This window comes from Streptomyces dengpaensis (genome assembly GCF_002946835.1).
Lineage (GTDB): Bacteria > Actinomycetota > Actinomycetes > Streptomycetales > Streptomycetaceae > Streptomyces > Streptomyces dengpaensis.
This window is the reverse complement of sequence record NZ_CP026652.1, coordinates 5,999,309-6,460,681: the sequence shown is the minus strand read 5'-3', so window position 1 is coordinate 6,460,681 and position 461,373 is coordinate 5,999,309. Positions and strand designations below refer to the sequence as shown.

Sequence of the window (461,373 nt, the reverse complement as noted above, 5' to 3'; positions counted from 1 at the left end):
AGGCGATCAGCAGCCCGATGGCGAACATGGTCGGCAGCAGGGCGGAACCCCCGTAGGAGAACAGCGGGAGCGGGACACCGGCGATCGGCAGCAGACCGAGCACCGCACCGATGTTGATCACGGCCTGGGCCGTGATCCAGGTGGTCACGCCTCCCGCGGCATACCTCACGAAGGGGTCCTCCGTGCGTCCGGCCACGCGGATACCCGCATAGCCTAGAGCCGCGAAGAGGGCGAGCACCGACAGCGTCCCCGCGAGGCCCAGTTCCTCACCGGTGACGGCGAAGATGAAGTCGGTGTGGGCTTCGGGTAGTTGGCCCCATTTTTCCACACTCGCACCGAGTCCGGATCCGAAGAGTCCGCCGGAGGCGAGCGCGTAGATGCCGTGCACGGCCTGCCAGCACGAGGTGACGCCCGAACCGGGTTCGGTGGCGCCGATGCAGGAGAACCGGGCCATGCGGTTGGGGCTGGTCTTGATGAGAAGGATCCCGATCGCGGCGGCGATCGACAGCACGCCGACGAACAGCCGCGTCGGCGCGCCCGCCAGCCACAGCAGTCCGAACAGGATCGCGGTGAGGATGATCGCCGTGCCCATGTCGCCACCGAGCATGATCAGCCCGAGCAGCAGGAACGTCATCGGGACGAGCGGCACGAGCATGTGCTTCCACTGCGTGAGCAGCCGCTTGTCCTCCTTGCGGGCGATCAGGTCGGCCCCCCAGAGCACAAGGGCGAGCTTGCCGAACTCGCTGGGCTGGAGCTGGAAGGAGCCGCCCAGGGAGATCCAGTTCTGGTTGCCGTTGATCGCGACCCCTATCCCGGGCACCTGCACCAGGACCATCAGGAAGACCGCGCCGGCCAGCATCGGATACGCCAGCGCCCGGTGCAGCTTCACCGGCATCCGCGAGGCGACGAGCAGGAGCAGACCGCCGATCGCGGCGGCGAGGAACTGCTTGCGGAAGAAGTACGACCCGGGCAGGGACAGCTGCAGCGCCGTGATCTGCGACGCCGAGTACACCATCACCAGGCCGAGCACGGTGATCAGCAGACTGCCGCCGAGGATCAGGTAGTAGGCGGTCAGCGGCCGGTCCCAGGCCTTGCGGGCACGGGTGTAGGCGCGGCGTACGGGGTTGTCGCGTGGCGTCCGCGTGACGGCGGGCCGCCGGGCGGCCCGCTGTACGGGAGGCCGGCCGGTACGGCTACTGGGCATCAGCGGCTCCGCCCGCTCCGGCGGACGGTGCCGCTTCCGCTGTGCCACCGGCGTGAAGTCGCCGACGATGCGCCGACCACGATGGCGTCACGCGTCCCTCCCAAGGGTCCCGAGGCGCCTGGGTCCCGCCGTCAGGCGCTCGCGGCGCCGAGTTCGCGAACCGCCTCCGCGAAAGCGTCACCGCGCTTGTTGTAGTTGGCGAACATGTCCATGGAGGCGCAGGCCGGAGCCAGCAGCACCGTGTCACCGGCCTGAGCGAGCCCTCGCGCCTCCTGGACCGCCGCGAGCATCGCCCCAGTGTCGTTCCGGTCGAGGTCGACGACCGGGACTTCCGGCGCGTGTCGCGCCAGCGCTTCGCCGATCAGCGCGCGATCCGCGCCGATCAGGACGACGCCCCGAAGCCGCGGTGCCGACTTGGCGACCAGCTCGTCGAAGGTCGCGCCCTTGGCGAGCCCGCCCGCGATCCAGACGATCGACTCGTACGCCGCCAAAGAGGCTTCCGCGGCATGCGTGTTGGTGGCTTTGGAGTCGTCTACGTACGCGACCCCGTCCACATCGGCGACGTGCGCGATGCGGTGGGCGTCGGGGCTGAAGGCCCGCAGCCCGTCGCGTACGGCCGAGGCGGGCACTCCGTAGGCGCGCGCAAGGGCCGCCGCCGCAAGGGCGTTGGCGATGTTGTGCGGAGCCGGCGGATGGACGTCCGAGACCTCCGCCAGCTCCTGGGCGTTCTTCTGCCGGTTCTCGACGAAGGCGCGGTCGACCAGGATGCCTTCCACGACGCCGAGTTGGGACGGACCGGGCGTGCCGAGCGTGAAGCCGATCGCCCGGCAGCCCTCCTCGACGTCCGCCTCGCGCACCAGGTCCTCGGTGGCCTTGTCCGCCACGTTGTAGACGCAGGCGACCCGATTCCCTTCGTAGATACGGCCCTTGTCGGCGGCGTACGCCTCCATGGAGCCGTGCCAGTCGAGGTGGTCGGGCGCCAGATTCAGTACGGCGGCGGAGTGGGCGCGCAGGGAGGGCGCCCAGTGCAGCTGGTAGCTGGAGAGTTCGACGGCGAGGACGTCGTACTGCTCGTCGCCGAGGACCGCGTCGAGGAGCGAGACGCCGATGTTGCCGACCGCCGCCGTGCGCAGGCCCGCCGCCTTCAGGATGGAGGCGAGCATCTGGACGGTCGTGGTCTTGCCGTTGGTGCCGGTGACCGCGAGCCACGGCGCGGCGTCGGGACCGCGCAGCCGCCAGGCGAGTTCGACGTCGCCCCAGACCGGGACGCCCGCCGCGGCGGCCGCGGCGAACAGCGGCTTGTCCGGCTTCCAGCCGGGCGCGGTCACGATGAGCTCGGTGCCCTCGGGCAGGGTGCTGCATCCCTCAGCGGCTCCGCCGCGGGCGTCACCGAGGCGCACGGTGATGCCGAGCGCCTCCAATTCCGCGGCCTGGGCCCGGGAGCGCTCGTCGTCGCCGTCGTTGACGACGGTGACGACCGCTCCGAGGCCGTGCAGCACCTTGGCCGCCGGGATGCCCGAGACGCCGAGCCCGGCGACAGTGACGCTCTTGCCCTGCCAGTCGGTCACTTCTTGGCTGCCCATCCTGCGTAGAAGAGGCCCAGTCCCACAATGACGCACATGCCCTGAATGATCCAGAAGCGGACCACCACAAGGACTTCGGACCACCCCTTGAGTTCGAAGTGGTGCTGGAGTGGCGCCATGCGGAAGACGCGCTTGCCGGTCAGCCGGAAGGAGCCGACCTGGATGACGACCGACATGGTGATCAGGACGAAGAGGCCGCCGAGGAGCGCGACGAGCAGCTCCGTGCGGGAGCAGATCGCGAGACCGGCGAGCGCACCGCCGAGGGCCAGCGAACCGGTGTCACCCATGAAGATCTTGGCCGGCGAGGTGTTCCACCACAGGAAGCCGAAGCAGGCGCCCATCAGGGCGGAGGCGACCACCGCGAGGTCCAGTGGGTCGCGCACCTCGTAACAGGCGGCGGGGTTGGTCAGGGTCGCCGCGTTGGCGCAGGACTCCTGGAACTGCCAGACACCGATGAAGGTGTAGGCACCGAACACCATCGTCGCGGCGCCGGTGGCGAGGCCGTCCAGGCCGTCCGTCAGGTTCACGCCGTTCGACATGGCGAGAATCATGAACAGCGCCCAGACAACGAACAGCACCGGGCCGATGGACCAGCCGAAGTCCTGGACGAAGGAGAGCTTCGTGGAGGCCGGGGTGTTGCCCCGGTTGTCGGCGAACTGCAGGGCAAGGACCGCGAAGGCGATACCCACGATCAGCTGGCCGGCCATCTTCGCCTTGGCCCGCAGACCGAGCGAGCGCCGCTTGACGATCTTGATGTAGTCGTCCAGGAAGCCGACCAGGCCCATGCCCGCCATCAGGCCGAGCACCAGCAGGCCCGAGAACGTGGGCGGGTAGCCCGTGATCACCTTCGACAGGAAGTACGCGATGATCGTCGCCAGGATGAAGGCGATACCACCCATGGTCGGCGTACCGCGCTTGCTGTGGTGCTCGCGCGGGCCGTCATCGCGGATGTACTGCCCGTAGCCCTTGCGGGCCAGCAACTTGATCAGCAGCGGTGTGCCGATCAAGGTCAGGAACAGACCAATGACTCCCGCGAACAGGATCTGCTTCATCATCGGGCGGCAACCTCACCCTCGGCACCGCTGTCGAGCAGCGCCTGGGCCACCCGTTCGAGCCCGACCGACCTGGACGCCTTCACGAGTACGACGTCTCCTGGGCGCAGTTCACTGCGCAACAGGTCGACAGCCGCCTGTGCGTCGGACACGTGCACCGACTCCTCACCCCACGAACCCTCGTTATATGCGCCCAGTTGGAGCCAGGACGCTTCCCTGCCCCCGACCGCGACGAGCTTGCTGACGTTGAGCCGGACGGCGAGCCGTCCGACCGCGTCGTGCTCGGCGAGCGCCTCGTCACCGAGCTCGGCCATCTCACCGAGCACCGCCCACGTACGGCCCCCCTTCGCCTGTGAGGCTTTGCCCATGGCCGCGAGCGCGCGCAGGGCGGCTCGCATGGACTCGGGGTTCGCGTTGTAGGCGTCGTTGACGACCGTCACGCCGTCCGGGCGCTCGGTGACCTCCATCCGCCAGCGGGAGAGGGAGCCCGCCTCGGAGAGCGCCACGGCGATCTCGTCTGCGGACATGCCCAGCTCATGGGCGACGGCGGCCGCGGCGAGCGCGTTCGACACGTGATGCTCACCGTACAGGCGCATGGTCACGTCACTGCACCCGGAGGGTGTGCGAAGGCTGAAGGCGGGCTGTCCATTGTCCGTGAGACGGACGTTCTCGGCGCGTACGTCCGCTTCGTCGGACTCCCCGAAGAGGAGCACGCGTGCCTTCGTACGGGACGCCATGGCGCGTACGAGGGGATCGTCGGCGTTGAGGATCGCGGTGCCGTCCTCCGGGAGGGCCTCGACGATCTCACCCTTCGCCTGTGCGATGTGTTCGCGGCCGCCGAACTCGCCGATGTGGGCGGTGCCGACGTTGAGGACGAGGCCGATCTTCGGAGGCGTCAGATCCGTGAGGTAGCGGATGTGGCCGACGCCGCGGGCGCCCATCTCCAGCACGAGGAACCTGGTCTCCTCGGTGGCGCTGAGCGCGGTGAGCGGCAGTCCGATCTCGTTGTTGAGCGAACCGGGCGTGAAGACGGTCGGCGCCTTGCGCCGCAGCACCTGCGCGATGAGGTCCTTGGTGCTGGTCTTGCCCGCGGAGCCGGTGAGGGCCACGAGGGTCGCGCCGAGCCGTTCGACGACATGGCGGGCGAGGGCACCGAGGGCTGCCCGCACGTCCGCGACGACGATCGCGGGCACGCCGACGGGGCGGGACGCCAGGAGGGCGACCGCGCCCGCCTCGATCACCGCCTCGGCGAAGTCATGGCCGTCCACCCGCTCGCCCACGAAGGCGACGAAGAGGCTGCCGGACTCCACCTCACGGGAGTCCCGGACGACCGGTCCGGTGATCTGTACCGACAGATCCGGTATGTCGTAGGTCTGCCCGCCGACGACTGCTGCGATCTCGGCGAGAGAGAGGGCGATCACAAGTTCATCCCTGGGTCTTCTGGATAGCTTCGCGAAGCACCTGGCGGTCGTCGAAGGGACGCACCACCCCGGCGATGTCCTGGCCCTGCTCATGGCCCTTGCCGGCGACCAGCACCGTGTCACCCGGCTCTGCGCGGGCGACGGCGGCGGCGATGGCCGCGGCCCGGTCCTCGAAGACCTGGACCTCGCCGCGCTCGTGCGCGGGCACGGACGCCGCGCCCTGAAGCATGGTCGCGAGGATCGCGAGGGGGTCCTCTGAGCGGGGGTTGTCGGAGGTCAGTACCGCGGTGTCGGCGAGCCGGGCCGCCGCCGCGCCCATCGGCATCCGCTTGGTCGTGTCCCGGTCGCCACCGCAGCCGAGCACCACGTGCAGGCGGCCGCTGGTCACCTTGCGCAGAGCGCGCAGGACCGATTCGACAGCGTCCGTCTTGTGGGCGTAGTCGACGACGGCGAGGTAGGGCTGGCCCGCGTCCACGCGCTCCAGGCGGCCCGGCACGCCCGGTACGGCGGCGATGCCGTCCGCGGCGGTCTGCGGGTCGAGCCCGGCGGCGGCGAGGGCGACGATCGCGGCGAGCGTGTTCGCCACGTTGAAGGGGCCCGCGAGCGGCGACCTGGCGGTGATCCGCTCCCCCTTGGGGCCGACCACGGTGAACGTCGAGTCCATGGGGCCGACTTCGACGCCCTCGGCGCGCCAGTCGGCGTCCGGGTGGCCCTCGGCGGAGAAGGTGACGACCGGGACGGTCGCTTCCTCGGTGAGCCTGCGGCCGTACTCGTCGTCGAGGTTGATGACGCCGAGTCTGCTGCGTTTCGGTGTGAACAGCTGCGCCTTGGCCCGGAAGTAGTCCTCCATGTCGGAGTGGAACTCCATGTGTTCCGGGCTGAGGTTGTTGAAGACGGCGATGTCGAAGACACAGCCGTCGACGCGGCCGAGGACCAGCGCGTGGCTGGAGACCTCCATCGCGACCGCGTCGACGCCGCGCTCACGCATGACCGCGAACAGCGCCTGGAGGTCGGTGGCTTCGGGGGTGGTGCGCTCCGACTTGATGCGCTCGTCGCCGATGCGCGTCTCGACGGTGCCGATGAGCCCCACCCGTCGCCCACCACCGCCCTCAACCGACGACGCTTCGCGCCGGCCCCTCTCGTCCGTGGACCGGACCGTCTTCAGGCCGCCCTCGATGAGGTAGGCCGTCGTGGTCTTGCCGGAGGTGCCGGTGATGCCGATCTGGAGCAGATCGCGGCCGGGGTGGCCGTAGATCGTGGCCGCCAGCTCGCCCATCCGCCCGCGAGGGTCGTCGACGACGAGAACCGGGAGGCCGGTGGCCGCGGCGCGCTCGGCGCCGGCCGGGTCGGTCAGGACGCCGACGGCACCGAGGCCGGCCGCCTGGGTCACGAAGTCGGCGCCATGAAGGCGGGCGCCGGGCAGGGCGGCGTACAGGTCGCCGGGGCGCACGGCACGGGAGTCATGGGTGATGCCCGTGACCTCCGCGGTCGACGCCGGGGCGGTGGCACCCAGCTGACCGGCCAGCTCCGCGAGGGGTGCGGCGGAGACGTGAACCGGTCGCGGCGGCCCCGGATATGTCACAGGAACGCCCTTCTGGGTGGTTTGGGACTGATCAGCGTGTGGCACGGCGGTGAGCGTACCGGGCGTACCCCCGCCGGAGCGAAGCGAGGGGTTCGGCGGGGGCTGTTTCCGGGAGGCCGGGGTGATCGTTGTCACGAGCTGTTCCTGGTCCGTTGTGCTTGGGGGGCCGGTCAGGGCGTACGGTCGGAGTGGATCAAGGTCTGTCGCAGAGGGTCACGGCTTGAACGTGACGGGCAGTCTGACGGGCTGGGCCCCGGTGGGCGGGACCTGGAGGGTCTTCAGGGCGAACTCCATGACCTGCTTGTAGATGGGTCCGCAGATCTGGCCGCCGAAGTAGCTGCCCTTGGTGGCGTTCTGGATCACGCAGTAGACGGTGATCCGCGGGTTGTCCGCGGGGGCGAAGCCGGCGAACGACGACGTGTAGCCGCGGTACTTGCCGGTGGCCGGATCCACGCGGTTGGCCGTACCCGTCTTGCCCGCGACGCGATAGCCGGGGATGCGCGCCTTGACGCCGGTGCCCTGCTCGTCGTCCACGACGGACTCCAGCATCTGGGCGAGGGTCTTCGCCGTCTTCTCGCTCACGACCCTGGTCTTCTTGGGCTGGCCGGCGGGGATGAAGCGGCCGTCGGGCCCCTCCGTGCCGCGCACCAGCGTCGGCTCGATCCGTACGCCGCCGTTGGCGATCGTCGAGTAGACGGACGCCGCCTGCATCGCGTTGATCGACACACCCTGGCCGAAAGGAATCGTGTACTGCTGCGACGTGGACCATGTGTCGGGCGAGGCGAGGATGCCCGCCGTCTCGCCGGGGAAGCCGAGCCCGGTGTGGCTGCCGATGCCGAACTTGCGCAGATACGAGTAGAGGACCTTGTTGGCCTCCTTCTGCGTCTTGCCGAGCTGGCCGGTCGCCAGGATGGTGCCGATGTTGCTGGACTTGGCGAGCACGCCATTGAGCGTCAGGTACCAGGTCGGGTGGTCGATGTCGTCATGGAAAAGCCGGTCGCCGCGATGCAGCCGGTTGGGCACGACCACGTGCGTGTCCGGCGTCGCCACGTTCTCCTCGAGGACGGCGGCCATCGAGGTCAGCTTGGCGGTGGAGCCGGGCTCGTAGGCGTCTTCCAGGCTCCAGTTGTGCAGGGCGTTCGCGTCGGCCTCGGAGAGGTCGTTCGGGTCGAAGCCGGGCGAGTTGGCCATAGCGAGGATCTCGCCGGTCCGGGTGTCCTGCACTATCACGTACCCGCGGTCCGCCTCGGACTTCTTCACCTGCTCGGAGATGGCATTCTGCGCGGCCCACTGGATGTCGCGGTCGATGGTCAGCTCGACGTCGGAGCCGGCCACGGCGGGCGTCTCGGTGGAGCCCGCCGTCGGCACCTGACGGCCGCCGGACTGGGCGTAGCGGATCTTGCCGTCCTTGCCGGCGAGCTCCTTGTTCAGCTGCTGCTCGAGTCCGCCGCCGCCCTTGCCGTCGGCGTTGACCCAGCCCAGCAGCCCGGCGGCGAGATCACCGTTGGGGTACACACGCTTGCTGGCCGGGACCGCGAGGACGCCCGCGAGGACATTGACAGTGCTGGGGTCGGTCTCCGCCTTCGCCAGGAACGTGTTCTTCAGGTCCTTGATCTGCGTCCACACCTGGGGGGTCTGCCGGTGCGCGAGCAGGGTGTAGCGGGTGTTCTTCGTCCGCAGCTTCTTCGCGATCGTGTCCACGTCCTGGCCGATCATCGGGGCGAGCAGCGCGGCGGCCTGTTCGGGCGCGTCCGTCACCTTCGTCGCCTTCTGCGTGAACATCGTCGGATCGGCCGTGATGTCGTACGCGTCCACGCTCGTCGCCAGCTCGACGCCGTTGCGGTCGGTGATCCCGCCGCGCTCGGCGGCCAGCGTGCGCCCGACATAGCGGTTCTGCTCGGCCTTCGCTGCGTAGGTGCTCGCGTCCACGGCCTGCACCTGAAGCAGCCGTACGACGAAGGCGATCATCACCAGGGTCAGCGCGAGGCTGACCATCCGCAGGCGGGGGCGTGGGTTGCCGAGCCGGATGACACGCGGACCGTTCGGCCGGGATGTGCCCGGGCGGCGCGCGGGGCGGGCACCGGGTCCCGGGCGCCGCTGGCCCCCGGGACGTACGGGCCTGGCGGGTCCGGGCACGCGACGGCGCGGCGGTTCCCTGTCGGACACTTCCGTCACCTGCCGGGGGTCGTGGAGGGCTGTGCGGACGGGGTGGGGGCCTGAGCCGAGGGGCCCGCCGTGGCGGATGGAGACGGCCGCGGGGCGGGTGTGGAGGGCTGCGTGGAAGGCGTGGACGGCTGCGTGGCTGGCGACAGGGTCTGGCCCGGGGACGTGGCGAGAGCCTCGGGCGCGGGGACCTTCGGGGGTCGCGCGGCGGACTGCCGGGCGGCTCCCGGGACGCCCATGACGGTGCCGTCGGGGTTGAGGAAGGCCGGGTCGCCGCCGGGGACCATGCCCAGTTCGCGGGCGCGCTGCTGCAGGGCGTCGGGGGCGGCGTAGGCGTCCACGTCCCGCTGGAGGGCCTGCTCCTCGTCGGTGAGACTCTTGGTGTCCTTCTGCAGGTCATCGAGGCGGAACGCGCCTTCGCTGAGCGCGGAGTTCAGCACGAGGAGCCCGATGAGACCGCCGCCGAGCAGGAGGACGACCAGCAGGACGAAGGGGGCGCGGGCTGCCTGTCCGGCACCGGCCGGCAGCAGCCGTGCGAGCCGGGCGGCCCGCCCTCTGAGTTCGGGTTTCCTGCTCACGCACCCTCCCTGTCGGTTTGTTCGCCGGGGGCCTGGGGTCTGCTCTCCGCCGGCCCTGTGGGTTCGTCTTCCGCGGGTTTGGTTTCCCGACTCACGACCGTCCGGTGAGTCTGGATCCCCAACCCGGTGCGGACTCACGCGCCCCGCCCTCACCCTGCCTCACTCGGCGTCGTCCTCACGGATGCGCTGCGCCCCCCGCAGCCGTGCGGGAGCCGCCCGCCGGTTCTCGGCGACCTCTTCCTCGGTGGGCAGCTCGGCACCGCGGGTGAGCAGCTTGAGCCGCGGCTGGTAGCGCTCGGGGACGACCGGCAGGCCGGGCGGCGCGGTGGAGGCGGCGCCGGCCGCGAACACCTGCTTGACCAGCCGGTCCTCCAGCGAGTGGTACGACAGGACGGCGATGCGGCCCCCCACGGCGAGCTCCTTCACGGCCGCGGGAATCGCCCTCTCCAGGACGCTGAGTTCGCCGTTGACCTCGATGCGCAACGCCTGGAAGGTGCGCTTGGCGGGGTTGCCGCCGGTGCGCTTGGCCGCCTGCGGGAGCGCGTCGCGGATCAGCTCGACCAGCCGCGCGCTGTTGCTGAAGGGCTCCTTCTCGCGTTCGCGCACGATCGCGGAGACGATCCGCTTGGCCTGCTTCTCCTCGCCGTACGCCCGCAGGATCCGCACCAGTTCGCCCGCCGGGTAGGTGTTGAGCACCTCGGCCGCGCTGATGCCGGTCGTCTGGTCCATGCGCATGTCGAGCGGGGCGTCCTGCGCGTACGCGAACCCGCGCTCCGCCTCGTCGAGCTGCATGGAGGAGACGCCGAGGTCGAACAGGACCCCCTGGACGCGCGGGATGCCCAGGCGGTCGAGGACATCGGGCAATTCGTCGTAGACGGCGTGCACGAGGGTGGCGCGCTCACCGAAGGGGGCGAGCCGCTCCCCGGAGAGGCGCAGCGCCTCCTTGTCGCGGTCCAGGGCCACCAGACGGGCCTCGGGGAAGTGGGTGAGGAGCGCCTCGCTGTGGCCGCCGAGCCCCAGGGTGCAGTCGACGACGACGGCTCCCGGCTCGGCCAGGGCAGGGGCCAACATGTCCAGGCACCGCTGGAGCATCACCGGGACGTGTCGACTCTCGCTCAAGGGGCCCTCTCAGTTCCGGCGCGCCGTACGCACCGCCGGGTCCCCACCCGCTCGAGAAGGGGAGGCCTGCTGGCGCCGGGTGAGTGGCGTCAGCCGACCGGGAGCGGGAGGAGGCCGAGCCGTACGTACGCGCCGCGCACGCGGGGGAGACGCCGGAAAATCGCCGGGCCTCCAGGGGAAAACAGTCCAGCAGGGAGAGCCTCGCCTCCCGCTTCGCGTCACTTTAGTCCACGCTGTCTCGCGGTCAATCAACCGGCTTGCGCGTCGCCGGGCCCGCCCCCGATGAAGCGGCAAATCCGTAAGAATCACCCGTACGGGTGGGCCGATACTGCCCGTGTGGGTTACCTCACACCAAGCCACCATGACGTTCTTTGTCCCTGTCTCACAGCGGGCCTCCGCCCCAGGTGACCGTTACCGTCATGGGTATGACGACTTCCGCATCCGTTCCCACCGAGCCCGAAGGCGCCATAGCCACCAAGGGCACCGTGACCGACCGCCTCGTCGACGCGAACGAGCGGTACGCCTCCGCGTTCACCGACCCCGGGATGGACGCCCGTCCCGTGCTGCGCGTCGCGGTGGTGGCGTGCATGGACGCCCGGCTCGACCTGCACGCCGCGCTCGGCCTGGCGCTGGGCGACTGCCACACCATCCGCAACGCCGGCGGGGTCGTCACCGATGACGTGATCCGTTCCCTCACGATCAGCCAGCGGGCGCTCGGCACCCGCAGCGTGGTCCTCATCCACCACACCGGCTGCGGCCTGGAGAACCTCACCGAGGACTTCCGGCACGAGCTGGAGGACGAGGTCGGCCAGCGTCCCGCCTGGGCGGTGGAGGCCTTCCGGGACGTCGACCAGGACGTACGGCAGTCGATGCAGCGCGTGCGCACCTCTCCGTTCCTGCTGCACACCGACGACGTACGCGGCTTCGTCTTCGACGTGACGACCGGTCTTCTGCGCGAGATCGACCCCGCCTGACCGGCTCCGCAGGACTCGCAGGCGCCGTCCGCCGGAGACTCGGGCGACGCTCTCTTCACGAAAAACCCCAGCCTTCCGATGCCCAAAGGGCCGTAAGACCCGACATATCGCGGCCAGTTATCCACAGGCGAGTGACACGAACCGGTAACGGCAACAAGAATGCGGGTGTGGCGTCACGCGGAACTTTTCACGCGTGGTGTCCGTGTTTCGGGGTGGGCCGGTCCGCACAGGGCGTCGGCCCGAGAACGGGCCGAGGAGGGCCGGGTGACGACCTATGACGATCGAGCGAGCCTTACAGATCTGACCGCCACTGTGGAGCGTGTCCGCAGTTCGGTGGAAGGAGTGATCGAAGGCAAGCCTGAGGTCGTACGGCTTTCGCTGACCGTACTGCTCGCCGAGGGACATCTCCTCATCGAGGATGTCCCGGGCGTCGGCAAGACCATGCTCGCCAAGGCACTGGCGCGGTCCATCGACTGCTCGGTGCGGCGCATCCAGTTCACGCCCGACCTGCTGCCCTCGGACATCACGGGTGTGTCCATCTGGGACCAGCAGCGCCGGGACTTCGAGTTCAAGCCGGGCGCGATCTTCGCGCAGATCGTGATCGGCGACGAGATCAACCGCGCGTCGCCCAAGACGCAGTCCGCGCTCCTGGAGTCGATGGAGGAGCGCCAGGTCACCATCGACGGGCAGACCTACGAACTGCCCAGCCCCTTCATGGTGGTGGCCACGCAGAACCCGGTCGAGATGGAGGGCACCTACCCGCTGCCCGAGGCACAGCGCGACCGCTTCATGGCCCGTGTCTCCATCGGCTACCCCAGCGCGGACGCCGAGTTGCAGATGCTGGACATCCACGGCGCGGTGAACCCGCTGGACGACCTCCAGCCGGTGGCGCACGCGCACGAGATCGTGAAACTGATCGACGCGGTCCGCACGGTCCATGTCGCCGACCCGGTGCGGCGCTACGCGGTGGACCTGGTCGCGGCCACGCGCACGCACCCCGACCTCAGACTCGGCGCCTCGCCGCGCGCCACGCTGCACCTGCTGCGCGCGGCGAAGGCGTCCGCAGCCCTGAGCGGCCGGGAGTACGCGCTGCCGGACGACGTCCAGGCACTCGCCGTCGCGGTCCTGGCCCACCGCCTGCTGCCCACGGCCCAGGCGCAGTTGAACCGCCGCACGTCCGAGCAGGTCGTCCAGGAGATCCTGCAGCGCACCCCCGTCCCCGCGGCTCCCCATCAGCAGGCCGGCTTCACGATGGGCCGCGGCACACCCGCGTACGGCCAGCAGCCACCCCGGAGGCTGTGATGACGCAAGGGGGGGCGGGGAGCACCGGGCACACCGCCGAGGAGGACAAGGGCGGGCTGCGCACCGCGCTCGCCGGGCTCACCACGCGCGGGCGCTCCTTCCTGGCCGCCGGAGTCGCCGCCGCGATCTGCGCGTACGTCCTGGGACAGAGCGATCTGCTCCGGGTCGGCCTGCTCCTCGCGGTCCTGCCGCTGGTCTGCGCGACGGTGCTGTACCGCACCCGCTACCGGGTCGCGGGCAGCCGCAGGCTCTCCCCCGGGCGCGTGCCCGCCGGTTCCGAGGCCCGCGTCCATCTGCGGATGGACAACGTCTCGCGGCTGCCCACCGGACTGCTGATGCTCCAGGACCGGGTGCCGTACGTGCTCGGTCCGCGGCCCCGGTTCGTCCTGGACCGGGTCGAGGCGGGCGGCCGGCGCGAGGTGTCCTACCGCGTGCGCTCGGACCTGCGCGGCCGCTACCCGCTGGGACCGCTGCAGCTGCGGCTCACCGACCCGTTCGGGATGTGCGAACTGACCCGCTCCTTCTCGACGTACGACACGCTGACGGTCATCCCGCGCGTGGAGGCGCTGCCGCCGGTGCGGCTGACCGGTGAGGTGAAGGGGTACGGCGACGGACGGCAGCGCTCGCTCGCACTGGCCGGCGAGGACGACATCATCCCGCGCGGGTACCGCTACGGCGACGACCTGCGCCGGGTGCACTGGCGCCTGACCGCGCGCTACGGCGAGTTGATGGTCCGCCGCGAGGAGCAGCCGCAGCGCTCGCGCTGCACGGTGCTGCTCGACACCCGGGGCATCGCCTTCCAGGGCGCGGGCCCGGACTCGGCCTTCGAGTGGGCCGTCTCGGGTACGGCGTCGACGCTGGTGCACATGCTCGAACGAGGCTTTTCGGTACGGCTGTTGACCGACACCGGCAGCTCGGTGCCCGGCGAGGGCGCCGACGGGTTCGCGGGCGCCAGCCAGGAGTCGGCGGACGCGGCCGGAATGATGATGGACACACTCGCCGTCATCGACCACTCGGACGGCACGGGCCTGTCCCGTGCGTACGACGTGCTGCGCGGTGGGAACGAGGGGCTGCTGATCGCCTTCCTCGGCGATCTCGACGAGGAGCAGGCGACGGTGCTCGGCAAGATGCGCCAGCGCAGCGGCGGAGCTGTCGCCTTCTTGCTGGACAGCGAGACCTGGGTGCGGGAACCGGCCGACGCCCCCGGCGCGTTGGACAGTAGCGAGGATCGACTGCGCATGCTGCGCGAGGCGGGCTGGACCGCCGTGACGGTGCCGCGGGGGGCCGGGCTCGCCGACCTGTGGCGGGAGGCGGACCGCCAGCGCACGCAGGTCGCGTCGACGGGGACTTCGGCGGGGGGAGACGGCTCATGAGCGGGCGCGCGCGACTGGCACTGTGCGCGGCGGCGGCCACGCTGATGGCTGCCTGCGCCCTGCTGCCGCTGGTCGACCCGGCGACCTGGATCTTCCAGGCGGCGTTCCTGCTGGCGGTGCAGACCGGTGTGGGCGCGCTGACCCGGCGGGTTCCGCTGGCCCGGCCGCTGACCGTGGCGGTGCAGGCGCTGGTGACGCTGATGCTGGTGACGCTGTCCTTCGCCCGGCAGCAGGCCGTCTTCGGGATCGTCCCGGGGCCCGAGGCCTTCGATCATTTCGGGTTGCTGTTCCAGGCGGGCACCGACGACATCGAGCGGTATTCGATTCCGGCACCACTGTCCGACGGCATCCGGCTGATGCTGATCGGCGGCGTCCTGGTGATCGGGCTCGCCGTGGACGCGCTCGCGGTGACGTACCGCAGCGCGGCGCCCGCGGGACTGCCGCTGCTCGCGATGTACTCGGTCGCCGCGGGGCTCTCCGGCGGCGGCGCCGCGTGGCTGTGGTTCCTGCTCGCGGCCGCCGGCTATCTGATGCTGCTCCTGGCCGAGGGCCGCGACCGGCTCTCGCAGTGGGGCCGCGTCTTCGGCGGGGCGCCTCGCGCACCGGGCCCCGACTCCGCGGGCGGCGCCGTCGCGCCGGTCCGCACCGGGCGGCGCATCGGCGCGGTCGCCCTGGGCATCGCCCTGGTGATGCCGCTCGGCCTGCCCTCGCTCGACGGCGGCCTGCTGGGCAGCACGGGGACGGGTGTCGGCAACGGGCCCGGGGGCGGCGGCACGATCTCCGCGGTGAACCCGCTGGTCTCGCTCCGCGACAGCCTGAACGTGGACGAGGACCGCGAGGTCATGTCGTACCGCACCAACACCGACGACACCCAGGACCTCTATCTGCGGATCGTCTCCCTGGACGAGTTCGACGGCACGGCCTGGAAGCCCGCCCAGCGGCACATCGAGGGCGTGCCGGACACTTTCCCGACGCCGATCGGCCTGGGCGGCGACGTGCGGCGGAACTCGGTCCAGACCAGTCTCCAGGCGGCCGACTGGTACGCGCAGGACTGGCTCCCCATGCCGTACCCGGCCAGCAAGGTGAACATCAAGGGCAGCTGGCGGTACGAGCCCGTGGGACGCACGCTCGTCGGCGACCACGGCCAGAACACACGCGGCATGCGGTACGACGTCACCAGCCTGATAGTGCAGCCGACCGCGGAGCAGCTCGCGAACGCGCCGGAACCGCCGACGGCGCTGAAGCGCGAGTTCACCCAGGTGCCCGAGTCGTTGCCCGCGGTGGTGGAGACGACCGCGCGCAGGGTCACCGAGGGCTCGGCGAACCACTACGAGCAGGCGGTCAAGCTCCAGGACTACTTCGCCGTCACCGGCAATTTCCGCTACGACACACAGGTCCAGGTCGGCAGCGGCTCCGCCGCGATCGCCCGCTTCCTGAGGGACAAGGAAGGCTTCTGCGTCCACTTCTCCTTCTCGATGGCCGCGATGGCCCGGACGCTCGGGATACCGGCCCGTGTGGCGGTGGGCTTCACACCCGGCTCCCCGGACGCGGACGGTTCGATGAGCGTGATGCTGCGGGACGCACACGCCTGGCCCGAGCTGTACTTCGAGGGCGTGGGCTGGACCCGCTTCGAGCCGACCCCGAACCGGGGCACGGTGCCGGAGTACACCCAGACGGACACGCCCGGTGTCGACGTACCGAGCGTGCCCAGGCCGACGCAGTCCGCGTCCACGGCGCCCTCCGCCGCCCCGTCGGCGAGCGAGAGCTGCACGGCGCAGCAGCGGAAGCTGGAAGCGTGCCCGAGCACGTCCGCGCCGGCGGCGGCGAGCGCCCATGACGACGACTGGCCGTGGTTCAAGATCCTCGGGCTGACCCTGGTGGGGCTCCTCGTACTGGGAGTGCCCTTGCTGCCGATGCTGTGGCGGATGCGGATACGGGCCGTCCGGCTCGGCGGGCACGGCCGCACCGAGGCGGACGCGGCGGCGTACACGCTGGGGGCCTGGCAGGAGGTGACCGATACGGCGTGGGACTACGGGATCGCGCCGGAGGAGTCGCAGACGCCGCGCAAGGCCGCCGCGCGAATCGTCCGTCTCGGGAAGCTCGATCCGACGGCCTCGGATGCGGTGCACCACCTCGCAGCGGCCGTGGAGCAGGTCCTCTACGCCCCGCGTCCCCGACCGGTGGCGGGCCTCGCGGACGACGCGCGCCGTATCGCGGAGGCCCTGAGCACCTCCGCGAGCCGCCCAGCCCGCCTCCGCGCGCTTCTCGCGCCCCGCTCGGCCGTCCGTGTGGCCTGGGCGGTCTCGACCCGCTGGGCGGCCCTGACGGCCCGTCTCGCGGCCCGCAGGGAGACACTGCTGCGCCGCCCCTCGGGACACAACAGCTGACGGTCAGCGGCGGCGTGTGAAGGGCCCGCACCCCGGCCGGGGTGCGGGCCCTTCACACGCCGCCGCGAAACCGCACGCCGCCGCGAAACCGCACGCCGCCGCGAAACCACATGCCGCCGCACAACATGACGGCGCGCGTTGGATTCCCCGCGGGCCCCGCCACGGGTCGGGCAGCCGATGCGCGGTTTCAGGGCGTCCCTGAGTTTCAGGGCGTGATGGAGGGGTGTCCACCCGGTTGGGCGGACACCCCCTCATGTGGGTGCGTGTCTTTGGCTGCGGCGCCCTGGGGCTAATGGCCCTCTTCGTCGCGGCGGCGCTGCCAGCGTTGTTCGATGCGGTCCATCAAGGAGCGGCGTTGCCTCGGGTGGTGCCGACGGGCGCCGGGTGCACCGGCGGCCGACTGTTCACCCGGCTTGGGGGCCTTGCGCCAACCGGTGACGGCGAGCACCGCACAGCCCAGCATGACGAGGAAGCCCACCACGCTGACCCAGATCTGCTGTGCGACCATTCCGGCCATGAGGAGCGCGATACCCACCAGGAAGCCGGCGACCGCCTGGTAGACCCGTCGCCGGGTGTACGTACGCAGCCCGCTTCCCTCAAGCGCTGTCGCGAACTTGGGATCTTCGGCGTACAGCGCTCGCTCCATCTGCTCGAGCATTCGCTGCTCGTGCTCCGAGAGCGGCACGGAGTCCTCCTCATCGTGCAGTCGCCGGGGCGACCGGGGGTCCCCTTCAGGATAGGCAGGGAATCGCCCCCGTGAAACCCGCCCCTCTACGCCAATTCGCCAACCGGAACCCGCCATGGCACCCCGATCCTCTGAGGCGTGCATTCCCCAGCGAACGGTCCGTCATGCCGGACGGCCTCCCTCGATCATACGGCGCCGGGCCCCCGATCGGGGGGTCTGTGGCGTACTCCATCTGCCGCCAAGCCCCTGATCAGCGCATCGCCCCCTTCTTTTGGCTCGTTCACCTCCGGGGCGCTCCCAGCCGGTTTCGAGATGCCGATCGTGCTCGACCCTTCGGGCCTCCGCGCGTTCGGCCTCTCGAAACCGGCGCGCCCCTGCGGCTCTCTCTCACGAGAGCCGGCTCAGCCCTCGGCCGGCCCCTGCGCCTCACCGAGCACATGGAGCTGCGTCGCCACGGACTGGAACGCGGGGAGCTCGGCCGCCGCGGCCTCCAACTTCAGCAGCGCCTCCACGGCCCCGGGCTCGGTGTCCACGAGAACCCCGGGCACCAGGTCGGCGAAGACCCGCACGCCGTGCACGGCACCGACACGCAGGCCCGCGCCCTCGACCAGGGCGGTGAGCTGTTCGGCGGTGAAGCGGTGGGGTACGGGATCGCCCTCGCCCCAGCGTCCGTCCGGGTCATCGAGTGCCTGCCTGGCCTCCTTGAAGTGCCCGGCGAGGGCGCGGGCCAGCACGGCTCCGCCCAGGCCCGCGGCGAGGAGGCTGAGGACGCCCTCGGGGCGCAGCGCGTCCACCACGTTGCGCACGCCCTCGGCCGGGTCGTCCACGTACTCCAGCACGCCGTGGCACAGCACCACGTCGTAGCCACCGCGCTCGACCACGTCGAAGAGGCCGTGTGCGTCGCCCTGGACGCCCTGCACACGGTCGGCGACGCCGGCCTCGGCGGCCCGGCGCTCCAGCGCGAACAGCGCGTTCGGGCTGGGGTCGACGACGGTGACGCGGTGGCCGAGGCGGGCCACGGGCACCGCGAAGTTGCCGCTGCCGCCCCCGGTGTCGAGTACGTCGAGGGACTCCCGCCCCGTGGCCTTGACCCGGCGGTCCAGGGCGTCCTTGAGGACCTCCCAGACCACGGCGGTACGAAGAGAAGCGCGAGGTCGAGAGGGGTCGGAGCGCAGCGACGCCGGTTGAGGGTGGTGGTGGGAGACGGGTGGGCGCATCGGGTCCGACACGGCAGTTGACTCCTCGGCGCGGCACCGCCTCTTGCGCGGCGGAGCGATCGGGCGGCCTCCCGGGCGGAGGCTTCAGGCGCCTCCACCCTATTGCCTCCGCGGCCGTGGCCGATCCTCCGTCCCACCCGGCGGATCGGGTGGGCGCGACGGGGGCACCAGCACAGCGGGCGGTGGCTCCGCTGCCGGTCAGCCGGCGTCCGGGACCTGCTGGTCTCCCTCCTGTCGTGGCTCCTGTCGTGGCTGCGGCAGGACGGGCTGCAGTACGAGCATGCGCTCGACGAGGCGCAGGAACATCGCCACGTCGCGCAGCAGGTCGTCGGCGTCGCGGCTGCTGGCCGCGCCCTGTATGCCCGCCTCGGCGCGGGCGCGGCGGGTCGCGCCCGAGGCGAACAGCGCGCTCCACTCGGTGAGTTCGGGCGCGATTTCGGGGAGCACTTCCCAGGCGCTCCGGATGCGGGCCCTGCGTCGGGGCGTGGTCTCCGGGCGTCCGCGCGCGGCGAGGACGGCGGCGGCGGTGCGCAGCGCGGCCAAGTGGGCTGTCGCATACCGCTCGTTGGGCGTGTCGAGTGCCGTCGCCTCGTCGAGTCCGGCGCGGGCCTGGGCGAGCAGATCGAGGGCGGCGGGCGGGGCCGTGGCCCGGCGCAGCACGGGGTGCACGTCGCTCGCCGGGCCGTTCAGTGAGGGGGCAGGGCCGGTGGCGCGGCGCCGGCGGGCGGCGGCCGCGGAAGAGCTGGCCATGACGAACCTCCTGTCGTCTGTGTGACGGCACTGTGGCCGTATGTGCCCATCGTGAGGTATGCCACTGACAATCCGTTCTGACCTGGCCTTTTGCTTCGATCGCAAGTTCGGGCTAGATTTTGCACTGACCAGTCAGTTCAAAAGTGGTTCCGCCACAGGCAGTGCCAGGGGATGGGGAAGCTGTGGACAGTCCGCATGGACCGGGCGTCATGGCCAGTCCATGCGGACTGGGCGTCACGGCCGAGGACTTCGGGCTCGCGGGACCCCGCGGCTGGGCTTTCCGCGGAGTCTCCTTCGACGCGGAGCCCGGCTCGCTGATCGCGATCGAGGGACCGTCCGGATCCGGCCGCACGTGCCTGCTGCTCGCGCTCACGGGCCGGATGAAGCCCACCGAGGGGACGGCCACCATGGGTGCGTCCAGGCTGCCGAAGCAGATGGCCGCCGTGCGGCGCGTGAGCGCGCTCGCGCACGTACCCGGCGTGACCGATCTGGATCCGGCCCTGACCGTGGGAGAGCACCTGCGTGAACGGGCGCTGTTGCAGCGGCGGTTCGGCGGCTCCCTGCGCGGGTTTCTGCGACCGCGCAGAGAGCGGGTCACGGAGACCGAGCTGCGGATCGACACCGCGCTGGCCACCGCCGGTCTCGACCGGGAGGCCCTGCCCAAGGGCTCCCGGACCGCCGTACGCGACCTGGAGCGGCTCGAAGCCCTGCGACTGTCCCTGGCGCTGGCGCTCATCGGCCGCCCTCAGCTCCTCGGCGTCGACGACACCGACCTGAAGCTCTCGGACGCCGAACGGACCGAAGCCTGGGCCCTGTTGAAGTCGCTCGCCGAGTCCGGCACCACGGTCGTGGCGGTGTGCAGCGAGGCCCCCGAGGGCGCCACCGTCGTCAACCCCCAGAAGAGCGGGCGGAAGGAGACGGCCGATGCGCTCGCCGAAACTGGCCGCGCTTGAGCTCAGGCGCTTCGGCCGGGGCAGGCTGCCGCGCGCCGCGCTGGCCGCGCTCCTGTTGCTGCCCCTGCTGTACGGCGCGCTCTACTTGTGGTCGTTCTGGGATCCGTACGCCCGTCTCGACCGCATCCCCGTGGCGCTGGTGAACGACGACGAGGGGGCCACGGCCGCGGGCAAGAAGGTCTCGGCGGGCGACGACATCACCAAGGGGCTGCGGGACAGCGACGTCTTCGCGTGGCACGAGGTGGGCGCCGCCGAGGCCCGCCGGGGCGTCGAGGACGGCACGTACTACCTGTCGCTGACGGTGCCGGGCGACTTCAGCGAGAGGATCGCGTCCAGCTCCGGCGACGTGCCGGAGACGGGCGCGCTCCAGGTGCGTACGAACGACGCGAACAACTACATCGTCGGGCAGATCTCCCGGACGGTGTTCAGCGAGGTGCGCACGGCCGCGTCCACGAAGGCCTCGCGGTCGTTCCTCGACAAGATCTTCATCTCGTTCTCGGACATCCACGGGGCGACCGTGAAGGCCGCCGAGGGGGCCGACCGGCTCAAGGACGGGATCGGCAAGGCGAAGCAGGGCGCCAAGGATCTCGCGGACGGTCTGGAGGAGGCCAAGAAGGGCAGCGGGAAGCTCTCCGGGGGCCTGAAGAAGCTCAACAAGGGCGCGGGCGACCTGGAGGACGGTTCACGCCAGGTCGCGGAGGGCACGCAGTCGCTGGCCGACAAGGTCAACGGGGCCGCGGACAAGGTGGGCCCCTTCCTGAAGGACAACGAGAAGTCGATCGGCGACACGGCCCAGCTCGTCGCCGACTCCGCCGCCGGGATCCGCCACAACCTCGACACCCTGGTGGAGACGGCTCCGGCCGCGGCCAAGGGAGCCCACACTGCCTCCGGCACGCTGAACACCGTCTACAAGGCGCGCTGCGAGACCCCGCCGGTCCCCGACCCCGCGTGTCCCGGCCTGAAGAAGGCCAAGGAGGCGGCCGCGGACGTGGCCAAGGTCGCCGACGACGTGAACACGCTGATCGACGACCAGGACGGCGACCTCGACACGCTCGACAAGAACCTGGCCACCCTCCAGAAGCAGGCCCAGGCACTCGCCGACCGCTCGCCGCACCTCTCCGAGGACCTCGACGACGCCGTCTCCGAGATCAACCAGCTGAACAAGGGCGCGGAGAAGGCCGCCAAGGGGGCCAAGCGGCTGCACACCGGGCTCGGCACGGCCAAGACCGGCGCGGCGGACCTCGACACGGGCGTCGGCGCGCTCAAGACGGGCGCAGGCGACCTCGACACGGGCATCTACAAGCTCGTCGGCGGCTCAGGGAAGCTCGTCGGCGGGCTGCACGACGGCGCCGACCAGATCCCCGACTACGGCAAGCGGGACCGCGACCAGCGCACCCAGGTCATGGCCAACCCCGTCCGGCTCGCCTCCCAGGACCTGCACAAGGCGCCCAACTACGGCACGGGCTTCGCCCCGTACTTCATCCCGCTGTCCCTGTGGGTGGGCGCGATGGTGGCGTACATGCTGATCCAGCCGCTCAACCGGCGCGCGCTCGCGGCGGGTGCCTCGGCCTGGCGCATCGCGCTGGCGGGCTGGCTTCCGGTGGCCGCCGTGGGGGTACTGCAGACGGCGGCCCTGATGGCCGTGCTCCACTGGGCGATCGGCCTGGAGATGGCGCGGGCGGCCGGGACGGTGGGCTTCCTGTTCCTGGTGACGGCGTGCTTCGCGGCGATCGTGCAGTGGCTGAACGCGCGCTTCGGAGCCGCGGGCCGGATCCTCGTCCTCGCCTTCCTGATGCTCCAGCTGACGTCGGCGGGCGGCACGTACCCCGTCCAGACCAGTCCGGGCTTCTTCAACGCGATCCACCCCTTCATGCCGATGAGTTACGTCGTCGAGGCCCTCAGGAGGCTCATCACGGGCGGCGGCCTGGGGCCCGTCTGGCAGGCGTGCGCCGTCCTGATGGCCTTCACCGCGGGGGCCCTCGCGCTCACCACCCTGTCGGCGCGCCGCAAGCAGGTGTGGACCCTCGACCGGCTGCACCCGGAGCTGAGCCTGTGACCACGCAGGCGACGGCTCCTGTGACAATCGGGGCCATGGAAAGCAGCAGCACCACCATCGGCGGCGGCAGCCGTCGCGAGGCGACCCGGCAGAAACTCTACGAGGCGGCCGTCACCCTGATCGCCGAACAGGGCTTCTCCGCCACCACCGTGGACGAGATCGCCGAGCGCGCCGGGGTCGCGAAGGGCACGGTCTACTACAACTTCGCGAGCAAATCGGTTCTCTTCGAAGAGCTGCTGCGGCACGGCGTGGGGCTCCTGACCGCCTCCCTACGGGAGGCGGCGGAAGAGACCGCGCGGAACGGCGGCAGCAAGGTCGACGCGCTGGACGCGATGATCCGGGCCGGGCTCGTCTTCATCGACCGCTATCCGGCCTTCACGCAGCTGTATGTCGCCGAGCTGTGGCGCACCAACCGGGCCTGGCAGTCCACGCTGCTGGTGGTCCGGCAGGAGGCGGTCGCGGTCGTCGAGGGCGTCCTGCGCGACGGGGTGGCGAACGGCGAGCTCAGCGACGAGATCGACATCCCGCTGACGGCGGCCGCGCTGGTCGGCATGGTCCTGGTGGCCGCCCTGGACTGGAAGGCCTTCCAGCCGGAGCGTTCCCTGGACGACGTCCACGCGGCGCTGTCGCGGCTGCTGCAGGGGCGCGTGAGCGGCAGCCGCTGAGGTCGGACCGGCGGGGACCGGCGACAGCCGTTGATCCCGGGTCGGCGGACGCGGAGCCGAGCCGGCAGACGCGGAGCCGAGCCGGCAGACGCGGAGCCGAGCCGGCAGACGCGGAGCCGAGCCGGCAGACGCGGAGCCGGGCAGGCGGACGCGGAGCCGATACGGCAGCCACTGCCCCTCGCCGGCGGACGCACACGAAAGCGCCGGTCCGACGTGGCCGCATCCCCCACGGGCCATCTCGAACCGGCGCTTCGCCGTGCTCCCCCGTACTCCCCCGTTGGGCCCCCGTGCGGTCGTCCCCCGGGTTCCCCCGTGCCTCGCTCCCGCCGACAGCGTCGGCGGAAGGAGCGGTCAAGGGCGCGAGAGCCGTTCCGCCGCCCCGTGTCGGCGGTGCCGGAGCCGCGCCCCTTTCCGTGTCTCCACTCTCTCGTTCACGCAGGTCGGACCCCATCCGCGCGCGTACTCAACTCACTCACTAGGTACGGATACTCAGACCTGCGCACTCACGCCCAGAACGGACCGTTGCGCGCTGGTGACGATCGCGTCCGTGTCGGTACTCCCCCTGGCCGGGTACCTGCGGATTCGGGGCTGTCAGTGGTGGCCGATAAAGTCCCCGGCATGGGACGGATTGCGGTGATCGGCGCCGGGATGGGCGCGATGGCGGCCGCCGCCCGGCTGGCCGTCGCGGGCCACCGGGTGGTGGTGTACGAGCGTGGGGCGACGTACGGCGGTGCGGTGCGCCGCTTCGAGCGCGACGGCTTCGCGTTCGACATGGGCCCGGCACTGCTGCCGCTGCCCGCGGTCTACCGCGACCTCTTCATCAAGACAGGCAAGCAGCCACTGGAGGAGTGCGTCGAGCTGGTCCAGGTTGACCCGTCGTCGCGGCATGTCTTCGCCGACGGCACGGAGGTGTCGCTGCCGAACGCCTCGCGTGCCGGAGTCGTCGGCGCGCTGGACGAGGCGCTCGGAGCGCCCGCGGGCGCGCGGTGGGGCGACTTCCTGGTGCGGGCCCGCGAGGCGTGGGACCGCACGCGCCGGCCGCTCCTGGAGGAGCCGCTGTGGCCCAACTGGTCGGTGCTCGCCGAGCGCGAGCCCTACCCCTCGGTGCCGCACAAGAAGCTGCTGCGCACCCGGCGGGCCACCACCCTCGCCGAGGTCGCCGCCTGGGAGCTGCGCGACCCGCGCCTGACGGCCCTCCTGGAGGGCACCGCCCTCGCGTACGGGCTCGACCCACGCGTCACCCCGGCGAGCGCCGCCGTGCTGCCCTATATGGAGCACGCCTTCGGCAGCTGGTATGTGCGCGGAGGCATACGGGAGTTGGCGCGCGCGGTGTACGAGCGGTGCCTCGCCCGCAAGGTCGAGTTCCGCTTCGAGACCTGCGTCGAGCGGATCGTCGAGAAGGACGGCCGGGCGGCGGGCGTGGAACTCACGGACGGCACGGTCGCGGACGCCGACTTCGTCGTGGCGGGGGTGGCGCCCGGCGCGCTGGACCGCCTCGCCCCAGGGACGGCGATACGCGCGGAGGGCGAGGTCCCGCCGCGGCGCGGGGCGCCCAGCCGGCTGACCGTGCTGCTGGCGCTGCGCGGTGGACGGCCCGAGGGGGTGGCGCATCGGACGGTGGTCCACGCGGGGGACCGCGAGGAGGAGTTGGACCGGCTCTTCGGTGAGCGCTCGGGACTCCCGGCCGCGCCCACGGTCACGGTGTCGCGCCCCGACGACCCCGCGCTCGTACCGGACGCGGAGCACGAGGCGGTCACGCTGACCGTGTCCGTGCCTTCGGGTCTTCCGGTGTCCGAGTCGGATGTGGAGCGGGTCCTCGGCGTCACCGAGCGTGCCATACCCGGGCTCCGCGACCGCCTTCTGTGGCACGAGGTCCGCACCCCGGCCTACATCGCGGAGACGACAGGGGCCGACGGCGGCGCGGTCCCCGCCCCGGCGCTCGCCGCGGCGGACGGCCGTCTGCTGCACCCGTCGAACGGCACGCGCATGCCGGGCCTGTTCGCGGCGGGCGGCTGGGCGCACCCCGGCGGCGGCCTCCCGCACGCGGGCATGTCGGGCGCGCTGGTCGCCGGGCTGATCGTGGAGGGACCGGAGTTCCGGGGCTCGCAGTAAGCACACGGGCGCGCTGAGGGGGCGTACGGCCCGCACGAGGGGGCGTGCGCTCCCGACGAGGGGTCGTACGGCCCTGGCGGGCGCCGTCAGTACCGGTACTGCTCGTCGTACCCGGCGCCGTTGCCGTTGGTGTTGCCCTGGTACGGATACGGCTGCTCGGGCGGGAGTTCACCGCCGTACGGGTCGTCGGTGGTGCGCTGCTGCGGCACCCAGGAACCCGCGGCCGGGGTTTCGCCGCCGTAGGTGCCGGAGGCGTACTGGTCCTGGCCGTAGCCCTGCTGCTGCATGTACTGCTGCTGATCGCCGCCGTACGTGGTGTCGTACGAGGCGCCGGTGTACGTCTGCGTGCCGATGTACGGGTCGGAGTAGGCGGCGTACTGCTGCTGGCCGTTGTCGTAGCCGTACTGCTGCTGGTCGTACCCGGAGTAGCCGTCGTACGCGTAGGCCTGCTGGTCCTGGGACTGGGCGGCGGACGCGTAGGACTGGTCGGTGGCCGCCGCGTACGCGGTGTCGCTGTAGACGCCGTACGAGCCGGTGTCGTCGGGCAGCGGCTGCGGCTCGTACACGGCGGTGCTCTCGGCGGCCGCGGGCTCGGCGGATCCCGAGGGCATGAAGCGGTCGGACTGCGCCGGCGCGAAGACGTCGTCCTCGGCGTACTCGTCGTCCTGCCGGTAGGACGCGCCGCCGGTCGCCTCGAGGTCGGAGACCTCCAGCATCGGGTCCTGCTCGTCCGGCTCGCCGCGGCGGCGCTTGCTGGGCTTGCCGGGCGCGGAGTGGCCGTTGAGAGCCCAGCCCTGAGCGAAGCCGCGGCGGAACGACAGGGTGACGTACGTCTGGCCGACGGCGAAGGCGGCCGCGCCCAGGCCGATGACCACCACGGAGGGCATCAGCACACCGAGGACCACGCCGAGAAAGCCGGCGAAGGCGAGTAGCCGGTAGCGCAGCCGCGCCTTGTACTGCAGCAGCACCTCGCCGAGCAGCCACAGCGCGACGATGCCGAAAGCGATATAGAGGACCGTCCAGCCCATGTACGCCCCTCTCCCAGGTGCCCGCTACGCAGTGTGTCGTACGCGAGTGCGACGGGTCTAGGTCTGCTGTGGGTGGTGCAGGCCCAGATTCTCGTAGATTTCCAGCGTCGCCGTGGAGTTGTTGAGTGTAATGAAGTGCAGTCCGGGGACTCCCTCGGCCAGCAACCTCGCGCAGAACTCCGTCGCAAACTCAATGCCAATGGAGCGTACAGCCGCCGGATCGTCTTTGGCTGTGAGGATCCGCTCTTTCAAGGCGTCCGGGATCGAAGCGTTGCTGAGCTGTGGAAGTCGTTCCAGCATCTTCACACTCGTCACCGGCATGACCTCCGGGATGACAGGTGTCGTACAGCCGGCCGCCACCACCCGGTCACGCAGGCGCAGATACGACTCCGGGTGGAAGAACATCTGCGTGATCGCGTAGTCGGCGCCGGCGCGGCACTTGTCGACGAAGTGCGCGACGTCCAGGTCCCAGTCCTCGGAGCGCGGGTGCATCTCAGGGAAGGCCGCGACGCCGACGCAGAAGTCGCCCGACTCCTTGATGAGACGGACGAGTTCGGCCGCGTAGGTCAGACCGCTGGGGTGCGGCACCCACGCGCCCATCGGGTCGCCGGGCGGATCGCCGCGGACCGCGAGCATATTGCGGATACCGGCGTCCGCGTACTGGCCGATGATGTTGCGCAGTTCCGCGATGGAGTGGTTGACCGCGGTGAGGTGGGCGACCGGAGTGAGCGTCGTGTCGGCGACGATCTGCTCGGTCTCCTTGACCGTGCCCGCGCGCGTCGAGCCGCCGGCTCCGTAGGTGACGGAGACGAAGTCGGGCGCGACGGCCTCGACTCTCCGGAGGGCGTTCCACAGGTTCCGCTCGCCCTTGGGGGTCTTCGGCGCGGAGAACTCGAACGAGTACGTCGTCTTGCCGGTCGCGAGCATGTCGCGCACGGTGCGTGCGCGATCAGTCCTGGTGGACGCAGATCCGAGGGCCATACTCGCAGGTTAGCCAGGGTGCGCCGGTCCCCCAACCGAACCAATGAGAATTGCCCGATTTGCCGACTTCTTGTCCACCCCTCGGACACCTGCCGGACAGCCGTGCCGCGCGACGGCTCCCCGCGACAACTGCTCGTGACGGCTACGTGGCAGCTGCCGTGACGGCTACGTGACAGCTGCTCGCGACATCTGCCCTGACGACCGGTCGTGACGACTACAGGTGACGCAGCCGCTTCGCGAACTCTTCCGCCGCCGCTCCCGGGTCGTCCGCCTCGGTGATCGCCCGTACGACGACGACGCGGCGGGCGCCCGCCTCCAGCACCTCATCGAGATGGCCGAGGTCGATGCCGCCGATCGCGAACCAGGGGCGGTCGGTGCCGAGGGAGGCCGTGTAACGGACCAGGCCGAGGCCGGGCGCGTGGCGGCCGGGCTTGGTGGGGGTCGGCCAGCAGGGGCCGGTGCAGAAGTAGTCCACGCCCTCCTGGACGGCGGCGGCCGCGGCCTCGGACTCGGAGTGCGTGGAGCGGCCTATCAGGATGTCGTCGCCGAGGATGGCGCGGGCGGCGGGAACCGGGAGGTCGCCCTGGCCCAGGTGGAGTACCTCGGCTCCGGTCGGGTGCGTGGCGCGGGTCGCGTGGGCTACGTCCGCCCGGTCGTTCACCGCGAGCAGCGTGCCGTACATGTGGCACTTGTCGGCGAACAGCTCCAGGTATTCGAGTTCCTCGGCCGCCTCCAGGCTCTTGTCACGCAGCTGCACGATGTCGACGCCGCTCTCCAGGACCGCGTCCAGGAACTCGGCGAGATCGCCCTGGCACTTGCGGGCGTCGGTGCACAGGTAGACGCGGGCGTCGGCGAGCCGGGCGCGCGCGGTGGCGGCGGTCTCGGACACGCGTGTGTCCCCCCTTGTCTGTCGGTGGCGTACGGACCACGGTGGCCGGGCCGGGGGCCGTGGCGGGCGTGGTCCGTACGCCGGACGGTCTGTCTCAGGTCAGACGGCGAGCGCCTGGGCGCGGCGCTTCACCTCCGTGCCGCGATTCTCGCTCAGGGCCTGCGCGGGGGTGCCGGGCAGGGTCGGGTCGGGGGTGAAGAGCCACTCGAGCGCCTCTTCGTCGGAGAAGCCGTCGTCCCGCAGGAGCGTCAGGGTGCCGGACAGGCCCTTGACGACCTTGTCCCCGTCGATGAAGGCGGCGGGAACGTGCAGCGCGCGGTTCTCACCACGGCGTACGGCGATCAGCTGGCCCTCCTTGACCAGCTGCCGGACGCGGGTCACCTCGACGCCGAGCTGTTCGGCGATGTCGGGGAGGGTGAGCCAGGCGGGGACGAGAGCATCGATCTTTGCGTCAATCTCGGTCACGGGACAAGCCTGCCATCTCGGACTGACACTCGGTACCCGAGTCTCCCCTGGGGCGGGGTCCTCGCTCCCGCGATCGGGTGGGTTTCGGCCCGCCGTCGCGGCGGGGAGGGGACACGCCCGGGTCCACCGGGTGCGGCTCCCCCGGGCGCGGTTCCGCCTTCGGCGAACCGGGGCCTGCCGCCGCTCGGCTACGCCGTGTCCGACTTCAGCGCTCGGCTACGCCGTGGCCGACTTCAAAGGCCTCGACGGGTCCGTCAGCAGTTCCGTGTTCATCGGGGTGCCCGACTCGATCAGGCGGCGGCCCTGGGCCAGGTCCCGGGGACGGCCTACCGCCAGAAGGGCGACGAGGCGGGTTTCGCGGAGCCAGCAAACCGTCCAGGCGGCGCCGGTGGGGTCGCCGCGCCAGAGGGTCGTGTCGGCGGGCGCGTGGTGGCCTACGTACTGCACGAAGCGGCCGAACTGCTCGGACCAGAAGTACGGCACGGGGTCGTAGGCGAGGGGGGCCTCGCCGATGATGTTCGCGGCGACCGTGCGCGGGCCCTGGAGGGCGTTGTCCCAGTGGTGGACCAGCAGGCGTTCCTCATACCTTCCCGAAGGGAAGGAGGCGCAGTCGCCGACGGCGTAGACGTCCGGTTCGGAGGTGCGCAGGTGGTCGTCGGCCACGATCTCGCGGTGGGCGCCCAGCACGATCCCGGACCCGGCGAGCCAGGATGTCGCGGGGCGTGCCCCGATGCCGACGACGACCGCGCCCGCGGGCACCCGGGTGCCGTCGTCGAGGACCACGGCCCCCGGCTCGACGTGTTCCACGCGCGCGTGCGTTCGCAGCGAGGCCCCGCTGTCCGCGTACCAGGACACCATCGGCGCGGCCACCTCGGCGGGCAGCGCCCCGGCGAGCGGCCGGTCGGCGGCCTCGACGACCGTCACCGCGCACCCCGCCTCCCGCGCTGCCGTGGCGAACTCGGCGCCGATCCAGCCGGCCCCGACGACCACGATGTCGTGCTGCTGGGCGAGGACGGGACGCAGCCGCTCGGCGTCGTCCAGGGTGCGCAGCAGATGAACCCCGGGCACGCCCTCCGCGCCCGGCAGCCGGATGGGCTCCGCGCCGGTCGCGATGACCAGGACGTCGTACGGCACGGGCCCGGTCTCGGTGTCCAGCTCATGGTCCCCAGAGCGCACGCCGAGCGCCTCACGCCCGAGCTGCAGGTCGATGTCCAGCGCCTCGAAGTCGACGTCGAAGGCGGAACCCTCGGCCTTGCCGAGCAGCACGGCCTTGGACAGCGGCGGCCTGTCGTACGGCTGATGGGGCTCCGCCCCGATCAGGGTCACGCTCCCGGTGAAGCCCTGTTCGCGCAGGGCGACCGCGGTCTGCACGCCGGCCATGCCGGCGCCCACGACGACGACCCGCTGTGCCGTACTCGCCTGTGACTGCGCCTGCGTCTGCTCGTTCACCTGATCACCATAGACAACTGACAATTCGTCAGTCAGGGGGCGTGCTCGGTGACCTGTTCCACCACGCTCGTCCCGCTGCCCGTCCGCGACTCCCATTCCCAGGCCTCCTCCAGGCGTACGCGCCCGTCGGGCAGCTCCACCACGCGGGACACGCAGTGCCCCGACGAGGTGCCGCCGTCGCGCTTCAGCTGCACGTACCGGACGTCGAGGCGGTCGCCCGCACGGGTACCCACGAGATGGCCACGTACGACATCGCCGCCCGCGTACTCGGCCCAGATCTCGCCGTCCTTCTCGTGGTAGGTGAAGCGGGTACGGGTGCCCACCTGACCTGGTGCCTGGTCGGCGACCGGGGCGAGGACGAGACCGTCCAGAGATCGATGGGGCGGGGCGGAGCCCCTCGTTTGAGCGTGGTGGTGGGAGACGAGAGGGCGGGCCATGGACGGGGGCTCCCTTACAAGGTCGGCGCTCTGCGGGCTAGGGTGGCCAACGTAAAGCACTCGCGGGAGCCCGGACGCACCGGGCTGAGAGGGAGGCTGGGCGGCCTCCGACCGTACGAACCTGATCCGGGTCATGCCGGCGAAGGGAGGGGCTGGACGCCCATGTCGCCTACACATCCGTCACGTCTGTCGCATCCGTCGCAGTCGTCACGGACATCAGACGGATCAGACGTCCTTGTCATCGGGGGCGGGATCATCGGCCTGGTGACGGCCTGGCGGGCCGCGCAACGCGGATTCACCACCGCTCTCGTGGACCCGGAACCCGGCGGCGGCGCGGCCCAGGTGGCCGCCGGAATGCTCGCCGCCGTCACCGAACTGCACTACGGCGAGCAGACCCTGCTGGGCCTCAACCTCGCCTCTGCGCGCCGCTATCCGGACTTCGCCGCCGAGCTCACCGAGGCGACGGGCCAGGACCTCGGCTACCGCCAGTGCGGCACGCTGGCCGTCGCGCTGGACGCCGACGACCGCGCCCATCTGCGGGAACTGCATGCCCTGCAACACCGGTCGGGGCTCGACTCGGAGTGGCTGAGCGGTCGCGAGTGCCGCCGTCTGGAGCCGATGCTCGCGCCCGGCGTACGCGGCGGTCTACGGGTCGACGGCGACCACCAGGTCGATCCGCGCCGGCTCGCCAAGGCCCTGGTCACGGCGTGCGAGCGGGCCGGAGTGGTGTTCCACCGGACGTGGGCGGAGCGGCTGACCGTCGTACGGGACCGGGCGGCCGGAGTGGTCACCACGGACGGCACCGAGCTCGCCGCGGACCAGGTGGTGCTCGCCGGAGGCAGCCTCAGCGGGCGTCTGGCGGGGGTTCCCGACGACGTACTGCCACCCGTGCGCCCCGTGAAGGGGCAGGTGCTGCGGCTGACCGTGCCGAAGCGGTACGCGCCCTTCCTGAGCCGTACCGTCCGTGCCGTCGTCCGCGGAAGCCATGTCTATCTGGTGCCGCGCGAGAGCGGCGAGCTCGTCGTGGGCGCGACCAGCGAGGAGCTGGGCTGGGACACGACGGTGACCGCGGGCGGCGTGTACCAGCTGCTGCGCGACGCCCATGAGCTGGTTCCGGGCATCACCGAACTGCCGCTCACGGAGACGCGTGCGGGACTGCGGCCCGGCTCGCCCGACAACGCGCCGCTGCTCGGCCCCACCGAACTGGACGGCCTCCTGCTGGCCACCGGGCACTATCGCAACGGCGTCCTGCTCACGCCCATTACCGGCGACGCGATGGCGCACGTCCTGACCACCGGCGAACTCCCCGACGAGGCCCGCCCCTTCACGCCCCGGCGCTTCGGCGCCGCCGCCGTCACGGAGCAGCCCGCATGAACGTCTTCGTCAACGGAGAGCGACAGCGCATCGCCGAGGGCACCGCTCTCGACGCGCTCGTCGCCACCCTCACCGCCGCGCCGTCCGGTGTCGCCGCCGCGCTCAACGAAACCGTCGTCCCGCGCGCGCAGTGGTCGTCCACCGCCCTCTCCGAGGGAGACCGTGTCGAAGTCCTCACCGCCGTCCAAGGAGGCTGACCCATGGCCGACGATCCCTTCGTCCTCGGCGGTACGTCCTTCTCGTCCCGTCTGATCATGGGTACGGGCGGTGCGCCCAGCCTCGACGTGCTGGAGCGCTCGCTCGTGGCGTCCGGCACGGAACTGACGACGGTCGCGATGCGGCGTGTGAACGCCTCGGTGCACGGCTCGGTGCTGTCCGTTCTCGACAAGCTGGGCATTCGGGTGCTGCCCAACACCGCGGGCTGTTTCACCGCGGGTGAGGCCGTGCTGACGGCTTGGCTCGCGCGGGAAGCGCTCGGCACGGATCTGGTCAAGCTGGAGGTCATCGCCGACGAGCGGACACTGCTGCCCGATCCGATCGAACTGCTCGACGCGGCGGAGACACTGGTCGACGACGGCTTCACCGTGCTGCCGTACACGAACGACGATCCTGTGCTGGCGCGGAAGCTGGAGGACGTCGGGTGCGCCGCGATCATGCCGCTCGGGTCGCCCATCGGGTCCGGGCTCGGGATCCGGAACCCGCACAACTTCCAGCTGATCGTGGAGCACGCGCGCGTGCCGGTGATTCTGGACGCAGGGGCCGGGACCGCGTCCGATGCCGCGTTCGCCATGGAACTGGGGTGTGCGGGTGTGATGCTCGCCTCAGCCGTGACGCGGGCGCAGGAGCCTGTTCTCATGGCGGAGGCCATGAAGCACGCGGTGGAGGCGGGGCGACTCGCCCGGCGTGCGGGGCGCATTCCCCGACGGCACTTCGCCTCGGCGTCGTCTCCCACGGAGGGCCTGGCCCAGCTGGATCCGGAGCGGCCCGCGTTCTGACCTTCGGCCGGCCTTTGGCCGGAAGCGTTCTCGCCAGGGGCGGCCGCGGCATGCGTCACAGGTCCGCTGCAGTCGCGCCCCGGTATCGGGCGAACGGGGTGTCGTGACAGTGGCGGCTCGTAGACTCCCCTGCGTGGACACGACCCTTCAGGACCCGCTTGTCGGGCAGATGCTCGACGGCCGGTATCGCGTCGACGCACGCATCGCGGTCGGCGGGATGGCCACGGTCTACAGGGCCCTGGACACCCGCCTCGACCGCGTGCTCGCGCTCAAGGTGATGCACCCGTCGCTGGCCGCCGACGGTTCCTTCGTCGAGCGCTTCATCCGCGAGGCCAAGTCGGTGGCCAGGCTCGCGCACCCCAATGTGGTGCAGGTCTTCGACCAGGGGACGGACGGGTCGTACGTCTATCTGGCCATGGAGTACATCGCCGGATGCACCCTGCGTGACGTCCTGCGCGAGCGCGGCGCCCTGCAGCCGCGGGCCGCGCTCGACATCCTGGAGCCGGTACTCGCCGCGCTCGGCGCCGCGCACCGCGCCGGGTTCGTGCACCGCGACATGAAGCCGGAGAACGTCCTGATAGGGGACGACGGCCGGGTCAAGGTGGCGGACTTCGGCCTCGTACGGGCCGTGGACACCGTGACGCATACGACGGGAGCCGTCCTCGGCACCGTTTCGTACCTCGCCCCCGAGCAGATCGAGCACGGCACCGCCGACCCCCGCGTCGACGTCTACGCGTGCGGGGTCGTCCTCTACGAGATGCTCACCGGCGACAAGCCCCACTCCGGCGACTCCCCCGCGCAGGTGCTCTACCAGCACCTCCACGCGGACGTACCGCCGCCGTCGGCCGCCGTGCCGGGGATGCCGTACGAGCTCGACGAGCTGGTCACCACGGCGACCGCCCGCAATCCCGAGGTGCGCCCGCACGACGCGGCGGCGCTGCTCGGCCAGGTCCTGGGGGCGCGGGCCGGACTCACCGACGAGCAGCTCGACGCCGTACCGCCGGGGGCTCTTGCCGCGGGCCACGACATCGCCGAGGACCGTACGAGCGTGATCCCGCGCTCGCTGACCGTGCCGCGCCTGCTGCCGGTGAACGAGGACGAGCACGAGGACGACAACTCCGGCCTCGGCCGGACCAGCCGGTTCGAGCACACCAGCCGGTTCGAATCCGCGCCGGTCGCCCCCTCGCGGCGCGCCCCGCGGCACCAGCGCGGGGTGCTCGCGGTGGTCGCCGCCATCGTGCTGGTGCTCGGCCTCGGCGCGGGCGTCTGGTACATCAACTCCGGCCAGTTCACCAGGGTCCCGGCGATCCTCACCAAGACTCAGGCCGAGGCCGAGGACCGGCTGGCGAAGGCCGGGCTCGACGTCGGTGAGGTCAAGCACGAGTACAGCGACACCGTGAAGCGCGGCACCGTCATCCGCACCGACCCGGAGATCGGCGCCCGGATCCGCGACAACGACTCCGTGACGCTGACCATCTCGGACGGCCCGGAGACGGTGAAGGTGCCCGATCTGAAGGGCTTCGCCCTCTTCAAGGCGAAGGAAGTGCTGAAGGACAACGGCCTCGCCGCGGGCATGGTCACCCGGGAGTTCGACGAGGACGTCCCCAAGGGCTTCGTGATCCGCACGGACCCGGACTCGGGCACGAAGCGGCGTGCCGGTTCGGCCGTCGCCCTCACCGTCAGCAAGGGCAGCCCGGTGGAGGTGCCCGAGGTCACGGGCTCGTCCGTCGAGGACGCCACGGCGGAGCTCCGGGAATCGGGCCTGAGGGTGAAGATCTCCCCGGAGACGGTCACCTCGGAGTTCGACAGGGGCGAGGTCGCCGAGCAGTCGCCGGGCGCGGGCCGCGAGGCCGCCGAGGGCGACACGGTGACGCTGACGGTCTCCAAGGGCCCCGAGATGGTCGAGGTCCCGGACGTCGTGGGCGACAGCGTGGAGGACGCGACGCAGGAGCTGGAGGCCGCCGGGTTCGTGGTCGACGTGGACCGCGGGCTGCTCGGGCTCTTCGGGGACGAGGTCAAGAGCCAGTCGGTGGAGGGCGGCGAGACGGCGCCCAAGGGGTCGTCGATCACCATCGAGGTCCGCTGAGGCGGTCCGTCGACATCCGCTGAGGCCGTCCGACGTCCATTGAGGCCGTCCACGAGGTCCGCCGACCGGGCCCCCGAAAGCACGTGACACCCTGAAGGGTGTGACCAGCAAGCAGCTCCGCAACCCCGTAGGCGGCCATGTCCCCGTGGCCGGCGGCCTCAACTCTGTCGGCCTCTCCTATGCCCGCGAACTCAAGGCCGAGACGGTCCAGGTCTTCGTCGCCAACCCGCGCGGCTGGGCGACGCCCGCCGGAATCCCGCGTCAGGACGAGGAGTTCCGCGCCGCCTGCGCCGCCGAGTCGATCCCCGCGTACGTCCATGCCCCGTATCTGGTCAACTTCGGCTCACACACCGAGGCGACGGTCGAGAAGTCGGTGGAGTCGCTGCGGCACTCACTGCGGCGCGGGCGGGAGATCGGCGCCCTGGGTGTGGTCGTGCACACCGGGAGCGCCACCGGCGGCCGGGAGCGGGGCGTCGCCCTCAAGCAGGTACGTGAGCACATGCTGCCGCTGCTGGACGAGCTGACCCACGACGACGACCCGTACCTCCTCCTGGAGTCGACGGCCGGTCAGGGTGCCTCCCTGTGCTCGCGCACCTGGGACTTCGGGCCGTACTTCGAGGCGCTCGACGCCCATCCGAAGCTCGGCGTCTGCCTCGACACCTGCCACGTCTTCGCGGCGGGCCACGATCTGACCGGGCCGAGCGGGATGCACCAGACCCTCGACCTGCTGGTCGACACGGTCGGCGAGGGCCGGCTCAAGCTGATCCACGCCAACGACTCCAAGGACGTGGTCGGCGCCCACAAGGACCGGCACGCCAACATCGGCTCCGGCCACATAGGCGAGGACCCGTTCCGCGCCCTGATGACCCACCCCGCCACTGAGGGCGTACCCCTGATCATCGAGACGCCGGGCGGGAAGGAGGGGCACGCCTCGGACGTGGAGCGCCTGAAGAAGCTGCGCGACGGCTGACGTCCGGAGCGTCCCGAGGAGTACGACTGACGCCGGAGCGCCCCGGGGAGTCAGAGCTCGGGCCCGTCCCCGGGCTCCTCCTGGTACGAGTAGCGCTGCTCGCGCCAGGGGTCGCCGATGTTGTGGTAGCCGCGCTCCTCCCAGAAGCCGCGGCGGTCGGCCGTCATGTACTCGACGCCGCGGACCCACTTGGGGCCCTTCCAGGCGTACCGGTGGGGGACGATGAGGCGAAGCGGGTAGCCGTGTTCCGCCGTCAGGAGCTCGCCGTCCTTGTGGGTGGCGAAGATCGTGCGGTCGGAGGCGAAGTCCGACAGGCTGAGGTTCGAGCTGAACCCGTACTCGGCCCAGACCATCACATGGGTGACGTCGGGCGCGGGCGGGGCGATCTCCAGGATCGTACGGGCCGGGATGCCGCCCCATTCGGCCCCGAGCATGCTGAACTTCGTGACGCAGTGCAGATCGGCCACGACGGAGGCGTACGGCAGGGCCGTGAATTCCTCGTGGGTCCAGGAGTGCTTCTCGCCGTCGGCGGCGGCGCCGAAGACCCTGAAGTCCCAGCGTTCGGGGCGGAACTTGGGTACGGGCCCGTAGTGCGTGACAGGCCAGCCGCGCTGCAGTCGCTGCCCCGGCGGGAGCTCCGACTGTGCCGCTTGTCCAGATTCACGCTCCACCGGCTGACCCATGCCTCCATCCTGACAGACCCAGGACAGTGCACATGACCAGCCGTTGGCCAGATTCGGACAACTCCTACTAAGCGTGCACTTACTGGACGACCTCGTATGCCGGTGCGAAGATGCGGCCCATCCTGCCCAGTCCCCCGCTTGGAAGGAGCCGCTGCGATGCAGGGCGACCCCGAGGTCCTCGAGTTTCTGAACGAACAGCTCACCGGCGAGCTGACGGCGATCAACCAGTACTGGCTGCACTACCGCATCCAGGACAACAAGGGCTGGACGAAGCTCGCCAAGTACACGCGTGAAGAATCCATCGACGAGATGAAGCACGCGGACATGCTCACCGAGCGCATCCTCATGCTGGACGGCCTGCCGAACTACCAGCGGCTGTTCCATGTACGGGTCGGCCAGACGGTCACCGAGATGTTCCAGGCCGACCGGCAGGTGGAGGTCGAGGCGATCGACCGCCTCAGGCGCGGGATCGAGGTGATGCGTACGAAGGGCGACATCACGTCGGCGAACATCTTCGAGTCGATCCTCGCGGACGAGGAGCACCACATCGACTATCTGGACACGCACCTGGAGCTGATCGAGAAGCTCGGTGAGGCGCTCTACATCGCGCAGCAGATCGAGCAGCCGGACAGCTGAGCGGCCGGACAGAGCCGAGCGGCCGGACAGCCAACCGCACAGTCGGCGGCTAGGCGGCCTCTTCCAGCGCCGCGGGCATCCGGACCTCCGAGAGAACCGGCCGCCCTTCGTCCGCGAGCTCGCGGCGCGGGCACGCGCCCCGGCCCAGCAGGGCCTGAATGCGGCGGACGCACGAACCGCAGTCCGTGCCCGCCTTGCATGCCGACGCTATCTGGCGGGGGGTGCAGGCGCCGTCCGCCGCATGCTGCCTCACCTGCGCCTCGGTCACACCGAAGCAGTTGCAGACGTACACGCGGGTCACCTCCCGACAGGGTTCATGGTTCGTGCCGTACCGATGAACCGGATGCCCGCTGATCGGTGAGGCAAACCTAACCTTACCCGCCGCGCAGGACACGCAAAAGTGAGGTGGGGTGCGGATCGCATGTGATCCGCACCCCACCTCACGCGCCGGTAACAGGTGGAAAGGCCACCGGTCCGCTACTGGTCCCGGTACATCTCGGCGACGAGGAAGGCCAGGTCAAGGGACTGGCTGCGGTTCAGTCGCGGGTCGCAGGCGGTCTCGTAGCGCTGGTGCAGGTCGTCGACGAAGATCTCGTCGCCGCCGCCCACGCACTCGGTGACATCGTCACCGGTGAGCTCCACGTGGATGCCGCCCGGGTGCGTGCCCAGCGCCTTGTGGACCTCGAAGAAGCCCTTGACCTCGTCGAGCACGTCGTCGAAGCGGCGGGTCTTGTGACCGGAGGCCGCCTCGAAGGTGTTGCCGTGCATCGGGTCGGTCACCCAGGCCACGGTCGCGCCGGACGCGGTGACCTTCTCGACCAGCTCCGGCAGCTTGTCGCGGACCTTGTCCGCACCCATCCGCACGATGAAGGTGAGACGGCCCGGCTCGCGCTCCGGGTCCAGGCGCTCGATGTACTGCAGCGCCTCCTCGGCCGTCGTTGTCGGACCCAGCTTGACCCCGATCGGGTTGCGGATCTTCGAGGCGAACTCGATGTGCGCGCCGTCCAGCTGACGGGTGCGCTCACCGACCCACACCATGTGCCCCGACACGTCGTACAGCTGCCCGGTCCGCGAGTCGACACGGGTCAGCGCCGACTCGTAGTCCAGGAGCAGCGCCTCGTGGGAGGCGTAGAACTCGACCGTCTTGAACTCCTCCGGGTCGGTCCCGCAGGCCCGCATGAAGTTCAGCGCGTTGTCGATCTCGCGCGCCAGCTGCTCGTAGCGCTGGCCGGACGGCGACGACTTCACGAAGTCCTGGTTCCAGGCGTGCACCTGGCGCAGGTCGGCGTAACCACCGGTGGTGAAGGCGCGCACCAGGTTCAGCGTCGAGGCGGACGCGTTGTACATCCGCTTCAGACGCTCGGGGTCCGGGATCCGGGCCTCTTCGGTGAAGGCGAAACCGTTGACGGAGTCACCGCGGTAGGTCGGCAGCGTCACCCCGTCACGGGTCTCGGTCGGCTTGGAGCGCGGCTTGGAGTACTGGCCGGCGATCCGGCCCACCTTCACCACGGGCACCGAGGCGGCGTACGTGAGCACAGCGCCCATCTGCAGCAGGGTCTTGAGCTTGTTACGGATGTGGTCGGCCGACACGGCGTCGAAGGCCTCGGCACAGTCGCCGCCCTGCAGCAGGAACGCCTCGCCCTTGGCGACGGCTCCCAACCGGGCGCGCAGCTGGTCGCACTCACCCGCGAAGACGAGCGGCGGATACGACTCGAGGTCCGCGATCACATCGCGCAGAGCCTCGGCATCGGGGTACTCAGGCTGCTGCGCCGCGGGCAGGTTTCGCCAGGTGTTGCCAGCGCTCGCGCTGGACTTAGCGTTCACGGTCACCCCCCCAACATTACGGGGTCATGTCGGGCGTCCCTTCACTTGCTCATCAATTGAGACACGGGGCGCTCTATCGGGGTGCTCCGGGCGGCCGCAGGGCAGGTCCGTGCGGCCGCCCGGAGAGGGGCGCGCTAGCCCACGTCCAGCCGGTTGCGGTCGATGTTGATCGTCACACCCCCGTACGTCTCGGTCGAGTTGCCCACGTACTGGTGGATGCGCTGGTGCGCGGCCCACATGCTCGCTGGGATCGCCGGGTCGTCGGTGGTCGACAGGTAGTTCCAGCTGGCGAAGTGGATCACGTCGGGCAGGGTGACCTCGTTCCGGTGGGCCACCAGGTCGGCGACCAGGGACGAGGCGCCGCCGTACGCGCCGGAGCGGTAGCCCAGCTTGTGCAGGCGTTCGGTGTAGGCCTCGAGGTAGGCGAGCACCTGGTCGGTGGCGGCACCTCCGGGCGTGTAGTGCTCCACGTCGCTGTACAGCACCGTGCCCTTGCCCAGCCCCAGCGCCGCGGCCTGTTTGACGGCGTCGTCGGCGGCCTCGGTTCCCTGCGGCACCGGATTGGTGATCGCCGCGCAGCTGCCCAAGCAACTGCCGCTGTCGGAGCTGGGCTGCCGGCCGACGTACAGCGGGAAGAAGCGCCAGCCGTTCGTGTACTGCTTGCGCACCCATGTCGCCGTGAGTCTCGTCTGGGAGCAGGCGCGGTTGATCCCGCCGATGTAGATGCCCACGGCGCGGTAGCCGGACGCGGAACGCCAGGCGTCCATCGACGACTGGCTCGGGGCGGTGCAGGCGTCGAAGCCCGTGCCCCGGTAGGACGTCGCATCGACGGGGAGGGGCGTCGTGGCGGCCACGCCGGGGATCTTCTCGTTCTCCCCGGCGTCCTCGGTCTTCTCGGTCTCCTCGGCGTCCTCGGTCTGCTCGGTCTCCTCGGCCTCTTCGGCGTCCTCGGCCGGGACGGGCAGACCGGCGCTGCTCAGGATGTCCTGGATCGTCATACGGTCGTCGCCGTCGTCCCCGTACGCGGCGGTCACGGTGATGTTGCCCATGGTGGCCCGGTAGGTGCGGGCCGTGCGGTTCTCGGTGACGGAGCTCCTGGCGGCGGGGTCGGGGGCCGGCTGGATCAGGAGCGCTTCGGTACGTCCCTTGGCCTGCGCCGGGCAGTCCTGCCGGGCGCCGGGCGTGCCGAGATACACGGCGTGCCGGTCGAACCGGACACAGGCGTCCGGCTCCTCCTCCAGGTCCACGATCTGCCAGGAGGCGGGGACGACGAACTCGTGGCCGAGATAGGTGACCCGGACGGTGTGGTCGGCGCTCCCGGTCTTCTCGGTTGCGGAGGAAAAGGGGGCCGAGCGTGCGGCCTCGAACGAGCCGGCGGCGAAGGCCGCGGCGGCCACGACGGCCGCCGTGAGGGCGCGTGCGCCGCGCCGGCGAAGCTGGGGTGAACGGGGTGCGTGAATGACTCTCTCCTCGGTCGGGATTCATGGCCATCCATGGCCGGTGACCGAGCCGTCCGAACGCGGTGCGCGAACGGTTCACGCTGTTGCGCGACCCCTGACGTCGGGTAGGGTGCGGCGCATGTTCGCGCACTCGACCCAGAACTGGTGGTGGCCCGCTCATCCGGCGGCCCACTGACTGCGCGTACGCAAGACTTCGCGAAGGCCGCCCGAGGGGCGGCCTTCGGTGTTTCCCGGGGTCGTTCCTCTCCCAGTGCCTCTCCCCATGAGCTCTGTGAGTGAGAAGGAACAGACCGATGAACCTGCTCGACCTGCTGGACGACCCCCGTCCGTTCGCCCTGCTGCGCCGCCGCACCCCCGGCCACGACCACGAGGTCGTCGAGCTCCTGCTCGGCCCGGTCGCCTCTTACGACCGCCTCGCCGACATCCCGGTCGGCGCCCGCCCCTTCCTCGCCCTCGTCCCGTTCCGCCAGATCCGGGAGCGCGGCTTCGACGTCCGCGACGACGGCACACCCCTCGCGGTACTCACCGCCGAGGAGACGTACGAGCTGCCACTGGAGCAGGTCCTGGCGGAGCTGCCGTCGCACGAGGTGCGGGTCGAGGGCGGGGGCTTCGACGTCGCCGACGAGGAGTACGCGGGGATCGTCGGGCGGGTGCTGCGCGAGGAGATCGGGCGGGGCGAGGGCGCGAACTTCGTGATCCGGCGGACGTACGAGGGGGAGATCCCGGGGTACGCGAAGGCCGATGCCCTCGCTCTGTTCCGTCGGCTCCTCGTCGGTGAGCGGGGGGCGTACTGGACGTACGTCGTGCACACCGGGGAGCGGACGCTGGTCGGGGCGAGCCCCGAGGTGCATGTCCGGATGTCGGGCGGGACCGTCGTGATGAACCCGATCAGCGGGACGTACCGGTACCCCGCCGAGGGGCCGACCGTGGACGATCTGCTCGGCTTCCTCGCCGACGGCAAGGAGATCGAGGAGCTCTCGATGGTCGTCGACGAGGAGCTCAAGATGATGTGCACCGTCGGTGACATGGGCGGGATCGTCATCGGGCCGCGGCTCAAGGAGATGGCCCATCTCGCGCACACCGAGTACGAGTTGCGGGGGCGTTCCTCGCTGGATGTGCGCGAGGTCCTGAAGGAGACCATGTTCGCGGCGACCGTCACCGGGTCGCCGGTGCAGAACGCGTGCCGGGTGATCGAGCGGCACGAGGTGGGCGGGCGCGGCTACTACGCCGGTGCGCTGGCCCTCGTCGGGCGGGACGCGAACGGGGCGCAGACCCTGGACTCCCCCATCCTGATCCGGACCGCCGACATCGACGCGGACGGGCGGCTGCGGGTGCCGGTCGGCGCCACGCTCGTCCGCGGATCGGATCCGGCCGGTGAGGTCGCCGAGACGCACGCGAAGGCGGCGGGGGTGCTGGCGGCGCTGGGGGTCGTCGGGAAGAGGGCGCGCGAGGAGGGCGTACGGCCGCCCCGGATGGCGGACGATCCGCGGGTGCGGGCGGCGCTGGACGGGCGGCGGGGCTCGCTCGCGCCCTTCTGGCTGCGGATGCAGGAGAGGTCGGACGCGCTGCACGGGCATGCGCTCGTGGTGGACGGTGAGGACACCTTCACCGCGATGCTCGCGCATGTACTGCGGTCGTCGGGGCTGGAGGTGACGGTGCGGCGGTACGACTCGCCGGGGCTGCGGGAGGCTGTGCTCGCGCACGAGGGGCCTGTCGTGCTGGGGCCGGGTCCCGGTGATCCCAGCGACGTCCAGGATCCCAAGATGCGGGTTCTGCGGGCTCTCACCGCTGAGGTGATCCGGGGGCACGGCTATGGGGTGCTCGGCGTGTGCCTTGGACATGAGCTGATCGCGGCCGAGCTGGGGCTGGAGATCGTGCGGAAGGAAGTGCCGTATCAGGGTGCGCAGACGCGGATCGATCTGTTCGGGCGCGGGGAGGTGGTCGGGTTCTACAACAGCTTCGTGGCGCGGTGCGACGAGGACGCCTTGGCGGAGCTGTCGGCTCATGGCGTCGAGGTCAGCCGCAGCGACAGTGGTGAGGTGCACGCGATGCGGGGGCCTGGGTTCGCGGGGGTGCAGTTCCATCCGGAGTCGGTGCTGACGCTGAACGGTACGGCTGTCGTGCGGGAGTTGCTCGGTCAGCTTCGGGGGGTCCGGGCGTAGTCGCTGCCGCTGTTGCTGCCGGGTTCGCCTGCCGCCGGTGCGCTTTGCGCCGGTGGGTTGGTCGGGGCCGTGCCGGTACATCCGCCCGTCGTGGCCGGTGGATCAGGCGTTGGATTGCAGGAGCCGTTTCCAGATCCGAACGGGGCGACGGGCATGTGATGTACCGGCACGGCCCCTCGCGTGCACTGGCGACTGCGGGTGCAGCCCCCCAGCCCGTCCGGCGTTTGAGGACGAGGCCGTTCAGGCCGAAGCGGGGGGCTGGGGGCGGCAGCCCCCAGGGACGATGGGGGTCCCCCCCCGCTCTGGGGGTACCTCCCAGGCCCTTAAGGCACTGGGGGAGAAGCCGAGAGTGGGGGAGGGTAGGGGCGGAGGGGGCGAAAAACCCACCCGCCCGCAGCCCCTGCCATGCGGCTGCGGGAGTGGGGTCAGCCGAAGAAGACGCCGACCTCCTCGTACAGCTTCGGGTCCACCGTCTTCAGTTTGGCTGTGGCCTCCGCGATGGGGACGCGGATGACATCCGTGCCGCGCAGGGCGACCATCTTGCCGAAGTCCCCGTCCCGGACGGCCTCGATGGCGTGCAGCCCGAAGCGGGTGGCCAGCCAGCGGTCGAAGGCGCTGGGGGTGCCGCCACGCTGGACATGGCCGAGAACCGTGGTGCGGGCTTCCTTGCCGGTGCGCTTCTCGATCTCCTTGGCCAGCCACTCGCCGACGCCGGAGAGACGGACATGTCCGAAGGAGTCGAGCGAGCCATCCTTGAGGACCACGTCGCCGTCCTTGGGCATCGCCCCTTCGGCGACGACCACGATCGGGGCGTACGACGCCTTGAAGCGGGAGGTCACCCAGCCGCAGACCTGGTCCACGTCGAAGCGCCGCTCGGGGATGAGGATGACGTTCGCGCCGCCGGCCAGGCCCGAATGGATGGCGATCCAGCCCGCGTGGCGGCCCATGACCTCGACGACCAGGACGCGCATGTGCGACTCGGCGGTGGTGTGCAGGCGGTCGATCGCCTCGGTGGCGATGCCGACAGCCGTGTCGAAGCCGAAGGTGTAGTCGGTGGCCGAAAGGTCGTTGTCGATGGTCTTCGGTACGCCGATGACATGGATGCCGTACTCGTCGGAGAGGCGCGCGGCGACGCCCAGGGTGTCCTCGCCGCCGATCGCGATGAGCGCGTCGACCTCCTGCTTGGCGAGGTTCTCCTTGATCCGGCGGATGCCGTTCTCCTGCTTGAGGGGGTTGGTGCGTGAGGAGCCGAGGATGGTGCCGCCCCGCGGCAGGATGCCGCGCACGGCGGGGATGTCGAGCTGGACGACGTCGCCCTCAAGCGGTCCCCGCCAGCCGTCCCGGAAGCCGACGAAGTCGTAGCCGTACTCCTGCACGCCCTTGCGGACGACGCCCCGGATGACGGCGTTGAGCCCGGGGCAGTCGCCGCCTCCGGTCAGTACTCCGACCCGCATGGAAAGTCCCTTCGCAGCGGTTGCCTGTTGGACTCACGCTAATAGTGATCCAGGTCACTGCGGCATGGTGCGGAAGGTCAATTCCGGTGAATTGTGCGGGTGTTGATCAATCGCCTTCACTCCATGGTGGGGGTGCGTCAGGTTTACGTCCACATGGGCGAGGGTTACGCCTCGTCAAGGCCACGCTCTATGGCGTAGCGCACCAGCTCGACGCGGTTGTGCAGTTGGAGCTTGCCCAGGGTGTTCTGCACGTGGTTCTGGACCGTGCGGTGGGAGATGACCAGGCGCTCGGCTATCTGCTTGTAGCTCAGGCCCTTGGCGACCAGGCGGAGCACTTCGGTCTCGCGGTCGGTGAGCTGGGGGGCCTTGGGTTCGTCGGGGCCGGTGACGGGGGCCGGTTCGGAGGCCAGCCGGCGGTACTCGCCGAGGACCAGGCCCGCGAGGCCCGGCGTGAACACCGGGTCGCCGACGGCGGTCAGGCGCACCGCGTCGATGAGCTCCTCCGTGGACGCCGACTTGAGCAGATAGCCGGTGGCGCCGGACTTCACCGCCTCCAGGACGTCGGCGTGCTCGCCGCTGGCCGACAGGACGAGGACGCGCAGTGCCGGATTGGCGCCGACCAGCTCCTTGCACACCTGGACGCCGGGCTTGCCGGGCAGGTTCAGGTCCAGGACGAGGACATCGGGGGCGGCGGCCTGGGCACGGCGCACCGCCTGGTCGCCGTCTCCCGCCGTGGCGACCACGTCGAAGCCGGCCTCGGCCAGGTCGCGGGCGACGGCGTCGCGCCACATGGGGTGGTCGTCCACCACCATGACCTTGATCGGGACCTGCTGCTCGCTCATCGCTTCTCCGCCTTCCCCCGTGAGTCCTTCGGTACCTTCAGTTCGACCTCGGTGCCCTGGCCGGGGACCGAGATCAGCTCCGCCGTGCCGCCCAGGTCGCGCAGCCGCCCGCGGATCGACAGGGCGACACCGAGCCGCCCCTCGCCTTCGGCCTGCGCGAGCCGCCCTTCCGGGATGCCGGGGCCGTCGTCGCGTACGGTCACGATCACCGCGTCCGGTTCGTCCTCGACCAGGATCCAGGCACGGGCGTCCGTACCCGCGTGCTTGCGGACATTGTCCAGGGCGGCACCGACAGCGGCGGTCAGCTCCTTGGCCGCCACCGGCGCGAGCGGGACCGGTGCGCCGGGCTCGGCGAGGGTCACGCGCGCGGTGGCGTACGGGGCGAGCAGCACGCGCACGTCGACGGGACCGGCGTCCTCGTCGTCGTCCGGCTCCTCGACGGCTCGTACGACCGCACCTTGCGCGGCGTCCTCGGACACCCGGGACACGGGCACCAGACCGCCCGAGACCAGCGTGCGCAGCGCCACCTCCTGCTCGCCGGCCATCCGGCCCAGCTCCTCCGCCTCGCCGCCGAGCGCAGAGCCGCGCCGCTGCACCATGGCGAGGACTTGGAGTACGCCGTCGTGGATGTCGCGGGCCAGGCGCTCCCGTTCACGGGTGGCGGCCTCGATCTCCAGGGCGCGGGCGAGGGTGCGCTCCGAAGCGCGGGCGACCTCGACGACGTATCCGATGGCGATGGAGGCGACCCAGACGAGGATCACGTTGTGGACGGTGTCGCGGGTCGGGGCGCCGCGCTCGACGATGTTGGCGGCCGCGACCAGCGTGGAGGCGAAGGCGGCCCAGCGCCAGCCGCCCTTGATCGCGAAGGCCAGGACGGATCCCGCGGTCCATATCGACGGCAGCGTCGGACCGTCGTTCTCTATCCACGACGAGTCGACGGCGACCCGGGTGAGCAGGATGCCGACGAGCGCGATGGTGAGGTCGGCGGTGAGGAACCGCTTGGTGCACTTGGCCGCGTTCGCGACCCTCGGGAGAGTCGCCAGGGTCCACACGCACAGCAGCGCGTAGAACGCGACGGCCACCCAGGGGCGGGCGAACTCGTCGTATCCGGTGGCGAAGAGGCCGATCGCGTACAACATGGTCAGCACGCGGTACGCGGTGAGCGCACGCCACAGCGGCTGCTCGACCGACATCCTCATGACGCGCTCGCGCTTCGCCATGGCCCCCCTTTTTTTGCTCGCTCGCCTCCCGGGCGCTCACCCACCACCCCTGACGGACGCGTCTACGAGCCGGACCGTTCCTTTTCCGCCTGCTCGGCTTCCTTGGCGGCCTGCTTGTCGGCTTGCTTCTCGGCCTGCGCGAGCGCGGCCTTCGCCACCTTCTCGGCGTCCTTCTCGGCCTTCGCCGCATCCGCGATCTGCCGCTTGGCGGCCATCGCGTACATGTCGACGTACTCCTGGCCGGAGAGCTTCATGATTTCGTACATGACCTCGTCGGTCACCGCGCGGAGCACGAAACGGTCGTGGTCCATGCCGTGGTACCGGCTGAAGTCCAGCGGCTTGCCGATGCGGATGCCCGGCCGCATCAGTCTGGGCATCAGCTTGCCCGGCGGCTGGATCTTCTCGGTGTCGATCATCGCGACCGGGATGACGGGCGCCCCGGTGGCGAGCGCCACGCGCGCGAGGCCGCCGGGCTTGCCGCGGTAGAGGCGGCCGTCCGGCGAGCGCGTGCCCTCCGGGTAGATGCCGAACAGCTCACCGCGCTCGATGACCTCGATGCCGCTCTTGATGGCCGCCTCGCCCGCGCCGCGCGCTCCGGAGCGGTCCACGGGGAGCTGGCCGACGCCCTTGAAGAAGGCGGCGGTCATCCGGCCCTTGATGCCGGGCGTCGTGAAGTACTCGGCCTTCGCGATGAAGGTCACCTTGCGGTCGAGGATCGCGGGCAGGAAGAACGAGTCCGAGAACGACAGGTGATTGCTCGCCAGAATGGCGGGGCCCTCGGCGGGGATGTTCTCGAGGCCTTCCACCCAGGGTCTGAAGGCGAGCTTCAGCGGCCCCCCGATGGAAAACTTCATTGCGCCGTAGATCAACCGAGTGCCTCCTGTGTCGTTGATCAGACCTTAACCCGGAGCACCGCCAATGGACCCGACGACCCTGGTCGGTGTCAGTGCGGTCGCGTACGGTGAAGTACGCCTCGAAGCCTCGGGGGTTCCGTTTTCGCCCGCCTCATGAACAGGAGACCGAAGGTGCCGGTCCTTCCTGGAGCCGAGCCGTTCCGCCACGAGGGCGGAGAGGTCGGCGTCCTTCTCTGCCATGGTTTCACCGGGTCCCCGCAGTCGCTGCGCCCCTGGGCGGAGTATCTCGCCGAGCGCGGCCTGACCGTCGCGCTGCCGCTGCTGCCCGGTCACGGCACGCGCTGGGAGGACATGCAGCTCACCGGCTGGCAGGACTGGTACGCGGAGGTGGACCGCGAGCTGCGCGCCCTGAGGGAGCAGTGTGCCCAGGTCTTCGTGTTCGGTCTGTCGATGGGTGCGGCGCTGACGCTGCAGCTCGCGGCCAAGCACGGTGACGAGATCAGCGGCATCGTGGTCGTCAACCCGCTGAACAGGGTGAATGACCCCACGGCGTTCGCTCTGCCGGTGCTCCGGCACTTCGTACGGTCCGTGAAGGGCGTCACGAACGACATCGCGAAGGAGGGCGCCCAGGAGCTCGGGTACGACCGGGTGCCGCTGCACGCCGCGTACTCGCTGCGGCGTTTCCTCGGGATCGTGGACGGCGAGCTGCCGCAGGTCACCCAGCCGCTATTGCTGCTGCACAGCCCCCAGGACCATGTGGTGTCCCCCGCCGACTCGGCGCGCATCCTCAGCCGGGTGTCGTCCACGGACGTGACGGAGATCCTGCTGGAACAGAGCTACCACGTCGCGACGTTGGACCATGACGCGGACCGGATCTTCGAGGAGAGCCACGCGTTCATCGCCCGGCTCGCGCCCAGTGCCGGCAAGGAGGCCGACACGGGTCAGGTGGGTCAGCAGGAAGGGACGGCCACCGGTGGCTGAGCACGACGCGGACCGCGGCGATTCCGAGGAGAAGGGCGCACCTCCCGGCGAGGAGCAGAGCGTGCCCTTCGACGAGAAGGCCGCGTGGCAGGCGATCGTCGACGGGTACGGCGACGAGCCGCCGGACCCGCCCGGCGCGAAGCCGTTCAAGTCGGTCGAGGACCTGGCACTGCTCGAGCCGGAGACGAACGACGAGGACGGCGGCGCCAAGAAGACGGACAGCGCCGGCGACAAGCCCTCGGTGACCAAGCCCCTCGGCAGCTCGGTCGCCTTCGCGCCCGGTGTCGGCGGCCCGCGCGACTACCAGGCGCCCGAGCCCAACGACGACGACTTCGACGAGGAGGACGAGGGCCACTTCGTACCGCCCGAGCCGCCCCCGCTGCCGGCGGCCGACACCACCGCCAAGTTCGCCTGGCTCGCCGTCATCGGCGGCCCCGTCCTGCTCCTGCTGGCCGTCCTCCTCGGCTGGGACATGACCTGGTGGCTCGCCACTCTCGGCATCGGCGGCTTCCTCGGCGGCTTCGCCACGCTGGTGATGCGTATGAAGACGGACGACGAGGACGGCGACGACCCGGGCCGGGGCGCGGTGGTCTGATCTCAGGACGCGGGCACTCTGAGGGCGGCCAGCACGGGCAAGTGGTCCGTGGCCGCCCTCAGGTCTCTCTCCGTCACACCGGGAAGGCCCAGCGGCACCCCACAGCCCAGGACCTCCACACCCTCACTGGCGAAGATCGCGTCGATGCGCTGATGGGGATCGGTGGACGTGGAGGTGTACTCCGAGCCCCAGGGGCGGGTGGCCCAGGCGTCCTGAAGGGTGCCGGCAAGGCGCTGGAAGGTGCGACCACCGGGCCGTTCGTTGAGGTCACCCCCCGCGACGGCGTACGGGGCACCGAGCCCGGCGAGCCGGTCAAGCAGCATGCCGCCCTGCTTGTACCGCTCAGCCTTCTGCAGACTCAGATGACAGCTGAGCACACCGAGCCGAGCGCCCCCGAACCGCACAACCGCCGTCGCGAAGCCACGCCGGTGCAGCCCGGGCGTGAGCGGCAGCAGAGCGTCTTCGGTCCGTTCCACGGTCGCCCGCAGCGAGCAGAGCAGAGCGGGCCCTGACGCGGGCGCCCCACCGGAAAGGATCACCTGCCCCGAGGCGGCAGCGAGCCGAGCCAGCTTCTTACGCCAGCGAAAGAACCGCGGAGCCTCCTGGACCAGGACGAGATCCGGTTCGCAGGCACTGATGATCCGCGCCAGCGCGAGCGTGTCGTCCCGCATCGACCGGATGTTGTAACTGAGCACCCGAATGACGGCGGAACCGTCGGACTCGGTGCGGGAGTTGGGCAGCGGACTGATCGCGCGAAGCGGCTGAGTCAGCATGGCGATCAAGATACGACACCCCAGGCCCGGAAGCCCCACACCGGGACACCCCGCACCCGGGACAACCCGCAGCCAGAGCACGACCCGCACCCAGGACAGCCGTCACTCGGGACGGCCGACAGCCAGCACACGACCCGCACCCGAGACGGCCTGCTCCTGGGACAGGCGTCACCCGGGACGGCGGCACCCGCCCACGCACGGAAGGGGCCGTGCCGGTACATCAAATGCCCGCATCCGGGCGGATCAACAGAAACGGCTCCTTGGAGCCCCACAGTGGATCCGTTCGGATGCGGGCGGATGTACCGGCACGGCCCCGACCCACGACGACGAGCAGGCGAACCACCCAACCGGCGGCTACCCGCCCCACACACCGGCCGCTACATGATCGGATCCGGCTCCCGAGCCAGGTCCGCCGCACCCACAAGCCCCGCCTTGTTGCCCAACTGCGCGGCGATGACGTCGGCCACCGGCCGCCAGTTGCCACCCACCAGCCACCGCCTGTACGACTTGCGAATCGGGTCGAGGACCAGCTCGCCCTCGTCCGACAGCCCGCCGCCGACAATGAACGCGGACGGGTCGAAGAGCGAGGCCAGATCGGCGAGCCCCGCGCCGGCCCAGCGGGCCAGCTCGCGGTAGGAGTCCACCGCCACCGGGTCGCCCTGCCGCGCGGCCACCGAGATGTGCTTGCCCTCGATACCGTCGGGGGTGCCGTTGCCCAGCGCGAGCAGGATCTCCGCGTTCTCGGGGGTCGCGTTGGCCCGCTGCTTGGCGTACCGGACGAGGGCACGCCCGGAGGCGTACTGCTCCCAGCAGCCCTGCGAGCCGCAACCGCACAGCAGACCGTCCGGCACCATCCGGATGTGCCCGAACTCGGCGGCCACACCGAAGTGCCCACGGCGCAGCTTGTTGCCGATGATGATGCCGCCGCCAAGCCCCGTGCCCAGCGTGATGCAGATGACGTTGCGATGACCCTTGCCCGCGCCGAACTTGTACTCGCCCCACGCCGCCGCGTTCGCGTCGTTCTCGACGACGACCGGCAGGCCGACGCGCTCCTCGACCTCGGCCTTGAGCGGCTCCTGCCGCCAGTCGATGTTCGGCGCGAAGTAGACCGTCGAGCGCTGGCGGTTCACGTAACCGGCGGCACCGATGCCCACGCCGACGATGTCGTGACCGGCCCGCGCACCCTCCACGGCGGAAGCGATGGCGTCGACGATGCCCTGCGGCGTGCCGGGGGTCGGCACCTTGTGGGTCGAGAGGATGTTGCCTTCCTCGTCGACCACACCGGCCGCGATCTTCGTGCCGCCGATATCGACGCCGATGGTGAGTCCCATGAATCCCTCAGTTTCGGTCGAGCCCCGCTACGGCCAACCGTACCCGAGGGACATTCAGTCCAAGTCGATGCGCTCCCCGGGACCGGTCCCGTCGTCTCGGGGGCCCTTGTCCCGGACTGTCCAGCGCCGTTCCTGCGCCTCGACGGCGGAGCGGTAGGCGGCGAGCAGCTCGGAGCCCGCGGCCGCGAGGTGGTCGAACACGTCCGGGTTGCGCTCCATCACCGGCTCGACGGCGGCCTTGGCCTGCTGCACGACCTGGTTGACCATCTGCTGGGCCGTGCCGGAGGCCACCGCGCCGAAGAGCGGCGACTGCAGTCCGGACAGCTTGTCGGTGACGGCGTCGACAAGCCTGCGCAGCTCCTCGGCGGCCGAGCCCGGCGGCGGTCCGTACTGGGCACGGCGGCGGGCCTTCTCCGCCGCGAGGTCCTCTTCACAGGCCGTCGCCCAGGCATCGGCGTCGGCCACGCGCACCTCTTCGACGCGCGCCTCATCAACGTCTACTTCGTCGGCTTCAACCTGCACGTCGTCGGTTTCGACGTGCACCTCGTCGGCCGCCTTCTCCTGAGCGGCGTCGGACGTGGGGCGCTCTTCGCTCATGGCGGACTCCTGCCTACGGTTCGTGCCTTCGACGTTACCCGAACGGGGGTACACGGTTCACCGGCTCCGGGACCACAGTTCGACCGCAGCTCGGGACCGCGGTCACCGGCTGCGCGGCCACAGGTCAGGGTCAGGCGCGAACCGGATCCGCAGCTCGCCCTCACGCAGCGCCGCGCCGGCCACGGTGCAGCGGCGCAGAGCCGACGGCAGCGGCACGATCCGGCGGAACTGCCCGACGGTGACGACAAGTTCGTCGCCGCGCCGGATGAGGTCGAGTTCCTCGCGTATCGCGCCGGGCAGCGGGATGTGCCAGACGAGGACCCGCTCGCCGCCGTCCTCGGCCGGCTGGTCGGTGACGGGCCACTCGACCGGGGTGGGCGCCGTGTTGACGCCGGGCACCGGGAGCGCGGCGAGGTCGTGGGTGCCGCGCGGGTCGTGACCGAGGTGCGGGACCTCGTGCAGGTCGTACGTCTCCCGCCACTCCTCCAGCGCCTTGCGCTGCTGGGCCGCGAGGGCCGCCAGCCAGGTGTCGTTCGTGGCGCCGGGCAGCACACGGTTCGCGACCAGAGCGTCGACGGACAGTCCGCGCAGGGCGAAAGCGGTGGCGGCGGTGCGTACGGCGTCGGCACCGGCCGGGCCCGGTTCGGCGACCAGCCGTACGATCGTGGCCCGGTCCGCGACGACCGCCTCCACGGCGGCCAGCTCGAGGTCCCAGCGCGCCGCCGTCTCGTACAGCCACTCCGCGGGCATCGGGACGCCCGCGAGCCGCCCGAGGACGGGGCGCAGGGCGCGGGCCGCCTGGCGCTCCGGCGGAAGCAGACGGCGCAGATAGCGACGGAGTTCCTCCGGCAGGGCGAGCAGGCCGAGGGCCTGGGGGGCCGGGGGGAGGTCCACGACCAGGAGGTCGTACGTCTCCGACATCGCCGCGTCGCGCAGGGCGCGGAGCAGGGCGAGTTCCTCGGCGCCGGGGAGAGGGGTGACTTCCTCGGCGTCCAGGCGGGTGGCGCCCAGCAGGTCCAGGGCGGTGGTGGCGCGCTCCTGGAAGGCGGTGAGGTCCTCGCGGAAGCGGGCGGCCGCGTCGGGGCGCCAGGCGGTGAGGCGGGGTCCCGCTTCCACCGGGTCCGGTCCCGTTCGTACGCCGAGGACGGCGCCCAGGGTGTCCGTGCGGTCGGCGGTGAGCACCAGGGTGCGGGTGCCTTCGCCGGCCGCCTTCAGCGCCGTGGCCGCGGCGACCGTCGTACGGCCTGTGCCGCCTTGGCCGGTGATCAGGATGGTGCGCATGGGGGTGAACGGTACCGGTGCGGGGCCGGGCGGTTTTTTCGCCCCCTCCGCCCCTACCCGTCCCGTACCTGGGGGACTTCGGCCCCCAGCCCCCCCGTATCGCGCTTCGCGCTCGTCCTAAACGCCGGACGGGCTGAAAGGGGCTTAGTTGGTTTCCTCGACCCGCTTCTTCAAGCCCGCCAGCGCCCTGTCGATGATGACCTTCTCGGCCTTGCGCTTGATCATGCCGAGCATGGGGATCTTGACGTCGACGGTCAGCTGGTAGGTGACCTCGGTGGCGCCCGCGCCCGCGGGCTTGAGGATGTAGGAGCCGTCCAGGGAGCGGAGCATCTGGGACTTGACCAGGGTCCAGGAGACCTCGTGGTCGCCGGTCCAGGTGTAGCCGAGGGTCTGGTCGTCCTTGATGGCGCCGGCGTCCATGACGAGGCGGACCTGCTCGGCGCGGCCCTGCTCGTCCGTGGCAAGCACCTCCGCCTCCTTGACCTCGCCGGTCCAGTCCGGATAGCGGGCGAAGTCGGCGATCACCGCCATGACGTCAGCCGGTGCCGCCTCGATCGTGATGCTCGAGCTGGTGTGTTCCGCCATCGCCGTGGCTCCTCCAGATGCGGTCCGGTGAGGGAGGGTCGTGCGCACGTGTGTGCAGCGTGAAGGCTACCGCGCACGGCCGCGGGTGCTAGCACCCCACCTGGGGTTCACGGCCGCCGTCGGCTCACCACTCCAGGACCCATGGCCGCCCCGACCCCGCGAAGTGGCCCACATTCACGCATTCCGTCGCCCCGATCCGCATCCGGCGGACGAGCGGCTGGTGGACATGGCCGAAGAGTGAGTAGCGCGGGCGTGTACGGCGGATCGCGTCCAGGAGGGCGCGGGACCCGCGTTCGAAACGGCGCGCCACCGTGTCGTACACCAGCTCGGGCACCTCCGGCGGGATATGCGTGCACAGCACGTCGACCTCGCCGACCGCCTCGATCTTCGCCGCGTACTCCTCGTCGCCGATCTCATACGGCGTCCGCATGGGGGTGCGCAGTCCGCCGCCGACGAAGCCGAAGACCCTGCCGCCGATTTCGACGCGTTCGCCGTCGAGGACCGTCGTGCCGGGTCCGGCGTACTCCGGCCACAAGGTCGGCATGTCGACATTGCCGTATGTCGCGTACGTCGGTGCCGGGAACGCGGCGAACATCTCGGCGTACTGCTTGCGGACCGCCTTCTCGATGGCGGCGGCCCGGTCCGTGCCGATCCCGGACCACAGCCGGGTGCCGAACTCGCGCGCCTCCTCGTAGCGGCGGGCGGTGCGCAGTTCCACGATGCGGTCCGCGTTCTCCGCTCCGAACAGGTCAGGGAAGATGCCGCGCGAGTGGTCGGCGTAGTCGAGGAACAGGACCAGGTCACCGAGGCAGATCAGAGCGTCCGCACCGTCGCCGGCTCTGGCCAGGTCCCGGACGTTGCCATGCACGTCACTGATCACATGAATGCGCGTCCTCGGGTTACCGACCGGTGTGGATGCCATGACGATCAAGCGTAGGCCTGTGAGGCAAACGTGAATAGAGGCGGCCGGACCTGCGGTTACTGGCTGGACCGTAATCGCGTGGACTACTCTGCGCGAAGGAACGCCAACACGTGTGACGCACGGAACATCTCGTCGGGACCCCCTGTCGAAGAGGCCATACCGGCGGGTAACGTCCGGGCAGTCCAGTCGTGCTCAGGTTTTCAACAAGTGATCTCTTGAGTACCTGCCCAAGCCTTGGACCGCACCGTCGCATCACACGAAGTCGTGGCGTCGGCGCCCTATGAGGAGCAGCAGTCTTGCGCGAGTTCAGCCTTCCGGCTTTGTACGAGGTCCCTGCGGACGGCAATCTGTCCGACATCGTCCGCAGAAACGCCGCGCAGCATCCCGACGTTGCTGTCATCGCCCGCAAGGTGGGCGGCACTTGGACGGATGTCACCGCCGCCACCTTCCTTGCCGAGGTGGTGGCCGCCGCCAAGGGCCTGATCGCCTCCGGCGTCCAGCCGGGCGAACGGGTGGGCCTGATGTCCCGTACCCGCTACGAGTGGACGCTGCTCGACTTCGCCATCTGGAGCGCGGGCGCGATCACCGTGCCGGTGTACGAGACCAGCTCTCCGGAGCAGGTGCAGTGGATCCTCGGCGACTCGGGCGCGACGGCCTGCATCGTCGAACTGGACGCGCACGCGGCCTCGGTGGAGTCGGTGCGCGACCGGCTGCCCGCCCTCAAGCACGTCTGGCAGATCGAGGGCGGCGGCGTCGACGCGCTGGGCCGCGCGGGCAAGGACATCTCCGACGAGACGGTCGAGGAGCGCAGTTCGCTCGCCAAGGCCGACGACCCGGCGACCATCGTCTACACGAGCGGGACGACCGGCCGCCCCAAGGGATGTGTCCTCACCCACCGCGCCTTCTTCGCGGAGTGCGGCAACATCGTGGAGCGGCTGCGTCCGCTGTTCCGCGCGGACTGCTCCGTGCTGCTCTTCCTGCCGCTGGCGCACGTCTTCGGCCGCCTCGTCCAGGTCGCACCGATGATGGCGCCGATCAAGCTCGGCTGTGTGCCGGACATCAAGAACCTCACCGACGAACTGGCCGCGTTCCGGCCGACGTTGATCCTCGGTGTGCCGCGCGTCTTCGAGAAGGTCTACAACTCGGCGCGTGCCAAGGCGCAGGCGGACGGCAAGGGCAAGATCTTCGACAAGGCGACGGACACGGCGATCGCCTACAGCCGTGCGATGGACACGCCGTCCGGCCCGTCCATCGGCCTGAAGATCAAGCACAAGGCCTTCGACAAGCTGGTCTACAGCAAGCTGCGGGCCGTCCTCGGCGGTCGTGGCGAGTACGCCATCTCCGGCGGCGCCCCGCTCGGTGAGCGGCTCGGACACTTCTTCCGCGGTATCGGCTTCACGGTTCTGGAGGGCTACGGCCTGACCGAGTCCTGTGCGGCCACCGCGTTCAACCCGTGGGACCGGCAGAAGATCGGTACGGTCGGGCAGCCGCTGCCCGGTTCCGTCGTGCGGATCTCCGACGACGGCGAGGTGCTGCTGCACGGCGAGCACCTGTTCAAGGAGTACTGGAACAACGAGGGCGCGACCGCCGAGGCCCTCGCCGACGGCTGGTTCCACACCGGTGACGTCGGCACCCTCGACGAGGACGGCTACCTCCGCATCACCGGCCGCAAGAAGGAGATCATCGTCACCGCGGGCGGCAAGAACGTCGCCCCGGCCGTGATCGAGGACCGCATCCGCGCGCACGCGCTGGTCGCGGAGTGCATGGTGGTCGGCGACGGGCGTCCCTTCGTCGGTGCGCTGGTCACCGTCGACGATGAGTTCCTGGCGCGGTGGGCCTCGGAGCACGGGAAGCCTGCGGGGGCGAGCGTGGCGTCGTTGCGGGACGATGCGGATCTGCTGGCCGCTATTCAGGACGCGGTCGACGATGGCAACGCTGCTGTGTCCAAGGCGGAGTCGGTGCGGAAGTTCCGTATCCTCGGCTCCCAGTTCACCGAGGAGTCGGGGCACCTGACGCCGTCGCTGAAGCTCAAGCGCAATGTCGTCGCGAAGGATTACGCCTACGAGATCGAGGCGATCTATCGGGGCTGAGCCCCGGGCACTTCTTCCTGGCGCGGCCCCTCAATGGCGAGGGGCCGCGCCAGGGGCGTTTCCGGGGGCCGGACCAAGGCGCCCGCGACGGAGCCGCTGATGGATGCGGTCGCCCCCCTCCGCCTCTGCCCTCCCCCACTCTCGGCTTCTCCCCCAGTGCCTTAAGGGCCTGGGAGGTACCCCCAGAGCGGGGGGACCCCCATCGTCCCTGGGGGCTGCCGCCCCCAGACCGCCGCTGTCGCGCTGACGCGCTCGTCCTCAAACGCCGGACGGGCCAGAACCCCCTACAGCAGCTCCCTCAACCGCTCCGCCAGCAGGTCCCAGCGCCACTTCTCCTCGACCCACTCCCGCCCCCGCTCGCCCATCCGGCGGCGCAGCTCGGAGTCGCCGAGGAGGGTGATGACACGGTCGGCGGTGTCCTCGGCGGAGCCGCCCCGCACCACCCAGCCCGTCTCACCGTCGAGGACCGCGTCCGGCGCCCCGCCGGAGTCGCCGGCGACGACGGGCAGCCCGGTCGCGGAGGCCTCGAGGTAGACGATTCCGAGCCCCTCGACGTCGAGCCCGCCCCGCCGGGTCCGGCAGGGCATGGCGAAGACGTCACCGGCGCCGTAGTGCGCGGGCAGCTCGGACCAGGGCACCGCCCCGGTGAACCGCACCGCACCGGCAACCCCGGTTTCGTACGCGAGTTTGCGCAGGTCACGCTCGTACGGCCCGCCACCGACGATCAGCAGCACCGCGTCCGGCTCCTTGGCCAGGATGCGTGGCATGGCGAGGATGAGGGTGTCCTGGCCCTTGCGCGGGACCAGGCGGGAGACGCAGACCACCACCGGGCGGTCCGTCAGGCCGAGCCGGGCGCGGACCACGTCGCCGCCCGAACCGGGGTGGAAGGTCTTCTCGTCGACGCCGGGCGGGAGTTGGACCATCCGCGAGGCCGCCTCGGGGGTCAGCGCGGAGGCGATCCGGGAGCGCGTGTACTCGCCGAGATAGGTGATGGTGTCCGTGGACTCGCCGATCCGGCGCAACAGGCCGCGCGCGGCGGGCAGTTGGGCCCACCCGGCCTCGTGCCCGTGCGTGGTGGCCACGATCCGCCGCGCGCCCGCCCTGCGCAGCGCGGGCGCCATCAGGCCGAGCGGCGCCGCCGCCCCGAACCACACCGACGTACAGCCGTGTTCGCGCAGCAGCCCGACGGCACGCCGGGTGGCGCCCGGAGTCGGCAGCAGCATCGTCGTGCGGTCCCGTACGACGGTGAAGGGCTGTTCGGCGTCGAAGTCGGCCGTCGCCTCGACGCCCTCACGGCCGCGCTTCCAGGTGGAGGCGTAGACAACGAGCCGCTCGGGGTCCAGGCGCAGCGCCATGTTGTGCAGGAAGGCCTGGATACCGCCGGTGCGGGGCGGGAAGTCGTTCGTCACGATCAGGGTCTTGTGCATCGTGTTCGACAGTATCGAACCTATACTCACAGCTCCGCACGGCCACGCTTGATGGCTCGCGAACTGGGTGCCGCGCCATCATGGCTCCGCGAAAATGGCTCCGCGGACATACAGCCGGCGGGCAAGAGCTGGAAGCACAGCAAGAAGCAGCGCCGGACATATCCGCACAGCATGCGAATTCCGGACAGACTAGGACCAGGTGGGCATGACGGGCGCAAGGGGGGCGAGGTTCCCGTACGGGCTCGTCGGACTGCTGGGAACCTGGGGCCTGACCAGGCTGGTGCTGCTCCTTTTCGTGTTCAAGGTGTACGTCTTCCCCGGCCCTGACGTCACGAGCGATGTCTCCGTGATCTACCAGGGCTGGTACGAGGTCCTGCGCCACGGCACCTTCCCGCTCGACGACGTCACCTGGCAGTACCCGCCGGCCGCCGCGCTGGCGATCCTCTCCCCCGGCCTGCTGCCCTTCCTCGGCTACGCGCAGGCGTTCTTCGTGCTGGCCTTCCTCGCCGACTTCGTGGTGTTCGGCCTGCTCCAGTACGCGGGCCTGCGCTCCGGCAAGACGCTGCGCGGCTGCTGGGTGTGGGTGATCGGCGTACCGCTGCTCGGGCCGACCGTGTATGCCCGCTACGACGTGATGGTGACGGCCGTCGCGGTCGCGGCGCTGCTCGCCGGGACGCGCCATCCGCGGGTGATGGGGGCGCTCGTGGGCTTCGGCGCGATGCTGAAGGTGTGGCCGGTGCTGCTGCTCGTCGGGGCCGTCCGCCGCAGAGTGTGGGCCGCGGCGGCGGTGACAGCCGCGGGGATCGCGGTGGTGTTCACCGTGTCGATGCCGGGTGCCGTCGCCTTCCTGACCTTCCAGCGCGACCGCGGCACCGAGGTCGAGTCGCTGGGTTCCCTCGTCTTCCATGTGGCCCGGCAGTACGGCTGGGACGGTCAGGTGCTGCTCAACTACGGCTCGGTGGAATTCCTCGGCCCGTACGTCGACGTCGTGAGCACGGCGGCCCTGGTACTCACGGGGGTGGCCTTCGGCTGGCTGCTGCTGTGGCGGCTGCGCGCCAGGCAGTTCCTGCCGCACACGCTCGCGGACGCCGCGTTCGTGGCCGTGCTGATGTTCACCACCACCAGCCGGGTCATCAGCCCGCAGTACATGGTCTGGCTGGTCGGGCTCGCGGCGGTCTGCCTGTGCTTCCGGGGCAGCCGGATGACGCTGCCCGTCGGTCTGGTGCTGGGCGCGTGCCTGGTGACCGTCCTCGAGTTCCCGGTCTGGTTCTCGCACGTCGTCGCCAGCGACCGGCTCGGCATCACCCTGCTCTTCGTACGCAACGGCCTGCTGGTCGTCGCCACGCTGCTCGCCGCCCTGCGACTGTGGCGGGGCACGGTCTCCCGCCCCACCCCACCTCTCCCCTCTCAGGCCGCCCGCACCGAGGAAACCCTGGCGTCGTCCTGACGGCGGCTCCCCTCAGCCGAGCTGAGCCCTGAGGTAGTCCCGCCACTGTGCGGTGAACTCCTCCGGTGTCGTGTGCAGTACGTCCCGCAGTGCGTCCTCGACCGCTCCGGCCCGCTTCTCGTGGTCGCCCACCGCCCGGTAGAAGTCGTTCAGCCGGACCTCGCCCCAGCGGTCGGCGATCATCCGGCAGGCCAGCCAGCCGCCCTCGTACGCCAGCGCCAGCCGGGCCGCCTCCCCGGAGAACCCGAAGTCCTCGTCGTCCGGCAGCGCGGCCGGGACACGCCCCTCCGCCACGGCGCGCACCAGCTCCGGGGCGACCTGAGCGGGCGTCCGCCCGCTGCCGCGGTAGCCGACCCAGTCCGCGTAGCCCTCGGAGAGCCACAGGGGCGTCGCGGGCGTGGTGTGGGTGCGGGTCGCGACATGTGTCGTCTCGTGGGTGAGGACGACCTGTTTGCCGAAGCCACCGAGGACGCCGTACGCGTCGGGGTTGACGATGATCCGGTCCGCGGGCGCCTTCGCCGAGCCCCCCGCCTCGCCCGTGGTGACCGCCGCGATCCCCCGGTACCCGGACGCCGGGGCGCCGAGCAGTCCCGCCATCCCTTCCAGCGACTTCGGTACGAGCACGACGACGTGCCCCGACCAGTCCGTACCCCACGCGTTCGACACGGCGGGCACGGCGCGGTCCGCGAGATCCGCGTACGCGCGCAGCCGCTCGCCGGTCTGTCCGACCCCCAGGACCAGGCTGTGCTCACCCCGGACGACCCGCACGGCCCCCTGCTCCCACATCTGCTCGCTCGCCTCCTTGGCGGGCTCGTCGGAGGTGACGTACCAGGTCCCGTCGGAGCGGGTCAGGCGCAGGGTGCGGGCGGCGGTGACGGGGGCGGTGTCGTAGCCCTTGATGCGGTAGCGCAGTTCCGCGTCGGCCGTGGCCAGGTCGCCGGAGCGGCGCAGCTCGGTCAGGCGGTACGACCAGGCCGCGAGCGGGACGTCGCGCAGATTCCCGAACTCGGCGTCGACGGCGGCCGGTTGCCCGGTCGCCCGGTACGCCGGCTCGTCCCGGTCGAGGAGCGCCGACGCCCGCCGGTCGAGCACCCGCTGCACCTCGGCCGTCGCAGTGTCCGACGGCGCACCACCGCCGCAGCCGACGAGCACGGCGAGCAGCAGCACCAGGGAGAGCACCGTCCGCGACGCACGCCTTCGACCAGCCACGTTCCCGATCGTACGGCGGCTTCGCCCGGAGGTCAGACCCGCGTCACGGACGAGATCGGCATCATGCCCACCGGGTCGTAGCGCACCGGGGCGCCCGGGTAGGGCGCGTGGATCACCTGACCGTTACCCATGTACATGGCGATGTGGCTCGCGTCCGAGCGGTAGGTGACCAGGTCGCCGGGCTCCGCCTGGGAGAGCGACACCTGCCGTCCCGCGTACTGCTGGGCCTGCGAGGTGCGCGGCAGACCGATTCCGGCCTGTGCGTACGACCACTGCGTCAGGCCCGAACAGTCGAAGCCGCCGGGCCCGTTGGCGCCCCACACATACGGGCGGCCGACCGCCGAGCGGGCCGCGGCGATCGCGGCAGCCGCACGGGCCGAGGAAGGACCGGCTTCTCCGAGGTCGGGCAGGCCGGAGCGCGAGGAACGCGACGCCCGGTCGAAGGCGGCGCGCTCGGCGTACGGCAGCGCGTTGAGCAGCTGCCGCGCCTTGGCCAGTTTCCGTTCGACGGTCCGCTTGTGCCGGGCGACGGCCTTGCGGCTCTTCTCCAGCTCGGCGAGCTTGCCAGAGACCTCCTCGCGTTTCTGGGTGAGGTCGCGCATCGCGCGCTGGAGGTCCTTGAGTTCACCGGCCTGGCGGGCGGTGATCCGGTCGAGGGCGGCGGCCCTGTCGAGGTAGTCGGCCGGGTCGTCGGAGAACAGCAGCGCGAGGGAGGGGTCGAGGCCGCCGGACCGGTACTGGGCCCCGGCGACCGAACCGAGCGCGTCCCGCATGGTGTTGCTGCGCTCCTGCTGCCGGGCGATCTCGTCCTGTGCGGTGCCGACCTCCTCGCGCAGGGAGTCGGCACGCTCGTCGGCCTCGTTGTACGCCTCGGTGGCCTTCTCCGCCTGCGCGTACAGGCGGTCCACCTCGGCCCGGGTGTCGTCCTGCGGTGCCGCGGCCGCCGGGAGGGCGTGGAGCGCCGCGACCGCGGCGGACATCACGCAGACGGCGAGGCCGGTGCTCCGGTGGAACCCGGACGGTACAAGACGGCGATGGGACCCCACAGGAAGCCGCATTCCTTCCACTCGTCGGACGCTGACGGTCTCCCCCGGGGACCCGGGGGAAGCGCGCCAGACATTGACGCCCTCTCCTGCCCGCAGGCAAGAGATTCCGGTCCGCACCGTTGTGGGGTGCCACCGCGGGTTCCTGTTTCACAGGCCTCCGCCGCCCCGTGAGGGTTGGTCTTACGTGGCCTCCGCAGGCGTGACTTTCCGCCCGTCCGGCGGTAGGTCCGACAACTCCGTTGCCAGACGCGGCGATGCTAGCCGTGCGACTACGCACCGACCAACGGGCTCTGCGGGCACACAAAGCGACGCCCCGCCGGAGACGCAGGTCACCGGCGGGGCGTGGGGTCTGGGGGAGGCGCCGCAATTCGCCCGTTTGGGCGGCGTCCCGAGGGGTCCCTCAGTGGCCTTGGCGGCCTCAGTGGCGAGGGACCCGCTCAGGAGGAGTGCGTCAGATGCGGACGCCGAACTGGTAGGGCATGTTGTTGATCGACTCGTAGCGCACGACCGTGCCGGTGCGCGGGGCGTGCAGCACCTGGCCGTTGCCCGCGTAGAAGCCGACGTGGTGCTGGTCGGCGTAGAAGATGACCAGGTCGCCGACCTGCAGGTCGCTCTGCGAGTAGATGCGCGTACCGGCGTTGGCCTGTGCCTGCGAGGTACGGGGAATGGAGACGCCGGCCTGGGCGTAGGCCCAGGAGGTGAGGCCCGAGCAGTCGAAGGAACTGGGGCCGGAGGCGCCGTAGACGTACGGCGAGCCGATCTTGCTCTGCGCGGCCGCGTACGCGGAGCCGACACGGCCTGAGGCCGCCTTGCCGGAGCTGAGGGCGCTGCGCTCGCTGGTGCGGTTGGCGCGCTCCTGCTCCGCGTCCAGGGCCGCCTTCTCGGCGGCCGTCAGGGTGTTGAGGAGCTTCTGCGCCTCGCCGAGCTTGCCCTGGACTTCCTTCTTCTTCTTGCCCAGTTCGGTGCGGGTGGAGGCGAGGTCCTTGAGCTTGTCGGAGGCTTCCTCGCGCTGCTGGGCGAGCAGACGCTGCTTCTCCTGGACCTTCTTCAGCGCGTCGACCTGCTGAGTGCTCAGCTGGTCCATCGCGGACGCCTTGTCGAGGTAGTCGTCCGGGTCGGAGGAGAGGAAGAGCGCCACGGAGGGGTCGATGCCTCCGGTGCGGTACTGGGCGCTGGCCATCGAACCGAGGCCGTCGCGCAGCTCGTTGAGCTCTTCCTGGCCGCGGGCGACGTTGTCCTGGATCGTGGAGATCTCCTTCTGGAGCTTCTCCTGCTTCTCCTTGGCGCCGTTGTACTTCTCGGTGGCCTGCTCCGCCTCTTCGTAGAGCGTGTCGACCTTGGCCTTGACCTCGTCCTTGCTCGGCTTCTCGCTGGGCGCGGCGTTGGCGGCGTTGGCACTGAGGGCCACGGCTGCCGCGGCGGCGGTGGTGAGCACGGTCACACGGGTGCGGCTCGGCTGCTTGGGTCGACGGTGGGACGCCACGAAGGCGAGCTCCTTCTTCCTCCAGCCGCCTGCCGATTGCGCCGACGGGCGGTGCCCCTCCACCGTCACTCCCCATGAGTGATCATCCGAGCGGAGGTTCGAAACCTGAACCTAGCGACCTTCCTGTGATCACTTCAAATCCTCATAGGAAAAATCTCAGTCACCGAGAGCATTCTTTACCGACAACTCACCTGCAGTAATGCGGCTTTGACGCTACGTCGTGTGAAGGTCTCGCTAATTCGGGCATTACGCCTGGACGTTACGCATGGGACTTTCGTTGCCTATGAGGCTTACGGCCCAGATGGTCAAAGGTGCGGGCGGGCGATGGCGAGTGGCGGGAGAAAAGCGCTGGTCAGCCCCAGGTCAGCCGCGCGAAAATCGCTTGAGCAGCACCACCGACGCGACCGGCCGCGCACCCGCCTTGGCGACCCCGTCGGCCACCTCACGGTCGGTCGAGACGACGATGACCGGCCGCCCCGGCGGCTCGGCGCGCACCAGCTGGCGGATCAACTCGTCCGCGGTGACGCCGGGTTTGGAGAACAGCACCCGCACCCCGCGCGGCGGCGCGAGCAGCACGGGCGCCGCCAGCTCGGCCCCGTCGAAGACACAGGTCACTTCGGCGCCGGTCTGCGCGGCGAGCTGCGAGAGCTGCCCGAGCAGCCTCAGCCGCTGCTTCTCCAACGGCATCTGCGGATAGCCGGTCTTGGTGACGTTGTAGCCGTCGACGACCAGATGCACCTGCGGCAGCGCCAGCAACTGGTCGAGAATCGCCGGATCGTTTTCGGACAGCGCGCGAGCGGCGATGTCTTTTGGCGTCATCCGTCCCGGTTCGACCGCGTCCACGGTCTCCGCCGGCCGTACGGAGACGGGCGGCAACGCGAGCTCCCGCCGCAGCCCTTGAGCCGCGTCCAGCACCGTGTCGAGCAGCAGCCGTACGCGCATGTCCTCGACACTGCGCCCCTCGCGCGCCGCTCTGCGCGTCGCCTCCAGGGCCGCCTCGGCCTCCCCGAGGCGCGCCTTGAGCCGCCGGGTCTCGCTCTCGGCGGCGGACACCTGGGCCTGCCCCTCCGCCCGTACGGTGTCCATCTCGTCCCGGAGCTTGCGCAGCGCCGCCTCACCGCGCTTGACGTCGCTGAGGGCTCCGCGCAGCTTGCGGTGAAGCGATTCGGCTTCCTTCTTCGCCGACTCCAGCTCCGTACGCAGCCGTTCGGTCTCGGCCCTGGTCTGGCCGCGGGCCTCCGCGAGCTCCTCGCGCAGCCGCTCCAGCTCGGCCCGGCTCTCCTCGTCGGCGCGCTCGGCATCCGCCCGCAGGGCCTCCTCGCCCGCTGCGGTCACCAGCTTCACCCAGCCCGTGGGGCGCAGCACATAGGCCGCGGCCGCCACGTCCAGCGGATCCGCGGCCGGGGGCGGCGCGCCCGAGTCGAGGGCACCGGTGAGCTCCGGCTGCGCCTCTCTCAGCTTCTCGGCGATGCGCTGTCTGAACAGCGGGTCCGTCTCCAGAGCCGCGGCCATGGCGTTACCGGCGAACTTCGCACGCCGATTGGGGGCGAACCGGGCGTACTGCCGCAATTGGGTGGGCAGTTCCGTGATGGTCAGCCCGCCGAACCCGTCCGAGACGATCTGGACGACTCTTCTGCGTACGCCGTCGGGCAGCGGACGGTCGAGCACCTCAGCGGCGCCGTCGTCCGGCTCCCCGCCTGTGGCCGCCACCATCCGTCACCCCCATACCTGTGCGGGGCCCGCTCCCTCAGGAGCCGGCGCCCGGCCTGTCCACGAGTTCCACCTGATCCACCGCGTTGCACCAGCGGCACCGCACCGACTCGATGGTCTCACTGACCACCTCGCGCTCCTCCACCGTCGGCTCACCAGCCAGGTCGAGGTGCACGTACTCGACGACCTTCGACGAGCGGGTGACGTCAAAACGCGTGAGGTTGCCACAGAGCGTGCAGCGCCAGCGGGTCTTGGCGTCCGGCAGGGGAACAGTCATATGGCTGTCGCTTTCCTTCCAGTGTCCGTCCAGCGCCAGTCTCCCTGGTGCGTGTGGCTCGTAACCCTACGGCCTGGCGGGTACTCGACGCTCAGCCGTCCACGGCGGCGAGGCGGTCCGCACCCATCGGTCCGGTTACGTCATGCTCTGCACCATGATCAACAAGCGGACCACGACGGCCGGCAAGAGGGTGCGAGGTCAATCGGCACCGGTGACCTACGGGCTGATCGTCCTGTGCTGCCTGATCTTCCTGATCGGCCCGGCGGCGGGGCTCAGCCCGGCGTACGGCACCGGGGACGAGCTCCTGGCCGCCCAGCGGGCCTACTTCCGGCGCTGGGGTGTGGTGCCCGTCGAGCTCTTCGGCGGCGCCCCGCGCGCGGCGCTCACCCCGGCCACGGCCCTGTTCATCCACGGCAGCTGGCTCCACCTCCTGGGCAACATGCTCTTCTTCTACGTCTTCGGGGCGATGGCCGAGGAACGCATGGGCCACGTGCAGTTCGCCCTCTTCTACGTGGGCTGCGGCTATCTCGCCCTGCTCGGCTACTCGGCCGCCAACGCCGAGTCGCAGCAGTCCCTGGTCGGCGCCTCCGGGGCGATCTCCGCGATCCTCGGCGCGTTCCTGTACCTGTTCCCCAAGGCCCGGGTGACCAGTCTCTTCCCGTTCCTCTTCTTCCTGCCGCTGCGCTTCCCGGCCTGGGTGGTACTGCCCTTCTGGGTGTCCCTCCAGTGGCTGGCGGCGGGCCGGGACACATCCGGTCCGGGGGTGGCGTATCTGGCCCACCTGGTGGGCTTCTCGCTGGGGTTCGTCTACGCGTGGGTGAGGTTTGGCCGTACGACTGTGTCCTCCCGGGGGACACCGCCCCCGACAGCGGCTCCGCCGCGGGCCGGACCCCCGGCAGAACAATCAGGCCAGTGGGACCGCGAGTAGGGTGAGACCCTCAGCATCGGCCCCCGAGGGAGAGAACCAGCCGTGATCACCGCGATCGTCCTCATCAAGACCAGCGTGGACCGGATCCCCGAGATCGCCGAGTCGATCGCGGCACTGGACAGCGTCAGCGAGGTCTTCTCCGTCACCGGCACCTACGACCTGATCGCGATGGTCCGCGTGAAGGCCCACGACGACCTGGCGGACGTCATCCCCGGCAAGATCAGCAAGATTCCCGGTGTCGAGGCCACGGACACGCACGTCGCGTTCCGTACGTACTCCCAGCACGACCTGGAGGCGGCGTTCGCGATCGGTCTCGACGCGTGAACACCGCCTCCTGAGCAACGGGGCCGGTCAGACCGCCGGCACGCAGCGGCCGTCCTCGGTCTTGTACTGCCACTTCGCGCCGTCGCGGACCAGTTCCCTCACCGCGCGTACGAAGCGGTCCACGTGCTCGTCGGGGGTGCCCGCGCCGAAGCTGACGCGGATGGCGTTGAGTGACTTCTCGCCGGGGGCCGCCTCGGGGGCTCCGCACTCGCCCTGGGACTGCGGGTCGCTGCCGAGGAGGGTGCGCACGAGCGGGTGGGCGCAGAAAAGGCCGTCGCGGACGCCGATGCCGTACTCGGCGGAGAGCGCGGCGGCGAAGTGGGAGCTGTTCCAGCCCTCGACGACGAACGAGATGACGCCGACGCGCGGGGCGTCCTCGCCGAAGAGCGAGAGCACGCGCACCTCGGGGACCTCGGCGAGGCCCGCGCGGACCGTCTCGATCAGATACCGCTCACGGGCGACCAGCGTCTCGAAGCCGGCCTCGGTGAGCGTCTTGCAGGCGGACGCGATCGCGTAGGCGCCGATGACGTTGGGCGACCCGGCCTCGTGCCGGGCGGCGCTCTCGTGCCACTCCACGTCGACTCCCCCGTCCGTACGGCGCGACACCGTACGGCTGGCACCGCCGCCCGCGAGGTACGGCTCGGCCTCGCGCAGCCAGTCGGCGCGGCCCGCGAGGACGCCGGAGCCGAAGGGCGCGTACAGCTTGTGCCCGGAGAAGGCGACCCAGTCGACGTCCAGGTCGCGGACGGACACCGGGTGGTGCGGGGCCAGCTGGGCGGCGTCCAGGACGATACGGGCGTCGTGCGCGTGGGCTGCCGCGGCCAGCTCCCGTACGGGCCACAGCTCGCCGGTGACGTTCGAGGCGCCGGTGACGCAGACAAGAGCCGTGCCGTGGGGGTCGCGGCCGGCGAGGGCGCGCTCCAAGGTGTCGACGGCCTCGCCGAGTGTGTGCGGGGCGTTCAGGTACGTCACCCGGGAGTCCCGCCAGGGCAGCAGCGAGGCGTGGTGTTCGGTCTCGAAGACGAAGACCTGGCAGTCGGCCGCAAGGGTCGCGGCGAGCAGGTTGAGTGAGTCGGTGGTGGAGCGGGTGAAGACGACCTGGTCTCCGTCGCGGCAGTCGAGGAACCGCGCGACGGTCCTGCGGGCGTTCTCGAAGAGGTCGGTGGACAGCTGGGAGAGGTAGCCGGCACCGCGGTGGACGCTGCCGTAGTACGGGGCGTACGCGGCCACGTCGTCCCACACCCGCTGCAGGGCCGGGGCGCTGGCGGCGTAGTCGAGCGCGGCGTAGGTGACCTCGCCGCCGGTGACGAGCGGGACGGTGACATCCCGGCCCAGAACGGGCAGCGGGGCGCAAACGGACGGGGCGGCGGCAAGGGTGGAGACAGACATGGCGAGCTCCTGTGAGAGGCAGGCGGTGTCGCTGCGCGGGCGGGTACGCGGGGGCACGGCTCGGCGCAGGAGAAGGTGAAAAGGGGTACGCGGAGGCGGGGCTCGACGCCCTAGCGCATTCGCTGGCTCACAGAAGGCTCCCTCGAACGACCAGGACCCCTGGTGTGTCCACTCGAAAGAGTGCGAGGGGTCCGCGCTTGCCGTAGACCTCGCTGCCTACGGCCTGGTCTTCACCCGGGGCACCCCGCCACGGACGGAGGGTTGCCGGACAGCCGGCCGGGGCCACATGGCTGTCACTCATGACCTGCGCAGCATCCTGCCACATGATCTTCGCCCCGCAACCCGGTGTCCGGATCCCGGGACAAGCTTCAGCCCGTCCGGCGATTGAGGACGAGCGCGAAGCGCGACAGCGGGGGTCTGGGGGCGGCAGTCCCCAGGTACGGGACGGGTAGGGGCGGAGGGGGCGAAAAACCCACCCCGCCCGACCGCCTACGCGTTGCTCGCCGCCACCCACCGCTCGAGGGTCTTCTTCGCCGCCCCGGAGTCAATGGCCTCGGCCGCCCGGGCCATCCCCGCCCGGAGCTGCTCGGCGAGGGGCATGGAACCCGGCGACAGCGCCACCAGCGCCGCCGCCGAGTTGAGGAGCACCGCGTCCCGCACGGGCCCGGTCTCACCGTTCAGGAGGCGCCGGGCGACATCTGCGTTGTACGAAGCGTCGGCCCCCCGCAGCGCCTCCACCGGCACCAGCTCGATCCCGACGTCCTGCGGATCGAACCGCTCCTCGGTCACCTTGCCGTCCCGGACGACCCAGACCCGGGACGTCGACGTGGTGGTCAGCTCGTCGAGCCCGTCGTCGCCGCGGAACACGAGCGAGGAATTGCCGCGCTCGGCGAAGACACCCGCGACGATCGGCGCCATGCGCGGGTCCGCGACACCGACCGCCTGCGCCCGCACCCGCGCCGGGTTCGTCAGCGGCCCGAGGATGTTGAACGTCGTCCGGATGCCCAACTGCCCACGCGCCGCCGCCACATGACGCAGCGCCGGATGGAACTTCACCGCGAAGCAGAAGGTGATCCCGGCCTCCTCGGCCACCTCGGCCACCCGCTTCGGGGTCAGCTCCAGATTGACGCCAAGCTTCTCCAGGACGTCCGAGGCGCCCGACGCCGAGGACGCGGCCCGGTTGCCGTGCTTGATGACCTTCGCGCCCGTACCGGCGACGACGATCGACGACATCGTGGAGATGTTCACCGTCTTCGCGCCGTCGCCGCCCGTACCGACGATGTCGACGGTCTCCCCCGGCACCTCGATCACGTTCGCGTGCTCGTACATCGCCCGGACGAGCCCGGTGATCTCCTGTACGGTCTCGCCCTTGGCCCGCAGCGCCACCGCGAAACCGGCGATCTGCGCGTCCGTCGCCTCGCCGCGCATGATGCGGTCCATCGCCCAGGCCGTGTCGTCCGCGCTCTGGTCACGGCCTTCGAGCAGGCCGTTCAGTACCGCGGGCCAGGAACGGCCCGCCGCAATGTTGCCTCCAGCGGGGGTCACAGCACTCATATGCCGCTCCTGGGTTCGTAGACACGTACAAGCTGGGTCCACCCTATCGAGGAGGACGGACGGCGAAGAGCCCCGTCCCATGCACGAGGTGCACGGGACGGGGCTCTTGCCGTGGCGATCGATTGGCGATCAATAAGGACCGGTCAGGTGATCAGTGGTGGCCGTGGCCGCTCGTGATCTCCTTGTACTCCTCGACCGTGGGCTTGGGGATCTGGTTGTCGTCCCCGAAGTACGCCTCGCTGAGCTTGGCCCGCAGCCGCTCCGAGCCCTTCACCTTGCGCTCGACGCCGTTCTCGTCGACCGTCGGGCCGATCTCCGCCGGCTTGTACTGCTCGTGCGCCGTGAGGGTGTGCAGTGCCTGCTGGCTGAGCGGCTGGTGGACCTCGATGAACTCACCGTGCGGCAGGCGCTTGATGATGCCCGACTCGCGGCCGTGCAGCACCTTGTCCCGGTCCCGGCGCTGCAGGCCGAGGCAGATCCGCTTGGTGACGACGAACGCGATGACCGGTCCGACGAAGAACCCGATGCGGACGAACCAGGTGACCGAGTTGATCGACAGATGGAAGTGCGTGGCGACGATGTCGTTGCCACCGCCGATCAGCATGATCATGTACGCGGTGACCCAGGCGACACCGAAGGCCGTACGGGTCGGGGCGTTGCGCGGCCGGTCCAGGATGTGGTGCTCGCGCTTGTCGCCGGTGATCCAGGCCTCGACGAACGGGTAGAGCGCGATCATCCCGAGGAACAGACCGAAGAGCAGCAGCGGGATGAACACACCCAGGACGAGCGTGTGGCCCCAGAAGTCGATCTCCCAGCCCGGCATCGCACGGATCAGACCCTCGGCGAAGCCCATGTACCAGTCGGGCTGGGCGCCCGTGGACACCTGGTCCGGCCGGTACGGCCCCAGCACCCAGATCGGGTTGATGGACGCGACCGCGGCGAGCACCGCGATGAAGCCGAAGACCAGGAAGAAGAAGCCTCCGGCCTTGGCCGTGTAGACCGGCAGCAGCGGCATGCCGACGACGTTCTTGTTGGTCTTTCCGGGGCCCGGGAACTGCGTGTGCTTGTGGTAGACGACCAGGATCATGTGGGCGACCACGAGACCCAGCATGATGCCGGGCAGCAGCAGGATGTGGATCGAGTAGAACCGCGCGACGAACTCGCCGCCCGGGAACTCCCCGCCGAACAGGAACATCGAGAGGTACGTGCCGACGATCGGCGTCGACAGGATCGCGCCCTGGGTGAAGCGGACACCGGTGCCGGAGAGCAGATCGTCCGGGAGCGAGTAACCGGTGAAGCCGGTGAACATGCCCAGGACGAACAGCAGGAAGCCGAACAGCCAGTTGACCTCACGCGGCTTGCGGAACGCGCCGGTGAAGAAGACGCGCATCATGTGCACGAACATGCCGGCCAGGAAGACGATGGCCGCCCAGTGGTGGATCTGCCGGATGAGCAGACCGCCGCGCACGTCGAAGCTGATGTTCAGCGTGGAGGCGAAGGCCTCCGACATCAGCTGCCCCTGGAGCGGGACGTAGCTTCCGTGGTACTCGATCTCGTTCATCGAGGGGTGGAAGAACAGCGTCAGATACACACCCGTGAGGATGATGATCAGGAAGCTGTAGAGGCAGATCTCACCCAGCATGAAGGACCAGTGGTCCGGGAAGATCTTGCGCATGTTGGCCTTGGCCAGGGCGTAGATCCCCAGCCGGCCGTCGGCCCAGTCGGCGATCTTCTCGCCGGCCGGTGCCTCCTCGCGCGAGCGCCCCGGCGCGCCGGCGCCTGAGGGATTCGTGGAAGTGTTCGTAGTGCTCATCCGCGCTCCCAGAATGCAGGACCGACGGGCTCTTCGAAGTCGCCGAGCGCCTCGAGGTAGCCCTCGTCGTTCACGCCGATGCGCAGCTGCGGCAGGGCGTGACCGGCCGGGCCGAAGATGACTCGGGCACCGTCGGAGAGGTCGAAGGTGGACTGGTGGCACGGGCAGAGGACGTGGTGCGTCTGCTGCTCGTACAAGGAGATCGGGCAACCGACGTGGGTGCAGATCTTCGAGTAGGCCACGATGCCCTGGTAGGACCACTCGAGTTCCTGCTTGTCCTTGATGTTGTCCGGCTGGATCCGGACGATCATCAGGGCCGCCTTGGCGATCTCGTTCTGGAAATCGTGGTCGTGCTCCTCCAGGCCCTCGGGCTTGGCGAAGGTCAGCGAGCCGACGGCGACGTCGGAGGGACGCAGCGGCTCGTTGGTGTTCACGTTGACGAGCAGCTTGCCCTTGGACCACAGCGTGTGCCGCAGCTTGTCCTCCGGCAGCGGACCGAGGTCGCGCAGCAGGACGATGCCGGACAGCGGGACCAGGGTCAGCGCGCCGAACATCGTGTTGCGGATCAGCTTGCGGCGGCCGAGCGCGGACTCCTTGGCGCCCTGCTTGAAGTCCGCGTGGACCTGGGCACGGACCTCGGGGGCCGCCTCGATCGCGTGGCGCTCGTCGGCGATCTCCACGTCGGACATCAGGGTCCGGGCCCAGTGGACCGCGCCCGCGCCGATGCAGAACAGCGCCACGCCCAGCGTCATGCCCAGGGCGAAGTTCAGTGCGCTGATGTGGCCGAGCGGGAAGATGTAGACGATCTCGTCGGCCGGGATCGTCACGAACGCGGCGATGAAGCCGACCGTGGCCAGCATCGACAGCGTGAACAGCAGGGCGACCGTGCGCTCGGAGCGCTTGGCGGCCCGCTCGTCGATGTCCTGGATGCGGTGCTCGTGCGGCGGCAGACCGGGATCCGCGAACGGATGCTGCTCGTCGGCGACGCTCACGGCGCCGTGCGCCTGCTCGTCGGCGGCCCGCTCGGCGGGCGCGTTCTCTTCTGGAATGTCTTGGCTACTCATGACTTCTTGGCCTTTGCGGTCCGGGCGGCGACCCACACGGCAACGACGATCAGTCCGCCGAGACCGAAGACCCAGCCGAAGAGGCCCTCGCTGACCGGCCCGAGGCCGCCCAGCTCCAGACCACCGGGGCTCTCCGTGTCGTCGCTGTTGACCGCGTCGAGGTACGCGATGATGTCCTGCTTGTTCTTCTCCGTCAGCGTGGTGTCGGGGAAGGACGGCATGTTCTGCGGGCCGGTCTGCATGGCCTCGTAGATGTGCTTCGGGTCGACACCCTCGAGGCTGGGCGCGTACTTGCCGTTGGTCAGCGCGCCACCCTTGCCGGTGAAGTTGTGGCACTGCGCGCAGTTGGTGCGGAAGAGCTCGCCGCCCTCGGCGATGTCCGCGCCCTCGGGGCTGACCTGACTCTTCGTCGGGATCGAGGGACCGGCACCGAGGGAGGCGATGTACGCCGCGAGCTGGTCGATCTCGGTCTGCGAGTAGCTGACCTTCTTCTTCGGGACCTGAGCGCCCGGCTGCTGGGCCGGCATGCGTCCGGTGCCGACCTGGAAGTCGACCGCCGCGGCGCCGACGCCCACCAGGCTCGGCCCGTCGGAGGTGCCCTGACCGCCGGTTCCGTGGCAGCTTGCGCAGCCCACGGCGTAGAGCTTCTTGCCCTCTTCGATGGCGAGGGACTGGGCGGTTTCATCGGCCTGCGCCTTGCTCGCGGGTGCGAACGCGGTGTACAGCCCCCCGGTGGCCGCCAGCGCGAGGAGTAGGACGACGACCGCCGCCAGCGGATGGCGTCGTCGTGCGGAGAGCTTTTTCACGGATTACCCCGGTGTCAGGATCTTCTGCGTCGATGCTTCTGGATGTTTTCGGGCGGTGCGCCCGATTACTTGATCATGTAGATCGTGGCGAAGAGGCCGATCCAGACGACATCGACGAAGTGCCAGTAGTAGGACACGACGATGGCGGCGGTCGCCTGCTCATGGGTGAACCTCCGGGCCGCGTAGGTACGGCCGAGGACCAGCAGGAAGGCGATGAGTCCGCCCGTCACGTGCAGTCCGTGGAAGCCGGTGGTCAGGTAGAACGCCGAGCCGTACGGGTCGGACGAGAGCGAGAGACCCTCGTGCTTGACCAGCTCGGTGTACTCGAAGACCTGACCGCCGACGAAGATCGCACCCATGATGAAGGTGACGATGAACCAGCCCCGGAGCTTCTTCACATCCCCGCGCTCGGCGGCGAACACGCCGAGCTGACAGGTCAGTGAGGAGAGCACCAGGATGGTGGTATTCGTCGCCGAGAACGGGAAGTTCAGGGCAGACGCCATTTCCTTCCAGTGGTCGGGACCGGTCACCGATCGCAGGGTGAAGTACATCGCGAAGAGGGCCGCGAAGAACATCAGCTCGGAACTCAGCCAGATGATCGTTCCGACGCTGACGAGGTTCGGCCGATTGACCGACGGGTGCGCGTGCCCGGTTTCTACTGTCGTTGCTGTCGCCACGTCCGACATTATGTCGGTCCCTTATCCCGCCCTCACGCCCGGGGGTGCCGTTCGGGGTGTTGCAGGCTGTGTCCAGCCCGTATGGCCCATCGAAGCCCTGTCCGAACCGGTGTTGACGAGGTGTTCAAGGGAGTAGCATCCGCGCCATCGGTACCACGGGTTCCCGACCGATCCTGTGCTTCTCAGATGCGTGGAGGAACAATGCAGCCGACCGCCACGGTGCTGGTCTACAGCGACGACTCCAACACCCGGGAGCAGGTGCGGCTCGCTACCGGGCGCAGGCCCGCCGCGGACGTTCCCGCCGTCGAGTTCGTCGAGTGCGCGACGCCCGGCGCCGTCATCAAGGAGCTGGACAAGGGCGGCGTCGACGTCTGTGTGCTGGACGGTGAGGCCGTACCCATGGGCGGCATGGGGGTGTGCCGCCAGATCAAGGACGAGGTGTTCAACTGCCCGCCGGTGCTTGTGCTCATCGGGCGGCCGCAGGACGCGTGGCTGGCCACGTGGAGCCGTGCCGATGCCGCTGTGACGCTGCCGGTGGATCCCGTGGAGTTCGCCTCCGCGCTGGCCTCTCTGCTGCGCAGGAAGGCTCTTCTGGGCGCCTGAGAGCGGCGCGGTCTCACACGCTCTGCGGGCGCAGTCTCGCCCTTTCCGCCGGGCTCGGGCCCTCGGGTCCCTCAACAAGGGCGCTGCCCAGGCGCCACTTCGCCCAGTCGAGGTTCCAGTCACCGAAGCCGTTGCCGAACGGGTCCAGGGTGGCGCCCTTGGAGTTGACGACCTTCACGATGTCGCCCAGGCGCACGTTCTCGAAGAACCACTTGGCGTTGGCGGTGCTCATCCCGGTGCAGCCGTGGCTGACGTTGGCGATCCCCTGGTTGCCCACGGACCAGGGCGCCGCGTGCACGTACTCACCGCTCCAGGTGACGCGGGTGGCGTAGTAGACCGGCAGGTCGTACGAGTCGGCGGTGCCCTCGGCGATGCCGACGGTGGTGCCGCGCATGCGTACGAAGTACTCCTTGGCCAGGACGACCTTGACGCCGTTGCGGGTCTCGAAGCCGGGCTTGCCGGTGGTGACGGGTATTTGCTTGATCAGCTTGTCGTCGCGGAAGACCTTCATGGCGTGCGTGGCGGCGTCGGTCACGGCCACGAGGCGGTCGCCCGTGGTCAGGGTCAGGGACTTGGCGTTGCCGCCCCAGAGGCGCTCGGCGATCTTGATGCCCGCAAGGTTGCTGTACGCCTGGATGGTGGCGTGGGTGGGCCAGTAGTCCTTGGGGCGGTAGTGCAGCGTCTTGTCGTCCACCCAGTGCCAGCCGCCGTCCACGGCGGGCTCGGAGTCGACCTTGAGGGCGCGCTCGACGACCGCGCGGGCGGCCTTGTCCTTGACGGGGAGGCTGAGTTCGGCCGTGACGGGCTGGCCGACGCCGTACTCACCCGCCTCGGGCCCGAACTTCACGTCCACCAGCTTCCTCGCGGTGGGCGTGGTGGTGTCGAAGCCTATGGTCTTGCGGCCGGGGGCTCCGTCCTGGTCCTCGGTGCTCACACGCACCGTGTAGTGGGCCCCTGCGGCCAGCGGTGAGGTGCTGTGCCAGCGGGTGCCGTCGGCGGAGAGTTCGCCCGCCACATAGCGCCCCGAGGCGTCCGTGGCCGTGACGTCGGTGATCCGCCCGTCGTCGCCCTCGGCGGTGATCTCCAGGGGCTTGTCGGGGTCGACCTTCGGGCTGTCGCCCGTGGAGCCGTTGAAGGCGATCTGTTCCGCGGCGTCGTACGGCTTCGCCGAGAGCGGGTGGCCGTCGGAGCTGCAGGCGGTGACGCTCGCGCCGAGGGCGACCACCAGCGTGGTGCAGCTGACGACCGTGCGGGTGCGCGGTGAGTGGTTCATGGCCTCACGCTATGAACGCACGTCAGCTACGGCGCGGCGGGTGAGCCGTGCGGGGTAATGCGGCGCGGCAAACGAGGGAGCCCGGACCCTCCTGGCGGAGTGTCCGGGCTCCCGGGTGTTCCTCGCGTGTTACTGGGTGCGGTTCTCACCGTGGTAGTACTCGAAGACCCAGCCCCACAGGCCGATCATGATGATCGGGACCGAGAAGTACAGCAGCCACCAGCCGAAGACGACGCCCAGGAAGGCGAGCGCGCCACCGATGGCCAGGGACAGCGGCTGCCAGCTGTGCGGGCTGAAGAAGCCCACCTCGCCGGCCTCGTCCGCGACGTCCGCGTTCTTGTTGTCCTGCGCCAGCGCGTCGACCCGCCGGGCCGTGAAGGCCAGGTAGTAGCCGATCATGATGCTCAGGCCGAAGGCCAGGAAGAGCGCCGTGGTGCCGGCCGGCTCCTTCGACCACACGCCATAGACGATCGCCATGACGAGGATGAAGACGGCCAGCCAGATGAACATCTTGCCTTGGACCTTCACTTGCCGGCCTCCTTGCCACCAGCCAGGGACCCACCGTGACCAGCGGTCTCGAGCTCGCCGAGAGCGGAGATCTCCGGGTGGTGCAGGTCGAATGCCGGGGATTCACTGCGGATCCGCGGCAGGGTGAGGAAGTTGTGCCGCGGCGGCGGGCAGGAGGTCGCCCACTCCAGTGAACGGCCGTAGCCCCACGGGTCGTCGACCTCGATCTTCTTGCCGTACTTGGCGGTCTTCCACACGTTGTAGAAGAACGGCAGGATCGACATTCCGAGCAGGAACGAGCTGATCGTCGAGATCGTGTTCAGCGCGGTGAAGCCGTCGGCGGCGAGGTAGTCCGCGTAACGACGCGGCATGCCCTCGGCACCGAGCCAGTGCTGCACCAGGAACGTGCCGTGGAAGCCCACGAACAGCGTCCAGAAGGTGATCTTTCCGAGGCGCTCGTCGAGCATCTTGCCCGTCATCTTCGGCCACCAGAAGTGGAAGCCGGCGAACATCGCGAACACCACCGTGCCGAACACCACGTAGTGGAAGTGCGCCACCACGAAGTACGAGTCCGAGACGTGGAAGTCCAGCGGCGGCGAGGCCAGGATGACACCGGTCAGACCACCGAAGAGGAAGGTGATCAGGAAGCCGGTCGCCCAGAGCATCGGTGTCTCGAAGGACAAGGAGCCCTTCCACATCGTCCCGATCCAGTTGAAGAACTTCACGCCGGTTGGCACGGCGATGAGGAACGTCATGAAGGAGAAGAACGGAAGCAGCACACCGCCGGTGACGTACATGTGGTGGGCCCACACGGTCACGGAGAGGCCGGCAATCGAGATCGTGGCGGCGATGAGGCCCATGTAGCCGAACATCGGCTTGCGCGAGAACACCGGGATGATCTCGGAAACGATGCCGAAGAACGGCAGCGCGATGATGTACACCTCTGGATGGCCGAAGAACCAGAAGAGGTGCTGCCAGAGCAGGGCTCCGCCGTTGGCCGCGTCGAAGATGTGGGCGCCGAACTTGCGGTCCGCCTCCAGGGCGAACAGCGCGGCCGCGAGGACCGGGAAGGCCAGCAGGACCAGCACACCGGTCAGCAGCGTGTTCCACACGAAGATCGGCATGCGGAACATCGTCATGCCGGGGGCACGCATACAGATGATCGTGGTGATGAAGTTGACCGAGCCGAGGATCGTGCCGAAGCCGGAGAAGGCCAGACCCATGATCCACATGTCGGCGCCGATACCCGGCGAGTGGACCGCGTCCGACAGCGGGCTGTAGGCGAACCAGCCGAAGTCGGCCGCGCCCTGCGGGGTGAGGAAGCCGCCGACCGCGATGAGCGAGCCGAACAGGTACAGCCAGTAGGCGAACATGTTCAGCCGCGGGAACGCGACGTCGGGGGCGCCGATCTGCAACGGCATGATCCAGTTCGCGAAGCCGGCGAACAGCGGCGTCGCGAACATCAGCAGCATCACGGTGCCATGCATCGTGAACGCCTGGTTGAACTGCTCGTTCGACATGATCTGCGTGCCGGGACGGGCGAGTTCGGCGCGCATGAACAGCGCCATCACGCCGCCGATGCAGAAGAACGCGAACGACGTAATCAGATAGAGCGTGCCGATCGTCTTGTGGTCAGTGGTGGTGAGCCACTTGACCACGACGTTGCCGGGCTGCTTGCGCCGTACCGGCAGCTCGTTCTCGTACGAGTCCTCTGCTGCTTCGGCGGCACCCTGGGGTTCGTTGAGGATGCTCACAGGTTGTTCGTCTCCCGGTTCTTCTCGTGGCTCGTCTGCGCGATGCCGGCGGGAACGTAACCGGTCTGCCCCTTCTTGGCGAGGTCCTTGAGGTGCTGTTCGTAGCGCTCAGGGGAGACGACCTTCACGTTGAACAGCATCCGGGAGTGGTCGACGCCGCAGAGTTCGGCGCACTTGCCCAGGAAGGTGCCCTCCTTGTTGGGGGTCACCTGGAAGGAGTTGGTGTGGCCCGGGATGACGTCCTGCTTCATGAGGAACGGCACCACCCAGAAGGAGTGGATGACGTCACGCGAAGTGAGAACGAAGCGGACCGTCTTGCCCTTGGGGAGCCAGAGGGTCGGGCCGGGGTTGTTCGTCTGCGGGTTCCGCGTACCGGGCGTGCCGACGTCGTAGACACCGCCGGCGTTCGCCGGGAAGTCGTCCTTGAACCGGTCCGGAATGGCGTCCAGGTTCTTGTCGGTCTTGGCGTTCCCGGTGGAACCGGGGACGTCCTCGATGTAGTTGAAGCCCCAGCTCCACTGATAGCCGACCACGTTGACCGTGACGTCGGGCTTCTTGTCGAGGCTGAGGAGCCTCGACTCGTCGCGGGCGGTGAAGTAGAACAGCACCGAGACGATGATGAGCGGGACGACCGTGTACAGCGCCTCGATGGGCATGTTGTACCGGGTCTGCGGAGGAACCTCGACCTTGGTGCGGCTGCGCCGGTGGAAGACCGTACTCCACAGGATCAGGCCCCAGACCAGCACGCCGGTGGCGAGCGCGGCCGCCCAGGACCCCTGCCACAGGGAGAGGATCCGCGGAGCCTCTTCCGTGGTCGGTGTGGGCATACCAAGGCGGGGGAAGTCTTCCCAGTTGTACGAGCAACCAGTGGCTGTCGCCAGGACCAGGCCCGCAGTCAGCGCCTGCAGCAGCTTCCGCCGCATCGGGCGCCGCGGCGTGGGGGTACCACCCGCGCCCTTCAGGCAGCGGGGGAGGTCGGAGCCGTTGGGACTCACGTAGCGCCTTCCCGAGAGTCTCGCCCGCGCGGTTGGCTGCGGCCTGCCTTCTCGCGGGTCGGTCGCCGCCCTGCGTCGGGCAGGGGTTTGGATGTTTATGCGGACCAAACCCTACTGGACGCTATTTGGGGTCGCGCGGGGAGGGTGCCCAACGCGCCGCTAGGCACCCCGAAGGGGTGGAATGCCCGGCTCCGGGTGTCTTCTGACGGAGGGTTGGGGCGCCTTACAGCTCGGGGAGGGCGCGGCGAATCAGGCGACTGCGCCGTCTGTGACGTGCCGCGCGGCGGAGCCGCACGATGTGACCGCCCCGCGCCCCATGGGGCACTCCGCCGACCGGACGATTTAGCGTTGTTGTGTGGTCTACTTCGACGCTGCCTCCGCCGCTCCCCTACATCCCGTCGCCCGCCAGGCCCTGCAGGCCTCGCTGGACGAGGGGTGGGCCGACCCCGCCCGCCTCTACCGCGAGGGGAGGCGGGCCCGGCTGCTGCTCGACGCGGCGCGTGAGGCGGCGGCCGAGGCGGTGGGCTGCCGCCCGGACGAGCTGGTCTTCACCACCTCCGGGACGCGGGCCGTGCACGCCGGGATCGAGGGCGCTCTCGCGGGCCGGCGGCGCGCCGGACGCCACCTGATCGTGTCTGCCGTCGAACATTCGTCGGTGCTCCATTCGGCGGACGTACACGAGGCCGCGGGCGGATCGGTGACACAGATCCCGGTCGACCGTACGGGCAGGGTGTCCCCCTCCGCGTACGCCGACGCCCTGCGCCCCGACACCGCGCTCGCCTGCCTCCAGTCGGCCAACCATGAGGTGGGGACGGAGCAGCCGGTGGCTGAGGTGGCGCAGGTGTGCCGGGCGGCGGGGGTGCCGCTGCTGGTGGACGCGGCGCAGTCACTGGTGTGGGGCCGGGTGGAGGGCGACTGGTCCCTCCTCACGGCGAGCGCCCACAAGTGGGGCGGACCTTCGGGCGTCGGGCTGCTCGTCGTACGCAAAGGGGTGCGGTTCGCTCCTCAAGGGCCCGTGGACGAGCGGGAGTCGGGGCGAGCGGCCGGGTTCGAGAACATCCCCGCCGTGGTGGCCGCGGCGGCCTCGCTGCGCGCCGTCCGCGCAGAAGCGGCCGCGGAGGCCGCGCGTCTGCGGGAGCTGACGGACCGGATCCGCGTACGCGTCCCCGCGCTCGTCCCCGACGTGGAGGTGGTCGGCGACGACACCCACCGCCTGCCGGGGATCGTCACCTTCTCCTGCCTCTACGTCGACGGAGAGGCCCTCCTCCACGAACTGGACCGCGCGGGCTTCTCGGTCTCCTCCGGTTCGTCCTGCACGAGCAGCACCCTCATCCCCAGCCACGTCCTGAAGGCCATGGGCGTCCTGAGCGAGGGCAACGTCCGCGTCTCGCTGCCACCGGGCACGCCGTCCGCCGACGTCGACCGCTTCCTGTCGGTCCTCCCTGGCACGGTCGCGGCGATCCGCGAAAAGCTGGGCGTCCCGGTGGAGCCGGCCAGGGCTCCCGCCGGTTCCGACAGCCTCGTCGTGGATGCCCTGGGCAGGCGCTGCCCGATCCCCGTCATCGAGCTGGCCAAGGTCATCGGCGACGTCCCGGTCGGCGGCACGGTCCGCGTCCTGTCGGACGACGAGGCGGCCCGGCTGGACATCCCGGCGTGGTGCGAGATGCGCGGGCAGGAGTACGTAGGCGAGCAGGCGGCGGAACGGGGCGTGGGGTATGTGGTGCGGCGGGTGAAGTAGGGGATGGGGCACTGCGGGAAGGCCCACCGCTCGGAGCGGTGGGCCTTCCCGCAGTGGCCATCAGGCCAGGTGAGCCCGGACCTCGGTGGCGGCCTCGTGGCCGTAGGCCTTGGTGAAGCGGTCCATGAAGTGGGCGCGGCTGAGCTGGTACTCCTGGGTGCCGACCGTTTCGATGACCAGCGTGGCGAGCATGCAGCCGACCTGGGCGGCGCGCTCCAGGGAGACGCCCCAGGCGAGGCCGGACAGGAACCCGGCGCGGAACGCGTCGCCGACGCCCGTCGGGTCGGCCTTGAGCTCCTCCTCCGGCACGCCGACCTCGATCGGCTCCTCGCCCGCCTGCTCGACGCGGACGCCGCGCGAGCCGAGGGTCGTCACGCGGTGGCCGACCTTCGACAGGATCTCCTCGTCGGTCCAGCCCGTCTTCGACTCGATGAGCCCCTTCTCGTACTCGTTCGAGAAGAGGTAGGTCGCCCCGTCGAGCAGTATCCGGATCTCGTCGCCGTTCATCCGGGCGATCTGCTGCGAGAAGTCGGCGGCGAAGGGAATCGAGCGGGAGCGGCACTCCTCCGTGTGGCGCAGCATCGCCTCGGGGTCGTCCGCGCCGATCAGGACGAGGTCGAGACCGCCGACCCGGTCCGCCACGGCCTTGAGCTCGATGAGCCGTGCCTCGCTCATCGCGCCCGTGTAGAAGGAGCCGATCTGGTTGTGGTCGGCGTCGGTGGTACACACGAAGCGCGCGGTGTGCAGCACCTCGGAGATGCGGACCGAGTCGGTGTCGACGCCATGGCGGTCCAGCCACGCGCGGTACTCGTCGAAGTCGGAGCCGGCCGCACCGACCAGGATCGGCCGGGTGCCGAGCTGACCCATGCCGAAGGCGATGTTCGCGCCGACCCCGCCCCGGCGCACGTCGAGGTTGTCGACCAGGAAGGAGAGGGAGACCGTGTGCAGCTGGTCCGCGACCAGCTGGTCGGCGAAACGGCCGGGGAAGGTCATGAGGTGGTCGGTGGCGATGGAGCCGGTGACTGCGATACGCACGGCTAGGACACGCTCCTGCGAGGGGAGGGGATTGACAGTTCACGCTACCGGTTCCGCGCGGACCTGCTGAAGCGGACGGCGAAGCGAACACGGAAGCGGGCACTGACGAACACGGAAGCGGGCACCGAAGCGGAGAAAACTACCCGATAGTAGATCTTTCTTCGTGACGTCGACGGTGCCTACGGTTCCGGTATGACGAACCTCAAGGTCCACAGCTCCGCTCCGCACCACCTCGGCCTCGATCTCGAAGGCGACCTGGCGTCACTGCGCGGCGACTGCGCCCGGATGGCTCCCCACTGGTCGGCCCCCGCACCGGTCCCTCCCCTCTCCGTCTCTCCCTCACGCATCCACGGGGTGACCGTGCCGTCCGCCTCCGCACGGCTGCTGGACGCGATGTCCGACTACGGCGACTGATCGGCCGTACGGCCCAACGGGCGGCGCCGAACGGGGGAATACGGAGAGCGCTCGCAGGGAACCGTGCGCTCCCCCGCTGCGTCCCATTGCTGTCCCCCGTAAGGGGGATGCGGTATACGACCTTCAGCGCCCTCTTTTGACAGGGCCGGGTCATGAAGCAGCAGTGGAGCCGAAGGAGCGATGCGGTGAGCACCGAGCGACCCGACAACGACGCGACCGATCCCTCCGAGGGTCCCGCCGAGGGCGCAGAGGGTCCCGAGGGTCCGTCCGAGGGCGGCGTCGGTCCCGATGAGCGCGGCGTCGGTTCGGACGAGCGCGGCGTCGGTCCCAAGGAGCGCGCTGAGGGTCCCGCAGAGGGTGCGCAAAGTCCCGCCGAGGGTGCGCAGAGTCCCGCCGAGGGCACGCAGGGTCCGGCCGGGAATGCCGAGCCGGTCACGTCGCGCCGTCGCCATTCCCCGGCGGTCGTCGCCTCCGTCGCGGCCGCGGTCCTGCTGGTCGGGGGCGGCGGGGCGTACATCGCCGCGACCGTGTCCGGCGGCTCCGGGAACGACCGCTCCTCGGCCCCTGGCGGCACCGGCACTCCCCCGCCGCTCGCCCTCGAGGGCTACGGCGGCGAGGGCGGCACCAGCGGCACGGACGGTGCGACCGGTACGAACGGCATCGCGCCCGGCGAGCCCAACCCGTACGGCGCGACCTACCGCGCGGACGGCAAGCTGCCCGGCGGCCCGGACGCGGCGCCCGTGTACGGCGCGAAGGGCGAGGTGACGAAGGCCGACGCGGCCCGGCTCGCGAAGGCCCTCGGCCTGAAGGGCACGCCGACGCCGGCCGGGGACAGCTGGACGGTCGGCTCCACGAAGGACGGTTCGCAGCCGCATCTGCGGGTGAACCGGAACGCGCCGGGCACCTGGACGTTCAGCTCCTATCTGCCCGGGGCCGACAACTGCCCCAAGGGCAAGCTCTGCAACCCCGTCGGCTCCAGCGGTCTGGCGAGGATGCGCCCGGCGGCGGTGAGCGAGGAGGAGGCCAGGAAGGCGGCCGCTCCCGTACTGAAGGCCATCGGTCAGGACGACGCGAAGCTGGACGCGAGCCAGCTCATGAACGACGACCGGGTACGGGTGGTGAACGCGGACCCGGTGATCGGCGGGCTGCCCACCTACGGCTGGACGACCGGCCTCCAGGTCGACTCCGAAGGCAAGGTCTTCAGCGGCAGCGGCCGGTTGAAGACGCCGGTGAAGGGCGACACGTACCCCGTCATCGGCGCCCAGAAGACCCTGGACCTAATGAACAACCGGTCGGCGTCGGACGGCGGGGGCACGGGCGTCGGCGGCTGCGCCAGCCCCGTACCGCTGACGGACGGGAGCGAGATGCCGTGCGAGTTGGCGACGGCGCCGCCGAAACCGCAGTCGCTGACCGTCGAGAAGGCCACCTTCGGGCTGGCGACGCACCTCGCCGACGGGCGGCAGACATTGGTGCCGTCGTGGCTGTTCGACGTACAGACGCCGGGCACGGACGACAGCTTCACGGTGACGCATCCGGCGGTCGACCCGCGGTATCTGGCCACGCCGGCACCGCCCGGAGACCCGAGCGCGCAGCCGAGCCCTTCGCCGACCGCGCCGGGGGACGAGCCGACGTCGGCGCCGAGCACCCGGGACGTCACGGTGCAGGGCTACACCGTCGACGGGAAGGACCTGACGGTCAGCTTCACGGGCGGGGTGTGCGCGGACTACTCGGCCTCGGCGAGCGAGACCTCGGACAAGGTGACCGTCACGGTGACCGAGAAGCCCTGGAAGGACAAGGTCTGCATCCTGATCGCCATGGTGTACGAGAAGACCGTGCACCTGGACCAGCCGCTGGGCGACCGCGAGGTCGTGGGATCGGACGGCAGGAAGATCCCCGAGGGGAAGCTCCCCGGGCCGGAGTCCGTGCAGCCTCGATAGGCACTGTGGCGTCCGCGGCCGGCGGCCGAGCTGCCGCGGATACGCGAAGGCGGCGTCCCTGTCGGAGGGGGACGCCGCCTTCGTATGCGTGCGCGCGGCCGTGAGGCGCGGGGTCAGCCGTGAGGCGCGGCCTCGGCTGCCGCGAGCTCGGCTGCCGCGGCCTTGGCTAGCGCAGGCCCGGCTGTCGCGGGCTCAGCTGAAGGAGTCGCCGCAGGCGCAGGAGCCCGTCGCGTTCGGGTTGTCGATCGTGAAGCCCTGCTTCTCGATGGTGTCCACGAAGTCGATGGACGCGCCGCCCAGGTACGGAGCGCTCATGCGGTCGGTGACGACCTTGACGCCGCCGAAGTCCTTGACGACATCGCCGTCGAGGGAGCGCTCGTCGAAGAAGAGCTGGTAGCGCAGGCCGGAGCAGCCACCGGGCTGAACGGCGACGCGCAGCGCCAGATCGTCGCGGCCTTCCTGGTCGAGCAGGGCCTTGACCTTGGCCGCAGCGGCGTCGGACAGGATGATGCCGTCGTTCACGGTGGTGGTCTCGTCCGATACGGACATCTGCTTCTCTCCCGGGTTGTACGGAGACTGCTTGCCGACGGTTGCAACCGGCGGGGCCGCGGATTCATTCCGGGCCGAACGCGTGTCTTTTCTGCTTTCTCTCACTTCATGCTCGCACATACGCCTGGACGCGAACACCGGCATGTGGACAACCCCACGGACACCTCTGTGTCACCTGCTGTCGAGGAGACCGGGATTCACGTCACATCGACGCTATGGGCATCGTCAAAGTGACGTGATCCGGTTATGATAGATAGCGTCAATTCGACGAAAAGGAATTGTTCTGCCGGGCTCGCCTCCTTACGAGCCCGGCGAGCCGCAGAACAGAAAGGGTGCGTGTCGTGACCACCGCCCAGACCCAGGAGCTCGACGTACAGCCGACGCCCCTCGCCCTGCTGCTGCTCGGCCGCGAGGCCGACCCGAGGAGCGAGCGTGGCGTCGAGTGTCCCGGCGACCTGCCCTCGCCGTCCGACCCGGACCTGGTGGAGCGCGCCCGCGTGGCCAAGGAGAAGCTCGGGGACAAGGTCTTCGTGCTCGGCCACCACTACCAGCGCGACGAGGTCATCCAGTTCGCGGACGTCACGGGCGACTCCTTCAAGCTGGCCCGGGACGCGGCGGCACGCCCGGAGGCCGAGTACATCGTGTTCTGCGGTGTGCACTTCATGGCGGAGTCGGCGGACATCCTGACGGGCGACGACCAGAAGGTCGTCCTGCCCGATCTCGCGGCCGGCTGCTCGATGGCCGACATGGCCACCGCCGAGCAGGTCGCCGAGTGCTGGGACGTGCTGACCGAGGCCGGGGTGGCCGAGCAGGTCGTGCCGGTCTCGTACATGAACTCGTCGGCGGACATCAAGGCCTTCACGGGCAAGCACGGTGGCACGATCTGTACGTCGTCCAACGCCAAGCGCGCGCTGGACTGGGCCTTCGAGCAGGGCGAGAAGGTCCTTTTCCTGCCCGACCAGCACCTGGGCCGCAACACCGCCGTCCGCGACATGGGCATGTCCCTCGGGGACTGCGTCGTCTACAACCCGCACAAGCCGAACGGCGGGCTGACGGCGGACGAACTGCGCGCCGCCAAGATGATCCTGTGGCGCGGCCACTGTTCGGTGCACGGCCGCTTCAGCCTGGACTCGGTGAACGACGTCCGTGAGCGCATTCCCGGCGTGAACGTCCTGGTCCACCCCGAGTGCAAGCACGAGGTCGTGGCCGCCGCGGACTACGTGGGTTCCACGGAGTACATCATCAAGGCGCTGGAGGCGGCTCCGGTCGGCTCCAAGTGGGCGATCGGTACGGAGCTGAACCTGGTCCGCCGCCTGGCGAACCGTTTCGCGCCCGAGGACAAGGAGATCGTCTTCCTCGACAAGACGGTCTGCTTCTGCTCGACCATGAACCGCATCGACCTGCCGCACCTGGTGTGGACCCTGGAGTCCCTCGCCGAGGGCAACCTGGTCAACCGCATCGCGGTGGACAAAGAGACGGAGGCGTTCGCGAAGCTGGCGCTGGAGCGGATGCTGGCGCTGCCGTAGGGCTTCTGCAGGCCCTCCGTAGGCCTGCCGTCGTTCCTGCGTCGGCCATCGGTAAGGGGTGCCCCTCCGCGGAGGGGCACCCCTTACCGCATCGGGGAAGCCGTCAGCAGTACAGGTTCCCTCCGGGCGAGACGCCCAGGATCGACGTGAACCGGTTGTAGGCGTTCACGCGGCTCTGCACCTGCGCGGGGTTCCTGCCGTCGCACTCCAGCGAACCGTTGATGCTGCGGATGGTCTGGCCGAAGCCCGCGCTGTTGACCATGGCGTTGTGCGGGGTCATGGTGCCGGGGCCGGACTGCGTGTTCCAGTACCACAGGCCGGTCTTCCAGGCCACGGCCGAGTTGTTCTGCACCAGCCAGGGGTTGTTGAGCAGATCGATGCCGAGCGCGTCGCCCGCGGCCTTGTAGTTGAAGTTCCAGCTGAGCTGGATCGGGCCGCGCCCGTAGTAGGCCGCCTGGCCGGCCGGGCAGCCGTACCACTGGCTCCAGTCGCAGTAGTGCGGGTAGTTGGCGGTGTTCTGCTCCACCACGTGCACCAGGCCGCCGGTCTCGTGGTTGACGTTGGCGAGGAAGGCCGCGGCCTCCTGCTTCTTCACCGTGTCGCTGCCGGTGTTGGCGAAGCCCGGGTAGGCGCTCATCGCCGATACGAGCCCGTTGTACGTGTAGAAGGAGTTCCGGTTCGGGAACATCTGGTTGAACTGCCCCTCGGAGACCACGAATCCGCCCGCCGACGCGCCACTGGTGGCGGCCGGGGCGGGAGACGTGGGCAGTACGCTCAGCAGACCCACGACAAGGGTGCCGACAGCGGCGCGTGCCGCACGCCTCCAACGAGTTTTCATGCTCATGCCATACCTTTCGCCGTTGTGCGCTCAAGTGGGGAGTCGAAAGTGGGGAGTTGGCGCACTCACCGCTTGTTCTAGGGCGCGAGCAAATACGGCGTCAAGGTTTTGGTATGGACCAATTTCGGGCGCACGGCGCGCGAGGGCTCGAACTGGCCGGAAAACGCCGGGACCCTCGTCCCGGCGCATGTGCGCAGGGACGAGGGTCCGGGTTTCGTGGTGTCAGACTCCGGCCGGCTCCGGGGACTTGTCCTCGTCGCCCGCGGACTCGTCGCCTGCGGACTCGTCGCCCTCGGACTCGTCACCCGCAGACTTGCCAGCCGCGGCGGAGGCCGCGCCGGACTTCGCCGCCCGCTTGGCCGCCTTCTTCTTCGCGCGCCGCTCCTTGCGGAGCTCCAGCATCGCGTACAGCGTCGGAACGAGCAGCAGCGTCAGCAGAGTTGACGTGATGAGACCGCCGATCACGACCACCGCGAGCGGCTGGGCGATGAAGCCGCCCTCGCCCGTGACACCGAGCGCCATCGGCAGCAGGGCGAAGATGGTCGCCAGGGCCGTCATCAGGATCGGGCGCAGACGGTGACGGCCGCCTTCGACGACCGCCTCGACAACCCCGTAGCCCTGCTTCCTGTACTGGTTGATCAGGTCGATCAGCACGATCGCGTTCGTCACCACGATGCCGATCAGCATCAGCATGCCGATCATCGCGGGGACGCCCATCGGGGTGCCCGTGGCGATCAGGAGGCCGATCGCGCCCGTGGCCGCGAACGGGATCGAGACGAGCAGGATCAGCGGCTGGGCCAGCGAGCGGAAGGTCGCGACCAGGAGCATGAAGACGATCGCGATCGCCGCCAGCATCGCCAGGCCGAGGTTCTTGAACGCGTCGTCCTGGTCCTGGGAGACACCGCCGATCTCGGCCGTGGCACCCGCCGGGAGCTTGAGCCCGTCGAGCTTGGACGTCAGCTCCGCGCTCACCGCACCCGTGTTGTCGCCGGTCGGCTTCGCCGTGATGGTGGCCGCGCGCTGCCCGTCGATGCGGGTCATGGAGACCGGGCCGTCGACCAGCTTCACCGTGGCGATGTCGGCCAGCTTCACCGAGCCGAGCCGAAGCGCCTTCAGCTGCGCCAGCGTCTCGGCCGGCTTCGCCGACTTGATGACGACGTCGCGCTCGGTGTCGTCCAGGATCGCCTTGGCGGTGGGGGTGCCCCGTACGGCCTGGGAGACGGCAGCGCCCAGCGTCTGGTCGTTGAAGCCAGCGGCGGCCGCCTTGTCGTTCGCCTTCACGGAGATGCGCGGCACGCTCTGCGCCAGGTCGCTGGTCACGTCCGTGACGTCGTCCAGGCCCGCCACCGTGTCCCGGACCTCCTCCGAGGCCGTGCGCAGCACGTCCGCGTCGGCGGCCTTCACGACCACGCTCAGGTCCTGGCTGCCGAAGCCGTCACCGGCCGCGACCGTGGTCGTGCCGATGCCGGAGAGCTTGCCGAGCCCCTCCTCGATGCTGTCCTGGACGTCCTTGGACGAGGCCGAGTCGTCCAGCATCACCGAGTACGACGCCTGGTTGGTGTCCGTACCGCCGCCGAAGGCCGCCATGAAGCCGGACGAGCCGACCGTCACCTGGTAGTCCTTGACGCCCTTCACCCCGGCGAGCATCTTCTCGATCTTCTGGGCCGCCTCGTCGGTCGCCGCCAGGCTCGTGCCCGGCTTCAACTCCTGCTTGACGGTGAGGACTTCCTGCTCGCCCTGGTCGAAGAAGTTCGTCTTCAGCAGCGGCGCCATGCCGAAGGTGCCGATGAGGACGACGACCGCGATCGCCACGCTCGTCAGACGGCGACGGGTCGCGAAGCGCAGCACGGGGACGTAGAAGCGCTGGAGCCGGCTCCTCGCCTCCTTCTCCTCCGCATTGCGGCGCGCCTCGTCGGCGTCCGCGGGGGTGTTCCTCGGTGCGCGCAGGAACCAGTACGACAGGACCGGGACGACCGTCAGCGACACCAGGAGCGAGGCCAGCAGGGCCGCCGTCACTGTCAGGCTGAACGAGCCGAACAGCTGGCCCACCATGCCGCCGACCAGACCGATCGGCAGGAAGACGGCCACCGTGGTGAGCGTCGAGGACGTCACCGCGCCCGCCACCTCGCGGACCGCCTTGAGGATCGCCTCCTGGCGCTCCTCGCCGTAGCCGAGATGGCGCTTGATGTTCTCCAGGACCACGATCGAGTCGTCGACGACCCGGCCGATGGCGATGGTCAGCGCGCCCAGCGTGAGCATGTTGAGGGACAGGTCCCTCGTCCACAGCACGATCAGGGCCAGCACGACGGACAGCGGGATGGAGACCGCGGTGACCAGGGTCGAGCGGATCGACGCCAGGAAGACCAGGATGACGAGGACCGCGAAGAGCAGGCCGAGCGCGCCCTCCGTGGTCAGGCCGTCGATGGCCTTCGACACCGCAGGTCCCTGGTCGCTGACGACGGTGACCTCCGCGCCGGAACCGAGGTCCTTGCGCAGGTCCGGCAGCTTGTCCTCGACCGCGTTCGAGATCGCGACCGCGCTGCCGTCGTGGTCCATGGTGACCATGACCGCGAGGCTCGGCTTGCCGTCCGTACGTGTGATGGAGTCGGCCGTGGCCTGCTCCTGCTCGACGTCGGCGACGGCACCGAGGCGTACGGGCTTGCTGCCCTCGGCGCCGGTGACCATCAGGTCCTCGATCTGCTTCAGCGAGGTGAAGCCGCCGCCGACCTGGACGGTGCGGTTGCCGCCGTTCTCGTCGAAGGAGCCGGCCGGGACGGTCGCGCCGCCCGCCTGCAGGGCCTCGCCGAGGGCCATGGACGTGAGGCGGGCCTTCGCCATCTTCTTGTCGTCGGGCGTGACGGTGACCTGGAGGTCCCGGACGCCGTCGACCGTCACCTGGCCGACGCCGTCGATCTCCTTCAGGTCGGGGACGACGGTCCGGTCGATCTGGTCGGCCAGGGCCTGCTGGTCCTTGTCCGAGGTGACGGCGAGGACGACCGTGGGCATGTCGTCGGTCGAACCGGCGATGACCTGCGGTTCGACGTCGTCCGGGAGCTGGACGCGGGCCCGGTTGACGGCCTGCTGGACGTCGGCGACGAGCTGCTGGGTGTCGTTGCCGTAGTCGAAGGACGCCATGATGACGGCGTTGCCCTCGCTGGCCGTGGAGGTGACACCGGTGATGCCGTCGACCGCTTCGAGGTTGTCCTCGATGGGCTCGACGACCTGCTTCTCGACCACGTCGGGAGACGCACCCTGGTACGGCGCGAGCACGGACACCATGGGCAGTTCGATGGTGGGCAGCAGCTGCTGCTTGAGCTGGGGGATCGCGATGGCCCCGAAGACGATCGCGATGATCGACATCAGCCCTATGAGGGCCCGTTGCGCGAGGCTGAACCTGGACAGCCAGGACATGGGTGGTGGATCTCTCTTCTGTGGCTCGAGCGGAACGTGGTGCGGTGTGAGCACCCCACCTCACACACTGGGCCATCAGACGAAGCCGATCCGTAGCCCCCCAGGTCCATTTCCTTACGCGGAACCTACTCCAGGCGCAGTACGCCCCGGCGGGGCTCAGTCCACCCTTGGACGGACCAGCCCTGACTCGTACGCGATGACCACCAGCTGGGCGCGGTCGCGCGCGCCGAGTTTCGCCATGGCCCGGTTGACGTGCGTCTTCACGGTCAGCGGGCTGACTTCCAGCCGCTCGGCGATCTCGTCGTTCGAGTGCCCGCCCGCGACCTGGACGAGCACCTCGCGCTCGCGCCCGGTGAGCGCGTCGAGCCGTTCGGCGCGGGCGGGATCCCGCTGCTCGTCCGAACCGTCGCCCTGCGCGAGGAACTTGGCGATCAGCCCCTTGGTGGCCGCGGGTGACAGCAGCGCCTCGCCACCGGCGGCGATCCGGATGGCGTTCAGCAGTTCCTCGGGCTCGGCGCCCTTACCGAGGAACCCGGACGCGCCCGCCCGCAGCGACTGCACCACGTACTCGTCGACCTCGAACGTCGTCAGCATGACGACCCGTACGTGGGCGAGGCCCGGGTCGGCCGTGATCAGCCGCGTGGCGGTGAGCCCGTCGGTGCCCGGCATCCGGATGTCCATGAGGACGACATCGGCGCGCTCGTCCCGCGTCAGCCGCACGGCCTCCGCGCCGTCGGACGCCTCACCCACGACCTCCATGTCAGGCTCGGAGTCGACGAGCACACGGAACGCGCTGCGCAGCAGTGCCTGGTCGTCGGCGAGCAGGACACGGATGGTCATACGGAGTCCCCCAGGGCGGGCGTACGGTTCTTGACCGGAAGGATCGCATGGACCCGGAAGCCGCCTCCGTATCGGGGACCGGCCGTGCACGTGCCGCCGAGCGCGGTCACCCGCTCCCGCATGCCGAGCAGCCCGTGCCCACCGCCCTCCTTCGGTCCACCGCCCCCCTCCGGTCCGGCGTCCTTCCCCGGCCCGTTGTCGAGGACCGTCACTTCCACATTCGGTCCTACGCGTACGACGCTGACCTCGGCCTTCGCCTCCTGGCCCGCGTGTTTCTGCACATTGGTGAGGGCTTCCTGGATGACGCGGTACGCGGCGAGGTCGACGGCGGCGGGGAGGCTGGTGCCGTGGTCGCTGCGGGCCACCTCGACCGGGAGGCCCGCGTTGCGGAAGGTGTCGGCGAGTTCGTCGAGGCGGGCGAGGCCGGGGGCGGGTTCGGTGGGGGCCTCGGGGTCGCCGGACTGGCGCAGCAGGCCGACGGTGGCGCGCAGTTCGTTGAGCGCGGAGCGGCTGGCTTCGCGTACGTGCGCGAGGGCCTCCTTGGCCTGGTCGGGCCGCTTGTCCATCACATGGGCGGCGACTCCGGCCTGCACATTGACCAGGGCGATGTGGTGGGCGACGACATCGTGCAGATCGCGGGCGATCCGCAGCCGCTCCTCGGCGACGCGGCGGCGGGCCTCTTCCTCGCGGGTGCGTTCGGCGCGCTCGGCACGCTCCCGTATGGCGTGCACAACAGCGCGCCGGCTGCGTACGGCATCACCGCCGGCGGCGGCCATGCCCGTCCAGGCGAAGATGCCGAGGTTCTCCTGGGCGTACCAGGGCAACGGGCCCGCGAGCATCGCGACCCCGGTCAGCACCGTCATGGTGAGCAGGCCGACGCGCCAGGTCGTGGGGCGGTCGGTGGCCGAGGCCACCGTGTAGAGGGCGACGACGGCGGACATCACCACCGGGGCCCTGGGGTCGCCGGTCACCAGCTCCACCAGGGAGAGGGCGCCCGTGGCCGCGAGGACCGTCCTCGGGGCGCGGCGGCGGAAGACCAGGGCCGCGGCGCCGAGCACCATCAGGGTGAGGCTGAGGGCGTTCGGGGTGCGCGCACCCCAGGTGGCGCCGTTCTCGCCGTGCGGGTCGACGAAGGAGCCGGCGACTATGCAGGCGAGGACGCCGGTGGCCAGGGCGGCGTCCAGGGCGAGGGGGTGGGCGCGCAGCCAGTGCCTCGTACGGTCTCGGGTACTCACCCGTTTACGGTACGGGGCGCTGCGCGGCTTGGAACCGGGCGGTGCGGGACCGGTACCGCCGGGTGGGTTTCGCCCCCTCCGCCCCTGCCCGTCCCGTACCTGGGGCCCGCGGCGGAGCCGCTGATGGATAAAGCGCCCCCAGACCCCCCTTGTCGCGCTTCGCGCTCGTCCTCAAACGCCGGACGGGCTGAAACTTTCAGCCGGGGATCAGACCCTCGTCGCTCAGCATCTCCCGGACCTCCTCGAGGGTGGCGTCCGGGGACGGGAGGATCAGTTCCGACGGCTCCAAGGCGGCGTCGGGAAGGGGCGTGCCGAGGCGGCGGACCTCCTCCAGGAGGGCGGTCAGGGTACGGCGGAAGCCGGACTCGTCGCCGCTCTCCATCTCGGTGAGCAGCTCGTCGTCCAGTTTGTTCAGCTCGGTGAGGTGGCCGTCGTCCAGCCTCACCTGCCCCTCCCCCATGATCCGTACGATCATGTCGCCCTCCTCAGGCGTGGGACCCGTCGGTCACTGCTTGTCGAAGCGTGGTGTGTCCTGCTGCTGGGACTGCGACTCGTCCTGCCCCGTGCCGCCCTCGATCGCCTGCTGCGGCGAGGACCCTCCCCCAGAGCCAATAGCCTGGGAGGTGCCCCCAGCCAGCTCCGCCTTCATGCGCTGCAGTTCCAGCTCTACATCCGTACCACCGGAGAGCCGGTCCAGCTCGGCCTGGATGTCGTCCTTGGCCATGCCGGACTGGTCGTCGAGGGCCCCGGAGGCGAGCAGTTCGTCGATGGCGCCGGCCCGCGCCTGGAGCTGCGCGGTCTTGTCCTCGGCACGCTGGATGGCGAGGCCGACGTCGCCCATCTCCTCGGAGATGCCGGAGAAGGCCTCCCCGATCCGGGTCTGCGCCTGGGCCGCCGTGTACGTCGCCTTGATCGTCTCCTTCCTGGTGCGGAAGGCGTCGACCTTCGCCTGGAGACGCTGGGCCGCGAGGGTGAGCTTCTCCTCTTCACCCTGGAGGGTCTGGTGCTGCGTCTCCAGGTCGGTGACCTGCTGCTGGAGCGCGGCACGGCGCGACAGCGCCTCACGGGCCAGGTCCTCGCGGCCGAGCGCGAGCGCCTTGCGGCCCTGGTCCTCCAGCTTGGTGGACTGGTTCTGGAGCTGGTTCAGCTGCAGTTCGAGGCGCTTGCGGCTGGTCGCCACGTCCGCGACACCGCGGCGCACCTTCTGGAGCAGCTCCAACTGCTTCTGGTACGAGTAATCGAGGGTCTCGCGCGGGTCCTCGGCCCGGTCAAGGGCCCTGTTCGCCTTCGCGCGGAAGATCATCCCCATACGCTTCATGACACCGCTCATGGGCTTCGCGCGCCCCCTTCTGACGGACTCCAGCTCCAGGTACTGCAACAGAACCCACGGTACGGGGTCTGCATCCATTACCGCACTGTTCGGGGACGGATGCGCTCATCCCCAAGGACGACTGCGAACGACTCCGCTCCGGCGCAGGGAGTAGGTGACCGTCGGGGTCCCCCGTGCGCAACGTCCCCTCTGTCCCATTACAGACGTACGGTGTTGCCGGATCGTTCCCCACTCGAACGTCGTCCAACCGCCAGAACCCCGTACCCTTGGGTTTTGTGTTCCGTAGCCGTGCCAAGGAAGAGAAGGCCCCCGCCGACAAGGCGCAGGTGACCGACTCCAAGCAGCCCCGTGACCCGCAGGCCCCCAAGGGCCGCCCCACGCCCAAGCGCAGTGAGGCCCAGACCCAGCGTCGCAGCGTCGCCAATACGCCGACGACGCGCAAGGAGGCGGCCAAGCGGCAGCGCGACGCGCGCCGTGAGGCGATGGACAAGCAGCGCCAGGCGCTGGCCAGTGGTGACGAGCGCTATCTGCCCGCCCGCGACAAGGGCCCGGTGCGCCGGTTCGCCCGCGACTTCGTGGACTCGCGGTTCTGCATCGCCGAGTTCTTCCTGCCGCTGGCCGTGGTCATCCTCGTGCTGAGCATGGTGCGGGTCGGGGCACTGCAGAACATCGCGCTGCTGCTGTGGCTCGTGGTGATCGCCCTGATCGTGGTCGACTCGATCGGTATCGCGATCCGCCTGAAGAAGCAGCTGAACGCGCGCTTCCCCGACCTGCCCAAGAAGGGCGCGGTCGCCTACGCGCTCATGCGCACCCTCCAGATGCGTCGCCTGAGGCTCCCGAAGCCGCAGGTCAAGCGCGGAGAGCGGCCCTGAGCACGACGTCTTTCTCCGGGGGCGCGGCGGACGCCTGGCTCAGCAAACTGGGCGGGCTGCGTGATGTCGTACGACAAAACCTGGTGGCCCGGCAGCTCGACGAGCAGATCGCCGCGCGGTTCGCGGTGGGCCGGCGGCTGCGGGTCCTCGACGTCGGGATGGGTCAGGGCACGCAGGCGCTGCGCCTGGCCCGGGCCGGGCATCAGGTGACCGGGCTCGAACAGAACGCGAAGATGCTCGCGGTGGCCCGCGCGGCGCTCGCCGCCGAGCCCGAGGGCATCCGCGGCCGCGTACGCCTCATCGAGGGCCACGGGCACGAGACGGGTGTCCACTTCCTGCCGGGCAGCTTCGACGTGGTGCTGTGCCACGGCGTCCTGATGTACGTCGAGGAGCCGGACGCGCTGCTGGCGGGCCTCGCGCGGGTGCTGGCTCCGGGCGGGCTGCTCTCGCTGCTCGTACGGAACGCGGACGCGCTGGCCATGCGGCCCGGCCTGGCCGGGGACTGGGCGTCGGCGCTGGCCGCCTTCGACACGACCGCGTACACGAGCCGGCTCGGTCTCGACGTGCGCGCCGACCGGCTCGCCACGCTGACGGCCACGCTCGCGGGGATCGGGGCGCCGCTGCACGCCTGGTACGGCGTACGGGTCTTCACGGACCTCGCGGCCGACGAGGCGCCGGTTCCGCCCGATGTGGCGAGTCTTCTGGCCGCCGAGGAGCGGGCCGGATGTACGGATCCGTATCGGCAGGTCGCGGCCTTGCTGCACCTGTGCGGCGTGCGGGGCTGAGCTACCCGTTCGGGTGAGCATCAGGCGTCGGAGCGTCACCCGGAAAGGGACACTTCGGGCATGGATGTTTCCCGTGCCTGTACCCGCGTCCGTGCCCTAGTCCGTGCCCGCGTCCGAGCCCGCACCAGCAGCCTCCGGCTCGTCGCCCCCGTCGCCGTTCTCGCCTGTACGGCCGTGTTGCTCTCCGGCTGTTCGGACTCCTCGTCGGTGTCCAGGAAGGACGGCTCGACGACGACCCAGGCGGCGGTTCCCGCGGTGGCCAATGATCTCCAGGACGACTACCTGAAGGTGATCAAGAATGTGCTGCCGTCGGTGGTGCAGATCATGGCGGCTCACGAGCTGGGGTCCGGGGTGGTGTACGACGACAAGGGACACATCGTCACCAACGCGCACGTGGTCGGGGAGGAGAAGACGTTCCAGGTCACGACCGCCAACAGCCAGGAAGAGCAGTCGGCGACGCTCGTCTACACGTACCCGGACCAGGATCTCGCCGTCATCAAGCTGGACAAGGTGCCCGAGGGGCTGAAGCCGGCGACCTTCGGGGACTCGTCGAAGGTCGAGGTCGGCCAGATCGTACTGGCCATGGGGTCGCCGCTCGGGCTGTCGTCCAGCGTGACCCAGGGCATCGTCTCGGCGACCGGGCGCACCGTCAGCGAGACCCCTGACGGCGGCGGTCCGGGCCCCACCATCGCGAACATGGTGCAGACGTCGGCGGCGATCAACCCGGGCAACAGCGGGGGCGCCCTGGTGAACCTCGACAGTCAGATCATCGGCATCCCCACGCTCGGCGCCACCGACCCCAGCCTCGGCAGCACGGCGCCCGGCATCGGTTTCGCGATCCCCGCGTCGATGGTGACGACGATCGCCGACCAGATCATCAAGGAGGGCAAGGTCACCGACTCGGGGCGGGCCGCGCTCGGCATCAGGGGCCGCACGGTCGTCGACGACCATTACCAGCCCGCGGGGGTCGCCGTGGTCGACGTGGAGGACGGCGGCGCGGCCGACAAGGCGGGGATCGGGCCCGGCGACGTCATCATCGAGATCGGCGACACCGAGATCACCACGCTCACCTCACTCTCCGAAGCACTCGCGGCCGACAAGCCCGGGGACAAAGTGTCGGTGACGTATGTGAGGGGCGGGATCGAGAAGACGGTTGAGGTGACGTTGGGTGAGATCTGACGGGGACGGGGCCTGAAGGTGGGCCGGGCCTGACGATGGACGGGCCCGACGATGGACCGGGCCCTGGCGGTGGACCGGGCCTGACGACGGGCCGGGCCTGACGACGGGCCGGGCCTGACGACGGGCCGGGCGGCAGCCGTCCACAGGCCGTGGGGACGCCGCCGGATCACCGCGGGCGTCGGACGGGTTGCCGGGGTCGGCCCCGGCAACCGGCAACTCCCGGCGGCAGGCCGCAGCCCCGGCAACCCCGACCGGCCTACTCCGGTTCGGCGTGCAGGCTCATCGGCCCGTAGATCTGCGTGCTGTCCTCGAAGAGGAACACCTGGTCGGCGCCGCCCTCCAGCAGGTCCTTCCACACCTCGCCGATCCAGGACTCGGCGTCCCCCTGCGTGGTGAACTCCTCGGGCTGCACCGCGGGTTGGACCTCTGTCCCGTCGGACTTCTCGAACCGCCACGTCCATGCCGCCATGTACGCCTCCAAGGTATGAGCACACTTCGCAGCGGAAGCCGGACAAGGTCCGGCTCCAGCCCGAAGCGTCTCTGATTGACTTAGTGATCCTGAGCGTTGCACAGGAATGCGAGCCAATCGCCTTCGTACCCTGGTGCTGAACGGCCGATGCCGTCAGCCCGCGTGGCACGTCCCTCCGGACGCTGGTCGATCAAGTCTCACGACCTCACCGAGGTGGGTGCCCGACGTCGCCTGGGCGCCGGGCGTGCGCGTAGCACCCTGCCACAGGATCGCTACGTTTCGCTAATCCGACTGTTGAGCCTGGCCGGACGCGCAAGACCTCGGCCGACGCGGAAAAATCAACGTCGTGGAACTTACTCTGCTCGGCACCGGTGCCCCCGAGGGCCTGCCCCGCCCCGGCTGTCCCTGCGCGGCCTGCGCGACCGCGCTCGGCGAGAACGCGCGGGCGGCCACCTCGCTGCTCGTGGACGGCACGCTGCTGCTCGACCTCACGCCCGGCGCGGCGTTCGCGGCCGCCCGCGCCGGGCGCTCGCTGGGCGGCGTACGGCAGGTGCTGCTCTCGCATCCGCACGACGGGCCCGCGGTCGAGGTGCCGGCCGGGCTGCCGCAGCCCGGGCGGGTGCCCGACGGGCGGGAGTTGGCGCTGCTGACCGGGCACCGGGTGCGGGCGGTGCCGCTGGACGCGCCCGGCACGGGGTACGCGGTGACCGGGCCCGGCGGGCAGCGGCTGCTCTATCTGCCGCCGGGCACGGCGCCCGCCGGACTCGACGTGAACGGTGACCACCCGTACGCCATGGTCCTCGTCGACGTCGTCGGACGGCCGGACGGCCTGGCGAAGCTGCGCGCGGCCGGGGCCGTCGGCCCGACGACGGACGTGATCGCCGTGCACCTCGACCACGAGGTGCCGCCGGGGCCCGAACTGCGGCGGCGGCTCGCGGCGGCGGGCGCGCGGGTGGTACCGGACGGGACGACGCTGGACGTGGGCGTCTACGAGGACGTACCGGATGTGCCGCGCCGCACGCTCGTGCTCGGCGGCGCGCGTTCGGGCAAGTCGGTGGAGGCGGAGCGGCGGCTCGAGGCGTTCCCCGACGTCCTGTACGTCGCGACGGGCGGCACCCGGAACGGGGACGCCGAGTGGGCGTCGCGGGTCCGTCTGCACCGTGAGCGGCGCCCCGGTTCCTGGCGCACCACCGAGACCTGCGACCTCGTGCCCCTCCTGGAGGAGGACGGCCCGCCGCTGCTGATCGACTGCCTGTCGCTGTGGCTGACGGACGCGATGGACTCCGTGAACGCCTGGGACGACACGGAGTGGGCCGCCGGCGGCGAACGCGCGCTGCGCGCCCGCGTCGAGGAACTGACCTCCGCCGTCCGCAACACTCGTCGCACCCTCGTCGCCGTCTCCAACGAGGTCGGCTCCGGCATCGTCCCCGCCACCGCGTCCGGTCGCCGCTACCGCGACGAACTCGGCCGCCTGAACGCGGCGTTCGCGGACGAGTGCGAGCACGTGCTGCTGGTGGTGGGCGGGCAGGCGCTGGTGTTGCGGGGGTGAGGGGGGCGCCGCGGAGCGGCGGGGCCGGGGGCCGCGGAGCGGCCAAAAAGGCCGGGCGGGTGGGAAAACGCCGCGGAGCGGCGGGGGAAGGCCCGCGGAGCGGCGGGGGAAGGCCCGCGGAGCGGCGGGGGAAGGCCCGCGGAGCGGGCAAGGGCGGGGCCGCGGAGCGGGCAAGGGCGGGGAGGAAGGCCCGCGGAGCGGGCGGGAACCGGGCCGCGGAGCGGCGTAAGGCTCACCGCCGCGCGACGATCCGGTACGCGTTCGAAAAGCGCGTACGGCGGAGGAGCGGGGCGAGGGCATGGTCCAAGCCCGCGGCCGAGGCGAGGAGCGGCACGGACGCCCGGCTCAGGGCGGTGTGCAGCGTGCGCCGGCGGGCAGTCGCCGGGGCCGCGCACCAGGGCGCGTCGAGGTCGGGCAGAACGCGCCCGATAGCCAGCGCGAGGGCGCCCACAAGGTCGTACGGGATGTGCGGTTCGCGGCGGTCGGTCGCGACGATCTCGCAGCCGAGCGACTCCAGTTCGTCCAGCAGGTTGGGCAGCGGCATGAGGTGGAGGTGGCGCGGCTGGCCGTACGACACCCACCACTTGCCCAACAGCACGCCGAACGCGCAGTCGGGGTCGGGTACTTCGACGAGGAGGTGCCCGCCGGGCCGTAGGACCACCAGGGCGGCGCGCAGCTCATCGCGCGGGTCGGGGCTGTGCTCCAGATGGTGGAACATGCTGACGACGTCGTAGCGGGCGCGCAGCCGCGCGGTGATCCGCGGGTCGGTGAGCCGGCCGCGGTGTGCCTCCTCGACCCGCCCGGCCGCCCGCGCCTCCTCGACGCGCCGGGTGGGGTCGAGCCCGTCGAAGGCCGTGTACGGGTGGACGTCCCTGGCGGCGGCCGGGAAGTGCCCGTGCCCGGTGCCGACGTCGAGCCAGCTCTCCGGCTCCCCGTACGGCAGCATCGCGCGGGCGGCGACCCGGTGGCGGCCTCGGCTGCCTCGGACGCCGAGGAGCCGCTCGACGAGGCCTTCGTGAACGCCTCCGCGCAGGTCCCGCTGGTAGAAGGCCAGGCCCTCCGCCGTGAGCCGGGGGTTCTGGAAGGCGTGGGCGCAGTCCCCGCACTCGTCGACGGTGAACGTGCCGGGCTTGCCCTGCACCAGGTCCGGCGTACGCAACCGGGTGCGCAGCCACAGCGAGCCGCACCAGGGGCAGTCCGCCCGGCGCGGTTCGTGGAACCGGTCGGTGCCCTGGGCGAGTTCGGCCGCGTAGGCGGCGCGGCGTTCGGCGATCGACTGCGGGGCGGGGGTCATGGGCACTCCTGAGCCGTACGACAATCCGACACAAAAGGTACGTATCTCTGGGCTATCCGGGGTGCAATGACGTGGCACGGCCGTGTTCGATCGCTGCCGGTACTGTTCGGCGAATGAGCTCGCTTAATCTCGACGACTTCACCGATCTGATCGAGCGCCCCGACGGAGGGGTGCGCCGGGACGCCGAGGCGCGCCGGGAGCGCCAGATCGTGCCGCCCGGGTCACTGGGCCGCCTCGACGACCTCGGCGAGTGGCTGGCGGCGGCGCAGTCCGCGGTGCCGGTGCGGCCGATCGAGCACCCGCGTGTGGTGCTGTTCGCGGGCGACCACGGGGTCGCCGAACTCGGCGTGTCGGCGCGGCCCGCGGGCAGCGCCGGCCAGTTGGTGCGGGCCGTCCTGGAGGGCGCCTCCCCGGCGGCGATTCTCGCCCGGCGCCTCGGCGTGCCGGTGCGCGTCGTCGACATGGCGCTGGACTGCGCGCCGGAGGAGCTGCCCGACGAGGTCGTACGGCACCGGGTGCGGCGCGGTTCGGGACGTATCGACGTCGAGGACGCGCTGACCCTGGAGGAGGCGGAGGCCGCGTTCCGCGTGGGTGTCGCGGTCGCGGACGAAGAGGCGGACTCCGGTACCGATCTGGTGGTGCTCGGCGATGTCAGCGTCGGCGGAACCACGGCGGCCGCGGTGCTGGTCGCCGCGCTGTGCGGGACCGACGCGTCCGTCGTCACCGGGCGTGGCGGGCGGGCCATCGACGACCTCGCGTGGATGCGCAAGTGCGCCGCCGTACGGGACGCCTTGCGGCGGGCCCGGCCCGTGCTCGGGGATCAGCTGCAACTGCTGGCGACGGTCGGCGGGGCCGATCTCGCGGCGATGACCGGGTTCCTGTTGCAGTGCGCGGTACGGAAGACGCCCGTCATCCTCGACGGGGTGGTCTCGGCCGCGTGCGCCCTCGTCGGGCAGCGGGTCGCCTTCCGGGCGCCGGACTGGTGGCTGGCCGGGCAGAGCAGCGGGGAACCGGCTCAGGCGAAGGCGCTGGACCGGATGGCCCTCGAACCGCTCCTCGACCACGGGGTGACGGTCGGCGAGGGTGCGGGGGCTCTGCTGGCCCTCCCCCTGGTCCAGGCGGCGGCCGCCCTCGCCGCGGACCTGCCGGAGGCACCGGCCGACGAGCCCTCCGGCCAGGAGGAGTAGGCGGGAGGGCATATCCGCCTGGACGGCTTCGCCCTCGAACGGCGGCCGGGCCAAAGCGTCTCGGAGGTACGTCACCGCCGCTGGGGCAGGGACCGGGCGAGCTCGTCGTCCGGTTTGCCGCCGATCCAGTCCTGAAACCTGCGGCTGGGGCCCGCCCAGCGGCGGTCGTGGCGGTAGGCGCGCAGGCTCGACCTGGCCCGGGCGCGCGGGCGCCGGCGGTAGAAGCGCTTGGCCCAGGGCGAGCCGGGCCGGGCCAGCCGGATCGCGCCGATCAGCGCGAGGAACGGAACGATCACCCCGAAGACCGCCGTGAGCGCCTTGCCTTTGCTCAGGGCGAGCAGCGCCAGGAGGAAGTTCGCGGCGACGGTGAGGATCACGGTGCCGCGATCCTGCAGTTCCTGATCGCTGAGGTCGTTCACGCCGAACGGCGAGAAGCCGCCGAGGACAAGGCCGACGAGGGCCGCCGTGACCACCACGACCTCGACGCTCCGGCGGCCCGCCTCCGTCCAGTAGACATCGTCGAGGTGCAGGATCAGCGCGAACTCGTCGAGCACCAGACCGACGCCGATCCCGAACAGCACGGCGCTGAGCGCCGCTCCGAACCCGTACCGGCCGCTGCCCACCGCCCCGAAGCCGCCGATCACGGTCAGGACGACCCCGGGGACGACGTGGTGGATGTGCAGGCCGCCGGCCTTCACGTTGCCGAAAGGGCCCTTGCCCGCGCGGATGAGCCGGACGACGACGCGTGTGATCACGAAGGTCAGCACGAAGGACGCGAGAGCCAGCAGCAGCGGCAGCTTTCCCGGCTCGACGATGTTCCGGTACAACCATTGCCCCATATGCGAACTTTATCCGCGGCCGCCGTCCACGCTCGCCCTTTGTCCATGGCCGCCGTCCGCACTCGTCCTACGGACGGATAACCTGCGCCGGTGTCCAAGACCCCCCTCCCCGACGGCCTCCGCTTCGCCTTCGGCACCCTCACCGTGCTCCCCGTGAAGGTGACCCGCTGGGACCGCGCAGCCGCGCGCGGCGGGATGCTGTGCGCGCCCGTGGCCGGGCTCGTGGTCGGGGCGGGCGCGGCCCTCGTGGGCGTGGCGCTGCTCGCGATGGGCGCGGGCCCGCTGCTCGCGGCCGTGGCCACCGCCGCCGTACCGGCCGCGCTCACCCGGGGCCTGCACCTCGACGGCCTCGCCGACACCGCGGACGGCCTCGGCAGCGGCAAGCCCGCCGAGGACGCGCTGCGGATCATGAAGCAGTCGGACATCGGCCCGTTCGGTGTGATCACCCTGCTGTTCGTCCTGCTCGCCCAGGTGGCCGCGCTCTTCCAGGCGTACGACACCTCGTGGGCCCGGGGTGCGTTCGCGGCCCTCGTCTCGGCGACCGCCGCCCGCCTCGCCCTCACCCTGGCCGCCCGCGCCGGGGTGCCGCCGGCCCGCCCCGAAGGTCTGGGCGCGGCGGTCGCGGGGACGGTGCCGGTGCGCGGCGCGCTGCTGGTGGCGGCGGCCGTCGTCGGCGCGGCGGCGGGCGGGGGCGCGCTCGTCGGGACGTACGACATGGTGCGCGGCGCGGTGGCCGTCGTCGCCGCCTGCGCCGTCGCCGAACTGCTGCTGCGCCACTGCACGCGCCGCTTCGGCGGGGTCACGGGCGACGTGTTCGGCGGCCTCGCGGAGACGGCGGCGACGACGGCGCTCGTGGTCCTCTCCCTGGGCTGAAGCGCTCGTCGCCGAAACGATCGCCGCAGAACAAACGTGCTCTCCCGCAGCCGCCGTTCCCTGTCCGGCACGGCGGTCACCTGGCCTCGGGCTCAGGTGAAGGTCAGGGAACACGACGCCACCGCGCGGTGAACACGCGCGGGCATGAGCGAAACGCGGCCCCGAGCGTAGGCTCGTCCCGGGTACTTACCTAGGCGGCCTCACGGACGCTTACCCCTGTAGGGACCGCCCCCGCAGGCCGGATCTAAGCGGCGCCGGGGAAGTGCGGGTGCGTTCCCGCGTCGTTCGGTGCGTGCTCTCGGCGTGCCGGGCGAAGGTCCTCGTAGCGGAGCTACTTGGGCCTTCGCCCGGTGCGGCGAGAGTGCGTGCCGGGCGGCGTGGGTGCGTGCCTGAACTTCCTCGGGGTCGCTTAGGGTCAGCCGTCGGGCCCGGTCGACCCACCCCATTCGGCCACAGCGACTTCAACGGAAGCGAGATTTCACCACCGTGACTGCTCTCACTCTCAGCACCGCCGCAGCGTCCGGTCTGCGGGCCGACGCGATCGTCGTCGGTGTCGCGAAGGGCCCCAAGGGCCCGGTCGTCGCACCGGGCGCGGAGGCCGTGGACAAGGCGTACGACAGCGGGCTCGCCGGAATCCTGGAAACCCTCGGCGCCTCCGGGGCCGAGGGCGAGGTGACGAAGCTGCCCGCACCGTCCGGTTTCAAGGCCCCCGTTGTCGTGGCCGTCGGCCTGGGAGCGGTCCCGGAGGAGGACGACACGTTCGACGCCGAGGCGCTGCGCCGCGCGGCCGGTGTCGCGGCCCGCGCGCTCGCGGGTGCCAAGAAGGCCGCCTTCGCCCTGCCGATCGCCGACGCCGCCGACGCCGGTGCCGTCGCCGAGGGCGCGTCCCTGGGCGCGTACTCCTTCGACGCCTACAAGGAGAACGGCAAGGACGCCAAGAACGGCAAGGCCCCGCTCGGCGAGGTCGTGCTGCTCGGCGGCAAGCCCCGCGACGCGGCGTACAAGGCGGCCATCGAGCGCGCCACCGCCGTGACCGAGGAGCTCAACCGCGCCCGCGACCTCATCAACACCCCGCCGAACGACCTCAACCCGGAGTCCTTCGCCGCCGTCGCCACCGCGGCCGGCAAGGAGCACGGCATCAAGGTGCAGGTGCTCGACGAGAAGGCCCTCGAGAAGGGCGGCTACGGCGGCATCCTCGGCGTCGGCGCCGGCTCGGCCGCCGGTCCCCGCCTGGTGAAGCTGTCGTACACCTCCCCGAAGGCCAAGAAGCACCTCGCCTTCGTCGGCAAGGGCATCACCTACGACTCGGGCGGCATCTCGCTGAAGCCCGCCGGGCACAACGAGACGATGAAGTGCGACATGAGCGGCGCGGCGGCGGTCTTCGCCGCCGTGGTCGCCGCCGCGCGCCTCGGCCTGGAGGTCAACGTCACCGGCTGGCTCGCGCTGGCCGAGAACATGCCCTCCGGTTCCGCGACGCGCCCAGGTGACGTGCTGCGCATGTACAGCGGCAAGACCGTCGAGGTCCTCAACACAGACGCCGAGGGCCGGCTGGTCCTCGGCGACGCGCTGTGGAAGGCGTCGGAGGAGAAGCCGGACGCGATCGTCGACGTGGCGACGCTGACCGGCGCGATGGTGCTGGCGCTCGGCCACCGCCACTTCGGCGTCATGGCCAACAACGACGCGTTCCGCACCGCGATCGTCGAGGCCGCGGAGGAGGTCGGCGAGCCTTCCTGGCCGATGCCGCTGCCCGAGCACCTGCGCAAGGGCATGGACTCCCCCACCGCCGACATCGCCAACATGGGCGAGCGCATGGGCGGCGGCCTGGTCGCCGGTCTGTTCCTGAAGGAGTTCGTCGGCGAGGGCATCACCTGGGCCCACCTCGACATCGCCGGCCCGGCCTACAACGAGACCGGCCCGTTCGGCTACACCCCCAAGGGCGGCACGGGGTCGGCGGTCCGCACCCTTGTCCGGCTCGCCGAGCTGACGGCGGCGGGTGACCTGGGCTGACGCCCACGCGTTCCGCGCAGAACGGCCCCGGGCGTCCACCGCCCGGGGCCGTTCTGTCCGTCGTCGCGTCCATCGTCACACGGACAGTGCGACGTCTCACACACCGGCCCGGCGTCTCGAACGCCCCCGACAAGTGCAAAGATGGGTTCTCGGCAGGACAGGGCCCCCACCACAGGGCCGAAGAAGAGCGGCCGGACACCAGCCGCCGACCGGTCACCGCAGACCGGCGTGGCGCACATGCATGGAGGACGTGACGTGGCGAACGACGCCAGCACCGTTTTCGACCTAGTGATCCTCGGCGGCGGTAGCGGCGGTTACGCCGCGGCGCTGCGCGGAGCGCAGCTGGGCCTGGACGTCGCCCTGATCGAGAAGGACAAGGTCGGCGGTACCTGCCTGCACCGTGGGTGCATCCCCACCAAGGCCCTGCTGCACGCGGGCGAGGTCGCCGACCAGGCCCGCGAGAGCGAGCAGTTCGGTGTCACGGCCACCTTCGAGGGCATCGACATCCCGGCCGTCCACAAGTACAAGGACGGCGTCATCTCGGGCCTGTACAAGGGCCTGCAGGGTCTCATCGCGTCCCGCAAGGTGACGTACATCGAGGGTGAGGGCCGGCTGTCCTCCCCCACCTCCGTCGACGTGAACGGCCAGCGCATCCAGGGCCGCCACGTACTGCTGGCGACCGGCTCCGTGCCGAAGTCGCTGCCCGGCCTGGAGATCGACGGCAACCGCATCATCTCCTCGGACCATGCGCTGGTCCTGGACCGCGTCCCGCAGTCCGCGATCGTCCTCGGCGGCGGCGTCATCGGCGTCGAGTTCGCCTCGGCGTGGAAGTCCTTCGGCACCGACGTGACGGTGATCGAGGGCCTCAAGCACCTCGTCCCGGTCGAGGACGAGAACTCCTCCAAGCTTCTTGAGCGCGCGTTCCGCAAGCGCGGCATCAAGTTCAACCTGGGCACCTTCTTCTCGAAGGCCGAGTACACCCAGAACGGTGTCAAGGTCACCCTCGCCGACGGCAAGGAGTTCGAGGCCGAGGTGCTGCTCGTCGCCGTCGGCCGCGGCCCGGTCTCCGCCGGTCTCGGCTACGAGGAGCAGGGCGTCGCGATGGACCGCGGCTACGTCCTGGTCGACGAGTACATGCGCACGAACGTACCCACCATCTCCGCCGTCGGTGACCTGGTCCCGACGCTCCAGCTCGCGCACGTCGGCTTCGCCGAGGGCATCCTGGTGGCGGAGCGTCTGGCCGGTCTGAAGACCGTTCCGATCGACTACGACGGCGTGCCCCGGGTGACGTACTGCCACCCCGAGGTCGCCTCCGTGGGCATCACCGAGGCCAAGGCCAAGGAGATCTACGGCGCGGACAAGGTCGTCGCTCTGAAGTACAACCTCGCGGGCAACGGCAAGAGCAAGATCCTGAACACCGCGGGCGAGATCAAGCTCGTCCAGGTCAAGGACGGCGCCGTGGTCGGCGTCCACATGGTCGGTGACCGTATGGGCGAGCAGGTCGGCGAGGCCCAGCTGATCTACAACTGGGAGGCGCTGCCCGCCGAGGTCGCCCAGCTCATCCACGCCCACCCGACGCAGAGCGAGGCGCTCGGCGAGGCCCACCTGGCCCTCGCGGGCAAGCCGCTGCACTCGCACGACTGATCCAGCCCCCGGCTGGCTTCAGTCACCGCGTCGCACCTGGGCGCGACGACGACCACAGACTTCCGCACCATTTGTAAGGAGCAACAGAAACCATGGCGGTTTCCGTATCCCTTCCGGCGCTCGGTGAGAGCGTCACCGAGGGCACTGTCACTCGCTGGCTGAAGGCCGAGGGCGAGCGCGTCGAGGCCGACGAGCCGCTGCTCGAGGTGTCGACCGACAAGGTCGACACCGAGATCCCCTCCCCCGCCGCCGGCATCCTGGCGTCCATCAAGGTCGCCGAGGACGAGACCGTCGAGGTCGGCGCCGAGCTCGCCGTCATCGACGACGGCACGGGCGCGCCCGCTGCCGCCCCGGCCCCCGCCGCCGAGACCGTGGCCGCTCCGGCTGCCCCGGCCCCGGCCGCTCCGGCCCCGGTCGCCGCGGCCCCCGCGGCTCCGGCCGCCCCCGCCCCGGCCCCCGCTGCCGCCGCCCCGGCCGGTGGCGCCGCCGGTACCGACGTCGTCCTGCCCGCGCTGGGCGAGTCGGTCACCGAGGGCACCGTCACCCGCTGGCTGAAGGAGGTGGGCGAGGAGGTCGCGGAGGACGAGCCGCTGCTCGAGGTCTCCACGGACAAGGTCGACACCGAGATCCCGTCGCCGGCCGCCGGCGTCCTGCTGGAGATCGTCGTCGGCGAGGACGAGACCGCGGAGGTCGGCGCCAAACTGGCCGTCATCGGCGCCCCGGGTGCCGCTCCGGCCGCCGCCGCGCCCGCGGCTCCGGCTGCTCCGGCCCCGGCGCCCGCCGCCCCGGCCGCGCCTGCCGCTCCGGCCCCGGCCCCCGTTGCTCCGGCTCCGGCCGCCCCTGCGGCCCCGGTCGCCCCCGCCGCTCCGGCTCCCGCGCCGGCCGCGCCCGCCCCGGTCACCCCGGCTCCGGCGCCCGCCGCCGCGCAGCCCACCGACGAGGGCGCGTACGTGACCCCGCTGGTGCGCAAGCTCGCCGCGGACCACGGCGTCGACCTGGCCACCGTCAAGGGCACCGGCGTCGGCGGCCGTATCCGCAAGCAGGACGTCCTCGCCGCCGCCGAGGCAGCGAAGGCCGCCGCTCCGGCTCCGGCCGCCGCCGTTCCGGCCGCCGCCGCGCGGAAGACCCCGGTCCTCGAGGTCTCCCCGCTGCGTGGCCAGACCGTCAAGATGCCGCGCATCCGCAAGGTCATCGGCGACAACATGGTCAAGGCCCTGCACGAGCAGGCCCAGCTGTCCTCGGTCGTCGAGGTCGACGTGACCCGCCTGATGCGCCTGCGCGCCCAGGCCAAGGACTCGTTCGCCGCGCGCGAGGGCGTCAAGCTCTCCCCGATGCCGTTCTTCGTGAAGGCGGCGGCCCAGGCGCTGAAGGCCCACCCGGTCGTCAACGCCCGGATCAACGTGGACGAGGGCACGATCAGCTACTTCGACACCGAGAACATCGGTATCGCGGTGGACTCCGAGAAGGGCCTGATGACCCCGGTCATCAAGCACGCGGGCGACCTGAACATCGCCGGTATCGCCAAGGCCACCGCCGAGCTCGCGGGCAAGGTCCGGGCGAACAAGATCACCCCGGACGAGCTGTCCGGCGCGACCTTCACCATCTCCAACACCGGCTCGCGCGGTGCGCTCTTCGACACGATCATCGTGCCGCCGAACCAGGTCGCGATCCTGGGCATCGGCGCCACGGTCAAGCGCCCGGCCGTCATCGAGACGGAGGAGGGCACGGTCATCGGCGTCCGCGACATGACGTACCTGACCCTCTCCTACGACCACCGTCTGGTGGACGGCGCCGACGCGGCCCGCTACCTGACCGCGGTCAAGGCGATCCTGGAGGCGGGCGAGTTCGAGGTCGAGCTCGGCCTGTAGCCCGTACCCGCTTCACACACCGCCCCCGTCCGGAACTCCGGGCGGGGGTGGTGTGTTTCCGGGCCTGTGGTCTCGTGCGGCTTGTGCCACCCACGGGATGGGGATCTCCGTCTGCTGCGCGGTCGTCAAGTGCCGTGTGCGGTACGCCTTCAGGACGTCGTACCACTCCGTGCGGGACGCGCGGGTTCTCGGGTGACACGGACGTGACGCGTCCGGGCACCACCCGGTACGGGTCTTTGCCGACGCGGCCGCCCTGGGGGCGTGTAAGTCTCGTCTCACCTGCGGGAAGCGCCCCCGCGCGCCTCTCCCCGGAACGGGCGCGGCCTTATTGTCTAAACGTCAAACGCCCTAGGCGCCCGCATGGCCCGCGTGCCCCTCCTAAAAGGAGCCTTCATGACCGCGCCCGTCGTCCACTCGCTGCGCGAACAGATCCGCGAGCACATCGTGGAGGGGATCGTCAGCGGGCGCTGGAAGCCGGGCGAGCGGATCGTGGAGCGGCGGATCGCGACCGAACTGGAGGTCAGCCAGACGCCGGTGCGGGAGGCGCTGCGCGAGCTGGAGTCCCTGCGGCTGATCGAGTCGGCGCCGAACAAGGGCGTACGCGTCAGGAACCTGACGGCCGCCGACCTGGAGGAGAGCTATCCCGTACGGGCCGGTCTGGAGGCCATCGCGGCGGAGCTGGCGGCCGCGCGGCTGGCCGAGGACTGCTCGGCCCTGGAGCCGCACGTCACGGCGCTGTACGAGGCCGACCGGAAGGCGGACGGGACCGCGCAGGTCCGGCACACCGTCGCCTTCCACCGCGAACTGGTGCGGGCCGCGGGGAACTCGGTGCTGCTGCACACCTGGGAGGGCCTGGGCATCGAGGTGTTCACGGCGCTGTCCATCCGGTGGCTGGGGACCGTGCAGCAGTCGTACGCGGAGGAGCACGAGGCGCTTGTGGACGCGTTCCGGCGGCGGGACCCGCGGATCGCCGACCTCGTGAAGGCCCACGTACTCGGGTGCGCCCCGCGCGCGTGACGGGACGGACCGCTACGGGAGGGACGGCTACGAGGCGGACCGCGACGGGACGGCGCAGCGGAACGGACGGCCACAGCGGACGGCCACGGCGGAACGACGCAGTGGAGCGGGCCCACGCTCAAGCGTCGCCCCACCTGCGAAAACCTTCGATTTCAAGGCACCCGGTGCCCGCCATGAAGGCACCGGGTGCCTACTTTCGCGAACTGGCGAGGTTTTGCGTCACATCCCTTTGATCGATCATCGATCAGGGGGTTACAGTCACCGACGGGCCGCGTGGCGGAGCCGCACATCGGCACCGCACCAGAGCCCGCCGCCCTGTCCTGCCAAAGACCAAGGGCACCCCCGAAAACCCCTTACCGACGAGGGAACCCCCTCCGCATCCGGAAGGCGGCGCAATGACCGACCCCACCGCAATCCAGCCGAGCGAGCTCGACCAGCTCCCGGACCGTGACCCGGAGGAGACCGCCGAATGGCAGGCCTCCCTGGACGCCGTCACCCAGGCGGCCGGGCCGCACCGTGCCGCGTACCTGATGCGCCGCACGCTGGAACGCGCCGAGGGCAACGGTCTCGCGCTGCCCAAGCTGCTTGAGACCGACTACGTCAACACCATCCCCACCGCCGCCGAACCCGTCGTGGACGGTGACGAGGCGATGGAGGCCCGGATCACCGCCTGGAACCGCTGGAACGCGGCCGCGATGGTGACCCGGGGCAGCAAATACGGCGTGGGCGGCCACATCGCCACCTTCGCCTCCGCCGCCTGGCTCTACGAGACCGGCTTCAATCACTTCTTCAAGGGCAAGGAGGCCGACGGGTCCGGCGACCAGCTCTACATCCAGGGCCACGCCTCCCCCGGCATCTACGCCCGCGCCTTCCTCGACGGACGCCTCAGCGAGCGCCACCTCGACAACTTCCGCCAGGAGGCGGGCGGCAACGGCCTCCCGTCATACCCGCACCCGCGGCGCCTGCCCTGGCTGTGGGAGTTCCCGACGGTGTCGATGGGCCTCGGCCCGCTCTCCGCCATCTACCAGGCGCGCTTCAACCGCTATCTCACCAACCGCGGCATCAAGGACGTCTCGCAGTCCCACGTGTGGGCGTTCCTCGGCGACGGGGAGATGGACGAGCCGGAGTCGACGGCCGCACTCGCGCTGGCTTCCCGCGAGGGTCTGGACAACCTGACCTTCGTCATCAACTGCAACCTGCAGCGCCTCGACGGCCCGGTCCGCGCCAACTTCAAGATCGTGCAGGAGCTGGAGGCCCAGTTCCGCGGCGCCGGCTGGAACGTCGTCAAGAGCCTGTGGGGCTCGGCCTGGGACGAGCTGTTCCAGCTCGACACCACGGGCGCGCTCGTACGCCGACTGCGCGAGGTGCCCGACGCGCAGGTGCAGACGTACCAGACCCGCGACGCCGCCTACATCCGCCAGGACTTCTTCGGCGCCGACCCGGCCCTCGCCGAGATGGCGAAGCTGCTGAGCGACGACAAGATCCTCGAGTGCTTCCACCGCTCCCGCGGCGGCCACGAGTCGCGCAAGGTGTACGCGGCCTACAAGGCGGCCCTCGCGCACAAGGGCGCGCCGACCGTGATCCTGGCCCAGACGGTCAAGGGCCACACCCTCGGCAAGGGCTTCGCGTCGAAGAACGCCAACCACCAGATGAAGAAGCTGACGGTGGACGAGTTCAAGACGATGCGCGACCTGCTCGAACTGCCCATCCCCGACAGCCAGTTCACCGACGGCGTGGTCCCCTACGCCCACCCGGGCGCCGACTCCCCCGAGGTCCACTACCTCCAGGAGCGCCGCGCGGCCCTCGGCGGCCCGGCCCCGGCCCGCCGTACGCACGCGCTCGCCCCGCTGCCCGCCCCCGCCGACAAGGCGTTCGCCGCCTTCGACAAGGGCTCCGGCTCGCAGAACGTAGCGACGACCATGGCGTTCGTCCGCCTGGTCAAGGACCTGGTCCGCGACAAGCAGAGCGGCAAGCGCTGGGTGCCGATCGTCCCCGACGAGGCCCGCACCTTCGGCATGGAGTCGCTCTTCCCGTCCCTCGGCATCTACTCGCCCAAGGGCCAGACGTACGAGCCGGTCGACCGCGACCAGCTGATGTACTACAGGGAGGCCAAGGACGGCCAGATCCTCAACGAGGGGATCACCGAGGCCGGTTCCATGGCCGACTTCATCGCCGCTTCGACGTCGTACGCGACGCACGGCGAGGCGATGATCCCCTTCTACATCTTCTACTCGATGTTCGGCTGGCAGCGCACGGCCGACCAGATGTGGCAGCTCGGCGACCAGCTCGGCCGCGGCTTCCTGGTCGGTGCCACGGCCGGCCGTACGACGCTGACGGGTGAGGGTCTGCAGCACGCGGACGGCCACTCGCCGGTGATCGCGGCGACCAACCCGGCGGCGCTGACGTACGACCCGGCGTTCGCGTACGAGATCTCCGCGATCGTCAAGGACGGTCTGCGCCGGATGTACGGCGAGGCGGCCCCGGGCGAGGACCCGAACGTCTTCTACTACCTGACGGTCTACAACGAGCCGATGCCGCAGCCCGCCAAGCCGGCCGGCCTCGGCATCGACGAGGGCATCGTCAAGGGCCTGTACCGCTTCAACACGGCCGAGTCGGCGGGGCTCACCCCGGTCGCCAACGCTCCCCGCATCCAGCTGCTCGGCTCCGGCACGGCGATCCACTGGGTCCTGGAGGCGCAGAAGCTCCTCTCCGAGGAGTGGGGCGTGGCCGCGGACGTGTGGTCGGCGACGTCGTGGACGGAGCTGCGCCGCGACGCGCTGGAGGCCGACGCGGCCCTCCTGCGCGGCGAGGAGCGCGTGCCGTTCGTCCGCCAGGCGCTGCAGGGCGCCGAGGGCCCGGTTCTCGCGGTCTCCGACTACATGCGCCAGGTCCCGGACCAGATCGCGCAGTGGGTCGAGCAGGACTACTCCTCGCTCGGTGCCGACGGCTTCGGTCTCTCCGACACCCGTGAGGCGGCCCGCCGCCACTTCGGCGTGGACGCCCAGTCGATCGTCGTCGCGGCACTGGCGCAGCTCGCCCGCCGCGGTGAGGTCAAGGCGTCGGCGGTGAAGGAGGCGCGGGAGCGCTACGGCCTGTAGGGACAGGGGTTTTTCGCCCCCTCCGCCCCTACCCGTCCCGTACCTGGGGGCTGCCGCCCACAGACCCCCGCATCGGCCTGAACGGCCTCGTCCTCGAATGCCGGACGGGCTAGAAATAGCCCCTCCGGCGTTTGAGGAGCGGGGTCTGGGGCGGAGCCCCGGGATCGGGACGGGAAGGGGCGGAGGGGGCGAAAAACCCACCCCACCCCCACCCCGGCATCATGAAGGTCATGCGCGCTGCCCGGCTCATCAAGATGGTGCTGCTCCTTCAGTCCCGGCCCTCCATGACCGCCGCCGAACTGGCGGCGGAGCTGGAGGTGTCCGAACGGACGATCACGCGGGACGCGCAGGCGCTCTCGGAAGCGGGCGTTCCGGTGTACGCGGACCGCGGGCGGGCCGGGGGGTACCGGCTCATCGGCGGATACAGGACACGGCTGACCGGCCTGGCCCGCAGTGAGGCCGAGGCACTGTTCCTGAGCGGCGTACCGGGGGCACTGCGCGAAATGGGCCTGGAGGACACGGCGTCGGCGGCCCGGCTGAAGGTGTCGGCGGCGCTCCTCCCCTCCGTGCGCGACGCCTCGCGGACGGCGGCGCAGCGCTTCCATCTGGACGCGCCCGCCTGGTTCAGCGAGCCCGAGACGCCCGAGCTGCTGCCCTCCGTCGCGGACGCGGTGTGGGACGACCGGCCGGTCGTCGCGCGCTACCGACGGGGCGAGACGGAGGTGGAGCGGACACTGGAGCCGTACGGGCTCGTGCTCAAGGCGGGCGTCTGGTACCTGTGCGCGCGGGTCCCGGAGGCGGGGTCCTTCCGGGTGTACCGGATCGACCGGTTCAGCGCGGTCGACGCCGGCGAGGAGCGCTTCCGCCGGGACGGCGCATTCGACCTGCCCGGGTTCTGGGCGGAGCGGGCCGAGGAATTCGCGCGGTCCATCCTGCGCGCCGAGGTCGTCGTACGGCTGTCCCCGGACGGCATACGACGACTTCCGTACGTCGTTGATCCCGCGTCCGCGAGAGAGTCCCTGGAGGCGGCCGGTGCCCCCGACGGCAGGGGCTGGGTGACCGTCACGCTTCCCGTCGAGTCCGAGGAGGTCGCGCACACCCAGCTCACCGGACTCGGTCCGGATGTGGAGATACTCGCCCCGGCGGCGCTCCGTCACCTTTTCGCGCGGGACGCGGCCCGGCTGGCGGCGCTGTACAGCGAACCGCGCTCTACGGGTGAACGTGCCCTGAATACGGGTCACCTCGCCCTTGAAATGCCTACGAACCCGGCATGAAATGCGTACGAACCCGGCGGTTTTACCTTCGGCATGTGCACGCATAACAATCTGCACCACTCCACGTGCGCCCCTCCCGTCCAGGCCCGATGCTTGACCCGTGATGGACGAGACGGAGTTCTGGGAGCTGGTGGACACGACCCGCGAGGCCGCGGAGGGCGACCCCGAGGAACAGGCCGACCTGCTCGTGGAGCGGCTCGTCCAGCTGGACCCGGACGCGGTCCTCGACTTCGCCCGCCACTTCGAGGCCCGCTACAACCGCTCGTACCGCTGGGACCTGTGGGGCGCCGCCTGGGTGCTGCTCGACGGCGCCAGCGACGACGCCTTCGACTTCTTCCGCTGCTGGCTGATCGGCCAGGGCCGGGAGGTCTTCGAGGGCGCGGTGCACGATCCGGACGCGCTCGCCGACCTCCTGGACGACTTCGACGAGGAGATCGACGGCGACGGCGAGGAGCTCGGCTACGCGGCGGACGAGGCGTACGAACAGCTCACCGGCACCGTCGCGCCCGACCTGGGCATCCCGCCCGCACCCGCCGAGCCCAAGGGCACACCGCTCGACTTCGAGAACGAGTCGGTCATCGCGGAGCGCTACCCCAAGCTGTGGGAGCGCTTCAAGGACTGATGCCGCGTCGAGCGCTTGGGTAAGCAGCGCTTGGGTAAGTTCAGCCCCCTCCGGCGCTTGAGGAGCGGGGGTTTGGGGGCGGAGCCCCCAAGGGACGGGAAAGGGCAGGGGCGGAGGGGGCGAAAAACTCACCGCCCCTGCAGCCGGGCCGCCCGCTCCCGGATCTCGGGGAGGCGGGCCGTCAGGGCGCGGCCCGGGCAGGTGGTCATGAAGCCCTCGTTGTGGCCCGCCACCACGGGCAACTCGGCAGCGGTCCCGGCCCGGAAGCGGCTGTGGTTGTTGCTGGACACCAACCGCACCTCACCCCGCGGATCCACCCCCGACATCCCCAGCTTCCACGCGACCAACGCCGCGATCGCCTCGGTCATCGCCCGCGGCACCGGCGTACCCGCCGTGAACGTGCCGATGGCCGCGACCCCGGCGGTCCGGTGGTTGAACCCCTGCGCGTGCGCCCCGGTGACGGGCCGGTCGACACCGCCCGCGCGGCCCTCGTAGATGGTCCCGCAGCGGTCGACGAGGAAGTTGTAGCCGATGTCGTCCCACTGCTTGGCGCCGGTCTGCCCGGCGTAGAGGTCGCGGATGACGCGGGGCGCCTCGGCGCAGTCGTACCCGTTCGGCGAGTCGGTGTGATGGACGAAGATCGCGACGACCCGGTCGTCGTAGCGGGGCGGCGGCTGGCCGTGCGTGCTCGCGGCGTCCAGCCATCGCGACCGCGGCACGATGGGCGGCCGGGCCGCCGATTGGACGGTCACGGCGGGCCGCGGCGCGGCGACCGGCGGCGTGTCGACGTGGACCCGCTCCACCCCGACCGCGCACATGACGAGCGCCACGACGGCGGCGATCCCGGGCACGCACCCGAGCGCCACGAGGACCGCCCGCGGCATCCGCACACCCGAGGTGAACTGCCCGGCGCGCGCGGTCCCTGCGCCCGCCCACCACCGCACGCCCCACGGCGCACGAACCCCATACGCCGCATCATGAACCCCACGCGCCGCACGAGTCCGATGCCCCGCGCGAGGCCCAAGCACCGCACGGGCCCCACGCATCGCGCGAGCCCCACGCACCCGCCCCGACCGCACCGCACGCGACGCCCATCCCCGAGCTCCCACTCGGGCCCCCCGCGTCCTCCGGAAGACACGCATGGGACCCACCCTGACCCGGGTCCGTTCCCTCCGCGATGTGCGATGTGCCACCTGGTGGAACCATCGTCCCGGTCCGGGACGTTTTTATGTATCCGCGCACGCGTGGCCGCTTTCCCGGGGCCACGCGCGCGTGTCTGATCACTGGGCCCGCCCCGCGCGTACTAAGGGGCCCGAGAGAAAGGCGGCTCCGTGGACGTGCTCGACCTCCTGCTGATGCTGGTGATCCTGGTCTACGCAGCCTCCGGCTACCGCCGCGGGCTGGTCGCCGGCTGTGTCTCGCTGGCCGGCTTCGTGGGCGGCGCCGTCATCGGCGTATGGGTGCTGCCGTGGATGATGGACCTGGTCACGGCAGGCACGCCGGGTGCGACCGTGACGGCCGTGCTGACGGTGCTGGTACCCGCGGTGGTGGGCCACGAGCTGGCTGGACGGCTGGCGCTGAAGCTGCGCCGCGAGCTGGACCGCGGGCCGCTGCGGGTGGCCGACGGAGTCGGCGGGGCGGCGGCGAACACGGTGGCGGTGCTGCTGGTGGCCTGGGTGGCCGCGAGCGTCCTGGGCGCGTCCTCCTCGACGCTGGTGACGCAGTCGATCCGCAACTCGGCGCTGCTGGGCGCGGTGCAGAACGCGATGCCGGAAACCACGCCCACCTGGTTCTCGCGCGCGACCTCCGCGCTCACGGAGGCGGGCTTCCCGCAGGTCTTCAACCCGTTCGAGAACGAGCCGGCGGCGGGCGTCGCGGAGCCCTCTGGGGACAGCGTCACGGCGGCCGCGGCGAACGCCGCGAAGCTGAGCACGGTGAAGGTCGAGGGCTTCGCGGGCAGCCAGGGCCGGGAAGGCAGCGGCTTCGTCTACACGTCCGAGCATGTGATGACCAACGCCCACGTGGTGGCGGGCATCGACGAGCCGACCGTCCGGGTGGGCGGGGTCGGACCCGCGTACGAGGCCAGGGTCGTGTTCTTCGACCCGCAGAGGGACGTCGCGGTCCTGTACGTGCCGGGTCTGCGGGCGCCCGTCCTCTCCTTCGACGACAGCGCCACGCGCGGCGACTCGGCGGTGGTGGCGGGCTACCCGCAGGACGGCGGCCTCGACCTCCAGGCGGCCACCGTCGCGAGCCGCATCAACGCCACCGGCCAGAACATCTACAACTCGGACACCGTCACCCGCGACATCTACGCGATCCGCTCCACGGTGCTTCCCGGCAACTCGGGCGGCCCCCTCCTCACCACCGACGGCAAGGTGTACGGCGTCGTCTTCGCCCGCTCGACCTCGGACGACGGGACGGCGTACGTCCTGACAGCGGACGAGGTCGCGAGCGACGCCCGGCAGGCGGCGAACGCCACGGCGCCGGTGGACACGGGCGACCTCGTCGCCTCCTGACCCGCGTCACCTCGTGCCCCTCCTCGCCTCCTGCCGCCCCTCGTCGCCTCCCGACGGAACCGGTCAGAGCGAGCGCCCCATGAGTACGTCGTCCACGTACTCCCCGTCGATCAGGAACTCCTCGGGCAGGATCCCCTCCACCGCGAACCCCTCCGATTCGTACAGCTTGCGCGCCGGGGTGTTGTGCCCGAGGACGCGCAGCGTGATCCGCCGGGCGCCCTGCCGGCGGGCCTCGTCCTGCACGGCCCGCAGCAGCGCGCGCCCGACCCCGGCGCCGCGCGCCGCGTCGGCGACGACCAGTCCCTGGATCTGGCGCACATGGGCGTTGGAGGCGAGGGGAGTCGGAGGTACCAGCCGGATGTAGCCGACGACCGTGTGGCCGAGCTCGGCGACGAGATGGTCCCGTGGGCCGGACCGCTCGCCGAAGAAGGGAGCGTACGGCGGCCGGGGACGCGGCAGGACGGCGTGCAGCGGGGACCAGGCGGCGCGATCGAGCCGGCCGAGGACGTCCTCGTCGTCGGGGCCGCCGGCGCGTATGTACGGATCTGGCATGCGGATCACTGTACGGGGGCCGTACGAGGGGCCATCCCGTCATTTCCCCTTCCGTCCGGGCAGCATGAACGCTCCGTCCGGGCAGGATGAACCCATGAGCCACTCACCCCTTGCCCCGGGTTCCCGCATCGCGATCGCCGGTGCCTCCGGCCTGATCGGTTCGGCGCTGGCGCGCTCCCTGACCGCGGACGGACACGAGGTGGTCCGCCTCGTCCGCCGTGCGCCGCGCGCGAAGAACGAGGTCCGGTGGGATCCGGAGCGGGAGCGGATCGACGCGGCGGGCCTCCTCGGCTGCGCCGCCGTGGTCAACCTCGCGGGGGCCGGGGTCGCTTCGCGGCGCTGGACGGAGGCGTACAAGCGGAAGATCCGGGACAGCCGGGTGCTGGGGACGGCGACGCTCGCCGAGGCGGTGGCGTCGCTGGACGAGCCGCCGCGGGTGTTCGTCAACGGGAGTGCGATCGGGTTCTACGGGGACACGGGCGGGCGTGCGGTGGACGAGTCGGCGCCGCCCGGGGACGGGTTCCTTCCCTCGCTGTGTGTGGAGTGGGAGGAGGCGACGGGGCCGGCCCAGGAGGCGGGGGTCCGTACGGTCTGCGTCCGTACGGGCCTTGTGGTGGCCCGCGGGGGCGGGGCCTGGGGGAAGCTCTTTCCGCTCTTCAAGGCGGGGCTCGGCGGGCGGATGGGGGACGGGCGGCAGTACTGGAGTTTTGTCTCGCTGCACGACGAGGTGGCCGCGATCCGGCACCTCATCGATACGGAGTCGGTGTCAGGACCGGTGAATGTGACGGCTCCCGAGCCGCTGACCAACCGTGAGATCACCGAGGCGATGGGCCGCGTGCTGCACCGCCCCACCCTCTTCACCGCTCCGGCTCCCCTCCTCCGTCTCGCCCTCGGCGACATGGCCGGTGACACCCTCGGCAGCCAGCGCGTCCTGCCCACGCGGCTTCTGGAGTCCGGGTTCCGGTTCGCGTTCCCGTCGATCGAGGGAGCGTTGAGGGCGGCGCTGGTGTGAGAGGGGGCACCCCCGCCGGGCAGGCCACATGCACCCCCATGCGCCTGTGCACGGCCACCGCGCCACTTGCCCCGACCGCCACCGCCCCTACCCTCGACCCGAACTCGGGTATCCCCTACGCCTGTTGGGGGCATGACGTCCCCACCGGCCGCGCAACCTCGAGGAGGGGCACGTGCTAGAGCCCGTACGCCAAGAAGACGTTGACGTCGTCATAGTGGGAGCCGGAGTAGCCGGCCTCGCGGCAGCCCGGCATCTGACCAGGGCGGGTCTGACCACCAGGGTCCTGGAGGCGGCCCCGACCGTCGGCGGCCGGATGTCCACGGAGAAGGTCGACGGCTTCCGGCTGGACCGAGTGGGGCGGCTCCTGTCCACCTCGTATCCCGAACTGCGCCGCACCCCGGGCCTGAACTCCCTGACCCTGCGCCCGTTCTCCCCCGGCGTCCTGCTGCACAGCGACGGCCGCCACCACCGCGTCGCCGGCCCCGGCATCCCCCGGAGCGCAAGGGGCGCACTCACCACCGCGCGCGCCCTCGCGAGCGCCCCCCGTCGCCCCCTCGGCGGCCCGCTGGACCAGTCCCGGCTCGCCTCCGCCCTCGCCCGCCTGGCCACCACCGCACCGGACCGCCTCCTCGCACGCCCCGACGTACCCGTCGCGCAGGCGCTCACCAGCCGGGGCCTCCCGGCCCGTACGGTCGACGGCTTTCTGCGCCCCCTCCTCGCCGCGCTCCTCTGCGACCCGGCCCTGCAGACGTCCAGCCGCAGTGCGGACCTAGCCCTGCACTCCTTCGCGACGGGCCGCCTGTGTCTGCCGGAGGGCGGCGCCGACGCGCTCCCGGAGCTCCTCGCGGCCGCCCTCCCGCCGGGCACGGTCCGCACGCGCGTCGATGTCACCGCGGTCTCCACGACGAGCGTGACGACCAAGGACCACGGCGAACTGACCTGCCGCGCGATCGTGCTCGCGACCGGAGCCCGCGCCGCCGCCCACCTGCTGCCGGGGCTGCACGTGCCCGCCTTCCACCCGGTGACGGTCCTGCACCACACCACGGACGAGCCCCCGCTCACCGACCCGGCGCTGCTCCTGGACGCCGACCGGAGCGGCCCGGTGGCGCACACCGCGGTCATCAGCCAGGTCGACCCGACGCGCGCCCCCGCGGGCCGCGCCCTCATCTCCTCGACCGTGCTGGGCACACCGCCGGCCGCCGCCCACCTGGACGCGGCGGTCCGCGCCCAACTGGCCCGCCTCTACCGGACGTCGGCGTCCCGCTGGGAACTCCTCGCGGTCCATCACGAACCCGAGGCGGTCCCGGCGATGCCGCCGCCGCACGACCTGCGCCGCCCGGTACGGCTGCTGGCGGGCCTGTACGTGTGCGGCGACCACCGGGACACGAGCACGGTCCAGGGGGCGCTCCACTCGGCCCGCCGGGCCGCCCACGCCCTCCTCACGGACCTGGGCGCCCAGGCGGCCCCGTTACACGAAACCCTGGAGACCGCGGCCTGAGCCGCCGCCTCAGCCGAGCGCCGCCACCTTCTCCCGGTACCCGCGTACGGGTGCCGCGTCCTTGTAGGGCTCCAGGCGGCGCTCGAAGTCCTTCACGTACTCCACGGCCCGCACCGACCGCATCTCCACCGCCTGCCCGGCGGCGTCCACCGCCAACTGGCAGGCCTGGTCGAGCTCTCCGAGCCCGAGCCGTGCCGAGGCGAGCACCACGCGGCAGAAGAGCCGGCTGCGCGCATAGCCGGGCGCCCGCAGGTGCAGCGAGCGCTCGGCGTGCTGCGCCGCGGCGCGGAACTGCTGAAGGTCCCGGTGGCAGTGCCCGAACTCGTCGGCGAGCTGCGCCTCGTCGAAGAACCGCGCCCAGTACGGGACCTCGTCGCCGGTCCGGGATGTCTCCAGGGCGCGCTCGGCGCGTACGAGGGACGCCGTGCAGGCGCGCACCTCCCCCAGCACGCCGTGCCCGCGCGCCTCGACGGCGTGCAGCAGCGCTTGCACCACGGGGGGCGCCGCCGATCCGGCGCCCTGCTGGGCGACCCGCGCGAGCTGCACGGCCTCCCGCCCATGGCCCAGATGGACAGCCTGCCGGCTCATCGTCACCAAGACGTAGGAGCCGTACGCCCGGTCCCCGGCCGCCTGCGCGAGGCGCAGCGCCTGGACGAAGTAGCGCTGCGCGAGTCCGTGCGCGGCGATGTCGTACGAGGTCCAGCCGGCGAGCCGGGTGAGGTCGGCGGCGGCGGCGAACAGGCGCCGCCCGGTCTGCTCGCCGTACGCGCCGCGCAGCATCGGCTCGGCCTCGTGCTCCAGGTAGCGGACCAGGGCCTGGCGGGCGTGCCCGCCGCCGTACGCGTGGTCGAGGGAGCGGAAGAGTTCGCCCACCGAGCGCAGCGCGGCGATGTCGCCGCCGGTGACCTTCTGTCCGGGGCCGCGCTCGGTCTGGCTGCGCTGCCGGGATGGGGGTCCCCCCTGTTCGGGCGAAGCCGGGGACTTGGGGGAGTCCGTGCGGCCCTGCGCCGGGATCCGCACGGGTCCCGGGTCGCCGCGGCCGACCTTGTCGTCGGCCCGGCCGATCAGCCAGTCCCGGCTGGGGACGACGAGCCCGGCCGGGGTGAAGGCGATCTTGCGCAGTTCGGCGTGGCTGCCGGAGTCCTTGCGCCACAGCCCACTGACGATGTCGACGGCCTCCTCGGGCGTCGCGGCGAACTCCAGGCCCGCGTACACCGGGGCGCAGGCGTCGAGCCCGAGGTCCTGGGCGCTGAGCCGGCGGCCGAGGCGCCGGGTGAACACCTCGGCGATCAGCGCGGGTGTGGTGCCCCGGGGCTGCTGTCCGCGCAGCCACCGGGTCACCGATGTCTTGTCGTATCTGAGATCGAGCCCGTGTTCGAGGCCGAGCTGGTCCACGCGACGGGCGAGACCTGCGTTGGAGAACCCCGCTTCTGCGATGAGCGCGGCGAGCTGGCGGTTGGGGGTGCGCTGCGCGGGTCGTTCCGTCATCTGCGGTGCGGTCTCCTGCCTTCCGGGTCCCTGTGACATGCCCGGATTGCCTGTGAGCAGCCCTTATGGCCTCATGAACGGCGCGAATGTAGCGGAGAGTGAGCACCCGATCGCACATTCCGGCCTCCATTCATCCGATCGTGTGAGGATTGCCCGTCCGGCTGACGGGAATCGGGCGGACGTACAGTGGCGTGAGCGCATGACATGCCTGACACACGTTCGAGGGAGGCGCTTGCCGTGAGTGAGCTGCGGTTCGTCCGCATGGGATTCGGTGCCGAGGCCGTCGAGTACCAGGAGGCGTGGGACGAGCAGCGCCGTGTGCACGCCGCCCGCTTCCTGGACGAGGCCCCCGACACCTGTCTGCTCCTGGAGCATCCGCCGGTCTACACCGCGGGCCGACGGACGGCGGACGACGAGCGGCCCCTCGACGGCACGCCCGTCATCGACGTGGACCGTGGCGGCAAGATCACCTGGCACGGTCCCGGCCAGCTGGTGGGCTATCCGATCCTGAAGCTGCCTCGGCCGGTGGACGTCGTAGCACATGTACGGCGCCTTGAAGAGGCACTTATCCGGACGTGTACGGAATTCGGTCTGGAGACCAGCCGGGTCGAGGGCCGCAGCGGGGTCTGGGTGCTCGGGGACCCGGTCGAGCAGCGTGCCTCGCTCGGCGGCCTCTCCCTGGACTTCGATCCGCGGCTGCGGGACGACGAGGAGTTCGACCCCCGGCTCAACGGGCCGGAGTACGCGCCGTCCAACGCGGGGCAGCGCCGCGAGGACCGCAAGATCGCCGCGATCGGTATCCGCGTCGCGAAGGGCGTCACGATGCATGGTTTCGCGCTGAACGTGAACCCGGACAACGTGTGGTTCGACCGGATCATCCCGTGCGGGATTCGTGACGCCGGCGTCACCTCTCTCGCGAACGAGCTGGGGCGCGATGTCACCATCGGTGAGGCCCTGCCGGTGGCGGAGAAGCACCTCCGGGATGTGCTGGAGAACGCGGAGCTGAAGCCGCGCGTTGTGGAACGGGCGTCGGCTTAGGGCGGCAGCGGGGGCGAAAAACACCACCGGGAATGCGCCCCCGTTCCCGAAGGTTGGCCACCACGGGGGCCGAGAACCGTACGGGCGTACCCTGGTGGACGCCGAAGAATCGAAGCTACAGGGAGCCGATGTGTCCGCAGTCGCACCCGACGGACGCAAGATGCTGCGCCTGGAGGTCCGGAACAGCCAGACCCCCATCGAGCGCAAGCCCGAGTGGATCAAGACCCGGGCGAAAATGGGCCCCGAGTACACGAAGATGCAGGGCCTCGTGAAGAGCGAGGGCCTGCACACGGTCTGCCAGGAGGCGGGCTGTCCCAACATCTACGAGTGCTGGGAAGACCGCGAGGCGACCTTCCTCATCGGCGGCGACCAGTGCACGAGGCGCTGCGACTTCTGCCAGATCGACACCGGCAAGCCCGAGGCGCTCGACCGTGACGAACCGCGCCGCGTCGGCGAGTCCGTCGTCACGATGGACCTGAACTACGCGACCATCACCGGCGTCGCCCGCGACGACCTGGAGGACGGCGGCGCCTGGCTGTACGCCGAGACCGTACGCCAGATCCACGAGCAGACCGCCGGCCGCGAGGGCGGCCGCACCAAGGTCGAACTCCTCGCCCCCGACTTCAACGCCGTACCGGAGCTGCTGGCCGAGGTCTTCGCCTCGCGCCCCGAGGTCTTCGCGCACAACGTCGAGACCGTCCCGCGGATCTTCAAGCGCATCCGCCCCGGCTTCCGCTACGGGCGCTCGCTCAAGGTCATCACCGACGCCCGGGACTACGGTCTGGTCACGAAGTCGAACCTGATCCTCGGCATGGGCGAGACCCGCGAAGAGGTCAGCGAGGCGCTCCAGCAGCTGCACGAGGCGGGCTGCGAGCTCATCACGATCACCCAGTACCTGCGCCCCTCCGTGCGCCACCACCCCGTGGAGCGCTGGGTCAAGCCGCAGGAGTTCGTGGAGCTGAAGGAGGAGGCCGAGGAGATCGGCTTCTCCGGCGTCATGTCCGGCCCGCTGGTCCGCTCCTCGTACCGCGCCGGCCGCCTGTACCAGATGGCCGTCGAGAAGCGAGGCGCGTACGTCGCCTCGCAGGCGGTCTGAGGCAACAGGCGGGACAACGCGGAAAGCGACGCGAGACGGCGCGCACAACGGCGTACGGCGGCGTCCGGCCCGTACGGCCGAACGCGGTCCGACACGCCGTACAACCCGGGCGGTGGCACTCAGTGCCACCGCCCGGGTGTGAATCGGCACACAAGCAACTCCCTCTCCGCAGCGGCCCGTTCGATGCGGTGGCGACCGTCCTCGCAGATGGGAACGGTGTCAGGGCGGCGTCAGGGTCGGCACCCGTCACATCAAGGTTTCATTGGTGTTTGACCGGTCGGTCACGCCCTGGTAACACCAATCAGTGACACTCGTCTCACGCCCCGTACCACCCCAGCCCGAGCCGCCGAACCCTAGGGGGGACCTCCATCATGCAGGCCGCGCCGGTACGCGCCACCGCTATCCCGTCGTTCACCGATGCACTCCGTGCCGTCGAGTCGCTCCTCATGAGCGGCGGTCAGCGCACGGCCCGCCGCAATGCCTGGACCTCCGTCCTGGAGGACCGCCGCCGTGCCAAGGACCGGGTCGAGGCGCAGCGCGTGCTGGAATCCGTCGCGACACGTCCGTAACGACCCCTCCCCCAGCACCGCGGCCCCGCTCCCCCGGTACTGCCGTCGTCGACGCCTCCCGGGCCACGTAGACTTCGTGGCATGGCGAGGAAGGAAACCGCAGCGGACGCTGCTGAACCCGGGCGACTCAAGCAGATCGCCCTGACTTACAAGATGACCCGCAAGGCCGACCCCAAGATCGGTCTTGTACTCGCGGCTGTCGGAATCGTCACCCTCGGTGTCTTCCTCGCGATCGGCTTCTTGATCGGCCACCCGGTCTATGCCGGCATTCTCGGGCTTCTGCTCGCCTTCCTCGCGACGGCGATCGTCTTCGGGCGCAGGGCCGAGCGCGCGGCCTTCGGGCAGATGGAGGGACAGCCGGGCGCCGCCGCGGCCGTTCTCGACAACATCGGCCGAGGCTGGACCACGACCCCGGCGGTGGCGATGAACCGCAGCCAGGACGTGGTGCACCGCGCGGTCGGCAAAGCCGGCATCGTGCTGGTCGCCGAGGGCAACCCGAACCGGGTGAAGAGCCTGCTGGCCGCCGAGAAGAAGAAGATGGCGCGGATCGTCTCGGACGTCCCGGTGCACGACATCCTCGTGGGCACCGGCGAGGACCAGGTGGAGCTCAAGAAGCTCCGCACGACGATGCTGAAGCTCCCGCGCGTCCTGTCCGGCCCGCAGGTCACCACGACCAACGACCGGCTGCGCGCGATGGGCGACCTGATGAGCAACATGCCGCTCCCGAAGGGTCCGATGCCCAAGGGCATGCGGATGCCGCGCGGCGGGCCGAAGACCCGCTGACACCCCTCCTACGAGTCGTACGACGATGGGGGCGCCGGAGATTTCCGGCGCCCCCATCGTCGTACGAGGCGACAGGACGGCGACAGGACCTGGATCCGTACTTCCCCGGCTAGATCCGCACTTCCACGGTGCGTGCGAGGCGGTCGTGCATGCCCCGGCCGTCGCGGTCCCAGATGAGGGCCGGGAGGGCGAGGAACAGCAGGACCGTGCGGAGCAGAACGCGCAGCGGATGGACGCGGCCTGTGTCCAGGCCGACCACCCGCAGTCCGAAGAGCCGCTTGCCGGGGGTGGAGCCGATCGTGCCCACCGTGAGGACGATCAGCACGAAGAGGATGAGCGGTGCCCAGACCTGGGCCGCCCGGTAGTAGCTGTCCGCGATCAGGCCGTATGCGATCAAGAGGCACAGGCCCCAGTCGACGGCCAGGGCACCCAGCCGCCGTCCCGGGCGGGCGATCGAGCCCGGCCCCTCTTCCGGCAGACCGAGCTGTTCGCCCCGGTATCCGAAGTCGACACCGGCTTCCTCCGCGGCCGCGCGGGGGCCGGAGAGCCACGATCCGATTGCTTGCCTGTTGTCCACCCGTCCACGGTACTGCTCCCGTTTTGGCATACGGACAGGAGGGGCCCGGCAGGCGGGGGTCGGTTAACTTGGGTGAAACAAATGGGTCACGCTGGAGAAATCACCCGTCCCTAGTGTCGGCCTCAGCGTGTGCCACCGCACTGGCCGCACAACCGAACTACCACCCCGGTCCACTGTGGGCGGGAGTAGGAGGAGCTGGATGTTCCAGAACGCCGACGAGGCCAAGAAGTTCATCGCGGATGAGGACGTCAAGTTCATCGACGTCCGCTTCTGCGACCTGCCGGGTGTTATGCAGCACTTCACGGTACCGGCGGAGGCCTTCGACCCGGCCGAGGAGCTCGCGTTCGACGGCTCCTCGATCCGCGGCTTCCAGGCCATCCACGAGTCCGACATGGCGCTCCGCGCCGACCTGTCCACCGCGCGCGTCGACCCCTTCCGCCGCGACAAGACGGTCAACATCAACTTCTTCATCCACGACCCGATCACGGGCGAGCAGTACTCCCGTGACCCGCGCAACGTGGCGAAGAAGGCCGAGGCCTACCTCGCGTCGACCGGTATCGCCGACACCGCGTACTTCGGCCCCGAGGCCGAGTTCTACGTGTTCGACAGCGTGCGCTTCGACACCAAGTCGAACGAGGCCTTCTACCACATCGACTCCGAGGCCGGCGCCTGGAACACCGGTGCCATCGAGGACAACCGCGGTTACAAGGTCCGCTACAAGGGCGGCTACTTCCCGACCCCGCCGGTCGACCACTTCGCCGACCTGCGTGCCGAGATCTCCCTGGAGCTGGCCAACTCCGGCCTCCAGGTCGAGCGCCAGCACCACGAGGTGGGCACCGCCGGCCAGGCCGAGATCAACTACAGGTTCAACACGCTGCTCGCCGCGGCCGACGACCTGATGCTCTTCAAGTACATCGTGAAGAACGTCGCCTGGCGCAACGGCAAGACCGCGACCTTCATGCCGAAGCCGATCTTCGGCGACAACGGCTCGGGCATGCACGTCCACCAGTCGCTGTGGACGGGCGGCGACCCGCTGTTCTACGACGAGGCGGGCTACGCGGGCCTCTCGGACACCGCCCGCTACTACATCGGCGGCATCCTCAAGCACGCCCCGTCGCTGCTGGCCTTCACCAACCCGACGGTGAACTCGTACCACCGTCTGGTCCCCGGCTTCGAGGCTCCGATCAACCTGGTGTACTCGCAGCGCAACCGCTCCGCGGCCATGCGTATCCCGATCACCGGCTCGAACCCGAAGGCCAAGCGCGTCGAGTTCCGTGCGCCCGACTCCTCCGGCAACCCGTACCTGGCCTTCTCGGCGCTGCTGCTCGCGGGCCTCGACGGCATCAAGAACAAGGTCGAGCCGGCCGAGCCGATCGACAAGGACCTCTACGAGCTGGCCCCCGAGGAGCACGCGGGCGTCGCCCAGGTCCCGACGTCGCTCCCGGCCGTCCTCGACTCCCTCGAGGCCGACCACGAGTTCCTGCTCCAGGGCGACGTCTTCACGTCCGACCTGATCGAGACCTGGATCGACTACAAGCGCACCAACGAGATCGCCCCGCTCCAGCTGCGCCCGCACCCGCACGAGTTCGAGCTGTACTACGACGTCTAAAGACGACGTCCGCGGAATCCGGGGCCGTCAGGCACTACGCGGAGGGCCGCCACCTGAACACTTCAGGTGGCGGCCCTCCGCCGTGCTGCGTCAGGGCACCACAACGACTACGACGCCATTGCGGTTGAAGTTGTCGTAGCCGTACGGGTAGTAGCCGTAGCCGCCGTAGCCGCCATAGCCGCCATAGCCATAGCCATAGCCGCCGAAGCCGTAGCAGTTGTTGCCGAACCCGCCACGGCCGTAGTCACAGCCATGGGTGGGAACCTGGGTCGGGGCGGCTGCCGAGGCCGTACCTGCTGCGCCGATCGCGGCGCCGCCGGCCATCAGAACGCCGACGGCGGACATCGCGATGAGACGCCTCGCGCGTTGTGCCTTCATGGATTAATCCTCCCTCCACCCCCTCGTGCGGTCTTTCGAGGCACGAGACGGATGGCAGATGGCCGCGGGGCCGCAGCGGAAATGCCGGGCGCGGTAGTCGCCTGCGTACGAGGAGCACGTTGAAGCCGACGACGCGTCCATGACATCGGGCTGTGGGTCCCCCGTGAACAGGGATTTCGTCGGCAGCGGGCGTACCCCTGCAGTGCGGCTCTCTTCATTTAGGGCTGATCGCCACGCAAGGCTGATCGCCCATCGATAAAGGCTGGTCGCCCTTCGACGACTAAAAGGCTAGTCGCCCATCGACCACTCAGCATCTCGGGCGAAAAGAGCAGGTGGCCTTTGCCTGTCCCAGGGCTGGCCGGGACCGCTTCATGGGCATCCGCAGGTGCACACTGGACAGCGGGACGAGTGCCTTGATAGGGCGGGATGACTGCCTAGGTGCGAGGTGATGCAGATGCAGAGCCGGTTCCAGAGCGATCGACGGCTGACCGTGCGGATGACGGTCACGTTGTTTCTGCTCGGATTGCTGTACGTGGCCTTCGTCGCCGCGTTGATCGTGCTGCTGAAGTCCTGGGTGCTGGTCGTCGTGATCGCGGCGGGGCTGCTCGGCGCGCAGTACTGGTTCTCGGACCGGATCGCGCTGTTCGCCATGCACGGGCGGATCGTGGAGCGGGAGGAGTCTCCGCGGCTGCACGGGGTCGTGGACCGGCTGTGTGCCGTGGCCGACATGCCCAAGCCGCTCGTCGCCGTCTCCGACCTGGACATGCCCAACGCGTTCGCCACGGGACGGAACGCCGATCATGCCGTGCTGTGTGTGACCACCGGGCTGCTGCGGCGCCTGGAGCCCCATGAGCTCGAAGGCGTGCTCGCGCACGAGCTGTCGCATGTGGCGCACAAAGATGTCGCCGTGATCACCGTGGCGTCGTTCCTCGGGGTGCTCGCGGGGCTGATCGTGCGGTTCGCCTTCTACTCGCAGCTCCTCGGCGGGGGGCGGAGGGATCAGAACACGGCCCTCGTGTTCATGGCCGTCATGACGGTCTCCGCGGCCGTCTATGCGATCAGCTTCCTGCTCATCCGGGCCCTGTCCCGGTATCGCGAGCTGGCCGCCGACCGTGCCGCGGCACTGCTCACCGGACGGCCCTCGGCGCTGGCGTCCGCGCTGACCAAGGTCACCGGGGACATCGCCAGGATCCCGACGAAGGATCTCCGGACGGCGCAGGCGTTCAACGCCTTCTACTTCACGCCCGCCTTCGGCTCCGAGCCGGGCATCTCCAAGCTGTTCTCCACCCACCCGAGCCTGGAGCAGCGGCTTGAACAACTGGCCCGGATATCCGCCGAGTTGGGCGAGCCCGCGACGCCCGGGAAGGCCGTCTGAGCATGGGGTTCCTGGACATCCTGCTTGGCCGTACCAAAGCCGTCGCGCCCGATCTCGACCGGCTCTTCGGGCTGCCGTCGGCGGCCCTGACCCTCCAGGCGGCCGCCGGGTTCACGCCGACCGGGACGGGTGCGGTGTGCTGCGCGAGCGTCGAGGGCGCGGCCTTCGCGGAGGCGCACGGGGAGGTGCGGCAGCTGCTCGACGCGGACGCGGAGCGCACGGGGCCGCCGGTGGAGGTCACCCGTGACGAGTACGGGTACGCGTGGCTGGTCTCCCGAAGGGCACCCGATGACCTGCCCGCCCTGGTGAGCGATCTGCACGCGGTCAACAGCGCGCTGGAGGCGGGCGGCTTCGGCCCGCAGCTGCTCTGCTCCGTCGTGGGATTCCAGGATTCCGGGCAGCGGCGGCTCGGGCTCGTCTATCTCTACAAGCGCGGGAACTTCTATCCCTTCGCGCCGCTGGCCGGTGCGGGCCGGCGGCGCGACAACGCGCTGGAGCTGCAGATCAAGGCCGCACTCGCCGACGATCTGCGGATCGAGCAGGACCTCGGCCGCTGGTTCCCGATCTGGGGCGCGCCCGGTCTGTGAACCGGTGGCCCGCCCGGTCTGTGAACCGGTGCCCCGCCCGGTCTGTGAACCGGTGCCCCGCCCGGTCTGTGAACCGGTGCCCCGCCCGGTCTGTGAACCGGCGCCCCGCCCGGTCTGTGAACCGGTGGCCAGCGGCTAGCTCTGTTCGCGTCCCTGGCGGCGGGACTCCAGGGGGCGCTCGCGGCGGTAGCGGCGCTCCCACTTCGCCTGCCGGTCACGGCGGTCGCGGTACGCCCTGTACGTCGCAGGCCCGGAGGCCGGGGCGGAGCCGCCGCTCGACGAGGATCCCGATGCGGAGCCGCCGCTCGACGAGGAGGCCGAGGACGAGTCACGCCCGTACTGCAGGTACATGAAGAGCACGCCGACCGCGGCGAGCCACCAGATGTGATTGCCGAATCCTAAGACGACCAGGACAACAGTCCCGGAAATGACGATGGTGCCCATGACGGGCCTCCGTGGGCGTGGGTGATGACTGGATGTGTCGGGTAGATCCGACGGGGCGCTGGGGGTGGGCGGCCGCCAGTCGGTGCGAAGAGAGTAACTCTGAGTCCGCCGGGTGATGCCGGTCCGGCGGAAAGCGGTGGTGAGCCGCTCCGTAACGCGTGTCCAGCGTAGGGGAGCCGTCACTCCGCGTGCATCTCCTTTTCTCGCGCCCGGGAGCCGGGCGGCGGCGCGGGGCGGGGCGGCGTGATCGAACCGCCCCTCCCGGCGCCGAGGCGTGGCCGATTCCGTTCGGGGACGACGGGGACGGGCGGCTCGGGGCTTATGTGGAGGGGGTGTTGCAGCTGTACGGCGAGGGCTGCGGCGCGGCCGGCGGTCAGACTCCCGGATGCGCTGGGACCACGCCCGCCGCCACGGCCGCGATCAGCGCCGCGTGGTCGGCCGCGTTCTGGTCCGCGTAGCGCAGCGCGAAGTCCGCGACGGCGCGGTCGAAGGTGTCGGCGCCGCCGAGGTACGCGGCGATCGCGATGCGGTCGCCGGAACGGGCGTGGGCGCGGGCCAGCGCGGTGCCGCACAGCCGGGCGTAGTTCCGCAGTTCTTGGGGACTCATGCCCCCGACCTCCGCGGAGCCCTTCATGTCGCGCAGCTGACGCCAGTAGAACGCCCGTCCCTCCGGCCCGGTCATCCAGCCGAGGAAGATGTCGCTCGCGGCCTGGAGCAGCCGCTGACCCGCGACGACCCGATGCCCAGGATGGACGTACGGGCCGCTGGGCAGATGCTCTTCCAGCACGGACTTGCGCGCCTCCTTGATCTGCAGGAACAGCGGGTCGTCCGCGTCCCGCCCGGCGAGCAGCACGATGAAGCAGCGGGTGCCGACGCTGCCGACGCCGACGACCTTGCGGGCGGCGTCGACGAAGCGGTAGCGGTCGAGGAGGAGACGGCGCTCCTCGGAGAGCGTGGAGCGGTAGTCGCTGAAGATCTTGCGGAGCGAGGCCATGTCGGGGGCTCCGGCCGGTTCCAGCAGGGGCGGGTCCTGGACGATGCGGCGGCGTCCGTCGACGGTCTCGGTGAGTTTGCCCAGCGCGTGCAGGCTGGTACGGCGGTGGACGCGGGTCAGGTTCGACTCGACGCGCCCCCGGCGGCGGGCGGCGCGGACCAGCGGGAGCATCTGCTCGGCGTCGATGCGCTCGTACCAGGCGGCCAGTTCGCCCTGCGCGGCGAGCCGCCGTACGTGCTCGCGGTACGCGCCCGCCGCGGCCCGCGCCGCGCGGCGGACCTGTTCCTCGGTGTGCCCGTTCTCCCGGGCCGCGACCGCGACACTGGCCGCGAGCCGTTTGACGTCCCACTCGAAGGGGCCCGGAAACGTCTCGTCGAAGTCGTTGAGGTCGAAGAGCAGGGTGCGCTCCGGGGAGGCGTACAGGCCGAAGTTCAGGAGGTGCGCGTCGCCGCACAGCTGCACGGTGAGGCCGGTGTGCGGCTGGGCCGCCAGATCCGCGGCCATGACGGCGGCGGCACCGCGCAGGAACGCGAACGGCGACGCCGTCATCCGCCCGTACCGGATCGGCAGCAGCTCCGGCAGCCGGTCCCTGCCCTGCCGTTCCAGTACGGCGACGGGGTCGGGGCGGTGGGCCGAGGGGATCCATCCGGCGTGCGAGGAGCGGGAGGCGTGCTTGCGGGCCGCCTTACCCTGGGCGGCACGGTCCGCCGGGGCGGCCGTGGCACCGTTGTGCACCACGGCCGTCAGTGCCGCACGGCTCGGGCGACGTCGGCCGTGACGTCGCCCGAGAGGGTGCGGTTGCTGCGCGCGGTGGCGTCCTTGGAGGCGCCCGCCGCGACGTCGTCCACGGTGACGACGGCCGTGTCGAGGAGATTGCCGCCCTGGTCGCGGAAGTTGATCTGGACGGCGTACGACTTCTGCGAGGGCGCGGAGTTGGTGACGGTGAGCTTGGCGGTCGCACGCCCGGCGGAGTCGGTGGTCACCTGGCTGTCGAGCTTCACGTCGCCCTTGGCGTTCACGCCGGCCTTGATCTCGTCGAACTTCCGGCCGGCCTCGGCGGTCGCGGAGGCCAGCGCATCACCGGCCACCGACGCGGCGGACGCGGCCTGGGAAGCGGCCTCGGAAGGGCTGGTGTCGTCCGAACAGCCGGTCAGGGCCACGGCCAGGACCGCCGTCGCGGCCGCCGCCATGACCAGCGCTCGTATGCCATGCCTCTGCATCGCGTCTCCCGACGTGCTCCTCGTACGCCTCCGGTATCCGCTCCCCGGTCCTCAGTGAAGGTCGCGGACAGGGTGTACGCATGCCGGGCCCGGCGAATGGGTGAGACGGGCCGGAGACAGCCGCTCCGGCGTTTGGGGAGCGGGGGGTTGGGGGCCGAGCCCTCAGTGACGGGAAGGGGTAGGGGCGGCGGGGGCGGGAAACACCCCCGCCGACCGGTCAGCGGCTGTACCGCATCAACGCCCGGACCATGTGGCACGTGGTGTCCGACGGCGGGTGGACGCCGATGAGTTCCGCGGTGCTGCGTATCTTCTCGTTGCGCGCCTGGTTCGGCACGTACACGCCCAGGTCGAGCAGGGCGATGGCGAGACGCATGGCCTTGAGCCGGCGGTTGTGCGTGACGTACCACTCGCGGGGACGTCCGGGCGGCAGCGGACGCTTCTCCACCGGCTCGTACGGCAGGTCGAGCTGGACGGGACGTTTCGCGCTGGACTGGGTGGGCAGCGGCTTCGGCTTCAGTGCGGCAGCGGGCACAGGCATCCTCCTGTCGCGGTCAGGGCACCGTCCGGACTCCCCGGCGACACCCTCGAACACTGCTTCCAGTTTACTGCCCGGCACTGACATCGAGGGAGTCCCGACAGTCCATCAAAAGTCCAGGTCGGCAAGGGAATTGCCGCCGTGTCACACCAGGTCCGCGAGATGCGTGTGAGGTGTCAGTAATTCGAACAGAACCGACGGCGGTGGCAGCCGTCAGCGCAGCACCTCAGTAGCCAAAAGGTTCACGTAACGTGTGCGGCATGGAGATCTGGATCAACCCGGCCTGCTCGAAGTGCCGCAGCGCCCTCACCCTGCTCGACGCGGAGGGCGCCGACTACACCGTCCGCCGCTACCTGGAGGACGTACCGACCGAGGACGAGATCCGCGACGTACTCGATCGCCTCGGGCTCGAACCGTGGGACATCACCCGGACCCAAGAAGCCGTCGCCAAGGAGTTGGCGGTGAAGGAGTGGGCGAAGGACGCCGGTGCGCGGGAGCGGTGGATCAGGGCGCTCGCCGAGCATCCCAAGCTCATCCAGCGGCCGATCATCACCGCTGACGACGGGACGGCCGTCGTGGCCCGTACGGATGAGGCGGTACGGGACGCTCTGTCCCGTTAGCCGATGGTTTGCCGGGCGGCGGGAGTTCAGGGGGTGTGCACTGTTACCCTCCGCCGCCATGACCTTCGGTGATCAAGACATGCGGTATGGGACGCCCGGCTCGAACCCGGTGCCGGACCCTCACGCCCAGTGGACGCAGGACCCTCATGCCCAGTGGACCCAGGACCCTCACGCCCAGGGGACGCAGGCCTCTCACGCCCAGGGGACGCAAGACCCTCACGCCCAGGGGACGCAAGACCCGCACGCCCAGTGGGTGGCCGAGCAGGAGCGCATACGCAGGAGACGGCGCACCCGGCTCGCGGTGGCCGGCGGGGCGGGAGTGGTGCTCGTCGCCGCCATCGCCGCGGGTGTGGTGATGGCGGCGGGCGGCCCGGACGACGACAGCACCGGCGCGGCGGCCGCCCCGTCCCCGGCCGTCGCCTCCAGTACGCCGCCCGCCCCCTCCGTCTCCGTCGCCCTGCCCTCCAACGCCCCCACGGCGTTGCCCTCCCTGCTCGCCCGGCCGATCATCCGCCCCGAACAGGCGTTCCCGGAGACAAGCCTGCGGCTCGAGGACGGTTCCACGTACGAGCGCGTCGACCTGGCCACCACCACAGACTGCGCCCGCGGCATGTCGCCCGAGCTCGCCTCGCTGATCGACCAGGGCGAGGAGTGCTCGCGGTTGACCGCGGCCCTGTTCACGGACGCCGAGCGGCGCTCGCAGGTGACGGTCACCGTGCTGAGCTTCCGGCGCGCCGAGGACGCCTCTCGGGTGTTCGCGATGGCCTCCATGGATCCCGTGACGTATCAGGTGGTCTCGCTCGATCCACCCCCGGAGGCAGGGCTGCCGACCGTGCCGCCCGGTTCCGCCGGTGTCTTCCAGCGGCTGATGACGGTGCGTTCCGTGGTGTTCGCCAACGGTCAGTGGGGCGACGGCGCCGAGACCGGCGAGGAGGCGCTGACCAAGGAGACGGAAGGCCTGCTCCAGTACGTCAACGACAAGGTGGTGGCGTACGAGGAGGGGAAGAGCGGCGACTGACCGGGCCTTCAGCCGGCGCCTTCAACTGCCGTGTGACGTACGTTACTTCCGTGACTCCTGTAACCGTTGAGCAACCTCGTTCGGCATCTCGTACCTAGCGGCGTAACTCTCCCCCGCATCCAGGAGGCCCGCATGTCGCGTAGGAGAACGCTCGGTACGAAGAAGAAGATCGCGCTGCTGGTGAGCGCGGCGGCGGTGGCGGGCGGCGGTGCCTTCGTCATGGCGAGTACCTCTAACGCCGCGCAGTCCGCGGCCGATTCGAACGTCTGCCAGGGACTGGCCACCGCGCTCGGCAACAACCAGAAGTTCATCGACGGCCAACGGGCCGCCCCCGACGCCCAGTCGGAGGCCCGGATCGCCAACCGCGAGGCCGTCATCGAGCAGATCAAGGTGCAGCAGAAGGCCTCCGGTTGCACGGTTGGGGAGTCGGCTCAGGGCTCCCAGACCGCCCCGCAGCCGGCCCAGCCCGCCCAGCCGCCCGCGCAGTCGGCTCCCGCGGAGGCGGCTCCCGCGCCGTCCGCACCCGCGGACAACGCCGGTGGCGGCGCCGCCGCCGGTGAGCAGGTCTGCGTCGGTTCGACCGTCACGCTCTCCGGTGAGGGCGGCGCCCCGGCCGCGTCCAGCAACCAGTTCCCTGTCGGGACGCAGCTCAAGGTCACCAACCTGGACAACAACAAGTCCACGACCGTCGAGGTCACCTCGGTCTCCGGCAGCTGCGCACTGCTGAACAACGCGGCGTTCGAGCAGGTCCGGGAGCCCGGCAAGTTCCTGATCCGCAAGGCCCGCATCGAGAAGGTGGGGTAACCACCGGACCGGGCTCGAAGGCCCTGCCGCTCCCGGCCGGGAGCGGCAGGGCCTTCGCCTGCGAGCCGCGCACGCTCCCGCGCGAACCGTCCCGTCACGCGGTGTCGCGTGACAACGGCACACACAGCCCAGGTAACACGGGGTTCACATTCGGGCAATGATCGGGAAATCGCCTGTTGACAGGCTGCCGGGCATCCAGCGGCGCCCCAGTGCCGCAGCGCCGCAGCACCCGCAAGTGCGCCTAGAGACCCACCCGAAGGATGAGGCCCGTGACCTTCAAGGCTGAGTACATCTGGATCGACGGCACCGAGCCGACGGCCAAGCTTCGTTCGAAGACGAAGATACTGGCCGACGACGCCAAGGGCGCCGAGCTGCCGATCTGGGGCTTCGACGGTTCCTCCACGAACCAGGCCGAGGGGCACGCCTCGGACCGCGTACTCAAGCCGGTCGCCACCTTCCCGGACCCGATCCGCGGCGGGGACGACGTCCTCGTCATGTGCGAGGTCCTGAACATCGACATGACGCCGCACACGTCCAACACCCGTGCCGCGCTGGCCGAGGTCGCGGAGAAGTTCGCCGCGCAGGAGCCGATCTTCGGCATCGAGCAGGAGTACACCTTCTTCGACGGTGAGCGCCCGCTCGGCTTCCCCGTCGGCGGCTTCCCGGCCCCCCAGGGCGGCTACTACTGCGGCGTCGGGGCGGACGAGATCTTCGGCCGTGACGTCGTCGAGGCGCACCTGGACAACTGCCTCAAGGCGGGCCTGGGCATCTCCGGCATCAACGCCGAGGTCATGCCCGGCCAGTGGGAGTTCCAGGTCGGCCCGCTGGCGCCGCTCGAGGTCGCCGACCAGCTGTGGGTGGCCCGCTGGCTGCTCTACCGCACCGCCGAGGACTTCGGCGTCTCCGCGACACTTGACCCGAAGCCGGTGAAGGGCGACTGGAACGGCGCGGGCGCGCACACCAACTTCTCCACCAAGGCGATGCGTGAGGGCTACGACGCGATCATCACCGCGTGCGAGTCGCTGGGCGAGGGCTCGAAGCCGCTCGACCACGTCAAGAACTACGGCGCCGGCATCGACGACCGCCTGACCGGTCTGCACGAGACCGCCCCGTGGAACGAGTACTCGTACGGCGTCTCCAACCGCGGCGCCTCGGTCCGCATCCCGTGGCAGGTCGAGAAGGACGGCAAGGGCTACATCGAGGACCGCCGCCCGAACGCCAACGTCGACCCGTACGTCGTGACGCGTCTGCTCGTGGACACCTGCTGCTCCGCCCTGGAGAAGGCCGGCCAGGTCTGATCCACCCTGCTTGACCCCGATGACCCTGTTTGACCGAGGGCGTCCACCGTCGTGGTGGGCGCCCTCTCGCGTGGTTGGTGACGCTGCTCGGATGAGGGGCCGCAGCGTCAAGTTCATGCCAAGGAGGCGTCCACGCAGTGAGAGGAGGGTCCTGTCGCCCGGCGGTGTCTGCTTCAATGGGGTCATGGCCAGCTTTCAGAAGTACACCGCGACGGGTCGCCATGACCTCGAGCCCTTCTGGCCTTCCCGCCAGCACCACGACTACGACCGGGTGTGTTGCCGCGCGATGTACGCGCCGGCCCTCTAAAGCCGTACACCCCGGCCTTCGGCCAGCGCGCACGACGTACGTCCTCGACGAGCCCGACCACGAACTCACGGCCGTCGTCCTTCCCGACGAACCTCTCGCGCGAAAGAGCTGACGTCTCATGGCGACCACTCGTCCTTTCTCCACCGCCACCTCCCCGAACGGTTCCCGGCACCGGCTGCGGGCCGTCGACCGGGACGAGGTGGTGGACGTCTCGGAGCTTCTGCCGCCGGGTGCCACCTGGCTGCCCGCTCCCCAGCACACCCTGCCCGTCCTGCCGGGGCAGCCGCCGATGATCGGCTACCTGGTCCTCGTACCGGCCGACCAGCAATCCGTGCCGTCGGTCGCGGCGCCGGAGCCGGAGCCCGAGCCGGAGCCCAGGCCGTCCGCGGCCGCCGACGGCGACGAACCGCTCGTGCGCGTCGACACCGTGCAGCGCACCGCCGACGTCGACGGGCGGCCGCTCGATCTCACCTACCTGGAGTTCGAACTGCTCGCGCATCTCGTCGCGCATCCCCACCGGGTCCACACCCGCGACCAGTTGGTCACCACAGTGTGGGGCTACGGGCACGTGGGCGACGGGCGGACCGTCGACGTCCATGTCGCCCGGCTGCGGCGCAAGCTCGGGGCGCAGCACCGGAAAGCGATCCAGACGGTACGTCGGGTGGGGTACAAGTACACGCCGCCGACCGGCCGTTGACCGCACGCACACCCAGGAACCCCCCTCGGGCGGATCTTCTGTCAGCAGATTCGTGTTCCGTCCGGCGGGGCGTCCGTGCAGAGTCGTCCGTATGAGACTTCTGATGCTGGGCGGTACGGAGTTCGTGGGGCGGGCGGTCGTCGAGGCGGCGCTCGGCCGTGGCTGGGACGTGACCGTCTTCCACCGTGGCCGCCACGAACCTCCCGCCGGGGTGCGGTCGTTGCTGGGTGACCGCACCGCGCCCGACGGGCTCGCGGCGCTTGCCGACGGTGCGTGGGATGTCGTCGTCGACACCTGGTCGGCGGCGCCGCGGGCCGTCCGCGACGCGGCGCGGCTGCTGGCGGGCCGTGTCGCGCGGTACGCGTACGTATCGAGCTGCTCCGTGTACGCGTGGGCTCCGGCCGCCGGGTACGCCGAGGACGCGCCCCTCGTGGAGGGAGCCGCCGCGGACGCGGAACAGACCGACTACGCGCGGGACAAGCAGGGCGGGGAGCTGGCCGTGCTCGACGCCTTCGGGGCGGATGAGCCGCTGCTCGTGCGGGCCGGGTTGATCCTCGGGCCGTACGAGAACATCGGGCGGTTGCCGTGGTGGCTGAACCGCGTCGCGCGGGGCGGTCCCGTCCTCGCGCCCGGGCCGCGCGATCTGCCGCTCCAGTACGTCGATGTCCGGGACCTCGCCGAGTGGACGCTCGGGGCGGTGTCGGCGGGGCTGAGCGGGGCGTACAACCTCGTCAGTCCTTCGGGGCATACGACGATGGGGGGTCTGCTCGACGCGTGCGTTCAGGTCACCGGGGCCCAGGTGGAGCTCCGGTGGACCGATGCCGACGTCGTCCTCGACGCCGGGATCGAGCCGTGGACTCAGCTGCCGGTGTGGGTGCCGGGTGGGAGCGAGCTCCACGGCGCTCTGCACTCGGCGGACGTCTCCCGCGCGGTCGCTGCCGGGCTCCGGTGCCGGCCCGTCCTGTCGACCGTTTCCGACACCTGGAGCTGGCTCCAGGGCCTCGGCGGGGTTGCGCCCGTGCGGGCCGATCGACCGGCCGTGGGATTGGACCCGGCAGTGGAGGCGAAGGTCCTGGGGGCGTGACCAGCGGGTTTTTTCGCCCCTCCGCCCCTACCCGTCCCGTACCCATCGCGCTGACGCGCTCGTCCTCAAACGCCGGACGGGCTAAACCCAGCCCCTCCGGCGTTTGAGGAGCGGGGTCTGGGGCAGAGCCCCAGGTCGGGAAGGGAAGGGGCGGAGAGGGCGAAAAACCCCCACTGATGGCGCAGGGGCGCTCGAACACGGCGATCGCCGCCCAACTCGTCGTCAGGGAGCGGGCGATCGCCAAGCACACCTCCAACATCTTCGCCAAGCTGGGCCTGGAGGTGTCGGACGACGACAACCGACGCGTTCTCGCGCTGCTGGCCTATTTGGATCAGGGGCCCGCTGAATCGGAGTCACCGACGGTCGCATCGAAGTCACCGACGGTCGCCCACCCCGCGCTGAATATCGTTCAAAAGCCGGCGCCAAACATCGAATAGGAGATCAACTCTCGTGAAAACGCGGGCTTCTGGGCCCATTGTGCCGGAATTGGCCTCACGAAGTTTAAAGATTTTCCGAGGTTCCTGAACACCTCACGCGCCTCCTGCGTATGGAATGGAGCCGCTTCACTCCTGTCGGGCGCCTCGATGCCCCGCAAGGAAGTCAGAGGAGTTCCATGGGACGCAACATACGAAAACGCCGTTCGCCACTGGCCGTTCGTGCTGTGGCCGCGTCGGCCGCTCTCGCGATCGGTGGAGGTGGGTTGATCTGGGCGAATTTCTACGCCTCGGCACATGAGGAGAACTCGTCTCCCGACACCACGAAGGTCGCTGCCCAGGTGGCCACGATCGACTGTCCGGACGTCGGCCAGAAACTCACCGAGGTGCCGGATCAGGCCCGCGGGGAGGTCGACGGCGAGCTGGCCACCCTCGACCAGCAGATCACCGACGCCTACCAGCGCCTGGCCACCACGCGGGACGCGCAGGCCAGGGACGCGAGTTTCGTCCAGAACTCCGTTCTCCAGCCGCTGAAGGACCGGCGGTCGGTGATCATCGACCGGATCCAGCTGGAGATCTCGCGGGTGGGCGGTACCGCCCCGGACTCCCTGGACGGACTCGCCACCTGCACCGGACAGGTCGCGGAACAGCCGCAGACCAACGACGGCGAAGGCGACGGCCAGCAGGGCGGTGACGGCAGCGCGGCCCCCGCGGACCCGAGCGCTTCGGCGTCCGCCGGCGAGCCCGCCGAGAACGGCGGCCAGGAGGGCGGTGACGGCGGTCAGGAGGCCGGCAACGGCGGTCAGGCCGGAAACGGTCCCGTCGCCGCCGACTTCGTCGACATCACGCAGGTCCAGCCGAATGTCGCCCGCAAGCCCCGGACCCGGGACGGCGGTTCGAGCGGCACGTTCACGAGTTCCTGCGGTGTGAACGAGAACAAGAAGTTCAACACCGACAACGTGATCGTGGCGCCCGGTGTCACCAACGGCGCGCACCACCTGCACGACTACGTCGGCAACCAGGCGAACGACGCCTTCGCCAACAACGACACGTTCGCGGCGGCCGAGACCAGCTGCGCCAACCAGGGCGACAAGTCGTCGTACTACTGGCCGGTCGTGCGTATCCAGAACGGTACGCAGGACTTCGACCAGAACAACGACGGCGGTGGCAAGGAAGGCAACGTCGGCGAGATCCAGCAGGTCGAGCAGGCACAGATCAAGTTCGTCGGTAACCCGAAGAGCAAGGTCGTCGCGATGCCGAAATTCCTGCGGATCATCACCGGTGACGCGAAGACCACGACCAACGGCCTTGCGAACGCCAACGCCCACTGGAGCTGCACCGGCTTCGAGAACAAGGTGCAGCTGACCGAGCAGTACCCGATCTGCCCCGAGGGCAGCAACGTGGTCCGCTTGTTCTCCTTCCAGAGCTGCTGGGACGGCCAGAACATCGACAGCGCGAACCACCGTACGCACGTGGCCTTCGCCGACGCGGCGGGCAACTGCGCCAACGGCTTCAAGGCGATTCCGCAGCTGACGATGCGCCTGGTCTACGACTTCGAGGCCCCGACCCTCGAGAACGGTCAGGTCAAGAACGCCTACGCGGTGGACGGATTCCCTGAGCAGCTGCACAAACCGGCCACCGACCACGACGACTTCATCAACGTCTTCAGCGAGAGGCTGATGAACAAGATGGTCAACTGCATCAACACCGGCCAGCGCTGCAAGTAAGTGACCCACTGAGAAAGCCGGTGGCGGGGATTCCCGCTACCGGCTTTCCATTACTCCGACAAAGCCCCGCTCCAGCCAAGCCCTGATCCAGCCAAGCCCGGCAAAGCCCTGCCGCCCCAAAGTCCTGCGCGGTCAGCCGCCGTGGTGACCGGAGTGCGAGGTCTCGGTTCCCCCGCCACCGCTACTCCCCGAGTGGTGCGAGGCCCCCTCCTCCACGGTCCCGCCGAGCTGGCCGCGCAGCGTCGTCACCATCTTCTCGTCGCCCACGGCGACCCACTTGACGCCGACGAGATACGAACCGCCGTAGTCCTTGGCCTGGCTGAGCCACTCGCGCTGGCCGTTGTCGGTGGCGAAGGTCGCCAGGATGAACTTGCCGTCGCTGATCTTGCAGACGCCCTGGCGGATCTCGTCGGCGTCCGTCTGGATGTCCGGCTTGCACTTCACCTCGGACGCCAGTTCCTCCAGGCTGCCGGTCGCCGTGGCCGGGACCTTGTCCTTGGCCGCCTTGTCCTCCGCCGCCTCGTCGCCCGGTCCACCGCAGCCGGTGAGCATCAGCAGGGCCATGGCCGCCCCGGCGGCTCCGACGGTCAGCTTCTCGCGTGTCAACGTCATACGTTCCTCCGGTACCTGTCGGCGCTCACGCCGATGAAAGCCCCGGCGAGGGCTCCGCCCTTCGATACGGCTCCCGCGCGCCCCACGCTCAGTCGACCGCGCGGGCAGAAGAGTTCCGGTCCGCTGGGTGACCATCCCATGATTCGCTCGTTTTGCTGAACGTGCAGTCACAGGATGTCGCCCCGCACCCCTCACCCGCCTCCTCCGGCCCGGTCGTCGATGTCGAGCAGGCCGAGGCCGCCCTCGTCGAGCACTATCCGCGGCTCGTCCGGCTGGCCTATCTGGTGCTGCCGCCGAGCCTCGGCCGCAACCGCCGGGTGCTGACCGCGCACGCTCTCACCCAGCGCGCGCTGCCCAGACGCCGCGCGTCCGCGTCCGTGATCCCGGCGCAGGCGACCGGGCGCGACGGAGACCCGGGCTATGCCTTCGTACGCCTCCACGTGGTGCGTACGGCCTTGGAGGCGGGCCTTCCGCTGAAGCGGCGGGCGTGGCCCAAGCGGTCCCAGCTGCCGCCGCTGCTGCCGCAGGTGTGGGGCCTGAGGCTCTTCCCGCGCTCGGGCGGGGCCGACGAACTCGCCCTGGACCAGCGGCTGTCCGCGCTCTCGGGGCCGGCCCGCGCCGCGTATGTGCTGCGCGGTCTGGAGAAGCTGCCCGCGGCGGACGTACGGAAAGTGCTGACGGCGGCCGGGGTCGAAGACCCGGGCGCGGCGCTTGCGGAGGCCGGCGGGATCGAGGCGCCCGACGCCCTGCTCAACTCCCCCGAGTTCGACCCCTGTTCGCTCCAGGCGCGGCCCACCGACCTGATGCGGCGCAGACAGCACATGAAGGCCGCGCTCGCCGCGACCGCGGCCGTGGCCGTGTGCGGCGCGCTGCTCGGGCTGCCCGGCGACGGGTGGGGCCCCGACGGCGCCGCGGCACCCTCGTACGCGCAGAATCCGGCGGCCGAAGCCGCCCTGAACCCCGGCCTGTTGACGAAGGTCGCCAGCAATGCCTGGCAGTCGTCGGCGCGCACCGACTTCTCCGTGTGGCCCGCACGCGGGAACCTCGTCGAGGACTCCGCGCTGCTGCGCCGCGCGCTCGCCGTGTGGGCGCGGCCCGGCGAGTCCGTGCAGGTCTCGGTGACGCCCGGCACCCCGTCGGGCGGCCCGCCCGGACCGCCGCAGCTGCTGTACGCGGGCGAGGTCGACCAGGCGCGCGTGGTGCTCCTCTACGACGGTCTGCGCATCGCCCGGTATGCCGAGCCGAAGGGCGGCACGAGCGGGGCGGCCCTCGACTTCGCGCGGGTCGACGGCGCGACCGGGGCCGGGGCGAGCGCGGTGGTCCTGGACCGGACCGACGGCAACGTCCGCTATCTGACGGCTCCTTGGGTGACCAGGGCCGCCGAGCGGGATCTGCTGAAGCCGTCCTCCGGGGCGATGGACCTCACCCTCTCGGCGGACGGCGTCACCTCGCCGCTGGCCGGCCCCGTCCAGAAGACCGGTGCGTGCACGTCGTGGAACGTACTCCAGCTGAAGGACGACTCCGGCACACACCTGATGACCGACCTCGGCGAGCTGACCCCGGCGCGCCTCACCTCGGGCCGCCCCACGGCACCCCACGGGGCGTCCGGCGCCGAGGCCCTGCGCGACTGGTCGCCCTTCGCCTGCTCCCTCGCCTCCGTGCGGTCCCAGGGCGTACGGTCCGTGAACGCCTGGCAGTACGCGCGGCAGCCGCTGCCCGACGCGAGCGGCAGCGCGGAGTGGGTCTGCACCCGGGCCGACACCTGGCGGGGCGGCGGCACGCGCGTGCTCGCCCAGTTCCACACCCCGGGCAACGTGTACGGGGCGGTCGCCGCGCAGGCCGAGAACTCCCCCGCGTGCGGCTCCCGCGACCCCCATGTCCTGGCGGGCGTGCTGTGGAAGTCGGGCGCGGGAACCTGGTACCTCCTCGCGGCGGGAAGCAGGGACACCGCGTCGATCCGCGCGATGGGCGGCGTCGACGGATCGGCACAGGGCTCCCTGCTCACCGTACGGACGAAGCAGGGGGCGCAGGCGGGCCTGAAGGGGAAGCTGACCGACGGCAGGCAGATCAGCGGACTGCGCTAGGCCCTGTCGACAAACTCCCGTCTGCCCCGCGGCGCGCGCTCGTCCGCGGACGCGTGCCAACAGCGGGTCCTGGAAGGGGAGATCGAGCACCGGGACGAACTTGGGGGCACCTCCCACGTCCTTAAGGCAGTGGGGGAGGACGCGGAGCGTGGCGACTCGATGCTGATCTGTGTTTCGCGGGCACGCGGGGACCGCATCGTGCTGGACATGTGAACGACCGTGGCCGGACCGGCCCGTTGCGGGCCGGATCCGATCGGTAAGGTGTTCGCATGACAACCGGGGTACGCCGCAGGATGGGTGTCGAGGAGCGACGGCAGCAGCTGATCGGTGTCGCCCTCGAACTGTTCAGCCGACGTTCGCCCGACGAGGTCTCCATCGACGAGATAGCCTCGGCCGCCGGCATCTCGCGGCCGCTCGTCTACCACTACTTTCCGGGCAAACTCAGCCTGTACGAGGCGGCGTTGCAGCGTGCCTCGGAGGATCTCGCGAGCCGCTTCGTGGAGCCCCACGAGGGTCCGCTGGGCGAGCGGCTTCTGCGCGTGATGCGCCGGTTCTTCGACTTCGTGGACGACCACGGGCCCGGTTTCGCCGCGTTGATGCGGGGCGGCCCCGCGGTCCCCGCGGACGCGGTCCGCTCCATGGGCGCGGCCTCCACCGCCACCGCGCTGATCGACGGCGTACGGCAGGCGGCGTACGTCCAGATACTCGCGCATATGAAGGTCGAGAACCCGCCCGCCCGGCTGGAGCTGGTGATCCGCTCCTGGATCTCGCTCGTCGAGTCGACGGCGCTGATCTGGCTGGACGGGCGGCGGATTCCGCGCGGCGAGTTGGAGGTGCAGCTCGTGCACGACTTCGCGGCGCTGGCGGCGGTGAGCGCCGCGTACGACGAGGAGATGAGCGCGCTGCTGCGCGGGAGCCTCCAGGGCGAGCCGGGCGACGGGCCGTTCGGCGACCTCGTCGTCCGGCTGATCGCACTGGCGTCGCCGCCGGAGGCGTGATCGCTGCCGGGGTCGCAGCCGCTACCGGTCGAACTGGCGGTACGACGGGTCGAGGTCGCGGACCTCGGCGGAGGCGTGCAGCGTGACCCCGTCCTCGGGCTCGATGTACTTGCGCAGCAGGTCCAGTACGGCTTCGGTGAGCTTGGCCTTGGTCTCGTCGGACCGTCCGGCGAGCAGCGCGATCGTGACGTGCACGATGGCGTGCCCGGCCGCCTCCGCTCCCACCACGTCTTCCTCGGTCCGTGCGACCCGCGTCTTGCACGCCTCGATCCGCGCGGCCGCCGTCTCGACGATCACCGGGTGCAGCTCGACCGCGAACGCCTCCCAGTCGACGTGATCGAGTGACCCGGAGTGGTCGATGGTGATCTGAGGCATGGGCACTCCTGTTCTAGGGCTGTCCCGGTCACCTTAACCACGGCGCGAACCGTCACCCCAGCCGCAGCGCGAGCAGCCCGAACCGTCACCCCAGCCGCAGCGCGAGCAGCCCGAACCGTCACCCCAGCCGCAGCGCGAGCAGCGCGATGTCGTCCTCCCTGTCCCGGCCGAAGCAGTCGAGCAGGGTGTCGCAGAGGGCGGCGGTGCCGGGCGGGGCGGCCGTCGCGGCGGCGCGCAGCTGTTCCAGCGAGACGGCGAGGTCGGTGCCGCGGGTCTCGATCAGGCCGTCGGTGACCATGAGGAGCCGGTGACTGCGAGCGAGGGTCAGCTCGGCGGGTGGTGGACGGTCGAGGCCCAGGCCGAGCAGCGGGCCCGCAACCTCGGCGTACTCGGCCGTGCCCGTGTCGGGGACGAGCAGCGGCGGGATGTGGCCCGCGTTGGCGATCCGGACCCGCCCGCCGGCCGGGTCGACCAGCGTCAGGCAGACGGTGGCCGTGGCGTCGGGGTGGTAGTGCTGGAGCATCTGGTCGAGGCGTGCGGCCAGTACCCCGGGGTCGGGATCCTCGACGCAGTAGGCGCGCAGCGCGTGCCGGATCTCGACCATCACGGTGGCGGCGTCCAGCGAGTGCCCGACGACGTCGCCGACCGCGGTGAGCACCCCGTCCGCCGTGCGCAGTGCCGCGTAGAAGTCGCCGCCGATCTCGGTCTGCCGGGAGGCGGGAACATAGCGGACAACGACGTCGATGCCCGGCATTTCGGGCAACTGCTGGGGCAGGAAGCTGTGTTGCAGGGTCAGCGCGACATGGCGTTCCGCCTGGTACATCAACAGCGGCTCGGCGGCGAGCGCGGTGGCACGGGCGAGCCGGGCGACCAGCGCGTCGGTGTTGGGCGCCGCGCCGCGGTCGGCGTGCGCGGGTGTGGCGAGGCACACCGGTGCCCTGCCGTCCTGGGCGGGGGCCAGGACGAGGTGCGCGTCGTCGGACGCGCCGGGCCGGAAGAAGCCCGCGGGCCACAGCGGAGCGGGGACGACGGTGTGGCGCACCCCGGTGCGTCCGGCGGTGGCGTGGCGGATCAGCCGGGCCACGGTCTCGTGCGCGCCGGGGTCGGGCAGGGCCGCCCGCGCCCGGCTCCGGGAGAGTCCGCGGTACAGCTCGCCGTCCTCGCCGAGGACGAACACGGCGGCGGGCGAGCCGGTGAGCCGCGCGGTGCCCTCGGCCGCGGCGTGCGCGAGTTCCCGCAGGGAGCGTGCCGTCTGGACGGCGGCGATCGTCTCGGACAGCAGGGTCAGCCGCCGCACGAGTGTCTCGGCGCCCGTGCGGATCCTGGCCCCGCGCACCGCGGCCCGTACGACCGCCTGGATCTCCTCGGGTTCCGCGGGCACCGCCAGGTACGCCTCGCCGCCCGCGTCCAGGCCCCGGCAGCGGTAGGCGGGTCCCGCGGACACGGCGGAGAAGTGCACGACGGGCAGGGCGGCTGTGGGCGGCTGCGCCTTGAGCCTGCGGCACAGCTCGAAGCCGTTCATGTCGGGCAGTCCGACGTCCACGAGTGCCACGTCGGGCAGGCCGCCCGCGCGCAGTCGTACGTCGAGTTCGACGAGCGCCTCGCCGGCGCTGGCCACGGGTATGACGCTGTGCCCCGCGCGGCTGAGCACGGCGCCCAGCGCGTAGCGGCTGGCCGCCGTGTCGTCGACCACCATCACGGTGGACTCGCTGTCGTCGCCGTCCATACGAACAGCCCCTCGGGGCGCGGGTGGTGGGGGCGTCCCCGGAACCCCGGGGACGCCCCCACCACGCTAGTGCTCTAGCGCGCGAAGACCGCGACCGTGCGCCCCGGAACGGCGAACGTGCCCGATTCCGCTTCGTACGACGCGGACTTGACGATAGGGTCCGCGCCCGACGCCTGCACCGGGTGCAGCGCGTATCCCTTTCCGGCGAGGGCGCCGATCGTCTGCTCCTGCTTCTCGGGCGTCGCGTTGAAGACGACGACGAGGTCGCCGAGTTGCATCGTGATCACCCCGGGCGTCTCGTCCTTCCCGGACAGCGGGAAGGAGAGCTTCGACTGCACCTGGTCCGCCGTGGAGAGTCCGAAGGCGCTCTCGGCCGTACGGATCCTCAGCAGGTCGCGGTACGCGGCCGAGGTGCCCTCGATCTGGTCGCAGCCAACCTTGACGCGGGTCAGCAGCGGTGTGGCGTACGGCCACTTGGACGCGTTGTCGGCCGCCATCGGCAGTCCGCGCCCGAAGCCGTTGCCGTCCTGGCAGTTCCAGTGGATGGCGTTGAACCAGTCCCCGCTGTCGTACGAGTTGCGGTCGAGGGACTTGGAGCGCAGCAGGTCGGAGCCGGCCTGGGAGAGGGCCGGGCCCTGCGAGAGGGTGGCCGTCGCCATGGCGAGGACCTGCATACGGGCCCGGTCGCTCGCGCTCGTGCTGCCCGGCAGCTTGAAGGCGAGCGCGTCGAACAGTGACTCGTTGTCGTGCGCGTCGGCGTAGGCGAGCGCGTCTCCGGGCGCGTCCGCATATCCGGCGGGCTGCCCGTTGTAGTCGACCTCGGAGCCCTTGACCTCCTTGCCGTCGGTGCCGGTGAAGCGGTACTGGGCGAGATTGCCGCTCAGGCCGACCTTGATGAGGTCCTGGTAGTGCAGCAGCCGGGCCTTCTGCTCGGCCGGAGTGCCGTTTGCTGCCGAGGAGTTGGGGTCGGTGGACAGGCCGGAGGCGAAGCCCTGGATGCCGGGGTCTTCGTCGAAGGGGCCGCCGCCGCGTACGGCGTCACGCGCCCGGTCGGAGAAGGTCGCGATCCCGGTCCCGGCCATGTTCTTCTGGGTGGCCTGCGTGAAGCGGGCGTCGTCGGCGATCTCGCCGAAGTTCCAGCCCTCGCCGTACAGGATGATCTTCTTGCCGTCGACGCCGTCCTTGGCGGGGGTGAGCGCGTCGAGGGCCTTCCTGACCGCGAGGATGTTGGCCTTGGGGTGGTGGCCCATGAGGTCGAAGCGGAAGCCGTCGACCTTGTACTCCTTGGCCCAGGTGACGATCGAGTCCACGACGAGCTTGCCCATCATGGCGTTCTCCGGTGCCGTGTTGGCGCAGCAGGTGGAGGTGGCCACGCTGCCGTCCGCGAGGAGCCGCTGGTAGTAGCCGGGCACGACCTTGTCGAGCACGCTTGTGTCGGCCTGGCCGCTCGAGGTCGTGTGGTTGTAGACCACGTCCATGACGACCCGCAGACCCTCTTCGTTGAGCGACTTGACCATCTTGCGGAACTCCACCGTGCGCGCGGTGCCGTCCGGGTCGGTCGCGTACGAGCCCTCAGGGACCGTGTAGTGGTACGGGTCGTAGCCCCAGTTGTACGCGTCCTTCGCGGCGGTCTTCGCGACACACTCCTGCTGCTTCTCGGAGTCGGGGGCGTACGAGGCGAGGTCGCAGTCGGTTCTCGCCTGGTCGGCCTTCTTCTCGGGGATGGTCGCGATGTCGAACGCGGGCAGCAGGTGCACGTACGAGGTACCGGACTCGGCCAGCCGCCTGAGGTGCCGGGAGCCTTCGCTGTCCTTGTCGGTGAAGGCCAGGTAGGTGCCGGGGTGCCGGGCCGTCTTGTCCTCGACGGAGAAGTCCCGGATGTGCAGCTCCTGGATCTGGGCGTCCTTCAGCGCCACGGCCTGGGGCTTCTTGAGCGAGGACCAGCCGGACGGCGCGAGGGACGTATCGTCCAGGTCGACGATCAGGCTGCGCTCGGAGTCGGCGGTCAGGGCCACCGAGTAGGGGTCGGTGACCTTGTTGGTGACGACCTTCCGGACGCTCGGCGCCCACACCTTCACGACGTACCGGTAGGGCTTGTTCGTCCAGGACTTCTTGCCCGTGACGGACCAGACGCCGGTCGTGGCGTCCCGCTTCATCGCGACCGTGGAGCCGTCGAGGTCGAGGCTCACCGACTGCGCGGTCGGCGCCCACACGGCCAGCGTGGGACGGCCGCGGTGGAAGACCGGACCCAGCTCCGCCTTCGTCGCGTCGTACAGATCGTCCAGTACGCCGGCGATCTGGACGCCTGTCGCCGCCAGCGCCGCGCCGTTGGCCGCCCGTTGCGAGGCGACGACCTGACCGCTCAGGGCAGCACGCACCCGGTCGCGGTCACGTGGGTCGACGGACCAGGCGGTGTAGTCCTTGAGGTGCGGAAACTTCGCCTTCTGGGCGCCGGTGAGAGAGGTCTTGGACAGCCGGAGCCATCGGGCATCTCCGATCAGCGCGCCGTCCTTCACCGCGATCGAGCCGTCGCGGGAGTACAGCAGCTGCGTGGAGGCGGCCCCCTCGGAGCCGTTCCAGGCCACCGTGTTCCGGTCGATCCAGACCGCTTTGGACGTGGTCAGGTCGAGCGCGGCCGCACTGCCCGCGGGCTGCGGGAGCAGATACTTCTCCTGGCCGTTCAACAGCCACACCTCATGGCCGTTGGCGGTGAGGTCGAGCGACTGGTCGGCCGGAAGGTCCTTCTCGTCGCCCTTGTGGATGATGTAGCTGAGGCTGGTGGCACCCTCGGCGAGCGGCACCTCGAACACAGCGCCATAGGCGTCAGTCTTCACCGGCTCCAGGGGTTTCGACCAGTCCGTGGGCGTCGCCGCGCCCGTCCAGACGTGCAGCCCCCAGCCGGTGTGGTCGCCATCCGCACGGTGGTAGTGGAGGACCGCCTTCGACTTGTCCTGTGCCGGGTACTCGGGCCGCTCCGTGAGGACGGCCTCCTTGTCCTGCTCGACCCAGACCTCGCCCGTCCTGGTGACGTCGATCGTGCGGTCGGCGGAGACGTCCTTGTTGCCGTCCTTGTCGATGACGAGGAAGCCCACGCTGGAGGCGCCCGGCTTCAGCTTCACGTAGGCGAAGGCCCCGTAGGCGTCCCGGCCGATGAAGTCGTGGCCCTCGGGCCAGGGCGTCGACTCCCCGTCGGCGAGGTCGCCCCAGGCGTACAGCCGCCAGTCGGTGTAGTCGCCGTCGGTGCGCTTGTAGTGGACGATCGCGTAGTCGCGCGAGGAGGCGCTGGGGACCTCTTCGGCGGGCGGGGTGCCCGTCACCGAGGCGGCCGTCGCGCTCGCCGTCCGCCCGGCCGAGTCGATGACAACCGCCTTGTAGCGCAAGGGGGTTCCAGCCGGTACGTCCTTGCCGAGGGCCTGGGTGACCTTGTAGGGGGCGTGGTCGGCGGAGCCGAGGGTCCGCCACTTGCCGTTGCCGGTCTGGGCGGCGAAGACGACGCGGTTCAGCTGACCGCCGTCGACATCCGCGCTCACCTCGACGGTGCCGGTGGCGCCCGCGGACGGGGCCTTCAGGGTGACCGACAGCTTCGACGCCGGGGCACCGAGCTTGCCCGCCGCCTTGAAGACGACCGCCGAACCGGCCGGGACGGTGACGGTGACCTTCTTGTCGGCGCCGCTGGTCACCGAGTCGGAGGTGCCGTAGATGCCGCGGAAGGCCATGTCCGCCGAACCGGTGGCGAAGGTCGCCGTCTTCGCCTCGCCGGCGTTGTTGAAGGCGACGACGTACTCGGTCCTGTCCGTGCCCGTGCTCGTACGCGAGAAGGCGTAAACCCCCGCGCCGTCGGCGGCGTACCGCTCCGTCTGGACGCCGTCCGCCAGGGCGGGGTTGTCCTTGCGGAGCTTGGAGAGAGCGGCGATCTCCTTGTAGAGCGGTGCACTCGTGTCGTACGCGTCACTCGCGTGGGTGCGGTCGGTGCCGATCTCGTCGTCGTCGAGGTAGTCGGCGACCTTGGAGGCGAACATCGTCTGGCGGGCGTCCTTGTCGCCGCCCGGGCCGGTGAAGCCCTGCTCGTCGCCGTAGTAGACGACGGGGTTGCCGCGGCTGAGGAACATCAGCTCGTTGGCGAGCTGGCCCTTCTTGAGGAGGTCGGCGTCGCTCGCCTCCGGGTTGTCCTGGTTCAGGAAGGACCCGATGCGGCCCATGTCGTGGTTGCCGAGGAAGGTGACCTGCTCGTACGCGTTGGCCTTGTCCGTCGTGTACTTGTAGTCGTCACCGAAGACGGACGCCAGCCTCTTCGCGCTGCCGCCCTGGGAGGCGTACTGGCGGGCCGCCTCCTGGAAGGGGAAGTCGAGCGTGGCGTCGAGGCGGCCCTGGGTGACGTACGGAGCGTTGATCGAGGTGTCGGCGGAGTAGACCTCGCCGAACATGAAGAAGTCCTTGCGGCCCTGCTGGGCCGCGTACGCGTCGAGGGCCGTGGCCCACTGCGTCCAGAACTCCAGGTTGACGTGCTTCACGGTGTCGATCCGGAAGCCGTCGATGTCGAAGTCCCTGACCCACCTCTCGTAGATCTTCTCCATGCCCTCGACCACCTCGGGACGCTCGGTCCACAGGTCGTCGAGGCCGGAGAAGTCACCGTTCGTGGAGCTCTCGCCGGCGAAGGTGGAGTCACCGCGGTTGTGGTACATCGTCGGGTCGTTGAGCCACGACGGGACCTTGGCGTCCTTCTGCGCGGCGGGGACGGCCGGCGTACGGGGGAAGGAGTCGGCGTCGACGGCCGGGAACGTGCCGGCGCCGTCCGCGTAGTCGGCGTCGTCGAAGGGCCTGCCGTCCTTGGTCAGATACGGGAAGGCGCCCTTGGAGAGGTAGCCGTAGGACTTCTCCTCGTAGTCGACGACGTCGGCCGTGTGGTTGGTGATGACGTCGAAGAAGACCTTCATGCCCTTGGCGTGGGCCTTGGAGATCAGCGTCTCGAGGTCCTTGTTGGTGCCGAAGTGCGGGTCGACCTGGGTGAAGTCGGTGATCCAGTAGCCGTGGTAGCCGGCCGAGGCGTCCTTGCCGGTGCCCTGCACGGGCCGGTTCTTGAAGATCGGCGCCATCCAGATGGCGGTGGTGCCGAGGCCCTTGATGTAGTCGAGCCTCTTGGTCAGGCCCTTGAGGTCGCCGCCCTGGTAGAAGCCCTTGTCGGTGGGGTCGTAGCCGGTCGCCAGGCGTGACCCGGTGAGTCCGCCCCGGTCGTTGGACGTGTCGCCGTTGGCGAAGCGGTCCGGCAGGACGAAGTAGAACTGCTCGCGGGTCGCGTCGTGCCGCGCGGGCTCCGCGGCGAGCTTCGCGTCGGACGGGGGCGCGGGCGGGGTCTCGGCCCGTGCCGCGAGGGGTTGCGCAAGCGATACGGCCAGAGCGGCGGCGAGGACGGCTGCGCGCAGCCTGAGGCGGCGGCGCGCCGGCCCTCTCGGTATCAGGTCCACAGGCGTGAACTCCTAGCGATGACGGCGTATTCGGGTCCGACCCCGCGCTGCGTTCCGGCTTCGGTGCCGAACGCCCGCGTGACCGTATCGCTCACGCAAGGTTTACAGCAAGAGTCTTGCAACGGTCGGCAAGGGCTTTCAGCAGCTGGACTTGCCCGCGTAGACCGCCAGTGCCGTGTTGGCGCCCAGTGTCGCCGCGAACTGGCCCGAACTGTTCACCGTGACGCTCGTGTTGTTCTGGACGTCGCAGTACGTGCCCGCGGCAAGCGAGGTGGTGTACGTACGGGTCAGCGAGGAGGACTCGTGGTTGATGGCCACGAAGCCCTTGCCGCCGCGGCCGAAGGCGATGGCGTCGGCGCCGTTGTCCCACCAGTTGGTGACCGCCTGGCCACGGGTGGCGTTGCGGAAGGCGACCATCGACTTGATCTCCGGCCAGGCGTGCTGGCACTTCCAGCCGTCCTGCCAACAGGCGTTGACCGTACCGCCGTTGGGCGGTCCGGCGTCCGGGTTGGACCACTCGTAGGCGGAGTTGACGTCGGGGGCGCCGTACGGATGGGCGAGCATGAAGACGTTGGCGAGCGTGTAGTTCGCCCCGTCCTTGTAGTTCAGTGTCGAGCCGTTGCGCTCGGTGTCGTGGTTGTCGACGAAGACGCCCGCGACCGAGCTGCTCATATAGCCCCAGCCCTCGCCGTAGTTCCGCAGGTAGGCGAGGTTCTCGCTGGTGAAGACCCGCTTGAGGTCGTAGGCGTACCGGAACTCCTGGACGTCGCCGTTGCCGGTGTACTCGGTGGGCTGGACCGCCTCGCCCGAGCCGTGGATGACCTCCTGCTTCCAGTAGGCGGAGGGGTTGGTCAGGCGGGACTTGATGTTGGCCAGGTCCGCGGCCGGTATGTGCTTGGCCGCGTCGACGCGGAAGCCGTCGACCCCCAGGCTCAGGAGGTCGTTCATGTAGCCCGCGATGGCCTGGCGGACGTACTCCTCGCCCGTGTCGAGGTCGGCCAGGCCCACCAGTTCGCAGTTCTGGACGTTCCAGCGGTCCTGGTAGTTGGTGATCTCGGAGGTGCAGTTGTCGAAGTCGAACGAGGAGTACAGGCCGGGGTAGTCGTACTTCGTATACGACGATCCGCCGGTGCCGGTGCCCGATCCCGCCGACATGTGGTTGATCACCGTGTCGGCGACGACCTTCACGCCTGCCGCGTGGCAGGTGTTCACCATGTTCTGGAACGCGGTGCGGTTGCCCAGGCGGCCTGCGATCTTGTAGCTGACCGGCTGGTAGGAGGTCCACCACTGCGCGCCCTGTATGTGCTCGGCGGGCGGGGAGACCTGGACGAATCCGTAGCCGGCGGGGCCGAGAGTTGTGGTGCACTCGCGGGCGACCGAGGCGTAGTTCCACTCGAAGAGGACGGCGGTGACGTCCTTGGTTCCGGGCGGGGAGGCGTGTGCCGCAGTCGGGGTCATGACAAGTGCGGCCGCTGCCAGAGCGGTGACCCCGGCAAGCGTTCTGCGGGCCATGTGGGGGTTCCCTTCGTCATTGAAGGTTCTTGCAGAAAAGTTGCGGAAATCTTGCGGTGGCGCAGATGTTAAAGGCCCGCCGCCCAAAAGGGCAGCGGGGCGGGGGAAGTTGACGCCAGAACGTTGCGGACGACCTGCGGATGACCTGCCGTCAGGCCGTCGTCCACCACACCGTCGTGTCGGCCGGCACCTTCGCCTCGCCGGCGGCCTCGGTCACCTCGCCGCTGGTGAGCAGCACGCGTCCGTACGCCGGGGTGGTCACCGACTCCCCCGTGGTGTTCGCGACGCACACGAACTCCCCGCGCCGGAAGACGAGGACGCCCTCGGGGGCGCTCAGCCACTCCACCGCGTCGCCCGCGCCGAGGTCGGGCCTCTCCCGGCGGACGCGCAGCGCCGAGCGGTACAGCTCCAGCGTCGAACCCGGCACACCCTCCTGCGCCTGCACGCTCAACTCGGCCCAGACCGAAGGCTGCGGAAGCCAGCTTCCGCCACTGCCGAAGCCGTACGAGGAACCTTCCCGCGTCCACGGGATCGGCACCCGGCAGCCGTCGCGGAAGCCGTCCTGGCCCGCGCCCCTGAAGTACGCGGGGTCCTGGCGCACCTCGTCGGGCAGGTCGACGACGTCCGGGAGGCCGAGTTCCTCGCCCTGGTAGACGTACGCCGAACCGGGCAGCGCCAGCATCAGCAGCGTGGCGGCACGGGCCCGGCGCAGGCCCAGGCCGCGGTCGCCCGCGGTGCGGATCTGGGTGCCGAGGCCGGGCGGGTTGGCGAAGCGGGTGGCGTGCCGGGTGACGTCGTGGTTGGACAGGACCCAGGTGGCGGGGGCGCCGACCGGGCGCATCGCCGCGAGGGTACGGTCGATGACCGTCCGCAGCTCCTTCGCGTCCCAGGCGGTGCTCAGGTACTGGAAGTTGAAGGCCTGGTGGAGTTCGTCGGGGCGGACGTAGTTCGCGGTGCGCTCGACGGTGGGAGTCCAGGCCTCGGCCACGAAGATCCGCCCGCCCGTCTCCCGCCCCCGCCCTTCCGAGGAAGGCCCTTCGGGCCCTGTTTCATTGCCCGCGTACTCGTCGAGGATCGTGCGCCACTGCCGGTAGATGACGTGCACGCCGTCCTGGTCGAAGAACGGCATGACGTCGTTGCCCAGCAGCTTCAGCTGGTCGTGGGCGCCCAGGTCCGGCAGACCCGCCGCCTTCACCAGTCCGTGTGCCACGTCGATGCGGAAGCCGTCGACGCCCATGTCCAGCCAGAACCGCAGGATCGAGCGGAACTCGTCGCCCACGGCCGGGTGGTCCCAGTTGAAGTCGGGCTGCTCAGGGGCGAAGAGGTGCAGGTACCACTCGCCGGGGGTGCCGTCCGGCTCGGTGACCCGGGTCCAGGCGGGGCCGCCGAAGATGGACTCCCAGTCGTTGGGCGGAAGTTCACCGCTCTCGCCCTTGCCCGGCCGGAAGTGGTAGCGCTCCCGCAGCGGCGAGCCGGGGCCTTCGCGCAGGGCCTGCTTGAACCACTCGTGCTGGTCGGAGGAGTGGTTGGGGACCAGGTCGACAATGATCCGCAGACCCAGTTCGTGGGCGTCGCGGATGAGGGCGTCGGCGTCCATGAGGTTGCCGAACATGGGGTCGACGGCCCGGTAGTCCGCCACGTCGTAGCCGGCGTCGGCCTGCGGCGAGGCGTAGAAGGGGCTGAGCCACACGGCGTCCACGCCGAGGTCGCGCAGGTACGGGAGTCGGGAACGTACGCCCTCCAAGTCGCCCATGCCGTCGCCGTTGCTGTCGGCGAAGCTGCGCGGATAGACCTGGTAGATCACCGCGTCGCGCCACCAGTCGCGATGGCCGGCGACGGTGGCGAGAGCGGAGTTCGGGGCCTGGTCGGCGGAGTGCTGGCTCATGGCGTCCTTGTGCGTGACGGGGGGTCTGGTCGTGGATGTGCATGCGTACGTACGACGTACGTCGGGCGGTTGACGAAGCGGCCGCGATGCCGGCGGGGTCGGAGGGGCACCGCGGCCGCCACCCGCGCGGACAGGCGCGCGGGAGCCCTGGGAGGGAATCAGCCCTTCGTGCCGCCCGCGGTGAGGCCGGTCACCAGGTTCTTCTGCACGAGGTAGAAGAACGCGGACGCGGGTATCGCGACCAGCACGGCGGTGGCCGCCATGAGGTGGCGCTGCGCGTCGTGCTCGCTGACGTAGCTCATCAGTCCCACGGCGAAGGTGTACTTCGTGTCGGACAGCATGAACGTCGCGGCGAACGCGACCTCGCCGAAGGCGGTGAGGAAGCTGTAGAAGGCGGCGACGGCCAGGCCCGGCTTGGCGAGCGGCAGGATCAGCCGTGTGAACGTGCCGAAGGGGGTCAGCCCGTCGACGCGCCCCGCCTCGTCGATCTCGAACGGAATGGTGTCGAAGTAGCCCTTCATCAGCCATGCGCAGTACGGCACGGTCGTCGTCAAGTAGACGAGGATGAGACCGAGGTAGCTGTCGATGAGCTGCAGGTTCGACAGGATCTGGTACATCGGCACCATGAGCACGGCCACCGGGAACATCTGGGTGACCAGAAGCACCCACATGAACTTCCTGTACCCGGGGAAGCGCATGCGGGAGACCGCGTAGCCGGTGGTGGCGGCGACGAGCACACCGATGAACGCGGTGCCCAGCGAGACGATCAGCGAACTCTTCAACCAGTCGAAGAAGTTCGTGTGCTGGAGCACGAACGCGTAGTTGTCGAGCGTCATCTTGTCCCAGATGCCCGCGGGGTGGAGGTAGTCGTCCTTGTCCGGGCCGAGGGACAGGTAGAACAGCCAGGCGATCGGGAACATGGCGATCAGGCTCGCGACGATCAGGAGGCCGTGGGAGGCCAACGAGCCGGCGAGGCCGCGGTCACCGCGTTTGCGCGCCTTGCGGGGCTCGTCGTACGCGGGGACCTGGTCGGCCGGAGGCGTCTGAAGGGTGGTGGTACTCATGGGGACTCCTGCCTCAGATCGCGAGCTGCTGCTCATTGCGGTTCAGCCAGCGGCGGTAGAAGGAGGTGAAGACGACAAGGATGGCCAGGAGCAGCATGCCGTAGGCCGCCGACTGCGCGAAGTCGCGCGGTTGTTGGCCGAAGCCCAGGTAGTAGGCCCAGGTGACGAGGATCTGCGCGTCGGGTGCGGTGTCACCGAACAGCAGGAAGATGACGGCGAACTGGTTGAAGGTCCAGATGACGCCGAGGAGTACGACGGTGGAGCTGACGGACCTCAGACCCGGCAGAGTGACGTACCGGAACCGCTGCCAGGCGTTCGCGCCGTCCATCTCGGCGGCCTCGTACAAGGTGGAGTCGATGGACTGCAGTCCGCCGAGCAGCGAGACCATCATGAACGGCACACCGCACCAGGTGTTGACCATGATCGCCGCGAACCGCTGCCAGAAGGAATCCTCCAGCCACAGCGGCGACGGCAGGTGCACCGCGTCGAGCATGGAATTGATGATGCCGCCGTCGGCGAGCATGAAGCGCCAGCCGAAGACGGTGACGAAGGTCGGCACGGCCCACGGCAGGACCAGGATCAGCCGGTAGAAGGTCCGGCCGCGCAGCTTCTGGTTGAGCAGCAGCGCGAGACCGAGGCCGATGCAGTAGTGCAGGACGACACAGAGCGCCGTCCACACGATCGTCCAGATGAAGTGCGACCAGAAACGGTCGTACGAGGTCGGCCCCCACAGGATGTCCTTGTAGTTGTCGAGGCCGATGAACTTGTACGTGGCCTCGATGTGGTTGACGCCGATGGTGCGGGCCGAGTTGAGGCTGTTGGCGTCCGTGAGAGTCAGGTAGAAGCCCTCCACCAGCGGATAGAGCACCAGTACGCCCAGTACGACGACGACCGGGGCGATCATCGCGTACGCGTACCAGTACTTCTGGTACGAGTGCTTGAGACGCTGCAGCCGGCCCGGGCGCGGCGCTCGGTCACCGCGGCGCTTGCCGGTCGCTCGGTCGATGGCGACTGTCATGGTTCGACACCTTCTGGAAGATCTACGGCACTACGGAGTGGCCAGGTCGGTGCTGGCACAGGCCGATGGCCGCCGGATCCGTCCCCTCAGTGGTCAGGAGGATCCGACGGCCATACGAGGTCACTTGCTGAAGTCCGGGACCAGCTTGGCGATCGCGGTCTCCGCGTTGCTCAGACCCTTGTCCAGCGACACCTTGCCACCGGCGATCTTGGGCAGCTCGGTGTCGAGCGGGCCCCACAGCGAGCTGTACTCGGGCAGCGCCGGGCGCGGCTGGGCGGAGGCGAGCACCGCCTGGTAGCCCGCGATGCCCGGGTCGGCCTTGACCTCGGCGGTGTAGGCGTCGTCACGCGTCGGCAGCGTGGAGTTCTTGAGGGCGGTCGTCTCCTGGGACTTCGCCGACGTCATGAACTTCAGGAACTTCAGCGAGGCCTCCTGGTGGGCCTTGTCCGAGCCCGCGTACACCGAGAGGTTGTGACCGCCGGTCGGGGCGCCCGCCTTGCCGGTGGAGCCGGCCGGGACGGTGGCGATACCGAGGTTGGTCTTGTCCTTGAAGGCCGAGCCCTTGTAGAAGTTGGTGATCTCCCACGGGCCCTGGACGATCGCGGCGACCTTGCCGTTGACGAACGCGTCCTGGATGTGGGCGTACGCGTCGGCGGTGGTGTCGGCCTTGTGCAGGCCGCTGCCGGAGAACATGCCCTGCCAGGTCCCGTACGCCTTCTTCGCGGCGGCCGAGTTCACGGTGACCTTCTTGGCGGTGGCGTCGACCGTGTCTGTGCCCTCGCCGTAGAGGAACGACTGCGCGTAGTACGCCTGCGTCGAGCCCCAGTAGCCGTCGACGCCCGTCTTCTTCTTGACCGTGGCGGCGGCGGTCTTCAGGTCGGCCCAGGTCTTGGGTGCCTCGCTGATGCCGGCCTTCTCGAAGAGGTCCTTGTTGTAGACCAGGGCGAGGGTGTCGGTGACGATCGGCACGCCGTACGTCTTGCCCTCGTACTTGGCCTGCTCGATCAGGCTGGACTGGAACTTGCTCTCGTCCGCGAGCGCCTCGGTGCCGTCGAGCGGCAGGAAGAAGCCCTTCTTCGCGAACGCCGGGGTCCAGCCGACCTCGGAGCGCAGGATGTCCGGGGCGCCCTTGGAGCCGGCGGCCGTGTCGAACTTGTTCTGCGCCTGGTCGAAGGGGACGTTGACGTACTTGACCTTGATGCCGGGGTTGGCCTTCTCGAATTCCTTGGCCAGGGCCTGGTACGTCGGCGCCTCATTGGTGGCGTTGGAGGTGTCCCACCAGGTGATGGTGAGGGGGCCGTCCGACTTGTCGCTGCCGCTGTCACTGCCGCCGCAGGCCGTCGCCGCGAGGGCGAGGGACGCCACCAGCGCGGTGGCCGCTATGCCACGCCGCATGAGATCTCCTTGAGGGTGAAAGCCCGAGTGGTGGGGGCAGCGGTCGAGCCCGCTCCCCTTTCCGACTTGCCGACTGCGCCGTTGCGTCCGCCGGGCGACGTGAACGTAACAGCGTTGTAAGCGCCGCGAAAGACCTTGCAGCAAAAAAGTGCAAGGCCTGCCGAGAGTTACGCGCCCGTGACCTGTCGTCGGCGGCTCGGAAACCCCCGTACGAGGCCGCTCAGCAGACATGGAAGCCCCTGTGCAAGACTCTGAAAGCTCTTGCCACAGTTGTCGGGTACGGGGATCATCGCCCCGTCAGCGCCTTGCAGGAGCCACCCTTTCCGCGGCGCGCGCAAGGGACGCCGAGCCGACCAGAACACGAGGGAGCGCGATGACGCAGCAGCCCGGAGCGGGCCGTTCAACCGCCCGCACACGGCGTCTGGTTGGTGGGCAGGGTGAGACCCGGCCAGTACAGTCCCGTCCTGTGACCACACGGCTTGCCGACATCGCAGCCCAAGCGGGGGTCAGCGAGGCGACCGTCAGCCGCGTCCTGAACGGGAAGCCGGGCGTCGCCGCCACCACCCGCCAGTCCGTCCTGGCCGCGCTCGACGTACTGGGCTACGAGCGCCCCGTGCGTCTGCGACAGCGCAGCGCGGGCCTGGTGGGCCTGATAACCCCGGAGCTGGAGAACCCGATATTCCCCGCGCTGGCGCAGGTCATCGGGCAGGCGCTGACGCGGCAGGGCTATACGCCGGTCCTCGCGACCCAGACGCCGGGCGGGTCGACGGAGGACGAGCTGACGGAGATGCTGGTGGACCGCGGTGTCGCCGGCATCATCTTCGTCTCCGGACTGCACGCCGACACCTCCGCGGACATGCAGCGCTATGACCAGTTGCGCGCCCAGGGAGTCCCCTTCGTCCTGGTCGACGGCTTTTCGCCCAAGGTGCAGGCGCCGTTCATCTCGCCCGACGACCGTGCGGCGATGGCCCTGGCGGTCACGCACCTCGTCTCGCTCGGGCACACGAACATCGGACTCGCCCTGGGGCCCAAGCGGTTCGTGCCCGTACAGCGCAAGGTCGAGGGCTTCGTACGTACGATGCAGGAGCAGTTGGGCCTGAGTCCCGCGGACATCGAGGAGCGGCTGATCCAGCACTCGCTGTACACCCTGGAGGGCGGCCAGGCCGCGGCGAGCGCCCTGATGGACCGTGACTGCACGGCCGTCGTCTGCGCCAGCGACATGATGGCCCTCGGCGCGATACGGGAGGCGCGCCGGCGCGGCCTGGAGGTTCCGAAGGACATCTCGGTCGTGGGGTTCGACGATTCGCCGCTCATCGCCTTCACCGACCCACCGCTCACCACGATCCGCAAGCCGGTGCCCGCCATGGGGCAGGCGGCGGTACGGACGTTGCTGGAGGAGATCGGCGGGACGCCCGCTCCGCACAGTGAGTTCGTGTTCATGCCGGAACTGGTGGTGCGCGGTTCGACCGCTTCTGCCCCTGGGGACCGGAATCGTCCCTGAGGAGGAGCACACAGGGCGCACGTTGACGTCTACTGGGCGTAGAACATGCGACCGAGACCCGACCAGGGGATGATCGGCGGGGGAAGGCTTTTCTGGCAGACTCTGTGCCTATGGGTGAGACGACCGTGACGACACTGGAAGGCCAGGAGCAGGCCACCCCACAGCCCGTCGCGGAGGAGGAGGCACGCGAGTCCTTCCTGCGTCGCCTGCGGGCCCCGCGCCGCCCCCGCTTCTGGTTCGAGATCCTGCTCATCGCGGTCAGTTACTGGACCTACTCGCTGATCCGCAACGCCGTGCCGGAACAGAAGCACGAGGCGCTGCGCAACGCGGACTGGATCTGGCGGGTGGAGCACCAGCTCGGGGTCGCCGTCGAGGAGACGGTCAACCACACCGTGAATTCGGTGACATGGCTGATCGTGGGGATGAACTACTACTACGCGACGCTCCACTTCGTGGTGACGCTGGGCGTCCTGGTGTGGCTGTACCGCAGCCATCCCGGCCGTTACGCGGCGACGCGGCTGGCCCTCTTCGCCACGACCGCGGTCGCCCTCGTCGGCTACTACTTCTTCCCCTTGGCGCCGCCCCGCCTGATGAACGGCGGCGGCTTCGTCGACACGGTGCTCGTCCACCAGACCTGGGGCTCCATGGCGTCCGGCGACCTGAAGCACATGTCCAACCAATACGCCGCGATGCCCTCCATGCACATCGGCTGGTCCCTGTGGTGCGGCCTGACGATCTTCGCGCTGGCGTCGGTGCCCTGGGGCCGCGTCCTCGGGCTGCTGTACCCGGTGGCCACGCTCGTGGTGATCGTCGCCACCGCCAACCACTTCTGGCTCGACGCCGTGGGCGGCATGCTGTGCCTCGCCGTCGGCTTCGCGGTGGCCCACGTCTGGTACGGCACCCTGCCGTATGCGCTGCCGCGCCGGGTAGCGGGGGCGCGGGGGGCGGCGCTGGTGCCGGCCGAGGCCTGAACCCGGGATCCGGGACGGGGAGCCGGAGCCGGGAGCCGGGAGCCGGGAGCCGGGAGCGAGCCTCCAGGGCCTGCGCCGCCGAGCCGGGAGCGAACCTCCAGGGCCTACGCCGCCTCGGCGGCCACACCCCGAAGCGCGTCCAACAGCCCCTGGAGGGCTGGCCGCTCGGGAGCCGTCTCCCGTACGGCCGCGTAGATGGCCCGCACCGGCTCGGGACCGCGCACCTTCCGCACCACCACATCGGGATGCCGGCCCCCCAGCCCGAGCCCGGGAATCAGATCACCCCGAGCCCCGCGGCCACGAACCCCTGCGCATGGCGCCCCTGGCCCTCCTCTGGGGCTCGGGCTTCCTCTGGATCAAGCTGGCCCTGAACCACGGCCTGTCGCCCGCACACATCACCGTCATCCGCTGCGCCCTGGGCACAACGGTCCTCTTCCTCCTGGCCCGCCGGGCCACCCAGCGACTCCCCCGCTCCCGCGCGCTCTGGGGCCATCTGGCCATCGCCGCCCTCTTCTGCAACGCCATACCGTTCGCCCTCTTCGCCCTGGGCGAGCAGACGGTCGACTCCGGCGTCGCGGGTGTCCTGAACGCGACGACGCCCCTCTGGTCGCTCCTCATCGGCGCCCTCCTGGGCACGGATCGCGCCTTCCGGCCCCTCCGCCTGACCGGCCTCCTCCTGGGTTTCGCCGGGGTCCTCCTGATCTTCGCCCCCTGCCACCACGCGGGCCTCGCCAGCTGGGGCACCCTGTCCCTCCTGGGCGCGGCCGCCAGCTACGCGATCGCCTTCGCCTACATGGCCCGCCATCTCACCACCCAGGGCGCCCCCCATTCCCGTACCTGGAGACTGCCGCCCCCAGACCCCCGCTTCTGCCTGAACGGCCTCGTCCTCAAACGCCGGACGGGCTGAAAAAGACCACCTCCGCCAGCCGGGGTGGAGGCGCGGCGGGGTGGGCGGGAGAGGTGGAGGCGTGGGGGTGGGTGGGGGGAGCGGTTCGTCGTCTCGTCCTCGAACGGCGGACGGGCTGAAAGACCACCTTCGCCGGGCCGGGTGGAGGCGCGGCGGGGGCGGGTGGGAAATGCGGACCGGTTGGTGAGCGCGGCTTGTTGCCTCGTCCTCGAACGGCGGACGGGCTGAAAGACCACCTTCGCCGGGCCGGGTGGAGGCGCGGCGGGGGCGGGTGGGAAATGCGGACCGGTTGGTGAGCGCGGCTCGTTGCCTCGTCCTCGGACACCGGACGGGCCGGGAGGCTTCGGCTTCCCACCCACGGTGTGAAGGACGCACGCCCCCACGCACCCGCAGTCGCCGACGCACGGGAGGGGCCGTGCCGGTACATCACATGCCCGTCGCCCCGTTCGGATCTGGAAACGGCTCCTGTAATCCAACGCCTGATCCACCGGCCACGACGGGCGGATGTACCGGCACGGCCCCGACCCACCCACCGGCGCAAAGCGCACCGGCGGCAGGCGAACCCGGCAGCAACAGCGGCAGCGACTACGCCCCGTAGAACAACGACTCCACAACGGCCCGAGCCCGCCGAGTAGTCCGCCGATAGTCGTCCAGCATGTCCCCCACATGCCCCGGCCCGTACCCCAAGTACCGCCCCACCGCGGCAAGCTCACGCCCACCCGACGGAAACGTATCCCCCGCCCGCCCCCGCACCAGCATCACAGCGTTCCGCACCCGCGAAGCCAGCACCCACGCGTCATCCAGCGTCGCCGCATCCTCCCCGGACAACAGCCCCGCCGCACACGCTGCGCCCAGCGCCTCCCGCGTCCGCGTGGTCCGAAGCCCCGGCTCCGCCCACCCCTGCCGCAACTGCATCAACTGCACGGTCCATTCGACGTCGGACAGCCCACCCCGCCCCAGCTTGGCGTGCAACGTAGGGTCCGCCCCGCGAGGCAACCGCTCCGACTCCATCCGAGCCTTCAGCCGCCGAATCTCCCGCACCGCCTCGTCACCCAGCCCCTCGGCCGGATACCGCAACGGATCAATCAACTCGATGAACCGGCGCCCCAAGTCCTCGTCCCCCGCCACAACTTCCGCCCGCAGCAAGGCCTGCGACTCCCACACCAACGACCACCGCCGGTAGTACGCCTCGTACGACTTCAACGTCCGTACGAGCGGCCCCGACTTCCCCTCGGGCCGCAGGTCCGCATCCACCAGCAACGGCGGATCCGCACTGGGAATCTGAAGCAACCGCCTCATCTCGGCGACCACGGCATTCGCCGCACGCGCGGCCTCCTGCTCGTCCACCCCCTCCCGGGGCTCATGCACGAACAGGACGTCCGCGTCGGAGCCGTAGCCCAGTTCGTGCCCGCCGAAGCGGCCCATGCCGATGATCGCGAAGCGGGTCGGCAGGGTGTCGCCCCACCCGTCGCGCACCACCGCGCGCAGGGTGCCGGCGAGCGTGGCGACGGTCAGGTCGGAGATCGCGCCACCGATGGTGTCGACCAGAGCGCCCTGGTCGGGCTCGGCCGGCTGCGTCTCGGTGCCGTAGGAACCGACGATGTCGGCGGCGGCCGTACGGAACAGTTCGCGGCGCCGTACGCCACGTGCCGCCGCGACCGCCTGCGTGGCGCCGTCGGCGCGGCCGACCGCGGCGAGGATCTCCTGCTCCAGGTGGGCCCGCCCTCGCGGCTCCAGCCCACCGCCGTCACCGTCGCCCAGCAGCGCCACGGCTTCGGGTGCGCGCATCAGCAGGTCGGGGGCGAGCCGGCCCGCCGACAGCACCCGCGCGAGGTTCTCGGCCGCGGCGCCCTCGTCCCTCAACAGCCGTAGATACCAAGGGGTCTTGCCCAACGCATCAGAAACTTTCCGGAAGTTGAGCAACCCGGCGTCAGGATCGGCGGAGTCCGCGAACCACCCCAACAAGACGGGCAGCAGGGTCCGTTGAATCGCGGCCTTACGGGTGACCCCGGAGGCCAGCGCCTCCAGGTGGCGCAGGGCGGCGGCCGGGTCGGCGTAGCCGAGGGCGATGAGGCGTTCACGTGCCGCCTCGGCACTCAACCGAGCCTCACCGGGGGCGAGTTGGGCGACCGCGTCGAGCAGCGGACGGTAGAAGAGCTTCTCGTGCAGTCGGCGTACGACGGAGGCGTGCCGCTTCCACTCACGGTTCAACTCGGCGACCGGGTCGCTGCGCAGACCGAGGGAGCGGCCGATGCGGCGCTGGTCGGCCTCGTCCTCCGGCACAAGATGAGTCCGGCGCAGCCGATACAGCTGGATCCGATGCTCCATGGACCGCAGAAACCGATACGCGGCATCGAGCTGCGCGCCGTCGACGCGCCCGACGTACCCACCGGCGGCCAGCGCCTTCAGCGCATCGAGCGTCGTACCGCTCCGCAACGACGCATCGGCCCGCCCATGCACCAACTGAAGCAGCTGCACCGCAAACTCGACATCCCGCAACCCACCCGGACCGAGCTTCAGCTCACGCTCGATCTCGGCGGCGGGAATGTTCTCGACGACCCTCCGCCGCATTTTCTGCACATCGGCGACGAAGTTCTCGCGCTCGGCGGCATGCCACACCAGCGGCGCCAGCGTGGCCACGTACTCCTCGCCGAGTTCGAGGTCCCCGGCCACGGGCCGCGCCTTGAGCAGCGCCTGGAACTCCCAGGTCTTGGCCCACCGCTGGTAATAGGCGAGATGGCTGCTCAGCGTCCGGACGAGCGGACCGTTCCGCCCCTCGGGCCGCAGATTGGCGTCGACGGGCCAGATGCTTCCCTCGACCGTCGTCTCGGAACAGATCCGCATCATGTGCGCGGCAAGCCGGGTGGCGGCCTGCACGGCCTTGCGCTCGTCGGCCCCGTCGACGGCTTCCGCCACGAAGATGACATCGACGTCGGACACGTAATTGAGTTCGTGTCCCCCGCACTTGCCCATCGCGATGACGGCGAGCCGGCACAGCGCGGCGTCGTCGGGCGCGGCCGTCCGGGCGATGGCGAGCGCGGCGCGCAGGGTCGCGGTGGCGAGGTCGGCGAGCTCGGCGGCGGTCTGGGCGAGGTCGGTGGTGCCGCACACGTCACGCGCGGCGATGGACAGCAGGCAGCGCCGGTAGGCGACGCGCAGCGAGACCGGGTCGGTCGCCTCGGCGAGGCCCCGCTCGAACTCCTCCACCCCGGGGTGCAGGTCCTGCGGCTCGTACGTGACGAGCGCCTGCCAGTCGCGCGGGTGCCGGGCGAGATGGTCGGCGAGCGCGGCGGAGGCACCGAGCACGCCGAGCAGCCGGTCCCGCAGCGGCTTCGCCGCGATCAGCGTGTCGAGCAGCTCCCGCTGAGCGGTGTGGCCGTCCTGCGCATCGGCGAGCCGGACGAGACCGTGCAGCGCCAGATCGGGGTCGGCGGTCGCACCCAGCGCCTCCAGGAGCACCGGATCGGACCGTACGTCCGCCAGCTCGTCGCTCTCCAGGAGCCGCTCGGCGGCCGAGGGATCGGTGAAGCCGTGCCGCAGCAGCCGCGAGAAGGTACTGCTCCTGCGCCCCGGCGCCGTCATCCCGGCCTCCCGTCGGATGGAACTCGCACAGGCCATGGGATCAGGGCCGTACAAACCTGAGCCTATCCCCGGCCCCCAGGGTGGCGCCCCGCACGGCATTCCACTTCCGCAGGAAGTGCCGTAAGCCCGCATGAAGCCGCATGAAACCCGCATGCTGAAGCTGCGTGAAACCCGCATGCGACGAAGAAGGAGTCACACGATGGCGATGGACATGACCCTCGAAGTGATCCTGCTCCCGGTATCGGACGTGGACCGGGCGAAGGAGTTCTACCGGGACAAGGTCGGCTTCCACGTCGACCTGGACGGCGAGGTGATGGAGGGGGTGCGGATCGTCCAGCTGACGCCGCCCGGGTCGGGGTGCTCCATCGCGCTCATCGACGGCCTGCAGATCCCGACGGGGACGCCGCAGCCGGGGACGTACCACGGAATGCAGCTGTGCGTCACGGACGCCAAAGCGGCGTACGAGGAACTCACGGCCCGCGGCCTCCAGCTCAGCGAGCCCCAGGAGTACGCACCACAGGACGGCGCCACGTTCATGTACTTCAAGGACCCGGACGGAAACGGGTGGGCCATCCAGGAGTACCGCCGCCGCGCCACCGAGCCACTCCACCAGCTACTGACGGAGCTGGCGGCACAGCGGTAGCCCTGGGATGCGCCAGGGCGACGGGTTGGGCGAATTTCTGATGCACGTCACTCAGCGTAGTCGTCCGTGCGCACCCTGAACAACACGGACCATGTGTTGGCGGAGGGTGCGGAGGGTTCGGGTTGGGACAACGGTCCCGAGGACGACTCCGGTGCCGTACTGAAGGCGGTCGGCCGGCAGATCAAGGCGTGGCGTGAGCGAGCCGGGCTGCGGCAGGCCGACACTGTCCCGCGTGCACAGGGTGTACGTGGCCGACCCTCGTCGGCAACCGAACGGCCGGGCAGCGGTGACGCCGCTGCCCGGCGGTTCTCATGTGCCGCGGCGGACGCCGCCGTCAGCAGTGGCGCGTCAGGCTGATGGTGTCGATCTCGTCCCAGAGATGGGACGAGAACCGGCCGTTCCGGCCGTAGGAGTAGAGCTGGTTCGACTCCGGCAGATTGAAGACGAACTTGGTGCGATCGCCGGGGCCCGGCCCGTTGGTGGTGCGGATGTAGCCGATCAGGCCGCCGTCGCTGTCGAGCAGCTTGGCGCGCATCAGCCAGGCGTCGTCGCCACTGCTGCTCCAGAACTTGCCCTTGAAGTAGGCGCGGCCGTCTGACGAGAGCTTCCAGGTCGCCCCAGCGAGACGCCGGCAGTCACCCGCGGCGGAGCCCCTGAATTTGAACACCCGCTCGTACCGGTCCGCGGCGGGCGAGGCCTGTGTGACGGCCTCCTCCGCCTGACGCGCCTGGGCCGGGGCCGCCAACGCGACGCCCACCGTGCCGGCGGCCAGCAAAAGGGCGGCGAGCCCGCCCACTGTGCGGCGTTGTGTGGATTTCGTTCGATTCACGTCCTTGTCCTTACTTCTGGTGGGCGAAGGACGGTGGTCCGGTCGATGTTGGGATCCATCGACCTGTGGTTCTCCCCCGTCATTCCTGTCCGGTGGCCGCCTGGCCGGCGTGCGCGGTGCGCCCTCTGCTCCACACCGGTTCCCCCTCCGGCTGCCGGACGGGCGGTCCACCTGTTGCCCCGTTCCAGTCGAGCGAGGCTCAGCCAGCATCTGTGGGGTTCGGGGGCGCGGCACGAGTAGTCGGCTACTCGAATCCGAAAGGACGGTGACGGGCCGCGGGGGGACCGTCCGATTCCGGCGTACCGGGCGGCCGCCGCCGTCCCTACGCTCGGCTCATGACGCCTGACTGGCCGCTGGCCGGGCGGTCCGAGCACATGCGGATCATCGAGGGAACGCTCGCCACGGGGCGCGTCCCGACGGCCACGGCAACCATCGCCCCGCTCGCGGCCCACCCCGCCGGGACCGTACTGATCGGACCACCGGGGGTAGGGAAGACCCGGCTGGCCAGAGAGGCCCTGGCCGACGCGGCCCGGCGCGGAGCGCTGACGCACTGGGCAGTAGGCACCCCGACCGCGCGCGCCGTCCCGCTGGGCGCGTTTGCCGCCTGGGCCGCGCCCGGGGACACCGGCCCCGCCGAAGCCCTGCACCGCACCCTGCAGGCGATGTGCCGGGGCGCGGGCCGGGGTGGGCTCGTGGTGGGCGTGGACGACGCGCACCTACTGGACGATCTCTCCGCGCTCCTGGTCCAGCAGTTGGCTCTGGAGGGAGCGGCCGGGCTGGTGGTGACGGTCCGCTCCGGTGTGCCCGTGCCGGAGGCGGTGACCGGGCTGTGGAAGGGCGGGCGGCTACGGCGCCTCGACGTCCCCCCGCTCGGCCTCCAGGAGTGCGCGGAGCTGCTGACGGCGGTGCTGGGCGGGCCGCTGGACGCCGTGTCGGCCGAACGACTGTGGCGGCTGACGGAGGGCAACGCGCTGTTCCTGCGGCATCTGGTCGAGGGCGAGCGGGCGTCAGGCGGTCTGTACGAGGCGGCGGAGACGTGGCGCTGGAAGGGCGTCGCAACGGTGACCCCGGCGCTCGCGGACCTGGTCGCGGCGAGCATGGGTGAACTCCCGGACGCGGTCGGCGAGATCGTCGACCTGTTGGCCCTCGGCGAACCTCTCGGCACCCGGCTGCTGAGCGGCCTGGTGTCGCCCGGGGCGGCGGATGCGGTCGAGGCCGCGGAAGAGCGCGGGCTGCTCACCGTCGTGGAGGACGACGGGCGGCTCCTGGCCCGGCTCGCCCACCCGCTGTACGGGGAGGTCCGCCGCGCGAGGATGAGGCGGCTTCGGGGGCGGCGCCTGCGGGGGATGCTGGCCCGCGCGCTGGAACCGAGCGACACGGCCGAAGCAGCCGAGCCCCCCACACATCTCCTGCGCAGGGCCCTGCTGCGCCTCGACTCCGATCTGCCGCCCGACGCCAGGCTTTCGCTGCGGGCGGCCGGGCAGGCGGCGCTCCTCGTCGACATGCCGCTGGCCGAGCGGCTGGCACGGGCCGCACTGGCGGCGGGGGCCGGATTCCCGGCACAGCTCATCGTCACCACGGCGGTCATGGCGCACACCCGGGCGGACGACCTCCCGGCGGAACTGGGCGTGTTGACGGATCTCGCCCGAAGCGACCTGGAACACGTCCAGGCCGCCGTGCCGCAGATTCTGGGTCTCGCTCTGGTCGCCCAGGACACGGCGGGGGCCCTGGACGCACTCGCGGCGACGGCCACACACCTGCACGATCCGGTCGCCCACCGCTATCTCGCCGCGATCCGCTCCTACCTCCGGCTCCTGGCCGCGGCCGGGGACACGGACGCCCTGCACGATGCAGCCACGGCGGCGCCGGCGGGCACCGCGACAGGAGCCCCCGAACCCGTCCTCCTCGCCAACCTCACCCGTACCGTCGCCCACGCCGTCCGCGGCCAGAGCCGCCTCGCACGGGACTCGGCAGCGCAGGCGCGGGCGGCGATGGCACGCTCCTGGCAGCTGGGGTTTCTGCGGATTCCGCTGTCGCTCGCCGAGGTCGCCGGGGAGTGGCTGGCGGGGCGGACCGAGGAGGCGGTGGCGCTGGCGCTGGCCTACCGGACGGTGGACGTGAACATCCCGTTCGGCGCCGAGCTGTCCGGCTGCGTGCTCGGCGAGGCACTGCTGGAACAGGGCCGTCCCGGCGATGCCGAACGCCTGCTGCGGGACGCCGTCGGCGGGCTGCGCGAGCACGGCAACGCGGGCGGATTCCTGCTGTTCGCTCTGGTAGCTCTGGCCCGGGCGCACGCGCTGCGCGGTCGCATGGGGGCCGCCCGGCGGACGCTGGCCCAGGCCGAGTCCGTACACAGCCCGACGTTCGCCGTCCGGGATCCGGAGCTGTGGGTGACGCGGGCCTGGACGGCGGCGGCGGAGGGTGCGCTGAGCGAAGCGTTGGCTCACGCCCGCACCGGCGCGAAACTGGCGGCGGCGCGCGGGCACCCGGGCTATGAGGTGTGGGCGCTGCACTGCGCGGTCCGCCTCGGGGACGCCGGCCGGGCCACGGCGGAGCGGCTCGCGGAGCTGGCGGAAGAGGTGGACGGTCCGGCGGGGCGCGGTGCCGCTCGGCACGCTGCGGCGCTGCACGCGGACGACGGCGAGGCACTGCGCGCGGCCGCCGACGACCTGGCACGCACCGGCGCCCCGGTCGCCGCTGCCGACGCCCATGCCCAGGCCGCCGACGCCTTCCAGCGGGCTGGCCGTGCCGGGTCCGCGAGCACGGCGGCCGCCGCTGCCGATCGTCTTGTCACCGCCTGTCAAGGCGTCCGCACCCCGGCCCTGCTCGCCTGGGCCCGCCCGCTGCCCCTGACCCGCCGCGAACGCGAGATCGCGCTGCTGGCGGCGGCAGGGCTGAGCAATCAGCAGATCGCGGACCGGCTCACCGTCTCCGTGCGCACCGTGGAGGGCCACCTCTACCGGCTTTCCGCGAAGCTGGGCGTGGCCAGCCGCACCGAGCTTGCCCACCTGCTGGAGCCACCTCCGCCGGAGCCGGCCTGAGCGCATCGACGCCATGTCGACGCCGCACGCATCGACGACCGTCTCCCGCACGCCGTGCCTGGTACAGCCGACGCACTGGTCGACGCCCAGATCACGCAGGGTACGCAGCTTCTCAGCGTGCGCCCTGGGCCCGATGAGGCAGTATCGGTCGACGGCCTCGCCCGGGATGACTGCCGTGTCGGGATTGCCGATGATCAACCTCACGCGCTGACTTGACCACGCCTCTGCCAAAGGTGGTCAGCCTCATGGCCAGTCAGACGCCGCAGGGCCAGCGGTCGGTGACCGTCGGCCCTGCGGGATGTTCTTGCGGGTTACCCGCCCTGACCGCGCTTACAGCACCGGCAGGTTCTTCCGCAGCTCGAACGCCGTCACCTCGGAGCGGTACTCCTCCCACTCCGACTTCTTGTTGCGCAGGAAGAAGTCGAAGACGTGCTCGCCGAGGGTCTCGGCGACGAGTTCGCTGCGCTGCATCAGGTCCAGGGCCTCGCCGAGGTTCTGCGGCAGGGGCTCGATGCCCATGGCGCGGCGCTCGGCGTCGGAGAGGGCCCAGACGTCGTCGTCGGCGCCGGGCGGGAGCTCGTAGCCCTCTTCGATGCCCTTGAGGCCCGCCGCCAGCAGCAGCGCGTAGGCCAGGTACGGGTTCGCGCCCGAGTCGAGGGAGCGGACCTCGACGCGCGCGGAGCCGGTCTTGCCGGGCTTGTACATCGGGACGCGGACGAGGGCGGAGCGGTTGTTGTGGCCCCAGCAGATGTACGAGGGGGCCTCGCCGCCGGCGCCGGCCGTGCGCTCCGAGCCGCCCCAGATGCGCTTGTAGGAGTTGACCCACTGGTTGGTGACGGCGGAGATCTCCCCCGCGTGCTTCAGCAGGCCCGCGATGAAGGAGCGGCCGACCTTGGAGAGCTGGTACTCCGCGCCGGACTCGTAGAACGCGTTGCGGTCGCCCTCGAAGAGGGAGAGGTGGGTGTGCATGCCGGAGCCGGGGTGCTCGGAGAAGGGCTTGGGCATGAAGGTCGCCTGCACGCCCTGCTCCAGCGCGACCTGCTTCATGACGAGGCGGAACGTCATGATGTTGTCGGCCGTGGAGAGCGCGTCGGCGTAGCGCAGGTCGATCTCCTGCTGGCCGGGGGCGCCCTCGTGGTGGGAGAACTCGACCGAGATGCCCATCGACTCCAGCATGGTGATGGCCTGGCGGCGGAAGTCCATGCCGACGTTCTGCGGGGTGTGGTCGAAGTAGCCGGAGTTGTCGGCGGGGGTGGGCCGCGAACCGTCCAGCGGGCGGTCCTTCAGCAGGAAGAACTCGATCTCCGGGTGGGTGTAGAAGGTGAAGCCCAGGTCGGAGGTCTTCGCCAGGGCGCGCTTGAGGACGTAGCGCGGGTCGGCGAAGGACGGGGAGCCGTCCGGCATGAGGATGTCGCAGAACATACGGGCCGTACCGGGGGCCTCCGCGCGCCACGGCAGGACCTGGAAGGTCGACGGGTCCGGCTTGGCGATCATGTCGGACTCGTACACCCGGGCGAAGCCCTCGATCGCCGAGCCGTCGAACCCGATGCCCTCGTCGAAGGCCTGTTCCAGTTCGGCCGGGGCCACGGCCACCGACTTGAGGAAGCCGAGCACGTCCGTGAACCACAGGCGTACGAAGCGGATGTCCCGCTCCTCCAGTGTCCGGAGCACGAACTCCTGCTGCTTGTCCATCTTCCGCTTCCACCCATCGTTGCTGGTCAGGCCGCCTGCTCCCACGCCTCGGAGACGATCGGCGTACCTGAGCATCCCACCACAACACCATTTCGTGCGCGTTGCGGACCTTGATCGCCCCAGCGGCCGCGGCCTGAACGCCTCGCGTACGGCAGGTGTACTGCTCTGACGCCCATCTTGCCTGCTCGCCCGCGTCTCTGAAATGGCCGACCGCCGCCTTCCTCACACCCGGTCGTTTTAATTTGCATTTCAGATGCAAATTTTACTACCGTGCCGTGCAGACGAGGGGCCGCAACCGCCCCTTCCCGCCTCGGCCCCTTAGGAGTCCTGATGCTGTCCGAGCAGTCCGCCGCCACCGTGCGCGCCACCCTCCCCGTCGTCGGCGCCGCCATCGGTGAGATCACCGACCGCTTCTACGACGGGCTGTTCGCCGCGCACCCCGAGCTGCTGCGCGATCTCTTCAACCGCGGCAACCAAGCGGACGGCACCCAGCGCCAGGCCCTGGCGGGGTCGATCGCCGCCTTCGCCAAGTACCTCGTGGAGCACCCGGACGAGCGCCCCGACGCGATGCTTCAGCGCATCGCCCACAAGCACGCCTCCCTGGGCATCGAGCCCGAGCAGTACAAGGTCGTCCACGAGCACCTCTTCGCGGGCATCGCCGGGGTGCTCGGCGACGCGGTCACCCCCGAGGTCGCGGCCGCCTGGGACGAGGTCTACTGGCTGATGGCGAACGCCCTCATCGCCATCGAGCGGCGGCTGTCCGAGGAGCGCGGCGGTGGTGGATGGCGGGAGTGGGAGGTCGTCGGACGCGTCGAGGAGACCGCGGACGTCGCGACCTTCCGGCTGCGCCCGGCCGACGACGGCCCGGTGCCGGACTTCCGGGCGGGACAGTACGTCTCGGTGCGGGTCGAACTGCCCGACGGGGCCCGTCAGATACGCCAGTACAGCCTCTCCAGCGCTCCGGGCTCGCCCGTGCGCCAGATCGGCGTCAAGCGCGTGCACGGGGGCGCCACCCCCGACGGCGAGGTGTCGAACCACCTCCACGCGCGCGTGCACGAGGGCAGCAGGCTGTGGCTCTCCGATCCGTACGGCGATCTGGTGCTGGACGCCGACGACGCGCCCCTCCTGCTCGCCTCCGCCGGGATCGGCGTGACCCCGATGATCGCGATGCTGGAACAGCTCGCGGCCACCGGGCACCGCGCCCCGGTCACCGTCGTCCACGCGGACCGGTCCCCGGCCGAGCACGCCCTGCGCGCCGACCACGAGGCCTACGCGGGCAAGCTGCCGGACGCGGCCGTCCACTTCTGGTACGACCGGCCGGAGCCGGGGCACCCGGCCGACCGCACGGGCCTGGTCGACCTCTCCGGAGTGGCGATTCCGTCAGGCACGCGCGCGTACCTGTGCGGTCCGCTGCCCTTCATGCGGGCCGTACGGGAGCAGCTCATCGGGAAGGGCGTGGCGGCCGCCGACATCCACTACGAGGTGTTCGGCCCGGACCTCTGGCTCGCGCAGCCCTAGAGCGTCGCGAAGGGCTACTGAGCTGCCGCGAAGAGCTGGAGAATCAAGGGCCTGATGGACATCCAGAGGGCAAGGGCCTGATGGACATCCAGAGGGCTAGGGCCTGATGGACATCCAGAGGGCTAGGGCCTGCTGGAGATCCCGAGCAGCACCGGTCCGGTCGGCGGGGCGACCATGTCCGCGACGGTCAGCGGGTCCAGTGAGGCGAAGAACGCCTCCTGGGCCCGCCTCAGGGCGCCCCGCAGACGGCACGCGGAATGCAGCGGGCACGGCGTGGCGCCCTCGCACTCGACGACGTCGCCGTCCCCCTCGAAGGTGCGGACGACGGCGCCGACCGATGCCGTGCGCCCCTCCTCGGTGAGCGCGAGGCCGCCGCCCCGGCCCCGGCGGGCCGTCAGCAGTCCGAGGTGCTGGAGCTCGGCGACGACCTTCGCGGCATGCGTGTACGGCACATCCATGTCCGCCGCGACCTCGCGGGTCGTGGGAGTGGACTCGCCCGCGACGGCGAGCCGCATGAGGACGCGCAGGGCCAGGTCGGTGGATCGCAACAGCCGCATACCGGAGAGCATAAATAATACGCATCCGCGATTCAAATTTTCTGGACGAAAGCCGCCTTTCCGCCCGCACGAAAGCCACCTTCGGTCATTCAGGTGAGGCTTCGTGCATCCACCCCCTCCTCCCCCACTACGATCAGCGGACCCGACCGCCCCATTCCTCAAAAGGACTCGCCATGGGTTCCGTCAAGAACAGCAGCAGCACCTCGCGCAAGGCGCGTATAGAGGAGATGCGCCGCGCCCAGCAGTCCCGCGAGCGCCGCAACCGGATCCTCGCGATCACCGCCAGCGTGGTCGTGGTCGCCGGTCTCGCCGTCGGCGGCGTCGTCCTCGTCCAGTCGCAGTCCGACGCGAACGACAAGAACGACACGGCGAGCGACTCGAAGGCGTCGGGGCACTTCGTCACGGGCCAGGACGGCGTGAAGACCTGGAAGGGCACGCTGACGCAGAACCACGTCACCAAGGCCGTGAACTACCCGATGGAGCCCCCGGTCGGCGGTGACCACAGCCAGGCGTGGATGAACTGCAACGGCGACGTCTACACCAAGGCGATCAACAACGTGAACGCCGTGCACTCGCTGGAGCACGGCGCGGTCTGGGTGACGTACAACAGCAAGGCCGCGAAGGCCGACATCGACGCGCTCGCGGCGAAGGTCAAGAAGACCCCGTACACGCTGATGAGCCCCGTCGACGGCCAGAAGGACCCGATCATGCTCAGCGCATGGGGCAAGCAGCGCACGGTGACGGGCGCGAGCGACCCGAACGTCGACGCGTTCTTCTCGGAGTTCGTCCAGGGCAAGCAGACGCCCGAGCCGGGCGCCCCCTGCACCAACGGTCTGCCCCAGTGAGGCATGTCGGGTGGATCGCCCCGGCCGTGACGGCTGTGCTCGTCGCGGCCGGGGCGATCACGTACGCGGTCGCCGGGGACGGCGGTTCGAACACCGTGACGCCGGCCGCCGACTCCGCCGACGCGGGCTTCGCGCGGGACATGGCGGTGCACCACCAGCAGGCCGTCGAGATGTCGTACATCGTGCGCGACCGCACCAAGGACGTGGAGCTCCGGCGCCTCGCGTACGACATCGCGCAGACGCAGGCAAACCAGCGCGGCATGCTGCTCGGCTGGCTCGACCTGTGGGAGCTGCCGAAGGCGTCCTCGGACGCGCCGATGACCTGGATGGGCATGGGTGACATGGCCTCCGGCGAGGACGGCGCGCTCATGCCGGGCATGGCGGCCAACGCGGAGATGAAGAAGCTGAACACGCTCGGCGGCAAGCAGGCCGAGGTCTTCTATCTGCAGTTGATGACCGACCACCACAAGGGCGGCATCCACATGGCCGAGGGCTGTGTCGCCAAGTGCGAGGTCGGCGTGGAGAAGCGGCTCGCGCGGGGCATGGTCGACGGACAGCAGGCGGAGATCGAGCTGATGGCCGACCTGCTCAAGGAACGGGGCGCGAAGGCGCGCGACTGAGACGCGGCCGGGAGATGTGCGGGCGGGGCCGCCCCGCTCTCCCTGCTTACCGGCCGCGAACTCGGCCGGTCCGGCCTCGGCCGATGCCCTGCCCGCGTGGGGCGGCCCACACCCCTCGCCACCCCATCGCGTCGCTCTGACGATTACACTGGGCCCGTGCCTCAACTACGTCTCGCCCTGAATCAGATCGACTCGACCGTCGGCGATCTCGCCGCGAACGCCGAGGCGATCGTCCGTTGGACCCGGCACTCCGCCGAGCAGGGAGCGCATCTGGTGGCGTTCCCCGAGATGGTGCTGACCGGCTATCCCGTCGAGGACCTGGCCCTGCGGCCGTCCTTCGTCGAGGCCTCCCGCGCGGCACTGCGCTCGCTGGCCGCCCGGCTCGCCGACGAGGGCTTCGGTGAGCTGCCGGTGATCGTCGGCTACCTCGACCGGTCGGAGACCGCGCAGCCGAGGTACGGGCAGCCGGCCGGCGCCCCGCAGGACGCCGCCGCCGTGCTGTACGGGGGGCAGGTGGCGCTGAGCTTCGCCAAGCACCACCTCCCCAACTACGGCGTGTTCGACGAGTTCCGGTACTTCGTGCCCGGCGACACCATGCCGGTCGTGCGGGTCCACGGGGTCGATGTCGCCCTCGCCATCTGCGAGGACCTCTGGCAGGACGGCGGCCGCGTACCCGCCGCCCGCTCCGCCGGGGCCGGGCTGCTGGTCTCCATCAACGCCTCCCCGTACGAGGTCAACAAGGACGACGCCCGGCTCGAACTGGTCCGCAAGCGCGCCCAGGAAGCCGGGTGCACCACCGCCTACGTCGCCATGATCGGCGGGCAGGACGAGATCGTCTTCGACGGGGACTCGATCGTCGTCGACCGCGACGGTGACGTCATCGCGCGGGCGCCGCAGTTCGCGGAGGGCTGCGTCGTACTGGACCTGGACCTTCCGGCGGCGGCGGCCGAGCCGGTGACCGCCCGCGACGAAGTCGCTGATGGAAGCTTTGTGGACGACGGTCTGCGCATCGAGCGCCTGATCCTCTCCGAGGAGCCGCTGCCCGCGTACGACGCTGAGCTGGCCAGCGGGTACGCCGAGCGGCTCGACGACATCGAGGAGATCTACTCGGCGCTGGTCGTCGGCCTGCGGGCGTACGCGGCGAAGAACGGGTTCCGTTCGGTGCTGATCGGGCTGTCCGGGGGAATCGACTCCGCGCTGGTCGCGGCCATCGCCTGCGATGCGCTGGGCGCGCAGAACGTGTACGGCGTCTCGATGCCGTCGAAGTACTCCTCCGACCACTCCAAGGGCGACGCGGCGGAGCTGGCGCAGCGGACGGGGCTGAACTTCCGGACCGTGCCGATCGAGCCGATGTTCGACGCGTACATGTCGTCGCTGGGGCTGACCGGGCTCGCCGAGGAGAACCTCCAGTCCCGTCTCCGGGGCACGACGCTGATGGCGATCTCCAACCAGGAGGGGCACATCGTGCTGGCGCCCGGCAACAAGTCGGAGCTGGCCGTGGGGTACTCGACGCTGTACGGCGACTCCGTGGGGGCGTACGGGCCCATCAAGGACGTGTACAAGACGTCGGTCTTCGAGCTGGCCAAGTGGCGCAACCGGGCTGCGGCGGAGCGGGGGCAGACGCCGCCGATCCCCGAGAGTTCCATCACCAAGCCCCCGAGCGCGGAGCTCCGCCCGGACCAGGTCGACACGGACTCGCTCCCCGATTACCCCGTCCTGGACGCGATCCTCGAGCGGTACGTCGACCGGGACGAGGGGGCGGACTCCATCGTCGCCGCCGGGTTCGACCGCGAGCTGGTCGTGAAGACGCTCCGCATGGTCGACACGGCGGAGTACAAGCGCCGCCAGTACCCGCCGGGCACCAAGATCTCCGCCAAGGGCTTCGGCAAGGACCGGCGGCTGCCGATCACGAACCGGTGGCGCGAGCACGCGTGACGCCGGGGGCGGGGGCGGATTCTCCGCCCCCGCCCCCGCCTTCAGCCTCGTTCTGGACCGTCAGCCCTCGTTCTGGACCGCTTCGACCAGAGCGTCGGCCGCGAGCAGACCGAGACTCCGAAACGGCGCAGCCCGCCGACGGGGGAAATCGGCGGGCTGCCTTGGTGCCGCAGTGGCTCAAGTGAGACCTGGAGACCTACAAGTGAGGCCTGGAGATCTAGAGGTCCAGAGGTCTAGTGGACGGAGTGCTCCTCCAGGGGGAACGTCCCGCCGACGACGTCCTCGGCGAACGCCTTCGCCGCGGAACCCATGACCGCCCGCAGGTCGGCGTACTGCTTCACGAACTTCGGTACCCGGCCCCCCGTCAGCCCGAGCATGTCGGTCCAGACGAGCACCTGCGCGTCGGTCTCGGGCCCCGCCCCGATCCCGACCGTCGGAATGTGCAGCGTCCGCGTGACCTCGGCCGCCAGCTCGGCCGGCACCAGCTCCAGGACGACAGCGAACGCGCCCGCGTCCTGCACGGCCTTGGCGTCCCGCAGCAGCTGCTGCGCGGCCTCCTCGCCCCGCCCCTGCACGCGGTAGCCCATGGCGTTCACGGACTGCGGGGTCAGCCCGATGTGCGCCATGACCGGGATGCCGGACTCGACGAGCAGCTCGATCTGCCGGTGCGAGCGCTCGCCGCCCTCCAGCTTGACGGCGCCGACCCCGGCCTCCTTCACCAGCCGGGTCGCCGAGCGCAGCGCCTGCACCGGACCCTCCTGGTACGAGCCGAACGGCAGGTCGCCGACGATGAGCGCGCGGTTCGTGCCGCGTACGACCGCGGCCGACAGCATGGTCATCTCGTCCAGGGTGACGGGCACGGTCGTCTCGTACCCCAGGTGGCAGTTGCCCGCGGAGTCACCGACGAGCATGACCGGGATGCCGGCCTCGTCGAAGACGGACGCGGTCATCGCGTCGTACGCGGTGAGCATGGGCCACTTCTCGCCGCGCTCCTTGGCGGCGGCGATGTCGCGGACCGTGATCCTGCGGGTGCTCTTGCCCCCGTACAGCGCCTTACTGCTGTCGGTCGACGGGCGCACACCCTCCGCAGGCTGCTTCTGGGCAGCCGAAAGCTGCGTCATCGCAACGGCTCCTTCTGTCATCTCGAGGCGCCCTTACGGCGTCCCCGGACCAGCTCCATGGTGGCACCTCGTGCCACGCACGGCTAGACCAGGGCGGTTTACCCCGTCTGGTCCCCTATTCCTGGGTCTCCTCGTACGGTCTGTGCGAGCGTTTCGATACGAGACGGCGCCGTATCGAATTTCGACAGGATGTTCGTAATGACGACTTCCGCTCCTCCCGCTGATCGCCGCGTGCCCGAAGCGGTGCACCGGCGTCGCTGGGCGATCCTCGGCGCGCTCATGCTCAGCCTGCTGATCGTGGTGATCGACAACTCCATCCTGAACGTCGTCATCAAGACGATCTCGACCCCGCCGCCCACCGGACTCGGCGCCACCCAGGGCGAGCTGGAGTGGGCCATCAACTCCTACACGCTCGTCTTCGCCGGACTCCTCTTCACCGCGGGCGTGCTCGGCGACCGTCTCGGCCGCAAGAAGACGCTGCTCGCCGGTCTCGCCGTGTTCGGCCTGGGTTCCGCGCTGGCCGCGGAGTCCGGCTCGCCGGTCCAGCTCATCGCGTTCCGCGCGCTGATGGGCCTCGGCGCCGCCTTCGTGATGCCCGCCACGCTCGCCGTCCTGATGAACGTCTTCGAGCGCGAGGAGCAGCCCAGGGCCATCGGTATCTGGGCCGGCGGCGTCGGGATCGCCATCGTGATCGGCCCGATCACCGGCGGCATCCTCCTCGACCGCTTCTGGTGGGGCTCGGTCTTCCTGATCAACGTGCCGATCGTGCTGCTCGCGCTCGCCCTGATGATCTGGCTGGTCCCCGACTCCTGCGACCCGAACCGCGGCCGCCTCGACCCGATAGGCGTCGTCCTCTCGGTCCTGGGGCTCGTCCTGCTCGTCTACGGCATCATCAAGGGCGGCCAACTGGCCGACTTCACCGATGCGACGGTGCTCGGGGCCATCGCGGCCGGACTCGCCGTCCTCGTCGCGTTCGTCGTGTACGAGAAGCGCAGCGACCATCCGTCCATCGACGTCACCTACTTCAAGAACAAGGTCTTCTCGGCAGCCATCGCCGCCACCGCGCTCGTCTTCTTCGCGCTGATGGGCGTGACGTTCTTCTCCGTCTTCTACACGCAGAGCGTGCGCGGCTACTCGCCGCTGCAGACCGGCGTGCTGATGCTGCCGCTCGCCGCGGCCCAGCTCCTCTTCGCGCCGCGCGCCCGGCTCGTCGTCGACCGGTTCGGCCACCGGGCCACCTGTACGGCGGGGCTGCTGCTGCTCGCCACGATGCTGGCCTCGTTCGCCATCCTGGACACGGACACGCCGATCTGGCTCCTCGAGGTCATCTTCTTCCTCATGGGCGCCGGCACGGCGCACATCATGACCCCGACCAGTGTCGTGATCATGCAGGCCCTGCCGCGCGAGAAGGCGGGCTCCGCGTCCGCGCTCGGCAACACCTTCCGCCAGGTCGGCGGCGCCCTCGGCATCGCGGTCCTCGGCTCCGTCCTCTCCACCGCCTACCGCGGCGGCATCGAGGAGAAGCTGACCGTCGTCCCGGCCGGTCAGCGCCACACCGCGGGCGAGTCCATCGAGGCCACCCTCGGCGCAGCCGCCAGGCTCGGCCCCCAGGGCGAGACCCTCGTCGGCCCCGCCCACGAGGCCTTCCTGCACGCCATGCACACCACCGCCCTGTGCGGCGCGGTCGTCGCGATCGTCGGCGCGGTGCTCGTGGCGGTGTTCCTGCCGGGCCGGCTGCCCACGGAGCGGGAGGGCACCGGGGAAGCCGAGTTGATGACGGCGGCGGAGCACTGAGCCGGCTTCGGGCGGACCGCGGGCAGCGGGTGCCGAGCGTCCCGTACGCCAGAAACGACAGTCCCGTACGCCAGAGAAAATGAACGCAGGGCACCGAACGAAACGGAGTTCGACGTGAGCCTCGCGACGCAGAGCCGAGCCGGGCACGAGGGGCCCGTCAGGGGACGCCCCCGCAGCGAGGCCGTGGAGCGCTCGATCATCGAGGGCGTGATGAAGCTCCTGGAGGACGGCGTACCGCTCGGGGAGCTGTCCATCGAGCGCATCGCCCGCACCGCGGGCGTCGGCAAGGCGACCATCTACCGCCGCTGGAGCGGCAAGGAGGAGCTCTTCGTCGACGTACTGCGCGCCGCCGAGCCCCCGGACCCGGAACTCCCCGGCACCTCGATGCGCGACGACCTCGTCGTCCTCCTGAAGTCGCTGCGCCAACGCGGCCTGATCAACCGCTCGTCGGCGATGCTCCACAACGTGTACGCCCAGATGAAGAGCAGCCCCCGACTCTGGAACGCGTACCACACGACGGTCATCGCGCCGAGGCGCCGGCTGGGCCACGACGTCCTGCGCCGCGGACAGCGCAACGGCGAACTGCGCGAGGACGTCGACATAGACCTGGTCAGCGACCTGTTCGTCGGCCCGATGCTGGTACGCGCCCTCATGCGCCCGGAGGGCGACCTTCCGGAGGACCTCGCGGAGCGCATCGTCGACACGGTGCTGGAGGGACTGCGGCCGGATCATCCGTAATGCGCCGCACCTGTGACGAGCTTTACGCCGTGCTCCCGACCTCACGGACAGGGTTTCTGACGGTGTGTCCGACGGGGCGAATGTGCGCGTTTCGTCACAGAGGGCGCGCTCCGTGCCCGTATTCGGAACTCCGCACACGAAGTTGTACGTCCCCTTGCCCGTACGGCCGTCATGCGACGGCGAGAACGACGCCGATCATCCCCTAGGGTCGTAACCGAGGGACAGACGGTGCGCACGGCAGGTTGTGAGGCGACGGTATGGCGCAGGCGTATTTGACGGAGACGGGCAGCGGTGGCCAGGGGCCGGACCGCAGAGGATCCCGGCTTCGGCGCCTGGGCGACGGCTGGCGCGGCGATCGCGGCATCTGGCGCCGCGGGCTGATCCTGGCCGCGCTCGCGATGATCCTGTCCGTGGTGATGGTGCTGCACGCAAAGATCCCGAACAGGATCGGCAACCTCGGCAGCCTCACGGAGACGTTCCTGCCGTGGCTGGGCGCGCTCGTCCCGGTGCTGCTGCTCCTCGCCCTCGTACGGAAGTCCGCCACCGCGCTCATCGCCGTGCTGCTGCCCGCGATCGTCTGGCTGAACCTCTTCGGCGGACTGCTCACCGACAAGACCGCCAACGGCGGCGACCTCACCGTCGCCACGCACAACGTCAACGCCGACAACCCGGACCCGTCCGGCACCGCTCGCGACGTGGCCGCCTCCGGCGCCGACGTCCTGGCCCTGGAGGAGCTGACGGCCTCGGCGGTTCCGGTGTACGAGACGGCGCTGGCGTCGACGTACAAGTACCACTCGGTGCAGGGCACCGTCGGGCTGTGGAGCAAGTACCCGCTGACCTTCGCCCAGCCCGTGGACATCGAGCTGGGCTGGACGCGCGCCATGCGGGCGACGGTGACGACGCCGGCTGGACAGGTCGCCGTCTACGTCGCCCACCTGCCCTCGGTACGGGTGAAGCTGGAGGCCGGGTTCACCGCCCGCCAGCGCGACAAGAGCGCCGACGCGCTGGGCGAGGCGATCGCCGACGAGCCGCTGCAGCGGATCGTGCTGCTCGGCGACCTCAACGGCACGATGAACGACCGCGCGCTGAACGCCGTCACCGCGCAGATGCGCTCCACGCAGGGCGCGGCGGGCAGCGGCTTCGGGTTCAGCTGGCCGACGTCGTTCCCGATGGCCCGGATCGACCAGATCATGGTCAGGGGCGTCGAGCCGGTGACCTCGTGGACCCTGCCCGGGACCGGCAGCGATCACCTTCCGATCGCCGCCCGCGTCAAGATGGACGCAACCGCGTCTTAACTTCTTGGAATACTGGGCCTGAGAGGGTTTGTTCCCTAGCTGAACTTATGGCAGAAGCCGAGCTGTACGGCTGAAGCCGAACGTACGCCTGGGCCCACAGCCGACCCGACCCACGCGTCCCGTGCACATCGGTGTGCACGGGCGCGTCCATGCGTGCGCGTACGCCGCTGTGCGTACGCGCGCCCATGAACCGCTCGTCCCCGCCCCGCTCCGTGCTCTCCGCTCCTCTTGAAAGGCCCCTCATGCCTCTGGCCCTGCTCGCCCTCGCCGTGGGCGCCTTCGGCATCGGTACCACCGAGTTCGTGATGATGGGCCTGCTGCCCGAGGTCGCGGACGACCTGCACATCTCCATCCCCACCGCCGGGCACCTGGTCTCCGCGTACGCGCTCGGCGTCGTCATCGGCGCCCCGCTGCTCGCCGCCGCCACCGCCCGTATGTCCCGCCGCAAGGTCCTCGTTGCCCTGATGGTCCTCTTCGTGGCGGGCAACGCGTTCTCCGCCTTCGCCCCCGACTACCACTGGCTCGTGGCCGCCCGCTTCCTCAGCGGTCTGCCGCACGGCGCCTTCTTCGGCGTGGGAGCCGTCGTCGCCACCAGCCTGGTCGCCCCCGAGCGCAAGGCGCGCTCCGTCTCGCTGATGTTCCTCGGCCTGACCGTGGCGAACATCGCGGGTGTGCCCGTGGCCACGCTCATGGGCCAGCACCTGGGCTGGCGCGCGACGTTCCTGGGCGTGAGCGCGATCGGCGTGGCCGCCATAGCCTCGCTAGCGCTCCTGATTCCGCGTGATGGCGCCGAAGCCCCCGCCGGCGGACTGCGCGGCGAGCTGGCCGCCCTTCGCTCGCTCCCGGTCTGGCTGGCCCTGGGGACGACCGTGGCGGGCTTCGGCGCGCTCTTCTCCGCGTACAGCTACATCACGCCGATGCTCACGGACGCGGCCGGGTACAGCGATGGCAATGTGACGTTGCTCCTTGCCCTCTTCGGCGTCGGTGCGACGGCGGGCAACCTGGTGGGCGGCCGCCTCGCGGACCACTCCCTCCGGGGAACCCTCTTCGGCGGTCTGGCGGCCCTGGTCGCGGTCCTCGCGCTCTTCCCGGTCCTCATGACCGCCCAGTGGAGCGCGGCCGTCGCGGTCACCCTCCTCGGCGTTGCCGCGTTCATCACCGGCTCGCCCCTGCAGCTGATGGTCATGGAGAAGGCGTCCGCCGCGCCGTCCCTGGCGTCGTCCGCCAACCAGGCCGCGTTCAACCTCGCGAACGCCGGGGGTGCGTGGGTCGGGGGTCTCGCGCTGGCCGCCGGCTTCGGGGCGACGTCGCCCGCGCCGGCGGGGGCGGCTCTTGCCGTCCTCGGTCTCGCGGTGGCTGCCGCCGCGTATGGCGTCGACCGGCGGCGTGCGGCCGCCGGCGCGGCGACGCCGGGGCGCCTTGTCGCCGCCCATGTCCCGGCGTCGGAGGAGCACGTTCACCACTGAGGTGGGCCACCGACGAACTCACTTCACCGGGGAAGCGGTGCGGGTGGGTGGGTGCTGGGTTTTTCGCCCCCTCCGCCCCTGCCCGTCCCGTACTTGGGGCTCCGCCCCAGACCCCGCTCCTCAAACGCCGGAGGGGCTGAAAGCAGCTGTCGGCCGTCTGTCGGTGGTTTGTCGGTGGGGGCTGGCAGTTTGGCGGCATGACGCGAATCGACAAGAAGCCCGCAGGCGGCGGTCGCGCCGTCACCGTGCGAGGGCTGGTCAAGCACTACGGCGAGACCAGGGCACTGGACGGGGTGGACCTGGACGTGCATGAGGGCACCGTCCTCGGCGTGCTGGGCCCCAACGGCGCCGGCAAGACCACCCTCGTCCGCTGCCTGTCCACCCTCGTCACGCCGGACTCCGGGCAGGCCACGGTCGCCGGGTACGACGTGCTGAGGCAGCCCCGGCAGCTGCGCCGTGTGATAGGCCTCACCGGCCAGTACGCCTCGGTCGACGAGAAGCTCCCGGGCTGGGAGAACCTGTACATGATCGGGCGGCTGCTCGACCTGTCCCGCAAGGACGCCCGCCGGCGTGCCGACGAACTCCTGGAGCGCTTCTCGCTCACCGAGGCGGCGAAGCGCCCGGCGTCCACGTACTCCGGCGGTATGCGCCGCCGTCTCGACCTGGCCGCCTCCATGATCGGCCACCCGGCCGTGCTGTACCTGGACGAGCCGACGACCGGCCTCGACCCGCGCACCCGCAACGAGGTGTGGCACGAGGTCAAGCGCATGGTCGCCGACGGCGCCACCGTGCTGCTCACCACCCAGTACATGGAGGAGGCCGAGCAGCTGGCCTCCGAGCTGACGGTCGTCGACCGCGGCAAGGTCATCGCGAACGGCCGGATCGACGAACTGAAGGCACGGGTCGGCGGCCGCACGCTGCGGATCCGCCCCGTGGACCCGCTGGAGCTGCGCCCGCTCGCCGCGATGCTCGACGAGCTGGGCCTGACCGGTCTCGCCGCCTCGGCCGTGGACACCGAGACCGGCACCGTGCTCGTGCCGGTCCTCAGCGACGAACAGCTCACCGCCGTCGTCGGCGCGGTCACCGCGCGCGGCATCACCATCGGCTCCATCAACACCGAACTGCCCAGCCTGGACGAGGTGTTCCTGTCCCTCACCGGCCACAAGGCCAGTGTCCCGCAGGACGACACCGCCCCCGCCCCCGCCTACGAGGAGGTCTCCGCATGAGTGCCCGCCCGTCGCCCGCCACCACCCTTCCAAGGAGCGGCTCCGCCGCGCACCTCCCCTCTGTCGCCGAAGCCCCCCTCGCCGCCCAGGGCGACTCCCGTATCTCGCCCCGCGCGCACGCCCGCCACATCGGGGCCCTCGTCCGCCGCAATCTGCTGTGGATCCGCCAGGACCCGGAGTCGGTGTTCGACGCCATCCTGATGCCGATCGTCTTCACCCTGCTGTTCGTGTACGTCTTCGGCGGCTCCATCGGGCAGTCGCTGGGCGGCGGTCAGGACGCCTACGTGCAGTACGTGGTGCCCGGTCTGATGGCGATGACGGCGATGAACATCGCGACGGCCGTGGGCACCGGCTTCAACGAGGACTTCCAGAAGGGGGTGATGGACCGCTTCCGCACCCTGCCGATCGGCCAGGGCTCCGTGCTCTTCGCCAAGATCGTGGTGGAGCTGATGCGGATGCTCGTCGCGACGGCGATCCTCATGGTCGTCGGCGTGCTCGTCGGCTTCGACATCACCAGCTGGCCGGGCCTGTTCGCCTCCGTGGGGCTCTCCGTCCTCTTCGGCTCCGCCCTGATGTGGATCTTCCTGGTCCTCGGGGTGACGATGAAGAACGCCCAGTCCGTGCAGGCGATGGGCTTCCTGGTGCTGATGCCCCTGCAGTTCGGTTCGTCGATCTTCTCGCCGACCGCGACCATGCCCGGCTGGCTGCAGAACTTCACCGACTACAACCCGCTGTCCGCGCTCGCCGACGCCGCGCGCGGTCTGATGGTGGGCGGCCCGGTCGCGCACGACCTGTGGGTGACCCTCGGCTGGACGGCGGGGCTCACGGTGGTCATGGCGCCGATCGCGATCCACAAGTTCCGTACCAAGAGCTGACGTTCGGCGGCCACGGAACGGACGGGCGGCCACGGCCCCCGGTCCGCGTCAGACGAGGGCGGCGGCCTCCTCCCGGGAGAGCCCGCCGCCCTCGGCGTACGCGGCGTCGTACGCCGCATCGTCGAGTACGGCCCGCACGCGCGCCTCGGCCCGCGCGCGTATCTCGTCCTCCGTCGGGCCCTTGTAGTGGCCCGGCGGCAGCAAGTGGTCGGCAGCGCCCAGGAGCCGGGCCGCGTCACGGGCGCGGCGGCCGCCGTCCAGGCCGGTGAGGGCGACGGCGGCGGTGGTCAGATGCGCGGAGGTCATATGCGGCGCGATCATCAGCGTCAGCGGGTCCATGGACAGGGCCATCGCCTCGCGCGCCTTGTCCAGGGCGCTCGGGTACTTCCCCTCCTCCGCGTCCAGCCAGGCCTCCACGCCGATGACGAACCCGTCGAAGACCGCGAAGGTGCTGGCCACGAAGTCCCTGCGCAGCAGCCGCAGCTCCTCACGCGCCTCGGGGATCCGGCCGCTGCGGCCGAGCCACATGGCGAGGAAGAGCCGGGCGGCGGGCATGGCCTCGTTGAGGGCGCCGTGGCCCTCCGCCAGCACCTCGCGGATCATCCGCTCGCCCCGCTCGGGCTCCCCCAGCTCGAAGTACGTACTGCCGAGCCGGACCTTGAGCACCGCCGTCTGGGCGCGGGCGCCCAGCCGTTCGGCATACGTTCGCGCCTCCGCGTAGTCCGCCGCGGCGGCCGCGAAATCGCCCCTGCGCTCATAGGCCTCGCCGCGCGCGGAGAGCGACTCGGCGGCGCCCCAGGCGTCGCCGACCCGGGCGAAGATCTCCAGCGCCTCGTCGGCGTCACGCCTCGCGTCGCCCGCCATGTCGGCGCGGTTGGCGCGGATGTTTGCGCGTATCTGCAGCGCGGCGGCGAGTTCCCACTCGTAGCCGAGCTCGCGGCAGGCGCCGATCGACGTGTCGATGACGTCGCTCACCTGCTCCAGGTCGCCGGTGAGCAGGACGGCGTAAAACCAGAGGCTGCCGGGGCTGCGGCAGGTCTGCGGGAGTCCGGGCCGGTAGGTCGCGCTGATGGCGCGCAGCTTCTCCTTGGCCTGCGGGGTCTGCCAGGCGTCCAAGTCCATGTCCATACAGGCGAGATGGACGAGGTGTACACCGCGCCGGGCCTCTTCGAGGACCTCCGGGCGCATCGGCGGCGGGGCGTCCGTGCACCTCTCGTACAGCGGCTCGGCCTGGCGAAGGGGCGGTGCGAAGGGGTCGGGGCCGAGGGCCATGGCTTCCTGGGACCAGGTACGGGCGTCGATGCGCTGGTCGCGGATCTGCCAGTACCAGGCCAGGGAGAGGACGAGGCAGATGGTCTCCTGCTCGTCGCGTCCGGCGACCGCGTGCCGCAGGGCGGTGCGCAGATTCTCGTACTCGCGTTCAAGGAGCGCGATCGCGGCACCCTGTCCGGGGCCGCGCAGTCCGGGGTCGGTGGTGCGGGCGAGTTCGCGGTAGTACGTGAGGTGGGCGCGCTCGGCGGTGGGGCGGTCGCCGGACTCGTCGAGGTGCTCGCCAGCGTACTCGGCGACGGTCTCCAGGAGCCGGTAGCGCATCTCGTCCTCGCCCGAAGGGGCGGCGACGACAAGGGACTTGTCGACGAGCGAGCCGAGCGCTTCCAGCGCGGCGGGCCCGCAGACCGCCTCGGCGGCGGCGAGGTCGCAGCCGCCCGCGAAGACGGACAGCCGCCGCAGGACGTCCCGTTCGTCCTCGTCGAGCAGGTCCCAGGACCAGTCGACGACGGCGCGCAGGGTCTGCTGCCGGGGCAGGACGGTACGGCTGCCCGAGGTCAGCAGCCGGAAGCGGTCGTCGAGCCGGTCGGCGATCTGCCGGGGGGTGAGCATCCGCAGCCGGGCGGCGGCGAGTTCGATGGCGAGCGGGAGGCCGTCGAGGCGCCGGCAGATCTCGGCCGCCGCGGACGGGTCGTCCTCGACCCGGAAGCCGGGCCGGGCCGCGGCCCCGCGGTCGGCGAGCAGCCGCAGCGCGACGGGCTCCGGCAGCGGCTCCACGGGACGCAGCAACTCCCCCGGTACGCCGAGGGGTTCGCGACTGGTGGCGAGTACGGTCAGTCCCGGACACCGCTCCAGCAACTCCTCGACGAGGTGCGCGGCAGCGTCCACGACGTGCTCGCAGTTGTCGAGGATGAGCAGCATGCGCCGCTTGGCACAGTGCTCGGCGAGCCGGGTGAGCGGGTCGTCGTGCCGGTCGGCCACGGCCCGCATCTCCTCGGCACCGGCACCGCGCAGCACGGTCTCGCGCGCGCCGACGGCCGTCAGCACGGCCTCGGGCACCGCCTTCGGGTCATCCACCGGCGCGAGCTCGGCCAGCCACACCCCGTCCCGCGCCGCATACGCCACGGCCTCCGCCGCCTCCTGCGACAACCGTGTCTTCCCGGCCCCGCCGGGCCCGAGCAACGTCACCAGCCGGGCCGCCGCGAGGTCGCCCCGAATGGTGTCGATATCGGCTTCCCGGCCCACAAAGGAGGTGAGGCGGGCGCGGAGATTGCCGGGGGGTGGGGGTGCGGGGCGGGTACGGGAAAGCCGGGCGGGCCCGGCGTCGGGGGCGGAGGCGGCTCCAACTGGAGGTCCCCCGGCCAGGGCGCCCGCGCGTGCGCCCTGCGGGCCGGCGCGGTGCGCGGCGGCGTTCCCCGCGCCCGCGCCGTACGGCTCTCGGCCAGGCCCCGCCACGGCGGGTCCTTCGCCCGGGGTCAGCAACTCCCCATAGAGGGAACGGAGTTCGGGACCAGGGGCCGAGCCCAGGCGGTCGGACAACAGCGCGCGTACGGACTCGTACGCGGCGAGGGCCTCGGCCGGGCGGCCGGCGGCGCGGAGGGCGCGGAGGCGGAGGGCGTGGAGGGCCTCGTCCAGGGGGTGGAGATCGCAGAGGGCGGTGACTTCAGGGAGGGCCGCCTCGGCCTGGCCGAGGGCGAGGGCCGCGGTGAGGCGGGCGCGGCGGACGTCGAGGCAGCGGGTCTCCCAGCGGGCCGATTCCGCCGTGCGGTCCGGGAGGTCGGCGAGGGCCGGCTCCCGCCACAGGGCCAGCGCGTCGTCGAGGACCGCGGCCGCCTTCGCGGGGTCGCCGTCGGCGAGCGCGCGCGTGCCCTCCCCCGCGAGCCGCTCGAAACGGTGCAGATCGATGTCGTCGGCGCTCGCGGCGAGCCGGTAACCGCCGTCCGCCGACTCCACGGCGTCCGGCCCGAGCGCCCTGCGCAGCCGCCCGACCAGCGCCTGCAGCGCGCCGGGCGCGTCGGCGGGCGGGGCGCCGTCCCACACCTCGTCGACCAGGACGCCCACGGGCACGGTCCGTCCGGCCCGCAACGCGAGCACGGTCAGCAGGGCACGCAGCCGCGCCCCGCCGACCGGGACGGGCGTGCAGTCGGCGCGGAGTGCCTGGGTGGTGCCGAGAATGCGGTAGCGCACGGGGTCCATTGTCTCCGGTGACGTCAGGTGCGGGGGCCCGGCACTTCCGATCGCCCCATCCCCTACCCTCCCCGGAACCAATGCCCGATAGCGAGACGTTTTCGGCGTGAGCCCGGTACGGTCGGGCAGGCCCGAGCACACACGCACCGCCAGCCAGGGAGCGCCATGACCACCGCAGCCGCCCGCCGGAGTGAACGGAGGATCAGTCCCGTCTTCGTCGGGATCGTGGCCGTGATGGCGGTGACCGGCTGGGCGACCTGGAGCGGGTTCGCCGAGGAGCCCGGTGTGGCCGTGTTCCTCTTCGTGACGGCCGGGTGGATCGTCTCCCTCTGTCTGCACGAGTACGCGCACGCGCGCACCGCCCTGCACAGCGGCGACATCTCGATCGGCGCCAAGGGCTACCTGAGCCTCAATCCTCTTGCCTACACGCACGCACTGCTCAGCATCGTGCTGCCCGTGATCTTCGTCATCCTGGGCGGGATCGGTCTGCCGGGCGGCGCGGTCTTCATCGAGCGCGGCCGCATCCAGGGCCGCTGGAAGCACAGCTTGATCTCGGCCGCGGGCCCGCTGACGAACGTGCTCTTCGCCGTCGTCTGCACGGCCCCGTTCTGGCTGCACACCCTGGACGGCGTCCCGGACCCCTTCCGATACGCTCTGGCGTTCCTCGCGCTGCTCCAGGTCACGGCCGCGATCCTGAACTTCCTGCCGGTCCCGGGCCTGGACGGCTACGGCGTGATCGAGCCCTGGCTGTCGTACAACATCCGCCGCCAGGTGGAGCCGTTCGCCCCCTTCGGCCTGCTCGCGGTGTTCGCGGTGCTGTGGATCCCGTCGGTCAACAGCGCGTTCTTCGAGGCGATCTACTCGGTCCTGGGCGCCCTGGGCATCGACGACGCGCAGCGTTACTGCGGCCAGGACCTCTACCGCTTCTGGGACGGCGTCGACGAGTACTGCACGCTCAGCCGCTGACGGAGTCGCCCCGGGCCTTGCCCTTCCGCGCGTAGTACCACGTCATGTTGGACGACACACCCGCCAGCAGCACCCACACGATCCCCAGCCAGCTGCCCTGCGCGAAGGAGACCACGGCCGCGGCGACGGAGAGGATGCAGACGGTGAGGGCGTAGAGGGCGAGGCGGGGCATGGGGGGCTGGCTCCTGACAGACGGACGGATCGCTGGTGCTACGGCGTCCAGTGTCCCTCATGCCCGTACGGCGCCCGCGCCTCGGTGCACCCCACGCCCGTACGGCGCCCGCGCCTCGGTGCACCCCACGCCCGTCCGGCGCCAGCGCCTCGGTGCACCCCACGCCCGTACGCCGCTATACGTCCGTCACCCGCAGGCCCGCGTGCGCCTTGTAGCGCCGGTTCACGGAGATCAGGTTGGCGACCAGGGACTCGACCTGGTGGGCGTTGCGCAGGCGGCCGGAGAAGATGCCGCGCATGCCGGGGATGCGGCCGGCGAGGGCCTGGACCATCTCGACGTCGGCGCGCTCCTCGCCGAGGACCATCACATCGGTGTCGATCTCCTCGATCACCGGGTCCTGGAGGAGGACGGCGGAGAGGTGGTGGAAGGCGGCGGTGACGCGGGAGTCGGGCAGCAGGGCGGCGGCCTGTTCGGCGGCGCTGCCCTCCTCCGGCTTCAGCGCGTACGCGCCCTTCTTGTCGAAGCCGAGCGGGTTGACGCAGTCGACGACGAGCTTGCCGGCCAGTTCCCCGCGCAGGGATTCGAGGGTCTTGCCGTGGCCCTCCCACGGCACGGCGACGATCACGATGTCGCTGCGCCGCGCGCACTCGGCGTTGTCGGCGCCCTCGACGCCGTGCCCGAGCTCCGCGGCGGCGGCCTGTGCGCGTTCGGTGGCGCGGGAGCCGATGATCACCTTCTGTCCGGCCCTGGCGAGCCGGTAGGCGAGGCCCTTGCCCTGGGGGCCGGTGCCGCCGAGCACGCCGACGACGAGCCCGGACACGTCGGGCAGGTCCCAGGGGTCCTTGGCGGGGGCCTTCTCTGCGCTGGTGGCGGAGGCGCTGTCACTAGTGGTCATGGCCCGACTTTACGTGCGCGGGATCGCGCCCGCGGGCTCAGGTGAGGGCGGTCACGGGAATGCGGCGGAAGGTGATCGTCTCGTACGCGCCGAAGTCGCCCGTCTCGTAGAGGAGGCCGACGGTCGACGCGTCGACGCGTACGAGATCGGAGTACGCGGCGGGCAGCCCGTCCAGGGTGTACGCCGTGCGCCAGGTGGTGCCGCCGTCCGCGCTGGCGCGCACGGTCATCAGGGCGCGAAAGCCGGGGTCGGCGGGGCCCGAGTACAGGAGCAGGTCGGGGTCGCGGAGCTGGAGCAGGCTGCCCTGGACGACGGGGGTGACGAGCCCGGCCTGCGGGCGGAAGGGCTTCACCAGGGTCTTTCCCCCGTCCTTGGAGTGGGCGTCGGCGCGGTTGCCCGGGGACGGGGAGTCGTTGCGGGAGTTGAAGTAGACGCGTCCGTCGGGGAGTTCGGCGGCGGTCGTCTCATTGGCGTTGATGTAGTTGTCGGGGTTCTGGTCGATGTAGCCGAGGTACCAGGTCTCGCCACGGTCGTCGCTGAGCAGGCAGTGGCCGCTGTTGTACTTCGCTTCGGTGCCGTTGTCCGTGCCGGTGGGCGGCACGGTGTGGTTGCCGGGGACGACGACCCGGCCGGTGCCGAGCTGGATGGCGTGCCCGGGCGTGGTGGCGTACCACCGCCAACTCGTCTTCTTCACCTGCCCGGTGATCTCCCTCGGGCTCGACCAGGTGACCCCGTCGTCGTCGCTGTGCCGCACCCAGACGCGCCGCCCGTCGGCCGCCGTCACCTTGCCGCGCCGGATGGCGTCCTCGCTCGCGGTGGCCGCGTTGCGGACGTGTACGAGCAGGACGCGGCCGGTGTCGAGGACGACGGGCGCCGGGTTGCCCGCGAGGTTGTCGCCGTTCTTGGCGACGGCCTGGAGCGGGCCCCAGGTACGGCCGCCGTCCGTCGAACGCTTCAGCACGATGTCGATGTTGCCGTGGTCCTGCGCGGAGCCGACGCGCCCCTCGCAGAAGGCGAGAAGCGTGGCGGCGCGGGTGACGACGACCGCGGGGATGCGGAAGCTGGCGTAGCCTTCGCGGCCTGCTCGGAACGGCGTGCTCGTCTCTGCCATAGGGGGCTCCTGGGGGCGTCGGAGACGCATCGGGAAGGACTTCTTGAGCGCTTCTCGTGTGGCCGGTGATGCGTGCCTCTGCCCAGCTTGGGCGAATTCGTGGTGAACTCCGGGTCACGAGTGGCAGGTTGGGGCAGGATGCGTGCGCATGGATGCCGTACGGGTCGCGTTGTTGCGCGAAGTGCTCGCCGGGACGGAGTGGTTGGGGGCCACACGGCGGTTCGCGGGGGCGTTGCGCGGGTCCGTGGTGTCGTACGGGGGCGGGTTGCTGCTGGTGGGGACCGAGGAGTATGAGCCCTGGCATCTCGCGGCACACCTGGTGGACGAGGCGGCGTGGTCGGGGACGCCGGAGCTGTCGCCGACGCTGGTGCGGCACGCCGCGCGGGACTCCGATCCGGCCCACCTGACGGTGGGGCTCGGGCGCATCGAGGCGGCGCGGCGCGGAGAGACGTTGCTCGTGGTGTCGTCGGCCTCGCCGGGCGACGCGCTGCTGGAGCGGGTCCATGACGCGCGGCGGGCCGGGGCGACGGTGCTGGCGCTTTCCGCGGGGGACCGGGAGCTGGGGGCTCTGGCCCACGAGGCGCTTGCCGTGCCGGCCGATCCCGAGCTCGATCTCGACACCGTGCAGCATCTTGTCAGTGCGGCGGCCGGGGAGAACGCGTTGCCGGCTCCGCGGGGGCGGCGGCGGTTCCGGGACCGGTTGTCCCGGCTCGCGGATCAGCTGACGGATCCGCCGTCGGCGCGGTGGTAGCCACCGGGGGCCGATGGCCGCTCTCGCCGCCTGTGCCCGGCCTGGCGGCCGGGCTGCATTCCCCGCCCGCGCACCGCCCGTGACTGTTACCTGGCAAGTACGGGTCTCCCGTGGGGGTGATCGCCGTCGGCGGCTGCCGGCCGTCGAGCGGCGCGGCCCGCCCCAGCCCCTCTCAGTCGTCCTTGGGCCCCGGCTCCGTCCCGGACCCGTCATGCCACCTGGGGTCCGTTTCCCACTCGAGGTTCCGCTCGCGGGCGATGTCCATCGCGCGCTGCGCCTCCTGGCGGGAGGCGTACGGGCCGAAGCGGTCCTTGCCCGGGCAGTCGGGGCCTTCCTCGACCTTCTTGTGCTCCAGGCAGTAGTACCACTCGCCGGGCTTGCCGACGGTTCGCTTCTTGAAGAGGGCCATGGACGGCTCCTTTCGCCACAGACATGGTCCCCCACGCCCGCTGGTTAGACTCGCTGACATGTCTGGCCAGTCGCTGCTCGTACCAGGGGAGCTCTCTCCCACCCGTACCGTCCCGGGAAACATCCGGCGTCCCGAGTACGTGGGCAAGCCCGCGCCCACGCCGTACACCGGCCCCGAGGTGCAGACGCCCGAGACGATCGAGGCGATGCGGACCGCCGGGCGGATCGCCGCTCAGGCGATGGCCGAGGCCGCCAAGCTCATCGCGCCGGGAGTGACGACGGACGAGCTGGACCAGGTGGCGCACGACTATATGTGCGACCACGGCGCCTACCCCTCGACTCTCGGCTACCGCGGTTTCCCCAAGTCGCTGTGCTCCTCCGTCAACGAGGTCATCTGCCACGGCATCCCGGACTCCACGGTCCTGCGGGACGGCGACATCGTCAACCTGGACGTGACGGCGTACATCGGCGGGGTGCACGGCGACAACAACGCGACCTACCTGGTCGGTGACGTGGACGAGGAGAGCCGGCTGCTCGTCGAGCGGACCCGCGAGTCCCTCAACCGCGCCATCAAGGCGGTCAAGCCCGGCCGCCAGATCAACATCATCGGGCGCGTCATCGAGTCGTACGCCAAGCGCTTCGGCTACGGGGTCGTGCGGGACTTCACCGGGCACGGGATCAACTCCTCCTTCCACTCCGGGCTGATCATTCCGCACTACGACAGCCCGCACGCGACGACCGTCATCCAGCCGGGGATGACCTTCACCATCGAGCCCATGCTCACGCTCGGTACGCACGAGTACGACATGTGGGACGACGGCTGGACCGTCGTGACGAAGGACCGGAAGCGTACGGCTCAGTTCGAGCACACGCTCGTGGTCACGGACACCGGGGCGGAGATCCTCACCCTGCCGTAGGCCATCGCCCGGCACTCCTGCCGAAAGCCATCGCCTGGCCCCCTGCAGTAAGCCACGAGCCGGGCCCCGTCCCCGCCTCTTCAGCCCGCCCTGTCCACAGGGCGGGCTTTGGCATGTGGGCCTGATCAGGAATCCGGGTACGCTTTTACCGACAGAATGTCGGCAAGTGGTTGACCCTAACCATAGAAGATGCGATCAACGCTCGTCCTCTTCGGCACCGGAGGCCTCATGAACGCGACGGACACGACGGACATGTCGAGCACCGCCTTCTCGACCCTCATCCGCACCGCGTCGCACGAGCAGCACACCGAGGCCGAGACCTCGACATTCATGAGCGACCTGCTCGGCGGCCGGCTCGGCGTCGACGCGTACGCGCGCTACACCGAGCAACTGTGGTTCGTGTACGAGGCGCTGGAGGCGGACGTCGAGCGCCTGGCGGACGATCCGGTGGCCGGGCCCTTCCTCCGGCCCGAGCTGCTGCGCCGCACCGCCCTCGCGCGCGACCTGGCCCACCTCCGGGGCCCCGGCTGGCGCGCGACGCTCACCGCGCTGCCCGCGACCCAGGCGTACGCCGCCCGCGTCGCTGAGTGCGCCCGGCGGTGGCCCGCCGGATATGTCGCCCACCACTACACCCGCTACCTCGGCGACCTCTCCGGCGGCCAGATCATCCGCGGCAAGGCGGAGCAGACCTGGGGCTTCGCCCGCAAGGGCGACGGCGTCCGCTTCTACGTCTTCGAGGACATCTCCAACCCGGCCGCGTTCAAGCGGAGTTACCGCGAACTGCTGGACGGGGTCCGCGCCGACGACCTGGAGAGAAAGCGCATCATCGCGGAATGCAAGCGGGCGTTCGCCCTGAACACCGGTGTCTTCCGTGCCCTCGGGGAAGAGTTCCCCCTGTCCGCGTGACCGTCTCGGGGCTCTGCCCCGGACCCCGCTCCTCACACGCCGGAGGGGCTTGATCCGGCCCTCTCACCGCTCCAGCCGCACCCGACCCCCCACCTCAACCCAACCCCCCGGCTGCGGCGCCGTGAGCATCTGCGACCCGACCCCCTGGACGATGTTCAGCGCACGGCCCAACTGCTGGGTCAGCAGCAGCGCCGCCGCCCCGGTGGCCTCGTCCTCGTCGATTCCGTCGTCCCGCCCGGGAAACGCGCGGGCCCGTACCCGCCCGGCCGCCTCGTCCTCCCAGGCCCAGGCGTAGACCCTCCCCCACTGCCCGAAAGGCGTGGGAGGTGCCCCCACACCCGGCGCCTGCACGGGCAGCGCGTCGATCTCGGCGGCGGAACCGTACTGCCGCAGCGTGCGCGGCGGCGCCCACTCCGCCCGCGCCTCGATCCAGCTGAACTCGCCGTCCAGCCGTACGCCGATCACCCCGGCAGGTGTGACCAGTTCGGGCACGTCGAGCAGCCAGCCCACCCCGACGCACGGATGCCCGGCGAACGGCAGCCGCAGCGTGGGCGTGTAGATGTCGATGACCCCACGCTCGGGGTCGTCGACGAACACGGTCTCGCTGAAGCCGAGCTTCGCGGCGAACGCCTGCCGTTCCTCGCGCTCCGGCATCACCGAGCCCTCGCGCACTACAGCGAGCTCATTGCCATACCCGCCGCCGGGTCCGCAGAAGACCCGCAGCACGTCGTAGTTACTCACTCCAGCATTCAAACACCACCCGCGCCGCGAGACCGTCCCAGGCCGCGGGACCGCCCGGGCAGGGGCCAGGAGCGGATGAGCCGGCCTTCGGGCCGGCGACGCAGGCCCGGTCGTGCCCGCGCCCGCCAACCACCGTGATCGGCCCGTGCACTTACACCGTCCATGAGAGCTGAATCACCGCACACGCGAGGTACTACACAGGTAAGCCTCAGTTAAGTTAGGGGAGCCTATCCACGACTGCGTGATCCCTCACGCGATTGTTCGCCACTCCTGGAGCCCGCATGCGCGCCGTCAGACTCTCCGTCGTCACCGCCGCCGCCACCGTGGCGGCTTTGACCGCTGTCACCGGCTGCACCGAGAAAGGCAGTTCGGGGGACGGCGACGGCGTGATCACCGTGACCGCGACGGACGACAAGTGCGAGGTGTCCAAGACGGAGGTGGCCGCCGGGAGCGTCGAGCTGGCCGTCGAGAACAAGGGCTCCAAGGTCACCGAGGTCTACATCCTCTTCCCGGACGACCGGGTCGTCACCGAGCGCGAGAACATCGGCCCCGGCACCAAGCAGCGGGTCACCGCCGAGGTGAAGGCCGGCGATTACCAGATCGCCTGCAAGCCGGGTATGAAGGGCAAGGGCATCCGCCAGGACATCAAGGTCACCGGCGGCTCAACCGCCCAGCGCGACCCGCGCCTGGACAAGGCCGTGGCCGCGTACCGCGAGTACGCGCAGACGCAGGCCGACGAGACGCTGCCCAAGGTCGAGACCTTCGTCAAGGCGGTCAAGGACGGCGACATGGAGGCCGCGAAGGCGGCGTACGCGCCCTCCCGCATCGGCTGGGAGCGCACCGAGCCGGTCGCCGAGTCCTTCGGTGACATCGACCCGAAGGTCGACCTGCGCGAGGACGGTCTGGAGGACGGCCAGGACCTCGAGAAGGACTGGACCGGCTGGCACCGCCTCGAACGCTCGCTGTGGAAGGACAAGAAGCTCACGGACCGGGACAAGGAGCTCGCCGACCAGCTGGTGAAGGACCTCGCGGACTGGCAGAACCGGGTCGGCAAGGCCGAGATCACCCCGACCTCCATGGCCAACGGCGCCAAGGAGCTCCTCGACGAGGTCGCCACCGGCAAGGTCACCGGCGAGGAGGAGCGCTACTCGCACACGGACCTGGTCGACTTCAAGGCCAACGTCGAGGGCGCCGAGACGTCGTACGAACTCCTCAAGCCGGTTGCCCAGGAGAACGACGCGGCGCTCACCACCGAGCTGGACAAGCAGTTCGCCGCGCTGAACACGCTGCTCGACAAGTACCGCGCGGACAACACCTCCTACGACTTCACCTCGTACGACAAGGTCGGCGAGGCCGACCGCAAGGAGCTGTCGGACGCGGTCAACGCGCTCGCCGAGCCCCTGTCCAAGCTCGCCGCCGCCGTTGTGAAGTAAGGGGCACCCTCATGACGGACACTTCGAAATCCCAGGCCCCGTCCCGGCGTTCACTGATCGGCTGGGGCGGTGCCGGGCTCGCGCTCGGCGCCGCAGCGGCCGGCGGCGCCGTGGCGATGGCCCGCACCGGCAACGACGTGGACCCGACCGCCGCCGAGACGGGCGCCCCGGTGGAATTCCACGGCGCGCACCAGGCGGGCATCGCCACGCCCGTGCAGGACCGGCTGCACTTCGCCGCGTTCGACGTGGAGACCGACGACCGCGCCGAGTTCGTGCGGATGCTGAAGGACTGGACGGTGGCCGCACGGCGGATGACCGCCGGACAACCGGTCGGCGAGGGCGCGTACGGCGGCCTGGCGGAGGCGCCGCCGGACGACACCGGTGAGGCACTGGGCCTCAAGCCGTCCCGGCTGACGCTGACGATCGGCTTCGGCCCGTCGCTGTTCGAGAAGTTCGGGCTGGCGGACATGCGTCCGGAGGCGCTCGTCGACCTGCCGAAGTTCTCCGGCGACAACCTCGACAAGAACCGCAGCGGCGGCGACCTGTGCATCCAGGCCTGCGCGGACGACCCGCAGGTCGCCGTGCACGCCATCCGCAACCTCGCCCGCATCGGCTTCGGCAAGGTCGTCATCCGCTGGTCGCAGCTCGGCTTCGGCAAGACGTCGTCGACGACGCCGGAGGCACAGACCCCGCGCAACCTCATGGGCTTCAAGGACGGCACCCGCAACATCGCGGGCACCGAGACCGACCGGTTGAAGAAGTTCGTCTGGGTGGACGAGAAGGATGTCGACGAGAAGTCAGCCTGGATGACCGGGGGCTCGTATCTCGTCGCCCGCCGCATCCGGATGCACATCGAGACGTGGGACCGTACCTCGCTGCAGGAACAGGAGGACATCTTCGGCCGCGACAAGGGCGAAGGCGCCCCGGTCGGCAAGGCGAAGGAGCGCGACGAGCCGTTCCTGAAGGCGATGAAGCCCGAGGCGCACGTCCGGCTCGCGCACCCCGACACCAACGACGGGGCGACGATCCTGCGCCGCGGCTACTCCTTCACCGACGGCACCGACGGCCTCGGCCGCCTGGACGCGGGCCTGTTCTTCCTCGCCTACCAGCGGGACGTCCGCAAGGGCTTCATCCCCATCCAGCGCAGCCTGGCGATCGACGTCCTCAACGAGTACATCCAGCACGTGGGTTCGGCGATCTTCGCAATCCCGCCCGGCGTCCGCGACAAGGACGACTGGTGGGGCCGGACGCTGTTCTCCAGGGAGGCGTAGCCCGTGTTCTCCAACTATCTGATCGGTCTGCGCGAGGGCCTGGAGGCCAGCCTCATCGTCTGCATCCTGATCGCCTACCTGGTGAAGACGGACCGCAAAGACGCGTTGCAGCCGGTCTGGGCCGGCATCGGTGTCGCGGTCGCCCTCGCCCTGGGCTTCGGCTGCGCGCTCGAATTCGGCTCCCAGGAGCTGACGTTCGAGGCGCAGGAGGCGCTGGGCGGCAGCCTGTCGATCCTCGCCGTGGTCCTGGTCACGTGGATGGTGTTCTGGATGCGGCGCACCGCCCGGCACCTGAAGTCCGAACTGCACGGCAAGCTCGACGCTGCCCTGGCGATGGGCACGGGCGCACTGGTCGCGACGGCCTTCCTGGCGGTGGGCCGCGAGGGCCTGGAGACCGCGCTGTTCGTGTGGGCGTCGGTGCACGCGGCCGGCGACGGGACACCGCGCCCGCTGATCGGCGTCGGCCTGGGCCTGGCCACCGCGGTGTTGATCGGCTGGCTGTTCTACCGGGGCGCGTTGAAGATCAACCTCGCCAAGTTCTTCACCTGGACCGGCGCCATGCTGGTCGTGGTCGCGGCGGGCGTCCTGGCGTACGGCTTCCACGACCTCCAGGAGGCCGACTGGCTGCCCGGCCTGAACAACCTGGCCTTCGACATCAGCGGCACGATCCCGCCGGACAGTTGGTACGGCACCCTCCTGAAGGGCGTCTTCAACTTCCAGCCGGATCCGACGGTCCTCCAGGTCACGGTGTGGGCTCTGTACATGATCCCGGTACTCGCGCTGTTCTTCGCCCCGGTAGGGTTCGCCTCCGGGAAGGGGAAGGTGAAGGTAGCCGATGAGCAGGGATCGCAGCCTTCGAAGGCTTCGCACTCTTCGAGGGATTGACCGGATCGCACTCGCAGCGGCCTCGGTGACCGCTTTGTCGTTGACGGCGAGCGGCTGCGTGGTGGTGCACGGCGAGCGGGAGGTCGTACCGACGGCGACACGGGCCGAAGCCGCCCGCGCGCTCAAGGACTTCACCACCGCGTACAACCAGGCGGACAAGGAGTACGACCGTTCGCTGGACGCGGACCGGGTCACCGGGCCGCTCGCGGACATCGACGGAGCCAAGCTCAAGGCCGGGCGCAAGAACCACCCGGAGGGCAACCCGGCGCATGCGCCGCTGAAGTTCACCGACTCCAAGTTCGTGATACCCGCGAAGGCGGCCTGGCCGCGCTGGTTCGTGGCCGACACTGCGGCCAACAAGGGCCTGGCGACCAGCCGTTGGCTGCTCGTGTTCACCCGCGCCAGTGCGAACGACGTCTGGCAGGTCTCGTATCTGACCGTCCTCTCCGCCGACGAGGTACCGGCGTTCAAGACGGACGACGAAGGCTGGGCCGAGCCGGTCACGCCGGACGACGCGGCGCTCGCGATCGAGCCGGAGAAGCTGAGCCAGTCGTACACGACGTATCTGAAGGCCGGCGGTGACGCCTTCGCCACGGGCGCCCACACCTCGCAGTGGCGGGACCAGCGCAAGAAGTTCGCCAGCAAGCCCGGGCTCGCCCGGCAGTACATCGACGAGCCGCTGACCTCGGGCGACTACGCCCCGGTGGGCCTGCGCACGACGGACGGCGGGGCGCTGGTGTTCTTCACCACGCACCGCTACGAGAAGCAGACCGCCGCCGCGGGCGCCGAGATCCCCACCCCCTCGCCGGAGGTCCAGGCCCTGACCACCGGCGAGATCAAGCAGTCGCTGACCCTGGAGTTCATCTCCAACCAGGCGGCCCTGGACCCGGCGAAGGGCGCCCAGGACGGGGTGTCGATCCTCGGCCGTATCGAGGGGCTGACGGGCGCGAAGGGCGAGTAGCGGCCTGGCCCCACCGGGCCAGGCCTGGCGGTCAGCCCCGGTGGGGCCAGGCCGCCAGCTGGTCCGGATCGTGTTCACCCGCGTAACGGGCGCACGCATCGGTCAGGTTCTCCAGGAGGGTGAGCGGATCCGGCAGGGGATGCTCGGGTCCCCGTACCCAGTCGACCGTGAGGTCACCGGGGAGCTGGGCCGGCGGGACGAGCACGTACGAGCCGCGGCAGTGCCAGCGGAAGCCGGGGTGCTCGTCCATCGTCTCGGGGTGGCAGTCCAGCTCGCAGGGCCACCACTCGTCCTCGTCCTCCGGCGTACCACGCGTGAGCGTGAAGAAGAGCATGCGTCCGTCGCCGCTCTCGGCGACGGGCCCGACCTCGATGCCGGCGGCGAGCATCCGCTCCAGCGCATCGCGCCCGGCCTCCAGCGGCACGTCGAGGACATCGTGGACCATGCCGGTCGCGGTGATGAAATTGGCCTTCGGCTGGCTTCGGGCCCAGCGCTCGATCTGCGCGCGGTCGGTCGTGGACTGCGTCTGCCAGGCGAAGGAGACGGGGTGGCGCGCGGGGGTGGGGCAGCCGATGCGGTCACAGGAGCACCGGTAGCCGGAGGGGTACGCGGCCTGCGCGAGCGGCAGCCCCGCTGCGGCGGCGGCGAGCAGCAGGGCCTCACGCCCGCCGTCGGCAGTCTCCGCAGGAGCCTTCGGCCGGCGCCCACGCAGCCACTGGGAGATCCTGCCCTGCGCGCCGGAGCGGCGGTCGAACTCTGCGCTCATCTAACCCCTCGCCTCGCCGTGTGCCGAACAAGCCCTCTACAAGCCTCAAGTCGCAAGCCTCTGCAGGCCTCTGTAAGCCGGCTGGCCGTGCGGCTGCAACAAGCCTTCTGCAAGCCATCTACAGGCCATCGACACGCTCTATGGTCCCACCATCCTGCGCTCCGGGTGGCCAGAGCCCACATCCGGGGTGGGTGGGGTGATGTGTTCCGCGGACCCGGATCAGGTGTTTTTCTCCGCTTTGGCAGGATTTAACCCCTTACCTTGGTCGCCATGCTCACACGGACTGCGCTCATGGGTCTGGCCGGTCTCGCCTCGCTCACCCTCACCGGACACGGCGGCGCACCACCCCCGCCGGAGTGGGGCCCCGGGCCGCTGACGGTGGACTCCCTCCCCCGCGTCGTCCACGTCGCCCACCGCGGCGGCGCCCTGGAAGTCCCCGAGAACAGCATGTCGGGCCTGATGGCGGCGTACGTGCGCGGTACGGCACAGGTGCTCGACGCCGACACCCGGCTGCTGGGCGACGGGACGGTGGTGGTGATGCACGACGCGACGCTGAACCGGACGACCACCACACGCGGCGCGGTACGGGAGCTGGGCGCGCGGGACTGGCAGCGGGTCCGCCTGCGCCCCTCGGCCGCGCTCCCGGGCGACTGGCGCTCCGAGCGGCCGCCCACGGTGGCCGAGGTGCTCGACCGCTTCGGCGGCCGGGTCGTGCTGACGCTGGAGGCGAAGGACTCCGACAGTCTGCCCGCACTCGCCGCGATGATCCGCGCCCGCGGACTGACCCGGTCGGTGTTCGTGAACTCCAACGATCCGGAGGTGGCCCGGCGCGTCCACCGTCTGGGCCTGCTCAGCCAGCTGTGGCGCTCGGCCGCCCAGCTGCGTACCGACCGGCCCGAGCGCTGGGCGTCCTTCGTCGACCTGCTCGACGTCGACCACAAGGCGCGTGACGCGGATCTCGTACGGGCCGTGCGCTCCGGCATCCCGCGCGTGTGGGCGCACACCGTGGTCACTCCGGCCCAGCGGGACCGGGCGCTGGCGCTGGGGTGCGACGGGATCATCACGGACGCGCCGGGGCGGGTGTGGGGCGCGCCTGGCGGGTCGTCCGGGGGCTTGCCTCAGCGCGGGGCGAGGCCGTAGAGGGCGTAGTCGACGAGGGTGTCCGTGTACGCGTACGAGATCGGGCCCGTGCGCTGCAGCCAGCGCTGGGCGAGCGGCGACACGAACAGCTCCAGGGCGATGCGGGGGTCGATGTCCCGGCGTACCTCGCCCGTGTCCTGCGCGGCGCGCAGCCGCTGCACGTACAGCTGGAGCTGGGGTTCGAGGAGCTTGCTCACGAACTCCGCGCCGAGCCGCTCGTTGACGACTCCCTCGGCGGCCAAGGCCCGCGACGGAACCTCAAACCTGGGGTCCACGAGCTCGTCCACGGTGGCGCGCAGCACCATCTTGAGGTCGGCGGCCAGATCCCCCGTGTCCGGGATCGCGTACGACTCCTGCCCCGCCGCCTGCGCGGCCTGGTCACCCAGGTCCATAAAGGCGTCCATCAGGACGTCCGCCTTCGACGACCACCAGCGGTAGATCGTCTGCTTGCCGACTCCGGCACGGGCCGCGATGCCCTCGATGGTCGTCTTGGAGTAGCCAGCCTCGCCGACGAGGGCCAGGGCGGCGGCGTAGATCGCCTGCCGGGATTTCTCGCTTCGCCGGGAGGCGTCGGGGGTGGGCTTGGGCTTCTGGGGCATGGGGCGAAACTATCAGGGGGACGATACGGTGCGTCTCGCCGAGGTCGGGGGCTAGTCGTCCTGGGACGGCGGCGGCCAGGCGTCGCCCCAGTCCGCGTCGCGGGCCTCCCGGTAGAGAGCCCCGTGCCGCTTGGTCACCGTCGCGCGGTGCAGGGACTCGTCCGGGCCGCACAGGTCCAGGAGTACCTGGCCCTTGCGGATCTGCGGCTTGCGTACGACGCGGGAGGGGGCCGGGACCGGCGGGAAACGGGTGGCCGCGACGTAGCTGAACTTCTCGTCCTCGTACGGCAGGGAGCCGCCCTTGACCTGGCGGTGGAGGGAGGAGCGGGCGACCCTGGCCGAGAAGTGGCACCAGTCCTCGCCGGGGACGATGGGGCAGGCCGCGCTGTGCGGGCAGGGGGCGGCGACGTGGAAACCGGCGCGGATCAGGCGGTCGCGGGCCTCGATGACGCGGGTGTAGCCCTCGGGGGTGCCCGGCTCGATGATCACGACGGCCTGGGCGGCGGCTGCGGCGGCGTCCACGACGGAGGCGCGGTCGGCGTCGGTGAGCTCGCCGAGGACGTAGGACACGGTGACGAGATCGGCGCTCTCGATGGTGAGCGCTGCTCCGATACGAGAGCGGTGCCACTCGGCGGCCTTCAACTCCGGGTTCGCCGCGGCGATTTCCCGGCCCAGTGCGAGCGCGGGCCCGGCCCAGTCGAGGACCGTCACCGGGCGGGTGCCCTCCCACGTCGCGTTCACCGCCCAGGTGGCCGCGCCCGTGCCGCCGCCGACGTCCACGTGGCTGCCGGGCGCCCATCCGGGCACCGCGTCCGCGAACGCGTCCAGCGCCGTGCGTACCGCTTCGAACGTCGCGGGCATGCGGTACGCGGCGTACGCGACCACGTCCGCGCGGTCGCGGAGGATCGGGGTGTGGGTGGGGGTGGCGCCCCGGTAGTTCGCGATCAGGCGCTCGACCGCCTGCGTGGCCGCCTTCGGCGGGAGGCCGTCCAGGAGGGTGGCGAGGGCGGTGCGCAGGGTGTCGGCGGGGGTGGCGGGGGCGTTCACCCGCCGATTCTACGTTCGCGGAGGCGGGCCTCCCGCGCGTCGCGCACCCGGCCCCGGCGCCGGCCTCCGAGCGGTTTTTCGCCCCCTCCGCCCCTGCACGTCCCGTACCTGGGGCATTCCAGCCCGTCCGGCGTTTGAGGACGAGCCCGAAGCGCGATGCGGGGGTTTGGGGGCGGCAGTCCCCAAGGACGATGGGGGTCCCCCCGCTCTGGGGGTACCTCCCAGGCCCTTAAGGCACTGGGGGAGAAGCCGAGAGTGGGGGAGGGCAGGGGCGGAGGGGGCGAAAAAACCCTCTCAAGTCCCCCGCACCGCCCGAGCCAGCCGCGTCCCCGCCGCCGCCCGCGGCCCGTTGTCCGGCGGGCGGCGACGGGGATGGACCGTGTTCGCCAGCAACACCAGGAAGGTGTCGGTCGAAGGATCCAGGACCAGCGACGTCCCCGTGAAACCCGTATGGCCCGCGGCACCCCGCCCCGCGAGGGCGCCCATGAACCACCCCTGGTCGAGGGCGAAGCCGAGACCAGGCGGGGTGAGGATGAGATCGACGAAGTCGGGACCGAGGATGCGGGCGGGTCCGTAGGAGCCGCCGGCCAGCAGCGTGCGGCAGAAGACCGCAAGGTCACGGGCGGTCGAGAAGAGCCCCGCATGCCCCGCCACCCCACCAAGCACCCACGCGTTCTCGTCGTGCACCACCCCCCGCAGCATCCCCCGGTGGACCTTGGCCCACGGCCGCCGCTGGTCCTCCGTCGCCGCCGCACCCGGGCAGGGACCGAAGCCCGTGGACGTCATGCCGAGCGGCCGCGTGATGCAGTCCCTGACGAGGATGTCGAGCGCGCGGCCGGTGACGCGTTCCAGGACGTATTGGAGGAGGAGCAGGTTCAGGTCCGAGTACACGTACACGCCCGGCGCAGACGACGGGGCCTCGGCCCGCAGCATCGCCAGCCGCGCCTCGTCGTCCGGGCAGTCGTACAAGGGGAGTTCGGGGCGCAGCCCCGAGGTGTGCGTGAGCAGTTGCCGTACGGTGATGCCGTGCTCGGCGGCCGCACGGAAATCGGGCAGGTACACGCCCACCCGCGCGTCGATGCCCAGCGTGCCGCGCTCCAGTTGCTGCACGGCGGCGACCGCCGTGAACAGCTTGGTGAGGGAGGCCAGGTCGAAGGGCGTGTGCACGCTCATCGGCACCCGCGCCCCCGGCGGCAACTCGACCCCCGTGTCCGTCTCCTCGTCGTACGCCGCATAGCGCACCGCCCACCCCGCCGCCTCCTCGACGGCGATGACCGGGCCGCGCCCCGCGACCAGCGCCACGCCCGCCGCCCACGGGTCGGCCCCGCGCGTGAGGGCGCGCACCTCCCGTACGAGGTGGCGCAGTTCGTCGGGGTCGAGCCCGGCCCGTTCCGGTGTGTCGATGCGCAGTCTCGGTGCGCTCAGCTGCCCGCCGCCTTTCCGTCCGATGCGCGTCCCGTCTGCCAGGGGCGGCAGAGTCCCACGAAGCAGGCGACGGCCACCAGTACCGCGGCCAGTTGGACGATCGCCATCGGAACGGCGGTGTGCTCCCCGGCGATGCCGACGAGGGGTGAGGCGATCGCGCCGATGAGGAAGGAGGAGGTGCCCAGGAGCGCCGACGCGGAACCGGCGGCGTACCGGACGCGCATGAGGGCGAGCGCCTGGGTGTTGGGCAGGGCGATGCCCATCGCGGACATCAGCACGAACAGGGCCGCGGCAACCGGCACAAGGCCGGCCTCGCCGAACACGCCGGAGGTCATCAGCAGCAGCGCGGTCGCGGCGAAGGCGACCACAGCGAGACCGACGGCGAGGACCTTGTCGAGGCCGACCCGGCCGACCAGGACCTTGCCGTTGATCTGGCCGACGGTCACCAGTCCGACGGAGTTGAGACCGAAGAGCAGGCTGAACGTCTGCGGGGAGGCGCCGTAGATCTCCTGCACCACGAACGGCGACGCCGAGATGTACGCGAACAGCGCCGCGAAGGTGAACCCGCCCGCCAGCATGTAGCCGGCGAAGACCCGGTCGGCGAGCAGTCCGCGCAGGGAGCGGAGCGCCTCGCCCACGCCGCCGCCGTGCCGGTCGGCCGGCGCGAGGGTCTCCGGCAGCCGGAACCAGACGAGGGCCGTCAGCGCGACGCCGACCGCCGTGAGGACCACGAACACGCCCCGCCAGTCGGTGACGCGCAGGATCTGGCCGCCGATGAGCGGCGCGACGATCGGGGCGACGCCGGAGATCAGCATGAGGGTGGAGAAGAAGCGGGCCATCGCCACGCCGTCGTACAGATCGCGGACCACGGCCCGGGCGATCACGATCCCGGCCGCGCCCGCGAGGCCCTGCGCGAGACGGAAGGCGACGAGGAATTCGACGCCCGGCGCGACGGCGCACAGCACGGTGGCCACGACGTAGACGACGAGGCCGGCGAGCAACGGGCGCTTGCGGCCCCACTTGTCGCTCATCGGGCCGACGACCAGCTGTCCGAGCGCCATTCCGGCGAGGCAGGCGGTGAGCGTGAGCTGGACGGTCGCGGCGGGGGCGTGCAGCGACGTGGTGACCTCCGGCAGCGCCGGGAGATACATGTCCATCGCCAGCGGGGGTATGGCGGTGAGGCCGCCGAGGATCAGGGTGACGAGGAGTCCGGTGCGGCGGAGGGCGCCGGGGTCAGCCGCGGCAACCGCCGCTGAGACGTCGGCGGTCGCCGTGTTCGCTATGTGCCCTTCCGGTCCCTGCGGGCCTTCCAGGCCTTTCTGGTTCCGCGTGGTACGGCCACGCTCGGGCATGCGCCCCTCCCTCTCCGAGTAATCCGCCCCCTATGCTCTCAGTTCGAACAGCGTGTTCGGGTCACAGATTTTCGGGAGCGCAGGGCTTTCGGGAGCGCAGGGCTTTCGGGGTCGCAGAGCAAGGGGCGGGGATGACGGGCGAGCGCGAGCGTGTGCGGTGGGGGATTCTGGCGACCGGCGGGATCGCCGCGGCGTTCACGACGGATCTGGTGGACCTGCCGGACGCCGAGGTCGTGGCGGTGGCCTCGCGGACGGAGGCCTCGGCGAAGGCGTTCGCGGAGCGGTTCGGGATACCGAAGGCGTACGGGGACTGGGCATCGCTCGCCGAGGACACGGACGTCGACGTCGTGTACGTCGCCACTCCGCACGCGGCGCACCGGGCAGCGGCCGGGATGTGTCTGGAGGCCGGGCGCCATGTGCTGTGCGAGAAGGCGTTCACGCTGAACACGCGCGAGGCCGAGGAACTGGTCGCGCTCGCGAAGGCGCACGACCGCTTCCTGATGGAGGCCATGTGGATGTACTGCAATCCGCTGGTCCGCCGGCTCAAGGCGATCGTCGACGACGGCGCGATCGGTGAAGTACGGACGGTTCAGGCCGACTTCGGGATCTCCGGGCACCTCTTGCCGGGGGCGAGGAATGGGGCGCTTCCCGCGTCGCACCGGTTGCGCGATCCGGCGCAGGGCGGCGGCGCGTTGCTCGATATCGGCGTCTATCCGGTGTCGTTCGCGCAGTTGCTGCTCGGCGAGCCCTCGGACATCACGGCGAGAGCCGTGCTCTCCGAGGAGGGCGTCGATCTCCAGACAGCGGCAGTGCTCTCCTGGGAGAACGGCGCTCTCGCTTCGGTGCACTGCTCCATCAACGGCGGCACCCCCGTCGCCGCCTCCGTCACCGGCTCACAGGGCCGCATCGACATCCCGGACGGCTTCTTCTTCCCGAACCGCCTGGTGCTGCACCGCGACGGCCGCGAGCCCGAGGAGTTCACGGCCGACCCGGCGCACGGCCCGCGCAACAGCCTCAGTCACGAGGCCGCCGAGGTGACACGCGCCCTGCGCGCCGGCGAGACCGAGTCCCCGCTCGTCCCCCTCGACGGCAGCCTCGCCGTGATGCGGACGCTGGACGCGATACGGGACCGCATCGGCGTCCGCTATCCCGGCGAGGCGTGACCCGTCGCGACGCCCGGGAACCCTCCCGTACCTTCCCGTAGTCCGTACCGGATCGCCTGCGGCCAGATCGACATCGGCAACGCGGCCACCGACATGACCGAGCGCATGCGGACCGGAGTGCTCCAGGCGAACGGCGAGCCGGCGGTCGAACCGGTAATGGACGTGGCCGATGTGGCGCGCACGGTCCGGCACATGGCGGAGCTGCCCCTGGAGGCGAATGTGCAGTTCGCGACGGTGCTGGCGACGACGATGCCGTACGTGGGACGCGGCTGAGGCGACCGCGCCGACTTCCCTCACAACCTGTCAACGGCCCACCGGCTGCCCGTCAACGGACCACCGGCTGCCCGTCATCGGCTCGGCTTCGGCTTCGGCTTCGGCTTCGGCTTCGGCTTCGGCTTCGGCTTCGGCTTCGGCTTCGGCTTCGGCTTCGGCTTCGGCTTCGGCTTCGGCTTCGGCTTCGGCTTCGGCTCGTCAACGACTCATCTTTCACAAACGGAAGTTGAACCTCCGGACCGTGGAAGCTGGTCGCGGCCTTATGCTCAACGTCTCCTCCATCAGAGCTTCACACTTGGAGCGCGAGACTTCGGTACGACCACGGTCCACACCGAGGGGGAGGCGGCAGCCGTTCCGCGGTCCGGGTGGGGGCGGACCTCGCGTGGGACCGTGAGGTGGGCACCGGACCGGGGAACGGCTGCCCCGCAATCGGCGCCAGGAGTCGGAGCGCACCTCAGGCCACCTACCCGTACGGGATGTCAGGCCTGACCGGTGTCGAAGCGGGTGATCTTGCCGCCCTCGACGGTGAAGGTCCACCGCGTCGTCATCTCGCCCCAAGTGTCGTTGTTGTAGTGGGCGATGAGGGAGTGGCCGCCTTTGGACTCGTTGTCGACCTCCATGTGGCCGTGGGAGGAGAAGATCTCCCGGTCGGCCCACTCGTCGAGGTTCCGCTCGGTGCCGTCGTCGGACATGGTGGCGCCGGGCGCGAGGACGGCCTGGAAGGCCTCGCGGTCGTGGGCGTTCACGGCGGCGACGAAGGCCCGGACGGCCGGGTCGCTGAGTTTCGCTACCTGAATCGTCATGTGAGTCAGACTCACACCGGTCCCCGGCGCCCGCCACCCGAACGGCGGTCCGGGAGCGTCGGGCGCCGGTCATCGGTGCGACGGTGGGACCGAGGGGAGGGGCTGCTACCGCCATCTGCTCCGGGAGTCACCGTGACCTGTACCAGGACCTGTGGGACCTGTTTGGACCGAACCGATCTGGGACTGCTGCTGCTCCGTCTGGGCACTGGCGGGGTGCTGGCCGCGCACGGGTCGCAGAAGCTGCTCGGCTGGTTCGGCGGGGGTGGCATCGAGGCGACCGGGGCGGCCATGGAGGCCATGGGGTACGCACCCGGAAGGGTGAGCGCCACGGCCGCGGGCCTCGCGGAGGCGGGCGGCGGCACGCTGCTGGCGCTGGGCTTCGCGACGCCCGCGGCCGGGGCGGCGGCGGCCGGTGCGATGGCGGGCGCGGCGGCGGTGCGCATGCCGAGCGGGTTCTTCGCGGAGACCGGCGGCTACGAGTACGCTGCGTCGCTGTGCCTGGCGGCGACGGGCATCGCGGTGGCGGGCCCCGGCCGGCTGTCCCTGGACCATCTGATGGGCCACAGGGTGGACCGCGGCTGGATGGTGCCGTTGGCGCTGGGCGCGACGGCGGCGGTCACCGCACTGGTGGTGGGAGCGCGGAACAAGAGGGTGCGGAAGGCGGCGGAGGGGGAGCAGGAGACGCTGTTCGACGAGTAGGAGTCGGGCCTCCGGCCGCTGGGGAGGCTGGCCCCATGACTGAGCACCTCGCTGATGAACCCTCCGATGAACCCGCTGATGAAGACGTCTGGAACACGATCGACCGACTCCACGCCTGGCTGGACGCCAACCGGGCACACGGCGGCCAGGAGGGCCTGCTGCTACGGATGCTGAAGCTGTCGGAAGAGGTCGGCGAGGTCGCCCAAGCGGTGATCGGCGCGACGGGCCAGAACCCACGTAAGGGCACGAGCCCAGGTGGGACGACGTCCAGGCCGAACTGTGCGACGTCGTCATCACGGCACTGGTGGCCCTGCGCACCCTCACGCCGGACCTACGCGGCGTCTTCCTGACCCACTTGGCGAACGTCACGAAGAGGTCCCTCGGCCCGACGTCAACTCCCATGCGGTCGTAGATGTCGAGGATCAGGTGGGCTTCCTGTGCGTCGGGTACCTCAGTCCACACCCGGACATCACGCAGACCCGACCGTCAGCGTCCGGAGGCGAACCGTACGAACGCGGCCCACTCCGTGGTGGGGAAGGCGAGTTGGGCTCGGGCGGGGGACTTGGAGTCACGGACGTGGACGGTCACGGGAGTTGTGGCGACCTCCAGGCACTCGCCGCCCTCACCACCGCTGTAGCTGCTCTTGAACCAGGCGAGTTCGGGCGAGGTGTTATCCGTGCTCATCGCTCTCCCAACAGTTCGACCATCAGAGCAAGGGACTCGCCCGGCGTGAGTGCCTGCCCACGGATAGCTCCATACCGCGCGGCCGGCATACGCACTTCTTCCGGGTCTGTGATCAAGTGGCTGGCTCCTTGCACCTCCAGGTAGCCGACCTGCGGCTTTCCCTTGGGCGTCAGGAGAACAAAGGGGCCATCCACGCCGGGGTTGCTCGGGGTCCTTCAGCTCGACCAGCACAGCGAGGAAGGGGGCAGCCGCGGAACTCGGGCAGCGCCGCAGCCTTCTCCAGCCGCTCAAAGACGCCCAGGATGCGCTCGCGCGGCGTGCCGGCTTCCCCCGGACCGGGCGCGAGCTGCTCCACGTACTGCGGAATCGGCTACGCGGCCAACTGCGGGTACAGCACGCCCGGATCGGCGGAGAGCCCGGCCTTGACCTGCCGGGTGAGGTCGTCGGCGAGGACTTCGAAGGCACCGGACCCGATGCCGTCGAGGGCTTGCGCCGCGACGCCCTCGGGAGTGGACTTCGGCGCGTCGATCTTCGCGGTCAAGGCGGGACCCGGAGGCGCGTGCGCCCCTCCCGAATTGGCCGCGCTTCGCGCGACGGACCCGCCGCCCTGCCCCGTAGAGCAGACGACATCGGCCCACAGGGAGGGGAACGCGACGTGGCAGGGCACAGAGTCAGAGGCGTCAGGGGTGCGGCGGTCGTGGCGGCGATGGCCGCGTTGACCGCGTCACAGGCGCCGGGGGCGGTCCCGGCACAGGCCTCCCTACCCCTGCGGGAGGCGCCGGCCGAGCACGGGCCGAGCGTGTCGGGCGACAGCCCGTACCGCACCGGCCTCCCGCCGCTGCGGACCCGGAAACGCGAGGGCGGGACATCGGTCGCGGGCGCCGCCCTGCCGGCGAGCGTGTTCGCCGCCTACCAGCGCGCCGAGGCGGAGCTCGCGCGCACCGCGCCCGGCTGCCGGCTGCGGTGGCAGTTGCTTGCCGCGATCGGCCAGGTGGAGTCCGGGCAGGCGCGGGGCGGCCGGGTGACGGCGGACGGCAGGACCGTGGCGCCGATCCTCGGGCCTCGGCTGGACGGCGGCGACTTCGCCGTCATACGGGACACCGACGGCGGCGCGTACGACGGGGACGCAGCCTATGACCGGGCGGTGGGACCGATGCAGTTCATCCCGTCGACCTGGGCCCGCTGGGGCACGGACGGCAACGGCGACGGGCGGGCCGACCCGGACAACATCTTCGACGCGGCGCTCGCCGCCGGACGCTACCTGTGCGCGGGCGGACGGGACCTCTCCGACCCGGCCGACCTGGACCGGGCGATCCTCGGCTACAACCACTCGAAGGCGTATCTGCGCACGGTCAGGGCCTGGTACGCGTACTACCTGCAAGGGCACCGGGTGGTGCCGGACAACCCCGCGAGGTCCTCGGCGCACCCCGAGCCGTCGCAGCCGCCGGCCACGCCGAAACCCTCCACCCGTCCGAGCGCCGCCCCCTCCCCGGCACCGTCCGCGCCTGCCTCACCGACCCCCACGAGGTCCCGTCCGGCGGGCGGGGCCAAGGAGACGGAGGAGCCCCAGCTCCCCGCGCCCGGCCCGGGCATCGAACTGCCCGGCGACGACCTGCTGCCCGGTGACGACCTGCTCCCCAGCGGCGGTCCGCCAGCCCGCAACGGTGTGGACTCGATGGCCTCCTCCCCCTCCACAACCGTGGATACCGGGCGGTAATGTCGCCACCCGCCGGACGCACGAGACCGGCGGGTGAGCGCGAAGGGGCCTCATGGCTACGGATCTGCCGGACATGCCAGCTATGCCTGCGGAGATACAGGCAGCCCACGACCGTTGGCATCGCATGTGGAGCCACCGCGAGCAGTTGCTCAAGGTGGCCCGGCGCAGGTCGATGAGCATGGAGGACGCCGAGGACGCGGTGCACGAGGCGATGCTGCGCGCCGCGGAGCGCCCCGACCTGGACGACGAGCGCCTCGGCGGCTGGCTGACGACCGTGACCATGCGGCTGTGCGTCGACCGGTACCGTCAGGTCAACCGTGAGGCCGAGGTGCACCGCAGCCCTACGCTCACCGCGCCGGGTCCGGTGCCCGTCGAGGAGGCGGTGTGCGACCGGGCCGAGGCCAGGTGGCTGGCCGTGCGCAGTGGGGAGCTGCCCGCGCGTCAGGCCGAGGCGCTCCGGCTGAAGTCCGAGGACCTCGACGTCGGCCAGGTCGCCGTGCGCATGGGGCTGAGCTACCGGACCGTCGAGTCGTTGCTCGCCCGGGCGCGCCGCACGCTGCGCGACTCGCTGGCCGGAACGCTGGGCCTGGCCCTGTTCCTGTGGGGGCGCGGCAAGCTGCGCGCGGGCGGGCACGCGCAGGCCGTGGCGGTGAGCTCGACGGCCGCGACCCTGGTGGTGGCGGGGTTCGTGGTGCCGTACGTCCACGACGGGGACGGCCGGGGCACGGCTCCCCGTCCCTCCGTGTCCCGTATGGCCCAGGAGACCACGCGGACCGACCGCCCTGACGGCGGCGGCCGGGCAGCCACCCCGAACGCCCGTGATCTGTCGGCCGCTTCGCCGTCTCACGGAGCGACGCCGACGGTGCCGCCCGGCGATCACGACCGGTCGCTGCCACCGCTGCCGGTGCCGCCGCTGCCGGTGCCGCCGCTGCCGGACGCCTCGTTGTCACCGGTGCCGTCCGTCCCCGACGTCCCCGGCGTGTCCGGCCTGCCGAGCGTGTCCGGCCTCCCCGATATGCCGGCCTCGCCCACGGCCCCGACGGCGCTTCCGGCCCTCCCGGAGGCTTCCGCCCCGGTCGGCGTACCGACCCCGCCCGCGCTGCCGTAGAACCGCCGGAAAAGGCCCCTGCGAAGACCCGCCGGAAAAAATCCGCCTCCGTCGCGACGGACGCCCCGCCTCTCCCCGTAGAGCAGATGTCGGAGCTGCTCCACGGCCGAAGGGTGAACCGGATGGGTGTCGAGATCTGTGTGGAAGGGCTGACCAAGTCCTTCGGTCACCAGGTCATCTGGCAGGACGTCTCGCTGACGCTGCCCGCCGGACAGGTCTCGGTCATGCTCGGCCCTTCGGGCACGGGCAAGTCGGTGTTCCTCAAGACGCTCGTCGGACTGCTGAAGCCGGACCGCGGTTCCGTGAAGGTCGCGGGCCGGGACGTCACCATGCTGCGTGAGCACGAGCTGTACGAGGTCCGGAAGCTGTTCGGGGTGCTGTTCCAGGACGGTGCGCTGTTCGGCTCGATGAATCTGTACGACAACATCGCCTTCCCGCTGCGCGAGCACACCCGCAAGTCCGAGAGTCAGATCCGGCACATCGTGCTGGAGAAAATGGACATGGTCGGGCTGATCGGTTCGGAGGGGAAGCTGCCCGGCGAGATCTCCGGCGGGATGCGCAAGCGGGCCGGTCTCGCCCGGGCTCTGGTCCTCGACCCCGAGATCATCCTCTTCGACGAACCCGACTCCGGCCTCGACCCCGTGCGCGTCGCCTATCTCAACCAGCTGATCGTCGACCTCAACGCACAGATCGACGCGACCTTCCTGATCGTCACGCACGACATCGCCTCGGCCCGCCAGGTGCCGGACAACATCGGGCTGTTGTTCCGGCGCGAGCTGGTCATGTTCGGGCCCCGCGAGAAGCTGCTGACCAGCGACGAGCCCGTCGTACGGCAGTTCCTGAACGGCCGGATGCAGGGCCCGATCGGGATGGCCGAGGAGAAGGACGCCGCGCAGGTCGAGCGGGAGCTGGCCCGGCTCGGCGACGGAGCGCACGCGAGAACTCCCGGCAGTCAGGCGCTGACCCCCCGTCTGCTGCCGGGGCCAGGCATCACCCGCCCGCCCCGCTGGGAGGCGATCGCGAGACGGGAGGCCGAGCTGCACCGGGAGGAGGTGGCGGACGCATGAGCCTGTCACCGACGGGGGCGCTCAGGCACTCGGGGAATCTCTTCGCCATGGCCCTGGACGTCGTCCGGACCATACCCCGACGGCCGTTCCAGGCGCGGGAGTTCATCCAGCAGGCCTGGTTCGTCGCGAGTGTCACGATCCTGCCGACGGCCCTCGTGTCCATCCCCTTCGGCGCGGTCATCGCGCTACAGATCGGCAGCCTGACCCGGCAGCTCGGCGCCCAGTCCTTCGCCGGGGCCGCCTCGGTCCTCGCGGTGCTGCGGGAGGCCTCGCCGATCGTCACCGCCCTGCTGATCGCGGGCGCCGGCGGCACGGCGATCTGCGCGGACCTCGGGGCGCGGAAGATCCGCGAGGAGATCGACGCGATGCAGGTGCTGGGCATCGACCCCATCCACCGGCTGGTCGTCCCGCGGGTCCTGGCGTCGATGGTGGTGGCGGTGCTGCTCAACGGCCTGGTGTCGGTGGTCGGCGTCGCGGGCGGCTATTTCTTCAACGTCGTCCTGCAGAACGGCACTCCGGGCGCCTATCTCGCCTCCTTCACCACCCTGGCCCAGCTGTCCGACCTGTGGGCGGCGGAGATCAAGGCGCTGGTGTTCGGGGCGATCGCCGCGATCGTCGCCTCGTACAAGGGACTGACCGCGAAGGGCGGCCCGAAGGGGGTGGGCGACGCCGTGAACCAGTCGGTGGTGATCACCTTCATGGTGCTGTTCGTGACGAACTTCGTGATGACCGCGGTGTACTTCCAGGTCGTCCCACAGAGGGGTTGAGGCATGGCGCTGCTGAATCGTCTGGAGGAGCTGGGCGCCCAACTCTCCTTCTACGGGCGCTCACTCGCATGGACGGGCCGCACCCTGCGCCGCTACAAGAAGGAGATCCTGCGGCTGCTCGCCGAGGTGAGCTTCGGGCGCGGCGCCCTCGCCGTCGTGGGCGGCACGGTCGGCGTCATCGCCTTCCTGTCGTTCTTCACCGGCACGGAAGTGGGGCTCCAGGGGTACGCCGCACTCAACCAGCTCGGCACCTCCAACTTCGTGGCGTTCCTGTCGGCGTACTTCAACACCCGGGAGATCGCCCCGCTGGTGGCCGGGCTCGCCCTGTCCGCGACCGTCGGCGCCGGGTTCACCGCGCAGCTCGGCGCGATGCGGATCAGCGAGGAGACCGACGCGCTCGAAGTCATGGGCGTGCCCTCGCTGCCGTTCCTGGTGACCACCCGGATGATCGCCGGTTTCGTCGCGGTGATTCCGCTGTACGTGGTCGGGCTGCTGTCCTCGTACCTCGCCGCCCGCACCATCACCACCGGCTACTACGGGCAGTCGGCGGGCACCTACGACCACTACTTCCAGCAGTATCTGCCGCCGGTCGACGTGCTGTGGTCCTTCGGGAAGGTGCTCGTCTTCGCCGTCCTGATCATCCTGGTGCACTGCTTCTACGGCTACTACGCGAGCGGCGGCCCGGCGGGCGTCGGCGTGGCCGTGGGCCGCGCCGTGCGCACCTCGATCGTCGCGATCAACGTCCTGGACTTCTTCCTGTCGCTCGCGATCTGGGGCGCCAACACGACCGTACGGATTGCGGGGTGAGCCGGGTGAGGGTGCTGAGACTGCGGTTGTACGGCGTCGTGTTCGTCGCCGTGCTCGCGTTGCTGCTGTCCCTGTCCGTCGCCGTGTACCAGCAGGTGTTCACCCCGGCCGTGCGGATCACGCTGGAAGCCGACAGCCTCGGCAGCCAGCTCGATCCGCGGGCCGACGTCAAGCTGCGCGGGCTGCTGGTCGGCGAGGTGCGCGCGGTGCACGCCGACGGGACGAAGGCGACGCTCGACATCGCACTCAAGCCGGAGCACGTCGCGTCCATCCCGTCCGACGTGCACGCGCGCCTGCTGCCCAAGACGCTGTTCGGCGAGAAGTACGTCGACCTGGTCGCGCCCGCGCCCCGCTCGGCTCGGCCCATCCGCGCCGGAGACGTGATCACCCAGGACCGTACCCGCGTCGGCATCGAGCTCCAGCGGCTGATGAACGACCTGCTGCCGCTGCTGCGGACCGTGCGGCCCGGCGAGCTCAACGCCACGCTCTCCGCGTTCGCCACCGCCCTCGAAGGGCGCGGCGACCGGATCGGCGACAACCTCACCCGCGTGGAGGACTATCTGCACCGGCTCAATCCCCATCTGCCGTCCCTCACCGAGGACTTCGCACGCCTGGCCGATGTCGCCGAGGTGTACGGCGACGCGGCTCCCGACCTGATGGAGATCCTGCGCAACACCGTCACCACCAGCCGCACCCTGGTCGAGCAGCGGGACCGGCTCGCGGCCGCCCTCGCCACGACGGCCACCGTCGCCGGCACCGCGGACGACTTCCTCGACGCGAACGGCGGCCGGCTGATCACCCTGGGCCGGGTCTCCCGCCCCACGCTCGAACTCTTCGCCCGTTACTCGCCCGAGTACCCCTGCCTCCTCGCCGGCCTGGTCCGCCAGGAACAGGCCTCCGAGGAGGCGTTCCGGGACGGCAAGATGCACATCACGCTCGAAGTCGTGCGCCAGCAGGGGGCGTACGAACCCGGTGAGTATCCCCGCTACGGCGACCGGTCGGGGCCCAACTGCCGTGACCTGCCCCACCCTCCGGTGCCCGCACCCGACGTCCAACTCGACGACGGCTCGAAGAAGGGGAGTCCGACCGGTCCGGCCGGCGTCTCCGCAACCCGGACCGAGCAACGCGCCGTCGGCTCGCTCGTGGCGCCCGTCCTGGGCGTCCCCGCCGACGAGGTGCCGCCGGTCGCGACCCTGCTGTTCGGACCGATGGCGCGCGGAACGGCGGTGAGCGTCGCATGAGGACGTCAGGAGCCCGTCAGGCCGCCGCCCCGCTGATCAAGTTCAGCCTCTTCGCGCTGGTGACGATCCTGGCGACGGCCCTGCTCGCCGCCACCATCGTGAACATCTCCCTCACCCCCGAGCACACGTATCGCGCGGTGTTCAGCGATGTGACGGGCCTGGAGGAGGGCGACGACATCCGGGTGGCCGGGGTGCGGGTCGGCGAGGTCGAGGGCATCCGGATCAAGGACCGGACGCTGGCGGAGGTCACCTTCACGGTCGGCGTGGACCGTCCGCTGGGCAGCGGCACCGGCGCGGTCATCCGCTACCGGAACCTGGTCGGACAGCGTTACGTCGCCCTGACCGAGGGCGCGGGAGACGGCACCCGGCTGAAGCCAGGCGCCACGATCCCGCTGTCGCGCACGCAGCCCGCGCTGGACCTCAACGCGCTGCTGAACGGCTTCAAGCCGCTGTTCGCCGCGCTCAGCCCGAAGGACGTCAACCAGCTCGCCACCGAGATCATCCGGACTCTCCAGGGCGAGGGCGGCACCGTCAACAGCCTGCTCGCGCACACGGCTTCGCTCACCACGACGCTGGCCGGCCGCGACGAGCTGATCGGTTCGGTGATCGACAACCTCAACACCGTGCTGGAGACGCTGGACAAGCGCGGCGCCCGCTTCTCCGGGCTGCTCAAGCAGCTGCGCCGGGTGATCTCGGGTCTGGCCGCCGACCGCAAGCCCATCGGGGACTCGCTGGTCAGCATCGGCGATCTGACGGAGGCCACGTCGGGCCTGCTGAAGGACGCGCGTCCGCCCCTGAAGGGCGACATCGCCGAGCTGACCGATCTCACCGGAACGCTGAACAAGAACGAGAAGACCGTGGAGGGCGTGCTGAAGCGGCTGCCGAACAAGCTGGGCGAGCTGACCGGGACGGCGTCCTACGGCTCGTGGTTCAACTTCTACCTCTGCGACTTCGACGGCCGGATCGTGCTGCCGAAGACGAAGCAGGTGCTCACACCGGAGCTGCATGTGGCGAGGGCGAGGTGCGGCGCATGATGAAGCGCTCCCGCACGCGCCGGCCGGAACCGCTGGTCAAGGTGCGCATCGACCCGCCGAAGCTCCCGACGATACGGCTGCTTCCGCGCCGGGCACCGCGCCCCCGCCGCCCGGAACCGCTGGTGAAAGTCCGCATCGACCCGCCGAAGCTCCCGACGATACGGCTGCTTCCGCGCCGGGCACCGCGCCCCCACCGCCCGGAACCGCTGGTGAAAGTCCGCATCGACCCGCCGAAGCTGCCCCGCATACGGATACGCCGCCCGCGCCTGAAGCCGTTCCGCGACCGCAACCCTGTGGTGACCGGAGCCGCCGGCCTCACCACGCTCGCGCTGCTGACCGTGGCCGCGTTCAACGCCGACAGCCTGCCGCTGATCGGCGACGGGACGACGTACAGCGCGGCCTTCTCGGAGGCGGGCGGCCTGCGGCCCGGCGACGAGGTGCGAATCGCCGGGGTCAAGGTCGGCAAGGTCAAGGACGTCGATCTCGACGGTGACCACGTGAAGGTCACCTTCAAGATCAAGGGCGATCCGGGGTTCGGCACCGACACCGGCGCGTCGATCCGGGTCAAGACCGTCCTCGGCGCGAAGTACCTCGCGCTGCACCCGCGGGGGCCCGGCCAGTTGCAGCCCGGCAGTGAGATACCGCTGAAGCGGACGGTTCCGGCGTACGACGTCGTGCAGGCGTTCAGCGATCTCACCACGACGACCGAGAAGGTCGACACCGACCAGGTGGCGAAGGCCCTGGACACCATCTCCACCACCTTCCAGGACTCGCCCCCCGAGGTACGGGCGTCCATCAAGGGCCTGTCGAAGATCTCCCGGACGGTCGCCTCGCGTGACAAGGCACTGGGCGAACTCCTCGACCACGCGAACGGCGTCACGGGCGTACTGGCCGACCACTCCGAGGACTTCACCGCGCTGGTCAAGGACGGCGACAAACTCTTCAAGGAGATCAGCAAGCGGCGCAAGGCGATCCACAAGCTGCTGAAGAGCTCCGCCGCGCTCGGCATCGAGCTGTCCGGCCTGGTCGAGGACAACAACAAGGAGATCGGGCCCGCGCTCGATGGCCTGAACCGCGTGGTGTGGATGCTCGAACGGAATCAGTCGAGCCTCGACCGGAGCGTCCAGCTGCTCGCGCCGTACGTCCGGGTCTTCACCAACACCCTCGGCAACGGCCGCTGGTTCGACAGCTACGTCCAGAACCTGGTCGTTCCCGCTCCGGTGGCGCCGCGGACGGGAGGCACGGAGTGAACAACCCGAAAAGGCGCGCGATGAACAACCTCAAGAGACACGTGGTGAAGAACCTGAAGAAGCGCGTGGCCGTGGTCACCGTACTCGCCCTCGTCGCCGCGCTCACCTACGCGCTGTGGCCGCGCTCCGAGTCCGTGCACATCACCGCGTACTTCCCGCGCACCGTCGGTATCTACCCCGGCTCGGACGTCCGCGTCCTCGGCGTCAGGATCGGCGAGGTCGAGAAGATCACGCCGGAGGGCGACCGGGTGCGGGTGGAGCTGGCGTACGACGCAGGCCGCAAGGTCCCGGCCGACGCCAAGGCGGCGATCATCAACTCCTCGGTGGTCAGCGACCGTTACGTGCAGTTGCTGCCGGTCTACCGCGACGGTCCGGCGATGCGCGGCGGTGACGTCATCCCCGAGACGCGGACGGCCGTGCCCGTCGAGCTGGACCGCGTTTTCGACAGTCTGCACACGACGGCCGACGCGCTCGGCCCCCAGGGTGCCAACAAGGACGGCTCGCTGTCGCGGCTTCTCGGGGTGAGCGCGGACACCCTCGAAGGCCAGGGCGAGAACCTCAATCAGACGGTCGAGGACCTCTCGCTGGCCGTCACCACACTGTCCGACGGCCGCACGGACCTCTTCGGCACGGTCCGGAACCTGCAGGTGTTCACGGCGGCGCTGGCCGCCGACGACAAGAGCGTGCGGTCGTTCAACACCAGCCTCGCCAAGGTCGCCGAGCAGCTCGCGGGCGAGCGCAAGGACCTCGCGGCCGCGCTCAAGAACCTGGGGACGGCGCTCGGCGACGTGTCCGCCTTCGTGAAGAACAACAAGACGGCGCTCGCCTCGGACGTACAGGGCCTGAGCAAGGTGACCAAGGTGCTTGTCACCCAACGGGCCGCGCTGGAGGAGCTGTTGGAGGTCGCCCCCACGGGTCTGTCGAACCTGAACAACGCCTACAACCCGTCCGCGGGCACCCTCGACACCCGCAACAACCCCGACCAGCCGCAGGATCCGGCCTCGTTGCTGTGCTCCGTGCTGAAGACGACCGGGGACGAGACCGACTGCCGCGAATTGAGGGAGCTCTTCGACTCCCTGCCGAAGGTGCCGCGGGGCTCCGCGGTGACGGGCACGGTCGACCGGACGCTCGGCGGCATTCTGGGGGCGAGCGCATGAGCGTACGGCGCAGGGGCGGGGCGGTCGTCTGGGCGGCGGTCGGCGCAATGCTGCTGTCCGGCTGCGAGTTCAACGGCTGGTACGACGTGCAGCTGCCCGGCGGAGCCGCCGCGGACGGCGACGCGTACCACGTCACCGTCGACTTCCGCGACGTCCTCGACCTGGTGCCGCAGTCGTCGGTGAAGGTCAACAACGTCACCGTGGGCGCGGTCGAGAAGGTGGAACTGGACGGCTGGCACGCGCGCGTACGGCTGCGGATCGCCGACTCGGTGAAGCTGCCCGCCAACGCGGTCGCCGAACTGCGGCAGACCAGCCTGCTCGGCGAGAAGTACGTCGCGCTCTCCGCCCCGCCCGGCACGGCCCCGGTGGGCCGGCTCGGCGACGGCGACCGCATCCCGCTCTCCCGCAGCGGCCGCAACCCGGAGATCGAGGAGGTGCTGTCCGCGCTGTCCGCACTCCTCAACGGCGGCGGAGTGGCCCAGCTCAAGACCATCACCGTGGAGCTGAACAAGGCTCTGGACGGCCGGGAGGACCGGGTCAGGTCGCTCCTCAAGGAGCTGAACACGTTCATCGGCGGTCTGGACGACCAGCGCGCGGACATCGTGCGCGCCCTCAAGGCCGTCGACCGGCTCGCGGGGCGGTTCGGAAAGGAGAAGAAGACGATCGCCCAGGCCGTCGACACGATGCCACCCGCCCTGAAGGTCCTCGCCGACCAGCGGCGCGACCTGACGCAGATGCTCACCGCCCTGTCGAAGCTGGGCAAGACGGGAACCAAAGTGGTCAACGCCTCGCACGACGACACGGTCGCGAACCTCAGACAGCTGCGGCCGATCCTGCAGCAGCTGAACAAGGCGGGCGACGACCTGCCCAACTCCCTGGAGCTGCTGACCACCTACCCGTTCCCGCGCAACGCGGTGGACGCCGTCAAGGGCGACTACGTCAACCTCGACATCACCGCGGATCTCGACCTGGCCGGCATCTACGGGAACGTGACGGGCGAGCCGGGCGATTCCGGCAAGCCCGGCAAGGGGAACGGCGATTCCCCGGAGCCCGGAGTCCCCGAACTGCCGGACCTTCCTGACCTGCCGGACCTGCCGGGTGTCCCGACGCCCACGCCGCTGCCGAGCACGCCGAGCCTGCCGTCGTCCCCCTCGGTGCCGTCGGCCCCGTCGGGCGGCGGCGGTCCGCTGTGCCCGCCGGTGTGCGCCAGTAGCTACACCGCCCGGGGAGAGCTTCCCGAGGGGATCAATCTCGCGCTCGCGGAGCTGATGCTGAAGGGGGTTCAGCCGTGATCACCCGTACGGTCAAGGCCCAGTTGCTCGCCTTCGCCACCGTCACCGCGGTCGGGGTGTCGTACGTGGGCGCCGAGTACACCGGCCTGGTGGACGAGGTCCTGGGCCGTGGCTACACCGTGCGGGCGGACTTCGCCGACTCCGGGGGCATCTTCCCCGGCGCCGAAGTCACTTACCGCGGGGTGCCGGTGGGCCGCGTCGGCGCGCTCAGGCTGACCGGATCCGACGGGGTCTCGGTCTCCCTCGACATCGACGACGGGACGCCGCGCATCCCGGCGGACACCCTCGCCGTCGTGGCGAACCGTTCCGCGGTGGGCGAGCAGTACGTCGATCTGCAGCCGCGCACGTCGCAGGGCCCCTATCTGCTCGACGGCAGCTCCATCCCGCGCGGCAGCACCCGCGTGCCGCTGCCCGCGACGGACCTGGTCCTCAGCCTGGACCGGCTGGTGAACTCGGTCGGAAAGGACGATCTGCGGGTCACCGTCGACGAGCTGGGCAAGGCCTTCTCCGGTACCGGACCGAACCTGAGCCGGCTGGTGGACTCGGGCAACGCGCTCGTCGAGTCGGCGTCCGACTCGCTGCCCCAGACGATCTCGCTCATCGAGGACGCGCGGAGGGTCCTCAAGACACAGGCCGACCAGGGCTCGTCCATCAAGTCGTTCGCGCACGACCTGGCGGCGCTCAGCGCACAGCTGAAGTCGAGCGACGGGGACCTGCGCAAGCTGATCGGCAACGCGGCACCGGCCGCTCATCAGGTGAACTCGCTGCTGAAGTCCACTGGTCCGCAGCTGTCGGTCCTGCTCGCCAACCTGATCAGCGGCGGCCAGGTCACGCTGGCCCGCCTCCCCGGCGTGGAGCAGGCCCTGGTCACCTTCCCTGCGCTGGTCGCGGGCAGCTACACGGTCGTCCCGGGCGACGGCACCACTCACTTCGGGCTGGTGGTGAACGCCGACGACCCGCCGTCGTGCACCCAGGGGTACGGGACGACACGGCGCGACCCCTCGGACACCAGCACGCGCGAGGCGAACACCGACGCGCGCTGCACGGCCCCGCGCGGAAGCAAGACGTCGGTACGGGGCGCGCAGAACGCCCCCGGCGCATCAGCCACCACTTCGGGCGGCGCGAACCAGGCGGCGTACGTCACGCCGTACGACCCGGAGACCGGCACCGCGACCGGCCCGGACGGAAGGCCCGTCGAGATCGGCTCGACGGGCGGCCAGCAGGCCGTATTCGGAAAGGAGTCGTGGCAATGGCTGCTCGTAGGACCGATGGCATGAGCAGGGCCATGGGCAGGGCCTGGTCGGGCAGAGCCTGGTCGGTGGGGCTCGTCGTGGCGACCGTCCTCACCACCGTGCTGACGATCTGGCTGAGCCTCGGGCTCTACGAGCAGCGCGAGGCGGAGCAGCGGCGCCAGGACGTCCTGGCCGCGGCTCGCCAGTCGGCGCTGAACTTCACCTCGCTCGACTACCGGCGCTACGACCGGGACAGCGCGAATGTGCTCAAGGGCGCGACCGGCGACTTCGAGAAGCAGTTCGCCGCGCAGACGGAGGAGCTGACGCGGCTGGTCGCCCAGAACAAGTCGGTCTCCGAGGGCCAGGTCCTCGACGCGGGCATCGTCCGCTCCGACGAGGACTCGGCCCGCGTCCTGGTGGTCGCTGACAGCAAGGTGACCAACACCGCGGTGCCGAAGGGCGAGGCGCGCACCTATCGACTGCAGCTCGACCTGGTGTACCGGGACGGCCGCTGGCTGACCTCCGACGTCGAGTTCGTCGGCTGACAAGCCCCCATCGGTAAGGAGTAACCCATGGCGAATCCGACGTCGTCCCGAGGCCGCGCCGCCGCCTCCCCCGCCCGCCGCACCATGACCGCGGCCGCACGGGCTGCGGCCAAGCGCGCGGAACGCGGCCACCGCGAAGCGGGCCCGGCGGCCACCGACGAGAAGGCCCCGAGGCGCCCCGAGGCGTCGGCCGCCGGACGCACCCTGCTCATCGAGGCCCCGGACGGCGGCTGGGACGACCCGCCCGAGCCCTCGCAGGAGTACTTCGAGGAGGACCCGCCGCTGGAGGAGACCGAGCCCGGCCCCGGCAAGGCGAGGGGGCGCGCCCGGCACCGGCGGCTGCTCACCGCGGTCCTGTGCGTCCTGCTCGTGGCGGGCCTGGTCGCGGCGGCCGTGCTCGGGTGGCGCTACCGGGAGGGCGTTCGGGCCGAACAGGCACGGGGGCAGGCGCTCGCGGCCGCACGCCAGGCGGCGCCCGTCGTGCTGTCGTACGACTACCGGCACCTGAACCGCGACTTCACCGCCGCACGCGCCCGGCTCACCGGCCACTTCCACGACGAGTACCGCAAGACCACGTCTACGGTGGTCGGCCCGACGGCCAGGAAATACCACGGGGTGGTGAAGGCCACGGTGGCCCACCCCACCGACGGCGCCCCGGCAGCCTCCGTGACCTCGGCCTCGCCAGACCGCGCCGTAGTCCTCCTCTTCATCAACCAGGTGACCACCAGCACCCAGGTCCCGGGCTCCCGCGTGGACCTGAACCGGGTACGGATGACACTGACCCGCACATCCGACGGGTGGAAGGTGAGCGCCGTGGACGCGCTCTGACCTCCGCGCAGTTGCCCTACGCCTCTACTTCTACGACCTGAGCCGTCGGGATTCCTTCGTGGAAGGGTCAGCGTTCGGCGGCGAACCGCACGAACGCGGCCCACTCCGAGGCGGGGAAGGCCAGCTGGGCGCGGGCGGGGACCTTGGAGTCGCGGACGTGGACGGTACGGGGAGCTGAGGCGACCTCCAGGCATTCGCCGCCTTCGCCTCCGCTGTAGGTGCTCTTGATCCACACGCGTTTCCTCGAGCGTGGCCTTCAACAGCCCACCGGTGCCCAGCACTTCATCCGCCGCCTCCAGGAACTCCCGTTGCGGCGTCCGCCTCCCACTCTCTCCAGCGGCAGACGCCAAGGTCACCAGCATCGTGGGCGGCATGGCCGCAGGGGCGGACAGCATCGACGACCTCAACATACTGCGCCACGGTGCGATGCCGGCCGTATTCCGAGAGGTCCATGCCCCGTCCACCCTGGGCACGTTCCTGCGCAGGTTCACCCATGGCCATGCCATCCAACTGCACGCGGTGCACCGGAAGTTCCTCGGTGAACTGGCCGCACACCCCGCTGCTGCCCGGCTCCGGCGAGAAGGCGTTCATCGATGTCGGCTCCACCCGCAAACGTGGGTCACCTTACGAATAACTAGCCGTGGCGCAAAAGTGACTTGGCACTTGTTGGACAGCGGAAGGTGCAGACTACAACCGTCGCTGGCGCCCACGCTGTCTCCTCATGAGACACATGAATAACAGGTGGCGGCCCAGGGCCCACCAACCCCGGCCGCAGCATGTGGCGGCCGCCGCGGTCGTGGCGCTGCTGGCCGGCCTGACCGCCACCCCTGGTGCCGCTCTGGGCATCGCGCAGGACAGCAAGCGGGCCGACGTCGCCGTGCGGGACACAACGGCCGGGTCACCGGGGATCACTCACCACCGGATTACCCTGATCACGGGTGACCGGGTCACGCTGACGAAGGACCCGTCGGGCAAGCAGAGCGTCTCGGTCGAGCCCGCCACGGGCCGGGATCACGTCAAGTTCATCAAGCGTCAGGACGGTCGCGACTGGATGGTCATACCCGTCGACGCGCTTCCCCTGCTCGCGGCGGACCGCCTCGACAAGGCCCTGTTCAACGTTTCGGCCCTGGTCAAGGAGAAGTACCAGGAGCAGCCGGGCCTGCCGCTGATCGTCCAGTACACGGGTGACGCGGACACCGCCGAGCGCCGCCTCACGGCGGCCGGCGCCGACAAGGTCGACACCATCCCCGGTACTTCCTTCGCGACCCTCAGCGAACAACGCAAGGGCGCCGCGGAGTTCTGGGAGAACATCGCCCCCGCCAAGGCGGGTGCCACGTCCTTCGGCTCCGGCGTACGCCGGGTCTGGCTCGACGGCCGCGCCAAGGTCCAGCTCGACCAGACGGTGTCGCGCATCGGCGCGCCCCAGGCCTGGGAGAAGGGCTACAAGGGCGAGGACGTCAAGGTCGCGGTGCTCGACACCGGTTACGACCCGAACCATCCGGACCTCAAGGGCCTCATCGCCGAGGCGGCGAACTTCACCACCGAGCCGAACACCGACGACCTCATGGGACACGGCACCCATGTGACCTCGACCATCGCCGGTTCCGGCGCGGCCTCCGGCGGCCGGTACAAGGGTGTGGCACCCGGCGCGCGGATCCTGTCCGGCAAGGTCTGCACCGCGGACGGCAACTGCGACAACTCCGACATCATCGAGGGACTGGCCTGGGCCGCCCAGCACGGCGCCAAGGTGATCAACCTCAGCCTGGGCGACACGGACACGCCGGAGACCGACGCCGTCGAGGCCATGGTCGACACCGTCACCCGTGACTACGGCGCCCTGGTCGTGGCCGCGGCCGGCAACAACGGCTCCAGCAGCAGGGTCTCCTCGCCCGCCTCCGCCGACCGGGCGCTGGCCGTCGGCGCCGCCGAGGCCGACGACGACCGCGCCGCCTTCAGCTCGGTCGGGCCGCGGGTGGGCGACTCCGGCCTCAAGCCGGACATCATCGCCCCCGGCGTGAACGTCGTCGCCGCCATGGCGGGCGGCACCACCGCCGACGACGGCTACGTGGCGATGAGCGGCACCTCGATGGCCACGCCGCACATGGCCGGCGCCGCCGCCATCCTGTTCCAGCAGCACCCCGACTGGACCCCCGAGCAGGTCAAGCGCCGGCTGATGGAGTCGGCGACCGGCGCCAAGGAGCACGGCGCCTACTACCAGGGCGCCGGGCGCGTCGACGTCGCCCGGGCGGTCGACCAGGAGGTCACCGCCGGGACTGCCGGGCTGGACTTCGGGCTGATCCGCTGGACCGACGGCAAGCAGCCGCCGGTGAGCAAGACGATCACCTACCGCAACCCGGGCAGCGAGCCGGTCGTCCTCCACCTGAAGCACACCGCGAGCCGCGGCATACTGGACGAGCCCGCCCCCGAGGGCCTCTTCCGGTTCAGCGCCGACACGGTCACCGTGCCGGCGCACGGAACGGCGGACGTCACCCTCACCGTGACCCCGGAGGCCACCACGCCCTACGCCGCCTACAGCGGCGCGGTGACGGCGGCCACCACGGACGGGCGGGTCTCGGTGCGCGTCCCGTTCGGCATGGACCTCGAGCAGCCGTCCCACGACCTCCGCATCACCATGAAGAACCGCTCGGGCGCGGCCCCCGACTACGCCTACCTCCTCGTCAACTCGGCCGATGGCAAGACCTACGAGCAGGAACTGCTCGGCAAGGGCAGCACCGTGTTCCGGCTGCCGAACGACACCTACTCCGTGAGCGGCTTCTTCTTCGACGCCGACTTCACCGAGGGCATCGTGGTCGGCGCGCCCAAGGCCGTGACGACCGCAGACCGGGAGATCACCATCGACGCCCGGACGGCGAAGCCCGTCACGATCTCGGCCCCCAGCCGCTCGGCACGCATCATCTCGACCGAGATCGGCACCATCAGCCTGTCCGACGAGCTCCTCTCCGTCACCATGAACAACGCGGTCGGCGACGACCACATCGAGGGCCTGTACGCCACGCCGACGGCGCGGTACAAGGACTCGAAGTTCACCTACATGGTCAGCTCCATCTGGGGCGAGCCTGCCGCCGACGGCGGGAACCCCTCGTCCGCCTACTACCTCACCCGGCCGGTGCACGGCGCCATCCCCGCCGATCCCGGCTACCATCCCCGAAAGTCGGAACTGGCCGCGGTGACCACCACGTTCGCCGCCACCGCCCCGGGGACCACCGCGTCACGCTTCATCTACATGTACGTCGACAACGTCCGGTTCACCTCGCAGAGGATGGACGGACTCCCGGTTCCGAACCGGCGGGTCGACTACTTCTCGGCGGCGGACGGCCTGCGCTGGGCGACCGCCTTCGACCAGTGGAACATCTTCGACCCGAACGGCCCGCGCGGGCAGAGCTACCTCAGCACTATCCACGGCTACAAGGCCGGGGCCGTCGAGGAGCGCTGGAACCAGGGGGTCCAGGCAGTCGGCTTCTCGCCGGAGGAGATGGCCGTCTACCGCGAGGGCGGCGACATGTGGTTCGGCATCCAGGACGCCGCCAACGGCGGCCTGGACCTGGTGGCCGGGACGTCGACCAGCAGTGAGCCGAAGTGGGAGCTGTCGCGCAACGGCGAACCCGTCCCGTACCTCTACGGCTACGCCGCGGTGCCTGACGACGCCGCACCCGCCGACTACCGCCTGACGCTGGAGCAGGACCGCGACCTGGCTCCCGCCAGTTCCGTCTCCACCCACCTGCGGGCCGAGTGGCGGTTCCGGTCGCAGACCCCGGCTGCACGGCAGGCGCTGCCGCTGTACGCGGTGCGCATGTCGCCGGAGCTGGACGAGTGGAACCGGGCGAAGGCCGGGCGCAGCCTCGACATCCCGGTCCTGATCCAGCGTGTTCCCGGCGCTGCCGAGGTGCCCGTCCGCACCTTCACCACCGAGGTCTCCTACGACGAGGGCAAGACCTGGCACGCGGCCACGGTCAAGGGCTCCGGAACGGAGCGCACCGTGACCGTGAACCACCCCCAGCGCTCCTCGGCCGGATCGGTCTCGCTGCGCACATATGTCAAGGACGCCGCAGGCAACTCCTTCAAGCAGACCGTGATCAAGGCCTACCTCCTCAAGTAGCCGAGGTCAGCAGTGCAGGGCCCGCCGGATCCGTCCGGCGGGCCCGTCCGCCATCCGGCGGCGGATGTCCCGGCCGATGTCCGGACACAGCTCGTATTCAACGCATTCCGCGGAAGCGCGACGAGTCGCTGCGCAGCGAGCTGTTCGTGTCTTGGGTTCGACGTGGCGGCACGGTTTTTCCGGCTTATTGCAGCACGTCGCAATTGGGTCTGTTGGTGGCGTAGGCGCTCCGTGTGATGAGAGCGGTGTCCCTTCTCGAGAACTGCGGAGGGATCGTTTCTGCAGATCAAGACACCCTCTTTGTGGCGAACCCCTCCCTGATGTGACTACGACACATTCATGAGGGTGGCGTAGGGTGGCGCCCGCTGTTAACTGTCCGATCGTGTACCCGAGTTGACGGTTAGTCGGCGGCGTACCTGTGTACCCCCGGGCTGATCGAGAGGACTCCCATTGTCTGAATCCCCGACATATGCAGCGCGCCCGGAAACCGGTCGGACGACCGCTGCGGGCTCGGCACGAAGCAGGCACGGCAGGCCACCGACGCAAGATGAGGCGACAGATCTGGCCACCCGCTTCCGGACGGTACGCCTCGCGGTCCTTCCCGCAGCCCTCATGGCAGTGCTCGCGGCCGCGGTGGTCGTCTTCGTTCTGCAGGCTCAGGCCGGCACGGCGGACGCCACCACCTTCGGCGTTCTTGCCGGTGGCGCCGTGCTCGGCTGCAGTGTTCTGTTCTTCGCCGCACGCGCCGCCTCCGTCGCCGCCAAGCGAATAACGGAACGCCACACATCCCTGCGCCGCACCGTTGCCCAGGGCGTGACCGACCTGCAGAACATGGTGCTGCGGCTGGAGCGGGGCGAGCTGGTGGAGCAGCCTCTTTTCGCGCAGCCCGCACCGCCCACGAATGACCCCTTCAGCCGTCTCGCCTACGAGCTCACGATCAGCCATCTGCAGGCACAGGCGGCCATCGCACACGCCGCGCAGCTCGCCCAGGGCACCGCCTCGGACAACGAGGAGAGCATCGAGGTCTTCGTCAACCTCGCCCGGCGCCTGCAGTCTCTCGTCCACCGCCAGATCAGCATGCTCGACAGGCTCGAGAACGAGGTCGAGGACCCGGAACTCCTCAAGGGCCTCTTCCAGGTCGACCACCTGGCAACCCGTATCCGCCGTCACGCGGAGAACGTCGCCGTCCTCGGCGGATCTGCCTCGCGCCGCCAGTGGACCAAGCCGGTGACGATGATGGAGGTGCTGCGGTCTTCGATCGCCGAAGTCGAGCACTACTCCCGCGTCAAACTCGTCCCGCCACTCGAAGGGACGCTGCGCGGCCACGCGGTCGCCGACGTCATCCACCTGCTGGCCGAGCTCGTCGAGAACGCCACCGGCTTCTCCGACCCGAACACCCAAGTACTGCTGCGCGCCCAGCGGGTGACCGCCGGACTGGCCATCGAGGTCGAGGACCGCGGCCTGGGCCTGTCCCAGGAAGAGCAGGACCGGATCAACTCCCTGCTCGCCTACCCCGACAGCATCGACATCAGCAAGTTGCTCGCGGACGGCCGTATCGGCCTGTACGTGGTCTCCGCGCTGGCCCGCCGCCACGGCATCGCAGTCCGCCTTCAGGGCAACATCTACGGCGGCATCCAGGCGGTCCTGGTCCTCCCGCGCGGGCTCCTCGGTGACGAGCCGGACGAGGCGCCGCACCATGCGGCCGCGGCCGCACCCCGGCCCGTTCAGCCTGCCTCACCGCAGCGTCCTGCCGTGCAGGCGGGACCCGAGGCGCGGTACGTGCCACCGCCGCTGGACACGGCCCAGCCGATGGCGCGGTCGATGGGGCAGGCGCAGCAGATGGCCGCACAAACGCCCCCACCGCAACAGCAGACACCGCAGCACGCACGGCCTGCCGAACGCCCCGCACCCCGCGACCCCGGGCCGTACGACACGGAGGACCCCCGCATCGGGCGGCCGCCGCTGCCCCAGCGCCGCGCGCAGGAACACCTGGCTCCGCAGCTCCGGAACACGCCCACCACTCGCATGACGGGGGACATGCCCCAGGGGGAGCACGATCCGGGACTGATGGCCGCCTTCCAGCGAGGAGTCAGCCTCGCCGACGACGTACCCGACGAGACCCGCTGACAGCTCCGCTGGCCGCAGGTCCCGTACTCACCCCCCGAGGAGAAAGACCGCCACCATGGTGAGCGACACGCGAACCGGTTCGAATCAAAACCTCGACTGGCTCCTGCAGGGACTCGTTCAGAGGGTCCCCTATACCCGCAGCGCACTTCTGCTCTCGTCCGACGGGCTGACCAAAGCCGTCGACGGGCTCGAAACAGACGAAGCCGATCACATGGCCGCCCTGGCATCCGGCATGTATTCGCTCGCCCGCAGCGCCGGCGTCCGCTTCGCCGATGGGGCTGACGTACGCCAGGTGGTCGTGGAACTGGACACCGCCCTGCTCTTCGTGTCCGCCGCGGGCTCCGGCGCCTGCTTGGCCGTCCTCGCCGGCCGCGAGGCCGATGCGGCCGTACTCGGCTACGAGATGGCCATGCTGGTCAAGAGCGTCCGCCCGTATCTCGCCACGCCTGCCAGGAACCCAGCGCCCGGCGCGCCCCGTGCTGCGGGGCACTGAGGATGTCGGACGCGCAGGGCGGAGCGTGGCTCGACGATGAGGCCGGACGACTGGTCCGGCCCTACGCCGTAAGCAATGGCCGCACGCGCCCCACAGCGCACTTCGACCTTCTCACCCTCGTGATGGCAACCGGCAACCGCCCGAAGACGTACCTCGGGCCCGACTACGACGAGGTCCTCGCCCTGTGCGGGGGCCACCCCATCTCAGTGGCCGAGGTCGCCGCGCACTTGCGGCTGCCGGCGGTCATCACCAAAGTCCTGCTCTCCGACCTCGTAGGGCATGAAGCGCTCACCACGCGCGCGCCCCGCCCCATTGAGGCGTCCTCCCTGACCGACCGAAACCTCCTGGAGGCGGTGCTGCATGGCCTTCGCAAGCGGCTCTGACGACCCCTTCCCCACTGCCCTGAAGATCCTCATCGCCGGAGGATTCGGGGTAGGCAAGACCACCTTTGTCGGAGCGGTCAGCGAAATCGCACCGCTGAGCACCGAGGAACTGCTGACCCAGGTCAGCGCCCGCACAGACAGCCTGGTGGGCGTCGAGGACAAGACGACCACCACCGTCGCGATGGACTTCGGCCGCATCACCCTCAGCCAGGACCATGTCCTCTACCTCTTCGGCACACCCGGACAGGAACGGTTCTGGTTCATGTGGGACGAACTGTCCAACGGAGCACTGGGCGCGGTGGTACTCGCCGACACCCGAAGACTCGACCAGTGCTTCGCCGCCGTCGACTTCTTCGAACGACGCGGCATCGCCTTCATCGTGGCCGTCAACCAGTTCGACGGCGCCTACCACTACGAGCCCTACGAAATACGCGCCGCCCTCGACCTCAAGCACGAGATACCCGTCGTGATGTGCGACGCCCGCCAGTGCAACTCCAGCACCCGAGTGCTGATCGCACTCGTAGAGCACCTGCTCGCCCCTGCTCCCGGCATGACGCCCGCGGAGCCAACCCCCCTGCACTGACGCACACCCAGCGCCGTCGAATGGAGTCTGCATGTCCGCGCCTGTTCCCTACACGCCATACGACCCGACCAGCCAAATGCTGGTGACACCCGAGGACAGGGACGCACCGGCCCGAGTAGCCCGCCTGCGTGAACTCGGCATCGGGAATGCCCCGATCCCGGAATTCGACAGTTTCGCCCGCAACCTGGCCCGCACCCTCGAAGCGCCGTACGCGATGGTCAACTTCATCGATGAGAACCGCCAGTACTTCGCCGGGCTCTACACCCCCGCAGACGGCCAGCCGGGCGTGGAGCTGGAACCGCAGGCCAGCACAGGCCGAGTCATGGCGCGTGATCACGGCTGGTGCCCCCACGTCGTCGTACGACGCAAGGCCCTGGTGCTCGAGGACGTCTGCGACTACCCAAGGTTCGCGGGCAATCCCGTCGTGGACGAGATCGGCATCCGCTCATACCTGGGCGCGCCGCTGATCGACTGGAACTCGGGAATCGCCCTGGGCACGATCTGCGTGATCGACACAGACACCCGGCCCTGGGGCCGGCAGGGCCTGGAGACCATCAAGTCGATGGCACAGCAGATGGTCGACCGGCTCCATCAAATAGAGGACCGGGGCCAGATCTGAGCCACTGCGGGCAGCCGCCACTCTCGGGTGGCGGCGCTCTCGGCAGCCCCCGCCGCTCTCGGCGGACGGCCCCCTCCATCCGAAGCGGGAGCCGCGCGCACGACGCTGTGTCCGCGGCTCCCCTTTCTTTTACACCCCAGCCGTCTCCAACTGGTCTTCTTCCCGGTGGTCCGTAGGCCCGGTCCGCACCAGGTCTGCCAGACGCTCGGACCACTCGCCCTTGCCCGCACCGAGCGCAACTTCGGCCAGTCGCAGGAGCTGGATGTCGGACGTGCCGGCCGGTGCGTAGATGTGGTGGGCGTCGCGCAGATAGCGCTCCACCGGGCGATCGGTGAACAGACCGGAGGCGGCATGGATGTCCATGCTGTCGCGGGCCGACTCGATGGCGGACTCGACGTTGAGGAACTTGGCGTTCATCAGCTCCGCGTCGCACGGCTCGCCCTGGTCCAGAAGATGTACGGCGTGGTAGGCGGCCAGACGGGCGGTCATCAGGCGGTGCTGCATCAGGCCCAGCTTGAGCTTGATGTTGCTGAGCTCGCCGAGCGGCCTGCCGTACCGCTCCCGCTCAATGCACAGGGCGGTCGTCTCCTCGACGACGGCCTGGTGGATGCCGAGGGAGACCGCGGTCAAGTTGGGCCGGCCGTAGAGCACGCTGGAGGAATAGGCGACAGCGAGCCCCTGGCCCTCGGCGCCGAGCAGATTCGCTGCGGGTATCCGGCAGTTGTCGAAGATCAGCTTGCCGAAACTGAAGCCGTGCAGTCCCATGGCGGGCTTGTGTTCGGCGAGCGAGAAGCCGGGGCGGTCCGCCTCGACGAGGAAGGCCGACAGTCCCTTCGATCCCTCACCGGTGCGGACGACCACACCGTGAACGTCGCCGACGTGGGAGTTGCCCACAAAGACTTTGTGCCCGTTGAGGATGTAGTCGTCACCGTCGCGTACGGCGGTCGTGCTCATGCCAAGGACATGCCCGCCGGACTCTTCCTCCGTGGTCGCAATGGTTGGCAGGCAGTCACCGGTGGCGACACGTGGCAGCCACTTTTCCTTCTGGACATCGTTGCCAAAGTGGATGATCTTGGCTACGCCCAGCTGGGAGGCCTGCACCATGGCCCCCATCGCCCCGCTGACCCGGGCCAGTTCCTCAATGATGATCGTCTTGGCCAGATGCCCTGCCCCCATGCCGCCATAGGCCCGGCCGATGGTGACGCCGATCCAGCCCTGTCGGGCAATGAGCCGGGAAGTATCGTGCGCTACGGATCGGGACGCCTCCATCTCCGGTATGCGGGGCCGCACCTCGCGCTCGGTGAACTCGCGCACCTCCTGCCGCAGATCCTCATGCCGTCGCTTGGTGAAGTACCGTTGCACAACCCCTCCTCCGCACTGCCCCGGCACCCGCTCTGATGCCAAGGGACGTCCTTCGGACGATGCCTCTCAGCCCCCAGGCAGACCGTCTGTAATATTGTCTTCTCTTCGATCTATCTCGGCCAAGATCGCCAGGACTCTTTGACGCAAACACCTCGTCTTGCCAAACGATCCCAACTGTGCGATGCGAAGCACTACTTGCCCCCACCGGACAGACGTGAGAGCGAAGTGACGCATGCGCAAGCACGTCCCGGCTGAGACCACCACAGGCCTGCCCACCTGGCACTTGCCTCCATGGCAGGCTGCCGCACGACAGCCCAAATGGTCACCTCTCCCCTGGCCGATAACAACCGCCTCCGAACGGCGATCACTGCCCCGCCAGCTCAGTTCAGCCAACGTCACACGGGCACGGATATATCGGCCGCCCATGGGCATGCATCCTGTGGCTCTCTGCCCCTCCATCCCGGGCGACCCACCAGACAAGCACGCCGTCACCCCGCTCCCTCCGCGAGGCAGAGCAACAGCGCTATGGCCCATCGATCCGAACCAGCCCGGAGGCGTCGCCCGCCCCTCTGCGCCTGGCCGGGCCGAAGCTGGGCGGCGGGGACCGGCGCGGGTGGCCGAGTCGACCTCGACGGCGCGCGCGTCGCCAACCTGCACCGAATCTACGAGCAGCTGCGGCGAGACCACCCGCATGTGCTGATCGATGCCTGCGCCGGCGGCGGCGCCCGTACCGACCTCGCCATGGCGGCCCGCGCCGACATCTTCTGGCCGAGCGACAACACCGGCCCGCTGGACCGGCTCGCCATCCAGTACGGCTACCTGCACGCCAACGCCCCGCACCTGCTCAGCTCGTGGGTCACCGACTCGCCCGGACTTTCCACCCGCGCCTGCGGTAGCGTCTACCGGCACGGCGAACAGCGCTACTCCGGCAGCCACCTCACCGCCGTCGGCCTGCCCGCGCAGTGGACCGCCGAGCACGACGCCGAACTCGTTGTGCTGCGGCGTGCCTGACGCCGTCCGCTCCCCATCCGGGCCGGCCCGACATCACGACGCCGTGGCGCGTAACCGCGCCACGGCGTCTCAAAGTCTTGGTGGATCGGCCGCACCCAGGTGAGGTGTCACCTGGGTGCGGCCGAGCCCAATCAGCAGGTGGCGTTCAGACCGGCCCAGTTGGCGCGGTCGTTGTAGCCGCCGTCGCCGGCGTCGCCGACCACCAGGTCGAGCGCCCGGACGCCGGTCAGGTCGATGTCGACCTGGCGGATGTCGTCGCGGGTCAGCACACCGCTGTCGAACAGCACCCGGCCGTCACCGATCACCTGGAAGGTCGAGGTGCCGCCCTCCGGGCCGACGTTGCGCACCGCATCGTCGATGCCGACGGTCGCGGTCAGCCGGCTGCACTGGTCGCCGAGGTAGTAGCGGACCGTGGAGGGCGAGGCGACCCCGATACCGGTCGGGTGGACCTGGCCGAGCATGCTGATCGGCGACCAGCCACCGACGCTCAGGTCGACCGTCGGGCTCATCCACCCGCTGGTGGCGCTGATCCACTTGTGGTGCGACAGTACGACGTCGCCGTCCGGCGCCGCCGGTGCGACAACCACCGCGGTGGCCGTCTCCTGCCGCAGCCGTCCCTTGCCTGTCACCTCGTACGACGTAGTGGCGGTCAGCGCGGTGCTGCCCGGCTCGGCGGTGGCCGGCAGGGTCACCGTGAAGGCGAAGGTCGCGGAGCGGTTGGAGTCCAGCAGCTTCGGCGCTTCGCTGAGCGGACGGGCCGTCCAGCCGGAGGGCACTGTCAGCTCGACCCGCGGCGCGAAGACCGGCTGCGCGCCGTCGTTACGGACGGTGACCTCGACCCGGGCCTGGTCGCCTCCGGCGACCAGCGGGGCGGTCCCGGCCGGCACCGCGTCGTCACCGACCTGCGTCACCTGCGGCAGGCCGGCGACGACGTGCGGAACACCGGGCTTGCCCGTGGCCGGGCCGACCCGGAACAGGGCCGCGCCGTGGGCCGGGACGGCGGCGCTGATGGTGCCGGCGCTCTCGGTGACCTGGTTGGTCCAGGCGTTCTTCAGGGTGAACCGATCCCCGGACAGCCCGACCGACGACGCCTTCGTGGTCACGGTCGTCGGGCTGTCGCCCCGGTTCAGCAGCACCACGGCACGGTCACCGTTGGCCAGCCGCTTCACCCAGGTCTCCGTCGTACCGGCGGGGCCGACACGGACGGCCTGGATGCCGGCGGTGTCCTGGTTGATCGCGAGTACATCGGGGTCCGTGAGAATGCCGAGCGAGGTCTGGCTGAGCTTACGGACGTCGCTGCCGATCAGCAGCGGCGCGGCCGCCGCCGACCAGAGCGTCATCTGGGTGCGGAACTCCTCGTCGTTCATCCCGAGCTCAGGTCCGAGGTAGTCCGGGTCGTTGAAGTGCCCCGGCCCGGCGACCTCGGGGTGCCGCGCGTTCGCGTCGTAGTTCCGCAGCACGTCCTTGAACTTGATCTCGCCGACGAAACCCACATCCGTGTACGTCCGCCAGGACTGCGCGATCCCCGGCGCATAGGTCCAGGAGTACGTCGACTGCTGCTCCTCCGGGTAGTTGCCCCAGTCCGGGGAGGTCACCGGGTTGCAGAGGTTGAAGAGCATGGGGCGCCCGCTGGCGTTGTTCCGCAGCGCCTGCGCGAACTCGGTGTAGACGGTCTTCGGGTCGAGGTCCGCGGCGATCCCGCAGAGGTAGTCCACCTTGACCGCGTCGAACTCCAGGGCGGCGAAGTTGTCCGCGTCGCGCTGGTAGTAGCCGTGGCTGCCGAGTCCGCACTTGCCCGGGATGTACGGGCCGGCGTCGGTGTAGATGCCGGCCTTCAGGCCCTTGGAGTGGATGTAGTCGACCAGCGGCTTCAGCCCGTTCGGGAACTGGTCGGGGTTGGGCACCAGGTCGCCGGCCGAGCTGCGTGGGGTCGGCGCCGCCCAGTTGCCGTCGATCCAGACGTACTCGTAGCCGGCGTCGCGCAGGCCGCTGCTGACCAGGAAGTCGGTTATTGACTTGATCTCGGCCTCGGTCGGATCGCCACCCAGCGCGTAGTAGGTGTTCCAGCCCATGTACGGCGTCGGACTCAGCACCTGCTGGGGTGCTGGCGGCGTGACGGCGACAGTGCCGGCCGCTGGGGCGGCGTGGGCGGGTGCCTGCACGACCAGCAAGCCGGTCAGGAGGGCGAGGAGGACGGTGAGATGTCGTTTCACATCGGAACCTTCGCTGTCCGATCGATCAGGCGTGCCGACCCGTCCTGGTCGTGAGTCTGAGGTACCGCTCCCTCGTGGAGGGTGCGGCGGTCGGTCTTCGGACCAGCTCAATGCCCGCGCGCCTGCGGATTGTTTCCAGGATCTTGCAGCGGTTACCGGCGCGTGTCAATAATAATTCCTAAATTACGAGTTACTAGGAGGGCCTCGTTAGGTACCCCAACTGCCGCCTATCGGACAGCGTGTGATCTTGTATCAGAAGCCGCCTCAACCGATCTTGGAACGTGCAAGTCGAACGGAGTTCCTGGTCGGGTGATCTTCGGGAGCATCCCGATCTCCCCGGCCGTCGGGCTCCGGGCCGTCCTCAGGCGGTGCGGGCCGCCGGGGCGGCGGGAGTCCCTTGCTTCCAGGGCACGGCGCGCCGGCAGCCAATCCGCGGCGCCCACCGGGGCAGCCGCGATTCCTCCAACCTGTTCCTGATACCCCCAATGCGGGCCAGCCGATCAGCCCGACGGCCGGACCGCCGCCGATGCCGGAGTTCCGCGCCCCCGGAGACCCGTCATCCGACGCCACCGCTCCCCCGTCGGCCAGTCCACGGGCACGGCCGACTCGCCCGCCCGGCATGCCGGTCTTCCAAGCACCGGACGGCACTCGGTCTGCGTCGGCGCCCAGAGGGCCTGGCAGCCCCCGCGTTCCTGCCCCGTCGCGTTTCCAACGGCCCGCTCGACAGCCTCACACCCCGCCCCGGCACGCCGCCCGTCCACCCGCACCCGCCACCTTCCGACCGCCGGTGCTCGAGCCCCGAGGCACCCCGATGCAGCACCGCACACCAGCGCCCCGCCCGCGACCGTCGCGCCCCGGCACCTGGAAGTCGGCGGCAGGCAGGTGGCCTCCTTCGCGATCACCGGTTACCCATGCGAGGTGCATCCGGGCTGGCTGCAGCCGCTGCTGACCTACCCGGGCCGCGTCGACGTCAGCCTGCGCATCGAGCCGATCGACGCGGTCACGGCCGCCAACCGGCTCAAGCGCCAACTCGCCAAGCCCGAATCCGGACGCCGCCACACTCACGAACACAGACGGCTCATCGACCCGCAGGTGGAGACAGCCACTAAGTTGGTCGTTCCGCCAGTTATGGGCGATCACGCCACCCTCACCACACTCCCTGCGACACCATCGGCGACAGGGACCTCCGGTTCGGCACAGGCGATGGGTGAGGTGCAGGGCCGGGACGGTTCGCGCCGACCATGGACGGTGCAACGGGCTGTTTACGCACTACCGTTGGGAGGGCACGCGTCTCCCGTGCCTCGAGAGGGGTTGGCGTCATGGCAGTCTCCAGGCCTCGCAGTGTCTTGATCGTTGTGGCGGGCATCGTGGTGCTGTTGGTGGGTGTCGGTGTGGGATGGTGGGCCTGGGGAGGCGGTGCCGGGGAGCGCGACAGTCGCCGGGCGACGTTCGGTACGCTCCTCGCCGTAGTGGGGCTGCTCCTCACGCTGGCGGGATGGTTCATCCCCACCTCGAGCAGGAGCCCGGTCAAAGGGACCTCACAGCAGGCGACCCGTGGCTCGGTTCAGGCCGGCGGGAACATCTCCGGCGCGGTCGCCACGGGACGGGGTGCCGGCGCCACCGCCGCCCCCTCACCGCCTCCGGCTCGCCCAGCGGACAAGACTCCACCGAAAGGCAACGTCGAACAGCGAGCCGGATCCGGTGCTGTTCAGGCCGCCGGCGACATCACCGGAGCTGTCGCGACCGGGAAGAACGCCCGAGCCGACGGCCGATCGCAGCCTTCCGACGAACGACATCAGTCGCCCGACGGCAACGCGTCAGAAGGTTCGTGAGCGGCGTGACGACAGGCGGGACAGGACCGGAGGGCGGCGGGCAGAACCAGGTCGGGCAGAAGGCGGGCGACCAGGCCGTCCAGGCGGGCGGCAACATCTCCGGTCCGGTCGCCGCAGCGGAGAACGCCACCGCGACCTACAACGACAACTCCATCCATCATTACTATCCCCTTCCGCCGCGCGAGGGCTCCAGCAGCCGAGCTCGCTTGCTGGAGAAGTACCTCCCGAAGCTCGGAGAAGTCCTCTCGCGCAGGCCCCCCGGCGCGGCAGGGCCCCTGGCAGTCGAGTGGCAGGCGGGTGACGACTCCCGCATGTCGGACCCCGGCGAGATCATCGCCGAGTGTCTCGCCAGGAGGCGGATCATCCTGCGCGGGCCTGCGGGTGCAGGCAAATCGGTGCTCTTGCGGCGCGCCGCGCTCCAGAGCATCGCGTCGGGCGCCGCCATCCCGGTCATCCTTGATCTGAGCCACTGGAAGCCCGCGCACTCCCAGGCGATGAGCGAGATCAGCGAATCCGCCGAAGCTCGAAGCCAGCAGTTCGCCGTCATGGCGCGTACATCTGTCGTACCCATCAACCCAAGGGCGTTCGAGGAGTTTCTCGAGCTCGGCGAGGTGGTCCTGTTCGTCGACGGTCTGAACGAGGTCGCAAGCCAAGCGACCTCCGTCATCATCCTGAACGCGATAGACGCCTACCTGCAGCAGCATCCGTTGAGCCTGTCCGCCCTGGTCGCCGATCGGGTCCACCACGACGGCGGCACCGATCTGTGGCCGTGGACAGAGCTGCAACTGCATCCCCTGACCGTGGACACGGTCGAAGCAGTCCTGTCCGAGCACTTCTCGGCGGACGTGCGTGCGGCGATATCGGATGCGGACAGGGCGCTGCTGGGACGTCCCTTCTTCCTCGAGCAGGCGATCTCGACGGGGAGGCCGGCGCTGGGATCGGCGGAGAGCAGCCTTGAGCTGTTCTATACGGATCAGGAGCGACTGACGAACGGTGATCTCGACCGTCTGAGCGCCATGGCCTTCGAGATGTACCGCAACAGCACACGCGTGGCGACGCTGTCGTTCGCCGAGAAGTGGCTCACCGAGACAACCGCTCACCGTCTACTCGCGGACGGCACCCTGGCCAAGTCGACGGACGGCGAGATTCAGTTCGACCACCAGATCAAGAACGACTTCCTGGCCGCACGTTTTCTCGCACAGCACCAAGAGGAATGGAATTCCGACTCCTTCAACCGCGTAACGTTCTCTGCGAATTCAACCGAAATCCTGCTCAGTGCGCTGCGGATGCTCAAATCTCCCTCTGTCGGCGACAGGTTTCTCCAGGCCGTCTACAACTGGCATTGGTTGTATGCGGTGAAGACCGTCGGCGTGTCCACGGACGGAGTGGGGACGTTGTTCTCGAAGGAGGTGGAGGCATGGCTCGCCTGCTGCGCCGCGGAAAAGGTGCTCGATCCGCTCATCTGGACGAGCGAGGCGACCAGAGCGATGCTCGAGGGCCTTCCGAACGCCACCTTCCGTGGCGCGGCCACCGTGCGGTCAGCCGAGGACATCATCCGACTGAGTCACTCCATCGACTCCGATGAGGATTGGTTCGTGCAGTGGAGGAGAACCCTGGGCCTCAGCGCAGATCATGCGGGTCGCGAGGAGGACCTTCAACTGCTCGCCGGAGACAACCCAGTGATGGGCTGGGCGGTCTCGAACGCGGCCAAGCGATGGTCGCTCGACGAAGCCGATCTGAGACAGCTCCGGGCCATCTACCGGTCGACGAGCAACACGGACATCCGATGGCGTGTCGTTCACACCCTCGGGGCTTTCAGGTCGTCAGCGAACACGACTCTGCTCTTCGAGGCTTTGGACAAGGAACGAGGCGAGTGGGTGCGCTACGGCGCGATCAGATCGCTGGTCGAGCTGGCGATCGAAGGCACCTCCGACGAGAGAAGACTGGTACTCGAAGGCCTACGGGTTCGTCTCGACGCTCTGACTACCAGGCTGCAACTGAAGTTGGGCGAAGCGGTCTTCGTCTCTCATCCACCTGAAGGCTGGGCCAAGGCCGTCGGCCCCTTGCTCCGTGAGGCCGCGACGAGACAGCAGCACCTGGTCGACATCGACCGTTGGCGCGTGTTGATCAGGCAGTTCGAGAACTACGGGCGCGGACTTCGAATCACACCTCCAGGTCGCTGATCGCGTGCCGGTACCGACGGACGGTGCCGCGCAGCAGATCTTTGCGGACGACGAGCGACCAATCCCACTGAGGGTCCGGTATACCGAGAACTTCCGCAGACGCAGATCGCAGATACTGATGCCGCACGCGTGCTGACAAGAGGGCGACACAAGACGACTCGCCGTCCGAGCACAGGAGATAGGGGCGCTGACTTTCTGTGGCCTCCGTCCAACTGGTGATGTCCGGGAGCGCGGTGAGTTCCAGTTCATCGCGCTGCATGACGGCAACCAGTCTCTTGGATTCCACGGGCAGCACATGGATGTGGGCATGCGCGATGCAGGCTCCGCCGGACTGGCCGGCAGTGGACCCGTGCTCGAACAGCGTCACCGTGCCATAGGTCTTGCGCACCCAGTCCCTGGCTCTCTGGACGACGCTGATTGCCTCGTGACGGTAGTCCAGCATGGCGCGGGCGAAGCTGAGATAGTGCTTCTTGGGCACCACGAGCAAATGACCCTCGACCAGTGGTGATATGTCCACCACCATGGCGAAGTTGGCCGTCTCCAGCAGAACCCTGCTGTGCGGATCACCCTGGTAGGTCCTGCTGAATTCAGTGAAGGTCGCCCCGGACAGTTCGGCGCAGAGATCGGATCCGTCGCACTTCCCCTCGCGAGCACCACTCATCGAACTCCCCCTTCGACGACCAGCAGCGCTTCTCTACTTTGACACGGGTCCGCCCGTGCAGCCAGGACGCGTTGACCGCGGGTGCCCGACACGTGCATCCGTATGCGGACTGGCAGCGCAGGCAACCTCGAGCCGGGTACCACCGTCCCGCCGCGGCGGTCGCCTGCACGCTGCCAGGGCAACGCGCAGGAGAGTCGAAGGCCAAGCCGGTCCACGGGATCAGACTCGGGAGCAGGTGCTCCCTGCTGGTGATGTTGCTCGGCCGCCACGACGCTCATAGGGCCAACTGGCCCGAGGCTCGCCGGCCTGTGCCTGGTCCCCTTGTGAGGCTCCCCAGCATCACCGCCCCCGCGCGGCTGATCAGGTGTTCAGCGTCGGCCTTCGCATCGACTCGTGGCCGCCGCCAGTTGTCCTCACTCGTTGGCGTCTTCCGCGCCTCCTTGTCCGATCCAGATCGCTACAGGTGAGGCCACACTTATGCTCACGGGCGTCAGTTCACCCTCTGGACTGAATAAGACGAGACGCCTGCCTTGCCAGCAGCGGCGTGGAAGACTCGGGAGCACAAATAACCGCGGTCTGAAGGACGGGATGGCGCCGATGAGCAGCAGGGAAGTCCGCGACGCCGTACATGGATTGATCGAGTTGACCGATCACGAGTGGAGGGTGGTGGACTCGCCCGCATTTCAGCGGCTACGAGGCGTACAGCAACTCCCGATGACGCATCTCGTCTATCCAGGAGCCCGGCACAGCAGGTTCGAACACTGCATCGGTGCATGTCACCTGGCGGGGCGAATGGCCGACCGTCTCGGGTTAGAGCCGAGGGAGGTGCAGCGTGTGCGGGCTGCCGCGCTGGTCCACGACGTCGGGCATGGTCCATTCTCCCAGGTCGGCGAATTCATCTTCGAGGAGTTGACGGGTCAGACGCATGTACACGAGAAGATCTCGGCCGCCATAGTCAGGTTTCACACACCGGCCGGGTCTATTTTGGACGCCGACGCGGAATGGATCGCTGAGTTGCTGACCGGAACGGGACATGGCGCCCAAAGGTCGGTGGCGCGTGACATAGTCTCCGGTTCGGCAGACATCGACAAGATGGACTACTTGCTGCGTGACAGCTATTTCTGCGGCGTCGACTACGGTCGTTTTGATGTCGACAAACTGATCGAAGCAGCAAGGATCGTCCACACCTCTGAGGGCGATCACCTCGCCTATGACCTCGATGGAATTTTCGCCGTCGAGAGTCTCCTCTTGGCGCGGTATCACATGCACCGCCAGGTGTACGGGCACAGGACTCGGGTGGGGATCGACAAGATGCTTATCCGGGCTGTTGTCTCCGGCGTCCACGAGGGCCTGCTACCGCGTCGGGTGTTCGCCCCGGAGAATCTCGATGCCGCCTTCGTGGAGGAGTACATCGGCTGGGACGACCATCGGACGTTGGCCACCCTGGCCGCAGCCCCTGACTCTCGCGCCGGCGATTTGGTCCGCGCGCTGCTCAAGCGCCGTCTGATGAAGTCGGTCGTCAAACTTGAGGTCGACGACGACGTTGCTGCTCAGGCGATTCGCAAGCCGGCGGAAACCCTGAAGAAGGAGCAGGCCGCTGCCGAACATCTGGTTGCCGAGGCCGCGGGCGTCGATCCGATGTGGGTGGCGATGCATTGGGACAGCCCGCAGGCGTCGGCCAAGGAGGTGTCCATCGTCGACGGGCGTACCGGGTCGATCGGCAACTTCACCGAACTGTCCGGCTTGTTCGCACTGGGTGGTCCGCGGCCGAAGCCGTCGGTGTCTGTCTATGCCCTCCCGCCAAGAGGATCTGACGCGTTCTCCGTCGATACGCTGGCCGCGATTCGACAGGCCGCGCTGGAAGCGCTGCGCTAGGTGTGCTGAGGCCGGACAAGCCGACTGGGCCTGCGCATCAGGGGCTCTCCGCAACCCCCCGCGTGTACGCAGTCATGATCAGCTGCTCGATGCACTCGTCCAGTGGCACCACGCCCGGCCTCGTCTCGTCGGAGGCTTGGAGCACTCCGGCCAGGAGCAGGGCGCGGGTCAGTTGGATGGCTGAGGGAGGTATCGGGTCCGGTCCTCCGTCGAAGTCGATGGGAAATCCGCCTTTCAGCAGGTACCGGCACCCTTGTTCGTCGGCGAGCAGGTAGTGCCTGTCCCAGGGGGGGTTGGGTTCGTCACCGGTGAGTTCGCGGCCCTGTGTGTCATAGACGCCGGCCACGCTTTCGCCCTGACGGAGTTCCCAGGCCGCGAACTCCAGGTCGGACGAGCCCATGTTGGCGAGGACCGAGCCCGGTTGCAGCGCTCCGTGCAGGTCCGCCGGGAATGAGACACCGCCCGTCGAGGCCGCTGTTACGCACCTCCGAGCGAGCCGGGTACGGAGATCGTCGGAGGTCAAGAAGCCTTCGGCCGCCGCAGTCCTTCGTGTCTCGACCGCTTTGTCGAATATGGTGACGTCGTAGCCTTCCGCCCTCAGTCGAAGGGCCACGGCACGTCCGACGGCCCCGTAGCCGATGAGGAAGACCTCATTAAGGTCGCCGAACAGATCGCGTCCCGATGCCAGCAGCTGCTGCAGGTGATGGACCATGGAGGCGGCGATGAGTGGTGCTTCGAGGTGCAACTTGGCTCGGCTTCGCCCGATGTTGACGACGGGGAAGCGCGGCGGAAGGGCGTTCGCCGCGCGTATGCCCCGGGTGGTCTGTTCGACTGCCACGACGGGAAATTCAGGTGGAAACAGCTTATGGGCGTGAGTGAGGGCGTGCCCTCCGTCGTCCAGCAGCAGTACGCCCCGGGCAGTGGTCTGCGACGTGTCCCGTACGTGCGTCAGGGCCGATTGCACCGCTTCGGCGAGGATCGTGTCATACGGCCGGTCCGCCGATCCGCGGAATGCGGGATTGAGAACACGTATCCCTGAGTCGCGGAGCATGCGGAGCGCCGCTTCGTTGGTGGAATAGCCCTTGCCGACGATCTGCATCCGACTCAGGTCCGCCCCGCAGCGGGAGAGCGATCTGATGAGCGCACCGGTACTGGCCAGAAGATGCTGAACACAGACGATCGAGAAGCCGGCGAGCGGTTGGGAGGTTCTCACGTCGAAGATCTTCTCGACATGTTCCAGCAGTGGAAGGCGTGGGAACTTCGCAAGAGAGGGATAAGGGTGAGTCACAGGTGTCTCCCGGATTCGCTTCGCGGCCTCAGGCGCGATCGATGAAGAGCTGTTCTTCGTGACCTTTCGCGTCGAACAGTTTGAAGAAGGCGAGACGTCCCCTGCTGTCGGCCCTTCCCTGGAATTCCAGGATTTCGAGCCCGAACTCGTCGTCCAGGGCAACCATGTAGTGGGGCAGATCGAATGGCGGTTTCCAGAACTCCTGCACGATGAGTCTGGTCACCTGTTCGGCTATCACGAGGCTCCGCTCGTCGACCAGCCCGTGCAGCCTGTTGAACGACAACTCACCTCGTGACATGGCGACCTCGGCGAAGCGGCCGGGTCTCGGGCCGCTCCAGTAGTCGCGGCCCACGAACGGGCGCACCGGACCCAGGTAATGCGGGTGTTGGTAGTCGGACTCCACCGTGACAAGAATGACCTCGTGCGGTGACGCCGACTCCAGGGAGCGCAGACGGGATGTGCCGAGCATGAGCACGATCTGCAGCTGAGCCGGTGGACCCGCGCAGGACAAGGTGCAGACGAAGTGTTCAGCGTTGAGTTCGGGCTCGCCTTTTCCTGGCGGGTCGAACACGACGACCAGTTCGGTCACCGCGGTGTCGCTCACCCAGGTGCGGTATCCGCCGTGGGGACTGCGACCGGCATAGGCGGGATCCTGGAGAAAGGAGTCGACTTCCTCGGCTGTCTTGATCCCTGTCTGCCAGGGGCCGTTTCCGAGGTGTGGATCCGCTGTTCGGCACACCTTGGGGCCGATCCAGAAGCCCTCCTCGATGCCCGAGAGCATTGCGCTGCGAATCGCATCGCGGTCGCCGGCGGGAAAGACCTCCTGCCTGATCCGCCACTGTGCCGGGACAAGGCTCAGGAGTTCGTTGACGATGGCCTTTTCCGACTTCCAGGTGCACCGCTGGACCACCGATTCGACGGTGTTCCTGATGTTTTGCTCCGCCTGCTGGCATGGGTAGTTGAACACCTGCCAGGAGCTCATACTGCCATGGCTTGTCATCCACTGCGCGAAGCGCTCGACCAACTCTCGGGCACCTGCGTCTTCCGACTCCTGAATTTCTCCGCGGAAGAGTTCACCCCGACTCCCCAGAACCGTCACGATGTCGCCCGCGTTCACCGTGCTCGCTCCGAATCGTACGGGGGTGCCCGGTCGAGGGAGCAGAGTCTCCCGGTCGAGGCTGACGACATAGGGCTTGCCGAGCTTGCGGAGAAGAGAAGCGGTGTGCGTGCCGGGGCCTCCACGGATCGTGACGAAACCGGCGCAGCTTTTCATCAGCCCGAAGTCGTCTTGAGGAGTGAGTGATTCCGCAAGAAGAATGGCATTGTCCGGCAGGAGTGGATCACCGGCTTCATCCGGCTTGACGACCAGCGGACCGGTTGCGATGCCCGCTGAAGCAGGTATCCCCCGGGCGAGAAGATCTGGCGACGAGTCCGGTGATGCCGCCGCTACCCGATTGGCCAATCTGGGTAAGGCATCCGCTCGAGTGTGCAGGACAGCTTGAGCAGGTGTCCACATCCCCGCATCGACCTTGCTGCAGGCGAGCCGAATGGAGGCCAGTGGAGACAAAGAGACATCGCGGGCCTGCAACAGCCAGACCCTTCGTTCATCTACCGTGAATTCGACTTCCTGCACATGCGGAAATTCGGCCTCCAAGGTATCCGATATCCTGCACAGGTCCTCGTATACGTCAGGCCAGTCTGCCTTCATCCGGATGAGCGACCGGGGTTCACGGACGTGGGCCGATCCGACGACCTCGGGCCCCTGAGCCTTCACGAGGTAAGTTCCTGCACAGGGCCCCTCTCCGGACTGAATGTTTCGGCTCCAAAGAACTCCCGAAGCGCTCCCTTCCGAACGGTTTCCGTAGACCATCACCTGGACAATGCATGCAATCGGTATCTGATCATCGAGAAGGCGCTGGGCAGTGAACTCGGCAATTTTCCTGTGCATATTCGATAAGAAGACGGCATCGATGCAGGCAGTCACCTGGTCCAGTAGCGATGCTCCCACGGGAGTATATTTGGACGCTACTCGAAGGCTTGCGCTGGAGCCTCTGTCACGGTTGACCCCCGAAGCCAGCAGATAGGTACGTATGAATTCGGAAAGGATTTCGTGTCTGAATGATTCGGGCTGCGCGTCCAGCCAGTCATGGGTGACGCCTACATTCAGAACCGAGTTCAACATCCCCGGCATGGACACGACGGGGCTCGATCGCACAGAGACCAGAAACGAGTCGGACACCGATAAGCCCAACGCGCCGACCTGTGGCCTCAGCTGCTCGAGCTGTTCCGCAACCATGTCGCGCAAGTCGTCGTCGACTCGGAATCCGGCTTCGAACCAGCGGTGATATGCCGCGGTGGTCAGGATGAAGGCGGGAGGGATCGGAAGGCCCAGGCGGGCGAGTTTCGCCAGTCCCGTCCCTTTCCCCCCGAGCATGTCAGACGGCATGCCGACGGCCTCGGCCAGACCAAGAATGAGCACCGATCACGCTCCTACCTAACGGGCGAGGGAGTCCCCGTAACGGAGCATGACGACCCAAGAGGATCTGTCAAGCTTCCGGTATAACTCAGTTCTGGCTTCGGCGAGTTGGCCTGGAACCGCTGGCCGAGCGCACCTCGCGATCGTCACGGTTGGGCCCTTGGGCCGGCCCGTCGGTGGTGTGGAACCAGCCGCACCGCCGCCGAGCCCAGGACAGGCACGTCACTCCAAGGTCAGATCGGTGCAATCCGCGGCCGACGGGCCGGGCTGCTCGGTCAACCGGATCGGCGGCTCGGTCGAGAGTCCCGCCAGCAGACCCGCGTACCGGGTCAAACCACCTGCGAATATGGGCCGTTCAGAACCCGCAGCATCCTCAGATCTGACCCTCTGCACCAGCCAATCACGCAATGATGCCCGTGATACCGTGAACCATGCGTGACGAGCCCAACAACCTTGTTGACGTGCAAACGCCGCTCTGCGGAGCATGGCCGATAGACGTCACAAGCCCGGGCCTGCTCCCTCCGAGCTCAGCATTTTCGAGCCTCGCCTATCCGACAGCCAACGTGCAGCAGCCGCAGCCTGTCCACGCGTCCGATAAACCAAGAGTTGCACCGAAGATCCCTGATTCCAGAATGCTGGCCGGAACGGACTTTCCCCGGGGCCTGGCCCTGGTGAGCAGCAACAAGAACAAGGTCGCCGAGTTCGAGTCGCTACTGGGCTTCAAGCTGGCGTCCGTGTCCATGCAGCTCCCAGAAGTGCAGTCTCTGGACGTCAAACACGTCGCTCTACGCAAGGCCGAATTGGCCTTTTCTCTGGTACGCCGCCCTGTCCTGGTCGACGACACCGGCATCTACGTCGATGCCTGGCACGGTTTGCCCGGCGCGTTCACCGGCTGGTTCTTCAACACAGTCGGCAGCGAAGGCATGCTGCAGATGCTGCAGCAGAGCGACAATCGTTCCGCTACAGCTGTGACAGCGCTGGCTGTGTGCGACGCGGACGGCTCGCGGGTGTGCGTGGGCGAAGCCACAGGCCATGTGGCAGCACAAGCTCAAGGCGGTGCGGCAGACGGGCACAACGCGATCTGGATCCCCGAGGGCGAAAACCGAACAGCGGCAGCGATGCCGCGGGACCACAGGGACAAGGTATCCAGCAGAGCGGCAGCGGTGGCGGCGCTCAAGCGTCAGGAATGGGTGGAGAGGTTTTAGTCTCCCCCTCGTCAACCCTGACAGTCGACCGCTCAGCAGACCGAAACGTAGATGAGCACTGGCGGGTGCCGGATTGGTGCCCGCCTCCCCCACTGCACATCAGGTCACCACGTGGCCGCGACGCACAGGCAGCATGGAGGTGGGCGGCGTCGTTGCGGGTCGTCTCGGAGATTGGAACCGATCGCTGAAGCGGCTTGCGGTCATCGGTTACCCGTCCAGACGATGCGCTCCGCGAAGCCGCCCCGCTCACAGGCTTTGGCGGCGCGGATCTGCTCCAACCGTTCCGCGTCGACCCCGAACTCCGCAGCGAGTGCGCGTACGACCTCCAGTACATCCGCGAGTTCCTCCAGTGCCGAGACCTCATCCGCCTCAAGGAACTCGATGACTTCCTCGCCGAGCTTGTCCCGCAGTCGGCTGCGGTACTCAGCCGGACTCGCGATGTAGGTGATCGGATCGCCCCCGTCCTCGCGGATGATCTGCGGAATCCGGTCCCGCACCAGCTTGCCCTGCATGTCACGGGGATCCATCGCCACCTCTGGCATCTATCGCCGTGGAACGGTCGCCGAGTGCCGCTCCTCTTGCTGCCGCAATCCAGGAAAGCGGCCTTCCGACTCGCCAGTCTCTCGCCTCGACGCCCGTGGATACGAGCGGCCCCCCGCCCCGGCCGCGAACCTGCACGACAGCCAGGCACTGATCCCGCTGGTGAGAGGCATCCCGCCGATCCGGTCTCGCCGCGGACGCAGACGGCGCAAGCCGGGCAAGCTCCATGGCGATAAGGGATACGACTACTCCCACCTGCGGCGATGGTTACGCGGACGCTGGGATCGCCTACGGGACGCGAGTCCTAGGGCGACGGAGGCCCCGTAGTAGTCGCCGGAGTAACGACCGGCCAGGGAGGACGGGAAAGCCGTCCACATCGGGCGAAGGGGGCCAGGTGACTCGGACACATCAGACCCGGGAGGTATGCGAATTGCAGATCGCCGCAACGGCGTTGTGTGTCCTCCGCGAGCAGCCTGAATCGACGCTGTAGTCACTGGAGAGCCGGATGATCGGGAAACCATCATGTCCGGTTCGGCGGGAGGCCGCACGGAAAAGGACCTGCCACGGCGGCCGGTGCACCAAAAGCTCCACCGACAGGAGCCATGCGACCGGAGGCCATCCCGAGACCAGCACCGGTTTCCACTCCAAAGCCGGCGCCGCCGCGATGTTCGCGGCCAGCGAGGCCGCGATCTCCAGCGGAAACGCCGACCACACGGCACCCCGCGCCCGGCGTGAGCTGGATCCAGGGGGCTTCAGCAGGCCGACCGTGGCCAGGAGCAAGAGACCGTCCACGGACAGCGGCCACAACGACGCGCTGATCTCGTCCGCCCCACCCTGCAGCGCGAACTCCCGCTGGTGAACATACGACGCGTAGGCAGCGACCCCGGCCACGATCAGAGCGCACAGAGGCCGGATCCACGCATCCAAATCGAAGCCCCGGTTCCCCGCAGTTCCCTCCTGAGGCCCGGTGACATCACTCATCGAGCCCACCGCCCGGCACCCCGCCCCAGTGCACAACGCGTGCACACTGCGTGGGAACTCCCGGGAACTCGCAGGTAGAAGCGGGAAGCGCCCGAATACGGAAAAGGGCCCCGACCGGGCCATAAGCCCAGGTCAGAGCACAGATGGCAGACGAGTCGGGCTGTACGCCGGGTATTCTTGACGCACCTTTCTGACCTGCGCCTTTGTGGGCCAGATCGGCTGTGACCTGCTAGGTCGGGTTGCAGAGACGACCGGAGGCAGTCAGAGGAAACCGCTCTGATTCGACCCCGATTCGAACCGAGCTACTCGGAGCCAATCAGAGGCAATCACCCTCTGTTTTGGTCCGAGTCGGCCCAGGTGAGACGGCGTTGATCAGGCTGTGAACCCGCTGACGGCACTCGGAGTCGACCTCGGTCGAGCCGCGATGGGGACGTCTGCCTCCAGTACCGGGGCCAGGCATACGAATGCCTCCAGGATGGCCATCCTGGAGGCTTCGCTGGCACCGATTGGAGGTCGGTACCGGACACCACCCGTGGTTTTAGCGGGCCTGGGTGGCGTCTCTGTCCTTGCGGGACGGCTCCACAGTGCCACACAGCGCCTACCAGACAGGTTCTCCCCGACAGCCATTTCACCCACGCGAGCGACTGGGCCTTCACCATCTATCTACGGCTGCAGCCGATCTCATTCTGCTCGGGGACCTCACCGGCCGCTATGCGGCGGGCAGTTACAGCAAGCTCGCCTCCGACGGCCGGACCCTGGTCCTGCGCGCGGACCGTCAAGGCGCGGCCGAGCATGGGCACCGGATCACGGTGGCCATCGCCTGCCACGTTGCCCGCGCCGGCGGCACCGTCGACCAGCTGACGCAGCTCTTGCTGCACCCCGAGCACGAAGGCGGGCGGCACGCTCGGAACATCGCGCTGCGGTCCGGGCAGTCACGTGCTCTGGCGTACATCGGCCGGGTGTGGGCCAGCGCCTCGGCCGCGGTCAGCAGCACGACGGTGCTGGAATCGCGGCACCACGCGTACGAGGTGCTTGCTGCGCTGCGCGACCGCATCGAGACGACACCCTGGCGTGGGGAACGTGGGCGGACCGCGCTGCGGGTCCTGCGGGCGCATCTGAACTTCGCCGAGATCGCGGGCGGTCCGCTGTACCACGCCAGCGAGCGGCAGACCGCGGAGGAAGCGGGGATATCCCGCACCACCCTCCGGGTCGTCTACGAGACCGTCCTCAAACCACGGGGCTGGCTGCGACGTCTGCGCATCGGCCACGGCCGCGAAGGCTCGACCTGGTATCTCGCCGAGGGCAGCCCCGACCGCCACAGCATCCCCGTAGGGCAATCTCGTTTCCGAACCACTCAGTACCCCCCCGACCCGGCACGTGAGGAGTGGCCCACCCCTGAGACGGGCACAACGGCCGACCTCGACTCCACCGTCATCGGCCGGCTGATGGGCCACGACGCCTTCGCCCACCACGCCCTGGGCAGCGCCGCGCTCGTGATCATCAGTGCCCTGCACGTGCGCCCCGCCCAGACCGTTGCCGAGCTCGTAGGTACTTCTTCGGTCTCCCGCGCCACCACCTACCGGTCCCTGCGACGCCTCGCCGACCACGGTCTCGTCCAGCACACAGGGGAGACCTGGGCCCTCACACCGCGTGCCCTGGAGGGTTTCGGTATCCACCTCCCGGACGACGCTGGCAACGGCCACACGCCGGCACAGGGCTGGGCCGACATCGCCGAGCAACACGGCGCCTGGGGCATCGCAGCCCAGCGCAAGGCACTGCACGCGGCCGAGCGTGCGGCCTACCAACAGGCACTGGACCGGTTTGCGGAGCACCGCCGCAGGGCCGTGGTGATCGTCCGCGACGGCCGTCAAGTCCTGGTCCCCATGCCGCGCCCCGATGAGATCCCGCCCGCGTGGCACGCCCCGCACGGGCGCGTCCTCGACCCGCTCACCGGCCGTCCGGCCGCCGACTGGCGGGTCGCCACCGACGGCCGACTGATCCTCATCACCCCATCCGACCAGCGCAGTTACGACGAGCTGGCCGCCGCCCATGCCGAAGCCCTCAGCGAATGGGAGTCCGCCGCATGAACCCAGAGCCCCCGGTCACCTCCGACGCGAGCGAGGCGGTGACGCCCGAGTCCCTGCGCACGCAGTACGAGTCCGGCGCCACGGTCGAAGAACTCGTCGCCAGCAGTGGGCTGTCGTACGGCACGGTCCTCAACCGGCTGCACGACGCCGGGACCGAGATGCGCACCTCCTGGCAGACCCGCCGGCTGCGGCAAAACCCCCAAGCCCGCCGCCGCCTCGCCGCCCGCCTGCGCACCCTGTATGAGCAGCACGGCGCAACCCTCACCGAACTCGCCGCAGCGGCGGGAGAGACGAGGCGCGGTGCCCGGCGCCTCCTGCTCGAAGCCGGCGGCACCGTGCGCACCACCCAGCAGACGCAGCGGGTGCGTGCCGCAGCGCGGGCCGCCGAACGGTACAAGGTCGCGCTGTCCCTACGGGTCCGGTACGAGGCCGGAGCCACGGTCCCGGACCTCGCCAGAGAGCACAGCTACTCCGTCGCCACCGTCTACCGGCTCCTGCACCAAGCAGGCACCCGCATGCGGCCCCAGCACCACCACGGACCGGCCCGCGCCACGAGGAAGCGGTCATGAGCGCCCCCGCCCGGTCGGGTGCCCCTCGCCATGCCCGACAGATCAAGAAGTCGACCGTGCTCCATCCCGGACTAGGCGCTGCCGCACGGGCCCCTCCGTCATCGGCAAGCAGCCGCCACCGAATGTCGGCCCTCTTCGCCGACGCGCATAGGACAACTCACCTTCCAGTTTCAGGAGAACAAGCACACGTGAACGAGAACACCCGTATCAAGACCCTGGCTGCGGCCACAGCCCGCGCCTGGGACGCCTTCGTGATCGTCGTCGGCATGCTCAAGGGCGGCACCGGCAAGACCACCTCGGCCTGGTTCATCGCCCTCTACTACGCCGTCGTCCTCGACCTGCCGACGCTGCTGCTGGACGCCGACGCCACCAGCCAGTCCGCCTACGACTGGTTCAAGGTCGCCAAGGCCGAGGGCTTCGAGATCCCGGAGAACCTGATCGTCGAGCGGTACCCGTTCGATGACATCGCCGAGTACATCCGTGAGAAGCGTGCCGAGTTCGGAGCGATCGTGGTCGACGCCGGCGGCGGCAGCGCGAAGCTGTTCCACGAGGCTGTCACCGAGGCGAACCTGCTGCTCGTGCCGGTCGCCCCCACCAAGATCGAGCGTCGCAAGCTCGTGGCCACCTTCGACGAGGCCGAGCGCGCCGCCGCCCGCAACGAGCGCGACGTCACCGCCCACGTGGTCCTCGTGAAGGCCGACGACCGCACCAGCCTGCCCCGCAACGCAAAGGACAAGCTGCTGGAACCCGAGAAGGGCGAGGGCATCGGCCCGGACCGCGACGAGCCCTTCCCGCTCGCCGAGACGACCATCCACTCCTGGGTGCACTACATGGAGGCCTTCGGCGAGATCCCGACCGAGCTGAGCGAGTACGCCGAACTGATGAAGGAGCTGACGGCATGAGCGAGCGTATGAAGCCCCTCACCCGCCGCACAGGCCGCACTCTGGGCGGGGCCAAGAAGGCGACCCCGCCGCCCCCTCCCCCGGCCGCCGAGCTCACCCCCGAGCAGTACGCCGCCGAACAGGCCGCCGCCCAGGGCGAAGGCCGTCCCCCTGCGGGCGAGGCGCAGGTTCAGCCCGGCCCTTCCGCCCTTCCCGCCGAAGCATCGGCACAGGGCCGGACCGGGGCGGTGCCCGAAGTAGCGCAGACCGCAGCCCAGCCGACTGCCGAGGCGCCGAGTGGCCCGGTGCCGGAGCCGGCCGCCAGTCAGCCGACTCACCCGGCCGTCGACGTTCCCGAGGCAAGGACAGAGTCCGCTGGGATGCCGGTGGAGCGGCAGGTGCCGCTTGTGGTCCCAGCTCCCGAGCCTGCAGCACCTGCAGTCCAGGCCACGCAGCCGGCCGAACCTGTTGCGCAGCATGGTCCGCCTGCTGTCACGTCCGCGGTTGCTGGTGCGGCCCCGGCCGCCGAGGTGGCCATTCGCCCGGCCGTTCCCCCGGCGGCAGGCGGCACCGCGTTCCCGGTGAGGACCGATGGTCCAGGCCACCAGGAACAGCACGCTCGATCGCAGGACGCTCCCAGCGAGGGTGCTCCGTATGCGCACGGTCCCGGCCGTCCCAACGTTCCCGAGGTCGCCGTCGTTCTCAACCAGCGCATCATCGCGCGGGAGAGTCTCGACTCGTCGGTGCCCGCTGCGCTGAAGTTGAAGAAGCGGATCAAGCGCTTCGCGCTGGACAACGAGCTGGATCACCTGCCTATCGGCGACATCGTCTCGGTCGCGCTGGATGAGTGGCTCACCGCCCGCGGCTTCTGAACTCGGCCGTACGCACGGGGCGGCCGTCCCCACATCGGGTTCGGCCGCCCCTACCGACTATTCCAATAGGCCGTTAGGCGGGTAGCTATCCGCCTAGAAGATCACTGAAAATGTTGCGGGTTCTGGCCCCGGCCCGGCCGGGCCGGGGCCAGTCTTGTAGGCATGCAGGGGGAATGGGCCGGGGAGATGGCCGGGCCGGATGTGTGGGAGACCTGCCGGGAGTTGATCCCGGCCGGGAGCGTGTTTGCGTTCCTGGCCGAGCACCGGGAGGCACTGTTCCCGCCGTCGATGTTCGCCGACATGTATCCCTCGTCCAACGGCCGTCCGAGTCTGCCGCCGCAGGTCCTGGCCGCGACCGTGGTGCTGCAGAGCCTGCAGGGGTTGTCGGACTTCGAGACGGTCCAGGAACTGCGGTGTGATCTGCGGTGGAAAGCGGCCTGCGGGCTGGGCTTGTACGACATGGCATTCGATCCGTCGCTGCTGACGTACTTTAGGCGCCGTCTGCGCCACTCGGCCGATCCGATGCGGATCTTCACCAAGGTCAAGGAAGTCGTGGCCGCGACCGGCGTACTCAAGGGCAGGCAGCGGCGGGCGCTGGACTCCACCGTCCTCGATGACGCGGTGGCCACCCAGGACACCGTTACCCAGATCATCTCCGCCATCCGCCGGGTGATCCGCGAGGTCCCCGGAGCCCAGGAGGTGGCCGCAGAGCACTGCCACGCGCACGACTACACCGACCCGGGCAAACCGAAGATCGCCTGGAACGACGAGCAGGCGCGCGCCGCGCTGGTCGATGCGCTGGTCACCGACGCCCTCAACCTGCTCGGGCACCTGCCCGAGCGGGAGCTGGGCGAGAAGGCCGCGAACGCGGTGGGCCTGCTGGCCCTGGTCGCCGGGCAGGACGTCGAGCCGGCCCCCGACTCCGACGGACGCGACGGGCGCTGGCGCATCGCCCAGCGCACCGTGCCCGACCGGACGGTGTCCACCGTCGATCCCGACGCCCGGCACATCCACAAAAACCGCACCCGCCACCAGGACGGCTTCAAAGGACACGTCTCCTTCGAGCCGGAGAGCGGGCTGTTCACCGCCGTCGCCCTCACCGGCGGCTATGGTCCCGGCAGCCACGAAGCGGCCGTTGCCGGTGAACTGCTGGACGGGGAGGACGGCGCATTAACCGTGCTCGGCGACTCCGCCTACGGGACCGGCGACCTGCGCGAACAGTTGCAGGCCGCAGGCCACACCCTGGTCATCAAGCCACCGCCGCTGCGACAGGTGATCCCCGGCGGCTTCACCATCGACGACTTCCGCATCGACCCAGCCGCCGGCACCGCGACCTGCCCGGCCGGACGCACCGCCAACCTCGGCCAGGTCAAAGCGGACGGCGCCCGCACCGCCCAGTTCAAACACCTCTGCGCCGACTGCCCCCTGCGCGGGCGCTGCACCACCTCCAAGACCGGACGCACCCTCAACGTCCATCCCCAGCACCAACTGCTGACCGCCGCCCGGCGAGAGGCGGCCGACCCAGCCTGGCAGGCCGAATACCGCAGATGGCGGCCCCCGGTCGAACGCGCCATCGCCTGGCTGGTCGCCAAGGGCAACCGCCGCGTCCCGCACCGCGGCATCATCGCCAACAACATCTGGCTCCACCACCGCGCCGCCGCCCTCAACCTCCGCCGACTGATCAACCTCGGACTCACCCGAACCGGCACCACCTGGCACCTCACCCCGGCCACCGCATAGCGACAAGGGCCGCCCGGCCCACGGCCGGACAGCCCCAACAACAAGATTTTCAGCAGCCTTCTAGCTGGATCAACCGGGGAAGCTCTCATGCCTGACCACTCCCTCTACGCCCGCCGACTGCGGGAAATCGCCGACGCGCTCGACTCTGAGTGCGAGCCAACCGATGACGCTCTTTCGCCACACCCGGACACCCTGGAGGTCATCAGCAACCGGCGCACCAAACGCGGACAACTCAACTACGCCGTCCCCGAAACACTGCAGCTCCAGCGCCGGATCCGCCGTTTCCACGCCGATACCGGCCTACCGCACGGGGACATCGTGGCGCTGGCCGTTGACACCTGGCTCCGTGCAAAGGGATATCCGCCAGGTCTCTCCCCGGCCAGGACGACGGCGACATGACCAGGCAGACCGACGAGCTATGGGGAGAGAGCCGATTGAGGATCACGTGCACGCTGGCGAAGAGCTAGGGGTGTCCCTGCGCGCGTGGATCCTGGGCCGGAGGCCGCCCGGGGTTGTCAGTGGCCGCATATACGCTCCCCCGGTGATCATTGACCGTGACGCTCGTGTTGTCCCTCCCCGCTACCCGGACCGTGACGTCCGCAGATGGATGGGCGACGCGTTAGGCAAAGCCGACGAAGCTGACCTGCTCGCTGCGTACTTATGGGTTCAGGAAATCTCGATCGGCCGCGAAGCCTGCACCGGGCTGCGCCGGCAGAGAGATGCCCTTCGCACGAATCTTGAAAGGCTCGAGAAGCTCAAGGGAGACTCGCACTTTCGTGGCCGCACCTGGGACTTCACTCGGGTCGAACTTGACTCGGTCTTCGACGCGTTCATCAAGATGGTGAAATATGAGCTCGACCTCATCGGGCGCTGCTTGCAACAAGCGAGCCTGGCGTTCGAGGAACTCAGCACGCTGCCCGAGGAAGACCTGTCTACACGCTACGCTCCAGGCCGTGTCGATTCTCCACTGAACACGATCGCCGAGCAGTGGGACGAGATCGCACCCAGCACAGAACGCTTCGCAGCAATGAATCAACGGGCATTGGCGGAAACGGAGCATCTCGAAGCTGTAGATGACCGGAGGAACCTCTTCGCCCAGAGCCAGAAGTGTTACAGCCTACGGCGCATCCTAGAGTTCGATGGTAAGAACTTCGAGATTCTTGTCGCGTGGCTCACACACCGCGATGGGATGAAGGTGATCCGTCAGCACGGAGGTACTGGGGACCGGGGTGCGGACGTCATCTCTCAGACGCCGGACGGCCGGCGTGTGGTGGTGCAGTGCAAGCAGACCAGCAGGGCTGCCAAACAAATGGTCACCAGCACGAACGTCCAGACGTTCAATGGAACTGCTCGCCTTGAACACAAGGCTGACATCGCGCTGATGGTCACCAACGGCACTTTCTCCGAGCCAGCGCGCGACTTCGCCAACGACCACGCGATCCACTTGATCGGTGCAACGGAACTGGAGCGCTGGGCTACATGGGGAGACTCCCTGTACGAGGTCGTGGGCATCTCGCGGGAGAGCACCAGTGAGGACCCAGCCTGATCCCTCGGGTCTGGTACGGAAGGTCGATAACACCAAGCGCGTTCCGCTTGGCTGCCCGCGGGGCAGAACTGGTCCTGTGCCCGGCAGCAGGGTCCTGTTGCTGCCGGGCCTGGTCTCAGCGCGCGAGTCGCCGGGTCAGTTGTTCGGCGGTGAGTTCCACTCGTCCGGCTTGCGGGTCGTATCCGAACATGCGGGTGGGGCGGTTGAGGTATTCGGACTTTGACGGGTACTGGAAGTAGAGGATCTGCCCGCACACGGGGGCTACGTCTCGCATCAGTGTGTCTTGGCAGGTGCCCAGGACGGTAATGCCGTGGGCGGTGGCGACTTTGGTGATCGCGCTGAGCACTTCGCGGCGGTGTTCTTGGCCCAGGGAGTCGCCTAGTTCGTCCAGGACGAGCACTCGGCCTTGGGCGTGAGGAGCTGCCAGGAGAGCGGCGAGAACGAGGTGGATGGAGAAGAGCTTTTCCTGGGCCGTGTTGGTGACGGTGTCGTAGGCGAGCATTGGGCCGTTGGGGTTGCGTCGCCAACGCGGTGTGACGGAGCAGCGCCAACCGTGATCGGTGTCCGTGGGCGGGTCAATCTGGTAGTGCAGATCTGCGCCGAAGAGGCCAGCGTCACGGTTCAGTTGGTCCAGCGCCGTGGTGATGTTGTCGAGGGCTCCGGCAACGCGTTGTGTGATGACTTCCTGAGTGTGTCGGAGTTCCTCGGCGAGGGTTTCCACCGAGCGGGAGATGAAGGCGTTCTCCTCAAGGCGCTCGGCACGCACCTTCTCTACCGTGGTGTGGATGTCGGCGTCCGCGGCCTCGTTTTCGGTGAGCCACTCGCTGAGAGCCTGGAGTGCAGCGTCGGCCTTGGCATCGAGGTCTGCGTTGTCGAGGCGGCTGGCGTGAGCGAGAGCGACGGTGGGATAGCCACTGGTTCCCGCCCGCAGAGAGAGGGCGACCATGCAGCCGTCGACGGTCGCGTTGGCGGCCATGTGGAGTTGGGCGGCGGAGCGCCGTTCCCGGGGCGGTTCCCCGTGGGGCGCGGCGGGTGGAAGTGGCGCTTCGGCGAGAAGCTGCGTGTACTGCGTGGGTAGCCAGTCTGCAGGCCAGTTCAGCAGCGTACGGGCAGCGTCCGCGTCCAGACCCAGGGCGGCTGCCGCGGTGCTGGCGCCGTCTCGTGCGATGACCGCCTCTTGTTCGCGGCGCTCACCGTCGCAGTTTTGGAGCGTGACGTTCGTTTCTCGGATGCGCCGCTCGAGTTCTTCGATCCGTTGCTTGCGGCCGCTGAGGGCGGCTTTGGCCATGGCCCAGGCGTCCACTGCCTCCTCGAGAAGGGTTGCGACCTGGGGAAGCGTGCGGCGCCTGTGGGTGAGTTTGTCTGTGGCTTCGCGGTGAACTTTCACCAGTTGCGGTAGGGCTTCGAAGGCCTGAGCCCGCTTGAGTTCAGCCTCTGCGAGGGTGACCCGGCGTGCGAGATGCTTAATCAGGTTTTCCGCTCTCTGCTGGCTGAGCAGGGCCTCGTCGTAACGGGTGCGCAGGTGGGCGCACAAGGCAGCCCGCCCGACGGTCGGGTTGGGGAAGGATCCGACGATGTGGACGCCGAGGGCGTCGACGCTGGAGTGCGGGGGCTGTTGCGTCCATTGGGTCTGGGCGGCGAGGGCGTGCAGGAACTGGCGTGCCGGTTCTGGTGCGGAGCGGATGCCTGCCGGCCACGTGGTCTCGTGGCTGGTGGGTGAGGTGGCGGTTGCGTTCCTGTCTGGACCCTCGGTGATCAGGACTGCGCCGGGCAGATCGTTCAGTGCTTCGAGGGCTGCGGGCAGATCGGTATGTGCTACGCAGACGGCGTCGCGCCACGGGTGAAGGGCGGCTTCCCACCTGTCTCGGGTCTGGTCGTCGAGGTCGATCTGGTCAAGCAGGCCGACGCCGGTGATGTCCTCCTCGGCGGCCAGCGAGTGCAGGACTTCTCCGACGAGTCCTGCTTGTCCCTGCTCGGCTTTGCGGAGTTGGTCTTTGTAGGTGTGGGCGTCGCGTTGGGCGATACCGCGGTTGATCTCGGCCTCTGCCGTCTGCTGGGCGAGCAGTGTCAGCTCTTCCTGGAGCGCGGCCGCGGTTTCGCCAGCGTGGGCGGCGCTGAGGGTCCGGGCCTCGTCTAGTGCCTTTTGCGCCTCGGCGAGTTCTTCTCCCAGGTGGCGTTCTTCGGTCTGTGCGTTGGTCAGGTCGGTGAGGCATTGGTCTTTGGTCTGCTCGGCTGTTTCGCAGGCCTGCTCGAGTGCGGTGAGGTTGGAGGCAGCGGCCTTCTGGGCCTCCAGATGTTCAAGAAGATCGGCCGTCGTCTTGAGGGCCGCCGCGGTCTGGGGCAGGAGGACCTCGGCACTGCGCAGGCGGGCGGCCTCGTCCAGCAGACCACGAGCCAGGGCAGCGCGGCGGTCGCCTTCGGCGCTGCCGATTTTGCGACGGAGTTCGTCTCGAGCCTCTGCCTCGCGGAGCATGGTGTCTTCCCGGGCGAGTGCCTCTTCGTGCCGTTGAAGGGCCTTGGCGTACTTGGCTCGCTTGTCCTCCAGTGCCTTGCGCTGTCCTTTGTCGTGTTCGAGCAGGCTGGAGCGGCCGGACAGAGTGATCAGGGCATCCCCGATGTGATCGGGTGAGTAGGTGCCGGCTTCGAGCTTGAGCAGGGAGGGCCGTGAGCGTACCTGCCCGCGGGAAGCCACGTAGGCCAATACCTTGGGCGATCGGCCGTAGAGCTGGTTGGCGTATTCGCTGGAGCCCAGTGCTTCTACACCGAGTTGCTGGTAGAAGGCCGGTGCTGCGCGGTGACGCTCGTCGTCGGTTCCGTCGGTGAGCAGGTGGACGCCAGGGTGTTGGCGTACTTGGACATGGGGTGAGTCGTTGCTGATCTGCAGCCACACGCTGTGCGGGCGGCTGCCGTCGGATTCAGCGAAGACGCCAGCGATGTAGCCCCGGTCGGCTGCGTCGACCAGCTGGGTGGAGGCGCCGGCGATGACGGGTTCGAAGAGCAAGTTGACGGTATTGGCTGTGCCATTGCTGGTGATCTGCCACTCGGGGTCGCCCAGGAGCAGCGCCACGGCGGCGAGGAAGCTGGTCTTGCCTGACTCGTTGGAGTCCTTGGGGCCTCGGCCGGTCACAGCGATGAAGGTGCCAGGAATCAGTGCCACCGGGTCGCTGGTGAGCCGGGCGATGGCGAAGGTCTGCACAGCGACCAGTTGCCGGCTGCCGATGATGCCGGTGGACAGCTGACTGTCGGGGCCGGTCGGGATGGTCACGGGTACTCCTGGGACGGGGAGGTGGGGCGGGCGGCTTGGCGCCGCCGTGCAATGGCGCGGGCGAGGTGGCCGTCGGGCCGGCCGGCGAGGATGAGGTCCTCCCACAGGGCGGCGATGCGGGTTTCGCTCAGGCGCTGCAGGCACGGGCCGGGGACGTAGTTTCCTTGGCCGGCGGTGTCGACCATCCCTGCCGCGGTCAAGGTGCGCAGGGCCTCGCGGATCGTGGTCTTGGTCAGGGCGCGGTTGCGGGCGAGTTCGCGCAGGGTGACGGAATGCTGGGTGGCGTTCCAGTGCGGGTGCGTATGGCGTCCCTGGGCTCGCGGCAGAGCGACGGTGTGCAGAAGGACCAGGGCGAGGACGGTTCGCTCCGCAGGGCTCAGCGTGCCGATCCCGGCTGCGGCAAGTGCTTCGGCGACCGGGTCTGGGTATCCGGTGGTCCAGGTGCCCTGGGGTGTGCGGATGAGTGCGCGGCCGATGTCGGCCAAGGCGGCCTGGACGTGGGCACGGATGTCGGGGTCGTTGAGGGCCGGCAGGTCGCGTGGGGGCAGTGGGCCTCGTGCGATTTCCAGGGCGGTGATGACGCTGCGGCTGATGTGCTCACTGCTGTGTTGAGGACTCGCGTCGGGCTGGGTGAGCTCGTGCGGCGAGGTAGCGGTATCTGGATCGTCAGCGTGCGCCTCGGGGGGATGGGGTGCGCAGTGCACGGCGTGCTGCTGGTAGGGATCGGGCAGCCGGTGGTGGCCTCTGCGGAGCGCGGCGATCGTAGGACCGGGCAGCGTGGCCACGGCGGGCCCCAGATGCAGCAAGGGGCCGACCGCCACGATGAGCCCGTGTCCAGGCAGTACGCGCTCCAGAGCGGTGGAGACGCTCTTGCAATCCGCGCCCAGGTGGGCGCAGGCGGTCTCGATCAGCTGGGCGGAAAAGGGCTGCCCGGGGTAGTGCGGCAGAGTGGGATCGGGCCACGCGGCCTTCAGGCACAGGGCCCAGACCAGGGTGGGAATGCGGGCCAGAGCAGCGGGAGCTTGCTCCCCCAGCTGCTCGACGTCCGGGGCGCTGCCGGCGGGCCACCCCAGTCTCAGCGTCATCATGCTCTCCCCGGCGGCCCGGAGCTGCAGCACGGTCCGGCCGGCTCGCCCGGCGGCATCGGCGGTTTCCTTGAGCAGGGCACTTCGGGGGGCGGCGACTGATCCGGCGGCTCGGATGGCGGCCAGCAGGAGCGCCGAGGGGGACGGTAGGGCGCTGTCACCGGTCACGGTAGTGGCCTCCAACGTCGGTTCCGGCGTGGAGGGTGATGTCGTGGAGATAGGTGACCTTGGCGGTGGGATCAACGCGTACTGGCACGGCGATCTCGATGTGGCAGTCGACGAGGGGATCTGCATCGGCTGCCAGGAGTTCGACCAGCAGTCGTCCGGCTCCGGGCCAGCCTCGTGCTTCGAGTACGTCGGCGAGGGCTGCGTGCTGCTGTCCGCCGAGGAGGTCCTCCAGGAGGATTTCCTGGCGGAGGTTTTCGTGCTGGGTGGCGTCGTCCAGGGCGGCGAAGGGATCGGCGGCGTCGTCGGGTGTCGGCTGGGGCGGGGCCGGACGCGGTCGTGGCGGCCGCTGCGGGGTGTACGAGGCTGCGGAGTCGATCACGTGCTGGCCGTCGATCCACACCGGGGGCGTGTCGGCGACGAGGGACTCACCGAAGTGTCCGAGACGGTCGACGCCGGCGGTTTTGGCGAGGTGGAGGTACTCGGCGGGGGTGAGGACGTCAAGGTTCAGGCTTCCGCCGCCGTGCTCCAGGATTTTGTCGATGGCCGCGATGAGTTGCTCGCGGTAGAACTGTGCGGCTTCGATCAGCGCGGTGGCCGCGTCCTCCAGGACGAGGTCTCCGGAGAATGCCCGGGTGACAAGCTCGTTCAGATCTGTCACTTGGCGGGTGAAGTCGGTGTGGTCGTGCTGGCGCTGGGCGTTGATGAGTTCTGCGGGCGTGGCCATGATGACCTGCCGCTGCAAATCCAGTGCGAAGACAGTCAGTCCGTGCCGGCATGTTCGCAGTGCTTCCAGCACGGGGATGAGATCTGGGTCGTCTCGTTCCAGCAGCTCGCGTGTACGGTCCAGCAGGCCGATGAGTTCGTCGACTCCCCCGTGCAGGGCGAGGCGTTCGGCGGCGATGGCGCCGGCAAGGCCCGCGGGGCGCATGACGTAGCGGTCCTGGTGCTTCTTGAGTACGTAGGGCTCCAGGAAACTCATGTCGATCATCAGCGACAAGCGCGACTCCAGGACAGCTGAGGGCCAGCCCCTCCCGCTGGGTCCCAGGTACTCCCGCATCTGGTTTCGGGTGAGTCCGCTGGAGGCGGCGTGCTCGGCGAACACTGCGACGACGTCCGCGGCCAGGCGAACCAGTTCCGGGTCCTTCACCAATGCCTCGCGGTGCGCTGCCAGCGGCGCGAAGAATGCACGCCAGTTCATCAGCCGTTGGCCGGGCGCGAGGAGAACCTGATCGTGCTCGTCCAAGGACAGCTGGCCGCTGGTCACCGTGTCTGCTCCTGGCTCGGGTGAGTGTGCTCAGGTACGGGCAGGTGGAGGAAGGGCTCAAGCAGCTCGGGCAGACGGGGGAGCACGGAGGTGTAGAGCGTCTCTTGCTCTCGGGATTCCCCGCTCTCTGCGACGGCGAGGGCAAGCTGGCGCAGGGGGCCCGTCACGTGCTGTGCCAGGGCCGCGGCGTGTTCAGCGTCAAGCGCCTTCTCTTGCTCAGGATTCTTACGCCGGCGGTAAGGGCCTTGACGCCATAGGTCCACGTCCATTCCGACGGCATGCACCGGTGCGCCCAGACGACGGGACAGATCATGAATGATGCCGATGCCGTCAGCGTCCAGATCACACCACGCGACGATCGGCCTGGGCTGCAGCCACTGAAGGAACATAACGAGCTGATCGCGTGCGTATCCGGCGCCCCAGAGGCACAGCCACTGCGAGGTCAGTTCCGGCAGTCTGCGGCACACTGCTCCGAAAGTGTCGGAGTTCTCGATCACCAGTACACCGCGGGCGCTGCAGTGGGCTTGGCCGATCACTCTGATGCCTTGACTGGGCAGCCCGACCCAGGGCTGGGCGACCGCGGCGTCCGCGGCGACCTCGCCGATGCGCCACGACAGCGGGCCCTTCACCCGCAGATCAGTGTCTTCTTCCCGGACCGCGTCCTCAAAGTCCATGCCGATGAGGTTGGCGAACCCGACCTGCTGCTGTGCTGTCCACGTCTTGGATCCCCCCAGCGCGTGCGCGGCAAGCTGTTTCAAGGTCACTTCCTTCTCGCCCTGACCACGCAGCTCCCACCACTGGGCAGCGGCCCTGACCGCAGCCTCGAATACCGACCACGCGGCTGTGCTGACGCGGTTTCCGGCGGGAACGACCAAGCCAGCTTCTTCAGGGACTGCGGCGAGCAGTTGCCGCTCCTGAGCGAGCTGCTCCACCGACTCCATCACCTGCAGAAGATCCCGGCGGGCGCGGCGCGGATCACGGGCGCGGCGCAGTTCCGCCAGGCGATCTTCTGCCTGTTCCTGCCAGGCCTGAGTCAGCCTCCAACGCACGGGGCGGCCCAGTTGCAGCAGTTCGCCCACTTCACAGCGCAACACCACTGCCCCGCAGCGGACCAAGTCGGCCGCCACCTCGTAGGCCTGTATGTCGAAGCGCTTGACGACGGATGCCCATTCGCGTCGACGGGAGTCCAGCACCCACACCAGGTGTGATGGCGACAGCCCTTCGGGCGGTCCGTACAGGGGCACTTCGTCGGCCGGAACCAAGTCCACCTGCGTGACGTTCAGCTTCCGTCGGCGGTTGCGCGGCAGCCTGTCCTGCCCATCTCGCCGAGTCGGAACTGTGACGGCACGCAGTCCTTGCGGTACTCCCTCTACCTCGACGGGCACCCGCCCGAACGACTCGCCGAAGAGCAGCCCGCTCCCGGTACGCGCAGCGACTCCCACAGGACCCCCTCTCCCCCGGCCGCCGCCTTCGCCGGCGGCCCTGTGCGCTACGCCTCCCGGCGTCATGCGGCAGTTGGTGGCCATCAGCGGCTCCGTTGCCCGACGAGGCTATCGGTGCGTCGAATACAGGACAGACCACATGAGTTGAGGCGTACATCACTTCTCGGGAATGTCGCATCGAGCCCCGTCCGTCTGAATGTGACAACACACGCCACGCGGGCCACACGGGTGGCGACGAAGGGCGGGCCGACCGTGAGGCGCAGGTTGTCCGCTCGGGCTGAGGCCCTCACCCCGGAGCCCGGGGCGGAAACAGCAGTGCAGGTGCTTGAGTGTTCGTCCATGCTGGGTGAGTGAATGACATCGACAGGCGCCTGCAAGACACGGGGCGAGCATTCCTGGCTGCGGCATGGACTCGGCTCCAGGAGGAGCGGGTGGTTCCGCCACCGACCTTTCACCCATACCTGGAGGTGGGGCGCGACTACTTCGGGAATTCCGTCATGCCGCTGTCCGAGTACCGAGCGCTTGAAGAGACAATTGCCGCTTCTCATCCTCGGTTCGACGCCGGCCGACCACTGCATGAGCGCGAGTTTCCTGGTGGGTTGGTCTTCAGCTTCCTAGAGACGTTCATCGCCCGGCTGACTCGTGCGCAGGAGGATTTCTCTCCTGATGGACCAGCCGCCGAGCAGGCGCTGCGGGACCTGATCCAGGCGGTTCACGCAGACACGTACGAGGTGGCGTGCTGCCGAGTGGTTTCCCACATGACCACCGCAGACGGCAAGCCAGTCGAGTTCACCAACATCCGCGTCGAGCCGGTGATCTCTCAAGCAGCGGACCACGATAAGGAGTTGCAGCGGATCATCTCGACGGTGATCCCTGGGGCGGCGAGCGCCTACGGCCGAGACCGGCCGCACGGTTTCGCGCCGCCAGAGAGCGTCATCATCGCGCAGGACAGCGGCGCAAAGCCGTTCGATCTGGCCAAGCCGCTGTCGCAACGGATCGAGAGGTTCATGTTGCTGGTACGGCTGTTGAAGCCGAGCACCAGTGAGTCGATGGCGGAGATTCAAGGGGCGACTCACACGGTCCGAGAGTTCAAGCCCACCGTGCTCCGCTTCCGGGGCGCGGGGCCCGGGTTCGGGTCTCCGACGCAACTGGCCGCCCGCGTGATCACTCTCAGCTCGGATGATGTCAGCCGCGTCGACGGCCTCGGGCGGCTCCTAGCCGCAGCGGAGCAGCCGCGAACAGGCATGGCTTTCACCTCGTTTGGCATGGCGCTTCAGAAGTTCCTTCTGTCCTTCCACGCATACGGCTGGTCCGAGCAGATCGTCGATTTGGCGACCGCCTTCGAAGCAGCGCTGTCCGGAAAGGAGAAAACCGACGTCACGCTACGGTTGAAGATCCGCGCGTCGACGCTACTGTCCACCGCCGTTGATCCCACAGAGCAGATCTTCAACGACGTGGGCGTGATCTACGGGCTCCGATCCACACTCGTTCATGGCGGTGCCATGACCGAGAAGGCTCTCCTCAAGGAGGTCCGGAAGATCTCGACCGTTCCCGATGGCATACCTGATGGACTAGCGATCGCGCACGCCGTAGAACGGTTGCGCGACCTCGTCCGCCGTAGCCTGCTCGCCCGAATCTGCCTTGCAGCCGACGACGCCCCGCTGTGGCTCCTGGACGCGGATACGGGCGTCGATGCTGCCATGGTCGACGATCTCCGCCGGAAGACATGGCGGGAAGCATGGCGCGACACTCTCAACAGTATCGACGCCCTCGCTAGCGCTGACCCTCCTCTCGCTTAAGGCTTGCAGGGAATCAAGGTGCGGCTCCCCTGCAAGCCCCTAGCGTGGCGGGCCGCTTGGCCAGTGTCCGTTGACGGACTGCATCTGCCTTGCGATGGAACGCAGACGGTCGGCAAGTTCTGGCTGGTCGTAGCGGGTGAAGATCTGGGCGAGGCTGTCGACGAGGTTCATGCGGGCGGGCGTGTCGAGGTCCTGCACGAAGGTCTGGAGCAGGTGGGCGACTTGGACCCAGACGGTGTGCGGGGCGTAGGTGGTGATTTCTCGTGTCAGCCGGCTCAGAGCTTCGATGGTGTTCGGGTCGGCGGCTTGTGGCTGGTGGATGAGCCAGTAGGCGAGAGCCAGTGTGGGTGTCGTGGACAAAGCTCGGTGCAGTTCCTCCGCCTGGTGCTGGCGTTGGCGGTTGACTTGTTCGTTCAGTGCCTCGTCGTGTATCCGACGTTGGAGGCAGACGACCGCCTCGAAGTCTGCGGTGTCAGCGGTCAGCTGCACTCGGGCCCATAGGAGGCGGACGGGAGCATCGACGAGGTCGTGTGAGGTGCCAAGTCGGCTGTTGATATGAGCTTGAGCAGCCTGGTGTTCAGTAAGGGGATACAGGCGTGCCACGGCGCGGGCTGTTTCAAGAGCGTGGTGGGCGGCTGCCGCGCGGGGGTCGTGGTGTTGCCGGGCTGCGGGTGTTTCCTCCCAACGTCCGGTCAGGTGTGCGTGGAAGTTGTAGCCGGGGGCGTTGCTGGGCAGCGCGTACACGGTGTCGTTGTCGGTGAGGTGGCCGGCCCGCGGGGCGGGCCAGCCGGCTCGGTCACGGTTGCGGCGCATGAGGGTCCGGGGGTGCGGCGGGGTCTTCGGCCCTCAGGCGGGTCAGGAGCTGGTCGCGCAGGTGGGCGGCGTCGCTGGGTACTTGCGAGGGCGGTGCGGGCGCCCAGCTGAAGAGCAGGTTCTGCATGGCGAGCAGTCGTGGCGCGCTGTAGTGGGGGTCGGTGGGGCGGTGTACGGCGTTCAGGAAGATCTGCTGAATGGTGGGGCTGAGGTCGGGTGTGCCGAGGGCGGTCTGCATCCAGTAGGCGAACGCCTGTGCTACGACCGGGGACCAGGTGGTCGTCGGCAGGGCGTTGCGCCACATGTCGGCCAGCCACGCGGTCGTGGTTCGCTTGTCTGTCAGGAGAGCGGGTCCGCCAGGCGTGCCGCGGGTGGCGAGGTGAGCGAACGTGCTTTGCGCTGCCGCCTGCTGGGCTATGCGGTGATCAGCAGCCCACTGGGTGAGCTGCTTGTGGATGGCTGATCGCTGGTCGTCCTGGTCCCACAGGACGTTGAGGGCCTGACTGATGGCAGCGGTGACTTTGTCACTGTGGACAGCGTTCTGCTGTGCAGGGGTGGCCAGTTCAGCGATTCTGCTCAGCATGCTGGTCGGGTAGATAGCGGCGAGACGCTGGACGGCCCGGATGAGGACGACTTTGAAGTCAGTGCTGAGCGTGTCCGTCTCGTTGGCCCATCGCCGGTAGGCGTTGCGGGCCAGTGCGCCGGCGTGGTCGTCGATTGCGGCGAGCACCAGCAGGTCGCATGCTGCGTCGGCGTGCGAGGAGGACCATTGCTCGGCCAGGGAGCGCAGGAGGCTCGTCCTACGGTGGCGTGCGGTGTAGTGGACGGTCCAGTGGCTGACACGCTGGGCCAGTGGTGCGGCCAGGTCTGCTTCGCCAAGGGTGGTGACTTGGGCAGCGGTCCAGCGGGTGAACTCTTCCAGGAGGTGGGGTCGGTCGTCGAGGAAGTAGTCGACGACCGCTTCGGCGTAGTTGTGGTAGCGGAAGCGGATGGTGCCGTCGGGCTGCAGATCGGCGTTGGCTGTGTGTGTCAGCGCGACGACACCCAGCCCCTGTTGGCCACTGCGGGGCTCGGACTTCTCGTTGAGCGCCGTGGCCAGGCTGCCGGATGCCTTGTAGATCTTGTCCGAGCTCGCTCCCTCCAGTACAGCGGCCGCCAGGAGGTAGTTGCGGTAGGCGCTGTCGCTGTGAGTGTTGTGCCAGTTGAGAAGCTCGGTGCGCCAGTCTTCTGCAGCCTTGACTACTTCCCGGACCAGGCCCTTGAAGTAGTCGGTGTCGGGCGATCCGTCGGATGCGGGACGGCCTTTGCGGCGTTCGATGTCCTCGGTGGTGATGATGGCGTTCGCCCAGGCGGCCACTTGCGCCGGAAGGAGGGAGGCGATGCCTCTGCTGATGGGCTCGGACGAGAGCCAGTCGTCGATGTCAATGGCGAATGGCGCCTGTTTGAGTTGCCTGTCCAGGATGTCCTTGCGTGGTGGTCCTTCCAGGGGCCTGGCGATGTCCGTTGCTCCCCGTCCGCATGTGGCCCAGGCTGTGGTGCTCATCAGGACGACGAGACAGGATCCCTCTGGCAGCTTGTCTGCGTCCTCGACCAGTTCGCGGCCGAAGCCGGCTGGGGGCTGTTCCGCGCGCAAGTCCAGGATCCATCCGGTATGGGGCTCTTGCAGCCCTGCCATGTCGAACGGCGCATATGGTTCCCGGCGCACTTGACGGATGGTGTCGCCAACGCGACGGCGCATTATGTCCAGGGCGGTGCTGAAGCGGCCGGTGCCGTCTTGTCCCGTCAGGACGACGACCGGCCATTGGTCCAGGATCTTGCGAATGGCCTGGTCGTCGTCTTCGTGGCGGACGTAGGTCTTCAACTGCGCGGCGACTTCCGTAGGGGGCAGTGGAATACCCCGTAGCCGGCGGAATCCTTGCTCGATGAGAGTGCCGATGACGGTGCCGCGGTTCGTACCGATGCGTTGGCTGACCTGTCCGGCCCAGCCGGGCTCGGTGATCTCATCGTGGAGGTCGGTGTCCTCGGAGCTGCCGTCGTCTTCAGGAGTTCCTTGTTCTGCGGGAGCGTCCGCTTTCTCCGGAGTGTGTAGTGTCGAGGCGTCGTCGGGGAGGTCGGGGGCGGGCGGGGCTTCCTGCCAGCTGAGTTCGGGCGGGTTGGATGGCGCTGTCGTTGCGTCAGGAGCGGGCCCCATGAGGGGATGTGGTGCAGGGGATGGGGCAGTGGTCGGGAGTGCGTCCGGTGTTTGCGGCGTGGGGGCGCTGGCGGTCACAGGCGGTCCTTCTTGAGGCTGTCGGGGCAGTGAGGTTCAGCGCTGGGGCCGCTTGGGCGGGCTGCCGATGTTCCTGGCGCGCATGCCGGTGACTGTGGCGCCTTCGGCGACAGTGGTGATGTCCTGGTCTGTCTCCGCGTGTCCGCTGATGGTGTCGTCTGCATGCATGCCGGTGACGTGGCCGCGCACAGTGTGGATCTTCTGTCGCGAGAAGGGACCGGAAGGCTGCCGGTCCTCCTCCCCCTGGAACGTCAGCCGCTGCCCATAGAGGTCCTCTAGCCTGCCGCGCAGCCGCCCCAGCATTCGTAGGAGCTCGGGATTGTCCACGTCGACGCGCGCTGCACCGCGGCGGTACGCGCCAAGAGCGTCGCGCAGCAGCTCCAGCTCTCCGTGATGCGCCGCGAGTTGCTCCTCACCGACGGTCAGCGGCAGCGCCAACTCTCCCCGCAGCGGCACGGGTAACGCCAAGTCGGCTTCAGGAGCGCCTCGCCGGTCCAGCAGGTTCTCAAGGCGCTGGTAGAGAAACGTGAAGGTGGCCGGCAGCCCGGCACCGAGCAGTGCGGATAGAGCACTGAAGTCAGACATGAACTCCCCCTGGCTCGCGTCGATTCGTGTCAGGAATTCTCACTCGCACACCGGCCGCGAAATCGCCCCATTGGAAACATGACCGAAAGGCATCCATTCCCTTCTGTCACACATGTTTCTCCTGTATCAGGAGCCACTTTTCCGCGCACGGCCATGGCTTCACTTCTCGTATTCGCGGCCTGGTTCTACGCCCGGTTGTCCGTGTATAGGTCCCGTGTCACGTCCGGCTTCTGGACCCTGTGGCGGGAGGTGTCCGTGGAGGCGGTAGACCAGCTCATCAGGGTGCCTGGCCAGGCGTTCTCGGCGCCATGCAGCATCGAAGGAGAGCTGGCCACGGCTCCTGGCTGCCGCCCAGGCGGCACGGCTGCTGGTGACAGGAGACAGCAGTAATCGCGCGAGAGTCAGACGCATACCGTTCAGCGTGACCGCTCGGATTCCGGTCGGCAGATGCTTTTCTCGCACTCTCGGGACGCAGGATTTTCCGGCATCACGAACCAGACATGACGATATTGGCGAGCAATGTCCTTTCCTCTTACACCCTGCACCTTCCAGTTCGTTCACGGCAGACTTGCAGTCCCCCAAAATCGCACTCGAAGCGAATGTCTGATCGGGCTTCCCGAGGGGCACAAGGGCGTATTCCGGCCTGTGCCAGCCCGCGAGGCCTGCGAGGGCGGTGGCTCCGTGCCCTGGCCACCTGCCCGGCCCCGGCGGTGCAGCAAGTAGTCGCTCAGTGGACGTGGACGTCGTGGACAGACCAGCCGCGGGCCGTCATCGCCTCGATGTGCGGTTCGGCTCGTGTGCGGTGCGCGGCGAAGGCGAGCAGATGGGTGGGGCGGGTGGCGCCCACGAAGACGAGTTGTGCCGCGCGCTGGATCGTGACCAGGGCCTTGGAGGCGTCCTGCTGTCGGCTCAGGAGTCCGAGGACCTCGTGTACGTCGTACTTCTTGCCGCTGCGTTCCAGGCATTCGAGGATGAGTGTGGCCGCGTGGGTTTCGCCCTTGGCGCTCTGGATCGATCCCGCAACCGACGCCACCACACCGTGGTCCGCATCAGCCGACGCCTCGGGCACGGGCGCCAGCTGGGCGATGTACGGGATGTGGGCGAGGGGATCTGCGAGACGGGCGACACCTTTCAGGGGGCTCTGGGTCAGGTCCGGCAGCAGCCGCAGAAGCCGGGCGGTGAGGACAGCCCATTCGACGTGGCTGTCGAGTGGGCTCGTCAGCAGATCGTGCAGAAGCAGGCGTGCCCGGCCTCCGGCGGTGGCCGGGTCTCGGTCCAGTCGCCTCAGCGGGGGCAGACCGCCGACACTGGCGAGTCGGGCTACGTCACGGATTGCGTTCCACAGGAGTGTGATCGCTGCGTGGTTGTCGCCGGATTGCCGCTGGGCCTGGGCGGTGCGTGTCGTCGTGATGAGACTGCCGGTCGTCTGGACCGGCGTGCTGGTGAAGCCGGGTACGTAGCAGGAGACGGATTGGGGAAAGGCCTTGGCGCTTCCCCGTATGAGGCGGGCGCCCAGGACGCGGGGCGGGTTGTCCAGCAGCAGCTGGCGGGGGACCGCGGCCGCTGCCATCCGTTCGAAGGCCGGTACGACCTCGGCGACGGTGTCGTCGTCGAAGAGCAGGAGGGCGACGGTCCCCTCATGGCCGGCGCCGTCGATGCGCTGGTGGCGGTGGACCGTGAGGTCGCTGGCGAGTGCTGCGATCTTGCTGCCGAAGCGGCGGCTGACGGGGAGTTGGGCGGCGTGCGGCAGCGGGAACGACGAGGGCTGTGCGGCATCCGGTGCGTCGGCGAAGATGCGCTGGTTGATGTCACCCACGCGCTGGACGACCGTGCCCGGCGGGCCGAAGACCTTGTCGAGCAGGCGTTGCTGGAGGTCGCTGGTGTCCTGCATTTCGTCCAGGAGGACGAAGGGGAAGCGGTGGGCTGTGGCCAGCGCGAGCTGGGGGTGATGGAAGAGGTGGTGCTCGGCGAGGGCGAACATGTCGTGGTAGCGGAAGATGCCTCGCTCGGTGAGCGTTTCCTTGAGGGCGGCGAATTGTTGGCCACTGTCGCTGGACGCTTTGAAGGGCGGGGTGCCGTCAGGCCCTGTCGCGATCAGGTCTCCGGCGTCGCACACGTAGCGGGCCTCGGCGACGAGTGCGGGGCCGTTCGTGCGGTGCCCGAGTGCGGTGTTGAGTTTCCGGAACCTGGGGTGGCGTTCGAGCAGCCGGAGGGCCTCGTCCGTGTAGGCCTGGTCGTCTACGGTCTGGACTTCGATGCCCCGGGACCGTAGGGCTGGCAGGGCGAGGAAGGTGTTGGTGAAGGCCTGGATCGTGCCGATGAAGTGCGGGTACTGCAGGAGCCGGCGTCCCGCCGGTGTGGCGGTGAGGCGGTGGGTGATCTCGTCTTTGGCCGTGTTGGTGTGGGACAGGACGCAGATGCCGCGTGTGGGCGAGGCCCATGCCTGGCACAGGAGGGCGAGCTTGAGGCCGATCAGGCTGGTCTTTCCCGAGCCGGGAGCTGCCTGGAGGTCCAGGGATTCCGCGCTCTGGATGAAGTTCCACTGTTCCTGGTGCGGCAGGTCGAGGCCGAGTTGCTGGGCGAGGGCCTCGACCCTGTCCTTGATGAAGACGTCGGGCGCGTACAGGTTCGTCATTGCTCAGACCTCGCTGCACAGGTACGCGAAGGCAGCTACGAGGTAGGGCGGCAGATCGTCCTCGGTCACGGAGGTGGTCTGCAGGAGCCGGGCCGCGTGGTGGGCGGCGATCGGCTTACTGCCCCGGCCCATGCGCAGCGGCTCATAAATGTCCAAGGCCGCCTTCTCCAGGGGAACGTTGCTCTCTCGCCACTTCTTGACCTCCTCCTGCGCCAGTCGGTCCAAGTCGGCGAGTCTGTCCGCGGTGGGCCAGGTGGTCTTGGAGGCGACAGCGGCACGAACGGCCTGGTGCATCAGGGTCGCCATGGCCCAGGAGCCGGCGGCCAGGTCGTACTCCAACGTCCAGTGGTCGGAGACGAAGGTGCGTACGTGGCCGCTGTCCTCCTCTTTCAACCCTGCGACGTGTTTGTCGATCTCTTGCTTGGTCATCTCCGCCGAGCACTTCAGCTTCTTGCGCATCTCCGCGGAGGTACCGGCGGGAACCAGGTCCCGGTCCCGGATGCAGGCCACGGCGACCGGTATCTGCTCACCCTCGCGCTGGAAGATCCGGCTGTAACGGAAGAGACCGACGCCGCCGACATTGACGACGCTGACGCCACATTCGCTGAAGGACCGACCGACCGCCTGTGCGAGGGCGGGCAAAACGATGGCTTCGGCGTCGCCCTCGACGATGGCCACGCTGCGGGCGAAGAACAGGTTGGCCTTGGTCACGTCGAGGAAGCGGGTGAGGAAGGCGTAGTCGCCCTCGTCGAGCTGGGTCAGGCCCGGTGCCAGGCGGAAGGTGGATCCGCGGGCGACGAGGGTGAGGTGTTCGACCGGGATGGCCGAGGCCAGGTTGGGGCTGTGGGTAGTGAGGATGACCTGGACCGGCGGCGTCTCCGCTGTGTTCGCGGTCTGGGCGCGATCCCGCAGGAGGTCCATGATGCGGGTCTGGAGCTGCGGGTGGAGGTGGGCTTCGGGTTCCTCGATCAGCAGCAGGGGCGCGAAGGCGCTGTTGCCGAGCAGGAGCAGTTCGGCCGCCATGAACAGGGCGTTGTTGTACCCCAGGCCGTGCCGGGTCCACTCCCCCGTTCCCGCGAACAGCGTCAGCTCCAGCCGCTCCAGCGCACGGGCCAGGGTGGCATCGCCCGCGACGCCGATCTCACCGCGCAGGACGTCGGAGCCGATGGAGAACTTCTGCAGGTAACCGGTGTTGATGTCGTCCCGGGCCGTCTTGACGGCCTCGTTGTCGCTGATGTGCCGTTCCGCGCGGCGCAGGATCCCGACCAGGGTGGAGGCGCTGTCCTCCTCCTCGTCGAAGTCGTCCTCACCTTGTGCACGCATGGCCGGGTAGCCGGCCAGGATTTGCGACAGCCGCGATCCCCGGCCGGAGCGCAACTCCGCCTCTGCATCCCGCAACGGACGCAGGTAGGTGGCTTTCAGCAATTCACGCGCGGCACCGTCCAGGGCCGGCCCCTGCCCCTCGCGGCCGGTGCGCGTGGTCACCGCGACACGGTGGGGCCGCAGCGGGTCCATCAACTCCGCCTTGACGGTGACGTAGAGGCCGACGTTGCCCTCATCGTCCGTGGTCAGCAACTCAAGGAAGACGGCTTGCTCCTCCGTCGTGAGGTCCTTGAAACCACAGGTGATCTTGAAAGTGCCCGCACGGCCGTCCGGTCCGACATGGAAATCGTCACGCGTGATGCGGTAGAAGTCAGCCGCCGTCGTCAGCAGACACAGGCGGATCGCATCGATGATGGCCGTCTTACCGCTGTCATTCTCCCCGACGAGGACATTCGTAGCCGGACCAAAGTCCAGGCTCAGGCTGGCGTCCTTGTCGCCGTCCATCTGCGGCGCCGCGCCGAAGATCCGGAAGTTCTCTGCATACAGGCAGGCAAGGTACAACGACTTCCCCCGAGCGATGAGGCCCGCGCACTGGCTGGCCCAGGCGAATGCAACCGCCTCAAGTGCCCTACCTGCACGCGGTCCTGACGCATCATACGATTCATCGCAACACTCGTGCCCCGCGAATGACATACATCCCCACTGCCAGATATGGGCACGTCAAATCACATCGGCCGCCTCCAGGGTCAGGGCACGACAGTCAGGCCACCCTGGCGCGGCTGGAAGGGGATCGAAGGGGAAGCGCCCACGGCCAGGACGACAACCGGCCGTCCGACCACGGCTGTGCAGCAAGGGCTGGGTGCTCGACGGGTTCCTGTACACCACTCGCGCGGGCCTCAGGGCGGACCGCCAGACGGCGAGGACAGCCCACGACCCCAGGACGCCTACCGCATTCACGATCCTCGCATTGTCAGCTCGGACCATCGGAGGCAGAGGAACCGGAGTCTTCCTGGGCGATGTGATTGACGAGTTCCCCCGGCTCCACATCAAGCCCCGCAGCGATATCCAAGAGCGTCAGCACGCTGGGGCTGCGCTGTCCATGCTCGATATAGATGAGGCCACGAAAGCTCAGCCCGCTGCGCTCTGCAAGTTCTTCCAGGCTGTATCTCCGCTCCTCTCTGAGACGACGGATTTGCATGCCCAGGGACAGGAGTCGCGGGTCCGGTGTTGGTTCACGTGCTGGCACACGGTGACTCGACCGTCACACCTTTGTGGACACCATGAACAGCTGTGCATAACTACTCGTTGTAGCGGACAGCATCGCCCTGGCAGACAGCAACAACGCCGTCGCGGCACGTCGCCAAGCCAGCGCGAAAGGGGCGGTGACAGGTCCAGCACGCAGCTCCGTTTTCGTGGGCAGGGCACATGAGCAAGCCAATCGAGCCGTTCGATCGCTGGCACAAGAGATATCCAAAACCAGAACGCGGTGACACACCGTGCCGCTGTGGCGCGCCACAGCAGTCTCTGTATCCGTCTGCGGACCACGGCCGAGGCCACCGATGGCAGGCCCGGTACACCGACTACTCAGGAAAAGAGAAACGACCGACCTTTGCCACCTGGCAGGAAGCCCGCGACTGCCTGGACAAGGTGCTCACGGAAGCCGAAAGGAAGACGTCGCGCGACAGCAATCCGGGCAGCCTGCAAGTTGAATACTTCGCAACCGAGATGATGAACAGGAGGCGCAAGCGGAAGAAGAATGCCAATACCTGCGACACCTACGAAAGCCATCTCCGCAGCCACATCCTGCCCTTCGCCGGCCACCGCACCGCAGACAGCCTGCGCCGCCCCGATTCCATGGCCTTCGTCGACCACCTCCTCGACAAGCAAGGCATCGACTCAGCCTGCACCGTCGTCCAGATCTTCAAGACCTGGCGCATCCTCGTGCACTACATGCTGGACGAGGACGTCCCGCTCCCTCCCAACATCGTGGCGAGGATCGACCTCCCGGACGTCACCCCCCGCGTCAAGGTCGCACTGTCTCCTGGGCAGGTCGCCGCGGTCGCAGCGGCAATGCGGAAGGTCGCGCCGCGCTACGAGGTCCTGATCTGGCTCGGAGCCTGCGCCGGACTACGTCAGGGCGAGGCCTTCGGGCTGAAGCGAAGCCAGGTGGCCTGGAACCACGACCTGCTTCACATCGAAGAGCAACGGCAGCGCGGTAAGGCCGTACGCCTCAAGACCAAGGCCAGCTACGCCACCTTGCCAGTGGATCACTTCCTGATCGGGCGGCTGCTACACCACGTGTCACGGTTCTCTGAGCCGGAGCCCGTCTCACCAGGCGCCGAGCGCCGCCGCCGGGCACGCGGCTACGCCGAGCCGCCGGACGAGGGCCTGATCGTCACGAACCGTCACGGCCGACCCGTACTGATCAGCGACTTCCACCAGAAATGGCGAAAGGCCGTGAAGCAAGCCGGACTTCCGGACAGAACCCGCTTCCACGACCTCAAGCACTTCTACACCACCACGCTCGGCGGCTCCGGCAAACACGACCCGAAAACCGTGCAAGCCCTATCCCGGCACGCGAAATTCTCCGAGACCTGGGACACCTACGCCCACCCGCCCCTCGCCGTGGAGGAGGTCATGGTCACTGTGTTCGGAACCGCGTTCTCGCACATCGACGCTCCGACGACATCGTTGCCGAACGGGTCTACCTTCCTGGCTTGCGCGTCGTCCGCGTCCTGAGCCTCTGCCCTCTCCTGCCTCCAACTCCACATCCTGCAGCGGCCTCAGCCGCACCTTGTTTCGATGACCGTCTCAGCAGATTTGACCGCCCCTCCCTCTGTAGCCCTCACAGTGATCCAACCAATGCGCAGCGGTACATGGTTGCTCCCCGTTCGAGCCTTCGACCGGGGTTCGGCTCCTGGCGTGGCCCCATAGATCTCTCACCACCAAGCGTGCTGTGCCAGTTCTGCGTAGTAGTCGGCCTGTAGGTCGGCGTGACTGTCGAGGTAGCCTCCTACGCCGCCGTACAGCATCCAGCCTGCGTCGTGCAGGCGGCGGCAGTCGGCGTCGAAGTCGATGTTCTGCTGGTTCGGCCGGGCCCGGACCACTCCCGCACGCTTACCGCCCCTGACGGTGCTGTATCGGAAGGTCTGCCCGTTCTCGTCGAGCTGATGAAGCCAGTCGAGGGTCTCCTGTGTCTCCTCGGGGATACGGTCGTTCGGGGCGTCCAGGAGCTGGCTGAGGTACTGGTTCAGTCGGTTCACCAGGTGCCCGATCACATGCGAGGCGTTGACGAGCTTGTCGGGTTCGCCAGGCAGGAGTTCGCTGCCGTCGCGGCGCAGACAGCCCGCTGCCACGCGAATGCACCCCTTCAGGGACAGCTCGATGCCATGCCGGTAGTTGTAGTAGATCGGGACAGGCAGCGCATCGTTCGTGCCGTTGCAGATCCAATGGCTCGCGAGGATGTCGGCTGCCTGCAGGTAGCCGAGGGCTATGTCGAAATCGTCCTCGTGGGGGCTGCCGATGACGGCGACGCTGTGCCAGTCCGAGCGCCGTGGGGGCAGGCGGGTCGGGTCGTCGGGGTCGTCCAGTGTTTCGCTCACAGTCCCAGGGTGGCGGGCTCACTGGTTGTCGCGCGCGTATTTTTCGCGTGCGACGAACTGGTGAACGAGGGGGCAGCCGAGCTATAGCCGAAAGGGACAGCGGCGCGATCGTGGGCGGGTGACCGGTTCCCTTTGTGTACCCATCGGTGGGGTCCTCCGGTGTCACGGAGGTTGCGTATGGAGGGGTCGTGGTTGATGGCCGGTGCCTGACGGATCGCTCCGAGGACGGTGGCGGGCAGGAGGTCCGGCCAGTCGTCGGCTTCGATGAGGTGGTGCGGGCCTGCAAACCACACGTTGGCGAGGCGGGATTGGGATCAGGGCCCACTGTTCATCCCAAGGTCATTAGAGTTGACACATGCCGAACGCTGCCATCATCAGCCTCGTCGCCCTAGCAGCCGCGAGCAGTGCAGCGTTGGCAACACTCTGGATGCTCCGTCGGCGTCGGTTCGACGTCATCACGGCACCCGCGGACGAGAGCCTTCAACCGAAGGCACCGTCGGGCATGACCGGCATGGTGTCGACGGAGTCGAGACCATCGCCCGTCCCCGTCGTTGACTCCCAGGTCTTGGTCGTGCCGGGAGCCAGCAACGATGAGATGTACGTGTTCGGCGCGCCCGAGAATCTGGACGTGTTCGGCACGACGGTGATCCAAACGCCAGTGCAGCTCGGATCATGGGCCACTCGGACCAAGGCTGCCGTGGACGGCGTACAGACGTACCAGCAGATGGTCGGACGCCTCATGCTGGTCGACCCGGAGATGGCGGCAGCAGTTCGCGCGGGCAGCGCGGCGAAGGACAAGGCGGGCGAGGTCCTCGCCCTCGTTCGAGACAGCAAGGGCAGGTTCCAGCATGTCGCGCGCCTCAAGGGGGTAGGTGGGCTCGCCGCAGCAGCGTCGATGACAAACGCTCTTTCCGCGATGGCGCTCCAGGCTCAGCTCGATCGGATCGAGAAGCAGCTCACGACCATTTCCGAACAGGTGGGAAGCGTCCAGCGACAGCAGCTCCGCGAATGGCATGCGGAAGCTCGCGCCGCGCAGGACCAACTTGCGGAGGTCTACCGAACTGCGAGGAGCATCGAGACCCTCTCGGACAATAACTGGGGACAGATCGAGTCGAGCGGGATTCTGCTCCGGACACATCTGCTCCACGACATCGAAAGACTTCGCGAGGCGATCACGACACTTGAGGACGTAGCGCGCGATCGAACTCTGCGAGGTCGTGAACGGAGATTGACCGACTCAGTTGAGTTCCTTCTCGCTTCGGGCGCAGCACTTGAGATCTCATCGCGGTCCTGGGTCCAGTTCTCTACTCTGCGGTTGTGGCGGATGACCGTTGTCGACGATCCAACGGTGGAGCCTTACCGCGAGGAGTTGGCAGCGTACATCGCCCGGCAGGCTACGACCCTCGACCCGCTGATCGCGCGGGCCGATGCCGCGATAAGCCAGGTCGCGGACTTCCGATGGTGGCATCTCGCGCGGAATCCGATCGCCGGTCGGCGACTGCCGGCCAAGGTCGAGGCCGCGTTGGCCACGGTGAGAGGCGTCGACTGGGCACCGCTTCGCCTGGAACAACCACACCGGAGGCTCGAAACTCCGCGGCGTGCCCTTGACGCCTCAGCCAGCGAGGTCTGACAGCACAGTTGAGCACGCCCATCAGGCGACACGGACACAACTTCCGCCAGTCCTCAGCAGGGCCCTACTATCCCTTTCGGCCGTATCGCGGCTGCCCCGAAAAGGACGGATCGCCCCAGTACACCGTAGGCGGCTCGCCAGCCGTCGCGGTGGTCAGGCGTTGGCGATCTCCGAATGAGGTCGAGTTTCTGCTGCGGCAGCAGTGCCTGGTGGCAGCCGGCCACCAGGCCGTTAAGGGCGGCGAAGACGTCGTGGCCCTTGGGCTGAGACATCGCGGTGAAGACCTGGGCGCGAGTGCTCCCGTCCAAGACGTTGATCCACAGCCGCTGTTCCTTGCGCGGCTCCGTGTTGATCGTCGGCCGCAGCTTCCGTGACCCGTCAGTAGCCCATTTCCGTGAATCTCGACGGCTCCCGCAGGATGGCCGCCGCGCCGTACAGATCCGCGAGACGAACGGCGAGTGTGGCCTCCGCGAGCCGAGGCGGGAGCGCAGCGCTGAACTTTAGACCATTGAGTGCTCGGGCATCCACGGCGGGCAGGCACAACTGATTGGTCGCCTCGGTAACCGCCTTACTCCATTCCGCGACGGTCACGTCCTCGCGGAGCCGCAGATAGGCATCAGTAGGCCGTTGCAGCGGGTCAGCGACCGTGGTGAGGGTCGCGGCCAGCGTGGCGTTGGCCCGGTAGCCGGCCCAGGTCCACCAGCGCACATTGGTATCTCGGCCACCTCGTACGATCACTGTCCCGTCAGTGTGCACCACCTCGGCGCTGTGGTCGCGTGCTTCTGCGAGGGCGGTCTGGGCGCGTCGGGTCAGGACGACGGGCGGGTCGGCGCCGAGCAGTACTTCCCGGGCCGCACGTGCGAGTTCGTACGATGCGGCCCGGACGAGACCAGCTCCTCCCCACCGGGCGCGGCCACCGCTGTCCACCGGATCGACGAAGCAGCGGCGCCGTGACCAGTCGATGTGGGTCACCTGCCAGCTGCGGCCCGCAAGGAGCAGGCGGCGCGGACCGGCGATCTCGTCCGTGAGCAGTGCCGGGTCGGTCGTACCGATCTCACTGCGGCCTGCAAGCACCGTGAACTCTGGGGCCGCAGTGAATACGGCCGTGATATCCATAAAGTGCCGGTATCCGAAGCGGCGTTCGGCTTCGGGGCCGATGAATAGCATTCCGCCGTCCTGATCCAGATACCCCTCCTGGACGAGGTGCCGCAGGATCGGCTCGGCGGATGGCCCGAAGGGGCCGAGCCCACCCCACCACTCTTTCCACAGCTGGTCGCCGACTCGGTGTTCCTGCAGGCAGAGCGCAAGGATCTGCTGTGCGGCGATGTGCCGGGGCTCGGGCGGAGCCACCACCGGTTCGACCCAGCCGCGTGACCATAGCAGGAGCAGGGCGGACGCACTGAGCAGACCACTTTCATCCAGGGCGAGGAAGAGGCAGTTGCGGGCCGAGCCAGGTCGGCGGCCCGTCCGCCCAAGACGTTGCAGGAACGACGCTACGGTTCCGGGTGCGTCGACCTGGATGACCCGGTCCAAGTCCCCGACGTCGATGCCGAGTTCGAGGGTGCTGGTGGATACGATCACGCAGTCGCGGGCCTCGGCGAAGGCCTCCTCGGCCTTCCTGCGCTCGTCCACGGACAGCGAGGCGTGGGACAAGAAGGTGGTGACTCCCTTGGCACGCAGGGCAGCCCCGAGCTCCTCAACCTGTCTGCGTGCTTCGCAGAACACCAGGCGCTTCTCGCCTCGGTGCAGGGATGCGATCACCGTCGCGGCGTTCGCCAGCGAGCCGACGAAGTCGAGCTGGATGTCGCCGGGCGGCGGCAGCGCGGGGGACTCTTCGCGGAGATGGGGGGCGACGACCTGTGCCGCACGCTTCCCGGCGCCGGAACCCTGCAGCCAGTTCAGCAGTTGCTCCGGGTTGCCGACGGTTGCCGAGAGCCCCACACGTTGTACCGGCCGCTCCACCACGCGCTCCAGCCGTTCCAGAACGGCCAACAGATGCCAGCCGCGGTCGTCGCCGGCGAAGGCGTGGACTTCGTCGACGACGATCGCCTGCAGTCCCGAGAAGAAGGCACGGTGGTCGACGTTCACGCTGACCAACATCGCTTCGAGGGATTCCGGCGTGGTCAGCAGTATGTCCGGGCGCTCGCGCAGGATGCGCTTGCGCCGCGTGTGCGGCACATCGCCGTGCCATAGCGCGGCCGTACGGCCCAGCCAGGCGGTGTAAGTCTCAAGACGGGGCAGGAGGTTGTTGAGGAGGGCCTTGAGCGGACAGACATAAAGCACCGAGGTACCCGTCCACCCCTCCTGAGCCATCTTCGACAGCAGGGGGAAGGTTGCGGCCTCGGTCTTGCCGCCGGCGGTCGGCGCGAGCAGGACGGCGTCAGAGCCGTCGAGGAGCGGCGTGATCGCCTCCTCCTGGAGAGGACGGAGCGCGGGCCAGCCAAGAGAGTTGACGATGTGGTGGATCAGACCGGGGTGGAGGTGGTCGAGTGGTTCGGGAGCTCCGGTCACGGCAACTCCAGCTCGATGTCATCGGCGGTGTCGGCTGCTGCGTTGCGCTCGATCTCGCTCAGTTCGGCCGTGTTCACCGTCAGGGCATAATCCCTGCGAGGATCGAAGTCCTCGAACTCGTCGACCCTGTCCAGCACGTCTGCGACGAGTTTGCGAAGGAACAGACGGGGCGCAATGCCCGCCCGTCCACCGAGCCTGCTCGTCATAGCCGTGGCCAGCTCGGAGACGTACGCGTCGTCGACCAGCGATGCGATCCTGTCCGGGTTCCGAGCTGCCCCTGCGTACAGGTCCCTCACCGAACGGCCGAGTTCTCCCAGACGCTGTAGGTCGAAGCCGCTGAGCCGCAGCTGTACAGCCCGCGGGTTGTCGAAGCGCGGATCGGTGGTGAAGTCGGTGGCCAGGCGCTGAGCGAGCGGCGGAAGCCGCTGGACCCCCTGCTGCCCGTCATAGAAGGCAGGCGTGCCTGTGATGACCAGGAAGAGGCCAGGAAAGCGTCCTGTATCGATCTCGTCCAGAAGCTGACGTAGCGCGTTGAGGCCCTTCTCGCGTACGTCGCCGCGCACACGCTGCAGCGTTTCGATCTCGTCGAGAACGATCAGCAGGCCCGGGTGACCGCAGTCCTTCAGCACGGTCAGGAGTCCCTGCAGGAAACCGAGTGCGGCGAAGTGGTCCAAATCGCCTCGCACACCGGCGGCACGCCGTGCCGACGCAGCCACCGACTTCTGGCCGCCGAGCCAGGCGATGAGCGCCTCAGCAGTGGCCGCGTCCCCATCCATGGTGGCCCTGCGATATCCGCGCAGCGCGGCCGAAAAGGCGGGGGTGGTCCGTGCCACCGTCCGCAGACGTTCTTCCATCAGCGCGTCGACCGCTGCCTCCAGGCCCGCGCTGTCGTCTGCGAGGTCGGGACGAGTCTCGCTGGCATCCTCTTCGAGGGCGTAGAACCAGCCGTCGATCACGGACCGCAGGGCGCTGGGCGGCTGGGTCGCAGTCGTCAGCCGCTCCGTCAGCCGCCGGTACACCGTCTCCAGTTTGTGCAACGGGGTTTCGGTCTCCGAGATCTGGATCTCGGCGGTGGCGAGACCGGCCCTTTTGGCGCGTTCCGCGAGCCAGCGGGCGAAGAACGTCTTGCCGGATCCGTACTCGCCGCGGATGGCGTGGAAGGCGGCACCACCGGTAGTGGTCGTCAAGATGCGTTCATCCAGCGCCGGGGCGAACCTGTCCAGGCCGACAGCGAAAAGATCGAGGCCGGTCTGGGGTACGGTCCCGCGCCGCAGTGCGTCGATGACCTCGCGGCGGCGGGCCGCGCTCACGAGCGGAGTACTCATGCCACTCCGCCTTCCGCCTGGGTCAGCTCGAACTGCTGGATCAGCTGGTCGCGGTTGAGTCGCACTCTGGTCCGTGTATCGATCAGGTTGATGACGTCGTAGCCCTCCACGTTGAGCAGGCGGGTCAGGACGGTGACGATCCCCTCGGGACGGCTGGGTGCTCGGCCGCCCGATGCGGTGACGGCGGCGACCACCGCCGCCAGCGAGAGCGTGCCGCCTGCCGCGTCGAGGGCGTCGACGACGGCCGCGACGACCTTGCGGTCCGGTGCCCTGCGTACGAAGGCCTTCTGGTGGTCGTAGATCTTGGTGGAGACGACGCGCCAGCCCAGAGACTGCTCAGGTTCAGGTGCTTTCTCCATCGGTGGATTCTGCGCGGTGGGCGCCTTGGCCGTTTCGTCATCGACGGGTGCATCGCTCGTTGCCACCGTCTTCGGACGCAGGCCGGTTTTCCTGGCCAGCTTCTTCGTCAGCTTCGGCTCCACTGCGGGAACGAACGGTGAGACCGGTTCCGCCGACCGCTCCCACCAGGAAGGCTCGACCGATTCCCGAGGCACTGTCGCCCAGCCTTCCGGGGCCACCTCGTCGGTGGGTGCCAGTACGAGCACCGGCACGGCCATCTCGGCGAGGGCAGCGCCTCCGCGGTATCCGGCTTTGCCGGGCGTGTAGTGGATGTCCTCAGACCAGGCCGCCGTGATCCGTCCACCGTTCTCCAGGACGCGTGGCCCGTCCAGGGCGACTTCGCCGTCACCTGCCGGTCCGGTACGCCAACGCGCCGCCTCCACGTCCTCGGCCAGGGCCGGCGTCGCCGAGCTGCTGTCCCGGTCCTGGACATGCCCATGAGCGGACACCAGCACCACCGGACGCCCTTGCGCACGTGCCGTGTTCAGCAGCTCGGGCAGGTACGTCACGCTGTCCACGGTCCACGGGCCGCCCGGACTCTGCCGACCGTGGTCGAGGCTTTCGTCGATCGTGTCGAGGACGACACCGACCACCTCGTCCATGGCGATCGCCGAGATGAGCTGGTCACGGAGCCGATGCCCCACTTCAGCCGGTATGTCGCTTTTGTGAAAAAGGGACGCCGTGTGGTCGTGCTCTTGCCAGAACGCGATGAAGTTCTCCTTCTCCTCCTCCGGTCCTCCCAGGACAGGGCGACCGCTGAGGAGTGAGGCACGGCAGACGGCCGTCACCGAGGGCATCAGTGCGACCGCCGCCCTTCGCAGCCCTCCTTCGCCGAGTTCGATCCACCGGCCCGTGCTGGTCAGTTCCTCGCCCAACTCGGCAGCGACAGCACCGGTCATGCCCGTCAGGACGACCACCAGCGGAGGATGCGCCGCGTCCGCCAGCGGCCGGGCCACCTCGTTCAGGACGTTCTCGATGAGCAGGTCTCCGCCCGGCCGGTTCGGACGGGCGTCCTGCGTCCACCGGGCCAGACAGCTCGCGAAAGCCTCGTCGAGGAGGTGCCGCCGTTGGCGCGCGGCGTCGTGCAGTTTTCCATACGCCTCGTCGACTACAGGATCCGCGACGGTGTCCCCCTGCCACAGCTGGGTGAGCGCTCGGTCCGCCCATCCCCAGTTCGTGACGTGTGCCTGAACGGCTTGCCCAACCGAGGACACCCCGGGGACGTCCTGGTCCAGCCAGCGCCTCAACCTCACTGCCATGCGGGCGAGTTCGACTCGCTCGGGGTAGAACGACGGCGCCAGCTGGTGCTCCCGTACGAACTCCCACGCGGCTTGTGCGGCGTCGGCACTCTCGGACAGGGCCTCGGCCAGGCGGCGCAGCCGCTCCTGGAAACCGGACGGCAGGAACGGGTTGTCCGCCAGCACGCCGGTCAGATGGACGCTCTCGGCCAGCTGGTCGGCCTGCCGCACCACGTCGAGCACCCGGTGGCGAGCCTGCTCACTCTGCGTCCCCCGTCCGGCGGCCTCGCCGATCCATCGGGTCAGCGTGCCCTCCACCGCGCTGGTGAAGGCACGAAGTTCGGACGGCCTGAAGCGAACGCCGTTGAGCAGCGAGCCAAGAGCCAAGGCGGCGTCCGCCGAAGAGGGGTCCCCGCTTTCGGACAGCACGGAGGAGAGCAGCCCCAGTGCCGTGGCCCGGGGGCCGAGGCCGCTCACGGCAAGCCGCAGCAGCAGTGGCGCGGCTTCGCCCGCACGCTGTTCCAGCCAGTCGGCGATTCCCTGTTGCTCGGCCTCGGGCAACACGGCGAAGCGGTCAGGGCCGCCGGGCTGCTGGGACCAGGCAAGGAGGGCATCGACGTCCACGGACGCTCCGCCCTCGAACACTCCCTCAAGGCCCAGCCGTACGCCGACCAGGGCGCGCATCGCCGCGTCCAGCGTGAGCACGGTCCCTCGTTGCGGCCATCCCTCCCGCGGCTCGGCCGCGATCAGCGCGGCCGGCAGCCACAGCCACGGATCGCGTCGCATACGGGGGTCGAGGTCGGCGGCTCCGAAGAGCTGCTTGACGATGTCCGCCTCGTCCACGGTGATCGTGCGCGAGCGCATCATCTCGCCGAGCAGGTCGACGCCGACCCGCTCGTCGGCCACGTCCGTCGTGACCACGAGGAGGTCGGAGCCGTGCTGGGCCCGGTGTTCCTGCCAGGCGTCGGTGATGCCGAGCACTGAGGTCGCGTGTGCGACATGGACGCTGCGCCGATCGCCCTCGCCGTCCGGCACTGTGAACACCTTGGCCGCCGTCTCGGCGTACCGCCCGTGCACCAGCATCAACTGTCTGCCCTTCGCACGCGGAAGGTGCGTGGCGAGCAGTCCGGTGATGACACGCTGGTCGAGTTCGGGCACGATCGCCCCCATCAGTCGTCCTCGTGGCCCGCCGAGGCGTGCCGGCTCTCGTGGTCGGGCTGCACCACCTGCCAGTTGATCTCGATCTTGGCACCGGGATGGGCGGCGGCATAGCTCTGGATCTGTTCACGGACATCGGCGAGCGCACTGCCGAGTGCCGTTTCCAAGGTGCTGTCACCTGCGACGACGACCCGTCGTGCCTGCGGGGCGGCGGGGGACGAGGGTGCCGACGGCTGAGAAGGCGCTTTGGGACCCGTGGTCCCTGGCGTGGACTGCGGGAATTCGTCAGGCTCCGCCGGCTGGGCAGGCCCTTGCTGCGTGGGCGCCGGCGGCTGCGGGGGAACCGGTGGCGCGACCGTGCTCAGCCGCGCGGCCTCGTTGATCAGCTCCACCGCCTTGCTGCGCGCCAGCTTCAGCACCGGGGCGAGTGCGGTGTCGTACTCGTCCTTCGAAGCCGCCTCGGCGATCTGGGCGAGCAGCCGCTCCGAGCGGTCGGCGAGACCGTCACCGCGGTCGATGTACTTCCGGACGCTCTCGATGAGTTCCCAGTCGGTGTTGTCCAGCGCTTCCAGGACGGCTTTCGCAGAAGAAACGGTCTTGCCCAGGACCAAGTCGGTCGTCGCGTACGCTGCTGCCGCAAGGTCGCGGGCCAGTCCCGTCGCGTCATGGTTCTGCTTGATCCGGGCCAGCAGGTCGGCCGCGTCCCGCACCGCCTGCTCCCGAGCCGTCAGTGCCTCACCCGAAACACCCAGTGCGGCACGATGCTTGGCAAGCGAGTGCCGCAGCCCGATGATGTCGTTCTCGTGCTCCGCGGCCTTCTCCCGGACCGCGGTCGCCAACGCATTGACGTTCCGGGCGTAGGGCAGCGCAGGCACGTCCGTCACCAGCAGCAGCGCTGCCTTGGTGTGCGCGGCGGCGAACTCCTCCTTGCTGGGCAGCTCCTGCGCGCGGAGCGCCCAGCCGGAGCCGATCTGGTCCAGCGCGGGTGCCGTGGGCTCCGGCTTGCCGTTGAGGACCCAAGACCGGTCGGACAGCAGCGCGTACGTCGCGATCACCAGGTTCGAGACGATGGTGTCCAGCCCTGTCCAGCCCAGCTCGGCGATCCAGACCCGGATGTCCTCGACGGAGTAGTCGCCCTTCGCCCCATGATGGTCGGCCTGCCGGTTGACCTCGCGCATCCAGTCGACGCCGATGGTCAGCGGTCCGTCGTGCACCTCGCCGAGTTCCAGCGCATGCACCACCCGCGCGACGTCAGCGATCTCCTTGCCGTCGACGACGACCCGGCCACCGGCATCCATGGCCTTCGCAATCCAGCCGTACACCATCTTGAACTTCGCTGTGGTGATCGGCTTGCGACTCTCCCCTCGGTCGAAGTTCGGGTGTTTCGGGTACTTCGCGTCGAACAGCCCGTCGGCCAGCTTCAGCAGGTTGTACTCAAAGCTGCCGCCGCCCTGAAGCTGTGGTGTGTGCCCCGCGAACAGCGCGTGCACGTGCTTCCCGTCGGTGACCTCGGAGCTGAAGTCGGCCTCGTTCGCCTTGGCGAGCCCGTACGCCTGGTGCAGCACCCGGGAGAGTTCTCCGGTGAGGGTGTCGCGCTGCGCCTCCAGCTGGTGCCTGACCCGTACCTGGTCGTCCGAGGACAGATGCGTCGCGAAGTCCCTCAGGTGATCGCGGTCCAGAAGGTAGTTGATCTTCAACAGGCGGCCGAGCTGCTTTCCACGCTGACTGGACAGGAACGACGGTAGCCACACGACCGTCGCTGCGTCCGGATTCTCGCGCTGCAGGCGGAAGACCCGGATCTCATCAGCGGTGATCTTCGCGTCCGGGTTGCCAGGGTAGCCGAGGACGAAGCGGATCCGGTCCGGGGAGCCCGGCTCGAACTGTCCGTCCGGCAGGACGTTCTTCTCGGAAACGTCCTCGAAGACGAACTCGGCGGTGCGACGGGTGCCGTGCCAGACGATCTCCCGCTCACTGACCAGCTCACCCTCGTCCGGAACCCTCAGCTCCCGCCACAGCCACTCCTGCACCCACCTCTTGCGAGCACCGGTGGAGTCCTTCTCCCCCACGCTGTCCAGGATCGGCTCCACGTCGAGGTCCGACAGGTGGAGGGTGAAGACCGGATCAGCCTCGTTTCCGTCGCTGCGCAGCTCACCGGGGAACGCCGCCTGCAGTTCCCGCATCCGTGTGATCGCCAGGCTGTCCGTCTGACCGGTGCGGGAGCGGATCGACCCGTGGTTCAGAGCCGCCAGCCGCGGGCCCGTGAGCCGCGTCAGCGCGGGCACCTCCGGGGCGAGATAGGCAAGCAGCATCGTCTTGATGAACCGGTCGTCAGCCTTGTACTTCTCGCTGTCCGCCGGCTTGCCGTCCGCCGACTTGTACTTCTGCTCCAGGTGCGCCTGCACCCTGCCGTAGAAGCGGATCGCTGCGTCGGCATCGCTGCGCAGCCGGTCGGTGAACGCCTCGCCCATTCCGTCGACCAGTACGTCCCACAGGTCGCCCAGGGGAACGAGCTGGCCGACCTTCATGTCCGCGCGCCGCCGGTTGAGCACCTGCTGCAGCAGCTTCAGACCGGTGCGTTCGCGCTGCAACGCGCTCGACAACGCCACGAGCACGTTGAGGAGCACCGGGGAGACCGGGTAGAGGGCCTTGAAGTCCGCCCAGTCCGCGTGCGTGATGCCGTTCGCGTCCAGCAGCACGTCCCGCACGGACTGGTTGGAGGTCTCGAGCCGGGAGAAGGCCGTGTCCAGGGCAGCGCGTGCCGCGGCGTTCTTGGGCTTGAGGACGCGCTCCTTGATGATCTCCGGGAGGTTCTTGTCCTCCACGGTGATCGTGTCGATGCGTCCGGAGAGGTAGTTGACCCGGCTCTCCAGGTTCTTGACATCGGCTCCGACCGCGTTCGCGCCAATCAGCTCGGCCAGGTCGCGCTGGCGGGAGATGAACGACACCACGGGCAGGGGGCGGCCACTCACCCCGGACTCGATCAGCTTGACCAGTTTGTCGATCTCGCTGTTGACGAAGGACTGCTCATTGAGATGTGCCTGGAGCCAGAGGATCAGTTCGTCGATGAACAGGATCAGGCCCTCGTAGCCGAGCGCCTTGGCGTGCCGGCTGATGATGTCCAGGCCGTTCTCCAACGGCACGAACGCGTCCTTGGCGCCGAGCGCGCCCTGGGAGTACGACGCGAACGGGCCGGAGAGCAGAGCCGAGGCCAGCCAGTCCCGGTGCCTGTCGCCGGAGGCGGCGGCGAACGCCCGGTCGAGCAGGTCACTGGTCCACACCGAGGGGGCCTCGGCGGCGTCGAGGTCTTCGAGGTCGTCCTCGTCGTCCGTCGCCGCGTTCCGGACGTTCCCGGCTCTCTCCCTCGGTAGGTCGGGGTTGCCCAGCCAGCGGATGAACTCGGCGTCGTCACCGGTGAAGTCACGCTGGCGACGCGCGTCGGCGAACATGGCGTCCACCCGGTAGACGGGCGGCACCGGAGCATCCGGATGAAGCCTGGTCACCGCGGTGACGTAACCGCCCAGGAGCGCCGAGTCCAGGTCGGTCGAGCCGACCAAGTGGTAGGGCACCATGAGGAACTTCCGGTCCCGCAGCCATACATCGTGCTCCGCGATGACCGGCTGGAGCCGCGGCTTCGCACGCGCGGCCGGGTTGCCGGACAGGATGGCGTGCAGCACGGTCATGAAGTGGCTCTTACCGGAGCCGTACGAGCCGTGCAGATACGCCGCGTTGGAGTCCCCGCCCTGCACGGAGTCCTGTACGACCTTCAGTGCCCGGCGCAGCGCCAGCTCCAACTGGTCGGTGACCACGTACTCGTTGACGCGCTCCGTTGCCTGGTCGAAGCCGTCGGACAGCTCGACCTTGAACTTCCCCGCCAGCACGGACTCGGGCATGTCGAGTACGTCGCGAAGGTAGAGCTGCTCGTCACTGCCAGTGCTGCTACTGCTGCCCATCGTGGTCAGTCCTGTTCCCCGTTGCCGTCGTTGATGCCATTGTCATCAATAGTGGTCTGCTGTGCCTCGATCGTGGCGTCGGCCCCTGCTCTGCGGCCGCGGCTCTTCTTGGCCGGGCGCCAGTCGGAGAGAGCGCTCGGGGCGATCCCGCGGCCGGTCAGCTGCGCGTCCAGGAAGCTCTGGATCTCCTTGGCGGCCGACTCCTCGCCCCACTCCTCGTCCACGTCTCCGAACCACTGCCGCAGCCACGGCATCAGCTCCGCGAGTCCGGCGAGCAGCGGCACGAACCGCTCCTCGGGCCACGCCTCGTTACGGCCGCGGTTCCTGACGACGTTCAGCAGCGCCATGGCCTGGTCCCGTTGGTCCCATCCCGCCCAGCCGAGCAGCAGCGTCGGGTCGGAGCCGGGACTCGCGTCTGGGTAGGAGATGAACCGCTCCTTCGGCACGTCGAGCTTTCCGCGGTTCGACCAGTAGGACTGCCGGACGAAGTCCGCGCCTGTGTACTTAGGTGGTACGGGGATGCTGAGCCGTACACCGTCACGGTCCTCCTCGCGCTGCAGCTCCCAGACCCCCTCCCACTGCCGGCGCTTGCGCAGCCCGCTGTCCTTGTAGCGGTAGGCGGACAGGTACGGAACATGCTCGGCGTCGACCACGTCGACGAGCACGTGCTCCAGGCCGAGGTTCGGCTTGCCGAGGTGGGTCGCATAGAGCCCGGCAACCGCGTCGACCTCTTCGGCGTCGGACCGCTTGCCGAGCTCGTCGGCGAGCTGCCCGACGGTCAGAGTGCGCGGCTGCTCGAAGTCGTCCACGACATGGAACCAGAGGCTCCGCTCCTCGCACCGGTCGAGCAACCAGGCCCGCAGGGCGGCTTTCTCTCGTTTGTTCCACGGGTCGGCGGCCCAACGGCGCTTGTACTCGGGGCGCTCGACGAGGGCGATGTCCGGGCGGCTCTCGATCGTGTCGATGCGGGCTTGAACGATGTCGCGGTACCAGTCGGGCCAGCGCGAGGGGATCTCGGTGACCGGGGTGGAACCGTGGCGGTCGAACCACGCCGTCTCGACCTCTCCGGCAGCCTGTCGGCGAGCCAGCACGATCTCGAACGCCCGCTCACCGAGCTTGACTTGGGGAACATCGGCGGGCGTGGGCGAGAGGGCGACGAGGCGGGCCTTCTCGGCGTCCGTGAGGAGGCCGTAGGAGTGGTAGACCTCCCAGTCCAGCTCTTCCTGGATGGCGATCATGTGCTCGCGGGTGCGGGTCCAGGTGGTGCGGGCGGTGTCGAGGCGGGGGCGGGTGGGAGGCTCGATTCTGGTGCAGATGACGGAAGGCTCGTGGGTGGCGAGGCCTTCGGCGAGGCTGTCGAGGGTGCGACTCAGGGGCAGAGGGAGATCAGCGGGGAGGGGGAATTCGTGGAGTTTGGTGCCGGTGAACTCGTAGCGCTCTTCCCAATCCTCGTCCTGGAGACCACGGCCGAGACCGCTTCCGCCCTTGCCTTGGCTCACCTGCTTGAGCCAGAAGCACGCCGTCGATGAGTTGAGCACACCCAGCAACGCCAAGTGTTCCTCTAGACTTGCCCCTTCGGGAAGCTTGATGGCTGGAGCCGTACGGTTGAATACGCTTCCACCTCGGTCCAGTACGAAGTGGTTGTGCGTCGCCACGAATGGGAAAGCAATACCGAACGGCACAATGAACCGCTCCGGATGCCACCGACTCCATTCATACCAAGTGAGTCCGATTTCCTCGTGAATTCCCCCAGGCTCACGGCGAAGCCGCAAATGTGACCGGTGGAGCCACAGATGGCGGTGAGTGGCAGTGTCGCCGCTATCCGCCTTGAGGTCGTTGCCGTACGGGAACAATGAATCCGTTTCGGGTTGCAGATCCCAGTCCCGGATCACTGTGCCCTCAACGACCGGCACGACATGCTCCCTGAAGACTCCCTTGCGGCTCCAAGTCCCCGGCGCAGCAAAGTACGCCTCGTCCGAGCCTGTATGCGCCGTACGCCCAATCAGCTGCACTCGCTTGCGAAGGCACGACTCGCTACCCGCCTCAAGGCGAGACATCAGGTCATGCGCTCCGCCGCCTTGAAGCGACCATGGAAAGTCCCGAAAACGCTCCCGTGGCGCATCGAGCGACGCGACCCAGTCCGACTCGCTGAGCCTTTGCTTGACCTGGTCCTTGATTGCCTGCCACACGTACCCCTTGGCCGGGTCATCCGGCAGCTCGGGTTCCCCTCGAACCCCCAAAACAGCCCGAACAGGATCCGACTGCCGAGCCATCTGATTCCGCCCCGCAAGAATCACCGTGGGCGTCCCATGTCCAGGGATATACGCCCCGGACGTATCGACGATATGCGTCAGTTCAACGCCGTCAAATCGACCCTTCCGCGTCCGCCCCTTGGCATCCCTGTACGTGTACTCGCGCCCTCCATGGAAGAACGCCTCGATCAGCGTCTTCCCGAACTCCCGCTTCATGAAGGAGTTTGCAGTGATCTGCCCGGTGAAGCCTCCATCACGATTACTGCCGCCAGCCCTGCAGGCAAGCTCGAAGATCCGCTGAGCGAACGGCACGGACAAGGCATAGTTACCGGAGCAAGCGAAGTACGCCCGGGCGTAATTCTCCTTCTCCTTCTTGTCCTTGACCGTGATGTACGGCGGATTGCCCACCACCACGTGGTACGAGTATCGGCCGAGCAGATCGCAGCGCTCGACGAAGCCGTCGATGTCCTCCGTCCGGTACAGGAACTGCTCCCGGCTGGAGAACAGGTCATCGTCCACGGCCCCTGCGTCCCGGCCATGTAGCAGCGAGTCCCCGACCGCCACGTTGATGGGGAAGTCCGGCAGAGTGTCCAGCCTCTTCGCGCCGGATGCCTTCAGCACCGCCACCACCAGCCGGAACCGGGCGATCGCCACGGCGAACGGGTTCTTGTCGCACCCGTGCACCGACTCCAGCGCCCGCCGGATCAGCGCCCAGTCGTCCGTACCCTTCTCTGCGTCCCGCCACTTCGCCAGCAGGCGATCGAACAGGCCGAGCAGGAAGTGCCCCGACCCGCACGCGGGGTCGATGGTCCGCAGCCCCGGAGGCAGCTCCCGCTTGTTGCCATGGCCGTCGACGATCTCGACGATCGGTTCGAGGCCGAACTCCTCCACCGCGGGTTCGAGTGTCAAGTCGAGGATGAACTCCTCGACGAACACGGGGGTTTGCAAAAGCGCGTATGTCTTGCGGGCGTGCTCGCTCAGCTCCTGGTACAGGTCGCCCAGGAAGCGTGTACTCAGCTCGGGATCCACAAAGCTGTGGACGATCTCCCCGTCGCGGTCCACCCGCCGCCAGAACCTCAGCAGGTCCCGTGCGGCCTCGTACGAGGGCTCGATCTCCCACAGCGGGTTGTGCGCCTCGTCGAACAGGCCGGCCACCGTCCGGTTTGTGCCAGCGAGATGCCGGAAGGACTCGTACAGCCAGTCACGGTCGTTCATCGCCGGATTGGCCGCGAAGAAGGCCTGATCGTGGTCGATCGCCTCCTTCAGACGGTCGCCGACTCCCGCGATCCAGGGCCGCTCAAGAAGCTCGTTGTCCTCGCAGAAGCGCACAAACACGCAGGCCAGCACCCACGCCGCCGCAACCTGCGTGACCCGTTCATCACGCCAGGTCTCATACGGCGCTGAGGTGCGGTCGGCGTCGTACGCCAGCCGGTACTCGTCGTGCAACCGCTTGCGGTACTTCTCGACCGACTCACTGCGCGCTCGCAGATCGTCCTCCAGGGCCGAGACCTGCTTGCGCAGGTCCTTCAGCAGCACATCCTGGTTTCCGTTTCCGCCCTGCGCGCTCACGGTTGGCGTTCCTCTCATCTCTCACCGGCAGCGGCCGGCACGGCGGCCAGTTCTCTCAGGAAGTCCCCGCTCAGAACCACGCGCTCGGCGTCGCCGCCGGTCACTTCCACCGTGTGGCCGTCCAGTTCCGGGATTCCGCGGGGGTTGTGCGAGGGGACGAGCAGCCAGAGTCCGTGCGGCTGCCGGCCCGGCCTGCGTGCCTCCCGCTGCAGGTCGACGAGGAGCTGGTGCCCGCCGGCTTCGTAGTAGTGGGAGATCAGTCCGGCGGTGTGGACGAACAGCACCGTCTCCGGATCCTGGGTCGTGATCCGGTCAAGGCGTGTCCTGACCCGCGGCCATACCCGGGTCACGAACGACCGCAGGCCGTTGGGCAGTTGGCCACTTCTGGTGTAGCGGGTGTCCGCGGCCAGTACCTTCGGCCAGTCCGTGCCGTGCTCCGAAGCGAGCGCGCGGAACTCCTCGATGAAGAGCTCCGCGAGGTTCACCTGATGTACGGGGAAGTGTTCCGCCACCGCGTTCGCCGCGCCCGGCAGGCGCTTGACGGCCACGTTGAGGGCGAGGAAGCCACCCTCTTCTACGGCTGTGCCGAGCTTGGCCGCCAGCAGGGCGGACGGGTCGCGGCCGGCTGCCGCGCGTGCCTCTTGCACGGTCATCGACGCCAGCACGCTGCTCGTCGTCGACGCGGACGACGACGTTCCTCCCGAGAGGGCCGCCCCGGCCGGCGCGGGCGGGCGGAACCGGCTGTCCGTCGTGTCGTACTTCAGCGGGAAGCCGGCTTCCGCGAGCGCGTCCTCGACCTCGACGTAGGTGGGCCGCCCCAGCTCCATCTCGGGGAAGCGGGACCGCAACCGCGCCAGCAGGCCGTCCGTGCTGATGCCGACCTCGCGGCGCACTCCCGCTGCTGCCTGTGAGATCTTCAGCGCCCGCGCCATGCTGAGGGACCGAGGGTACAGCTCCAGCCGAGGGGACGCGGCGGCGTTCGACGACGTGGCCGCGGCCAGGGTCACCAGACGGGTGTCCGGCAATGGGTCCGTGCCTTCCGGAGGGGAGACCGCCCGCAGAAGGCGCAGGACCGCCGCAGTATCGGGCAGGGGGTCGGCGGCCGCGAGTGTGTCCGCCTTTCCCCCCAGCTCCATGGCATACGCGGACAGCTCGTCGTCGGTCGGGTCGTCGGAGCCGTCCGTGGACGTCATGGCGACCAGCAGCCGCCCACGGCGCCGGACCTGGGTGAAGCGGGGCTCGTAGTTCTCGTCCTGCTGGTCCTTGAGCACGTTCTCAGCGGTCAGGGCGGCTCGTACGACCGCGAGGGCCGCGATCAGCGCCTCGCTTGCCGTGTCGGCCTCCCCACCGTGCCGTACGAGCAGTTCACGGGCGAGTTCCTGGGCCGTCATGATGCGCCCGGCGGCCTGCAGAATGTCGGCCAGTTCCTCACGCAGCTGCGTCAGCCACGACTGCCCGGCCCAGTTTTCCGCCGCCGCAGTGAGGTGCTTGGAGACGGTGAATTCGGAGATCCCGAGTGCTGTTGCCACCTCTCGGTTGGTCGGCCAGGATCCCTGCGCGCTTGTACCGTCCAGCCCGAGCCAGGCGGCGACGACCTGGGGACGCTTGTTGTCCCGGCGGCCGGGCGGGACCGGGTTAAGCAGGGCAGCGAGCCGGTTGACGCTCTGCCGGGCGTCAGGCTCCGCGCCGAGCTGATCGTCGGCAGCGCCCATAGCTACGGACTTGGGGGACGGAGCCTCGGGGTCTCGCTTCCGGGACTTCTTCGGTCGCAGCGTATCGGTCCACTGGCGGTGTCGCCGGGTGAGTTCCTTGCGGACGGCCGGGCCGATCCCACGCTGCCGGAATCGGGTCAGGGGAAGGTCCAGCAGTTGCTCGACTGTGTCCGCACCAAGTTCTCCGGCCGCGTCCGCTGCCCGTTCGGTGAGCCCGGCCTGCGTCAGCGACGTGTCGAGCCCCGCTTTGGCGGCGTGCAAGTCGCGAATCTCGTCCTGCGACAGGCCTTCCGTGCCCGCAACCCCGGCCACGCCCTTCGCCGGCGGGGCCGGGGTCCGATCGGCCTCGATGAAGATCCTTCGCCAGGCGTCCCGCATCTGCCGCAGCGACTCGAAACGCTGGTCGGTGTCGCGGTGCAGGGCCTGCTTGAAGAAGTCCTCCAGCCCCGGTCCGAGCCGCTGCTGGAATGCCTCGGTGGCGAGGACAGGCGTCTCGTCTGTCATGCCGGTGAGCGGATCGCGGGAGCCGTCGCCCCACAGCGGACGTTCACCGGAGGCCATCTCGTGGAGAACGACCGCGGTGGCGTACCGCTCGGCGTGCTCGTCGTAGATAGGGCGACGTGCCGAACCGAGGAAGGGATCGAGATAGCCCCGCGTACCCGCCTTGATGTCCCGGTCGGGGACCCCCGCGAGGGAGAAGTCGAAGAGCATCAGCTGCTCCTCGCCGTCCTCCCTGAGCGTGATGCCGAGGTTGTCGGGCTTCAGGTCGCGGTGGAGCATCCCCTTGGCCGCGAGGTCGTCCAAGGCCGTGAACAGGTCGTTACTGAAGGACTCCAGCTTGGAATAGAGCAGTCGGCCCTCGCTGCGCAGCCGTTCCCCCAGCGTCTCGGCACCGGCGTACTCCAGGGTGAGGACGCGGCGTCCGCCGATGGTCCGTGGGCCATTGCCGTACAGCTTGACGATGCGACTGCTGCTCACCTGCTCCAGCGCGCGGGCCTCAGACTCGAGCCGCGCGTTCTTGTCCGCATCCAAGGCGACCTTGAGGACACGTCTGTCCTCCGTCACGCGGCCATGGTCGTCCTCGGTGACCCGGGTCACATACAGCGCACGCGCGGTAGCGCCCGAGCCGAGCACCCGCTCCACATTCCAGTCGCCGTCGACGGTCTGGCCGGGAGTCGCGGTGAGAGGGTCGGCCTCGACGGCGACGGCCTGAGCAGCGGTCGCCTGCTCCGCCTCGTCCAGCTGATCCAGGAACGCCTCGGCGGACTCCAGCCGGTCGTCAACGCTGCGGCGTGTGGCGGCGTACACCAGCTCTTCGAGACCGGGGTCGACAGCGTCGTCGACCGCGTACATGTGCAGTCCGCCCTCTGCGGTCAGCCGCTCTTTGAGGGCCGTACGCGTCAGCGCGGGCGGTGTACCCGTGAGGATGTGGTAAGCGACGGCCCCGAGGCCGAAGACGTCCAGCTGTCCCGGGTCAGGGTGGTCGGCGTCCGTCTCCGGCGCCAGGTAGCACAGCGCCGCGTCCTCGACATGCTGCTGAGTGAGCGAGCTGTTGCCGACGGAGGCGTGCGAGGTGGTGGTGTCGAAATGACGGGCTGAAGCCTGCCAGTCGATGATCCGCAGCGTCGGGTGCGCGCCGTTGTCCTTCGCGCTGACATACACCGAGCGGGCCGCGAGGGCGCGGTGGTAGAGCGAGCGGCGGTGGGCGTAGCGCACGGCCTCGGCCAGTTGGCGCACAAGGTCGCGGCGCACAGTTTCGGTCAGCTTCTCGCCATGCACGGCGAGGTACTGATCCAGCCGGAGATCGCTCACCCGGTGCCGGAAGAGGATCGCCGGACCGCCCTGGTGCTGGCGGAAGTCGACGGCCTGCGCGATGCCACGGTGATTGATGCCCTGGAGCACCTTGAACTCGCGCTCGGCGGCGCGCGTGGTCGAGCGTCGCCTCTCATCGGTCGCCTGCTGCTCGACGAGATAGATGCGGACCCGGCCCTCCTGGCGCACCGGATCCTGACGCGCGGCAATCCGGTCTTCCCACGTGGGGCCGGCATCCAGCGGGCGCGGATCCAGACGCCAGTCGCCGAAGTCAAGGTGCGCCGTGGAAGCCCGCACCCCGATCTTCTGCATCAGCTTCGGGAGGTATCTGGTGAAATCCTCACGAACACGCCAATTTTCACGCTCCGGGGGCTGACTGAGCAGATCCCCCCAGATCGCGGGAAGGCCTGTCTCGTATCCGTCACGTCCGTAGACCCGTGTGCGCTGCACCATGTCGAGCTCGCTGCGCAGCTGCGAATCGGACAGGAAGACCACCGGCTCTATACGGGGAACACGGAGCTCACGGCCTTCCGGTCGCAGATCGTTCAGTGCCCACTGGAGCCGGTACCTGAGCTCCTTGGACTTCAGGTCCGTGAGATGCAGTGGGTTCCTGATGGTACGGATCCGGCCATCCGGAGCGTGGAAAGACCAGGTGTCGCCGTTGTTGATCACCCGCCCCGGGTGCCCCTTGAGCTCGACGAGATACAGGCCACGCGGCACGGCGATGAAGAGGTCGCACTCGTTTATGCGGCCCGAAGCCGCGGTGAAGGAGAACGTCGCCCACGCGTAGTGCGGAGCGGTGGCGGGCATCAGCCGACGAATGTGGTCGAGGGCGGTCTGCTCCCAGAGGTACGGCGACTGCCGGGTCTGGTACCAGCGCTTCACCTTGGGTGGACCTGGCTTGGGGATCGCCGAGCCACCTGTTGCCGCCACCGTGTTCACCGCACCTTTCCACCGCCGCGGATCCGCTCATCGTCCGGATCCGTGTCGGCTGATGGTATGAGGCGAATCGTGGCTTCCAGAAATCGTCGTAGTCGATCCGGACCCGGCAATCCTGCCAGGCGGAGCGCGACGGTGCAGCGGTCGGGGCGAACATCGGAAAGATGGGGCCCGCGACGGTATGGCGCGTGACACTGTCGGATCAAGCCATTGCCCAGAGCATGTGCAACGGCTCACAGGAACGCACAGTTACGATCACAAAGACGATGAGCGGAACGGCAGGGGGCGGACATGGCTGGGACGGTGCGGAAACGCACGGTGTTCTTCTTCGAGATCGTCGAGGCGAAGAACGGTCAGCCGCGTATGGAACCCCAGCCGTGGCGGTCGTTCCTGGACGGAATAACAACCGCGCAGCCGCACGAGCGTGTTGTGCAGAGCGGGGACGACAGACTGGTCGGAGTCGTAGATCCGGCCAACCCCGCCGATCATCTCCAGCTCGCTAAGATCACCGGGGAGGTGCCCCACCAGCTGGACCACAGCAACGGCACCATCGAGGCACTGCAGGTCGCCGTCGGCAAGGACGTCGTTCATGTCACGACGATCTGCTTTCTGGAATTCGGCAACATCATCGGCACCCTGCACGGCGGCTTCTCTGCACCCCGCGTCAGCGCCATCACCAAGTGGCTGAACGGTGTCGGCCTGCCGTGCGGCGAAGTTGCGCTCAAGCCGGTCATCCACGCGCGCGCACGCGAGAAGCTCAACCGGATCGAGGCGGTCTCGGAGTTCACCGTCAGGCTGGAAGGAGCCCCGGCGGACACCATCAGCGCGCTGCAGGCGAGCAGCGAGGTCGGGGACTCCCTGCGGCGGGTCGGTAGGCGTCATCCCGACACCGACATCACTCTCACCATGAAGGTGCCCAGGCGCGGCGGCCGGCTGAGCCGGATCCGCAGAAACCGTGCCCTGACCGAGCTCCGACGTGACGTCCTGGAGTTCATCCCCGACCTCGACGAGTGGGTCGACGAGTCCGGAGTAGTACGTGACGTCAATGGTCGGGTCGCGATCCGCGACCCCCACCGGCAGTCTCTCCAGTACGAGCCGCTCGATTTCCTGGCCCACCGCATCACGGCCCAGTGCGACGTACCTATCGGCTTCACTGACGGACGCTCGGTGGACCTGGGCTTCGCGGTCAACGCCGTCTTCGACGCCGCTGCCGATCATCGACAGGAGTTGGAGGACGCTGTCAGACCGGGCGGCTAACCTGAGCGGCAGTTCAGGGGAGGCTGGGGGACGTCGTGTATGAGGACACTCTGCTGCGTCGGCTGTGGACCCGCTGGCTGGGGCGGCCAGGTCTGGACTGGCTGATCGTCCTAGTGATCACCGGGACGCATCTGGGCGCCGTGTTGATCACCGGTGGTGGGGATGTGCTCGCCTGGCCGGGACGCGAACAACGGATCACTGTCTACACCGGGATCGCGACGGTCGCAGCCCTCGTCGGTAGTTTCATCACAGCGGCCATCGCCCAGTACGCCTCCTCCACTGGCGTGCGCATGCAGACATTGCGCGCCCATCCCAGGCAAGGAGCCCAGTTCCGTCGCAACTGGGTCGGCATCCTCGGTGCGACGCTGGTCGTCTCGGGGCTCTGTCTGCTGGCTGCGATCCTGGACACCACGGAGAAAGACCCCGGCGGCGTGCACTGGCTGGCGGAGGCCGCACTTCTTCTGGGGGCGGTGCGCGCGATACGACTGGTGTGGTTGTTTGGCCGTGTCATCGCGGCCGCGGACGTGGACCTCGCCGACACGCCGGCGGCATCGCCCCCAGCGCCGGTGAGACGACCTGGATCATAGGGCGAAACGAGAGGCCGCCACCTTCGATCCGGACCCGCAGGCGACCTGCTACTGATGCAGCCGATCACAGTGTCGCGTCCTAAGCCTTGCCCTCCCCACCCCGCAAGGATGATACGACCAGGCGCCCATACCGTGTGGTGAGGGCTCCGGCTGTGGCGGCGACCGACAGGGTGAGCGCGATGAGCAGGTGTGTCACAGCGTGGTCGTCGAGCACTTGCAGGATGCTGAGGGCCGTCCCGAGTGGCAGGCCGAGAATGGTGAGGACGCCCAGGGCCCCGCTGATCTGCTGGCTTTCCTGGGTCTGTACGAGTCTGCTGTAGTCGGCTGCCTCGTCGAGGATTTCATCGAAGCGTGCGGGTAGCCGGTGCTGGTTCTGGAAGGCGAGCAGCAGGTCGTTGGCTGCGCCGTGTGCGGTGAGGTGCTGTCGCCAGTAGGTGCTGCGGAAGACGGCGATGTTCCGCTCCAGTGTGGCGACCCGGTGTGCCAGCCGTGAGGAGTTGAAGACCTCGGAGAGTTCGTCGGTGAGTTCGTCGATGTGGTCGCGTTGGAGTGAGCCGAGGAGCAAGGCGTCGAGATAGACGGTGCGGGAGTGCAGCGCGCCGAACTCGAAGAAGTCGCCCGCTCCGGTGTCGGTGCGGTGGCCGAGGAAGGCGGCCCCTTGGCGCAGCACCAGGGCGCTCCAGTCGGCGGAGATCCTTACGGCGTCCTTGAGTTGTTCGTCGGCGGTCTCCGGAGGCAGGGGGAAGTCCTCGGGTGTGGAGCGTGAGGCCAGTTGCCACAGCCAGCGATCCGCGGTAGCGGGCAGTGCCCCTTCCGGGCCGGTGCGGAGGGCGGGGGACTGCTGCGAGGTGGGGGTCATGAAGGCGATCGTGTAAGGCCGGGCGATGGCGAACGGTGCGTCGGGATCTCGGACGTCGGCGATGCCGTCGAGGAGCCCCGCTGGGTCCAACGGCCCGGTGAGGGGCTCGTCGACCAAACTCGATCGCCGCCCGGCCAGGGCCCGCAGTATCGGCAGCAGCGGTCTTTCCACGCTCAAGTGCAGGACGGCGAGGGCGTGTTCCGGGTTGCGAGCGGTGGCCGCGCGCAGAAGTTCCAGGCCCAGCAGGTGCAGGCCGTCCTGCTTGACGTCCAGCGGCAGGTGCCAGCGGCGCGGGCGTCCGGGTGCTCCGTAGAGTGCGCGGGCGGAGGCCGGGGCGAAGTAGGTGGAGCGAGTCTGCGCGTCGGTGCGGCGGTTGCCCAGCTCGAATGGGAAGGGCCCTTCGGGCCAGTTGGGGACACGGAGCAGCCGCACGGGCAGGACGACGGTCAGTTCCTGGCGCGCACCCGTGACATCCTCGAGCAGCGAGGCCTCGTGGGTGGTCACTGGTAGTACTCGGCCGGGTCGGGCTGGTCGAGGCGGATGACGAACTCCGCCCGGTCGGGGCTTTCCGCGCTGACGTGGAAGCGGACGCGTTCGCCCGTGCGGATGGTCCGGAACCCTTCGGTCACGATCTGCCGGTAGTCGAAGCCGTAGTACCGCTCGTCCTCGTCGTCCCGGACGACGTAGGAGCCGAGCGCACCGCTGAGCCCTCCGCCGCTGGGACGCCTGTCCACGATGGTTCCGTGACGCTGACCGCCAGCGCTCATGCCGTCGTCCCTCCTGTCCCGGACGTGTCGATGTCCTGCACGCAGCGGAAGCCGACCGCGTTGCTTCCGCCGCGCTTGCGGTAGATGCCCTTGCTACTGGTCTGCACTGCACGCATCGGGTTGTCGTAGCTGCCGCCGCAGATGACGGCCTCGCCGGGGTCATTCAGGCTGGTGGACGTCCATTCCCAGCAGTTGCCCACCATGTCGAGGACACCGAACGGGGAGCGGTTGCCTGGTCGTTCGTCGGCGGGTGTCGCCCCGGCCCGCCGGACGGCGTCACCAGCGAAATCCCGGTACCAGGCCTGATACGTCACGACGGGCCGCCCGACCCATGTATCGGCGCAGTTGACACGGGTGCTGTCGGGGGTGTCGCCCCACGGGAAGAGACGCCCGTCAGTTCCACGTGCGGCTGCCTCCCACTCGAGGGAGGTCGGCAGGCGCTTGCCCTCAAATGCGGCGAAGGCGTAGGCGCTCCACCAGCTGACGCAGGTGGCTGGGTGGGCATCGTAGCGAGGATTTTCGTAGTAGTCGGGACGCCGCAGCCGGTCGGTCCAGGGGCGGTGTGTGACGTCGGCCGGCTGGTCGGGGTGGTCCCACTGCGAGGTGCCGTCCGCGTCAAGGACGTCGAGGAAGCGACGGTAGCGCGCGACGGTCACGGCATGGCGGTCGAAGCGTACGGGGCGCTCGACGCGGTGAATCAGCAGCCGTTCGGCCGGCCCAACCAGATATGCCCCGGCAGGCAGCACGCAGTCGTCGGTCTCCTGGGTGGTGAGTGTTCCGGCGAGGAATGCGCGCACCTGTTCGGTGAGGTAGGCACCGGGGAGAAGGTCGGCTGCCAGGTCCCGGTTCGCCGGCTCGGTCAGGTATCTGGCAGCCAGGAGTTCTTGGTACGCCGTGTGCACGAAGGCGACGTGATCGGGTCCGGCTGGCCGCAGCAGCGGTGCGAGGACACAGGCGTCGAGATCGAGGCGTCCGTCCTTGAAGGCGTCGGCCCCCAGCTGCCGGTGGATTTCGAGGAGCGAGAACACGGTGCGGTCGGTGAGGAAGGCATGCCCGAATGCGGTGGGCAGCCGCTGCTCCAGATCGGGCCGCCCGCCCTCGGCCAACGTCCGCGCGATGTGAACGCCGAGGATGTTCGCGAGCGGTTTGTCCGCTGGAAGGCTCAGAGCTGTGGTGAGGCGCTTCTCCAGAGGGGTTGCCTCGGGTTCGGCCAGGCGTACGACGTGGAAGTGCGGTACGCGGGACGGGTCGAGGCCGTTGGCGTACATCTGCTCGACTAGTTGCTCGGAGCGGCCCGCGCCACTGTCCAGCAGCTGACGCACCTGGGGTGAGTCCGCGAGGAAGGACACCCGTGAACTCATGACCACCGCCGATTCGGCGGACAGGACGGCCGCGAGATCGGTGAAGAGGCGTAGGAAACCGGCCGCGCTCGGTTCCTCGACACCTTCGTCGACGGCGTCAAGCACGCACAGCGCGGTCCCGGACCGGATCAGGTAGAGGAAGAGTTCGTAGGCGCGCGAGCGGTCCGCCGTCATGGCCGGCGCGAGGAGGCGGGCGGCGTACTCGGAGAACGGTTCGTCCTTCGGTTTGAGACCGAGATCGAAGTAGAAGCGGAAGCGGCGGATCTCCGAGTCGACGGCTAGCGAGCGCAGGAGCGTACTTTTGCCGCTTCCCGGACGACCGGTGACCAGGACGTTCGCACTGCCGTGCGCCAGGCGGGTCACGAGCTGTGCCGCGTCGCCGGACTGCTCCATAGTCGACTCGCCGGTGCGCGGGTCGATGGTCAGCGCCGCCGCGGCGATCGCGGCCCGTGGCTCCGTCGGGTTGCCGACGGAGTCGAGTGCGGCGAGGTGGGTGTCGAGATTGACGATCGTGTCGACGAAGCCGTCGTACCGCACGATCCGGAAGTCCAGCCCTAGCATCTGATGGAGGGCGCCGGGCTGCGGGCCACCGTCGTCGTCCAGAACGACGAACCGGGTGAGCTTGGGCAGCCTGGTGCGCAGCAACTCCCCGCCGCTGGAGGCAAGGACGGTACTCAGGTCGTCGGCGTCACGGGAGAGCATCAGCTCCACGTACTCCAGCCGCATTCCCGACTCGCGGCAGAACAGCTGGTACACGGTGTCCGGGCTGAGGACGAACCGCTTGGCCTGCCGATATCCGAGGGTGACGTACAACCCGGCGAGAAACTCGCAGCGGCGCGCGACCTCGGGCGCCATGTCGGGCTCACCACCGAGAAGGGCCGCACTGCCGGTGTCGGTGAACCAGACCAGGACGTCCACGAGCCTGCGGACCGCGAGCAGCCCGTCCTCGTCGCTGATGTCGTATCCGTCGTGCGTGGACCGGTTGCGCAGTCGTCGGATGTCGTCGAGGGCATCCAGCACTGTGCTGCTGCGAATGTACGGGCGGCATCGCTTGACCAGGTCGTTCAGGGCCTTCGTCGCAGGGTCGCCCTCGACGCCGTGGTGGCGCCACAACTCCTTGAGGAGCTTCTCGGTCAGTTTCCCGACCAGGGCGACCGCGTTCTCGGGGTAGCCATCGTTGAGGGACCGTAACGGCCTCTCCAGATCGAGGCCCAGGCGATCGGCGATCCGCGAGTGGTCGTCGAGTTCACTCCGCAGGCGCCGCAGCCGTTCGTCGACCACGGCGTTCACGCCGACTCCCCACACCGTCGGCCGAGGACGAAAGCGAACCGGTCGGGAAACGCCAGCACGGGCTCCGAATGAGCGACTCGCATCTCGTCGATGCCCTTCTCGATCTCACTCTCGCTGAAGGTGGAGAGCAGGGACATGTAACGGGCGCGCACCATACCGAAGTACTTGTCCCGGTCGATGCGCAGCTCATGCTCGACGTAGCTGAGACCGGCTTCCAGCCCGGCCGCCCGCAGATGGCCCTCAATGAGGGCCGGGTCCGGCTGCAACTCCTCGAAACGCGCGAGGGCCGCCTCGAACAGGGGGTACTGGATGCTGGCCGGCAGCATCACCACCAGCAGCCGTCCTCCGGGCGCCAGCCGATCGGCCAGGCCGCGAAGCGTGCGCGCCGGATCGGCCACGTGGTGCACCGACTCTTTCAGCCACATCGCATCGAGCTGCTCGTACGGCAGACGGGTGCTTCCTTCGGCGATGTCCTCGGCGGAAGCAACGATCGGCGTCAGATCCGCCGGGGGCGGCGTGCCGAGCTGCCGGAGCATCGCCTCGGACGGATCGACGCACAGAACGGGATGGCGAGGCCGTAGATGCTTGGCCACTTCCTTGGCGAACAGGCCCGTGCCGGAGCCGATGTCGGCGATCCGGTCCGTGGGATCGAGCCGCAGGGCAGCGGCAATCCGGCCGGACATCCAGGGAACATGATCAGGGCCGTAGATCCAGTGCTCGTCGTACTCGGCCGCCAGCTCCTCGTAGTGTCCTCGCACGTCGCGCCGCTCCACGATCCCCCTCGTGTCCTCGCGTGTCGCCGGTTGTACTGGACAGGTAGGTTATCGCGGGTGCTTGGGCGACAACAGTGCGTAATTCGACGACTGTTGGAGCTGGCAGACCGGTCGTGGGCGCACGCGTAGTCGTAGACGGCAAACTGGGGACGTGATGGCGATGGTCGTCGAAATCCGGAGTCGGCGGCTGCGGCGACCGCTCTGCCGAGATTCCGCAGGCCGCGTAGGCCAAGGAGACAGAAGGGCTTACACCACCCGGTCAGATGGCGTCAGCTCCAGGCCATCTGCCCGCTCGGGGCCTGGGGACGCGGCGTCAATACAACGGCCTCGGTGTGCGTGATGCGGTAACTCAGAGCGGTGTTGCGTCGCTGGGTGCGATTGTTGGCGACAGCCCGCTCGACGGCCTCAATCTGGCCGATGAGCATGACGCCGTGACGGGCACGGGTGATGGCGGTGTAGAGCAGGTTGCGCTGGAGCAACATCGTCCCGGCCGCATTGATCATAGGGATGATGACATAAGGGTATTCGCTGCCCTGTGAGCGGTGCACGGTCAGCGCGTAGGCGTGGACCAGTTCGTCAAGGTCGGTGAAGGGGTACGTGGCCGCCTCGCCATCCTGGAAGGTGACCGTGAGCTGGTGGGCTTCCGGGTCGACGGCAGTGATGGTGCCACTGCTGCCGTTGAAGATGCCCGCCTCACCGCGATGCAGGTTGTTGCGGATCTGCTGGACGCGGTCGCCGAGGCGGAAGGCACACCCGTCGTGGAAGTGCTGGGGCTTGTGATCGGCGGGTGGGTTGAGGCGCTGCTGGAGACGCAGGTTGAGGTCGGTCATACCGGCGATGTTCTTCTTGCCCGGGCACAGCACCTGGATGTCCTCCGGCTGGACCGCGAGGTGCTTCGGCATGGACTCACAGACCAGGTCCACCACGCGCTGGGCGATGTCTTCGGCCACTGGGACAGGCCGATTCCAGAAAGCTCTGGGATCGCCCTCAGGCAGGTGACCGTGCAGGATGCGGTGCGCGTTGACCACGATCGCAGCGCTGTCCTCGTGCTGGCGGAAGACCTTAGTTAGCCGGGTACGCGGAATGGCGTCGACATCGAGCAGGTCGCGCAGGACACGGCCGAGTCCGACGCTGGGCAGCTGGTCGGTGTCGCCGACCAGCAGCAGGTGACAGCCAGCACGGACGGCGGCGAAGAGCCTGCGGGCCAGGGCCAGATCGAGCATGGACGTCTCGTCGATAACCACCAGGTCGGCGCTCTCCAAGACGCCGGCGTGGTCGAACAGGGAGTCACCCTCCGGCGGCCTGATCAAGCGGTGCACGGTCATCGCCGCCTGCCCGCAGGTCTCCTCCAGACGCTTGGCGGCCTTCCCGGTCGGCGCCGCCAGCGCGACCACCGCACCGGCGTCGTCGGCCACCTCAACCAGAGTCCGCAGGGTGTGAGTCTTGCCGCAGCCTGGACCGCCGGTCAGCACGGACAGCGGTCGAGTGAGCGCGGTGTGAACCGCCGGGTGCTGTTCATCGGTCAGCCCGGCCGTTTCCGCTGTGGTCAGCGCAGTCAACCGCTCATCCCATTGAGAGAGTTCGGCCAGGACGGGCGCTGAGCCGAGCAGACGCCGTACGTGGAAGGCGAGTTGAGTCTCGTCGCGGTGCCAGCGCGCGAGCAGGGCGATCTCGGTGTCCGCTACCGCATCGGTGCCATCCAGCACGGGCGTCGGCAGCGTATCGGTGACCACCTCGCCCTGCCCGCACAGCGTCTGCAGGGCATGGCGCAGGACCACGTCGTCGAGGATCTCCACGGTGGCCGGGTCATCGTCGGACAGCAGCTGGCGGGTGCGCGCGAGCAGAACACGGACGGGCAGGTGGCAGTGGCCTTGGCCGCCGGCCTGGTCCAGCTCGTGCAGCAGCGCGGCCTGGAGCCGCTCGTCACTGTGTTTGGGAACACCGCCAGCCAGAGCGATCTTGTCGGCATTGACGAAGCCGACACCGTGCACGTCCCGGCACAGCCGGTAGGGCGTGCGGCGGACGACGTCGATCGGGTCGTCGTCGGTATCGGCATAGGTGGTGTAGATCTTCACCGCCAGCCCGGAAGTGATGCCCAGCTGCTGCAGGAACATCATGATCTCGGCGATGGCCTTCTGCTCGCGCCAGGCCGCCGTGATCCGTCCGAGCCGGATATCGCCGATGTTGTGGACCTTTAGCAGCCGCTCCGGCTCGGCGTCGATGACCTTCAAGGTGCGCTCGCCGAAGGCGTCCACGATCGCCGCGGCCAGGACCGGACCAATCCCTCTAATCATGCCCGAGGCGAGATAGAGGCGGATCGCCCGCTCATCGGCGGGCACCGTACGTTCACACCGCTCTACCCGGAACTGCCGCCCGTAGCGCGGATGCTGAGCCCAAGAGCCACACAGACGCAGGCTCTCCCCCGGCTTCACACCGAAGAGCGCCTTGCCAACCACAGTGATGCTCTCCTCGTCGTCACCCGTGGACGTCAACCGAAGTACCGTGCGTTCGTCGTAACTGACATGCAGCAAGTGATCGACGACTCCCTCGATCACCTCATCGACGTCCACGGATACGTGATGGGCCACGTCTTTGTCTCCCAGGGCCGGGGCCGGTACGGCGCCTGATCACGCCGTGCTGTAGGGCGGCACAACCAGCATGATCCTCAGAACCACGGCCTGTCGGGCGGCTGAAAGATTCCGATCACCGAAACGAGCGACCGACCTGCGCGAACAGACAGAGCTGCAACGTATCGAGCGCACCCCATCTGGTCGCGGTTCGTCCTCTGTGTCCGGAGGAGTGGGAAGAAGGATCGCTCGCGTTCACCGAACGGGCCGTCTCACGGCCGACTGCTTGGTGAGCGACGATCACCGAGCCGCTATGGCGACCGGTCAGTGGAGTCTGAACAGGCGTAGACCCGGGAGAAGCTGCGGGAGCTCACGCAGCCGACGTCCGGAGTTGGGGCGCCCGTTCTCGTGTAGTGCCCTGCGCAGGGGCGATGTGTGACAGCCGTCGCCCTGTCCCGCTCACAGCCCGTGCTCCACGTATCCGAGCCCGCGCCCGTAGGAACGGGCGTCGACCAGCGTCTTGAGGTTCGCCTCCGCGAAGTCGCTCATGGGTTTCCCGCCGTTCCTGGGGCTGCGCGCATCGCCGGTCACTTCCCTCTTGGAGCGGCCTTCCGCGGCCGCCAAGAGTCGAGGTCATGGGTGCTGAGCCCAAAAGCGGTGCGCAGGTCGTCAAGTTCGCGTTGGTAGGTCTCGGCACGATCGAGATCCACGCCCAGCCCTGTCGAGTCCGTCCACTGGCGTACCCAGGGGATCAGTTCCTGAATTTTGGCAAGCAGGGGAGCGATCCGGTGGACGTTCGGGTGAGGCTGCTGCCGTAGTGCGCCGACCAGATCCAGTAGCACGAGAACACGGTCCGCGTCGTTCCAGCCGGACCAGCCGATCAGCAGACCGTCCTCCTCGGGATCGGCGCCAGGATAGGAGACAAAGCGTTCCCGTGGAATGTCCAGGCTGCCCCGAAGCGACCAGTACGAGGTGCGCTGGAAGTCGATGGCGGTGAACTTCGGCGGGACGGGGATGCCCAGTGCCTCACCCGTCGTGTCCTCATTGCGCTGCAGTTGCCACACCTGCTCCCACTGGGCTCGCTTGCGCAGTCCCGATTCCCTGTACGTCAGCGCGGATGCGTAGGGCACGTGTTCGTGGGCCACGACCGCCGCCAGCACGTCACGAAGGGGCGCGTCCCGCTTCCCGAGGTGGTCGATCGCGTAGAGCGCGGCCACGGAACGGAATGCGGCGTCGGTGCCCAGATCCCGTGCGAGCTGGTCAATCGTCCGGGGACGAGGGTGCCTGGCCCCGTTCCTGTGCTCGAACCAGAGTTGTGCGTCCTCGCAGCGGTCGAGCAACCAGGTACGCAGCGCCTGTCCCTCGCGCCGATCCCATGGCTCCAGCAACCAGCGCCGTTTGTATTCCGGGCGCTCGATGACGGCGATGGTGCCTTGGGACTCGATGGCGTCGATTCTGGCCTGCACAACCTTCTTGTAGGCAGCCGGCCAGTGCTGCGGGGTTTCGGTGATCGGTGTTGCGCCATGTCTCACGAACCACGAGTCCGAAGCCTCACCGGTGGCGATCCTGCGTGCCAGCACGATTTCGAAGGCCCGCTCGCCCAGCAACAGCGAAGGCGTCGGCGTATCGCCGGTGGTGGTCAAGCGTGCCCGCTCATCGTCGGAGAGCAGGCCGTAGGCGCCGTAGACCTCCCAGTCCAATTCCTCCTGAAGAGCGATCATCTGATGGCGCGTCTCTTCGCGGGTGGTCCTGGCCGCGTCGAGTGCCTTTCGGGCAGGCGGATGTTCCTGCGAGCAGACGTTACTCGGCTCATGGGCTTCAAGCCGTTCGGCCAGGGTGTGCAGTGTCCGCGCACGGACGAGCGGAGTGCCCGTCGGCAGCGGAAGGCGTGGGAGGGACTTCGTGGCGAAACGGTAGGTCCGTGCCCATTCCTCACCTGGCGAGGATGTACCCAGTCCGTCGAACCCAGTGGTGGAACCGGTCTGCTTGAGCCAGAAACAGACCGTCGACGAGTTGAGTACTCCCAGGAGGCCGATGTTCTCGTCTTCGCCTGCGCCTGGGGACAGCCGCAGCACGGGTGCGGTCCTGTTGTACGCCCTGGTGTCGGATGCGACGGCGAAGTGATTGTGCGTGGCCATGGCCGCGAACGTGATCACCAGCCCCTGGTTGGCTCCCGGCGACCAGCGTCTCCAGGTCCACCACGGTCCGCTGCGGAGTGGTTCCCGCGCTCCGGGAGCCGCCCGGAGGACGGCTCGCATCGTCCAGAGGTGGCGCCCCCATGAGGCGCGAAGGTCGATGAGGCGCGGTGAGTCGTCCTGGTGGTAGGGAGCCAGCATTTCCGTCGACACTTGCGCACGCCAGTCTCGTACGGTCTCCCCGGTGACCATGCCGAGGCCGAGTCCGGCAGAGTCGGGATGCCGGGCGAACCAGGGCCGACCAAGGGCGAAGACCTCTCGCTGACCTGGATCCGCAGCAAATCGAACCGAGTCTGCGAGCGCGTCTGCCAACCGTCGGGGTGCCCGCGCGAGTACGTCCATGACGTCCGCGGCTCCACCGCCCGCCAACGTCCATGGGAAGCGGGAGAAGCGCTCTCGTGGTTCATCCTGGACGCTCACCCATTGCGAGGTGCTGGTGGGCTGGTCGATCTGGTTGAGAATCGCCTTCCACACGATCCCCTCTGCAGGATCTGTCGGCATCGCCGGCTCACCACGCACACCGAGGACCGACCGCACCCGGGTATCGCGCATGGTCGGGTCGTTCCGGCCGACCAGGATCAGCGTCGGGGTCCCGTGGCCCGGTACGTAAGCGCCAGAGGTGTCGATGACGTGAGTCAGGGCGACGCGTGGAAGGAACTCCTCGATCAGCTTCTCACCGAATTCACGCGTGGTGAAGGAACTGGACGTGTACTGGCCGACGTAACCAGCGGAGGTTCCACCGGATTTCCGCACTGCCAACTGGAACATGCGCTCGGCGAAGAGGACCGAGAGCGGGGACATCCCGGAACCCATTTCATAGGCCGCCCGGTATGCCGCACTTTTCGCTTTGTCATGCACAGGAATGAAGGGAGGTTCCGAAATAACGGCATGGTAAGAATTCCGACCCAGAAGATCACACGACTCGGAAAATTCATCGGCGTCTTCCACCGTCCTCGCGGTCCCACTCCCCCCGTGGAGCAACAGCGACGATCCTCCCGAAGCACCCCGCCCGTCCAGCAGTGCGTCGCCCACCGCCACATTGATCACGTGCTCCGGCAGCCCACTCAGCACCCTGCAGCCGCTCGCCCGCGCAGCAGCCATCAGCAGCCTGAACCGGGTGATGGTCACGGCAAACGGGTTGACGTCGCAGCCATGGACGGAGTCCAGGGCCCGGTGGATGAGTTCATGATCGAGGGTTGCGGGTTCCGCCGCTCGCCAGGCATCCAGAAGCCGCTCGAAGAGCCCAAGCGTAAACGTCCCCGATCCACAGGCCGGGTCGATCCCACGAAATCCCCGGGGCCCGAATTCCGCGATGGCCGGATCGACTGTCAGGTCTAGGACAAAGTCAACGATGAAATTCGGCGTTCGGACCAGCGCATAGGCTTTTCGTGACGTCTCGCTGATTTCCTGATACAGGTCTCCGAGGAATTCGGTGTCGAGTTCCGGGTGAGTGAGGTCGTATCGAAGGGAACCGTCATCGCCTCGCCGCCACCTCCAGAACTCGATCAGTTGAGCCGCGGCCTGCGGAGAGGGTGCCAGGTCCCACACGGGACTGTGCTTCCTGTCGAAGATGCGGGCCATCGCCACGTGCGCCCGCGCCAGATAAGTGAACGCCTCCGCCAGCCAGTCCTGGTCGTTGGATCCAGGGTGCCCGGCCAAATAGGCGTCCTGCTGTTCCTGGGCCTCCACCAGCCGCTGCCCCGGCCCTGCGATGAAGACGCGGTCGATGAGTCCGTTGTCTTCGCAGAAGCGCACGAACACCGTGCCCAGCACCCACGCCACCGCGGTCTGGGTGATGCGCTCGCCCCGCCAGGCACCGTACGTGGCGGCCGTACGACCCGTTGCCCGCGCATCCTCGTACATGCCCCGGAGGCGGTCTCGATACCGGTCGAGGTCCTCACTACGCTCGTGGAGGTCCATCTCCAGCGCCCGAACCTGCTTGCGCACGCCCGCGACAAGCGCGGCCCTGTCCGGGGCGGATGTCCCCGAATCAGCTCCGTCAGTCGGAGGCACAGCGGCGACCTCTCCTCCGTACGTCGTCGATGTCCACGATCCATTGTCTTGTCGAATACATCCTGCCAGCTCGATGCCCGACGCCCCGGTTCCGTCGCCGCTCACAGCTCGACACACACAGCCCGTCGCGGTCTGACGCCCTATCATTCCTGTGCGCACCGGTGGCCCTGGACTCAGCCGGGCACCATGAGGTTCGGGGGCGCGCCGGGGTTGGACCGACGAGGGGGCACATGCTGACACGGCTCGAAGTCAGTGGATTCAAGAACCTTCTGGATCTTAGGGTCGAGTTCGGCCCCTTCACCTGTATCGCGGGAGAGAACGGCACGGGAAAGTCGAACGTCTTCGACGCGATCCAGTTCCTGAGCCTGCTCACCGACCACTCCATGATCGAGGCCGCCCAGGCCGTCCGCGGGACCCACGGCACGTTGCACGGTGACGCGCGCGACCTGTTCTGGAACGGCTATGCGGACGGCGAGCACCTGATGAAGTTCGCCGCGGAGATGATCGTCCCGGGCGAAGCCGAGGACGACTTCGGCAGGCTGGCCGAGCCGACGTCCACGTTCCTCCGCTACGAGGTTCATCTCGGCTACCAACCGCCGCAGGGCGGTGAGCGTGGCGGCAGGCTGACCCTGCGGTACGAGGATCTCAGCCGGATCAGACCGAGTGAGGCTCCGTCGCATCTGCGCTTCCCGCACAGTGCCAGGGACTTCCGCGGTGGTGTGGTCCGCGGTCGCAGATCGACGGCGCCCTACATCTCCACGTCCTTCGAGCTGGGCAACGCCACCGTACGCATCCATGCCGACGGCAGCAGCGGGGGCAAGCCTCGTCCAGCACCCGCGAGCCGGGCGCCGCAGACCATGCTCTCCACGGTCAATCGCAACGACGACCCGACCATCCTGACTGCCAGGCGAGAAATGCAGTCCTGGCGACGGCTGGCCCTCGAACCCTCCGCACTCCGCACCTCCGACCGCTATTCGGACCCCAGCGAGATGCAGCCCGACGGCCTGCACCTGCCACGGAGCCTGGACCGGATCGCGCGGAAGAAGTCCCCGGACGATCCCGCGCGGATCTACTCGCGGGTCGCGGGGCGTCTGTCGGACCTCTCGGGACTGCACGTCAGGACACTGCACGTGGAGGCCGACGACACTCGTGAGCTACTGACGATCAAGCTCCACGAGATCGACGGCATGGTGCTGCCGGCCCGCAGCCTGTCGGAGGGGACGCTGCGCTTCCTCGCCCTGTGCGTCCTGCTGGAGGACCCGCAGGCGCACGGCCTGCTCTGCATGGAAGAGCCGGAGAACGGCATCCATCCGGCGAACCTCCCCGCGATGGTGGACCTGGTACGCGATCTGGCCGTGGATCCCTCCCTGCCGGTGGACGAGGACAACCCCTTCCGGCAGGTCCTGATCAACACGCACTCACCGGGCGTCGTAGCGCTCGCCGATCCGGCTGACCTACTGATCGCCGACACCACCACCGTCCCAGGGGCCGATGGCAAGGCCGCGCGCGGTCTACGGCTGCGCCCCCTGGCCGATACCTGGCGCGCCGGTGGCGCAGGCAAGGGCTACGGCACCAAGGCCGACATCCTCGCGTACCTCACAGTGCCGCCCGAGGCCCGCCTGACTCTGGAGGAGAGCGCGTCGTGACCATTCGTGCCCTCTACCTGTGTGAGGGATCCAGTGACACGGGCCTGCGCTTCCACATCGAGGGGATCGCAGGAGACCTGGGCAGGCAGATCCTGGTGACGGTCCCCGACCTGAACCGCCTGCCGAACAAGCCCGGTCCCGGGGTCGAAGGCAAACTGCGAGCCGCCCAGCAGCTCAGCGACGGCGGGCACGCGTACGACCTCGTCGTCATCCACCGTGACTCGGATCGCGAACCCTCGGACCACCGCCGCAGCGAAATCGCGGAAGCGGTGGCCGCCGTGAGCCCCGGCCTGGCGCATGTCCCGGCGATCCCCGTTCGGATGCTGGAGGCATGGCTGCTCCTCGACCAGTCGGCGATCCGCGAAGTGGCAGGCAACCCCAACGGTCGGATGGCACTCGACCTTCCGAAACCGCACGCGCGGAATCGATGGCGGACCCCAAGGCCCTGCTCAAACAGGCAATTGCCACGGCGAGCGGGGAAAGAGGGCGCGGTCTGCAGAAGCTCCAGGCCCGCTTCTCGGCGAACCGCGCGCGGCTCCTGCAGATGCTGGATCGCGAAGGGCCGGTCAGGCAGCTCGCGTCCTGGAGGGCGTTCACGGACGATCTGCGCGAGGCCGTGGAGAGCAGTCACTGACCGCTCGGGCATCAGGTGCCCCCGGCCAGGCAGCGGACGACGTACGTCATGTGCTGGACGTTGCCGACCTGGTTCCATGTCCCGGCGTTGCCCGTGCCCTTGGAACCGGTCGTCCGGGCGCACTGCTGATACCAGAGGTCGCCTTTGCTCGCCCCCTCGCCTCTGAAGTCACGCCAGTTCGGTGATCCAGCGGGCCGCCTCCCGGGTGACACGAGCTCCGCACCCCGCCGGTAGCCTGAAACCAAGCATCTCGACTCCACCCAACTCGGGGCAGTCCGGAGCCTCCACCGGCCCCAGAACGGTTCACCCTCCACCGGCCCTCGGCTGGCGGAGGCTTTGCGTTCAGCGGCCGGGCTGTAATGCACGGAGAATCACCGCAGCCCATTGATCAGGACGAGTGCCCGCGTGGGTAGCTACCTTGGTGGCTACGTTCACAGCCGCGTGTACCGGTTTGAACCGGCTCTGACCGGGGTCCGGTGAAGCCCTTCGGCTTACGAAAAAGGGCGCCTGACCAGCAATTTCCCTGGCCCTAGGGCCCTTAGGGGCAGACGAGTCAGGCTGTACGCCGGATTTTGTCACCCGGCCGCCTCGCGGCGACCGGGGAGACGGCCATCCATCTAGGGCCGGCGTTGCCGCCGGCCTCGTGCGGTCTACCCGCGGACTCGGGCGGGCAGCCCTCGAACGTCCGCGCAGAGCGCTTTTCACGGCGCTCCTTTTGACCTTGCTCCAGGTGGGGTTTACCTAGCTGCCCAGGTCACCCTGGGCACTGGTGGTCTCTTACACCACCGTTTCACCCTTACCCAGCGCCTGAGCGCCGGGCGGTCTGTTTTCTGTGGCACTGTCCCGCGGGTCACCCCGGGTGGCCGTTAGCCACCACCCTGCCCTGTGGAGTCCGGACGTTCCTCGGGAAGCCCCCCGTCAAGGAGACTCCACGCGGCCGTCCGCCCGGCTCGTCTGCCGTGTCAACCATGTTAGCCGACCAGGGACGGCTCCTTGTTTCATCGATCAGTGACCGAAGGGCGGATCCGGAGCCTCCTTGATCTGCGCCCCAGCCGCGAGCGCCTTCGTGGAGTAGTCGAGCCATAGCTCTCCGGTCACTCTGCCCCTCGCTCCCAGCTGAAGTCCTGCGGTCACTGCCCACTCACGAACGCGCGCCTCGTCAAGCAGCCCATCCGGGCCGAGCAGATCGCCACGCCCGGCTTGGTCGAGTCGGAAGGAAGCCGTCACCTGGTCCGGGACCCGTCCGCTGCCACCGATGGCTATTGCCCGCTGTTGAGCCCAGGCTCGGACGGCGTGCGTCTCAGTCTTGGAGATAACTGGTCGCGGACGCTGCCTGGCCTGTGTGGCCAGACATCCGCAACTACGGGTGTTTCCGGAAGTGACCTGGGATTGGACAGCAGTGAAGATCTCGGGGTTGCCACAATCGCACCGGTAGTCGCGGATGATCTCATCTGGGTTTACCGGGTTCCGGTAGGGCTCGGAGACGGGTGACAGCAGACTGTCTGTATGCGGAGCCGTTGGTGAGAGGCGGCGCGGTGTCGGCGGGGCCGTCTTCTTCGGCTTTCGGCGAGGAGGCCGCAGTTCGCCCCATACCGCGGTGATGTAGGCATCGGCAGCGGCCTCGTGCTGAGCCGTGCCACCGTTGAGGTAGGCGTCCAGGCCCGGCGTAGCCTCGGGAAAGCGCGCCGAGAGGGCCGAGGCCACCGCGCTGGCCTGCTGGTAGGCCGTGGCCCGTTCAGGTACCGCTATGACCAGAGCGTGGGGAGCCTCCATCTCCGGCAGATCACCGATTCTCACGTGGATGAGCAGATCCAGGATCCCTGCTTCAACAAGTACCCGGCTCTTGTCGTTCTCGTACTGGCGGCGGTCTCTCTGTCTGGCCGAGTGGTGGAACGCTCCGTCGTACTCGAGGCCTACACGGACGCCATGAGGCAGTTGGAAGACCGCGTCGACCTCGACGTCCTTGTAGCGCCAGTGGGCTGGCTTGTGCTCGGGCGGAACGGTGAGACGGTGCGAAGCGAAGTCGAGCACACCGTCCGGCAGCCGCGGGTCTCGGCTCGTCAGCGGTACAAGGTCGATGAGTCCCGACAGCTCAGCCACCAGCCGGACCTGTTCCTTCGATATCCCAGAAGTCGAGCACTTGCCGCAGCCGGTGCCCTGGACACGGTTGAGGATCGTGGCCTCCCACACGTGGCCGTGACGGCACCTCCAAGACAAGGTCGCGTACGTGTCCGCGCTGCCCGCTTCGGCAGCAGCCTTTCGCGAAGTGTTGTGCTGGCTCGTCGGCAGCCGACGCGGATCAAGGTCCGGAGCATCCAGCTCGTCCGCAATTTCCGGGAACCAAGTGAGCAGCGAGTTCGTGTCGTCGATCACGTACCCCGCGCACACCAGACAGCCGTTCCCCTGAAGCGCGCGCTCTTTGACCACCGCTTCGAAACGGTGCTCAACCGGCCGCCAAACTCCGGTACTTGGATCGACCGACCATGTCCGGCAGGCCCACGGCACACTCTCGTGCGAAGCGTGGGTGATGTCGCTCGCCGGTATCTGTCCACGATACTGAGCAGCCAGCGTCGGAAGGTCCGCGAGCCGGGTCAATCGACGACACCCGGGACACCCTGCACCCTTCTGAATGCGGTCCTTGGGCCAGGCCGGCCACGGTTCATGGCCGAAGGCAAGGGGGCATTGCCACATGTACGGACTGACCTCGCCGCGCCTCTGAGCCGTCGCCGAGACGTTCTCGGGATAGACTCGGTTGTCTTGGTGCCACTGCGTCGCGACCTCCGGGATATCCGCAATCGTGGTTTCTCCACGCCCACCAGTACGGCTGTCCCACCGGCCCACGACCGCGGTCTTGTGCTGATTCCAGTAGGCGGTGACTTCGGCCTGCCGCGCCTGAGCAACCGCGAGTTCCTTCATGATCCGCTCGTGGCGTGCTCGGTTGTTCTCCTCCCAGACGGACCGCATCTGCCGAAGCATCCGCAATCGGTCCTCGCGCCCACAGCTCCCGGTGTCGAGCGGCGCCGGCTGAGGCGGCCAGACGTCGAGAGCTGCCACGCCGCTTACGGACGCTTCCAAATCTTGAGATGCGCTCACGGCGTGAGAATACGAACGGAGTCTGACAGAGCCGTACCAATGCCCGGATCATCCACATTTGCGCTGACCGGACACCTCGGACGATATTTTCATATCGTCCGAGGTGTTCGGTCGTCGGAAGCATTTCCGCTGCTCACAGCACTTTCATCAACTCGCACCCCGGGCGGAGAACGTCGCTCTGCACACACACGGCGAAATTCGACCCGGATTCGACCCGGCCGCTGATTTTCATCGCGCCGCAGCGCTCTGACCTGGGAAAATGCTGGGCGGCAGCGACATTCGGATGTTACGCCGGGTTCTGTTCTCCGGGGTCCTCGCGGACCTCGGAGCGACGGCCATCCATCTAGGGCCGGCGTTGCCGCCGGCCTCGTGCGGTCTACCCGCGGACTCGGGCGGGCAGCCCTCGAACGTCCGCGCAGAGCCGCCTTTTACAGCGGCCCCTCTTGACCTTGCTCCGGGTGGGGTTTACCTAGCTGCCCAGGTCACCCTGGGCACTGGTGGTCTCTTACACCACCGTTTCACCCTTACCCAGCGCCTGAGCGCCGGGCGGTTTGCTTTCTGTGGCACTGTCCCGCGGGTCACCCCGGGTGGCCGTTAGCCACCACCCTGCCCTGTGGAGCCCGGACGTTCCTCGGGGAGGTCCACAAGAACCTCCACGCGGCCGCCCGCCCGGCTCGTCTGCCGTGTCGACCATGTTACCGGGCGTGTGGCGCGCCTCGGTCCGGCCGTCTCCAGCACCGAGCCGGCGAGGGGCCCCATGGCGCAGGGCGACTACAGGAAGTCCGTTGTGTCCAGCTCGATAGCGAAGGGCTCCGGGAGGGTGAGCGGTTTACCGAAGGGGAGGGTGCAGTGCTGACGGTAGTCGTCGCCCTCCGGGGCGCTGAACAGCGTGATCTGGGCGGTCTCGCGGTCGACGAGCAGGTAGAGGGGGATGCCGCCGCGGGCGTAGCAGCGGCGTTTGGCCTCACGGTCGGCCCTCGGCCTGGTGGACGTTACTTCCAGCACCATGGCAACCCCCGCGCAGGGCATCCAGGAATCGGCACCCCGGTAGAGCCGCAGCTCCGCCGGGGCGAATGTGCCGTCCGGGATCGCATGGTCCCTCGGGCAGCCACCCCCGCTCGCCAGCTTCAGTCCCTTGTTCCCGGAGAAGTCCATGTCGGTCTTGGACCGCCTGATCACCTGCTTCATCATCCGGTTGATGTAGTCCTCGTGGTCCCCGTCCGGCGGCGGCGTCACGACGATCTCCCCCTCGATCAGCTCGGCCCGGAAACCCTCCGGAGTATCCAGGGCGAGAAAGCCCTCCAGCAGGACCTCTTCCTGCGTGAGCGGCTCGTGTGCCATGGCAGTCATGTCACGCCCCTCCTTCGGTCGCTCGCCAGATTCGGACATCGGTGGATCACCCGTCCAGGAGATCGGGAACTCTTCCCTCGATCGTGGCACACGATCACGGCCGCCGTCAGGGACAGCCCGACGCGTCGAGCCGCTCGCTTGCCCCCTCCGCAACGTCAACGTTTCTACTGAGGGCATGCGGATCGGAGAACTCGCCACTGCCGTCGGCGTCACGACGCGGACCGTGCGGCACTACCACCACCTCGGGCTGCTGCCCGAGCCCGAGCGGCTGCCGTACGTCCCCCACTCTCGACTACGCTCGAGCGGGCGGTGCCCCCATCCGCGACTACGGACTGCGGCACGCGGTCGTCCTCGCCCGGATCCGTCGGCTGACCGAGCTGGGGCTCGGCCTCGCCGAGGTCCGGGACGTCCTCGCGGACGACGCGGGGCGCGAACTCGGCGAGGTGCTCGCTGAGTTGGACGAGGACCTGGCACGCCAGGAGCCCGCGATCCGGGAACGGCGGGCCCAGTTGCGCGCCCTGCGGGAGCGGGAGCTGCCTCCCGAGGGCCCGGTCTCCCCCGAACTGGCCGAGGGAGTACTGAATCTGGCCGTCGGAGCCCAGACGAACGTCACGCTCGAACTGGCCTCCTCCGTCGACCACTTCACGTTCTTCGGGCGGCGCAGGTCCGTCCACCTTTTCCGCTTCCACGCAGACGAGGCCGACGTACTTGCAAAGGAACTGACGAAAGAACTCACACCGGCACGAACTCCACCCTCTCCGTCCCCGGGTCCGCCTGTATGAGCCGCACCCGCAACCGCTCCCCCAGCGACAGCCGCGCCCCGCCGCCCGTGATCCGGGCGAAGACGGCCGGGGACTCCAACTGCACGGTCCCCACGGTGGGTTCACGCTCCTGTACGTCGACCACGCAGCCCTCGAAGACGTCGCCGACCCGGTCCTTGAGCAGCGCTGCCTCGACGATGTCGACGCACTCGCGCTCGATGGCACCCGCGCGCCGGGCGCCGTCGGCCATCTCCCTGGGGAGGGCGTCGAGGGCCGCGAGCACCCAGTCGGGGGGCGGCTGGTCCGCGGCGGCCGCGAGACAGAGCTCCGAGGCGTAACGGTCGACGAGGCGGCGCAGCGGTGCCGTGCAGTGGGCGTAGGGCGCGGCGACGGCGGAGTGCGCGGTGACCGCGGGGAGCGCGCCGTCGCGGAAGACGGTGTAGCCCGCGCCGCGCAGCAGCGTCGTGCACTCCTGGAGGAACGCCGCGTGGTGCGGCCGGTGCGGGTCGAGGGAGCGGATGAGCTGCGCGTACGAGACATGGTGCGGCCACTCGATCCGCAGGGCCTCGGCGGTGCGGCGCAGCCGGCCCACCGCTCCGTCCGGTGCGGCGGGCAGCGTCCGCAGCACCCCCGTGCCGTACGCGAGCATCAGCTCGGCCGCCGTCATCCCGGTGAGCAGGGAGAGCTGCGCGTTCCAGCCCTCGGCGGGAAGCGGGGCGCGGTAGGCGAGTTCGTACGTGTGGTCGCGCTCGACGATCTCCTGCTCGGGCACGTTGAGCGAGATGCCGCCGCGCTCCCCCTCCAGCCGCTCCCGCAGCACCCCGACGTCCTTGAGCAGGGCGACCGGCTCCTCGGCCGTCCCCGCGTCGATCAGCCCCTGCACCTGCGCGTAGGTGAGCTTGGCGCGGCTGCGGACGAGGGCACGGCGTACGTCGGCCGCCACCGTACGGCCCTCCGCGTCGAGGTCGATCGTCCACAGCACGGCCGGGCAGGTCTGGTCCGGGAGCAGACTGGCGACGCCCTCGGACAGCCGCGTCGGATGCAGCGGGACCTTCTCGTCCGGGAAGTAGAGGGTCGTCACCCGCCGGTGCGCCTCGGCGTCCAGGGCGCCGCCGGGTACGACGAAGGCAGCGACGTCGGCGATCGCGTACCGCACGCGGTAGCCGCCCTGCTCGCGCCGCGCGAGGTGCATCGCCTGGTCGAGGTCGGCGGAGGTCGGCGGATCGATGGTGAACAGAGGGATGACCGTCGCGTCGTAGGAGGGGAGACGGGGTGCCCGTTCCGCCTCCTCCAGTACGTCGGCCGGGAAGCTGTCGGGCACACCGAGCTCGGTCCGCAGCGCGCGCAGGGCCGCCCGCAGGGGGGCCTCGGCTGCGCCGGCGATGACGCGGATGTGACGGCGAGGCATGGACTGAGCGTAGGCCGCGCGGTCGCGGTCGGCACTCCCGGCGCCTTCCAGGCCGGGGAGTGACCGCGCGGCACCCCTTAGGCTGGCGCGGGGCCCATCCACCGTGAGGAGAAAACAACCGTGCTCGTGCTGCTGCCGCCCTCCGAAGGCAAGGCTCCCTCCGGCCGAGGAGCCCCGCTGAAGGCGGAGTCGCTGTCCCTGCCCGGCCTCGCCGAGGCACGTCAGGCGGTCCTCGACGAGCTGGTCGAGCTGTGCGCGGGCGACGAGGAGAAGGCCCGCGAGGTGCTCGGCCTGAGTGAGGGCCTGCGCGGCGAGATCGCGAAGAACACGGACCTGCGGACGGCGGGCGCCCGCCCGGCCGGAGAGATCTACACAGGTGTCCTGTACGACGCCCTGGACCTGGCTTCCCTGGACACGGCGGCCAAGCGGCGCGCGAGCCGTTCGCTCCTCGTCTTCTCCGGCCTGTGGGGCGCGGTCCGGGTGACTGACCGGATCCCGTCGTACCGCTGCTCGATGGGCGTGAAGCTGCCCGGACTCGGGGCGCTGGGCGCGCACTGGCGTACGCCGATGGCCATCGCGCTGCCCGAGGCGGCCGGCGACGGGCTGGTGCTGGATCTGCGGTCCTCGGCTTACGCGGCGGCGTGGAAGCCGAAGGGCGAGGTCGCGGGGCGGACGGCGACCGTCCGGGTGCTGCACGCGCAACTGGTGAACGGGGTCGAGAAGCGTTCCGTCGTCAGCCACTTCAACAAGGCGACCAAGGGCAAGATCGTACGCAGCCTGCTCACCGCGGGCGCGGCGCCGAAGGACCCGGCGGCGCTGGTGGAGGCGCTGCGGGACCTGGGGTACGTGGTGGAGGCGGAGGCGCCCGGCAGGGCGGGCAGGCCGTGGGCGCTGGACGTGGTGGTGACGGAGATCCACTGAGCCGCCCCCCGACACGGCCCGTTGCAGCATGCGCAACGACCTTTGCGCATGCTGCGAGCGCTGTGCAGGATGAACGGCATGACGTCGCCGCTGCCCTCGTCCCCGCCTGCCTCCGTCCTGGACCTCGCCCCCGTGGTCCCCGTCGTCGTGGTCACGGACGCCTCCGACGCCGTACCGCTGGCGCGGGCGCTGGTCGCGGGCGGGCTGCCCGCGATCGAGGTGACGCTGCGGACACCGGCCGCGCTCGCCGCGATCCGGGCGATCGCGGCGGAGGTGCCCGACGCGGTGGTCGGCGCGGGCACGGTCCTCTCGCCGGAACAGGTGGCCGACTCGGTGACGGCGGGCGCCCGCTTCCTGGTCAGCCCGGGCTGGACGGACGTACTGCTGGAGGCGATGCGGGGGTCCGGGGTGCCCTTCCTGCCGGGGGTGTCCACCACGTCGGAGGTCGTTACGCTGCTGGAGCGGGGCGTGCGCGAGATGAAGTTCTTCCCGGCACAGGCGGCCGGCGGGACAGCGTACCTCAAGTCGCTGGCGGGCCCGCTGCCCCAGGCGCGCTTCTGCCCGACGGGCGGAATCGGCCTCGCCTCCGCGCCGGAGTATCTGGCACTCCCCAACGTCGGCTGCGTGGGCGGCACTTGGTTGCTCCCCGCCGACGCGCTCGCGACGAAGGACTGGGGACGCATCGAGGGCCTGGCACGCGAGGCGGCGGCGCTCGGGCCACGCGGTTGAGGATCCGCGTGCTCGGGTCACACGGACCACGATCCGCGCGCTCACGCCACACGGACCACGATCCGCGCGCTCACGCCACACGGACCACGATCCGCGCGCTCACGCCACACGGACCACGATCCGCGCGCTCACGCCACACGGACCACGATCCGCGCGCTCACGCCACACGGACCACGATCCGCGCGCTCACGCCACACGGACGACGATCCGCGCGCTCAGGCATCTCGACGCGCTCGCGGAGGAGTTGGCGGAGTACGTAGCTGCGAGCGAGCCCGGCGGGACGCGCTCGGATTCGCCGTGCCGCTGCGACTGGGGTGTCCGGAGGGCGAGTTGGGTGCGAGCCCTGGCTGCCCGGCGCGGGTGCGACGGGTTCGGCGCGGGTGCGGCGGTCTCAGCGCAGGTGAGACGTGTCGTTGAACAGCCGGACGCTCGCGTTGCCGTCCGCGTAGTACGCCACCGCCGAGAGCGAGGCCGCGGACAGTTCCATCCGGAACATCGACTCCGGCGGGGCGCCGAGGGCCAGGCGTACGAGGGTCTTGATCGGGGTGACGTGCGAGACGAGCAGCACGGTGCGGCCCGCGTACGCGGCCGTCAGCTTGTCGCGGGTGGCCGCTATGCGACGGGCGGTCGCCGCGAAACTCTCGCCGCCACCGGTCGGTTCGGCCTTCGGCGAGGCGAGCCAGGCGTCGAGGTCGTCGGGGTAGCGCTCCCGCACCTCGCCGAACGTCAGCCCTTCCCACGCCCCGAAGTCCGTCTCGCGCAGCCCTTCCTCGACGACCACGTCGAGCCCGAGGCGGGCGGCGATGGCTCCCGCGGTCTCCCGGGTCCGGGTGAGCGGCGACGACACGATCGCCTGGATCGTGCCGCGCGCGGCAAGCGCCGCCGCGACCCGCTCGGCCTGTTCCCGTCCCACGTCCGACAGCGACGGATCGCTTCCGCCGCTCCCCGAGAACCGCTTCTGCGGGGTCAGCGGGGTCTCGCCGTGGCGCAGCAGGACGAAGGTGGCGGGAGCGCCGAGGTCAGGGGATGCGCCCCATCCGACGGCCGGGGCCGGGGTCGTCCCGGCTTCGCCGGGGGGTGCCTCACTCGGCCCGGTCGCCACGTTCCCTGCGGCCCGCACGTCGGCTTCGGCCTTCGCGGCTCCGCCGCGGGGCCGCGCGGCAACGGGGGCCCGCCCCTCGGCCAGTGCCGCGCGGGCCTTCGCCGCACCCGCCGCCGCGTCCCCGGGCGGACCCGACGGCTCGGGCACCGCCGATCGTGCCGCCCGCGCGTCCAGTTCCGCCGTCGACGCCGACGGTGACCATGCCTCCCCGCGCCGCCCCGCGTCCATCGCCTCGTTGGCGAGCCGGTCGGCGTGCTTGTTCCGGTCGCGCGGAATCCACTCGTACGTGACCTGGGTGGGCGGGAAGACGCGGGACGCCTCGGCGGCCAGCGGCTTCATGTCCGGGTGCTTGATCTTCCAGCGGCCGGACATCTGCTCGACGACGAGCTTGGAGTCCATGCGGACGCGGACCGAGGCGGACGGGTCCAGTTCGCGGGCCGCGCGCAGGCCCGCCACCAGCCCTCGGTACTCCGCGACGTTGTTGGTGGCGACGCCGAGGTACTCGGCGCGCTCCACCAGCGTCTCCCCCGTGGCCGCGTCGATGACCACGGAGCCGTAGCCCGCGAGCCCCGGGTTGCCCCGGGAACCGCCGTCGGCCTCGACGATGAACTCCCGCACGCGACAGGCCCCTTACAGACTCACGGGCTTACAGACCGGAACAGACTGACTGGCTTCGGATCAGACTTACTGGCTTACAGACCGGACTCGGACGTGCGCACCAGGATGCGGCGGCAGTTCTCGCAGCGCAGCACGGTGTCCGGGGAGGCCGCCTTCACCTCGTTGACCTCGGTGATGTTGAGCTCGAGGCGGCAGCCCTCGCAGCGGCGCTGGTAGAGCCGGGCCGCGCCGACGCCGCCCTGCTGCTCGCGCAGCTTGTCGTAGAGCTTCAGCAGGTCGGCGGGAATGGTGCCCGCGATGACCTCGCGCTCCTTCGTCGCGGTGGCCGCCTCGCCGTCGAACTGCTCGAAGGCGGCGTCCCGGCGCGCCGTCGCATCGTCGATCTTCGACTCGACGGAGGAGACCCGCCCAGTCAGCTCGGCGACGCGCTCCTGCGCGGACTCCCGGCGCTCCATGACCTCGAGGACGACGTCCTCCAGGTCACCCTGGCGCTTGGCGAGGGAGGTGATCTCGCGCTGGAGGTTCTCCAGGTCCTTGGGCGAGGTGACGGCACCCGAGTCCAGGCGCTGCTGGTCGCGGACGGCACGCTGGCGCACCTGGTCGACGTCCTGCTCCGCCTTGGTCTGCTCGCGGGCGCAGTCGCTCTCTTCGGTCTGCGCGGCGACGAGCAGGTCGCGCAGCTGCGTGAGGTCCTTGTTCAGCGACTCGATCTCGGCGTGCTCGGGCAGCGACCTCCGCTTGTGCGCCAGCTGCTGCAGGCGTACGTCGAGGGCCTGGACGTCGAGAAGTCGGATCTGGTCGGCGGGCGCGGCGTTCAGTTGGGGGCTCCTGATGTGTCGGTAGGGGAGGCCGCGTGGGCGGTCCAGGGGTCGGTGACCGTCTTGGAGACGTGGACGCGAAGTCCCCATCCGTGCCGGTCGGAGATCTCGTCGAGCTGGGCGGCGGCCAGCTCGCACCAGGGCCACTCGGTGGCCCAGTGCGCCGCGTCGAGCAGCGCGAGAGGGCTGTGAGCGCGATCCGCGATGAACTCTGAGGCCGGGTGGTGACGCAGGTCCGCGGTGAGGAAGGCGTCCACGCCGGCGGCGCGTACGTCGTCCAGGAGGCTGTCGCCGGAGCCGCCGCTGACCGCGACGGTCCGTACGAGCGCCTCGGGGTCGCCCGCGACGCGGATGCCCTGCGCGGTGGCGGGCAGCCGCTCGGCGGCACGCACGGCCAGCTCGCGGACGGTCAGCGGGTGGTCCAGCTCGCAGACGCGGCCCAGGCCACGGCGGCCGTCCGGGTCGGTCGGGTCCGGCACGAGGGGACGTACGACACGGAGGTCGAGCGCGCCCGCGAGGGCGTCGGAGACTCCCGGATCGGCGCGGTCGGCGTTGGTGTGCGCGACGTGCAGCGCGATGTCGTTCTTGATGAGGGTGTGCACGGCCCGGCCCTTGAAGGTGGCGGCCGCCACCGTCGTCGTACCGCGCAGATAGAGCGGGTGGTGGGTGACCAGCAGGTCGGCGCCCAGCTTCACCGCCTCGTCGACGACGTCCTGGACAGGGTCGACGGCGATCAGGACACGGGTGACGTCCTGGTCGGGGTCACCGCAGACCGTGCCGACCGCGTCCCATCCCTCGGCCCTCTCAGGGGGCCAGAGAGCGTCGAGCGCGGCGATGACTTCAGACAGACGGGGCACGGCATTAGGCTACCCGCCTTATGTCCGTGCCCGACCAGCCGTGGCAGGTCACACCGGGCACGGACCGGTCGACCAGGGCACACGTGGCGACCGGGGGCTGTCCCTCGTACCCCACCCCCGTCTCCCCACCATCCTTCAGCACACCCTCCCCCGTTTCCTCAGGCGAATCCCGACATGGCCACCCTTATGTGTGAAGCGGCCGCCTGTCGGTCCCACGTCTGTGCGTGCGAAAACTAATTTCGTCGCAGGAGGTGACCGAACGATGACGGCCTGTGCGACGGAGTCCACGGCGGAGCCCGCGGCGGAGAACGAGCACGACGAGCACGACGGGCACGACGACGAGCAGCACGAGCAGTACGAGCACAAGTGGCCCCCGCGTCCCGCCTGTGTGATCACCGCTGACGGCACGTACGCGGCGCGCCTCGCCCTCGACGGCGAGTGCTGGTACCCGGAGCGCTGGACAGTGGACGGCCCCGAGCCGTACGCCGTACCTCTGCCCTCCCACCAGCCGGAGGAGCCCGGCACCGAGGTGCTGCCGCTGACGGATGGAAGGGTGCTGATCCACCGCGTGGTGGACGGACGCCACGCGTTCTCCCTCCTCTACCCGACCGGGCCCGGCACCGGCGAGCTGCCGCTCGGCGCGGTGGAGTGCCCCGACGAAGGCACCCGGCTGCGGCTGCTGCCGCCCTCCCGGGCCGGAACACACGCGTACGCCCTCGCCGTGGGCCGTGGCTCCACGGCGGTGTGGCTGGTGGCGGGCGGCGCGTTCGGCCCCGAACACCTGGCCGAGGTGCCGGGCCGCTGCTCGGGCGGGGTGTGGCTGGACGACACCGGCCGCCTGCTGGCCCTGGACCGCTTCCAGGACGGCCGCACCAAGACGGTCGTCGTCGACCTGGAGCGCGGCGGCGAGGTCTCGCCGCTCCTCCAGATCGCCGAGCACAGCAACGACCGCCTGCTCCTCGCGGACGCCGACAGCGGACTCCTCCTCATCCGCTCGGACGCCCCGTCCCCGGGCCACGACCGCCTCGGCTGGGGCGTCCTCGGCAGCACGCTGCCGGTCCGCTTCCCGGAGTGCCTGCGCGCGACGGACTGCGCGCTGACACCCTTCGCGATCCAGCCGGGCCAGGTCCTGACCCCGGAGACCTGCGCGGTCGCCCTGCGCATCGACGGCCCGGACGGCACCTGGCTGGGCGTCTGGCGCCCCGCCGAACGCCAGGTCCACCATCTCCCGGCCCCCGAGGGCTGGTTGGCGGGAACCGGCCTGTGGACCAGAGAGGGGGTGCTCCAACTGCCGTACGCGACGGGGGTGGTGGCGTGCGGCGTGGCTCGGGTCGGAGCACCCACGGGGGCGGGGGAAGGGGGCCCTGGCCGAGAGCACCGGAAGCCCGGTCAGGGCCCCGAGGGCCGGTTACCCGTACGCCCGGTACCCCTCCAGCAGTCACCGTTGAACGGTCGGCTCCCCTACCCGGTGAACGGCCCGCTCCCCTCCCCGGTGAACGGCCGACTTCCCTCCCCGGCCCGACCGGCACCGAAGAACAAGTCCGCCGCCCACACCCCCGCGATGACCGGCAGTTAGAATCCCCCGGCTGTAAAGAAGGATCTTGCATACGGGGTGAACACTTCAGATGAACGACGCCAGCACGACGGAACCGCCCGCCACCAACGCCCAGGGGACCCAGGGAAACGAGGGGCACGGAAGGCACCGCGGCCCGGTCGTCGGCCGTGACGACGCGGCGAGGCCACAGGGCCGCCACCGCAAGCCGTCCGGCCAGGGCGACCGAAGGGATGAGAACGGCCAGTTCGGCCAGGGCAGCACGGCCTGACGGCACGTCGAAACAGGCATCACGGCCCCGCTCGCGCACTGCGAGCGTGCTTTCGCCGCGCGCCCGAGGTGCGCGGCCGCCGCGAGCTCGTGGCCGAACTCTTCTTCCGGCACTATCTGCCGCAGCTGACGCACCCGCCCCTGTCGACGGACGGACGCCTCCTCAGCGGTGAGAGCTCTCCCGGTCGTGCCTGAGCCCCAGCACCTCCACCGCCGCGAACGTCTCCCCCTTCGGGCGGTCGGCGTAGTGCGGGGTGAGCAGCGCGTCCAGTTCGTCGTACGTGAAGACGTCCTGCTTGGTGTCGAACTTGGCGGCCACCCACGGGCGTTCGACGATCGCGACCATGCCGCCGTGCACGACGAGGAACTGGCCGTTGACATGCGCGGCGGCGGGCGAGGCCAAGTAGCCGACGAGCGGGGCGACATGCCCCGGGGCGAGCGGATCCAGCCCTTCCGCGGGCTCACCGATTCCTGCGAACACGTCATTGGTCATACGGGTCCGGGCCCGCGGACAGATGACATTCGCCGTGGCGCCGTATTTCGCGAGCGCCAGCGCGGTCGATGTCGTCAGCCCGACGATCCCGCCTTTGGCGGCCGCGTAGTTGGGCTGTCCGGCGGACCCCGCGAGGAACGCCTCCGACGAGGTGTTCACGATCCGCCCGTACACGGGCGCGCCGGCCGCCTTGGAACGCGTCCGCCAGTGCACGGACGCGAAGTGGGTCGTGTTGAAGTGGCCTTTGAGATGGACCCGGATGACCGTGTCCCACTCGTCCTCGGACATCGAGAACACCATCCGGTCGCGCAGGATGCCCGCGTTGTTGACCAGGATGTCGAGCTTCCCGAACTCGGCGACCGCCAACTCGACCAGCGCGCGGGCCTGTTCGTGGTCGGCGACATCCCCGGTGTCGGCGACGGCCCGGCCGCCGGCCGCGCGGATCTCGGCGACGACCTCCTCGGCGGGCATGGCGGACGCCTCGCCGGTGCCGTCCCGCCCGGAGCGGCCGTAGTCGTTGACGACGACGGCCGCTCCGAGCCGGGCGAGTTCGAGCGCCTCGGCCCGTCCGAGCCCGCGTCCCGCACCGGTGACGATCGCGCTCAGCCCTTCAAGTGGCAGTGACATCAAGGTCTGTCCTTCACCAGGGTCGTCGGGGTCAGATCTCGATGCACGTACGCAGCGCGGTGCCCGTACGCATCTGGTCGAGGGCCTCGTTGATCTCGGCGAGCGGTACCCGGTGGGTGATCAGGCCCTCCAGGTCGATGCGGCCCGCGCGCCACAGGGCGATGGTCCGCTCGTACGACCGCAGGACGTCCCCGCCGCCGTACATCGAGGGCAGGATCCGCTTCTCGTCGAAGAACAGCTCGAACATGTTGAGCTGCAGGAAGTCGTCCAGGGCGCCCGCGCCGACGACGACGAGCGTGCCGCCGCGCCGAGTGTTCTCGTACGCCGTCCGTGCCGTGGCCGACTTGCCGACGACCTCGAAGACGTAGTCGAAGCCCTCGCCGCCGGTGACCTGCTGCTTGGCGTCGGGCAGTCCGTCCGGCGAAACCGCCTTCGTGGCACCGAACGTGAGCGCGGCCTCGCGGCGCGAGGCGACCGGGTCGACGGCGACGATCTCGGCGGCGCCCTTGAGCCGTGCGCCCTGGATCGCGGAGATGCCGACACCGCCGCAGCCGATGACGGCGACCGACGAACCGGCGTCCACGTCCGCGGTGTTGAGGGCGGCGCCCAGGCCCGTGGTCACTCCGCAGCCGATGAGGGCCGCGATGTCGTAGGGCACGTCGTCGGGGATGGGGACCGCGCAGCCCGCGTCGACGACGACCTCCTCGGTGAAGGTGCCGGTGCCCGCGAAACCGAAGACGTCACCGCCGGGCCGCTTGAAGTTGGGGGTGCCCGCGTTCATGAACCCGGCCAGGCACAGTTCCGTCTGGCCGCGCTTGCAGGCGGGACAGGCCCCGCAGGCCGGCAGCCAGCAGACGACGACGCGGTCGCCGGTCTTCACGTTGCTGACGCCGTCGCCGACGTCGATGATCTCGCCGGCGCCCTCGTGTCCGGGCACGAACGGCGCGGGCTGCGGCAGCACGCCGTTCATCGCGGAGAGGTCCGAGTGGCACAGCCCGGTGGCCCGCACCCGGATCCTGACCTTGCCGGGCCCGAAGCCCACCGCCTCGACGTCGTCGTGGACATCGAGTTTGTCCTGCCCTATCTCGTGCTGTACGGCTGCGCGCATGGTGCGGCTCCCCTCAGGACGGTCCGTACGACGGTCAGGCGTGCTACGGCTGTGTACGACAGCTGCGTACGACGGTCAGGCGTGCTCGACGACGGTGTCGGCGAGGACCGGCGCGTCGTCCCTCCCCCACTCTCGGCTTCGCTCGAGCGGGGGGACCCCCATGCCCGCGCTCACCGCCACCCGGACCCCGCCGTCCCGCACCCACATCCGGATGCGCAGGGTCTCGCCGGGGAAGACGACACCGGCGAAGCGTGTGGAGTACGAGCGGACGCGGGCCACATCGCCGCCGAGAACCGTGTCGACGACTGCCTTGAGCGTCATGCCGTACGTGCACAGCCCGTGCAGGATCGGCCGGTCGAACCCGGCGAGTTTGGCGAACTCGGGGTCGGCGTGCAGCGGGTTCCAGTCACCGGACAGCCGGTAGAGCAGGGCCTGGTCCTCGCGGATCGGGCGCTCGACGGTCCTGTCGGGCTCGCCGGCCGGCGGTTCGAGGCGCGTGGACGGTCCCCTGTCCCCTCCCCAGCCGCCTTCTCCTCGTACGAAGATCTGGGCGTCGTTCGTCCAGAGCGGGCCCTCGGCGTCGGTGACCTCGGTGCGCATGACGAGGATCGCGGCCTTGCCCTTGTCGTACACGGCCGCGATGCGCCCGGTGGCGAGCGCCGTGCCCTCGACCGGGATCGGGCGGTGCAGTTGGAGGCTCTGGCCGCCGTGCAGGACGTGCGCGAGGTTGACGTCGACGCCCGGCATGGAGAGGCCGCTGATCACGCCCGGTGAGCCCGCGCCGGCGACGGTGGCGAAGCTCGGCAGGACGTGCAGCCTGGATTCGAGGGTGTAGCGCAGCTCGTCGGGGTCGGTCGCGGGGCTTTCCTTGTCGGGATGGGCGCCCGCGCCCAGGCCCAGGTGGTAGAGCTGGACGTCCTTGTGCGTCCAGCTGATCTCCTCGGTCCGGGGCTCTGCGGCAACGGCCTTAGCGGCGTCAATGGGCATGGGGCTCCTGATCACTAGTGCGAGAGACCTCGGTGCGGCCGTCCGCACCGTCGGCCGCACCGAGGTCGGCACCGTCCGCGGAACCCGCCCGTTCTAGAACGCGTTCCAGTCCGGCGACCCCCTGTATAGCCCAGCTCCCGGTACTTGTGAAGGCTCCTGACACTACGTCAGCTACGGTTCGGCGCTCCGGGCAGTGCTCCGGGCACCCGTGACATTTGTCCCGGCCGAATGCTGACAACCGCATCTGCCGGGCCGGGCTCGCGGCCCCTAGCGTCGTCCTCATGACACATGCCGCCCGGGCGGGGCGGCATTGACGACGGGGCGGAGAGCGGGGACATGTCCTGGATGCGAGGAGTCACCTGTCAGGTGAACGTGTGGCGGGCGGAGCGGACGCGCTGGAAGGCCGACGCGGAACGGTTCAAGGCCGCGCGGCGGGCCGCCCGCGCGAGTGGCGGGACGATGCCCGGGGATGCGCCGCCAGAGCCGGGTCCGCCGCCCACCGGCTTCGCGCTGCTGCCGTGGTTGCTGATGGGCATGGGTGCCTTCTCCAACCTCTTCCAGGGCCAGGCCCCGAATCCCTGGATCGGCGGCCTGGGCCTGCTCACCTTCAACTCCCTCTATGTCTATGTCACGTTCCGCGCGTTCGTGAAGGAGAAGCGCGAGGCGATGTCCAACCGGGTGGCGCTGGTCCTGATGGGCCTGCTCACCTGTGGACTGGCCCTGGGGTACGGGGGCAGCTGGCTGTACTTCTTCCCGCTGCTCGGGCTGGCCACCGGGGCCGTCCTGCGGGGACCGCGGCTCGGTCTGATCGGCCTCGGCCTGACGGCGCTCGCCGCCGCGGTCGCCGTGGTCCGGGTCGGCTGGGACGCGGTGAGCGTGGCGTACGGCACGTTCCTGTCGACGATGGTGACGGCCGCGATCCTGTCCCTGTCCGAGGCGGTACGGGAACTTCGCGCCGCCCGCGAGGAGCTGGCGCGCCGCGCCGTCGAGAAGGAACGCCTGCGCTTCTCCCGCGACCTGCACGATCTGCTCGGCCACACGCTGTCGGTGATCGTGGTGAAGTCCGAGGCCGCCCGCCGACTGGCCCACCATGACCTGGACGCGGCCCTCGTCCAGGTCACGGACATCGAGTCGGTCGGCCGCCAGGCCCTGACCGAGATCCGCGAGGCGGTCACCGGCTATCGCGAGGGCAGCCTCGCCACGGAACTGGACCGGGCCCGCTCGGCCCTGTCCGCGGCGGGCGTCGAGCCGGTCGTACGGCGGTCGGGCCCCCCGCTCGTCCCCCAGACCGAGGCTCTCCTGGGCTGGGTGCTCCGCGAGGCCGTGACCAACGTCGTCCGGCACAGTGGCGCGACCCGCTGTGAGATCACGCTCGACGGTACGGCGGAACGCGTCCGCCTGACCGTCACGGACGATGGCACGGGTACGTACACGCCGGAGCCGTTGCCAGATCCGTCGCCGGAGCCGTTGCCGGAGCGGGAGCCGTCGCCGGAGCGGGAGCCGTCGCCGGAGCGGGAGCCGTTGCCGGAGCGGGAGCCTTCGCCGGATCCGGCGCCCGGCATCGACGGGACCGCACTCGGGCCCCGGGCCTGCGTCGGCGGCACCGGCCTCAACGGCCTCACCGAACGCCTCGCGACGGCGGGCGGCTCCCTGGAGGCGGGACCGGCTTCCCGCGGCGGCTTCCGGATACGGGCCGAACTCCCGGTGGACGCCGCGGACTTGACGGAGGCGTCGGCCTGGTCGCCGAACGGCGTCTTGCCCGGCGTCGTCCCGGACCGCACCGCCGGAAACAACCTCGCCACCGGCCGGCCCCTGAACTGCGGGACCGATGCCGTCCGCGACGCAACGCGGCGGGCTCTGCCGCCTACCCTGGCCCCGTGAACGAGATGCCCCGGGACCACCGTCCCACCAAGTCCATTCGCGTCCTGCTCGCCGAGGATCAGGGCATGCTGCGGGGCGCGCTCGCTCTGCTCCTCGGGATGGAGCCGGACATCGAGGTGGTCGCGCAGGTGTCCGCGGGGGACGCGATCGTGGACGCGGTGCTGACGCGCCGGCCCGATGTGGCGCTGCTGGACATCGAGTTGCCGGGCATGAGCGGGCTGGACGCGGCGGCCGAACTGCGCGACCAGGCGCCCGACTGCCGGGTGCTGATTGTCACCACCTTCGGGCGGCCCGGGTATCTGCGCCGGGCCATGGAGGCGGGGGCCGCCGGGTTCCTGGTCAAGGACGGGCCCGTGGAAGAGCTGGCCGAGGCGATCCGCCGGGTGCTGACCGGGGAGAGCGTCATCGACCCCGCGCTCGCCGCGGCCGCGCTGAGCGCCGGGCCCAATCCGCTCACCACCCGCGAGTGCGACGTCCTCAAGGCCTCGGCGGACGGCGCCACCGTCGCCGACATCGCCGCCAGGCTCCACCTCTCCGAGTCCACCGTCCGCAACTACCTCTCCTCCGCCATCGGCAAGACGGGCACCCGCAACCGCATGGAGGCCATGCGAGAGGCCCGCCACCAGGGGTGGCTGTAGCCCCGAGCCGTTCAGGGCGGTGCCCCGAGCCGTACGGAGCCTGGCCTCACCACCGGCCCGCGACCCGAGCCCGGCGTCACCACCGGCCCACACCGGGCCCGGCCCCACCACCAGCCCGCACACCGAACCCGCCCAACCACCGAACCTGTGCACCGAGCCCGGCCTCGCACACCGAACTCGACCCCACCACCAGCCCGCACACCGGACCCAGCCCCACCACCAGCCCTGTACGCCGGGCCCCGCCCCACCATCGCCCCCACGCCCGGAGCCCCCGCACACCCGCCCTCAACGCTCCCGCGGAGACGTCCCGCGCGGCAGCCACGCCAGCATCAGCACCGCCCCGGCCAACAGCAGCACCCCGCTGGTACGGAACGCCAGCGCGTATCCCGCGGTCATGGCCTCTGCCGACGTACTGTCTCCCGTCCGGGTCGCCGCGATCGTCGACATGATCGCGAGTCCGAGCGAACCGCCCATCACCCGCGAGGTGTTGACCAGACCCGACACCAGTCCGGCGTCTCCCGGCGCCGCGCCCGAGGTGGCGAGCGCGGCGAGCGGTGTCGCGGCCAGGCCCGCGCCGGCCATCATCAGGATCCCCGGGAACATGATCGCCGTCAGGTACGGGCCGTCCGCCGTCATCGTCGACTGCCAGCCGAAGCCCGCCGCCGCGACCAGCGTGCCGAGGGCGGCCACATTGCGCGTCCCGACCACGGGCATGAAGCGCGGCGCCAGTTTCGAGCCGAGGACCACCGCGAGCGAACTCGGCACCAGGGCGAGCCCGGCGCCCAGCGGGGAGTAGCCCAGCACGTTCTGCGCATACAGCGTCATGAAGAACCACATGCAGAACATCGCGGACCCGCAGATGAACATGGCCGCGTTCGCCGACGACACCGCCCGCAGCCGCAGCAGTTTCAGCGGCATCAAGGGCGCCTTCGTCCGCGCCTCGACGACCAGGAAGAGTCCGACGAGGCCGAGACCCACGAGCAGCGGCACCAAGGTCACCGCCGCCGTCCACCCCTGCGCCTCCGTCTGCACGATCCCGTACGCCAGTGTCGCGAGCCCCGCCGTCACCAGCACCGCGCCCGGCAGGTCGAGGCGCCGCCGGTCCCCGGCCCGGCTCTCCACCAGCCAGCCTGCGGCGCCGGCCAGTACCACCGCGCCGACCGGCACGTTGATGAGCAGCACCCACCGCCATGACAGGCCGTCAACCAGCAGCCCGCCCACGAGTCCGCCCGCCGCCCCGCCTCCGGCGCCCACCGCCGTCCACGTCGCGATGGCCCGCGCGCGTGCGGCGCCCTCCGGGACGGCCGAGGTGAGGATCGTCAGCGTCGAGGGCGCGAGGACGGCGGCTCCCAGCCCCTGCACGGCCCGTGCGACCAGCAGTTCCCAGCCCTCCTGGGCGAGCCCGCCGCCCAGCGAGGCCAGCGTGAACAGCGCGAGCCCGACCAGGAACATCCGCTTGCGCCCGTACAGGTCACCGGCCCGCCCGCCCAGCAGCATGAAGCCGGCGAAGGCGATCGAGTACGCGTTCACCACCCACTGCAGCCCCGTCGCACTCAGCCCCAGGTCGGTCCGCATGGACGGCAGCGCCACGTTGACGACCGACACGTCCAGCACGACGAGGAACTGTCCGGCGCACGCTAGCGCGATCACCACCCACAGGGGCGACACGGTACGTCCGGATATGCGGGTGTCTTCAGCGGCTCGGAGCATGGGCGTCATGCTCTCAACACCCTTGCACCCCTTGCATCGGGATTTCGCCGCACGCGCCCTCGGTCACGAGACCTAGGCCTGGCTGGAAGCGTTCCGTTTTGACGGCACGTCAGATGTTCACGAGGAGGTCAAGAATTCGTTAGTAAGCCAAAACATCGGAATAGTTGCCTGGGCACACCGGGTTTCTCCCTACGCGCGTCCCGCACGGCTCGCCCACACACTTCCATTCCTCAGCGCTCTTGAGCACACCTCTCCTTCCGGCCTGGAGGCCCCACGTAATGACGCACACGACGACCGACCAGCCCACGCGGAGGCCGAGCGGCACGACCGTGCCGGTGCTCGCCTTCGCGGGCATCGTTGTCGCGGTGATGCAGACCCTGCTCGTCCCGATCATCAAGGACCTGCCGACGCTGCTGAGCACGTCGCCCAGCAACGCCACCTGGGTCCTGACCTCGACCCTGCTCTCGGGCGCCGTGGCCACGCCGATCATGGGCCGTCTCGGCGATCTCTTCGGCAAGCGGCGCATGCTGCTCACCAGCCTGTCCGTGATGGTGGTCGGCGCGCTGATCAGCGCGTCGACCAGCGCCCTGCTGACGATGATCGCCGGCCGTACCCTCCAGGGCTTCGCCATGGGCGCGATCCCGCTGGGCATCGGCCTGATGCGCGACATGCTGCCGCGCGAGAAGCTCGGCTCGGCCATGGCCATGATGAGCTCCTCGATCGGCGTCGGCGGCGGACTCGCGCTGCCCGCCGCGGCCCTGGTCGCGCAGAACACGAACTGGCACGCCCTCTTCTACGGCGCCGCGGGCCTCGGCGCCCTCGCGATCGTCCTCATCCTCCTCGTCGTGCCGGAGTCCCCGATGCGCGCCGAGGGCACCTTCGACATCCTGGGCGCGATCGGCCTCTCCGCCGGACTCGTCCTCTTCCTGCTGCCGATCACCAAGGGCAGCGACTGGGGCTGGACCTCGGCCACCACGCTCGGACTGTTCGGCGCCGCGGCCCTCGTGTTCGTCCTGTGGGGCGTGATGGAACTGCGCCTGAAGGCTCCGCTGGTGGACCTGCGCACCACGGCCCGCCCGGCGGTGCTGTTCACCAACCTCGCCTCGATCATGGTCGGTGTCGCCTTCTTCGTCGTCTCGCTGGTGCTCCCCCAGCTGCTCCAGCTGCCCACCTCCACCGGCTACGGCCTCGGCCAGTCGATGGTCGTCGCGGGTCTGTGCGTGGCGCCGCTCGGCCTGACGATGATGTTCACCGCTCCGGTCTACGCGCGCCTTTCCACCCGGTACGGCCCGAAGTTCACGCTGATCACCGGCCTGCTGATCATCGGGATCGGCTACGGCGCCGGCCTCGGCATGATGAACGCGGCCTGGCAGACCATCGTCCTGTCGGTGGTCCTGGGCGCGGGCATCGGCCTCGCGTACTCCTCGCTCCCCGCGCTGATCATCGGCGCGGTCCCGGCCTCCGAGACGGGCGCGGCGAACGGCCTCAACACCCTGATGCGCTCCATCGGTACGTCGGTGTCCAGCGCCGTGATCGGCATGGTCCTCGCCAACACGGCGAACAACGTCGGCGGCGCGCAGATCCCGACCATGCACGGCTTCCGCGTCTCCTTCCTCATCGCCACGGGCGCGGTGGCGATCGGCCTGCTCATGGCCGTCTTCCTGCCCCGGCAGCGCCAGGCGACCAAGCCGCAGCTGCGCGCGAGCACCGAGGAGGAGGCCGGCCTGGAGCGGGCGCAGGAGGCGCTCGGCGGGTTCCGCGGCCGGGTCCTCGACGCCGACGGCGGCCCGGTCGCCCGCGCCAAGGTCACCCTGATCGACCGGCGCGGCCGCCAGACGGGCGCCACGCTCTCCGCCGAGGACGGCAGCTACGCGCTCGCCGTGCCGTCCGAGGGCGCGTACGTCCTGGCCGCCAAGGCCACGGGCCACGGCCCGCTCGCCTCGTCCGCGACCCACGCGGGCGACGACCGCCCGGTGGAGCTGGACCTCTCCCTGCCGGGCAGAACGGTCTCGGCCTGAGACCCACGCCACCCGCACGCCACCCGCACCCCCTGTCGCTTCGCCGGCAGGGGGTGCGGCAGCATAGGGGCGCCCACAGTCCCGTACGACGCCTCCTTCGACTCCTCCGTCTCCTTCGTCGTACGACGCCTGCTCGCACGTACGACCGAAAGGACCCGCATGCCCGCGGCACCCAAGCCGGAGATCCTCGCCGCCTTCGAGGCGGCCAAGGGGTTCATGCCCGCGGGCGAGGGGCTCGTGCTGTACGAGGCCGCCGTCGAGGCCGGGCGGCTCGGGCTCCCCCTCCTCGAGGTCGGCACCTACTGCGGCCGCTCCACGATCCTGCTCGCCGACGCCGCGCGCGAGGCCGGGGTCACGGCGATCACGGTCGACCACCACCGGGGCAGTGAGGAGCAGCAGCCGGGGTGGGAGTACCACGACCCGTCCACGGTCGACCCGGAGATCGGCCTGATGGACACGCTCCCCACCTTCCGCCGCACCCTCCACCGGGCGGGCCTGGAGGACCACGTGGTCGCGGTCGTCGGCCGCTCGCCGCGGATCGCCGCGTTCTGGACCTCCCCCCTCGGCCTCGTCTTCATCGACGGCGGCCACACCGACGAACACGCGAACGCCGACTACGAGGGCTGGGCCCCACACGTCGCCGAGGGCGGCCTCCTCGTAATCCACGACGTATTCCCGGACCCGGCCGACGAGTTCACCGGCCAGGCCCCATACCGCGTCTACCTCAGGGCCCTGGAATCCGGCGCGTTCACCGAGATGTCGGCGACGGACTCGCTGCGGGTGCTGCGGCGTACGGGAGCGGGGATCTGAGGACGGCGCCGCAACACGTCCACCACGCGCCCAAGTATGACGTCGGTCATGGCAGGGGAGGCCGTGGCCGCCAAGGGCGGCCGCTAGGGTGGCAGGCGTGTCGTACGTAGGCCCTGACTTCGATCCGCCGCAGCCGCGCCGCTCCCGGCGTGGGCCGCTCACCGTCGCGGTTGCCGCGCTTGTACCCGGGGCGTTGGCCGGTTGGCTGGTGTGGCAGGCGGTGGGTGACGGGTCCGGGGGCGGATCCGGCAAGGCGGCGCCCGCGTCCTCCGCGCCCGCCTCCCCGAGCGCCACCTCCGCGGCCTCCCCGAGCGCCCCGTCCACGGGCGATGACAAGTCGAGTACGTCACCGAGCCCGACGTCCTCCGCCTCCAAGCCCGCCGGCCCCCTCAAGGGCAAGGTCGTCGTCATCGACCCCGGTCACAACCCAGGCAACTTCCAGCACACCGCCGAGATCAACCGCACCGTCGACATCGGCACGAGCCGGAAGGAGTGCGACACGACCGGGACCTCGACCAACGCGGGTTACGCGGAGGCCCAGTTCACGCTCGACGTCGCGCGGCGGGTGCGTACGATCCTGCAACAGCAGGGCGCCACAGTGAAGTTCACGCAGGACGGTGACCGTTCCTGGGGTCCGTGCATCGACGAGCGGGCCCGGATCGGCAACGAGGCGCACGCCGACGCCGCCGTCTCCATCCACGCGGACGGCTCGGGGGCCGGCAACCGCGGGTTCCATGTGATCCTTCCCGGCTCCGTGAACGCGGGCGGCGCCGACACCCGTCCGATCGTCGCCTCTTCGCGCGATCTGGGCGAGCGCATCGCGGGCCTGTTCGTCCGCGAGACGGGCAGCGCGCCCTCCAACTACATCGGCGACGGCACGGGACTGGTGGTCCGAAAGGATCTCGGCGGTCTCAATCTGTCAACGGTTCCGAAGGTGTTCATCGAGTGCGGCAACATGCGCGATAGCAAGGACGAGGCGCTGCTGACCAGTAGCGCGTGGCGGCAGAAGGCGGCGCGTGGGATCTCTGAGGGAATCGTGAGCTTCCTGCAGGGGTAGTGACCGACGGATCGAACCCGGCGGACATCCTGATCGAACGGGCGATAGTGTCGTCCCTACGATGAGGGGCCACCCCCGCGCTTCACACCGCGGCCCGACGGCGACACGGTGAGCAGCGACGCCTCCCCACCGACGACGAGACGACTGACGAAGGACTGAAGTGAATATCCGCTCCCTCACTCGAGGCGACGGCGTGGTGATCGGAGCAGCGGTGTTGCTGTTCATCGCCTCGTTCCTCGACATCTACTCCATCGACGGGGCCCCTGACAGCGCCGAGCTCCCGAACGCCTGGGGTAGCGCGCCGCTTCTGATGAGCGTCTTCCTGGCGGGCATCATCGGCGCCGCGCTCATCGTCGTCGCCCGTGGTCTGCCGCAGGCCCCCAAGGTCGCCGGTCTCGACCTCGGCCCGTTCGGCGTCGCCTTCACGGTCTTCGCGGCGTGGAGTGCCCTCGGGAACATCTTCGACCCGGCCGGTGGCGCCAACAACATCGGCGAGTCCACCGCAGGCCCCGACGCCGGTATCGGCGCCATCCTCGGCCTGATCGCCACCCTGATCCTGGCCGGCGCCGCCATCGCCACCCCGCTCGTCCCCGCCCTCAAGGCCGCCCTCGTCGGCGCCCCCAGGCCGGCCGCTCCCCAGCCCTACGCGGGTCAGCCGCAGGGTGGTTACGGCTACCCGGGCGCCCAGCAGCCGGGCCAGCCCTACGGTGCGCAGCCGCAGCAGGGGCAGCCCTACGGCGCGCCGTCGCAGCCGCAGCCGCAGCAGGCCCAGCAGCCCGCGGCCCCGGAATTCTCGCCGTTCTGGTTCGCCGTGCCGGTGCAGCGTCCGCTGTTCGCGGAGGACGGTTCGCCGACGCCGATCGCCGAGCTGGCGCCGGGCACCTGGTACCTGGCCGTCGAGCAGCGCGGTGCCGCCCTGGTGGCGCAGACGCAGGACGGCCGTCGTGGTGTCCTGCAGGACACGTCGGGGATCCAGCGCGGCTGACGCCGCCCGCTTCCCCTACGGCCCCTCGCCCTTCCGGGCGGGGGGCCGTTGTCGTACAGTCGCCCCGAATTACTGACGGTTCGTCAGACATCTCTCTCTGGAGGCGACATGCGGCTCGGCCTCGCACTCGGCTACTGGGGACGCGGCCCCTCCGCGGACCACGTCCCCCTCGCCCAGGAGGCCGAGCGGCTCGGGTACCACTCCGTGTGGACCGCCGAGTCCTGGGGCTCCGACGCCTTCACCCCGCTCACCTGGATCGCCGCGCGGACGTCCCGCATCCAACTCGGCACCGCCGTCGCGCAGATGGCCGCCCGCTCCCCCACCACCACCGCGATGCACGCGCTCACGCTCGACCACCTCTCGGGCGGGCGCATGATGCTCGGCCTCGGCCTGTCGGGGCCGCAGGTCGTGGAGGGCTGGTACGGGCGCCCGTTCCCGAAGTCGCCGCTGACCGCGACCAGGGAGTACGTCGATGTCGTACGCCAAGTCCTCAGGCGCGGGGCCCCCGTTGAACTCGACGGGCGCTTCCACTCGCATCCGTACCGAGGAGGCGACGGCACCGGTCTCGGCAAGGCGCTGAAGCCGATCACGCACCCCTTGCGCGCCGAACTGCCCATCCTGCTCGGTGCCGAGGGGCCGAAGAACATCGCGCAGACGACGCGGATCGCGGACGGCTGGCTTCCGTTGTACTGGTCGCCGACGCGCCCCCAGGCGTACGACGCCTCGCTGGCCGACCTGCCTGAGGTCCGCGAGGGATCGAGCAGTCACTTCCTCGTCGCGCCCATGGCCCGCGCCCGCGTCTGCGACGACATCTCCGAAGGGCTGCTGCCCGTCAAGGCGATGCTCGGTTTCTACATCGGCGGGATGGGGCACGCGGGGCGCAACTTCCACGCCGATCTCATGGCGCGCATGGGGTACGCGGAGGAGGCGCGGCACATCCAGGAGCTGTTCCTCTCCGGCCGCCGGGAGGAAGCCGTCCTCGCCGTCCCCGATGCCTTCGCCGACGAGATCTCCCTCGTAGGACCGCGTGAACGCATCGCCGAGCGACTGGAGTTGTGGCGCAAGGGCCCGGTGACCGACCTGCTGGTCCTGGCCCCGGACCCTCACACGCTGCGGGTGCTGGCCGAGCTCAACACGTAGCGTCGTACCCGGGGTTCACCGGAACGCGTGACCGCGAGCCCGGTGTTCAGCGGAAGATGGACACCGGGTCCAGAGTGAGTTCCCCCGTCGCGCCGTTCCACGTGCGCACCAGGCCCAGGCAGGTGGCCGGGAACTCCCCGTCGGAGTACCGGTCGACCCGGAACTCGGGGCGGCCCCAGGCCTCCTCGCAGGTGATCTTCACCTGCGCGGCCGGCTCGCTGCTGCCGTAGCGGGCGCGCAGCACGACATCGCCGCCGTCCGCCCTGCGGACCGTGAAGAGGCCGGAGACCGAGACGTAGTCCGAGCGGACGGCGGTCAGCGGCGCCTCCTGTCCGCCCTCGGCATCGCGCAGCGTCTCGGCGAGTGCCGCGTTGGGGAGCAGATGTCCGCTGGTGAGGTCGGCGTCCACCACGATGTCCCGCTCACGCATCTTGACCATGATCAGGCGGATCGTCTTCATGGGCGTGTTCTGCTCGGAGTACGAGGTGCTGGTCTCTCTGCTCGCGTCCCGCCGCGCCTCCCCGCTGCCGGCGCCGAACCTGCCGGACACCCCGACGCCGCCGCCGACGTTGGACGTCTCGGAGATCTCCACGATGTCGGATTTCGGGATACCGAGGATGGCGGCGATGCTCTCGACCCGTGCCTCGTTCAGGTAGATGCACATGCCGGAGACCATCCGCCCGGCACCGCCCCGGCGCCGCCTGCGCAGCGACCCCCAGCGCGCCAGCGCGTACTGGACGAGGACGGCGAAGCAGGTCGCCGTCAGGAGCCAGACAGCCATCCACGGCCATCCCCACAGGCTCCACCACTGACTGTCAATGACACCCACGGATCTCCTTGAAAGCGCCGGAGAGTGAGGAAAGGTTGGCGTCGACCATGCGGCCGCCGGTCGCGGCGGCGGCCTTCTTCAGGCCGACGCGGCCGCCCGCCTTCACCAGGGTGTCCGCGTAGTCCCGGAAGGTGCCCAGCACGAGCGGTGTGACGAAGGGGCACACCGACCGCACCGAGTGCTCCTGGCGGCCCAGGATCAGCTTGGCCGCGGGCTGGCCGGACGGGAAGACCACGTCCATGCCCTTCAGGGACTGCGTGGCGATGCCCCGGGAGCCGAGCCGGTGGATGTCGACCCGTATGCCGTGCTTGAGGAGCAGCCGCTGCACCTCGGGGTCTTTGAAGTAGTCGGACTTGGAGGCCATCCTGGCCTCGATCGTGGTGATGCGTTCGAACGGTCGCAGCGCGTTGCCCGAGAACAGCAGCGAGACCAGCCCGGTCAGGGCGAGGGGGAGCGCGACGGCGACGTGGCGCGGTAACCGCCGTCGGCGCGTCCGTTGGCGGGTGGTGAGTCTCGGCTCGTCGATGGTGCGTGATCTGTCCGCGTCGGATACGGCGTTCGGTCTGGCTGCGTCGGGCACCGGCGTCTCCCCCCGTGGTGGGGAAAGATCGTCTGTGACAGCGCTTACTCCCGAACGGCTTTCAGACGGCGGCGAGTTGAAGGAAAGGTAGTGATGCGGGGGTCATCCTGAGGCGAGCTGCGAGGCCGACGGCACCTTGTTCGTCACCTCGGCGCCCGCGCTCTTCCCGGCGTCCTTCACCTGGTTGATGACGTCGTCGAAGGTGCCGACGACGGCATCCGTCGAGTCGCCCTTGCGCAGCTTGGACGGCAGGTCCTTGAGGGCGTCGATGCCGGCGGTGACCGGGGCGATGGCCTTGGAGAGCGTCGGGTCGCCCTCGGCGTTGCGTTGCGCCGCCTTGAGCCGGTTGTAGGCGAAGGTGCCCGCGAGGCCCGCCTTGACGAGGGCCGATGTCCGCCCGTCCGCGCCCTTCTTGAACTTGCCCGCCCGCCACGGCTTCACGATCCACTGGTACGTCGCCCCGGCCGCGAGCCCGGCGTTCGCGACGAACCGGGTCTTGGCGAGCTTCTGCCGCTCGACGGTACTGGTTCCGGTCGGGGCGGCCGCCGTGTCGCTGTCGTCGCCACCGCATGCGGTGGCGCCGGCGAGGAGGGCGCAGCAGAGGACGAGGGCTACGACGAGGTGGCGTATCGGTGTGGGCACAGGGGCCTCCGGGACGGGTGGGTCGGTTCTTCCGGAAGCGTCACCCCGCGCAGGCGGCTGCGCCACCCGAGCGAGCCCGTTCGGGTTTCATCCACCGTGGAGCGGCAATCCGAAGGGCATGTCCACTCATTCGCACAACGGTGCCAATCAGGCCGGCACGGTCATCGCGATCGTCGCCGACATCATGGCCTTCATCCTGGGCCTGTGGATCCTGATGTACCTGCTGGACGCCAACCGCGCAAACGACCTCGTGCAGTTCGTCCACGACGCGGCCGCGTGGCTCGCCGGCTGGTCGCACGACCTGTTCACGTTCGACGAGGCCTGGGCACGTGTCGTCGCCGGGTACGGCCTCGCGGCCATCGTGTACCTGTTCGTGGGCCACGCGATCGCCAACCGTATGCACCGGCGCTGATCGCCAACCGTATGCACCGGCACTGATCGCCGCCGCATGCACCGGCACTGATCGCCGCCGCATGCACCGGCACTGATCGCCGCCGCATGCACCGGCACTGATCGCCGCCGCATGCACCGGCGCTGACGCACCGAGTGGCTCAGTCGCAGCAGTCGGGGTCCAGTCCGCCCGGCAGCCGCTCGCCGCCGAAGACCGCGCACGTGGGCTCGTCGCCGCCCAGTGCGGCGACGGCCAGAAGCAGGGAGCCCGCCGTCCACGTGGTGAGCTCCTGGGGCCAGATGGCCTGGTCCTCGAAGACGTAGCCCGTCCAGTACAGGCCGGTCTTCGGGTCGCGCAGGTGCTGGATGGACTGGAGTATCTCCAGGGCACGGTCGGACTCGCCCACCGCCCAGAGAGCGAGAGCCAGTTCGGCGGATTCACCGCCGGTCACCCAGGGGTTGGGGACCACGCAGCGGACACCCAGTCCGGGGACCACGAAGCGGTCCCAGCCTTCCTCGATACGGGACTTGGCCTCGGCGCCCGTCAACGCGCCCCCGAGCACCGGGTAGTACCAGTCCATCGAGTAGCGGTCCTTGTCCAGGAAACGCTCCGGGTGGCGGCGGATCGCGTGCCGGAGCGCTCCGACCGCCAACTCCCAGTCCGGCTGCGGCTCTTCGCGCTGCTCGGCGATGGCGAGCGCGCAGCGCAGCGCGTGGTGGATCGACGAACTCCCGGTCAGGAGGGCGTCGTCGACGGCGGTGCCGTCGTCCTCACGCTTCCAGCCGATCTGCCCGCCGGGCTGCTGGAGCCGCAGTACGAACTCGATGGCCGCGTAGACGGCCGGCCACATGCGGTCCAGGAACGTGTCGTCGCCCGTGGCCAGGTAGTGGTGCCAGACGCCCACCGCTATGTACGCGACGAAGTTCGTCTCCCGCCCGCGGTCGGTGACGTCGTGTGGGTCCCCGTCCGCGTACGCGGCGTACCAGGAGCCGTCCTGCCGCTGATGCCGCGCCAGCCACTCGTACGCGCGCTCCGCGGCCTCGTGTTCCCCGGCGGCGTCCAGCGCCATGGCCGCCTCGGTGTGGTCCCACGGGTCGAGGTGATGCCCGCGGAACCACGGTATGGCGCCGTCCTCCCGCTGTACGTCGAGGATCCCGCGGACGGTCGCGGCGGCCTGCTCGGCGGTGAGGACCCCGGGCAGGACGAGGTGTTCTGTCCGGGGGGTGGTCACTTGGCGGCCACCTCGGAGGACTCGGACAGCCGCGGCAGATGCGGCTTGGTCGCGTACGCCACGAAGCTCTTGCCGATCAGCGGGTTCAGCGCCTGCTCGGCGACCCGGGTGGCAAGGGGTTTCTTCATGATGTCCCAGACCAGGAGCTTGTGGTACGCCCGCACGGGCAGCGCCTTGTCGTTGTCGACACCGAACGCGCACTTCAGCCACCAGTACGGGGAGTGCAGGGCGTGGGCGTGGTGGGTGCCGTACGGGCGCAGGCCCGCCTCGCGGATCTTCGCAAGGAGCTCGTCCGCCCTGTAAATACGGATGTGGCCGCCCTCGACCTCGTGGTACGCGTCGGACAGTGCCCAGCAGACCTTCTCGGGGCCATACCGCGGGACGGTGATCGCGATGCGGCCGCCCGGCTTGAGCACCCGGACCATCTCCGCGAGGACGCCCTTGTCGTCCGGGATGTGCTCCATCACCTCGGAGATGATCACGACGTCGAAGGACTCGTCGGGGAAGGGCAGCGCGAGGGCGTCGCCCTCCATGGCCGTGGCGGTGGCGCCCTCGGGGGCCTCGCCCGCCTCCTTCATCGCCACGAACCACTTGGCGACCTCGCGGATCTCCTCGCCGTTCTGGTCGAGCGCCACGACCTGCGCGCCCCGCCGGTAGCACTCGAACGCGTGCCGGCCGGCACCGCAGCCGAGGTCCAGGACACGGTCGCCCGGGGCGAGCGGGAACCGGGAGAAGTCGACGGTCAGCACGTGGCCCTGCTTTCGCGGTCTGAGGTGGAGGTGGCGCCCAACGCGCCCGTGGCGCCCGTCGCGGGGGCGACATCTGTTGCGGCCGCGGAGCGGCCGGGAGTCTGGGCCGCGGAGCGGCTGGGATTCGGGGGCACGGTGGGGGTTCCGCCACTCGCGCGAAGGGAGCGGTCGAGGGCCGCCGCGGAGCGGCGGGAGAGCGGGCCCGCGGAGCGGGGCAGGGCCCCGCCGGCGGAGCCGGCCATGGCCTCCCGGTAGTGGGCCACCGTGCCAGCAGCCGCTCGCGCCCAGGTGAACCGCTCCAGTACCCGCTCACGCCCGGCCGCGCCGAGCCGCACCCGCAGTTCCGGGTCGCCAAGGAGGCGGATCAGCGCTGCGGCCAAGGCCCCCGAGTCGCCCGGCGGCACCGCCAGGCACGTCTCTGCGTCGGGCCCTGCGACCTCCGGGATCGCCCCGCCCGTCGTGGCCACCAGCGGCGTACCCGTCGCCATCGCCTCGGCGGCGGGCAGGGAGAACCCCTCGTACAGGGAGGGCACGCACGCGACCTCGGCCGAGCGCACCAAGTCGACGAGTTCCGCGTCCGAGATGCCCTTGACGAACTCGACGGCGCCTTCGAGCCCGTACCGCTCGATGGCCTGCGCGACGGGCCCGTCCTCGGCGCGCTTGCCGACGACGACGAGGTGCGCCCCGGGGTGTTCGGTCCGCACCTTCGCGAGCGCCTCGACAAGGAAGACCAGGCCCTTGAGCGGCACGTCCGCGCTGGAGGTGGTGACGATCCGGCCCGGTACCTGCCGTACCGAGGGATCCGGCGAAAAGAGGTCGGTGTCCGCGCCGATGTGGACGACGTGGATACGGTCCTGAGCCACACCCAGGTGATCGACGATCTCCTGGCGTGACGTACCGGATACGGTGAGCACGGACGGCAGCCGGCGCGCGACGCGCTTCTGCATGCGCGTGAAGGCGTACCAGCGGCGTACGGACGCGCGGCGCTGCCAGCCCTCGGCGGCGTCCAGCTCCAACTGCCGGTCGACGGTGATGGGGTGGTGAATGGTGGTGACCAGCGGTGCGCCCACATCGCCCAGCAGGCCGTAGCCGAGGGTCTGGTTGTCGTGGATGACGTCGAAGTCCCCGCGCCGGGCGCGGAGATGGCGGCGGGCGCGCAGCGAGAAGGTCAGCGGTTCGGGGAAGCCGCCGGTCCACATCGTGCCGACCTCCAGAGCGTCGACCCAGTCCCGGTACTCGTCGCGCTTCGGGGTGCGGAAGGGGTCCGGCTGGCGGTAGAGGTCGAGGCTGGGCAGCTCGGTGAGGCTGAGGCTCAGCTCGGGGAGGTCTTCGTCCAGCACCGGATAGGGCTGGGAGCCGATGACCTCGACCCGGTGCCCGAGGCGAGCGAGCTCGCGCGAGAGGTGCCGTACGTAGACGCCCTGGCCGCCGCAGAACGGGTTCCCTTTGTATGTGAGGAGCGCGATGCGCAGACGTCGGCCGCCGTCCGCGGCCGCACCCTCCCCGGGGCCCGCCTCCATGGCCTCAGCGGTCACTCTGGGCCCCCTTCTCCCTGCACTGTCCCGCGAGATTACGACGGGACGCTAATCTAGAACAAGTTTCAGACTTGATCGTTCAAGGAGCACTGAATCTACCGGCAGGTAGCCCCGCTGTGAGCGGTGGATCGGGTGATTCACGCCACGACCACGTGGCCGGGTCGGCTGACTCGCGCGGCGGCGAGAAGCCCTGCCATGCTGACTCGTCGCTCCCTCTCGCTGATGTCACGGAACGGACCCATGCCTGCGGAAGCCAAGGCGGACTCGAAGACCGCGCGACCGGCGTCGCACCCCACGTCCCCCATCACGTCTCCCGCCGCTCCTCCGCTCACCGAGCGGCAGGAGGCACGCCGCCGCCGGATCCTGCACGCGAGTGCGCAGCTGGCCAGCCGGGGCGGTTTCGACGCGGTGCAGATGCGTGAGGTCGCGGAGTCGTCGCAGGTCGCCCTGGGCACGCTCTACCGCTACTTCCCCTCGAAGGTCCATCTGCTGGTCGCCACGATGCAGGACCAGCTGGAGCACATGCACGGCACGCTGCGGAAGAAGCCGCCGACGGGCGAGACGGCGGCCGAGCGGGTCGCGGAGACGCTGATGCGGGCGTTCCGCGCACTGCAGCGCGAGCCGCACCTCGCCGACGCCATGGTCCGCGCGCTCACCTTCGCGGACCGCAGTGTCAGCCCCGAGGTCGACCAGGTGTCCCGGCAGACCACGGCGATCATCCTCGACGCGATGGGCCTCGACGATCCCACCCCTGCCCAGCTCTCCGCCGTGCGCGTCATCGAGCACACCTGGCACTCGGCGCTCATCACCTGGCTCTCGGGCCGCGCGTCCATCGCCCAGGTGAAGATCGACATCGAGACGGTGTGCCGCCTGATCGACCTGACGGCGCCGGACACCCGGAACTAGACAGTTCCGTACACACAGAACCAGACAGTTCCGTACGCAACGCACAGTGCCCGGCCGCGGACACCCGGGGCCGGGCACACAATGAACCTACGAGACGGGTTCCCTTCGCCGGTATTACCCGGATCAGGTAGTAGGGGTCGCCATCCAGTCCTGCTACGGACCTTCCGGCCTCTCAGCCCGACCGTCGACGTCGGCCTTCGCGGAAACCACTTGCTCGTTTCTCGCCAAAGTCGGCTACTCCGGTTGAACTCCCTCACTCGTCCCGTAGGCCACTTACTACGATAGAACGTCTAGCCCCGGATGGAACCCCCTGAATGGGATTTTTTGGACGAATTTTCGTAACTGCCGAGTAACAGCGCCGCCCTCTAGTCCTCGGGCGGAAACACCGGCTCCCCGCTCCCCAGCAGCGTGATCATGATCGCCTCCACCGGGCAGCCCTCCGCCGCACCCAGGATCGTCTCGTTGGCGTCGGTCTCGGGGTCGACCGGGTGGGACTGCATACCGGTGTCGAGGCGGAAGGCGCGAGGGGCATGGTGGACGCACTGGGCGGAGCCGATGCAGACGGAGCGGTCGACCTCGACCTGCCAGCGGTCGCCCATCCTCAGGCCTCCCAGCCGGCCGGCAGATGGATCATCTTGTGCTCCAGGAACTCCCCGTACCCCTCGGGCCCGAACTCCCGCCCCAGGCCGGAGTTCTTGTAGCCGCCGAAGGGGCCGAGCATGTCGAGGCTGAAGGTGTTGACGGAGTACGTGCCGGTACGCACCCGGCGGGCGATGTCGATGCCGTGGGCGACGTCGGCCGTCCAGACACTTCCGCTCAGCCCGTAGTCCGAGTCGTTGGCGATCTTCACGGCCTCGCTCTCGTCGCCGTACGGGAGCAGACAGATCACCGGGCCGAAGATCTCCTCCCGTGCGATCCGCATGGAGTTGTCGACGTCGCCGAAGAGGGTCGGTTCGACGTACCAGCCGCGGTCCAGGCCCTGCGGGCGGCCGCCGCCCGTGAGGATCTTGGCGCCTTCCTCCTGGCCGATGCGGATGTAGTCGAGGCTGCGCTGCTGCTGGCGCCTGGCGACCAGCGGGCCCACCTGGGTCGCCGGGTCGAGCGGGTCGCCGACCACCAGCGCGCTCGCCGCCGCGGCGAAGGCGTCCGCGAACTCGTCGTAGCGCGAGCGCGGCAGGAGGATGCGGGTCTGGGCGACGCACGCCTGGCCGTTGTTCATCCAGGCCGCCGAGACGATCCCGGGGACCGACGTCGCGATGTCCGCGTCCGGCAGGACCACCGCCGCCGACTTGCCGCCCAGCTCCAGCGTCACGCGCGTCAGGTTCCGCGAGGCGACCTCCATCACGCGCTTTCCGGCCGCGACCGAGCCGGTGAAGGAGACCTTGTCGATGCCGGGGTGTCCGACCAGGTACTCGCTGACCTCGCGGTCCGCCGGGAGGATGGACAGGACGCCGTCCGGCAGCCCGGCCTCCTTCGCGATCTCGCCCAGCAGATACGCGTCCAGGGGCGATTCCGGCGACGGCTTCAGTACGACCGTGCAGCCGGTCAGCAGCGCGGGCGCGAGCTTGGCCGCCGCCACGAACTGCGGGACGTTCCACGGGACCACGGCCGCCACCACGCCCACCGGCTCACGGCGGACGAGGATCCTGCCGAGGACTCCGTCGCGCGTCTCCTCGTACGTGTGGTTCCGCGCGACCGTGATCGCCGCGTCCCACACCATCATCGCGCCGAGGGCCTGCGCGAGGACGCTCCAGGAGTACGGGGAACCGTTCTCGGAGGAGATGACGCGGGCGATCTCCTCGTGCCGTACGGCGATCGCGTCCTTGATCCGGGTGACGACCTCGATCCGCTCGTCGAGGCTCATGCGCGGCCAGGGGCCCTCGTCGAACGCCTCGCGCGCGGCGGCGACCGCCCGGTCGACGTCCGCCGTCGACGCGTGCGGAACCCGCCCGATGACCTCTTCCGTGTGCGGCGAGATCACCTCGATGACGTCCTTGCCCAGGGGGTCCGTCAACTCCCCGCCTATGAACAGCTGTCCGTGTTCCACGAGCTCGGTCATGGCGACTGCCTCCCCGGGGCCGTTCTCTGACGCTCCATCAGATACGGATACGAGAACTGATACCAGTTCCGTGCGATGGAGTCCACGGGTGGAACGGCGGAACGCCTGGAGTAGCGCCGGGGAGGACGCCGGGAGTAACGCCCGGGATGGCGCCGGCAGTTCGTCGACTCGGGCTACCGTCGAAACTCGTTCTAGTTATAGTGAGCCGGGGGCCGGGCGCGGCGATTGGGGAGCCCATGGCGCAGATGACCGAGCACGGCGGGGGCGTACGGTCCATCCGGGTTCCCATTCCGGACAACCCCCTGGGGTACACGCTGGTGTACGTCGTCGACACCGACCGCGGCCCGGTGCTGATCGACACCGGCTGGGACGACCCGGCCTCCTGGGACACCCTCGCCGAGGGACTGGCGGCCTGCGGCACCGCGGCCGGCGAGATCCACGGGGTGGTCATCACCCACCACCACCCCGACCACCACGGCCTGTCCGCCAAGGTCCGCAAGGCGTCCGGCGCGTGGATCGCCATGCACGCGGCCGACATCTCGATCGTGCGGCGGGCCCGCGGCACCGAGCCGGGCCGCTGGTTCGCGTACATGACGACGAAGCTCGAAGCCGCCGGTGCGCCCGAGGAGCACATCGCCCCGATGCGCACCGCGCGCCCGCGCACCCTGCCCGGCCTCGCCCCCGCGCTCCCCGACCGCGAGATCGTCCCCGGCGAACTCCTCGCCCTGCCGGGCCGCCGTCTGCGCGCGATCTGGACCCCCGGCCATACGCCCGGCCATGTCTGCCTCCACCTGGAAGAGGAGCACCCGGCCCAACTCCCGGGCCACGGCCGCCTGTTCTCGGGTGACCACCTCCTCCCCGGGATCACTCCGCACATCGGCCTGTACGAGGATCCGGACGACGCCACCGTCACCGATCCCCTCGGCGACTACCTCGACTCCCTGGAGCGCGTCGCTCGCCTCGACCCCGCCGAGGTGCTCCCCGCCCACCAGCACGCCTTCGCCGACGCGCCCTTCCGCGTACGGGAGTTGCTCGCGCACCACGAGGAACGCCTCACCGGGCTCCTCGCCCTCCTGACCACCCCGCTCACCCCCTGGCAGCTCGCCGAGCGCATGGAGTGGAACCGGCCCTGGGACGACATCCCGTACGGATCAAGGAACATCGCGGTCTCGGAGGCCGAGGCCCATCTGCGGCGGCTGGTGAAGCTGGGGCGGGCGGAGGCGGTGACGGGGAGCGATCCGGTGACGTACGTGGCTTCTGAAGGGGTTTAGCCCTTCCGGCGTTTGAGGACGAGCGCGTTCAGCGCGATACGGGGGGCTGGGGGGCGGAGCCCCCCAGGTACGGCACGGGTAGGGGCGGAGGGGGCGAAAAACCCTCGTCCGCCCTGACCGCCCCTCTGGCGGTTCCTTACGGGCCGGTACAGTAAGGGCGTCGTCATCACACCCGTACGGGGGGAAGCCGGTGCAATTCCGGCGCTGACCCGCAACCGTGAACCGCCGCCTCGGTGGTGAGCCGGATCACCTCGCCCGGGACGTGACCGGCTCGTGCCATCGGCAGCCCGCCGCTGGCAGGCACCGTCGAGGGATACGGAGCCGGAGCCGCCCGGAAGCCTCATGCCTCGGCATGCCCGGCGCTGCCCAGCTCCCCACAGGGAGAGTCATGTTTGTTCGCCGCAGCGCCGCGGTACTGGCCGCCACGGCCGTGATCAGTGCCGCTGTCATGCCGACGGCCTTCGCCGCCGACGAGTCCCCCTCCCCGTCCGCGTCCCAGGCGCTCCCGTCCGGGCTGTTCGGTTCCGGCGATCCCACCTACGACGGCGTCTGGCGGCAGTCGCTCGCCCTGCTCGCCCAGGACACCGTCGGGGTGAAGCCCGCGGCGAAGGCAGTCGACTGGCTGACCGGGCAGCAGTGCGCGAACGGGGCGTTCGCGCCGTACCGCGCCGACGCGACCGCCCAGTGCGACGCCAAGACGATGGTCGACACCAACAACACGGCCGCCGCCGTACAGGCCCTCGCCGCGCTCGGCGGGCACGACGCGCAGGCGGACAAGGCCGTCGCGTGGCTGAAGTCCGTGCAGAACAAGGACGGTGGCTGGGGGTACACCGCGGGCGGCCCCAGCGACGCCAACTCGACGTCCGTCGTGATCGGCGCGCTGACGGCCGCGGGCGAGAAGCCCTCGGAGGCCGCCAAGGGCGGCAAGTCGCCGTACGACGCCCTGCTGGAGCTGGCGATCCCGTGCGACGCGGACGGCGGCGGCGCGTTCGCCTTCCAGCCGGACAAGAAGGGCAAGCTGGCGGCGAACGCGGACGCGACGGCGGCGGGCGTGGTCGGCGCGCTCGGCAAGGGCCTCGTCGGCGAAGCCAAGCAGCCCGCCGTCGACACCTTCTCCTGCAAGACCGCCGACGGCACCGACCCCGAGCGGGCCGCGCAGAACGGTGCCGCGTACCTCGTCGAGGTGCTCGCCAAGGACACGTACCTCAAGTCGGCGCTGGCCGGCGCCGAGGACCAGCCCGACTACGGCAACACCGCGGACGCGGTCGTCGCGCTCGCCGCCGCGGGCGGGACCAAGGCCACGAAGGAGCCGCTGGCCTGGCTGGAGAAGAACGCCGGCACCTGGGCGGAGCAGGGCGGCCCTGCCGCGTACGCCCAGCTGATCTTCGCCGTCCACGCCACCGGCGCCGACCCGCGCGACTTCGGCGGCACGGACCTCGTCCAGCGGCTCGGTGCCACCGGTCCGGCGGCGGACGCGTCCGGCTCCTCGGTCGCCCCGGGCGACGAGAAGAAGGACGAGAAGAAGACGGACGACACCGAAGGCGTCAGCGTCTGGTGGATCATCGGCGTCGGTCTCGTCGCCGGTATCGGCATCGGCTTCCTGATCAGCGGCCGCAACAAGAAGCAGCAGCTGTGAGCCGCCGTCGGACGCCCGCGCTGGTCCTCGTCGCCCTGCTGCTCCTCGTCCTCGGCGGCGCGGGGCAGGCGCAGGCCGTCGGCTACCGCTACTGGTCCTTCTGGGACCTGTCGGACGGGAAGTGGACGTACGCGACACAGGGTCCGTCGACCGTGCGGCCGTCCGACGGCGACGTCCAGGGTTTCCGCTTCGCGGTGAGCGAGGACTCGCGGCACGCCGTCCAGCCGCGCGGTGACAGGGACTTCACCTCGATCTGCGCGCGCACGCCCGCCGAGTCCGGCAAGAAGCGGATCGCTCTCGTCCTCGACTTCGGCGTCCCCAAGGACGCGCCGTCCGGCGAGACACCGCCGTCCCCGCGTACGGCGTGCGCCCGCGTCCCCTCCGACGCGACCACCGCCGACGCCCTCGCCGCGGTCGCCGAACCCCTCCGCTACGACACCAACGCCCTGCTGTGCGCCATCGCGGGCTACCCGCGGACGGGGTGCGGCGACCAGGTCGCGGCCACGGGGCCGACGGCGTCCGCGAAGGCCCGGAAGGAGACCTCCGGCGGCCAGGGCGGCGGCCCGTCGGTGGGCCTGCTGGCGGGTGTCGCGGCGGTGGCCGTGCTGGCCGGCGCCGGCATATGGCAGGCCCGACGCCGCAGGGGCTGAGGCGTGACGATGACGAAGGGCGCGAACGAAGGGGCCGAGGCGGCCGCCGCCACCGCTGTGGGCCATCGCCCCGCAGGGCGGGACCGGTCGGCACAGCCACCGACCCCGGGTGCCGTCCCCGGCAAACGCCCACGGCGACGTCGTACCCTCACGCCGGAGGCGAACCGAGGCAACGCCCTGCACCCCGGCGCGTGGTGGCTGGGCCGTCGTCCCGCAAGGCGGGACCAGTCGGCGCAACCACCAACCCCCGGCACCATCCCCGGCAAACGCCCACGGCGACGTCGTACCCTCGCGCCGGAGGCGAACCGAAGCAACGCCCTGCACCCCGGCGCGTGGTGGGTCTGGGCCCTGGCCCTGGGAACGGCCGCCTCCCGCACCACGAACCCCCTGCTCCTCGCCCTGCTCATCGGCGTAGCCGGATACGTCGTGGCGGCACGGCGCACGACGGCCCCCTGGGCCCGCTCGTACGGCGCGTTCGTCAAGCTCGGCATCGCCGTCCTCGGCATCCGCCTCGCCTTCGCCGTCTTCCTCGGCTCCCCCATCCCCGGCACGCACCTCGTCGTCACGCTCCCCGAAGTCCCCCTCCCCCACTGGGCGCAGGGCGTCCGCATCGGCGGCCGGGTCACCGCGGAGGGCCTGGTCTTCGCGCTGTACGACGGCCTGAAGCTGGCCACGCTGCTCATCTGCGTCGGCGCGGCGAACGCCCTCGCCAACCCGGCGCGGCTGCTGAAGTCGCTGCCGGGAGCCTTGTACGAGGCGGGCGTCGCGGTCGTCGTGGCCCTGACGTTCGCGCCGAACCTGATCGCGGACGTACGGAGGCTGCGCGCCGCCCGCCGTCTGCGCGGCCGCCCTGACCGGGGCCTGCGGGGGCTGCTGCACGTCGGACTCCCGGTCCTGGAGGGCGCGTTGGAGCGTTCGGTCGCGCTGGCGGCGGCGATGGACGCGCGCGGCTACGGCCGCACCGCCGAGGTCCCGGCCGCCGTCCGCCGCACCACCGCCGTACTGACCCTGGGCGGTCTGCTCGGCGTCTGCGCGGGCACGTACGGACTGCTGACCGCGGAAGGCGGCGGCTACGGCCTGCCGGTGCTGCTGGCCGGGCTGGCCGCGGCGCTCGGCGGCCTGTGGCTGGGCGGCCGCCGCTCGCCGCGGACGCGGTACCGGCCGGACGCGTGGGGCGTACGGGCGTGGCTGGTCGCGGGCTCGGGCGTGGCGGTGGCGGCGCTGATGGTGGCCGCCGCGGCGTACGACCCCGTGGCGCTGCGTCCCGGTGTCGTCCCCCTCGTGGCCCCCACCCTCCCGCTCTGGCCGGCGGCGGCGATCCTCCTCGGCCTCCTTCCCGCCTTCGTCGCACCGGTCCCCGCACCGATTCCCGCCTCGATCCCCGCCCCGATCCCCAAGGACCCCTCATGATCCGCTTCGAGGATGTCTCCGTGACGTACGACGGGGCGGCCGAACCCACCGTCCAGGGCGTGGACTTCGAGGTCCCGGAAGGCGAACTGGTGCTGCTGGTCGGCCCGTCCGGGGTCGGCAAGTCGACGGTGCTGGGCGCGGTGAGCGGACTCGTGCCGCACTTCACGGGCGGAACGCTGCGCGGCCGGGTCACGGTCGCCGGACGCGACACCCGCACGCACAAGCCGCGTGAACTCGCGGACGTGGTGGGCACGGTCGGCCAGGATCCGCTGTCCCACTTCGTGACGGACACGGTGGAGGACGAACTCGCGTACGGGATGGAGTCGTTGGGCCTCGCGCCGGACGTGATGCGGCGCCGCGTCGAGGAGACCCTGGACCTGCTGTCCCTGACGGACCTCCGCGACCGCCCGATCGCCACGCTCTCCGGCGGCCAGCAGCAGCGCGTGGCCATCGGCTCGGTCCTCACCCCGCACCCCAGGGTCCTGGTCCTCGACGAACCCACGTCGGCCCTGGACCCCGCCGCCGCCGAGGAGGTCCTCGCCGTCCTCCAACGCCTCGTCCACGACCTCGGCACCACAGTCCTCATGGCCGAGCACCGCCTGGAACGCGTCATCCAGTACGCCGACCAGCTCGTCCTTCTCCCGTCACCGGGGGCGGCGCCGTTGCTCGGCACCCCGTCCGAGGTGATGGTGGTGTCCCCGGTGTACCCCCCGGTGGTGGACCTGGGCCGCCTGGCCGGCTGGTCCCCCCTCCCCCTGACCGTGCGCGACGCGCGGCGCGGGGCGGGGGCACTGCGCGAGCGGTTGGCGGTGGCGGCACGGGAGGCCGCTCCGGCCCCGGGCACCGCGGCGAACCCACGCGTGCTCGCCGACAACCGGGAACCGGCACCACACACGACCTCGCCCGGTCGCCAGGGCCGGCCCCATCAGACCACCACCCCCGGCACGACGCCGAGCACGGCAGTCGCGCCGCGCGCGTGCACCGACGCGCGCGATGCTGCGGCCACGAGCAGCACGACCACCGGCACGAGCGGCGCGCCGGCGGACACCCCCGCAGGCCTTCCCACATCCGCCCTCCCCACGGCGCCCCCGCGCCCCACCTCCCTCCTCACCCGGCTGCTGCGCAAGCGCACCTCAGGCACTCCGAGCGCCCCGGGCGACTCAGGTACCCCGGGCACCCCCGACACCACGCGTCCCGCACACATAGCCGCAGTCGCATCTCTCGCCGTCCGTCGCGATCGCGTCGAGGCGCTCCGTCGTGTCGATCTCACCGTCGCCCCCGGCGAGACCATCGCCCTGATGGGCCGCAACGGGGCCGGGAAGTCCACGTTGCTCGGGGCCCTGGTCGGGCTGGTCGAGCCCGCCGCCGGGTCCGTCCGGGTCGGCGGTGCGGTACCGCACCGCACGGCGCCGCGCGAGCTCGTACGCCGCGTGGGCCTCGTACCGCAGGAGCCGCGGGACCTGCTGTACGCGGACACGGTGGCCGCCGAGTGCGCGGCGGCCGACCGGGATGCCGGGGCCGCGGCCGGGACCTGCCGGGCGCTGGTGTCCGAACTGCTGCCGGGGATCGGGGACGGGACGCACCCGAGGGACCTGTCGGAGGGCCAGCGGCTGGCGCTCGCGCTGGCCGTCGTCCTGACGGCCCGCCCCCCGCTGCTGCTCCTGGACGAGCCGACCCGCGGCCTCGACTACGCGGCGAAGGCCCGGCTGGTCACCGTGTTGCGCGGCCTGGCCGCCGAGGGCCACGCCATCGTCCTGGCCACCCACGACGTGGAACTCGCCGCCGACCTCGCGCACCGCGTCGTGATCCTCGCGGACGGCGAGATCGTCGCCGACGGCCCCACCGCCGAGGTGGTCGTCGCGTCCCCGTCCTTCGCCCCACAGGTCGCCAAGGTGCTGGCTCCCCAGCCGTGGCTCACGGTCGCCCAGGTCAGGGACGCCCTCTCATGACAACGCGACCCGCCCACCAGGCACAGACACAGGCCAAGGCCATCCGCCTGGGCCCCCGCTCCATCGCCTCCCTCGCCCTGGTGAGCGCCGTGGGCGTGGCCGGCTTCGGCTGGCCGCTTCTCGCGGGCCCCGGTTCGCAGGTCAGCGCGCACGCGCAGGACGCCCCCTGGCTGTTCGCGGGGCTGCTCGTGCTGCTCGTCGGCGTCGTCGCCGCGACGATCTCCGAGTCGGGGCTCGGCCCGAAGGCGGTCGCGATGCTCGGGGTGCTGGCCGCGACCGGGGCGGCCCTGCGCCCGATCGGGGCCGGGACCGCCGGGATCGAGCCGATGTTCTTCCTGATGGTGCTCAGCGGACGGGTGCTCGGGCCGGGGTTCGGGTTCGTGCTCGGGTCGGTGACGATGTTCGCGTCGGCGCTGCTCACCGGCGGGGTCGGGCCGTGGCTGCCGTTCCAGATGCTGTCCATGGGCTGGTTCACCCTGGGCGCGGGGCTGCTGCCGGGCCCGGACCGGCTGCGGGGGCGCGCGGAGCTGGTGGTGCTCACCGTCTACGGCTTCCTGGCCGCCTTCGCGTACGGGACGGTCATGAACCTGGCCGGCTGGCCCTTCATGGACGCGCTGGCCTCGAACGTCGCCTTCGACCCGCACGGCACGCTCCCCGCCAACCTGAGCCGCTTCGTCGCCTACTGCATGGCCACCTCGCTCGGCTGGGACCTGGGCAGGGCGGTCGTCACCGTCGTCCTGACCCTCACGCTCGGCGCGACCCTCCTCAAGGCACTGCGCCGGGCCACGCGCAGGGCCGCTTTCGAGACGCCGGTCACCTTCGAACCGTCGTGATCTGCGGCCCCCGTCACACACCTCGGTGACTCCGCGCGCGCGATCGTGCGCCGTCCGTCAGCCGCGGAGTGAAGCACCCCACAGGAGCTACGTCACATACGAAGCGCGGTCGTAGATCCAAAGATGTGGCATGCACGCGCCCGTACCCCTTCTGACCTGGGGTTTGAGAGCCAGATCACACAACGGATGTTCTACGCGCATCCGACCACCACTAGTAAAGAGGGGTATTGCGGACATTTTTGGACCCTGTTTCTCTGGAGCAGTCGCAAGGCGCCGACGAGCCCACCCGGGCCGCGGCGCCAACGTATGCCGCCGCCACACACCGTGTGGTTCCGGCATACGGCGACCGCCTCGTCCCCGAAGAAAAAGGTTCTCTGTGTCGTTCTCTGTCATCCGCCGCGTTGTCGCTTCCCCGAAGAAGGTCCTCACCGGTGCCGCCGTGGCTGGAGCCACCGCCGGCATGGTGCTCGCCGCGGCCCCCGCCCAGGCCGCCCCTGCCACCACCACCTCGGCCTCCTCCGCCCAGTCGATCGCGCACCAGATGATCCCGGACGCCGCGCAGTACGCCGCCTTCAGCAAGATCGTCGAGCATGAGAGCGGCTGGGACATCGACGCCACCAACGCGTCGTCCGGTGCCTACGGCCTGGTCCAGGCGCTGCCCGCCTCGAAGATGTCGTCCGCCGGCGCCGACTGGAAGACCAACCCGGCCACCCAGATCAAGTGGGGCCTGGACTACATGAACTCCCGCTACGGCAGCCCGGTCGAGGCCTGGAACTTCTGGCAGGCCAACGGCTGGTACTGACCGGCCCCACAGCACGGCTGACCCAGCGCACGGCTGACCCCGTGCACGGCTGGCTCCGTGCACGGCTGACCCAACGCACGGCTGACCCCGTGCATGGCTGGCTCCGTGCACGGCTGACCCAACGCACGGCAGACCCCGTGCACGGCCGGTCCAGCGCACAGCTGAAGGCGGCGGCCCCCGATCCCCGGGGCCGCCGCCTTCGTCATGCCCGAAGGCCGATCTGAAACGCCGGTACGGCGGGGCGTAGAGACCGCGTCGTCCGTGGTGCGTGCGTGGTGGACTTGGGGTCACCGTGCTTGTCCCGCCGACCGGAGGCCCCATGAGCGCAGAAAGCGCTGAGGCGCAGGCGTACGACCCGGAGGCGCGCGGGCTGCGGCTGGTGGTGGTGCTGCTGGTGCTGACCGTGATCAGCGGGCTGATCGACGCGGTGAGCTTTCTCGGGCTCGAGCGGGTCTTCACGGCGAACATGACCGGAAACGTGGTCGTGCTGGGCTTCGCGGCCGCCGGAGCGCCGGGCTTCTCGGTGCTGCACACGCTGACATCACTGGGGGCCTTCGTCGTGGGCGCTTCGGCGGGCGGACGCGTCGCGCGGCGCCTCGGCGCGGCCTCCCGCCGCGCCTGGGTGCGCGCGGCGCTGGGCGCCGAGGCGGTCCTCGTGGGCGCGGCCTCGGCGGTCGCCTTCGCCGCACCCGGCACCACCGGCACGGCGTACGCGCTGATCACCCTCACCGCCCTCGCGATGGGCCTGCGCAACGCCACCGTCCGCAAGCTGGGCGTGCCCGACCTGACGACCACCGTCGTGACGATGACCCTGACCGGCCTCGCCGCCGACTCCCCCCTGGGCGGCGGCACGGGCATGCGCTCCCTCCGCCGTGCGGCCGCGGTCGTCGCGATGCTGGCGGGCGCCCTGCCCGGCGCGTGGCTGGTCCTGCACCACGGCCTCGGCATCCCGCTGCTGATCGCGGCGCTGCTGGCGACGGCACTGGCGGTGACGGCGTCGGGGCGGGAGTGAAGCGGGCCTACTGGTTGGACACGCTCCGGCTTCGCGAGTCCCCTCACCGCAGAGGGACAGACTCGGCCCCGCACTCGAACCACACGGTCTTGCCGCGGCCGGGACCAGGCCCGACACCCCACTTGTCAACCACCGCGTCGAGCAGGACGAGCCCCCGGCCACCTTCCGCCTCCGGCGACAACCCATCGGGAACGTACGGGAGTTGAGCGGATCCGTCCGTCACCTCCACACGGACGCCCGCCGCCAGCCGGATGACCAGCAGCGCACAGCGCCGGTCCGGGACATGTCGTACGACGTTGGCGACCAGCTCGGTCACGGCCAGCTCCACGGCGTCGGCCAGCTCGGCCATGTCCCACTCGTCCAGCAGCGAGCGTGCGATACGGCGGATGTGCCGCGCCGAGTGCTCGCCGACGGTGAGACGCATGGCGTACTGGGTGGGGCGGGCGCCCTGCAGGATGGGGGGAAAGTATTCGTTCACCTTACGAGGCTGACCTCGCGCAACTACTCTGGGCTACGGAACGGATACAACTGGTCCCGCTGTGGGCCGAGTTGCGTGAGAGGGGCCGCGCGTGACCCATATCAACGTCCTCGACCCGGGGGCCTCGCCGCTCGACTATTACGGCTTCGAGCTGCGACGCCATCGGGAAAGCGCCGGGCTGACGCAGAAGCAGCTCGGGGACATCGTCAACTACACGGGCTCGCTGGTCGGGCAGATTGAGACCGCGCGAAAGCTGCCAACTCCGGATTTCAGTGAGCGCGTTGATGTAGCACTGGAGACCGGTGGGTTACTGTCCCGGCTCGTAGATCTGGTGATGCGTAGTCAGCTTCCAGCCTGGTTCCAACAGGTGGCGGAGTTGGAGGTGCGGGCCACAGAGGTCTGCACCTTCCAGACGCACATGGTCCATGGTCTCCTGCAGACCAACGCATACGTACGTGCCGTGCTCGGCGTGCTGGACGAGACCAACCTCGACGACCGCACCGCCGTACGGCTGGCCCGTCAGCGCATCTTCGAGAAGGGCGAGCCGCCGGTCTTGTGGATGATCCTGAGCGAGGCCGCGCTGTACCAGGAGGTCGGCGATCGGGAGGTCATGCGGGAGCAACTCGCCTATCTGTTGTCCTTCGAGGGCAATCCCCGGATCAACATCCAAGTGCTGCCGTTTTCGGCGGGTGCGCATGCGGGGCTGCAAGGCTCGTTCACCCTCTTCCGCTTCGCGAGCGACCCGGACATCGTCTACACCGAGGGCTACGGCAGCGGGCACCCGACCGCCAACTCGGACACCGTCAGGGACTGTTCGCTCCGTTACGATCATCTTCAAGCCGCCGCGCTTTCCCTCAAGGACTCGGCGGAGTTGATCCGGCGGGTGATGGAGGAACGCTATGGCGAGCAACGCGATTCCGACGGGAGTCCAATGGCGTAAGTCCAGCTACAGCAGCGACCAGGGCGGCGATTGCGTCGAGTGCGCACCCCTCGGAGCCCTGGCCTGGCGCAAGTCAACGTACAGCGGTGACCAGGGCGGCGAGTGCGTCGAGATCGCCGAAGCCCCCTGCGCCACCATCGCCGTACGCGACTCCAAGAACCCGGCGGGCCCGATGCTCGCCTTCGAGCCGGCCGCCTTCACCGCGTTCGTGTCGTGGACACAGGACTACAGCCGCTGAATGATCGTCCCGGTGGCCAGCCCGCCGCCCGCGCACATCGTGATGAGCGCGAACTCCCTGTCCGTGCGCTCCAGTTCATGGAGGGCCGTGGTGATCAGCCGGGCACCGGTCGCCCCGACCGGGTGCCCGAGCGCGATCGCGCCGCCGTTGACGTTGACCTTCTCCAGGTCCTGTTCGAAGACCTGGGCCCAGCTCAACACCACTGAGGCGAAGGCCTCGTTGATCTCGACCAGGTCGATGTCCTTCAGGGACATCCCGGCCTTGCCGAGTACGGCCCGGGTCGCGTCGATCGGTCCGTCCAGGTGGAAGTGCGGGTCGGCGCCGACGAGTGCCTGGGCGACGATCCGGGCGCGCGGCCGGAGCTTCAGGGCGCGTGCCATCCGCTTCGACGCCCACAGGAGCGCCGCCGCGCCGTCCGAGATCTGCGACGAGTTGCCCGCCGTATGGACGGCCGTCGGCATGATCGGCTTCAACGCGGCGAGTGCGTCCATCGACGTGTCGCGCAGGCCCTCGTCCCGGTCGACGAGCCGCCACATGCCCTGGCCGGCGCGCTGTTCGTCCTCCGTGGTCGGCACCTGGACCGCGAACGTCTCGCGCTTGAACCGCTCCTCCGACCAGGCGATGGCGGCCCGCTCCTGGGAGATGAGCCCGAGGGAGTCGACGTTCTCGCGGGTCAGGCCGCGGTGGCGGGCGATGCGCTCAGCGGCCTCGAACTGGTTGGGGAGGTCGACGTTCCACTCGTCGGGGAACGGCTTTCCCGGCCCGTGCTTCGACCCCGACCCCAGCGGCACCCGCGACATCGCCTCGACGCCGCAGCTGATCCCGACGTCGATGACGCCCGCCGCGACCATGTTGGCCACCATGTGACTCGCCTGCTGCGAGGAGCCGCACTGGCAGTCCACCGTCGTGGCCGCCGTCTCGTACGGCAGGCCCATGGTCAGCCACGCCGTGCGCGCCGGGTTCATCGACTGCTCGCCGGCGTGGGTCACCGTGCCGCCGACGATCTGTTCGACGCAGTCGGCGGGGATGCCGGTGCGGCCGAGGAGTTCACGGTAGGTCTCGCCCAGAAGGTAGGCGGGGTGGAGGTTGGCGATCGCTCCACCGCGCCTGCCGATGGGGGTGCGTACGGCTTCGACGATCACGGGTTCCGCGGCCATGGGGGGAGTTCCTCTCCTCGGGTCACCCGCGCGGCGCGGGCGTCCCGGCCACCCGCCACGCAGAACTAGTACGCGTTCTAGTTCTGCCTGCAGTCTGCTGACTGCGGTTCTAGAACCGCAAGGGTCTTGCAGGCCCGGAAGTCGTGATCTGCACGAACTCCGCACGCGATTCGGGGTGCCGCTCCTCTTGCCAGTTGTAGAACCCGTTACTACCTTCACGGCAGTTCAGGGTTCCTGATGGAGCGTCAGAAACCTTCAGGGGCCGCCAGAGAGACACAGGTGCGAGACCTGGAGTTGCCGATGCCCTGTCCAGCGCTGCCCGACGGGTTCGATTTCACCGACCCCGATCTGCTGCACGACCGCGTGCCCCTGCCGGAGTTCGCCGAGCTGCGCCGGGTCGAACCGGTCCGCTGGATCCCGCAGTCGGCCAATCTCGCCGGCTTCCAGGACGAGGGCTACTGGGCGGTCACCCGGCACGCGGACGTCAAGTACGTCTCCACGCACCCGGAGATCTTCTCCTCGTACCTCAACACCGCCATCATCCGCTTCAACGAGCACATCGAGCGCGACGCGATCGACGTCCAGCGGCTGATCCTGCTGAACATGGACCCGCCCGAGCACACCCGCGTCCGCCAGATCGTGCAGCGCGGCTTCACACCCCGGGCCATCCGCGCTCTGGAGGACCGGCTGCGCGCCCGCGCCCGCGCGATCGTCGAGACGGCGCGCGCCCACTCCGGACCCTTCGACTTCGTCACCGAGGTCGCCTGCGAACTGCCCCTGCAGGCCATAGCCGAGCTGATCGGCGTCCCGCAGGACGACCGCGCCAAGATCTTCGACTGGTCCAACAAGATGATCGCGTACGACGACCCGGAGTACGCCATCACCGAGGAGGTCGGCGCCGAGTCGGCCACCGAGCTCATCGCGTACGCCATGAACATGGCCGCCGACCGCAAGCAGTGCCCGGCGCACGACATCGTCAGCACGCTGGTGGCCGCCGAGGACGAGGGCAACCTCAGCTCCGACGAGTTCGGCTTCTTCGTACTGATGCTCTCGGTGGCGGGCAATGAGACGACCCGCAACGCCATCACCCACGGCATGCACGCCTTCCTCACGCACCCCGACCAGTGGGACCTCTACAAGCGGGAGCGTCCGGCGACCGCGGCCGAGGAGATCGTCCGCTGGGCCACGCCGGTCAACGCCTTCCAGCGCACCGCCGCCCAGGACACCGAACTCGGCGGCAAGCGGATCAAGAAGGGCGACCGCGTCGGCATCTTCTACGCCTCCGCCAACCACGACCCCGAGGTCTTCGACGACCCCGACGTCCTCGACATCACCCGCGACCCCAACCCCCACCTCGGCTTCGGCGGCGGAGGCCCGCACTACTGCCTCGGCAAGTCCCTCGCGGTCCTGGAGATCGACCTCATCTTCAACGCGATCGCCGACGCCATGCCGGACCTGACGCTCGTCGGCGACCCGCGCCGGCTGCGCTCGGCCTGGATCAACGGGGTGAAGGAGCTCCGGGTCAGCGCGGGGTGAGTCCGGTACGACATGCTCGGGCCGGCGGCCTCCCGGCGCCGCCGGCCCGTCCGGGGGAGGCAGGAGCATCCCCTCACGCCCCGCCCCTGCCTCCCCCGAGGCCGACGGCTTTCGCGGCCTGCCGGATCAGCTCGGTGTACGGCCCGTCGCCGGGACCGGCTCCTTCGCGGGGACCTCCACGGGCTTCATCAGCGTCCTGGGCCGCGGGCCCTGCAGGAGGCAGGTCAGCCCGAAGCCGGCGCCGACGACGGCCGCGCCGCCCACCGCGTCCAGCAGCCAGTGGTTGCCGGTCACCACGATCGCGGTGACCGTGAAGAAGGGGTGCAGCAGGCCGAGTGCCTTCATCCACCACTTGGGCGCCAGGATCGCGATCACCAGGCCGCACCACAGCGACCAGCCGAAGTGCAGCGAGGGCATCGCCGCGTACTGGTTGGTCAGTGCGGTCAGCGTGCCGTAGTCCGGCTTGGAGAAGTCCTGCACGCCGTTCACGGTGTCGATGATGCCGAGGCCCGGCATCAGGCGCGGCGGCGCGAGCGGGTAGAACCAGAAGCCGATGAGGGCGAGCACGGTGGCGAAGCCGAGCGCCGAGCGCGCCCAGCGGTAGTCGGCGGGGCGGCGGGCGTACAGGACACCGAGGACGGTGAGCGGGACGACGAAGTGGAACGACGTGTAGTAGAAGTCGAAGAAGTTCCGCAGGAAGCCGGCCTTCACCACCGCGTGGTTGGCCCAGTGCTCGATGTCGAGGTGCAGGAACCGCTCGATGCCGAGGATCTGGTCGCCGTGGTGCTCGGCGGTGGCCCGGCCGCCCGTATTGGTGCCGCCCGTCGCGGCGAGCCTGACCTGCTGGTAGGCGGCGTAGCCGACGCGTATCAGGAGCAGTTCGAGCAGCAGGTTGGGGCGGGTGAGGACGCGGCCGAGGAAGGGCAGCAGCGGCACCCGCTTCCACCGGGTGGGGACCGGCTCCGCGTAGTCGGTGGGGACCGGCGCCCGGTAGTACTCCGCGGTGCGGGACAGGAACGGCACGACGGTCGCGGCGGCCAGCGCGGCGAGCAGCACCACGTTGTCACGCAGCGGGAAGAGCGCCGGCATGTTCGGCAGCATCATCTTCGCGGGCAGCGAGACGGTGAGGATGACGGCGACGGGCCACATATAGCGGTCCGAGGTCTTCTTGCCGACCCGGCCGACCACCGCCAGCAGCACCCACAGCAGCTGGTGCCGCCAGGTGGTGGGCGAGACGGCGACGGCGACACAGCCGGTGATCGCCACGGCGAGCAGCAGCTGCCCGTCCCGCGCGTAGCGCACCGCGCGGCGCAGGCCCACGACCGCGACGGCCACGCCGAGGACCAGGAACAGGCCTATCTCCAGCGGCCCGGTGAGACCGAGCCGGAGCAGCGCGCCGTGCAGCGACTGGTTGGCGAGGTCGTCCGCGTCCTTGCCGAGGCCGACACCCGCCAGATGGTGCACCCAGTACGTGGTCGAGTCCCGCGGCATCGCGGCCCAGGCGAGCGCGGTGAGGCCGGCGAAGGTGATCCCGGTGGACGCGGCGGCGCGGCGGCGCCCGGTGAACCACAGCAGCGGCGCGAAGAGCAGCACGGTCGGCTGCAGCGCCGCCGCGAGGCCTATCAGGGCGCCGCCGGCCCGCTCGCCACGGACCGCGAAGCAGCCGAGCACGACGAGCAGCACGGGGATGACGCCGGTCTGGCCGAGCCAGAAGGCGTTGCGCACGGGCAGCGACAGCATCAGCAGGCTGATCGCGACCGGCGCGGCGATCAGCGACGTACGCCGGCTCACGGGCTGCGGCAGGGCCCGCGCGGCGACCAAGCCGAGCGCGACCACCAGCGACAGGGTGCCGAAGGTCCAGCCCCAGCCGAGGGCCTGTTCGGCCGCTCGGGTCAGGGGCTTGAGGACAAGCCCGGCGAACGGGGTGCCGGTGAACGCCGTCGAGTCGTACAGCGACCCCTCCACATGCAGCACGCCGTTCGTGCCGACCCAGGTCTCCAGGTCCGTCAGCCGCTCCCCCTTGGGCGTGCCGAGGACGACGGCGACCTGCCGTACCGCCAGGACGGCGGCGATCATCCACAGCCCTATACGGACGGCTCCCAGCCGTGCCATCGCCGTCTCGGCAGCCCCCGCCCCGAAGGCATTACCCGCTCGTCCGCCGTGCTCCACGTCTGCCACGCCCCGTCGGCCCTCCCGCCCCATTCGTCCCGCGCGTCCCACGCGGCCCCCACACCAGCCCCTGTCAGGGCCCTACGAGGCTCGCAGCACCCCCGTGGAGAGACGCAGGCAACCCCCTCTTCACCTGACGTCCTCCCGTCTTTTGTCCGGATGACGATAGTGCGCGGACGGTTCGGTTCCCCCCTCACTCCGCGACATAGATCACAGACAGGGCCTCGAAGAGCTGCTCTCAGCCGCTTCGTCGCACCTGCACAGGCCGTATTTGTGCGCACTGTGCGGTGGGTCGCGTACGGGCCGTAATGCGGCCGAATGCCCCTATGGTCGTTTTTCGGCCTGTCCCGGATGACTTCGGGCGGACCGCGTCCCCGTCCCCGACGCCTGCTCCTTGTCTGCTTCACCGCCTCGATGCCCGCCGCGCTCCCCGCGCTCTTCCCGACGAACGTGCGCTACGGCTCGCTCTCCATCGGCTTCAACGTCTCCGTGTCGCTCTTCGGCGGCACGACCCCGCTGGTGGTCACGGCGCTCATCGGGGCGACCGGGAACATGATGATGCCCGCCTACTACATGATGGCCGCGGCGGTGATCGGCGGCGTTGCGGTCTGGTTCATGTCAGAGTGCGCGGGCCGCGCACTGCCGGGTTCGCCGCCGTCGATTGAGCCGTGTGATCAAGCCCGTCCGGCGTTTGAGGACGAGCGCGAAGCGCGATAGGCGGGGGTCTGGGGGCGGCAGCCCCCAGGCACGGGACGGGCAGGGGCGGAGGGGGCGAAACCACCCACCCCCCAGCCATCCCCCGCGCCCATCTGGAACCACACCCTCCGTCGTGCCGTCCGAGACGCTGTCCGACGGCACGACGGAGGCGCGTGCCCGGTCCCGTGCTTGCGTCGGTGACGCCGATCGGCTGACGCCCGCCGTGAACACCTGGCAACGCCCTGACAGGCATCCGCACCCGCGACTAGATTCACCAGCGGGACTAGTTAGCGGATCTAACTAGGCGTACGAAAGGCATGGCGCATGAGCGAGTCGCAGATCTGGCACGACGTCGACGACTACCTGGCCCCCCTCCTCGCCCCCCACGACGACATCCTGGCCGCCGCGCTGCGCGACAGCGATGCGGCCGGGCTGCCGCCCATCAACGTCACGCCGACCCAGGGCAAGCTGCTCCAGCTCCTCGCCCAGATCCAGGGCGCGCGCCGCGTCCTGGAGATCGGCACGCTCGGCGGCTACAGCACGATCTGGCTGGGCCGCGCGCTCCCGGCCGACGGCCGGCTGATCAGCTTCGAGTACGACGCCACGCACGCGGAGGTCGCCCGCCGCAACCTCGCCCGCGCCGGGCTCGACAGGATCGCCGAGGTGCGGGTGGGCCCGGCCCTGGAGTCGCTGCCGAAGCTGGCCGACGAGAACCCGGAGCCGTTCGACCTCGTCTTCATCGACGCGGACAAGGTGAACAACGCGCACTACGTCGAGTGGGCCGTCAGGCTCACCCGGCCCGGCAGCGTGATCGTCCTCGACAACGTCGTACGGGGCGGCACGGTCACCGAGGCGGGCAGCACCGACCCGAGCGTGCGGGGCACCCGGGCCGCGCTCGAACTGATCGCCTCGCACCCGAAGTTGAGCGGTACGGCGATCCAGACGGTGGGGGGCAAGGGGTACGACGGGTTCGCGCTGGCGCGGGTGGTGAACTGACGGAGGTCTGACCCCGCTGCCCGCTCGCCCTGCGGGCTCAGGCCTCGTGATAGAAGCCCACGTTCACGGTGCGCGGGCCGGTGCGGTCCTGGATGACGAGTTCTCCGGAGCTGCCCGCGGGGAGCTTGGCCGTGCCGCCGTACGGGAAGGCTTGGGGCTGCTGCCCCGCCAGCGTCAGCCGTACCTCGGAGGACGGCTCCGGGTGGGAGCCGCGCAGCCAGGTGACCTGCCAGGAGCCGTCCGGGCCGCACAGGAACTCCAGGTGGACGCGGGACACGAACAGCCAGTCGTCGGGGGTCGCGAGACGGCACACAGCCCGGTCCCGGCCCACCCTCAGTACGGCCCCGGGGTCGCTCGGCGCGTCGGCCATCAGCATTCCGGCCGTCGCGCCCGCGTCCGCCCCGGCTACCGAGGCCATGGTGAGTTCGAGCACGTGCGCTCCTTCGTCGCGTGCAGGCGCTTTGCCCTGCCCCAATTGTCCTTGCGCGGGGCGTGGTTGGCGCGCCGCCGCCGCATGATAATTCGACCGATCGCCTCGCCGTGCGGCCTCCTGCACAATGGACTCATGACGGAGCGCAAGCCACCTGGTGTCAGCTTCGAGTCCTGGGTCGAGAGACAAATCCGCGAGGCGGAGGCGCGTGGCGAGTTCGCGGAACTCCCCGGCGCGGGGCGGCCGGTGCCGCACCTCACCGACACGTCGTACGACGAACTCTGGTGGATCAAGCAGAAGATGGCCCGCGAGGGGCTGTCGGTCCTGCCGCCCACCCTGGCCCTGCGCAGGGAGGCCGAGGACGCACTCGCGGCGGCCGCCAAGGCCCCCTCGGAGGGGGTCGTGCGCCGCATCGTCGAGGACATCAACGCCAAGATCCGCGAGGTCATGTTCAAGCCACCACCGGGGCCTCCGCTGGGGCTGAAGCCGTACGACGTCGAGTCGATCGTGCGGGAGTGGCGGGAGTCCCGGGAACCCCGGGAACCCCGGGAGGGGTAGTCCGCCGGTTCGCCTGCCGCGGGTGGGTGGGTCGGGGCCGTGCCGGTACATCCGCCCGTCGTGGCTGGTGGATCAGACGTGGGAATACAGAAACCCTCTCCAGATCCGAACGGGGCGACGGGCATGTGATGTACCGGCACGGCCCCTCCCGTGCGTCGGCGCCTGCGGGCAGGTGGGGGGCGTGAGGGCTCAGGGGGTCCGGGCCTGCGGGCGCGAGGGCGCGCCGTCGTGGGGACGCTCCGCGTCGGACCCGCACATCTCGGTGTTCAGCTGAGCCACCAGCTTGGTCAGGTCGGTCGGCCGGTCCGGCCCCCACCAGTCGCCGAGCAGCTCGGCAAGGGACTCCTCCCGGGCCTTGGCCAGCCGATCGGCGGCCACGCGGCCCTGATCCGTCAGCACGAGGTCGAGTCCCTCGCGCAGAGCGAGGCGGCGCTCCTCGACCTGCCGCGCGGCGGCGAGGACGATATGCAGCGGCACGGCGCTGCGCTCGGCGAGCTCCGCCGGCTCGGCCCACCCGTACTTCTTGATCCGCAGCAGCAGCCAGCTCGCCGAGGGCAACAGGTCGTAGCCCGCCCGCGCGGTGATCTTCTGGTAGATCTCGCGCCGCCCCTCCCGCGTGCCGAGCACGGACAGCGCCCGGCACACCTCGTCGTACGACGACCGCTGCACCGGATTGCTGGCGAGCGTTTCCGTCACGTCCGGCGCCATGACGGACCCGCGCAGCCTGTCCTCCCGCAGGAACCAGGCCAGGGCGAAGCCCAGAACGGCGACCGGAGCGGCGTACAGGAAGACGTCGGTGATGGACGACGAGAACGCGTGCAGGACGGGCTGCCGCAACGCGGCCGGCAGTTCGGCGATGCCCTTCGGGTCGGCCTTGAGGGAGTCCACGGTGATGCCCGCCGGGAGCTGCCTCCCGCTCAGCGTGGCCGTCAGTTCGTCGCCGAGGCGGCTCGCGAAGACCGTGCCGAAGATGGCGACGCCGAACGAGGCGCCGATGGAGCGGAAGAAGGTCGCGCCGGAGGTGGCGACGCCCAGATCCTCGTACGACACGGCGTTCTGCACGATCAGGACCAGTACCTGCATGACCAGGCCGAGGCCCAGGCCGAAGACGAAGAGGTACGTGCTCATCTCGCCGGTGCCGCTGTTCTCGTCGAGCTGGTGGAGCAGCAGCAGGCCGATGGCCGTGATCCCGGTGCCCGCGACGGGGAACACCTTCCAGCGGCCGGTACGGCTGACGATCTGTCCGGAGACCGTGGAGGCGAGCAGCAGGCCGAACACCATCGGCAGCATGTACACGCCGGAAAGGGTGGGCGTCACGCCCTGGACGACCTGGAGGAAGGTCGGCAGAAAGGTCATCGCGCCGAACATCGCGAAGCCGACGATGAAGCTGATGACGGCGGCGAGCGTGAAGGTGCGGATGCGGAAGAGTTTGAGGGGGAGGACGGGTTCGGCCGCCCGCTGCTCCGCGGCGACGAACGCCACGGCCAGGACCACGCCGGCCACCGCGAGGCCGATGATCTGCGGTGACCTCCAGGCCCAGGTGATGCCGCCGAGCGAGGCCATCAGGACCAGGCAGGTGGCGACCGCGGCGATCAGGAACGTGCCGAGGTAGTCGATGACGTGCTGCGCCGACTTCTTGGGGATCTGCAGGACCGCCGCGATCACGGCGAGCGCGACGATGCCGACGGGCAGGTTGATGTAGAAGACCCAGCGCCAGCTGAGGTGCTCGGTGAACAGCCCGCCGAGCAGCGGTCCGAGCACGCTCGTCGTTCCGAACACCGCGCCGAACAGCCCCTGGTACTTCCCCCGTTCACGCGGCGAGACGATGTCGCCGACGATCGCCATGGACAGCACCATGAGCCCGCCGCCGCCGAGCCCCTGCAGTGCCCGGTAGCCGATCAGCTGCGGCATGTTCTGCGCCATGCCGCACAGCGCGGACCCGATCAGGAAGATCACGATCGCCGTCTGGAACAGCTTCTTCCGGCCGTACTGGTCACCGAGCTTGCCCCACAGCGGGGTCGCCGCGGTCGCCGCGAGCAAGTACGCGGTGACCACCCAGGAGATGTGCTCCAGACCGCCCAGGTCACTGACGATGGTCGGCAGCGCCGTCGACACGATCGTCTGGTCCAGGGACGCGAGCAGCATGCCGAGCAGCAGGGCGCCGATCGAGACGAAGGCACTGCCGTGCACCGTGTCGTGGGCGTCGAGCGCGGCCGCCGCACGCCGCCGCTCGGCAGACTCGTTCACGCCGGTCATGCTGGCCTCCCTGAGCCCCGAGGGTCTCGGTCACCACCATCCTGGTGTGTACGGCCGCTTATGGCCTGTCGAGTGCCCTTCCACGTTCAGCCCGGCGAAGTCATTTCAGCCCGTCCGCCGTTCGAGGACGAGACGACGAACCGCACCCCCCACCCACCCCCACTCCTCCGCCTCTCCCGCCCACCCCGCCGCACCTCCACCCCCGCCGGCGAAGGTGGTCTTCTTTAGCCCGTCCGGCGTTTGAGGACGAGGCCGTTCAGGCCGATGCGGGGGGCTGGGGGCGGCAGCCCCAGGTACGGGAATGGGTAGGGGCGGCGGGGGCGAAAAACCCTCACGCGGTCGCACCGCGGCCGCGGACCTCAGCCGACGCGCAGCCGAACCGTCCCGTCCCCCACGGCCTCCACCCGCACCTGCGTAAGGTCACGCACCAGGACGTCCGGCCGGTGGACCCCCGCCCGGGACCCGACCCCGACGACGCGCATCCCGGCAGCCTTCCCGGCCGCGATCCCCGCCCCGGAGTCCTCGAAGACCACGCAGTCCTCGGGCGCGACACCCAGCTCGGCGGCTCCCTTCAAAAACCCCTCAGGATCCGGCTTGCTCGCGCCGACGGACTCGGCGGTGACCCGCACGGCGGGAAGCGAAAGCCCGGCGGCAGCCATCCGCGCGCCGGAAAGCGCCACATCGGCGGAGGTGACGAGCGCGTGCGGCACCCCGGCGAGCGAGGCCAGGAACTCCGCGGCCCCCGGAATCGCGACGACGCCGTCCATGTCCGCGGTCTCCTCGGCGAGCATGCGCGCGTTGTCCGCGTGGTTCTGCGCCATGGGCCGGTCCGGCAGCAACAGCGCCATGGAGGCGTACCCCTGCCTGCCGTGGACGACCTTCATGACCTCGTCCCCGTCCAGCCCGTGACGTTCGGCCCAGCGGCGCCAGCAGCGCTCGACGACGGCATCCGAGTTGACGAGGGTGCCGTCCATGTCGAGCAGGAGGGCACGGGCGGTCAGTACGGTCGTGGCCGTCATCGGCATACTCCAAAGCGCGGGAAAGGGGGCCTAGGTGCGGCCCCCGGGACAAGGTGGCCCCGCCCGCCGGTCAGGGAGTACGGGCGGGAACCACTTTGTTCCTCAACGATACAAAACGAGACGTCGCGACGCCACCGCCTCTGACCTGGGGTTCGGCCACCCCACTCCGGCACGACACCCGTACGACACCCGAAAGGCGCGACAGAGACGCCGTACGGACACCAGCACGGCGGGACGGCGGGAACCCGGGAGGGGCGGAACGACCGTACGACGGGACCGGCCACCTCAGCCCGCCACCGCCTCGTACAGACTCCACACGCCGAGCCCCAGCATCAAAAGCGCCGCCACCTTGGTGATCAGCTCCAGCGGCACCCTCTTCAGCAGGGCCCTCCCGCCGACGATGCCGAGCCCGGCGACCGCCCACAGCGCGAGCACCGCGCCGAGGCCGACGGAGAGCGGGTCGTCGTAACGGGCCGCGAGGTTCGCCGTCATGATCTGGGTGAGGTCGCCGAACTCGGCGACGAGGATGAGCATGAAACCCGCCCCCGAGACCTTCCAGAAGCCCTGGTTCTCGGGCTTGCGGATCTCCGCGTCATCACCGGCCCCGCCCTTCGTCATCAGCAGGACCGCCGCGCCGCCGAGGAACAGGACGCCGGTCAGCGCGTGCACGATCTGCTGCGGCAGGAGCGTGAGCACGCTGCCCGCCGCGACGGCGAGCGCGACATGGAGGGCGAAGGCGGCGGCGACACCGGCGAAGACGTACGAGGCGCGGTAGCGCGTGCCGAGGACGAGGCCGGCGAGCGCGGTCTTGTCCGGCAGTTCGGCAAGGAAGACGACGCCGAAGACGAGCGCCATCACGGTGAAGCTGATCAAAACAGGGTTCCTCGATCGGTCGGGCCGCCCCACCGAGAGTGCTGTGACTGCGCTGCGACACCTCGGCACGGCAGCACACGCGGCACCTGTGCCGTAGGACACAGGTGGTGCACTGCTTGCCGAAGGTCTCGCTGGCCGATCCACTCGGGATCCGCCTCCGGGCGCCGGCTCAGACGAGCTGAGCAGTATGTCGACGGTCCGGCGAAGAGCTACTCCCCTTCTGCGTCATTCATCGTACGCGACGGCCCGGCGCGCCTGGACAGGGCCGAAAGTCCCGCTCTGAACCTTGTTGTGACATGCGCGCGTCATTAGCTTCTTACCGAACGCACACCTGTCGGCAACGCAGCGTCGCGAGCATGTCCTCGCTCGCGGCCAACATCCCCCCACTCCAAGGGAGTTCGCATGCTCAAGGTCTACGCGCGTCGACGGCTCAGCCTGCTCGCCGCCCTCACCGGTCTGATAGCCATGGTCGGGATTTTCAACGGCCCGACCGCCTCCGCCGCCCTTCCCACCCCGGTCAGCGGTGCCACCGCGCGCAGCTACCTCGCCACGCTCAACGTCGCGACCGAGGACCGCACCGGTTACAACCGGGACCTCTTCAACCACTGGATCACCATCAGCGGGGCCTGCAACACCCGTGAGACGGTCCTGAAGCGGGACGGTTCGAACGTCGTCACCGACTCCGCCTGCGCCGCCACCAGCGGCCGCTGGTACTCCCCGTACGACGGCGCGACCTGGACCGTCGCCTCCGACCTGGACATCGACCACCTCGTGCCGCTGGCCGAGGCCTGGGACTCCGGCGCCGACAACTGGAGCAGCTCCACCCGCCAGGCGTTCGCCAACGACCTGACCCGCCCGCAGCTGATCGCCGTCACCGACAACGTCAACCAGGCCAAGGGCGACCAGGACCCGGCCACCTGGATGCCCTCGGTCAGCTCCTACCGGTGCACCTACGTCCGCGCCTGGGTGCAGGTGAAGTACTACTACAACCTCTCGGTCGACTCCGCCGAGAAGAGCGCGCTCACGAACTACCTCGCCGGCTGCTGATCCACCGGATCGCGCCGGAACCTCCCCACTCCCCTCCGTCGTTCCGTACCGTACGGGGCGACGGAGGAGGGTGATCACCATGGCGGAGCTGCGCCTGGGTCCGCTGCTGAGGTACGTCGACGGCTCGTCCGCGACCTTCTGGGTCGAGGCGAGCCGTCCGTGCACCGCCGAGGTGCGGTGCGCCGACGGCTCCCGCGGTGAGGCCCGTACCTTTCAAGTCGCGGGCCATCACTACGCGCTGGTGCCGGTGGACGGGCTGACGCCGGGCACGGCGTCGTCGTACGAGGTCCTGCTCGACGGCACCACCGTCTGGCCGCTGCCCGACTCCCCTTTCCCGCCCTCGGTCGTCCGCACCCCGGACGGGGACGGCGCCGTCCGCGTCACCTTCGGCTCCTGCCGCTGGGCCGCGCCCCCGGCCGACGAGAAGGATCCGGTGGGGCCCGACGCCCTGGACACCCTCTCCGCCCGCATCGCCTCGGACCCCGACGCCGAACGCCCGGACGTACTGCTGCTGTTGGGCGACCAGGTGTACGCCGACGAGGTCTCGAAGGCCACCCGTGCGTGGATCGCCGCCCGCCGGGGCCTGGCGGACCCTCCCGGCAACCAGGTCGCGGACTACGAGGAGTACACCCGGCTCTACTACGAATCCTGGCTCGACCCGGAGGTCCGCTGGCTGCTGTCCACCGTGCCCAGTTGCATGATCTTCGACGATCACGACGTCATCGACGACTGGAACACCAGCGCCTCCTGGCTCGCCGGGATGCGGGCCACCCCGTGGTGGCGCGAGCGGGTGCTGAGCGGCCTGATGTCGTACTGGGTCTACCAGCACCTCGGCAACCTCTCCCCGCGCGAGCTGTCCGGCGACCTGCTGTACGCCGCCGTACGCGAGACCCCCGACGGCACGGACGTACTGCGCGCCTTCGCCGCTCAGGCCGACGCCGATCCCTCCTCCGTCCGCTGGAGCTACCGCCGCGACTTCGGCCGCACCCGCGTCCTCATGCTCGACACCCGCGCGGCCCGCGTCCTGGAGGAGGGCAACCGCGCGATGCTCGACGCGGGGGAGGCGCGATGGCTGCGGGAGCAGGCGCTGGACGCGCCCGGCTCGTACGACCATCTCCTCCTCGGCACCTCCCTCCCCTGGCTCCTTCCGCCGCTCGTGCACGACGCCGAGGTATGGAACGCCGCGCTGTGCCGGGGCGAGCGGGGCGCGCGGTGGGCGCGGTTCGGGGAGGATCTGCGGCAGCGGGCCGACTTGGAGCACTGGGCGGCGTTCCCGGAGTCCTTCGAGGAACTGACGGCGCTGATCGCGGAGGCCGGCTCGGGGGCACAGGCCCCGGCGACCGTGTGCGTGCTGTCGGGCGACGTCCACCATGCGTACGTCGCCGAGCCGTACTGGATCGACCCCGGCCGGCGGCCCGACGCCCGGGTCTTCCAGCTGACCTGCTCCCCCGTCCACAACTCCATCCCGCTCTCCATCAGACTCGGCTTCCGCTTCGGCTGGAGCAGGCTGGGACAGGCGCTCGGCCGCCAGTTCGTCCGGCACGGGCGCTATGAGCACCCGCGCCCGTCCATCGACTGGCGCAGAACCGGCGGGCCCTGGTTCGGCAACCAGTTGATGACGCTGACGCTGCACGGGCGTTCGGCGTCGCTGCGGCTCGACCAGGCGCGGGAGCGGGGCGGCGGGCGTCCCCAGCTCACGCCGGTCATGGAGTCGGTGCTCAGCCCTTGAAAGCGGCTGTGCGCGGCTCATGGAGAGCGGCTGTGCGCGACTCATGACGAGCGGCGATGCGCGGCTCGTGGAGGGCGGCGGTGCGCGACTCATGACGAGCGGCGGTGCGCGGCTTGGGCGCCGCCGGGCCCGGCCCGCGAGAAGACGTCCGTAGTCCTCCGCAATCGACCTGTTCCGTACGTTTGTTGTGCCCGTGACCCGTGATGCTCGTGACCCATCCCACACCCCGGCCCCGATCCTCCCCCTAGGACTCGGCTCCCGATGCTCCCAACGGCATGATGATGCGGACCGTCCGCTTCAGGCGGGCCTTTTGCTGCCACGCGCCCCACACGCCCGGGAGTTACACCTTTGTCTGCAGCACCCTCCCCCGAGTTCTCGACTGAGCTCGAACAGGGGGGACCCCCGCCGCCCTCCGGGACCGCTCACGTCTCCGTCGCCGTCGTCGGCGCGGGCCCGCGCGGCACCAGCGTCCTGGAACGCCTCTGCGCCTCCGCGCCCGAGCTGCTCGCGCCGGGCGCACGGCTCACGCTCCACGTCGTCGACCCCGACCCGCCCGGGCCGGGCCGCGTCTGGCGCACCGCGCAGTCGCCGCATCTGCTGATGAACACCGTGGCCTCGCAGGTAACGCTCTTCACCGACGAGAGCGTGGACTGCTCGGGGCCGATCTGTCCGGGGCCGAGCCTGCACACATGGGCGGCGGGCGAGCTGGGCCCCGACGACTATCCGACCCGTGCCCAGTACGGCCGTTACCTGGAGTGGGTCTTCGCCGAGGTGGTGCGCGGGGCGCCGCCGGAGGTCCGGGTCGAGGTGCACGCGGCCCGCGCGATACGGCTCGACGACGCGCCCGACGGCCGTCAGACCCTCACCCTCTCCACCGGCCGCACCCTCACCGGGCTCGCCGCCGTCGTCCTCGCGCAGGGCCACCTTCCCGTTCTCGCGGACCCCGCCGAGCAGCGCCTCACCGCGTACGCCGAGCGGCACGGGCTGCGTCACATCCCGCCCGCCAACCCGGCCGACCTCGACCTCTCCTCCCTCTCCCCCGGCGAACCGGTCCTGCTGCGCGGCCTGGGCCTCAACTTCTTCGACCACATGGCCCTGCTGACGACGGGCCGCGGCGGCCGTTTCGTACGGACCGCACAGGAGGGCCTGCGCTATCTGCCCTCGGGCGAAGAACCCCGTCTGTACGCCGGCTCCCGGCGCGGCATCCCGTACCAGGCCCGCGGCGACAACGCGAAGGGCCCGTACGGCCGCCACATCCCCCTCGTCCTCACCGACGAGGTGATCTCCGGCTTCCGCAAGCGCGCGGACTCCGGTGACGCGCCGGACTTTCTGCGCGAGATATGGCCGTTGGTCGCGAAGGAGGTGGAAACGGTCTACTACGAGGGGGTGTTGGGGCGCTCGCGGACCGGCCTGGACTTCGGGGACGGCGGCAGCGACGGCGACGGCTTGCCAGACGGCTTCAAGGACGACTTCAGGGAGCGCTACCTCGCCATCCCGCACCGGGATCCCCAAGAGGCCGCTCTCCTCGACGAGTTCGGCATCGCGCCCGACGACCGCTGGTCCTGGGACCGCATGTCACGCCCGTACGCCGGACACTCCTTCACCGGACCCGACACCTGGCGCGCATGGCTTCTCGGCCATCTGCACGAGGACGCCGAACAGGCCGCGCTCGGCAATGTCGACGGGCCGCTGAAAGCCGCCCTCGACGTGTTGCGTGATCTGCGCAACGAACTGCGGCGGATCGTGGACCACGGCGGGCTGTCCGGCGATTCGCGCCGGGCGCACCTGGACCGTTGGTATACGCCGCTCAACGCATTCCTCTCCATCGGCCCGCCCCGGCGGCGCATCGAGGAGATGATCGCGCTGATCGAGGCGGGCGTCCTGGACGTCGTCGGGCCCCGGCTCGAGGTGCGGGCCGAGGACGGAGCGTGGCTCGCGCACTCCCCCGACGTGCCGGGTTCGGCCGTACGGGCGACGACGCTCGTGGAGGCGCGGCTACCGGAACCCGATCTGCGCCGGACCGCCGACGAACTCCTCGCCCGGCTGCTGAAGACGGGCCAGTGCCGTCCGCACACCGTGGACGGTTACGAAACCGGAGGGCTGGACGTAACACCGCGTCCCTACCATCTGATCGACCGTCAAGGTCGCCCGCACGCAGGGCGATTCGCGTTCGGGGTGCCCACGGAGGGCGTCCACTGGGTGACCGCGGCCGGGGCCAGGCCGGGCGTGGATTCGGTCACGCTGTCGGACGCCGACGCGGTGGCGCGGGCGGCGCTCCGTGCGGCGACGGCACAAGCGGAACCCCGGGCGGAAATAGACCGTCGACCAAATATTGAACTTGCAAGCATCGATTAGATGCGGAACCCCGCGGCGCGGCGTTCATCGCGTCGGGCTCGATGGCGTTCGCGTACTTCGACGTGCACCAGTCCGCGGCCCTGTGGCCCATCCAGAACGGCGGCGAGCCCGCCGTGCTGTTCTGCTGGGCCATGTTCCTGCTCGTCTTCACCGGTTCCGGTGCGCTCGGCCTCGACCGGCTGTTCGCGGGCCGCACGGCCTCGGCGACCGAGGAGAAGCGGCCTCGGACCCCGTCGCGGCCTGATCGCCCGTACGACCCGCACGTCGGCACCCGTATCCCGTACGGCCCGCACGTCGGCGCTCGTCTCCCGTACGCGGCGGCGGACGCCGACGGCGCTGAGCCAGTGGCCGGTGAACGTGATGTGACAGACACATGAGCCCCTCGTGGAGCTCCTGTCACCCCCGCCGCGTACGCTGTATGGCTGTTACAGGCCGCCCTGCCGCTCCCCGCGACGTCGCGGCGTGGTCGTGCCTACGGGGGATTTTCAGGGGAGTGTTGCGGTGCTGGAGAGTATGGGGTCGCTGACGGGCAGCCCATGGATCTACGCGGCGGTGGCCGTGTCCGTCCTTCTCGATGTGTTCCTGCCGGTCCTGCCGAGCGGCGTCCTGGTCATCGCGGCGGCCACGGCCGCCGCGGCGGGCTCCGCCACCAGCGCCGTCCCGCAGGCCGTACCCGACATCCTCGTGCTCGCCCTGTGCGCGGCCACGGCCTCCGTCCTGGGCGACCTGGTGGCCTACCACCTGGCCTGGCGCGGCGGCAAACGCCTGGACCGGGCCATCGCCCGCTCCCGCCGCCTCACCAGCGCGCAGGAACGTCTCGGCGTGGCCCTCGCGCGCGGCGGCGGCGCCCTGGTCGTCATCGCCCGCTTCGCCCCAGCCGGCCGCTCGGTCGTCTCGCTCGGCGCGGGCGCCGCCCACCGCCGCGTGCGCGAGTTCCTGCCCTGGTCGATACTCGCGGGCGTGACCTGGGCCGGCTACAGCGTCGCCCTCGGCTACTTCGGCGGCCAGTGGCTGGGCGCGACCTGGCTCGCCACGGGCGTCTCCTTCGCGGCGCTGTGCGCCGCGGGCGCGGGCGCGGCCTACCTGATGCGCCGCCCCGGACCCCGGGGGTCGGGCGCCGGCGCATAGAGGGGCCTAGACGCGCTGCGCCGCGCCGCGGACCTCCAGGCCGCCCAGCAGTTCGGCGGTGGCCGCCGCGATCGTCTCGACCGCCTGGTCGAAGACCTCGCGGTTGTGGGCGGCGGGGGCGCGGAAGCCGGAGACCTTGCGGACGTACTGCAGGGCGGCGGCGCGGATCTCCTCCTCGGTGGCCTCTTCGGGGAGCGCGGGCGGGCGGAGCGTCTTGATGCTGCGGCACATGCGTCCAGTGTCGCGCGTACGCCATCCTGGCGGACACCGGTTGGGGTTACCTGGTGGGCACCGGTCTGCCAACCCTGGTGATCACCGGTCGGGAATACCGTCGCGCGCTCCACGGATTGTGGAGGACATGACTACCGTGGACGGCGTTGGAGATCACCTGCTTCCGTACGTCTGCCGCTCCCGCGTGAGCACCTGCGATGATCCATTCCGAGGCGGCCACCTTCCCGGGGCCGACCGATGAGAGGACCGACGGACATGAAGACAGAGCGACTTACGCCCCTGACCATCGCGGTACTGGGCCCGGGCGGCGTCGGCGGTCTGCTCGCCGCGCTGCTGGCGCGTACCGGGCACCGGGTGATCTGCCTGGCCGCGGAGGAGACCGTGCGGGTGCTGGCCACGGACGGCATCAGCGTACGCAGCGGACCCTTCGGCGACTTCACGGCCCGCGTGGAGGCGGACACCGAACTGCGCGAACCCGTCGACGCGTGCCTGATCGCGGTCAAGGCCACGGCACTCGACGCGGCCCTGGAGCGCCTCCCCGCGAAGGCGCTCGGCGACGACGGCCTGGTCGTACCGTTCCTGAACGGCGTCGAACACCCGGCGGCCCTGCGGGAACGCTACCGCCCCGAGCAGGTGGCACCCGCGGCGATCCGCGTGGAGTCAACTCGCCTCGCGCCGGGAGTGATTGAGCACGGCAGCCCCTTCGCGGAGATCGACCTGACCGGCGACACCGTGCCGCGCGACCGCCTCGACGCGCTCGCCGGGGCCCTGGAGGGGGCCGGTGCGCGCGTCCGCGTCACGGACGACGAGGCGCGCACGCTGTGGGCGAAGATGTCGTTCCTCGCGCCGTTCGCTCTGCTGACGACCCGTTACGGTCTGCCGCTGGGCGACGTACGCACGCTCCACCGCGAGGAGTTGACGGCCCTGGTCGAGGAGACCGCGGCCGTCAGCCGCGCGAGCGGCGCCCCCGTCGACCCGGCGGCCGCCCTCGCCCGCTACGACGCCTTCCCGCCGGGGACGAAGTCCTCCATGCAGCGCGACGCCGAGGCGGGCCGCCCGCTCGAGCTGGACGCGATCGGCGGGGCGTTGCTGCGGGCCGCGGACCGGCACGGGGTGGCCGTACCGGTCGCGCGTGAGCTGGTGCGGGCGCTGGCGGGCTGGGACGGCCGCTGACCCGGGCCGGTCGCTGACCCAGGGCTCACGGGGTGGCCGGCGAATCCTCGCGGGTCACCCCGTGGGCCACGGCTGACCGCAGCGTGTTCGAGCGGCAGGAGGTCAGCAGATCGTGCCCGGTTCGGCCGCGGTCGCCTTGAGCAGGTCCCTCACCAGCTCGAAGTCGATACGTTCCGGCTTGCGGAATCGCAGGCAGCCCTTGCCCATGTCCTGCCCTGCCAGCCGGTCCGCGAACGCCTCGCGGACGTCGCTGCGCAGGAGGTAGAAGGAGATGTACTGCTTCTGGCTGGCGAAGGCGATCTCGGCCGTGCCGTCACGCTCATAGGCGGGCATGCCGTACGCCATCACCTCGCCGAATCCCTTGAGCTCCGCCAGGCACATCTGCCGCAGCTCGGTCAGCGCGTCCCTCCGCTCCTCCGGAACCTCGGCGAGGTAGTCACCCACGTCTGTCGCGCTGCTCTGCACCATGGCGCAAGCCTAGCCAGGCGGATGTCGCGGTTCCGGGCTGCACCCGTTCGCGTGAAGTCCCTGAAGCGAGTCGCCACCCAAAATCGAACAGGCGTAGCATTGCGGCGTGGCAGAGACCTATGACTTTCCGAGTGACCTCCTCGCCGGTCAGGAGGAGCTGCATCAGGTCCGGGCCGAGCTGTTGGCCCTGCTGAAACGACTCCCCTGGTCGGTAGAACCCCTGGACGGCTTCAGCGACACGGGCGGCTGGCGCAAGGTGGAGCGCCCCGCCTCGCCCGGCTGGACCGCCGACGAACAGGCCGAGGTGGAGAAGCTCCGCCAGCGGGAGCGCGAGCTGGCGGTGTTCGTGACCTGCCACCGCTTCTGGTCGGAGGTCGCACCCCCGGAGAAGGTCGACGCCCGCATGAGGCTGAAGCACGCGCACGAGCCCCGGGAGCAAGGGGATGCCTGACGTGAAGCCCCACATCGCCGAGCGGTGGAAACACCACGAGCGCCAAGCGGTGGAAATACCACGAGAGGCCTTCGGGATCATCCCCCCGAAGGCCTCTCCACGTACTGGACGGCGTCAGGGCTTCAGGAGGCCGCCCACCCACCAGTCGTGCGGTTCGCCGTTGACCATGCTGCGGTTGCGGAGGGTTCCCTCAAGCGTGAAGCCGAGCTTCTCGGCGAGTGCGCGCGAGGCCGTGTTCCCGGCCATGGCCCACCACTCGATCCTGTGCGCCGCAAGCACGGTGAAGCCCCAGTCACACAGCGCCCGCGCGGCCTCTGTGGAGTACCCCAGGCCGCGCTGCTCCTTGGCCGCCCAATAGCCGAGTTCGTAGACGCCCTGGAAGAGCTTGGTCAGACAGAAGGAGCCGACCAGGGCCCCATTGTCCGTACGGAAGGCACCGAGGATGTAGTCGCGGTCCGTGGTCCAGCCCTGCGGCGCGGTCTCCACGACGTACTTCTCGGCGTCCTCGCGCCGGAAGGGTGTGGGTGTCGGCGTGTAGTACTGGATGTCCGCGTCTTGGCAGGCCGCGTACACCGCGTCCGCATCGGCGGGGGTGAAGGGCCTGAGCAGGAGGCGGGCGGTCTCCAACGTCACGGGATCCATGGCGGCAGTATGGCCAGCGGGCCGCAGGGGGAACCAGCGAATTACTCACGCCCGACGAGCTTCCCGCGGCACGCGCCGAAACGCGAACCGACAGATCTGGCAGCCCACCCGCCACGTCCTGCTCGCCTTGGGCAAGGTGGCCTCCTTGCCCCTCCACTCACAGATCAAGAAGACCCTCTAGCGGCATGCGACATTCCGCAGGACAGTGTGGCAAATAGGCGCAACAGCGACCGGTAGGAGAGGGCTCCGCTCGGGGGAGGATCCATGGCAGTCTTGTTCAACGCCAAAGGCGAGTGGGACGCGTACCAGAGCAACGGCCAGGGCATCGGAGTCAACGTCACCCATCAGGACGGGGACGGTGCGATCTCGGGCTTCGCCCGGCACGCCAGCGGGACGGGGAGTCTGACGGGCAGGGTGACCGACAACGCGATCTGGTTCGTGGTCACATGGCCCTTCGGAAACGCGAAGGGCCGCTACACAGGCACCCGAGGGTTCGATGGCCGCGTGTCCGGAACCACGGCCGACCTGAACCACCCGGAGAGCGTCGCGTCCTGGTGGAGCGCCCACAAATTCCCTGACTTGGGCTGAACATCGCCGACGATTGCCCCTCCCGTCCGCAGTGCCTCGCCCGCCGCACGGGCCGAGGACCGGCTCCACGCCCCACACGCGAGGGCCCGGATCTCAGGCTCCAGCTTGGAGGTAGGCGGCCCACAGGGCGCGCCTGCGCATGGCCGGATCCAGACGGCCTACCGTGCGTACAGGGATCACTCGGTCGGCTGCGCCGACTGCGGGTACGGCGAGATGCGCTGCGCGCAGGCCGCCGAGCTGTGGCACATGTATCGGGCGCGCGCTCGTAGACCTCCTGGCGCCCGGTTGGTCCGGCCGGGTTCCGGGTGGGTGGGTCGGCCGCCCCGCCATCACAGTAGAGACCGCACCCTCGGTCCGCCGCGCACGGCGTCAGTACCGGTCCGGGCTCCTTGGACGCGGACCGGCACTGACGCCGGTCGATCGATCCCGTCAATGGCCGTGGCCGCCACCGCCGTTGCCCCCGTGGTCACCACCGCCGTCGTCGCCGTGGCCGACGATCGTCCACGGGCGCATCAGGTCGTCGTCTTCGTGTTCGAGAATGTGGCAGTGGTGGATGTACGTCGCCGGGAGTTCGGTGCCGCTGCCCGGAATCGACGCGATCGTACCCGTCGGCGGAGTGAATTCCTGAATGATGATTCTGGTCACCGTCTCCGGATAGGATTTGAACGTATCCTTGTTGGACCGTGCTTCGTCCGGGTCCGGCGGAATCGGTGGACCGGTGAAATAGTTCGCCAGCACCGGAAGGTCCTTCGGTTTGCGGCCACCGTCAATCCACTTTTCGTAATCCTCCTGGTAGCTGGCCGCGTCGATCGGCTGCCTGTTCAACACCTGGAAGTTGACGAGGTGGACATGCATCGGGTGGGCGTCGTGGTTGGGATTGATGTACTCCCAGATCTCGGTCGAGCCATCCTTGATGAAGTCCTGGGACGGTGCCTCGAATGGCATCGCGTTGAACGTCATGGTCCTGAAGAGCTTGTGCTGGTACACGACCCATTGCCGCCGCCGGGTGTTCGGTTTCGGCTTGACAGGTGCGACCGTCGGCAGCCTGAGTTCCTTGGGAGACCTCGTCCTGTCCGCGCCTCCGGACAATGGTTTGGTGACCCGGAACTCCATGATTTCCCGGATTTCCGGCCCCTCGCCCGGCATGCCGGGGTAGTGGACCGGCGCGTGGTAGTTCGTCAATCTGACATTCGTGCCCATGGGCACCTGACTGAAGTCGACGATCAGGTCGTACCGCTCGGCCGGCGAGATCAGGAAGTTCAGCATTTGCAACGGAGGACGGAAGCCGCCGTCGGTGCCGATCAGCCAGAACGGCAGATTGACCTGGGGCAGGGTATCCCTGGGCCAAGCCTCGAACCTCAGCCGCCAGAAACGCTCGTTCGAAGCGTTGAGAAAGCGCAGCCGATAGCGTCGCCGCTCGACGGCCAGGTAAGGGAACACCTTCCCGTTGACGACCGGGGTGTCCTCGCCTTCCCTCAAGGTCATGGTGTAGGCGAGCGAGCCGTCCGCGTGGAAGGTCCGGTCCTGCAAGATGAGGGGGACCTCGAATTCGCCTCGCGGCAGCCCGAGACGCTCGTCGGCGGGGTCACGAACGAGCCAGAGACCGGCAAGGCCCGCATAGACGTTGGTGCTGGTCATCCCCATGCCGTGATCGTGATACCAGAGCATGCACGAACGCTCATGGTTGGTGTAGCCGTAGATCGCTTCGTTGCGTTTGACCAGGCCCGGTTCCAGGGTGGTGTAGTGCTCGGCGTGGATGCCGTCCGGGCTGAACGACTGCATCGGCATGCCGTCGGACTGTGGCGCTGTGAAACCGCCGTGCTGGTGTACGACGTTCCACACGTTGACATTCGAGGGAAAAGGCAGGACGGCCTTGTATGGAGGCGGAGGGGTCGGGGTGAGCTCTTCGCACCCGCTGCGAATGGCGTCGATCACGAACTGGAACAGGTGCGTGGTCGGCAGTTCATTGCGGTATTTGACGACCGTCGGGTGGTTCGTGTTTACGCTGATGGTCGGGCCGAGATAGCCCATGCCGGTCGGCTTGTCAGGATCGTGCGGGTTATTGGCCCAGTAACCCCACACGGTGGCCGGCCCGAGATCCCGGTGGAAGCGCCACGAGCCCTGCCGCATCGTGATCTCGTAGTAGTCGGCGCCCGGATAAACGGAAGGATCCGAGACGGCTGTCGACGGGATGGGGAGCGGGTCGACATACTTCTTCAGCGGAGGGGTGTGCGTGAGCGGGATGTCCGGACACACTGCCCCGCGAGTCGGCGCCGCATACGCCTGCGCTCCCAGACCACCCTGTGGAAGCATGGCCGCACCCCCCATGGCACCGGCCATGAGGAATTTCCTTCGCTCAACCATTGTCGCCAGCCTTCCATCGCCTCGCGTGACGTTGAAGAGATACAGGGCTGGTTCGGAACGTTGCCGCAGCACGCCGGTCCGGTCCGAGAAAGCCACTCATTGAGCCGATCTCGGCAGAAATTCGACAGCCATCAGAATTAAAATCGAATTATTATCGCCAGCCTGCGTACACGTAAAACCGCGTCACCTGGTGCGGAAGAACTCGCTCATCCCACCCGCAGCCGCTCCTGCCGTACGGCGACTCCCATTCGCCCGTGAGCTGATATCCGTGACGCGCCATTTGTAAGCACCCTGAATAACTCGACAATCTACGGCGCCGCCGAGCAGGTGGGAAAGACCAAGGCCCAGGTCTCCCGGTTCGCACCGGTTGACCTGGGCCTTGTTCGCGTCCTGAGACTGGTGCGCGCGGACGGTTTCGAACCGCCGACAACCGCCTTGTAAGGGCGGACGTGCGAGGCAACGAAGGCAGGCAGGTCACTCCGGGATCGGAGGGGGCCCAGCTCAGCGAGGCGCGTCGACTGCTGCGAGCCGATGTTGTCCGTGCTTGACCGCCAGATGTGGCACGGCCAGACACCTGCTGAGCGACGGCGTTGTCACGCAGTTCCCTGCCCGCAGCACGTAGCGCGCCGCCGGGCGCGGCCAGCCGGGGCGGAGACTGGCAGCGAGGGAATGCCGGTGACGCCGTAGGCTCCGCGGCGTGATGGAGACCATCGTGTTCGACGTCGGCGAGACGATCACCCGGGACGACCGCTACTGGGGTTCCTGGGCCGACTGGCTCGGCGTTCCCCGCCACACCCTCTCCGCGCTCGTCGGCGCGGTCGTTGCCCAGGGGCGCGACAACGCGGACGCGTTGCGCCTGGCCCGTCCGGGCATCGACGTCGCCGCCGAGTACCGCGCAAGGGAAGCCGCAGGCCATGGTGAGGTCCTCGACGAAAGAGACTTGTACGACGACGTCTTTCCGGCGCTGTCCAGGCTCCGCGAGCTCGGCATCCGCGTCGTCATCGCCGGAAACCAGACGTCCCGCGTCGGCGGGCTCCTGCGCGCCCTGGGCCTGCCCGCGGACCTCATTGCCACCTCCGGCGAGTGGGGAGTCGCCAAGCCGCACCCCGAGTTCTTCGAGCGGGTGATGGACGTGGCGCATGCCGCCCCCCGAGAAACCGTGTACGTCGGCGACCATCCGGCCAACGACCTCTTCCCAGCGAAAGCAGCAGGGCTGCGAACAGCTCACATCCGTCGCGGCCCCTGGGGACACCTATGGGCTGATGACCCAGAAGTGGTGGCGGTCGCGGACTGGCGAATCGACAGTCTCACCCAGCTCACCACGATCATCGATGACTGACCTCAACGAGGCAGCACCACCTCCGAGTTACGGCGGGGCCGTTCGCACATCCCGCACGTCACCGTGCGGATACGGTTCGAGTGGACGCCCCGATCGGAGCTTGTATGCCCGAATCCATACATGTGGGCAAGCGCATCGCGACGGCCAGACGGGGTACAGGTCGGCTTCGATCGCGATCCACCGCGTCCCGCTTGAACTCTTCGGGGTAATTCTTCCGCTTTGTCACCAAGGATCACTTCCCCTGGATGACGAAACATCCAGCGTCCAGGTGTCGGGATGTCGGGGGTCACTCCAGCCCCTTCTTTTCTTCCTCACGTGGGCGGTATCGGCTGCTTAGGCGCTGCACCGGGAGAGGTGGGCGTGTGCTGCGCGGCTTGCCTCCCCCTGATTGCCAGCCAGAGATCGAAACGGTCGTCACCGTCGTCGAGACGTCGGCCAGTGACTCGCATGACCTTGTCGAGGCGGTTGCGGACGGTGTGCCGGTGGACACCGAGTCGCCGGCTCGTCTCGTCCCAGGAGCCGGCGGTGTCCAACCAGGTCGCAAGCGTGGCCACCAGGTCGCCGGACGGATCGGCATCGTCGAGTGCCCCGAGCACGGCGTCCGCGTATCCGCTGAGCACAAAGCGGTTGCCGAGCTCCAGCAGCAGCTGTCCGGACCTGTTCGCCTGCGCTTCCACCGGACGCCCCGCGATTCGGCTTATTCCCAGCAGGCCCCGGGCTTGTCGAAGTGAGGAGGCAGCCGACTCCGGCGGGACGGAGGGTCCGATACCTGTCGGGAAGCCCGGAGCAAACCGGTTGAGGACTTCCAGTACGTCCAGATCGCCGCCGACGACGGCTTCGACCACGCCGCCCGTGACCCGGGCCAGGCCACCCGGCACGGCGAGCGCCAAATCTGCCACCACATCATCCGCGTCGGCTGTGGGCTCAATGGCGATGCCGCGCACGGCGTCGGTGACGAGGCCGGCCGCAGCGAGGAGATCGCGGACCTGCTCGGCCGTCGTACCTTCGGTCAGGAGCTGCCCGAGGAGGGCGCAGCGACGCCTGCGACCAGGCTCGTCCGCCAGGTGCCGCCGTTCCAGCTCCAGTGACAGGAGAGAGACCAGCCCCGAGGCGAGCAGGCGCGTGGCCGGGTCCATTTCGCCGGTCAGCATCAGCAGGCCGCGCAGGCGCTGGGCACCGAGAGGCTGCACCTCCACGTGCGCGCTGTGGACGATGCTGGTTCCGCTGCCGAGCAGACCCCGGACAGCGACCCGCTGGATCAGGTCTCCGCTGGCCTCCAGCGCAGCTTCGGTGCCCCGCCCCACCGAGGCGATGATCCGGCCCAACGGATCGGTGACTGCCGCGCCCACACCGGTGGCCTGCGCCCACGCCTCCAAGGTGGCCGTCAGTCCGCGGCCCGACGCAGCGGCGGCAGTCAGTCGACGCTGAGCCTCGTATGCGCGCTCCAGGGCGAGACGCTGTTCAGCTGCCCGGGCAGCGAACACGGCCTTGGTGATCGCGATGAACGGGACCTCATGAGGCACGGTGAGCAGCGGAAGCCCTGCCTCCTGGGCGGCTTCGACCAACGGCGCCGGGGCCTCTTGGTAGGGCAGCTCGTGTCCGAGTCCGAGCACCAGGCAGCTGGCTCCACCTGCATCAACATCATGAACGTAGGCCCGACACGCACTGCGGTCCATGGGTAGCAGCAGTCCAACGGTCATGAGGAGCTCACCGCCTTGGAGCCAGGCCCCGGGGCGGAGCAGTTCTGAGACGTGAGCGGCCTCGATGGGGCGATCCAGACGATCCCGGGCGGCCGCAACCGAGAGGCGGAGGTCAGGCAGGTCGAGTAGGTCGACGATGCGGAAGGGCATGGACATAGTGTCCATGCCCTTCCCAGCAGATTCGCCCTGGAGTCGATCGTCGTACATTTTTCAACCACATACACTGCATATCCGGCCGCCTGCCTTCTGAGGAGGACCCATGGACGACGCAAAGTCCGCATCTGGCTCCGGGATGATCGAAGTACGCTCCATCGACTACGTGCCGGCGCGTGAGCGGCACGGCAAAGTGTGGCACCAGGGGCCGTTCTGGTTCACGGGCAACTTCGTGCTCACCACGATGGTCACTGGTTTCATCGGCCCGGCCCTTGGGCTGAGCCTGGGCTGGTCGATCGCGGCTGTCGTCCTCGGTGCCGGCTTTGGCACCTTCTTCATGGCGTTCCATGCCAACCAAGGCCCGCGGATGGGTCTGCCGCAGATGATCCAGTCCCGGGCACAGTTCGGCATCCGTGGTGCGATCGTGCCCTTCACCGCTGTGGTGTTCGTTTACATCGGCTTCAACGTGTTCAACGTCGTGCTGGCCACGCAAGGTCTGCAGACCGTACTGCCGGGTGGCACGACGCTGTGGTACGCAATCCTCATTGGCCTGGCCATAGTTCTGGCGGTGGTCGGCTACGACCTCCTGCACCTGGTGCAGCGCTGGCTGACCTACCTGCTCATCGTGGTGTTCGGCATCCTGACGGTCGGCGCGCTGGTGAACCTGGACACCAATACGCCGCATGCCGCCAATGGCGGCAGCTCCTGGACGGCATTCCTGGTGGTCTTCTCCGCCGCTGCCGGCTACCAGATCAGCTACGCGGTGTATGTCTCCGACTACTCCCGCTACCTTCCGGCGAACGTCTCCGCCAAGAAGGTCATCTGGTGGACCTACGCGGGAGCGGCGGGCTCTGCCGTTTGGCTGATGTCGCTTGGCGCCCTGCTCGCCTCGGCACTACCCGACCCGGACGTGATCGCCGGCATTCGCCAAGTCGGCAACGACATCCTGCCCGGATTCGGCACCTTCACGGTCGTCATCTCGTCTCTGGCACTGATCACCATCATGGCCGTCAACGCTTACGGAGCGATGCTCACCACCACCAGCGCGGTGGACGCCTTCAAGAAGGTGAAGCCGACTATCCGTGCCCGGGTCGCCGGCATTGTGGCCATCGAACTGGTGGTTTTCGGGGTGGCCCTGGCTCTACCAGCGGACTATCTCGGCAGCTTCAACAACTTCGTGCTGCTGATGCTGTACTTCCTGATCCCGTGGACCGCGGTCAACCTCGTGGACTTCTACTTCGTGCGGCGAGGTCACTACGCCATCACCGCTATCTTCGACCCGCGGGGCATCTACGGGCGCTGGTCCTGGCGTGGCCTGACGGCCTACACCGTCGGCCTGACCGCGATGGTCCCCTTCTTCGCCACCTCCTTCTACACCGGCCCGGTCACCAAGGCTCTGGGCGGCGCCGATGTCTCCTTCGTTGTGGGCCTCGCGGTGGCAGGCCTGCTGTACTACGTGCTCAGCCGTGGTCTGGACATGCGCGCCGAGAAAGCAGCCGTAGCCGCCAGTGAGCATGAGCTGAATGACGACCATGCCCCTGCAGCCCCGGCCGGGGTGTGACATGAGCGCGGTACCCTCCGGTGTTGTCACTCCCGTCGCCTGCTGCCAGCTCGCTCTCTCCGTCGGCGACCTGGACGGCAACCGTGCTGCCGCGCAGCAAGCGATCAAAGGCGCTGCCGCGGCCGGGGCAAAGGTCGTAGTGCTGCCTGAACTTGCCAACAGCGGCTACGTGTTCCGCGACACGGCGGAGGCGTCGGAGCTCGCCGAACCGTTCGACGGTCCCACCGTCACCGGCTGGACCGAGATGGCGCGTCGGCACGACCTGATTGTGGTCGGCGGGATCTGCGAGCGTGACGAGGGGGGGCGCCTGCATAATTCGGCCGTCCTCGTCGACGCCGACGGCGTACGCGCCCTCTACCGCAAGGCCCACCTGTGGGATGCCGAGAAGACCATCTTCGAGCCCGGCGCGGAGCTACCGCCCGTCGTAGACACGGCAGTGGGGCGGATCGGCGTGCTGGTCTGCTACGACTTGGAATTCCCGGAGTGGGTCCGTACCGTCGCCCTGCGCGGCGCCGACCTGCTCTGCGCCCCGGTGAACTGGCCACTGTTTCCGCGCCCCGAAGGCGAGCGCCCGGCCGAGGTAGTGCGCGTGCAGGCGAACGCAGCGGTCAACCGCATGTTCGTCGCCGCATGCGACCGCACTGGAGTCGAGCGCGGCGTGTCCTGGACCGGCGGGTCGGTGATTGCAGACCCCGACGGCCACCCGGCTGCCGGCCCCCTGCCTACTTACGAAGAAGGCATGGTGATCGCCAAGTGCAAGCTCGGTGACGCCAGGGACAAGCGCCTCAGCGCCCGCAATGACGTGTTCGCCGACCGTCGGCCCGACCTGTACCGCTCGATTCTGCAGTCAGTGGTTAGGACGGATTCTCGGACGAGCTAGTGGAAGCGCCCTGCGTGACACCGCCGGGTGCCTCCCAAGTGCCGTTGTCCGCCCTGCGGATAGCAAGGGTCCTGCCGTCTCCACGAACGGTGATCCCTGCGACCGACACCGAGATCCTCGATGGCAACTGGCAGAACCCCGACGTCAAGATGGCTTTTGGCGACTTCGCAGAGTCCTGGTTCAAAGATCGCGACTACGCGGCCACCACCCGGGAACGCAACGCGGGCGTGCTCAACCTGCACATCCTGCCGACGTTCCGCGCGGTCCCCCTGCGAGAGATCACCACGCCGCAGGTACGGCGTCGGCGTAACCGACCTCCTGGACGCGGGTGTCGGCGTGGCCACCGTTGCCAAGGCGTATCAGGTCCTCCGCGCCATCATGAACACGGCCGTGGACGACGGGCTGATCCAGCGCAACCCGTGCCGGATCAAGGGTGCTGGGGCGGTCACTCACACCGAGCGGCCGTTCCTCTCCGTGCCCGAGTTCTACCGGCTCGCCGACGCCGTTCCGCCTCACTGCCGCGTCCTGGTCCTCCTGGCCGCGTTCACGGCGCTCCGCTTCGGTGAGCTGGCCGCTCTCCAGCGCCTGGACATCGACCTGGAGGCCCGAACGGTGTCCGTCCGCCGTTCCTACGCCGGGACGTGCACCGACGGCCTCACGGTGAAGGCACCCAAGAGCGCGGCCGGTGTCCGCACCGTGGCGTTCCCGGCCTCGCTCATCCCGGAGCTGGCTCACCACCTGCCCGAGCACGCCGCTGCGGGCCGAACCGGCCTCGTCTTCGTCGGCGCCCGCGGTGGTGTTCTGGGGCGGAACAACTTCCGGCGGATCTGGCTCCGGGCGCTCGACGCGACCGGCCTCGGTGACGTCCACTTCCACGACCTCCGGCACACCGGGAACACCCTCGCCGCGACCGGTGGCGCCACCACCCGCGAGCTGATGCACCGCATGGGCGACTCGTCGGTGCGAGCAGCGCTGATCTATCAGCACCTCGTCAACGGCCGTGACCACCAGAACGCCGACTACGTCGACGGTCAGATCAGGAAGGTGAAGCGGCCCCGCGCGGCCCATCTGGCACGTAAGTGGCACGGCGCCGACAAGCCGCCGAGAAAGATCAAGGCCCAGGTCCCCGGCTTCGCACCGGTTGACCTGGGCCTTGATCGGGTCCTGAGACTGGTGGGCGCGGACGGTTTCGAACCGCCGACATCCGCCTTGTAAGTTCGCTGGCAGCGCGGTGCGGCGTGCAGGAACGGGGCCCTCTGGTCGCTCGCTGATCCGGCTGTGGTCGCTTCGGTGCACCATCGTTCGCCGCCGTTGATGTCAACAGGTGATGTCAGCCTGACGGGCTATGCACTGACGGCCAACTCCCGTGCTCGCTGGCGGGCTTGGGGTCTCAGCTCCTTGAGACGGCCGTGGAACGGGTTGTGCCGGTTCTGGTCGAGGTTCAGAGGCAGGTCGAGTTGAGAGATGAGCTCCGACTCCATGGTCCACGGTTCGGCTTGCTCGATCCAGCACACTCGGGCGTTCTCCGCCATCCACTGACTGAGGGAGGCCTCCCGGCCTTGCCGAAGGTCATGCGCTTCCCGCTGCCTACGCGGCGCAACTCAAGCCCGAGCAGGCAACCGAGCGTGAGGCGAAGCGTCGATCCGGCCGCATTGCCCCGGTAGTGATACCGCACGCGCTTGCGGAGATTCTGCGTGCTGGTCCGGTTCGCCATGTACCGCGGGGCTATCCTGACGTAGAGCAGGCGCCCGGCAGCGAGGTCTGCACAGGGAGCCTTCTCGAAGTACCACCCGTAGACCCCGGCCGCCGCCGGCACCGGGCTGGGACGCAACAAGACCTCCTGCGCCGACCACAGCCGATCCGGTTCGGTGAGAGCAGCATGGGCCACGGAGCCTCCAAGGTCGGCGGGCTGTTGGCCGCAGGCTACTGGCTGACTACGTGGGCCCCAGCTGCAGACCGGACACCGCGGCCTTGTAGGGGCGGGGATGAGGAAGGACCCTGGTGCGCAGGTCACCCCAGCTCTGAAGAGCTCGCAGGTCACCGGCACATCTCAGCTGATGCGAGCCGCTGTTGACCGTGGTTGACCGCTCTATCTGGCACGGCTGTGGCACGCGCTGTGAGACCAGGCGCTTAGAAGATGCGGGCACACCTTATTCGGAGGGCCCGGCGGCACCCTGTCGCTACCGTGCCGGGCCGCCCAGCGGCGCTGACGTCCGTCGTCGTTGCCATCAACGCTGCCTTCACTGCCGTCAGTAGTTTGGGCGAAGACGACCGGCCAGCCGTGGCGCTCGCACTGCTACCTCTTGCAGTGCTGGCAGGCTGTGAGCCCCTGTTCCTTGGCCTTGTCCTCCGACATCGAATCCTGCCCCATGTAGGTGTCCTGCTTCCCGTTCAACGACGGACAGTCGGCGTCAGTGTGGTACTTGGTCCGGTGGTCTCCGATGCGTACGTGGACAGTGCTCATGAGGTCTCCCGAGCTGGTCGCCTGACGATGTGTAAGTAGCTGTTGTCGTACCGATCTTGGGGTTTGTCGATCGCACGGGAGTCCCGATTGGGTGGTCGCGGGGTGCTCGGCGCATACGAGCAGGGCCTCCTGAACAGCTCGTTGGTGTCGAATCACCGAGCAACATCAGGAGGCCCTGGTGCCGCAGTGTTCCGTGTCGACGGGCGGGCAGTCCAGTTCAGTCATGCTGGAGTGTGACTGTCTGGCTCACCGGTTCGGAAACGCCGCCGACAACGGGTCCAGGCAGCCGCGTTATCCGACGGATATGACGGACGCGGAGTGGGCGGCCATCCGGCCGTTGTTGCCGGTGCCTGGCTGGATGCGCGGACGGGGAGGGCAGCCGGAGGCGTACTGCCACCGGGCGATACTCGATGCGATCCGCTACCTGGTCGACAATGGCATCAAGTGGCGGGCGATGCCGGCCGACTTCCCGCCGTGGGACCGGGTGTATGCGTTCTTCCGCCGCTGGCGCGACCACGGCATGGTCAAGGAGTTCCACGACCGGCTGCGCGCCAAGGTCCGCGAGAAGTTGGGCCGCGACGCGGAGCCGACGGCCGGTGTGATCGACTCGCAGTCGGTCAAGGCGGACGCCGTCGTCGGCTCTGACAGCCGCGGGTTCGACGGCGGCAAGCTGATCAACGGGCGCAAGCGGCACGTCGTGGTCGACACGCTCGGCCTGCTGCTGGGGGTGATGGTCACCGCTGCGGACACCGGCGACCGCGCCGCCGCCCGGGTCCTGCTGCACCAAGTCGCGGACGCGCACCATCGGTTGGCCCTGGTCTGGGCTGATGGCGGCTACACCGGCAGCCTCGTCGAGTACTGCCTGGCCACGCTCGCGCTGGTCCTGGCGATCGTCAGACGCAGCGACGACCAGAAGGGGTTCGTGGTGCTGCCCAAGCGGTGGATCGTCGAGCGGTTCTTCGCCCACCTGATGCGCACCCGTCGCCTGGTGCGCGACTTCGAGCGCCGCACCGCCAGCGCCGAGGCGATGGTCTACTGGTCGATGATCTTGCTCATGACGCGCCGCCTGGCCCGGCCACACCCTGCGCGAGGGTGAACCGGCCCGGCGCGGGCTCGGCCAGCCAGCCCCGCGCGACCAGGCGTTTCGCCTTCGACCGCAGTGCCTCCACCCGCGCCGGCACCACGTCCATGCCGAACGCTGCGGCCATCTCCTGGCAGGTCAGCGGCCCTTGACCGAGCCGGGCTCGGTCTCCGGCCGCCTGCAGGATGCGCTGGTAGTCCGCCGACAGCACCGACCAGGGCTGCCCTTCACGCCACATGGGCACCTGCGACTTCGGCTTCACCGCATCCCGGGGCGCCGACGGCGCAGCCGCATCCCGCACATCCGGAGTGAACTCCGTGCTGGCGGTATCGCCGCCGTCCGAAGCCAGCACCGTAACGACCCGCCTGCGGGCGATCACCCACTCCTGCCATTCCAGCTCGGCCACGGCCAACTCGGCCTGGATACGGTCGGCCTCCTCACGCAGCTCGTCCACGCGACGGCGGGCACCCAGCTCACGCTGTTCCAACAGACCAGCCACCGACGGCATCCACGACCTCCCGGGAGCGACAGCACGACAGGCCACTACTCCCACGGGACCTCCGGCCCTACGCCCGACCAGCGGAAACGCAGCCCTCAAGTCCGGAAAGACAACAACTTCTAACCGCCCAATAGGCGCGACTGCCGGCGGCGAGCTTCCGCCGATGCCATGCGTGTCCGCTGGGGTGTGGCTACCGTCGGGCGTCACTGCCGTCCGCGCAGTGTTCGGGGGCACGCCCTGGCTGAGGAGAGGGTGGTCCAGCTCAGCCGCAACTGACCGGCGGCGGCCGTGACCTGCGGCCTTCTACTCGATTACCGCTCTGAACTGCTGCTGAGCTGTCGGCAGTTGTCAGCGTTGGTCACCGACGAGCGCCCTTCCAAATATCCCGATTACGAAGACCTGCGCAGGGCCGTCGTTTGGCGTAGTGACGACGATGGGTCGGGAGCGCTATGGACCGGTGTCTCTATCGATCAACTCGTACCACATGACAGCATGCCGGAGCCCTCTTATACATGGGGTGCTGTGATCGAATCTTCCCTGGAAAATCTGGCCTCCCTGCCGGATGCGCCCCCCGTGGACCGCGCGCCGCACGTTCGAGTACTGGCGCGACTCGACGAACCTCGAGTCGCACTTCGGCCTCGGCTACGCGGGCGACCTCGCCCAGTTCATCGGCACGCAGACCCGCGCGGACGCGAACGCCGCGGCGAACAGGCGCGCCGACGGCACTGGCGCAGTGTCGATCGAGACCGCGTCCAACCTGGGCGCGACCGACAAGTGGACCGGCGAGCAGGTCGAGCAGCTGATCAAGCTCGGGGTGTGGCTGCACAAGGAGCACGGCATCCCGCTGCGCTGTGCCGCACCGCCGACGACCCCGGATTCGGCTGGCACAAGCAGTTCAGCGCGTGGAACCCCAACGAGCACGCCTGCCCCGGCCCGGCCCGTATCGAGCAGTTCAAGACCGTCGTGTTCCCGGGCATCGTCGCCCGCGCAACTGGCACAACCACCGAGGAGGACAACATGCCCACGGTCGATGAGATCGCTACGGCGGTGCTGAAGAAGGAACGGAATCATCTCCGTCCCTGGCGCCCCGGCGAGCAATCCGACCTGGACTCTGTCCAGTTCGGTCACCGAGATCCTCAAGCGGATCGACGCGGTGCGCGCGACGGAGGCCGCACAGTCCGCTGCGATCGCGGCCCTGGCGGGGCAGCTCGGCAAGAACGTGGACACGGCGGCCGTCGTGGCAGCCGTGCAGCAGGCCATCGCTGACGCCGTCGTGAAGGTGTCGGTCGACGTCACCGGACAGGAGTCCTGACCATGAAGATTTCGAAGATGTGGAAGGCGGTCGTCGCCGCGGTGGTCGCGGGCGCCAGCACTCTGTCGACGGCCCTCGCTGACGACACCATCACGGCCGCGGAGGGCTGGGCCGCGGGCCTCGCCATCCTCGCTGCGCTCGGCTTCACGTGGGCGGTGCCCAACCGGCAGTCGTCCAGCGGCTCCGGTACGGAGGCCTGACCCTGCCCGATGCGCGCGTCTTGGAGGTGGCATGGATGCCGCCCTCGCCACAGCCCTCGGCGTGATCGGCAGCGCCGTGGTGTCCGGGGCGGCAGCCATGTACGGCTCGAAGGTCGCAGGACGCGCCCAGAGGGAGGGCAACGCAGTGACCGGCTTCAACAGCCTCACGGACCAACTGCAGGAAGAGCGCAAGGAACTGCGCACCGAGGTGGCCACGCTCAAAACCGAACTCGCCACCGAGCGCGCAGAGTCGGCACGTCTACGGCTGATCGTCCAGTCGTTGGGAGGTACGCCGTGACGCGCACTGAGCGAGTGCTGGCCCGGCGCTGGAAGCCGATCGCGCTCCTCGCGTTCCTGCTGGCCCTCACCGGCGCCGTGCTCCTCGTGTACGTGCGCGTCCAGTTAGAAGCGTCGCGCGCCGACCAGCTCGCTGCGGAGGCAGACCTGCGGGGCACCGCCGTGTCCACGCTCGCTGGGGATGTGCGGGCGCTGCGGGAGCAGGTGAAAGCCCGGGGCGGGACACCGGTGGCCCCTGACCCGACCAAGGCCGTCAAGGACTTGCCCGACCGTGCCGAGGTTCCGGTGCCGATCCCGGGCCCGCCTGGCCCGAAGGGTGATCCCGGGAAGCCTGCCCCCACCATCACCCCATCGCCCGGCGCATCCGGGGCGCCCGGCCGGGACGGCACGGACTCCACAGTGCCCGGCCCCTCGGGACCGGCCGGCCCACCGGGGGCAGACTCCACCGTCCCTGGTCCGAGCGGGCCACCGGGCCAGGATGGAAGCGACGGCGCCGACGGTCGCGACGGCCAGACCTGCCCGGCGGCTACCACCTCGAGGCCCCGTCCTACGACCCCGACGCGCTCGTCTGCCGTCGCGACGGCGCACCCGACCCCGAGCCCGGCAATGGCACCAATGGCCTGCTGTCCATGGGGCTTGACCCGACCCGCCGCGAGTACGCGCGAAGACGCCCCCAACCACGGTCACCACGACCGTGGTTGGGGGCGTTTCGTCGTGTCCGGTCAGGCCTCGGGTCGGCGATCGTAGGCGGCGAGCGTCGCCTTGTTCGTCGATGCGTCCTGGAAGACGAGTTCCCACGGTCCGGTGTTGACGTCGAACTCCTTGCCGAAGCCCACCCACTTGCCCGTCATGCGGCGCCCGGTCGGCTCGACAAGCAGCTGGATCGCGCCGTGGTAGCGGGCGCCTCGGTAGTAGCCCTCGGACGCGGTCTGCTCCGTCCACGTGCCAGTGGCGACGTGCCCGTCGATCTCCAGATCCATGGTCAGCGGAGAGTCCGACGAGCCAGGCAGGGAGCGGACGGTGAGCCGGTTGCCGTGCTGCAGTACCACCACGTAGTGCAGGCCTGTGAAGGCCGAGTCCCGGCCGCTGGAGAAGTACTCGTACCGCGACAGCCACACCCCCGAGTAGTTGCGGGAGGAGGCCTGCGGCACGGCCTGCGGTGCGCTGGCGGCGGGGGCAACTCCGTTCGCTCCGGGTTCCATGTCGTGTCCGCCGCGGCCGTCGTCGGAGACGCGCGCCATGGGCACGGTGCCTGTGAAGCCGAGTGACTCAATAGGCAGGCCGGTGACGTCCTCCAAGGCGCGGGCGTACACGGGGCGCGGGGCGGTGGTGGCGCCGGATTCCCACCGCTGGATGAGCCGCTTGTTGGCGTCGTTGGGGATGCCGACCCGGGCGCCGGCCTCACGGACGGCACGGGCGAAGTCATCTTGGGACAGGAGCATGCCCATACGGACCGCTCGCAGTGCGCTGTTCGGTGTGGCCATGCGATCACGGTAGACCTCAAACCCTTGGAATGACACCGAAATGACGCCCCGCATGTCGTCGGTTTGACGCCTGCACCGACGCCGCGGAACTGCCCCTGGCAGGGCGACTGTGAGTATCGTGACCGATACAGGCAGCGACAGCATGCACCCCGGTCTGACCATCACGGTCTACCGCGTCAACCCCGAGACGATGGAGCGCACACCCATCCGCTCCCGCGCGCTCCCGCCCGCCGACCAACCCGTGTCCAGCCTGGCCTACCCACCGTGCGCATGCTCTCGCTGCGTGAAGGGCGGGTGACCGGATGAGCCCCATGTGGGACAACGAGGACGAGCGCGCCGCGGGCACCTGCGTCGCCTGCGGCCAGCACACCGCGGACGGCATCGTCCGCTGGCTGCCCCGCGCGTCCGGCCCTGACGTCCGCCTGATCGTCCACGCCCAAGCGCAGGACTGCACACTGTCGCAGCCCGCCGAGCCTCTCCGGCTGGCCAGGCGTGACACCGGGCCCTGAGACTCCCGACCGCCCTGTATCTCAGGACGGCCGGGGCCATCACCCCCGACCGGGGGCATACGTCCACAACAGGAGGAAGACGTGACCGTCGCGTTAGAGCGTTCCACCACGACCCGCACCCGCGACCCGCAAGAGCTCCTCAACGCGGTCGCTCCGCACATCACGGAACTGACCGTCAACATCTTCGACTCCGGCATGACCATCTGGGACCGCGAGATCGCGCTGCTCCTGCGCGACCACACGATGGTCCGCGACATGGCCGAACGGATCCTCGGCAACGCCGTCATGTACGTCATGGGCTCCATCGAGAACCCCGGCCAGCACCTCGGCGTCGGCAAGCTCGTCGACATCGGCGTCCATCAGCTGATCCTCGACACACCTGTCTGGTGGGGCATCTGCCGCCTCTACAACGGCGGCCGGTTCAAGCACCACGCCCCGTTCATCGAGCGCCGCAGCGACGGCCTGTGCCTGCGCACCGGCGACTTCCTGAAGAGCCAGGGATGGGCCATCGACGAAGAGCTCTGGGCCATCGACGGCGCGGACTGCTCACCTTGCGACGACAAGGTCCCCGACAGTCACTGAGCCCGCTACAGTCGCCCCCGTCCTCACGGCTCCCCGAGGGCGGGGGCTGCCCGTACCCCAACGACCAGAGGAACAGTTGTGCCCGTACCCCACGACATCCCCGCCGAGACCGAACTGTGGGACGCCTTCGCCGAGTCCGCCTTCAAGTCTGATGCTGAGCCCTCGTTCTGCTGGACGCAGTACGCCGGCCACGGCCCCGGCACTGAACTCCTCGGCACGCCGGAGTCCGTGCTGGAGATCGGCTGTGGCACCGGCCGTGCCCTCGCCCACCTCGCACAGCAGGGCGTCAAGGCCACCGGGGTCGACCTGTCGCCGCGTATGGTGCAGCTCGCCGGCGAGCGGTGGGCACCGCTCGGGGTACGGATCGAGCAGGGCGAGATCCTCGACTGGCTTACCGCCGATGAGAACCGGTACGACGCGGTGTACTCCATCTTCGGCGCGGCCTGGTTCACCGACCCGTCCCGCCTCTTCCCCCTCGTCCGCCAGCGCCTGGCCGCAGACGGCGTCTTCGTGTTCTCCCAGCCGCCACCCATCCCGGGCGCCTACGGGCCACAGGGCATGTACAAGGGCGGCTTCGCGGGCAAGGCCATGTTCACCTACCGCTACAGCTACAAGCCCGCGGTATGGGAGCGGCATCTGCTCCGGGCTGGCTTCGCGACGGCGGAGGCGACCGTGCTGGATGCCCGGGAGTCGGGACACATCGGCACCCTCATCGTCCAGGCCCGCGCCTGACCCAAAGTCCGCGGCCCCGGCCGGACCGGAATCCCGGCCGGGGCCGCTCCATGTCCGCCGCCAGTGCTCCCCCTGACGCTGGCGGCGGGTCACTGCATGAGGTCGGGGAGCGGGACGTCCAGGACCCAGGCGATGCGGAGGAGCGTGCCCAGCTTCATTTCCTCGCCGGCCTCAACGTGCTGGAGGGTGCGGCGGTCGATGCGAGCGGCTTGCCACACCTGGTCCTGGGTGAGGTTCTGGCGGCGCCGTTCGGCGCGTACTCGGTCGCCGATGGCCCGGCGGCGGGTCAGGGAGCCAGTTGTCGTCGTCGGGCAGATCTCGCACTCGACAAACGCTCTGGCGGCGATGATCATATGTCTGCGGATTGCACTCCGCTTTTTCTGATCTTGAAGTCCGAGCGACGGACAGCCCGCCCGCCACCGTAGAGCAATCGGAGGACCCCTCCGGGCGGACATCGCCACCCCCCACTAGGAGCCCTGCGGCGCTCTGGCATATGCCGCAGGGCTACGGGTAGTTTGAGTGCTCGAACAGTTGTTCACACGAACGGGTGAATGACTGATTCCGCATGCATCCGCTAGACAGGACGACAGGCTCAACCCCGCGAACGTGCCGGGCGCTACTCGAAGGTGCCCCCCTCTCAGTGGCGCCCCGGCACAGGGCAACCCCCGCCTCCAACAGGAGTGCGGGGGTTGCTCGTCGCCCCTGTGACCTGCGCGTTCACCCTGATCGTTTAGGGGATATTTAGGGGTCGCCCCCCAGTAGTAGGGGTGTAGCAAGGGTGTAGTCACAATGTAGTGAGACCGTATGGCGAGCCCACGAGAAAGGCCCCGAACACTCCCTGAGCTGGGAGTTCCGGGTCCTATCCGCTGGTCATCCTGGTGGGCGCGGACGGTTTCGAACCGCCGACATCCGCCTTGTAAGGGCGGACGTGGACGGTGCGAAGATGCGCAGGTCGCTGCGGCTATAGGCGGCCCTGGTCGACGGCGCATCTCGACTGCGGCGAACCGTCGTTGACCGTGGTTGACCGCCTGATGTGGCACAGCTGTGGCACGACTCCGCCCCTCGATGCGAACTACGGGCGGAGCGGTCGCTGAGGGCTGCTGGGCTGGCTGCTCGCCCGGTTCGGCGTGAGTGGTGTCGGCTGGGTCCGGGGGCGTCGCGCCTTTCGAGTCGCATGGTGCGTGCCGCGCCGTCATCGTGGAGTCTTGCCCAGCTGGAAGGAGCGGCCATGAAGGCGGTGCGGTCTCACGATAAGGATGCGGCGGTGAAGGGTTTGGTCGTCGAGGAGGCGCCGTACCCGTACGCGGGTTCGGGTGACGTGGTCGTGCGGGTGCGGGCGGCCTCCTTCACGCCTGAAGAGCTGGCCTGGTCGTCCTCCTGGGTCGACCGGAGCGGCCGGGACCGGGCGCCCGTCATCCCGGGGCACGAGGTCTCGGGCGAGGTCGCCGAGGTCGCGGTCGGTACCACCGGGCTTTCGGTCGGGCAGCGGGTCATCGGGCTGATTGACTGGAACCGGGACGGCTCGCTCGCCGAGTACGTGGCGGTCGAGGCCCGCAATCTGGTCCCGCTCCCAGCCGGGATCGACCATGTGGAGGCGGCGGCGCTGCCGATGCCGGGACTCACCGCCTGGCAGGGTCTCTTCGTCCACATCATCGTGCGGCGCGAACGACCGCACCCCGGTGCCCAGCTGTCCCTGTTCGACCAGGACGAGGGCCTGCGGCACCAGGTGTTCCTCACCGACACTCCCCACGCGGGTGGCGGTTCCGCCCAGTTCCTGGAGGTTCGTCACTGCGGGCATGCCACCGTCGAGGACCACATCCGGTGCGGCAAGACCACCGGCTTCGGCCGCTTCCCCTCCCGCCACTTCGCCATCAACTCGACCTGGCTCGAACTCAGCCTCGCGGCCATCGACCTGCTGGCCTGGATGCGCCTCCTGCTACTGGACGGGGAGCTGGCGACCGCCGAGCCGAAGAAGCTCCGCTACCGACTGCTGCACGTCGCCGCCCGCCTCACCTGCGGCAGCCGGCGTCTTCGCTTGCGAATCTCCGCAACCTGGCCCTGGAGACACGAACTGGCCACAGCCTTCCACCGCCTTGCCGCACTGCCCCGCTCCGCCGGCTGACCAGCAAACCCCTGACCGCCCACGACCGAAAGACCTTGGAGACCCCGACCACCGCGCCGGGACGCCACCATGCCCAAGCAGCGAAATGTCGTCCGTCCCGGGGGGCGCCGTGCGTGGTCGATCAGGGCTGTCGCGAGCCGGTACATGGGCTGGGGCCAGGCCTGGGCGAGCTGGGCAGCGAGCCCAGCCAGGGCACCTCGTGGAGGTCACGCTTCCCGTGGCGCCGCACCGTAGAGTGCCTGGTCGACCAGGCGTTCCACGAGCGAGTCGTCGAGGGGGACTCTCACCACGAGCAACCGGTGGTAGCAGGCGCCCCACAGTTGATCGATGATGACGTCGAGGTCCGCGTCCTCGCGCAGCTCACCATCACGCTGGGCGGCGCGGAGACGCACCCGGGCGAGCTCGCGGCGGGGCAGGAGATAGCTCTCCGTCCAGGCGTGTGCGACGCCCGGATCCATCTGGGCGGCGCCGATGAGCTCGGACACGGGTTTCCCCGCCCCCTCGTCGGTCAGCCAGCGTACGAAAGAGCCGAGCTGGGCGCGCAGATCCGCGCGCAGATCGTCGGTGTGGGCGAAGTCCAGTGCCAGGTTGACCTGAGCGAAGTACGCCTCGGCCGCGAGGGCGCCCGGCGACGGCCACCACTTGTAGAGGGTCATCTTGCTCGATCCCGCGTCCGCCGCGACGCGGTCGAACGTGACAGCTCGCAGACCGTCTGTCAGCAGGATTCGCCCCGCTGCCGCCAGCACGCTGGCACGCACCTCTGCTGCCGGGCGCCGGCCTCGCCCCCGGCGGGCAGCCGTGCCCTCGGTCATGGACAACCTCCCTTGTGGACTACTTGTACATTTCCATGTATCGTAACTAGTGGACAGATCGTCCATTTCTTCGCACCCGAACCGAAGGAGTTCTGAAATGATTGATAATCCTATTCTGGTGCTTGCCGCTACCGGTGGACAGGGCAGGGCGGTGACTGACGCATTGTTGGACCGCGGGGCCGGGGTACGGGCGCTGGTGCAGAACCCCGATGATGAGGCCGCGCGCCGACTGGCCGACCGGGGCGTTGAGGTTGTGGCGGGTTCCCTGAGTGATCAGGCTTCCCTGGCCGCGGCGATGCAAGGGGTGGCCGGGGTATTCGCGTACACCACTCCTTTTGTCGACGGCGGCGTGGAGGCCGAGGTGGCCCAGGGGCAGACAATTCTGGCTGCCGCGGGCGAACAGCGGGTACCCCATTTGGTGTTCAGTTCGTTGGCAAATGCTGACCAGGGGACCGGCGTACCGATTTTCGAAAGCAAGGCACGTATCGAAGCCCAACTGGTCTCCGGCGATGTGCCTTACACGATCCTCGGACCGACGTCTTTCTTGGACATGGTCAACCTCGGCAGCGCGCAACGCATCCTCAGCGGTGCGCTGGACATGCCGCTCCACTCGGACAAGCCGTTGAAGCAGCTCGCCCGCACCGACCATGGAGCGTTCGCGGCCGGAGTGCTGCTCAACCCCACCCGCTATGTGGGACAGCGGATCAACCTGGCAAGCGATGAGAACACTCCCACACAGATGGCAGCCACACTGAGTGCCACCCTCGGAACGGAGGTCCGGCACGAGTACATTCCGCTGACGCAGGTCGAGAATTCCGACGTGCGCTCGATATGGGCCTTCCTCGACGGACCTGGTTACACCGTCGACGTCCCGGCTCTGCATGCGGCCCATCCGGAAATCGCCTGGACCAGCTTCGCCGACTGGACACGAAGCGCATTCAGCGCCGCGGACTGAGCACGGGGGAGTCGGCGACACTCTTCGACTTCGATCAGCGAGCTCGGCCCGGCCCGGACGGGGCCGGCGCCCGCTCCGGTCAGCCGGTTGCGTCGTTCCTGACGGCGCAACCGGCCTTCGTCGTGCCCTCGTGGGCGTCCGCACGGGCCCGCGCGCCCCTCGACGAAACGGTCGGGTTCATCAAGGGGTTGGCCAGAACCGCTCGGCCGTGCTGCCTGCCTCCACGCGGTGGCAGGGCCGCCCCAAACGACCCCAACCAGAAGAACGGAGACCGCAAGTCATGCATTCTGAGCCGCCCCCCACGGCAAACACCCCTGCAGAGGCTGTTTCTGTCTTTATGCAGCACCTGCCGCGTCTCTTCGGAATCGCCTACCGCGTGCTCGGCAGTTCGGGCGATACTGAAGACGTCCTCCAGGCAGTATGGCTGCGATGGCAGAAGACCGACCGCTCCGCGGTGGTGAGCCCGGTGGCCTTTCTGTCGAGTACGACGACTCGACTGGCCGTCGAGGTGGCGCAATCTCCACGCGCGCATCGGGAAACATACATCGGACCGTGGTTGCCCGAGCCCATCGACACGAGCGCGGAACCGGCGGTAGGTGGGCACCACGCAAAGGCCCTGGACCTGGCCGAGCTACTGTTCCTGCAGGAGCTGTGCCCCATTAAGCGCGCCGCGTACGTCCTGAGAGAGGCGTTCGATTGCGACTACTCCGAGATCGCTGAGATCCTTCAGCTCGGTGTCGTCGACGCGCGGAAGATCGTGAGCCGTACTCGTAAGCGCTTGGCCGAGCAGCGAGAAATGAGTTGGCACGGCGAGACACCGACGCCTCGCGGACGGCGTCGTCGTAGCGGCTCGAACGGGGGTTCTGGCCTCACGGTAAGCCTTGCTGACCCCAGACGCCCTCAGTCCGTCCTACAACAACCGCATGACGGGCGCTGCTCGACCGCCTGTCCCGGGCCGTGCGCACGTAAACAATCTGGCGACCGTGATCCGCGGTGATGGCAGCCCCTGGTTGGTCGAGGCCAACGGCAGTACTGATCTTGATAATCCACGGCATGGGCGAGCCGCCAGATGTCCCGTTTGGCCGCCACCCAGAGCAGATTCCACGGCGTCACGTGTCCCCACTCAGTCGGCGCACGGCACGCCGGGACGACTCCAGGCCGGCCCGCTCGGGCTCTCCCTTGGCGGTGGCTGGCCTCGCCGTTTCGTTTGGGTGTGGTGGGTGTCGAGGCGGAAGCGCGAAAGTGCCTTCCTCACCTGGGACGATGAACCTTGCTGAGGGGTTCTGTCGGGCCAGGCGGAGGGCACTTTCTACGTGCAGGGTATCGGGTTGCGTCCCAAGATCCATGTCACCGCTGACGGGTCGGGGGTGGTCGGTCATGCCGGAGCGCGGCTGCTGGCGGATCTTGCCGAAGCCATGGGACAGGTGCGCGCCTCCATACGTGCGATCGCCGCCCACGAGCCGGATCCCGCGACCGTGCTGACGCGCATCAACGAGTTGCTCGTCACGATGGGCGCGGATCGATTCGCCAGCTGCACCATGCTGCATCTCGACCCGCGCGACGGACAGGTCACCGGCGCCAGCGCCGGCCACGTGCCGCTGCTGTACGCGCACAAGGACGGCTTTCCTCTCCGGCCTGGAGCACTAGTTTGGAAGAGTGCGTATACGAATGGCGCGGGCAGCCCAGAACATCCTGACCTGTGCCAGCCCGCTTCGGGGCACCCTGGTGCAGAGTCGGCGAAGGCTGCCTCAGTTGTTCAGCGAAGCCAGGTAAGGAGCTAGTTTGGCCGGATTCGCGACCCACATGAGGCGTTCGATGCCTCGTGCCGATACATCGGCGTTCAGCAAGGCCGTCGGCCATCCGTCAGCCGTGACAAGGACGGCCGGCCTGCCGTTGGCCTCGACCCAGCGAACGTCTGCCAGAGGCCAGTAACGTGGGGCGAAGGCGGCAAGGTACTTGGAGACGTGCGAACGCCCGACGACCGGAATCTTGGATGTCCCGCGTATCCCTCCGCCGTCGGAGTAGCTGACCACGTCCTCAGTGAGAACCTCCTCGAGCACCGACAGACTGCCTGTCTGTGCCGCGGCGAGGAACACCTCCAGCAGCTGCCGATGGTCGTCAGAGCTGACCGGCTCCCGGCGTTCCGCTGACAGGTGCTTCCGGGCGCGGCTCACCAGCTGACGTGTATTGGCTTCGCTCGTCTCCAGGATGTCCGCGATTCGCTTGTACGGGTAGTCGAAGGCTTCCCTGAGAACGTAGGCAGCCCGTTCCACGGGGTTCAGTTTCTCCAGGAGGAAGAGAACCGCCATGTCGAGTGCCTCTGCCCGTTCCGCACCCACCTGCGGATCCACGCTTGTGTCGACCGGCTCGGGAAGCCAGGGCCCGACGTACGACTCACGCCGCATCCTGGCGGACTGGGCCAGGTTGATCGCCAGACGGGAGGTGACCGTCGCGAGGAACGCTGCCGGCTCGTCGATGTCGGCTCGGTTGGTGTTCTGCCACCGCAGCCATGCCTCCTGGACGATGTCCTCGGCTTCCACGGCACTACCGAGCACGCGGTACGCGATGCCGAAGAGCTGGGGACGCGCTGCCATGAACTCCCTCGTTGCCTGATCAAGGGAGCCCGTGTCATCCCCGGCGCGCATAGATGTCCTCCAGTTCTTGATCACCATGCTACAAGCCGTCACACCAGGACGCGCGCGGTCCCCCGTCAACCTCCAGCAGGTCAGGGCGGCGCAGCGGGCTCAAAACGTTGACGGTCTTGAAAACCGTCGTGGCAGCGATGTCACCGTGGGTTCAAATCCCACACCCACCGCAGGTGAACGGCCCCTGACCAGCTACATCGGTCGGGGGCCTTCGTCATGCGCGTTCCCTGTTGATGACCGCGATTCCCCGTGAGTTCCCGGTCGATCGGGCACGGGCGCCTTCTGGCGCGCGACTCCATGCAGAGCAGCCTCGTCAGGTCATCTACTGAAGGCGCGGCCGGACGCTACGATCCGAGCCATGGAGTGTTTTGCCGCTTGGCCTGCGCGGGACTGAGGGCCTGGCTCACCGCCGATTCACTCGGTCGGGAGCGGGCTGACCCATGCCCAGGTTTTCCCTTGGGTCTCAACCCCTCGGCATGAAAGGCACACTTCGATGCGTATTCGCGCATTTGTCCCGAGTGACCTGGCTTCACTCACCGAACTGACCATTGAGACGTTCCGGCCGTTCTACGAGGAGGCCTTCCGCCCCTTGATGGGCGAGGTCGTCTTCGCCATCCAGCATGGCAACTGGCGCGACGACTACCGCCAGCAGGTCGCCGGACTCTACGCACCCGAGCATCACGCATACGTCGCGGTGGCTGAGGGAGAAGACGGCATCGCGGGCTACGTAGCGTGGAGCGTCGATCCGGATCGCAGGCACGGCCGAGTCGTGATCCTTGCAGTCTCGTCCCAGCATCGCCGACGCCACGTAGGTACCACTCTGTGTGAACACGCCTTCGAGCAGATGCGCTTGCTCGGAGCAGAGATCGTTGAGATCGGGACCGGAGGGGATTCCTTTCATGCACCCGCTAGGGCTCTGTACGAGCAGCTCGGGTGCACCCCGATCCCGGTAGCCGTCTACTTCCGGCAGCTCTAACACTGTGGTTGTGCGGGAGGTGGAGCCGGGTGGTGCATGGCTTGCTGCCCCCCAGCCACCACTCTCCCCCAGCTCCCATCCCGTCCGCCGTCGACCCACACACCGTGGAGCGGGCGTGGTTCAGGGCGTCAAGGTGGAGCGCGCCACTGTACGAACGACCTTGACGCCCTGGGCCGCGTCTGCTCGGCTCTGCCTGGGTCGATGGCGGACGGGATGGGAGCTCCCCGCGCACGCCACATTGGACCCGCAGTCGGGAACGGCGCCCCTCCATCCCGGTGCCGGCCGATCCCCCGCCGGAGGCATCGCCTTGACCGCAGGCCGCTCTATGCGGTGATTGACTCATGGCCACCGGCCCTATCCACATGTGGGCGCGCGTCGGCGGCGGCAGCGCCGAGCGGGCCGAAGGCAGGAGCGCGGGCGCAGCCAGAGCCGGGAAGCGCGCCCGGCGGAGCGGAGCGCAGCCGGGGCTTGATGAAGTAGGGAAAGTTCTACCGCGCCCTTGGCGATCAGCGGCGACGGCTAACCACCTACCGACGACCGTGTACGACAACCGTTGGGTGAAGCTCAGCCTCGTGGACGTCGAACCCCCCGGCGTCGAACGCTTCGAGCATCACGTCGTACGGCTGCATCACGTCGCCATCGCCGCCGTCCTCGACGACCAGGACCGCGTGTTGATGCTCTGGCGCTACCGCTTCGTCCCCGACTCATTCGGCTGGGAGCTGCCCGGCGGGATCGTCGACGAGGGCGAAGACGCCGCACAGGCCGCTCTGCGGGAAGTCGAAGAAGAGACCGGCTGGCGGCCGGATGCCCTGGAACACGTGGTCACCTATCAGCCCATGGTCGGCATGGTCGACTCGCCCCACGAGATCTACGTAGGCCAGGGCGCGAAGCTCGTCGGAGAACCGACCGACCTCGAAGAAGCGGGACACGTCGCCTGGGTGCCTCTCGCAGACATTCCCGGGCTGATGGCCCGCGGTGAACTCATGGGCTCGGGGACGCTCGTGGCTCTCCTGCACGTGCTCGCCTCAAGGGGTGCTGGAGCCGCGCCTACAACCGCTGCGTGAGCTGCTCGATCCGGCGGCGATGACGCACTGATCCGGTACGGCTCGCCAACAGTCGGGCCTGCCGCAAGTGCTCGTGCGCCTGGTCGTATTCGCCGCGCGCCATGTGCGCCTGGGCGAGATCGCAGCGCAGTCCCGCCGACGCTCGTATGAAGGTGGAGTCTGCGGAATCAAGGGCGTCGTACAAGCTGGTAACCGCTTCGTCGTCGCCTATCAGGGCGAGCGCGTTGCCGCGCCACCTGCTGAGGTGCCCCTCGTTCAAGAAGATGCTCAGCATGTCCGCGTCTCGGGCCTCCTCCCCCGGCGGCAGGCATCGCATCGCGTTTTCCAGCGCCCGCCGGCAGTCGTCCGGCATCCCAGCTCGGGCGCAGATCTCGGCTTCGGCCGCGTACAACCAGGCTGTGAGTCGTGGGGACATCGCCTTGCCGCCGACGCGTTGGGCATCCCGTATCAGCTGGACCGCGACGGAGGCCCGGCCCGCGTCGCAGAGGACGTACGCCTGCTCGGCCGTGGCGTGCGCGAGGTACATCGGCTCGTCGGCCTCCTGTGCCGCCCGCTTGCCCAACTCATAGTGCCGCCAAGCTCGTTCCACGGCTCCCACATCAAGTGCCTGCCATGCGGCCAGCGTTGCAGCCCCTGCCAACGCGAGGGCGACCGGGCGCCGGGTCTCGGGGAGCACGGCAAAGGTGAGCGCGTCCTCCAGTTTCGCCAGGTGCCCTGTCATCGGGTCGACAAGGCTCGCGGCGCCCATCTGCCGGTCCATGGTCCTGAACAGTTCCGTCTGATCCATGAATGTCGTCACCATGGTGAGACTGACACTGCGAGCGGCGTCGATTCGACTTACGAGTTCGTCGTACCCGTCAGCCGCGACGGGTACGGCCAACGCCTCGGCCCTGCGGTGCAGTTCGTCGTCGGTGATGCCGAGTAGAGCGCGCAGGATCTTCGCGTAGCGGGCTGAAATCGAGCGGCGGCCGTTCTCCCACTCCGAGACGTAGACGCGCAGGCTGGCCGTGGATGCGACGGTGAGCATGTGCTGGTGCGCATGGCGTTCGATCTCTCGAACTAGCCGCTCCTGCGACCACTCTCGCGCACTCCTCACCGCCTTGAGTCCGTTCGCCATGTCGCCTCGCCCTGCCTGTGGTTGCCAAGCCCTAACAGCAGCATGCCTCACATCTATGCAGGTCGGCAGGGGCTAACAAGACGGGTGTTAACCCCTGTTGGCTACCGAGGTGTTGGCAGAGGCGATTCCCTCGCCTCGTCGTGGGAGAACGAGTTCAACGGGCAGAAGCGGCACGGCATCGCGTTCCGCGCGGTCGCGGTCACCTCGCTCGTCGCCGCCGCGTCGAAGCCCAAGGCGGCCTGATCATGACCGCCTTCACGGTCGCGCTGCTGCTGGTCGTCGCCTCCGCAGTGATCCTGCGGTGGCGGCGCCCCGCCTGGTACTGGCTGGCCTTCGGTGCCGTCTTCGCCGCGCTGCGGGTCCTGGTCCGCTACGCCTCGGTCATGGACGCGTGCGGGCTGACCGTCCCGCCCTCCCGCTGGCGCCTGGCCTTCGCCAGGGTCGCCAACCGGCCCGTCCCAGAGTCACGGGCACCTCGGATCCTGCGGTTACGGCCGACCCGTACCGGCCTGGTGCTGCGGCTCAAGCTCCGCCCGGGCAGGACGCCTTCGACATCGCGGCGGCCTCCGACCGGCTGCGCCACTCCTTCGGCATGTACGGCGTGATCTCCCGGGAACTGCGCTCCGGCGTCGTCGAGGTCCGCATGACCGGCTATGACGTCCTCAAGCGGGTGCACCCCCGTCCTGGGCGACCGTCGGCCTCCTCACCGACGCGGTCCGCGCCGCCGCCGCGCACTCCTACACCTCGGTCTCCGTCCCGGCCGCCGAGGACCAGCCCGCCCGCACCTTCCGCTGGGGCACCCAGCTCGACGTTCGCCCGGTCAAGGCCTTCGGCGACGGCTCCGACATCACGGAGCAAGCCGTGGCCTCCTACGTCGCCAAGTACGCCACCAAGGCGGCCGAGAACACCGGCACCCTGGACCGCCGCATCGGCGAACTCTCGGAGCTCGACCGCCACCAGGTCCCCGACCACACCCGCCGCCTCATTGAGGCGTGCAAGGTCCTCGATCCGCTCTACCCGGACCGCCGCCTCTGGGCCTGGGCCCACATGCTCGGCTTCCGCGGCCACTTCTCCTCCAAGTCCCGCCGCTACTCCACCACCCTCGGCGAACTCCGCCAGGCCCGCGCCGACTTCCGCGCTGCCCAGGAACGACAAGCCCTCGGCCTCGACGACCGCGAGCCGGACACCGTCCTCGTCCTCGCCGACTGGCAATACGCCGGACACGGCCACACCCCCGGCGAATCCGCCCTCGCCGCCACCATCGCCCGGAACCTCCAGCACAACCGCGAAACCGCCCGCGAAGCACTGCAAGACCAACTCGCCCTGGAAGGAGCCGCAGCATGAAGGACCGCTACCTCAGCGTCGACCAGGTGGCCGAAGTGCTCGGCACCTCGGCACGCTTCCCCCGTCGCCTGATCGCGGAGCGGCGCATCACCTTCGTGAAGGTCGGCCGTCACGTCCGCATCCCGGAGAGTGCGGTGGACGCATACATCGCGGAGCACACGGTGGAGCCGATCACGAGGCGTGCCTCGCACCTCAAGGCGGTGGCCTGATGCCGAACGCCAAGGGACGCCGTCGCCGTTTCGGCTCTGTGCGCAAGCTGCCCTCGGGGCGCTTCCAGGCCCGCTACCGGGGCCCTGACGGTCTAATGCGCACGGCTGACAAGACCTTCGCCTCTCAGACCGACGCAAACCGCTGGCTGGTCAAGCAGGAGGCCAAGATCCTTGACGGAGACACCCTGACGTCAAGATCGCGTTCGGTGACTTCGCGGTGGGCTGGTTCAAGGATCGCGACTACGCGGCCACCACACGGGAGCGCAACGTGGGCGTGCTCAACCGGCACATCCTGCCGACGTTCCGCACCGTTCCCCTGCGGGAGATCACCACGCCGCAGGTACGGCGCTGGCGTACAGACCTCCTCGATGCGGGTGTCGGCCCGGCCACCGTCTCCAAGGCGTACCAAGTCCTCCGGGCCATCATGAACACGGCCGTGGATGACGGACTGATTGAGCGCAATCCGTGCCGGGTGAAGGGCGCGGGGACGGTCACCCACACCGAGCGGCCGTTCCTCTCCGTGCCCGAGGTGTACCGGCTCGCCGACGCCGTCCCACCTCACTGCCGCGCCCTGGTGCTCCTGGCGGCCTTTGCCGCGCTCCGCTTCGGTGAGCTGGCGGCCCTCCAGCGCCGGGACATCGACCTTGGAGGCCCGTACCGTGTCCGTCCGTCGCTCGTACGCCGAGACGCGGACAGACGGCCTAACGGTCAAGGCACCCAAGAGCGCGGCTGGCGTCCGCACGGTGACGTTCCCGGCCTCGCTCGTCCCCGAGCTGGCGCACCACCTGGCCGAGTACGCGAGTGCCGGCCGAACCGGGCTCGTCTTCGTCGGCGCCCGCGGTGGTGTTCTGGGGCGGAACAACTTCCGGCGGATCTGGCTCCGGGCGCTCGACGCGACCGGCCTCGGTGACGTCCACTTCCACGACCTCCGGCACACCGGGAACACCCTCGCCGCGACCGGTGGCGCCACCACCCGCGAGCTGATGCACCGCATGGGCCACTCGTCGGTGCGAGCAGCGCTGATCTATCAGCACCTCGCCAACGGCCGTGACCACCAGAACGCCGACTACGTCGACGGTCAGATCAGGAAGGTGAAGCGGCCCCCGCGCGGCCCATCTGGCACGTAAGTGGCACGGCGCCGACAAGCCGCCGAGAAAGATCAAGGCCCAGGTCCCCGGCTTCGCACCGGTTGACCTGGGCCTTGATCGTGTCCTGAGACTGGTGGGCGCGGACGGTTTCGAACCGCCGACATCCGCCTTGTAAGGGCGGCGCTCTACCGCTGAGCTACGCGCCCAGGACGAGTCGACAGCCTACCTTGCCCGGGGGGATGCCCCGCAAACCCGTATCCGGTGGGTGGCGGTGCGGGTGGCGGTGCGGGGGGTTATCCCCACCGTCGATCCGGGAGTGGTCCGGACTGGTGACGTGCGGATCCGTACGGTCGAGGAGACTTCGCAGAGCCTCTCAGGGGGAGATCATCATGGCCCGTACCGTTCCTGTTCGCGCGGCCGCCGTCAGCGGTGTCGTCGTGGCTCTCCTCGTGGGCGCCCCCGCCTGTGGCGCGTCCGCCGGGGACGACAAGGATCCCGAGCACAGGTCTTTCGCCCTGCACGGCCGCACGCTCACCGTCGACTCGGACGGCTCCGCGCTCGATCTCGTCGTCGCGGACTCCGCCGAGGCAAGCGGCAAGGTCGAGGTCACCCGGTGGTTCCGGGGGCCTGTCGTCGTCGGCGGGGACCCGCGGGTGACCTGGGCGATGGAGGACGGTGACCGGCTGGTGCTGCGGATGAAGTGCTCGGGGGTGGTCGCCGACTGCTCGGCCCGGCATCGGATCGTGGTGCCGCCCGGCGTCGCCGTGACGGTCAAGGACGGGGACGGGGCGGTGAGTGCGCGTGGCTTCAAGGAGGCGCTCAGCATTCGTACGGCGGACGGTTCTGTGCGGGTGGCCGACTCCTCGGGGGCGCTGGACCTGCGCAGCGGCGACGGGGCGATCCGCGCGCTCGGCGTCGACTCGCGCCGCGTGCGCGTCCGCACCCAGGACGGCTCCGTACGGCTCGAACTCGGCGTCGTACCGGACCTGGTGGAGTCCCGCAGCCAGGACGGTTCCGTCACCATCGAGCTGCCCCGGGACGCCTACCGGGTGGCGACCGAGAGCGGTGACGGCGCCGTCGAGGTGTCCGTACCCCGTGACCCGGCCAGTTCCCATGTGGTGTCCGCCCACACGAACGACGGGAAGATCACGGTGCGAACCGCGAACTAACAGGCCCGTGTGTTCGTCCTTAACCGGTGGGAGAATGACACCGGGCAGGGCGGATGACAGCAGCACGGGAGAGGGATGTGACGGCGACGACACCTTCAGAGCCGTACACGCCGGACAAGCCATATACGTCGCACATGTCGCCTGTGCCATGCGCGCGGCCGGTACACCATCGTCCAGCACGCCGTCGCCCGGCTCGCCGTCACTCAGCACACCGTCGTCCCTCGTCCGGCGCCCGTGAGGCCCTGGCCCTTATGGCCCTCCCCCTCCTCGTCGCCCTCGTGCTGCGCGCCGCCTTCGCGGGCGGCGGCACCCGGCGGTGGTTCGGCGGGCGCTCCGAGAGTCAGCGGGCCGAGGCGCAGGCGGCGAAGGACGCCGCCGCGGCCGCCTTCTACGAGCTGGACACCGCCCAGCGCGATCTGCGCATCTCCATCGAGACCATCACCGCGGTCGACGACTCGCCCGCCGCCCGCCGCGCCGTGTCCGACTTCGCGGAGCTGGGGCAGCGCATCGACGAGGCCAGTCATCAGTACATCACCGCCGTCGACGCCCATGATCTCGACCGGGACGACCTGGAGGCGTCGGTCGCCGCCCGTGCCCGTACCGAGCTCACCGCCGCCAAGGACGAGCTGGGGCGGGTCAAGCGGGATCTGGACCGGTTCGAGCGGGGGCTCGGGCCGTTGCTCGGCAAGGCCGAGACGCAGCTCGCCCGGCTCGCCCCGTCCGTCGAGCGCGCCCGCCAGGCCCTGCTCGCCGCCTCGAACGCCCTCGATTCCGTACGGGGGTCCGGGCTCAAGGCCGACGACCTCGCCGCACGGCTGGCCGCCCTCGGGCCCGAGCTGACCAAGCTCAATCAGGGCGCGGGGCAGCACGGTGTGCCCCAGACGCTGGAGCGTGCCGAGCGGGTCTCGCGGGAGGCCGAGGCCGTGCGGGTGGAGGCCGAGCGGCTGCCGGAGCGCGCCGCCGAGATCGATCACCGGCTGGTCTCGTTGCGTACGCGCGCGCAGGCGCTCACCACGCGCGCCGGCCAGGTCGAGCCGGTGCTGAGCGAGCTGCGCCGGCGGTTCACGGCGGCGTGCTGGCAGGACCTTCAGCCCGTACCGGAGCAGGCGGCGGAGAGCGTACGGCAGGCCGAGCTCAAGCTGAAGGAGGCGCGGGCCGCGCGCGAAGCCCAGCGCTGGCCGGACGCGACCGCGCTGCTGTCGACGGTGCGGGCGCTGCTGAACAACACCGACGAGGCCGTGTCCGCGGCCGGGGACCGGTTGCGGCGGCTCAACGCTGTCTCCAAGGACCCGCAGCAGGAGATCGACCGCACCCGGTTCGCCATCCGTGACGCCCAGCGCCTGGCCATGGCGGGCCGCAACACCCCCGACCCACGGCACGCCCGCCCGCTCGACGACTCGGTCGCCCGTCTCGACCGTGCCATCACCACGCTGGAGGGGCGCCACCCCGACTACTGGCACTTCCTGACCGAGACGGAGGCGGTACGGCAGTCGGTGGCGCGGGTGGTCTCCCAGATCCGGGAGGAACGCAGCAGCGGGGCCTGAGAACGCCGGCCGCGGCAGCGGCCCTGCGGCGTGCGCGCAGGGCCACTGTCGAAGGCTTGCATAAGGCGGCGAAGGCTTGAATCAGCTGCCGAAGGCGTGGGACATCAGGTGCCGAAGGCGTGAGGAATCAGGTGCGGTACGCGTAGTACGCCGCGCCCGGGTACGACGCGATGATGCTCGACGCCGATCTGCGGTAGGTGTCGGCGTCGTGGTACGTCAGATACGGGACGCCACTCGGACTCCGGTACGACGTGATCATCGTGTGGTCCTTGGACCCGTCCTTGTCGAAGTCCGCCTGCATCACGTCACCGACGTCCATCTGGTAGACGTTCGCCAGCGGCGTGGTGCGATGGGCGGTCTGGGTGAACCAGGACCACTCGTTCACGCCCGCCCAGGAGTCGGACTGGCCGTTGGCGACGTAGTACCAGGTGTCGTACTCCTCCGGAGTCACGGCGGTGACCGGCTTCCAGCCGCCCGCCAGCAGGCTCTGGCTCACGAAGTTGGTGCAGTCACCGCCGACCGCGTTGAACTTCCGGTAGGCCGGGTTGTAGTTCTTCCAGTACTTCTCGGCGTACGTCGCCATCGCCGCGTAGTCGTACGGGGTTCCCCTGCCGAGCGTCTTGGGGTTGGCGGGCGCGGGATACGAGGTCGCTGCCCGGGGGGCGTCGACAACGGCCATCGGGGTCATCCGCGCCGTCGGCGTGACGGGCTGGTTCACCTGCGGGGTGCCCTGGTCCGTCGCGCGCAGGCCCGCGAGCTTCCAGATGCCGTCCGGCCGGGCGGTGAAGGTGAGGACGTGGTGTGCGCTGAAGCCCGTCGTGTCCGGCTCGTCACCACGGATCTTCTTGTACGTGAGGGTGGTGGTCTCGGTGACCCACGCGGTGGCCCGGTCCCCCCGCACCCGGGTCTTGTCGACGCTGACCTGGGTGTCGGCGGCGGTGTAGGCCTCGCCCAGCGCCGCGAGGCGGTCGCGGGTGCCGCGCAGGGAGTTCACCGAGGTGCCCTCCGTACGGGCCAGGGCGGCGGACAGCGGTATGCCTGCCGTGGCCTTCAGTGCCGTACGCGGGGCCGCTTGGGGGCGGTCCAGCAGGGCGGCCGTGCGGTCGGTGAACACGGCGTCGGCGATACGGCCGAAGGCGTCGGTCGTCGCGCGGTTCACCGTGGGGGTCGCCGGGTTCGCCGTGGGGGTCGCGTCCGCGGCGTGGGCGGCGGACAGGGGCAGCAGGACGGTGGAGAGGGCGAGCGCCGTCACGGTCGAGCATCTGCGGCTCAACGTCTTTGATCTCACTGGGCATTCTCCTTGATCCCCGGGTCGGACACCGGGGAGGGAATCTTTACATGTCCCACTCAAACGCGATGAACTCGGGGGGATCCTGCGCCAGTTGGATCATTGTCGGTCCAACTCACTTGCCCAGCAGCCGAGTTGGACCACCCGGAAGACGCCGACAGCCGCCATTTACTTCACCACCGTCGACCAGTCCGGCGACTGTGCGGGGTCCAGGCTGCGCAGCCGCTCCAGGACTTCCGGCTTCTGCGCGTCGAGCCAGTCGGCCAGTTCGCGGAAGGACACGCAGCGAACGTCCTTCTTGGTGCACACGTTCGTGACGACCTGGTCGACGGCCTTCATGTAGATGCCGCCGTTCCAGTCCTCGAAGTGGTTGCCGATGAAGAGCGGGGCCCGGCTGCCGTAGTACACGCGGTTGAAGCCCGCCATGTAGGACTTGACGGTCTCCTCCTCCCACTCGGGGTACTTGGCCGGGTCGCCGGTGGTCTCGCCGTCGGACTGGTTGTAGAGGAAGTTGAAGTCCATCGACAGGCCTTGGTACTTGCCGTCCTCGTAGGGAAGCATCTGCAGCGGGAAGTCCCAGATGCCCTCCTTCTTGACGGGCCATATCTGGAAGTCGCCCGCGGAGCTGGCGTCGTAGCGCCAGTTGTACTTCTTGGCGGTGTCGTTCATGGCCTTGAGCAGGTTCTTCTGGCCCTCCAGGCAGGGCGCGCGGCCCCCGGAGATGGCGCGCTTCGGATCGAAGGGCAGGGCAGGCAGGTCGGTGTAGCCGGTGTTGGTCTTCCACTTCTCGATGAAGGAGAAGGACTGGTCGATCTCGCTCTTCCACTCCGCCACGCTCCAGTCGCCGCCGCCCTTCTCGCCGCAGAAGTGGCCGTTGAAGTGGGTGCCGATCTCGTTGCCGTCCTTGAACGCCTTGCCGAGCTGCTCCAGCGTCGTACGGATGTGTTCGTCGGTGGGGTAGCTGATGGCCGCGGAGCCCGGCTCGTGCATCGGCGGGCGGTAGAGCGTCTTCTTGTCCTTGGGCACCAGGTAGATGCCGGTGAGGAAGTACGTCATGTGGGCGTCGTACTTCTTGGCCAGCTCGCGGTAGTGCGAGAAGAGCTCGTCGTCGCCCTGGAGGGCTCCGTCCCAGGAGAAGACGACGAACTGGGGTGGTTTCTCACCCGGTTTGAGCGGTACGGGCTTCAACTGGCCCTGCTGCGGCCCGGTGTAGGACGTGGAACCGTCCCCGAGCATCTTCGTCTTGCCGTCCCAGGCGGGTTCCTTCGCCGCTGTGGCGTCCGCGGCGGGACGGCGGTCGCTGGTGGACGCGGCCGGTGTGGTGTCGTCTCCGCGGTTCAGGGCCAGGTAGGCCGCGGCCGAGGACGTGACCACGAGGAAGGCCGCCAGGGCCGCGAAACCCTGGCGGGCGGAACCAGGAGCGGGAGCGGGGTCGCGACGACGGCGACCGCTGTGCTTCGAGTTCATGCGGGGCACATTCTGCGAGGAGGCGGAAGGGGCGTGTGACGGCCTCTCGGCCGTCGCGGCCGGGCGGGCCGGCCTTGAAAGTCAGCGGCGGCTGGGCGGGCCCGGCCTGCGGGGTCAGCCGAGCGGGCTCATGGCGCCGGCCCAGATGGCGTACGGGACGTCGGCGCCGGAAGGACCGGACGTGCCGGACGCACTGGAAGCGGAGTCCGAGGCGGAGGCGATCCCCTCGAGCGGCAGTGGTTCGAGGCTCTTGGACAGGTCCATGCGGTAGACGGCCACCGCGGTGGACACGGACCGGTTCGTGCCCACGTACCAGACGGCCTTGTCGTCCGCGGTGGTGCCTGCCTTCCCGGCCACCCGGGCCGAGGCGGGGGCCTCGTCGGCGTGCTTGGCGCGGAAGGATTCCGTGAGCGCCTCGGTGACCTCGCGGGCCACGTCGGCGTCGACCGCGCGACGGGGGCGGGGCGTGTCCAGGGCGACCCGGGAGCCGTTGCGGGTGATGCGCCGCACCGAGTACGGCTCGACGTGCGTGCCGTCCGCGGCGAACGTGGCGTAGCCACTCGCCATCCGGATCGCGCTGGGCGTGGCACTGCCCAGGGACAGCGCGGGCACCTGCCGCCCCATGCTGGACGAGAGCAGTCCCGCCGCCTCGGCGGTCGACCGCACCTTGTCCAGGCCCGTGTCCATGCCGAGTTGCATGAAAGGCGTGTTCACGGACAGCGCGAGCGCCCTGCGCAGGGTGATCGGCCCGTACGACTTCTCGCCGTCGTTGCGGGCGGCGACCTTCTTGCCGCTGCGGTCCCAGTAGGGCCCCTCGGGCGTGGTGACCGGGACGCCGTCGTTGCCGTCGTAGACGGACTCGGGAGTGACCGGTGTGGCCGCGCTGTCGCGGGTCTTGTGGATGCCGTGTTCCAGGCCGGCAGCGTAGACGAACGGCAGGAACGCCGAACCGGCGGGGACGGTGGTGGCGTTGGACTCGTTGTAGCCCTGCGTACGGTGGTCGGGGCCGCCGTGGATGGCGAGGATCTTGCCGTCCGCGGCCACCGAGGCGGCCCCGTAGTGCGCGGTCTTCGCCCTGCCGGGGTCCTTCTCCTTCGCCTCCTTGCGGGCCTTGGTCACGGCGTCGGTGAGCGCCGCCTCCCGCTTGCGGTCGAAGGTCGTGTAGATCTGGTAGCCGCCCAGGTCGAACTCCTTGTCCGAGATGTGCGCGGCCTTCTTGGCGTACTGGGCCGCCAGCTCCACCAGGTAGTCGCTCTGCTTGCCGGTGTCGTACGCCTTGGACTGCTTGAGCGGCTCGGGGAACTTCGTGTACGTGGCCCGCTCGGACGGCGACAGCTTGCCGATCTCGACCATGCGGTCGAGGGTCCAGGACCAGCGCTCCACGGCCCGCTTGCGGTTCTCCTTGCCCAGGGCGGGGTCGTAGAGGCCGGCGCCCTTGAGGAGGGAGGCGAGGAACGCGCCCTCGCTGGCGTTCAGCCGGCTGACGTCCTTGCCGTAGTACGCCTGGGCGGCCCGCTGGAGGCCGTAGGTTCCGCGGCCGAACCAGCTGGTGTTGAGGTAGCCCTCGAGGATCTTGTCCTTGCTCATCCTGTTGTCGAGCTTGAGGGCGATCATCGCCTCGGTGAGCTTGCGGCTCACGGTCCGGTTCTGGTTCAGGTAGACGTTCTTGACGTACTGCTGGGTGATGGTGGAGCCGCCCTGGGTGTCTCCTTGGCCCACCGTGCGCGCCAGGGCGCGGGTGATGCCTTTGACGGAGACGCCGGGGTCGGAGTAGAAGCTCGCGTTCTCCGCCGCGAGGACCGCCCAGCGCACATCCTCTGGAATGTCCTTGAGCGGCATCTCCTGTCGCCGCACCCATCCGGTACGGGCCATGGGTGTGCCGTCCGACCAGTAGTAGACGTTGTCCTGCTGCGTCGCGTACGTGTTCAGGTTCTTGGGTATGTCCGTGGCCGCGTAGGCGATGACGAGCAGCGATCCGCTCAGCCCGATCGCCAGGCCGAAGGCCCCCAGCCACTGCCGCCACGACGGCATCCAGCGCCGCCAGCCGCTGCGGCCCGGCCGTGGGTACGCCGGTCTCAGCCGGCGGAGGAACGGCGCCCACCGCTCGGCGAGGGCGGACTGCGCTACGGGTTTGCGGCGGGCGCCGCGGTGGCGGGGCGGGCGGGTGCCGCCCTCCGCGCCGGCCTCCGGGCGGGTGCCGCCCTCCCCGCCGACCTGCGGACGGGTGCCGCCCTCCCCGCCAACCTGCGGACGGGTGCCGCCCTCCCCGCCGACCTGCGGGCGGGTGCCGCCCTCCCCGCCGACCTGCGGGCGGGTGCCGCCCTCCCCGCCGACCTGCGGACGGGTGCCGCCCTCCCCGCCGACCTGCGGACGGGTGCCGCCCTCCCCACTAGCCTGCGGGCAGGTGCCGCCCTCCCCGCCGACCTGCGGGCGGGTGCCGCCCTCCCCACTAGCCTGCGGACGAGTTCCGCCCTCCCCGCCGACATGCGGGCGGGTGCCGCCCTCCCCGCCGACATGCGGACGAGTTCCGCCCTCCCCGCCGACATGCGGACGAGTTCCACCCTCCCCACTAGCCTGCGGACGAGTTCCACCCTCCCCACTAGCCTGCGGACGAGTTCCGCCCTCCCCACTAGCCACGGCGGCCTCCGGAACGTGGAGCACCCGGGGGATGCGGGGCATCCGTTCGATGCCATGCCTCGGTCACGACTGCGTCTCCCTCCGCACTCGAAATTGCCCGCGCGGGTAGATGCAGCGGCCGCTGATGCGGCTGCGAGCCCCCCTCCCCGACCTTGCGGCTCGTCGCGGCACACATAAATTAGCAGCGACTTTCACACAATCTTCGTTCGGGAACTGAACAAGAACCGGACAGTAACGGTCAGCCCGTCGCGCCGGACCGCCGGGCGGGCCCTCCGGAATCCTGTGATCGCCGCTGGGCTCCGGCTAACCTGGGCGCATGCCTCGCTACGAGTACCGCTGCCGGACCTGCGGCGACACGTTCGAACTCAGCCGCCCGATGGCGGATTCCGCCGCCCCCGCGGCCTGCCCGTCCGGCCACGACGACACCGTGAAACTCCTGTCGACGGTGGCCGTCGCGGTCGGCGGCTCGACGCCGGCCCCGGCCCAGGCGCCCCGCTCTGGCGGGGGTGGCGGCGGGTGCTGCGGAGGCGGGTGCTGCGGCTGACCCCGCAGCACCGAGCCCCACCGCCTACATCTCCCGAGCCCCCCGCAAGAACTCCCGCAGGATCCGCTCCCCCGCCGCCACCCCTCGCTCCGGAAGCGCGGTGATCGCGGGGGCCGTCCAGTCGGTGTCCGCCAGTTCGCCGTGGCCGGGGCGCCAGCCCCGGTCGGCGGCCAGCAGGAGGTCGGCGTCGAGGAGGGAGTCACCGGCCGCGAGGGTCAGGGGCGCGCCGGTGCGGCGGGCGAGTTCGCGCATGGCCGCGCTCTTGGTGAGCGGCTTCGGCACGGCGTAGATCTTGCGGCCCTGGAGGGAGACCGTCCAGCCGCGGTTCTCCGCCCACACGGCGAGTTCCTTCACCCACTCCTCGGGGAGCAGCTCGCGCTCCACCACCAGATAGACGAACAGGTCCTCGGCCACCCGGTGTTTGCGGACCCAGGACGGGTCGGCGGTGGCCTCCAGGTGCTCCCGCACCTCCGCGAGCGGAGCGCACTCGGTGGCGAGCCGTGCCGTCACGCTCGCGTGCCAGTCGGGGTCGGAGACGCCGTCGACGAGCAGATGCCCGCCGTTGGCGCAGATCGCGTACTTCGGGGCGGGGCCCGGCAGGTTGATGCGCTGGTACTGCTTGCGGGTGCGGGTCGTGGTGGGTACGAAGAGCGCCGTGTCGCCGAGTTCGCTGAGAAGGGCGGCCGCCGTCTCCGTCATGTACGACAGCGGCTTGCTCTCGTGCACCTCGACGCAGAGCAGCCGGGGCGCCCGCGCGTCCGGCATGGTCAGCGCCAGGGCGGCCGAGGAGTAGATGAGGGTGCGGTCGAGGTCGCTGGCGATGAGCGTCTTGGGCGAGGACATCAGACCGTCACCGCCTTGCCGTCGGCACCCGTCGCGCCGCGCGTGTACTTCGGGTGGATCAACCCCACGCAGGTGTACGGGAGATCGGCGACCTCCTCGACGGGCACCCCGCGCTGCTCGGCGAGCAGGCGTACGTGGTCGAGGTCGGCGCCCGCTCCGGCGCGCGCGAGGATCTTCCAGGGGACGCGGCGCAGCAGGACGCGGGTGGTCTCGCCGACGCCCGGCTTGACGAGGTTCACGTCGTGGATCCCGTACTCCTCGCTGATCCGCTCGACGGCCGCCCAGCCCTCCCAGGTGGGGGTGCGGTCGGCGGCGAGGAGTTCCTTGGCCTGGGCGCAGGCCGCGTCGGCGACGTCGGCGAAGCGGGCGGCGATGGCGTCCAGGAAGTCGCCGGAGACATCGGAGCCGGCGAGTTCGCGGTAGAACTTCGCACCGTGGTAGTCGTGCTCGCCGACCAGGTCGGCACGCAGGACCGTGCGCGAAATGAGCCCGGACACCGTCGAGTTGAGGCAGGCGGAGGGGATCAGGAAGTCCTCGCGGGTGCCGTACGTCCGCACGCAGGAGCCCGGGTCGGCGAGGACCGCGATCTCCGGGTCGAAGCCGATGATGCCGTCGGACGCCTCGAACTCCCTTATCGCGTCGGCGAGTTCGCGGCTGATCGCGCCCTTGCCGGTCCAGCCGTCGACGAACACGACGTCGGCCGGGTCGTGGTGGGCGGCGAGCCAGCGCAGCGCGTTGGCGTCGATGCCGCGGCCCCGCACGATCGAGACGGCGTAGTGAGGCAACTCCAGCTCGTGACGGTCCTTGGCCCAGCGGCGCATCAGGACGCCGACCGGGGTGCCCGCGCGGGCCAGGGACACCAGGACCGGGCGCGGCATGGGGGTCCCCCCGCTCATGGGGGTCCCCCCGCTCGAGCGGAGCCGAGGGTGGGGGAGAAGCCGAGAGTGGGGGAACTCGGCGAGCACCAGCTCGGTGACGGCGCCGACGGCCTGGGCGATCCGGGCCGCCGAGGTGCCGAGGGCCGCGTGGAACAGCTCCTGGTACTGGGCGCTCGGCTGGTACTCGACCGGCAGCGACTCCGCGTAGTGGGCGCCACCGCTCTGGATCGCCTCCTCGCGCTCCTCGGTCGGCGCCTCCAGGCCCACGTCCGAGAGGTCCTGGAGCAGCCAGCCGACCTCGTCGGGCGCGTACGAGGAGAAGGCGGGGCCGCGGAGGGGCTCAGCGAGCATGGAGGGCCTTTCGGTGGACGGCCGTGCGGGGACGTACGACGGGACGACGGCGAGCAGGACGCTCGGTGTGTGCGCCGCGAGCTGAGCCAACAGGCCGTCGGGGGCGTGTAGTTCGGAGGTGTCGGCCACGGAGTCGACGACGGCGACGACGGCGTCGAAGCCGGCGCCCGCGACGTTGTAGGCGTAGCGCTCGCCGGGGCCGTCGTCCGGGTTGTCGTGGGCAGGGAAAACGATTCGGCTGCGTATCGCGTAGCCGGGGTCGTCGAGGGCGAGCACCGGGGACCGGGTGGTCGTGGAGTAGCGCACCTCGGAGGTCACCACCTGCTCCAGCTCCCGCGCCAGCCGCAGCGGCGCGTACATCAGCTCCTCGAAGCCGAGCACGAGCACCCGCCGGGCGCCGTCCGGCAGCGCCCCGGCGATCCGGGCGGCCATGGCGGGCAGCGCACCCTCCAGCCGTATGCGATGCGCGGGCGTGAACCCGTGCCGCCCGCCGTCGGGCAGGCCATGGGGCCAGCCGAGCTGGACGCGGGTGGCCTTCCCGGCGCGCGACGCGGTGGCGGGCGCCGCCGACTCGTGCGCGGCGACCAGTGCCTGCCCCTTCTCCAGTACGCCCTCCGGGAGCCGTACCGTCCCCGACGCCGCGGACACCAGGTCCACGCGGGCGCCGATCTCCTTGGCGAACCGCTCCAGCCGGCCCAGGTCCTCGGCCGAGCGCATGTCGACCAGGGCCACGACCACGTACCGCTCGCGCGGGTAGCGCTGGTGCAGGGCGCGGATGGTGTTGAGGACCGTGTTGCCGGTGGAGAACTCGTCGTCGACGAGGACCAGGGGGCCGGATCCGGCCAGCAGAGCGGGGTCCTCGGGAAGCAGCAGGTGCGAGGTGGCGTGCGAGTGGGACTCCTCGAAGCCGCCCGCGCGGGCGACGCCCTCGACCGGGCGGCGGGTGGAGTGCAGGTAGGGCGCGAGGCCCAGGCCGTCCGCGACCGCGTGGCCGAGCCCGGTGGCCGTCTCGGCGTACCCGAGGACCACGGCCGCACCGGCATCCTCGGCGCCCAGCAGGTCGCGTACCCGCCGGCCGAGCGCGAACCCGTATCCGTACACCACGGACGGCGACTGCGGGACGTGCTTGCCCAGGACGTTCGACACGAGCAGATGCGCGCGCTTGGGGTTGCGGCGCAGCGCGAGCCCCAGCAGGTCGCTCAGCTTCTCGTCACCGACGAGTTCGAGGCCGAGCCGCTCGGCGACCCACGTTCCTGTCCAGACCGCGTCGCTCGTCACGTCGTTCGCCACGTCCTTCACTGCGTTGTTCATCAATTCCCTGGTGATCGGGTTCCGCGTCGCGTTGATCGGGTCGCGCGCCGCCCGGTCGGACCGGCTCACGCGGGGAGCCCTGCGGCGAGCAGGTCCACGAAGCCGATGTCCTCGTTGGCGACGCCGAAGGCGTCGGCGCGCTGGAGGGTGCGCTCGGCCCAGGCGCGGTGCGGCTTCACCTCGTTCATTTTGTTCGTGTACGCCGACCGCAGTACACCCCCGCCGTTGCGCTCCGGCTTCAGGATGTCCTGCGCGTCGCTGTACTCCTCGTGGCTGACGACCGAGAGGGCGTGCACGGGCAGGACGTGCGAGGGGTGGATGCAGGTCTTGCCCAGCAGGCCGTTGGCCTGGTCGAGGGTGATCTCGCGCAGCAGCCCGTCCATGGCGTGCTCGATCAGCGCCTCGCGCAGTTCCTCCGCCCGCCCCTCCAGGAAGGGGCTGCGGCGCAGCTGCGGCTTGAACATGCGCTCCTGGACACGGAAGTACTCCCACACCGGCCCGGTCACCGTGAAACCGGTGCCGTCGGCCCGCCCCAGCATGTTCACCACGTCGGCGATCACGGAGGCGACGACCTGGACGTCGTACGCCGTCATGTCGGGGGCCCGGCGCAGGCCGTACGAGGAGCAGAAGTCCGTCACCCCGATGCGCAGCGCGAGCACCCGGTCGCGGTACTTGTCGACGGCGCGGAAGATGCCCTCCAGGGTCTCCACGCGCGACTCCCGGTACAGCAGCTCGGGCGATTCAAGGACCGGCATCGCAAAAAGGCGCCTGCCGCTCGCCGTCTCGGCGCAGGCGAGCGCCTCCAGGAACGGCACACCGCGCTCCTCGGTGAACTTCGGCATCACGAATCCGGACAGCAGCCGGACGGCGGGACCGAGGCGCTGGACGAGGTCGGGGATCTGAGCGGGGTGGCGGACCCGGATGAACAGCAGCGGCAGGTCGCCGGCGTCCTGTCGTGCGGCGAGGGCGGTGAACTGCTGGACCAGGTTCTCCTCGGCGCCCACGACCTCCGAGTCGTCGATCGAGTCCTCCAGGCAGAGCACCATGGAGACCACGCCGCGCGCGGCCTGCTTGGTGATGTCGTCGGCCAGCTGCCCCCGGGTCGCGGGGCTGTACAGCGTGGCCCCGAGGGCCGCGGAGAGCACCCGGGCCGGCGAGTCGGCGGTGAATTCGCCCGGCTCCCGGAAGAAGAGGCGTTGCCGCTCCTCAGGGGCGATATGACCAAAATGACGCATGAAACTCCCCCGTGGCAGCTAGGCGGCCCGACGTGATGTGGCCGGTAATAGTACGTATGGATCCATGTCACAGGTTCCCACCGAGCGTGAAGTTCGGGTAACTCGGCCGTGTCCGGCAAACACCGGTCCTGGCGGGACCCCGCGTTGTCGTGACCAGGACCGAGAGGGCAGGATGACCGCATGACGCACGCGATGCTGAAGGGGTCGAACGTCCCGCTGGACGCCACAGCGGTGCGCGCCGTACTGCGCTGGACACCCGGGCAGGGTGTCCCTGATGTCGATGCCTCGGCGCTGCTCCTCGGCCCCGACGGTCGTGTGCGATCCGACGAGGACTTCGTCTTCTACAACCAGCCCCGCCATCCCTCGGGCAAGGTCTGGCGGCTCGGCAAGAAACGCGTAGCCGAGGGTCTGACCGACACGATCCAGACGGATCTGACGGGTGTCGAGTCCGGAGTCGGACAGATTCTGCTGGTCGCATCGGCGGACGACGTCGCGTTCGACCGCGTACGGGATCTGCGCATCCTGCTGTACGACGCCACGGTCGCGGACGGCGAACCGGTGGCGTACTTCGACGTCAAGCCGGAGACCGGGGCCGAGACCGCGCTGATCTGCGGCGAGCTGTACCGGCGCGGTGACGGGTGGAAGTTCCGGGCGCTCGGCGAGGGCTACTCCAACGGTCTGGTGGGCCTCGCGACCGACTTCGGGATCTCGGTCGACGAGACGGAGGCCGCCGCTTCTGGCGGGGCGCCGGTGACCGGATCCGTGCCCGACGCGGCGCCGGCGGCCCAGCCCGCGCCCGAAGCCGCGGGCTGGGCCGCGCCTGCCGCCGCCGCTGTCCCGGAGACGTCGGTGCCGTTGCCGCCGGAGCAGCCCGCGGCGGTGCCGGAGCAGCCTGCGCCGGTGCCGCAGCAGCCCGCGTACGGCTATCCGCAGACGCAGACGGCGCCCGCCGCCGCGGCCACCGCCGCCGCCCAGCCCGCCTACGGCTACCCCCAGCCGACCAGCCAGCCGGCGTACGGCTACCCGCAGCCGGTGGGCGCTGTGCCCGACCCGGAGTTCAAGCTGCCGCCGCAGGGGCCGCAGTTCATCGGGCGCTGAAACGCTGGGCTTCGCCGGTTCGCCTATGAGCTCGGCGGATCGGCCCTGACGGCGGCTGCGGGATGTAAGTGGCTGGTCGTGCAGTTCGCGCCGCGCCCCGGGGGGCGCTGCGCCTACCGCTCGACCTTCGTCTTGTAGCCCCGCCCCCACTGCAGCCCCCACCCGTACAGCCGGTCGAGTTCGGCCTGGAAGCCGTAGACGAACTTGACCTCGCGGCGTACGGATACCTCGCCCTTGTTGTTCTGGATCATCACGACCGCGCAGGACCGGGCCTGCGGGTGGCGTTCGTCGAGGCCGATCTCGATGCGCGGGCCGTTGCTCGGATAGAGCGTGATGATGGCGTGCGTACGGTCGAAGGCCGGGGTCTGGTCGTAGATGTAGACGAACACCAGGAGCCGCTTGATGTCGTCGCGGTGATCCAGGTTGACGTACGCCGTCTCGCCCGAGGCCGAGCCGAAACGGTCGTCACCGCTGAGCCTCACGTACGGCGGGGCGTTCAGGGCGCCGAAAAAGCTGCCGAGGGGCTGGACCACGCCCTTGGTACCGTCCGTCAGCTCGTACAGCACGCCGAGGTCGAGGTCGACGTTGACCATGCTCTGGGTGTGCGCCTGGACCACTTCCGGTTTGAAGGTGCGGAAGGGGTGGCGCAGCAGGCTGCCGCGCTGCGGCCCGCCTATGTCGGCGCTGCGCATCCGCCAGGACAGGTTGATGCGCAGATGGCCGGTGGCCGCGCCCTGTTTGGTGAGCGAGACCGTGTGGTTCCGTTTGGTCAGCTCGATGGCGTTGGTGGCCGCGCTACCGGAGTCGAAGTCCGCCGAGCGTCCGCGCCACAGATCGTCCCAGAAGCCCATTCCGCCCCCACGTTCCTCTTTGTTCCCCGACATGCGACGGGGCGGCCGTGAGGACTCGTCCTCGACGGCCGCCCCGCTCAGAGCGTTCCTCGGCAAGCCGGGTGTCACACCCCGGACGACACCTCAGCCTTGTCGTCCGAGCCCTCGGCTTTTCCCTCGGCCGCCACAAGCGCCCGGTTGCGGCGCACGGAGGACCAGAAGGACGCGGCGATCAGGACGACGCCGATGAGGCCGGTGATGATCTCGCTGATCTCGTACTGGATGGTGACCAGGAGGATCACGGCCAGAGCGCCGATCGCGTAGTGCGCGCCGTGCTCCAGGTAGGGGTAGTCGTCGAGGGTGCCCTGGCGGACCAGGTAGACCGTCAGCGACCGGACGTACATGGCGCCGATACCGAGGCCCAGCGCCATCAGGACGATGTCGTTGGTGATGGCGAAGGCGCCGATGACGCCGTCGAAGGAGAAGGACGCGTCCAGGACCTCGAGGTAGAGGAACATGAAGAACGCGGCCTGGCCGACGAGCACGATGGCCGGTTTCTTCTTGCCGGTGCGCGCGGCCTCTTCCTCCTCCTCGTGCTCGCGCTCCTCCTCTTCTTCCAGCTTGTCCTCGAAGTAGCCGGACAGGCCGCCGACGATCATGTACGTGATGAGACCGGCGACGCCGGCGAGCAGGACGGTGGCCGACTTGTCCGCGTGCCCGTCGTGCAGGTGGGCGTTGGTCGCGAAGGTCATCGCGGAGACCATCAGGACGATCAGCGCGATGCAGACCGACAGCATGTCGATCTTGCCGAGCTTGGCCAGCGGCCGCTCCAGCCAGGCGAGCCACTTGATCTCCCGGTCCTCGAAGATGAAGTCGAGGAAGATCATCAGCAGGAACATGCCGCCGAAGGCCGCGATCGCCGGGTGGGCGTCGGTGACCAGCTGCTCATAGCGGTCCTTGTTGTTCAGCGCGAGGTCGACGGCCTCGATCGGGCCGATCTTGGCGCTGATGGCGACGATGACGACAGGAAAGATCAGCCGCATGCCGAACACGGCGATGAGGATGCCGATCGTGAGGAAGATCTTCTGCCAGAAGGCACTCATCTTCTTCAGGATTCCGGCGTTGACCACCGCGTTGTCGAAGGAAAGGGAGATCTCGAGGACGGAGAGGATCGCCACGATGCCGAAGGCGGTCCACCCCCCGTAGAAGACCGCCGCGACCAGGCCGAGCGCGGTGACCGCGAACGACCAGCCGAAGGTTTTCAGAAGCACTGGCTACCCAATCGTGTATGTACGGGTCTCCCCCGCGCCGTACTCGGCTTTACTCACTGTTGACCACGAAGTCTAAAGGGCTGCCCCTTCGGCCGGACGGGGGCCCTAGGAAACGCTGACCCCGAAGTCGAGGGCGATGCCCCGCAGGCCCGACGCGTACCCCTGGCCGACCGCGCGGAACTTCCACTCGTTGTTGTAGCGGTAGACCTCGCCGAAGATCATCGCCGTTTCCGTGGAGGCGTCCTCGGAGAGGTCGTAGCGGGCGAGCTCCTGGCCGTCGGCCTGATTGACGACGCGGATGAAGGCGTTGCTGACCTGGCCGAAGGTCTGACCACGGTTGTCGGCGTCGTGGATGGAGACCGGGAAGACGATCTTCTCCACGTTGGCCGGAACCTTGGAGAGGTCGACCAGGATCGACTCGTCGTCGCCCTCGCCCTCGCCGGTGAGGTTGTCGCCGGTGTGCTCCACCGAGCCGTCCGGGCTCGTGAGCTGGTTGTAGAAGATGAACCACTCGTCCCCGAGCACCCGCCCGCCGTTGCACATCAGCGCGCTGGCGTCCAGGTCGAAGGGGGCTCCGGTGGTGGAGCGCGCGTCCCAGCCGAGCCCGATCATCACCTTCGTGAGATTCGGTGCGGCCTTAGAGAGGGAGACATTGCCCCCCTTGGCGAGCGTGACGCCCATGATGCTGGTCCTCCCCGAGGTCATTCGTTCAGTTGTACGGCGGTCCGGCACCGCACGTGACGGGTGCGGTGCCGGACCGTAGAGCCGAAGGCCGTACCGCTCAGACGTTCACGCCGAAGTCCTGCGCGATGCCGCGCAGGCCCGAGGCGTAACCCTGGCCGATGGCGCGGAACTTCCACTCCGCGCCGTTGCGGTAGAGCTCGCCGAAGACCATCGCGGTCTCCGTCGAGGCGTCCTCGGAGAGGTCGTACCGTGCGATCTCCGCGCCGCCCGCCTGGTTCACCACGCGGATGAACGCGTTGCGGACCTGCCCGAAGGACTGCTGGCGGTTCTCGGCGTCGTAGATCGAGACCGGGAAGACGATCTTCTGGACATCGGCCGGGACGGCGGCGAGGTTGACCTTGATCTGCTCGTCGTCGCCCTCGCCCTCACCGGTGAGGTTGTCACCGGTGTGCTCGACCGAGCCGTCCGGGCTCTTGAGGTTGTTGAAGAAAACGAAGTTCTGGTCGTTGCCGACCTTGCCCTGGTCGTTCGTCAGGATTGCGCTGGCGTCGAGGTCGAAGTCGGTGCCGGTGGTGGTGCGGACGTCCCACCCCAGACCGACGATGACCGCGGTCAGTCCCGGGGCCTCCTTCGACAGCGAAACATTGCCGCCCTTGCTGAGGCTGACTCCCACGAGTCCTCCCAATAGTGTCCGGGGGCGGGGCGCCCCGTAGTGCGTTGGTATCGGATCAACGACTAGATCCTAGTGACGGGTTCCCGCGCCCACAGGGCTTGGAACCGAAGAATCACAGGGTGTCGAGTGCCTTGACGTACTCGTTCAGGTCACGCGCGTCCGGCAGGGCGTTGACGACGGTCCAGCGGACCACGCCCTCCTTGTCGATGATGAACGTGCCGCGCACCGCGCAGCCCTTGTCCTCGTCGAAGACGCCGTACGCGCGCGAAATGTTGCCGTGCGGCCAGAAGTCGGAGAGCAGCGGGTACTCCAGGCCCTCCTGCTCGGCGAAGACGCGCAGGGTGTGGATGGAGTCGTTCGAGACGGCCAGCAGTTGGGTGTCCCGGTCGGTGAACTGCGGCAGGTTGTCGCGCAGGGAGCACAGCTCGCCCGTGCACACGCCGGTGAACGCGAACGGGTAGAAGAGCAGCACCACGTTCTTGTCACCGCGGAAGTCGGACAGCTTCACGGTGGCGCCGTGGTTGTCCTTGAGTTCGAAGTCCGGGGCCTGGGAGCCGACCTCGATCGCCATGGTCACACGCTTCCCTTCCAAGGGTCTGTTCGGGTGACGACCAGCCTACGCAGTGATCGGTACGGCCCCCGGTCCGGGCACCCGCGCCACGGCATCGCGCATACATGACGGTCCGGCGCGGCGTTCCCGTAGGGCTCCGGTGCGGCGCATGCGTATGGCTCCGGCGCCGCGTACGAGTAGGGCTCCGGCGCCGCGTAAGCGTGAGACCCCCGCCGACGGTGGGCCGGCGGGGGTCTCACGCGATGCTCTGCGGCAGACGGAGCGGGAGCTCAGCGCTTCGACTTGGGCGTGGCCAGGCGCGTACCCGACCATTCCTTGGCGACGGAGACGCTCTTCGTCTGGGAGAGGCCGGCGGTCTGTGCGGCATCGCTGATGTCGCTGGGCTCGACGTAGCCGTCCCGGCCGGTCTTCGGGGTCAGCAGCCAGATCATGCCGCCGTCCTCAAGGAGACCGATGGCGTCCACCAGGGAGTCCGTGAGGTCGCCGTCCTCATCGCGGAACCACAGCAGCACGACGTCCGCGACGTCGTCGTAGTCCTCGTCGACCAGATCCTGGCCGATCTGCGATTCGATGCTTTCACGGAGCTCGTGGTCAACGTCGTCGTCGAAGCCGATCTCCTGGACCACCTGTCCGGGCTCGAACCCCAGCCTGGCGGCCGGGTTGGTCCGCTCCTCCGCGTGGTCCGCGGTCGCGCTCACGGCTTGCCTCCTGAATGTGTTTCGGTAGATGTCTCAGCCACGCGCGTGCGCGAAGCATTGGCCGTAGTCCACACGGGCGGGACGGATCGCGCAAGTACCCGGCCGCCGAGACCGCCGAAACGGTGACGATCCCGGCGGTGTCGCCGCAACTCCCGACGGTCGATTACGGCACCACGTGACGCACACCACACCCTTCTGCCCCTTTTGTCCACTTCGGAATCCTTGGAGCGGGCGAGACCCGAATGACTTTGCGGAACGCGTCACGGAGTGAGCGTATCGTTACGTTTTGGCCGGACCCGTCCCGACGGACCGCGGGGAACGCCTTGGTTACCCCTTGGTAGAGATGACGTTTGTGTTCCCGAGGTCCACGATGGGGAACGACTGCGGACACCTGGAGAAACCACAGCAGACACCCCGCAGACAATCCCCGCAGACAGCCCTCTGACAGCGAAGGAACAGCGTGCCTTCCGGATCCGATCGCACCCCGATCATCATTGGCGGCCTTCCCAGCCAGGTCCCGGACTTCGACCCTGAGGAGACTCAGGAGTGGCTCGACTCCCTCGACGCCGCCGTCGACGAGCGCGGCCGTGAGCGCGCCCGCTACCTGATGCTGCGACTGATCGAGAGGGCCCGCGAGAAGCGCGTGGCCGTGCCCGAGATGCGCAGCACGGACTACGTCAACACCATCGCCACCAAGGACGAGCCGTTCTTCCCGGGCAACGAGGAGATCGAGCGCAAGATCCTCAACGCGACCCGCTGGAACGCGGCCGTGATGGTGTCCAGGGCCCAGCGCCCCGGCATCGGGGTCGGCGGCCACATCGCGACCTTCGCGTCCTCCGCGTCCCTCTACGACGTGGGCTTCAACCACTTCTTCCGCGGCAAGGACGAGGGCGACGGCGGCGACCAGATCTTCTTCCAGGGGCACGCCTCCCCCGGTATCTACGCCCGCGCGTTCCTCCTCGACCGCCTCTCCGAGCAGCAGCTCGACGCGTTCCGCCAGGAGAAGTCGAAGGCGCCGTACGGACTGTCCTCGTACCCGCACCCGCGGCTGATGCCGGACTTCTGGGAGTTCCCGACCGTCTCCATGGGCCTCGGCCCGCTCGGCGCGATCTTCCAGGCGCGGATGAACCGCTACATGGAGGCGCGCGGCATCGCCGACACCTCCAAGTCCCACGTCTGGGCGTTTCTCGGCGACGGCGAGATGGACGAGCCGGAGTCGCTCGGCCAGCTGTCGATCGCGGCGCGCGAGGGCCTGGACAACCTGACCTTCGTCGTCAACTGCAACCTGCAGCGCCTCGACGGCCCGGTGCGCGGCAACGGCAAGATCATCCAGGAACTGGAGTCGCAGTTCCGGGGCGCCGGATGGAACGTCATCAAGCTGGTCTGGGACCGCAGTTGGGACCCGCTGCTCGCCCAGGACCGCGACGGCATCCTCGTCAACAAGCTGAACACCACGCCCGACGGCCAGTTCCAGACGTACGCCACCGAGACCGGCGCCTACATCCGCCAGCACTTCTTCGGTGACGACCACCGGCTGCGTGCGATGGTCGCGAACATGACCGACGACCAGATCCTGCACCTGGGCCGCGGCGGGCACGACCACAAGAAGATCTTCGCGGCGTTCTCGGCGGCCAAGGCGCACAAGGGCCAGCCGACGGTGATCCTGGCGCAGACGGTCAAGGGCTGGACGCTCGGCCCGAACTTCGAGGGCCGCAACGCCACGCACCAGATGAAGAAGCTGACGGTCGACGACCTCAAGCACTTCCGCGACCGGCTGCACCTGCCGATCACCGACAAGCAGCTGGAGTCCGGCCCGCCGCCGTACTACCACCCGGGCCGCAACTCCGAGGAGCTCCAGTACATGCACGACCGGCGAAAGTCGCACGGCGGGTACGTCCCGACGCGCGTCGTGCGGTCGAAGCCGCTGGCCCTCCCGGACGACAAGACGTACGCGAGTGTGAAGAAGGGCTCGGGTCAGCAGTCGATCGCCACGACCATGGCGTTCGTACGCCTCCTGAAGGACCTCATGCGGGACAAGGAGATCGGCAGGCGCTTCGTGCTGATCGCGCCCGACGAGTACCGCACCTTCGGCATGGACTCGTTCTTCCCGAGCGCGAAGATCTACAACCCGCTCGGCCAGCAGTACGAGTCCGTGGACCGCGATCTGCTGCTCGCGTACAAGGAGTCGCCGACCGGCCAGATGCTGCACGACGGCATCTCGGAGGCCGGGTGCACGGCGTCGCTGATCGCGGCCGGCTCGGCGTACGCCACGCACGGCGAGCCTCTGATCCCCGTCTACGTCTTCTACTCGATGTTCGGTTTCCAGCGCACCGGCGACCAGTTCTGGCAGATGGCCGACCAATTGGCGCGTGGTTTCGTGCTCGGTGCGACCGCCGGGCGTACGACGCTGACCGGTGAGGGTCTCCAGCACGCGGACGGCCACTCGCAGCTGCTCGCCTCGACGAACCCGGGCTGTGTCGCGTACGACCCGGCGTACGGCTTCGAGATCGCGCACATCGTGAAGGACGGTCTGCGCCGGATGTACGGCTCGTCCGACGAACACCCGCACGGCGAGGACGTCTTCTACTACCTCACCGTCTACAACGAGCCGATTCAGCATCCGGCCGAACCGGAGAACGTCGACGTGGACGGCATCCTGAAGGGCCTCTACCGCTTCAGCGAGGGCTCCTCGGGCACGATCCCCGCGCAGATCCTCGCGTCGGGTGTCGCCGTGCCATGGGCGGTCGAGGCGCAGCGGATCCTCGCCGAGGAGTGGGACGTACGCGCCGACGTATGGTCGGCGACCTCCTGGAACGAGCTGCGGCGCGAGGCCGTCGGCGTGGAGGAGCACAACCTGCTGCACCCGGAGGAGGAGCAGCGGGTGCCGTACGTGACGCAGAAGCTGAACGGGGCCGAGGGTCCGTTCGTGGCCGTCTCCGACTGGATGCGATCGGTTCCGGACCAGATCTCGCGGTGGGTGCCGGGGACATACCAGTCCCTCGGCGCGGACGGCTTCGGCTTCGCGGACACGCGTGGCGCGGCCCGGCGCTATTTCCACATCGACGCGCAGTCGATCGTGGTCGCGGTGCTGACCGAGCTGGCGCGCGAGGGCAAGGTCGACCGGTCGGTGCTCAAGCAGGCGATCGACCGCTACCGGCTGCTCGACGTGACGGCGGCCGCCCCGGGCGCCGCGGGCGGCGACGCCTGACGTCGGCGTCCTGAACAGGGCGGTGGGACCCTCGGCCCCACCGCCCTTTCGCGTTCCCTACGATGCGGGCATGAAGGAACAATCGGCACAAGCCCGTTGGGAGCGGGGCACCCAACGGCCCCTGCTCGCGCTCGCGGTGATATTCGCGGTCGCCTATTCCGTGCCGATCGTGGACAGCTCCGCGAGCCGGTCGCTGACGTCTCTGTGCCTGGTCGTGGAGTGGGTGGTGTGGGGAGCGTTCGCCGCCGACTACCTCGTACGGCTGACGCTGTCGACCCGGCGGCGCGAGTTCGTGCGCAGCAACTGGCTGGACCTGTGCGCGGTGATCCTGCCGCTGATCCAGCCGCTGCGGCTGCTGCGCCTGGTGGCCACCGTGCTGCTGGTCGGGCGGCGGGCGCGGATGGCCTCGCAGATCCGGCTGACGACGTACGTCGGTGGCGCGGTCGTCGGGCTGCTGATGTTCGGCTCGCTCGCGGTGCTCTCCGTGGAACGGGACTCGCCCAACGGGAACATCAAGACGCTGGGCGACGCGATGTGGTGGTCGTTCACGACGATGACGACCGTCGGATACGGGGATCACGCCCCCACCACCGGTCTGGGCCGCATCCTCGCGGTGGGCCTCATGCTCTCCGGGATCGCCCTCCTCGGTGTGGTCACCGCGAACATCGCCGCGTGGTTCATCTCGCGCTTCGAGAAGGACGACGTGGAGGAGCGCCGCCAGACGGCGGCGATCGAGGCACTGACGGAAGAGGTACGAGCGCTACGCGCCGAAATCGCCGCGTTGTCTGGCGGGGCGACTTCAATAGTGCCGCACCCGCTGCCGGGGGCGGCGGAGGAGCGTTCGCCGTCGTAGCTGTCGTAGCCGTCGTAGCTGCCTTAAGGGCGTGGGGCCCCCAGGCGGCGCCCGTCCCAAAGAAAGCGGCACCCTGTCAGCTCCGGTTAGCGCGCCCACCCCGAGCCCAGCCACGACGCCGGGTCCGGTTAATCCCTGACGGGGCGCTGCATGCGCGCTGCCCCCCTCCGGCAGCGCGCCGCAGCACCCGTCGCCCCCAGGTCGTACGGAGGACTTGACCCACTGTGACGTGCGGTGCGCACCGAGCGGGAGGGATCTTTAGCGGCGTCACCCTGATAGGCGAAACCGCGCAAGGGGGGCCCGTCAGATGTGGCCGCCCCCGGCCCCCGCGGCCTCCGCGTTGTCCCCCCGCTTCGTGAGCGTGGCCACGAAGACCGCCACCACGGCGACCCCGGCGGCGACCAGGCAGGCCAGGCTCATGCCGGAGATGAAGGTGTCGTGGGCGACATCGGTGATCTGCGCGGCGATGGCGGCCGGGGTGTCCTTGGCGACCGGCGCGGCACCCACCTGGACCGCCTCGGAGGCCTGGTCGAGCTGCGCGGGGGTGAGCGGAGGCAGCTTGGCGTCGGCCCAGTTGCCGGCGAGGTCGCCGTCGACCTTGGAGGCCATCACGGCGCCGAGGACCGCCGTACCGAGGCTGCCGCCGATCTGCATGGCGGCCTGCTGGAGACCACCGGCGACACCGGAGAGCTCCATCGGCGCGTTGCCGACGATGACCTCGGTCGCGCCGACCATGACCGGCGCGAGGCCGAGGCCGAGCAGGGCGAACCAGAGCGACATGATGCCACTGCCCGTGTCCGTCTCCAGCGTGGACATGCCGAACATGGCGATCGCGGTGAGGGCCATGCCCCCGGCGAGCGGGATCCGCGGTCCCGACTTGGTGATCAGCGCACCGGCCAGCGGCGAGCCCACGATCATCATGCCGGTGAGCGGGAGGAGGTGCAGACCGGCGTCCACCGGGCTCATGCCATGCACGTTCTGGAGATAGAAGGTGACGAAGAACAGGCCGCCCATGAAGGCGATGGCCATCAGGACCATGAGGACGACGCCCGCCGACAGCGCCACGGAGCGGAAGAGCGCGAGCGGGATCAGCGGCTCCCTCACCCTCGTCTCCCAGAAGGCGAAGAGCGCGAAGCCCAGCACCGATGCCCCCAGGAAGGACCAGGTCAGCACGTCGCCCCAGCCCCACGTCGGGGCCTTGATGAGCGCCCAGACCAGGCAGAACATGGCGCCGGAGAGCAGCGCGATGCCCAGGATGTCGAAGGAGCGCGGGGCGTTCATCGCACGGTGGTCGGTCAGGATCACCACGCCCAGGAGCAGCGCGAGGACGCCGACGGGCAGGTTGATGAAGAACACCGACTGCCAGCTGACGTGCTCGACCAGCAGCCCGCCGAGGATCGGGCCGCCCGCGGTGGACGCGCCGATGACCATGCCCCAGATGCCGATCGCCATGTTCAGCTTCCCGGCCGGGAAGGTGGCCCGCAGCAGGCCGAGCGCGGCGGGCATGAGCAGCGCGCCGAACAGACCCTGGAAGACGCGGAAGGTGACCACGAGGGCGATGCTGTCGGACAGGCCGATGGCTCCCGATGCGGCGGCGAAGCCGACCACGCCGATGAGGAAGGTCTGCCGGTGCCCGAACCGGTCGCCGAGCTTGCCCGCGGTGATCAGCGTGACCGCGAGCGCGAGGAAGTAGCCGTTGGTGATCCACTGGACGTCGGCGAAGGTCGCGCCGAGGTCCTTCTGGATGGCCGGGTTGGCGATGGCCACGATCGTGCCGTCCAGGGCGACCATCATGACGCCGACGGCCACGGTGATGAGGGTGAGCCACGGATGGCCGCGCAGGCCCTTGGCGGGGGTCGGATCGGAAGGCGGCGCCGGGACCTTGTCGGCCGGGCCCTTCGCGTCGACGGTGGTCTGACTCTTCATGCTTTCGAGGTTAGTGACAGCCACTGACAGTTGACAAACCGATTCACAAGTCGGTAACTGTCACGCCGCTCGCCGATAGGCTGACCTGGGCGGACGGCCCGAAGGAGAGACATCATGAACACGCCGCCACGACTAGGGCTGCGCGAGCGCAAGAAGCAGCGCACCCGGGACGCGCTGCTGCGGGCCGCTCTCGAACTGTTCACCTCCCAGGGGTACGAACACACGACCGTCGACGAGATCGCCGAGGCCGTCGACGTCTCCCAGCGCACCTTCTTCCGCTACTTCGCCGGCAAGGAGGACGCCGCCCTCTTCGTGCAGCACCTCGCGGAGTCGCATTTCCTCGCCGCCGTGCGTGAACGCCCGCCTCACGAAGCCCCGTTGGAGGCGCTGCGGCAGGCCGTCCTGGAAAGCTGGGACACCATCGGCGAGGCGATCAACGAGGTCGTCCCGGTCGAACTGCACATGCGCACCTTCCAGTTGATCGAGTCGACCCCCGCGCTGCTCGCCGTGCATCTGCGCCGCTCCGTCGAACTGGAGGAGGAGATCGCACGGGTGATCGCCGGCCGTGAGGGCCTCGACGTGGACGCGGATCCCCGCCCTCGGGTCGCGGTCGCCGCGTTCGCCGGGGTGATGCGCGTGACGGGCCGATTGTGGGGCGCGGGAGAGGACGCCAGCATCGAGGCGCTCCGTGAACTGACCGTCTCGTATCTGGACCATGTGGGGCCCGCGCTGGCCGAAAACTGGCGTACCCAATGATCGTTGAAACTCACGGAGCGTCACCATTTAACTCAAACTGAACCCGGTTTGACCCAATTACCCCACCAGAAACGTGATACCGCTCACTCGTTTAACGGGAGGCACCTCGCTTCTCCTAGGGTGTCCTCTCAGTGACTTCCTTCGATGCCTCCCCCCAACTGAACGTCTGGCGCGCATTGCTCGCGCTGGCCGTGGTGTTCGTGATGCTGGCCACAGGCGGCTGGACCGCGCTCAACAGCCACCGGGCCGCGACGCCGCTCCAGGAGTCCCGCACCGCGTGGGAGCACGGCCGCCTCGCCGGGCACCGGCTTCCGGACCCGGACGCCGCACCCGGCCGGCTGGCCCGCTTCTTCGCCGCGCTCGACGCCCACCAGCGCTCCCGGCTCGCCCACCTCTATCCGCTCGCCGTCGGCAATATGAACGGCGCGCCTGTGACGCTGCGCTACCAGGCGAACCGCATCGCCCTGGAGGAGCAACGCAAGGTCGAGCGCACACGCATGCACGACAGCCGGCTCTCACCCCTCGGCCAGCGCGAGGCGGGCCGCCGTATGCACCGCTACGAGGACCTGCTCGACAAGGGCCGCAAGATCATCGCCTTCGACCCCATGGGGTCCGGCCGGATCGCCGAGGTCTTCGGCAGCCTCGACAAGGCGGAGCGGGTCTCCATCGTGGTGCCGGGCGTCGACACCGACCTGCTCACCTTCCAGCGCACCGCCCGCAAGTACTCGGCGCCCGTCGGCATGGCCCATTCCCTGTACGAGGCGGAGCGCGCGGCGGATCCGGGCACGCGTACGGCCGTGATCGCGTGGGCCGACTACACGACACCCAGCGGGCTCGGCATGGACGCGGCCACCGCCAACCGCGCGGAGGACGGCGCGGTCCGGCTGAACGCGCTGGTGCGGGCGCTGCCGGGGAGCGCGTCGGTGGCGCTGTACTGCCACAGCTACGGCTCCGTGCTGTGCGGAGTCGCCGCCCGCCAACTGCCGTCCCGGGTCTCGGACATAGCGGTCGCGGGCAGCCCCGGCATGCGGGCCGAGAAGGCGGCGAACCTGCGCACCTCGGCGCGGGTCTGGGCGATGCGCGACTCCGACGACTGGATCCGGAACGTGCCGTATCTGGAGGTCGGCAGCCTCGGACACGGCGCCGACCCGGTGTCGAAGGCGTTCGGGGCGCGGGTTCTGTCCGCCGAGGGCGCGAAGGGGCACACCGGCTATTTCGAGCCGGGCACGGAGAGTCTCCGCAACTTCGCGGAGATCGGGATTGGTTCGTACCGCGCGGTCCGCTGCGCGCACGACGATGACGCGTGCCGGACGGGTTTGTCCGGCACCGTGTCGGCCGGACGCGCGTAGAGAGCGAGAAACTGCGGTCCTCACAGAGAGGCGACGGAGGCTTGCGTGCCGCATACGATGGCCCGCATGGGTGACGTACTGGCCGGATTTCATGCCGCCTGGGAGTTCGAGTCCGACTCCGTGCTCATCCGCTTCGAACGGGGGATCCGTACGCCGAAGCTGTTCCAGGCGCTCGGCGAACGCCGCATCCCCCTGGAGGCGATCGCGGGGGTGACGCTGACGCCGGGGAGGCGCGGGACGGTCGTCCTGCGTGCCGTGCCCCGGAGCGGCGCCGATCCGCTGATCGAGGCGGCCGCGGGACAGCTCAAGGAAGGGTGCGACCCCTATCGCCTGGTGCTGCCCGCCGAGCGCGAGACGCTCGCCGAGTACTACGCGGACGAGCTGCGCTCGCAGCTCACCTCGGACGACGAACCTGCCGAGCGCTACCTCGTGAACCCGCCCGAGGGGCCGCTCCAGTTCAAGGCGTACGACGGGAAGGCGTCCTTCGACGGGACGTCGGTGTCCTTTCGGTGGTTCTGGACGGGAGCATCGTCGGCGAAGTGGAAGGCCGGGGATCAGATCTTTCCGGTCGCCGACCTGAGTGGGGTCGAGTGGCGTTCGCCCGAGGTGTTCGAGGGGCATCTGCGGTTGCTGCGGCGGGAGGCCGCGACTGCGCAGCCCGCGCAGGTCGATCAGGATCCGGCAGCCGTTGTTTTCGGGCTCGGGTATGGGCCCGTGCACGAGTCGCTGCCGTTTGCCGCGTCTGTGCTGGCCGCGGTGCGCTCCGCGGGGGCTGCCGTGCCCGCCGTGACCGCCGCGGCGCGGCGGGATCCGGCCGATATCGCCGAGCGGATTCGTCATCTCGGGGAGTTGCACGAGGCGGGGCTCGTCACGGATGAGGAGTTCTCGCTGAAGAAGGCGGAACTCCTGGCGGAGCTGTAGGGGGCTGGATTCGCCCCCTCCGCCCCTACCCGTCCCGTATACCTGGGGGCTGCCGCCCCCAGACCCCCGCATCGGCCGGAACGGCCTCGTCCTCAAACGCCGGACGGGCTGATTCTTAGCCCCTGCTCAGAGGTCGATGACGTCGACGCCCAGGCGCTGCAGGCTGCCCTCGGCGGCCTGGCGGATGTACGGCGGTGTTTGCGGATGACCCGCTGGGTCGGCGCGTCCGCCGGGGCCCTGAGGCCGAACTTCGTCGCGATCACGACCTCGTCGGGCCGTACGTCCAGCTCATGCCCATGCAGCCGAGGCCCTGCACGCCGACCTCGGGACCGCCGTTGCCGAGTTCCGCCTTCGCGATCGTGCTGTCCGTCATCGGGACCTCTCCGGCGCCAGGGCGTGCCCGGCGTCCGCGTAGTAATTGATCTTCCGGTCGAGCACGTCGAGGGTGTCCTGGAGCTCCGCGATCCGGGCCTTCACGTCCCGGCGGGTCGCTTCCAGGAGGTCGAAGCGCTCGGTGTAGGTGTGATCGCCCTCGCGCACCAGTTCCGCGTACCGCACCATGTCGGCGACCGGCATGCCGGTGAGCCGGAGCTTGCCGACGAGGTCGAGCCAGTCCAGGTCGCGATTGCAGTAGCGGCGCTGGCCGGTGTGCGAGCGGTCGATGTGCGGCATCAGCCCGATCCGCTCGTACCAGCGCAGGGTGTGCGCGGAGAGGCCGGTGAAGGCCACGACCTCGCTGATCGTGTACTTGTCCTCGCCGTCCGGGCGCCGGTGTACCTCCCGGGGGCCGGCACAGCTGTCGGTCCCGGGGTCTGTGGTCTCCATCACCGTCATGACCTCCACGCTAAAACCTTGGAGTGCACTCCAAGCAAGCGGAATCCGAAAGCAGGCGGATCCGGGGAAGGGAAATTCCCAGGACGCCGCCCGGCTCCGGTGACTACGGTGCGGATCATGAGTCTCGTACGCCGTGCCGTGCCCGCGGACGCCGGGGAAGTGCTGCGTCTGCGCCAGGTGATGCTCGATGCCGTCGTCGGCGCAAAGGGCGCCACCGAGTGGCACGCGGAGTCGCTGCCGACGATACGCGGCAGGCTCGCCGATCCCGACGGCGACTTCGCGGCCTTCGTCGTCGACCATCCCGACCGGCCGGACGCGCTCGCCGCGCTGGTCGCCGGGACCGTCGAGTACCGGATCGGGGGCGCGGGCAATCCGCACGGCACGGTGGGCTTCGTCTTCAGCGTCGCCACCGACCCGGACGTACGGCGCCGCGGTTACGCCCGCGCGTGCATGGAGACGCTCCTCGACTGGTTCCGCGAGCGGGGTGCCGCGCGAGTCGACCTGAACGCGTCCGCCGAGGCGGAGCCGCTGTACGCCTCCCTCGGGTTCGTGCGCAAGCCGGACCCCTCGATGCGGCTGCACCTCTGACCCGCTTACGCTCGTACACATGTCCTTGCAGAGCTTGGCGTTGATCGAGAACTGGCCCGTTCCCACGGCCGCGGCGGCCGTCGTCCGCGCGGACGGCACCGTGCTCGGGACCCATGGGCCTGTGACGCACCGTTTCCCGCTCGCCTCGGTGACCAAGCCGCTCGCCGCGTACGCCGCGCTCGTCGCGTACGAGGAGGGGGCGATCGAGCTCGACGAGCCGGCGGGTCCGTCCGGTTCGACGGTCCGTCATCTCCTCGCGCACACCTCCGGGCTCGCCTTCGACGAGCACCGGGTGACGTCCGCGCCCGGGGAGCGGCGGCTGTACTCCAACGCCGGGTTCGAGGTGCTCGGGGACCACGTCGCCAAGGCCACGGACATTCCGTTCGGGGAGTACGCGCGGCAGGCCGTGCTGGAGCCCCTGGGCATGGCGTCGACCACACTCGACGGCTCGCCCGCCAAGGACGGTGTCTCGACGGTGGACGACCTGGTGCGGTTCGCCGCCGAGGTGCAGGCGCCGCGGCTTCTCGATCCGCGAACGGTCGCCGCGGTGATGACGGTCCAGTACCCCGGCACGAAGGGTGTCCTGCCGGGATACGGCCACCAGAACCCCAACGACTGGGGGCTCGGCTTCGAGATCCGTGACTCCAAGTCCCCCCACTGGACGGGGTCTTCGTCCTCGCCGCGTACGTTCGGGCACTTCGGGCAGTCCGGTACGTTCCTGTGGATCGACCCGGTGGCGGGGGCCGCGTGCGTCGCGCTCACGAACCGGGCGTTCGGGGCGTGGGCGGTTGAGGCGTGGCCGGTGTTCACGGATGCGGTGCTCGCCGAGCTGCGGGGCTGAGATCGGGTTTTCGCCCCCTCCGCCCCTGCCCGTCCCGTACCTGGGGGGGCTCCGCCCCCCAGCCCCCCCGGTATCGCGCTGACGCGCTCGTCCTCAGACGCCGGACGGGCTGAAATACTCAAGCGCCGGACGGGCTCACCATCATCAGCAGCTCCGCCGGAGAGCCCGCCAGTGCCTCCAAGTCCTGTGCCACTGTGATGCGGGCCGCGTCCCCCGGGCCCAACTCCTCGCCGTTCAGCTTGACTTCGCCGCGGACGACATGGACGTACACGAAGGGCGCGTCAGGGACCGCCGTGCGCTCCCCTGCCATCAGACGGCGTACGTGGAGCATCGCGCCCGCCTCGGGGACCGCGTACGGCGTGGAGTCCGCGATGCCGTGGACGATCTCGTACGCCGGGTCGCCGCCCGGCTCCAGGGGGGCCAGCCACATCTGGACGAAGGTCAGGGGGGCGTCGCCGTCGTTGCGTTCCACGTGGCGGACGCCGCCCGCCGAGCTGAGGCGCTGGACGTCGCCGGGGCGGACCAGCGTCTCGTGGCCCGTCGAGTCCCGGTGGGTCAGCTCGCCCTCCACCACCCACGTGATGATCTCGGTGTGGCTGTGCGGGTGCTCGTCGAAGCCCGCGCCGGGGGCGAGCTGCTCCTCGTTGCAGGCGATGAGCGCACCGAAGCGGAGGTTGTCCGGGTCGTAATGCGGGCCGAAGGAAAAGGAGTGGAGCGAGGAGATCCCGGCCGCCGGGTCCCCTCCGTGGTAGCGCTCGTCGGCGCGGCGGACGTCCATCACACCCACCACCGTAGCCCTGGTCCGAAGGCCTCCCGCGCTTACATGTGACCCGGCGCCGCACACCTCCGTCCTGATAAGGCAGTCTTGTCCCGTGCCCGAACCCGAATCCAGCAACACCGAGCGCCCAGCGCGCGACGTCCACGCGCACTCCGCGACCCTCAAGCGGCTGGAGAAGTCCTCCGGCACTCTCGCCGCCCAGGCCATCGCGCGGATGGACGAGACGCTGCCGTGGTACCGGGCCATGCCCCCGGAGAACCGCTCCTGGATCGGGCTGGTCGCCCAGGCGGGCATCGCGGCCTTCACCGAGTGGTTCCGGCATCCCGACGCCCCGCAGGCCATCTCCACCGATGTGTTCGGGACCGCTCCTCGCGAGCTGACCAGGGCCATCACCCTGCACCAGACCGTCGAGATGGTGCGGACGACGATCGAGGTCATGGAGAGCGCGATCGACGAGGTCGCCGCTCCCGGTGACGAGTCCGTGCTGCGCGAGGCCCTGCTCGTGTACGCCCGCGAGATCGCCTTCGCCACCGCCCGGGTCTACGCGCAGGCGGCGGAGGCACGCGGTGCCTGGGACGCCCGCCTCGAATCCCTCGTGGTCAATGCCGTGCTCAGCGGCGAAGCGGACGAAGGCGCCGTCAGCCGGGCCGCCGCGCTCGGCTGGAATTCGCCCGAACACGTCTGCGTGGTGCTGGGCACGGCGCCCGACGGTGACAGCGAGCTGACGGTCGAGGCGATCCGGCGGGCCGCGCGGCACGCCAAGCTGCAAGTCCTCACCGGCGTCCTAGGGGACCGGCTCGTCGTCATCGCGGGCGGCAGTGACAATCCGCTGAAGGTGGCCAAGTCGCTGATCGGGCCGTACGCCTCCGGGCCGGTCGTCGCCGGGCCGGTCGTGTCCGATCTGCTCGCCGCGACCCGCTCCGCGCAGGCCGCCGCGGCCGGGCTCAAGGCGTGTTTCGCCTGGCAGGACGCCCCGCGGCCGGTTCTCGCGGACGATCTCCTGCCGGAGCGCGCGATCGCCGGAGACCCGTCCGCCCGCGAGCAGTTGGTGGAGGAGATCTACAGACCGCTGGAGGAGGCCGGCTCCGCCCTCCTCGAGACACTCAGCGTCTACCTGGAACAGGCGAGCAGCCTCGAAGGCGCGGCCCGGATGCTGTTCGTGCATCCCAACACCGTGCGCTACCGGCTTCGACGTGTGACGGACGTCACCGGCTGGTCGCCCTCGGATGTACGCTCCGCGTTCACCCTGCGGATCGCACTGATCCTGGGGCGCCTGGCTGATAGAGATCCGCAAACCTAGCCTTTTGTCGGGGGCCTACAATTCCCCTTCGTGTTCTTCGTCCTTGTCCTCACGGGCGGCCGTAGCCGTCCACAAGAGAGAGTGTGAGAGTGCTCGTACTCGTCGCTCCCGGCCAGGGTTCCCAGACCCCCGGCTTCCTGACTCCTTGGCTCGAACTTCCCGGGGCCGCCGACCGCCTCGCCGTGTGGTCGGACGCCATCGGGCTCGACCTCACCCACTACGGCACGCAGGCCGACGCGGACGCGATCCGGGACACGGCTGTCGCTCAGCCGCTCCTCGTCGCCGCGGGACTGCTGTCGGCCGCGGCACTCGGTGACTTCACCCCGGGTGCCGTCGCGGGCCACAGCGTCGGCGAGATCACGGCCGCCGCGTTCGCGGGAGTGCTCGACGACGCCACCGCACTGCGGCTCGTACGCAAGCGGGGCCTGGCGATGGCCGACGCCTCGGCGATCACGCAGACCGGTATGTCGGCGTTGCTGGGTGGGGACCCCGAGACGACGGTTCCGCACCTGGAGAAGCTCGGTCTGACCCCGGCGAACGTGAACGGCGCGGGCCAGATCGTGGCCGCCGGCACGCTGGCGGAGCTGGCCGCCCTGGAGGCGGACAAGCCCGAGGGCGTACGCCGTGTCGTGGCCCTCAAGGTCGCGGGCGCGTTCCACACCCACCACATGACTCCCGCCGTCGACGCGCTGGCCGAGGCCGCCGCGGACCTGCAGCCCGCGGAGCCGACGGTCACGTACGTCTCGAACAAGGACGGGCAGGTCGTCACGACCGGCGCCGACGTCCTGGCGCGTCTCGTCGGCCAGGTCGCCAACCCGGTCCGCTGGGACCTGTGCATGGAGACGTTCAAGGAACTCGGCGTGACCGCGCTGGTCGAGGTCTGCCCCGGCGGCACCCTGACCGGTCTGGCCAAGCGCGCGCTGCCCGGCGTCCAGACGCTGGCGCTGAAGACCCCCGACGACCTCGACGCGGCTCGCGAGCTCATCGCCGAGCACAGCGCGTCCTAAGGAGTCCCAGAGCATGTCGAAGATCAAGGCACCCAAGGGCGCGCCCTACGCACGCATTCTCGGCGTCGGCGGCTACCGCCCCGTCCGGGTGGTGCCCAACGAGGTGATCCTGGAGAAGATCGACTCTTCCGACGAGTGGATCCGCTCGCGCTCGGGCATCCAGACCCGGCACTGGGCGAACGACGACGAGACCGTCGCCGCGATGTCGATCGAGGCGTCCGGCAAGGCAATTGCCGACGCCGGGATCAACGCCGACCAGATCGGTGCCGTGGTGGTCTCCACCGTCTCGCACTTCAGCCAGACCCCGGCCGTCGCCACCGAGATCGCCGACAAGCTGGGCACGAACAAGGCCGCCGCCTTCGACATCTCCGCCGGCTGCGCGGGCTTCGGTTACGGACTGACCCTGGCCAAGGGCATGGTCGTCGAGGGTTCGGCCGAGTACGTCCTTGTCATCGGCGTGGAGCGGCTGTCCGACCTCACCGACCTCGAAGACCGCGCGACGGCCTTCCTGTTCGGCGACGGCGCGGGCGCGGTCGTCGTCGGCCCCTCGCAGGAGCCGCACATCGGCCCGACCGTGTGGGGTTCCGAGGGCGACAAGTCCGGCACGATCAAGCAGACCGTGCCGTGGGACCGCTTCCTCGCCCAATCTCGAATTCGCTCGAGCGAGGGCACCCCCACCGGCGACGTGTCAGAGCTCCCGCTCGACTCCAAGGGCGAGATCAAGTTCCCTGCGATCACGCAGGAGGGCCAGGCGGTGTTCCGCTGGGCCGTGTTCGAGATGGCGAAGATCGCCAAGGAGGCGCTGGACGTCGCCGGACTTTCGCCGGACGACCTGGACGTCTTCATTCCCCACCAGGCCAACGAGCGGATCATCGACTCGATGGTGAAGACGCTGAAACTGCCGGAGCACGTCATGGTCGCGCGTGACGTACGCACCACCGGCAACACCTCGGCCGCCTCGATCCCGCTCGCGATGGAGCGGCTCCTGGCGACCGGCGAGGCGAAGAGCGGCGACACCGCGCTCGTCATCGGCTTCGGGGCGGGTCTCGCGTACGCCGCGACGGTCGTTACCCTCCCCTAGGCACTCCGTGCCGGATCACCAGGTCCGTACGGACTACCGCCAACCCTCTGGATACACACCGAAGGAGCGCCTGACATGGCCGCCACTCAGGAAGAGATCGTCGAAGGTCTCGCCGAGATCGTGAACGAGATCGCCGGGATCCCCACCGAGGACGTCCAGCTGGACAAGTCCTTCACCGACGACCTGGACGTCGACTCGCTGTCCATGGTCGAGGTCGTCGTCGCCGCTGAAGAGCGCTTCGACGTGAAGATCCCGGACGACGACGTCAAGAACCTCAAGACCGTCGGCGACGCCACGGACTACATCCTCAAGCACCAGGCCTGATCTTCCGATCACCTGGGCAGGAAGGCCCGGGTTCGCCCGGGCCGAGTGTCCAGGTTCGCCGGGGCCCCCGTGCCCGGGTTCGCCTGAGCTGATGGCCCGGGTTCGCCCGGGCCGCATGCCCCGCCACCCGGCGGTGGCGCCGCTGAATCCTCGCATCCGTTGGAGAAAGAGTTCCCGTGAGCCCGACCAATCGCACCGTGGTCGTCACCGGTATCGGCGCAACCACACCGCTGGGTGGCGACGCAGCCTCTACCTGGGAGGGCCTGATCGCCGGCAAGTCCGGTGTCCGCCCCCTGGAGCAGGACTGGGCCGCCGAGCAGGCGGTCCGCATCGCGGCGCAGATCGCCGTGGAGCCGGGCGAGGTCATCCCCCGCCCGCAGGCCCGCCGCCTGGACCGGTCGGCGCAGTTCGCGCTGATCGCGGCCAAGGAGGCCTGGGCGGACGCCGGTTACACCGACAGGGCGGGGGACGACGCGAACGTCGACCCCGACCGGCTCGGCGCCGTCATCGCCTCCGGCATCGGCGGCGTGACGACCCTGCTCGACCAGTACGACGTGCTGAAGGAGAAGGGCGTACGCCGTGTCTCTCCGCACACCGTGCCGATGCTGATGCCGAACGGCCCGTCCGCCAACGTGGGCCTCGCCGTGGGCGCCCGCGCCGGTGTGCACACCCCGGTCTCCGCCTGCGCCTCCGGCGCCGAGGCCATCGGCTACGCCATCGAGATGATCCGCACCGGCCGTGCCGACGTCGTCGTCGCCGGCGGCACCGAGGCGGCCATCCACCCGCTGCCCATCGCCGCGTTCGGCAACATGATGGCGATGTCCAAGAACAACGACGACCCGCAGGGAGCCTCGCGCCCCTACGACGTCGCCCGTGACGGCTTCGTCCTCGGCGAGGGCGCCGGCGTCATCGTCCTGGAGTCGGCCGAACACGCCGCCAAGCGCGGCGCCCGTGTCTACGCGGAAGCGGTCGGCCAGGGCATCTCCTCCGACGCCCACGACATCGTGCAGCCGGAGCCCGAGGGCCGCGGCATCGCGCACGCCCTGCAGAACCTGCTCGACAACACCGACCTGGACCCGGCCGAGATCGTGCACGTGAACGCGCACGCCACCTCGACCCCGGCCGGTGACGTCGCCGAGCTGAAGGCGCTGCGCAAGGTGTTCGGCGACGACGCGGACCACTTCGCGGTCTCCGGAACCAAGTCGATGACCGGCCACCTGCTCGGTGGCGCGGGCGGTATCGAGTCCGTCGCGTCGGTCCTCGCTCTGTACCACCGGATCGCGCCGCCGACCATCAACATCGACAACCTCGACCCCGAGGCGGAGGCCGCCGCCGACATCGTGCGCGGTGAGGCGCGCAAGCTGCCGGTCGAGGGCCGGATCGCCGCGCTGAACGACTCGTTCGGTTTCGGTGGCCACAACGTGGTGCTGGCCTTCCGGACGGTCTGACGGTCGCTCGTACGTGTGTGAAGGGCCCCCACCAACTTGGTGGGGGCCCTTCACGTGTTCGTGACGGCGTAACGGAGTGTCAGGTTCTCAACGGCGTACGGCGTGTCAGGGTCAGACGACCTGGTGGAGCCAGCGGACCGGGGCGCCCTCGCCCGCGTAGCGGAAGGGTTCCAGTTCGTCGTCCCAGGGCTTGCCGAGGAGCTTGGCGAGTTCGGCCTCCAGGTCGGTCTCGCCGCGCTGGGAGCGGTGCAGGGCGGCGCGCAACCGGTCCTCGGGGATCAGGATGTCGCCGTGGATTCCGGTGACCGCGTGGAAGATGCCGAGCTCGGGTGTGCAGCTGTAGCGCTCGCCCTCGGCTGTGGGGACCGGCTCGGAGGTGACCTCGAAGCGCAGCAGATGCCAGCCGCGCAGCGCAGAGGCGAGCTTGGAGGCGGTGCCGACCTCGCCCTTCCAGGAGAACTCGGATCTCCAGGTGCCCGGCGCGGCGGGCTGCCGGATCCAGTCGAGGTTCACGCGCGTGCCGAGCACCCCCGCGACCGCCCACTCGACGTGCGGGCACAACGCGCGGGGCGCGGAGTGCACGTAGAGAACTCCACGTGTCGTCACTGGGGCCTCCGGACAGAGCGAGACATCTTGTAACTTGGCGGAACGGCAGTGGCAGGGCGGCCACGGGGCGAGGCTACCGTGCGGCGGCGCAAGGAGTGTGACGTACCGTCGGTCCCGGCGCCTTGAACACGGAGGTTTCACTCGGCGGGATGCGTACCGGACTCCACGGCTGGGGGTCCGGCCCGCGGCGGAGCCGCACATGGACTACGCATCCCCCGGGGGAACACTGCCGCTCGGCGGGATGCGTACCGGACTCCGCGGCTGGGGGTGGGCCATCCGTGTCCGATGGATGCTGACCGATCCAGCAGAAGGAACGAGGGGACCAGCGGATGCGCAAGCGCAGTCACCGTTCACGGGCCGGCCTCGCCATCGCGGCGGCGGCTCTCCTGGGCATCGCCGGGTGCGATGCCTCCGGTGGCGACTCCCCCGCCCCGAGAGGCACCACGGCGAAGGCACAGCCGTCCCCGAAACCCACGCCCACCTGGGACAGCAGCCCGGAATCCCTGGCCGCGGTCGGCGACTCCATCACCCGCGGCTTCGATGCCTGCAGCGTGTTGTCGGACTGCCCCGAGGCGTCCTGGGCGACGGGCAGCGACGCGAAGGTCCGCAGCCTCGCCGTACGGCTGCTGGGGAAGGCCGGGGCCGCCGAGCGCAGTTGGAACTACGCGGTGACCGGCGCGCGGATGGAGGACCTGCCGGGCCAGATGGCGCAGGCGGTGACGAAGAAGCCGGAGCTGGTCACGGTGATGGCGGGCGCCAACGACGCGTGCCGCTCCTCCGCCTCGACGATGACCTCGGTCACCGACTTCCGCACCGCGTTCGAGGACGCGATGGACACGCTGCGCGGCCCCCTGCCCAAGACCCAGGTGTACGTGTCGAGCGTGCCGGACCTGAAGCGGCTGTGGTCCCAGGGCAGCAGCAACCCGCTGGGCAAGCAGGTGTGGAAGCTGGGGATCTGCCCGTCGATGCTGGGTGACGCGGACGCCCTGGACTCGGCGGCGACCCAGCGGCGTTCCCAGGTGCGGGAACGGGTGGAGGCGTACAACCAGGTCCTGCGGGAGGTGTGCGCCGAGGACCGCCACTGCCGCTTCGACGGCAACGCGGTCTTCGACTACCGCTTCGGGACGGACCAGTTGAGCCACTGGGACTGGTTCCACCCGAGCAAGGAGGGTCAGGCGCGGCTCGCGGAGATCGCGTACCGGACGGTGACGGCGAAGGATCCGGTGGCCTGACCGGTGACTCAACCCGTGGCCTAACCAGTTACCCACAGATCTTTCGCCTACGCTTTCGATCATGCGCGCTGAACTCTTCGGCACCCTTCCCGACGGCACTCAGGTCCACCGCTGGACGCTGGAGCGTTCCGGCGTACGGGTGCGTGTGCTGACGTACGGCGGGATCGTGCAGTCGGTCGAGGTCCCGGACTGGGAGGGGCAGGCCGGCAACGCGGTGCTGGGGTTCGAGGACCTGGCGGGCTACCTCACGCATCCGGAGCCGTACTTCGGGGCGCTGGTCGGCCGGTACGCGAACCGAATCGCGCGCGGCCGCTTCCCGCTCGACGGGCTGACGTACCACCTCGCGCAGAACGACGGGACCAGCTCCCTGCACGGCGGCGAGTTCGGCTTCGACAAGCGCGTGTGGGACGCGGAGCCGGTCGAGCACGGGGTGCGGCTCACGCGGGTCAGCCCGCACGGCGAGGAGGGCTTCCCTGGCCGTCTGGAGGTGTCGGCGACCTACACCCTCGACGGGAACGGCGCGCTGCGGATGGCGTACGAGGCCGTCACCGACGAGCCGACCGTGGTGAACCTGACGAACCACACGTACTGGAACCTGAGCGGCTCCGGTAACGCGGGCGGCCACGAACTGCGGCTCGCCGCCTCCCGGTTCACACCGGTCGACGCGGATCTGATTCCCGCCGGGGAGCTCGCGGAGGTCGACGGCACGCGCTACGACTTCCGGGCGGCGGGGAAGGCCGGTTCCGGGTACGACCACAACTTCGTGCTCGACAAGGGCGTGACGGATGATGCCGTCGAGGTGGCCGAGCTGCACGATCCGGTGTCCGGGCGGGTCGTCACCGTGGCGACGACCGAGCCGGGCATCCAGCTGTACACCGGCGGCCACCTGAGCGCCCCCTTCGCTCCCGGCGACGGCATCGCACTGGAGACGCAGCACTTCCCCGACTCCCCGAACCGGCCGGAGTTCCCCAGCACGGTGCTGCGGCCGGGCGACGTGTACCGGTCGGAGACCGTGTACGGCCTCGCGGCACGTCAGAAGCTGTCCTGACGCCACGAGCCCCGGCCCAGGTGTCAGGGCCCGGACCGGGGCTGCTCGTGGGGAGACTCGTCCCGGGTCAGACGTTAATCGCCGCGGTGAGGCGGCGGTCCGTGATCGAGCGGCTCACGTGGATCTCGTACGAACCCTTCACAATCGGCCACGCCCGAGGGGAGCCGGCGGCGAAGGTCCCCCATGAGCCCCGCACCATGGCGCACATCACTCCCGTCACGCGATACTGCGGCCGTCGGCAGCACGCTCCCACGGCGACGGAAGGGCTGAACTCACTTGAATCCCCTACGTGTTCGGATCGGCGTACTCGGACTCGCGATGCTGGCGGGGCTGTCGGTGCCATCGACCGCGACCGCTGCCGAGGCGGCGCCCTCGGTGACCGTAGAGGAGCAGCGGCTCGACAAGGCGGCGCCCCAGGAGATCCTGCGGCGTTCCGGATTCAACACCGTGGCACCGGAGTTCGCGCGGGCGCTGGGCCGGGCCGAGTCGTACGCGCAGGCCCGGCGTGTGGTCGTACAGCAGGGGGCGCGGTTGTGGCGGCGGGCCGTCGACCGGGCGCAGGGGCGGGGTCCGGCGGAATATGAAAGGCGCGAAGCGCTTCCTTGGAAGGGTGGTGGCGGGCGACAGGCGGGCCTGAGCCGGGACGACGACCGGCCGCTGTACTGGGCGCGGCTGGGCATGACGCGTGAAGTACGCGCGTGGGAGCCGGAGTTCGGCCTCACGGACGCCCAGCGCGCAGGTCTGCTGGACGCCCTGGAGCGGAACTCGCGCGGTCAGAACGCCATCCGCTACCCGCACGCCAAGGGCGTGAAGCGGATCCTGGTCACCGGGTTTGACCCGTTCACGCTGGACCGCGACATCCGGATCTCCAACCCGTCCGGGGCCACCGCGCTCGCCCTCGACGGCACGACGATCCAGACCGCGGACGGTCCGGCCCGCGTCGAGACCGCCCTGTTCCCCGTCCGCTGGCAGGACTTCGCGGACAGCACGGTGGAGCGGACCGTGCAGTCGCACCTCCCGCACGTAGACCTGTTCACGACCGTCAGCCAGGGCCGCGTCGGCCGTTTCGACGTGGAGCGGACCAACGGGGCCTGGCGGGGCGGCTTCCCCGACAACCTGAACGTGTCCGAGACCGGAACCGTCCCGGTCACCGACCCGGCCTCGCAGCCTCAGTGGACGTCGACGACCCTCCCGTACGAGGAGATCGTGGCCGCGCAGACCGGCCGCTTCCCCGTGTACGACAACACGTCCGTGACCGAGATCCCGGCGGGCGGTACGGATCCGGTCGTACGGCCGGACGGACCGACCGCCGGGTCGACGGCCCGTGCCGGGGGCGGCGGCAACTACCTCTCCAACGAGATCGCCTACCGCGCGACGCTGCTGCGGGACCGGCTGGGCTTGCGCGAGGTGCTGCCGGGCGGGCATGTGCACACGCCGGTCCTGCAGTTCGGCACCGGCAACACGGACCCGGCGACCGGGACGGTCACCGATCCGGAGTTCGTGCGGAACCGGCTGGACATCATCGCGCAGGTGAGGGCGATTCTGGCGGTCGCGGTCAGGGGGTGACGCGCTGCTCGTCGGAGCCTATGGAGCCTTCGGGCTCTTCGGGGGCGTCCCCGGCGCTCACCTCGCCGAGGAGGTCGCGGGCCATGAGGGTGGCGCCCGCGACGGCTCCGGGCATCAGGAAGACCGCGACGAACGGAACCAGGAAGGCCAGGCCCAGGGGCGTACCGAAGCCCCAGACCAGCGTCTTGCGGGAGCGCAGCAGGGTGAGGCGTGCGCGGAGGTCGACACCGCGGCGCTGGAGGGCGACGGCGGTGAGTTCCTCGGTGAGGAAGAAGCCGGTGACGAAGAAGCCGATCACCGGGACGACCGTCTGCCCGACGACGGGGATGAAGCCGAGGCCGAAGAGCAGCACGCCCCAGAGCGCGGCCCTGACGAGGATCCGCAGGCTGTCCCGCCCCGAGATCCACAGTTCCCGCCAGAGCGGGAGCCCCGACTCAGGGGCCGTGCCGTCCGGGGAGACGTCACGGTCGACCTTCTCGGAGAGGTTCTCGTAGAAGGGCTGGCCGATGAGCAGGGTGACCGCGGTGAAGGTGAGGACGGCGAGGAGGAGGGCGAGGGCGAAGAGCACGGCCGTGAGGAAGCCGCGGAAGAGGCCCGGCCAGGGGCTGGACCAGTCGTCCGCGAACGGGGTCGCCCAGGTGGTGAAGTCCGCGCCGTACAGGGCCAGGGCGACGAGCGCCGCCGCGTACAGCACGAGCGTGACGAGCCCCGGCAGCAGCCCGAACCCGTACTGCTTCCCATGCCGGGCCACCCACCGCTGGCCTCGCACCAAGTAGCCGAATCCCACTCCAAGATCGCGCATGGGGGGAACTTTAGCGGGGCGCTTCGCTGGGCTGGGCTCAGGGGTTTTTCGCCCCTCCGCCCCTACCCGTCCCGTACCTGGGGGCTCCGCCCCCCAGACCCGCGTTTATCGTGCTTCGCGCTCGTCCTGAAACGCCGGACGGGCTGATTTCACGCCTCGAGCATCCGCAACAGCAGCCCCCGCAAAGCGAGTCGCTCCTCTTCCGACAGCCCCGCCAGCGGTTCGCGCGCGAAGCGCAGGGACTCGCGGAGGCTGCGGGCGACGCGGCGGCCCTGCTGCGTGGCCGCGGCGAGCTTGACGCGGCGGTCCGCCGGATCCGGGCGGCGTTCCACCAGGCCGCGTGCCTCCAGGCGGTCCACGATGCCGGTGACGTTGGACGGCTCGCACTTCAGATTCTGGGCCAGGCGCCGCATCGGCAGCGGTTCCAGGGAGAGCAGGCTCAGCAGGCGCGCCTGGGCGCCGGTCAGGGCGTGTTCCGCCGCCGCCTCCTCGTACTCCTCGTGGTAGCGGGCCACGACCGTGCCGATGAGGTCGACGACCTCCAGGGTGAGGGGGTCGATCCGGGGTGTCTTCTGGGTGGCCATGGCTTCCAGGCTAGCGCGTTACTTGACATCCTGAAATATTCGAGAGCATGGTTGTTTCAGGTACTGAAGTATTACCCGTAGCGAAGGAAAGGCGCCCGCCATGTCCGACACTCCCCAGCTTCCCGCCGTCAGCCGCGAATGGCACCTGGTCAGCCGCCCGGTCGGCTGGCCCAAGCCGGAGGACTTCGCCCTCGTCGAGGCCGAGGTCCGGCAGCCCGGGGAGGGCCAGGTCCTCGTGCGGAACGAGTACGTGTCCGTCGACCCGTACATGCGCGGCCGCATGAGCGCCGCCAAGTCGTACGCCGCCCCCTACGAGCTGGGCAAGGTCATGCAGGGCGGCGCGGTCGGCGAGGTCGTCGCCTCGAACGCCGAGGGGATCGAGGTCGGCGACCACCTCCTGCACTTCTTCGGCTGGCGCGAGTACGCCGTCCTGGACGCCCAGCACGCCGTGAAGGTCGACCCCGAGGCCGCGCCCCTGTCGACGTACCTCGGCGTCCTCGGCATGACCGGCCTCACCGCCTACGCCGGTCTCCTGCGCACCGCCTCCTTCAAGGAGGGCGACTCCGTCTTCGTGTCGGGTGCCGCCGGCGCCGTCGGCAGCCAGGTCGGCCAGATCGCCAAACTCAAGGGCGCCTCGCGCGTCATCGGCTCCGCCGGGTCCGACGAGAAGGTCAAGCTGCTCGTCGAGGAGTACGGCTTCGACGCCGCCTTCAACTACAAGGACGCGCCGGTGCGCGAGCAGCTGGGCAAGGCCGCTCCCGACGGCATCGACGTCTACTTCGACAACGTCGGCGGCGAACACCTGGAGGCCGCCATCGGCTCCCTGAACCGGGACGGCCGCATCGCCGTCTGCGGCATGATCTCCGTCTACAACGACACCGAGCCGACCCCCGGCCCGAGGAACCTGGCCCGCCTCATCCAGACCCGCGGCCGCATCGAGGGCTTCCTCGTCAGCGACCACTACGACCTGCAGCCGCAGTTCGTCCAGGAGGTCGGCCCCTGGGTCCGCTCGGGCGAGCTCAAGTACCGCGAGACGGTCGTCGAGGGCATCGAGAACAACCTGGAGGCGTTCTTCGGGGTCCTGCGCGGCGACAACATCGGGAAGATGATCGTCAAGCTCTGACACCGATCACGACTCGGCGGTCCACCGGCTGGCACGGGGACCGCCGAGTCGCTGGCGCTGGGAGCGTGCAGGACGCGCACGGGTACGGACGCCTGCGATGGCTGCCGTGACACTTTGCTGACGGCACTCGTTGCATACGGCAGGGGCCGCACCCTAGGACGTGGGGTGCGGCCTCCGCCGTTGCGCCCGGGATCAGGACACCGTCAGCAACGCCCGCCCCACCTGCGGGAACTCCCCCTTTGGATGGTCGCGGAAGAGCGGTTCCGTGCCGAACAGCACCGCGTGCGGGCCGCTGACCACCGCCGCCTGGCCGGCTGCCGCCGAGGGGCCGCCGGTGCCGTCGTTCCGCGGGCGCCAGTGGCCGGAGACGAGCGGATTGCCCGTCGCGTACCACTGCTCGACGCGGACGCCGGGCCCGAGATCGGTGAACCAGACGGGCGCGTACACGAAGCTGTGGTCGGGAGCGCCGGACGTGACGAGACCGCCCGAATTGACCACGCTCACCACGCCGTTGGCGTCCTCGTTGCCCTCCACCGGCTGTACCGCAAGCAGTCCGGTGGCGGTGTTGAGCGCGGCGCCCGTGGCTCCGCCTCCGACGAGACCGTGGTTGCCCAGGAAGGCGTCGAGGGCCGTCCGCGCGGCCGGGGTAAGGGCCGAGCGGTCCAGCCCCGACGACACGAACAGCACGTCCGCCGTGGACCAGTCGAAGCCCGCGTTGAGGATCGCCGTCGACACAGGGACCACGTCGAAGTTCATCTCGCGGAGGGCGAAGAGCTCGCCCGAGGTGACGGCGGCGGCGACGCGTACGCGATGCAGGACGGTCCCTCCGGAGGCCTTCGTCGCGTCGAAGGCGACGTCGTACGCGCGGGCGGCAGCGGCCGCCTTCGCGCGGGCCGAGGCGGGCACGAGCGCGCTGCCGTCGCGGTCCTGTCGTACCGAAACTCCCTGCTTCAGAAGGGAGTTGAGAGCCGCGATCTCCTGCGGGGTGTCGAGCCGCAGGCGGAGGTCGCCACGCGGGGCGACGTATCCGACGTGTGCGGCCTCGTCGACCGCGCGCAGCGGAGCGCCGGACAGGCCCCCGCCCCGTACGCGCTCGACCGTCGCGCCCCACAGGCGGCCCAGGCTCCAGCCCGAGATGTCGTACATCGTCGACACCTCGTCGCTGATGTCCCGGCCGTCCGCCAGCAGCACGTTCGCCAGGCCGCGTTTGGGCTGACGCAGGTCGACGACGTACGAGCCCTTCGCGTACGACCGTCCCGCGAGCCGGAAGTCGCCGGTCGCGCGGCTGACGCGTACGTCGTTGGCGAGGAGGTGGTCGACCAGGCGCGCGGCGGCGGTGGCGGAGCGCTGGGAGGCGCCCGCCGGGATGACGTACGCGCGCGGGAAGGCGGTCGTGTAGACGTCCTCGGGGCCGATGCCGGGGACGCCGGGGACCGTCTCGGCGGAGACCGGCACCTGGGCGGCGCCCGCCGCGCCGCGCCGGAAGACCTCGATCTGGTCGGCGATGAGGGATGCCCGGTGGGACTGGGCGAAGTCGAGGGTCGCGCGCATGGCCGCGCCCGCGACGTCGACGTTGATGGCCGAGCGGCGCCTGAGTTCCGCGACGGGCAGGCTGTCGTAGGCCGAGTTGTTCACCGTCAGCGGGATTTCGACGGTGTGCGCGGCGACCGTGCCGTGGAACGCCGCGTACTGGGGCGTGAAGATCGGCGGCCAGTCGTCCCAGCCCTCCTGCTGGTCCCGGAAGGGGATCTGGGCGGGTTCGACGCCGTCCTTCGCCGGCGTGTAGCCGAGGCCGTTGACGGCGGCCTCCATGCCGAGGGCGTTGGCGTAGGTGTTCTTGAGGAAGAGGTCGTACTCGTAGTTCTCGCCGTGCGGCGGGGTCGTCGGCTCGATGAGGGTGCCGTTGACGTAGCCGTGCAGGTCGAGCATGACGGCCGGCTGCTTGTCGATCTCGATCTCGCGCATCGCGCGCACCTCGGGCTGCGAGGCGGTGACGAAGTCGCGGTTCATGTCGAAGCCGTTGGCGTTGGCGCGGGTGCCCGCGATACGGCCGTCCGGGTTCGCGGTGATGTTGAAGTACAGCCGGTTGCGGGCGAGGAGGTCGGTGGTCTTCTTGTCCTTGGCCGTCGCGAGCCGCTCGATGAGGTCGAGGGCGGCGTCCGTGCCCTCCCACTCGTTGCCGTGGATGTTGTTGTTGAAGAAGACCGGGGTCTTGTAGGCCGCTTTGACGGCGGGGTCCTTCGCGGCCAACCGCGGTGCGTTCTCGATGAGTTCGCGCATACGGTCCTGGGCCCGGGCCTGGCGGGCGGTCTCCGGGGCGGTGACGGTGACGAGGTACAGCCGGTGACCGCCTGCGGAACGCCCCGCGATCTCCACGCTCACCCGGTCGCCCAGCTGTTGGAGGGCGTTCAGCTTCGGGGCGATGGCGTGGTACGGGGTGAGGCCGAGCTTGATGGACTTGTCGGCGGGGTTCTCCGGGTCGGGGGTGAGGACCTGTTCGCGGGGGTAGCCGCCGGTGCCTTTGTCTGTGTCTGTACTGCCGTCATCGGCGTCGGCGAGGTCCGTGACCGGGGCCGTGAGGGCGTTGCGGGCGGCGCTCGCGGGGGCGTTGGCGGCGCTGTCCGCGTCGGTGGATCGCTCACGGACCGGTGGTCGTTCGCGGTCCGCGGTGGCGGTGTGCGGGGCGAACAGGAGTGAGCCGCCGGCGGTGGCGGCGACGATGGCGATCAGGACGGGTCTCGGGAGAGGCTGGAGATGCTGGAGGAGCTTCGGTGAGCGCACGCGTCGTACCTCCGGGGCAAGCGGTTCCTGAGATCGGTACGGCGAGGTGTACCTGTTCGACTCTCCCGCAACAAGAGGGCGTTGCCGTCACGACAGACGTCATGGATAGCCCGTGGATGCCCCGGACGGCGCATCCCCGAGGGCCCGGAGCGGGCATGCTGGGTGCGACACCCGGCCTTGCTCCGGGCTGTCCCGCCGGACAGGTCCCGGCGGCGACGCGCGAGGCGAGGAGGGCCCATGTCCCCGATTCCGTCGCTCCCCAGCAGGGAGGACGTGCTGCGCATGGCGCGCAACACGACCGACATCACCGGCCAACTCCTCGACACGGCCGGGAACATCACCAGAATCGCCATCAACACCTTCGATCCCCGGGACGGGTCGGGAGCCGAGGCGCTGCGCGTCCTGCGTGAGACGACGGCCGAGCTGGCCGAGGCGAGCGCGTCGCCGCAGGCGCAGGAGGCGTTCTACCGGATCGTGGACACGCTGACCCGGCTCGGCACCAGCGGGGCGCCGCTCGCGGTGCATCCCGTGAGCGAACCCACGCAGGCGCTGCTCGCCGCGCTCGGCGACAGCCTGCTGCCCATCCTCGACGCCGTGGCACCCGCCGTGGAGGAGGCCGCCGTCGCGCTCGGCGAGCTGGTGGAGGCGGGCTCGCCCCTGCTGCCCGCGGCGGCGGGGGCCGCGGCGGGGGCGCTCCTTGCGCTGACTCCGGTGATACGGGCCGCCGCGGACGTCCTGCGCGACGGGTCACCCGAACTGCGGCGTATCGCCGATGCGTTGACCGCCGCGCTGGCTCCGCTGCTGCCGCTCCAGGCCGCCCTGGCGGAGCGGGCGACTGCCGCCGGGGCGGGGGTCGTGCGGGCCGGGCTTCCGCCGCTCGCCGATCTCACGGAGGCGGGGGCCGCCGCGATGAAGGCGGCCCGGCCGCTGCTCATCGCGACGGAGGAGCTGTTCGTGGCCGGCCTCGAACAGCTCCAGCCGCTGCTGCTGGCCTCCGCGTCCCGCGCGGGGCGCGTCGCCCGGGCCGCCGCGGTCCGCGTCTCGGCGGCGGTGTCGCCTGCGGCGGAGCGGGGGGTGGTGGTCGCGGTGACCCCGGTTTGGAGCTCTCTTATCGCCGAACTGTCGCGGCATCGTTGACGGAGACCTTTTCGGCTCCGATCCGCCGCATGTTCGGTTCCCCATGTGCTCAAGGGTGCCAGGGCGGCGTTGAGCGAGACGCCGTGCTCTGTCAGGGAGTACTCGACCTTGGGTGGCACCTCGCGGTACACCTCACGCGCCTGTCGCGCTGACGCGGAGGGGGCGAAAACCCTCTACGTGCACCACCACAAGAAGCGGTCGCACGTCTCCGAAGGCGTCGGATCCGGCGGCGGAGCGGTGGGCGTGGTGGCGGGAGGGGCGGACGTCTCGGGGGGCGGTGGGGCGGCGGGGGTCGAGGGTGCGCTGCGGGGAGGCGTTCCCGCGGTGGCCGACTGCTCGTCCTTGGACTTCTCGTCGTCCTTCTCGGAGGGCGACGCCGAGGGGGAGGCCGAGGGAGAGGCGGACTCGGACGCGTCGGGGGACGCGGAGGCCGAGGCGCCGCCGGATCCCGACGCGCTGCCCGACGGCGTCGCCGTCTCGTCGGCTTCCGGGGAGGCCGAGCTGGCCGAGTCGCCCTCGGCCGCCGCCGGCTTCGGGAGCAACCCCGGCCCGTCTATGCCGAGTTCGGCGAGGCTCAGCCCGCCCGCCGCCAGGACGAAGCCCGTGGCGATGAACAGGGTCCGACGGCGGCGACGGCGGTGCGCGGCGGCCTTGCGGTCACGTCTGCTCGCGACGCCCGGGCCGGCCTCGTCGGCCTCCAGGTCGTCGGGACCCTCGGCAACGCGCACGCGGCCCCGGTTCCGCCGCCGGGCGGCCCGTCCGGGTCGCTCGTCCGCGTCGTCGTCCTCGTACGACGCGTCGTCCGCGTCCGCGCCCGTTTGCGGGCGTACGTCGGTCTCCTCCGCATGCGCGCGGAGTTCTTCGGCTGGTGTGCCGCACCCCGGGCAGGCAAGGGCGCCGTTGAGGTGCCTTCGGCACGGGTGGCAGTAGTCCATGACGCCGGAAGACTAAGTTCCTCACAGGTAACGTTGATAGGCGCCGCTGTGAAAATTGTGTAGGGAACCGCGCGTTCCGGCGTGCCGAGTTGAGACATCCCCGTCAATCTCCCCCTCACCCCCGAGCCGCCCCCACCCATCGCGTCGAAACCGTTATGCGTTCGACCCATTGACACCCCTGGGGCCGCGTCCCTACTGTCACGCCAACATTTCGAACGTGTGACGAAATTTCGAACAAGGTCGAAGAGCACAAGGGGCAACTGCCGTGCGCATCACCGGAATCAGCACACACGTGGTCGGGACGCCTTGGCGGAACCTGACGTATGTCCAGGTGCACACCGACGAGGGCATCAGTGGAGTCGGCGAGACCCGGATGCTGGGTCGCACCGACGCGCTGATCGGCTATTTGCGGGAGGCGGAGGCCAACCACATTCTCGGCTCCGACCCGTTCGCCACGGAAGACCTCGTACGCCGGATGAAGTACGGCGACTACGGGCGGGCCGGCGAGATCGTCATGTCGGGGATCGCCGTCATCGAAATGGCGTGCTGGGACATCAAGGGGAAGGCGCTCGGCGTCC

At 69.7% G+C, this 461,373-nt stretch carries 379 protein-coding genes, 2 tRNA genes, 2 other RNA genes, 22 pseudogenes and 3 riboswitches (2 of these 408 only partly in view); of the genes and pseudogenes, 212 read left to right on the top strand and 193 right to left on the bottom strand.

Annotation, left to right across the window (positions count from 1 at the left end; all coding sequences use genetic code 11):
• From ftsW to rsmH, 8 genes are all read right to left on the bottom strand, one after another.
• On the bottom strand, window positions 1-1,204 hold the 5' portion of the coding sequence (ftsW, locus tag C4B68_RS29745; RefSeq protein WP_099501018.1) for a putative lipid II flippase FtsW. Its footprint begins 161 nt before the window's first position; only the first 1,204 of its 1,365 coding nucleotides appear in the window; the start codon lies at window positions 1,202-1,204; the stop codon falls past the left edge of the window.
• Between the two features lie 131 nt (window positions 1,205-1,335).
• The gene (murD, locus tag C4B68_RS29740; RefSeq protein ID WP_099501016.1) at window positions 1,336-2,787 is read right to left on the bottom strand and encodes a UDP-N-acetylmuramoyl-L-alanine--D-glutamate ligase; all 1,452 of its coding nucleotides are present in this window, start codon (window positions 2,785-2,787) and stop codon (window positions 1,336-1,338) included.
• Window positions 2,769-3,842, bottom strand: a complete 1,074-nt coding sequence (gene mraY, locus C4B68_RS29735; RefSeq protein ID WP_099501014.1) for a phospho-N-acetylmuramoyl-pentapeptide-transferase — start codon at window positions 3,840-3,842, stop codon at window positions 2,769-2,771. Before mraY ends, murD begins: the two co-directional genes overlap by 19 nt.
• Window positions 3,839-5,260, bottom strand: coding sequence for a UDP-N-acetylmuramoyl-tripeptide--D-alanyl-D-alanine ligase (locus tag C4B68_RS29730; RefSeq protein ID WP_099501013.1), 1,422 nt, complete (start codon window positions 5,258-5,260; stop codon window positions 3,839-3,841). Before C4B68_RS29730 ends, mraY begins: the two co-directional genes overlap by 4 nt.
• A 4-nt stretch (window positions 5,261-5,264) precedes the next feature.
• Window positions 5,265-6,842 (bottom strand): UDP-N-acetylmuramoyl-L-alanyl-D-glutamate--2,6-diaminopimelate ligase, encoded by a 1,578-nt coding sequence (locus C4B68_RS29725; protein ID WP_099501011.1) that lies wholly within the window; start codon window positions 6,840-6,842, stop codon window positions 5,265-5,267.
• Window positions 6,843-7,055: 213 nt separating this feature from the next.
• Window positions 7,056-9,008: a peptidoglycan D,D-transpeptidase FtsI family protein gene (locus C4B68_RS29720; RefSeq protein ID WP_276311603.1), complete on the bottom strand. Its 1,953-nt coding sequence runs from the start codon at window positions 9,006-9,008 to the stop codon at window positions 7,056-7,058.
• Between the two features lie 5 nt (window positions 9,009-9,013).
• Window positions 9,014-9,583 (bottom strand): cell division protein FtsL, encoded by a 570-nt coding sequence (gene ftsL, locus C4B68_RS29715; RefSeq protein ID WP_099501008.1) that lies wholly within the window; start codon window positions 9,581-9,583, stop codon window positions 9,014-9,016.
• Between the two features lie 159 nt (window positions 9,584-9,742).
• Window positions 9,743-10,702, bottom strand: a complete 960-nt coding sequence (gene rsmH / locus C4B68_RS29710) for a 16S rRNA (cytosine(1402)-N(4))-methyltransferase RsmH (RefSeq protein ID WP_099501006.1) — start codon at window positions 10,700-10,702, stop codon at window positions 9,743-9,745.
• Window positions 10,703-11,127: 425 nt separating this feature from the next.
• Here rsmH and C4B68_RS29705 point away from each other — a divergent pair, with 425 nt between their 5' ends.
• From C4B68_RS29705 to C4B68_RS29690, 4 genes are all read left to right on the top strand, one after another.
• Entirely contained in the window at window positions 11,128-11,676 is a 549-nt protein-coding gene (locus C4B68_RS29705) for a beta-class carbonic anhydrase (RefSeq protein WP_099501181.1), read from the top strand.
• A gap of 264 nt (window positions 11,677-11,940) precedes the next feature.
• Window positions 11,941-12,978: an AAA family ATPase gene (locus C4B68_RS29700; RefSeq protein ID WP_099501004.1), complete on the top strand. Its 1,038-nt coding sequence runs from the start codon at window positions 11,941-11,943 to the stop codon at window positions 12,976-12,978.
• Window positions 12,978-14,351: a DUF58 domain-containing protein gene (locus C4B68_RS29695; protein ID WP_099501002.1), complete on the top strand. Its 1,374-nt coding sequence runs from the start codon at window positions 12,978-12,980 to the stop codon at window positions 14,349-14,351. Before C4B68_RS29700 ends, C4B68_RS29695 begins: the two co-directional genes overlap by 1 nt.
• Window positions 14,348-16,738, top strand: coding sequence for a transglutaminase TgpA family protein (locus C4B68_RS29690; protein WP_099501000.1), 2,391 nt, complete (start codon window positions 14,348-14,350; stop codon window positions 16,736-16,738). The genes C4B68_RS29695 and C4B68_RS29690 overlap by 4 nt, the downstream gene beginning before the upstream one ends.
• A gap of 289 nt (window positions 16,739-17,027) precedes the next feature.
• On the opposite strand, the gene C4B68_RS29685 is transcribed toward C4B68_RS29690, so the two are convergent.
• The 3 genes from C4B68_RS29685 to C4B68_RS29675 form a co-directional block, all read right to left on the bottom strand.
• Window positions 17,028-17,423, bottom strand: coding sequence for a DUF3040 domain-containing protein (locus tag C4B68_RS29685; RefSeq protein ID WP_099500999.1), 396 nt, complete (start codon window positions 17,421-17,423; stop codon window positions 17,028-17,030).
• Between the two features lie 401 nt (window positions 17,424-17,824).
• On the bottom strand, window positions 17,825-18,652 hold the full coding sequence (locus tag C4B68_RS29680) for a methyltransferase (RefSeq protein WP_099500997.1): 828 nt from the start codon (window positions 18,650-18,652) through the stop codon (window positions 17,825-17,827).
• Window positions 18,653-18,838: 186 nt separating this feature from the next.
• Window positions 18,839-19,390 (bottom strand): SAV_6107 family HEPN domain-containing protein, encoded by a 552-nt coding sequence (locus C4B68_RS29675; protein ID WP_099500995.1) that lies wholly within the window; start codon window positions 19,388-19,390, stop codon window positions 18,839-18,841.
• Between the two features lie 209 nt (window positions 19,391-19,599).
• Between C4B68_RS29675 and C4B68_RS29670 the strand changes: the two genes are divergently transcribed.
• The 4 genes from C4B68_RS29670 (at window position 19,600) to C4B68_RS29655 (ending at window position 25,176) form a co-directional block, all read left to right on the top strand.
• Window positions 19,600-20,343 (top strand): ATP-binding cassette domain-containing protein, encoded by a 744-nt coding sequence (locus C4B68_RS29670; RefSeq protein ID WP_099500993.1) that lies wholly within the window; start codon window positions 19,600-19,602, stop codon window positions 20,341-20,343.
• Window positions 20,315-22,399, top strand: coding sequence for a YhgE/Pip family protein (locus C4B68_RS29665; RefSeq protein WP_099500991.1), 2,085 nt, complete (start codon window positions 20,315-20,317; stop codon window positions 22,397-22,399). Before C4B68_RS29670 ends, C4B68_RS29665 begins: the two co-directional genes overlap by 29 nt.
• A 35-nt stretch (window positions 22,400-22,434) precedes the next feature.
• Window positions 22,435-23,064 carry a TetR/AcrR family transcriptional regulator gene (locus C4B68_RS29660; protein ID WP_099501179.1) on the top strand — a complete coding sequence of 210 codons (630 nt, stop codon included), beginning with the start codon at window positions 22,435-22,437 and terminating at the stop codon, window positions 23,062-23,064.
• Window positions 23,065-23,682: 618 nt separating this feature from the next.
• Window positions 23,683-25,176 carry a phytoene desaturase family protein gene (locus C4B68_RS29655; RefSeq protein ID WP_099500990.1) on the top strand — a complete coding sequence of 498 codons (1,494 nt, stop codon included), beginning with the start codon at window positions 23,683-23,685 and terminating at the stop codon, window positions 25,174-25,176.
• 86 nt (window positions 25,177-25,262) lie between these two features.
• Here C4B68_RS29655 and C4B68_RS29650 read toward each other — a convergent pair whose 3' ends face one another.
• From C4B68_RS29650 to C4B68_RS29625, 6 genes are all read right to left on the bottom strand, one after another.
• Window positions 25,263-26,204, bottom strand: coding sequence for an SCO2102 family sporulation regulator (locus C4B68_RS29650; protein WP_099500988.1), 942 nt, complete (start codon window positions 26,202-26,204; stop codon window positions 25,263-25,265).
• A gap of 57 nt (window positions 26,205-26,261) precedes the next feature.
• Window positions 26,262-27,185, bottom strand: a complete 924-nt coding sequence (gene metF / locus C4B68_RS29645; protein ID WP_099500986.1) for a methylenetetrahydrofolate reductase [NAD(P)H] — start codon at window positions 27,183-27,185, stop codon at window positions 26,262-26,264.
• A 214-nt stretch (window positions 27,186-27,399) separates the two neighbouring features.
• Window positions 27,400-28,074, bottom strand: coding sequence for a thiamine phosphate synthase (gene thiE / locus C4B68_RS29640; RefSeq protein ID WP_099500985.1), 675 nt, complete (start codon window positions 28,072-28,074; stop codon window positions 27,400-27,402).
• 99 nt (window positions 28,075-28,173) lie between these two features.
• Window positions 28,174-28,539, bottom strand: coding sequence for an Rv2175c family DNA-binding protein (locus C4B68_RS29635; RefSeq protein ID WP_099500983.1), 366 nt, complete (start codon window positions 28,537-28,539; stop codon window positions 28,174-28,176).
• A 216-nt stretch (window positions 28,540-28,755) separates the two neighbouring features.
• Complete coding sequence (locus C4B68_RS29630) at window positions 28,756-29,988, bottom strand: NAD(P)/FAD-dependent oxidoreductase (RefSeq protein ID WP_240634523.1); 1,233 nt, start codon at window positions 29,986-29,988, stop codon at window positions 28,756-28,758.
• Window positions 29,989-30,020: 32 nt separating this feature from the next.
• Window positions 30,021-30,425, bottom strand: a complete 405-nt coding sequence (locus tag C4B68_RS29625; RefSeq protein ID WP_099500979.1) for an avidin-fold protein — start codon at window positions 30,423-30,425, stop codon at window positions 30,021-30,023.
• A gap of 52 nt (window positions 30,426-30,477) precedes the next feature.
• A riboswitch (TPP riboswitch) is annotated at window positions 30,478-30,590 on the top strand.
• On the opposite strand from C4B68_RS29625, the gene thiO reads away from it, so the two are divergent.
• The 5 genes from thiO (at window position 30,588) to C4B68_RS29600 (ending at window position 35,850) form a co-directional block, all read left to right on the top strand.
• Window positions 30,588-31,799 (top strand): glycine oxidase ThiO, encoded by a 1,212-nt coding sequence (thiO, locus tag C4B68_RS29620; protein WP_240634522.1) that lies wholly within the window; start codon window positions 30,588-30,590, stop codon window positions 31,797-31,799. (Overlaps the previous riboswitch by 3 nt.)
• Entirely contained in the window at window positions 31,796-31,996 is a 201-nt protein-coding gene (gene thiS / locus C4B68_RS29615; RefSeq protein ID WP_099500977.1) for a sulfur carrier protein ThiS, read from the top strand. The genes thiO and thiS overlap by 4 nt, the downstream gene beginning before the upstream one ends.
• 3 nt (window positions 31,997-31,999) lie before the next feature.
• On the top strand, window positions 32,000-32,794 hold the full coding sequence (locus C4B68_RS29610) for a thiazole synthase (RefSeq protein WP_099500975.1): 795 nt from the start codon (window positions 32,000-32,002) through the stop codon (window positions 32,792-32,794).
• A gap of 133 nt (window positions 32,795-32,927) precedes the next feature.
• Window positions 32,928-34,880 (top strand): Stk1 family PASTA domain-containing Ser/Thr kinase, encoded by a 1,953-nt coding sequence (pknB, locus tag C4B68_RS29605; RefSeq protein WP_099500973.1) that lies wholly within the window; start codon window positions 32,928-32,930, stop codon window positions 34,878-34,880.
• Between the two features lie 100 nt (window positions 34,881-34,980).
• Window positions 34,981-35,850 (top strand): deoxyribonuclease IV, encoded by an 870-nt coding sequence (locus C4B68_RS29600; RefSeq protein WP_099500971.1) that lies wholly within the window; start codon window positions 34,981-34,983, stop codon window positions 35,848-35,850.
• Between the two features lie 50 nt (window positions 35,851-35,900).
• On the opposite strand, the gene C4B68_RS29595 is transcribed toward C4B68_RS29600, so the two are convergent.
• Window positions 35,901-36,533: a sulfite oxidase-like oxidoreductase gene (locus C4B68_RS29595; protein ID WP_099500969.1), complete on the bottom strand. Its 633-nt coding sequence runs from the start codon at window positions 36,531-36,533 to the stop codon at window positions 35,901-35,903.
• A 156-nt stretch (window positions 36,534-36,689) separates the two neighbouring features.
• On the opposite strand from C4B68_RS29595, the gene bfr reads away from it, so the two are divergent.
• Window positions 36,690-37,169 (top strand): bacterioferritin, encoded by a 480-nt coding sequence (gene bfr, locus C4B68_RS29590; RefSeq protein WP_099500967.1) that lies wholly within the window; start codon window positions 36,690-36,692, stop codon window positions 37,167-37,169.
• A gap of 49 nt (window positions 37,170-37,218) precedes the next feature.
• Here the strand turns inward: bfr and C4B68_RS29585 are convergent, their stop codons facing one another.
• The 3 genes from C4B68_RS29585 to C4B68_RS29575 form a co-directional block, all read right to left on the bottom strand.
• Window positions 37,219-37,461: a (2Fe-2S)-binding protein gene (locus C4B68_RS29585; RefSeq protein ID WP_180289227.1), complete on the bottom strand. Its 243-nt coding sequence runs from the start codon at window positions 37,459-37,461 to the stop codon at window positions 37,219-37,221.
• Window positions 37,462-37,646: 185 nt separating this feature from the next.
• Window positions 37,647-38,999, bottom strand: a complete 1,353-nt coding sequence (locus tag C4B68_RS29580; protein ID WP_099500963.1) for a class II 3-deoxy-7-phosphoheptulonate synthase — start codon at window positions 38,997-38,999, stop codon at window positions 37,647-37,649.
• Window positions 39,000-39,127: 128 nt separating this feature from the next.
• A complete protein-coding gene (locus C4B68_RS29575; protein WP_099500961.1) occupies window positions 39,128-40,390 on the bottom strand; it encodes a glycoside hydrolase domain-containing protein in 1,263 nt (420 codons plus the stop codon).
• Between the two features lie 61 nt (window positions 40,391-40,451).
• On the opposite strand from C4B68_RS29575, the gene C4B68_RS44845 reads away from it, so the two are divergent.
• Both C4B68_RS44845 and C4B68_RS29570 read left to right on the top strand, forming a co-directional pair.
• Window positions 40,452-40,628: a trp operon leader peptide gene (locus C4B68_RS44845; protein WP_107475399.1), complete on the top strand. Its 177-nt coding sequence runs from the start codon at window positions 40,452-40,454 to the stop codon at window positions 40,626-40,628.
• Between the two features lie 118 nt (window positions 40,629-40,746).
• The gene (locus C4B68_RS29570; protein WP_099500960.1) at window positions 40,747-42,615 is read left to right on the top strand and encodes an anthranilate synthase family protein; all 1,869 of its coding nucleotides are present in this window, start codon (window positions 40,747-40,749) and stop codon (window positions 42,613-42,615) included.
• 425 nt (window positions 42,616-43,040) lie between these two features.
• On the opposite strand, the gene C4B68_RS29565 is transcribed toward C4B68_RS29570, so the two are convergent.
• The 4 genes from C4B68_RS29565 to C4B68_RS29550 all read right to left on the bottom strand — a co-directional run bounded on the left by C4B68_RS29565 (window position 43,041) and on the right by C4B68_RS29550 (window position 46,985).
• Window positions 43,041-44,069: a 6-phosphofructokinase gene (locus C4B68_RS29565; RefSeq protein WP_099500958.1), complete on the bottom strand. Its 1,029-nt coding sequence runs from the start codon at window positions 44,067-44,069 to the stop codon at window positions 43,041-43,043.
• Between the two features lie 164 nt (window positions 44,070-44,233).
• The gene (locus C4B68_RS29560; protein ID WP_099500956.1) at window positions 44,234-44,911 is read right to left on the bottom strand and encodes a response regulator; all 678 of its coding nucleotides are present in this window, start codon (window positions 44,909-44,911) and stop codon (window positions 44,234-44,236) included.
• Window positions 44,908-46,131, bottom strand: a complete 1,224-nt coding sequence (macS, locus tag C4B68_RS29555) for a MacS family sensor histidine kinase (RefSeq protein ID WP_180289222.1) — start codon at window positions 46,129-46,131, stop codon at window positions 44,908-44,910. The genes C4B68_RS29560 and macS overlap by 4 nt, the downstream gene beginning before the upstream one ends.
• 62 nt (window positions 46,132-46,193) lie before the next feature.
• A complete protein-coding gene (locus tag C4B68_RS29550) occupies window positions 46,194-46,985 on the bottom strand; it encodes a lysophospholipid acyltransferase family protein (protein WP_099500954.1) in 792 nt (263 codons plus the stop codon).
• 171 nt (window positions 46,986-47,156) lie between these two features.
• Between C4B68_RS29550 and C4B68_RS29545 the strand changes: the two genes are divergently transcribed.
• Complete coding sequence (locus C4B68_RS29545; RefSeq protein ID WP_099500952.1) at window positions 47,157-47,966, top strand: alpha/beta hydrolase; 810 nt, start codon at window positions 47,157-47,159, stop codon at window positions 47,964-47,966.
• Window positions 47,959-48,561, top strand: a complete 603-nt coding sequence (locus C4B68_RS29540) for a hypothetical protein (RefSeq protein ID WP_099500950.1) — start codon at window positions 47,959-47,961, stop codon at window positions 48,559-48,561. The genes C4B68_RS29545 and C4B68_RS29540 overlap by 8 nt, the downstream gene beginning before the upstream one ends.
• 2 nt (window positions 48,562-48,563) lie before the next feature.
• Here C4B68_RS29540 and C4B68_RS29535 read toward each other — a convergent pair whose 3' ends face one another.
• From C4B68_RS29535 to C4B68_RS29510, 6 genes are all read right to left on the bottom strand, one after another.
• Window positions 48,564-49,334 (bottom strand): endonuclease/exonuclease/phosphatase family protein, encoded by a 771-nt coding sequence (locus tag C4B68_RS29535; protein ID WP_099500949.1) that lies wholly within the window; start codon window positions 49,332-49,334, stop codon window positions 48,564-48,566.
• Between the two features lie 377 nt (window positions 49,335-49,711).
• Window positions 49,712-50,665 (bottom strand): ROK family glucokinase, encoded by a 954-nt coding sequence (locus tag C4B68_RS29530; protein ID WP_099500947.1) that lies wholly within the window; start codon window positions 50,663-50,665, stop codon window positions 49,712-49,714.
• Between the two features lie 54 nt (window positions 50,666-50,719).
• Entirely contained in the window at window positions 50,720-51,262 is a 543-nt protein-coding gene (locus C4B68_RS29525) for a DUF5304 domain-containing protein (protein WP_167459190.1), read from the bottom strand.
• Window positions 51,263-51,364: 102 nt separating this feature from the next.
• The gene (locus tag C4B68_RS29520; RefSeq protein WP_099500946.1) at window positions 51,365-52,543 is read right to left on the bottom strand and encodes an ArsA family ATPase; all 1,179 of its coding nucleotides are present in this window, start codon (window positions 52,541-52,543) and stop codon (window positions 51,365-51,367) included.
• A 144-nt stretch (window positions 52,544-52,687) separates the two neighbouring features.
• The gene (locus C4B68_RS29515) at window positions 52,688-53,128 is read right to left on the bottom strand and encodes an SRPBCC family protein (RefSeq protein ID WP_099500944.1); all 441 of its coding nucleotides are present in this window, start codon (window positions 53,126-53,128) and stop codon (window positions 52,688-52,690) included.
• Window positions 53,129-53,252: 124 nt separating this feature from the next.
• Entirely contained in the window at window positions 53,253-54,050 is a 798-nt protein-coding gene (locus C4B68_RS29510) for a metallophosphoesterase family protein (RefSeq protein ID WP_099500942.1), read from the bottom strand.
• 296 nt (window positions 54,051-54,346) lie between these two features.
• Between C4B68_RS29510 and C4B68_RS29505 the strand changes: the two genes are divergently transcribed.
• The gene (locus C4B68_RS29505) at window positions 54,347-56,140 is read left to right on the top strand and encodes an AMP-dependent synthetase/ligase (protein WP_099500940.1); all 1,794 of its coding nucleotides are present in this window, start codon (window positions 54,347-54,349) and stop codon (window positions 56,138-56,140) included.
• Between the two features lie 284 nt (window positions 56,141-56,424).
• On the opposite strand, the gene C4B68_RS29500 is transcribed toward C4B68_RS29505, so the two are convergent.
• Window positions 56,425-57,567 carry a glycosyltransferase family 4 protein gene (locus tag C4B68_RS29500; RefSeq protein WP_099500938.1) on the bottom strand — a complete coding sequence of 381 codons (1,143 nt, stop codon included), beginning with the start codon at window positions 57,565-57,567 and terminating at the stop codon, window positions 56,425-56,427.
• 205 nt (window positions 57,568-57,772) lie between these two features.
• On the opposite strand from C4B68_RS29500, the gene C4B68_RS29495 reads away from it, so the two are divergent.
• Window positions 57,773-59,014 carry a glycosyltransferase 87 family protein gene (locus C4B68_RS29495; RefSeq protein WP_099500937.1) on the top strand — a complete coding sequence of 414 codons (1,242 nt, stop codon included), beginning with the start codon at window positions 57,773-57,775 and terminating at the stop codon, window positions 59,012-59,014.
• Between the two features lie 12 nt (window positions 59,015-59,026).
• Here the strand turns inward: C4B68_RS29495 and C4B68_RS29490 are convergent, their stop codons facing one another.
• The 5 genes from C4B68_RS29490 to C4B68_RS29470 all read right to left on the bottom strand — a co-directional run bounded on the left by C4B68_RS29490 (window position 59,027) and on the right by C4B68_RS29470 (window position 64,739).
• On the bottom strand, window positions 59,027-60,223 hold the full coding sequence (locus C4B68_RS29490) for a hypothetical protein (protein WP_099500936.1): 1,197 nt from the start codon (window positions 60,221-60,223) through the stop codon (window positions 59,027-59,029).
• A gap of 32 nt (window positions 60,224-60,255) precedes the next feature.
• Entirely contained in the window at window positions 60,256-61,269 is a 1,014-nt protein-coding gene (locus C4B68_RS29485; protein ID WP_099500935.1) for a C40 family peptidase, read from the bottom strand.
• A gap of 451 nt (window positions 61,270-61,720) precedes the next feature.
• On the bottom strand, window positions 61,721-62,752 hold the full coding sequence (locus tag C4B68_RS29480) for a C40 family peptidase (RefSeq protein ID WP_099501171.1): 1,032 nt from the start codon (window positions 62,750-62,752) through the stop codon (window positions 61,721-61,723).
• A gap of 363 nt (window positions 62,753-63,115) precedes the next feature.
• Window positions 63,116-64,465: an NYN domain-containing protein gene (locus C4B68_RS29475; RefSeq protein ID WP_099500934.1), complete on the bottom strand. Its 1,350-nt coding sequence runs from the start codon at window positions 64,463-64,465 to the stop codon at window positions 63,116-63,118.
• A gap of 34 nt (window positions 64,466-64,499) precedes the next feature.
• Window positions 64,500-64,739, bottom strand: a complete 240-nt coding sequence (locus tag C4B68_RS29470) for a hypothetical protein (protein ID WP_099500933.1) — start codon at window positions 64,737-64,739, stop codon at window positions 64,500-64,502.
• 154 nt (window positions 64,740-64,893) lie between these two features.
• On the opposite strand from C4B68_RS29470, the gene C4B68_RS29465 reads away from it, so the two are divergent.
• Entirely contained in the window at window positions 64,894-65,667 is a 774-nt protein-coding gene (locus C4B68_RS29465) for a rhomboid family intramembrane serine protease (protein WP_167459189.1), read from the top strand.
• Between the two features lie 42 nt (window positions 65,668-65,709).
• Window positions 65,710-65,991, top strand: coding sequence for an Lrp/AsnC family transcriptional regulator (locus C4B68_RS29460; RefSeq protein WP_099500931.1), 282 nt, complete (start codon window positions 65,710-65,712; stop codon window positions 65,989-65,991).
• Window positions 65,992-66,018: 27 nt separating this feature from the next.
• Here C4B68_RS29460 and C4B68_RS29455 read toward each other — a convergent pair whose 3' ends face one another.
• The 6 genes from C4B68_RS29455 to ctaE form a co-directional block, all read right to left on the bottom strand.
• Window positions 66,019-67,380 (bottom strand): aminotransferase class V-fold PLP-dependent enzyme, encoded by a 1,362-nt coding sequence (locus C4B68_RS29455; protein ID WP_099500930.1) that lies wholly within the window; start codon window positions 67,378-67,380, stop codon window positions 66,019-66,021.
• 188 nt (window positions 67,381-67,568) lie between these two features.
• Window positions 67,569-67,685: riboswitch (SAM riboswitch) on the bottom strand.
• A 184-nt stretch (window positions 67,686-67,869) separates the two neighbouring features.
• Window positions 67,870-68,934, bottom strand: a complete 1,065-nt coding sequence (gene trpD / locus C4B68_RS29450) for an anthranilate phosphoribosyltransferase (RefSeq protein ID WP_099500929.1) — start codon at window positions 68,932-68,934, stop codon at window positions 67,870-67,872.
• 151 nt (window positions 68,935-69,085) lie between these two features.
• Complete coding sequence (qcrB, locus tag C4B68_RS29445; protein WP_240634521.1) at window positions 69,086-70,747, bottom strand: cytochrome bc1 complex cytochrome b subunit; 1,662 nt, start codon at window positions 70,745-70,747, stop codon at window positions 69,086-69,088.
• Window positions 70,744-71,811 (bottom strand): cytochrome bc1 complex Rieske iron-sulfur subunit, encoded by a 1,068-nt coding sequence (gene qcrA / locus C4B68_RS29440; RefSeq protein WP_099500928.1) that lies wholly within the window; start codon window positions 71,809-71,811, stop codon window positions 70,744-70,746. The genes qcrB and qcrA overlap by 4 nt, the downstream gene beginning before the upstream one ends.
• Window positions 71,808-72,617: a cytochrome bc1 complex diheme cytochrome c subunit gene (gene qcrC / locus C4B68_RS29435; RefSeq protein ID WP_099500927.1), complete on the bottom strand. Its 810-nt coding sequence runs from the start codon at window positions 72,615-72,617 to the stop codon at window positions 71,808-71,810. The genes qcrA and qcrC overlap by 4 nt, the downstream gene beginning before the upstream one ends.
• 65 nt (window positions 72,618-72,682) lie before the next feature.
• A complete protein-coding gene (gene ctaE, locus C4B68_RS29430) occupies window positions 72,683-73,303 on the bottom strand; it encodes an aa3-type cytochrome oxidase subunit III (RefSeq protein ID WP_099500926.1) in 621 nt (206 codons plus the stop codon).
• 192 nt (window positions 73,304-73,495) lie between these two features.
• Here ctaE and C4B68_RS29425 point away from each other — a divergent pair, with 192 nt between their 5' ends.
• Window positions 73,496-73,897, top strand: coding sequence for a response regulator (locus C4B68_RS29425; protein WP_099500925.1), 402 nt, complete (start codon window positions 73,496-73,498; stop codon window positions 73,895-73,897).
• Between the two features lie 13 nt (window positions 73,898-73,910).
• On the opposite strand, the gene C4B68_RS29420 is transcribed toward C4B68_RS29425, so the two are convergent.
• The 4 genes from C4B68_RS29420 to ctaC form a co-directional block, all read right to left on the bottom strand.
• Entirely contained in the window at window positions 73,911-75,170 is a 1,260-nt protein-coding gene (locus C4B68_RS29420; protein WP_099500924.1) for a L,D-transpeptidase, read from the bottom strand.
• Between the two features lie 129 nt (window positions 75,171-75,299).
• The gene (locus tag C4B68_RS29415) at window positions 75,300-75,698 is read right to left on the bottom strand and encodes a cytochrome c oxidase subunit 4 (protein WP_099500923.1); all 399 of its coding nucleotides are present in this window, start codon (window positions 75,696-75,698) and stop codon (window positions 75,300-75,302) included.
• Window positions 75,695-77,431, bottom strand: coding sequence for an aa3-type cytochrome oxidase subunit I (gene ctaD / locus C4B68_RS29410; protein ID WP_099500922.1), 1,737 nt, complete (start codon window positions 77,429-77,431; stop codon window positions 75,695-75,697). The genes C4B68_RS29415 and ctaD overlap by 4 nt, the downstream gene beginning before the upstream one ends.
• Entirely contained in the window at window positions 77,428-78,426 is a 999-nt protein-coding gene (gene ctaC / locus C4B68_RS29405) for an aa3-type cytochrome oxidase subunit II (RefSeq protein WP_373682204.1), read from the bottom strand. Before ctaC ends, ctaD begins: the two co-directional genes overlap by 4 nt.
• 355 nt (window positions 78,427-78,781) lie before the next feature.
• On the opposite strand from ctaC, the gene C4B68_RS29400 reads away from it, so the two are divergent.
• On the top strand, window positions 78,782-80,164 hold the full coding sequence (locus tag C4B68_RS29400) for a cysteine desulfurase/sulfurtransferase TusA family protein (protein WP_099500920.1): 1,383 nt from the start codon (window positions 78,782-78,784) through the stop codon (window positions 80,162-80,164).
• 60 nt (window positions 80,165-80,224) lie between these two features.
• Here C4B68_RS29400 and C4B68_RS29395 read toward each other — a convergent pair whose 3' ends face one another.
• Window positions 80,225-81,199, bottom strand: a complete 975-nt coding sequence (locus tag C4B68_RS29395; protein WP_099500919.1) for a carbohydrate kinase family protein — start codon at window positions 81,197-81,199, stop codon at window positions 80,225-80,227.
• A gap of 192 nt (window positions 81,200-81,391) precedes the next feature.
• On the opposite strand from C4B68_RS29395, the gene C4B68_RS29390 reads away from it, so the two are divergent.
• Together C4B68_RS29390 and C4B68_RS29385 are read left to right on the top strand one after the other, a co-directional pair.
• Window positions 81,392-81,613 (top strand): hypothetical protein, encoded by a 222-nt coding sequence (locus C4B68_RS29390; protein WP_099500918.1) that lies wholly within the window; start codon window positions 81,392-81,394, stop codon window positions 81,611-81,613.
• Between the two features lie 185 nt (window positions 81,614-81,798).
• Window positions 81,799-83,550 (top strand): hypothetical protein, encoded by a 1,752-nt coding sequence (locus C4B68_RS29385; protein WP_099500917.1) that lies wholly within the window; start codon window positions 81,799-81,801, stop codon window positions 83,548-83,550.
• Window positions 83,551-83,742: 192 nt separating this feature from the next.
• Here the strand turns inward: C4B68_RS29385 and C4B68_RS29380 are convergent, their stop codons facing one another.
• Window positions 83,743-84,099 carry an iron-sulfur cluster assembly accessory protein gene (locus C4B68_RS29380; protein ID WP_099500916.1) on the bottom strand — a complete coding sequence of 119 codons (357 nt, stop codon included), beginning with the start codon at window positions 84,097-84,099 and terminating at the stop codon, window positions 83,743-83,745.
• Between the two features lie 341 nt (window positions 84,100-84,440).
• Here C4B68_RS29380 and nadA point away from each other — a divergent pair, with 341 nt between their 5' ends.
• Window positions 84,441-85,625: a quinolinate synthase NadA gene (gene nadA / locus C4B68_RS29375; protein WP_099501167.1), complete on the top strand. Its 1,185-nt coding sequence runs from the start codon at window positions 84,441-84,443 to the stop codon at window positions 85,623-85,625.
• Window positions 85,626-85,728: 103 nt separating this feature from the next.
• On the opposite strand, the gene C4B68_RS29370 is transcribed toward nadA, so the two are convergent.
• From C4B68_RS29370 to C4B68_RS29345, 6 genes are all read right to left on the bottom strand, one after another.
• Entirely contained in the window at window positions 85,729-86,469 is a 741-nt protein-coding gene (locus C4B68_RS29370) for a chitinase (RefSeq protein WP_373682203.1), read from the bottom strand.
• A 216-nt stretch (window positions 86,470-86,685) separates the two neighbouring features.
• Window positions 86,686-89,874 carry an efflux RND transporter permease subunit gene (locus C4B68_RS29365; protein WP_099500915.1) on the bottom strand — a complete coding sequence of 1,063 codons (3,189 nt, stop codon included), beginning with the start codon at window positions 89,872-89,874 and terminating at the stop codon, window positions 86,686-86,688.
• Window positions 89,875-90,030: 156 nt separating this feature from the next.
• Window positions 90,031-90,714: a response regulator gene (locus tag C4B68_RS29360; protein ID WP_099500914.1), complete on the bottom strand. Its 684-nt coding sequence runs from the start codon at window positions 90,712-90,714 to the stop codon at window positions 90,031-90,033.
• Window positions 90,711-91,949, bottom strand: a complete 1,239-nt coding sequence (locus C4B68_RS29355) for a sensor histidine kinase (protein ID WP_099500913.1) — start codon at window positions 91,947-91,949, stop codon at window positions 90,711-90,713. Before C4B68_RS29355 ends, C4B68_RS29360 begins: the two co-directional genes overlap by 4 nt.
• Before the next feature lie 196 nt (window positions 91,950-92,145).
• A complete protein-coding gene (gene pspAA / locus C4B68_RS29350) occupies window positions 92,146-92,424 on the bottom strand; it encodes a PspA-associated protein PspAA (RefSeq protein WP_099500912.1) in 279 nt (92 codons plus the stop codon).
• 30 nt (window positions 92,425-92,454) lie between these two features.
• Entirely contained in the window at window positions 92,455-93,279 is an 825-nt protein-coding gene (locus C4B68_RS29345) for a PspA/IM30 family protein (RefSeq protein WP_099501164.1), read from the bottom strand.
• Between the two features lie 275 nt (window positions 93,280-93,554).
• On the opposite strand from C4B68_RS29345, the gene C4B68_RS29340 reads away from it, so the two are divergent.
• The 3 genes from C4B68_RS29340 to C4B68_RS29330 all read left to right on the top strand — a co-directional run bounded on the left by C4B68_RS29340 (window position 93,555) and on the right by C4B68_RS29330 (window position 96,115).
• Complete coding sequence (locus C4B68_RS29340; protein ID WP_240634520.1) at window positions 93,555-94,151, top strand: DUF3043 domain-containing protein; 597 nt, start codon at window positions 93,555-93,557, stop codon at window positions 94,149-94,151.
• An 83-nt stretch (window positions 94,152-94,234) separates the two neighbouring features.
• The gene (locus C4B68_RS29335; RefSeq protein ID WP_099500910.1) at window positions 94,235-94,936 is read left to right on the top strand and encodes a class I SAM-dependent methyltransferase; all 702 of its coding nucleotides are present in this window, start codon (window positions 94,235-94,237) and stop codon (window positions 94,934-94,936) included.
• Between the two features lie 60 nt (window positions 94,937-94,996).
• Window positions 94,997-96,115 carry a S1C family serine protease gene (locus C4B68_RS29330; RefSeq protein WP_099500909.1) on the top strand — a complete coding sequence of 373 codons (1,119 nt, stop codon included), beginning with the start codon at window positions 94,997-94,999 and terminating at the stop codon, window positions 96,113-96,115.
• Window positions 96,116-96,371: 256 nt separating this feature from the next.
• Here C4B68_RS29330 and C4B68_RS29325 read toward each other — a convergent pair whose 3' ends face one another.
• Window positions 96,372-96,584, bottom strand: coding sequence for a hypothetical protein (locus tag C4B68_RS29325; protein ID WP_099500908.1), 213 nt, complete (start codon window positions 96,582-96,584; stop codon window positions 96,372-96,374).
• A gap of 346 nt (window positions 96,585-96,930) precedes the next feature.
• Here C4B68_RS29325 and C4B68_RS29320 point away from each other — a divergent pair, with 346 nt between their 5' ends.
• The gene (locus C4B68_RS29320; RefSeq protein WP_099500907.1) at window positions 96,931-98,133 is read left to right on the top strand and encodes a bifunctional adenosylcobinamide kinase/adenosylcobinamide-phosphate guanylyltransferase; all 1,203 of its coding nucleotides are present in this window, start codon (window positions 96,931-96,933) and stop codon (window positions 98,131-98,133) included.
• A 232-nt stretch (window positions 98,134-98,365) separates the two neighbouring features.
• On the opposite strand, the gene C4B68_RS29315 is transcribed toward C4B68_RS29320, so the two are convergent.
• Window positions 98,366-99,427 carry a class I SAM-dependent methyltransferase gene (locus C4B68_RS29315; RefSeq protein WP_099500906.1) on the bottom strand — a complete coding sequence of 354 codons (1,062 nt, stop codon included), beginning with the start codon at window positions 99,425-99,427 and terminating at the stop codon, window positions 98,366-98,368.
• A gap of 113 nt (window positions 99,428-99,540) precedes the next feature.
• On the opposite strand from C4B68_RS29315, the gene cobT reads away from it, so the two are divergent.
• Complete coding sequence (gene cobT / locus C4B68_RS29310; RefSeq protein WP_099500905.1) at window positions 99,541-100,614, top strand: nicotinate-nucleotide--dimethylbenzimidazole phosphoribosyltransferase; 1,074 nt, start codon at window positions 99,541-99,543, stop codon at window positions 100,612-100,614.
• 71 nt (window positions 100,615-100,685) lie between these two features.
• On the opposite strand, the gene C4B68_RS29305 is transcribed toward cobT, so the two are convergent.
• Entirely contained in the window at window positions 100,686-101,453 is a 768-nt protein-coding gene (locus tag C4B68_RS29305; RefSeq protein ID WP_099500904.1) for a hypothetical protein, read from the bottom strand.
• Between the two features lie 90 nt (window positions 101,454-101,543).
• Between C4B68_RS29305 and C4B68_RS29300 the strand changes: the two genes are divergently transcribed.
• The 8 genes from C4B68_RS29300 (at window position 101,544) to C4B68_RS29260 (ending at window position 113,856) form a co-directional block, all read left to right on the top strand.
• On the top strand, window positions 101,544-102,326 hold the full coding sequence (locus C4B68_RS29300) for an adenosylcobinamide-GDP ribazoletransferase (protein WP_099500903.1): 783 nt from the start codon (window positions 101,544-101,546) through the stop codon (window positions 102,324-102,326).
• Between the two features lie 486 nt (window positions 102,327-102,812).
• Window positions 102,813-104,333 carry a leucyl aminopeptidase gene (locus C4B68_RS29290; protein WP_099500902.1) on the top strand — a complete coding sequence of 507 codons (1,521 nt, stop codon included), beginning with the start codon at window positions 102,813-102,815 and terminating at the stop codon, window positions 104,331-104,333.
• 255 nt (window positions 104,334-104,588) lie between these two features.
• Window positions 104,589-105,977, top strand: a complete 1,389-nt coding sequence (gene lpdA / locus C4B68_RS29285) for a dihydrolipoyl dehydrogenase (protein ID WP_099500901.1) — start codon at window positions 104,589-104,591, stop codon at window positions 105,975-105,977.
• A 92-nt stretch (window positions 105,978-106,069) separates the two neighbouring features.
• Window positions 106,070-107,845 carry a 2-oxoglutarate dehydrogenase, E2 component, dihydrolipoamide succinyltransferase gene (gene sucB / locus C4B68_RS29280; RefSeq protein WP_099500900.1) on the top strand — a complete coding sequence of 592 codons (1,776 nt, stop codon included), beginning with the start codon at window positions 106,070-106,072 and terminating at the stop codon, window positions 107,843-107,845.
• Between the two features lie 393 nt (window positions 107,846-108,238).
• A complete protein-coding gene (locus tag C4B68_RS29275; protein WP_099500899.1) occupies window positions 108,239-108,862 on the top strand; it encodes a GntR family transcriptional regulator in 624 nt (207 codons plus the stop codon).
• 395 nt (window positions 108,863-109,257) lie between these two features.
• On the top strand, window positions 109,258-111,960 hold the full coding sequence (gene aceE / locus C4B68_RS29270) for a pyruvate dehydrogenase (acetyl-transferring), homodimeric type (protein ID WP_099500898.1): 2,703 nt from the start codon (window positions 109,258-109,260) through the stop codon (window positions 111,958-111,960).
• Between the two features lie 230 nt (window positions 111,961-112,190).
• Entirely contained in the window at window positions 112,191-113,234 is a 1,044-nt protein-coding gene (locus C4B68_RS29265; RefSeq protein WP_099500897.1) for a helix-turn-helix transcriptional regulator, read from the top strand.
• 103 nt (window positions 113,235-113,337) lie between these two features.
• The gene (locus C4B68_RS29260) at window positions 113,338-113,856 is read left to right on the top strand and encodes a DUF4240 domain-containing protein (protein WP_099500896.1); all 519 of its coding nucleotides are present in this window, start codon (window positions 113,338-113,340) and stop codon (window positions 113,854-113,856) included.
• 128 nt (window positions 113,857-113,984) lie between these two features.
• Here the strand turns inward: C4B68_RS29260 and C4B68_RS29255 are convergent, their stop codons facing one another.
• On the bottom strand, window positions 113,985-114,740 hold the full coding sequence (locus tag C4B68_RS29255) for a peptidoglycan recognition protein family protein (protein ID WP_099501163.1): 756 nt from the start codon (window positions 114,738-114,740) through the stop codon (window positions 113,985-113,987).
• A 447-nt stretch (window positions 114,741-115,187) separates the two neighbouring features.
• Between C4B68_RS29255 and C4B68_RS29250 the strand changes: the two genes are divergently transcribed.
• Window positions 115,188-116,372, top strand: a complete 1,185-nt coding sequence (locus tag C4B68_RS29250) for a MarP family serine protease (RefSeq protein WP_099500895.1) — start codon at window positions 115,188-115,190, stop codon at window positions 116,370-116,372.
• Window positions 116,373-116,435: 63 nt separating this feature from the next.
• Here the strand turns inward: C4B68_RS29250 and C4B68_RS29245 are convergent, their stop codons facing one another.
• Window positions 116,436-116,933, bottom strand: coding sequence for a GNAT family N-acetyltransferase (locus C4B68_RS29245; protein ID WP_099500894.1), 498 nt, complete (start codon window positions 116,931-116,933; stop codon window positions 116,436-116,438).
• Window positions 116,934-117,018: 85 nt separating this feature from the next.
• Here C4B68_RS29245 and C4B68_RS29240 point away from each other — a divergent pair, with 85 nt between their 5' ends.
• Together C4B68_RS29240 and C4B68_RS29235 are read left to right on the top strand one after the other, a co-directional pair.
• Complete coding sequence (locus C4B68_RS29240) at window positions 117,019-117,936, top strand: TIGR01777 family oxidoreductase (RefSeq protein ID WP_099500893.1); 918 nt, start codon at window positions 117,019-117,021, stop codon at window positions 117,934-117,936.
• A gap of 172 nt (window positions 117,937-118,108) precedes the next feature.
• Window positions 118,109-119,434: an NAD(P)/FAD-dependent oxidoreductase gene (locus C4B68_RS29235; protein WP_099500892.1), complete on the top strand. Its 1,326-nt coding sequence runs from the start codon at window positions 118,109-118,111 to the stop codon at window positions 119,432-119,434.
• Window positions 119,435-119,443: 9 nt separating this feature from the next.
• On the opposite strand, the gene C4B68_RS29230 is transcribed toward C4B68_RS29235, so the two are convergent.
• Window positions 119,444-120,922: an NsdA family TPR-like regulatory protein gene (locus C4B68_RS29230; RefSeq protein WP_099500891.1), complete on the bottom strand. Its 1,479-nt coding sequence runs from the start codon at window positions 120,920-120,922 to the stop codon at window positions 119,444-119,446.
• 237 nt (window positions 120,923-121,159) lie between these two features.
• Between C4B68_RS29230 and lipB the strand changes: the two genes are divergently transcribed.
• The 4 genes from lipB (at window position 121,160) to C4B68_RS29210 (ending at window position 124,408) form a co-directional block, all read left to right on the top strand.
• A complete protein-coding gene (gene lipB / locus C4B68_RS29225) occupies window positions 121,160-121,960 on the top strand; it encodes a lipoyl(octanoyl) transferase LipB (protein ID WP_099500890.1) in 801 nt (266 codons plus the stop codon).
• Window positions 121,961-122,090: 130 nt separating this feature from the next.
• Window positions 122,091-123,056: a lipoyl synthase gene (gene lipA / locus C4B68_RS29220; RefSeq protein ID WP_099500889.1), complete on the top strand. Its 966-nt coding sequence runs from the start codon at window positions 122,091-122,093 to the stop codon at window positions 123,054-123,056.
• 371 nt (window positions 123,057-123,427) lie between these two features.
• Complete coding sequence (locus C4B68_RS29215) at window positions 123,428-123,625, top strand: SCO2195 family GlnR-regulated protein (protein ID WP_099500888.1); 198 nt, start codon at window positions 123,428-123,430, stop codon at window positions 123,623-123,625.
• An 81-nt stretch (window positions 123,626-123,706) separates the two neighbouring features.
• Window positions 123,707-124,408 (top strand): DUF4191 domain-containing protein, encoded by a 702-nt coding sequence (locus C4B68_RS29210; protein ID WP_099500887.1) that lies wholly within the window; start codon window positions 123,707-123,709, stop codon window positions 124,406-124,408.
• A 109-nt stretch (window positions 124,409-124,517) separates the two neighbouring features.
• On the opposite strand, the gene C4B68_RS29205 is transcribed toward C4B68_RS29210, so the two are convergent.
• A complete protein-coding gene (locus C4B68_RS29205; protein WP_099500886.1) occupies window positions 124,518-124,985 on the bottom strand; it encodes an RDD family protein in 468 nt (155 codons plus the stop codon).
• A 199-nt stretch (window positions 124,986-125,184) separates the two neighbouring features.
• Here C4B68_RS29205 and glnA (C4B68_RS29200) point away from each other — a divergent pair, with 199 nt between their 5' ends.
• Window positions 125,185-126,594, top strand: coding sequence for a type I glutamate--ammonia ligase (gene glnA / locus C4B68_RS29200; RefSeq protein ID WP_099500885.1), 1,410 nt, complete (start codon window positions 125,185-125,187; stop codon window positions 126,592-126,594).
• Between the two features lie 90 nt (window positions 126,595-126,684).
• On the opposite strand, the gene C4B68_RS42530 is transcribed toward glnA (C4B68_RS29200), so the two are convergent.
• Window positions 126,685-126,972: a hypothetical protein gene (locus C4B68_RS42530; RefSeq protein WP_180289220.1), complete on the bottom strand. Its 288-nt coding sequence runs from the start codon at window positions 126,970-126,972 to the stop codon at window positions 126,685-126,687.
• Window positions 126,973-127,426: 454 nt separating this feature from the next.
• Here C4B68_RS42530 and htpX point away from each other — a divergent pair, with 454 nt between their 5' ends.
• Both htpX and pspAB read left to right on the top strand, forming a co-directional pair.
• Complete coding sequence (gene htpX / locus C4B68_RS29190; protein ID WP_099501161.1) at window positions 127,427-128,347, top strand: zinc metalloprotease HtpX; 921 nt, start codon at window positions 127,427-127,429, stop codon at window positions 128,345-128,347.
• A 2-nt stretch (window positions 128,348-128,349) separates the two neighbouring features.
• Window positions 128,350-128,934 (top strand): PspA-associated protein PspAB, encoded by a 585-nt coding sequence (pspAB, locus tag C4B68_RS29185; RefSeq protein ID WP_099500884.1) that lies wholly within the window; start codon window positions 128,350-128,352, stop codon window positions 128,932-128,934.
• A 135-nt stretch (window positions 128,935-129,069) separates the two neighbouring features.
• Here pspAB and C4B68_RS29175 read toward each other — a convergent pair whose 3' ends face one another.
• The 4 genes from C4B68_RS29175 to C4B68_RS29160 form a co-directional block, all read right to left on the bottom strand.
• On the bottom strand, window positions 129,070-129,378 hold the full coding sequence (locus C4B68_RS29175; protein WP_099500883.1) for a hypothetical protein: 309 nt from the start codon (window positions 129,376-129,378) through the stop codon (window positions 129,070-129,072).
• Between the two features lie 373 nt (window positions 129,379-129,751).
• Window positions 129,752-131,110: a DUF2252 domain-containing protein gene (locus tag C4B68_RS29170; protein ID WP_240634519.1), complete on the bottom strand. Its 1,359-nt coding sequence runs from the start codon at window positions 131,108-131,110 to the stop codon at window positions 129,752-129,754.
• A 5-nt stretch (window positions 131,111-131,115) separates the two neighbouring features.
• Window positions 131,116-131,592: a hypothetical protein gene (locus tag C4B68_RS29165; protein WP_240634518.1), complete on the bottom strand. Its 477-nt coding sequence runs from the start codon at window positions 131,590-131,592 to the stop codon at window positions 131,116-131,118.
• A gap of 217 nt (window positions 131,593-131,809) precedes the next feature.
• Window positions 131,810-132,124, bottom strand: coding sequence for a hypothetical protein (locus tag C4B68_RS29160; protein ID WP_099500881.1), 315 nt, complete (start codon window positions 132,122-132,124; stop codon window positions 131,810-131,812).
• A gap of 263 nt (window positions 132,125-132,387) precedes the next feature.
• Between C4B68_RS29160 and C4B68_RS29155 the strand changes: the two genes are divergently transcribed.
• From C4B68_RS29155 to C4B68_RS29115, 9 genes and pseudogenes are all read left to right on the top strand, one after another.
• Window positions 132,388-132,747, top strand: a complete 360-nt coding sequence (locus tag C4B68_RS29155; RefSeq protein ID WP_180289219.1) for an arsenate reductase family protein — start codon at window positions 132,388-132,390, stop codon at window positions 132,745-132,747.
• 58 nt (window positions 132,748-132,805) lie between these two features.
• Complete coding sequence (locus C4B68_RS29150; RefSeq protein ID WP_240634517.1) at window positions 132,806-133,765, top strand: hypothetical protein; 960 nt, start codon at window positions 132,806-132,808, stop codon at window positions 133,763-133,765.
• A 132-nt stretch (window positions 133,766-133,897) separates the two neighbouring features.
• Window positions 133,898-134,569 (top strand): RlpA-like double-psi beta-barrel domain-containing protein, encoded by a 672-nt coding sequence (locus C4B68_RS29145; RefSeq protein ID WP_099500879.1) that lies wholly within the window; start codon window positions 133,898-133,900, stop codon window positions 134,567-134,569.
• A 269-nt stretch (window positions 134,570-134,838) separates the two neighbouring features.
• On the top strand, window positions 134,839-135,867 hold the full coding sequence (glnII, locus tag C4B68_RS29140; RefSeq protein ID WP_099500878.1) for a glutamine synthetase: 1,029 nt from the start codon (window positions 134,839-134,841) through the stop codon (window positions 135,865-135,867).
• Window positions 135,868-136,051: 184 nt separating this feature from the next.
• The gene (locus tag C4B68_RS44130) at window positions 136,052-136,174 is read left to right on the top strand and encodes a hypothetical protein (protein ID WP_099501156.1); all 123 of its coding nucleotides are present in this window, start codon (window positions 136,052-136,054) and stop codon (window positions 136,172-136,174) included.
• Window positions 136,175-136,292: 118 nt separating this feature from the next.
• Window positions 136,293-136,871, top strand: a complete 579-nt coding sequence (locus tag C4B68_RS29130; RefSeq protein WP_099500877.1) for a winged helix-turn-helix domain-containing protein — start codon at window positions 136,293-136,295, stop codon at window positions 136,869-136,871.
• Window positions 136,872-136,962: 91 nt separating this feature from the next.
• A complete protein-coding gene (locus C4B68_RS29125) occupies window positions 136,963-137,955 on the top strand; it encodes an SDR family oxidoreductase (RefSeq protein WP_180289218.1) in 993 nt (330 codons plus the stop codon).
• 155 nt (window positions 137,956-138,110) lie between these two features.
• Window positions 138,111-138,293, top strand: a pseudogene (locus C4B68_RS29120) (LuxR C-terminal-related transcriptional regulator); the annotation flags it as partial.
• 275 nt (window positions 138,294-138,568) lie between these two features.
• Window positions 138,569-140,116, top strand: coding sequence for a DUF1996 domain-containing protein (locus tag C4B68_RS29115; RefSeq protein ID WP_099500875.1), 1,548 nt, complete (start codon window positions 138,569-138,571; stop codon window positions 140,114-140,116).
• A gap of 132 nt (window positions 140,117-140,248) precedes the next feature.
• On the opposite strand, the gene C4B68_RS29110 is transcribed toward C4B68_RS29115, so the two are convergent.
• On the bottom strand, window positions 140,249-140,728 hold the full coding sequence (locus C4B68_RS29110; protein WP_099500874.1) for a hypothetical protein: 480 nt from the start codon (window positions 140,726-140,728) through the stop codon (window positions 140,249-140,251).
• 161 nt (window positions 140,729-140,889) lie between these two features.
• On the opposite strand from C4B68_RS29110, the gene C4B68_RS29105 reads away from it, so the two are divergent.
• A complete protein-coding gene (locus C4B68_RS29105; RefSeq protein ID WP_099501154.1) occupies window positions 140,890-142,812 on the top strand; it encodes a hypothetical protein in 1,923 nt (640 codons plus the stop codon).
• Window positions 142,813-143,081: 269 nt separating this feature from the next.
• Window positions 143,082-143,810: a TetR/AcrR family transcriptional regulator gene (locus C4B68_RS29100; RefSeq protein WP_099500873.1), complete on the top strand. Its 729-nt coding sequence runs from the start codon at window positions 143,082-143,084 to the stop codon at window positions 143,808-143,810.
• A gap of 21 nt (window positions 143,811-143,831) precedes the next feature.
• Here C4B68_RS29100 and C4B68_RS29095 read toward each other — a convergent pair whose 3' ends face one another.
• The 8 genes from C4B68_RS29095 to C4B68_RS29060 form a co-directional block, all read right to left on the bottom strand.
• Window positions 143,832-144,185 carry a 5-carboxymethyl-2-hydroxymuconate Delta-isomerase gene (locus C4B68_RS29095; RefSeq protein WP_099500872.1) on the bottom strand — a complete coding sequence of 118 codons (354 nt, stop codon included), beginning with the start codon at window positions 144,183-144,185 and terminating at the stop codon, window positions 143,832-143,834.
• 118 nt (window positions 144,186-144,303) lie between these two features.
• Entirely contained in the window at window positions 144,304-145,911 is a 1,608-nt protein-coding gene (locus C4B68_RS29090) for a fused response regulator/phosphatase (protein WP_099500871.1), read from the bottom strand.
• 74 nt (window positions 145,912-145,985) lie between these two features.
• On the bottom strand, window positions 145,986-151,367 hold the full coding sequence (pulA, locus tag C4B68_RS29085; RefSeq protein ID WP_373682209.1) for a pullulanase-type alpha-1,6-glucosidase: 5,382 nt from the start codon (window positions 151,365-151,367) through the stop codon (window positions 145,986-145,988).
• A 144-nt stretch (window positions 151,368-151,511) separates the two neighbouring features.
• Window positions 151,512-152,885 (bottom strand): alpha-amylase, encoded by a 1,374-nt coding sequence (locus C4B68_RS29080; protein WP_180289217.1) that lies wholly within the window; start codon window positions 152,883-152,885, stop codon window positions 151,512-151,514.
• A gap of 151 nt (window positions 152,886-153,036) precedes the next feature.
• A complete protein-coding gene (locus tag C4B68_RS29075) occupies window positions 153,037-154,770 on the bottom strand; it encodes a glycoside hydrolase family 13 protein (RefSeq protein ID WP_099500870.1) in 1,734 nt (577 codons plus the stop codon).
• 158 nt (window positions 154,771-154,928) lie between these two features.
• Entirely contained in the window at window positions 154,929-155,834 is a 906-nt protein-coding gene (locus C4B68_RS29070) for a sugar ABC transporter permease (protein ID WP_099500869.1), read from the bottom strand.
• Window positions 155,835-155,847: 13 nt separating this feature from the next.
• Entirely contained in the window at window positions 155,848-156,852 is a 1,005-nt protein-coding gene (locus C4B68_RS29065; RefSeq protein ID WP_099500868.1) for a carbohydrate ABC transporter permease, read from the bottom strand.
• A gap of 120 nt (window positions 156,853-156,972) precedes the next feature.
• Entirely contained in the window at window positions 156,973-158,247 is a 1,275-nt protein-coding gene (locus C4B68_RS29060; RefSeq protein WP_099500867.1) for an extracellular solute-binding protein, read from the bottom strand.
• Window positions 158,248-158,713: 466 nt separating this feature from the next.
• On the opposite strand from C4B68_RS29060, the gene C4B68_RS29055 reads away from it, so the two are divergent.
• Window positions 158,714-159,748: a LacI family DNA-binding transcriptional regulator gene (locus C4B68_RS29055; RefSeq protein WP_276311602.1), complete on the top strand. Its 1,035-nt coding sequence runs from the start codon at window positions 158,714-158,716 to the stop codon at window positions 159,746-159,748.
• Between the two features lie 110 nt (window positions 159,749-159,858).
• Window positions 159,859-160,719: a phosphatase PAP2 family protein gene (locus C4B68_RS29050; protein WP_099500865.1), complete on the top strand. Its 861-nt coding sequence runs from the start codon at window positions 159,859-159,861 to the stop codon at window positions 160,717-160,719.
• A gap of 104 nt (window positions 160,720-160,823) precedes the next feature.
• On the opposite strand, the pseudogene C4B68_RS29045 reads toward C4B68_RS29050, so the two are convergent.
• Window positions 160,824-161,032, bottom strand: a pseudogene (locus C4B68_RS29045) (LysR substrate-binding domain-containing protein); the annotation flags it as partial.
• On the opposite strand from C4B68_RS29045, the pseudogene C4B68_RS29040 reads away from it, so the two are divergent.
• Window positions 161,033-161,545: pseudogene (locus tag C4B68_RS29040) on the top strand (DMT family transporter); the annotation flags it as partial.
• 666 nt (window positions 161,546-162,211) lie between these two features.
• On the opposite strand, the gene C4B68_RS29035 reads toward C4B68_RS29040, so the two are convergent.
• Window positions 162,212-165,208 (bottom strand): bifunctional [glutamine synthetase] adenylyltransferase/[glutamine synthetase]-adenylyl-L-tyrosine phosphorylase, encoded by a 2,997-nt coding sequence (locus C4B68_RS29035; protein WP_099500864.1) that lies wholly within the window; start codon window positions 165,206-165,208, stop codon window positions 162,212-162,214.
• 205 nt (window positions 165,209-165,413) lie between these two features.
• Here C4B68_RS29035 and C4B68_RS29030 point away from each other — a divergent pair, with 205 nt between their 5' ends.
• On the top strand, window positions 165,414-165,851 hold the full coding sequence (locus C4B68_RS29030) for a VOC family protein (RefSeq protein WP_099501148.1): 438 nt from the start codon (window positions 165,414-165,416) through the stop codon (window positions 165,849-165,851).
• Between the two features lie 334 nt (window positions 165,852-166,185).
• Here the strand turns inward: C4B68_RS29030 and C4B68_RS29020 are convergent, their stop codons facing one another.
• Window positions 166,186-166,680, bottom strand: coding sequence for a DUF6294 family protein (locus C4B68_RS29020; protein WP_143674320.1), 495 nt, complete (start codon window positions 166,678-166,680; stop codon window positions 166,186-166,188).
• Window positions 166,681-167,015: 335 nt separating this feature from the next.
• On the opposite strand from C4B68_RS29020, the gene C4B68_RS29015 reads away from it, so the two are divergent.
• Window positions 167,016-169,721 (top strand): helix-turn-helix transcriptional regulator, encoded by a 2,706-nt coding sequence (locus tag C4B68_RS29015; protein WP_143674318.1) that lies wholly within the window; start codon window positions 167,016-167,018, stop codon window positions 169,719-169,721.
• 330 nt (window positions 169,722-170,051) lie between these two features.
• Here the strand turns inward: C4B68_RS29015 and glnA (C4B68_RS29005) are convergent, their stop codons facing one another.
• Complete coding sequence (gene glnA, locus C4B68_RS29005; RefSeq protein ID WP_099500861.1) at window positions 170,052-171,413, bottom strand: type I glutamate--ammonia ligase; 1,362 nt, start codon at window positions 171,411-171,413, stop codon at window positions 170,052-170,054.
• Window positions 171,414-171,743: 330 nt separating this feature from the next.
• On the opposite strand from glnA (C4B68_RS29005), the gene C4B68_RS29000 reads away from it, so the two are divergent.
• On the top strand, window positions 171,744-172,931 hold the full coding sequence (locus C4B68_RS29000; RefSeq protein WP_099500860.1) for a globin domain-containing protein: 1,188 nt from the start codon (window positions 171,744-171,746) through the stop codon (window positions 172,929-172,931).
• 122 nt (window positions 172,932-173,053) lie between these two features.
• Here C4B68_RS29000 and C4B68_RS28995 read toward each other — a convergent pair whose 3' ends face one another.
• Window positions 173,054-173,488, bottom strand: a complete 435-nt coding sequence (locus tag C4B68_RS28995) for an RrF2 family transcriptional regulator (protein WP_099501146.1) — start codon at window positions 173,486-173,488, stop codon at window positions 173,054-173,056.
• 173 nt (window positions 173,489-173,661) lie between these two features.
• Here C4B68_RS28995 and C4B68_RS28990 point away from each other — a divergent pair, with 173 nt between their 5' ends.
• The 3 genes from C4B68_RS28990 (at window position 173,662) to C4B68_RS28980 (ending at window position 176,888) form a co-directional block, all read left to right on the top strand.
• A complete protein-coding gene (locus C4B68_RS28990; protein WP_099500859.1) occupies window positions 173,662-174,333 on the top strand; it encodes a DUF3105 domain-containing protein in 672 nt (223 codons plus the stop codon).
• The gene (locus tag C4B68_RS28985) at window positions 174,330-174,953 is read left to right on the top strand and encodes a DUF305 domain-containing protein (RefSeq protein WP_099500858.1); all 624 of its coding nucleotides are present in this window, start codon (window positions 174,330-174,332) and stop codon (window positions 174,951-174,953) included. Before C4B68_RS28990 ends, C4B68_RS28985 begins: the two co-directional genes overlap by 4 nt.
• Before the next feature lie 156 nt (window positions 174,954-175,109).
• Window positions 175,110-176,888, top strand: a complete 1,779-nt coding sequence (locus tag C4B68_RS28980) for an NAD+ synthase (protein ID WP_099500857.1) — start codon at window positions 175,110-175,112, stop codon at window positions 176,886-176,888.
• Window positions 176,889-177,121: 233 nt separating this feature from the next.
• On the opposite strand, the gene panB is transcribed toward C4B68_RS28980, so the two are convergent.
• Window positions 177,122-178,009 carry a 3-methyl-2-oxobutanoate hydroxymethyltransferase gene (gene panB, locus C4B68_RS28975; protein WP_099500856.1) on the bottom strand — a complete coding sequence of 296 codons (888 nt, stop codon included), beginning with the start codon at window positions 178,007-178,009 and terminating at the stop codon, window positions 177,122-177,124.
• A gap of 198 nt (window positions 178,010-178,207) precedes the next feature.
• Between panB and C4B68_RS28970 the strand changes: the two genes are divergently transcribed.
• The 6 genes from C4B68_RS28970 (at window position 178,208) to C4B68_RS28945 (ending at window position 185,403) form a co-directional block, all read left to right on the top strand.
• Complete coding sequence (locus C4B68_RS28970; protein ID WP_099500855.1) at window positions 178,208-179,803, top strand: MFS transporter; 1,596 nt, start codon at window positions 178,208-178,210, stop codon at window positions 179,801-179,803.
• A 114-nt stretch (window positions 179,804-179,917) separates the two neighbouring features.
• Window positions 179,918-180,541: a TetR/AcrR family transcriptional regulator gene (locus C4B68_RS28965; RefSeq protein ID WP_099500854.1), complete on the top strand. Its 624-nt coding sequence runs from the start codon at window positions 179,918-179,920 to the stop codon at window positions 180,539-180,541.
• A 257-nt stretch (window positions 180,542-180,798) separates the two neighbouring features.
• Window positions 180,799-181,836 (top strand): endonuclease/exonuclease/phosphatase family protein, encoded by a 1,038-nt coding sequence (locus C4B68_RS28960; RefSeq protein WP_099500853.1) that lies wholly within the window; start codon window positions 180,799-180,801, stop codon window positions 181,834-181,836.
• A 242-nt stretch (window positions 181,837-182,078) separates the two neighbouring features.
• Window positions 182,079-183,302 (top strand): MFS transporter, encoded by a 1,224-nt coding sequence (locus C4B68_RS28955; protein WP_099500852.1) that lies wholly within the window; start codon window positions 182,079-182,081, stop codon window positions 183,300-183,302.
• Window positions 183,303-183,499: 197 nt separating this feature from the next.
• Window positions 183,500-184,528, top strand: coding sequence for an ATP-binding cassette domain-containing protein (locus tag C4B68_RS28950; RefSeq protein ID WP_099500851.1), 1,029 nt, complete (start codon window positions 183,500-183,502; stop codon window positions 184,526-184,528).
• Window positions 184,525-185,403: an ABC transporter permease gene (locus C4B68_RS28945; protein ID WP_099500850.1), complete on the top strand. Its 879-nt coding sequence runs from the start codon at window positions 184,525-184,527 to the stop codon at window positions 185,401-185,403. Before C4B68_RS28950 ends, C4B68_RS28945 begins: the two co-directional genes overlap by 4 nt.
• Before the next feature lie 48 nt (window positions 185,404-185,451).
• Here the strand turns inward: C4B68_RS28945 and C4B68_RS28940 are convergent, their stop codons facing one another.
• Window positions 185,452-188,868 carry an AfsR/SARP family transcriptional regulator gene (locus C4B68_RS28940; RefSeq protein WP_099500849.1) on the bottom strand — a complete coding sequence of 1,139 codons (3,417 nt, stop codon included), beginning with the start codon at window positions 188,866-188,868 and terminating at the stop codon, window positions 185,452-185,454.
• A gap of 156 nt (window positions 188,869-189,024) precedes the next feature.
• Between C4B68_RS28940 and C4B68_RS28935 the strand changes: the two genes are divergently transcribed.
• Window positions 189,025-189,825 carry a site-2 protease family protein gene (locus C4B68_RS28935; RefSeq protein ID WP_099500848.1) on the top strand — a complete coding sequence of 267 codons (801 nt, stop codon included), beginning with the start codon at window positions 189,025-189,027 and terminating at the stop codon, window positions 189,823-189,825.
• Here the strand turns inward: C4B68_RS28935 and C4B68_RS28930 are convergent.
• The 3 genes from C4B68_RS28930 to C4B68_RS28920 all read right to left on the bottom strand — a co-directional run bounded on the left by C4B68_RS28930 (window position 189,815) and on the right by C4B68_RS28920 (window position 192,003).
• Complete coding sequence (locus C4B68_RS28930) at window positions 189,815-189,997, bottom strand: hypothetical protein (RefSeq protein ID WP_099500847.1); 183 nt, start codon at window positions 189,995-189,997, stop codon at window positions 189,815-189,817. The genes C4B68_RS28935 and C4B68_RS28930 overlap by 11 nt on opposite strands.
• A gap of 175 nt (window positions 189,998-190,172) precedes the next feature.
• Complete coding sequence (npdG, locus tag C4B68_RS28925) at window positions 190,173-190,892, bottom strand: NADPH-dependent F420 reductase (protein ID WP_099500846.1); 720 nt, start codon at window positions 190,890-190,892, stop codon at window positions 190,173-190,175.
• A 37-nt stretch (window positions 190,893-190,929) separates the two neighbouring features.
• A complete protein-coding gene (locus tag C4B68_RS28920) occupies window positions 190,930-192,003 on the bottom strand; it encodes a sialidase family protein (RefSeq protein WP_099500845.1) in 1,074 nt (357 codons plus the stop codon).
• Between the two features lie 148 nt (window positions 192,004-192,151).
• Between C4B68_RS28920 and C4B68_RS28915 the strand changes: the two genes are divergently transcribed.
• Window positions 192,152-192,754 carry a hypothetical protein gene (locus C4B68_RS28915; RefSeq protein WP_099500844.1) on the top strand — a complete coding sequence of 201 codons (603 nt, stop codon included), beginning with the start codon at window positions 192,152-192,154 and terminating at the stop codon, window positions 192,752-192,754.
• 172 nt (window positions 192,755-192,926) lie between these two features.
• On the opposite strand, the gene C4B68_RS28910 is transcribed toward C4B68_RS28915, so the two are convergent.
• A complete protein-coding gene (locus C4B68_RS28910) occupies window positions 192,927-193,163 on the bottom strand; it encodes a hypothetical protein (protein WP_099500843.1) in 237 nt (78 codons plus the stop codon).
• A gap of 58 nt (window positions 193,164-193,221) precedes the next feature.
• Here C4B68_RS28910 and map point away from each other — a divergent pair, with 58 nt between their 5' ends.
• A complete protein-coding gene (gene map / locus C4B68_RS28905) occupies window positions 193,222-194,079 on the top strand; it encodes a type I methionyl aminopeptidase (protein ID WP_099500842.1) in 858 nt (285 codons plus the stop codon).
• A gap of 252 nt (window positions 194,080-194,331) precedes the next feature.
• A complete protein-coding gene (locus C4B68_RS28900; RefSeq protein WP_373682208.1) occupies window positions 194,332-194,985 on the top strand; it encodes a biliverdin-producing heme oxygenase in 654 nt (217 codons plus the stop codon).
• Window positions 194,986-195,048: 63 nt separating this feature from the next.
• Here C4B68_RS28900 and C4B68_RS28895 read toward each other — a convergent pair whose 3' ends face one another.
• Window positions 195,049-195,726, bottom strand: a complete 678-nt coding sequence (locus tag C4B68_RS28895; protein WP_099500840.1) for a PhzF family phenazine biosynthesis protein — start codon at window positions 195,724-195,726, stop codon at window positions 195,049-195,051.
• A 281-nt stretch (window positions 195,727-196,007) separates the two neighbouring features.
• Here C4B68_RS28895 and efeO point away from each other — a divergent pair, with 281 nt between their 5' ends.
• From efeO to C4B68_RS28875, 4 genes are read left to right on the top strand one after another with little or no spacing between them, the layout of a single operon-like run.
• Window positions 196,008-197,159 (top strand): iron uptake system protein EfeO, encoded by a 1,152-nt coding sequence (efeO, locus tag C4B68_RS28890; RefSeq protein ID WP_099500839.1) that lies wholly within the window; start codon window positions 196,008-196,010, stop codon window positions 197,157-197,159.
• Window positions 197,160-197,170: 11 nt separating this feature from the next.
• Window positions 197,171-198,430 (top strand): iron uptake transporter deferrochelatase/peroxidase subunit, encoded by a 1,260-nt coding sequence (gene efeB, locus C4B68_RS28885; RefSeq protein ID WP_099500838.1) that lies wholly within the window; start codon window positions 197,171-197,173, stop codon window positions 198,428-198,430.
• A gap of 3 nt (window positions 198,431-198,433) precedes the next feature.
• Window positions 198,434-199,315, top strand: a complete 882-nt coding sequence (gene efeU, locus C4B68_RS28880; RefSeq protein WP_099500837.1) for an iron uptake transporter permease EfeU — start codon at window positions 198,434-198,436, stop codon at window positions 199,313-199,315.
• Entirely contained in the window at window positions 199,266-200,276 is a 1,011-nt protein-coding gene (locus C4B68_RS28875) for an SCO2278 family lipoprotein (protein ID WP_099500836.1), read from the top strand. The genes efeU and C4B68_RS28875 overlap by 50 nt, the downstream gene beginning before the upstream one ends.
• Before the next feature lie 31 nt (window positions 200,277-200,307).
• Here the strand turns inward: C4B68_RS28875 and C4B68_RS28870 are convergent, their stop codons facing one another.
• Entirely contained in the window at window positions 200,308-201,042 is a 735-nt protein-coding gene (locus C4B68_RS28870) for a bifunctional DNA primase/polymerase (RefSeq protein WP_099500835.1), read from the bottom strand.
• Window positions 201,043-201,312: 270 nt separating this feature from the next.
• Here C4B68_RS28870 and C4B68_RS28865 point away from each other — a divergent pair, with 270 nt between their 5' ends.
• Window positions 201,313-202,182 carry a glycerophosphodiester phosphodiesterase gene (locus C4B68_RS28865; RefSeq protein WP_099501144.1) on the top strand — a complete coding sequence of 290 codons (870 nt, stop codon included), beginning with the start codon at window positions 201,313-201,315 and terminating at the stop codon, window positions 202,180-202,182.
• On the opposite strand, the gene C4B68_RS28860 is transcribed toward C4B68_RS28865, so the two are convergent.
• The 4 genes from C4B68_RS28860 to C4B68_RS28845 all read right to left on the bottom strand — a co-directional run bounded on the left by C4B68_RS28860 (window position 202,161) and on the right by C4B68_RS28845 (window position 206,605).
• Complete coding sequence (locus C4B68_RS28860) at window positions 202,161-202,781, bottom strand: TetR/AcrR family transcriptional regulator (RefSeq protein ID WP_099500834.1); 621 nt, start codon at window positions 202,779-202,781, stop codon at window positions 202,161-202,163. The genes C4B68_RS28865 and C4B68_RS28860 overlap by 22 nt on opposite strands.
• Before the next feature lie 51 nt (window positions 202,782-202,832).
• Window positions 202,833-203,828 (bottom strand): small ribosomal subunit Rsm22 family protein, encoded by a 996-nt coding sequence (locus C4B68_RS28855; protein WP_099500833.1) that lies wholly within the window; start codon window positions 203,826-203,828, stop codon window positions 202,833-202,835.
• 294 nt (window positions 203,829-204,122) lie between these two features.
• Window positions 204,123-205,295 (bottom strand): serine hydrolase domain-containing protein, encoded by a 1,173-nt coding sequence (locus C4B68_RS28850; protein ID WP_240634755.1) that lies wholly within the window; start codon window positions 205,293-205,295, stop codon window positions 204,123-204,125.
• Complete coding sequence (locus C4B68_RS28845; protein ID WP_099500832.1) at window positions 205,250-206,605, bottom strand: multidrug effflux MFS transporter; 1,356 nt, start codon at window positions 206,603-206,605, stop codon at window positions 205,250-205,252. The genes C4B68_RS28850 and C4B68_RS28845 overlap by 46 nt, the downstream gene beginning before the upstream one ends.
• A gap of 131 nt (window positions 206,606-206,736) precedes the next feature.
• Here C4B68_RS28845 and C4B68_RS28840 point away from each other — a divergent pair, with 131 nt between their 5' ends.
• Together C4B68_RS28840 and C4B68_RS28835 are read left to right on the top strand one after the other, a co-directional pair.
• Window positions 206,737-207,768, top strand: a complete 1,032-nt coding sequence (locus C4B68_RS28840) for a Gfo/Idh/MocA family protein (RefSeq protein ID WP_099500831.1) — start codon at window positions 206,737-206,739, stop codon at window positions 207,766-207,768.
• A gap of 42 nt (window positions 207,769-207,810) precedes the next feature.
• A pseudogene (locus C4B68_RS28835) lies at window positions 207,811-208,041 on the top strand (3-oxoacyl-ACP reductase); the annotation flags it as partial.
• Between the two features lie 479 nt (window positions 208,042-208,520).
• Here C4B68_RS28835 and C4B68_RS28825 read toward each other — a convergent pair.
• On the bottom strand, window positions 208,521-208,844 hold the full coding sequence (locus C4B68_RS28825; protein ID WP_099500830.1) for a nuclear transport factor 2 family protein: 324 nt from the start codon (window positions 208,842-208,844) through the stop codon (window positions 208,521-208,523).
• Between the two features lie 162 nt (window positions 208,845-209,006).
• On the opposite strand from C4B68_RS28825, the gene C4B68_RS28820 reads away from it, so the two are divergent.
• Together C4B68_RS28820 and C4B68_RS28815 are read left to right on the top strand one after the other, a co-directional pair.
• Window positions 209,007-209,543, top strand: a complete 537-nt coding sequence (locus C4B68_RS28820; protein ID WP_240634516.1) for a DoxX family protein — start codon at window positions 209,007-209,009, stop codon at window positions 209,541-209,543.
• A 35-nt stretch (window positions 209,544-209,578) separates the two neighbouring features.
• A pseudogene (locus tag C4B68_RS28815) lies at window positions 209,579-209,955 on the top strand (MazG-like family protein).
• Window positions 209,956-210,029: 74 nt separating this feature from the next.
• Here the strand turns inward: C4B68_RS28815 and C4B68_RS28810 are convergent.
• The 3 genes and pseudogenes from C4B68_RS28810 to C4B68_RS28795 form a co-directional block, all read right to left on the bottom strand.
• The gene (locus tag C4B68_RS28810; protein ID WP_099501140.1) at window positions 210,030-210,227 is read right to left on the bottom strand and encodes a DUF397 domain-containing protein; all 198 of its coding nucleotides are present in this window, start codon (window positions 210,225-210,227) and stop codon (window positions 210,030-210,032) included.
• A complete protein-coding gene (locus C4B68_RS43615) occupies window positions 210,224-210,421 on the bottom strand; it encodes a Scr1 family TA system antitoxin-like transcriptional regulator (RefSeq protein WP_306511213.1) in 198 nt (65 codons plus the stop codon). The genes C4B68_RS28810 and C4B68_RS43615 overlap by 4 nt, the downstream gene beginning before the upstream one ends.
• A gap of 176 nt (window positions 210,422-210,597) precedes the next feature.
• A pseudogene (locus tag C4B68_RS28795) lies at window positions 210,598-210,768 on the bottom strand (short-chain dehydrogenase); the annotation flags it as partial.
• A 114-nt stretch (window positions 210,769-210,882) separates the two neighbouring features.
• Here C4B68_RS28795 and C4B68_RS28790 point away from each other — a divergent pair.
• The 13 genes from C4B68_RS28790 to C4B68_RS28730 all read left to right on the top strand — a co-directional run bounded on the left by C4B68_RS28790 (window position 210,883) and on the right by C4B68_RS28730 (window position 224,272).
• Entirely contained in the window at window positions 210,883-211,944 is a 1,062-nt protein-coding gene (locus C4B68_RS28790; RefSeq protein WP_099500828.1) for a lytic transglycosylase domain-containing protein, read from the top strand.
• Window positions 211,945-212,026: 82 nt separating this feature from the next.
• Window positions 212,027-213,052, top strand: a complete 1,026-nt coding sequence (locus C4B68_RS28785; RefSeq protein WP_240634515.1) for an RNA polymerase sigma factor — start codon at window positions 212,027-212,029, stop codon at window positions 213,050-213,052.
• A gap of 122 nt (window positions 213,053-213,174) precedes the next feature.
• Complete coding sequence (locus C4B68_RS28780) at window positions 213,175-214,119, top strand: ABC transporter ATP-binding protein (RefSeq protein WP_099501139.1); 945 nt, start codon at window positions 213,175-213,177, stop codon at window positions 214,117-214,119.
• A complete protein-coding gene (locus C4B68_RS28775; RefSeq protein ID WP_099500826.1) occupies window positions 214,116-214,886 on the top strand; it encodes an MlaE family ABC transporter permease in 771 nt (256 codons plus the stop codon). The genes C4B68_RS28780 and C4B68_RS28775 overlap by 4 nt, the downstream gene beginning before the upstream one ends.
• 3 nt (window positions 214,887-214,889) lie before the next feature.
• Window positions 214,890-215,693, top strand: coding sequence for an MlaE family ABC transporter permease (locus C4B68_RS28770; protein ID WP_099500825.1), 804 nt, complete (start codon window positions 214,890-214,892; stop codon window positions 215,691-215,693).
• Between the two features lie 5 nt (window positions 215,694-215,698).
• Window positions 215,699-216,934: an MCE family protein gene (locus C4B68_RS28765; RefSeq protein WP_099501137.1), complete on the top strand. Its 1,236-nt coding sequence runs from the start codon at window positions 215,699-215,701 to the stop codon at window positions 216,932-216,934.
• Window positions 216,931-217,968: an MCE family protein gene (locus C4B68_RS28760; RefSeq protein WP_099500824.1), complete on the top strand. Its 1,038-nt coding sequence runs from the start codon at window positions 216,931-216,933 to the stop codon at window positions 217,966-217,968. Before C4B68_RS28765 ends, C4B68_RS28760 begins: the two co-directional genes overlap by 4 nt.
• 266 nt (window positions 217,969-218,234) lie before the next feature.
• Window positions 218,235-219,218 (top strand): MCE family protein, encoded by a 984-nt coding sequence (locus C4B68_RS28755; RefSeq protein WP_099501135.1) that lies wholly within the window; start codon window positions 218,235-218,237, stop codon window positions 219,216-219,218.
• Window positions 219,219-219,238: 20 nt separating this feature from the next.
• Window positions 219,239-220,375, top strand: coding sequence for an MCE family protein (locus C4B68_RS28750; protein ID WP_180289215.1), 1,137 nt, complete (start codon window positions 219,239-219,241; stop codon window positions 220,373-220,375).
• A complete protein-coding gene (locus tag C4B68_RS28745; RefSeq protein WP_099500823.1) occupies window positions 220,372-221,667 on the top strand; it encodes an MCE family protein in 1,296 nt (431 codons plus the stop codon). Before C4B68_RS28750 ends, C4B68_RS28745 begins: the two co-directional genes overlap by 4 nt.
• Window positions 221,664-222,944: an MCE family protein gene (locus C4B68_RS28740; protein WP_099500822.1), complete on the top strand. Its 1,281-nt coding sequence runs from the start codon at window positions 221,664-221,666 to the stop codon at window positions 222,942-222,944. Before C4B68_RS28745 ends, C4B68_RS28740 begins: the two co-directional genes overlap by 4 nt.
• Window positions 222,941-223,444: a hypothetical protein gene (locus tag C4B68_RS28735; protein ID WP_099500821.1), complete on the top strand. Its 504-nt coding sequence runs from the start codon at window positions 222,941-222,943 to the stop codon at window positions 223,442-223,444. Before C4B68_RS28740 ends, C4B68_RS28735 begins: the two co-directional genes overlap by 4 nt.
• 27 nt (window positions 223,445-223,471) lie before the next feature.
• Entirely contained in the window at window positions 223,472-224,272 is an 801-nt protein-coding gene (locus C4B68_RS28730) for a hypothetical protein (protein ID WP_099500820.1), read from the top strand.
• A gap of 67 nt (window positions 224,273-224,339) precedes the next feature.
• Here C4B68_RS28730 and C4B68_RS28725 read toward each other — a convergent pair whose 3' ends face one another.
• Window positions 224,340-224,507: a DUF397 domain-containing protein gene (locus C4B68_RS28725; protein ID WP_099500819.1), complete on the bottom strand. Its 168-nt coding sequence runs from the start codon at window positions 224,505-224,507 to the stop codon at window positions 224,340-224,342.
• A 104-nt stretch (window positions 224,508-224,611) separates the two neighbouring features.
• Between C4B68_RS28725 and C4B68_RS43600 the strand changes: the two are divergent.
• The 7 genes and pseudogenes from C4B68_RS43600 to C4B68_RS28695 all read left to right on the top strand — a co-directional run.
• Window positions 224,612-224,821: pseudogene (locus tag C4B68_RS43600) on the top strand (IS1380 family transposase); the annotation flags it as partial.
• Window positions 224,822-224,993: 172 nt separating this feature from the next.
• Window positions 224,994-228,389: a S8 family peptidase gene (locus C4B68_RS28720; protein ID WP_099500818.1), complete on the top strand. Its 3,396-nt coding sequence runs from the start codon at window positions 224,994-224,996 to the stop codon at window positions 228,387-228,389.
• 612 nt (window positions 228,390-229,001) lie between these two features.
• Window positions 229,002-230,516: a sensor histidine kinase gene (locus tag C4B68_RS28715; protein ID WP_099500817.1), complete on the top strand. Its 1,515-nt coding sequence runs from the start codon at window positions 229,002-229,004 to the stop codon at window positions 230,514-230,516.
• Between the two features lie 55 nt (window positions 230,517-230,571).
• Window positions 230,572-231,009 (top strand): roadblock/LC7 domain-containing protein, encoded by a 438-nt coding sequence (locus tag C4B68_RS28710; RefSeq protein WP_099500816.1) that lies wholly within the window; start codon window positions 230,572-230,574, stop codon window positions 231,007-231,009.
• A 2-nt stretch (window positions 231,010-231,011) separates the two neighbouring features.
• On the top strand, window positions 231,012-231,392 hold the full coding sequence (locus tag C4B68_RS28705) for a DUF742 domain-containing protein (protein ID WP_099500815.1): 381 nt from the start codon (window positions 231,012-231,014) through the stop codon (window positions 231,390-231,392).
• Window positions 231,370-231,975: a GTP-binding protein gene (locus tag C4B68_RS28700; RefSeq protein WP_099500814.1), complete on the top strand. Its 606-nt coding sequence runs from the start codon at window positions 231,370-231,372 to the stop codon at window positions 231,973-231,975. Before C4B68_RS28705 ends, C4B68_RS28700 begins: the two co-directional genes overlap by 23 nt.
• 31 nt (window positions 231,976-232,006) lie before the next feature.
• Window positions 232,007-232,594 carry a GAF domain-containing protein gene (locus tag C4B68_RS28695; RefSeq protein ID WP_099500813.1) on the top strand — a complete coding sequence of 196 codons (588 nt, stop codon included), beginning with the start codon at window positions 232,007-232,009 and terminating at the stop codon, window positions 232,592-232,594.
• A 129-nt stretch (window positions 232,595-232,723) separates the two neighbouring features.
• Here the strand turns inward: C4B68_RS28695 and C4B68_RS28690 are convergent, their stop codons facing one another.
• Window positions 232,724-233,956: an acyl-CoA dehydrogenase family protein gene (locus tag C4B68_RS28690; RefSeq protein ID WP_099500812.1), complete on the bottom strand. Its 1,233-nt coding sequence runs from the start codon at window positions 233,954-233,956 to the stop codon at window positions 232,724-232,726.
• Window positions 233,957-234,481: 525 nt separating this feature from the next.
• Between C4B68_RS28690 and C4B68_RS43595 the strand changes: the two genes are divergently transcribed.
• Window positions 234,482-234,967, top strand: coding sequence for an alpha-galactosidase (locus C4B68_RS43595; RefSeq protein ID WP_306511207.1), 486 nt, complete (start codon window positions 234,482-234,484; stop codon window positions 234,965-234,967).
• Window positions 234,968-235,098: 131 nt separating this feature from the next.
• On the opposite strand, the gene C4B68_RS28680 is transcribed toward C4B68_RS43595, so the two are convergent.
• Window positions 235,099-237,180, bottom strand: coding sequence for an NPCBM/NEW2 domain-containing protein (locus C4B68_RS28680; protein ID WP_099500810.1), 2,082 nt, complete (start codon window positions 237,178-237,180; stop codon window positions 235,099-235,101).
• Between the two features lie 1,828 nt (window positions 237,181-239,008).
• Between C4B68_RS28680 and C4B68_RS28665 the strand changes: the two genes are divergently transcribed.
• Window positions 239,009-241,195 carry an NACHT domain-containing protein gene (locus C4B68_RS28665; RefSeq protein WP_099500808.1) on the top strand — a complete coding sequence of 729 codons (2,187 nt, stop codon included), beginning with the start codon at window positions 239,009-239,011 and terminating at the stop codon, window positions 241,193-241,195.
• Here the strand turns inward: C4B68_RS28665 and C4B68_RS28660 are convergent.
• On the bottom strand, window positions 241,176-241,856 hold the full coding sequence (locus C4B68_RS28660) for an HIT family protein (RefSeq protein WP_099500807.1): 681 nt from the start codon (window positions 241,854-241,856) through the stop codon (window positions 241,176-241,178). The genes C4B68_RS28665 and C4B68_RS28660 overlap by 20 nt on opposite strands.
• 597 nt (window positions 241,857-242,453) lie before the next feature.
• Here C4B68_RS28660 and C4B68_RS28655 point away from each other — a divergent pair.
• The gene (locus C4B68_RS28655) at window positions 242,454-243,731 is read left to right on the top strand and encodes an HD domain-containing protein (RefSeq protein ID WP_167459188.1); all 1,278 of its coding nucleotides are present in this window, start codon (window positions 242,454-242,456) and stop codon (window positions 243,729-243,731) included.
• A 37-nt stretch (window positions 243,732-243,768) separates the two neighbouring features.
• Here the strand turns inward: C4B68_RS28655 and C4B68_RS43590 are convergent, their stop codons facing one another.
• Complete coding sequence (locus tag C4B68_RS43590) at window positions 243,769-244,944, bottom strand: adenosylhomocysteinase (RefSeq protein WP_180289214.1); 1,176 nt, start codon at window positions 244,942-244,944, stop codon at window positions 243,769-243,771.
• 103 nt (window positions 244,945-245,047) lie between these two features.
• Window positions 245,048-247,498 carry a PEP/pyruvate-binding domain-containing protein gene (locus tag C4B68_RS28645; protein WP_099500804.1) on the bottom strand — a complete coding sequence of 817 codons (2,451 nt, stop codon included), beginning with the start codon at window positions 247,496-247,498 and terminating at the stop codon, window positions 245,048-245,050.
• A 428-nt stretch (window positions 247,499-247,926) separates the two neighbouring features.
• On the opposite strand from C4B68_RS28645, the gene C4B68_RS28640 reads away from it, so the two are divergent.
• Entirely contained in the window at window positions 247,927-248,700 is a 774-nt protein-coding gene (locus C4B68_RS28640; protein WP_099500803.1) for a non-canonical purine NTP pyrophosphatase, read from the top strand.
• 200 nt (window positions 248,701-248,900) lie between these two features.
• Here the strand turns inward: C4B68_RS28640 and C4B68_RS28635 are convergent, their stop codons facing one another.
• Window positions 248,901-249,227 carry a nucleoside triphosphate pyrophosphohydrolase gene (locus tag C4B68_RS28635; RefSeq protein WP_099501132.1) on the bottom strand — a complete coding sequence of 109 codons (327 nt, stop codon included), beginning with the start codon at window positions 249,225-249,227 and terminating at the stop codon, window positions 248,901-248,903.
• 136 nt (window positions 249,228-249,363) lie between these two features.
• Here C4B68_RS28635 and C4B68_RS28630 point away from each other — a divergent pair.
• Window positions 249,364-249,519: pseudogene (locus C4B68_RS28630) on the top strand (IS5/IS1182 family transposase); the annotation flags it as partial.
• Window positions 249,520-249,648: 129 nt separating this feature from the next.
• Here C4B68_RS28630 and C4B68_RS28625 read toward each other — a convergent pair.
• Window positions 249,649-250,221 carry a DUF2637 domain-containing protein gene (locus C4B68_RS28625; protein WP_099501130.1) on the bottom strand — a complete coding sequence of 191 codons (573 nt, stop codon included), beginning with the start codon at window positions 250,219-250,221 and terminating at the stop codon, window positions 249,649-249,651.
• A gap of 551 nt (window positions 250,222-250,772) precedes the next feature.
• On the opposite strand from C4B68_RS28625, the gene C4B68_RS28615 reads away from it, so the two are divergent.
• The 7 genes from C4B68_RS28615 to C4B68_RS28585 all read left to right on the top strand — a co-directional run bounded on the left by C4B68_RS28615 (window position 250,773) and on the right by C4B68_RS28585 (window position 257,916).
• The gene (locus tag C4B68_RS28615; RefSeq protein WP_240634513.1) at window positions 250,773-252,308 is read left to right on the top strand and encodes a transcriptional regulator; all 1,536 of its coding nucleotides are present in this window, start codon (window positions 250,773-250,775) and stop codon (window positions 252,306-252,308) included.
• Window positions 252,305-252,877 carry a helix-turn-helix domain-containing protein gene (locus C4B68_RS28610; RefSeq protein WP_099501128.1) on the top strand — a complete coding sequence of 191 codons (573 nt, stop codon included), beginning with the start codon at window positions 252,305-252,307 and terminating at the stop codon, window positions 252,875-252,877. Before C4B68_RS28615 ends, C4B68_RS28610 begins: the two co-directional genes overlap by 4 nt.
• A 188-nt stretch (window positions 252,878-253,065) precedes the next feature.
• Window positions 253,066-253,779, top strand: a complete 714-nt coding sequence (locus C4B68_RS28605) for a ParA family protein (protein WP_099500802.1) — start codon at window positions 253,066-253,068, stop codon at window positions 253,777-253,779.
• A complete protein-coding gene (locus C4B68_RS41455; protein WP_143674314.1) occupies window positions 253,776-254,630 on the top strand; it encodes a hypothetical protein in 855 nt (284 codons plus the stop codon). The genes C4B68_RS28605 and C4B68_RS41455 overlap by 4 nt, the downstream gene beginning before the upstream one ends.
• 162 nt (window positions 254,631-254,792) lie before the next feature.
• Window positions 254,793-256,370: an IS1182 family transposase gene (locus C4B68_RS28595; RefSeq protein WP_099506840.1), complete on the top strand. Its 1,578-nt coding sequence runs from the start codon at window positions 254,793-254,795 to the stop codon at window positions 256,368-256,370.
• 87 nt (window positions 256,371-256,457) lie between these two features.
• Window positions 256,458-256,769 (top strand): hypothetical protein, encoded by a 312-nt coding sequence (locus C4B68_RS28590; RefSeq protein ID WP_099504573.1) that lies wholly within the window; start codon window positions 256,458-256,460, stop codon window positions 256,767-256,769.
• A gap of 142 nt (window positions 256,770-256,911) precedes the next feature.
• Window positions 256,912-257,916 carry a restriction endonuclease gene (locus C4B68_RS28585; protein ID WP_167459187.1) on the top strand — a complete coding sequence of 335 codons (1,005 nt, stop codon included), beginning with the start codon at window positions 256,912-256,914 and terminating at the stop codon, window positions 257,914-257,916.
• Between the two features lie 115 nt (window positions 257,917-258,031).
• On the opposite strand, the gene C4B68_RS28580 is transcribed toward C4B68_RS28585, so the two are convergent.
• From C4B68_RS28580 to C4B68_RS28565, 4 genes are read right to left on the bottom strand one after another with little or no spacing between them, the layout of a single operon-like run.
• A complete protein-coding gene (locus tag C4B68_RS28580) occupies window positions 258,032-261,181 on the bottom strand; it encodes a coiled-coil domain-containing protein (protein WP_099504571.1) in 3,150 nt (1,049 codons plus the stop codon).
• A complete protein-coding gene (locus C4B68_RS28575; RefSeq protein ID WP_099504570.1) occupies window positions 261,178-262,434 on the bottom strand; it encodes a helix-turn-helix domain-containing protein in 1,257 nt (418 codons plus the stop codon). Before C4B68_RS28575 ends, C4B68_RS28580 begins: the two co-directional genes overlap by 4 nt.
• Window positions 262,424-263,698: a hypothetical protein gene (locus C4B68_RS28570; protein ID WP_099504569.1), complete on the bottom strand. Its 1,275-nt coding sequence runs from the start codon at window positions 263,696-263,698 to the stop codon at window positions 262,424-262,426. Before C4B68_RS28570 ends, C4B68_RS28575 begins: the two co-directional genes overlap by 11 nt.
• A complete protein-coding gene (locus C4B68_RS28565; RefSeq protein ID WP_167459186.1) occupies window positions 263,695-264,966 on the bottom strand; it encodes a Wadjet anti-phage system protein JetD domain-containing protein in 1,272 nt (423 codons plus the stop codon). Before C4B68_RS28565 ends, C4B68_RS28570 begins: the two co-directional genes overlap by 4 nt.
• Window positions 264,967-265,490: 524 nt before the next feature.
• Here C4B68_RS28565 and C4B68_RS28560 point away from each other — a divergent pair.
• Window positions 265,491-266,939, top strand: a complete 1,449-nt coding sequence (locus C4B68_RS28560; RefSeq protein WP_143674401.1) for a HEPN domain-containing protein — start codon at window positions 265,491-265,493, stop codon at window positions 266,937-266,939.
• A gap of 39 nt (window positions 266,940-266,978) precedes the next feature.
• On the opposite strand, the gene C4B68_RS41450 is transcribed toward C4B68_RS28560, so the two are convergent.
• The 6 genes from C4B68_RS41450 to C4B68_RS28525 form a co-directional block, all read right to left on the bottom strand.
• On the bottom strand, window positions 266,979-267,752 hold the full coding sequence (locus tag C4B68_RS41450) for a hypothetical protein (protein WP_143674399.1): 774 nt from the start codon (window positions 267,750-267,752) through the stop codon (window positions 266,979-266,981).
• A complete protein-coding gene (locus tag C4B68_RS28550; protein ID WP_099504565.1) occupies window positions 267,736-269,943 on the bottom strand; it encodes a hypothetical protein in 2,208 nt (735 codons plus the stop codon). Before C4B68_RS28550 ends, C4B68_RS41450 begins: the two co-directional genes overlap by 17 nt.
• Window positions 269,944-270,057: 114 nt before the next feature.
• Window positions 270,058-270,606, bottom strand: coding sequence for a hypothetical protein (locus C4B68_RS28545; protein WP_099504564.1), 549 nt, complete (start codon window positions 270,604-270,606; stop codon window positions 270,058-270,060).
• 727 nt (window positions 270,607-271,333) lie between these two features.
• Entirely contained in the window at window positions 271,334-273,241 is a 1,908-nt protein-coding gene (locus C4B68_RS28535; protein WP_099504563.1) for a UvrD-helicase domain-containing protein, read from the bottom strand.
• Window positions 273,242-273,244: 3 nt separating this feature from the next.
• Complete coding sequence (locus C4B68_RS28530) at window positions 273,245-275,125, bottom strand: ATP-dependent nuclease (RefSeq protein ID WP_167459185.1); 1,881 nt, start codon at window positions 275,123-275,125, stop codon at window positions 273,245-273,247.
• Window positions 275,126-275,534: 409 nt separating this feature from the next.
• The gene (locus tag C4B68_RS28525; RefSeq protein WP_240634512.1) at window positions 275,535-275,762 is read right to left on the bottom strand and encodes a helix-turn-helix domain-containing protein; all 228 of its coding nucleotides are present in this window, start codon (window positions 275,760-275,762) and stop codon (window positions 275,535-275,537) included.
• Between the two features lie 227 nt (window positions 275,763-275,989).
• Between C4B68_RS28525 and C4B68_RS28520 the strand changes: the two genes are divergently transcribed.
• Window positions 275,990-277,303 carry a tyrosine-type recombinase/integrase gene (locus C4B68_RS28520; protein WP_240634511.1) on the top strand — a complete coding sequence of 438 codons (1,314 nt, stop codon included), beginning with the start codon at window positions 275,990-275,992 and terminating at the stop codon, window positions 277,301-277,303.
• Window positions 277,304-277,503: 200 nt separating this feature from the next.
• Here C4B68_RS28520 and C4B68_RS28515 read toward each other — a convergent pair whose 3' ends face one another.
• A complete protein-coding gene (locus tag C4B68_RS28515) occupies window positions 277,504-278,166 on the bottom strand; it encodes a hypothetical protein (protein ID WP_099504561.1) in 663 nt (220 codons plus the stop codon).
• A 355-nt stretch (window positions 278,167-278,521) separates the two neighbouring features.
• On the opposite strand from C4B68_RS28515, the gene C4B68_RS28510 reads away from it, so the two are divergent.
• Window positions 278,522-279,796, top strand: a complete 1,275-nt coding sequence (locus tag C4B68_RS28510) for a hypothetical protein (protein ID WP_104880020.1) — start codon at window positions 278,522-278,524, stop codon at window positions 279,794-279,796.
• 378 nt (window positions 279,797-280,174) lie between these two features.
• Here C4B68_RS28510 and C4B68_RS28505 read toward each other — a convergent pair whose 3' ends face one another.
• The 6 genes from C4B68_RS28505 to pglW are packed head-to-tail and all read right to left on the bottom strand — an operon-like array spanning window position 280,175 to window position 298,655.
• A complete protein-coding gene (locus C4B68_RS28505; protein ID WP_099504559.1) occupies window positions 280,175-282,307 on the bottom strand; it encodes a DEAD/DEAH box helicase in 2,133 nt (710 codons plus the stop codon).
• Window positions 282,304-283,632, bottom strand: a complete 1,329-nt coding sequence (gene brxD, locus C4B68_RS28500; protein ID WP_099504558.1) for a BREX system ATP-binding protein BrxD — start codon at window positions 283,630-283,632, stop codon at window positions 282,304-282,306. The genes C4B68_RS28505 and brxD overlap by 4 nt, the downstream gene beginning before the upstream one ends.
• Complete coding sequence (pglZ, locus tag C4B68_RS28495) at window positions 283,629-286,439, bottom strand: BREX-2 system phosphatase PglZ (protein WP_099504557.1); 2,811 nt, start codon at window positions 286,437-286,439, stop codon at window positions 283,629-283,631. Before pglZ ends, brxD begins: the two co-directional genes overlap by 4 nt.
• Window positions 286,439-290,377 carry a BREX-2 system ATPase PglY family protein gene (locus C4B68_RS28490; protein WP_099504556.1) on the bottom strand — a complete coding sequence of 1,313 codons (3,939 nt, stop codon included), beginning with the start codon at window positions 290,375-290,377 and terminating at the stop codon, window positions 286,439-286,441. The genes pglZ and C4B68_RS28490 overlap by 1 nt, the downstream gene beginning before the upstream one ends.
• A 5-nt stretch (window positions 290,378-290,382) precedes the next feature.
• Window positions 290,383-294,198: a BREX-2 system adenine-specific DNA-methyltransferase PglX gene (gene pglX, locus C4B68_RS28485; protein WP_240634510.1), complete on the bottom strand. Its 3,816-nt coding sequence runs from the start codon at window positions 294,196-294,198 to the stop codon at window positions 290,383-290,385.
• Window positions 294,199-294,212: 14 nt separating this feature from the next.
• Window positions 294,213-298,655: a BREX system serine/threonine kinase PglW gene (gene pglW / locus C4B68_RS28480; RefSeq protein ID WP_240634509.1), complete on the bottom strand. Its 4,443-nt coding sequence runs from the start codon at window positions 298,653-298,655 to the stop codon at window positions 294,213-294,215.
• A 297-nt stretch (window positions 298,656-298,952) separates the two neighbouring features.
• Here pglW and C4B68_RS28475 point away from each other — a divergent pair, with 297 nt between their 5' ends.
• Both C4B68_RS28475 and C4B68_RS28470 read left to right on the top strand, forming a co-directional pair.
• On the top strand, window positions 298,953-299,918 hold the full coding sequence (locus tag C4B68_RS28475) for a hypothetical protein (protein ID WP_143674397.1): 966 nt from the start codon (window positions 298,953-298,955) through the stop codon (window positions 299,916-299,918).
• A 35-nt stretch (window positions 299,919-299,953) separates the two neighbouring features.
• Entirely contained in the window at window positions 299,954-300,505 is a 552-nt protein-coding gene (locus C4B68_RS28470; protein WP_240634508.1) for a hypothetical protein, read from the top strand.
• A 79-nt stretch (window positions 300,506-300,584) separates the two neighbouring features.
• Here C4B68_RS28470 and C4B68_RS28465 read toward each other — a convergent pair whose 3' ends face one another.
• The 6 genes from C4B68_RS28465 to pglX (C4B68_RS28440) all read right to left on the bottom strand — a co-directional run bounded on the left by C4B68_RS28465 (window position 300,585) and on the right by pglX (C4B68_RS28440) (window position 312,264).
• Window positions 300,585-301,868 (bottom strand): hypothetical protein, encoded by a 1,284-nt coding sequence (locus tag C4B68_RS28465; protein WP_240634507.1) that lies wholly within the window; start codon window positions 301,866-301,868, stop codon window positions 300,585-300,587.
• A complete protein-coding gene (locus C4B68_RS28460) occupies window positions 301,865-302,131 on the bottom strand; it encodes a hypothetical protein (RefSeq protein ID WP_099504553.1) in 267 nt (88 codons plus the stop codon). The genes C4B68_RS28465 and C4B68_RS28460 overlap by 4 nt, the downstream gene beginning before the upstream one ends.
• Window positions 302,128-304,782 carry an SUMF1/EgtB/PvdO family nonheme iron enzyme gene (locus C4B68_RS28455; RefSeq protein ID WP_099504552.1) on the bottom strand — a complete coding sequence of 885 codons (2,655 nt, stop codon included), beginning with the start codon at window positions 304,780-304,782 and terminating at the stop codon, window positions 302,128-302,130. Before C4B68_RS28455 ends, C4B68_RS28460 begins: the two co-directional genes overlap by 4 nt.
• Window positions 304,779-305,555 carry a class I SAM-dependent methyltransferase gene (locus C4B68_RS28450; RefSeq protein ID WP_099504551.1) on the bottom strand — a complete coding sequence of 259 codons (777 nt, stop codon included), beginning with the start codon at window positions 305,553-305,555 and terminating at the stop codon, window positions 304,779-304,781. Before C4B68_RS28450 ends, C4B68_RS28455 begins: the two co-directional genes overlap by 4 nt.
• Before the next feature lie 269 nt (window positions 305,556-305,824).
• Window positions 305,825-308,125 (bottom strand): SF1B family DNA helicase RecD2, encoded by a 2,301-nt coding sequence (gene recD2, locus C4B68_RS28445; RefSeq protein WP_167459184.1) that lies wholly within the window; start codon window positions 308,123-308,125, stop codon window positions 305,825-305,827.
• A 584-nt stretch (window positions 308,126-308,709) separates the two neighbouring features.
• Window positions 308,710-312,264 (bottom strand): BREX-2 system adenine-specific DNA-methyltransferase PglX, encoded by a 3,555-nt coding sequence (gene pglX, locus C4B68_RS28440; RefSeq protein WP_240634506.1) that lies wholly within the window; start codon window positions 312,262-312,264, stop codon window positions 308,710-308,712.
• Window positions 312,265-312,560: 296 nt separating this feature from the next.
• Here pglX (C4B68_RS28440) and C4B68_RS28435 point away from each other — a divergent pair, with 296 nt between their 5' ends.
• A complete protein-coding gene (locus C4B68_RS28435; protein ID WP_099504548.1) occupies window positions 312,561-313,976 on the top strand; it encodes an AAA family ATPase in 1,416 nt (471 codons plus the stop codon).
• 427 nt (window positions 313,977-314,403) lie between these two features.
• Window positions 314,404-314,610, top strand: coding sequence for a hypothetical protein (locus tag C4B68_RS43585; protein ID WP_240634505.1), 207 nt, complete (start codon window positions 314,404-314,406; stop codon window positions 314,608-314,610).
• An 11-nt stretch (window positions 314,611-314,621) separates the two neighbouring features.
• Here the strand turns inward: C4B68_RS43585 and C4B68_RS44840 are convergent, their stop codons facing one another.
• The 5 genes from C4B68_RS44840 to C4B68_RS28410 form a co-directional block, all read right to left on the bottom strand.
• Complete coding sequence (locus C4B68_RS44840; RefSeq protein WP_167459183.1) at window positions 314,622-314,822, bottom strand: beta family protein; 201 nt, start codon at window positions 314,820-314,822, stop codon at window positions 314,622-314,624.
• A gap of 333 nt (window positions 314,823-315,155) precedes the next feature.
• An RNA gene (gene rnpB, locus C4B68_RS28425) (RNase P RNA component class A) lies at window positions 315,156-315,563 on the bottom strand.
• A 52-nt stretch (window positions 315,564-315,615) separates the two neighbouring features.
• Entirely contained in the window at window positions 315,616-317,703 is a 2,088-nt protein-coding gene (locus C4B68_RS28420; RefSeq protein WP_143674396.1) for a zinc-ribbon domain-containing protein, read from the bottom strand.
• Between the two features lie 275 nt (window positions 317,704-317,978).
• Window positions 317,979-318,376, bottom strand: an RNA gene (gene rnpB, locus C4B68_RS28415) — RNase P RNA component class A.
• A 98-nt stretch (window positions 318,377-318,474) separates the two neighbouring features.
• A complete protein-coding gene (locus C4B68_RS28410) occupies window positions 318,475-319,044 on the bottom strand; it encodes a Uma2 family endonuclease (protein ID WP_099504582.1) in 570 nt (189 codons plus the stop codon).
• Between the two features lie 184 nt (window positions 319,045-319,228).
• On the opposite strand from C4B68_RS28410, the pseudogene C4B68_RS28405 reads away from it, so the two are divergent.
• A pseudogene (locus C4B68_RS28405) lies at window positions 319,229-319,622 on the top strand (MerR family transcriptional regulator); the annotation flags it as partial.
• A 163-nt stretch (window positions 319,623-319,785) separates the two neighbouring features.
• Here C4B68_RS28405 and C4B68_RS28400 read toward each other — a convergent pair.
• Window positions 319,786-321,222 carry an RNB domain-containing ribonuclease gene (locus C4B68_RS28400; protein ID WP_099504546.1) on the bottom strand — a complete coding sequence of 479 codons (1,437 nt, stop codon included), beginning with the start codon at window positions 321,220-321,222 and terminating at the stop codon, window positions 319,786-319,788.
• A 120-nt stretch (window positions 321,223-321,342) separates the two neighbouring features.
• Here C4B68_RS28400 and yaaA point away from each other — a divergent pair, with 120 nt between their 5' ends.
• Window positions 321,343-322,143 (top strand): peroxide stress protein YaaA, encoded by an 801-nt coding sequence (gene yaaA / locus C4B68_RS28395; RefSeq protein WP_099504545.1) that lies wholly within the window; start codon window positions 321,343-321,345, stop codon window positions 322,141-322,143.
• Window positions 322,144-322,221: 78 nt separating this feature from the next.
• The gene (gene eda, locus C4B68_RS28390) at window positions 322,222-322,872 is read left to right on the top strand and encodes a bifunctional 4-hydroxy-2-oxoglutarate aldolase/2-dehydro-3-deoxy-phosphogluconate aldolase (protein WP_099504544.1); all 651 of its coding nucleotides are present in this window, start codon (window positions 322,222-322,224) and stop codon (window positions 322,870-322,872) included.
• A 391-nt stretch (window positions 322,873-323,263) separates the two neighbouring features.
• Here eda and C4B68_RS28385 read toward each other — a convergent pair whose 3' ends face one another.
• The 3 genes from C4B68_RS28385 to C4B68_RS28375 form a co-directional block, all read right to left on the bottom strand.
• On the bottom strand, window positions 323,264-324,592 hold the full coding sequence (locus C4B68_RS28385) for a bifunctional RNase H/acid phosphatase (RefSeq protein ID WP_099504543.1): 1,329 nt from the start codon (window positions 324,590-324,592) through the stop codon (window positions 323,264-323,266).
• 74 nt (window positions 324,593-324,666) lie between these two features.
• Window positions 324,667-325,410, bottom strand: coding sequence for a zinc ribbon domain-containing protein (locus C4B68_RS28380; RefSeq protein ID WP_180289330.1), 744 nt, complete (start codon window positions 325,408-325,410; stop codon window positions 324,667-324,669).
• Window positions 325,407-326,267 (bottom strand): Nif3-like dinuclear metal center hexameric protein, encoded by an 861-nt coding sequence (locus tag C4B68_RS28375; protein WP_099504541.1) that lies wholly within the window; start codon window positions 326,265-326,267, stop codon window positions 325,407-325,409. The genes C4B68_RS28380 and C4B68_RS28375 overlap by 4 nt, the downstream gene beginning before the upstream one ends.
• Window positions 326,268-326,529: 262 nt before the next feature.
• On the opposite strand from C4B68_RS28375, the gene C4B68_RS28370 reads away from it, so the two are divergent.
• The gene (locus tag C4B68_RS28370; RefSeq protein WP_240634504.1) at window positions 326,530-327,843 is read left to right on the top strand and encodes a hypothetical protein; all 1,314 of its coding nucleotides are present in this window, start codon (window positions 326,530-326,532) and stop codon (window positions 327,841-327,843) included.
• Between the two features lie 49 nt (window positions 327,844-327,892).
• On the top strand, window positions 327,893-328,090 hold the full coding sequence (locus C4B68_RS28365; RefSeq protein ID WP_099504540.1) for a hypothetical protein: 198 nt from the start codon (window positions 327,893-327,895) through the stop codon (window positions 328,088-328,090).
• A 162-nt stretch (window positions 328,091-328,252) separates the two neighbouring features.
• Here the strand turns inward: C4B68_RS28365 and C4B68_RS28360 are convergent, their stop codons facing one another.
• The 3 genes from C4B68_RS28360 to C4B68_RS28350 all read right to left on the bottom strand — a co-directional run bounded on the left by C4B68_RS28360 (window position 328,253) and on the right by C4B68_RS28350 (window position 331,304).
• Window positions 328,253-329,209 (bottom strand): 3-oxoacyl-ACP reductase, encoded by a 957-nt coding sequence (locus C4B68_RS28360; protein ID WP_099504539.1) that lies wholly within the window; start codon window positions 329,207-329,209, stop codon window positions 328,253-328,255.
• A gap of 31 nt (window positions 329,210-329,240) precedes the next feature.
• The gene (locus tag C4B68_RS28355) at window positions 329,241-330,317 is read right to left on the bottom strand and encodes a Zn-dependent alcohol dehydrogenase (RefSeq protein WP_099504538.1); all 1,077 of its coding nucleotides are present in this window, start codon (window positions 330,315-330,317) and stop codon (window positions 329,241-329,243) included.
• Window positions 330,318-330,392: 75 nt separating this feature from the next.
• On the bottom strand, window positions 330,393-331,304 hold the full coding sequence (locus tag C4B68_RS28350) for a MaoC/PaaZ C-terminal domain-containing protein (RefSeq protein WP_099504537.1): 912 nt from the start codon (window positions 331,302-331,304) through the stop codon (window positions 330,393-330,395).
• A gap of 336 nt (window positions 331,305-331,640) precedes the next feature.
• Here C4B68_RS28350 and C4B68_RS28345 point away from each other — a divergent pair, with 336 nt between their 5' ends.
• Complete coding sequence (locus tag C4B68_RS28345) at window positions 331,641-333,185, top strand: histidine kinase (protein WP_099504536.1); 1,545 nt, start codon at window positions 331,641-331,643, stop codon at window positions 333,183-333,185.
• Window positions 333,186-333,190: 5 nt separating this feature from the next.
• Complete coding sequence (locus tag C4B68_RS28340) at window positions 333,191-333,823, top strand: response regulator transcription factor (RefSeq protein ID WP_099504535.1); 633 nt, start codon at window positions 333,191-333,193, stop codon at window positions 333,821-333,823.
• Window positions 333,824-334,108: 285 nt separating this feature from the next.
• Here C4B68_RS28340 and C4B68_RS28335 read toward each other — a convergent pair whose 3' ends face one another.
• Complete coding sequence (locus C4B68_RS28335) at window positions 334,109-335,542, bottom strand: MFS transporter (protein WP_099504534.1); 1,434 nt, start codon at window positions 335,540-335,542, stop codon at window positions 334,109-334,111.
• 269 nt (window positions 335,543-335,811) lie between these two features.
• Here C4B68_RS28335 and C4B68_RS28330 point away from each other — a divergent pair, with 269 nt between their 5' ends.
• From C4B68_RS28330 to C4B68_RS28310, 5 genes are all read left to right on the top strand, one after another.
• On the top strand, window positions 335,812-337,551 hold the full coding sequence (locus C4B68_RS28330; protein ID WP_099504533.1) for an MFS transporter: 1,740 nt from the start codon (window positions 335,812-335,814) through the stop codon (window positions 337,549-337,551).
• A 159-nt stretch (window positions 337,552-337,710) separates the two neighbouring features.
• Window positions 337,711-338,361, top strand: coding sequence for a class I SAM-dependent methyltransferase (locus C4B68_RS28325; protein WP_099504532.1), 651 nt, complete (start codon window positions 337,711-337,713; stop codon window positions 338,359-338,361).
• A gap of 97 nt (window positions 338,362-338,458) precedes the next feature.
• Window positions 338,459-339,418 (top strand): N-acetylmuramoyl-L-alanine amidase, encoded by a 960-nt coding sequence (locus C4B68_RS28320; RefSeq protein ID WP_099504531.1) that lies wholly within the window; start codon window positions 338,459-338,461, stop codon window positions 339,416-339,418.
• Window positions 339,419-339,578: 160 nt separating this feature from the next.
• On the top strand, window positions 339,579-340,403 hold the full coding sequence (locus tag C4B68_RS28315; RefSeq protein ID WP_099504530.1) for a DUF5336 domain-containing protein: 825 nt from the start codon (window positions 339,579-339,581) through the stop codon (window positions 340,401-340,403).
• Window positions 340,404-340,511: 108 nt separating this feature from the next.
• On the top strand, window positions 340,512-341,543 hold the full coding sequence (locus tag C4B68_RS28310) for an LLM class F420-dependent oxidoreductase (protein ID WP_099504529.1): 1,032 nt from the start codon (window positions 340,512-340,514) through the stop codon (window positions 341,541-341,543).
• Window positions 341,544-341,589: 46 nt separating this feature from the next.
• Here C4B68_RS28310 and C4B68_RS28305 read toward each other — a convergent pair whose 3' ends face one another.
• From C4B68_RS28305 to C4B68_RS28295, 3 genes are all read right to left on the bottom strand, one after another.
• Window positions 341,590-342,324, bottom strand: a complete 735-nt coding sequence (locus C4B68_RS28305; RefSeq protein WP_099504528.1) for a hypothetical protein — start codon at window positions 342,322-342,324, stop codon at window positions 341,590-341,592.
• A 34-nt stretch (window positions 342,325-342,358) separates the two neighbouring features.
• Window positions 342,359-342,952, bottom strand: coding sequence for a hypothetical protein (locus C4B68_RS42140; protein ID WP_167458949.1), 594 nt, complete (start codon window positions 342,950-342,952; stop codon window positions 342,359-342,361).
• A gap of 102 nt (window positions 342,953-343,054) precedes the next feature.
• On the bottom strand, window positions 343,055-343,594 hold the full coding sequence (locus tag C4B68_RS28295) for a hypothetical protein (RefSeq protein ID WP_099504527.1): 540 nt from the start codon (window positions 343,592-343,594) through the stop codon (window positions 343,055-343,057).
• A gap of 118 nt (window positions 343,595-343,712) precedes the next feature.
• On the opposite strand from C4B68_RS28295, the gene C4B68_RS28290 reads away from it, so the two are divergent.
• A complete protein-coding gene (locus C4B68_RS28290) occupies window positions 343,713-344,006 on the top strand; it encodes a hypothetical protein (RefSeq protein WP_099504526.1) in 294 nt (97 codons plus the stop codon).
• A gap of 139 nt (window positions 344,007-344,145) precedes the next feature.
• Here C4B68_RS28290 and C4B68_RS28285 read toward each other — a convergent pair whose 3' ends face one another.
• From C4B68_RS28285 to C4B68_RS28275, 3 genes are read right to left on the bottom strand one after another with little or no spacing between them, the layout of a single operon-like run.
• Window positions 344,146-345,216, bottom strand: coding sequence for a prenyltransferase/squalene oxidase repeat-containing protein (locus tag C4B68_RS28285; RefSeq protein WP_099504525.1), 1,071 nt, complete (start codon window positions 345,214-345,216; stop codon window positions 344,146-344,148).
• Window positions 345,213-345,965, bottom strand: a complete 753-nt coding sequence (locus C4B68_RS28280) for a class I SAM-dependent methyltransferase (RefSeq protein ID WP_099504524.1) — start codon at window positions 345,963-345,965, stop codon at window positions 345,213-345,215. Before C4B68_RS28280 ends, C4B68_RS28285 begins: the two co-directional genes overlap by 4 nt.
• Window positions 345,959-347,500, bottom strand: coding sequence for a glycosyltransferase family 4 protein (locus C4B68_RS28275; protein WP_240634503.1), 1,542 nt, complete (start codon window positions 347,498-347,500; stop codon window positions 345,959-345,961). Before C4B68_RS28275 ends, C4B68_RS28280 begins: the two co-directional genes overlap by 7 nt.
• A gap of 240 nt (window positions 347,501-347,740) precedes the next feature.
• Here C4B68_RS28275 and C4B68_RS28270 point away from each other — a divergent pair, with 240 nt between their 5' ends.
• On the top strand, window positions 347,741-348,406 hold the full coding sequence (locus C4B68_RS28270) for a TetR family transcriptional regulator (RefSeq protein WP_099504523.1): 666 nt from the start codon (window positions 347,741-347,743) through the stop codon (window positions 348,404-348,406).
• A gap of 365 nt (window positions 348,407-348,771) precedes the next feature.
• Here the strand turns inward: C4B68_RS28270 and C4B68_RS28265 are convergent, their stop codons facing one another.
• Window positions 348,772-349,005: a ferredoxin gene (locus C4B68_RS28265; protein ID WP_099504522.1), complete on the bottom strand. Its 234-nt coding sequence runs from the start codon at window positions 349,003-349,005 to the stop codon at window positions 348,772-348,774.
• Between the two features lie 2 nt (window positions 349,006-349,007).
• Window positions 349,008-350,465, bottom strand: coding sequence for an aldehyde dehydrogenase (locus C4B68_RS28260; protein WP_099504521.1), 1,458 nt, complete (start codon window positions 350,463-350,465; stop codon window positions 349,008-349,010).
• A gap of 236 nt (window positions 350,466-350,701) precedes the next feature.
• Here C4B68_RS28260 and C4B68_RS28255 point away from each other — a divergent pair, with 236 nt between their 5' ends.
• From C4B68_RS28255 to C4B68_RS28220, 8 genes are all read left to right on the top strand, one after another.
• Window positions 350,702-351,736 carry an MBL fold metallo-hydrolase gene (locus tag C4B68_RS28255; RefSeq protein ID WP_099504520.1) on the top strand — a complete coding sequence of 345 codons (1,035 nt, stop codon included), beginning with the start codon at window positions 350,702-350,704 and terminating at the stop codon, window positions 351,734-351,736.
• A gap of 112 nt (window positions 351,737-351,848) precedes the next feature.
• A riboswitch (cobalamin riboswitch) is annotated at window positions 351,849-351,980 on the top strand.
• Between the two features lie 144 nt (window positions 351,981-352,124).
• Window positions 352,125-353,372, top strand: coding sequence for a prenyltransferase/squalene oxidase repeat-containing protein (locus C4B68_RS28250; RefSeq protein WP_099504519.1), 1,248 nt, complete (start codon window positions 352,125-352,127; stop codon window positions 353,370-353,372).
• On the top strand, window positions 353,369-354,022 hold the full coding sequence (locus C4B68_RS28245; RefSeq protein ID WP_099504518.1) for an SCO2322 family protein: 654 nt from the start codon (window positions 353,369-353,371) through the stop codon (window positions 354,020-354,022). Before C4B68_RS28250 ends, C4B68_RS28245 begins: the two co-directional genes overlap by 4 nt.
• A 3-nt stretch (window positions 354,023-354,025) precedes the next feature.
• Window positions 354,026-355,432: an energy-coupling factor transporter transmembrane component T gene (locus tag C4B68_RS28240; RefSeq protein ID WP_240634502.1), complete on the top strand. Its 1,407-nt coding sequence runs from the start codon at window positions 354,026-354,028 to the stop codon at window positions 355,430-355,432.
• Window positions 355,429-357,381 carry an ABC transporter ATP-binding protein gene (locus C4B68_RS28235; RefSeq protein WP_099504517.1) on the top strand — a complete coding sequence of 651 codons (1,953 nt, stop codon included), beginning with the start codon at window positions 355,429-355,431 and terminating at the stop codon, window positions 357,379-357,381. Before C4B68_RS28240 ends, C4B68_RS28235 begins: the two co-directional genes overlap by 4 nt.
• On the top strand, window positions 357,378-358,214 hold the full coding sequence (locus C4B68_RS28230; RefSeq protein ID WP_099504516.1) for an ECF transporter S component: 837 nt from the start codon (window positions 357,378-357,380) through the stop codon (window positions 358,212-358,214). Before C4B68_RS28235 ends, C4B68_RS28230 begins: the two co-directional genes overlap by 4 nt.
• A gap of 376 nt (window positions 358,215-358,590) precedes the next feature.
• Entirely contained in the window at window positions 358,591-359,016 is a 426-nt protein-coding gene (locus C4B68_RS28225; RefSeq protein ID WP_099504515.1) for an aggregation-promoting factor C-terminal-like domain-containing protein, read from the top strand.
• A gap of 319 nt (window positions 359,017-359,335) precedes the next feature.
• Window positions 359,336-360,028, top strand: coding sequence for a YoaK family protein (locus tag C4B68_RS28220; protein ID WP_099504514.1), 693 nt, complete (start codon window positions 359,336-359,338; stop codon window positions 360,026-360,028).
• A gap of 43 nt (window positions 360,029-360,071) precedes the next feature.
• Here the strand turns inward: C4B68_RS28220 and C4B68_RS28215 are convergent, their stop codons facing one another.
• The gene (locus C4B68_RS28215; RefSeq protein WP_373682250.1) at window positions 360,072-360,506 is read right to left on the bottom strand and encodes an ATP-binding protein; all 435 of its coding nucleotides are present in this window, start codon (window positions 360,504-360,506) and stop codon (window positions 360,072-360,074) included.
• A gap of 91 nt (window positions 360,507-360,597) precedes the next feature.
• On the opposite strand from C4B68_RS28215, the gene C4B68_RS28210 reads away from it, so the two are divergent.
• Both C4B68_RS28210 and C4B68_RS28205 read left to right on the top strand, forming a co-directional pair.
• The gene (locus tag C4B68_RS28210; RefSeq protein WP_099504513.1) at window positions 360,598-361,446 is read left to right on the top strand and encodes a helix-turn-helix domain-containing protein; all 849 of its coding nucleotides are present in this window, start codon (window positions 360,598-360,600) and stop codon (window positions 361,444-361,446) included.
• On the top strand, window positions 361,406-361,684 hold the full coding sequence (locus tag C4B68_RS28205; protein ID WP_099504512.1) for a DUF397 domain-containing protein: 279 nt from the start codon (window positions 361,406-361,408) through the stop codon (window positions 361,682-361,684). Before C4B68_RS28210 ends, C4B68_RS28205 begins: the two co-directional genes overlap by 41 nt.
• Here C4B68_RS28205 and C4B68_RS28200 read toward each other — a convergent pair.
• Complete coding sequence (locus C4B68_RS28200; RefSeq protein WP_099504511.1) at window positions 361,672-362,841, bottom strand: steroid 3-ketoacyl-CoA thiolase; 1,170 nt, start codon at window positions 362,839-362,841, stop codon at window positions 361,672-361,674. The genes C4B68_RS28205 and C4B68_RS28200 overlap by 13 nt on opposite strands.
• Window positions 362,842-363,141: 300 nt before the next feature.
• Between C4B68_RS28200 and C4B68_RS28195 the strand changes: the two genes are divergently transcribed.
• Entirely contained in the window at window positions 363,142-364,377 is a 1,236-nt protein-coding gene (locus C4B68_RS28195) for a cytochrome P450 (RefSeq protein WP_099504510.1), read from the top strand.
• Window positions 364,378-364,503: 126 nt separating this feature from the next.
• Here C4B68_RS28195 and C4B68_RS28190 read toward each other — a convergent pair whose 3' ends face one another.
• Complete coding sequence (locus C4B68_RS28190; RefSeq protein WP_099504509.1) at window positions 364,504-366,555, bottom strand: bifunctional glycosyltransferase 87/phosphatase PAP2 family protein; 2,052 nt, start codon at window positions 366,553-366,555, stop codon at window positions 364,504-364,506.
• A 378-nt stretch (window positions 366,556-366,933) separates the two neighbouring features.
• On the opposite strand from C4B68_RS28190, the pseudogene C4B68_RS28185 reads away from it, so the two are divergent.
• Window positions 366,934-367,263: pseudogene (locus tag C4B68_RS28185) on the top strand (MFS transporter); the annotation flags it as partial.
• A gap of 303 nt (window positions 367,264-367,566) precedes the next feature.
• Window positions 367,567-368,238, top strand: a complete 672-nt coding sequence (locus tag C4B68_RS28180) for an O-methyltransferase (RefSeq protein ID WP_099504508.1) — start codon at window positions 367,567-367,569, stop codon at window positions 368,236-368,238.
• Between the two features lie 37 nt (window positions 368,239-368,275).
• Here C4B68_RS28180 and C4B68_RS28175 read toward each other — a convergent pair whose 3' ends face one another.
• Window positions 368,276-368,671: an FHA domain-containing protein gene (locus C4B68_RS28175; RefSeq protein ID WP_099504507.1), complete on the bottom strand. Its 396-nt coding sequence runs from the start codon at window positions 368,669-368,671 to the stop codon at window positions 368,276-368,278.
• 132 nt (window positions 368,672-368,803) lie between these two features.
• Between C4B68_RS28175 and C4B68_RS28170 the strand changes: the two genes are divergently transcribed.
• Complete coding sequence (locus C4B68_RS28170; RefSeq protein WP_099504506.1) at window positions 368,804-369,226, top strand: DnaJ family domain-containing protein; 423 nt, start codon at window positions 368,804-368,806, stop codon at window positions 369,224-369,226.
• Between the two features lie 189 nt (window positions 369,227-369,415).
• Here C4B68_RS28170 and C4B68_RS28165 read toward each other — a convergent pair whose 3' ends face one another.
• From C4B68_RS28165 to C4B68_RS28150, 3 genes are all read right to left on the bottom strand, one after another.
• A complete protein-coding gene (locus C4B68_RS28165) occupies window positions 369,416-371,371 on the bottom strand; it encodes an MDR family MFS transporter (protein WP_240634753.1) in 1,956 nt (651 codons plus the stop codon).
• Between the two features lie 470 nt (window positions 371,372-371,841).
• Entirely contained in the window at window positions 371,842-372,507 is a 666-nt protein-coding gene (locus C4B68_RS28155; protein WP_099504503.1) for an HAD-IA family hydrolase, read from the bottom strand.
• 279 nt (window positions 372,508-372,786) lie between these two features.
• A complete protein-coding gene (locus tag C4B68_RS28150) occupies window positions 372,787-373,374 on the bottom strand; it encodes a TMEM165/GDT1 family protein (RefSeq protein WP_099504502.1) in 588 nt (195 codons plus the stop codon).
• 402 nt (window positions 373,375-373,776) lie between these two features.
• Between C4B68_RS28150 and C4B68_RS28145 the strand changes: the two genes are divergently transcribed.
• The 5 genes and pseudogenes from C4B68_RS28145 to C4B68_RS28125 all read left to right on the top strand — a co-directional run bounded on the left by C4B68_RS28145 (window position 373,777) and on the right by C4B68_RS28125 (window position 379,633).
• Window positions 373,777-374,421 (top strand): HNH endonuclease family protein, encoded by a 645-nt coding sequence (locus C4B68_RS28145; protein ID WP_099504501.1) that lies wholly within the window; start codon window positions 373,777-373,779, stop codon window positions 374,419-374,421.
• Between the two features lie 79 nt (window positions 374,422-374,500).
• Window positions 374,501-376,150: an alkaline phosphatase D family protein gene (locus tag C4B68_RS28140; RefSeq protein ID WP_099504577.1), complete on the top strand. Its 1,650-nt coding sequence runs from the start codon at window positions 374,501-374,503 to the stop codon at window positions 376,148-376,150.
• A gap of 471 nt (window positions 376,151-376,621) precedes the next feature.
• Window positions 376,622-378,505: an FAD/NAD(P)-binding protein gene (locus C4B68_RS28135; protein ID WP_240634752.1), complete on the top strand. Its 1,884-nt coding sequence runs from the start codon at window positions 376,622-376,624 to the stop codon at window positions 378,503-378,505.
• An 11-nt stretch (window positions 378,506-378,516) separates the two neighbouring features.
• Window positions 378,517-378,738: pseudogene (locus C4B68_RS28130) on the top strand (DoxX family protein); the annotation flags it as partial.
• Between the two features lie 268 nt (window positions 378,739-379,006).
• Window positions 379,007-379,633, top strand: coding sequence for a DedA family protein (locus tag C4B68_RS28125; protein WP_167459182.1), 627 nt, complete (start codon window positions 379,007-379,009; stop codon window positions 379,631-379,633).
• Window positions 379,634-379,639: 6 nt separating this feature from the next.
• Here C4B68_RS28125 and C4B68_RS28120 read toward each other — a convergent pair whose 3' ends face one another.
• Complete coding sequence (locus C4B68_RS28120; protein WP_099504498.1) at window positions 379,640-379,864, bottom strand: DUF2277 domain-containing protein; 225 nt, start codon at window positions 379,862-379,864, stop codon at window positions 379,640-379,642.
• 255 nt (window positions 379,865-380,119) lie between these two features.
• On the opposite strand from C4B68_RS28120, the gene C4B68_RS28115 reads away from it, so the two are divergent.
• Window positions 380,120-381,037: a ketopantoate reductase family protein gene (locus tag C4B68_RS28115; protein WP_099504497.1), complete on the top strand. Its 918-nt coding sequence runs from the start codon at window positions 380,120-380,122 to the stop codon at window positions 381,035-381,037.
• 102 nt (window positions 381,038-381,139) lie between these two features.
• Here the strand turns inward: C4B68_RS28115 and C4B68_RS28110 are convergent, their stop codons facing one another.
• Window positions 381,140-381,505, bottom strand: a complete 366-nt coding sequence (locus tag C4B68_RS28110) for an iron chaperone (RefSeq protein ID WP_099504496.1) — start codon at window positions 381,503-381,505, stop codon at window positions 381,140-381,142.
• A gap of 106 nt (window positions 381,506-381,611) precedes the next feature.
• On the opposite strand from C4B68_RS28110, the gene C4B68_RS28105 reads away from it, so the two are divergent.
• Window positions 381,612-381,956 (top strand): hypothetical protein, encoded by a 345-nt coding sequence (locus C4B68_RS28105; RefSeq protein WP_099504494.1) that lies wholly within the window; start codon window positions 381,612-381,614, stop codon window positions 381,954-381,956.
• Between the two features lie 114 nt (window positions 381,957-382,070).
• On the opposite strand, the gene C4B68_RS28100 is transcribed toward C4B68_RS28105, so the two are convergent.
• A complete protein-coding gene (locus C4B68_RS28100; protein ID WP_099504492.1) occupies window positions 382,071-382,598 on the bottom strand; it encodes a GNAT family N-acetyltransferase in 528 nt (175 codons plus the stop codon).
• Between the two features lie 264 nt (window positions 382,599-382,862).
• Here C4B68_RS28100 and C4B68_RS28095 point away from each other — a divergent pair, with 264 nt between their 5' ends.
• Window positions 382,863-383,186, top strand: coding sequence for a hypothetical protein (locus C4B68_RS28095; protein WP_099504490.1), 324 nt, complete (start codon window positions 382,863-382,865; stop codon window positions 383,184-383,186).
• 429 nt (window positions 383,187-383,615) lie between these two features.
• Here the strand turns inward: C4B68_RS28095 and C4B68_RS28090 are convergent, their stop codons facing one another.
• Complete coding sequence (locus C4B68_RS28090) at window positions 383,616-385,646, bottom strand: multicopper oxidase family protein (protein WP_240634501.1); 2,031 nt, start codon at window positions 385,644-385,646, stop codon at window positions 383,616-383,618.
• Between the two features lie 604 nt (window positions 385,647-386,250).
• Between C4B68_RS28090 and C4B68_RS28080 the strand changes: the two genes are divergently transcribed.
• Window positions 386,251-386,889, top strand: a complete 639-nt coding sequence (locus tag C4B68_RS28080; RefSeq protein ID WP_099504486.1) for an HAD family hydrolase — start codon at window positions 386,251-386,253, stop codon at window positions 386,887-386,889.
• Window positions 386,890-387,200: 311 nt separating this feature from the next.
• Here the strand turns inward: C4B68_RS28080 and C4B68_RS28075 are convergent, their stop codons facing one another.
• Entirely contained in the window at window positions 387,201-388,739 is a 1,539-nt protein-coding gene (locus C4B68_RS28075) for a PucR family transcriptional regulator (RefSeq protein ID WP_099504576.1), read from the bottom strand.
• 109 nt (window positions 388,740-388,848) lie between these two features.
• Between C4B68_RS28075 and C4B68_RS28070 the strand changes: the two genes are divergently transcribed.
• Window positions 388,849-390,303, top strand: a complete 1,455-nt coding sequence (locus C4B68_RS28070) for a purine-cytosine permease family protein (protein WP_240634500.1) — start codon at window positions 388,849-388,851, stop codon at window positions 390,301-390,303.
• A gap of 1 nt (window position 390,304) precedes the next feature.
• Window positions 390,305-391,183, top strand: a complete 879-nt coding sequence (locus C4B68_RS28065) for a nitrilase family protein (RefSeq protein WP_099504574.1) — start codon at window positions 390,305-390,307, stop codon at window positions 391,181-391,183.
• 10 nt (window positions 391,184-391,193) lie between these two features.
• Here C4B68_RS28065 and C4B68_RS43580 read toward each other — a convergent pair.
• Window positions 391,194-391,292: pseudogene (locus C4B68_RS43580) on the bottom strand (NUDIX hydrolase); the annotation flags it as partial.
• 40 nt (window positions 391,293-391,332) lie between these two features.
• Between C4B68_RS43580 and C4B68_RS43575 the strand changes: the two are divergent.
• Together C4B68_RS43575 and C4B68_RS28060 are read left to right on the top strand one after the other, a co-directional pair.
• Window positions 391,333-391,434, top strand: a pseudogene (locus tag C4B68_RS43575) (hypothetical protein); the annotation flags it as partial.
• A gap of 85 nt (window positions 391,435-391,519) precedes the next feature.
• Entirely contained in the window at window positions 391,520-392,398 is an 879-nt protein-coding gene (locus C4B68_RS28060) for a tyrosine-type recombinase/integrase (protein WP_240634499.1), read from the top strand.
• 128 nt (window positions 392,399-392,526) lie between these two features.
• Here C4B68_RS28060 and C4B68_RS44455 read toward each other — a convergent pair.
• Both C4B68_RS44455 and C4B68_RS42135 read right to left on the bottom strand, forming a co-directional pair.
• Window positions 392,527-392,897, bottom strand: a pseudogene (locus C4B68_RS44455) (GIY-YIG nuclease family protein).
• Window positions 392,898-393,479: 582 nt separating this feature from the next.
• Window positions 393,480-393,647, bottom strand: a complete 168-nt coding sequence (locus C4B68_RS42135) for a hypothetical protein (protein WP_167459181.1) — start codon at window positions 393,645-393,647, stop codon at window positions 393,480-393,482.
• 304 nt (window positions 393,648-393,951) lie between these two features.
• Between C4B68_RS42135 and C4B68_RS28050 the strand changes: the two genes are divergently transcribed.
• Window positions 393,952-394,743 (top strand): IS5 family transposase, encoded by a 792-nt coding sequence (locus C4B68_RS28050; protein WP_240634497.1) that lies wholly within the window; start codon window positions 393,952-393,954, stop codon window positions 394,741-394,743.
• Here C4B68_RS28050 and C4B68_RS28045 read toward each other — a convergent pair.
• On the bottom strand, window positions 394,700-395,236 hold the full coding sequence (locus C4B68_RS28045; protein ID WP_104880019.1) for a hypothetical protein: 537 nt from the start codon (window positions 395,234-395,236) through the stop codon (window positions 394,700-394,702). The two genes, C4B68_RS28050 and C4B68_RS28045, sit on opposite strands and share 44 nt — an antisense overlap.
• 633 nt (window positions 395,237-395,869) lie before the next feature.
• Window positions 395,870-396,355 (bottom strand): hypothetical protein, encoded by a 486-nt coding sequence (locus C4B68_RS44450; protein WP_306510959.1) that lies wholly within the window; start codon window positions 396,353-396,355, stop codon window positions 395,870-395,872.
• Window positions 396,356-396,380: 25 nt separating this feature from the next.
• On the opposite strand from C4B68_RS44450, the gene C4B68_RS43565 reads away from it, so the two are divergent.
• From C4B68_RS43565 to C4B68_RS28030, 3 genes are read left to right on the top strand one after another with little or no spacing between them, the layout of a single operon-like run.
• Window positions 396,381-396,539, top strand: a complete 159-nt coding sequence (locus C4B68_RS43565) for a hypothetical protein (RefSeq protein ID WP_240634495.1) — start codon at window positions 396,381-396,383, stop codon at window positions 396,537-396,539.
• 2 nt (window positions 396,540-396,541) lie between these two features.
• Window positions 396,542-396,739, top strand: a complete 198-nt coding sequence (locus tag C4B68_RS28035) for a hypothetical protein (protein ID WP_099499059.1) — start codon at window positions 396,542-396,544, stop codon at window positions 396,737-396,739.
• Window positions 396,740-396,770: 31 nt separating this feature from the next.
• Complete coding sequence (locus C4B68_RS28030; RefSeq protein WP_099499060.1) at window positions 396,771-397,037, top strand: hypothetical protein; 267 nt, start codon at window positions 396,771-396,773, stop codon at window positions 397,035-397,037.
• 721 nt (window positions 397,038-397,758) lie between these two features.
• Here the strand turns inward: C4B68_RS28030 and C4B68_RS28020 are convergent.
• Window positions 397,759-398,520: a helix-turn-helix domain-containing protein gene (locus C4B68_RS28020; RefSeq protein ID WP_099499061.1), complete on the bottom strand. Its 762-nt coding sequence runs from the start codon at window positions 398,518-398,520 to the stop codon at window positions 397,759-397,761.
• Window positions 398,521-398,638: 118 nt separating this feature from the next.
• Here C4B68_RS28020 and C4B68_RS41440 point away from each other — a divergent pair, with 118 nt between their 5' ends.
• The 4 genes from C4B68_RS41440 to C4B68_RS28005 all read left to right on the top strand — a co-directional run bounded on the left by C4B68_RS41440 (window position 398,639) and on the right by C4B68_RS28005 (window position 400,343).
• Complete coding sequence (locus C4B68_RS41440; protein WP_143674238.1) at window positions 398,639-398,818, top strand: hypothetical protein; 180 nt, start codon at window positions 398,639-398,641, stop codon at window positions 398,816-398,818.
• Window positions 398,819-398,822: 4 nt separating this feature from the next.
• The gene (locus C4B68_RS28015) at window positions 398,823-399,029 is read left to right on the top strand and encodes a hypothetical protein (protein WP_143674240.1); all 207 of its coding nucleotides are present in this window, start codon (window positions 398,823-398,825) and stop codon (window positions 399,027-399,029) included.
• Window positions 399,030-399,110: 81 nt separating this feature from the next.
• Window positions 399,111-399,611, top strand: a complete 501-nt coding sequence (locus C4B68_RS28010) for a glycine-rich domain-containing protein (protein WP_099499063.1) — start codon at window positions 399,111-399,113, stop codon at window positions 399,609-399,611.
• 78 nt (window positions 399,612-399,689) lie between these two features.
• Window positions 399,690-400,343 carry a class I SAM-dependent methyltransferase gene (locus tag C4B68_RS28005; RefSeq protein WP_099499064.1) on the top strand — a complete coding sequence of 218 codons (654 nt, stop codon included), beginning with the start codon at window positions 399,690-399,692 and terminating at the stop codon, window positions 400,341-400,343.
• Window positions 400,344-400,432: 89 nt separating this feature from the next.
• Here the strand turns inward: C4B68_RS28005 and C4B68_RS28000 are convergent, their stop codons facing one another.
• A complete protein-coding gene (locus C4B68_RS28000; protein WP_167459180.1) occupies window positions 400,433-400,696 on the bottom strand; it encodes a helix-turn-helix domain-containing protein in 264 nt (87 codons plus the stop codon).
• 821 nt (window positions 400,697-401,517) lie between these two features.
• On the opposite strand from C4B68_RS28000, the pseudogene C4B68_RS43560 reads away from it, so the two are divergent.
• Together C4B68_RS43560 and C4B68_RS42520 are read left to right on the top strand one after the other, a co-directional pair.
• Window positions 401,518-401,904 (top strand): annotated as a pseudogene (locus C4B68_RS43560) (alcohol dehydrogenase catalytic domain-containing protein); the annotation flags it as partial.
• Between the two features lie 90 nt (window positions 401,905-401,994).
• Window positions 401,995-402,465, top strand: a pseudogene (locus C4B68_RS42520) (transposase); the annotation flags it as partial.
• 206 nt (window positions 402,466-402,671) lie between these two features.
• Here C4B68_RS42520 and C4B68_RS27990 read toward each other — a convergent pair.
• Window positions 402,672-403,277 carry a TetR/AcrR family transcriptional regulator gene (locus C4B68_RS27990; protein WP_099499065.1) on the bottom strand — a complete coding sequence of 202 codons (606 nt, stop codon included), beginning with the start codon at window positions 403,275-403,277 and terminating at the stop codon, window positions 402,672-402,674.
• A gap of 97 nt (window positions 403,278-403,374) precedes the next feature.
• On the opposite strand from C4B68_RS27990, the gene C4B68_RS27985 reads away from it, so the two are divergent.
• The 3 genes from C4B68_RS27985 (at window position 403,375) to C4B68_RS27975 (ending at window position 406,013) form a co-directional block, all read left to right on the top strand.
• Entirely contained in the window at window positions 403,375-404,232 is an 858-nt protein-coding gene (locus C4B68_RS27985) for an NmrA/HSCARG family protein (RefSeq protein WP_099499066.1), read from the top strand.
• Window positions 404,233-404,512: 280 nt separating this feature from the next.
• Window positions 404,513-405,229 (top strand): sigma factor, encoded by a 717-nt coding sequence (locus tag C4B68_RS27980; RefSeq protein WP_240634494.1) that lies wholly within the window; start codon window positions 404,513-404,515, stop codon window positions 405,227-405,229.
• A gap of 286 nt (window positions 405,230-405,515) precedes the next feature.
• Window positions 405,516-406,013: a PP2C family protein-serine/threonine phosphatase gene (locus C4B68_RS27975; RefSeq protein ID WP_420824037.1), complete on the top strand. Its 498-nt coding sequence runs from the start codon at window positions 405,516-405,518 to the stop codon at window positions 406,011-406,013.
• Here the strand turns inward: C4B68_RS27975 and C4B68_RS27970 are convergent.
• Window positions 405,981-406,877: an RNA polymerase sigma-70 factor gene (locus C4B68_RS27970; RefSeq protein ID WP_099499068.1), complete on the bottom strand. Its 897-nt coding sequence runs from the start codon at window positions 406,875-406,877 to the stop codon at window positions 405,981-405,983. The two genes, C4B68_RS27975 and C4B68_RS27970, sit on opposite strands and share 33 nt — an antisense overlap.
• 83 nt (window positions 406,878-406,960) lie before the next feature.
• On the opposite strand from C4B68_RS27970, the gene C4B68_RS42130 reads away from it, so the two are divergent.
• From C4B68_RS42130 to C4B68_RS27960, 3 genes and pseudogenes are all read left to right on the top strand, one after another.
• Window positions 406,961-407,044 (top strand) — tRNA-Ser (locus tag C4B68_RS42130).
• A gap of 326 nt (window positions 407,045-407,370) precedes the next feature.
• Complete coding sequence (locus tag C4B68_RS27965; RefSeq protein ID WP_099499069.1) at window positions 407,371-407,853, top strand: GNAT family N-acetyltransferase; 483 nt, start codon at window positions 407,371-407,373, stop codon at window positions 407,851-407,853.
• A gap of 533 nt (window positions 407,854-408,386) precedes the next feature.
• Window positions 408,387-408,917 (top strand): annotated as a pseudogene (locus C4B68_RS27960) (NUDIX hydrolase); the annotation flags it as partial.
• Here the strand turns inward: C4B68_RS27960 and C4B68_RS27955 are convergent.
• A complete protein-coding gene (locus tag C4B68_RS27955; RefSeq protein WP_206337136.1) occupies window positions 408,901-409,944 on the bottom strand; it encodes an NsdA family TPR-like regulatory protein in 1,044 nt (347 codons plus the stop codon). The pseudogene C4B68_RS27960 and the gene C4B68_RS27955 sit on opposite strands and share 17 nt — an antisense overlap.
• A 180-nt stretch (window positions 409,945-410,124) precedes the next feature.
• Between C4B68_RS27955 and C4B68_RS42125 the strand changes: the two are divergent.
• The 5 genes and pseudogenes from C4B68_RS42125 to C4B68_RS45015 all read left to right on the top strand — a co-directional run.
• Window positions 410,125-410,277: pseudogene (locus C4B68_RS42125) on the top strand (SCO3933 family regulatory protein); the annotation flags it as partial.
• Between the two features lie 2 nt (window positions 410,278-410,279).
• Window positions 410,280-410,707: pseudogene (locus C4B68_RS27950) on the top strand (plasmid transfer protein); the annotation flags it as partial.
• A gap of 2 nt (window positions 410,708-410,709) precedes the next feature.
• Window positions 410,710-411,378: pseudogene (repSA, locus tag C4B68_RS27945) on the top strand (replication initiator protein RepSA); the annotation flags it as partial.
• Window positions 411,375-411,587 carry a helix-turn-helix domain-containing protein gene (locus C4B68_RS27940; protein ID WP_099499071.1) on the top strand — a complete coding sequence of 71 codons (213 nt, stop codon included), beginning with the start codon at window positions 411,375-411,377 and terminating at the stop codon, window positions 411,585-411,587. The pseudogene repSA and the gene C4B68_RS27940, both read left to right, overlap by 4 nt.
• Window positions 411,587-412,714, top strand: a pseudogene (locus C4B68_RS45015) (tyrosine-type recombinase/integrase). The gene C4B68_RS27940 and the pseudogene C4B68_RS45015 overlap by 1 nt, the downstream one beginning before the upstream one ends.
• A gap of 92 nt (window positions 412,715-412,806) precedes the next feature.
• Here the strand turns inward: C4B68_RS45015 and C4B68_RS27925 are convergent.
• Window positions 412,807-412,881, bottom strand: a tRNA-Val gene (locus tag C4B68_RS27925).
• 183 nt (window positions 412,882-413,064) lie between these two features.
• Between C4B68_RS27925 and C4B68_RS27920 the strand changes: the two genes are divergently transcribed.
• Together C4B68_RS27920 and C4B68_RS27915 are read left to right on the top strand one after the other, a co-directional pair.
• Window positions 413,065-413,844 (top strand): DUF4097 family beta strand repeat-containing protein, encoded by a 780-nt coding sequence (locus C4B68_RS27920; RefSeq protein ID WP_167459179.1) that lies wholly within the window; start codon window positions 413,065-413,067, stop codon window positions 413,842-413,844.
• 134 nt (window positions 413,845-413,978) lie between these two features.
• A complete protein-coding gene (locus C4B68_RS27915) occupies window positions 413,979-415,388 on the top strand; it encodes a hypothetical protein (protein WP_373682172.1) in 1,410 nt (469 codons plus the stop codon).
• Between the two features lie 127 nt (window positions 415,389-415,515).
• Here the strand turns inward: C4B68_RS27915 and C4B68_RS27910 are convergent, their stop codons facing one another.
• The 3 genes from C4B68_RS27910 to C4B68_RS27900 form a co-directional block, all read right to left on the bottom strand.
• On the bottom strand, window positions 415,516-416,676 hold the full coding sequence (locus tag C4B68_RS27910; protein WP_167459178.1) for an amidase domain-containing protein: 1,161 nt from the start codon (window positions 416,674-416,676) through the stop codon (window positions 415,516-415,518).
• Between the two features lie 168 nt (window positions 416,677-416,844).
• A complete protein-coding gene (locus tag C4B68_RS27905; protein ID WP_099499077.1) occupies window positions 416,845-418,143 on the bottom strand; it encodes a polysaccharide deacetylase family protein in 1,299 nt (432 codons plus the stop codon).
• A gap of 114 nt (window positions 418,144-418,257) precedes the next feature.
• Window positions 418,258-420,822: a transglycosylase domain-containing protein gene (locus tag C4B68_RS27900; protein ID WP_240634492.1), complete on the bottom strand. Its 2,565-nt coding sequence runs from the start codon at window positions 420,820-420,822 to the stop codon at window positions 418,258-418,260.
• A gap of 274 nt (window positions 420,823-421,096) precedes the next feature.
• Here C4B68_RS27900 and C4B68_RS27895 point away from each other — a divergent pair, with 274 nt between their 5' ends.
• The gene (locus tag C4B68_RS27895; RefSeq protein ID WP_099499080.1) at window positions 421,097-421,324 is read left to right on the top strand and encodes an FmdB family zinc ribbon protein; all 228 of its coding nucleotides are present in this window, start codon (window positions 421,097-421,099) and stop codon (window positions 421,322-421,324) included.
• Window positions 421,325-421,348: 24 nt separating this feature from the next.
• Here C4B68_RS27895 and C4B68_RS27890 read toward each other — a convergent pair whose 3' ends face one another.
• The 3 genes from C4B68_RS27890 to C4B68_RS27880 all read right to left on the bottom strand — a co-directional run bounded on the left by C4B68_RS27890 (window position 421,349) and on the right by C4B68_RS27880 (window position 425,942).
• Complete coding sequence (locus C4B68_RS27890) at window positions 421,349-422,167, bottom strand: HAD family hydrolase (protein WP_099499081.1); 819 nt, start codon at window positions 422,165-422,167, stop codon at window positions 421,349-421,351.
• Entirely contained in the window at window positions 422,167-424,707 is a 2,541-nt protein-coding gene (locus C4B68_RS27885; protein WP_099499490.1) for a phosphoribosyltransferase, read from the bottom strand. Before C4B68_RS27885 ends, C4B68_RS27890 begins: the two co-directional genes overlap by 1 nt.
• 65 nt (window positions 424,708-424,772) lie before the next feature.
• On the bottom strand, window positions 424,773-425,942 hold the full coding sequence (locus C4B68_RS27880) for an HpcH/HpaI aldolase/citrate lyase family protein (protein ID WP_099499082.1): 1,170 nt from the start codon (window positions 425,940-425,942) through the stop codon (window positions 424,773-424,775).
• A gap of 180 nt (window positions 425,943-426,122) precedes the next feature.
• Here C4B68_RS27880 and C4B68_RS27875 point away from each other — a divergent pair, with 180 nt between their 5' ends.
• Window positions 426,123-427,040, top strand: coding sequence for a TerD family protein (locus C4B68_RS27875; RefSeq protein WP_099499083.1), 918 nt, complete (start codon window positions 426,123-426,125; stop codon window positions 427,038-427,040).
• Between the two features lie 113 nt (window positions 427,041-427,153).
• Here the strand turns inward: C4B68_RS27875 and C4B68_RS27870 are convergent, their stop codons facing one another.
• The 6 genes from C4B68_RS27870 to C4B68_RS27845 all read right to left on the bottom strand — a co-directional run bounded on the left by C4B68_RS27870 (window position 427,154) and on the right by C4B68_RS27845 (window position 431,767).
• Entirely contained in the window at window positions 427,154-427,891 is a 738-nt protein-coding gene (locus tag C4B68_RS27870) for a TerD family protein (RefSeq protein ID WP_099499084.1), read from the bottom strand.
• A 104-nt stretch (window positions 427,892-427,995) separates the two neighbouring features.
• Complete coding sequence (locus C4B68_RS27865; protein WP_099499085.1) at window positions 427,996-429,141, bottom strand: DUF475 domain-containing protein; 1,146 nt, start codon at window positions 429,139-429,141, stop codon at window positions 427,996-427,998.
• A 105-nt stretch (window positions 429,142-429,246) separates the two neighbouring features.
• Complete coding sequence (locus C4B68_RS27860; protein WP_099499086.1) at window positions 429,247-429,822, bottom strand: TerD family protein; 576 nt, start codon at window positions 429,820-429,822, stop codon at window positions 429,247-429,249.
• 100 nt (window positions 429,823-429,922) lie between these two features.
• Window positions 429,923-430,498 carry a TerD family protein gene (locus C4B68_RS27855; protein ID WP_099499087.1) on the bottom strand — a complete coding sequence of 192 codons (576 nt, stop codon included), beginning with the start codon at window positions 430,496-430,498 and terminating at the stop codon, window positions 429,923-429,925.
• Between the two features lie 112 nt (window positions 430,499-430,610).
• Window positions 430,611-431,069, bottom strand: coding sequence for a peroxiredoxin (locus C4B68_RS27850; protein ID WP_099499088.1), 459 nt, complete (start codon window positions 431,067-431,069; stop codon window positions 430,611-430,613).
• Between the two features lie 269 nt (window positions 431,070-431,338).
• Complete coding sequence (locus tag C4B68_RS27845) at window positions 431,339-431,767, bottom strand: DUF3052 domain-containing protein (protein ID WP_099499089.1); 429 nt, start codon at window positions 431,765-431,767, stop codon at window positions 431,339-431,341.
• Between the two features lie 460 nt (window positions 431,768-432,227).
• Between C4B68_RS27845 and aceE (C4B68_RS27835) the strand changes: the two genes are divergently transcribed.
• A complete protein-coding gene (gene aceE / locus C4B68_RS27835; RefSeq protein ID WP_099499090.1) occupies window positions 432,228-434,975 on the top strand; it encodes a pyruvate dehydrogenase (acetyl-transferring), homodimeric type in 2,748 nt (915 codons plus the stop codon).
• Window positions 434,976-435,045: 70 nt separating this feature from the next.
• Window positions 435,046-435,828 (top strand): potassium channel family protein, encoded by a 783-nt coding sequence (locus C4B68_RS27830; RefSeq protein WP_099499091.1) that lies wholly within the window; start codon window positions 435,046-435,048, stop codon window positions 435,826-435,828.
• 303 nt (window positions 435,829-436,131) lie between these two features.
• Here the strand turns inward: C4B68_RS27830 and C4B68_RS27825 are convergent, their stop codons facing one another.
• Entirely contained in the window at window positions 436,132-437,754 is a 1,623-nt protein-coding gene (locus tag C4B68_RS27825) for an MFS transporter (protein ID WP_099499092.1), read from the bottom strand.
• Window positions 437,755-437,868: 114 nt separating this feature from the next.
• Here C4B68_RS27825 and C4B68_RS27820 point away from each other — a divergent pair, with 114 nt between their 5' ends.
• From C4B68_RS27820 to C4B68_RS27810, 3 genes are all read left to right on the top strand, one after another.
• Window positions 437,869-438,510 (top strand): TetR family transcriptional regulator, encoded by a 642-nt coding sequence (locus tag C4B68_RS27820; protein ID WP_099499093.1) that lies wholly within the window; start codon window positions 437,869-437,871, stop codon window positions 438,508-438,510.
• 131 nt (window positions 438,511-438,641) lie between these two features.
• The gene (locus C4B68_RS27815; RefSeq protein WP_099499094.1) at window positions 438,642-439,859 is read left to right on the top strand and encodes an alpha/beta hydrolase; all 1,218 of its coding nucleotides are present in this window, start codon (window positions 438,642-438,644) and stop codon (window positions 439,857-439,859) included.
• A 66-nt stretch (window positions 439,860-439,925) separates the two neighbouring features.
• Window positions 439,926-440,780, top strand: coding sequence for a DUF4429 domain-containing protein (locus C4B68_RS27810; RefSeq protein WP_180289152.1), 855 nt, complete (start codon window positions 439,926-439,928; stop codon window positions 440,778-440,780).
• Window positions 440,781-440,909: 129 nt separating this feature from the next.
• On the opposite strand, the pseudogene C4B68_RS27805 reads toward C4B68_RS27810, so the two are convergent.
• Together C4B68_RS27805 and C4B68_RS27800 are read right to left on the bottom strand one after the other, a co-directional pair.
• Window positions 440,910-441,153 (bottom strand): annotated as a pseudogene (locus tag C4B68_RS27805) (aldo/keto reductase); the annotation flags it as partial.
• Window positions 441,150-441,614, bottom strand: a complete 465-nt coding sequence (locus C4B68_RS27800; RefSeq protein ID WP_099499491.1) for a MerR family transcriptional regulator — start codon at window positions 441,612-441,614, stop codon at window positions 441,150-441,152. The pseudogene C4B68_RS27805 and the gene C4B68_RS27800, both read right to left, overlap by 4 nt.
• A gap of 117 nt (window positions 441,615-441,731) precedes the next feature.
• Here C4B68_RS27800 and C4B68_RS27795 point away from each other — a divergent pair, with 117 nt between their 5' ends.
• Together C4B68_RS27795 and C4B68_RS27790 are read left to right on the top strand one after the other, a co-directional pair.
• Complete coding sequence (locus C4B68_RS27795) at window positions 441,732-442,202, top strand: GNAT family N-acetyltransferase (protein WP_099499492.1); 471 nt, start codon at window positions 441,732-441,734, stop codon at window positions 442,200-442,202.
• A 19-nt stretch (window positions 442,203-442,221) separates the two neighbouring features.
• A complete protein-coding gene (locus C4B68_RS27790; protein ID WP_099499096.1) occupies window positions 442,222-443,043 on the top strand; it encodes a serine hydrolase domain-containing protein in 822 nt (273 codons plus the stop codon).
• 118 nt (window positions 443,044-443,161) lie between these two features.
• Here the strand turns inward: C4B68_RS27790 and C4B68_RS27785 are convergent, their stop codons facing one another.
• Window positions 443,162-443,821 (bottom strand): pirin family protein, encoded by a 660-nt coding sequence (locus C4B68_RS27785; protein ID WP_099499097.1) that lies wholly within the window; start codon window positions 443,819-443,821, stop codon window positions 443,162-443,164.
• A 94-nt stretch (window positions 443,822-443,915) separates the two neighbouring features.
• On the opposite strand from C4B68_RS27785, the gene C4B68_RS27780 reads away from it, so the two are divergent.
• From C4B68_RS27780 to fabF, 5 genes are all read left to right on the top strand, one after another.
• Window positions 443,916-445,121, top strand: a complete 1,206-nt coding sequence (locus C4B68_RS27780; RefSeq protein ID WP_099499098.1) for a PucR family transcriptional regulator — start codon at window positions 443,916-443,918, stop codon at window positions 445,119-445,121.
• 89 nt (window positions 445,122-445,210) lie between these two features.
• Window positions 445,211-446,128, top strand: a complete 918-nt coding sequence (locus C4B68_RS27775) for an ACP S-malonyltransferase (protein ID WP_099499099.1) — start codon at window positions 445,211-445,213, stop codon at window positions 446,126-446,128.
• 13 nt (window positions 446,129-446,141) lie between these two features.
• Window positions 446,142-447,209, top strand: coding sequence for a ketoacyl-ACP synthase III (locus C4B68_RS27770; RefSeq protein WP_099499100.1), 1,068 nt, complete (start codon window positions 446,142-446,144; stop codon window positions 447,207-447,209).
• Between the two features lie 75 nt (window positions 447,210-447,284).
• Window positions 447,285-447,533, top strand: a complete 249-nt coding sequence (locus C4B68_RS27765; RefSeq protein ID WP_028800941.1) for an acyl carrier protein — start codon at window positions 447,285-447,287, stop codon at window positions 447,531-447,533.
• Between the two features lie 176 nt (window positions 447,534-447,709).
• Entirely contained in the window at window positions 447,710-448,981 is a 1,272-nt protein-coding gene (gene fabF, locus C4B68_RS27760; RefSeq protein ID WP_099499101.1) for a beta-ketoacyl-ACP synthase II, read from the top strand.
• Between the two features lie 111 nt (window positions 448,982-449,092).
• Here the strand turns inward: fabF and C4B68_RS27755 are convergent, their stop codons facing one another.
• Window positions 449,093-449,587 carry a DUF3145 domain-containing protein gene (locus tag C4B68_RS27755; RefSeq protein WP_099499102.1) on the bottom strand — a complete coding sequence of 165 codons (495 nt, stop codon included), beginning with the start codon at window positions 449,585-449,587 and terminating at the stop codon, window positions 449,093-449,095.
• A gap of 329 nt (window positions 449,588-449,916) precedes the next feature.
• Between C4B68_RS27755 and C4B68_RS27750 the strand changes: the two genes are divergently transcribed.
• From C4B68_RS27750 to C4B68_RS27740, 3 genes are all read left to right on the top strand, one after another.
• Entirely contained in the window at window positions 449,917-450,819 is a 903-nt protein-coding gene (locus C4B68_RS27750; RefSeq protein WP_099499103.1) for an SGNH/GDSL hydrolase family protein, read from the top strand.
• A 61-nt stretch (window positions 450,820-450,880) separates the two neighbouring features.
• The gene (locus tag C4B68_RS27745; RefSeq protein WP_099499104.1) at window positions 450,881-451,867 is read left to right on the top strand and encodes an aldose epimerase family protein; all 987 of its coding nucleotides are present in this window, start codon (window positions 450,881-450,883) and stop codon (window positions 451,865-451,867) included.
• Window positions 451,868-452,143: 276 nt separating this feature from the next.
• On the top strand, window positions 452,144-453,433 hold the full coding sequence (locus tag C4B68_RS27740; protein WP_099499105.1) for a pyroglutamyl-peptidase I: 1,290 nt from the start codon (window positions 452,144-452,146) through the stop codon (window positions 453,431-453,433).
• Here C4B68_RS27740 and C4B68_RS27735 read toward each other — a convergent pair.
• Window positions 453,423-454,235: an EI24 domain-containing protein gene (locus C4B68_RS27735; protein WP_099499106.1), complete on the bottom strand. Its 813-nt coding sequence runs from the start codon at window positions 454,233-454,235 to the stop codon at window positions 453,423-453,425. The two genes, C4B68_RS27740 and C4B68_RS27735, sit on opposite strands and share 11 nt — an antisense overlap.
• A 149-nt stretch (window positions 454,236-454,384) precedes the next feature.
• Complete coding sequence (locus C4B68_RS27730) at window positions 454,385-454,819, bottom strand: MarR family winged helix-turn-helix transcriptional regulator (protein ID WP_099499107.1); 435 nt, start codon at window positions 454,817-454,819, stop codon at window positions 454,385-454,387.
• A gap of 100 nt (window positions 454,820-454,919) precedes the next feature.
• On the opposite strand from C4B68_RS27730, the gene C4B68_RS27725 reads away from it, so the two are divergent.
• Complete coding sequence (locus C4B68_RS27725; RefSeq protein ID WP_099499108.1) at window positions 454,920-455,942, top strand: NADP-dependent oxidoreductase; 1,023 nt, start codon at window positions 454,920-454,922, stop codon at window positions 455,940-455,942.
• A gap of 192 nt (window positions 455,943-456,134) precedes the next feature.
• Here C4B68_RS27725 and C4B68_RS27720 read toward each other — a convergent pair whose 3' ends face one another.
• Complete coding sequence (locus tag C4B68_RS27720) at window positions 456,135-458,723, bottom strand: M14 family zinc carboxypeptidase (protein WP_099499109.1); 2,589 nt, start codon at window positions 458,721-458,723, stop codon at window positions 456,135-456,137.
• A gap of 237 nt (window positions 458,724-458,960) precedes the next feature.
• Between C4B68_RS27720 and C4B68_RS27715 the strand changes: the two genes are divergently transcribed.
• The gene (locus C4B68_RS27715; RefSeq protein WP_099499110.1) at window positions 458,961-459,860 is read left to right on the top strand and encodes a hypothetical protein; all 900 of its coding nucleotides are present in this window, start codon (window positions 458,961-458,963) and stop codon (window positions 459,858-459,860) included.
• Between the two features lie 173 nt (window positions 459,861-460,033).
• Here the strand turns inward: C4B68_RS27715 and C4B68_RS42115 are convergent, their stop codons facing one another.
• A complete protein-coding gene (locus C4B68_RS42115) occupies window positions 460,034-460,795 on the bottom strand; it encodes an SCO2400 family protein (RefSeq protein ID WP_167458947.1) in 762 nt (253 codons plus the stop codon).
• 265 nt (window positions 460,796-461,060) lie between these two features.
• On the opposite strand from C4B68_RS42115, the gene C4B68_RS27695 reads away from it, so the two are divergent.
• Window positions 461,061-461,373: the start of a mandelate racemase/muconate lactonizing enzyme family protein gene (locus C4B68_RS27695; protein ID WP_099499111.1), read on the top strand. Its footprint extends 845 nt past the window's final position; the window shows 313 of its 1,158 coding nt (coding positions 1-313); the start codon lies at window positions 461,061-461,063; its stop codon lies beyond the right edge, outside the window.

Excerpts from the sequence above, each read along its gene's own strand:
- murD (WP_099501016.1), bottom strand. The coding sequence starts at position 2,787 with ATGGGCAGCCAAGAAGTGACCGACTGGCAGGGCAAGAGCGTCACTGTC.
- mraY (WP_099501014.1), bottom strand. The coding sequence starts at position 3,842 with ATGATGAAGCAGATCCTGTTCGCGGGAGTCATTGGTCTGTTCCTGACC.
- C4B68_RS29705 (WP_099501181.1), top strand. The coding sequence starts at position 11,128 with ATGACGACTTCCGCATCCGTTCCCACCGAGCCCGAAGGCGCCATAGCC.
- C4B68_RS29695 (WP_099501002.1), top strand. The coding sequence starts at position 12,978 with ATGACGCAAGGGGGGGCGGGGAGCACCGGGCACACCGCCGAGGAGGAC.
- C4B68_RS29690 (WP_099501000.1), top strand. The coding sequence starts at position 14,348 with ATGAGCGGGCGCGCGCGACTGGCACTGTGCGCGGCGGCGGCCACGCTG.
- C4B68_RS29675 (WP_099500995.1), bottom strand. The coding sequence starts at position 19,390 with ATGGCCAGCTCTTCCGCGGCCGCCGCCCGCCGGCGCCGCGCCACCGGC.
- C4B68_RS29670 (WP_099500993.1), top strand. The coding sequence starts at position 19,600 with ATGGCCAGTCCATGCGGACTGGGCGTCACGGCCGAGGACTTCGGGCTC.
- C4B68_RS29665 (WP_099500991.1), top strand. The coding sequence starts at position 20,315 with ATGCGCTCGCCGAAACTGGCCGCGCTTGAGCTCAGGCGCTTCGGCCGG.
- C4B68_RS29660 (WP_099501179.1), top strand. The coding sequence starts at position 22,435 with ATGGAAAGCAGCAGCACCACCATCGGCGGCGGCAGCCGTCGCGAGGCG.
- C4B68_RS29655 (WP_099500990.1), top strand. The coding sequence starts at position 23,683 with ATGGGACGGATTGCGGTGATCGGCGCCGGGATGGGCGCGATGGCGGCC.
- C4B68_RS29650 (WP_099500988.1), bottom strand. The coding sequence starts at position 26,204 with ATGGGCTGGACGGTCCTCTATATCGCTTTCGGCATCGTCGCGCTGTGG.
- metF (WP_099500986.1), bottom strand. The coding sequence starts at position 27,185 with ATGGCCCTCGGATCTGCGTCCACCAGGACTGATCGCGCACGCACCGTG.
- C4B68_RS29625 (WP_099500979.1), bottom strand. The coding sequence starts at position 30,425 with ATGGCCCGCCCTCTCGTCTCCCACCACCACGCTCAAACGAGGGGCTCC.
- thiO (WP_240634522.1), top strand. The coding sequence starts at position 30,588 with ATGTCGCCTACACATCCGTCACGTCTGTCGCATCCGTCGCAGTCGTCA.
- thiS (WP_099500977.1), top strand. The coding sequence starts at position 31,796 with ATGAACGTCTTCGTCAACGGAGAGCGACAGCGCATCGCCGAGGGCACC.
- C4B68_RS29610 (WP_099500975.1), top strand. The coding sequence starts at position 32,000 with ATGGCCGACGATCCCTTCGTCCTCGGCGGTACGTCCTTCTCGTCCCGT.
- C4B68_RS29595 (WP_099500969.1), bottom strand. The coding sequence starts at position 36,533 with ATGGGTCAGCCGGTGGAGCGTGAATCTGGACAAGCGGCACAGTCGGAG.
- bfr (WP_099500967.1), top strand. The coding sequence starts at position 36,690 with ATGCAGGGCGACCCCGAGGTCCTCGAGTTTCTGAACGAACAGCTCACC.
- C4B68_RS44845 (WP_107475399.1), top strand. The coding sequence starts at position 40,452 with ATGACTCTCTCCTCGGTCGGGATTCATGGCCATCCATGGCCGGTGACC.
- C4B68_RS29570 (WP_099500960.1), top strand. The coding sequence starts at position 40,747 with ATGAACCTGCTCGACCTGCTGGACGACCCCCGTCCGTTCGCCCTGCTG.
- C4B68_RS29565 (WP_099500958.1), bottom strand. The coding sequence starts at position 44,069 with ATGCGGGTCGGAGTACTGACCGGAGGCGGCGACTGCCCCGGGCTCAAC.
- C4B68_RS29560 (WP_099500956.1), bottom strand. The coding sequence starts at position 44,911 with ATGAGCGAGCAGCAGGTCCCGATCAAGGTCATGGTGGTGGACGACCAC.
- macS (WP_180289222.1), bottom strand. The coding sequence starts at position 46,131 with ATGGCGAAGCGCGAGCGCGTCATGAGGATGTCGGTCGAGCAGCCGCTG.
- C4B68_RS29550 (WP_099500954.1), bottom strand. The coding sequence starts at position 46,985 with ATGAAGTTTTCCATCGGGGGGCCGCTGAAGCTCGCCTTCAGACCCTGG.
- C4B68_RS29535 (WP_099500949.1), bottom strand. The coding sequence starts at position 49,334 with ATGCTGACTCAGCCGCTTCGCGCGATCAGTCCGCTGCCCAACTCCCGC.
- C4B68_RS29530 (WP_099500947.1), bottom strand. The coding sequence starts at position 50,665 with ATGGGACTCACCATCGGCGTCGATATCGGCGGCACGAAGATCGCGGCC.
- C4B68_RS29525 (WP_167459190.1), bottom strand. The coding sequence starts at position 51,262 with ATGAGCGAAGAGCGCCCCACGTCCGACGCCGCTCAGGAGAAGGCGGCC.
- C4B68_RS29520 (WP_099500946.1), bottom strand. The coding sequence starts at position 52,543 with ATGCGCACCATCCTGATCACCGGCCAAGGCGGCACAGGCCGTACGACG.
- C4B68_RS29515 (WP_099500944.1), bottom strand. The coding sequence starts at position 53,128 with ATGGCGGAACACACCAGCTCGAGCATCACGATCGAGGCGGCACCGGCT.
- C4B68_RS29510 (WP_099500942.1), bottom strand. The coding sequence starts at position 54,050 with ATGGCATCCACACCGGTCGGTAACCCGAGGACGCGCATTCATGTGATC.
- C4B68_RS29500 (WP_099500938.1), bottom strand. The coding sequence starts at position 57,567 with ATGCACAAGACCCTGATCGTGACGAACGACTTCCCGCCCCGCACCGGC.
- C4B68_RS29495 (WP_099500937.1), top strand. The coding sequence starts at position 57,773 with ATGACGGGCGCAAGGGGGGCGAGGTTCCCGTACGGGCTCGTCGGACTG.
- C4B68_RS29475 (WP_099500934.1), bottom strand. The coding sequence starts at position 64,465 with ATGGTGGCGGCCACAGGCGGGGAGCCGGACGACGGCGCCGCTGAGGTG.
- C4B68_RS29470 (WP_099500933.1), bottom strand. The coding sequence starts at position 64,739 with ATGACTGTTCCCCTGCCGGACGCCAAGACCCGCTGGCGCTGCACGCTC.
- C4B68_RS29465 (WP_167459189.1), top strand. The coding sequence starts at position 64,894 with ATGATCAACAAGCGGACCACGACGGCCGGCAAGAGGGTGCGAGGTCAA.
- C4B68_RS29455 (WP_099500930.1), bottom strand. The coding sequence starts at position 67,380 with ATGTCTGTCTCCACCCTTGCCGCCGCCCCGTCCGTTTGCGCCCCGCTG.
- trpD (WP_099500929.1), bottom strand. The coding sequence starts at position 68,934 with ATGAGTGCTGTGACCCCCGCTGGAGGCAACATTGCGGCGGGCCGTTCC.
- qcrB (WP_240634521.1), bottom strand. The coding sequence starts at position 70,747 with ATGAGCACTACGAACACTTCCACGAATCCCTCAGGCGCCGGCGCGCCG.
- qcrA (WP_099500928.1), bottom strand. The coding sequence starts at position 71,811 with ATGAGTAGCCAAGACATTCCAGAAGAGAACGCGCCCGCCGAGCGGGCC.
- ctaE (WP_099500926.1), bottom strand. The coding sequence starts at position 73,303 with ATGTCGGACGTGGCGACAGCAACGACAGTAGAAACCGGGCACGCGCAC.
- C4B68_RS29425 (WP_099500925.1), top strand. The coding sequence starts at position 73,496 with ATGCAGCCGACCGCCACGGTGCTGGTCTACAGCGACGACTCCAACACC.
- C4B68_RS29420 (WP_099500924.1), bottom strand. The coding sequence starts at position 75,170 with ATGAACCACTCACCGCGCACCCGCACGGTCGTCAGCTGCACCACGCTG.
- C4B68_RS29390 (WP_099500918.1), top strand. The coding sequence starts at position 81,392 with ATGACGAACCTCAAGGTCCACAGCTCCGCTCCGCACCACCTCGGCCTC.
- C4B68_RS29380 (WP_099500916.1), bottom strand. The coding sequence starts at position 84,099 with ATGTCCGTATCGGACGAGACCACCACCGTGAACGACGGCATCATCCTG.
- C4B68_RS29370 (WP_373682203.1), bottom strand. The coding sequence starts at position 86,469 with ATGAGCATGAAAACTCGTTGGAGGCGTGCGGCACGCGCCGCTGTCGGC.
- C4B68_RS29365 (WP_099500915.1), bottom strand. The coding sequence starts at position 89,874 with ATGTCCTGGCTGTCCAGGTTCAGCCTCGCGCAACGGGCCCTCATAGGG.
- C4B68_RS29360 (WP_099500914.1), bottom strand. The coding sequence starts at position 90,714 with ATGACCATCCGTGTCCTGCTCGCCGACGACCAGGCACTGCTGCGCAGC.
- pspAA (WP_099500912.1), bottom strand. The coding sequence starts at position 92,424 with ATGATCGTACGGATCATGGGGGAGGGGCAGGTGAGGCTGGACGACGGC.
- C4B68_RS29345 (WP_099501164.1), bottom strand. The coding sequence starts at position 93,279 with ATGAGCGGTGTCATGAAGCGTATGGGGATGATCTTCCGCGCGAAGGCG.
- C4B68_RS29330 (WP_099500909.1), top strand. The coding sequence starts at position 94,997 with ATGGATGTTTCCCGTGCCTGTACCCGCGTCCGTGCCCTAGTCCGTGCC.
- C4B68_RS29325 (WP_099500908.1), bottom strand. The coding sequence starts at position 96,584 with ATGGCGGCATGGACGTGGCGGTTCGAGAAGTCCGACGGGACAGAGGTC.
- C4B68_RS29315 (WP_099500906.1), bottom strand. The coding sequence starts at position 99,427 with ATGACCCCCGCCCCGCAGTCGATCGCCGAACGCCGCGCCGCCTACGCG.
- cobT (WP_099500905.1), top strand. The coding sequence starts at position 99,541 with ATGAGCTCGCTTAATCTCGACGACTTCACCGATCTGATCGAGCGCCCC.
- C4B68_RS29305 (WP_099500904.1), bottom strand. The coding sequence starts at position 101,453 with ATGGGGCAATGGTTGTACCGGAACATCGTCGAGCCGGGAAAGCTGCCG.
- sucB (WP_099500900.1), top strand. The coding sequence starts at position 106,070 with ATGGCGGTTTCCGTATCCCTTCCGGCGCTCGGTGAGAGCGTCACCGAG.
- C4B68_RS29275 (WP_099500899.1), top strand. The coding sequence starts at position 108,239 with ATGACCGCGCCCGTCGTCCACTCGCTGCGCGAACAGATCCGCGAGCAC.
- aceE (WP_099500898.1), top strand. The coding sequence starts at position 109,258 with ATGACCGACCCCACCGCAATCCAGCCGAGCGAGCTCGACCAGCTCCCG.
- C4B68_RS29265 (WP_099500897.1), top strand. The coding sequence starts at position 112,191 with ATGCGCGCTGCCCGGCTCATCAAGATGGTGCTGCTCCTTCAGTCCCGG.
- C4B68_RS29260 (WP_099500896.1), top strand. The coding sequence starts at position 113,338 with ATGGACGAGACGGAGTTCTGGGAGCTGGTGGACACGACCCGCGAGGCC.
- C4B68_RS29255 (WP_099501163.1), bottom strand. The coding sequence starts at position 114,740 with ATGCCGCGGGCGGTCCTCGTGGCGCTCGGGTGCGTGCCCGGGATCGCC.
- C4B68_RS29240 (WP_099500893.1), top strand. The coding sequence starts at position 117,019 with ATGAGCCACTCACCCCTTGCCCCGGGTTCCCGCATCGCGATCGCCGGT.
- C4B68_RS29230 (WP_099500891.1), bottom strand. The coding sequence starts at position 120,922 with ATGACGGAACGACCCGCGCAGCGCACCCCCAACCGCCAGCTCGCCGCG.
- C4B68_RS29215 (WP_099500888.1), top strand. The coding sequence starts at position 123,428 with ATGCAGGCCGCGCCGGTACGCGCCACCGCTATCCCGTCGTTCACCGAT.
- C4B68_RS29210 (WP_099500887.1), top strand. The coding sequence starts at position 123,707 with ATGGCGAGGAAGGAAACCGCAGCGGACGCTGCTGAACCCGGGCGACTC.
- glnA (WP_099500885.1), top strand. The coding sequence starts at position 125,185 with ATGTTCCAGAACGCCGACGAGGCCAAGAAGTTCATCGCGGATGAGGAC.
- C4B68_RS42530 (WP_180289220.1), bottom strand. The coding sequence starts at position 126,972 with ATGAAGGCACAACGCGCGAGGCGTCTCATCGCGATGTCCGCCGTCGGC.
- htpX (WP_099501161.1), top strand. The coding sequence starts at position 127,427 with ATGCAGAGCCGGTTCCAGAGCGATCGACGGCTGACCGTGCGGATGACG.
- pspAB (WP_099500884.1), top strand. The coding sequence starts at position 128,350 with ATGGGGTTCCTGGACATCCTGCTTGGCCGTACCAAAGCCGTCGCGCCC.
- C4B68_RS29175 (WP_099500883.1), bottom strand. The coding sequence starts at position 129,378 with ATGGGCACCATCGTCATTTCCGGGACTGTTGTCCTGGTCGTCTTAGGA.
- C4B68_RS29165 (WP_240634518.1), bottom strand. The coding sequence starts at position 131,592 with ATGCAGAGGCATGGCATACGAGCGCTGGTCATGGCGGCGGCCGCGACG.
- C4B68_RS29155 (WP_180289219.1), top strand. The coding sequence starts at position 132,388 with ATGGAGATCTGGATCAACCCGGCCTGCTCGAAGTGCCGCAGCGCCCTC.
- C4B68_RS29150 (WP_240634517.1), top strand. The coding sequence starts at position 132,806 with ATGACCTTCGGTGATCAAGACATGCGGTATGGGACGCCCGGCTCGAAC.
- C4B68_RS29145 (WP_099500879.1), top strand. The coding sequence starts at position 133,898 with ATGTCGCGTAGGAGAACGCTCGGTACGAAGAAGAAGATCGCGCTGCTG.
- C4B68_RS44130 (WP_099501156.1), top strand. The coding sequence starts at position 136,052 with ATGGCCAGCTTTCAGAAGTACACCGCGACGGGTCGCCATGACCTCGAG.
- C4B68_RS29130 (WP_099500877.1), top strand. The coding sequence starts at position 136,293 with ATGGCGACCACTCGTCCTTTCTCCACCGCCACCTCCCCGAACGGTTCC.
- C4B68_RS29125 (WP_180289218.1), top strand. The coding sequence starts at position 136,963 with ATGAGACTTCTGATGCTGGGCGGTACGGAGTTCGTGGGGCGGGCGGTC.
- C4B68_RS29115 (WP_099500875.1), top strand. The coding sequence starts at position 138,569 with ATGGGACGCAACATACGAAAACGCCGTTCGCCACTGGCCGTTCGTGCT.
- C4B68_RS29110 (WP_099500874.1), bottom strand. The coding sequence starts at position 140,728 with ATGACGTTGACACGCGAGAAGCTGACCGTCGGAGCCGCCGGGGCGGCC.
- C4B68_RS29100 (WP_099500873.1), top strand. The coding sequence starts at position 143,082 with ATGACAACCGGGGTACGCCGCAGGATGGGTGTCGAGGAGCGACGGCAG.
- C4B68_RS29095 (WP_099500872.1), bottom strand. The coding sequence starts at position 144,185 with ATGCCTCAGATCACCATCGACCACTCCGGGTCACTCGATCACGTCGAC.
- C4B68_RS29090 (WP_099500871.1), bottom strand. The coding sequence starts at position 145,911 with ATGGACGGCGACGACAGCGAGTCCACCGTGATGGTGGTCGACGACACG.
- C4B68_RS29080 (WP_180289217.1), bottom strand. The coding sequence starts at position 152,885 with ATGGCCCGCAGAACGCTTGCCGGGGTCACCGCTCTGGCAGCGGCCGCA.
- C4B68_RS29075 (WP_099500870.1), bottom strand. The coding sequence starts at position 154,770 with ATGAGCCAGCACTCCGCCGACCAGGCCCCGAACTCCGCTCTCGCCACC.
- C4B68_RS29070 (WP_099500869.1), bottom strand. The coding sequence starts at position 155,834 with ATGAGTACCACCACCCTTCAGACGCCTCCGGCCGACCAGGTCCCCGCG.
- C4B68_RS29065 (WP_099500868.1), bottom strand. The coding sequence starts at position 156,852 with ATGACAGTCGCCATCGACCGAGCGACCGGCAAGCGCCGCGGTGACCGA.
- C4B68_RS29060 (WP_099500867.1), bottom strand. The coding sequence starts at position 158,247 with ATGCGGCGTGGCATAGCGGCCACCGCGCTGGTGGCGTCCCTCGCCCTC.
- C4B68_RS29050 (WP_099500865.1), top strand. The coding sequence starts at position 159,859 with ATGGGTGAGACGACCGTGACGACACTGGAAGGCCAGGAGCAGGCCACC.
- C4B68_RS29035 (WP_099500864.1), bottom strand. The coding sequence starts at position 165,208 with ATGACGGCGCCGGGGCGCAGGAGCAGTACCTTCTCGCGGCTGCTGCGG.
- C4B68_RS29030 (WP_099501148.1), top strand. The coding sequence starts at position 165,414 with ATGGACATGACCCTCGAAGTGATCCTGCTCCCGGTATCGGACGTGGAC.
- C4B68_RS29015 (WP_143674318.1), top strand. The coding sequence starts at position 167,016 with ATGACGCCTGACTGGCCGCTGGCCGGGCGGTCCGAGCACATGCGGATC.
- glnA (WP_099500861.1), bottom strand. The coding sequence starts at position 171,413 with ATGGACAAGCAGCAGGAGTTCGTGCTCCGGACACTGGAGGAGCGGGAC.
- C4B68_RS29000 (WP_099500860.1), top strand. The coding sequence starts at position 171,744 with ATGCTGTCCGAGCAGTCCGCCGCCACCGTGCGCGCCACCCTCCCCGTC.
- C4B68_RS28995 (WP_099501146.1), bottom strand. The coding sequence starts at position 173,488 with ATGCGGCTGTTGCGATCCACCGACCTGGCCCTGCGCGTCCTCATGCGG.
- C4B68_RS28990 (WP_099500859.1), top strand. The coding sequence starts at position 173,662 with ATGGGTTCCGTCAAGAACAGCAGCAGCACCTCGCGCAAGGCGCGTATA.
- panB (WP_099500856.1), bottom strand. The coding sequence starts at position 178,009 with ATGACGCAGCTTTCGGCTGCCCAGAAGCAGCCTGCGGAGGGTGTGCGC.
- C4B68_RS28970 (WP_099500855.1), top strand. The coding sequence starts at position 178,208 with ATGACGACTTCCGCTCCTCCCGCTGATCGCCGCGTGCCCGAAGCGGTG.
- C4B68_RS28960 (WP_099500853.1), top strand. The coding sequence starts at position 180,799 with ATGGCGCAGGCGTATTTGACGGAGACGGGCAGCGGTGGCCAGGGGCCG.
- C4B68_RS28955 (WP_099500852.1), top strand. The coding sequence starts at position 182,079 with ATGCCTCTGGCCCTGCTCGCCCTCGCCGTGGGCGCCTTCGGCATCGGT.
- C4B68_RS28950 (WP_099500851.1), top strand. The coding sequence starts at position 183,500 with ATGACGCGAATCGACAAGAAGCCCGCAGGCGGCGGTCGCGCCGTCACC.
- C4B68_RS28945 (WP_099500850.1), top strand. The coding sequence starts at position 184,525 with ATGAGTGCCCGCCCGTCGCCCGCCACCACCCTTCCAAGGAGCGGCTCC.
- C4B68_RS28940 (WP_099500849.1), bottom strand. The coding sequence starts at position 188,868 with ATGGACCCCGTGCGCTACCGCATTCTCGGCACCACCCAGGCACTCCGC.
- C4B68_RS28935 (WP_099500848.1), top strand. The coding sequence starts at position 189,025 with ATGACCACCGCAGCCGCCCGCCGGAGTGAACGGAGGATCAGTCCCGTC.
- C4B68_RS28930 (WP_099500847.1), bottom strand. The coding sequence starts at position 189,997 with ATGCCCCGCCTCGCCCTCTACGCCCTCACCGTCTGCATCCTCTCCGTC.
- npdG (WP_099500846.1), bottom strand. The coding sequence starts at position 190,892 with ATGACCACTAGTGACAGCGCCTCCGCCACCAGCGCAGAGAAGGCCCCC.
- C4B68_RS28920 (WP_099500845.1), bottom strand. The coding sequence starts at position 192,003 with ATGGCAGAGACGAGCACGCCGTTCCGAGCAGGCCGCGAAGGCTACGCC.
- C4B68_RS28915 (WP_099500844.1), top strand. The coding sequence starts at position 192,152 with ATGGATGCCGTACGGGTCGCGTTGTTGCGCGAAGTGCTCGCCGGGACG.
- C4B68_RS28910 (WP_099500843.1), bottom strand. The coding sequence starts at position 193,163 with ATGGCCCTCTTCAAGAAGCGAACCGTCGGCAAGCCCGGCGAGTGGTAC.
- map (WP_099500842.1), top strand. The coding sequence starts at position 193,222 with ATGTCTGGCCAGTCGCTGCTCGTACCAGGGGAGCTCTCTCCCACCCGT.
- C4B68_RS28900 (WP_373682208.1), top strand. The coding sequence starts at position 194,332 with ATGTCGAGCACCGCCTTCTCGACCCTCATCCGCACCGCGTCGCACGAG.
- efeO (WP_099500839.1), top strand. The coding sequence starts at position 196,008 with ATGCGCGCCGTCAGACTCTCCGTCGTCACCGCCGCCGCCACCGTGGCG.
- efeB (WP_099500838.1), top strand. The coding sequence starts at position 197,171 with ATGACGGACACTTCGAAATCCCAGGCCCCGTCCCGGCGTTCACTGATC.
- C4B68_RS28875 (WP_099500836.1), top strand. The coding sequence starts at position 199,266 with ATGAGCAGGGATCGCAGCCTTCGAAGGCTTCGCACTCTTCGAGGGATT.
- C4B68_RS28870 (WP_099500835.1), bottom strand. The coding sequence starts at position 201,042 with ATGAGCGCAGAGTTCGACCGCCGCTCCGGCGCGCAGGGCAGGATCTCC.
- C4B68_RS28865 (WP_099501144.1), top strand. The coding sequence starts at position 201,313 with ATGCTCACACGGACTGCGCTCATGGGTCTGGCCGGTCTCGCCTCGCTC.
- C4B68_RS28860 (WP_099500834.1), bottom strand. The coding sequence starts at position 202,781 with ATGCCCCAGAAGCCCAAGCCCACCCCCGACGCCTCCCGGCGAAGCGAG.
- C4B68_RS28845 (WP_099500832.1), bottom strand. The coding sequence starts at position 206,605 with ATGCCCGAGCGTGGCCGTACCACGCGGAACCAGAAAGGCCTGGAAGGC.
- C4B68_RS28840 (WP_099500831.1), top strand. The coding sequence starts at position 206,737 with ATGACGGGCGAGCGCGAGCGTGTGCGGTGGGGGATTCTGGCGACCGGC.
- C4B68_RS28825 (WP_099500830.1), bottom strand. The coding sequence starts at position 208,844 with ATGACGATTCAGGTAGCGAAACTCAGCGACCCGGCCGTCCGGGCCTTC.
- C4B68_RS28810 (WP_099501140.1), bottom strand. The coding sequence starts at position 210,227 with ATGAGCACGGATAACACCTCGCCCGAACTCGCCTGGTTCAAGAGCAGC.
- C4B68_RS28785 (WP_240634515.1), top strand. The coding sequence starts at position 212,027 with ATGCCTGCGGAGATACAGGCAGCCCACGACCGTTGGCATCGCATGTGG.
- C4B68_RS28780 (WP_099501139.1), top strand. The coding sequence starts at position 213,175 with ATGGGTGTCGAGATCTGTGTGGAAGGGCTGACCAAGTCCTTCGGTCAC.
- C4B68_RS28775 (WP_099500826.1), top strand. The coding sequence starts at position 214,116 with ATGAGCCTGTCACCGACGGGGGCGCTCAGGCACTCGGGGAATCTCTTC.
- C4B68_RS28770 (WP_099500825.1), top strand. The coding sequence starts at position 214,890 with ATGGCGCTGCTGAATCGTCTGGAGGAGCTGGGCGCCCAACTCTCCTTC.
- C4B68_RS28760 (WP_099500824.1), top strand. The coding sequence starts at position 216,931 with ATGAGGACGTCAGGAGCCCGTCAGGCCGCCGCCCCGCTGATCAAGTTC.
- C4B68_RS28750 (WP_180289215.1), top strand. The coding sequence starts at position 219,239 with ATGAACAACCTCAAGAGACACGTGGTGAAGAACCTGAAGAAGCGCGTG.
- C4B68_RS28745 (WP_099500823.1), top strand. The coding sequence starts at position 220,372 with ATGAGCGTACGGCGCAGGGGCGGGGCGGTCGTCTGGGCGGCGGTCGGC.
- C4B68_RS28735 (WP_099500821.1), top strand. The coding sequence starts at position 222,941 with ATGAGCAGGGCCATGGGCAGGGCCTGGTCGGGCAGAGCCTGGTCGGTG.
- C4B68_RS28730 (WP_099500820.1), top strand. The coding sequence starts at position 223,472 with ATGGCGAATCCGACGTCGTCCCGAGGCCGCGCCGCCGCCTCCCCCGCC.
- C4B68_RS28720 (WP_099500818.1), top strand. The coding sequence starts at position 224,994 with ATGAGACACATGAATAACAGGTGGCGGCCCAGGGCCCACCAACCCCGG.
- C4B68_RS28715 (WP_099500817.1), top strand. The coding sequence starts at position 229,002 with ATGGCAGTGCTCGCGGCCGCGGTGGTCGTCTTCGTTCTGCAGGCTCAG.
- C4B68_RS28710 (WP_099500816.1), top strand. The coding sequence starts at position 230,572 with ATGGTGAGCGACACGCGAACCGGTTCGAATCAAAACCTCGACTGGCTC.
- C4B68_RS28705 (WP_099500815.1), top strand. The coding sequence starts at position 231,012 with ATGTCGGACGCGCAGGGCGGAGCGTGGCTCGACGATGAGGCCGGACGA.
- C4B68_RS28700 (WP_099500814.1), top strand. The coding sequence starts at position 231,370 with ATGGCCTTCGCAAGCGGCTCTGACGACCCCTTCCCCACTGCCCTGAAG.
- C4B68_RS28695 (WP_099500813.1), top strand. The coding sequence starts at position 232,007 with ATGTCCGCGCCTGTTCCCTACACGCCATACGACCCGACCAGCCAAATG.
- C4B68_RS43595 (WP_306511207.1), top strand. The coding sequence starts at position 234,482 with ATGGCCCATCGATCCGAACCAGCCCGGAGGCGTCGCCCGCCCCTCTGC.
- C4B68_RS28660 (WP_099500807.1), bottom strand. The coding sequence starts at position 241,856 with ATGAGTGGTGCTCGCGAGGGGAAGTGCGACGGATCCGATCTCTGCGCC.
- C4B68_RS28655 (WP_167459188.1), top strand. The coding sequence starts at position 242,454 with ATGAGCAGCAGGGAAGTCCGCGACGCCGTACATGGATTGATCGAGTTG.
- C4B68_RS28640 (WP_099500803.1), top strand. The coding sequence starts at position 247,927 with ATGCGTGACGAGCCCAACAACCTTGTTGACGTGCAAACGCCGCTCTGC.
- C4B68_RS28635 (WP_099501132.1), bottom strand. The coding sequence starts at position 249,227 with ATGGATCCCCGTGACATGCAGGGCAAGCTGGTGCGGGACCGGATTCCG.
- C4B68_RS28625 (WP_099501130.1), bottom strand. The coding sequence starts at position 250,221 with ATGAGTGATGTCACCGGGCCTCAGGAGGGAACTGCGGGGAACCGGGGC.
- C4B68_RS28610 (WP_099501128.1), top strand. The coding sequence starts at position 252,305 with ATGAACCCAGAGCCCCCGGTCACCTCCGACGCGAGCGAGGCGGTGACG.
- C4B68_RS41455 (WP_143674314.1), top strand. The coding sequence starts at position 253,776 with ATGAGCGAGCGTATGAAGCCCCTCACCCGCCGCACAGGCCGCACTCTG.
- C4B68_RS28595 (WP_099506840.1), top strand. The coding sequence starts at position 254,793 with ATGCAGGGGGAATGGGCCGGGGAGATGGCCGGGCCGGATGTGTGGGAG.
- C4B68_RS28590 (WP_099504573.1), top strand. The coding sequence starts at position 256,458 with ATGCCTGACCACTCCCTCTACGCCCGCCGACTGCGGGAAATCGCCGAC.
- C4B68_RS41450 (WP_143674399.1), bottom strand. The coding sequence starts at position 267,752 with ATGCGCCGCAACCGTGACCGAGCCGGCTGGCCCGCCCCGCGGGCCGGC.
- C4B68_RS28550 (WP_099504565.1), bottom strand. The coding sequence starts at position 269,943 with ATGGGGCCCGCTCCTGACGCAACGACAGCGCCATCCAACCCGCCCGAA.
- C4B68_RS28545 (WP_099504564.1), bottom strand. The coding sequence starts at position 270,606 with ATGTCTGACTTCAGTGCTCTATCCGCACTGCTCGGTGCCGGGCTGCCG.
- C4B68_RS28535 (WP_099504563.1), bottom strand. The coding sequence starts at position 273,241 with ATGACGAACCTGTACGCGCCCGACGTCTTCATCAAGGACAGGGTCGAG.
- C4B68_RS28525 (WP_240634512.1), bottom strand. The coding sequence starts at position 275,762 with ATGCAAATCCGTCGTCTCAGAGAGGAGCGGAGATACAGCCTGGAAGAA.
- C4B68_RS28520 (WP_240634511.1), top strand. The coding sequence starts at position 275,990 with ATGAGCAAGCCAATCGAGCCGTTCGATCGCTGGCACAAGAGATATCCA.
- C4B68_RS28510 (WP_104880020.1), top strand. The coding sequence starts at position 278,522 with ATGCCGAACGCTGCCATCATCAGCCTCGTCGCCCTAGCAGCCGCGAGC.
- brxD (WP_099504558.1), bottom strand. The coding sequence starts at position 283,632 with ATGAGTACTCCGCTCGTGAGCGCGGCCCGCCGCCGCGAGGTCATCGAC.
- pglZ (WP_099504557.1), bottom strand. The coding sequence starts at position 286,439 with ATGGGGGCGATCGTGCCCGAACTCGACCAGCGTGTCATCACCGGACTG.
- C4B68_RS28490 (WP_099504556.1), bottom strand. The coding sequence starts at position 290,377 with ATGGGCAGCAGTAGCAGCACTGGCAGTGACGAGCAGCTCTACCTTCGC.
- C4B68_RS28475 (WP_143674397.1), top strand. The coding sequence starts at position 298,953 with ATGGCTGGGACGGTGCGGAAACGCACGGTGTTCTTCTTCGAGATCGTC.
- C4B68_RS28460 (WP_099504553.1), bottom strand. The coding sequence starts at position 302,131 with ATGAGCGCTGGCGGTCAGCGTCACGGAACCATCGTGGACAGGCGTCCC.
- C4B68_RS28435 (WP_099504548.1), top strand. The coding sequence starts at position 312,561 with ATGCTGACACGGCTCGAAGTCAGTGGATTCAAGAACCTTCTGGATCTT.
- C4B68_RS43585 (WP_240634505.1), top strand. The coding sequence starts at position 314,404 with ATGGCGGACCCCAAGGCCCTGCTCAAACAGGCAATTGCCACGGCGAGC.
- C4B68_RS28410 (WP_099504582.1), bottom strand. The coding sequence starts at position 319,044 with ATGGCACACGAGCCGCTCACGCAGGAAGAGGTCCTGCTGGAGGGCTTT.
- C4B68_RS28400 (WP_099504546.1), bottom strand. The coding sequence starts at position 321,222 with ATGCCTCGCCGTCACATCCGCGTCATCGCCGGCGCAGCCGAGGCCCCC.
- eda (WP_099504544.1), top strand. The coding sequence starts at position 322,222 with ATGACGTCGCCGCTGCCCTCGTCCCCGCCTGCCTCCGTCCTGGACCTC.
- C4B68_RS28370 (WP_240634504.1), top strand. The coding sequence starts at position 326,530 with ATGACGGCCTGTGCGACGGAGTCCACGGCGGAGCCCGCGGCGGAGAAC.
- C4B68_RS28365 (WP_099504540.1), top strand. The coding sequence starts at position 327,893 with ATGAACGACGCCAGCACGACGGAACCGCCCGCCACCAACGCCCAGGGG.
- C4B68_RS28360 (WP_099504539.1), bottom strand. The coding sequence starts at position 329,209 with ATGTCACTGCCACTTGAAGGGCTGAGCGCGATCGTCACCGGTGCGGGA.
- C4B68_RS28355 (WP_099504538.1), bottom strand. The coding sequence starts at position 330,317 with ATGCGCGCAGCCGTACAGCACGAGATAGGGCAGGACAAACTCGATGTC.
- C4B68_RS28350 (WP_099504537.1), bottom strand. The coding sequence starts at position 331,304 with ATGCCCATTGACGCCGCTAAGGCCGTTGCCGCAGAGCCCCGGACCGAG.
- C4B68_RS28345 (WP_099504536.1), top strand. The coding sequence starts at position 331,641 with ATGTCCTGGATGCGAGGAGTCACCTGTCAGGTGAACGTGTGGCGGGCG.
- C4B68_RS28340 (WP_099504535.1), top strand. The coding sequence starts at position 333,191 with ATGCCCCGGGACCACCGTCCCACCAAGTCCATTCGCGTCCTGCTCGCC.
- C4B68_RS28335 (WP_099504534.1), bottom strand. The coding sequence starts at position 335,542 with ATGACGCCCATGCTCCGAGCCGCTGAAGACACCCGCATATCCGGACGT.
- C4B68_RS28330 (WP_099504533.1), top strand. The coding sequence starts at position 335,812 with ATGACGCACACGACGACCGACCAGCCCACGCGGAGGCCGAGCGGCACG.
- C4B68_RS28325 (WP_099504532.1), top strand. The coding sequence starts at position 337,711 with ATGCCCGCGGCACCCAAGCCGGAGATCCTCGCCGCCTTCGAGGCGGCC.
- C4B68_RS28310 (WP_099504529.1), top strand. The coding sequence starts at position 340,512 with ATGCGGCTCGGCCTCGCACTCGGCTACTGGGGACGCGGCCCCTCCGCG.
- C4B68_RS28305 (WP_099504528.1), bottom strand. The coding sequence starts at position 342,324 with ATGGCTGTCTGGCTCCTGACGGCGACCTGCTTCGCCGTCCTCGTCCAG.
- C4B68_RS28290 (WP_099504526.1), top strand. The coding sequence starts at position 343,713 with ATGTCCACTCATTCGCACAACGGTGCCAATCAGGCCGGCACGGTCATC.
- C4B68_RS28270 (WP_099504523.1), top strand. The coding sequence starts at position 347,741 with ATGCCTGCGGAAGCCAAGGCGGACTCGAAGACCGCGCGACCGGCGTCG.
- C4B68_RS28265 (WP_099504522.1), bottom strand. The coding sequence starts at position 349,005 with ATGGGCGACCGCTGGCAGGTCGAGGTCGACCGCTCCGTCTGCATCGGC.
- C4B68_RS28260 (WP_099504521.1), bottom strand. The coding sequence starts at position 350,465 with ATGACCGAGCTCGTGGAACACGGACAGCTGTTCATAGGCGGGGAGTTG.
- C4B68_RS28255 (WP_099504520.1), top strand. The coding sequence starts at position 350,702 with ATGGCGCAGATGACCGAGCACGGCGGGGGCGTACGGTCCATCCGGGTT.
- C4B68_RS28250 (WP_099504519.1), top strand. The coding sequence starts at position 352,125 with ATGTTTGTTCGCCGCAGCGCCGCGGTACTGGCCGCCACGGCCGTGATC.
- C4B68_RS28235 (WP_099504517.1), top strand. The coding sequence starts at position 355,429 with ATGATCCGCTTCGAGGATGTCTCCGTGACGTACGACGGGGCGGCCGAA.
- C4B68_RS28230 (WP_099504516.1), top strand. The coding sequence starts at position 357,378 with ATGACAACGCGACCCGCCCACCAGGCACAGACACAGGCCAAGGCCATC.
- C4B68_RS28220 (WP_099504514.1), top strand. The coding sequence starts at position 359,336 with ATGAGCGCAGAAAGCGCTGAGGCGCAGGCGTACGACCCGGAGGCGCGC.
- C4B68_RS28205 (WP_099504512.1), top strand. The coding sequence starts at position 361,406 with ATGGCGAGCAACGCGATTCCGACGGGAGTCCAATGGCGTAAGTCCAGC.
- C4B68_RS28200 (WP_099504511.1), bottom strand. The coding sequence starts at position 362,841 with ATGGCCGCGGAACCCGTGATCGTCGAAGCCGTACGCACCCCCATCGGC.
- C4B68_RS28195 (WP_099504510.1), top strand. The coding sequence starts at position 363,142 with ATGCCCTGTCCAGCGCTGCCCGACGGGTTCGATTTCACCGACCCCGAT.
- C4B68_RS28180 (WP_099504508.1), top strand. The coding sequence starts at position 367,567 with ATGAGCGAGTCGCAGATCTGGCACGACGTCGACGACTACCTGGCCCCC.
- C4B68_RS28170 (WP_099504506.1), top strand. The coding sequence starts at position 368,804 with ATGACGGAGCGCAAGCCACCTGGTGTCAGCTTCGAGTCCTGGGTCGAG.
- C4B68_RS28165 (WP_240634753.1), bottom strand. The coding sequence starts at position 371,371 with ATGCTGCTCGCGTCCCTGGACCAGACGATCGTGTCGACGGCGCTGCCG.
- C4B68_RS28155 (WP_099504503.1), bottom strand. The coding sequence starts at position 372,507 with ATGCCGATGACGGCCACGACCGTACTGACCGCCCGTGCCCTCCTGCTC.
- C4B68_RS28145 (WP_099504501.1), top strand. The coding sequence starts at position 373,777 with ATGCTCAAGGTCTACGCGCGTCGACGGCTCAGCCTGCTCGCCGCCCTC.
- C4B68_RS28140 (WP_099504577.1), top strand. The coding sequence starts at position 374,501 with ATGGCGGAGCTGCGCCTGGGTCCGCTGCTGAGGTACGTCGACGGCTCG.
- C4B68_RS28120 (WP_099504498.1), bottom strand. The coding sequence starts at position 379,864 with ATGTGCCGCAGCATCAAGACGCTCCGCCCGCCCGCGCTCCCCGAAGAG.
- C4B68_RS28115 (WP_099504497.1), top strand. The coding sequence starts at position 380,120 with ATGAAGACAGAGCGACTTACGCCCCTGACCATCGCGGTACTGGGCCCG.
- C4B68_RS28110 (WP_099504496.1), bottom strand. The coding sequence starts at position 381,505 with ATGGTGCAGAGCAGCGCGACAGACGTGGGTGACTACCTCGCCGAGGTT.
- C4B68_RS28100 (WP_099504492.1), bottom strand. The coding sequence starts at position 382,598 with ATGGATCCCGTGACGTTGGAGACCGCCCGCCTCCTGCTCAGGCCCTTC.
- C4B68_RS28095 (WP_099504490.1), top strand. The coding sequence starts at position 382,863 with ATGGCAGTCTTGTTCAACGCCAAAGGCGAGTGGGACGCGTACCAGAGC.
- C4B68_RS28080 (WP_099504486.1), top strand. The coding sequence starts at position 386,251 with ATGGAGACCATCGTGTTCGACGTCGGCGAGACGATCACCCGGGACGAC.
- C4B68_RS28075 (WP_099504576.1), bottom strand. The coding sequence starts at position 388,739 with ATGCCCTTCCGCATCGTCGACCTACTCGACCTGCCTGACCTCCGCCTC.
- C4B68_RS28070 (WP_240634500.1), top strand. The coding sequence starts at position 388,849 with ATGGACGACGCAAAGTCCGCATCTGGCTCCGGGATGATCGAAGTACGC.
- C4B68_RS28065 (WP_099504574.1), top strand. The coding sequence starts at position 390,305 with ATGAGCGCGGTACCCTCCGGTGTTGTCACTCCCGTCGCCTGCTGCCAG.
- C4B68_RS42135 (WP_167459181.1), bottom strand. The coding sequence starts at position 393,647 with ATGAGCACTGTCCACGTACGCATCGGAGACCACCGGACCAAGTACCAC.
- C4B68_RS28050 (WP_240634497.1), top strand. The coding sequence starts at position 393,952 with ATGACGGACGCGGAGTGGGCGGCCATCCGGCCGTTGTTGCCGGTGCCT.
- C4B68_RS28045 (WP_104880019.1), bottom strand. The coding sequence starts at position 395,236 with ATGCCGTCGGTGGCTGGTCTGTTGGAACAGCGTGAGCTGGGTGCCCGC.
- C4B68_RS28035 (WP_099499059.1), top strand. The coding sequence starts at position 396,542 with ATGAAGATTTCGAAGATGTGGAAGGCGGTCGTCGCCGCGGTGGTCGCG.
- C4B68_RS28030 (WP_099499060.1), top strand. The coding sequence starts at position 396,771 with ATGGATGCCGCCCTCGCCACAGCCCTCGGCGTGATCGGCAGCGCCGTG.
- C4B68_RS28020 (WP_099499061.1), bottom strand. The coding sequence starts at position 398,520 with ATGGCCACACCGAACAGCGCACTGCGAGCGGTCCGTATGGGCATGCTC.
- C4B68_RS28015 (WP_143674240.1), top strand. The coding sequence starts at position 398,823 with ATGAGCCCCATGTGGGACAACGAGGACGAGCGCGCCGCGGGCACCTGC.
- C4B68_RS28000 (WP_167459180.1), bottom strand. The coding sequence starts at position 400,696 with ATGATCATCGCCGCCAGAGCGTTTGTCGAGTGCGAGATCTGCCCGACG.
- C4B68_RS27990 (WP_099499065.1), bottom strand. The coding sequence starts at position 403,277 with ATGACCGAGGGCACGGCTGCCCGCCGGGGGCGAGGCCGGCGCCCGGCA.
- C4B68_RS27985 (WP_099499066.1), top strand. The coding sequence starts at position 403,375 with ATGATTGATAATCCTATTCTGGTGCTTGCCGCTACCGGTGGACAGGGC.
- C4B68_RS27980 (WP_240634494.1), top strand. The coding sequence starts at position 404,513 with ATGCATTCTGAGCCGCCCCCCACGGCAAACACCCCTGCAGAGGCTGTT.
- C4B68_RS27970 (WP_099499068.1), bottom strand. The coding sequence starts at position 406,877 with ATGCGCGCCGGGGATGACACGGGCTCCCTTGATCAGGCAACGAGGGAG.
- C4B68_RS27965 (WP_099499069.1), top strand. The coding sequence starts at position 407,371 with ATGCGTATTCGCGCATTTGTCCCGAGTGACCTGGCTTCACTCACCGAA.
- C4B68_RS27955 (WP_206337136.1), bottom strand. The coding sequence starts at position 409,944 with ATGCTCACCGTCGCATCCACGGCCAGCCTGCGCGTCTACGTCTCGGAG.
- C4B68_RS27940 (WP_099499071.1), top strand. The coding sequence starts at position 411,375 with ATGAAGGACCGCTACCTCAGCGTCGACCAGGTGGCCGAAGTGCTCGGC.
- C4B68_RS27920 (WP_167459179.1), top strand. The coding sequence starts at position 413,065 with ATGGCCCGTACCGTTCCTGTTCGCGCGGCCGCCGTCAGCGGTGTCGTC.
- C4B68_RS27915 (WP_373682172.1), top strand. The coding sequence starts at position 413,979 with ATGTCGCCTGTGCCATGCGCGCGGCCGGTACACCATCGTCCAGCACGC.
- C4B68_RS27905 (WP_099499077.1), bottom strand. The coding sequence starts at position 418,143 with ATGAACTCGAAGCACAGCGGTCGCCGTCGTCGCGACCCCGCTCCCGCT.
- C4B68_RS27900 (WP_240634492.1), bottom strand. The coding sequence starts at position 420,822 with ATGCCCCGCATCCCCCGGGTGCTCCACGTTCCGGAGGCCGCCGTGGCT.
- C4B68_RS27895 (WP_099499080.1), top strand. The coding sequence starts at position 421,097 with ATGCCTCGCTACGAGTACCGCTGCCGGACCTGCGGCGACACGTTCGAA.
- C4B68_RS27890 (WP_099499081.1), bottom strand. The coding sequence starts at position 422,167 with ATGTCCTCGCCCAAGACGCTCATCGCCAGCGACCTCGACCGCACCCTC.
- C4B68_RS27885 (WP_099499490.1), bottom strand. The coding sequence starts at position 424,707 with ATGAACAACGCAGTGAAGGACGTGGCGAACGACGTGACGAGCGACGCG.
- C4B68_RS27880 (WP_099499082.1), bottom strand. The coding sequence starts at position 425,942 with ATGCGTCATTTTGGTCATATCGCCCCTGAGGAGCGGCAACGCCTCTTC.
- C4B68_RS27875 (WP_099499083.1), top strand. The coding sequence starts at position 426,123 with ATGACGCACGCGATGCTGAAGGGGTCGAACGTCCCGCTGGACGCCACA.
- C4B68_RS27870 (WP_099499084.1), bottom strand. The coding sequence starts at position 427,891 with ATGGGCTTCTGGGACGATCTGTGGCGCGGACGCTCGGCGGACTTCGAC.
- C4B68_RS27860 (WP_099499086.1), bottom strand. The coding sequence starts at position 429,822 with ATGGGCGTCACGCTCGCCAAGGGGGGCAATGTCTCCCTCTCTAAGGCC.
- C4B68_RS27850 (WP_099499088.1), bottom strand. The coding sequence starts at position 431,069 with ATGGCGATCGAGGTCGGCTCCCAGGCCCCGGACTTCGAACTCAAGGAC.
- C4B68_RS27830 (WP_099499091.1), top strand. The coding sequence starts at position 435,046 with ATGAAGGAACAATCGGCACAAGCCCGTTGGGAGCGGGGCACCCAACGG.
- C4B68_RS27825 (WP_099499092.1), bottom strand. The coding sequence starts at position 437,754 with ATGAAGAGTCAGACCACCGTCGACGCGAAGGGCCCGGCCGACAAGGTC.
- C4B68_RS27820 (WP_099499093.1), top strand. The coding sequence starts at position 437,869 with ATGAACACGCCGCCACGACTAGGGCTGCGCGAGCGCAAGAAGCAGCGC.
- C4B68_RS27810 (WP_180289152.1), top strand. The coding sequence starts at position 439,926 with ATGGGTGACGTACTGGCCGGATTTCATGCCGCCTGGGAGTTCGAGTCC.
- C4B68_RS27800 (WP_099499491.1), bottom strand. The coding sequence starts at position 441,614 with ATGACGGTGATGGAGACCACAGACCCCGGGACCGACAGCTGTGCCGGC.
- C4B68_RS27795 (WP_099499492.1), top strand. The coding sequence starts at position 441,732 with ATGAGTCTCGTACGCCGTGCCGTGCCCGCGGACGCCGGGGAAGTGCTG.
- C4B68_RS27790 (WP_099499096.1), top strand. The coding sequence starts at position 442,222 with ATGTCCTTGCAGAGCTTGGCGTTGATCGAGAACTGGCCCGTTCCCACG.
- C4B68_RS27785 (WP_099499097.1), bottom strand. The coding sequence starts at position 443,821 with ATGGACGTCCGCCGCGCCGACGAGCGCTACCACGGAGGGGACCCGGCG.
- C4B68_RS27770 (WP_099499100.1), top strand. The coding sequence starts at position 446,142 with ATGTCGAAGATCAAGGCACCCAAGGGCGCGCCCTACGCACGCATTCTC.
- C4B68_RS27765 (WP_028800941.1), top strand. The coding sequence starts at position 447,285 with ATGGCCGCCACTCAGGAAGAGATCGTCGAAGGTCTCGCCGAGATCGTG.
- C4B68_RS27750 (WP_099499103.1), top strand. The coding sequence starts at position 449,917 with ATGCGCAAGCGCAGTCACCGTTCACGGGCCGGCCTCGCCATCGCGGCG.
- C4B68_RS27745 (WP_099499104.1), top strand. The coding sequence starts at position 450,881 with ATGCGCGCTGAACTCTTCGGCACCCTTCCCGACGGCACTCAGGTCCAC.
- C4B68_RS27735 (WP_099499106.1), bottom strand. The coding sequence starts at position 454,235 with ATGCGCGATCTTGGAGTGGGATTCGGCTACTTGGTGCGAGGCCAGCGG.
- C4B68_RS27730 (WP_099499107.1), bottom strand. The coding sequence starts at position 454,819 with ATGGCCACCCAGAAGACACCCCGGATCGACCCCCTCACCCTGGAGGTC.
- C4B68_RS27725 (WP_099499108.1), top strand. The coding sequence starts at position 454,920 with ATGTCCGACACTCCCCAGCTTCCCGCCGTCAGCCGCGAATGGCACCTG.
- C4B68_RS27715 (WP_099499110.1), top strand. The coding sequence starts at position 458,961 with ATGTCCCCGATTCCGTCGCTCCCCAGCAGGGAGGACGTGCTGCGCATG.
- C4B68_RS42115 (WP_167458947.1), bottom strand. The coding sequence starts at position 460,795 with ATGGACTACTGCCACCCGTGCCGAAGGCACCTCAACGGCGCCCTTGCC.